Source organism: Streptomyces sp. AgN23 (assembly GCF_001598115.1).
GTDB classification, from domain to species: Bacteria; Actinomycetota; Actinomycetes; order Streptomycetales; family Streptomycetaceae; genus Streptomyces; species Streptomyces antimycoticus.
The window spans coordinates 4,643,505-5,104,877 of record NZ_CP007153.1; the positions used below are offsets into that span (position 1 = coordinate 4,643,505).

Here is a 461,373-nt window from a genome sequence, read left to right on the forward strand (position 1 = left end):
GGACGGCCTGCTGCCCGACCCGTACATCGCGATGGGCCAGACGGCCGAGAACCTGGCCCGGCTCAAGGGCGTCACCCGCGAGGACATGGACGAGTTCGGCGTCCGGTCCCAGAACCTCGCCGAGGAAGCCATTCAGAAGGGCTTCTGGGAGCGTGAGATCACCCCGGTGACCACCCCCGACGGCACGGTCGTCAGCCAGGACGACGGCCCCCGCGCGGGCACCACCCTGGAGGCCGTGCAGGGCCTGAAGCCGGTCTTCCGCCCCGACGGCCGGATCACCGCGGGCAACTGCTGCCCGCTCAACGACGGCGCCGCGGCGCTGGTGATCATGTCCGACACCAAGGCGCGGGAGCTGGGCGTGACCCCGCTGGCCCGGATCGTGTCGACCGGCGTCTCCGGCCTCTCCCCCGAGATCATGGGGTACGGACCGGTCGAGGCGTCCAAGCAGGCGCTGGCTCGCGCCGGGATGTCGATCGGCGACATCGACCTGGTGGAGATCAACGAGGCGTTCGCCGCGCAGGTCATCCCGTCCTACCGCGATCTGGGCATCGACCTGGACCGGCTCAACGTCAACGGCGGCGCCATCGCCGTGGGCCACCCCTTCGGCATGACCGGCGCCCGGATCACCGGCACGCTGATCAATTCGCTGCAGTTCCACGACAAGCAGTTCGGCCTGGAGACCATGTGCGTCGGCGGCGGCCAGGGCATGGCGATGGTCATCGAGCGCCTGAGCTGAGCCGGGCTGAGCCGGGCGACCGAGCCCGGCCGAGCCGCTGGACCGATCCGGACCGGACCGAGGCGCCGAGCCGCCCCGCGCCTGGGACACTGGGTTCGATCGAGCCGTGACCGAATCTCCCCCAGGATGTGACAAAGGTCCTGGGGGAGAGCCGTCTGCCCAGCTCAGCACGGGTGACCAAAGGCCCGTCCGGTACCGAATTCCGTCCATTTGGTGATGGTATGCACTGACGTCGAGAGGCGATAAGCCTCAAGCTGAGGTAGGAATTCGGGGGATCAACAGCCAACCGGGAGTACGTCAGTGAGCCCCACGACTCTTGCCCTCCTCCTGGCCGCGGTGACCGCCACGGCCGTAGGGGCGGCCGCCCTGCACACCGCCCGCGGTATGCGCCGGCAGATCTGTGAGCTGCGCGCCGAGCTCGCGGCCACCGTCGCCGTCGGCGCCCAGGCGGCCAGGGGCGGCGAGGAGAACGGCGCGACGGTGCCCGCCCCCCGCGCCACCCCAGCCGCCGAGATACGCGCGGCCGTCGCCGAGGCGCTCGCCGAGGAGCGGGAGCGCGAGCTGGCCGAGGCGCGGGCCTTCTGGGCCGCCCAGGAGGCCAGGGACTCCGCCGGAACGGCCGACGCCCACTCGCTGCTGGGCGGGCCCGGCGGGTACGGCGAGGACTCCGTCCAGGACGCGCAGCTCTTCGTGCCCCGCCAGGCCGATCTGGCCGGGCTCGAACCGCTGCTCGGCCTGGACGCGCTGGGTCCCGAGGCGCTGGACTCCACCGGGGACCAGGAGCCCGAGGTCGAGGCCGAAGTGGAGCTGGAGCTGGGCGTCGAGCCGGAGCCGGCGGCCGAGCCCCGGGAGTCGGCCGAGCTCGCGGCGGCCCGCCGGCGCCATCCGTCCCACCCCGACTTCTCCCCGTCGTCACCCGTGGCCGACCACGACCGTACGGTGACCCGGATCACCGAGCTGGCCGACGCCCGCACCCCGCTGTCCGATGTGCGCCCCGGGCCCCTCGGCACCCTCGATGTCTATGTCTTCGTCGACGGCACCACGATCTGCATGACCCCTGGGCACCGGGAGACGGCCGAGCGGCTGGCGGACGCGCTGCGCGAGGGCACCACCCCGGTGCTACTCGGCGGCTCGGGCGTCTCCGGTGCGTATGCGCTCACGTTCGGTTGCGGCGAGGACAATGTGTACGTCCTTGCCGACCGCGTCATCGCCTCGCTGTGAGCCCCGGTACGAACCCGCGGTAAGCCCCGGTACGAACCCGCGGTAAGCCTCGGCGACCGGCGCCCTCAGACCCCGCAGCGCCCGGCCGTCTCCACCACGAGCGCCACCGCCTCGGTGACCCCCTGCGCCGCCCGGCCGCCCCCGAAGCCGCCCGGCGCACGCTCCAGCGCATGCACCAAGTCATGTCCGGCCACCGCGACCTGGTCGGCGACCGCGAACAGCCCCGCGTCCGGCATGATCCGCGGCGGGGTTCCCGGCTCCTCCAGACGCTGTGCACGCGCCGACAATTCCCTGGCCAGCGCCAGTCCTTCGGCCGCCGCGCCCGCGCGCAGCCGGGACTGCGGAAGGGCCCGCAGCCGGTCGGCGAGCCGGTCGACGGCGGTCAGGAGGGAGGTCGCATCATCCACGCTCCGAGCGTATGCGCCACTGAGGGACTGTTGCCAACAGGCGAACACTCAGGCACGGTGAGCTGAAGGAAACCCGGGCCATGGACCCGGGGGCCGGCATGGAAGCGTCCGGAGGCGCCGATGTCCCAAATCTTCTCCGACGAGACTCACCGGAACCTACTCTCCCGCATCCCCCAGTGCACGGGCCGTGAAGTTGCCGACTGGCTGCGCACGGTCGACGATGGCCCCGCTTTCTTCCGCTTCGAGGAGAAGGTCAGCTGGTTGCGCGGCGAGCACCAGCTCGCTTACGGCCACGCGAAGGCCATCATCCATGAACACGACTTGAGGCGTGCGGCGCGCAAGCTGCTGTAGCCGCTGCCCGGAGGCAGAAGCGTGTATGACAGACCCACCGAACCGGGCGGCTTAAGCCGCACAGGAAGAAGGGCCCGCGGAGGTCATCGCCTCCGCGGGCCCTTTCAGGTGGTGCGGGTTCGAGCGGGTGGTGCGGACAGGGCCCGCACCACCGGGCGCTAGTCCCTGAAGATCGAGATCAGCCGGAGCAGCTCCAGGTAGATCCACACCAGCGAGAGCGTCAGCCCGAACGCCGCCAGCCAGGACTCCTCGCGCGGAGCGCCGTACCGGACGCCGTCCTCGATCTGCTTGAAGTCCATCGCCAGGAACGCCGCGCCGAGCACGACACCGACGAGGCCGAAGACGATGCCGAGGCCACCGCTGCGGAAGCCGAGGCCGTCCCCACCGCCGAAGGCGGCGAACAGCAGGTTGACCGCCATCAGCAACACGAAGCCGATGGCGGCGGCGAGCACAAAGCGCTGGAATCGCGCGTTCACCCGGATGAGACGGGTCTTGTACGCGACGAGCACACCGACGAACACGGCCATCGTGCCGAGCACGGCCTGCATCGGGATGCCGGACCAGCGCTCGTTGTACACCTGGCTGATGACGCCGAGAAAGAGGCCCTCGAAGAGGGCGTAACCCATGATCAGCGCAGGCGAGGCCGTGCGCTTGAACGACTGGACGAGGCCGAGCACCATCGCCACGAGCGCGGCGCCGAAGCCCACGCCCACCGGAAGCTGCGCGATCCACGCGGCCGCGGCGGCGACGATGACGGTGCCGAGCGTCATACCGGTGCGCATGACGACGTCGTCCATCGTCATCCGGCCGGTCTGCAGCGGGCCCGCCGGCGGCGCGCCGTACAGCTGCTGCAGCTGCTCGGGGGTCAGATTCTGCTGGTCGCCCGCCGCATAGGGGTTCGTGGGCGCCTGTGTCTGCGCGTACGGATTGCCCTGACCGGCGACGGGGCTCCCGGCCTGCGGCGCCGCGCCGAAACCGGCGTAGCCGCCGCTGCGGCTGAACCCCCGTCGCGAGAAGACCGGGTTGCTGCTCCTCATCTCACTCCTCCATGGCCGCCGGGCGCGACCTTGACTTAAGAGTAATAGGTAAGCAAAGAAAGCACCCTAGTGCCCAAGGAGGATCTTTTCACGCAGGGAGAGACCGCGCGAGGCCCCTGCGGGCCCCGCGCACGCACATTGGGCGACCATCCACACACGCTGAGTGCGCCCACCGGATCTGAAGGTGCCCGGAACCGGACTTGAACCGGTACGCCCGCGAGGGGCAGCGAGGTTTAAGCTCGCCGTGTCTGCATTCCACCATCCGGGCGGCGGTTCCCCCTGGGCCGTACGGAGCGCATACGACCCTCCCCTGGAAGAGAGCAGCACGAGCCTATCCGGGGACATGCCCCCGCACAGTGAATCCTCGGACCGAGGTTGTCTTATTTTATTGGCAACTGAGGGTGCATCAGCAGCGGGGCGGGGTACCCGAAGATGCCGACGGCCATTGGACCTGCCGATATGCCCTGAACCGCCATCAACTGGGGATTGACGCAATCTCGACGCCCCGCCCCGGGCGTCTTCTCCTCCTCAAGGAGGACTCCGCCACCACCACCTACATCGCGAGACCCCCCGCAGAACGGGAGCACGGGCTGATCCCGTCCCCCTTCACAACCGGAACCATGGAGTGACGTCCCGCCCACTCCCGTAGAGCACGACAGGAGTCATCCACCGTGACCACCACCCCCTTCGGCGTCGAAACCGCCCACCGCACCTCAGCGGCGGCCGCCCGGGCCACCGATCTCTCCAAGGTCTACGGCGAGGGCGAGACCCAGGTCATCGCCCTGGACTCGGTCTCGGTCGAGTTCCGTCAGGCGGAGTTCACCGCGATCATGGGCCCCTCTGGGTCCGGCAAGTCGACGCTGATGCACTGCATGGCGGGTCTCGACACGATCTCCAGCGGCTCGGCCCGGATCGGCGACGTCGAACTGACCACGCTCAAGGACAAGAAGCTCACCCAGCTGCGCCGCGACAAGATCGGCTTCATCTTCCAGGCGTTCAACCTGCTGCCGACGCTGAACGCGCTGGAGAACATCACCCTCCCGATGGACATCGCCGGTCGCAAGGCCGACTCCGCGTGGCTGGACCGGGTCGTGGCCACGGTCGGCCTGGCCGGCCGGCTCAAGCACCGGCCCAACCAGCTGTCGGGTGGTCAGCAGCAGCGCGTGGCGGTGGCCCGCGCCCTGGCCGGCCAGCCGGAGATCATCTTCGCCGACGAGCCGACCGGAAACCTGGACTCCCGCTCCGGCGCCGAGGTCCTGGGCTTCCTCCGCAACTCGGTGCGGGAGATGGGCCAGACGATCGTGATGGTGACTCACGACCCGGTCGCCGCGTCCTACGCCGACCGCGTCGTCTTCCTCGCCGACGGCCGCATCGTGGACGACCTGCCCAACCCCACCGCCGACTCGGTCCTGGACCGTATGAAGCGGTTCGACGCCAAGGGCCGTACGAGCTGACGCGAGGCGCCCCCACATCCGTACGCCGCCTCGCACTCCCCTCCCCACCCCTCAGGACTGACACTCATGCTCCGTACAGCCCTGCGCAATGTGCTTGCGCACAAGGCCCGGTTGCTGATGACCGTGCTCGCCGTGATGCTCGGCGTGGCCTTCGTCGCCGGCACCCTGGTCTTCACCAACACCATCTCCGACGCCTACCAGAAGAGCTCCCAGAAGGGCTTCCAGGGCGTCGACGTCGCCATCAGCCCGGACAAGAAGGACGACGACTCCGCGAACCCCGGTGAGGCCCCCCGGCTGAGCCAGCAGGTGCTCGACAAGGCGGCCAAGGTGCCCGGCGCCGCCTCCGCCTACGGGGTCGTGAACGGCTACTCCGCCCTCGCCGACAAGAAGGGCGACCTGCTCGGCGGCGGCTTCTCCAACCGCGGTGGCAACTACTACCCGGGGGCCGACGGCAAGGACCCCCGGTACACGATGACCGAGGGCCGCGCCCCCAAGGCCGCGGGTGAGATCGCGCTCGACTCCAAGACCGCCGAGCGCGGCAAGTACAAGGCCGGGGACTCCATCCGGGTCTCCGTCGACGGCCCGGTGCGCACCGAGAAGGTCGTCGGCGTCTTCACCACCGACGACGGCAATGTCGCGGCCGGCGGCACCCTCGCGCTCTACGACACGGTCACCGCCCAGAAGCTGTTCGCCAAGCCCGGGCAGTTCGACGAGATCGACGTGAAGGCCGCCGCGGGCACCTCGCAGGCGACGCTGAAGTCCGCGCTCGACAAGGTCCTGCCCGAGCAGGCCAAGGCCACCACCGGCAAGAAGCTCGCCAAGGACCAGGCCAAGGCGATCGAAGAGGGCATGAGCAGCATGCAGACCGCGATGCTGGTGTTCGCCGGGATCGCGCTCTTCGTCGGCATCTTCATCATCGTCAACACCTTCTCCATGCTGGTCGCCCAGCGCACCAAGGAGCTCGCCCTGATGCGCGCGGTGGGTGCGACCCGCCGTCAGGTGACCCGGTCGGTGCTGATGGAGGCCACCTTCGTGGGCGCCGTCGCGGCCGTGGTGGGCCTCGCGGCCGGTGTCGGCATCGGCGCCCTGCTGCGCTCGGTGCTCAACTCCACCGGGGCCAGCGTCCCGGACGGTCCGCTCATCGTCGCGCCGACCACCGTCTTGGTCTCGGTGCTCGTGGGCGTCGTGGTGACCGTGCTCTCCGCCTGGCTGCCCGGCCGCCGCGCCGCCAAGATCCCGCCGGTCGCCGCGATGAACAGCGTGCACGCCGCGCCGACCACCCGTGGTCTGGTGGTCCGCAACTCCATCGGCTCGATCCTCGCCGCGGCCGGTATCGCCCTGGTGGTGGCCGGTGCGGGCATGGGCGGCAGCGACGGCCAGGGCCCGATGGCATTCGGCGCGGCCGTCCTGGTGATCGGCGTCTTCGTCCTCACCCCGCTGCTGTCCCGGCCGCTGATCGCGGCCGCCTCCCCGGTGCTGCGGATCTTCGGGATGCCCGGCAAGCTGGCCCGGCAGAACGCGGTGCGCAACCCGCGCCGTACCGCCGCCACCGCCTCCGCCCTGATGGTCGGCCTCACTCTGATCACCGGTATGACGGTGATCGCGGGGAGCATGCAGAAGGGCATCAACAACATGGCCGCCGACGGACTGAAGTCCGACTACGTGGTCAGCATGGGCGGGGACGGCTCGCGGCCGCTGTCGCCGGAGGTGGCCAAGACCCTGGCCAAGGTGCCCGAGGTCAGCGCGATCAGCCCGCTGCGCTCCTCCCCGGCCCGGGTCGCCGGTGACACCGACACCCTGATGGGCGTCGACCCCAAGGCCATCAAGGAACTGGTGAACGTGGACTTCACCGAGGGCTCCTTCGGGGCGCTCGGGGGCACCAAGGTCCTCGTCGACGACAAGATCGCCGACAAGAACCACTGGAAGGTCGGCTCCACCATCCCCGTGACCTACGAGGACGGCAGCAACGGCCGGCTGACCGTGGGCGGTGTCTACGAGGGCAACCAGATGGTCCGCGGCGTCATGCTCGACAGCGCCACGGTCACCCCGCATATGACGACCGTCGCCGACTTCCAGGTGATGCTGAAGACCAAGGGCGGCGCCACGCAGGACACCCAGGACCTGCTGAAGAAGACGCTCGGCGACAACCCCGCGATCAAGATCCAGAACAAGCAGGACCTCTCGGACGAGATCGCCAAGGCCTTCACCCTGATGCTGAACATGCTCTACGGGCTGCTCGGCATGGCCGTGATCGTCGCGGTGCTCGGGGTCATCAACACCCTGGCGATGTCGGTCTTCGAGCGGTCCAAGGAGATCGGCATGCTGCGGGCGATCGGCCTGGACCGGCCCGGCATCAAGCGGATGGTGCGGCTGGAGTCCCTGGTCATCTCGCTCTTCGGCGGGGTGCTCGGCATCGGCCTGGGCGTCTTCTTCGGCTGGGCGGCCGGTGAGCTGATCGCGTCCGAGCTGCCGACCTACGAGCTGGTGCTGCCGTGGGCCCGGATGAGTCTGTTCCTGCTGATGGCCGCGCTGGTCGGCGTGATCGCCGCGCTGTGGCCGGCCCGGCGGGCCTCCAAGCTCAACATGCTGATGGCCATCAAGGCCGAATAGCGGCGAGCCGATCGGCCAACCGCTACCGGACGTCCCCGTCCGCCCCCTCCGCGGGGCGGGCGGGGACGTCCGCGTTTCACCCGCGCCAGTCGCGGGCGCGCAACGGCAGCCCCGAGGTCCCGCTCTCGGGGGTGCGGACGGCGAGGATCTGGTTGACCCCGATCTTGTTGCGTTCGAAGGAGAGGGCGGAGGCCGCCATGTAGAGCCGCCAGACCCGGGCCCGGCCCGGGGAGGTCAGCCGCACGGCCTGGCTCCAGGACCGCTCCAGATTGGCGACCCAGCTGCGCAGCGTGAGCGCGTAGTGCTCACGGATGGCCTCCACATCGCGCACCTCGAAGTCCGCCTCCTCCAGCTGGGTGACGGTCCGGCCGACCGGGGCGAGCTCACCGTCGGGGAAGACATACCGGTCGATGAACTCGTCCACGTGGTACGCCTCTTCCTCCGGCTGGGGGCGCCGGGCGATCTGGTGGTTCAGCACCCGCCCGCCGGGCCGCAGCAGCCGGTGCAGGATGGCGGTGTACTCGGCGTAGCGCACGGAGCCCACATGCTCGGCCATGCCGATGGAGGAGATGGCGTCGTAGGGCCCGTCCGCGACCTCGCGGTAGTCCTGGACCCGGATCTCCACCTGGTCGGTGAGCCCGGCGTCCGCGATGCGCTTACGGGCGTACGCCGCCTGCTCCTCGGAGAGCGTGACGCCGACGGCGCGCACCCCGTACTCGCGGGCCGCGTGCAGCACCATCGAGCCCCAGCCGCACCCCACGTCCAGCAGCCGCTGGCCCGGCCGCAGGGCCAGCTTGCGGCAGACGAGGTCCAGCTTGGCGCGCTGGGCGTCCTCGAGCGCCGCATCCGGGCTGTCCCAGTAGGCGCAGGAGTAGACCATCGAGGGGCCGAGCACCAGCTCGTAGAAGTCGTTGCCGACGTCGTAGTGGTGGCTGATGGCCTTCTTGTCGCGGCGCAGGGAGTGCAGCGGGCCGAAGCTGGTCCGCGCCTCCTCGCGGGGCGGGGGCGGCGGCAGCCCGGGCCCGGCGAGCGCGATCAGCTTCCGGGCGGCGGTGCGCAGCGCGGGGTCGCGCAGCGCCTGGATGCCGGTGCTGAGCCGGGACCGCGGCGCGGTGGCGGGGCCGCGCTCCCACAGCAGCCCGGACAGGCGCTCCAGGGCGTCGTACAGATCGCCCTCGACATCCAGGTCTCCGGCGACCCAGGCGCGGGCCAGGCCCAGCTCGCCCGGCCGCCACAGCAGCCGGCGCAGCGCGCGGCGGCGGCGGATGACCAGGGTGGGGGCGCCGGGCGGGCCGGTCTCGCTGTGGTCCCAGGCGCGGACGCGGATCGGGAGCGGCTCTCCCAGCACCTCCGTGGCCAGGGTGGCGATCCGCCCAGCGGCGTCGGACATGTCACACCTCCGTGATGGCGAGTCAAGAAGATTCACTCACCACGTAAACACCATGGAACCCGCCGTTCAGTCCCGCCGACACGTCTGGAATTGGCAAAACAGCTTCAAAAGGCGGGCCGCCGGCGGGCAGACGAAAGGGCGTCCGCCCCACGGATGGCGGACGCCCTCGGCGTCAGATGTGCGGGTCCGGCCCGGAGGTCAGGACGCCTTGGCCTTCTCGGCCGGTGCCGACGGCTTGGCCGCGGCGGCGGCGCTGACCGGGGAGGCGGCCTCGTAGAACTCCTCGCGGGGGTTCTCGATGGCGCCGAGCGAGACGACCTCGCGCTTGAGGAACATCCCCAGCGTCCAGTCGGCGATCACCCGGATCTTGCGGTTGAAGGTCGGCATGGCCATGCCGTGGTAGCCACGGTGCATGTACCAGGCGAGACGACCCTTCAGCTTGATCTTCATCTTGCCGAAGACGATCATCGCGACGCCCTTGTGGAGGCCCAGGCCCGCGACGGCGCCCTTGTTGGCGTGCTTGTAGTCCTGCTGCGGGAAGCCCCGCATACCGGAGATCACGTTGTCACCGAGGACCTTGGCCTGGCGCAGCGCGTGCTGGGCGTTCGGCGGGCACCAGGCGCCCTCGCCGACGGCGAGGTCCGGGACCTGGGCGTTGTCGCCGGCGGCCCAGACGTAGTCGGTGCCCTGGACCTGGAGGGTCGGGGCGGTGTCCACATGGCCGCGCGGGCCGAGCGGGAGGCCGAAGCGGGCCAGCGCCGGGTTGGGCTTGACGCCGGCGGTCCACACGATGGTGTTGGAGTCGACCTCGAGGCCGTTCTTGAGGACGACATGGCCGTCGATGCAGGAGTCCATCGAGGTCTTGAGGTAGACCTCGACACCGCGCTTCTGCAGGTGCTCCAGACCCCACTGGCCGAGCTTCGGGCCGACCTCCGGGAGGATCTTGTCGGCGGCGTCGACGAGGACGAAGCGCATGTCCTCGCGCTTCACGTTCGGGTAGTACTTGGCCGCGTCACGGGCCATGTCCTCGATCTCGCCGATGGTCTCCGCGCCGGCGAAGCCACCGCCGACGAAGACGAAGGTGAGCGCCTTGCGGCGGATCTCCTCGTCCGTGGTGGAGTCGGCCTTGTCGAGCTGCTCGAGGACGTGGTTGCGCAGGCCGATGGCCTCCTCTATGCCCTTCATACCGATGCCGTTCTCCGCGAGACCGGGGATCGGGAAGGTGCGGGAGACCGCGCCGAGGGCGACGACCAGGTAGTCGAAGGGCAGCTCGTACGTCTCGCCGACGAGCGGCTGGATGACGGCGACCTTGCGGTCCTGGTCGATGGTCGACACTCGGCCGGTGAGGACCTCCGCCTTGGGGAGCACGCGCCGCAGCGGAACCACGACGTGGCGCGGGGAGATGCTGCCGGCCGCAGCTTCGGGGAGGAAGGGCTGGTACGTCATGTACGAGCGAGGGTCGACGACCGTGACGGTCGCCTCGCCGTACCGCATCTTCTTGAGGATGCGGCGTGCCGCGTACAGGCCTACGTACCCACCGCCTACAACGAGGATCCTGGGACGCTCCGTGGTGCTCATGTTTCGAGTATCCAGCACCTCCCGAGGGGGACCTCGTGAGCCCCTTCACAAGCATGGTGGCGGTATCTGCTACACTCCGCCGCTCCCGTGACGGATGCCATATCCGCAGGGGGGAACCATGAGGCGGATCGACACGTTCCCTACCCCTCTGAGCAGGGCTTGTGGTTGAACTCGGGAGTAGACCAGACGGTCCGCACCGATGCCCGCGACACCCCTCTGACACCTCACCATCCGGTCAGTGACGGGGCCCGGCCACCGAAACCGCCCCGGAGGGCCGCATCGGTCGGCCACCAGGCGCCTTTTTCATGTGAAGAGTTTCACGAACTTTCTCGGAGGCGGTTCACGGAAGGCCCCCGAAGGGGGTTCCGTGGCCGCTCATACGTTGTTCCGCCCGCTCAGGCGATGCTCCAGGCGATGCCGTCGAGGATGTCATGCTCGCTCACCACGACCTCCTGGGCGCCGGTCCTTTCCATGATCGAAAGCAGGATGACCGCCCCCGCGCCGATCACATCGACCCGCCCCGGATGCATCACCGGAATCTCCGCCCGCTCGGCGTGGGTGGAGCCGAGCAGCTTCGCGGTGATCTCGCGGACCTGGTCGACGGTGATCCGCGAGTGATGGATCGCGGAGGGGTCGTACTCCTCAAGACCCAGCGCGATCCCGGCCACGGTGGTGACCGAACCGGCCAGCCCGACCAGCGCGTGGCCGTCCGCGGGACGGCAGGCGCGGGTGAGCGGCACGGTCGCTTCGGCGAGGTCCAGCGCCGCGTCCACATCGCCCTTCATGGCGGCGAGCTGATCCTCCGTCGGGGGGTCGGTGATCTCACCGTCGACCACCAGATGGCGCTCGGTCAGCCGGACGCAGCCGATGTCCACACTGCGGGCCGCCCGCACCCCCTCGCCGCCCTCGACGAACTCCGTCGAACCGCCGCCGATGTCCACCACCAGATACGGCCCGGCCACATGATCACGGCCCATGAGCTCCTTGGTGGACCCGGTGAAGGAGAACTCCGCCTCCTGGTCCCCGGTGATCACCTCGGGTTCCACGCCCAGGATCTCCACGACCCCGCGCACGAACTCCTCGCGGTTCTCGGCGTCCCGGGAGGCGGAGGTGGCCACGAAGCGGATGCGCTCGGCGCCCAGCTCCCGGATCACCTCCGCGTACTCGCGGCAGGCGGCGAAGGTGCGCTCCAGGGCCTCGGGGGCGAGCCGTCCCGTACGGTCCACGCCCTGGCCCAGCCGGACGATCTTCATCCGGCGGTCCAGCTCGCTCAGCTCCCCGGTGGCCGGATCGGCGTCCGCCACCAGCAGCCGGATCGAATTGGTGCCGCAGTCCACGGCGGCGACGCGGGTCATGCGCTCTCCTCCCGGCCCGTGTCCTCGGCCCCGCAGGGGCTCACACACGGGCCCTTGCGCCACCACTCCGGCAGCATCGCCAGCGCCTCGTCCCCGAGCGGATTGACCCCGGGTCCGGCCGCGAGGGCGTGGGCGACCAGGACGTGCAGGCACTTCACCCGGTCCGGCATCCCGCCCGCGCTGGGGAAGCCCTGGAGCACCTCGATCGCGTCGCGGCGCGCGATGTAGTCCTCGTGGGCGGCGCGGTAGGCGGCGGCGAGCTCGGGGTCGGTGGCCAGCCGGGCCGTCATCTCCTTCATCACGCCCTCGGCCTCCAGCGTGCCGATCGCGGACGCGGCACGCGGACAGGTCAGGTAGTAGAGGGTGGGGAAGGGCGTACCGTCCTCGAGCCGCGGCGCGGTCTCCACGACGTCCGGATTGCCGCAGGGGCAGCGGTGCGCGATCGCACGCAGGCCCCGGGGCACACGGCTCAGCTGCTCCCGTACGGCGTGAATGTCCGCGTCGGTGGGCGCGGTGGGCTCCGTCTGGGGCGGGGGCGTATCCATGAGTGGGAAAGTTCTTCTTCTTCGTTTCGATTCGAACACCGGGTGCGACCGACGGCCGGAGCGCGGCGCCTCAGCGGCGCGCGCTGCCCGCCCCCGCCGCGTCCGCCGTGTCCACGGCGTCCCAGAGGTTGGAGTACCAGGGGCGGCCGGCCGCGCCCTGGTCGGTGGAGCGCTCGCTGGCGCCGCTGCCGTCCACCACGCTGTAGCCGGTCTCCCCCGGCATCAGGAAGTGCAGCCGCTCCCGGGCCTGTTGCTCGGTGTAGGCGGGGTCGCGCAGCCGGGCCTTCCGCTCCCGCAGCTTCTTCACGTCCTCGCGGGCCCGCTGGGCCTCGCTCCGCTGCTCGGCGATGTCGGAGCGCTGGGAGATGTACTGCCGCATCGGGTAGGCGAGCGCCACCACGAGGGAGCAGACGACCAGCGCGAGCAGGGCCGCGCGGCCGGTCAGCCGGCCCCGGCGGCGCTTGGTCCGCACCCGGTAGACCCGGGCGGCGGCATGCTCGCCGAGCGCCTTGAGCCTGGTCGCGGTGGAGAACCGTTCGCGATCCGCCGGCACGTCGCCTCCCCGGAGATGACTTCGCTTGAGTGACGCGTAACGCCGTCCCCGGTCACGGTACGGGACCGCGGCCGGGGACGGGTGTCAGACGTGTCTGCTACGTGGGGACGTACGCAGGTCAGCCCTTGAAGCGCGGGAAGGCCGAGCGGCCCGCGTACACCGCGGCGTCGTCGAGGATCTCCTCGATGCGCAGCAGCTGGTTGTACTTGGCCACCCGCTCGGAGCGGGCCGGGGCGCCGGTCTTGATCTGGCCGCAGTTGGTGGCGACGGCCAGGTCGGCGATGGTGACGTCCTCGGTCTCACCGGAGCGGTGCGACATCATGCACTTGTAGCCGCTGCGCTGGGCCAGCTCGACGGCGTCCAGGGTCTCGGTCAGCGAGCCGATCTGGTTGACCTTGACCAGCAGGGCGTTGGCGGTGTCGCTGTCGATACCGCGGGAGAGCCGCTCGGGGTTGGTGACGAAGAGGTCGTCGCCGACCAGCTGGACCTTGTCGCCGAGCTGCTCGGTGATGGTCTTCCAGCCGTCCCAGTCCTCCTCGTTCAGCGGGTCCTCGATGGAGACCAGCGGGTACGCGTCGACCAGCTCGGCGTAGTACGAGGTCATCTCGGCGGCGGTGCGGGACTTGCCCTCGAACTCGTACGACCCGTCCTTGTAGAACTCGGAGGCGGCGACGTCCAGCGCGAGCGCGATGTCCTGGCCCGGCTGGTAGCCGGCCTTCTTGATCGCCTCGAGGATCAGGTCGAGGGCCTCACGGTTGGAGCCGAGGTTCGGCGCGAAGCCGCCCTCGTCGCCGAGGCCGGTGGACAGGCCGCGCTCCTTCAGCACGGACTTCAGGGTGTGGTAGACCTCGGCGCCCCAGCGCACGGCCTCGGAGAAGGACTCCGCGCCGATCGGCGCGATCATGAACTCCTGGATGTCCACATTGGAGTCGGCGTGCGATCCGCCGTTGAGGATGTTCATCATCGGGACCGGCAGCAGATGCGCGTTCGGCCCGCCGAGGTAACGGAAGAGCGGGAGGTCGGACGCCTCGGAGGCGGCGTGCGCGACCGCGAGGGAGACACCGAGGATGGCGTTGGCGCCGAGCGAGGACTTGTCCGGGGTGGCGTCCAGGTCGAACATCGCCTGGTCGATCAGGCGCTGCTCGGTGGCGTCGTAGCCGACCAGCTCGGGGCCGATCTGCTCGATGACGGCGAGGACGGCCTTCTCCACGCCCTTGCCGTTGTAGCGGTTCTTGTCGCCGTCACGGAGCTCGAGGGCCTCGAAGGCGCCGGTGGAGGCGCCGGACGGAACGGCGGCACGGCCGGTGCTGCCGTCGTCGAGGCCAACCTCGACCTCGACCGTGGGGTTGCCTCGCGAGTCGAGGATCTCGCGAGCTACGACGACGTCGATGGACGGCACGAGGTTCTCCTTCGTATGGGTCTGCGGTAGCAGCACGAGCCTAACGGGCCGGGAGGGCTGCACCCCGCGTTCGCCCGCCCCGCGAGACGGGGGCGTGACATAAAAAGCCATATTCTGCATCACATATCCAGATTTCTGGTCAATCGGGAAATGCGGGAGCCCCGGTGGGGCGCGCCATAGGGGCGGCACGCCCGACCGGGGCTCGACTCTCAGGTGCTCACCGTGGCTCAGCCGAGGTGGAGCTTCTGGCCCGGGTAGATCAGGTCGGCCTTCTCCACGATGTCGTCGTTCAGCTTGAAGAGCTTCTTCCAGCCGCCCTTGACGTGGTGCTCCTTGGCGATCGTGCCGAGGGTGTCGCCGGACTTGACCTTGTACTCGCCGTCACCCTTCTTGATCGGGCCACGGGTCTGCTCACGCGCGGCGCGCTCGGGCGCGGAGTGCGGCTGCGCCTTCGGCTGGGCAGGCTGGGCGGCCGGGGCCGACTTGGTGGAGGCCGACGGCTGGTCCTGCGAACCGGAGGGCGCGGAGGGGGCGGAGGGGGCGGACGGGCTGCCGCCGGAGGTCAGACCCTTGCCGCAGACCGGCCAGGCACCCTTGCCCTGGCTGCCGAGGACCTTCTCGGCTATCTGGATCTGCTGGCTCTTGCTGGCCTTGTCCGCGGTGGGCGCGTAGGCGGTGCCGCCGTACGCGGCCCAGGTGGAGCTCGAGAACTGCAGGCCGCCGTAGTAGCCGTTGCCGGTGTTGATCGACCAGTTGCCACCGGCCTCGCACTGCGCGACCTGGTCCCACTGGGAGCTGGTGGCCGCGGAGGCGGAGGTCGCCCCGATGAGGGGCGCCGCCACGGCGGCACCGGCGAGACCGGTGAGCGCGGCGATACGGGTGGCCTTGGAGGGACGGCGGTGCTTCCCGTTGGACTTCAGCATCGTTGGTTCGTTTCCTCACCGACGCCTACGAGGTGAGCTGTCGGGTTCGGACGTGAGTTGCCCGGCCGGTCGCGATGGTCGCTCCCGGCTTCACCCCTAGCCGACGAGCCCGTGTCCACAGGCCACTCGGCACCTACCTTGGGTCCCCCGCTCCTGCCTTCGGCGCTGACGCGTCGGATTCCCCCCGACCGCCGGCAGGATTCGGCGTGACGATCGACGGTGCTCGCGGTGGCGAGCGGAAAGACGTTAAACACACCTCCCGAGAACGTTCAAACACCCCAATGGCAGCGAATGGGGTTGTAATTGATCTCACCCGGCCCACATCGGCGCAGGTAGGGCCGGGTGAGGAGAGATCGGACAGGAGGTGCGGCCCGGAAATTGTGACGAGATGTATGTCTCATCGGAACCAGATCGGGCAATTCCCCCCGAATCACTGCTCCCTGATGGCGAGGTCAAGTCGCTGACCAGGGATGATCAGGTCGGGGTCGATTCCGATGAGCTCCTCGTTGCTCTCGTAGAGCCCTTCCCAACCTCGGGACACATTCCGGTCCTCGGCAATCCCTGACAGATTGTCACCGGGGCGAACGGTGTAAGCGTCGTCCGTGGGGCTCTGGTCGCGGTCCGCGGCGTCGCGCGAAGCGTGGCGCCCGGAGGGCTGCCCGTCCGCCGCATCGCCGCCCTCGCCCCGCTCCCCGGCGTCCGGGGCGCCGCGGTGGCGGCCGGAGGGCGAGGGGTCGGCGGAGGGATCCGCCGAGGACCCCTTCGAGCCGCCCGATGCCGAGTCGCCCGAGCCGTCCGACGCCGGGTCATCCGAGGCCGAACCGTCCGGCGTCGGGGTGTCCGACGCCGAGCCGTCCAGCCCGTCGGGGGACTTGGAGGTGCGAGGGGCCTCCGGCCCCTCGGTCGATCCGGACGAATCCGGCTTACCGGCCCTGTCGGACGTTCCCGAACGGTCCGCCTCCGGCGAGGAGGAGCCGTCCCGCCCCCGGTCCCCCGCCTCGCCCCGGCCCGTCCCCGCATCCGGGGCGGCCGTGCCGCCGGGGTTCACATCGGGGGCGCCGCCGCCGTCGGTGAGCCCGGCGCCCAGCGCGCAGCTCGGCCAGGCGTCGGGGCCGCGGTCGCCGAGGATCGACTGGGCGACGGATATCTGCTGGGAGCGGCTGGCCAGGTCGGGGCGCGGGGCGTACTCCGTGCCGCCGTAGTCCTTCCACATGTCGAGGGTCAGCTGCAGTCCGCCGTAGAAGCCGTTGCCCTCGTTGGCGCTCCACATGCCACCGCTCTCGCACTCGGCGACCTGATCCCAGGTGGCGGTGTCGGCGGCCTGGGCGCCGGAGGCCCCGAAGAGGGGCAGGGCGATGCTCGCCCCCGTGACCCCCGCCGCGACGATGATGGCCGGAGCCTGACGGGGGCGACGGTGTCGACCATTACCGGAACGCATGCGATTGCCCTCTCTATGGCGAACTCGGTTGCCGGTGAACATAGCGAGGGCACTCGATCATCACAAGCCGATGTATCCCAGGTCACGCCGAGGTCACACGACTGATCATTCGTCACCAATGTCCGTACGTACGGGGCTTGGACGCCTCAGCGGTCCGCGGAATTCCAGGTCACCGGGAGCGTGCGCAGCCCGCGCATGATGAGCCCGCCGCGCCACCGCAGATCCTCCGGATCCGCCGCGAGCCGCAGTCCGGGCAGGCGCCGCAGCAGGGTGGCGATCGCGGTCTGCGCCTCCAGCCGGGCGAGCGGGGCGCCGAGGCAGTAGTGGATGCCGTGGCCGTAGCCGAGGTGCTGGTTGTCGCGGCGGGTGAGGTCGAGGACATCGGGCTCCGCGAACCGTTCGGGGTCCCGGTCGGCCGCGGCGAGCACCACCAGCACCGGCTCCCCTTCGGCGATGCGCTGCCCCGCGAGGGTGAGCGGCTCGATGGCGAACCGCCAGGTGGCGATCTCCACGGGCCCGTCGTAGCGCAGCAGCTCCTCGACCCCGGCGGCCAGCAGCCGCTCGTCCCCGTCTTCCAGGGCCCGCCGCATGACGGTGCGCTGCTCCGGATGGCGCAGGAGTGCGTAGACCCCGTTGCCGATGAGGTTGACGGTGGTCTCGAAGCCGGCGAACAAGAGGATGAAGGCCATGGCCGCGGCCTCGTTCTCGGTGAGGTGCTCACCGTGGTCGCTGGCCCGGATCAGCCCCGAGATCAGATCCTCCCCGTCCTCTTCTTCCCTCCGCTCCCCAAGCTCCAGGCGCTTGCGGTGGATCAGCTCGCCGAGATACGCGCGGATCCTCTTCACGGCGCGGGCCACCCCGCCACGCGGGCCTCCGCCATGCCGGATCATCGCGCCGGCCCAGTCCCGGAAGTCGTCCTGGTCCTCGCGCGGCACCCCGAGCAGATCGCAGATCGCATAGATAGGGAGAGGGAAGGCGAACTCATGGATGAGGTCTGCCTCTCCCCTTTCCTCGAAGGTGTCGATGAGCTGATCGGTGAGGGTCTGCACGCGAGGGGTGAACGCGGCCACCCGGCGCGGGGTGAACGCCTTGGAGACCAGGCGTCGCAGCCGGGTGTGGTCGGGAGGGTCGATGTTGAGCAGATGTGTCATCAGATCTGCACGTTGTTCGCCGGGAATGCCCACCTTGCCCTTTGCGTGGGCCGCCGCGCTGTGCCGCTGGGGGTTCTTGGAGAGCCGGGGATCGGCCAGCGCCTTCCGGGCATCGGCGTAACGGGTCACGAGCCAGGCGTCGACGCCACTGGGCAGCGTGGTCCGGTGCACCGGGGCGTGCTCGCGCAGCCAGGCGTACGCCGGGTAGGGATCGGTGGCGAACTCCCAGGTGAAGAGGGTGGGAGCGGAGCTGTCACGGGGCTGTTCCGACACGCCCCGACGATACCCGCGACCAGTCTCCCCCTCCGGCCTGTCGGAAGTAACGGGCAACAGGAGAAATAAGTGAATAAGCAGAACAAAGAGAATAAGGGAGCAATGACCGGGATGAATGCCTGGCGGAATTCCTCATTCATCTCCACACATCCTTCACCACCCACGCACAGCGCGGGTCGAATGCCCGGATATCTGATGGCTGCGACCGCCGTTCGGCGGTTGCCCGCGCCGCCCCGACGCGAACCCCCGGGACATGCCCTGACGTCGGTCAACGCGGTGAACTGGCGGTGTGTCTGAAACGACGTCAGGTGAACGAATGAGACTGGGGCACATGCGCGGAGCCCAGCGATACCGGTGATACGATCACCGCGCTTGCCAGGCGAGCCAAGGGCGCGTAAGACACACGGCGATCCGGCGCATCAGCCGAGAGGATCCCCACTCTGAGGAGCATTATGCCGCCAGTTGGGCATATGGAGCCGTTCCGGCGCACCGACGCCTGCGCGCTGCCGTCGGCAAGACGAGTGCGATGTCCCCGGAACCCGCGGGCGCCGTACGGGCGCTGACTTACCGCTGCTCAGGAACATTCCAGACGCATAACGCACCACACCTCCCTAAAGTCCCTGGCGGTCTAGTCGTTTAAAGAGAGTCTTAATGACGCAATATCTACAGGATCCAGCGCTCTGGGCCCTGATCGCTGGCACGCCTCTCGCCGCAACCGCCATTGTTCGCGGGCGAAAGGCGCGGGCGAATCTGCGCCAGGAGAAGGCGGAGCTAGCGAAACGCGCGGCCGACCTCGAGAACAATTACGCCGGCGCGGTGCAGGAGGCTCAAAACCGCGCCGAGGAGGCCACCAAGAGCGCGCTGAAGTCCGCTATGCGTACGCTTCAGGGCCTCGCCAACGAGCAGCAGCTGGCCATCTCCAAGACACAGGACAAATACGGCGAGCATCAGCTTCTCCAGGACCTCCTGGAGATCGACCACATGAACTCGCAGTTCGGGCGGCGCGCACAGTCCATCGCGGTGCTGTGTGACGGCTGGCTGGGCCGGCAGCGCGCGGTGGCGTCGGTGTACGACGTGGTCCGCAGCGCCAAGGGCCGCATCCGTCACTACACCCGGGTGGAGATCCGCTCACAGAGCAACTTCGCTCTGGTCAGCCGGGCTGTCGAACCGGTCGCGCTGGCGCTGGCCGAGCTTTTGGACAACGCGACCAGTTACTCCGCGCCCGACTCGCCGATCGACATCACCATCCGCACCGTCCCCAAGGGCGTCTGCGTCATCATCGACGACGCCGGTGTCGGTATGAACGAGGAGGAGAAGAACCGGGCGGACAAGCTGCTCTCGGCCACACACGCCACCGGTGTAACAGGACTCGGCAATCCGCCGCAGTTCGGTTTCGCGGTGATCGGTGTGCTCGCCGCGCGCTATGGCTTCACGGTGTCCGTCGATTCGGCCTCTCCCTACGGTGGTGTACGCGCGGTCGTGCTTCTCCCCGAGGACCTTCTGACCAATATGCCCGAGCCGGAAGAGCAGCCGACGACCCACGTTTCCGCCGCGGCCGAGCAGCCGCAGGCGAGCGGTTCCACCATGACCGGTTCCACCGTCAGCGGTTCGACCGTGAGTGGTGCCACTGCCGGGGGCCTGCCCAAACGTCGCCGTAAGGGGTCGATTTCCATCGTTCCCAGAGCAGACTCGACCAGCGCCCCGGCCCGGACGAGCGAGGAATCCGCATCGATCATGGGCGCGTTCCAGCGCGGCACGCAGTCCGGACGCTCAGCAAACCCGAACAGGGAAGGGCATGATCCTCAGTGAACAACGACCTGTCATGGATGCTTGAGAGCGCCCTGGAAGTACCAGGGGCTCGTCATGCGATCCTGGTTTCCGCCGACGGTCTGCTGATGGCCCGTTCTCAAGAGGTCCAAAAGGACGAGGCCGACACCGTTGCCGCGGCGATGAGCGGCATCCAGTCGCTCAGCCGCACCATGGCCGGCTTCTGCGGTGGCACCCATATGACATGGCGCCAGACCCTGGTCGAGTTCGATGGTGGCTGGGTCTTCCTCATCTCCGCGGGTGAGGGCGCGTACCTGGCGGTCTCCTCCGCCCCGGATGTCGACATGGCCGACATCACCTTCCGGATGCAGCAGCTTGTCGGGCAACTCGGCAAGGCGCTGACCACACCACCTCGCGAAAACAGCGGTATTCAGGCATGACGGCACCAGGCGAGCAGGAGCCCGAGTCCGCTCAATTAGTGCGACCGTATGTCATCACCAACGGTCGCGGGCTTCCGGAGAACGACCAGTTCAACCTGATCACGCTGGTCACCGCCTCCGAACAGAGACCTCCCAGTCAGCTCGACCCGGAGAAGCGCAGTCTCTTGGAGCTGTGCGCGGGTGGCTATCTCTCGGTTGCCGAGATAGCGGGGCATATGGGTCTCCCGATCGGCATCGTGAAGGTTCTGCTGTCCGATCTCTCATCGGACGGATACCTGATCACCCGTGCCCCCGCGCCTCCCGCGCAGCTTGTCGACGTTTCGCTCCTTCAGGAGGTGCTGGATGGGCTCCAGGCCCGTTTCGGATGACGGCGTCTATCTGAACGAAGCGGTGCAGATCGCGGCCAAGATCCTCGTCGTGGGGCATTTCGCGGTCGGAAAGACGACGTTCATCGGCACCATGTCCGAGATTCCTCCGCTGCGCACCGAGGAGCGGATGACTCAGGCCGGAGCCCACGTCGACGACCTGATGGGCACCCGAGGCAAGACCACGACCACCGTGGCCATGGACTTCGGCCGCCTCACGCTCAGCGAGAGGCTTGTCCTGTATCTCTTCGGCACGCCCGGACAGGAGCGCTTCGTCCAGGTGTGGGAGGACATGACCCGAGGCGCTCTCGGGGCACTGATCCTCGTCGATCCCGAACGCATCAAGGAATCCTTCCCGGTGATCGACCTGGTGGAGCACTACGGACTCCCCTATGCGATTTCCGTCAATCACTTCGCCGGCACGCCGGTCCGCCCCGACGAGGAATTGCGCGAGGCGCTCGATCTGCTGCCCGAGACCCCCATCGTCACCTGTGACGCACGTGACGAGAAGTCATCGGCCAATGCCCTGATGGCGCTTGTCCGTTACCTACAGGAACGTACCCGCTAGGAGCACTCGATGAACATGCAATCGGATTTCTCGGCGGTGCCACCACCCGGCTGCCCCGCCCATGGCAGCGGCAAGCGGGTGCCGCTGTACGGGCCGGAGTTCGCCGCCGATCCGGGTGCCTATTACACGTATATGCGCTCGCACGGCCCGGCCGCACCGGTCGAGCTCTCCCCGGGGGTCGAGGCCACACTCATCACGGACTACTCGGCGGCGCTTCAGCTGCTGCAGAACCCCGACACCTTCCGGAAGGACTCGCGCCGCTGGCGCGATTACAACGAGGGCAAGGTCAGCCGGGACAGTCCGGTCGTCCCGTTGCTGGAATACCGGCCGAACTGCATGTTCACCGATGGCGCCGAACATATGCGGCTGCGTCAGGCGGTGACCGACAGCCTGGCCAAGGTGGATACGCATCGCCTGAGCCGCCATGTCGAGCGCGTCGCGGACTATCTGATGGACCAGTTCATCTCCCGCGGCTCGGCCGATCTGCTCAATGACTATGCCAAACTGCTGCCGCTGTTTGTTTTCAATGAGCTCTTCGGATGCCCGGCGGAAATCGGCGACCGGGTCATCTTCGGCATTTCCGGGATTTTCGACGGAATCAATGCGGAGAAAGCGAACGAGGTGCTCGGCCAGAGCGTCAGCGAACTCGTCGCACTGAAGCGCAGGCAGCCCGGGGAAGATGTCACCTCCTGGCTTATGCAGCACCATGCCCAGCTGACCGATGAGGAAATGGTCCACCAGCTGGTACTGCTGCTGGGATCCGGCGCCGAGCCGCAGCGGAACCTCATCGCCAACGCGCTGCTCCTGCTGCTCTCCGACGAGCGGTACGCGGGAGCCGGGCTGCTGGTCGAGGACGCCCTCGACGATGTGCTGTGGAACAGCCCGCCGATGTCCAACTACGCCCCCCACTACCCGGTTTCCGACGTGGATTTCGCCGGAACCCGGCTACGGGCGGGCGATCTGGTGCTGATCTCCATCGCGGCGGCCAACACCGACCCCGCACTGTCGGCCTCCCGGCAGCAGCTCAGCAAGCGGGCACACCTCGCCTGGAGCGCGGGTCCGCACGCCTGCCCGGCCAAGGACACCTCTCAGCTCATCGGTGTGGTGGCCATCGAGAAACTGCTCAATCAGCTGCCCGATATTGAGCTAGCGGTACCCGAGTCGAGCCTGACTTGGCGCCCCGGCCCGTTCAACCGCGGGCTGACCGCACTGCCTGCCCGATTCACTCCGATACGTACGGACAAACAGCCCGTTGCACAGCAACAGATCCCGACGGGCGACCATCGCGGCCACGCCCAGAACAAGCAGGAGAAGGGCGGCTTGTGGAGTTCGTTCCTCTCGTGGTGGAGAGTGTGATCCACACCACATCCGGAACCCATTTCATACCGCATGAATGTTCAACTGAACGGGTAGGCACTATCGCGCAATTTTTGTTGGCCCATTCCTAAGAGGAGCTGTCGTGAGGTCTCCCGCCGCCGACGACACCACTGTCGGTCGACGATCCGCGGTTTCACTCATATCCCGACTGCACCACCCCCGCGGCCAATCGAACGCCTACCCTAATTTCGCGGAAGCACACGCGATGGGAGCCGAGATACCCGCCCCACGGGGCGGGTATCTTCTCGTGGGGCATGACCACCCGATAACCCCGCCACACATACCCAAACAGCCGTTCCTCTCGATTCAGCGGGAGGTTCGGTGAACGGTTTCCGCTCGGATGAGACGCTGCTCGGCGACCTCGCCACGGGCCAGCTGACCCGGCTGTGCCAGGTGGCCGGGCTGAGCGAGGCCGATACGGCCGCCTACACAGGGGTGCTGATCGAGAGTCTGGGCGCCTCGGCCGGACGGCCGTTGGCGCTGCCACCCCCGTCACGGACCTTTCTGTCCGACGACCACAGCCCCGTGGAGTTCTCCCTGGCCTTCCTGCCGGGCCGGGCTCCGGGCCTGCGGGTCCTGGTGGAACCGGGCTGCTCCCGGGGCGATGACCTCGCGGAGAACGGCCGGGCCGGTCTGCAGGCGGTCCATGCCATGGCGGACCGCTGGGGGTTCTCGACCGGCCAGCTCGACGGGCTCGAGGACCTGTTCTTCCCCCACTCCCCCGAGGGCCCGCTGGCCCTGTGGTGCGCCCTGGAGCTCCGCCCCGGCGGCGTCCCCGGGGTCAAGGTCTACCTGAACCCCTCGGCGAACGGCGCCGACCGGGCCGCCGAGACGGTACGCGAGGCGCTGGCCAGGCTCGGCCATCGGCAGGCGTTCGACTCGCTGCCCCGGGCGGACGGCTTCCCGTTCTTCGCCCTGGACCTCGGCGACTGGGACGCCCCGCGGGTGAAGGTCTACCTCAAGCACCCCGGCCTGTCCCCCACCGAGGCGGGCTGCCTCCCCCGGATGTCGCCCGCACCGGGCCGGGAACAGCTGGAGGAGTTCTTCCGCACCACGGGGGACCTCCCCGCCGCCGACGACCTCACCGCCGATGAGGACGCCGACCGGCTCACCGGACGCCCCGCCCTCACCTGCCACTCCTTCACGGAGACGGCGACCGGACTGCCCAGCGGATACACCCTCCACGTGCCGGTCCGCGACTACGTCCGGCACGACGGCGAGGCCCGGGAACGGGCGGTGGCCGTGCTGCGCAGCCATGACATGGACAGTGCCGCGCTCGACCGGGCGCTGGCCGCCGTGAGCCCGCGCCCCCTCGGCGACGGGGTGGGCCTGATCGCCTACCTGGCGCTGGTCCACGAGCGCGGCCGGCCCCCGCGGGTGACCGTCTACGTCTCCTCCGAGGCGTACCGGACACGGCCGCCCCGCGAGACGGTCCCCACCCGCGACCGGGTGCGGGCACGGTTGTGACATCCGCCGAGACACCGAACAACGAGAAGACAGGAGCAGCGGTCAGCGTGGAACCGTACAGGATCAAGGTCGTCGAACCGATCCCCTTCACCACCCGGCAGCAGCGCGAAGAGGCGCTGCGGCGTGTGAACTACAACCTCTTCGATCTGCGCGCCGAAGAGGTGACCATCGACCTGCTCACCGACTCGGGCACCGGAGCGCTCTCCGCCGCCCAGCTCGCCGCGGGGATGGCCGGCGACGAGTCCTACTCGGGCTCCCGCTCGTTCTACCGGTTCCACGAGACGGTCACCGAGCTCACCGGTTACGCGCATATCCTCCCCGCCCACCAGGGGCGCGCCGCCGAGCGGGTGCTGTTCACCACCCTGCTGGAGCGCGGCGACCTCGTGCTGTCGAACACCCACTTCGACACCACCCGGGCCAATGTCGAGCTGAACGAGGCCGAGGCGCGCGATCTGCCGTGTCCCGAGGCCAAGAACCTCGACAGCACCGAGCCGTTCAAGGGCAACATCGACCTGGAGGCGCTCGCCCGGACGCTGTCCGGGCCCGATGGCTCCCGGGTCGCCGTGGTGGTCATGACCATCACCAACAACGGCGGCGGCGGCCAGCCCGTCTCCATGGACAACCTCAAGCGGACGGCGGCCCTGTGCCGTCAGCACGGCGTCCCGCTCTTCCTGGACGCCGCCCGGTTCGCCGAGAACGCCTGGCTGGTCACCCGCCATGAGGAGGGCTACCGCGACCGCACCCCCCGGCAGGTCGCGGAGGAGGCGTTCCGGCTGGCGGACGGCTGCATGATGAGCGCCAAGAAGGACGGCATCGTCCACATCGGCGGCTTCATCGGCACCAACGACCCGCAGCTCGCCCAGAAGTGCGAGCTGCTCCTCATCGCCACCGAGGGGTTCGCGACCTACGGCGGTCTGGCCGGACGCGACCTCGACATGATGGCGCAGGGGCTGACCGAGGTGACCGAGCCGAGCTATCTCGCCGAGCGCGCCGAGATCGCCTCGCACCTCGCCCACCGGGTCCGCGCCGCGGGCGTGGACATCGTCGAGCCGCCGGGCATGCACGCGCTCTACCTCAACGCCGGGCGGTTGCTGCCGCACATCCCGCCGCACCGCTACCCCGGCCACGCCCTGTCCGTCCAGCTCTACCTGGAGGGCGGCATCCGCTCGGCCGAGCTGGGCTCGCTCTACCTCGGTGAGGAGGACGAGCACGGGAACCCGATCAAGAGCGCGCCGTACGAGCTGGTCAGGCTGGCCCTGCCGCGCCGGGTCTACACCCGCAGCCACTACGACCACGTGGGCGAGACGCTCGCGAAGATCGCCAAGAACGCGGACCAGGTGTACGGCTTCCGGATCACCGACCAGTCGCCGATCCTGCGCCACTTCCGCGCCACGCTGGCGCCGGTGCCCATCACGGGCTGACCGCCGCACCATAGGGGACACGGACGAGGGCCCGGCACCGGACACCACCGGTGCCGGGCCCTCGTCACACGCCTGCGCCGCGCGCCCGCGGCACGGTGGGCAGCCCGTACCCCGGCGCCCCCGTACTGGTGCCCCGTGGCCGGGTCCGCGCCTCAGCCGTTGCCGAACGAGCCGCTGCTGCCCTCGGTCCAGGTCGGCCGGCCCTCGGCGCCGCCCTTGCCGGAGTCCCGCGTCCCCGAGCCGCCCAGCTCGGACGGGAACCGGCGGCCGCGGTCCCGGTCCAGCGCGTCGGGCTCGCGGTGCTGGGTGACATAGCCGACGCCGGTGTCGTCGTCCTGATGCCCCGGGCCATGGCCCGCCTCCCGCGCCTCGTGATCGGCCTCCTGGGCCTTCTGCCAGGCGCCGGCGCGGGGCTGCGGATGCTGGGGCGGGGCCGGTTCGCGGGCCCGTAGCCGTATCCCCCACCACACGGCCCCGAAGCACAGGATGACGACCACCAGACCGACGATGAACGGCCCGGTCCCGACCAACAGGCCCCGGGTCACGGCGAGATCCTCGGTGTACGTATCCATGACGGCCGGGTACCCGGACCCGCCCGGATATCACTCCGGCCCCACGGGCGTCACACCCCGCCCGCGTCACCGCCCCGGGGCACCGCGCCCCAGCACCACGTCACAGACCGCGCCGGGTCACCGCCCCGCGGAGCCCTCCGCCGCCCGTATCGCGTCGCGGTAGGCGCGGGCCGCCGCGCGCAGCGCCGCCTCCGGGTCCACACCGTCCGCCTCGGCGCGCACCGCGAGCGCCAGCAGCTCGTAGCCGATGCCCGTCCCGTCCGGCAGGGCCACGTCAAGGGCGGCCGTACGGGCGCGAGAGGCCAGCTTGGCGGTCAGCGCGAGCGCGGGCTGACCGAGTGGCACCCCTTCGGTGACCGAATCGCGTTGTTTCTCGGCCGCCTTGGTCCGCAGCCAGTGCCTCTGGACGTCCTCGGGGGTCTCGGCGGCCTCGTCGCCGAAGACATGCGGATGGCGATGGATCAGCTTGTCCACGATGCCGCCCGCCACATCGTCGATCGAGAACGGGTCCTCGGGGTCGTCCTGGGCGATCCGGGCGTGGAAGACGACCTGCAGCAGCACATCGCCGAGCTCCTCCAGCAGCGCCTCGCGGTCGCCCTCCTCGATGGCCTCGACGAGTTCGTACGCCTCCTCGATGCCGTACTTCACCAGCTCCTCGTTGGTCCGGGTGCCGCTCCACGGGCACTCGGCGCGGATCCGGTCCATGACCTGCACCAGATCGAGCAGCCGTGCGCCCGGCAGATCGTAGGAACCGGGCAGCAGCTCCAGGTCCGGCATCGCCTCACGGCCGGATCCGGCCAGCCGCGCCAGCCCGTCGGTCAGCTCGGACTCGCCTTCGGCCGAGGTGAGCACGACGGCCGTACGGCCGCCCTCCGCCACGCAGTAGTCGACCAGCTCGCGCGCGGCCGGCGAGCCCGGCTCCACCGCGACGCCCGCCTCCCGCAGATACGGCAGCTGCGGATGGTCCGGATCGCCGGAGAGCACCCGGTCCGCGCCGTGCAGCGCCTGCCAGGCGGGCCAGGACAGCAGCCCCGGCGCCACCCGGTGGGTGGTGGTGAGGAGGACGACGCGGCCGGTGGGGGCGGCGTCGGCGGGGACGGGCGAGTCAGCTGCGGTCACCCTTGCAACGTAACTTACGCCTGCTCCGGGGCGCCGCCGGAGGTGCGCAGCCATGCCTCCCTGGCGAGGACGGCGGTGCCCTGGGTGTTGTCCCACTTTCCGTAGCGGGGGTTCACCTTGATGTCGAGCGCCTTGGAGGTCCGGGCGAACACCTCGTTGACCTTGGAGGTGCCCAGCTTGCGCAGCAGGGCGTTGCGCGTGAGGTCCATCCGGACGGCCTCGTCGATCCCGGCGGGCGCGATGCCCTGCTGCAGATACAGGGCGCGCAGGGCGGTGGCCCCGCCGCTCTGCGTCTCGGCCGTGGAGCGGGCCCGCTGGATCTCGCGGCGGGTGAGGCTGATCCCGTTGTCCTTACCGGCCCGCTCGATCACCCGGAACTGGATCATCCGGATCAGCGTGTCCTGGCTCAGCCGGCCGCTGCCCGCGACCATTTGAGTCGCCCTCGGGTCATTGCGCTGCGCCTCCCGGACGGCCTTGACCTGCCCCTGGAGCTCGGACACGGTGATCCGGCCGCCGTCCATGACCGCCGCGGCGCCGGGCCGCGGGGCCTCGCCGCACGCGGTGAGCAGCGGGGCGGAGAGGAGGAGCGCGGACGCGGCAGAGACGGAGAGCGCAGTATGGCGGCGGATCATTGAGCCTCCCGGCAGAGATCGTGCGGCGCGACAAACGATCTGGCGTTGATCGATGGTATGGAGTCGGCGCGGCCTAGGCCACTGCTTGGACAACGATTCACCGCGGTCTTGGTCAGCCTCCGGCCGTCATCGGCCGGAGCGGGCCCAGGCGGTGTCTTGTCGATCAGGCCGGATCAGCGAGCGGCGTCCGGTGCAGGGGGCACCTCCCAGCGGTAGCTGGGGGAGCATCGCACGTCGCGTGGGGAGAGCGCAGCGGCGCCGCGTGCGACGAGCGCGGCGCCGCGAGGTGCCGTGCCGGACGCCGGGACGTGCCGGACGCCGGGACGTGCCGTGCCGGACGCCGGGAGCCCGGCATGGTCGGCGAGACGCCCCCTAGCGGCCGCCGGAGCGCGCGGGCAGCTTCGCCGTCGGGCAGCCGCCCAACACCCGCTTCATCGCACCCTTCTCGGCCTCGGTCACCCACAGCCCGTACGCCTTCTTCACGGCCACCTGATGCGCCACATAGTCGCAGCGGTACGCCTTGTTGGGCGGCAGCCAGGTAGCCGCGTCCCCGTCTCCCTTACGGCGGTTGGCGGACGCGTCCACGGCGATCAGATTGAGCGGATCGTTGGCGAACGCCAGGCGCTTGTCCCGGTCCCACGTCTGGGCGCCCTTCTGCCAGGCGTCCGACAGCGCGACCACATGGTCGATGTCGACCTTGCTGTGGCCCCGGACGAACCGCACATCGCGGCCGGTGTACGGATCGTCGGTGAGCGTGCCCGAGGCGACCAGGCAGTGGCCGTCGCGGAACCTCACGTCCTTCAGGTCCCGCTTGAGGATGTCATCGCGGGTCCCGCAGCCGTTGTCGTCGGTGTCCACCCACGAGCTGCCGAACTCGCTGCGCTCATAACCCGTCTTCGGCGCACGCCCCTTGACTGTGAGCGAGGACACAGCCGTAAGGGCCGGTCCGGACGCCGTGGGCGCGCTCGAAGCGCCCCCGCTCTTGCCGCCACCCTGGTCACCGTCCTGGTCACCGGCCTTGCAGCCGCCGGCCGCCAACAGCGCGACCAGCACCGCCACAGAACTCCGCATCGGTATGCGAAACCGTCCCTGCAACCTTCCCGCCCCCTTCGCGTATCTTTTCGCACAGACCGCCCACACGATAAGGACCCTGGATGGACACGGCCGCAACGGCTCCGCCCGGCACCGGCGCCGAGAGGGCGACCGCCGTCACCGCGGGGCGTACCCGGCTCGTCGCGAGAGCCGGTTTACTGCGGCGTCCGCGGGCCGATCCGTACTGGCTGGCCCTCGCCCTCTTCGCCGCCTTCACGGCGCTGTCGGTCTGCCGCTACCGCCGCATGGCGACCATGTCCTGGGACCTGGGCATCTTCGAGCAGGCGATACGGGCGTACGCCCACTTCCAGGCCCCCATAGCCGATCTCAAGGGCCCCGGCGCCAATATCCTCGGCGACCACTTCAGCCCCATCACGGCGCTGCTCGGCCCCGTCTACCGGCTCTTCCCCGGCCCCGTCACGCTGCTGGTCGCGCAGGCGGCGCTGTTCGCCGTCTCCGCCGTCCCCGTCACCCGTGTCGCCGCCCGGCTGCTGGGGCGCGGCCGGGGGCTCGCGATCGGCATCGCCTACGGGGTCTCCTGGGGCCTCCAGCGCGCCGTGGACTTCGACTTCCACGAGATATGTTTCGCCGTTCCGCTCATCGCCTTCTCCCTGGAGGCGGTGATCCGCAAGCGCTGGTACCCGGCGATGCTGTGGGCCGCCCCGCTGGTCTTCGTCAAGGAGGACATGGGCGCCACCGTGGCCGCGATCGGCGCGGTCGTGTGGATCCGCGCCCGGCGCGACCCTGAGCGCGGCCCCCGCGCCGTACCGCTCGCCGTCGTGCTGATGGGCTTCGGCGTCATCGTCTCGGCGCTCGCGCTCGGCGTCGTCATCCCCGGCTTCAACGGCGGGGGTTCGTACGACTACTGGGACAAGGTCGGCAGCGGCGGTGAGCAGACCGGCACGATCCCCTTCGGTACCGCGCTGCGCACCCTGCTGTGGATCCTGCTGCCGACCACCGGTCTGCTGGCGCTGCGCTCCCCGCTGCTGCTGGCCGCCGTGCCCACCCTCGGCTGGCGCTTCCTCTCCCACGACGACCACTACTGGGGCACCGACTGGCACTACAACGCGGTGCTGATGCCGGTCGTCCTGCTGGCCCTGGTGGACGCCCTGGACCGCACCCGCGCCACCCGGCGGCCCTGGCTCGCCTCGTACGCCCGCCAGCTTCCCGCCGCGGTCTGCGGCGCGGCCCTGGCGCTGTCGTCCTCCATGCCGCTGTACAGCCTCACCCAGGGCGCCACCTACGACAAGCCGCCGCAGGCCGGCGCGGTGGAGCGGCTGCTGGACCGGATCCCGGACGGGGCGACGGTGGAGGCCAACGTCGGGCCGATAAGCCGGCTCACCAGCCGCTGCCGGGTGCTGTGGGTCGGCGCCACCGAGGGCATACAGCCGGACTACATAGCCCTGCAGGAGCCGCCGGAGCGCACCGAGCGGCAGGTGGTCGACTACGCGGGGCAGCTCCACCCGGACACGCGGTACACGCCCGTCGGCTCCACCTCGGGCTACTTCGTCCTCAAGCGGGGCTGAGGTCTCACGCGACGCCGAGGTCTCACGCGACGCCGAGGTCTCACGCGACGCCGAGGTCTCACGCGACGCTGGGCGGGACCGGGCGGTGTCCGCGCTGGTTCGACCCGCGGCTCAGCTCATGGGCTTCGGGGCGATGAGGGCGAACGGCGCCCCCTGCGGGTCCTTCACCAGGGACACCCGGCCCGCGATCATGTCGTACGGCGGGCGGAGGACCGTGCCGCCCTCCGCGGACACCTTGGCCGCGGCACGGTCGGCGTCCTCGACGGCGAAGTAGACCAGCCAGTGCGGGGGCACCTCCGGCGGCATCCCCTCCCGCAGCGGCTGGAGCCCGCCGACCGTACGGCCGTCGACGGAGAGCGCGAAATAGCCCTCGGCGCCCTCCATCGGCGTCGACTCCAGACCCAGCGCCTCCGCGTAGAACGCCGAAGCCGCCTCCCGGTCGGTGGTGTTGAGCTCGTTCCAGATCAGCGTGCCCGGCTCGTTGACGAGACCGGTGCCGGAGAAGCCGAGCGGCTGCCAGACGCCGAAGACGGCCCCCAGCGGGTCGGCTGCCACCAGCATCCGCCCCAGGTCCATCACATCCATGACCGGCAGCAGCACGGTGCCACCGGCCCGGCTGATGGCCTCCGAGGTGGCCTGGGCCTCGGCGGAGCAGAAGTAGGTGGTCCACACGGTCGGCGGCGGGCCTTCCCCGGACATCGACTGCGCCGACATGGCCCCCGCGACGGGCTTGCCCTTCAGGGTGCACATCGCATAGCCCCCGGACTCCGGAGGGCCGACCTCCGCTTCCCAGCCGAACAGCCCGGAGTAGAAGTCCAGGGCGGCCCGTTGGTCGGGGACCATCAGATCGATCCAGCAGGGCGTTCCGGGCTGATAGGACGTGACTTCTGGCATGGGGCCGCCTCCGTATCGCCACCTCCGGCCGGGCGTGGCCGGGTGGGATGGCCCCCTTTCACCCATTCTCCTCCGGCCGGGCAGGCACGCCACTCGACGGGGATCGCTACCGCGCGCACCGGTCCGTGACCGGCCGTGCACACGGCTTCCGGCCGTTCTCGAGTCTGCCGCGAAACCGCCGGGCGGCGGCCGGCCCGAAGGCCGACCGCCGCCCGGCGGTGGTGAGGAGACGGTGTGTCAGGCGCCGCCGATGGCGCTTCCGGACACCCACTGGCTCCAGTCCATGTTCCATCCGTTGAGGCCGTTGTCCGGCTGGATGGTCTTGTCGTTGGAGTTCTTCACGACGACGACGTCGCCGACCTGGGAGTTGTTGTAGAACCAGGCGCCGTCCGTGTTGGCGTCGCCCGCTCCCTTGGTGTCCGACAGGCCGACACAGCCGTGGCTGGTGTTGACGTTGCCGAAGATGGACTTGGCGCCCCAGTAGTTGCCGTGGATGAAGGTGCCCGAGGTGGACAGCCGCATCGCGTGGGGCACGTCCTTGATGTCGTACTCGCCCTTGCCGTCGTCATCCGTGAAGCCGACCGTCGCACCGTTCATCCGGGTCTCCTTGAACTTCTCGGAGATCACCATCTGACCGTTGTAGGTCGTGTTGTCGGGGCTGCCGGCCGAGATCTTGATGGTCTTCAGCAGCTTGCCGTCGCGGACGACCTTCATCTCCTTGGACTCGGCGTCGACCGTCGAGACCTGCGAGTGACCGATCTTGAAGTTGACGGTCTTCTCCTGGACGCCCTTGACACCGGGCGCCCCCTCGACGCCGTCCAGGTCCAGCTTCAGGGAGACGGTCGAGCCCGCCTTCCAGTAGTCCTTCGGGCGCAGGTCCAGCCGGTTCCCGTCGAACCAGTGGCCGACCACCTGCTGGCCGCTGCTGGCGGTGACCTTGATGTGCGACTCGACGTCCTTCTTGTTGGTCACCGCCTTGTCGAACCGGATCGACACCGGCATGCCGACGCCGACCGTGGAGCCGTCCTCGGGCGTGAAGTTGCCGATGAAGCTGTTGGCGGGCGAGACGGTGGTGAAGGACGAGTTCTCGGTCGCCTTACGGCCCTTGGAGTCCTCGGCGGACGCGGAGATCTTGTACTGGGTGGCCCGCTCCAGCTGTCCGCTCGGCTTCCAGGACGTCTTGTCGGGCGATATGGTCCCGGCCACGGTGTTGCCGGTCGCCGCGGACGTCATCGTGACGGAGTTGAGCTTGCCGCCGCTGACCGTGACCTTGGTGTCACTGTTGATGCCCGCGTTCGTCGCACCGGCCTTTGGCGTGATCTTGATGTGGGCGTCCGACGCGTCCTTGGCCGCTGCCTCGTCGACCTGCGACTGCGACTTGTTCCCGTCGTTCTTGGCGTCGTCGTCGCCGCCGCCATCCCCGCCGCATGCGGCGAGAGTGAGTACGCCGCCGAGCACGGCGGCCGCGGCCACCAGCCCCTTACGGCGCTTGCCGTCCGTCATCACACGCTTCTCCATTTGACCTGGATCTTGATCTGGACCCCAGAAACCCCGGACCTGCCTGAAAAGAACGCCTGTACCTTTTGGCCGGTTCCACGCACAGCAAAACTGTGCGCAAGGCCACTGAGCAAAGACACCGGACAAGCCTAAGACCCGTCGGCACCCGGACCCGTACGGCTCAGCCGTCTTCGCCCCGCCTTCGCCGCCCTGAGCCCCCTCGGTGCCGCTCTGAGCCGCCATGTGCGCCGCCCGGGGGCCGCCCGTGAGCGCGCCGCCACCCGGCTCCTCAGCCGTCCTCGTCCAGGTCGGCGAAGGCCCCTGACCACTCGGCGGCGCGAGGATCGTAGTCGATGTGCTCGCTGCTCCAGGACGCCTGGGCCAGTTCGACCCCCGGCACCTCCTCCACCAACTCGAACGGATCGACCAGATACGCCAGCGCCTCGGCCTCGTCCGACTCCACCATGCGGCGCGCGTGTCCTCGCTCCTCCGCGGCCAGGGACTCATCGCCGTCGATCCGCTCGTACGTCGCGCGCCGCAGCCCGTCCGGATCGGCGATCTCCACCACCAGCTCCACGCGAAGCCGGACAAACTGGGATGTCTCGGTACTCGTCATGCGACGGAGGTTAGGGGTCCTACCCGTCTCGCTTCCGCACGACCCGCAGTTGTCACTACGATCGGCGCACGGGGTCAATTTGCCGCAGCCTCAAGGAGGATGCCGTTGTCCGCACGCCGACCGCTGCTGACGGCCGCCGCTGCCGGTTCGCTGCTGTGCGCCCTGTGGTTCGTTCCGTCCGCCAACGCGACGGTGGAGGACCCGGGGTCGTCATCGGCGCCCTCGCAGACCCAGCCCGGATCCGGGCCCAGGACCGAGGCCGTGCCCGACGGGGATCTGGCCGACACCGGCAGCGTGGACGTCACCCCGTATCTCTTCGGCGGCACGGCCTTTCTGGGCCTGGGCGTCGCGATGGTGACGGCCTCCGTGCGGCGGACCCGCCCGGAGGCGTACTGACACCGCCGGCGCGGCGCGCTCGGTCCGGGCGGACCCTGCGGTGCGCTCGGCCCGTTCGCTCCACGCGGATCGTCCCGTCCACGCGGACTGTTCAGTCCAGGCGGACTGTTCAGTCCAGGCGGCCCGTCACCGACTCCACGGCCTCGATCAGCTCTCCGGATCGTACGAACGCGTCCGCCGCCGCCAAGTCGGGCGCCAGATAGCGGTCCCCGCCCGGCCCTTCGACGCCCGCCCGGCGCACCGCCGCCAGCACCGCCCGGCTCGCGGGCGCGGGCTCCAGCCCCTCGCGCAGCTCGACGCCGCGGGTGGCGGCGACCAGCTCGACGGCCAGGACGCGGGCCAGGTTGTCCACCGCCGTACGCAGCTTGCGCGCCGCCGACCAGCCCATCGAGACATGGTCCTCCTGCATCGCGGAGGACGGGATGGAGTCGACCGAGGCGGGCACCGCCAGCCGCTTCATCTCGCTGACCAGCGCCGCCTGGGTGTACTGGGCGATCATCAACCCCGAGTCCACCCCCGGGTCGCCGGCCAGGAAGGGCGGCAGGCCGTGGGAGCGGTTCTTGTCCAGCAGCCGGTCGGTGCGGCGCTCGGCGATCGAGGCGAGGTCGGCCGCCGCGATGGCGAGGAAGTCCAGGACATACGCCACGGGGGCGCCGTGGAAGTTGCCGTTGGACTCCACCCGACCGTCCGGCAGGACGACGGGGTTGTCCACGGCGGAGGCCAGCTCGCGGTCGGCGACCAGCCGGGCGTGCGCGAGGGTGTCCCGGCCCGCACCCGCGACCTGTGGGGCGCAGCGGATCGAGTACGCGTCCTGGACGCGCGGCGCGTCGTCCTGGTGGTGCCCGGTGAGCCCCGAACCCTCCAGCACCCGCAGCATGTTGGCGGCGCTGGCGGCCTGCCCCGGGTGGGGGCGGATGGCGTGGAGCTCGGGCGCGAGGACGCGGTCGGTGCCGAGCAGCGCCTCCAGCGAGAGGGCGGCGGTCACATCGGCGACGGTGAACAGCCGGGCGAGATCGGCACAGGCCATGATCAGCATGCCGAGCATCCCGTCCGTGCCGTTGAGCAGCGCGAGCCCCTCCTTCTCGCGGAGCTCGACCGGCTCGATGCCGTGCTCGGCCAGCAGCTCGCCGGCCGGCCGCACCACCCCGTCCGGGCCCTCGGCCTCGCCCTCACCCATCAGGGTCAGCGCGCAGTGGGACAGCGGCGCGAGGTCCCCGGAGCAGCCCAGCGAGCCGTATTCGTGCACCACGGGGGTGATCCCCGCGTTGAGGAGCGCGGCCATCGTCCCGACCACGACGGGCCGGACCCCGGTACGGCCGGACGCGAGCGTCTTCAGCCGCAGGAACATCAGCGCCCGCACCACCTCGCGCTCGACCCGCGCGCCCATGCCGGCGGCGTGCGAACGGACGATGTTGCGCTGTAGCTGGGCGCGGAGTTCGGGGCTGATATGGCGTACGGCGAGCGCGCCGAAGCCGGTGGAGACGCCGTAGACGGGCTCGGGCTTGGCGGCGAGATCGTCGATCACCTGCCGCGAGGCCGAGACGGCCTCGAGCGCCGCCTCGGAGACCTCGACGCGCGCGGCGCCGCGTGCCACGGCGATGACATCGTCGGCGGTCGTTCCGGACGTCCCCACGACCACAGAGTGCATATCCATATTCAGGCACCCTAGAGAGTGAATCGCCCCCTGTCACCCCGCTGGGCCTTTCCCCCACCCCGCCCCTTCCCGAACCGGGGCCCCGCCCCACACCCCCACCGAGGCTCCGCCCCGGGCCCCGCTCCTCAATCGCCGGAGAGGCTGAGGGCTGGGGCTCGGCCCCGGGTCTCGGGGAGGGGAGGGAGTGTGGGGCGGGAGTCCCGGCCAGGCGTGAGGCAGAAGCCCCGCCAGGGTCTGAGGCAGGAGCCCCGGCAAGGTACGGGGCGCGAGCCCCCGCAAGGTCTGGGGCAGGAGCCCCATCGGGGCCCGGCGCGGGGTGGGGAACGAAACGCGCCTCACCCGTACGCCAAGGTCTGGAGCGCAGCCCCATCGGGGCCCGCGTCGGGTGGGGAACGGAGCGCGCCGTGCGCCCTAGCGGCGGCCCCGGAAGCGGCGACGCTCCGGCGGGTGCGCGGCAGACGTATCGGCCAGCCGAATCACCGAGTCCTCCGTACCCCCATCCCGCCCCGCCACCACCGGCTTGAGCGACCGCGCCGCCTTGGCCCGATACTGCGCCGCGTCCGCCAAGCGGAAGAGGCGGCGAGCCGAGGGCACAGGCCCGATCGGATCGCCCGTGGAGGCGATCCCGCAGGCCACCCCCTCCCCCATCTCCAGCTCGGCGGCCCGACGGCACAGCTCATCCGCCACCCGCACCACCTCGTCCGCTGGAGGCCCGACCCCCAGGAGACAGAACTCATCGCCGCCCAGCCGGGCCACCAGCGCCCCGGGCAGCATCGCGCCGCACAGCGAGAGCAATGAGCCAAACCGTTCCAGCAGGCGATCACCCACCGCATGGCCAAGCGTGTCGTTGACCCGCTTGAGGCCGTTGAGATCGCAGACCACCAGGCTCACCACGGTGCCGTCCGCGTGATACGCCTCCAGCGCCTCGTCCAGCCGTATGTCCACCGCGCGGCGGTTGCCGAGGCCGGTCAGCGGATCGGTGAAGGCGAGGCGGCGGGCCTCCTCCAGGCGTTCGGTCTGGGCCAGCCCGGCGGCGGTCACCGAGGCCAGCACGGTCGCGAAGTCGGCGTCGTCGCGGTCGAAGACGGGACGCCCGGCCGCCCGGGCCACATACAGCTCGCCCCACGCCCGCCCGTGCAGCACGATCGGGGCCACCACACAGCTGCCGCGACCGCGCCGCCGCAGGGCGGCCACCCTCCCCCAGCTACCGCTGGCCGCCGCGCCCTGACGGCCGGGCGGGGCCGCGCCGGGACGTACGCCGTCCGCGGTCTCGACCCAGGCGTGCGGCTCCCCGCCCGCGGCCCAGTGCTCATGCAGGAACTCGGCGATCTCCGGGAAGTCGTGCACCGGATACGACTCGTCCTCCGGCAGCGGCTCCTCCCCCGCCATCAGCTCGCCCACGTTGACCAGCACCCGCAGCCGCCCCCGCGCACGCTCCCACACCGAGATCGCCGCGAAGCCGCCGTCGAGGGCGCGGCGGGCCGCCTCGGCCGCCGCACCCACCGACTCCTGCGGGGTGTGCGCCGCCGCCATCCCCTGGGCGAGCCCCACGACGGCCCGCAATCGTCCATCGACCCCGCCGGGCCGTCCGCCGATCTCCCCGTTGTCCGTCACGACGGCCTCGCATTCCTCACGGCCATGCATCGTTCGCTCTGCTCTCCAGCGTAAGAACGTCGAGAACAATCCGCTGCGGGCCGTTCACCCCGGGTATCCGAGCGAACGGTCACCCCCGGTGACCGCGCGCTCCCCGGGCCGGGGCCACTCCCCGGATCCGGTCAGCTTCCCCGGTCCGGGATCCCTACTCCCCCGGCCCCCTACTCCCCCGCGCCCCGGCCGGTCCGGCGGACGGTGAACGTGCTTCTCACCTCCGGCCAGTCCAGCCAGACCGCCCAGTGCGGCCAGACCGCCCAGTCCGGCCAGACCGCCCAGTCCGGCCGGCCCGCTCCTCACTCCCCCGGCCAGCTCGGCGACCGCTTCTCGTTGAACGCGGCAACGCCCTCCGCCCGGTCGCCGGAGAAGGCCACCGTCCGCCACGCCGCGTCCTCGACCTCCAGACCGGCCCGCAGATCCAGCCCCTGCCCCAGCCGCAGCGCCTTCTTGGCGGCCCGCAGGCCCACCGGGGAGTTGGCGGCGATGCCCCGGGCCAGTTCCAGCGCCTCGGCCCGGTCCTCGCCCTCCGCCGCCAGCCGGTCCACCAGGCCCAGCTCATGGGCCTCCGCGGCGGCCACCCGGCGCGCGGAGAAGATCAGCTCGGCGGCGCGTGCGGCGCCCACCCGGCGCGGCAGCAGCTGGGTGCCGCCGCCGCCCGGGATCACCCCGACCGACACCTCGGGCAGCCCCACTACGGCGGTGGGGTCCGCGACGATCACGTCACAGGACAGGGCCAGCTCGAAGCCGCCGCCCAGCGCGAAGCCGTGCACCGCGGCGATGGCGGGCATCGGCAGCTCCAGCACCCCGGTGTAGGCGGCGCGGGAGACCGGCCGGTGCCGCAGCATCTCGGCGTCGGAGAGCGAGTTGCGCTCCTTGAGGTCCGCGCCCACGCAGAAGGCCCGCTCATGGGTCGAGGTCAGCACGACGGCCCGCACGTCACGGTCCTCGGACAGTGCCGCGCACGCCGCCGCGATGCAGCGCGCCATCTCGGAGGAGACGGCGTTCATGGCCTTGGGCCGGTCCAGCACCAGCTCGGCCACGAAGCCGTCCCTGCGGACCGCGACCCACTCCCCGTACCGCTGCTCACTCATCACGCACTCTCCCGGTTAACGACCGTGAACCCAATGCGGCGATCATTTCAGCTCCCCGGGGTATGCGGAACCTGTGAGCCACCCGGACCGGGCCTAGCGGGTTCGCCGCCACCGGTTCAGGAAGCCCAGCAGGACCGACTGCTTCTGCCCGTCCTCCCCCTGCTCCTCCAAGTCCGTCCCCTCCAGGGGCTCACCTCCGGACACGGACGCCCCCTCGGTGGCGAGCGGCAGCGAGAACGGCGGGATGGACGGCGGCGGGGGCGCCCCCTGCGGCGCCCCCTGCGACAGGATCCCCTGTGACATGCCCTGCGGAATCCCTTGCGGCGCCTCGTGCCGCTGGTCCTGCGGATCCCGCTCGCCCGGGCGGGCGGCGGGCGGGCCAGGGCGCCGGCCCCCCGGCCTGGCGACGGGCGCGAACCGCACCGGCAGGGAGACCACCCCCCGTACGAAGACCCCGGACAGCCACTTCAGCTCCTCGACATCCCCGGCCAGCGTGAGGTCCGGGATCCGGTCCAGCAGCTTCTCCAGCGCGACGGAGGCGATCAGCCGCGCCGAGCTCCGGCCGGGGCAGGCGTGGGGGCCCGCGCCGAACGCCAGATGAGCCCGGTTGCCCTGCTTGTGCGGGGACCTCAGCAGGGCGTCCCGGTTGGTCGCCGCGAAGCTGATCATCACGGCGTCGCCCGCGCGCAGCCGCTTCCCGGCGAGGTTGGTGTCATGCACCGGGAAGTAGAGCCCCATGTTGGCCAGCGGCGGATCGGTCCAGAGCACCTCGTCCAGGGCGTCCTCGACGAGCATGCTGCCGCCCATCAGCTCGCCCGAGAACCGCTCGTCGGTGAGCAGCACCCGCAGCGAGTTGCCGATCAGGCCGGGCACCAGCCCGGTCACCATCCCGATCAGCAGCAGAAGCTGCTCGACCAGCTCCTCGTCGGTCAGCCGCGCCGGATGGGCGATCAGCCAGGACGTGATGTCGGCGCCTGGATCGCGCCGCTTGAGGTCGATCAGCTCGCGCAGCGCCGCGGCCGCGGCCCGGTCCCCGCCCCCGGGATCCGAGCCGTCGATGAACGCCACCACGCCCCGCAGCAACGGGTCCATGGCCTGCTGCTGGAAGCCGAAGAGCTGGCTGGTCACCAGCACCGGGACCAGCGCGCAGTACGTCCCGATCAGCTCGGTCTCGCCCGCCTCGCAGAACTGGTCGATCAGCGAGTCGGCGATGCGCTCGACATAGTTCCGCAGCGCGCCGGAGTCGATCCGGCCGGTGCAGTCCTCGATGGCGCCGCGCAGCCGCCGGTGCTCCTCGCCGTCCACGAAGCCGACCTGCGGCCGGGGCCTGACGACCTGCGGGACATAGCTGGTCCCGGGCAGCACGCCCTCGTTCCTGGCCCGCCAGTGGCGGGGGTCCTTGGAGAAGGTCTCGGGGCGCCGCATGATCTCCAGCGCGGTGTCGTACCCCAGGCACAACATGGCCGGGACGCCTCTGTCCAGTTCCACCGGCGCGAGCTGGCCGTGGGTCTCGCGCAGGCGCCGGTAGACCGCGAAGGGGTCTCTTCCGAACTCGGGCGCGTGGAGCGGCTCGGCACCGGCCCCCTCATGGGCGGGGCAGCCCGGTGGAGGTAAGGCGCCCGGACGCTGAGCACTCGAATCGTAAAGCGGGGTCACACGTGCTCCTGGACACCGCCGGGCCCACCCCGCGGGCGGACGCGCACGGTGCTTCTTCGACGACAGGACCTGGGATCCACCGAGTGGATCTTGCGGACGTAGGCTAGCCCAACAGGCCCGGATCCGCGCCCACTTCAACGATCCGGCCGCGGCCACCGAAGGGATCCGGACGAACGTCGTCCAGCGCGTCCTCCCCGGGGACGCACCCCGGCGTCACCCCCGGCCGCCCCCGGCGTCACATCCGGTCGCCCCCCGGCGTCACCCGGCCGCCCCCTGCGTCATGCCCGGCCGCCGCCCATGGTCATGCCCGGCGTCATGCCCGACGGCTCAGCAGCCACGGCTCCACGACCCCCAGACCACGCACCGGCCGCTGCCACATCGGCTGGAGCGCGAACCGGTACGAGGGGGGCTCCTCACCCTCCTTCTCCGCCGCGGCGGCCGCCTCCGCGACCTCCGCCTCCGACACCGGGGCCTCCCCGGTGCGGCTCAGCTCCTCCGCGAACGCGCCGTCCACCAGGACCGCGTTCTTGGGGGCTATGGACGTCAGCCGGCTCGCCAGGTTCACCGTCGTCCCGAAGACGTCGCCCATCCGGGTCGTGACGGTGCCGAACGCGATCCCGACCCGCAGCTCCGGCATCGTCTCGTCGTGCGTGAGCGTCTCGATCAGGCGCAGCCCGATCTCGGCGGCGATGCCCGCGTCGTCGGCCGCGTAGAGCACCTCGTCGCCCAGCGTCTTGATCAGCCGCCCGCCGTGCGCCGCCACCAGGTCGGCGGCCGTGGTCTCGAACGCCTCGACCAGCTCGCCGAGCTCCTCCTCCTCCAGCCGCCGGGTCAGCCGGGTGAAGCTCACCAGGTCCGCGAAGCCGACCGCCAGCCGCCGGTCCACCATCTCCGCGTCGTCCGCCGCCTGCACCACCCGGCCGGTCGCGGCCGCGAGCTGGCGCCGGTAGACATAGACCAGGAACTCCTCCAGCTCCGGCAGCAACAGCTCGACCAGCGGGTACGCGATCTCGGTCCGGGTCATCCCGGTCTCCTGGGGGTCGGTGAGCCCCTCCAGGAACGAGTCGATCTGCCAGTCGGCGAGCCGGGCGCTGGTCTGGCCGGTGGACCGCGCCACCTGGATGGCCATCGGCTCGCTCAGCAGCCCGGCCTCCACCAGCCCGGACAGCCGGCGCAGCGCCAGCACATCGGCCTCGGTCAGCGCCTTGGCCTGGCCGATGTCGGCGAAGCCCATGGCCCGCCAGAAGCGGGTGGCCAGCTCGACCGAGACGCCCGCGCTGCGGGCGGCCTGGAAGGGGGTGTAGCGCCGCTCGGCACCGAGGATCAGCTGCTCCAGCCGGAGCGCGATGGGATCCGGCTGGTCCTCCTCGTCGACGTCCTCATCGGGGGCCTCCTCGGGAGCCTCCGCGACGGCGCTCTCCCGCGCCCCGGTGTCCCGTACGTCCCCGTCCGGCGCGGCGGCGTCCCACGCCTCGCGCTCCTCGGCCGTGCCGGAACCCGTGTCGTCGGCGGTCACCGCCCGCCCCCTGTCAGATCCCTGCGCACTGCCGTTCCGTTCCCTCTTCCCGGTTGGGGTTCCGAATCGCCCACAGCCGCCCCGAGCTGGACCGACCGCGACCACGATACGTCAGGTGTGCCGTAGCTCACTCTCCACGGCAGGGGTTCATTCCTCCCTCGGTACGGAGCGTAGATGCACGATGTCCCCGGCGGAGACCGGCTCCTGAACCCCGCCCTCGGTGGCCAGAACCAGCCGCCCGTCGCCGTCGATCGCGACCGCCTCGCCGACCCGCTCCCGGCCGCCCGGAAGCTCGGCGCGCACCTGCCGCCCGAGGGTCGCACAGCCCGCCGCGTAGCTCTCCTGGAGGCCGCTGGCCCCGGGGTCGCCCTCGAAGCGGCACCACTCCCCGTACCACTCCGCGATCGAGCGCAGCACGGCCCGCAGCAGCGGATCGCGGTCGGTGGAGATCGCGTCGGCCAGGGCCAGCGACCCGGCGGTGGGCACCGGAAGCTCATCGGCGCGCAGCGAAATGTTCAGCCCCATGCCGATGACCACCGCGTCCCCGGCCCGCTCGGCGAGGATCCCACCGAACTTCCGCTCCTCGCCCGCGACCGTCACCAGCAGGTCGTTCGGCCACTTCAGCGCGGTGTCCACGCCCGCCGTGCGGCTGAGCGCCCCGGCGCTCGCGACCCCGGCCAGCAGCGGCAGCCAGCCCCAGCGCTCCGTGGGCACGCCGGCGTCGGCGGGCCGTAGCAGGATGGAGAAGAAGAGCCCGGACCGGGCCGGGGCCGTCCAGGCGCGGTCGAGCCGGCCGCGCCCCGCGGTCTGCTCCTCGGCGACGAGCACCGCGCCCTCGGGGGCCCCGGCCCGGGCCCGGATGACCAGATCGGTATTGGTCGAGCCGGTCGCCTGCACCACCTCGAACTCGGTCCACAGCCCGCCGGGGCGCACCAGCCCCCGGCGCAGCGCGGTCGCGTTCAAGGGGGGCCGCTCGAGATCGGACCAGCGGCCGGGCCCGTCACCTGGGCTCCCTGAGGTGTCAGAAGGCGTCATGAGGGCCAGCCTAGGGTCAGGAGGTGTGGCCAACGACGCAGTGCCACCAAGCGGTGCCGCCGATACGCTACGTGCCGGTAGCCCAGCCGGCGCAACAGCTGCCGAACGGTCCGTAACCACCGAACGCCCATAGGCCCCACTGATCACGATTCCGACCCCGTACCCCGTTTCCACTGCTTCCTCCGATTCCCCCCGACCCCGAAGAAGTCCGCCGTTAGCCAGAAGTCCGCCGTATCCACCCCCAGGACGAGCAGGAGCCGCATCCCGATGTCCGAGCCGGAGATCGCCCCCGAGATTCCAGACCGTCACACCACCGCGGGGAAGCTCGCGGATCTGCAGCGCCGTATCGAAGAGGCGACCCATGCGGGGTCCGCGCGCGCGGTGGAGAAGCAGCACGCCAAGGGCAAGCTGACCGCGCGCGAGCGCATCGGCCTCCTCCTGGACGAGGGGTCCTTCACCGAGCTCGACGAGTTCGCCCGGCACCGTTCGACCAACTTCGGCATCGAGCGGAACCGCCCCTACGGCGACGGGGTCGTCACCGGCTACGGCACAGTCGACGGCCGCCCGGTGGCCGTCTTCTCCCAGGACTTCACGGTCTTCGGCGGGGCGCTCGGGGAGGTGTTCGGCGAGAAGATCGTCAAGGTCATGGACTTCGCGCTGAAGACCGGCTGCCCGGTCATCGGCATCAACGACTCCGGCGGCGCCCGCATCCAGGAGGGCGTGGTCTCGCTCGGCATGTACGGCGAGATCTTCCGCCGCAACACCCACGCCTCCGGAGTGATCCCGCAGATCAGCCTGGTCGTGGGCCCGTGCGCGGGCGGGGCGGTCTACTCCCCGGCGATCACCGACTTCACGGTGATGGTCGACCAGACCTCGCACATGTTCATCACCGGCCCCGATGTGATCAAGACGGTCACCGGTGAGGACGTCGGCTTCGAGGCGCTGGGCGGCGCCCGGACCCACAACACCACCTCCGGTGTCGCGCACTACATGGCCGGCGACGAGAAGGACGGCATCGAGTACGTCAAGGCCCTGCTGGCCTACCTCCCCTCCAACAACCTCTCCGAGCCCCCGGCCTTCGCCGACGAGGCCGATCTGGAGGTCTCGGACGAGGACCGGGAGATGGACACCCTCATCCCGGACTCGGCCAACCAGCCGTACGACGTGCACAAGGCCATCGAGCACGTCCTGGACGACAACGAGTTCCTGGAGACCCAGGCGCTCTTCGCACCCAACATCATCACCGGCTTCGGCCGGGTCGAGGGCCACCCGGTGGGCATCGTGGCCAACCAGCCGATGCAGCTCGCCGGCTGTCTGGACATCGACGCCTCCGAGAAGGCCGCACGCTTCGTGCGCACCTGCGACGCGTTCAACGTGCCCGTGCTGACCTTCGTGGACGTGCCCGGCTTCCTGCCCGGCACCGACCAGGAGTACAACGGCATCATCCGGCGCGGCGCCAAACTGATCTTCGCCTACGCGGAGGCCACCGTCCCGCTGATCACGGTCATCACCCGCAAGGCGTTCGGCGGCGCGTACGACGTCATGGGCTCCAAGCACCTGGGCGCCGACCTCAACCTGGCCTGGCCCACCGCGCAGATCGCGGTCATGGGCGCCCAGGGCGCGGTCAACATCCTCCACCGGCGCGCCATCGCCGCCTCCGACGACCCGGAGACCACCCGCGCCGAGCTGATCGCGGACTACGAGGACACCCTGCTGAATCCGTATATCGCGGCCGAGCGAGGGTATGTGGATGCTGTGATCATGCCCTCCGAGACCCGCCGCCACATCGTCCGCGGACTGAGGACCCTGCGGAACAAGCGCGAGTCGCTGCCCCCGAAGAAGCACGGCAACATCCCCCTCTAGCCCCCTCGAGCGAAGGGCTAATTCCATGATCCGAATTGTCCGGGGCAACCCGACCCCCGAGGAGTTGGCCGCCGCACTGGCGGTGGTGCAAGCACGCGCGGCGGCCGTCACGGCCGCTGCGCAGAGCGAGGACGATCCGGAGGAGTGGTCCGACCCGGCCCGCACCGTCCCCGGCCACCGGGTGCCGCACCCCGGTCCCAAGGCGTGGCGTACCACCTACTGGCCCGCCTGAGAGCCGCGCGGCAAGGCCGGAATGGCACCTTCGCGGCGGGGCGCCTGAGTACGCGTACTCAGGCGCCCCGCCGTCCGCGGCCTCAGGATCGGTCCCATGCTGTGGTCCGAGCCGCCCGACGAGCCGCCCGAGGAGCTGCGGCGCGCGGAGGCCATGCTCCGCCGCGCCCGCACGGTGCTGACCGTCTCCGTGCTGCTCGCGATGTGTCTCCTCGGCCTGTGGCTGTGAACGCGGCCCTGTTCCGAACCCCGGCTTGATCTGACCTCGTCCGGCCCGGCCTGGGCGAGAGGCCGGTGCCATGGCCCGGCTCCGGCCCCTGGCCGGGCCGTCCCGGGGGCGGCTTACCCTGGTGCGCATGACTGCGCAGCGCACTCTCATCCTCGCGTCCGCCTCGCCCGCCCGGCTCGGACTGCTGCGGCAGGCCGGAATGACGCCGAAGGTGATCGTCAGCGGGGTGGACGAGGACGCCCTGAGCGCCGACACACCCGCCGAGCTGGCCCGGGTACTGGCCGAGGCGAAGGCCACCGCCGTGGCCGGGCTTCCGGAGGCGGCCGACTCCCTCGTCATCGGCTGCGACTCGGTGCTGGAGCTCGACGGTCAGGCGCTCGGCAAACCGGCGGACGCCGAGGAGGCCATCGCCCGCTGGAAGTCGATGCGCGGCCGGGCCGGGGTGCTGCGCACCGGGCACTGCGTGATCGACACGACGAGCGGCCGTCGCACCTCGGCCACCGCGTCCACCACCGTCCGCTTCGGCGAGCCGACGGACGAGGAGATCGCGGCGTACGTCGCCAGCGGCGAACCGCTGCAGGTGGCGGGGGCGTTCACGCTCGACGGCCGTTCGGCGCCGTTCATCGACGGCATCGAGGGCGACGCCGGAACCGTGATCGGGCTGTCCCTGCCGCTGTTCCGCCGACTGCTGGGCGAGTTGGGCGTGCGGATCACGGCCCTCTGGGACTAGCCAGGGGTCTCCCTGGCTCCGGGGCGACTGGCGATTCCCCTGAGTCGGACCGGGCGTGGGCTAGGGATTCCCCCCGAATCAGGCCGGGCCCGGCTAGGGATTTCCCCTGAATCAGGCCGGGTTGGGGGCGTCCTGGGCGCCGGCCGCGGTCTCCGCGGAGGGCTCGGCCGGCGGCTCCGCCTCGTACCCCAGCAGGCTCAGCACGATCAGCCCCAGCACCACCATCAAGAACGCGAACGCCGGCCAGCCCACCAGGCCGACCGCGAACGCGCCCACCAGCCCGTGCACCACCGCACAGGTGACGAGCAGGATGCGTGCGAGGCGGCCGGGGGCGCGGTCGCGCACGGCGGTGCGCAGCAGCACCACTCCGCACACCAGCAGATAGAGGCCGAGGAGGCCGCCCGCGACCCAGGTGCCGATGGACATCGCATCGGTGTCGAGGCCGCCCATGGACATCTGCTGACGGTCCACGACCAGGCCGAGGATCCAGTTCAGCAGCGCTATACCGACCGCTTCGAACATGAGCGTCACAGCCGCTATCGCGGCCACTGGTCTGCGCGCCACCGTGTTCCCCCTCCACTCCGTCAGTGCCGAAGCACGCTACTAACGGGTAAGCGCCGCCACAAGAGGTGCGGACGAGCTGAACGCCATGGCAAAGTTTCCGCCCGGCATTCGTAGGGTTTCCACAAAGGAACGCGAAGCGCCGCAGCACGGCGGGCCAGAGAGCTTGCCCACACCGTGGACGGCGCACCAGCCCCGAAAACCGGGCGTACGGTGGAGCGACGGGGGATCTGGTCGCTCGCCCAATGCGAGGTTCACGCTCCGTGTGGTCAAGCTCACGCCCGAGATCTTCTCGGCGCGAGGTGTCGCCTGTACCTAAAATCGGCTTGTTTCAAGGAGGGAGCCATCGTGCGCAAGGTGCTCATCGCCAACCGTGGCGAGATCGCTGTCCGTGTTGCCCGTGCCTGCCGGGATGCCGGGATCGCGAGCGTAGCCGTCTACGCCGATCCGGACCGGGACGCATGTCATGTGCGCGCGGCCGATGAAGCCTATGCGCTGGGCGGTGACACCCCGGCAGCCAGCTATCTCGACCAGGCCAAGGTCCTGGCCGCGGCCGCCGAATCCGGCGCCGACGCCGTCCACCCCGGCTACGGATTCCTCTCCGAGAACGCCGAATTCGCCCAGGCCGTCCTCGACGCGGGCCTGACCTGGATCGGCCCCCCGCCGCACGCCATCCGCGACCTGGGCGACAAGGTCGCCGCCCGCCACATCGCCCAGCGCGCCGGCGCCCCCCTGGTCGCCGGCACCCCCGACCCGGTCTCCGGCGCGGACGAGGTCGTGGCCTTCGCCGAACAGCACGGCCTGCCCATCGCCATCAAAGCCGCCTTCGGCGGCGGCGGCCGCGGCCTGAAGGTCGCCCGCACCATGGAAGAAGTCCCCGAGCTCTACGACTCCGCCGTCCGCGAGGCCGTGGCGGCGTTCGGCCGCGGAGAGTGCTTCGTCGAGCGCTACCTCGACAAGCCCCGCCATGTGGAGACCCAGTGCCTGGCCGACACCCACGGCAACGTGGTGGTCGTCTCCACCCGTGACTGCTCCCTCCAGCGCCGCCACCAAAAGCTCGTCGAAGAGGCCCCGGCCCCGTTCCTGACCCAGGAGCAGAACGACCAGCTCTACGCCGCCTCCAAGGCCATCCTCAAGGAAGCCGGCTATGTGGGCGCCGGCACCGTCGAGTTCCTCGTCGGCAACGACGGCACCATCTCCTTCCTCGAGGTCAACACCCGTCTCCAGGTGGAACACCCGGTCACCGAAGAGGTCACCGGCATCGACCTGGTCCGGGAGATGTTCCGCATCGCCGACGGCGAAGCCATCGGCTACGACGACCCGCCGATGCGCGGCCACTCCTTCGAGTTCCGCATCAACGGCGAGGACCCGGGCCGCAACTTCCTGCCCGCCCCCGGCACCGTGACCTCCTTCGTCCCGCCCGCCGGGCCCGGTGTGCGGCTGGACGCGGGCGTGGAGTCCGGCAGCGTCATCGGCCCGGCGTGGGACTCGCTGCTGGCCAAGCTGATCGTCACCGGCGCCACCCGCACCCAGGCCCTGCAGCGCGCCGCCCGCGCCCTGGCCGAGTTCCAGGTCGAGGGCATGGCCACCGCGATCCCGTTCCACCAGGCCGTGGTGGTGGACCCGGCGTTCACCAGCGAACCGTTCACGATCCACACCCGCTGGATCGAGACCGAGTTCAACAACACCATCACCCCCTTCACCCCCGTCAGCCCCGACGAGGACGAGGAGCCCACCGCCCGCGAGACCGTCGTGGTCGAGGTCGGCGGCAAGCGGCTGGAGGTCTCGCTGCCCGCCTCCCTGGGCGTGGCCACCGCCCCGGCGGGCGGCTCGAAGAAGCCGAAGCGCAAGGCGGTCAAGAAGTCCGGCTCCGCCGCCTCCGGCGACGCCCTGGCCTCCCCGATGCAGGGCACCATCGTCAAGGTCGCCGTGGGCGAGGGCGACACCGTGGCCGAGGGCGACCTCATCGTCGTCCTGGAGGCCATGAAGATGGAACAGCCCCTCAACGCCCACCGCGCGGGCACCGTCAAGGGCCTGACCGCCGAGGTCGGCGCGTCCGTCACCTCGGGCGCGGTCATCTGCGAGATCAAGGACTGACGCGCAGAACAGGGACTGAGGCGGGAATCAAGGACCGACCCGCCCCTTGGCACATGACGGCGGGCCCCGACCGGAATCCTCCGGCCGGGGCCCGCCGTCGCCGTACCCGGTCCGCTCAGCAGCCGTGCACCACGTCCTGGGGGAAGGTGAGCTGGCCGTTCATCCACCGCAAGGCCGTGGGCAGCTCGCGGCGCCAGGTACGGAAGTTGTGGCTGCCCCGGTCCAGGATGATCGACTGCGCGCTCATCGGCGGCCGGACGGCGGCCAGGAAGTCGCGGGTGGCGGTGTAGTTGGGCTCGCCCCGGCGGCTGGAGGACACCAGCACCGACACCTGCGGCTGGGGCAGCTGGCGCAGCCGCCACAGCAGATCGTGCTCCCGCTTGCCGCGCTCGCCCTCCGGGCCCGGGCCGAACAGGTCCCCGGTGGTGGGGTCGTTGACCACGCGGTAGTCGGGCGACAGGGCCACGGCCGCGCTGTAGACGCGGGGATGACGCAGCGTCAGCTCAAGGGCGCAGGTGCCGCCCGAGGAGTAGCCCAGCACGCCCCAGGCGCTGGGGTCATGGCCGATCCGGTAGTGCCCCCGCAGCGCCTCGGGCAGGTCCTGGGCGAAGTAGGTCTCGGCCTGGGGGCCGCCGGGGACGTCCACGCATTCGGTGTCGCGGGGCGGGGCGATGGTGGGCCGCACCATCACGATGACCGCCGGCTGCATCGCCCCCGTGCGGATCAGCCCGCCCGCGGTCCGGGGCAGCCGCAGATGCTGGGCCAGCAGGAAGGATCCGCCCGGATAGCCGCTGATCGCCACGATCACCGGGAAGCGCTGCCGGGCGTACTGGCGCTGGAAGTACTGCGGCGGCAGATACACATACGCCGGGTTGGCCACCTGGCTGCGGCGGCCCAGGATCCGCACCGACTCGACCTTGCCCGCCTCGTCGGGGGGCCCGCTCGGCAACCCGTGCACCGTGTCCAGCCCCTGCGGCGGGGCGGGCCGCACCAGCCCGCCCGACGCCCCGACCGGCCCCGCGGCGCCGCCCTGGACATGGGACAGGGCCGCCGGAGCGGCTTCGTCCTCGCCCAGCAGTTCGTCCCAGGACCCGTAGAACTGGAAGGTGGTGTTCACCGCGAGGGCCAGCGCGGCCACGATCGCGCACTGGGTCACGGCGAGGGCGGCCAGCCGGCCCAGCCAGGCCCGTACGCCCCGGCCCGCGAAGCGCGGCCACAGCCAGAGCGTCAGCCCCACGCACCCCACGGCGAGGGCGATCATCACATACTCGAGTGAGCGACTGGTCAGTCCCATCGTTCTTCCACTTCGGCGCACCGCAACGCACGATGCCCTCGCCCCGTTTGATGCCGTTCGCGGTGCCCGCGTCGCCCGGCCAGGGCGTGCCTCCGGTCACTGACGGCCGATCTCGCGATCGAGCATGCGGCGCCCCCGGAAGCGCGTTTTCCGGGGGCGCCGCGGCGTTCGGCCGGAAGCGCACCGCAACGCACGATGCCCTCGCCCCGTTTGATGCCGTTCGCGGTGCCCGCGTCGCCCGGCCAGGGCGTGCCTCCGGTCACGAAATGGCATGCTTGACTCACGGGCAGCCACGGCAGGGAGGACCGCGATGGCGATCGAGACAGCCACGGCGCAGATGCCACCGCGCCCCATGCGCGCCGACGCGCGCCGCAACTACGAGCGGCTGCTGGCCGAGGCGCGCACGGCCTTCACCCGGCACGGTACCGATGCCTCGCTGGAGGACATCGCACGCCGCGCGGGCGTCGGCATCGGCACGCTCTACCGCCACTTCCCCAACCGCACCGCGCTGATGGGCGCGGTCTTCCAGGGCGAGATATGCGCCCTGCTGGAGCGGTCGCGGGAGCTGGCCATGGGGCCGCGGCCGTGTCAGGCGCTGATCGACTGGCTGCGCGCCATCGTCGACCACGCCAGCACCTACCGAGGGCTCTCCCGGGCCCTGATGGCGTGCTCGGGAGACGAGACCTCGGCGCTCTCCCGCGGCTGCGGTCTGCCGCTGCGCGAGGCGGGCAGCGAACTGCTCGCCCGCGCGCAGCAGAGCGGTGCCGTACGGTCCGATGTGGTCATCGCCGATCTGATGCAGCTCACCAACGCCATCGCGCTGGCCGTGGAGCAGTCGCCGGACGACCCGGAGTTGGCCGACCGGCTGCTGGCGCTGGCCTTCACCGGTCTCAAGGCCCGCTGACACCGGCCGACACCCCTCGCTAGCGACGGCGTGGCGCCAGATCCGCCACCCGCCCCGGCTGCTCCGCCAGCGGCGCCGTGCTGCGCAGCTGCGCGGAGCCGGGGCCGCCCGGCGAATGCGGGTGGTTACGGCGCGGCCCCGGCAGCGGCAGGCCCTCCTCGCCGCCGCCACGGCCCTGGGACGCGCCCAGCCGCCCCGACTGCCGGCCCGCCGAACCGCCGCCCTCACCGCCCCCGACCGGGCCGGACCCCGCGCCCGGCCCGGCCACGGCGATCTGAACCCCCTGGTCCGCGAGGGCCTGGAGCTCGGTCAGGGCACGGTCGTCATGGGCGGGTGGCTCATCGGTCACCAGCCGCGTGATCACATCGGTGGGGACCGTCTGGAACATGGTGTCGGTGCCCAGCTTCGTATGGTCGGCGAGCACGACCACCTCCGACGCCGCCTGGACCAGCGCCCGGTCGACGCTGGCCGAAAGCATGTTGGAGGTGGACAGGCCGCGCTCGGCGGTCAGCCCGCTGCCGGACAGGAAGGCGCGCGAGACCCGCAGCCCCTGCAGGGACTGCTCGGCGCCGCTGCCGACCAGGGCGTAGTTGGAGCCGCGCAGGGTGCCGCCGGTCATCACGACCTCGACCCGGTTGGCATGCGCCAACGCCTGTGCGACCAGCAGGGAATTGGTGACCACGGTCAGCCCCGGAACCCGCGCGAGCCGGCGGGCCAGCTCCTGCGTGGTGGTTCCGGCGCCGACGACCACGGCCTCGCCCTCGTCGACGAGACCGGCCGCGAGATCGGCGATGGCCGTCTTCTCCGCGGTCGCTAGATGGGATTTCTGCGGGAAGCCGGACTCCCTGGTGAATCCGCCCGGCAGCACCGCACCGCCGTGCCGGCGGTCGAGCAGTCCTTCTGCCTCCAGCGCCCGCACATCACGCCGTACGGTCACTTCGGAGGTCTGGACGACGCGGGCGAGCTCCCGGAGCGACACCGCTCCGTTCGCGCGCACCATTTCAAGGATCAATTGGCGACGTTCTGCAGCGAACACGAAACTGACAGTAACGCCAACGACCGTCTGTTTTCAGCAGCTTGCACCAATTAGCAGAAGTTGGACATCTCTGAAGACGCGAAGTGCTATAAGGACCGGATCTACGACTCTTCCTGAGTCTTCCGGGTATGCAACTGCCGCGCCACCTCGGCGATCGAACCGGACAGCGAGGGGTAGACCGTGAACGCCTTGGCGATCTGCTCCACCGTCAGGTTGTTGTCGACCGCCAGCGAAATCGGGTGGATCAGCTCACTCGCCCGCGGCGCTACCACCACACCGCCGACCACGATGCCGGTGCCCGGACGGCAGAAGATCTTGACGAAGCCGTCCCGGATGCCCTGCATCTTCGCCCGCGGATTGCGCAGCAGCGGCAGCTTCACCACCCGGGCGTCGATCTTCCCGCCGTCCACGTCCGCCTGCGAGTAGCCGACCGTGGCGATCTCGGGATCGGTGAAGACGTTCGCGGAAACCGTCTTCAGGTTCAGCGGCGCCACCGCGTCCCCCAGGAAGTGGTACATCGCGATCCGGCCCTGCATCGCCGCCACCGACGCCAGCGCCAGCACCCCGGTGCAGTCACCGGCCGCGTAGATGCCCGGCGCGCTGGTCCGGGACACCTTGTCGGTCAGGATGTGCCCCGACTCGGCCAGCTTGACCCCGGCCTCCTCCAGACCCATGTCCGCCGTGTTCGGGATCGAGCCGACCGCCATCAGACAGTGAGTGCCGGAGATGACCCGCCCGTCCGAGAGCGTGACCTCCACCCGGTCCCCGACCCGCTTGGCGGCCTGCGCGCGCGAGCGGGACATCACGTTCATCCCCCGGCGCCGGAAGACGTCCTCCAGCACCGCCGCCGCGTCCGGGTCCTCGCCCGGCAGCACCCGGTCCCGGCTGGAGACCAGCGTGACCTTCGACCCCAGCGCCTGATACGCACCCGCGAACTCCGCGCCCGTGACACCGGAGCCGACCACGATCAGCTCCTTGGGGAGCTCGTCCAGGTCGTACACCTGCGTCCAGTTCAGGATCCGCTCGCCATCCGGCTTCGCGTCCGGGATCTCCCTCGGATGGGCACCGGTCGCCACCAGCACCGCGTCCGCCACCAGCGTCTGCTCGGTGCCGTCCACCGCCCGCACGATCACCCGCCGCGAGCCGTCCAGCGACTGCTGCGGCTCCACCCGCCCGTGCCCGCGCATGACCCGGCCGCCGGCCCGCGTGACCGACGCCGTGATGTCGTGCGACTGGGCGAGCGCGAGCCGCTTCACCCGGCGGTTGACCTTGCCGAGATCCACGCCGACCACCCGGGCCGCCTGCTCCATCGGCGGGGTGTCGTCGGCGACGATGATCCCCAGCTCCTCATAGGAGGAATCGAAGGTCGTCATCACCTCGGCAGTGGCGATCAACGTCTTCGACGGCACGCAGTCGGTGAGCACCGACGCGCCGCCCAGACCGTCGCAATCGACGACGGTCACCTCCGAGCCGAGCTGCGCGGCGACCAGCGCCGCCTCATAGCCGCCGGGTCCGCCACCAATGATCACGATCCGAGTCACATGCTCCATTGTCCCGCACCGGTTCGACTGGCTTCAGCCCGGGGTGTTTCGCGGGGGCGACTGACGTACGAACCTCCCACCCCGAAGGGCCGTTCCGCCCCACTCCCGTACCCTCAGACCCATGTCGCTCTACGCCGCGTACGCCGGCAACCTCGACGCGCGGCTGATGTCCCGCCGCGCACCGCACTCCCCGCTGCGCGGAACGGGCTGGCTGAACGGCTGGCGTCTCACCTTCGGCGGAGAGCAGATGGGCTGGGAAGGCGCCCTCGCCACCATCGTGGAGGCCCCGCGCTCCCAGGTCTTCGTCGCCCTCTACGACATCGCGCCCATGGACGAGGACTCCATGGACCGCTGGGAGGGCGTCGGCCTCGACATCTACCGCCGGATGCGGATCCGCGTCCACACCCTGGACGGCGACGAACCCGCCTGGCTCTACGTCCTCAACGGCTACGAGGGCGGCCTGCCCTCCGCCCGCTACCTGGGCGAAATCGCCGACGCGGCGGAATCCGCGGGCGCGCCGCACGACTACGTGATGGAGCTGCGGAAGCGCCCCTGCTGAGTCCGGGGTTTCCGGTGTTTCCGGTGAGTCCGTGTCTCCGGTGTCTCCGGTGTCTCCGGTGTCTCCGGTGAGTCCGTGTCTCCGGGCGAGCCTTGCGCCCGGGCGGCCCGGGGGCCTGGGCGGTCCAGGGGCCTGGAGGTCCGGGCGGTCCAGGGGCCTGGAGGTCCGGGCGGTCCGGGGGCCTGGCGGCCCGGAGGTCCGGGGGCCTTGGGGGCCCGGGGGCCCGGAGGGTCCGGTCGGTCCGGAGGCCCGGTCGGTCCGAGGGCCTGGGGTCCGGGGGCCTGGAAGTCCGGGCGGCCCGGAGGCCCGGTCGGTCCGGGGGCCTGGAAGTCCGGGCGGCCCAGGGGTTTATGCAACGATCCGAATACCTCCACCGACTCCGTCTACGCGCGTAGGCAGTTACCGGCTACCCTCGTGCGCGTGAACGCATCAGTTTCTTGGGACGACATCCAGGGCGACCCCCACGCCGCCGCCGACGACGCCGCCACCCGCCTGCGCGAGCTGACCGGTGCGGAGACCCACGACGTCGCGCTGGTCCTGGGCTCCGGCTGGGTCCCCGCCACCGACGCCCTCGGCGCGCCCGAGCACGAGTTCCCCGTCACCGAGCTGCCCGGCTTCCCGCCGCCCGCCGTCGAGGGCCATGCGGGCCGGATCCGCTCGTACCGGATCAACGACAAGCGGGCGCTGGTCTTCCTCGGCCGTACGCACTACTACGAGGGCCGCGGTGTCGCCGCCGTCGCACACGGCGTACGCACCGCCGTCGCCGCCGGCTGCAAGACCATCATCCTCACCAACGGCTGCGGCGGCCTCCGTGAGGGCATGCGCCCCGGCCAGCCGGTACTGATCAGCGACCACATCAACCTCACGGCCACCTCCCCGATCGTAGGCGCGAACTTCGTCGACCTCACCGACCTCTACTCCCCGCGGCTGCGCGCCCTGTGCCAGCAGGTCGACCCGACCCTGGAGGAGGGCGTCTACGCCCAGTTCCCCGGGCCGCACTACGAGACCCCGGCGGAGATCACCATGGTCCGCACCCTGGGCGCCGACCTGGTGGGCATGTCCACCACCCTGGAGGCCATCGCGGCGCGCGAGGCGGGCGCGGAGGTCCTGGGCATCTCCCTGGTCACCAACCTGGCGGCCGGTATGACCGGCGAACCCCTCAACCACGAGGAGGTCCTCCAGGCCGGCCGCGACTCCGCCTCCCGCATGGGCAGCCTGCTGTCGCAGGTCCTCGACCGCATCTGACCTCGCCGGCCGGACGTCCCCGTTCCCTCGCCGGCAGCGGCGCCGGCGGCGTCACGGCGTGCTGCGCGGGTACTCACCCCTCAGCCAACTGAACAGAGCGTCGCGGCACCCGCTGCCGGGCCGGGGCGCGGTGGGGTGCCGGGGGCGGGGCCTCCGGTGCGGCGCCCCGGACCGCACATTGACGGCGCCGGTGCCCGGGAACGTGAGGCGGGCCGGAGATCGGCGCCGCACATATACGAAAGCGTCCAGGACACCACCCCCGCGACCCCACCCCCTCCCACCCCCTCCCGCCCCGTCGACGGCCACCCGCTGGTGGGCTCCGGCCCTGACCCGGTCCGGGTCGCCTGGTGGCGGGCACTGGGTAGGGGTAGGTACGGCCCCGCCCTCCCGCGTCGCGGTGGCACGGACCCCGGTCCGGGTCCGGACCGCCCGGGGGTTCCGGTGCCAGGTGGAGGTGGGTACGACCCCGCCCGTCCCGTCATCTGAAACCGCGCCCCAGTGGGACAAGCCGCTTGGCCGCCTCCGGACCGCCCAGGAAAGGGGATGGGCCCGCCGTCCCGCCTAGTCGACGTCCCTCCCCCGCCGCAGAGGCTGGAGGGGGCTCACCCGAAGCGGGCCCGTGTAGCTCGGGAGCGGATGCCAACAAGATGCCCTCCCCAAAAGCCGAGAGCACGGTCGCCCACGAGGCCAGAGGAGGCAGGGCAGTATCCACCCTCGCCCAGCCCTTCTGACCACGCGGACACCGACGAGTGGAGAGAGGAGCCGCACCCGGGCGATCCGGAACCGGGCCGGGGCCTGTGCCACCGAGGCACGACGGGTTGCACCTCCGGGCACCCGATCCACCACGGCGCGGACACCGACAAGCGAGCGCGAGACGGGCCGCACCCGACTCCCTGGCGGTCCGGAACCGGGCCAGGACCGGAGGCCACCGGTGGGGAGCCGCCGACGAGACGGGAGGGGCGGGGTCGCAGGGGTGGTGTCCTGGACGCTTACGTGTATGTGTGGCGCCCATCCCCGACCAACTCAACGCCCCCGGCCAACGGCGCCGTAAAGATACGGTCCAGGGCGCCGCCCCGGAGACCCCGCACCCGCCACCCGCCACCCACCACACACCCCGGCGCACCACCCACGCACCCGCACCCGCAAGCCGGACCCGCACCCACCAAGCACCCGAGCACCCGCCACCGCACCCACGCCCACATCCACCAAACGACCATCCCCCAGGAGGCCCCCATGGCCACGGAGCCCGACCTCATCGCACAGGCCCGCGCATGGCTCGCCGAGGATCCCGATCCCGAGACCCGCGACGAGCTCAGCAAGCTGCTCCAGGCCACCACGGACGCCACGGACGCCGCGGACGCCGCGTTCGCCGAGATCGCCGACCGGTTCTCCGGCATGCTGCAGTTCGGTACCGCCGGTCTCAGGGGTGAGCTAGGCGCCGGCCCCATGCGGATGAACCGCGCCGTCGTCATCCGCGCCGCCGCCGGGCTCGCCGCGTATCTGCGCAAGCATCACGATCAGGGGCTCGTCGTCATCGGATACGACGCGCGCTACAAAAGCGCCGACTTCGCCCGGGACACCGCCGCCGTCATGACCGGCGCCGGATTCCGCGCGGCCGTGCTTCCGCGGCCCCTCCCCACGCCCGTCCTCGCCTTCGCCATCCGCCACCTCGGCGCCGTCGCCGGTATCGAGGTCACCGCGAGCCACAACCCGCCCCGCGACAACGGCTACAAGGTCTACCTCGGCGACGGCTCCCAGATCGTGCCGCCCGCGGACGCCGAGATCGCCGCCGAGATCGCCGCCATCCGCAGTCTGAACGACGTGCCCCGCCCCGACAGCGGCTGGGAGACGCTGAACGACGACGTCCTCGACGCGTATCTCGCCCGTACGGACACCGTCCTCACGCCGGGCTCCCCCCGCAACGCCCGCGTCGTCTACACCCCACTGCACGGCGTCGGACGCGAGACGCTCACCGCGGCCTTCGCGCGGGCCGGTTTCCCGGCGCCCGCGGTCGTCCCCGAGCAGGCCGAGCCCGACCCGGCGTTCCCGACCGTCGCGTTCCCGAACCCGGAGGAGCCGGGGGCGATGGACCTCGCCTTCGCGACGGCCCGCAAGGTCGCACCGGACATCATCATCGCCAACGACCCGGACGCCGACCGCTGCGCCGTCGCCGTGCCCACGATCACGAACCCCACGGCCCCCACGGACGCCGCCGACTGGCGGATGCTGCGCGGTGACGAGGTCGGCGCCCTGCTCGCCACCCACCTCGTCCACAAGCGCGCCCGTGGCTCCTTCGCGACCACGATCGTCTCCTCGTCGCTGCTCTCCCGGATCGCGGAGGACGCCGGGCTCCCGTACGCCGAGACGCTGACCGGCTTCAAGTGGCTGGCCCGGGTGGACGGGCTGCGCTACGCGTACGAGGAGGCGCTCGGCTACTGCGTGGACCCGGAGGGCGTACGCGACAAGGACGGCATCACGGCCGCGCTGCTCGTCGCCGAGCTGACGTCCGAGCTGAAGGAGCAGGGCCGCACCGTCACCGACCTGCTGGACGACATCGCGGTCGCCCATGGCCTGCACGCCACCGACCAGCTGTCCGTCCGGGTCACGGACCTCTCCCTGATCGGCACCGCGATGAAGCGGCTGCGCGAACAGCCGCCCACCGAGCTCGCGGGGCTCGCCGTGACCTCGGCGGAGGATCTGTCACGGGGTACGGAGACGCTGCCCCCGACGGACGGGCTCCGCTACCAGCTCGCCGGAAAGGACACCGTCCGGTCGGCCCGGGTGATCGTCCGGCCCAGCGGCACCGAGCCGAAGCTGAAGTGCTACCTGGAGGTGGTCGTCGACGTGCAAGGGGCGGTCGTCCTGGTCCCGGCCCGCGCCACGGCGGACAGCGTGCTGGCCGCGCTCAAGAAGGATCTCTCGGCGGCAGCGGGAATCTGATCGGTGCCGGTGACAGTGACAGTGACAGTGACAGTACCGGTGCCGGTGCCGGTGCCGGTGACACTGACACTGACGGTGCCGGAGCCGCGTCAGATCCGGCTGAGGTAGCGGACCCGGTGTCGGGTCCGACGCAGGACTGGAGGGTGAGGGCGGCGTCCCGGCCGCCGCGGACGACCCGCGCGGACCAGCAGCCGATGCGCAGTGTGGTGGCGCCGCCCGCGCTCCGCACGCGCCCGTCCCGGGACCGCTTCGGCCGCTCCACGGCGGGGGGCCGGGCGGCCGGGCGGTGGCGGACGGGGAGGAGCGCGGGGGCGCCGCAGGCGACCGGGAGCCGACCAGCCGGGGCCCGACCAGCCGGGAACCGACCAGCCTGAGCCCGACCAGCCGGACCCGAAAGCCGCGCCGTCAGGCGCTCAGCCGATGGCCAGCATGATGATCAACAGCACCGCACCCGCCAGCGTCGGCGCGATGACCTCGAAGGCCCACCGGACCTCGGGCGCCCCCTGGGCGCCTTCGCGTTGGGCGTTGAGTTCGGCCATTTCGCGCAGGTCGCCGATGGCCGCGTCGGAAGGGGCCCGCCGGTCCTCCCCGGCCTTGTTCGCCGACACATGGGCCGACGTGCGGCTGAAGGGGTCCTCGGAGGCCGCCCTGGCCTGCTGCCTCGCGGCCCGCTTGCGCTGCCGCAGCGAGACCGGGATCGCCCAGAGCTGGTAGGTCGCCCCGCCCGCCAGCACCTCGCTGGTGTACCCGGCGCGCAGCCCCTCGACCGAGGCCCAGGGCAGCGTGACCGTACGGAAGGGGTTGCGGACGAGCAGCCGGTCCTGCCCCGCGTACACCGCCGGGCGCACCGTGAAGGCGATCACCACCGGCACCGCGAACAGCAGCCCGGCCAGCGCCAGCCACGGTGTCCGTCCCTCGCCCCGGATCATCGCGTCGATGCCCAGCCAGCCGCTGAGCGCGAGCAGCAGCACCCCGCCTCCGATGCCGCTCGGGGAGCGGTAGACCCGGTCCGAGAAGGTCTCGGGCACCGAGGAGGATGCGGCGGGGGCGGAGTCGTCGTCCGGGCTCGTCATGCGCCCGATTGTGCACCACACTCCGGGGGTGGGGGGCGGCCAGGGATCGCTCGCCCCGGCCCGCATGGAATCCGGGGCCGGGGGTGACATCCGACTACGCGCGTAGATATGCTCGTCTGGTGACCATGCCCACCACAGTTCCCGCATACGGCGAAGAGGCCGCGGAGCGACTCGCGTCGATGGCGGACGTGACCGCCGACGACCGCGCCCTGCGCCGCTTCCTGCACGGCCTGCCGGGCGTCGACGCGGTCGGCCTGCAGGCCCGTGCCGCGACCCTCGGCACCCGCTCGATCAAGACCACGGCGAAGGCGTACGCCATCGACCTGGCGATCTCGATGATCGACCTGACGACCCTGGAGGGTGCCGACACCCCGGGCAAGGTCCGGTCCCTGTGCGCCAAGGGGATCAACCCCGATCCCACCGACCGCACCGTCCCCCAGGTCGCGGCCATCTGCGTCTACGGCGACATGGTGGCCACCGCCAAGGAGGCCCTGCAGGGCAGCGGCATTCACGTGGCAGCCGTCGCGACCGCCTTCCCCTCCGGCCGGGCCGCGCTGCCGGTCAAGCTGGCCGACACCCGGGACGCGGTGGCCGCCGGGGCGGACGAGATCGACATGGTGATCGACCGCGGCGCCTTCCTCTCCGGCCGCTACCTCGAGGTCTTCGAGGAGATCCGGCAGGTGAAGGAGGTCTGCGTCCGCGAGGACGGCACCGCCGCCCACCTCAAGGTCATCTTCGAGACCGGTGAGCTGCAGACATACGACAACGTCCGCCGCGCCTCCTGGCTGGCGATGCTCGCCGGCGCGGACTTCATCAAGACCTCCACCGGCAAGGTGGCCGTCAACGCGACCCCGCCCGTCACCCTCGTCCTGCTGGAGGCGGTCCGCGACTTCCGCGCCGCGGTCGGCGTGCAGGTGGGCGTGAAGCCGGCGGGCGGCATCCGCACCTCCAAGGACGCGATCAAGTACCTGGTGATGGTCAACGAGACGCTGGGCGGCGAGTGGCTCTCCCCGGATTGGTTCCGTTTCGGCGCCTCCAGTCTGCTCAACGATCTGCTGATGCAGCGCCAGAAGCTGAGCACCGGCCGGTACTCCGGTCCCGACTACGTGACGGTGGACTGATACGCCATGCCCGTTTTCGAGTACGCACCGGCGCCGGAGTCCCGCGCGGTCGTCGACATCGCCCCGTCCTACGGCCTGTTCATCGACGGGGAGTTCGGCGAGGCGGGCGACGGCAAGGTCTTCAAGACCCTCTCCCCCTCCTCCGAGGAGGTCCTCTCCGAGGTCGCCCAGGCCGGCGCCGAGGACGTGGACCGCGCCGTCAAGGCCGCCCGTAAGGCGTTCACGTCCTGGTCCGCGCTCCCCGGCTCCGAGCGCGCCAAGTACCTCTTCCGCATCGCGCGCATCATCCAGGAGCGCTCCCGCGAACTGGCCGTCCTGGAGTCGCTGGACAACGGCAAGCCGATCCGCGAGTCGCGCGACTCCGATCTGCCCCTGGTCGCGGCCCACTTCTTCTACTACGCGGGCTGGGCCGACAAGCTCGCGTACGCGGGCTACGGCCGGGACCCGAAGCCCCTGGGCGTCGCCGGCCAGATCATCCCCTGGAACTTCCCGCTGCTGATGCTGGCCTGGAAGATCGCCCCGGCGCTCGCCACCGGCAATACGGTCGTCCTCAAGCCCGCCGAGACGACGCCCCTGAGCGCCCTCTTCTTCGCGGACATCTGCCGCCAGGCCGGGCTCCCCAAGGGCGTGGTCAACATCATCACCGGCGACGGCTCGACCGGCGCCGAGCTGGTCGCCCACCCCGGGATCGACAAGGTGGCCTTCACCGGCTCCACCGAGGTCGGCAAGGCCATCGCCCGTACGGTGGCCGGTACGAGGAAGAGGGTCACCCTCGAACTCGGCGGCAAGGCCGCGAACATCGTCTTCGACGACGCCCCCATCGACCAGGCGGTCGAGGGCATCGTCGGCGGCATCTTCTTCAACCAGGGCCATGTCTGCTGCGCGGGCTCCCGCCTCCTGGTCCAGGAGTCCGTCCAGGACGAGCTGCTCGACGCGCTCAAGCACCGGATGGGCACCCTGCGGCTGGGCGATCCGCTGGACAAGAACACCGACATCGGCGCCATCAACTCCGCCGAGCAGCTGGCCCGGATCCGCGCGCTGGCCGACGCGGGCGAGGCCGAGGGCGCCGAGCGTTGGGCCCCGGCGTGCGAACTGCCCAGCTCCGGCTACTGGTTCGCGCCCACCCTCTTCACCGGCGTCACCCAGGCCCACCGGATCGCCCGCGAGGAGATCTTCGGCCCGGTGCTGTCGGTGCTCACCTTCCGCACCCCCGAAGAGGCCGTGGCCAAGGCCAACAACACGCCGTACGGACTGTCGGCGGGCATCTGGACGGAAAAGGGTTCGCGCATCCTGTGGATGGCGAACAAGCTCCGGGCGGGCATCGTGTGGTCCAACACGTTCAACAAGTTCGACCCGGCCTCCCCGTTCGGTGGCTACAAGGAGTCGGGATACGGCCGCGAAGGCGGCCGTCACGGCCTGGAGGCGTATCTCGCCGGAGCAGCCGAACCGACGAGCGAGCGCAGCGAGCGCAGCGAGCGCAGCGAGCGAGAAGGAGAGCGCGACCGATGAAGCAGCCTGACAACCGACTCTCCGTGCTGAAGACCTACAAGCTGTTCGTCGGGGGCAAGTTCCCCCGGTCCGAGAGCGGGCGGGTGTACGAGGTGACCACAGCAAAGGGCCAGTGGCTCGCCAACGCCCCCCTGGCCTCCCGCAAGGACGCCCGGGACGCGGTCGTCGCCGCGCGCAAGGCGTTCGGCGGCTGGTCGGGGGCCACCGCGTACAACCGGGGCCAGATCCTCTACCGCGTCGCCGAGATGCTGGAGGGCCGCCGCGACCAGTTCGTCGCGGAGGTCGCCGAGGGTGAGGGGCTGAGCAAGGCCAAGGCCACCGCCCAGGTCGACGCCGCGATCGACCGCTGGGTCTGGTACGCGGGCTGGTCGGACAAGACGGCCCAGATCGCCGGGTCCGCCAACCCCGTCGCCGGGCCGTACTTCAACCTCTCCTCCCCCGAGCCGACCGGCGTGGTCACGCTCCTCGCGCCCCAGGACTCGTCCTTCCTCGGCCTGGTCTCCGTGATCGCCCCCGCGATCGTCACCGGCAATACGGCCGTGGTGGTGGCGAGCGAGAAGTCCCCGCTGCCCGCCCTCTCCCTGGCCGAGGTGCTGGCCACCTCCGACCTCCCGGGCGGCGTGGTCAACATCCTCTCCGGCCGCACCGCCGAGATCGCCGCCCCACTCGCCGCGCACCAGGACGTCAACGCGATCGACCTCGCCGGCGCGGACCCGGAGCTCGCGGTCGAGCTGGAGAAGGCCAGTGCGGACAACCTCAAGCGGGTCCTTCGTCCACAGCCTGTGGATTGGGCGGCCGACCCCGGCACCGGCCGTCTCCTCGGCTTCCTGGAGACCAAGACCGTCTGGCATCCGATGGGCGCCTGACCCGGCGGCTCCGCGCCTCGGTCACCCCGCCCCCGCGGCGTCCGCATCCCGGACATCGCGGGGGTCTTTTTCGTCGCATATATTGTCAACAATTTCATCGACAGTTAGGTTGCGAGGAACCACACGCCGAGAAGGAACCGCGAATGACCATCGACTGCCATGGCCACTACACCACCGCGCCACCGGCGCTGGAGGCATGGCGCACCCAGCAGATCAGCGGACTCACCGACCCCGCCGGCACCCCCTCCCGCGCCGATCTCCGCGTCAGTGACGACGAGCTGCGCCACAGCATCGAGCCGAACCAGCTCCGGCTGATGGACGAACGCGGCATCGACCTGACGGTCTTCTCGCCCCGGGCGTCCTTCATGGCCCACCACATCGGCGATCTCCACACCTCCGCCGAGTGGGCGGCCCTCTGCGACGAGCTGTGCTTCCCTCGTCTCGCTCAGCGTGTTCCGGGTGCTGACCTCGGCCGGGCTGTCCGCGATGACGGTCGTGGCGGTCATCTACGTCAACGAGACGTCGGACGTTACGTCATCGGTCACGCGGGGGTCACGTGGGCGAAAGGATGCGTCACACTGGTCTTCCGTGACCAGCCAACCGCCTTCCGCCCGTGTCGTCCTGCTCACCGGCCCCTCGGGCTCGGGAAAGTCCTCGCTCGCCGCCCGCACCGGGCTGCCCGTGCTCAACCTCGACGACTTCTACAAGGAGGGCGGCGACCCGACGCTCCCCCAACTCGCCGACGGCGGGGGCGCCGACTGGGACTCGCCACGCTCCTGGGACGCGGACGCGGCGGTCGCGGCGGTCGAGACGCTCTGCCGTACGTCACGGACGACCGTGCCGCTGTACGACATCGCCACCAGCTCCCGCGTCGGCGAGGAGACGCTGGACATCGGGCGGGCGCCGCTGTTCATCGCCGAGGGGATCTTCGCCGCCGACATCATCGGGCGCTGCGCCGATCTCGGGGTGCTCGCGGACGCGCTCTGCCTGCGCGGCCGTCCGTCCACCACCTTCCGGCGCCGGCTGCTGCGCGATCTGCGGGAGGGCCGTAAGCCCCCGCACTATCTGCTGCGGCGCGGCTGGCGGCTGATGCGCGCGGAGCGCGGGATCGTGGCCCGGCAGACGGCGCTGGGCGCGTACGCGTGCGGCAAGGGCACGGCGATGGGCCGGATAGCGGCCGCGACGGCGGGAGGGCGGGTCCCCACCTCCGGCCAGAAGGCGTCCGTATAACGAAAAAGGGCGTGCGAAACAGGCGTGAGGCCGGACAATCCCCCTCGGATGTCCGGCCTCACGCCTGTTTCCCCCGTACTCCCCCGATTTCTTGTTCCCCTCCCGTTTCCCCCGTGTTCCCCCGATTTTCCCAGTTTCCCCCGGTCCCCCCGCCTTCGGTCGTCTCGCCGCCGTCAGGCGACCAGTTCGCCGAAGGACTCCTCCTGGTCACGGCCGAAGCTGAGGGTCTCGTCCTCGCGCAGCCGGCGCAGTGAGCGCCAGATGCTGCTTTTGACCGTTCCGACGCTGATGTTCAGGATGTCCGCGATTTCCGGATCCGTCCGGCCCTCGTAGTAGCGCAGCACCAGCATCGTGCGCTGCAGCTCGGACAGCCGGGCCAGGGCCTGCCACAGTACGGCGCGCAGCTCGGTGCCGCGCATCGCGTCATGGTCGCCCACCGTCTCCGGCAGCTCCTCCGTCGGGTACTCGTTGAGCTTGCGCCGCCGCCAGGCGCTGATGTGCAGATTGGTCATGGTGCGCCGCAGATAGCCGCCGACCGCCGCCTTGTCGCTGATCCGGTCCCAGGCCCGGTAGGTCGAGAACAGCGCGCTCTGCAGCAGGTCCTCGGCCTCGAAGCGGTCACCGGTCAGGTGGTAGGCGGTTGCGTACAGGGAGGCGCGGCGCTCCTGGACATAGGCGGTGAACTCCGCCTCCGACGCGGTGCGCCGCTCCCCCTCTGCCTCCCTGTACGAGCTTCCCCCGTGTCCCCCCGGTCCCCCGTTGTCCCCCCCGAGGCCGTGACCGGCCTCCTTCTCCCCCGTGATCGCGTCAATGGCCACCATGTAAGGAGGCCGCTGACGCCCGGCGCCGCGAGCGCACCCCCGCCCGCTCACGGCACCGGACTTCTCGTTGCCCCGGCCGGTGTCGTGGAGGCGCGTGCGAACTGCGCTGGTGTTCGTGAAGTGCAGTGTGCTCATTTCGCGCCCCCCGTCGGTGGAGCCTGATCGGTCTGCTGGCTGCCCCGGCCGGTGGCGTTCCGCCCGGTGCACAGAAGACTTTGCCGGGTCAGTTTCATGGGGCTGTCTGCCGACTGTCACAGGCTCGTCACAGGCGATCGAGCCGATAAACCCCTGACGGTCGAACTACAGGCCCCTTGTAGGCCAGAATGACCAACGTGCCTTTCCTGTTGCTGATCGAGGACGACGACGCCATCCGCACGGCCCTCGAACTCTCTCTGTCCCGCCAGGGCCACCGTGTGGCGACCGCGGCGACGGGCGAGGACGGCCTGAAACTGCTGCGTGAGCAGCGGCCGGATCTGATCGTGCTCGATGTGATGCTGCCCGGGATCGACGGCTTCGAGGTGTGCCGCCGGATCCGCCGTACCGACCAGTTGCCGATCATCCTGCTGACCGCGCGCAGCGATGACATCGACGTCGTCGTCGGCCTGGAGTCCGGCGCCGACGACTATGTGGTCAAACCCGTCCAGGGCCGGGTGCTGGACGCCCGGATCCGCGCGGTGCTGCGGCGTGGCGAACGGGAGGCCAACGACTCCGCGGCCTTCGGCAGTCTGCTGATCGACCGCGCGGCCATGACGGTCACCAAGAACGGCGAGGATCTGCAGCTCACCCCCACCGAGCTGCGGCTTCTGCTGGAGCTCAGCCGCCGGCCGGGGCAGGCGCTGTCCCGCCAGCAGCTGCTGCGGCTGGTCTGGGAGCACGACTACCTCGGGGACTCGCGGCTGGTCGACGCATGCGTACAGCGCCTGCGCGCGAAGGTGGAGGACGTCCCGTCGTCGCCGACGCTGATCCGTACGGTGCGCGGGGTCGGATACCGACTGGACGCGCCGTAGTGAGCGACGCACGTGCGGCCACCGGCCCGCAGCTGACGACGATGCCCGCACCCTCGCCGCACGAGCGGAGAAGCGAACAAACCAGCACAGCGAGCGACGCACGTGCGGCCACCGGCCCGCAGCTGACGACGATGCCCGCACCCTCGCCGCACGAGCGGAGAAGCGAACAAACCAGCACAGCGAGCGACGCACGTGCGGCCACCGGCCCGCAGCTGACGACGATGCCCGCACCCTCGCCGCACGAGCGGAGAAGCGAACAAACCAGCACAGCGAGCGACGCACGTGCGGCCACCGGCCCGCAGCTGACGACGATGCCCGCACCCTCGCCGCACGAGCGGAGAAGCGAACAAACCAGCACAGCGGGGACGATGCGTGGTGCGCGCGGGGGCGGAGACGTACGGAATTGAGCGCAGTGAGCGATGAGCCCGGTCGGGCCCGGGGCTGGGCCGCGGGGCTCTTGCGGTGGTTCAGCCTCCGGCTGCGCCTGATGCTGGTCTTCGGCCTGGTGGCACTGACCGCCGCCGTGTCCGCGTCGGCCATCGCGTACTGGCTGAACCGTGACGCGGTGCTGACCCGTACCCAGGACGCGGCGCTGGACGAGTTCCGTAAATCGCTGAAGGACGACACCGACCCGCTGCCCTCTGTCCCGACCTGTTCCGAATTGCGGGACGCCGCGGGTCGTATGGCGGACAACACCCAGAAGTACGAGGTGCTGCTGATCACCCGGACCCGGGATGCCGGAAGCTGTCCGGCCGCCTCGGACAAGGGCCTGTTCACCCTCGACGCGGTGCCCGCGTCTCTGCGGCGCGCGGTGGACCAGAAGCGCCCGGTGGGCAAGGGGAACACCTCGCCGTACCACCTCTACTGGCAGCGGATCACGCTGGACGGCACCCCGTATCTGGTCGGCGGGGCGAAGGTGAACGGCGGCGGGCCGACCGGCTACATGCTCAAGTCCCTGGACACCGAGCGCCAGGATCTGAACTCGCTGGCCTGGTCGCTGGGGATCGCCACCGGGCTCGCGCTGATCGGCGCCGCGCTGCTGGCGCAGGCCGCCGCGGCCACGGTGCTGCGGCCGGTGCAGCGGCTCGGGGAGGCGGCGTACCGGCTGGGCGAGGGGCATCTGGACACCCGGCTGCAGGTCTCGGGCTCCGATGAGCTGGCCAATCTCTCCCACACCTTCAACCGGGCCGCGGAGCGGCTGCAGAAGCGGGTGGCGGAGCTGTCCGCGCGGGAGGCGTCCAGCCGGCGCTTCGTCGCGGACATGTCGCATGAGCTGCGGACCCCGCTCACCGCGATCACAGCCGTCTCCGAGGTGCTGGAGGAGGAGGCCGATTCGCTCGACCCGATGATCGCTCCGGCGGTGCAGCTCGTGGTGAGCGAGACCCGGCGGCTGAACGACCTGGTGGAGAACCTGATGGAGGTGACCCGCTTCGACGCGGGCACGGCCCGGCTGGTGCTCGACGATGTCGATGTCGCCGACCAGGTGACGGCGTGCATCGACGCCCGCGCCTGGCTGGACGCGGTGGAGCTGGACGCGGCGCGCGGGATCGTGGCCCGGCTGGATCCCCGGCGACTGGATGTGATCCTGGCGAATCTGATCGGGAACGCGCTCAAGCACGGCGGCTCGCCGGTGCGGGTCTCGGTGCGCACCGACGGCGATGAGCTGCTGATCAAGGTCCGGGACCACGGTCCCGGCATCCCCGAGGATGTGCTGCCGCATGTCTTCGACCGGTTCTACAAGGCGAGCGCGTCCCGCCCGCGCTCGGAGGGCAGCGGGCTCGGGCTGTCGATCGCGATGGAGAACGCCCATATCCACGGCGGCGACATCAGCGCCGCGAACTCCCCGGAGGGCGGGGCCGTCTTCACGCTGCGGCTGCCGATGGACGCCTCCCGGATCGCCTCCGACGAGGCCGAGGACGATCTCGGCGATCTCGGCGATCTCGACCGCGAGGGCGCCGCCGAGGGCGAGCGCGACGACGGCGGCAGGACCTGGGGCAAGGGCAAGGGCAGGATCTGGGGCAAGGGCAGGGCCAGGGGCAAGGGCAAGGGCGGGAATTCGGCCAGGGCCACGGGCCGGAACGAGGAGGGCAGGCCATGAGCGCGCGGTGGAGCCGGTCGGCGGCCGCTCTTCTGCTGGCCGGCGCGGTCGCCCTGTCGGCGGCAGGCTGCGGCATACGCGGCACCTCGGTACCGGTGGACGCCGGGGCCGGGCCCTCGCGGGCGTCCTGCCGGGCGCCCGAGTCGGAGCGGGCCGCCGAGGGGATGAGCCGGGGCTCCGTACGGATCTATCTGCTGTGCTCCTCGCGGGTCCTGTCGGTGAGCCGGACGACCCGGCTGGGCGACGAGAAGACGTCCCCGGAGCCGGTGCGGGTCGCCCAGGCACTGCTGGAGCAGCTTCGGCTGCCGCCGACGGCGGCCGAGGCGGCGGCCGGGTTCTCCACGGCGGTCGAGGACTGGGTGGAGATCTCCGGTCCGGCCAAGGACGATCCGGACAGCGCGCTGCGGCTGAGCCGACCGCCGGAGGAGATCCAGTCCCTGGCGCTCGCGCAGATCGTCTGCACTCTCGCGGACACCACGGTGGCCGGGGATGGCGGCAAGGTGGTGCTCGGCGGCCCGGACAGCCAGCGGGATCCGCTCAAGGCGTACCAGTGCACGGAGGAGATGCGCCGCAACCCCGTGATCGCGGTCAACTCCGGGGTCCTGGTCTCCTGATTCGTTACCTGCCGGTACCGCCTCGTCCCAGGTCGGCGACTTGTCGGTAACAAGGTGCTGACCAGCGGGGTGCGGGCGGAACCACGACCCCCGCGGGCGGCGTCCTGATTTTCGTGCAGGGTCCCTTCGGCCGCAGGGCCGCCTTTCGCTACCGCGTCGCGGGCTTCGTCCTCCTCGTCGCACATCTGGCGTTCGTCTGCTGGCTGACCCTGCGACCGGCCAACGTGCCCTGGGTGTCCGCCGCGACCCTCGAACCGCTGGCCACCATCCGCGCCGATCTGGCGCTCAGCCCCTGGGGGGCCGTCCGTTCCATCGGAGGCGGGCTGCTGCTGCTCGCGCCGCTGGGGGTGCTGCTGCCGCTGGCCGGGGGCCGGGTGGAGGCGTATCCGCTGGCCTCGCTGGCCCGTACGGCCTTCAGCGGGGCGATGGCGGCCCTGGGGGTGGCGCTGCTGCGCAGCGAGATGACCGGGCAGATCATGAACGTGGACTCGGTGCTGCTGAACACCGTCGGGGTCGCCCTCGCGCACGTACTGGTGGTCCCCGCCGTCCGGACGCGGCTCCGCCGCCGGGCTGACCGGGGCCGGGCCGCGCCCCTCCCCCGGGACGACGGCGCCCTGGCCCCGACCCCGACGATTCCCAGGGTCGGGATCGCACCGTGGAGCGACGTCTCCTCCAGCACGCGGACATAGCGTTGAGTCCATCGGGAACTTGGCTCTTCCCGAGCCCACTCGACGAGGAGGAGTCCCCATCATGAGCGCACCGCTGGTCCGCCCCCGCCACGAGAAGAAGATCGCCGGTGTCTGCGCGGGTCTCGCCCGGCGCTTCGGGACCACCCCGACGACGATGCGGGTGCTCTTCGTGGTCTCGTGTCTGCTGCCGGGGCCGCAGTTCCTGCTCTATCTCGCGCTGTGGTTCCTGCTTCCCGCGGAGGACGCCTACCGCGAGGCGTGGTGACCCTGCTCCGCCGGACAGGGCCCAGCGGCGTGACCCCGGCAAGCGGAACGGCCGGGCCGCACACCCCATCGGGATGTGCGGCCCGGCCGTGTGCCCAGGCGGAGATCAGCCCAGCTTGATGAGGTTGCTGGTCGGCAGACCTTGCAGCGGGAGCTGACCCAGCAGGCCCTGGCCGGGCTTGGCCTGGGCGGCGGGCTTTCCGGGCTGGGCGACGGGCTGCCCCGGGGCGGCGACACGGCCCGCGGAGCCGCCCGGGACCGGCGCGCTGGGGGCCGCGGACGCGGCGCTGCCTCCGGTGATGACGGCGACGGCGCCGAGGGCAATGACACCGAGAGTCTTGAGCGTTCCCTGCTTCATCAGAAATCTGTCCTTGAGACGGGGGCTTGACCGATACGGAAACGTAGCCATGGATTTCGGCTGCCCGCAAACGCCGAAAACCGCCCGCGAAACCCCGCCCGGGCCATGGGCCCAGTACGCTCGGTCAGCTTCCCTCGGACACGGAATCCCTGGTCACAGCCGACGCGGAGGCCACATTTCGGAACAGCCATTCGGACTTCAGCTCGGCGTATCCGGGCTTGATCACGTCACTGATCATCGCCAGACGTTCGTCAAAAGGAATGAAGGCCGATTTCATGGCATTGACCGTGAACCATTGCATGTCGTCGAGCGTGTAATGGAACGTTGATACAAGATGCTGGAATTCCGCGCTCATACTCGTCCCGCTCATCAGACGATTATCCGTATTCACGGTGGCACGGAAATGCAGTCGGCGGAGCAGCCCGATGGGGTGCTCGGCGTACGAACTGGCCGCGCCCGTCTGCAGGTTGGAGGTCGGGCACAGCTCCAGCGGGATGCGCTTGTCGCGGACGTACGAGGCGAGGCGGCCGAGGGCGAGGGAGCCGTCGTCCGCGACCTCGATGTCGTCGATGATGCGGACGCCGTGGCCCAGCCGGTCGGCGCCGCACCACTGGAGCGCCTGCCAGATGGACGGCAGTCCGAACGCCTCGCCCGCGTGGATCGTGAAGTGGTTGTTCTCCCGCTTCAGATACTCGAAGGCGTCCAGGTGCCGGGTGGGCGGGAAACCGGCCTCGGCGCCCGCGATGTCGAAGCCGACCACACCCGAGTCGCGGTAGCGGTTGGCGAGTTCGGCGATCTCCAGGGCGCGGGCCGCGTGCCGCATCGCGGTCAGCAGGGCGCCCACCCGGATGCGGTGGCCGTTCTCCCAGGCCCGCCGCTCCCCTTCGCGGAAGCCCTCGTTGACCGCCTCGACGACCTCCTCCAGGGTCAGCCCGCCCTCGAGGTGCTGTTCGGGGGCGTAGCGGATCTCGGCGTAGACGACGCCGTCCTCGGCGAGGTCCTCGGCGCATTCGGCGGCGACCCTGACGAGCGCGTCGCGGGTCTGCATCACGCCGACGGTGTGGGAGAACGTCTCCAGATAGCGCTCCAGCGATCCGGAGTCCGCCGCCTCGCGGAACCAGACGCCCAGCTTGTCGGGCTCGTTCTCCGGCAGCGCCTCGTACCCCGTCTCCCTCGCGAGGTCGACGATCGTACCGGGGCGCAGCCCGCCGTCGAGGTGGTCGTGGAGCAGCACCTTGGGGGCGCGGCGGATCTGTTCGGGGGTGGGCTCGTGGCTGTGCTCGCTCGTCATCTGGGCACCATAGTCCCTACGCGCGTAGAACGTGGGGGATAGATACGGAACAGTGACCCGCACGGGTAGTGGAGTACACCAGTCCTTCTGCGATCGTGTCGCCATGGCTCAGCAAGCGTTGCCCGAGCGGGGCGCACGGCTGGGGCGGCCGATGGGCGCGGCCGCCGCGCAAAGGACCGTACACGGTGTGGTGCTGCTCCTCCCCGAGGGCGAACCCAACGGGACGAGACGCCCCTCCAGACTCACGGCGGCCGCCGCCCTGCCACTGGCCCGGCGGCTGGTCCGGGCGGGCCGGGAGGAGGGGCTGGCCGGGCATGTCGTCCACTACCGGCGCCGGGGCTGGAACGGGGCCGCCGCCGATCCCGCCTCCGATGCCACGTGGGCCGTGGAGGAGGTGGTGCGGCGCTACGGCGATGTGCCGGTCTGTCTCGCGGGCCACGGCATGGGCGGGCGCGCCGCCCTCCGCGCCGCCGGCCACCCGGCCGTCACCTCGGTGGTGGCGCTGGCGCCATGGCTTCCGGCGCCGGACGAGGTGCTCGAACCCGAGCCGGTGAAGCAGTTGGTGGGACGGCAGGTGCTGATCGCTCACGGCACGAACGACGAGCGCTCCGACCCCGAGCTGTCCTACCGGCTGGCGGAGCGGGCGAAGAAGGCCAACCGCGATGTGTGCCGCTTCGAGGTGCACACCGACGGGCACGGGCTGCATCAGCACCGCGCCGAGGTGCAGGCGCTGGCCGTGGACTTCCTCCTCGGCTCCCTCTTTCACTCCGGCTTCTCCCGCCCGGTCGCCGACGCGCTGGCGGCTCCGCCGCCGCTGGGGCTGCGGATGCCGTTGGCGTCGGGGTTCGGGGCGAACCTGCGGCGCTGAGCGCTTGGCCGCGCGGGCGCAGCGCGGGCGCGTAGGGGTTTACGTCGCCGGGTGCGTCGCCGTCTCGCGCCTCATGGGCCTCACGGGCCTCACGGGCGAAGGGGCCGCCCCGCCGGGACAGTGGCGGGGCGGCCCCTTCGGGCTTCAGAGGGGTGCTGGGCAAGCGCCCGGGGCCGGGCTAGGCCGGTGCGCCGACCAGTTCGCGGCGCGCGGCCTCCGCGCGCCGTTCGGCCTGCGCCTTGCGCGTCGCGTACACCGTGATCGCCGCCGCGCCGCCGACCGCCACCAGGCCCATGGCGACCGTGCCGCCCCATCCGGCCGCGTGGAAGGCGAGTGCGCCCAGCGCACCGCCCACGCTGCTGCCGATGTAGTACGACGCCTGGTAGAGCGCCGCGGCCTGGGCGCGCCCGGTCTTGGCCGTACGGCTCACCGCCGAGGACGCCGCCGCGTGGCCCGCGAAGAAGCCCGCGGTGATCAGCACCAGACCGGCCAGCACCGCCGGGATCGAGTTGAGCAGGGACAGCAGCAGTCCGGCCGCCGTCGTGGACACCGCCACGTACAGCGCGCCGCGCCGACCGAGCCGGCCGACCAGCTTGCCGGTCGCCGCCGAGGAGACCGTGCCGACCAGGTAGATCAGGAAGATCGAGCCGATCAGGCTCTGGGAGAGGCCGAAGGGCTCGGCCACCAGGCGGTAGCCGATGACCGTGTAGACCCCGCCGAAGACCGTCATGAACAGCGCGCCGATCGCGTACAGCCGGCACAGCAGCGGATCGGAGAGATGCCCGGCGAGGGTGCGGGCCAGCGCCCGCGGGCTCACCGCGGCCGGGGTGAAGTTCCGGGCCTTGGGGAGCAGCAGCCGGAAGGCCACCGCGCACAGCAGTGCCATCGCGCCGACCGCGGCCAGCGCGACCCGCCAGCCCCAGGCGTCCGCCACCCAGCCGGTGAGGATCCGGCCGCTCATACCGCCGACGCTGTTACCGGCCACGAACAGCCCGATCGCGCCGACCAGCGCCTTCGGGTGAACTTCCTCCGAGAGGTACGCCATCGCGGAGGCCGGGATCCCGGCCAGCGCCACGCCCTGGACCGCGCGCAGTCCGATCAGCCAGCCCAGGTCCGGCGCGAACGGCACCAGCAGGGCGAGGAGGACCGCGACCGTGAGCGAGCCGGTCATCATGGCGCGTCGGCCGAACCGCTCGGACAGCGCGCTCAGCGGCACGACCGCGAGCGCCAGGCCGAAGGTGGCCGCGGAGACGCTCCAGCTGGCCTGGTCCGCCTGGACCCGCAGATCGTCGGAGATCGCGGGGAGCAGCGCCTGGGTGGAGTAGAGCAGGGCGAAGGTGGCGAGTCCGGAGGTGAAGAGGGCGAGCCGCATCCGGACGTAACCGGGGTGGCCCGGGCTCATCTGCTGGGACGCGGGGCTCGCGTTGCTCACGGGGTTCGCGTTGCTCGCGACCTTCGCGTTGCTCGCGGTGGCGGGCTGGGAGGAGTTCGGGTTCGTCGGCATCGAAGCGGAGGCGTCCACACGGTGGGTTCCGGTGGACGCCCCGGTATCAGCGGGAGGCATGCTTCGACCGTACGTAAGCACGGTTGATGCGTCCAATGCACGGAATGGCGATAATCAATCCACCACAGCATGAGTAAAGGTCAGGGTCGTAGGTGTCACGCATCAGTTACGAAAACGACATTCCGGTGACAGCAGATGTCGAGGCGGAGTCCTGGGCCGCCACCCTCACGCCGCGCCTCGCCCAGTTCGCCGCCGTCGCCCGCCATGAGCATGTGACCCGCGCCGCACAGGAGATGGGGGTGCCCCAGTCGACGCTCAGCCGGGCGATGGTCCGGCTGGAGGAGGACCTGGGCGTGGCGCTCTTCGCCCGCCGGGGCCGTACGGTGGCGCTCACCCCGGCGGGACGGACGTTCCTGCGCTCGGTCGAACGGGCCCTCGCCGAGGTCGACCGCGCCGCCGAGTCCGTACGGGCCGACGCGGATCCGGCGGCGGGCCTGGTCTCGTTCGGCTTCCTGCACACGCTGGGGACCGAGACCGTGCCCGGTCTGATCCGGAGCTTTCGGGTGGACCATCCCCGAGTGCGGTTCCAGCTGGTCCAGAACTACGGCGAGGCGATGATCGAGCGGATGCGCGCGGGCGGCCTCGACCTGTGCCTGACCTCCCCGGTGCCGGACGCCCCCGACCTGGTCGCCCGCCGCCTGGACGAACAGCGGCTACGGCTGGTGGTCCCCGACGACCACCGGCTGGCCGGGCGCCGCCGGGTCCGGCTCGCCGAGGCCGCCTCGGAGCTGTTCGTCACCCTGGAGCCGGGCTACGGGCTGCGGCGCATCACCGATGCGCTGTGCGCGGAGGCGGGGTTCACGCCGCGGATCGCCTTCGAGGGCGAGGAGGCGGAGACGCTGCGCGGCCTGGTCGCGGCGGGGCTCGGGGTGGCCCTCCTCCCTCCGCCTGCCGTTCCCCGCCCCGGGGTGGCGGAGCTGACCGTCACCGCGCCGCGTGCCGTCCGCGAGATCGGTCTTGCCTGGCTGGACGGGCACCCGGACACGCCGCCGGTGGCGGCCTTCAAGAAGTTTCTGCTGGGGCGGCGGGGTCAGCTGCTGACGTAGTCCGGGTTGTCTGGTGGCCGGTGCGACCCCGCCCCTCCCGCCTCGTTGAGGGCTGCCCGCCGGTGGCCTCGGGCTCCGGGTCCGGACCGCCCAGGGTCAGCTGAGCGCTTCGACCGCCAGTGCGGTGGCCTTGGCGATCAGGGGGGCGACGGCCTCGGCGTCCTGCCGCTGCCGGGTGGAGAGGACGGCCAGCGCGATCGGCGCCCGGTTCGGGGGCCAGGCGATGCCCACGTCATGCCCGGAAAGGCTGGGCGATGGCATTGGCCTCGTTGGCGTCGGCAAGGGCGACGGCAAGCCAAGATAGATACAGCGCCATTTCGCGCGTGCGCGTGGCGTCGTATTCGCTGAGCACTTCCCGGAGTAACGGAACTGCGCGCAAGGGGCGGTGAAGCTCGGTGTAGACACGTGATTCCATGACACGGAGTTCCCCGGCGTCCACCCAATACAGATAGGCGGGCGACTCGGTGCCGTCGCTGTCTTCGCTGAGCGCCTGCCCGGCTTTGGTGTGCGCCCAGGCCACACGGTCCAAATACAGTGCGCGGGCTTTCGGGGGCGCTTCGGCGCGTGCGTCATTAAACGCCGCCTGAGCGAGCCTGAGCCCTTCGGATTCCCTCCCCGTATTGCTGAACTGGTAGGCCAGCGATCCTGCGACATTCCCGGCAAGGGTGTAATCCTCAGCCTGCCTTGCAGCGCTGATTCCTAGCCTGTAGATGCGCTCTGGTTCTTTATGTTGTCCGGCGTCACTCGCAATCCATCCAGCAATCTGCGGGTGCGCCGCCGTGCCCTGTGGCTGGCCGTTCACGGCATCGATTTCGACCCTCGGCGGATTCGCGGACGGAGGTTTCCGCATGATCGGCCGGCCAACTGACGCATCAACACCACGCACTAGCGGGGATCGCGGTTCGACGTCGCTATGGACATCGCGGGCGTACCCGCGAAGCTGTACCAAGGGGGATCGTGAGGCGAGCGGCAGAACGTTGCGGCCGAATGAGGCCGAAGCGGCTTACCCCTGGGCGATGCGTTCCAGCACGATCGGCGTGGGGATGAAGTCCGCGTTCTGGGGGGCGTAGGTGACCGCGTCCTTCAGTGCCTCCAGGGCGTAGGCGAAGGCCGACGGGGTGTCGGTGTGGAGGGTGAGGAGCGGCTGGCCCGTGGTGACGCGGTCGCCCGGTTTGGCGTGGAGTTCGACGCCCGCGCCCGCCTGGACCGGGTCCTCCTTGCGGGCGCGGCCCGCGCCCAGGCGCCACGCGGCCAGGCCGACCGCGTAGGCGTCGAGGCGGGTGAGGACGCCGTCGGCGGCGGCCGTGACGACGTGGTGTTCGCGAGCGACGGGGAGCGGGGCGTCCGGGTCGCCGCCCTGGGCGGCGATCATGCGGCGCCAGTGGTCCATCGCCGTGCCGTCGGCCAGGGCCTTGGCGGGGTCGGCGTCCGGCAGGCCCGCCGCGTCCAGCATTTCGCGGGCCAGGGCCAGGGTGAGCTCGACGACATCGGCGGGGCCGCCGCCCGCCAGGACCTCCACGGACTCGCGGACCTCGAGGGCGTTGCCCGCGGTGAGGCCGAGCGGGGTGGACATGTCGGTGAGGAGGGCGGTCGTCCGGACGCCGTGGTCCTTGCCGAGGCCGACCATCGTGGTGGCCAGTTCGCGCGCCGAGTCGATGTCCTTCATGAAGGCGCCGGAGCCCACCTTGACGTCCAGGACCAGGGAGCCGGTGCCCTCGGCGATCTTCTTGGACATGATCGAGGAGGCGATGAGCGGGATCGACTCGACCGTCCCGGTGACATCGCGCAGCGCGTACAGCTTCTTGTCGGCCGGGGCCAGGCCCTCGCCCGCTGCGCAGATGACCGGGCCCACGTCGCGGAGGACGGCCAGCATGTCCTCGTTGGAGAGCTGTGCGCGCCAGCCGGGGATGGACTCCAGCTTGTCGAGGGTGCCGCCGGTGTGGCCGAGGCCCCGGCCGGAGAGCTGCGGTACGGCGGCTCCGCAGGCCGCCACGAGGGGGGCGAGCGGCAGCGTGATCTTGTCGCCGACGCCGCCGGTGGAGTGCTTGTCGGCGGTCGGGCGCGGCAGGGAGGAGAAGTCCATCCGCTCACCGGAGGCGATCATCGCGGCGGTCCAGCGGGCGATCTCGGCCCGGTCCATGCCGTTGAGGAAGATCGCCATCGCGAGTGCGGACATCTGCTCGTCCGCCACCTCGCCGCGTGTGTAGGCGTCGATGACCCAGTCGATCTGGGCGTCGGTCAGGCGGGTGCCGTCGCGCTTGGCGCGGATGACGGAGATGGCGTCCATGGGGGCGGTACGGGGCCTTTCGTGTTCGGGAACGTCAGCCGTGGGCGGCGGCGCGGCGCAGATCGTCGGGGCCGAAGGCGTCCGGGAGGAGCTCGGCGAGCGGGCGGATGCCCGTGAGGGTGTCCATCTGGAGTTCGGGGCCGCCGTGCTCCCACAGCAGCTGACGGCAGCGGCCGCAGGGCATCAGCACGGCGCCCTCGCGGTCGCAGCAGGTGAAGGCGGTGAGGCGGCCGCCGCCGGAGGCGACGAGGGAGGAGATCAGACCGCATTCGGCGCACAGCGCGACGCCGTACGCCGCGTTCTCCACATTGCAGCCGCTGACCGTGCGGCCGTCGTCGACGAGCGCGGCGGCGCCCACCGGGAAGTCCGAGTAGGGGGCGTAGGCCCGGGACATGGCGTCCCGGGCCTGTGCGCGCAAACCGTCCCAGTCGGGGGCGGAAGTGCTCATGTGCCCTGTCCCTTTCGATAGGGCCTGTTGTTCGCCTTGGGCATCCGCAGCCGCTGTGAGGCGAGCCCCATGACCAGCAGGGTCACGATGTACGGCGTGGCGCTGACCAGATCGTTCGGGACCGTGTCCGTCAGGGCGTACCACAGCAGCAGCGCGACGGCCGCGGCGCCGGACACCGCGCCCGCGACATAACTCTTGCGGACGATCCGCCAGACCGCCAGCGCGGCGAGGCCGAGTGCGACCAGGAGCAGCAGGGCGTGGACGGTCGCCCCGCCGTTGCGCAGTTGCAGGGCGTCGGAGTAGCCGAAGAGCCCGGCGCCCATCGCGAGCCCGCCCGGCCGCCAGTTGCCGAAGAGCATGGCGGCGAGGCCGATGTAGCCGCGGCCGCCGGTCTGGCCCTCGTTGTAGATGTGCGAGCGGACAAGGGCGAGGAAGACGCCGCCGAGCCCGGCGAGGGCGCCGGAGATCACCACGGCCGCGTACTTGTAGAGGTAGACGTTGACGCCGAGGGACTCGGCCGCCGTCGGGTTCTCCCCGCAGGACCGCAGCCGCAGTCCGAACGAGGTCCGCCACAGGGCGAAGAAACTGCCCACGACCAGGAGGATGGAGACGATGGTCAGCGCGGAGATGTCGGTGACCAGACCGCCGAGGATGCCGGCGACGTCCGAGACCAGGAACCAGTGGTGGTTCTCCAGATCCGCGAGCCAGTCGGACAGTCCGGGGACGGTGAACGACTGGATGGGGTCGACCTGCGGGGAGTTCTTCGGCGAGCCGCCGATGTCGCCCAGCGGCTCGAACCAGCGCTTGGCCAGATAGGTGGTGGCGCCGAGGGCGAGGATGTTCATCGCCACGCCGGAGATGATGTGGTCCACCCCGAAGGTGACGGTGGCCACCGCGTGGACCAGGCCGCCGACCGCGCCGCCGAGGACGCCCGCGAGCACGCCCACCCAGGGGTTGGTCTGATAGCCCGCCCAGGCGCCGAAGAAGGTGCCGAGGATCATCATGCCCTCGAGGCCGATGTTGACCACACCGGCCCGCTCGGACCACAGCCCGCCGAGGCCCGCGAGGCCGATCGGCACGGCCATGGAGAGCGCGGCGGCGATCTGCCCGGAGGAGGTGACGCGGTCGAAGTCCGCCTGCTGGGCGGCGTCGACGAACGCCCGCAGCACCGACAGCGCGACCAGCGCCCCGGCGACGATCAGCAGCACCTTGCCCAGGGACATCCGGGAGGCGGGTCCGTTCCCCTTGCCCGGCGTGCTCGTGCTCTTGGTGGTGGTCACCGTGGCACTCATCGTGTTTCTCCGTTCGCCCCGCCGCGGCAGCGGCCGATGTCACTGTCGCCCACTCGGCACGAAGGCTCGGCCATCGTCGTCATCTGCGGCCCGGAGGCCTCGTGTGCGTCGCTCACGGCACCGGCACCTCCGTCTTGTCGATGTCCTTGTCGGCCCTGGCCTGGGCGGCGAGTTCCGCGCCGACCCTCTGCTGCTGGCGCTTGAGCCCGTAGCGGCGCACCAGTTCGTACGCGATGACGACACACAGGACGATCACGCCCTGCATCACGCCGACGATTTCCTTGTCGTAGCCCTCGAACTCCAGGCGGTTGGCGCCGCGCTCCAGGAAGCCCCACAGCACGGCGGCCAGCGCGATGCCGACCGGGTTGTTGCGGCCGAGCAGCGCGATGGCGATACCGGTGAAGCCGATGCCGGTCGGGAAGTCGGAGGTGAACTGGTGGGTGTCGTTGAGCAGGGTCGGCATGCCGATCAGACCGGCCATCGCGCCCGAGAGCACCATGCTGGTGAGCACCATGCGCTTGACGTTGACGCCGCTGGCCTGGGCGGCGGACTCGGAGCGGCCCACCGCGCGCAGGTCGAAGCCGAACCGGGTGCGCCCGAGCAGGAACCAGAAGCCGACGCCGGCGAGCGCCGCGACGACGATGAAGCCCCAGATGGGGTCGAGGCCGCCGCCCGCCGGGAAGGTGAAGAAGTGGCTGGAGGACGGCAGCGGGTCGGTGGCCACGATGTTGGTCTGCTTGTCGAGGTCGGCCAGCCGCCCGTCCACCAGCAGATAGCTGATGAGGATGCCGGAGAGGGAGTTCAGCATGATGGTGCTGATCACCTCGCTGACGCCCCGGTAGACCTTCAGCAGACCGGCGATGGACGCCCACATGGCGCCGACGAGCATGGCGACCAGGAGGATCAGCGGGATCTGCACCAGCCCCGGCAGCTCCAGCGCCCCGCCGACGACGGCGGCGAAGAAGGCGGCGAGCCGGTACTGGCCGTCGACGCCGATGTTGAAGAGGTTCATCCGGAAGCCGATGGCCACCGCGAGCCCCGCCAGGTAGTACGTCGTCGCCTTGTTGAGGATGTAGACCTGGCTGTCGGCCTTCACCCCGTAGTCGAACATGATGCCGAAGGCGTTGAACGGCTCCTTGCCGGTCGCCAGCAGCACCAGCGCGGTCACCACGAACGCGGCGGCGAGCGCCAGCACCGGGGCGGCGACCGCGAGCAGCACCCGCTCCTTGTCCAGCTTCTTCATCGGGCCTCTCCCCCGGTCGCGGCCTCGGTCTCGTCGGCCGGGTGGTCCAGACGGCCGGAGGCGGCGCCGGTCATGGCCGAGCCCAGCTCCTCCGGGGTGATGGTGGCGGGATCGGCGTCGGCGACCAGCCGGCCGCGGAACATCACCCGCAGGGTGTCGGACAGGCCGATCAGCTCGTCCAGGTCGGCCGAGATCAGCAGCACCGCAAGGCCCTCACGGCGTGCGGTGCGGATCTGGTCCCAGATCTGCGCCTGGGCGCCCACGTCCACCCCCCGGGTGGGGTGCGCGGCGATCAGCAGCTTGGGGTGGTGGCTCATCTCCCGGCCGACGATCAGCTTCTGCTGGTTGCCGCCGGACAGCGAGGCCGCGGTGACCTCGATCCCGGGCGTACGCACGTCGTACTCGGCGACGATCCGCTCGGTGTCCCGCCGGGCGGCGGCCGGATTGAGCAGCCCGCCCTTGCTGTTGGGCACCTCGGTGACATGGCCGAGGATGCGGTTCTCCCACAGCGGCGCCTCCAGCAGCAGTCCGTGCCGGTGGCGGTCCTCGGGGATGTAGCCGATGCCGTCCTCGCGCCGCCTGCGGGTGGGCGCGTGGGAGATGTCGGTGCCGTCCAGGGTGATGGTGCCGGCGTCGGGGTCGCGCATGCCCATGATGGCCTCGACCAGTTCGGCCTGGCCGTTGCCCTCCACACCGGCGATGCCGAGGACTTCGCCCTTACGGATGGTGAAGGCGATGTCGTCGAGCACGGCCCGCTCCACCCCGTCCACATCGGTGGCGGTCAGCCGCAGCGCGTCCACGACGAGCATCTCGGTGTCGGTGACGGTGGATTCGCGGGTCTCCGGCGAGGGCAGCTCGCTGCCGACCATCAGCTCGGCCAGCTGCCGGGGGCTGGTCTCGGACGGTGCGACGGAGGCGACCGTGGTGCCGCGGCGGATGACGGTGATGTCATCGGCCACGGAGAGCACCTCGCCCAGCTTGTGCGAGATGAACAGCACCGTCAGGCCCTCGGACTTGAGCTCGCGGAGGTTGTCGAAGAGCGCGTCGACCTCCTGCGGGACGAGGACGGCGGTCGGCTCGTCGAGGATGAGCGTCCGGGCGCCCCGGTAGAGGACCTTGAGGATCTCCACGCGCTGGCGGTCCGCCACGCCCAGGTCCTCGACGAGGACGTCGGGGCGGACGCCCAGCCCGTAGGCGTCGGATATCTCCTTGATCCGGGCGCGCGCCTTGCCGCTGATGCCGTGCAGCTTCTCCGCGCCGAGGACCACGTTCTCCAGCACGGTGAGGTTGTCGGCGAGCATGAAGTGCTGGTGCACCATGCCCACGCCGCGGGATATCGCGTCCGCCGGGGAGTGCAGTTCCACCGTCTCGCCGTCGATCGCGATGGTGCCCTCGTCCGGGCGCTGCATCCCGTAGAGGATCTTCATCAGGGTCGACTTGCCCGCGCCGTTCTCGCCCACGAGGGCGTGCACGGTGCCGCGGCGCACGGTGATGTCGATGTCGTGGTTGGCGACGACTCCGGGGAACCGCTTGGTGATTCCGTGGAGTTCTACGGCGACGTCGGTGACGGCACCGGCGGGAGCGCCCTTGGGTGGGCTGGCGGCTTCGATGGCGCACTCCTGAGGGGCGACGGAGGTGGGGCGGGCCGGGGGCCGGGCCGGCCGGATGTGCCACGGACCCGGGCGGACGCCCGGGAGGGGGCGCCGTACGGATCCGTGGCCCGAGGGTCAGTCCTTGTAGGTGTCGTTGACCTTGATCTGGCCGTCGACGATCTTCTTCTTGGCCGCCTCGATCTTCGGCTTGATGTCGTTGATGAATCCGCCGGAGTACGAGAGGGAGACGCCGCCTCGCTTGAGGTCGTAGGACTGGACGCCGCTCTCGGGCTTCTTGTCCTTGATGACGCTCTTGATGAAGTCGTAGACCGAGCCGTCCACCGTCTTGACCATGGAGGTCAAGATCGAGTTCTTGTACTGGGCCAGGCCCTTGTCGTAGTACTGGTCGCCGTCGACGCCGATCGACCAGGTGCCCTTCTTCCCGGCGGTCGCCTCGATGGCGCCCGCGCCGGAGCCGCCGGCCGCGGAGAAGATCACGTCGACCTTGTTGGAGAGCATGCCCTCGGCGATGTCCTTGCCGCGGTCCGGCATGCCGAAGCCCTTGGGCGAACCGACCTGCACCCACTGGACGTCCAGGGACGCCTTGGGGTTGGTGTCCTTCAGGCCCTGCTGGAAGCCGCCCGCGAACTTCTTGATCAGCGCGCTGTCGGTGCCGCCGATGAAGCCGACCTTGTTGGACTTGGTCTTCAGGCCCGCGGCCACGCCGGCGAGGTAGGAGCCCTCGTGCTCGGCGGAGACCAGGCTGGCCACGTTCTTGGCCTCGACGACCGAGTCGACGATGGCGAAGTCGGTGTCCTTGTACTTCTTGGCGGCCTTGGTGAGCGAGGGGGTCCACGCGTAGCCGACGCCGACGACGGGGTTGTAGCCCGCCTCGGCGAGGCTCGCCAGCTTGTCGTAGCGGTCGGCGTCGGTGTCGCCGTCCTTCGCCGTCAGCTCCTTGCCCTTGACGTCGAAGTCCTTCAGGGCCTTGTCATAGCCCTTGGCGGCGGAGTCGTTGAAGGAGTGGTCGCCACGGCCGCCGACGTCGTAGGCCAGGCCGATGCCGGCGTCCTTGCTTCCCTCTTCGGAACTGCTGCCACACGCGGTGACGGAGAATGCGAGAGCCGCGGTGGCGATGCCCGCGACAGCTATCGTGGATACCCGGCGCACGAGGGTCCCCTCTGATGTTCTCGAAGCGCCCCTTGCGGCGCTGGTTCCGCCGCATCGTAACGCGCGTAGATGCCAGATAAAGGCCCCCTCGGAAGCCGTTATCGGATCGTCGCGAACCTCTCGTGTCCGCCAGGTCTACGCAACGTTTCGGGCGGGCAAAACGGCTGCGATTGCGCCCGATATGCCCCTGTATGCGACCTGCTGGACGAGGCTTCGGGATCGAGGAGGAGGGCCGGGGCGCCCGGCCCTCCTCTCCCACCATCGGACGTGCTGGCCCCGCCCGGGCACTCGTGGGCTTCGTCCGTCAGCCGAGGACGGCCGTGCCTGGCCGCATCGACCGCAGGGCGCCGGGAGGGTGGGCCGCTGGCGCCGTCGTCCGGTACGGGGGCCCGGAACACCAACGACCCACCCGGTCTATGGGTCCGGGGTGCCCGCGACGCAGAGGTAGACCGCGAGCACCAGGAGCGCGGGGATCGCGATGAGCGGCAGGCTCATCCGGGCGGCGCGGAAGACGGACAACGCTGCCCATTCGGCGGAGGCCTGGAGTCGGTGCCTCATTCGCCCTCCTCACATCGGGCCTGCCGCGCAGCCTCCTCGTAGACGCGGAGCAGCCGCTCCCCGGTCTCACACCCGGCGCCGGGGGTCCGGCAGGCGAGGCAGCCCGCGGCGTGTTCGATGGCGGCGCGCCACGCCTCGTCGGCGAGCGGGTCCTTGGCCCCTTCGGCGGTCCACCCGGCGGCCGTCATCGGGTCCGGCCCCGGTCGAGCGCGCGGCGCCTTGCGGCGGCCTCGGTGACGGCGTCGCGCTGGTAGGTCCGGGTGTGGCGCGGGCAGGCGTAGATAGTGCGACCAGCGCCGCTACCGCCATGCTGGATGTCGACGATGACCGGTTCGTCGGTGGGGAGTTCGCAGTGATAGCAGGTCCGGCGGCCCTGCGGGACCGGGCCCAGCTCGGCCCGGTCGGCCTCGGCCAGCGCTCCGCATAGCTTGAAGGCGTCGGTGAGGTAGTGCTCGGCCGAGAGCGGCACGCGCCAGTGGGTGCCGGGGCCCTCCGTCCTGGAGATGGGCGGCACGCCGAGGTAGGTGCTCTCGTCGGTCAGCTCGGTGAGGATGCGGACCTGCCGCAGGCGCCAGCTCTCAGCGGAACCCACCTCGATGAGCCAGTAGAGGGTGCCGTACTTGTCCTGGATGACGGCGCCGGTGTCGTCACCGAGCAGTTCGAGTGCGCGTTGCCCGACGAGGGGCGCGGCCCGCACGGAGTCCCACCATTTGCCTGCGGGTAACGCCTCGACATCCACGGCGGGTGGTGGCGTCCACGGCAAGCGACAGGCGTCGTTCGACTGCACGATTTCTCCCGGCATCATCGGTGAAGGGTTGGCACACATCGAGATTGGCGCTGTGACAGCGATCACGGGATAACCGGCAGGTGTTACCGAGTCGGTAATACGCTCGTTCTTGGTTCGGTACACAGCATCGGTGCGCTTACGATCAACCGGAGTTGAACCACCCATGGACGCCACCACCCCCGGCCCGCTCACCCCAGACGTCCTCGACAGAGACGACCTGCGCCGAGCCCTGGAAGAGCACGACTTCGCCGCAGCGTTCACACTGATCAAAAAATGGGGCGGACTGTCACAGAACCGAATCGCCGCAGCCTGCCAGCTCACCCCGGGCAAGGTCTCCATGATCATGAACGGATCAAGTCGGGTCACTTCCATAGAGGTCATCCGCCGGATCGCGGACGGGCTACGCATCCCCGGACACCTCGTCGGCCTCGCGCCCCGACCATGGGAAAGCACAGACTCCGCGCCCCAAGAACTACGGACAACCCGCCCCCACCCGGAGCAAGCAGATACCGACGCCGTACCGTGGCGGCCAGACGCCACCGTCGACATGGCCGCCAACCTCACCAGGAGCGACCTGATGGATCGCCGAGCCGTGACGCGCGCCCTCGCGGGCATCGCCACCGGTGCGCCGCTTCTCGACACTCTCGACGGGTGGCGCACACCCGCCGCAGCCGACAACCGACCACGTCGCCCCGGCCGCCTGGGCACTCGCGAAGTGGACGAACTGGAGACCACCGCGCGCGCCTTCCGCCAGTGGGGCCGCGCCGGTGGAAGCGGCCTCTACAGAAAGGCCGTCGTAGGTCAGCTCGCTGAGGTGGCTGCCGCCCTCGACGAGCACCAGGCCCCGGCCATCGAACGACGTCTCTACACCGTCATGGCCGAACTCTCAGGCACGGCGGCTTCCATGTCATGGGACATCGGCCAGCAGCGCCGTGCCCAGGACTACTATCGGCTGGCGCTCCGAGCGGCTCACGCCGGTGGCGACACCCTCTTCGGCGCGAACGTGCTGGCGGGCATTGCCCGGCAGATGCTGTACCAAGACCGGCCACACGACGCTTTGGAACTGGTGCGCCTGGCCCAGGACGGGGTGCGCCGCACCGCTGGTTCCAGGTTGCGGGCGATGCTCCACACCCGCGAGGCGTGGGCACTGGCCAGCATGGATCGCCCGTCAGGTTTCCGGCGCGCAACCGCACAGGCCGCCGACGCACTCAGCTCCATTGACCGGAACGAATCCGAGCCGTACTGGATCGGCTACTTCAACGACGCAGAGCTTGCCGGAGTCACCGGAGGCAGACTCCTGGAGATGGCTCGCTCCCAGCCCCGTGCCTACGCGGACCAGGCCGCCGACCACATCCGTGCCGCCCTGGAACAGCGAGGTCCGGAAGCCGGCCGCAGCTATGCCCTCGACTGGATCGGCCTAGCCGAATGCGCCTTCCTCCTGGGCGACACGCAGAGCGCGGCCGACTACTCGCGACGCGCCGTCGACGCCGCGTCCAGCCTTCGCTCCGGTCGCGTGCGCGTACAGCTGGCACAGCTGTACCCCTACACAGTGGGAGACGGCGCACCCCGGGCCGTGGCTGACGTGCGCGGTAGCATCCGGAGCCTGCTGACCGCATAACGAGGAAGGCATGATGACGACGATCGCTGTGACGGGGCACATGGACATCACCGACGCATCGGCGCCGCTGGTGCGAGGGGAGCTGGACAAGATCCTTGCCGCCTATGAGCCCTCCAGCCTGGTCGGAGTGTCATGCATCGCGAAAGGCAGCGACAGCCTCTTTGCGGATGCGGTCCTGGCCGCAGGCGGGCGCCTGGCCGTGGTGATCCCTTCGGAGGACTATCGGCAGGCGAAGGTGAAGCCAGAGCATGCCGAAACCTTCGACCGGCTGGTGGAGGCAGCGGACGAAGTGCTGGTGATGCCTCATGCCACGGCAAGCCGTCAAGCGTACGAAGCGGCGAACGCCGTGCTGTTGGAGCGTGCCGATCGGCTGGTGGCCGTGTGGAACGGCCAGCCGCCCACGGGCAAGGGCGGCGGGACGGCGGACGTGGTGCACCAGGCGCGCGAGGCAGGGGTCCCTGTAGATGTCGTCTGGCCGGACGGGGCATCCCGCCGGGTATGACGAAAGCCCCCTCGCCTGGCCCGAGGGCCAGATGAGGGGGCGTACTTCAGAGGCACCGGCGGTCCGACGCGGGCGCGCCCGGCGATGCCGACGACGGGGTGGCGCACGCCCCGCCGGGCCTACGCGTTCCGGTCGAGCAGGACCGCGGCCGTGAACAGCTCCACGCCCACCGCGATCGAGCCCTCGTCCACATCGAAGTCGCCCGCGTGCAGGTCACGCCGGGTGGTGTCGCCGACCGTGCGCACGCCGAGGCGGGCCATCGCGCCGGGCACCCGCTCCAGGTACCAGGAGAAGTCCTCGCCGCCCAGGGACTGTTCGGTGTCCTCGACCGCGTGCGCGCCACGGCGGGCGATCATGGCGTCCCGCAGCAGCTCGGCGGAGCTCGCCTCGTTGACCACCGGCGGGACCCCGCGGATGTAGTTGATCTCCGACTTGGCGCGGTGCAGGGTGGCGATCTCGTCCACCGCGGCATGCACCAGGTCCGGGGCCTCCCGCCAGGCGGGCAGGTCCAGGCAGCGGACCGTGGCGGACAGCTCGGCGTGCTGCGGGATCACATTGCAGGCGTGGCCCGACTCCACCCGGCCCCAGGTGACGGCCAGGCCCGAGCGGGCGTCGACCCGGCGGGCCAGCAGCGCGGGCACCTCGGTGATCACCTTGGCGGTGGCGGTCACCAGGTCGGTGGTCAGATGGGGGCGCGCGGTGTGGCCGCCCGGCCCGTCCAGCGAGATCTCCAGCCGGTCGCAGGCCGAGGTGATCGGCCCGACCCGCAGCCCGATCCGGCCGACCTCGACCTTCGGGTCGCAGTGCAGCGCCAGGATCCGGCCCACACCGTCCAGCACGCCCGCCTCGATCGCGTCGGCCGCGCCGCCGGGCAGCACCTCCTCGGCGGGCTGGAACAGCAGCCGCACCGGGCGCGCCAGCCGCCCCTCGCGGGCCAGCTCGGCCAGGACCAGACCGGCGCCGAGCACCACGGTGGTGTGCACATCGTGGCCGCAGGCGTGGGCGCGGTCGGCGATGGTCGAGCGGTAGTCGACCGTCTTGGTGTCGGGGATGGGCAGTCCGTCGATGTCCGCGCGCAGGGCCAGCAGGGGCGCTACGCCATCGCGCGGACCGATGTCACAGATGAGGCCGGTGCCGGACGGCAGCACCCGCGGCTCGAGTCCCGCCTGCTCCAGCCGCGCCTTGATCGCGGCGGTGGTGCGGAACTCGCAGTTGCCGAGTTCGGGGTGCATATGTACATCGCGCCGGAAGGCGATGAGCTCGGCACGCAGCTCGTCGGGGAGCGTGCCGGGCAGGGCCGGCGCTTCGGCGGGTGTGGCATCGGTCGCATCGAGGGACATCAATTGCTTCACCTGAAGAAGCGTAGAACGCCAGGTGGGCCCACCGAATGTCGATCAACAAAAATTCAATCTCTTCGGGTACGCAAAAGTACCCGGCCCGGTGCATGATCCCCCTCGTCAGGGGGTATAACAGCCGATTTCGCGGCTGGTCGCGGGTGAGAAGCGCCACACGGCCGTCCGGGCGATGAGCTCAGGACGCCGCGACCGGTGCCGCGGGCGAACCCGGGCTCCCCGGCGGAGCCGGATCCCTCGGCGGGACCGAACCCTTCGGCGGAGCCGGGTCCGTCGGCGGCCCCGTGTTCAGCCGGCGCACATCGCGGGCCGTCCCGGTGACCCCGGACAGAAAGCCCTGGGCGCGCGGGGAGGCGTTGCTGGTCAGCCAGGCGGGGTCCACATCGCAGACCGCGACCTGCACGCCGGTGCCCACGAGCGCGAGCGGCAGGGTGTGCACCACGGTCGAGGGGAAGCTCACGATCGTGTGGCCGATGGGGCCTCGGCGGGCTATCAGCTCGAGCGGCAGATCGGGCCGTACGATCTCCAGACCCACCTCGGCCGAGACCCGGTGCAGCTTCTCGGCGCTCTCGCGGCGGTGGGCGAAGTAGCGGGTGGCGCCATGGGCGCGGGCCAGCGAGCCGACCGCCTCCAGATAGCGCTCCAGGTCCACCACGCCCGTCTCCACCAGGGAGGTCCCGACCAGGTCGGTGCCTCCGGTGAGCCGGGGCGGGCCGAACCGGGCCCGGGTCCAGGCGAAGTCGTTGGCGGTGATGGTGACCCCGTCGGGCGCCTCCACCGGCATCGAGCTGAAGACCTCGACCCGGCGCTTGGCACCCGGGGTGAGGCGACGGCGCGCGGTGGCGGAGACCGGCGCGAACACCATGTCGCGCGGCCCCCGGTTGCCGCGCCGGTGCCAGCGCACCAGGGGCTCGCCCTTGGCGAGCTGGGAGATGAACTCCATGGTGGCCGTGCCGTCGTCCACCACGACCAAGTCCTTGGCGCGGGTGAGGGTCAGCAGGAGCTGGACATAGCGGGAGAACGGATCGCCTATCACGATCCGCGCGGCCCGGCGCAGCGGTCCGCGCAGCCCGCCGATGGTCTTGACCGGCGCACCGGCCCCGCCCCGCGCGTCCTCCCAGCGCACGGCGAAGCCCTCGTCCCGCGCCAGCTCGGCCATCCGGCGCAGCTGGCCGCGGGTCATCGGGTCGTGCGGGGAGAGCACCACCACGGTGAGGTCCTGGGGGGCCGTGGCCTCCGGACCCTGGGCTCGCTGGACGTCGGCGTACGCCCACTCCAGCACGTTCAGCAGCTGAACCGGGCTCTCGACGAAGGCGAGTGTGGCCGGAGGGGCAAGGGGGGCAGCGGAGACCATCGCACCGTCCAAAGGCAGGGCCCGGAAGCGGCGGGCAGCCCCTGACGCGTCAGAGGTGCCCGCCGCTTCCGGGCGAGGGCCGGGCACACCGGCCGGAGGATTCACGGCAGAGTGCCTCAGACCGCGGCGGGCTCGCGGTCGGCGGAGTCGGACTCGGCGACGACGCCCGCGACACGGCGGAGCTTCTTCATCGGGCCGAGCTCGCTCTCGTAGACCTTCTTGACGCCGTCACCGAGGGACTCCTCGATGGTGCGGATGTCCCGCACCAGCCGCGTCAGGCCCTGCGGCTCGACGGAGGCGGCCTGGTCCGAGCCCCACATGGCGCGGTCGAGGGTGATGTGGCGCTCGACGAACGCGGCACCCAGGGCGACGGCGGCGAGAGTGGTCTGCAGACCGGTCTCGTGGCCGGAGTAGCCGATCGGCACGTTGGGGTACTCGGCCTGCAGCGTGTTGATCACGCGCAGGTTCAGCTCCTCGGCCTTGGCCGGGTACGTGGAGGTGGCGTGGCACAGCAGGATGTTGTCGCTGCCCAGCACCTCCACCGCGTGGCGGATCTGCTTGGGGGTGGACATGCCCGTCGACAGGATGACGGTGCGGCCGGTCGCCCGCAGGGCGCGCAGCAGCTCGTCGTCGGTCAGCGAGGCCGAGGCCACCTTGTGGGCCGGGACGTCGAACTTCTCCAGGAAGGCGACGGCCTCGGTGTCCCACGGGGAGGCGAACCAGTCGATGCCGCGCTTCTTGCAGTGCTCGGAGATGGCGGTGTACTCGTCCTCGCCGAACTCCACGCGGTGGCGGTAGTCGATGTAGGTCATCCGGCCCCAGGGGGTGTCACGCTCGATGTCCCACTGGTCGCGGGGGGTGCAGATCTCCGGGGTTCGCTTCTGGAACTTGACCGCGTCACAGCCGGCCTCGGCGGCGGCGTCGATCAGCCGACACGCGTTCTCCAGGTCGCCGTTGTGGTTGATGCCGATCTCACCGGTGATGTAGACCGGGTGGCCGGGGCCGGCGATCTTGTCACCGAGGGTGCGGAGGCGAGAGTTGGAGCTCACTTAAGACAGTTCCTTTCCGAGAATCCACGAGGCGATCTCGCGGATCGCGCCGTCCCCTCCGGGGGTGGAGGTGACCGCACGTGCGGCGCCGCGCACGACGTCGTGCGCACCTGCGACCGCCACGGGCCAGCCGACGAGGCCGAAGCACGGGAGGTCGTTGACGTCGTTGCCGACGTAGAGCACGCGCTCCGGCGCGATGCCCTGCTCCTCGCACCACTGCTTCAGTGCGAGATCTTTTCGGTCGATGCCGTGGAGCACGGGGACCTGGAGTTTGCGGGCCCGTGCGGCGACGACCGGGTTCTTTTCCGTGGACAGGATCAACAGCGCCAGCTCTGCGCGGCGCAGGGCGGCGATCCCGAGCCCGTCGCCGCGGTGCACGGCCACGAGTTCGCGTCCTTCGGAGTCGACCAGCACCCTGTCGTCGGTCTGAGTGCCGTCGAAGTCGAGTACCACCGCGTCGATGTCGTCACGTGTCGGCAGGTGAGCGCGGGCGCCCGGCCGCTCTGCGTCGAGCAGCGGGGCGAGCGCGCGGGCGCGGGCCAGATCGTGCGGATCGTCGATCTCCAGCACCCGGGCGGGGTCGGTGCGCACCAGGTCGGTGCGGCCGAAGAAGCGGTGCCCGGCCTCGCGGAAGCCGCGGGCGTCCATCGCGTAGGCGGCGCCGGTCTCCAGGAAGTCCTGGGGGCGGTCCTGGCGGCGCGGGCGGTAGGACTTGTCGTGGTTGACGCCGTCGCCGCCCGCCGCGTCTCCTTGGCGGTCTTCCCCCTCGCGCCAGACGAAGCCGTGGAAGGGGGCCACGGTCAGGGCGGTGTCGGCGCCCTTCTCGGCGACCGCCGCGGCCACCCCGTCGATGTCCTCGCGGATGATGAACGGGCTGGTGCACTGCACCAGGAGGACCACGTCCACGATGGTGTCGTACGACGCCTCGTACGCGTCCATGGCGTGGATCACCGCGGCCTCGCTGGTGGCGGTGTCACCGGCGATGTCGGTGGGCCGCTGGATGACCACGGCGCCCGCACCGCGGGCGGCGGCGGCGATCCCGGCGTCGTCGGTGGAGACGACCACGTCGGTCACCAGCCGGCTGGCCCGGCACTCCATGACGGCGCGAACGACCAGCGGCACGCCTCCCACGGCGGCGAGGTTCTTCGCGGGGACGCCCTTCGACCCGCCGCGGGCGGGGATCACGGCGAGCACGCACGGGCTCGGGGCGGTCATGGCGGCTCCTTCAGGGGTTGCAGAGGTGATCGAGGCCGTCCCGGCCTCCTCTTGGTTCGCGTCGCTCACAGCCGTCCCTTTGCTCGCTTCTCCGTCCACGCGGCGCAGAGGCGCGGGCATCGCCGTCGGCTGCGACCCGGCGGCCGCGCGCACTTCCCCAGCTACCGCTGGGCGGTGCCCCCTGCTCACAGCTCCCCCATCCGCCGGATGACCGGGGCCACCCGCTGCACGCCGTGGCGGTAGGCACCGCGGGCCGCTTCGCGCATCGTGTTGCGCACCACCCGCCGCAGCGCCGAAACCTGCGCCTCGTCCTCGGCCGAGGCCCCGGGGCGGGGCGAGCCGTCCGGCTCGAAGCCGTACCGGGCGAGCCGGCCGGGCAGATAACCGGGCGCGGTGGTGGGGGTGTAGAAGGGGGCGAGCGGCGGGAGGGTCGGTGCGGCGGCCAGCCCGGCTACCCGCTCCCGCGCGGCGTCGAACCAGGTCTCGTACGGCCCGTCGGCGGCGACGCCCTGGCGGCCGAGCCACTCGGCGTTCGGCTCCGGCAGGTGCCCGGCGTCGAGCTGGTCCCAGGAGGCGAGACAGCCGGAGCCGAGGAAGTGGTGGTTGCCGAGCGTCTCCCGCACCCCGAGGTCGGTGAGGACGGCGGTCGGTATGGAGCGGTGCAGCGACTCCAGGGCGGCCGTGGAGCTGACCGTGACCAGCAGGTCCGCGGTGTCCAGGACCTCGCCCATGTTCCCGTAGGCGAGCCGGAAGTTGGCGGGCAGATCGTCGCCGAACTTGGCGATCAGCTTCTGGTAGGGAAGCTCTTCGATATGCGTGGTGTGCTCGCCCGGCTTGCTGCGCAGCTTGACCACGACCTCGCGGTCCGGATGGCGGCGCGCGTGCTCCACCGCGCGGCGCAGCAGATAGGTGCGGTCGGCGCGGTTGTCCGGGACGGACGGCTGGACGGCGAAGACGACCGTGCCACCGGGGTACTTCCGCCCCAGCCGCGCCTTCGGGTCGTAGCGGTCGCCGCCGAGGAAGGGCAGCGCGCATTCGACGACGCTGTTCCCGTCGGCGCCGACGCCCGTGTAGACGTCGCGGAAGCGGTCCGCGTCATGGCGGGAGTTGGCCAGCACCACATCGGCGCCGTGGCGCAGCAGCAGACCGTCGGCCAGCTTCTCGTAGACGACACCGACATAGCCGGTGACGACCACGGGGCGGCGCTCGTCGTCCTGCCAGGCGTGGCGCAGTCCGTGCAGCATGGCCTGGACGGCGCCGCCGACGAGGGAGAGCACGATCACGTCATAGCGCTCGCGGTCCACCGCCCGTACGAATTCCACGCCCGTGACCTCGCGCATCGCGTCGGCGCGCACCCCGACCTCGGTGAGCTGCCGGGCGGTCGGCGTGGCGCGGCCGCGCAGCAGGAAGCCGTCGAGGCGACGGCCCGAGGCTGAACCCGACTCGTCCGGTACGAGGCGATGCGCGGTGAGCGCGCCCCATTTCCACCGGGTGTCGGAGTCGGCGAGCACGGCGACTCGCACAGGGGGTTGGGTACGTGAGGACACGTCGCAGACGCTAGGAAGCGTTGTCGATTCACGGCCCAACGCAAGAGCAACAAAGGGTTAACAGAACATCGACGATTGGAGAATCGGCTGGCCGGAGCGGCGGGTTAACCGTTCCGACGTGTTTCGTTCACCTCTACGTACACCCTAGGTCAAGACGAATGCCGAACAGCGACCTAGCGTCACCCGCGTGGTTAAGCTCTCCGTCATCGTGCCGTTCTACAACGTGCAGACCTATGCCCCCGACACGCTCAGAAGTCTGCGCGCGAACGCGCGTGAGGACTTCGAATTCATTCTCGTCGACGACTGTGCCACCGACGGGACGCCGGAGATCCTGGAGCGCGCCGAACGCGACCTTCCGGGGGCCGTCTATGTACGGCATGAGAAGAACGGTGGGCTGGCCACCGCCCGGAACACCGGCCTGGACAAATCCACCGGCGAGTACATCACCTTCCTCGACGGCGACGACTGGCTCGCCCCCGGCTACTACGAGCAAGTGCTCGCGGCGATGGAGGACTTGGGGTGCGACTTCGTCCGCACCGACCATGTCCAGTGCACCGCGCGAGCCCGCTCGATCACCCGGGTGCCGCACGGCCGCCGCGATGTGGTGATGAACCCGCGGGACGCGATCCTCCCGGCCGACCGCTCCACCTCCGTCGACTACCCCTATGCCTGGGCGGGCATGTACCACCGCCGCCTGGCCGACGAGGGGCTGCTGCACTTCACCCACGGGCTGCGCACCGCCGAGGACCGGCCCTGGATCTGGCGGCTGCACCGCGAGGCCCGCAGTTTCGCCGTCCTCGGCGTGCACGGGGTGTTCTACCGGCGCGGCGTCTCCTCCTCGCTCACCCAGATCGGGGATGTGCGCCAACTCGACTTCATTCGCGCATTCGATCAGGTCATCGAGGAAACCGCGCGGGACCGCGACGCCGACGCACTACTGCCGAAGGCCGTCCGCACCTACTGCGCGATCATTTCCCACCACCTGGGCAACATCGAGAGATTCGAACCACAAGTGGCCCGCAAACTCCGATCCATGTCGGCGGCGGCGATGAAACGCATGCCCCAGGACGTATTGAAGGACGCACTGGATTCCATGGACTACGAGCGCGCCGCACGCCTGCGGCGAGTCAAGCGCCGGCCCGCCGGGGCGGAGGTGGCGGCCTGATGTCCGCCTACAAGCCGCTGGCGGAGCGCAAGCGCACCCAGATCTTCCTCGCCTCGACCCTGTACGGGGCGGCGACCCTCGCGGCCGCGATCGACGCGGACAGCGTCGGCCCGGCCGACCGCCGGCTGCTGCTGATCAGCAATAACGCCGCGACGCCGGAGACCACCCCGCCGGTCGACGAGATGCCCGGCTTCGAGCGGCTGCGCGGCCGCTTCGACCGGGTGCTGTCCTGGAACGAGGCGATCTCGCCGTTCCACCCCGGCGGCTGGGCCCCGCGCCTGGACGACGCCCCGCTGTGGGAGCGCCATCTGCGGCTGCTGTGGAACCTGGGCGACGACAGCATCGAGCTGGTCCTGGAGTCCATCCAGGTCAACCCGGCGATGGCGGTCGCCAATGTCTTCCAGGGCGCGCCCATCGACGTCTACGCCGACGGTCTGATGAGCTACGGCCCGACCCGCAACAAGCTGGACCCGCTGATCGGCACCCGCATCCGCCGGCTGCTCCACCTGGACCTGGTGCCCGGGCTGCGGCCGCTGCTGCTGACCGAGTTCGGCGTCGAACCGGAGATCCTGCCGACCGAGGTGTTCACCAAGGTGCTCACCGAGATCGCCGAGGCCGCCCCGCGCGGTGTGGTCTCCGCCAGCGAGCGGATCGCCGTCGGAGGTGGCCCGGCGCTGATGCTCGGGCAGTATCTGTCCGCGCTGGACATCCTCACTCCGCAGGAGGAGGAAGAGCTGCATGTGCGGATGTTGCGCGGCGCCGTGGCGCTGGGCCACCGCAGCGTCGTCTTCAAGCCGCACCCCACCGCCCCGGCCCGCTGGTCTCGGATGCTGGAGAAGAAGGCCGCGGAGCTGGGCGCGGAGCTGACCGTCATGGACACCCCGGTCCTGGCCGAGGTGCTGTACCAGCGGATGAGCCCGGCCCTGGTCATCGGCTGCTTCTCCACCGCGCTGCTCACCGCCGACGTCTTCTACGGGCTGCCGGTGGCCCGGATCGGCACCGATACGCTGCTGGAGCGGCTCACCCCGTACCAGAACAGCAACCGCGTGCCGGTGACGATCGCGGACGCGCTGCTGCCCGACCTCGAGGACCACAAAGCGGTGGCCGCGGCCCAGCCGGTCGACGAGCGGGCGGGCAAGCGGCTGACCGGACTGATCACCGCGGTCGGCTTCTGCATGCAGGCCAAGATCTACCCGGAGCTGCGGCCCGCCGCCGAGCGCTATCTGGCCGCCCACCTGGACAACCAGACCTGGCGCTACTTCAAGAAGCGCCGGCTGACCGCGCTCGCCCTGCCCGGGGCGGTCCCCTCGCAGCTCGCCTTCATCCCGCGCAATGAGACGGTGCGCAAGGTCGCCCGCCGGGCCCGGGCCATCAAGCGGGCCGCCCTCAAGCGGACGGTCACCGGATGAGCGCGCCGCCCGCCCCCGACGCCGGGCCGATATCCCCCGCGGCGGCGACGGCCCCCACGCCGACGCCGCCGCACGCCCCCGATCTCGCTCTGGAGCGATCCGCCGAGCGCACCGCCAAGGCGGCCGCGCGCGGCGGCGGCCATCCGGTGCGGCTGCGCGCGCTGGACGGGCTGCGACTGCTCGCCGCGCTCATGGTGGCCGCGTACCACTACGGCGGCCGCGACGGTGAGATAGCCCAGGCGTGGGGCTCCTCGCCCCGCGCCCAGTTCCCCACCCTGTCCAGCGCCTTCGCCTACGGCTGTCTGGGCGTCCAGATCTTCTTCGTCATCAGCGGCTTCGTCATCTGCATGAGCGGATGGGGACGGCCGCTGCGCTCCTTCTTCGCCTCGCGCGTCTCCCGCCTCTACCCCGCCTACTGGGTCGCGATCATCCTGGTGACCGCCGTCTTCGCGCTCCCCTGGGTCACCTACCAGGCGGTGTCGCCCAGCGACGCGCTGGTCAACCTCACCATGCTGCAGCAGCCGCTCGGGGTGGACCGGGTGCTGGGCGTGTGCTGGACGCTCTGGGCCGAGCTGCGGTTCTACGCCCTCTTCGCGCTGTTCGTGGTGCTGCCGGGCGCGACCCGGCACCGGGTGGTGCTCTTCTGCGCCGTCTGGACGCTGGGCTCGGCGTTCGCCGAGGCGGCGAACCTGCCGCTGCTGGACGTCGTCCTGATGCCGGAGTACTCCTCGTACTTCATCGGCGGCGTGGGCATCTATCTGCTCCACCGCTTCGGCCACGACGCCCTGTCCTGGGGCATCATCGGGATCAGCTTCCTGATCGGCCAGCACTACGCGATCCGCGAGCTGTGGCACCCGGCCAACATCGACGCCTTCTCCTACCGCTCGGCCGTCGGCATCATCGGGGTGGTCGCCTTCGGCTATGTGGCGGTGACGCTGATCGCGCTGAACAAGCTGAACTGGGCGAACTGGCGCTGGCTGACCGTCGCGGGCGCGCTGACCTACCCGTTCTATCTGGTCCATGAGCATCTGGGCTGGGTGGTCGTCTGGGTCCTCCACCAGAAGCTGGGCATCCCGTCCTACGGGACGTTCGCCCTGACCGTGCTGGTGATGCTGGGCCTCGCGTGGCTGCTCTACCGCTTCGTCGAACAGAAGCTCACCCCGGTGATCAAGCGCTCGCTGACCACGGTGCGGCTCTGAAAGAGCGACCCGGGGTCGGTCCCGTGGTCAGAATTCGAGAACGATGCGGCCCCGTGTCCCACCGGCCTCCAGCAGCCGGTGACCGCGCTCACGGCGGCCACCGCATGGGAGCAGGCGCCGGCGGCGCCCGGCTGGGAGGGGCCACCGGTGTGGGTGCACTCCGATCTGATGCCGGGCAACCTGCTGGTCGCGGACGGCCGGCTGGTGGGGCTCCGCCCCAGCCCCCGACGCCCGGGGGCGAAGCCCCCTGGCAACGGGGAGGGTCGGGCGGGGGCGGACTTTTCCCCTCCCCGCCCCTTCCCGAAACCGGGGCTCCGCCCCGGCCCCGCTCCTCAAGCGCCGGAGGGGCTGGATTGCGGGTTCTGCCCTGGGGCCTGGTTCCTTAGGTGCGGGTGGGGCTGGATTGCGGGTTCTGCCCTGGGCCTGGTGCCGGCGCGGCCGACCCCGCCACCGGCCCCGGCGGCTGTTCGCCGACCGCGGCTACGACTACGACAAGTACCGGCGCCTCGTCCGAGCTCGAGGAATCACCCCCAAGATCGCTCGACGCGGCGCCCCGCACGGCTCTGGCCTGGGCAAGACCCGCTGGGCGGTAGGCGGACGTTCGCCTGGCTCCACCAGTTCAAACGACTCCGCATCCGCTGCGAGATACGCGCCGACCTACACCTCGCACTACTCCAACTCGCCTGCAGCATCATCAGCTTGAGACGACTCAGAACCTCATCCTGAAACGATCAGCAAGAGCCGGCGGGCGGGGCAAAGGATTCACACGAGTGGGGTCGTGGCAAGCGGAACCGTGGAACCGTTCGCTCATAGGTCCAGCATGGTCGCAACCAGTTCGCGGCGGCTGCGGACACCGGTCTTCGCGAAGACGCTCTTCAGGTGATCCTGCACGGTGGCTGCGGTGATATGCAGTTCCATGGCGATGGCCCGCGAGGGCAGGCCGGCGACGACCCTCGCCAGGACGTCCCGCTCGCGCGGCGTGAGCCCGTACGCGAGCAGCAGCACCTCGGCCACGTCGGCGGCCGGCGCCGGGTGCATCGTCACGGCGAGGGGCGCCGGGCACTGGCCACCGCTCAGCGGCGAGGCGTGGACCGAGAGCCACCGGCCCGACCGGCCACGGATCCGCCCGTAGGCCGGCAGCGCCGTGCCTCTCCCCCGTGCGGCGACCTCCAGGACCGCGATGGGCAGCTCCGCCCCGGACCAGGCCAGTTCGTCCCGCCAGAGTTTCGCGGCCGGATTCTCCGAGAGCAGCCGCAGGTCCTGATCGAGCAGGAGCACACCCGCCTCGGCCGGGCCGGGAGCGGAGTCGGCGGGCGCCCGGTGGACGGCCCGGCGCAGGGCCGCGGCCACCGGGGCGGACAGCCGCCGCAGAACGTCGACGTCGGCCGGGGTGAAATCGGGGCGCCCGCCGCCGCCGAACAGGGCGATGGCGCCCCAGCACCGGCGGTCCACCACGAAGCTCGCCCGCAGCTCGTGCCGCGCGTCGATCATCGGGAGCACAGCACGGTACCGGTGGCTGGACTCCGGGTCACCGCCGGTGGCCGCACCGAGCGTGCCTGCGGGCACCTCGGAGCGGGCGAGCGCCGCGAACTTCAGTACGTCGTCCACCAGGTACTCGTTGTGCGCGGCGGCTGCGGCCGCGGCCGGTGTGAGCCCGGCACTCACGTCGTCGGTGATCAACAACGTGGTGGGGTCGATCGTGCCGAAACAGTAGGAGTCGGCCGGGACAAGCCGCGTCAGCCGCTCGGCGATCCGGCGTCGCAGCTCCCGGGAGCCGAGGTCGAGACGGCAGATCGCCTCGATATCACGCACGGTCTCGCGCCGGGCCACCAGGGAACTCACCGGCCGAACGGTACCCCAGAAGTGTGGGATGCCCGTATGGCTGCTCCGGTGCCTACCCTCAGTCCGGAAACCGGAAGACAGAGGCACAGGAGGTATCGCGGCATGTCCCCGTCCATGCTCACCGTCGGACTTGATCCCGCGCTGGTGGACGACGCGCCCTCGTCGCGGGCGGCGTTCCCCGAGCTCGACGCCGAAGCGGTCCGGGCGGGCGTGGCCGCCGAGCGGGCCCGGCTCGCGGAACTCGGCATCACAGTCGACGTCTGCCTGCTCGACTACGGCCGCACGGCCGAGGCGGTCTACCGCGCCGCGCTGTCCCGGAAGGACTACGACATCGTGATGATCGGCGCCGGCGTCCGGCTGGACCCGGCGCTGACCCCGCTCTTCGAGGCCCTGGTCGACATCACCCACGAACTGGCACCCGGTGCGAAGCTCTGCTTCAACGTGAGCCCGTCGACAACCGTCGAGGCCGTCCAGCGGTGGTGGCCCGAACGCAAGCCACTCGTCTAGTACTTCATCCGGACTCATCCATCAGTGCTGGTCAACCCCGTGCGCAGGGGACCAGCGGCTGGAGACCCGTCAACTTCCCGCTGTGGCCATGGGTAGCCAGCGCGCTGTTCGTCGGAACGTCCACGGCCAGCAGAGTCCGGTAGCGACGGCAGGTGCGGCGGGCATGACAAGAGAGAGGTGCAAACATGGGTGCCAGTGGCGTCATCGACGAGACCGAGACGGGAGGGGCCGACCCGGCAGAGCCGTCGGTTCCCGCGCCGGACAGGATCGAGGGGGGCGTCTCGGGGGAGCGCCTGGTGCTTTTCACCGACGCGGTGACCGCGATCTCCATCACCCTGCTGATCCTGCCGCTGGTGGACCTCGTCCCAGAAGCCGCGTCCGCCCACGAGCACGCCAGCGAGGTGATCACCGGTCACCTCGACCAGATCTGGAGCTTCCTGCTCAGCTTCGCGGTCATCGCGAACATCTGGCGGGAGCACCACCGGGCCTTCTCATCGGTCACGGAGTTCACCCGCTCCCTGATGGTATGGAACATGGGGTGGCTGCTCTCCGTCGTCGTCCTTCCTCTGCCGACGGAGATGCTCGGCACCTTCGGCCGCGACCGATTCGTGGCGGCGTTCTACTACTCGACCCTCCTGGCCGGCATGGTCTGCCGGTTCGCGATGCTGAGGATCCTGAAAGCCACCCCGGCACTTTTCGAGGAAGACGGCCCGGCGGTCCGCCGGAGGGCCCAGGACTTGTACACCGAGAGCTGGCTCAACGTCCTCGCCCTGGTCCTCGCCTTCGCCATCGCGCTCGCCGTACCCGTCCTGCAGTACTACAGCCTGCTGCTGCTCGCCGTCCTGCCGAGGCTGGCGCATTCCCGACGGCAACGCACCGCCCCCTGACCACGGGAACGGCCGCCGCCCGGATACCCGCCTGAGTCCTGGGGACAGCCGTTCCGCAGCTCGACATGATCGCTGCTATGGCTCAAGACATCCTGACGGCGCCAGGCCGTCGCCCCACTGCGGCCGATTCGTTCCGCGGGAACGTCCCGCCAGCTCACACCCTTGCACAGCACATACACGATGCCCCGCAGAGCGGCACGGTCATCCGCCGGCAGCCGACCGGGATACCGGTGCCGCCGGGGGGACGAACCGGCAACAGCGGGGCACCGCGCCCCCACAGGTCCCCTCCGGCGCTTGAGGAGCGGGGCCGGGGCGGAGCCCCGGTTTCGGGAAGGGGCGGGGAAGGGAAAAGTCCGCCCCTGTCCGGGCTCAGAGCCAGCGCGGGGCGTCGACGCCCAAGCGGCCGGGCGGACGAGCCCAGTCCAGTGGGCCGTCCACGGAGCCGTCCGGGAAAGCGATCGGCGAGCAGGCGTACCGCAGCGTTCCGAGGCCCGACACGGTCTCGGCCAGCCAAGGCGCCGGGTCGTAGGCGGGCCCCCCGCCCCGCGGCACGGGAGCGATACCGCGCAGAAGCCACGACGCCGTGCCCGCCAGCGAAAGCCGCAGATGCCGCCCGCCACCCACCTCCTGCCGCCCCGTCAGCCCCCGCAAGACCCCCGCCGCCAACAGATAGCCGGTGCCGTGGTCAAGCGCCTGGGCGGGCAGCACACCAGGGTGACCGTCCGCGTCCGCGTCGGCTTCGGCCTTCGCCTCGATCGCGGCGATCCCGGTCGCCGCCTGGACCAGACTGTCGAAACCGCGCCGCCCGGCCCAGGGCCCGGACCAGCCCCATGCGCACAGCTGGGCGACGATCAGCCCGGGGTGGCGCTCCAGCAGGGCGTCCGGGGCGAGGCCGAAGCGGTCGAGCGCACCGGGGCGGTAGCCGGTGACCACCACATCGGCGTCGGCGAGCAGCGCCTCCAAGGTCCGGCCGCCCTCCGGCGCGCCGAGGTCGAGCGCGGCGGAGCGCTTGCCGAAGCCGGTGTCGGCGTGTGCGTCCGGGTCCTCGGGCAGCCCCGGGGAGTCGACGCGCAGCACATCGGCGCCCAGCAGCGCCAGGGTGCGGGTGGCCACCGGCCCGGCGATGACCCGGGTCAGATCGAGCACGCGCACCCCGCTCGCGGGCAGGGCCGCCTCCGGAAGCGGACGCGGCGCGCCCTCCCCAATCCACCGGGACTCGACCAACGGCAGCTCGCCAAGCGGGATCTCGCTCTCACCGGGCTCGGCCACGGCCACGGCCAGCCCACCCCCCGCGTACACGGTCTCCTGGATCGCCCGGGCGGGGCGGCCAGCGAGCGCCGCCGCGAGTTCGTCCGGCCCGCTGTCGCCGGACAGGCCGAGCGCGGCGAGCAACCGGGCGCGGTGGTGCGGGTAGTTGGCGTGCGTACGGACCCATCCGTCGGCCGCGCGCCAGAATCCGGACAGCGGGGCGAAGTTGGTGGGCCTCCGGCCGTCGATACGAAGGTGCCGTTCGCTGACGAACGCGGTGGCGACGGCGCCCTCGTCGACCCGTACCTCCGGAACGGCCCCGCCGGAGCGCCGCGCGCCCAGTTCGGCGGCGGCCAGCGAGCACACGCCCACGGTGGCGCGGGCCAGCTCGGCCACGGGCAGCCGGGCGGGCAGTCCCCCGCTCACCGCGCGGTACGCCACGTTCCCCAGCAGCGCCGGATCGCCGCCGAGGGTGGTCCAGGCGTGGGCGGTGGCGGGGTCCGGTGCTGCATCGCTCCTCGTCATGCGCTCATTGTGCGCCGCCGCACCGGACCGCCCAACGGCGAGTGCCCCGCCCCCTCCTCCTGGTCGGGGACGGAGAGGGCGGGCCGTGCACAGTGGGCGGTGGGCCTATGCGGCGCCCGCCCGCCGGTAGAGGTCGAGGGCCTCATTGCCCAGCGTCGGGTGGTATTCGTTCGCACCGGCGCTGACGCTGATGTTGCCGATCAGATAGCCCCCGCCGCCCGAGAAGTCGGCGAGGAAGCCGCCGCCGCTGGACCCTCCGGTCTGGACGCAGTCGATGCCCCACATCGTGGAGCCGGGGCGGCCCGCGTCGGGGAACTCATCGCCCTCGCAGTGGTTCAGCCGCTCGCCGTTGCCCTCGGCGGCCGAGCCTCCGTAGCCGAAGGAGTGGACATGGCGGCCGGTCTGCGAGTTGAAGGCGATGCCCTGCGCGCCCACGGTCTCGGCCAGGGTGCGGCCGTTCAACGTGTTCATGACGGCGAAAGCGTAGTCCCAGTTGGCGTCGCCCCGCGTGGAGACGTACTGGGGCTCCCAGAACAGACTGCGGGCGGAGAAGGTGCCGTAGGGACGGTTGCCGCCTGTGTAGCCCGGGATGAAGACCCAGTTGCGGTAGCCCGTGCCGGTGGCCGCGTCCACGACGCAGTGGCCGGCGGTGAGCACGACGGACCGGTTGTCGCTGTTGGCGACGGTGGCCGAGCAGGCGAAGGTGCCGCCCGAGGCGTTCTGGAAGAAGACCTTGCCCGCCGTGGTGCTGATCAGACCGCCGCCGGTCCAGGCGGTGGGGGAGGTGGCCCGGGTCGAGGGCGCGGAGGTGGCGGCGGCGGGACCCGGGAGCGGGGGCACGCTCACCCGCTCGCCCGTGGTGGGCGGGGCGGTCGCGAGTTTCGCGGTGCGGGCGGCGGGCAGGGCGGTGACGTCCTGGGCGGCGCGCAGCCGGTCCGTCGTCCAGAAGCGGGCGGCGGCGCGCTGCTCCTCGGCGGAGACGGAGGTTCCGGCTCCCTCGGCGGAGGGGGACGGGGCGGGGGCCGCGTGGGCGGTTCCGGCGGTCCAGCCGAGGGTGGCGAGAGTGAGGGCGCTGAATAAGGTGGCGACACGTCTCATGCGGTGAGCTCCACGTCCGTTGGAGGTACCCGAGAGCGTCGGACAACGTTGTCCGACGCTTGGTCGCCGGTAGAGTGCCACGGCTGGTCCAGACCTGCCATGGTGTCGGACGTCACGATTAGGGATCCCCCTAGCCAGGACGGGCCCTCCAACGCCCCCTCACGCGAGGCCGTCGGCGCCAGGGTCGCCTCGATGCCCGCCACGACGGTGCGCGACCCCTCCTCGAAGCGCGCCTCGTAGTCCTGGCACAGGTCCGCGCCCACCTCCGCCGACAGCTCGTAGCCCTCGGCGGCCATGCGCTCCTCGCGCTCGGTGACGCCGCACACAGCGGAACCCGCACCCACCACGAACAGCAGGCGCACCCGCCCCGGCCGAGGGCACGATCAGTTGGCGAAGTCCAGCAGCACCTTGCACGACTGGCTCCGGTCAGCGGCCTGGCCGAACGCCTCCACCGCCTCCCGCGCCGGCCGCACCCCACTGATCAGCGCGTCGAACGACGGCTCGGCCGCCAACAGACGCAACGCATCGTCGAACTCGGTGTGGAAACGGAGCGCGCCCCGCAGTTCGATCTCCCGAGCGACCAAGAGATTCCCGGCGAACGGGCTCTGCCCGGGCGGCAACATGCCCAGCTGCACCACCACACCCCCGCGCCGCACCCGGCGCAGACAGGTGTCGAGCCCAGCCGCAACGCCCGACGCCTCGATCGCGACATCCATCTCGTCCGAGGGCCAGTTCGGGTCGTCCGGATCGTCGGCCCGTACGCAGGCCGTCGCCCCGGCCGCCGCCGCGAACTCCAGGGCGCGGGGCAGCAGATCGGTCGCCGTGATGGTCGCCGCGCCCGCCGCGCGGGCCGCCGCGATGGCCAGACAGCCGATCGGACCGGCGCCCGTGACCAGCACATGGCGGCCCTTCACCGCGCCCGCCCGCCGCACCGCGTGCAGCGCCACGGCCAGCGGTTCGGCGAGCGCGGCCCGGCGCGGCTCCAGCCCCTCGGGGAGGGCCCGGAGCTGCGCCGCCGGGACGACGATGTGGGAGGCGAAGCCGCCCTGGACATGCGGAGTGCGCGCGGCGCTGCCCAGATAGCGGGTGTCGCGGCAGACGTTGGCGCGGCCGTCGGAGCACTCCGGGCACTCCCCGCACGGGGTTGCCGGGTGGACCGCGACCGGGGTGCCGACGGCGGGCCCGGTCGCACCCTCGCCGTACGCCACGACCGTGCCGACGACCTCGTGCCCGAGCACCATCGGCTCCTGGAGCCGGAAGTCGCCCACCCCGCCGTGCCGGTGGTAGTGGAGATCCGATCCGCAGATCCCGCCGTACCGGATCGCCACGAGCGCCTGCCCTGGCGCCGGTTCCGGCTCGGGGAGTTCCTCGATCCGCAGATCACCCTGCCCGTGGATCACACAGCCCAGCACCATCGCCCAGCCTCCTCAAGCTCACGCGGTTTCTCGTGGTTCAGAGCCCGTCAGGGCTCACAGCACGCTCGTCATGCCGCCGTCGACGTACAGGACCTGTCCGCTCACGAAGTCCGCCGCGGGCGAGGCGAGATAGAGCAGCGCGCCGACCAGGTCCTCGGTGCGGCCCCAGCGCCCGGCCGGGGTCCGGCCGCGCACCCAGGAGCTGAACTCCTCGTCCTCGACCAGCGGTCGGGTCAGCTCGGTCTCGATATAGCCGGGTCCGAGCCCGTTGACCTGGATGCCGTACCGGCCCCAGTCCGCGCACATGCCCTTGGTGAGCATCTTCAGCGCGCCCTTGGTCGCCGCGTAGGGGGCGATTCCGGGGCGGACCACTTCGCTCTGCAGGGAGCAGATGTTGACGATCTTGCCGTGGCCGCGTTCGGTCATCCGCCGGGCGGCCTCCCGGCCCACCAGGAAGGCGCTGGTGAGGTTGGTGTCCAGGATCTGCCGCCAGGCGTCGTCGGTGAACTCCAGCAGGGGCGCCCGGTTCTGCATCCCGGCGTTGTTGACCAGAATGTCGAGCGGGCCCACCCGCTCCTCGACATCGGCGATAACGGCCGCCACGGCCGGGCCGTCGGTGACGTCGAACGCGGCGGTGTGCACCCCCGCGTCCGCGCCGCCGAGCTCGGCGGCGGCCTTCTCGAGGGCGTGCGGATCGCGCCCGTTGAGCACCACCGTGCAGCCGGCCTCCACCAGACCGCGCGCGAGGGCGTGGCCGATGCCCCGGCTGGAGCCGGTGACCAGCGCGGTGCGGTCCGCGATGTCGAAGAGCGGATGTGCCGTCATGGCGTACGTACCCCTCCGGTGCTCATGTCACCAGTTCCTAGATCACCAGGGACAGCAGCAGGACGAAGACGAGCCCGACCACGGAGATGATCGACTCCATCACCGACCAGGTCCGCACGGTCTGCCCGACGCTCATCCCGAAGTACTCCTTGACCAGCCAGAATCCCGCGTCGTTGACATGGCTGAAGAAGAGCGACCCGGCGCCGATGGACAGCACGAGCAGCGCCACATGGGTGCTCGACATATCGGCGGCCAGCGGGGTCATCAGCCCGGCGGCCGAGATCGTGGCCACTGTCGCGGAGCCGGTGGCGAGGCGGATGGCGACCGCGATCAGCCAGGCGAGCAGCAGCGCGGAGACGTTCCAGTCCTGCGAGATGTCCATGATCATCTTGCCGACGCCGATGTCGATCAGCGTCTGCTTGAAGCCGCCGCCCGCGGCGACGATCAGCAGCATTCCGGCGATCGGGGCGAGCGAGTGCTCGACGGTGGAGGAGATCCGGTCCTTGGTGAAGCCCGCGGCCCGGCCGAGGGTGAACATGCCCACGATCACCGCCGCCAGCAGCGCGATCAGGGGAGCGCCGATGACGTCGGCGACCCGCTGGACGGTGTTCTCCGGGTCGTCCACCACGATGTCGACCAGCGCCTTGATCAGCATCAGCACGACCGGGAGCAGCACGGTGAGCACGGTGACGCCGAATCCGGGACGCCGCTCCAGCTCCTCCGACGGCCGCGTGGGCATCAGCCGGTCCGGCGGGGTGACATGCACCCAGCGGTCGGCGACGCGCGAGAAGACCGGGCCCGCGATGATGGCGGTGGGCACGGCGATGAGGACGCCGAGCGCCAGGGTGATCCCCAGGTCGGCGTGGACCGCGTCGATCGCGGCGAGCGGGCCGGGGTGCGGCGGCACCAGGCCGTGCATCACGGACAGGCCCGCGAGCGCCGGGATGCCGATGCGCATCAGGGAGAAGTTGCCGCGCTTGGCGACCAGCAGCACCACGGGGATCATCAGCACCATGCCGACCTCGAAGAAGAGCGGCAGCCCGATGATCCCCGCGATCAGCACCATCGCCCAGGGCATCGTCCGGTTGCTCGCCTTGGCGAGGATGGTGTCGACGATCTGGTCGGCGCCCCCGGAGTCGGCGAGCAGCTTGCCGAGGATCGCGCCGAGCGCGATCAGCACGCCGACGCCCGCGACGGTCGACCCGAGGCCGGCCGAGAAGCTGGTGATGACCTTGTCGAGCGGGGCTCCCGCGACGGCGCCGAGCGCCAGTGAGCCGATCGTCAGCGACAGGAACGCGTGCAGCTTGGTCTGGGTGATGAGGAGGACGAGAACGGCTATGCCGACGAGGACGGCTATGCCGAGCTGTGCGTGACTTGCCGACGTGATCGGGTCGACGGTGTCCGCTGCCAGCATCTCGACGCTGAGTCTGGTCACGGGGGTTTCCTAACCTGCGTTACTGGTGTTCGAGCCGCCGCAGTTCGGCGTCGGCCCGCTCGGTGATGAGCTCGGGTTCCGGGCCGACGTCCACGGCGACGCCGTACTCGTCCGGCTGCAGCGGTTCGAGCGTGGCGAGCTGGGAGTCGAGCAGTTCCCCGGAGAAGAAGTGGCCCTTGCGCTCCTTCATCCGCTCGGCGATCAGCTCGCGGTCGCCGGTCAGATGGAGGAAGACGATGCCGGGCGCGGCGGACCGCAGCCGATCGCGGTACTTCCGCTTGAGCGCGGAGCAGCTCACCACGCCCCCGCCCTCGGCGTGGTCGTGGGCCCAGGCACCTATGGCGTCCAGCCAGGGGCGCCGGTCGTCGTCGTCCAGCGGGGTCCCGGCCGACATCTTGGCGATGTTGGCCGGTGGGTGGAAGTCGTCGGCCTCGGCATACGGGACGCCGAGCTGTTCCGCCAGCAGGGGGCCGACCGTGGTCTTGCCCGTTCCGGACACTCCCATGACCACGACAACCTGGGGGGCGTGCATTGTGTGAAACCTCGCTGTCTTCTTCGACCTCGGCGCCGGGGACACTCAACCCCACAGATACGACGTATTCAAGAGTCCGTGACTTAAAAGTCATACTTATTTGAGGGGTGGGCGGCCGCGTAGGCTGAGCGCATGGACGAACAGGGGCCCCAGGGCCGTGGTCAGAGGCCCAGGCCCCAAGGGCTGCACGACCGGCTCCTGGAGTCCCTCGGCCCCGCGATCACCGGGGGCGACTATCCGCCGGGCACCGTCCTGCGCACCGATGAGCTGGAGCGGCGCTACGACGTCTCCCGCACGGTCGTCCGGGAGGCGGTGCGGGTCCTGGAGTCCATGCACCTGGTGGAGTCCCGCCGCCGGGTCGGGGTGACGGTGCGCCCCACCGAGGAGTGGGACGTCTTCGACCCCCAGATCATCCGCTGGCGCCTGGCCGGCCCCGACCGCCCCCGCCAGCTCCGCTCCCTCACCGCCCTCCGCTCGGCCATCGAACCCGCCGCCGCCGCGCTGGCCGCCGAGCACGCCACGCCGGAGCAGTGCGCCGAACTCACCGAGCACGCCCTCAACATGGTCGCCACCTCACGCGGCCAGCAGCTGCCCGCGTACCTGATCCATGACGTCGCCTTCCACCGCGTGGTGCTGCGCGCCTCGGGCAACGAGATGTTCGCCCGCCTGGGCGACGTCGTCGCCGAGGTCCTGACCGGCCGCACCCAGCACCGCGTCATGTTCACCGACCCCGACCCGGAGGCGGTCACCCTCCACGTCCGGGTGGCCGAAGCGGTCCGGGCGGGCGACGCGGAGGCGGCGGAGCGCTATACGCGGGAGATCACGGTGGGGGCCCTGCGGGAGCTGGACATCCTGGCGCCCTGAGGACGCCTGTCCAGCTGCCCAGCTCCGCATCGGCCGCCTGTCGGGTGCGGGTTTCGTTTCGCGCCTTCGGCGCAATTGAGCAGCGGCGGCGGGCAGTGGGGGACGGGGGTGCCCCCACCGCCGGGCCTCCAAGAGATGGGTCTCATACAAGGAGGTCCGATGCCGCATACACACGTGGCCGGGTGCGCCCGGGTCAGATCTGGTTCTCGCCTCCGTCGACGTAGAAGTTGGCGCCGAGGATGAAGCCGCTCTGCTCGGAGGCGAGGAACGCCACGAGCGCGGCGACCTCCTCGGGGCGTCCCATCCGGCCGATCGCGGCGGTCGTGGCGAGGTGCCCCCTGGCGTCGGCCGCGTTCTCCTCGCCGAAGAGGTCCGTGATCCCCGGAGTGTCGATCGGGCCCGGCGAGACCGCGTTGACCCGGACGCCGCGGCACTTGAGTTCGTTGGCCCAGGTCCGCGCGAAGGACCGGATCGCGGCCTTGGACGCCGCGTACGCGCCGAACGCCTCCGTGCCGTTGTCGGCGGCGGTGGAAGCGTTCAGGATCACCGAGGCGCCGTCGTTGAGCAGCGGCAGCGCCTTCTGCACGGTGAACAGCGTGCCCCGCACATTGACGGCGAAGGTCCGGTCGAGGTGCTCCTCGGTGACCTCCTCCAGTGTCGCGAACGCGGCGGTCGCCGCGTTCGCGAAGACCACGTCCAGGCCCCGGCCCCGGGCGCGGACCGCGTCGTAGAGCCGGTCCAGGTCGGCCAGGTTCGTGACGTCACCCGCCACGGCGGTGGCCCCCGCCGGGCCGATGGCCTCGACGACCGCGTCCAGCTCGGCCTTCCGCCGACCGGTGATGAACACGTGCGCGCCCTCGGCCGCCAGCCGTACCGCGGTGGCCCGGCCGATCCCGGTGCCGCCGCCGGTGATGACGGCGGTCTTGCCCTCAAGCTGTCCCATGACAATGACCTCCATAGATTTCGGTACCGCTCGGTACTGAAAGTGAGCGTAGCGCACTTCTGCACCGACCGGTACTGAAGAGGTATGCTCCATGTCATGAACGCGCGGCAGAAGGCACCGATCGGCCGACCGAGGGGCTTCGACGCCGACGAGGCCCTCGAACGCGCCATGCGGGTCTTCTGGGAGCAGGGCTACGAAGGCGCCAGCCTCACCGACCTGACCAGCGCCATGGGCATCACCCGCACCAGCATGTACGCGGCCTTCGGCAACAAGGAGGATCTGTTCCGCAAGGCCCTGGAGCGCTACACCGAGGGCCCCGCCGCGTACGCGGAGCGGGCGATGCGGGAACCGACCGCCCGGCAGGTGGCCACCGCGTTCCTGGGCGGCTCCGTCCGGGCCAACACCCGCCCCGGCTGCCCGGCCGGATGCCTCGGCGTCCAGGGCTCCCTCGCCGCCGGCGACCCCGGACGCAACGCCCGCGACGCCCTCATCGCCTGGCGCAACGAGGGCACGGCCCACCTCCGCGACCGATTCCGGCAGGCCGTCGACGAAGGCGACCTGCCACCCGACACCGATCCCGGAGTGCTCGCCCGCTACCTCATGACCGTGGCGAACGGCATGGCCGTCCAAGCGGCCAGCGGTGCCACGCAGGAGGAGCTGCAGCAGGTGGCCGACATGGCGCTGCGCAACTGGCCGCCCGCCTAGGAGGGGCCGACGGACCGTGACGCCTGCGGCAGGCCGCTCCCGTCCCTGCCGGACACCCCGTGGGTCCCGATCTCAGCGGGGAGTCGCGAAAACGTGCGGGTTTCGTCTCGCGCCTTCGGCGCAATTGAGCAGCGGGCAGGGAGTGGGAGGCGCGGGTTCGCCGCCGGGCGGCGGGGCTGCGGGTGTGGGCGCCGGTGGCGGCTTTCGTGTTCGGGGGCCGGGGTCCCTCCGGACTGCGGGCGGCAAGGGGGGGTTGGGGTACCCCTTCGAAAAATGCTTGATATGGCGCAACTAATACATCAAGCAATTTCGAGAGGGGTACCCCAACCCCCTGCTGTCCGGCGTCCACCTTGGCCCCGGACAACGGGAGCCGCCACCGGCCCTCTGCCCCACCGGCCCGGCGGTCGGCGGCGCGCCCCGCGCCCCCGCTCCCCTGCCCGCTGCTCAATTGCGCCGAAGGCGCGAGACGAAAGCCGCACTCAGCCGAGCCGATCAGGCCCCGCTCAGATCACCGGGACCGATCTCCGCCCACACCGTCTTGCCGATCAACTCGGGCACGACGCCCCACCGGTCGGCCAACTCATCGACCAGCAGCAGCCCGTGCCCGCACTCGCGCGGCGCCTCGGGCTCGGGGGCCGGGCGAACGGTCGGCAGCCGTTCGACCCGGGGGTCCCGCACCTCGATACGGAGGGTGGAGCCGGTGACGGTGAGTGTCAGCCGGAAGTTCCGCCCCGGGACGCGGCCGTGCAGCGCGGCGTTCGCGGCCAGCTCGGCGATGATCAACGCCGCCGTCTCATGCGGCAGGCCCCATGAGCGGATGCGTTCCGTCCCGAGGAGTCGTGCCAGGCGGGCGCCCTTGCGGGTGGCCGAGAGCAGGACGGTGAAGGGCGAAACGGAAGTGTCGGTTCGAGTGATTTGTTGGCTCACGTCACTCAGAGTGGCCGCGTACGAATAGGCTGAAAAGTAGCGACGCCGATACGGGCAGTGACTGTCCGGCCCTGGTCCGGGCCTGTCCGGCGGCGCCGGGTGGGAGGTGGTCCCGTATGGAGGATGAGGAGAGCGGCGCGGTCCTGAGGACGGTCGGCCGTCAGATCAAGTTGTGGCGCGAAGCGGCCGGGCTGAAACAGGCCGAGTTGGGGGCGGCGATCGGTTACGGCGAGGAGCAGGTTTCGGCCGTCGAACGGGCCCGGCGCATCCCCAGCCCGGAGTTCTTGGAGAACGCGGATCGAGTATTGGAGGCGGGCGGCAAGATCGCTGCGCTGAAGAAGGACGTTGTGGAGGCCCGCTACCCGAAGAAGGTTCGGGATCTGGCGAAGTTGGAGGCCGAAGCCGTCGAGTTGGGGGCGTACGGCAACCACAACGTGCACGGGTTACTTCAGACACCCGAGTACGCCCGCGCGTTGTACGACATGCGACGGCCCTCGTACTCGGAGGACGAGGTCGAGCAGCACGTGGCGGCGCGAATGGCCCGGCAGGAGATCTTCGAGCGACGTCCAGCGTCCACGCTGACATTCGTCCAGGAAGAAGTGACGCTGCGGCGCCCACTCGGGGGCAAAATGGTCCTGCGCCGCCAGCTCGAACACCTATTGGAACTAGGTCAGTTGAGGCACGTCGAAATCCAGGTGATGCCGACAAACCGCGAGGACCATGCCGGAATGGGCGGGCAGCTCCAGCTGCTGAAGCTCAACGACGGCACGACGGTAGGTCACTGGGAGGCCCAGTTGTTCAACCGACTGATCTCCGACCCCAAAGAGGTCCAGATCCTTGACATTCGGTATGGGATCATCCGGGCGCAGGCCCTCACACCGCGTGAGTCTCTGGCCTTCATCGAGAAACTGCGGGGAGAGACATGACCCTCAAGTCCAACGAGTGGACCAAGAGCAGCTACAGCAGCAACGACGGCCCTGAGTGCGTTGAGGTGGCATGGACGAAGAGCAGCTACAGCAGCAACGACGGGCCCTCATGCGTAGAGGTGTCGGCCCCTACCCCCTCCACCATCCACATCCGCGATTCCAAGAACCCCAACGGCCCCCAGCTCACCGTCACCCCCACCGCCTGGACCGCGTTCGTCACGTACGCCAGCAACAACTAGATGATCTATTCCAAGGGGTTAGTGATCGTAGGCGGTCAGGGAACGTAGGACGGTGTGTCCGGTGGCGTCGTTGTGCCAGACCGCTGCGGTCAGGGCGAGGATTCGCTGCATGACGCGGGCGACCACGCCGCCGGGTGTGCGGCCCCGGTGCTGTTCGAGGTCAAGCTGTCCCTTGAACGTCTCGTTGATCGACTCGATGACCTGCCGCAAGGGCTTGAACAGATGCGCGCCCGGCCGCTGCCGTTCGCCCTTGCGGGCGGGCCGCAGTAGTTGGATTCCGTGCTCTGCGAGTTCATGTTCGAAGGCGCGACCGTAGTAGTTCTTGTCGCCGATCAGCGTCTGCCCGGTTCGACCTTGGAGAAGGCCGGGTTCGGCGGCGAGGAGGTCGAGGAGGGTCTCGCGCTCGTCGGCTTTTGCTCCGGTAAGGGCGAAGGCGACTGGCAGGCCCTGGAGGGTGCATATCAGGTGCAGGCGCAGGCCCCAGAAGAATCGGCTGTGGCTGGCGCAGTAGCCGTACTGGGCCCATCCGGCCAGGTCCGAGCGTTTGACGGTTTCGCGGGATCGGCCACATTCCACCGGGGTGGAGTCCACGACCCACACGTCGTCGCTCCACACCGAGGATGTGGTGGCCAGGATCCGGGTGACCCGTCGCAGCAGGCCGGCGGCCTTGCGCAGCCGCTTGTTGTAGCCGGGCTGCTGCGGCAGGTACGGGAAGAGGTGCCGCAGATGGGTACGGGCGTGACGGATCCACCTGGCCTCGGAAGTGAAGCCGAGCAGGGCCTGCATCACGGCGAGGGTGACCAGTTCGGCATCACTCAGGCGGGGTGCGATGCCGACCGGCGGGCGCCATGATGCCAGGTCCGGACGCTCCTTCAGCAGGTCGTCGGTGGTCGCGTAAAGTGCGGTCGCGAGGGTGTCCTGGTTGTTCGTCACACAACGATCTTGGACACCCTCGTTCTCATGCCCGCACACACCCCTTGGAATTGATCATCTAGGGGCCCGGCGGGCCTTGACGCCTACGGCGGGCTGAACCCCTCCCCGCCCCTTCTCGCGGTATCGATATGCGGCTCCGCCGCGTGGCAGGGGCTTCGCCCCTGGCCCCCGAGGTCTGAGGCGGAGCCCGGTCCAGGGCCTGGGGCAGAACCCCGTCCGAGGCCCGGGGCAGAACCCCATCCGGGGCCCGGGGCCCGGGGCGGAGCCCCGTTCGGGGTCTGGGGCGGAGCCCCAGTTTCGAGAAGGGGCGGGGAGGGGAAAGACCCCCGCGCCCCCTACCCGCGGCGACCCACCGGCTGATCGTTCCGCAGCCGCTCGAAGAGCCGCTTCGCCCGCCCCTCGTCCCACTTCAGCGCGTCGCCCTTGGACGTCGCGAAACTGCGGTCGGCCACAGGGACGTTCAGCCGGTTGCCGTCGCCGCCCGAGACCCGCTTCATCGCCTGGAACAACGACATCAGCGTCCGTAGATCGGACCCCTTGTCCACGATGAGCGTGTCGAGGCCCGCGCCGACGGTCGGCAGGGACTTCCAGGGAACGAAGACCTGGTCCGGCTGCGCGGCCCGCTTCGCCAGCGCCGCGAGGAACTTCTGCTGGTTCTGGCTGCGGCCGAGGTCACCGTTGGCCTCCTGGTGGCGCTGGCGGACGAAGGCCAGGGCCTGGCGGCCGTCCAGCATCTGACAGCCCGCCTTCAGATCGGCGCCCGACTTCTTGTCCTTGATGGGCTTGTCGAGGCACATCCGGACGCCGCCCACCGAGTTGACCACGTTGACGAAGCCCGCGAAGCCGATCTCCGCGTAGTGGTCGATCCGCAGCCCGGTGTTGTACTCGATGGTGCGCACCAGCAGCTCGGGACCGCCCAGCGAGAACGCGGCGTTGAGCTTGTTCTTCGACGGCCCGGGACGCTTACCGGTCATGGGGTAGGTGAACGGCGGGAGGGTCACCCATGAGTCACGCGGCAGGCTCACCATCGTGGCGCCGTGGGCTCCGGTGTGCAGCACCATCATCGAGTCGGTGCGGCGGCCCTCGGCCGAGCCGGTGTGCAGGTTCTTCTTGTCGTCCTGGGAGAGACCGTCACGGCTGTCGGAGCCCACGATGAGGTAGTTGGTGCCCTTGCCCGGCGCGGGGCGGTGCTCGACCTTGGCCAGGTCGACGTCGTTGTTCAGCTGGGACCAGGCCCAGCCGTACGTGGAGACGGCCCCGACCAGGACTACCGCGAGCAGGACGACCACCGTGCGCCGCAGCCGCCGGGGCCACCGGCGACCGGGGGTGGGTGCCTCGGCGCCGTCTCCCTCGTCACGCTGCCGGTACGGGTCCGGCGGTATCCGGTGGCGCGGCGTCAAAGGCTGGTGGTGCGGCGCCAAAGACTGCGGGTCGCCGCCCGGCCATGGGGCATTGCCCGGCCGTGGGACCTCGCCCGGCCGTGGAGTATTGCCCAGCCATGGGTCCTCGCCCGGCCATGGGGCATGGCCCGGCCATGAGCCCTGGGCGGGCCACGAGCCCTCGCTTGGCCATGAGTTCGACATGCTTCTCCAGCCCCCGCTCACTTGGACAGACTCTGGTGTCCGGCCGGTCCGACGATCCGCTGTTCCCCGGCGGAGCCGGACCGCTGCATGCGGTGCCAGCGCAGCCGGGTGCCGAACAGGGCGCTGACCACGGACTGGATGATCACGAGGTACATCAACTGCCGGTAGACGACGAGTTGGAAGGGCATCGCCCACAGCGCCCGCAGCCGTTCCTTGTCCAGCCGCAGCGCGTATCCGGCGCCCAACAGCTGCACCACGAGGAAGGCGAGCCACACCCCGATCGACTCCACGGGATCGGCGAACACCACGCCGTACAGGGCGAAGACGTCCACGATGGGGGCGAGCAGCGGCAGCACCACCTGGAAGAGGAAGAGGTAGGGCAGTGCTCGGCGGGCGAAGCGTCCGGCCGGGCCGACCTCGCGGAGGGCGCGGCGGTGCTTCCACATGGCCTGAAGCGTGCCGTAGCACCAGCGGTACCGCTGCCGCCACAGCTGGCGCAGCGAGGTGGGCACCTCGGTCCAGGCGACGGCGGACTCCTGGTAGACCACCCGCCAACCGCCCCGCCACAGAGCCATCGTGAGGTCGGTGTCCTCGGCGAGGGTGTCCTCGCTGACGCCGCCGACGCCCATCACCGCGTCCCGCCGGAAGGCCCCGATCGCGCCGGGCACGGTCGGCATGCACTCCAGCATCTCGTACATCCTGCGGTCGAGGTTGAAGCCGAAGACGTACTCCAGATGCTGCCACCGGCCCAGCATCCGACGGCGGTTGCCCACCTTGGTGTTGCCGCTCACCGCGCCGATGGCCGGGTGGGCGAGCGGCTGGATGAGCTGGTGGATGGCGTCCGGTTCGAAGACGGTGTCGGCGTCGACCATCACCACGATGTCGTGGTGGGCGTGGACCAAGCCGGTGTTGAGGGCAGCCGCCTTGCCCGCGTTGGGCTGGCGGATCACCGAGACGCGGGGGTCATCGATCCAGGTGGCGAGGTCCGCGGTCTGGTCGGTCGAGCCGTCGTCGATCACGATGATCTGGAGCTGCGGGTGGGTGGAGGCGAGCAGTGACCGCACGGTGGACTCGATGCCCGCCTCCTCGTTGTAGGCGGGGATGAGCACCGTCACCGGCTCGTTGACCTCGCGCAACCAGGGCGAGCCGGGCCGGAAGCGATGCAGGCGCCGGACATGGGACCGCGCGAAGAAGACGAGCAGCAGCAGCCGCAGCAGGGCCAGCGCGCCCGCGACGCCGAGCACCCAGGTCATGGCCTGGACGAAGGCGTGCCCGATGGACTGGACCTGGAGCAGCGCCTTGCCCTGCACCTGGCCGACGGTGGAGGCGGGGGTGTTGACCGGTGCCTGGCCGAGCCCCTCGGACACCGTCGTGTACTTCTCGATCTTCCGATTCCGGAAGAGCTTCTTGATCTCGCTGTAGGCGCCGTCCGTCTGGCTGTACTGCTGGATGACGCCCCGCTCCGGCTTCCGGTCCGGCCGGTCGGCCGCGACCAGCAGATACCCCTGCTCGGCGGCGCGCCGGGCGGCCGTCCACTCGCCGCCGCACATCGTGTCGGCCTGGGCGGTGAGCGGCAGCCGCAGCAGTTTGGTGGTGGTCCCCGCGCTGCCCGCCAGCGCCGTCTGGGTCAGGGACAGCTCCAGCCGGGTGCGCACGGCGGACGCCGAGCCCAGGTCGGAGCCGGTGTAGGTGAGCGAGCCGATCTCATGGCCCGCGTCGCGGATCCGTCGCACCAGCTCGGGGTGGCGGGCCGCCTCGACGCCGGAGAGGAAGAAGGTGGCGTGCGCGTGGTGCGCGCGCAGCAGGCCCAGCAGGCGTGGGGTCCAGACGGGGTCGGGGCCCCCGTCGAAGGTGAGGGCGACGGTGCGGGCCGGCATCCCGGCCGTCTGCACCCTGCCGCCGGCGATGCGCACCACCGGTTTCCCGGTGTCGGCGGCCTTCGGGATGGGACTCGTACAGGGGCGGCGCGTCGGCTGGGAGGCGGCCTCGTGGGTGGTCCAGCCTTCGAACACCAATGCGGCGGCGACCGCGGAGACGACGACGATCAGCAGCAGCCAGTGGCCGCGCGGCTCGGGGCGGTGTGCGTGCCTGCTCACCAGTGGCCGCCCCCGGACGGTGAGTCGGCGGCAAGGGGGTCGGTCACCGCGGTCCCGTAGGTGTACGAACCGGGCCAGGGCTCCACGGCCGGGGCGCTGCCGGTGGTGGACCGCTCGGCGGTCCTGGGCGGCTCCTGGTCGTCCTGCCACAGCACACCGGACAGGGCCGCCACGAGCAGCAGCAGATAACCGACGCAGGCACAGCCGACAGCCAGCGCCGCGAGCGCCAGAAGCTGCCTCCGACCGCCGGAGGCATTGACGAATATCTGACCCTTCTGTTTTCTTCTCCGACGCTTTTCGGCCACCCTCTTCACCATGTGGCGGAAGTGTAGTGATGCGTTCGCACGCTTATGACCACGCCAGATGGCGCCCTCCTTATTACCGGAGGTAGCCGTGGCCTGGCATTTCTCTCTCAAGCGGGTATGTCTGAAAAGGGTGAGAGAAGGGTCACTGCGGGCCGGGGCGGGACACCTGGGGCCGGTGCTCGTACCACCGCTGGTCGGCCTCCAACTGGGCCGCCAGTGAGATCAGCACGGGCTCACTGTTGGCCGGGCCGAGGAGCTGGGCGCCCAGCGGCAGCGTGCGCTCGGGGTCGGCGAACCCGGCGGGGACGTTCATCGCGGGCCACCCCAGCACATTCCAAGGCCAGGCGTACGGACACGCCGCGATCATGGCCCGATCGGTCTGCCACCCCGACAGCGCGGCCATGGCGCCGATCCGCAGCGGGGGCGTGGCCGTCGTCGGGGAGAGGACGACGTCGAAGCGCTGGAAGATCGCGCCGACCTGGCGCCGCAGCGGCTCCTCGTACGACCGCGCCCACCGCAGCACCGCGCCGCCCAGCAGCCGGCCGTTGCGGGCGGCGTGGCGGGTGCGGATGTCGAGCTGCAGTGGATCGGGGACGCGGCCGGACCATTCGAAGAGCCCGGCCGTGGCGCGCGGCAGAAACGAGAAGCCCACGAGCCCGTAGCGTGGCTCGGCCTCCACGACCTCATGGCCGAGGGCCGCCAGCCGCTCGGCGAGCCGGACGACCGAGGCCCGCACGAGCGGGTCCAGCCGCTTGGGAGTGCCGGTGAAGGCCGTCTTGAAGGAGAGGGCGATCCGCAGCCGCCCCGGGTCGCGGTCCACCGCGGACAGCACATCCACCGGCTCCGGGCAGTGCAGATCCCCCTCGCGGTTGCCGCTGACGGCGTCCAGCAGCAGCGCCGCGTCGGCGACCGTACGCGCGAGCGGGCCGTTGCAGGTGATGCCGTTGAACGACTCGGCGTCCGGCCAGGTGGAGATCCGGCCGCGCTGGGGCTTGATGCCGATCAGGTGCGTCCAGGCGGCGGGGATGCGGACCGAGCCCGCGCCGTCGGAGCCGAGCGCGGCGGGGACCAGACCGGCGGCGACGGCGGCCGCGGCGCCGCCGGACGAGCCGCCGGGGGTGTACTCCGGGTTCCAGGGGTTGCGGGTGTGGCCGAAGGCGGGGCCCTCGGTGAACGGCCACTGGCCCAGCTCGGGGGTGTTGGTCTTGCCGACGATCACGGCCCCGGCCGCCCGCAGCCGCCGCACCGCCTCGCCGTCCTCGACCTTGGCCGGGAAGTCGCCGCAGCAGCCGAAGGCGGTGGGCTCGCCCGCCACATCGGTATCGTCCTTGACCGCGAGCGGCACCCCGAGCAGCGGCAGCCGCTCCCCCGCCGCCAGCCGCCGGTCGGCCTCGGCGGCCTCGCGCAGGGCGGCCTCGGCGCGGATGCGGCGGAAGGCGTTCAGGGTGGGCTGGGTCTCGGCGATGCGCTCGAGCGCCTGCTCGACCAGCGCATGGGAGGTCACCTCGCCTCCGGCCAGGGCACGGAGCTGCTCGCCCAGACCCTTGGGAATGACGCTGGTCACCGTGGTCCTCCTCGGGTGAGTTCGGCCACTTCCCCTTTACCCCTGGCGGCTGCTCCGCGCACCCTGGGCAACGGTGATGACCCGTTTCATCACTTTCATCACGATCATCGCTGAGCACAGAGGACACCCGCATGACCGACATCGCGGCGCGCCGTATCGGCCTCCACTCCCGCACCGGAGGCCCCTCCGACGGCGAGGATCACCTGTTGGAGCATCTGCTCGGCTGGTCGCTCGTCGTCGTCCTCGCCTTGCTCACCACCCAGCTCGGACTGTTTTAGGGGCGCGCGGCCTGCGCCACGACCGGGGGCCTAGTCAGTGGATCGCACCTCGAGGTAGCGGGCCGAGCGCCCGTGCGGGGTGCCCCCGGCGCCCGTACATCACACTGCACCGCACCGTATGTCATAGTGGACCGCATGACGAACGACGCCGCAGGCTGGCTGGACTCCGCCGCCATCGACCCCGCCGTGCACGCCCTGCGCCCCGACTACCGGGCGCTGCTCCTCACCGCCGAGGGGCTGCGTCCCGGGCCGAGCGACGAGCTGAGCGAGCGGCTGCTGGCCGACGCGGAGCAGGCGGCGCGGGAGCGGTTCGGGGACGGGCCGGTGGAGGAGCATCCGCATCTGGCCGCCTGGCGCGAGGCGTTCCGCGCCTTCGGGGCGAAGCCCCAGCGCACCCGGCCCAGCGCGGAGGCCCTGCTGCGGCGCGCGCCCGCCGGGCTGCCCCGGGTGGACCGGCTGACCGACATCTACAACGCGATCTCGGTCGCGCATGTGATCCCCCTCGGCGGCGAGGACCTCGACCACTACGTGGGCGCGGCCCGGCTGGTGCGTGCCGAGGGCGACGAGACCTTCGAGACGACGGCCGGGGGCGAGCCCGTGGTGGAGCACCCGTCGCCCGGCGAGGTGGTCTGGCGCGACGAGGCGGGCGTCACCTGCCGCCGCTGGAACTGGCGCCAGTGCACCCGCACCCGGCTCACCCATGCCACTACCCGGGCGATGTTCGTGCTGGACGCGCTGGGGCCGATGGACGACACGGCGCTGAAGGCAGCCGGCGACCAGCTGATGGAGGCCCTGACGGACGCCAGCCCGGGGGTGACGCTCGCCTCGCGGCTGGTGGGCGCGGCGGCGTAGCGGGGCCACTGGGCGGCGGGTCTTTCCCCTACCCGCCCCTTCCCGAAACCGGGGGCTCCGCCCCCGGACCCCGGGGGCTGGAGCAGAGCCCCCCAACACCCCAGCACGCCGGCACACCACGACGACCGGGCCCGAGCACCGGGCCAGCCTGACCCAGGATCTGGGGCGGAGCCCCACCACGCGGCGGAGCCGCATATCGACGCCGCGGGAAGGGGCGGGGAGGGGAACAGCTCGCCGCAGGCGCCAAGATCCGGACACTTCCAGGCGGCGCCGGAGCGGTGCCCGGCCGGTGAGCCCGTCCTAGAACAGCGACTGCTGCCCCGGCGTCGGCGGCTCGTCCTCCCCGAAGAGCTTCGGCGGAGTGGTCAGCAGCGGCGCGATCCGCCGCGAACCGGGGCAGGAGATCAGCTCAAGGGCGGAGCGCCGCCCCGGCGGGTCATGGCGGGCGAAGCGCCCACCGACGACCGCGATCTCACGGGTGCAGACCGGGCAGGCGCGGCGGGGTGACGACGACATGGCTCCAGTGTCACCCAACCCCCTGACAACGGCCCCGGACCGGCCCCGGACCGGCCAACGGGCCCGCCCCGGACCAGCCCCGGACCGACTCCGGCCTCAGAACGCGTCCACCGGCTTGTACGTCCCCCACACCTCCCGCAACGCATCGCACACCTCACCAAGCGTGGCCCGCGCCGCGAGCGCGTCCTTCATCGGGTACAGCACATTGGCCGTGCCCGGCTCGCTCTCGGCGGCCTTCCGCAGGGAGGAGAGCGCCGCGCCCACCGCCGACCGGTCGCGTTCGGCGCGCAGCCGGGCGAGCCGGTCGCACTGCCGGGCCTCGATCTCCGGGTCCACCCGCAGCGGCTCGTACGGCGCCTCCTCCTCCAGCTGGAAGCGGTTGACGCCGACCACCACCCGTGTCCCCGCCTCCGTCTCCTGGGCGATCCGGTAGGCGCTCCGCTCGATCTCCTCCTTCTGGAAGTTCCGCTCGATGGCGGCCACCGCACCGCCCAGGTCCTCGACCCGCCGCATCAGATCGACGGCCGCCGCCTCGACGGCGTCGGTCAGCGCCTCGACGGCGTAGGAGCCCGCGAAGGGGTCCACGGTCGCCGTCACATCGGTCTCGTACGCCAGCACCTGCTGAGTGCGCAGCGCCAGCCGGGCGGAGGTGCCGGTCGGGAGCGCGAGGGCCTCGTCGAAGGCGTTGGTGTGCAGCGACTGGGTGCCGCCGAGCACGGCGGCCAGGCCCTGGACGGCGACGCGTACGAGGTTCACCTCGGGCTGCTGGGCGGTGAGCTGGACGCCCGCGGTCTGGGTGTGGAAGCGCAGCATCTGGGACTTCGGATCGCGGGCGCCGAACTCCTCCCGCATCACCCGCGCCCAGATCCGGCGCGCGGCGCGGAACTTGGCGACCTCCTCCAGCAGCGTGGTGCGGGAGACGAAGAAGAAGGAGAGCCGGGGTGCGAAGTCGTCGATGTCCATCCCCGCCGCGACGGCCGTACGGACGTACTCGATGCCGTCGGCCAGGGTGAAGGCGATCTCCTGCGCGGGCGAGGCCCCGGCCTCCGCCATGTGGTAACCGGAGATCGAGATGGTGTTCCACTTCGGCAGCTCGGCCTTGCAGTACTTGAAGATGTCCGCGACCAGCCGCAGCGAGGGGCCGGGCGGAAAGATATAGGTGCCGCGGGCGATGTACTCCTTGAGGATGTCGTTCTGGATGGTGCCGGTCAGCCGGCTCCCGGCCACGCCCTGCTCCTCGGCCACGAGTTGGTGGAGGAGCAGCAGCAGGGCCGCGGGCGCGTTGATGGTCATGGAGGTCGAGACCCGGTCCAGCGGAATGCCCCCCATCAGCACCCGCATGTCCTCGATCGAGTCGATGGCCACGCCCACCTTGCCGACCTCGCCGTGTGCGAGGGGCGCGTCGGAGTCGTAGCCCATCTGGGTCGGCAGGTCGAAGGCCACCGACAGTCCGGTGGTGCCGTGCTCGATCAACTGCCGGTAGCGGGCGTTGGACTCGGCGGCGGTGCCGAACCCCGCGTACTGCCGCATCGTCCAGGGGCGGCCGGTGTACATCGTCGGATAGACCCCGCGGGTGAAGGGGTACTCCCCGGGCTCGCCCAGCCGCCCGGCCGGATCCCAGCCGCTGAGCGCGCCGGGCCCGTACACCGGCTCGACGGGGAATCCCGACTCCGACTCGCGCGCCATGGGTCCACGCCTCCTGGTGGCTGATACCGGGCGTTCTCCCGGTACGGGGCCTTGCTCACAGCATGCGTCGATGTTCGCCTCCTGGCAGCTTCGGGAAGCATTCAGAGCAAAAAGATCGGGGAGTGGGGGATTCAGATGCACCGGACAGCGGTGGTCGGCACGGCGCTGGCCACGGCCACGGCGGCGGCACTGGTCGCGGGGTGCCGGGCGGGAGAAGCGACCGTGGACGGCCGGGGGCAGGAGAGACCGCGGGCCAAGGCCAGTACGAGCGCACCCGCGCGGGAGACGCCCCGGCCGCATCGCACGTTCACGCACAAGGCCAAGCCCAAGCCCAAGCGGGTCGTGGCGCCCCCGCCGCGCACCACGAAGCCCGTCACACCGCGGCCCACCGCGCCGAGGGTGGCCCCGCCCGTGATCGCCGTCGGCACCAGCGGGGACCGGGTGCGCGAACTCCAGGCTCGGCTGCGCGCACTCGGCCTCTTCAACCGGAACCCGACGGGCTACTACGGCACGATCACGCAGGCGTCGGTCAGCGCGTACCAGCGGGGCCACGGCCTCTCGGTCACCGGCTCGGTGAGCCGGCGCACCTGGACCTCACTGCGCTCGGCGACCAAGACGCCCACGCACGACCAGCTGTATCCGCCGACCACTCTTCCGCTGGCCAAGCCGGATCCGCGGTGCCTGACCGGCCGGGTGCTGTGCATCAGCAAAAGCAGCCGCACCCTGGCCTGGATGGTGGGCGGGCGGGTGGTGTCGGCGATGGATGTGCGCTTCGGCTCGGAGTACACCCCGACCCGGGAGGGGCTGTTCCAGGTCAACTTCAAGAGCCGGGACCATGTGTCGACGATCTACCACACCCCGATGCCGTACGCGATGTTCTTCAGCGGCGGTCAGGCGGTGCACTATTCGTCGGACTTCGCCGCCCGCGGCTACAGCGGCGCCTCGCACGGCTGTGTGAACGTCCGCGACAAGAAGAAGATCGCTGCGCTCTTCGCCAAGGTCAAGGCGGGCGACAAGGTCGTCGTCTACAAGTAGGGCCGCAACCATCGATTGAGCAACCCCGACGGCGAGGACCCGGTCCGTGCGAGCGGCGCCGGTTGAGAGCGCAAAGGGCGAGCGGCGCGGGCAGAGCCGGGGGAACGTGCTCTGCCCGCGCCGAATGCGCGGAGCCGTCGGTACGGGGGGAACCTCGGCTCCCGCGCGGCCGATGACCAGTCGGCCCATTTCTTTCAGCGTCACCGCTGAAAAAAACGTCACACCTGGGTGCCGGAGTCTCAGTCGGCACTCGTTCCCGTAGCCGTCACCGGGTCCGTCGGCGCCGTGGAGTCACCTTTGGGCGTCGGTGTCGTGGTGTCGCTCGGCGTGCCGGTGTCGCTCGGCGGAGGCGGAGGCGGGGGCTGGGGGACTGTGGTGTCGTCCCCGCCACCTTTTCCCGAATCGCCACCGGAGCCGCCACCGCTGTCCGAACCGCCGCCGTCACCGGAGCCGGAGCCATTGGACCCACCGTTGCCGCCGCCGTTGTCCGAACCGCTGTCGGTGCCGTTGTCGCCGCCACCGTTGTCCGTGCTCTCGCCGCCGTCGTCGCTGCGCGGGGTGTCCGTGCTGTCGTCGGTGAGGATCTGGGTGCAGTAGCCGTGGATGGCGGACTCGCTCCCGGCCGCCTTCGTCAGCTTCTCCAGCGACTTCTTGTCGAGGTCCGCGCCCCCCAACTCGCCGACCAGGTAACGGGGGCAGATACGGAGGGCCCATCCCGGGGTGCCGTGCTTCCCCTTCGAGGAGGCGTCCCCCTCCTTGCCCTTGTCGTCATCCTCCGGATCGGAGGGGACGGTTCCGCCCTGGGCGCCGTTCGACCCCACATCGCTGGCATCGTTGTCGCTCGAACCGCTGGGGCCGGGTGCCGTCGTTCCGCCGTCCTCGGAGATCTCCGGGTGGGCGGATTCCCCGCCGGGTCCGGCGTCCGACATGCTCACCGAGGGGCCCGGAGTGTGGTGGCTCGGCCCGAACGGGGTGGGCAGCACGCCCGCCGCGGCCGCGACCGCGAAACCGCTCAGCGCACAGCCGGCCACCATCGCGATCATGCTCGCCCGCAGGGGGCGGCGCAGCCGCGGCCGTCTCTCTCCGAACTTCCGGATCCGCTGCGACCGCCGGGCCATCCCCGGCTCGGCGACGGCTTCCGCTTCGGCCTCGACGGCGACCCGGGCCGCCCGGAAGGCGGCCATGGCCGCTTCCTCGCCCGGAAGCGCGGACGCGTCGGAGGGGGCCGCCGGGCGGCCCGCTCCGGCGACGGCGCTGAGCACGGCCGCCAACCGCTCCGCTTCGGCATATGACTCGTCGCCCCGGCCGTCGGGGGCACCGGGCTGCCCCTCGACCGGTTCGCCGCGAAGCAACCGCTCCACGGCAGCGTCATCCAGCCAGCTGTAGCGGTGGTCTTCGGCCATCACATGTCCTTCTGCGTTGGCGCGCGTGAATCCGTCACACCAGCAGACTTCGCCACACCCGGGTTGGTTGCTCCGCCGCCGTGTGACTCACGTTGCCCCGGGATTCCCTCGAGCACCGCCGGATCGTCCCCCGCCGCCGGGCCGATCAAATCCGCGAGCCGCCGCAGACCCCGGTGGGCGGCCGTGCGCACCGCCCCCGGCCGCTTGCCCAGCACCGCGGCCGCGCTCTTGGCGTCGAGGCCGAGGACCACCCGGAGCACCACCGCCTCGGCCTGGTCCTGTGGCAACTGGGCGATCAGCCCGAGCGCCCGGCCGGTGCCGAGGGCCTCCATCGCCTCACCGGCGGTGTCCGCGTCGGAGGCGCGGAACTCCAGCTCCGACTCATCGCCGCCGATGGCCGGGCGACGGCCGCGCATCCGTATGTGATCCAGTGCGCGATTGCGGGCTATTCGGGCCGCCCAGCCCCGGAAACGGTCGGCGTCTCCGCTGAAGCGTTGCAGGTCGCGGGCGATCTGCAGCCATGCTTCGGAGGTGATGTCCTCCGCGTCTCCGTCCCCGACCAGCGTGCGCACATAGCCGAGGAGGCGAGGGTGCACGGACCGGTAGACGGTCCGGAAGGCGGTCTCGTCGCCTTCCTGCGCCGCGAGTACCGCGGCGGTCAGTTCCGCGTCGTCCGCCTGCACGCTCTCTTCCTGCCCCACTCGGAGAATCCGTGGTCCAGTCGATTCCGGCGTAGCCGCGGGCTAGCCCTGCCCGTAGGGCGGGTACTGCTGGCCGGGCTGGCCGGGTGGCGGGGTCGGTGGCATCTGGGGGGCACCGTACGAGCCGGGCCCGGGGGCCGGGGTGCCGTAGGGGGCCGGTCCGGGCGCCGGGGCGCCGTACGGGTTCGGCGCCGGCATGCCGTACGGCGCCGGGCCGCCCATCTGCGGGGGCAGCGAGGCGCGCTGCTCCTGCATCGCGGTGATCTGCCGGACCAGCAGCAGCGCGAGGACCGCCGCGGCCATGAAGATCACGATCGCGAACATATCGAAGGCCAGGATGGAGTGCAGGCTCTCGATGTCGCTCTTGGCCTCGGAGGGGGACGGGGCGTAGTCGTCGCCCTCCACCTTGCCCCGCAGCAGGTTGTAGCGGATGCCGCCGATGGCGTTGGTGATCAGCGCGACGATCCAGGTGACCCACCAGCCGTTGAGCAGACCGCGGCTGACCGCGTGCGGCCCCTGCGGGGAGCTGGCGCGCCAGATGTCGTTGGCGATCTGCTTGGGGAACCAGAAATTGACGACGGGGGTGAACCACGAACCGGCCGCCCAGCCGCTGCTGAAGCGGTGCTGGCCGGGCGCGAAGACCTCGGCGTTCAGCCGCAGCCGCCGGAACCAGATCGCCCAGACCACGGCGATCGCGACGGTGAGCAGCGAGTAGCTGACCTGTGCGGTGGTGAACAGGTCATCGGCGTCATTGAGGTCCTGCTCGGTGATGGAGACGGACTTGCCCTCGACCGCGTCCAGCATGTCGCCGATCACGCTGTACTGACCGGAACGCCCCACGAAGAGGAAGATGAGCGCCGGCAGCGCCACGCCGAACAGCGCGACGAGCGTGGTGGAAAGCCCGCGCCGCAGATCGACCCCGCCGGTCGGCATGCCCATGGGCGGGGCAGCCGGGTAGCCGCCGGGTGTCGGCGGCATCTGCGCCATCTGCGGCGGGACGGACGGCTGCTGCGGCGGCGCGGAGGGCTGCTGCAGCTGCTGCTGGTACGTCCCGCATGCGGCACAGCGCCCGTCGGGGCCGACGGCGACAGCGCGGCAGTTCCCACACGGATACATGGTCTTTTGAGTCCCCCTGGGAACGTGACCCGCTGCGGGCCACGCGAGAAAATGAAGCCTCTGACCGCGCCCAGAGCGCGGACCTGCACGTTACGGGCATCCGACCGGTCAAGTCCAGAGCGGAACGGACCCTGGACGCGGGGTGAAGTCCCCGGTTTCGTGCAAGGGGAGGTGTGACGCAATCGAGGCGTGCGACGCTGTAAGGGGTGCGAGCCTTTGACGGCTCTCCCTGATCGACGGTCGGGGCCTCTCCTGTGGGGGGTGGCGGCCCCGACCGTCCTTCTTTTTCTCCCTCTTCTCTGCCGCCCGGCTCTCGCGCTCAGACCCCGAGCCGCTCGGCGAGCCGGGTGAAGTCGGACCAGCTCAGCGGCGGCTTCCCGGGATCCCACACCCGCTGGGCCAGCGCCGCGAGCGGCAGCCGGATGCCCTGGGCCACCTGTGCGGGCGTCTGGGCCTCGGGCCGGTCCCCCCAGACGGCGAAACGGGCGCCGAGGATCCGGTTCGGTCCGGTCAGGGACTTGTCGGCGACGGGCGTGGAGCCGCGCAGGACCGCGGGGGACCAGCTCTCGTAAATACGTTCGCCGGTCGGGTAGGTGAAGCCGCCGGGCTCGCCGAGGACGTAGTAGAGGTACGAGTCGTTGAGGTTGACCACCTTGCGGCCCTCCTTCAGATACTCCAGCGGCTGCCGGGCCGTCTCCTTCAGCCGTCCCGTCCAGTACTCGACCTCGATGTTCTTGTCGGGCTTGACGACGCCGCCGGCGAAGAAGCCGTCGTTCCACGCCTTGGGCTGCTTGCCCAGCTGCCGGGCGAGCCGGGCCCGGTCGTTCAGCCAGCCGGTGACCAGGTCCTGCACCCGGGCGTTGGGGCCGTACTTCGCCTTCGCGGCGGCCACCAGCTTCGGGAACGACGCCTGGGGGTCCTTGACGGTCAGCGCGAGGTACTCATCGGCGCCCAGATGCCACCAGCGGCCGGGGAAGAGCGGGGCGTACTCGCGCATCAGCTGATCGACGATGCGGGCAGCGGCCGGCTGGGAGATGTCCACCGACCCCTGGAACGTGGTGCCGCCCGCGTTGCGGAGCTGGAGCTGCGGATGGGCCCTGATGACGGCGCCGAGATGGCCCGGCGAGTCGATCTCGGGGATGACGGTGATGTGCAGCCGCCGCCCGAGCGCGACGATCTCCCGGACCTGGGCCTTGGTGAGGTGCTGGGCCGAGACGATCTCGGGGTGGCTGGTGCTCTGGATGCGGAATCCCTGGTCGTCCGAGAAGTGCAGGGCCAGCTGGTTGAGCTTGAGGTCGGCCATCTCGCGCATCCGGGCCTCGATCCACCCGGCCGAGAAGAACTTGCGCGCGATGTCCAGGTTGAGGCCGCGCTGGGCGCGGCCGGGCCGGTCGTGGATCACGCCTTCGGGGAGGCGGCCGCCGGAGCGCAGGGCCTGTTTCACGGTGCGGGTGCCGCAGAAGACGCCCGCGTCGGCCGGGCCGGTGATCCGGGCGCGGCCGCCGCCGACCGTCAGCGTGTACGCCTCGCGGCCACCGCTCTGCCCCGGATCGAGGGCGAGGGAGAGATCACCGGTGCGGGGGGTACCGGAGGCGGTGCGCAGCCCCAGCTCCGCGGCGATGGTGCGGGCCTCGTCGGCGAGCGGGCCATCGAGGTCGGCCACCACCCGGCTGCCGCTGCCGGGCCGCCAGCCCGGGCCCGTGGTCGGGGTGAACTCGCGGACGGAGGGGACGGTGCGGGGCGGGGCGGAGGCCGCCGTGCCGTGCGGCGGGGTGGTCGAGGGGGGCCGCGCCGAGGTGGCGGTCGTGGCGTGCGCGGAGTGCGCAGGCGAGGAGCGGGTGCCGGCCTGCCCCTGGCCGCCGTCCGTCTGCTGGCAGCCGAGGGCCGCCAGGACGAGGGTGGCGACGGCACCCGCGACGAGACCGCGGACGCAGGACGCCTTGGTGGCTCTGAGCGGCAATCCCATGGCGGTGTACCTCCTTAGGCCCTCCCCGCTTCGGGCATTCGGCCGCTTTGGGGTCGAAAAACACCCTGCGCCCCGAATGCCGTCCACCGCATGCGGTAAAACCTCCCCGTTCGGGTGATATCGCGTTCCCCCCGGGCCCCCGTCCCCGCCCCTCGTTAACGTGAACTGCTCACGCGCCCAGCCCATGTCTCCCACGCCCGACCCGGGCGTCCGCTGCTCCCGGGCGCGGCGCCCCTTCCCCGCGTGTCTCATGCGTGTCCGAGGAGTCCACGCTGTCCAGGTCCAGGTCCCGCGCCGCCGCCTCCCGCCTCGACCGGCTCAATACCGCCACCGCCGACGCGGCCGAGGCCGCGCTGCTCGCCTGTTGCGGCAGCCGTCGCTGGGCCCGGCTGATCGTCGCCCACCGCCCGTACCCCGATCTGGAGGCGCTGCTGGCCGCCGGGGACGAGGCCAGCTATGACCTCACCCCGGCCGATCTGGACGAGGCGCTCGCGGACGAGTCGGTCGTCGGCCATGAGCTGCCGCCCGCACAGAGCCTGGGGTCACTGGCCGCCCACACCGCGCTCCAGGCCGCCCACGATGCGTACGAGCGTCGGTTCGGTCACGTTTTCGTCATCTGTCTGGACGGCCTGCGGCCCGAGGAGCGGCTCGACCGGCTGCTGACCGGGATCCGGGACCGGCTGGGCAACGAGCGGGAGCGGGAGCGCGACAACACCGCGGAGGAGCTGCGGCGCATCGCCCGCGGCAGGCTCGTCCGGCTGGCCGCGGACACCTCCTGTCTGCCGGATGTATCCGGGTTCCGTATCGCGTGATCGCCCGTTCGTGCTTGATAGATCACACCTGAGCCCCCCGGACGAACCTGCCGACAGCACGTCGGTACGATGTCCAGGGCCGGTGGACCGTACCCGGCCGGGCCCGACCGACCGTGAAGCCGGCAGGCCCCAAATCCGCTTCCGGAGGGTTTTTCCGTGCCGGCTGGAACGCTGTATCGCGGCCGGGAAGGTATGTGGTCCTGGGTGGCTCATCGAGTCACCGGCGTCCTCATCTTCTTCTTCCTGTTCGTACATGTGCTGGACACCTCGCTGGTCCGCGTCTCGCCCGAGGCGTACGACAACGTGGTCGCCACCTACAAGAATCCCGTCGTGAACCTGATGGAGTACGGCCTCGTGGCCGCCATCCTGTTTCACGCCCTCAACGGCCTTCGCGTCATCGCCGTCGACTTCTGGTCCAAGGGAGCGAGGTACCAGCGGCAGATGCTCTGGGGTGTCGTCGGTATCTGGGTCGTGCTGATGGCCGGTGCCTTCTACCCGATCCTCCAGCACACGCTGCGCGAACTGTTCGGGAGCTGACGCACATGTCCGCCGAGACCACCACCCCCGCGAGCGACGCGGTCAGCGCGTACGACGTGGATCATCCGGCCCCGGTCATCGAGCCGCCGCGGGCCCGTACCCGCAAGACGCCCAGGGCGACCCGGACGAACTTCGAGATGTACGGCTGGCTCTTCATGCGCCTGTCCGGCGTCCTGCTGGTCGTCCTGGTCCTGGGCCATCTGCTGATCCAGCTGGTGCTGGACGGCGGTGTCACCAAGATCGGCTTCGCCTTCGTGGCCGGCCGCTGGGCCTCGCCCTTCTGGCAGGCATGGGATCTGATCATGCTCTGGCTCGCCACGCTGCACGGCGCGAACGGCCTGCGCACGATCATCAACGACTACGCGGAGCGGGACAACACCCGCCTGTGGCTGAAGGCGCTGCTCTACACGGCGGCAGGATTCACCATCGTGCTCGGCACTCTGGTGATCTTCACCTTCGACCCGAACATCCGCTAGGCCCCGGGGCTGAGGTATCCACTCATGAAGATCCATAAGTACGACACCGTCATCGTCGGCGCCGGCGGGGCCGGAATGCGCGCGGCCATCGAGTCGACCAAGCGCAGCCGCACCGCGGTGCTCACCAAGCTCTACCCGACCCGCTCCCACACCGGCGCGGCACAGGGCGGCATGGCCGCCGCCCTCGCCAACGTCGAGGAGGACAACTGGGAGTGGCACACCTTCGACACGATCAAGGGCGGCGACTACCTGGTCGACCAGGACGCCGCCGAGATCCTGGCGAAGGAGGCCATCGACTCCGTCCTCGACCTGGAGAAGATGGGCCTGCCGTTCAACCGCACCCCGAACGGCACCATCGACCAGCGCCGCTTCGGCGGCCACAGCCGTAACCACGGCGAGGCCCCGGTCCGCCGGTCCTGCTACGCCTCGGACCGCACCGGCCACATGATCCTCCAGACGCTGTACCAGAACTGCGTCAAGGAGGGCGTGGAGTTCTTCAACGAGTTCTACGTCCTGGACCTCCTGATGACCGAGGTCGACGGGGTCAAGCGCACCGCCGGTGTGGTGGCGTACGAGCTGGCCACCGGTGAGCTGCACGTCTTCCAGGCGAAGGCCGTCGTCTTCGCCTCCGGCGGCTGCGGCAAGTTCTTCAAGGTGACCTCCAACGCGCACACCCTCACCGGTGACGGCCAGGCGGTCGCCTACCGGCGCGGGCTGCCGCTGGAGGACATGGAGTTCTTCCAGTTCCACCCGACCGGCATCTGGCGCATGGGCATCCTGCTGACGGAGGGCGCCCGCGGTGAGGGCGGCATCCTCCGCAACAAGGACGGCGAGCGCTTCATGGAGAAGTACGCGCCGGTCATGAAGGACCTGGCATCGCGAGACGTGGTGTCGAGGTCGATCTACACGGAGATCCGTGAGGGCCGCGGCTGCGGTCCGGAGGGCGACCACGTCTATCTGGACCTGACCCACCTGCCGCCGGAGCAGCTGGACGCCAAGCTGCCCGACATCACCGAGTTCGCGCGGACGTACCTGGGCATCGAGCCGTACACGGACCCGATCCCGATCCAGCCGACCGCGCACTACACGATGGGCGGCATCCCGACCAACGTCCAGGGCGAGGTGCTGGCGGACAACGACACCGTCGTCCCGGGCCTGTACGCGGCCGGCGAGGTCGCCTGCGTCTCGGTGCACGGCGCCAACCGCCTGGGCACCAACTCGCTGCTCGACATCAACGTCTTCGGCCGCCGGGCGGGCATCGCCGCCGCGGAGTACTCCGCCAGGGCCGACTTCGTCGAGCTTCCGGAGGACCCGGCCGGGTTCGTCCAGAGCCAGGTGGAGAACCTGCGGGACGCGACCGGCACCGAGCGGGTCACCGAGGTCCGCAAGGCGCTGCAGGAGACCATGGACAAGAACGTCATGGTCTTCCGCACCGAGCAGACGCTCAAGGAGGCCGTCGAGGAGATCGGCCACCTGCGGGCGCGGTTCAAGAACGTCAGCGTCCAGGACAAGGGCAAGCGGTTCAACACCGATCTGCTGGAGGCCATCGAGCTGGGCAACCTGCTCGACCTGGCCGAGGTCATGGCGATCTCGGCGCTGGCCCGCAAGGAGTCGCGCGGCGGCCACTACCGCGAGGACTACCCGAACCGCGACGACGTCAACTTCATGCGGCACACCATGGCGTACCGAGAGGTGGGCGCGGACGGCTCCGAGTCCATCCGCCTCGACTACAAGCCGGTCGTGCAGACCCGCTACCAGCCGATGGAGCGTAAGTACTGATGAGCACTCCCACCCTCGAGAAGTCCGACCAGGCCCCCGAGGCGGCCGACGCCACCGCCTCGCACCTGATCACCGTGACCTTCCGGATCCGGCGCTTCAACCCGGAGGTCTCGGACCAGCCGGTCTGGGAGGACTTCCAGATCGACCTCGATCCGAAGGAGCGCGTCCTCGACGGCCTCCACAAGATCAAGTGGGAGCTGGACGGCACCCTGACCTTCCGCCGCTCCTGCGCCCACGGCATCTGCGGCTCCGACGCGATGCGGATCAACGGCCGCAACCGGCTGGCCTGCAAGACGCTGATCAAGGACATCAACCCGGAGAAGCCCATCACGGTCGAGCCGATCAAGGGGCTCGCGGTCCTCAAGGACCTGATCGTGGACATGGAGCCGTTCTTCCAGGCGTACCGCGATGTGATGCCCTTCCTGATCACGACGGGCAACGAGCCGACGCGTGAGCGGCTGCAGTCCGCCGAGGACCGCCAGCGGTTCGACGACACCACCAAGTGCATCCTGTGCGCCGCGTGCACCTCCTCGTGCCCGGTGTTCTGGAACGACGGCCAGTACTTCGGCCCGGCGGCGATCGTCAACGCGCACCGCTTCATCTTCGACTCCCGCGACGAGGGCGGTGAGCAGCGGCTGGAGATCCTGAACGACAAGGACGGCGTCTGGCGCTGCCGCACCACCTTCAACTGCACCGAGGCGTGCCCGCGGGGCATCGAGGTCACCAAGGCCATTCAGGAGGTCAAGCGCGCCTTGATCACGCGCCGCTTCTGAGCGCTTCTGAGCGTCCGTTTCTGAGCGCTTCTGAGCGACGGAGCCTTTGGCTCCAAGCCTTTGGGCGAGGGCCCCGCTTCCGGATTCCGGGGGCGGGGCCCTTGTCGTACCGGCGCACGCCGGGGACTGTGCACACGATCTATACATGCAATGTATACACATGGCGTATAGTCCTGCGCATGGCCACCGCCTACCTTCTGCCGATCAAAACGGCCGCAGCCCTCTTCCCGCTCCTGGCACTCGTGTTATTGCTGCCGACGGCCGTCCTCCTCTACCGCCGTCACGGCGTGATGTCCCCGGGGCGGACGCTGTCGCTCTACGGCTTCCTCTACTACCTGCTCACCGCCTACTGCATGACGATCGTGCCGCTGCCGAAGCAGACCGGCGACATGTGCGAGCGGTTCGCACCCGTGGCCCATCCGCAGTGGATGCCCGGGAACACCTTCAGCGACATCTGGAAAGAGGCCCACCACCAGGTCGGGCTCAACGCGCTCGTCCTCCAGAACCCCGCCGTCGCCGGGACCCTCTTCAATCTGCTGCTGCTTGTGCCGCTCGGCGTCTTCCTGCGCTACCACTTCGGGCGCTCGCTGCGCGCCACCGCCGTGATCGGCTTCGTGGTCTCGATGTCCTTCGAGCTGACGCAGTGGACCGGGGTGTGGGGTCTCTACAGCTGCCCGTACCGCCTCTTCGACGTGGACGACCTGATCGTCAACACCTCGGGAGCGGTGGTCGGTTGGCTGCTGGCCGGCCCGGTCGCACGGCTGCTGCCCGCGCTGGAGGCGCTGGACGGGCGGGCGCTGGCGGCACGTCCGGTGCCGTTCGGGCGGCGGCTGACGGCGCTCACCGTCGATCTGGCCGGATGTGTCGTCACATCGGTGTTCGCCACCGTCGTGATGATCGAGCGGCGCGGAACGGCCCCGGCATGGCTGCCCGTCGCGATCTGCGTGGTGTGGTTCGTCCTGCTGCCGCTGGCGACCGGTGCGACGCCCGGAAAGCGGCTGGTGCTGCTGCGGCTGGTGGGGGAGAACGGCGGCCCGCTCGTGCCCTGGCGGCTGATCCTGCGAGCGCTGGTGCTCGCGGCGTCGGTGATGCCGTTCCTGTCGGGATTCTTCCTGGCCACGCTGATCCTGCTGAACGAGCCGTGGCGCTACGACCATCTCACCACCGTCCACGGCTCGGGCGCCCAGAACGCGGAGACGATCCTCTACGCGCTCAGCAGCATCGAACTGCAGGCGGTGCTGGCCGGGCTCGCGCTGACGGCCGCCTGCGCGTGGAGGACCCTGCGCCACCCCCACCGACTCGCCCCGCACGACCGCGTCTCGGGCATCCACAACGCCACGCTGCCGCACAGCCGGGCCGTACGGGCCGGCGCGCAGGCCGCCGACCGGTCGGAGCCGGTCGCGGTGGCGCGGGCGGCCGACGACGGCGCATCGGCGGGGGACCTCGACCGTCCGCTGGTCGGCACGGGTCCTGTGGGTCCCACCGGCTCGGCGAAGGTTGAGCGGTCCGCCGCCGACTCCCGCTGACGCGGGATGGCGCCGGGATGGCGGGCGCTCAGACGCTCAGGTACGGGTCGAGGCAAGCTCCACCACGGTGACGTCCGGCGGCGCCCCGACCCGTACCGGCGGGCCCCAGGCGCCCGCGCCGCGGGTCACATAGAGCTGGGTGTCGCCGTACCGGTCGAGACCGGCGGCGGTCGGGTTGGCGAGCTCGGCCACATAGGTGCCGGGCCACAGCTGACCGCCGTGGGTGTGGCCGGACAGCTGGAGATCGACGCCCGCCTTCACCGCGTCGTGGATCACCACCGGCTGATGGGCGAGCAGCACGGAGGCACGCGAGCGGTCGCGGCCGCCGAGCGCCTTGCCGAAGTCGGGGCCCTGGCCCTCGCTCTCGCCCCCGACGTCGTTCACCCCGGCGAGATCGAAGCCGGGCAGCTCGGTGCGCTCGTTCTCCAGGGGCCGCAGGCCCAGCTCACGCACATGATCCAGCCACGCGTCGGCGCCCGAGTAGTACTCGTGATTGCCGGTGACGAAGTAGCTGCCATGGCGGGCGCGCAGCGCGCGCAGCGGCTCGGCGGCCGGGCCGAGGTCCGCGACACTGCCGTCCACGAGGTCGCCGACGACGGCGATGAGGTCGGGGTTGGTGCGGTTGACCGCCTCGACGACCCGCTGGGTGTGGGCGCGGCCCAGGATCGGCCCGAGGTGGATATCGCTGACGACGGCGATCCGGAAGCCGTGCGCCCGGCGCGGCAGCTTGGCGAGCGGCACGGTGATCCTCTTGACCCGCGGCCCGCGCAGCACGGTGTACGTCCCGTACCCCACCGTTCCGGCAGCCACGGCAGTGGCCCCGACGGCCACGGCCCGCGCGACAAACAGCCGCCGGGGGGCGGCGGGCGCCGGACCGTCCGTGCGCACAGCCACCGGAGCGGGGGCGACGGCGGTCGCCGCCGAACCGGCGTCCGCTGTCCGCCCGGCGGCAGCCTCATCCGCGGCCGCCGCGGGGCTCTCGGTCGACCGCACATCAGCGGGTTCGGCGGGCTTGCGACGGGCAAGCCAAGCGCCCAGCAGAGGCCGTACCGCCTCGCCCACGAGCAGGGCCAGAGTCAGGTACAGGAGCAGGGCGAGCCAGAGGTAGCCCGGCCAGGCCAGGACGCGCTGGAGCGGGAAGGGCGCGCCCGCGCGGCCCGAGATCACCGCGCCGACGCTCATCAGCGGCAGCACGAAGGCGGCCGCCGTGCCCGTACGGCGCGCCCACCCCCCGCGCGCCGTCGTGTCGCCGACCAGCCGCCGCCACACGTACCAGTGGACGCCGGTCAGCACGCCGACGACGGCCAGTGCGATCAGGACGTAGAGCACGACCATCCCAGGTCCCCTCCCCTAGCGACTACCCGACTACCCGACGGCTACCTGGAACGGCTACTCGGAGGCGTCGTTTCGACGCAGAGCGCGCACCCCACGCAACCCGATGACCCCGATCGCCGTCCCCAAGAGAAACGAGGTGATCGCGAGCAGCAGATGCACCCAAAAGTACGTGGTGGGGTCGCCGGAGTCGTCGAAGGCGAGTCCGCTGGCGTCCTTCCACAAATTTTTGACAAAGGTGAACCAGATGACCCAGCTCCAGACCCCGAAGGCGAGCAGGAACCAGGACACGGGGCGGCTGAGCTTCATGGGTTCCAGTATGGGCACGGCCCCGGATACCTCCACGCGGGGGTCTGCCGTCAACACATCAGCGCTGCTGTCGCTCTCCTCAGCGACGCCAGGTACGTTCACCTCCGTGCCCACACCTTCCTTCACCAGCACTCACGTCCGAGACCGCACCCGTAAGAGCACCGGCAAGAGCACCCGCGAGAGCGGTCGCCGTACCCCCGCCCGCCGCGCCGCCGCGCCGCTGGCCGCCACCGCCGCCGCCCTCCTGCTGTGCGGACCGCTCGCCGCCGCCCCGGCTCACGCCGCCGATCAGCCGGGCGGCGCCACCGACGCGGTCAAGCCGCCCGCCCATATGTCCACGGTGGGCGGGAAGCGGCTCGGCCGCCCCGGCACCCAGGTGGACCCCAAGGCGGGCGCGCCCGCGCTGCCCAAGGAGCTCAGCGGAAAGTCCTGGCTGGTGGCCGACGCCGAGTCCGGTGATGTGCTCGCCTCGCACAACGCCCACTGGCGGCTGCCGCCCGCGTCCACGCTGAAGATGCTGTTCGCGGACACGCTGCTGCCGAAGATGCCGAAGACGAAGACCCACAAGGTGCAGCTGTCCGACCTGGAGGGGATGGGTGAGGGCAGCAGCCTGGTCGGGGTCAAGGAGAACTACACCTACTCGGTCCACGACCTGTGGCTCGGCGTCTTCCTGCGCTCGGGCAACGACGCGGTGCATGTGCTGTCGGCCATGAACGGCGGTGTCCCGGCGACCGTAAGGGAGATGCAGGCACACGCGAAGCATCTGAACGCGCGCGACACCCATGTGGTCACACCGGACGGCTACGACGAGGAGGGCCAGGTCAGCAGCGCGTACGACCTGACCCTCTTCGCCCGCTCGGGGCTGCAGAAGGCGGACTTCCGCGAGTACTGCTCGACGGCGACCGCGCAGTTCCCCGGCACGTTCGAAAAGGGCAAGAAGAAGCGCTCCAGCTTCGGCATCCAGAACACCAACCGGCTGCTGACCGGCTTCGGCGTCGAGCCCTACAAGGGCATCGCCGGGGTCAAGAACGGCAACACCACGAACGCGGGCGCCACCTTCACCGGGGTCGCCCAGCGCGGAAACCGGGTGCTGCTGGTCACCGTCATGAATCCGCAGGAGAAGGAGGCGAACGAGGTCTACAAGGAGACCGCGAGGCTCTTCGACTGGGGCTTCAAGGCGGCGGGCTCGGTGAACCCGGTCGGCACCCTCGTCCGCCCGGGCGCGGCGGGCGCGAGCCACCCCTCGGACGGCGGCGAGAACGGCCATAAGCACGCCCAGGCGTCCGTCTCCACGGACGACGGGGGCTCCGGCGGGGCGTGGACCGCGGTGGGCATCGCGGGCGGCTCCCTGGCGCTGCTGGGCGCGGCGGCCTTCGGGGTGCACCGTCGCTGGCCGCTGCCGGAGCTGGCCCGGCGCCGCTCGCGCGACTGAGCGAACCCACTGAGCGAACCCACTGAGCGAACCCACTGAGCGAGCCCTTACGGCCGAGCCGGGCCTCTTACGGTCGCTGTCACGCCGCCGCCTGCGGGCCTCCGGGCCCGCGGGCGCGGTGCTTTCCGACCTCCGGCTCGGACGGCCGGGCGCTGTCCGGCTCGGAAGGGTCGGCCTTGTCCGGCTCGGACGGCTCGGCCTTGTCCGGCCCGGACGGCTCGGCCTTGTCCGGCCCGGACGGCTCGGCCTGGTCCGCCTCGGCCGCCCATTCGGCCTCGTGCTCGGCCCGGGCGGCGGGCGGGGTGGCGGTCCAGGCGGCGCAGTACAGCGTGAGTTTCGCGGTGAAGTTCATCCATAGGAGCAGGGCGATGGGCACCCCGAACGCCCCGTACATGCTCTTGGCCGCCACGTCCTTCAGATAGCTGCTGAGCAGCACCTTGAGCAGTTCGAAGCCGATCGCGCCGATGAGCGCGGCGACCACGACCGTACGGCGGGGCGGCTGCACGCCGGGGAGCCAGGTCAGGACATAGCTCAGCAGCACGAGGTCGGCGCAGACGGCGATGGCGAACGCGGCGATCCGCAGCAGCCAGCCGCCGACCCCGTTCTCGGGGATGCCGATCAGCTGGGCGATCCGGCCCACGGCGGTGGCGGCCAGGGCGGAGACGGCGAACGACACGAGCGCCACACCGCCCAGCCCGATCAGCACGAAGCCGTCCTTGACCTTGCGCACCAGCGGGTTGCCGGGGTCCTCCTCCAGCTCCCATACCGCGCGCAGGCACTCGCGCAGCGAGCCCACCCAGCTGATGCCGGTGAACAGCAGCAGGGCGCCCGCGACGACTCCGATCGTGGCGGCGTTCTGGACGAGTCCGCCCAGGTCGAGCTGGCCGGAGATCCCGGGGATCTGCTGGGCGATCTTCTTCTGCAACTGGGCCATCTGCGATTGGCTGAGCATCGCCGCGCCGACGGCCGCGCCGACGGCGATGAGCGGGAAGAAGGCGATGAAGCTGGCGAAGGTGATCGCGGCGGCGAGCCGGGTCCAGTGGACGCGGTCCAGCCGTTCGTAGGTACGCCAGGCATGGGTGCGCATCAGCCAGGCCATCGCGGGGCCGACGACAGGCAGCCGGGTCAACGATTCCATGATCAGCAAGTACCCTTCTGCGCGGTGTCACTCCTCGGCGCGCCGGTGCGCGATACGGATATCGGGTTCCCCGGACAGCCGCTCCGCTCGTCACTCTTTTCGGTGAGGCCGTGAATACGGCCGCACAATCACTCCATATGCCCCGCATCAGGGGATACGTTCCCCCCATGAAGGACGTGGTCGGTTCCCCGCAGTCGGTGCTCGTCCTGGGCGGCACGTCCGAGATCGCCTGGCGACCGTCCGCCGCCTGATCAGCCGTCGCGCCCGTACGGTCTGGCCGGCCGCCCCTCCCCCGCCCTGGAGTCGGCCGCCCGGCAGCTGCGGGACCTCGGTGCCGACACCCTTACGGTGCCCTTCGACGCGCTGACCCCCGAGGCCCACGAGGTGTCCCTGGGCAAGGTCTTCGCCGAGGGCGACATCGACCTGGTGCTGCTGGCCTTCGGCGTCCTGGGCGTCCAGGCGCGCGACGAGACCGATCCCCCGGCGGCGGTCCGCGTCGCCCGGACCAACTACACCGGCGCCGTCTCCTCGGCCCTGATCTGCGCCAACGCCATGCGCCGCCAGGGCCACGGCTCGCTGGTGGTGCTCTCCTCTGCCGCCGCGCCACGGGTCCGCCGCACCGACTTCATCCACGGCTCCGCCAAGGCCGGGCTCGACGCGTTCGCGCAGGAGCTGGGCGAGGCGCTGCGCGGCACGGGCGTCCATGTGGTGGCCGTCCGCCCCGGCTTCGTCCGTACGAAGCTCACGGCCGGACTGCGCCCCGCACCGCTGGCCACCACGCCCCAGGCGGTCGCCGAGGCCATTGAGGAGGGGCTGCGGCGGCGCACCGGGCTCGTCCGGGCGCCGGTCGCACCGCGGCTGACAATGGCGGCACGCCGCCTGCTGCCCCGGCGGGCCCCGTAAGTGCGCGGGGAACTGCGCGACCAGCCACGACGAACCCGCAGATGGCGCAATGGCGCACCGGAATCCGGGACGGCGCACCCTGAGGCGCCTAGTGGGGCGCCGCCGGACGCGAGAGATCAGCCTGACGAGGCACCACGGGCGAAGCCCCGTCCGGCAGTTCGTCCGACCCGAACGGGTACTCACGGTCCAGCCGCCAGACCCCGTCCTCCCCCTGCTCGTACAGCGCGAAGCCGGTGATCGTCCAGGCGGCCTCGTACTCCTTGAGCTCGACGAACGCCCGGTCCATCGCCTCCTCGTCGATGCCGTGGGCGATCGTGACATGCGGGTGGTACGGGAACTGCAGCTCCCGCGCGCACGGCCCGGACTCCACCCGGATCCGCTCCTGCAGCACCATGCACTCCTCCGCGCCCTCGACGATCCTGACGAAGACGACCGGCGACAGCGGCCGGAAGGTGCCGGTGCCCTCCAGCCGCATCGGGAACGGCCGCCTCTCGGCCGCGACCCGCGCCAGATGGTCCTCCACGGCGGGCAGCGCCGAGGTGTCGACCTCGGTCGGCGGCAGAAGGGTGACGTGAGTGGGGATGCCATGGGCGGCCGGGTCCCCGAAGCCCGCGCGCCGCTCCTGGAGGAAGCTGCCGTACGGCTCCGGGACCGCGATCGAAACGCCGAGCGTTACGGTCCCCACTGCGTTCTCCCTCCTGGCCCTCCCGGGCTGCTGAGTTGTGGCCGCTGCACCCGTGTCAGTGTGGCGGCTGTGCCGCCTTCGCGGCTAGATTCCTCGGTTCTTCCACACACCGATCCACAGGCCCCCTGGTCAGGGGGCCGGACCGGTGTGTTCCGCTGTCCGCGGGGGTCCGTATCCATACGTGCGCGGGGTGCGCCGTGCTCACCGGGTGGTGCGGACGACGCTCGACGTGCCGCTCAGCGCACCGCGGGCAGGAAGCCCACCTTGTCGTAGGCGGCGGCCAGCGTCTCGGCGGCGACGGCTCGGGCCTTCTCGGCGCCCTTGGCCAGGATTCCGTCCAACGTCGCGGGGTCGGCGAGGTATTCCTGGGTCCGCTCGCGGAACGGCGTGACCCACTCGACCAGCACCTCGGAGAGCTCGGTCTTGAGCGCGCCGTAGCCCTTGCCCTCGTAACGGCGCTCCAACTCCGGGATGGCGATGCCGGTCAGGGTGGAGTAGATGGTCAGCAGATTGCTGACGCCCGGCTTCTTCTCCTCGTCGTAGCGGATCTCCGTCTCGAGGTCGGTCACCGCGCTCTTGATCTTCTTCGCGGAGACCTTGGGCTCGTCGAGGAGGCTGACGATGCCCTTCGGCGTGGACGCCGACTTGCTCATCTTGATCGTCGGGTCCTGGAGGTCGTAGATCTTCCCGGTCTCCTTGACGATGTACGCCTCGGGGACGGTGAAGGTCTCGCCGAAGCGGCCGTTGAAGCGGTCGGCCAGATCCCGGGTGAGCTCGATGTGCTGGCGCTGGTCCTCGCCGACCGGGACGTGGTTGGCCTGGTAGAGCAGGATGTCCGCGACCTGCAGGATCGGATAGGTGAAGAGGCCGACGGTGGCCCGGTCGGCGCCGTGCCTGGCCGACTTGTCCTTGAACTGCGTCATCCGGGACGCCTCGCCGAAGCCGGTGAGACAGTTCATCACCCACCCGAGCTGGGCGTGCTCGGGCACATGGCTCTGGATGAAGAGCGTGCAGCGGTCCGGGTCCAGGCCGGAGGCGAGCAGCTGGGCGGCGGCGAGCCGGCTGTTGGCGCGCAGCTCCGCCGGATCCTGCGGCACGGTGATCGCGTGCAGGTCGACCACGGTGTAGAACGCGTCGTGGGTCTCCTGCAGCGCGACGTACTGCCGGATCGCACCGAGGTAGTTGCCGAGGTGGAAGGAACCTGCGGTGGGCTGGATACCGGAGAGCGCACGGGGACGATCGAGGGCCATGGCACCCATTCTCTCAGGTGTGGAACCAGACTCCGTCCGCCGGTGTATGAAAGGTGTGAGGACTCGTGAAGCACAGATCATCGCGCGGGTGCGGGCCGGCGACACCGAGGCATATGCCGAGCTGGTGCGGGCCCATGCGCCGATCGCGCACCGCACCGCCCGGCTGCTCGGGGCGGGCGCGGATGCCGAGGATGTGGTGCAGGACGCCTTTGTGAAGGCGTATCTCGCGCTGGGGCGGTTCGAGAGCGAGGCGGCGTTCCGTCCCTGGCTGCTGCGGATCGTCGCCCATGAGACGAGTAACGCGGTGCGTTCGGCGCGCCGGAGGCGCACGGCGGCGGACCGGGAGGGAGCGCTGCTGTCCGGGGCCGAGCCGGTGATACCGGAGTCCGCCGATCCGGCGGCCGTGGCGCTGGCGGGCGAGCGGCGGGAGCGGCTGCTGACCGCGCTGGAGGAGCTGAGCGAGCCGCAGCGGCGGGTGGTGATCTACCGCTATCTGCTGGATCTGGACGAGGGCGAGACCGCGGAGGCGCTGGGCTGGCCTCGCGGCACGGTGAAATCACGGCTGAGCCGCGCCCTGAGACGGCTGGAGCGGCTGCTGGGGCCGTCGGAGACCGCCGAGGAGACGCGGTGGACGGCTGATGGGACCGAGTGGGGAGGCGAAGGAGATGGCCGAGGAAGGGCTGCCCGGAGAGCTGCGGGCGCTCGGGCGGGCGTTGGAGATACCGCCGTCCGGCGGACCGTCGCGGCACGCCGTGTCGCGCGCGGGCGGGGAGACACTGGTCGAGCGGGTGCTCGCCCGGATCGTGGGCCTGCCGGTGCCGGTGGCCGACGACCGGATCCGGGAGGAGCAGTGGTGGCGGCCGCTGCCCGGCCTGGAGGCCGGGCAGGGGCCCGCGGGCGGCGTCAGCCGGTCGGCAGGCCGGGAGCCGGGTAGGCCGCCATCAGCTCGGACACCTCGGCCCTGATCTTGATGAGGGAGCCCTGGTCACCACTCTTCGCGGCGGTCACCCCGCGGTCGATCCAGTCGGCCACGGCGGGCATGTGCTCGGTGGACAGACCGCGCGAGGTGAGGGAGGGGGTGCCGATCCGGACGCCGGAGGGGTCGAAGGGCTTGCGCGGGTCGTAGGGGACGGTGTTGTAGTTCACCACGATCCCGGCCTGGTCCAGGGCCTTGGCCGCGACCTTGCCCGGCACCTCCTTGGGCGTCAGGTCCATCAGGATCAGATGGTTGTCGGTGCCGCCGGAGACCAGATCGAAGCCGCGGGCGAGCAGTTCCTCGGCGAGCGCCTTGGCGTTGGCGACGACGGCATGGGCGTAGTCACGGAAGGCAGGCTGGGCGGCCTCGTGCAGGGCCACCGCGATGGCGGCGGTGGTCTGGTTGTGCGGACCGCCCTGCAGCCCGGGGAAGACGGCCTTGTCGATGGCCTTGGCATGGGTCTCGCGCGCCATCAGCATGGCGCCGCGCGGGCCTCGGAGCGTCTTATGAGTGGTGGTGGAGATGACATCGGCATACGGAACGGGCGAGGGGTGGGCGCCGCCCGCGATCAGGCCGGCGATATGCGCGATATCGGCGACGAGCACCGCGTCCACCTCGCGGGCGATCTCCGCGAAGGCGGCGAAGTCGATCGTGCGGGGCACCGCCGTGCCACCGCAGAAGATCAGCTTGGGCCGCTCCTCGAGGGCCAGCTCGCGCACCTGGTCGAAGTCGATCGCGCCGGTGTCCTGGCGCACCCCGTACTGGACGCCGCGGAACCAGGTGCCGGTGGCGGAGACACCCCAGCCGTGGGTGAGATGACCGCCCATGGGCAGTGACATGCCCATCACGGTGTCACCGGGCTGGGCGAAGGCCAGATAGACCGCGAGGTTGGCGGGCGAGCCGGAGTAGGGCTGCACATTGGCGTGCTCGGTGCCGAAGACGGCCTTGGCCCGGTTGATCGCCAGGGTCTCCACCTGGTCGATGACCTGCTGGCCCTCGTAGTAGCGGCGGCCGGCGTAGCCCTCGCTGTATTTGTTCTGCAGCACCGTCCCGGAGGCTTCCAGGACGGCGGCGGAGACATAGTTCTCGCTCGGGATCAGGCGCAGGGTCTCGGACTGCAGCAGCTCCTCGGAGCCGACGAGGGAGGCGAGTTCGGGGTCGGCGGCCGACAGGGCGGGATGGGTCAGGGGCAGGCTCATCGAGTCCTCCGGGGCGATCGGTGACGGTCCGGTCGTGTCCCGGGGTGCCCAGGCGGGCGGCACCTCGTGGCGCTAAGGCCGCGCATCGCTTCCTCGTGGTCGGTTCCACGCTCGGCTCGCCAGTCACGGTGCGCACCCCCACTCTAGCTAGTGAGACAAGGAGGACAAGATGGGACCGGGACGCTCCGCGGAGCGGGCCATCGCCGCCGCCGAGGCCCATGGCGCGCACAACTACCATCCGCTGCCGGTCGTCGTCGCGTCCGCCGAAGGCGCCTGGATGACCGATGTCGAGGGCCGTCGGTATCTCGATCTGCTCGCCGGATACTCGGCGCTCAACTTCGGGCATCGCAACCGCCGGCTGATCGAGGCCGCCAAGGCGCAGCTGGACCGGGTCACCCTCACCTCCCGCGCGTTTCACCACGACCGCTTCGGCGCCTTCTGCTCCGAGCTGGCCGAGCTGTGCGGCATGGAGATGGTGCTGCCCATGAACACGGGGGCGGAGGCGATGGAGACGGCCATCAAGACCGCCCGCAAATGGGGCTACCGGATCAAGGGCGTACCGGACGGCCGGGCCAGGATCATCGCCGCCGGGAACAACTTCCACGGCCGGACGATCACCCTCATCAGCTGCGCCACCGATCCGGAGGCCCGTGCCGACCATGGCCCCTTCACCCCCGGGTTCTCGATCGTGCCGTACGGGGAGCTGGCGGCGATGGAGACGGCGCTCGACGCCGCGCCCGAGGAGACGGTCGCCGTGCTGCTGGAGCCGATCCAGGGCGAGGCCGGGGTGGTGGTGCCGCCGCCCGGCTATCTGGCCGGGGTCCGGGAGCTGACCCGGGAGCGGAATGTGCTGTTCATCGCCGATGAGATCCAGTCGGGCCTCGGGCGCACCGGCACCACCTTCGCCTGTGAGCATGAGGGGGTGGTCCCCGATGTCTATGTGCTGGGCAAGGCGCTGGGCGGCGGGGTGGTGCCGGTGTCGGCGGTGGTGTCCTCACGTGAGGTGGTCGGGGTGCACCGCCCCGGGGAGCACGGCTCCACCTTCGGCGGCAGCCCGCTCGCCTGCGCGATCGCGCTGGAGGTCATCGCCATGGTGCGGACCGGGGAGTTCCAGCGGCGCTCGGCCACGCTGGGCGAGCTGCTCCACCGGGAGCTGGGGCTGCTCTTGGGAAGGGGAGTTGAGCAGGTGCGTGGCCGGGGGCTGTGGGCGGGGGTGGACATCCATCCGTCACGGGGCACCGGGCGGCAGATCTCCGAGCGGCTCATGGACCGCAGAGTGCTGGTCAAGGACACCCATGGCGCCACTATCCGGATCGCCCCGCCCCTGGTGATCGGCGAGGAGGATCTGGAGTGGGCGCTGGACCAGCTCAGGGCGGTGCTGGCCGAATGACCCGATACGGCTCCTCGGTGGACCTGCGCTGGTCAGAGGCCCCGTACGGCTCGGAGGCCCCGCGTGGGTCGGAGGCCCCGTGTGGTTCAGAGGATCACGTGGGGGATGAAGCGCGCGTACTCATCCGTCACCAGCCCCGCCGACTCGCGGATGCCGAGTCCCGCCGCCTCGCCCTCGACGACCCAGGTGCCGAGCACCACCCGGTTGCCGTCGAAGTCGGGCAGCGGCGCCAGTTCCTGGTAGCAGCACGGCTCATCGCGCAGGACGGGCTCCTCGCCCGGCGGGTGCACGGTGACCCCGGCCCCCTCACGGCCGAGCAGCGGCTTGGCCACATAGCCGTTGGTGCGGGCCAGTTCCCGGGGGCCGTCGAGGTAGGCGGGCAGCAGATTGGGGTGGTCCGGGAAGATCTCCCACAACACGGCAAGCAGCGCCTTGTTGGACAGCAGCATCTTCCAGGCCGGTTCGATCCACAGCGTGGATCCGGTGCCGCCCCCGTTGTCGAGGGTGTCCAGCACCTGCGGGCCGAACCGGTCGGTGGCCAGCCACTCCCAGGGATAGAGCTTGAAGCAGCTTCGGATGAAGCGGAACCGCTTGTCGACGAAGCGGCCCGACAGCCGTTCCCAGCCGATGTCCTCCATGGAGATCGCCTCGGTGCTCAGCCCGGCCTGGTCGGCCGTCTCACGGAGGTAGGCCACCGTCATGAGGTCCTCGCCCAGCTCGTCCCCGGCCGAATGGGCGAAGTACAGGGGCGTCCCCGGCGGCAGCAGCGCGGCCTGGGTGCGCCAGGCGTCGACCAGCCGTTCATGGAGGGAGTTCCACTGGTCGGCGCCCGGAAAGCGGTCCTCCATCCAGAACCACTGGGCGCTCGCCGCCTCCACCAGCGAGGTGGGCGTATCGGCGTTGTACTCCAGCAGCTTCGCCGGGCCCGAAGCGCCGTCGTAGCGCAGATCGAACCGGCCGTAGACGCTGGGCTGTTCGGCCCGGCGGTGCCAGGACTCGGCGATCAGCCCGGCCAGCCGCGGATCGTCGATGCCGAGGTCGGCGAAGCGGCCGGTCTCGACGATATGGGCGGCCGCGGCCAGCGACATCCGGTGCAGCTCCTCGACGACCTCCTCCAGCGCCTCGACCTCGGGCAGCGAGAAGGCGTAGTAGGCGCTCTCGTCCCAGTAGGGGCGCAGCGAGCCGTCCGGATAGCGGGTCAGCGGATAGATGACCCCCTGCTCCTCCACCGTGGACTGCCAGTCGGGGCGGGGGTCGATGGTGTGGCGCTTCATCGTGGGGCGGCCCGCTCAGCCGCCGCTGGAGCCCGAGCAGCCGAAGCCGCCCCGGTCGGCCGCCTTGCTCTTGTCGAAGGTGCCGTAGTCCGCCCAGCGGCCGCTGACCTCGGAGTCGTAGTACCACTGGCCGTCGGCGCGCTTCGTGTCCCGGTTCTTCTTGCCCTTGCCGCCCGTGGTGGACGAAGAGCCCTTGCAGTCGCTGGAGTCGACGACCCGGTATCCGTTCACCGCGTCATAGCTGTTCCGGTCCACACAGCGCTTGTCCGGTTCCGAACCACAGGAGGTGAGCGCCGCCGCCAGCGCGCCCATACCGCCCAGGATCACCGTGCTCGACCGCAGTCGCCGCGTCTTCCGTTCCATCCCCGTGTCCCCCGTTCCTCTCCCCCGAGGCCGTCGTCCCTCCCGAGGGCGTCGTCTCCCCGGTCTCCCCGAGGCCGCAACCGCCCACCCTAGGGGGAACCACCGCGCATAGGGACGGCGGGGCTCGACCGAAACGTGCGGCCTCACGTGTGCCTTCAGCCCGCCGAAACGCAAGGCTTCAGGGCAGCACCCGGCACAGCGCCTCCAGGGCGCCCGCGAAGGCGTGGTCGGGTGCGGTGCCATAGGCGAACACCAGCGCATCGGGGTGACCGCCCGGCTCCTGTCGCTGCTTCTGCCCCTGTTCGTCGCGGTAGCGGTAACGGGACAGCCCATCCAGCGCCAGGCCCTGCCAGGCCGCGCCCCGCACCACGGACTGCTCGGTGCCCGGCGGCAGTTGGAGCACCGCGTGCAGCCCGGCCGCGATGCCCGTGACCCGCACCCGCGGGGCGCGTTCGGCGAGCGCCGCCACCAACTGGTCTCGGCGGCGCCGGTAGCGCATCCGCATACCGCGCACATGACGGTCGTACGCCCCGGAGTCGATGAACTCCGCGAGCGTCAGCTGGTCCAGCCTGCCCGACTCCCACTCCCCCGTTCTCTTGAGCGCCAGGAGGTCGTCCATCAGATGGTCCGGTACCACCATCCATGCCAGCCGCAGCGCGGGCGCCAGGCTCTTGCTCGCGGTGCCCAGATAGACCACATGCTCGGGGTCGAGCCCCTGCAGTGCCCCGACCGGCTGACGGTCGTAGCGGAACTCCCCGTCGTAGTCGTCCTCCAGCACCAGTCCGCCCACCCGCGAGGCCCAGTCGACCACGGCGGCGCGCCGGTCGGGGTCCAGCGGAACGCCGATGGGGAACTGATGCGCCGGGGTGAGCAGGACGTTCCGCAGCCCGGCCGACCGGTCCAGCTCCGCCGTCCTCGCCCCCTGCGGATCGACCGGCAGCGGTACGGTGCGCAGCCCGGCCCCGCGCATCACGTTCCAGTGGGCGTCGAGCCCGTAGGACTCCACGGCCACCTCACGGTGTCCGGCCTTCTCCCGCACCTTGCTGAGCAGGGCCAGTCCCTGGACGAACCCCGCGCAGACCACGATCCGTTCGGGCGCGGCCCGCACCCCGCGGGCACGCGCCAGATAGTCGGCCAGGACCCGCCGCAGCTCGGGCCGCCCGGCGGGGTGGCCGTAGCCGAAGGCATCGTTCGGCGCGGCGATCAGGGCGCGTCGGGCCGCGGAGAGCCAGGCGGTCCTGGGGAAGGCCGAGACATCGGGTTCGCCGGGCCGCAGATCGTAGGTGGGCCGGGTGGCGGCCGCGGTGGCCGGGAGTGTGCGCGGCGGGGCGGGCTCGGGCGGCACGACGCGCTCGGCGACCCGGGTGCCCGAGCCCTGCCGGGCGGTCAGCCAGCCCTCGGCGACCAGTTCCCCGTAGGCGTCGGCGACGGTGTTCCGGGCGATGCCGAGGTCGGTGGCGAGGGAGCGGGAGGAAGGCAGCCGGGTGCCCGGGGCGAGCCGCCCGCTGCGGACGGCGTCGCGCAGTGCGCGGATGAGCCCGACCCGCACCCCGCTCCCGCCACCCGGCGGCAGATCCAGATGCAGATCCGTGCCCAGCCCGCCGCGACCGTCCGTTCGCTGTCCGGAGCCGTCCGTTCGCTGCCCGGAATCGCCCGCCCGCTGTCCGGGATCGCCCGCCCGCTGTCCGGAATCGCCTCTTCGAGTGGCCCATGAATCTGCCATGTAAATGGACCATACTCCTGGGCCGCCGCGCCTCTAGCGTGGAGGCATGACGACCGGAACTTCTCATGCGCACGGCCCCCGGATGGAGTTCGCCAAGGCGGCCCCCGAGGTCTACAAGGCAATGGTCAGCCTGGACAAGGCCGCCCGGAAGGGCGTGGACCCGGCGCTGGCCGAGCTGGTCAAGACGCGTGCCTCGCAGCTCAACCACTGCGCCTTCTGCATCGACATGCACACCAAGGACGCCCGCGTGGCGGGCGAGTCCGAGGAGCGCCTCTACCTCCTCAACGCCTGGGAGGAGGCCGGCGACCTCTACACCGAGAAGGAGCAGGCCGCCCTCGCCCTGACCGAGGCCGTAACCGTCCTGACCGACGGCTTCGTCCCCGACGAGGTCTACGAGCGCGCCGCCAAGCACTTCGAGGAGCAGGAGCTGGCGCAGGTGATCGCCCTGATCTTCACCATCAACGCCTGGAACCGCATCGGTGTGACCACCCGCATGACCCCCGGCGCCTACAAGCCCGCCGGCCACTGAGGCGGGTCCGCCATGACGGCACCCGCGACCACGGCCGGGGCCCGGACGCTCCGCGCGCTGCACCACGGCCGGGAGCCCGGTGATCCGCTGGTGCTCCCCGGGCCGTGGGACGCCGCCTCGGCCCGGGTCTTCGCCGACGCGGGATTCCCCGCGCTCGCCACGCCGAGCGCGGGGATCGCGGCCTCCCTCGGCCACCGGGACGGCCACACCCCGCCGGAGGAGATGTTCGCCGCGATCACGCGGATCATCCGGGCGGTGGACGTCCCCGTCTCGGCGGACGTCGAAAGCGGCTACGGCCTCGCCCCCAAGGAGCTGGTCGAGCGGCTGCTGGAGACCGGCGCGGTGGGCTGCAACCTGGAGGACTCCGACCACGCGACAGGCGGGCTGATCGAGCCCGCGCGCCAGGCGGACCGGCTGGCGGCGGTGCGGGCCGAGGCGGGCGAGGATCTGGTGATCAACGCCCGTGTCGACACCTTCGTCCGCGGCGGTCCGGACCTCGGCCCCGAGACCGCGGTCGCGGCCGCGATCGAGCGCGGACGGCTCTATGCGGAGGCGGGCGCGGACTGCGTGTACCCGATCTTCGCACCCCCTGAGCTGCTGCCCCGCCTGGCGGCCGCCATCGACGTCCCGCTCAACGCGGCGGCGTTCGACCCGGAGGGCCCGTCCCCGCGTGAGCTGGGCCGGCTGGGCGCCGCCCGGATCACCTTCGGCCCCCGGCTGCTCCGCCAGACCATGGCCGAGGCGGGGAACCTCGTCAAAAGGCTGGACCCCGCTCCGTAAAACGGACCCGTCCCGTAAAACGGCTGGACCCCGCTTCGTCCCGTGCATGCGTGCATGAGGACGAAGCGGGGCCCACCGCGTGTGTCCACGGCTGGAGCGCCGCCCTTACGGCATCCACTTCTTCCAGACGTCCGGATGCGCCTCGACCCACTTCTTCGCGGCGTCCTGGGCCGACATCCCCTTCGAGGCGATCAGCTCGGACACCTCGTTCTGATTCTGCTTGGTCCAGTGGAACTTCTTCAGGAACGCCGACGCCTTCCCGCCCTGCTTCGCGAAGTCCGCGTTGAGGTACTTCTGCAGCGGTGTGGTCGGGTAGGCGCAGTCGACGGACGCGGGGTCCTTGGTGCCCTCGTTCGCGCACTTGTCGGTGTACTTGGGCAGCTCGACCTCGACCATCGGCACCTGGTTGAACAGCCACTGGGGCTCGTACCAGTACGTCAGGAACGGCTTCTTGCCCTTGGCGAACTGCTTGATCTGGGTGATCTGCGCCGCCTCCGAACCCGAGAAGACGATCTGGTAGTTCAGCTTCAGGTTCTTCACTAGCGCCTTGTCATTGGTGACATACGACGGGGAACCGTCCAGCAGCTGGCCCTTGCCACCGCTCTCCGCGGTCTTGAAGGTCTTGGCGTACTTGTTGAGGTTCTTCCAGTTCAGCACGTCCGGATGTTTGTCGGCGAAGTACTTCGGCACCCACCAGCCGATATGGCCGGTGACGCCGAGCCCGCCGCCCGGCACGATCAGCTTCTTGTCCTTGACGTAGCGCTGTTCCTGCTCCGGGTGGCCCCAGTCCTCCAGGATCGCGTCCACCCGGCCCTGGCTGAGCGCGTCCCACGCCGGAATCTCGTCCACCTGGACGGTGTCGACGCGGTAGCCCAGCTCATGCTCCAGCAGATACTGGGCGACCGCGACATTGGACTGGGCGCCGACCCACGACTGGACCGAGAGCGTGACGCTCTTCGCCCCGCCCACATTGGCGTACGGCGAGGACTGCTTGGTCATGTCCGCCGCGCCGCAGCCAGTCGCGGTGAACACGGCGGCGATCCCGGCGGCGGCCGTCAGCAGCTGGATACGGGTGCGAGCCATCTCAAGCCCCCTTCCTGTCGCGGCGCGAGGTCGGCTGGGTGACGCGGTCGAGCATCAGCCCCAGGCAGACGATCGCCGTGCCCGCCACCAGACCGGTCGCCAGATCGCCCTGCGCCAGGCCGAACAGCACGTCGTAGCCGAGCGCGCCCGAGCCGACCAGACCGCCGATGACGACCACGGCCAGCACCAGCACCACGCCCTGGTTGACGGCGAGCAGCAGCGCCGGGCGGGCCAGCGGGAGCTGGACCTGGCGCAACTGCTGTCCCTGGGTGGCGCCGAGCGAACGCGCCGACTCCAGCGCGGCCGGGTCGACGTTCCGGATCCCCTGGGTGGTGATGCGGATGACGGCGGGCAGCGCGTAGACGATGGCCGCGGCCGCCGCGGGGGCGCGGCCGACGCCGAACAGCGCGACCACGGGGATCAGGTACACGAACTGCGGCATGGTCTGGAACATGTCCAGCACCGGTCGCATCATCCGTTCCAGCCGGGTGCTGCGCGCGGCCCAGATGCCGATCGCGAAACCGAGGACCAGCGTGACGAAGACGGCGGCCAGCACCTGGGAGAGGGTGTCCATGGACGGCTCCCACACCCCGAGCACACCGATCGCGGCCATGGCGGCGGTGGCGGTCAGCGCGGTGGCCCAGGTGCCGATCAGCCAGGCCAGGGCCGCGACGATCAGCAGCACCGCGTACCACGGGAGGCCCTGCAGCCCCTCGCGCAGCGGGTCGAGGATCCACTTGACGTAGTTCGCGGCCCAGTCGGCGGTGCCGCCGACGACCGGCACTCCGGTGTAGAGGTGGTCGACCATCCACTCCTTGAACTGGTTGACGGGCTCCTCGATGGCGACGGTCCAGCCGGTGGGCCAGGTCTGGGAGCCGGTCAGCCGTCCGACGACGGTGATGACCGCGGTGACCACCGCGGCCCCCGCCCACGCGGGCCAGCCGCGCAGCAGCCGGTGCCCGCCCTCGGCCGGGGGCGTGCCGAGCCGCTCGCCCGCCGACCCGATGGTGCGGTCCATCACGACGGCGAGGAGCACGATCGGGAGGCCGGCGGCGAGCGCCTTGCCGACGTCGACGCTGGACAGCGCCTGGTAGACGCGGTCACCGAGACCGCCGCCGCCGATCACGGAGGCGATGACGGCCATGGACAGCGCCATCATGATCGTCTGGTTGATGCCCAGCAGCAGCTCCTTGCGGGCCAGCGGCAGCCGGGCGGACAGCAGCCGCTGCCGCCAGGTCGCGCCGAGCGAGGTCACCGCTTCCAGCACCCCGGCGTCCGCGCCGCGCAGGCCGAGGGCGGTGAGCCGGGCCATGGGCGGAGCCGCGTAGATCACGGTGGCCAGTACCGCGCCGGGCACGCCGTTGCCGAAGATCATCACGACGGGGAGCAGATACGCGAACGCGGGCAGCACCTGCATGGTGTCGAGCACCGGCCGGAGCACCCGGAACGCCCATTCCGAGAGGCCGCCGGCCAGGCCCAGCAGTCCGCCGACGACGACGGACGCGGTGACGGCGATGACCATCAGCGCGAGCGTCTGCATCGTCGGCACCCACATGCCCAGCAGTCCGCAGATGGCGAAGGACACCAGGGTCGTGACCGCGATCCGCACCCCGGCGACCCGCCAGGCGATCAGGGTCAGCCCGGCGGTGACACCGGCCCAGCCGAGGGCGAGCAGGGCCACATAGACGGCGCGGACACCAATGATGATGACGTTGCTGACGTGGCCGAAGAAGTAGAGAAAGATCCAGTGACTGTCCCGGTTGTCGAGGATCCAGTCGCTGGCATCGCCGAGCGGCCCGGACACGTCGACGGTCAGCGCATGCGGCCAGCTGCCGCTCGCCCACTTGGCGTGCGCGAGCGGAACGAGCACGGCGGCGATCACCACGAGCGCCGCCAGCTTGCGCGCGGCGGGGCTGCGGACGGCGGAGCTCAGCAGGGACGGGCGCGGTTCGGCCGCCGCCGTCCCGGTGGCGACCGGATCGGTGGCGGGGTCGGCGGAAGGGCGGGTGGCCGTGGCACTCATACGCGCCCCCCGGTGCCGCCCGGCGGAGAGAGGGTCGAGGCGGTGGTCACGCCGCGGCCACCTCCTTGTTGTCCAGGCCCGCGACGACGCTCAGCAGACAGGCGTGGTCGACGACGCCCAGGCAGCGGCCGTCGTCCACGACGCGCGCGGGGCCACCGGTGCGGGCCACGGCCTCGATCGCGTCGGCGACCGTGGTGCCAGGCGCCAGCGCGGGCCCGCCGTCCTGCTCATCCGACGTCGCGGGGCGCATGGCGCGGCGCACGGTCAGCACCTGCTCCCGCGGAACATCGCGGACGAAGTCCCGTACGTAGTCGTCCGCCGGGGAGCCGACGATCTCCTCCGGGGTGCCGAGCTGCACGATCCCGCCGTCGCGCATCAGCATGATGCGGTCGCCGAGCCGCAGCGCCTCGCTGAGGTCGTGGGTGATGAAGACCATCGTCCGGCCCTCGTCATGGTGCAGGCGGATGACCTCCTCCTGCATATCGCGGCGGATCAGCGGGTCGAGCGCGCTGAACGGCTCGTCGAAGAGCAGCACTTCGGGGTCGACGGCGAGCGCCCGGGCCAGGCCCACGCGCTGCTGCTGACCGCCGGAGAGCTGTCCGGGGCGGCGACGCTCAAGGCCGGTGAGACCGACCTTCTCCACCACCTCGGCGGCCTTGGCGCGGCGCTCGGCCTTGCCCATGCCCTGGATCTCCAGGCCGTAGGCGACGTTGTCGATGACGGAGCGGTGCGGCAGCAGTCCGAAGTGCTGGAAGACCATGGCGGCGCGGTGCCGGCGCAGATCGCGCAGCCGGGCCTTGTCCATGGCCAGGACGTCCTCACCGTCGATCTTCAGGGTCCCGGAGGTGGGCTCGATCAGCCGGGTGAGGCAGCGGACGAGGGTGGACTTGCCGGAGCCGGACAGCCCCATGACCACGAAGACTTCACCGGGCTGGACGTCGAAGGAGACCTCGCGGACGGCAGCGGTGCAGCCGGTGCGGGCACGCAGCTCGCCGGCGGGCAGCTCCGCCTCGGCGGAACCGGGGATGCGCTCGGCCTTGGGACCGAAGACCTTCCACAGGTCGCGGACCGAGAACACCGGGGCGCGCTCGCCGCTCTCGGGGATCTTGGGAGTGTCGGGCGTCTCGGGGACCAGGGTCGTGGCCATCACGCCTCACCTCCCGGCGCGAGCGTGGCAGCCCGGTCCTCGGGCCTGTGCCGTTCCCGGTCGCGATCCTCGAACAACAGCTCAGCGCACTTCTCGCCCACCATCAGGACTCCGATCATCGGGTTCACGGCCGGCATCGTCGGGAAGACGGACGCGTCGGCGATACGGACGCCGTTCAGACCCCGGATCCGCAGATCCGGGCCGACCACGGCGAGTTGGTCCGACGGGGCACCCATACGACAGGTGCCCGCCGGGTGGTACACGGTGTGCGCGACCTTGCGGGCGTACTCGCTGATCTCCTCGTCCGAGGTGATCTCCGGGCCCGGGCACACCTCGCGCTTGAGCCAGCTCGCCAGCGGTTCGGTCTTGGCGATCTCACGCGCGACCCGGATGCCGTCGACCAGCGTGCGGCCGTCGTAGTCGTCCTCGTCCGTGAAGTACCGGAAGTCGAGGGCGGGCTTGACGGACGGATCGGCGCTGGTGAGGTAGAGCCGGCCGCGGCTGCGCGGCTTGGGGATGTTGGGGGTCATCGACACGCCGTGCTCGGGCTTTTCGTAGCCCAGCCGCTCCGGATTGTCGGTGAACGGGATCTGGTAGAAGTGGAACATCAGGTCCGGGCCCCGGGATTCGGGGTCCCGCCGGATGAACAGGCCCGCGTCGGAGTCCATCGCGGAGTTGTCCGGGATCGGGCCGTCCGTCTCCCACACGATGACCGACTCGGGGTGGTCGAGCAGATTCTCGCCGACGCCCGGCAGATCGTGCACGACCGGAATGCCCAGCGCCTCCAGATCGGACTTGGGGCCGATACCGGAGTGCAGCAGCAGCCGCGGGGTGTCCACGGCGCCCGCGCAGAGCAGGACCTCGGTCTCGGCCCGGACGACGATCTCCTCACCGTCCTTGGTGCGCACATGCACGCCGGTGATCCGGCCGGTGTCGTCCAGTTCCAGCTTGTACGCCCAGGTCTCCAGCATCAGATGGAGGTTGGGCCGGTCCAGGAACGGGTGCAGATAGGCGACGGACGCCGAGGAGCGCTTGTTGTTCTCCGGGTGGTACGCGAGGTCGAAGAAGCCGACGCCCTCATGGAACGGCTTCTTGTTGAACCCCTCGACCCGCGGCACCCCGGCGGCGGCCTGGGCGGCGTCGACGAAGTCCCGCGCAATCGCGTTCCGGTCCTTCTCGCCCACCGGGACGATGTTGTTGCGCAACCGCTGGAAGTACGGGTCCATGGACTGCGCGTCCCAGCCCTCGGCGCCGGCCTCGGCCCACTCGTCCCAGTCACCCGGCAGCGGCTTGAAGGAGATCAGGGTGTTGTGCGAGGAGCACCCCCCGAGCACTCGCGCCCGGCTGTGCCGGATATGCGAGTTTCCGCGTGGCTGCTCGGTGGTGGGGTAGTCGTAGTCCAAGTCCCCGCCGAGCAGGCCGAGCCAGCGGCGCAGGGTCAGCACATCGGGCCGGTCGACATCGGACGGTCCGCCCTCGATGACGGCGACACGGATGTCCGGGTCCTCGGTGAGCCGGGAAGCGATCACCGATCCTGCGGTGCCGCCGCCGATGACGACATAGTCGTATGCGACAGGTACGGACATGTGGGGTTACTCCTCGCGGTCTTACCCAAACGGCTCGCGCCGGTGCGGGACGGGGACTGCCGCCCCTGGGGGTGGGGGTGTTGCTGGGAGCCTCGGTGGCCACGGGCCGATCCCCGCCGGTCGCCGTGACCGGGTGCGGCCGGGCCCGGGCCCCGGGGGACGAGTCCGGGCCCGGCCGAGCCCCGGGCGGGCCCGGCGGCGGGGCGTCAGCCGGCGAACCAGCGCACCGGGCTCGGTCGCAGGTTCTCGTAGACGTGCTTGGTCTCGCGGTATTCGTCAAGGCCCGCGGGACCGAGCTCGCGCCCGACCCCGGACTTGCCGAAACCGCCCCATTCGGCCTGCGGAAGGTAGGGGTGGTAGTCGTTGATCCACACGGTGCCGTGCCGCAGCCGGGCGGCGACGCGGCGCGCCCGCGCGGTGTCGGCGGACCAGACGGCGCCGGCCAGTCCGTACTCCGTGTCATTGGCGAGTGTGACGGCCTCGTCCTCGGTTTGGAAGGACTCGACCGTCAGAATCGGCCCAAAGGTTTCCTCCCGCACCACCCGCATCTCGCGGTGACACTGGTCGAGCACGGTCGGGAGGTAGAAGTAGCCGGTGGCCGGGCGGACCTCGTTGGGCTCCGGCTGCTTGCCACCGCACCGCAGCAGGGCGCCCTCCTCCAGGGCGGACGCCACATACGCCTCGGTCTTGTCCAGCTGCTGGGCCGAGACCAGCGGACCGCATTCGACACCGTCCTCGGTGCCACGGCCCAGCTTGATCTTCTCCGCGCGGCGGGCCAGCTCGGCCACGAACCGCTCGCGCACCGACTCCTCGATGATCAGCCGGGCACCGGCGGAGCAGACCTGGCCGCTGTGGATGAAGGCGGCGTTCAGGGCCTGGTCGACGGCGGTGTCGAAGCCCTCGGCAGTGGCGCAGGCATCGGCGAAGACCACATTGGGGTTCTTGCCGCCGAGCTCCAGCGCGACCTTCTTGACCGTCGGCGCGGCGGCCTGCGCGACCTTGGTGCCGCTGATCAGCCCGCCGGTGAAGGAGACCAGGTCCACATCGGGGTGCTCGGACAGCCGGGCGCCGACGGGGTCGCCCGTGCCGGTGACCAGGTTGGCCACCCCGGCCGGCAGCCCGGCCTCGGCCAGCAGCCGCACCAGATGGACGGTGGACAGCGGGGTCACCTCGCTGGGCTTGATCACAAAGGTGTTCCCGGCGGCCAGCGCCGGGGCGATCTTCCAGCTCGCCTGGAGCAGCGGATAGTTCCAGGGGGTGATCATCGCGCAGACGCCGACCGGCTCATGGACCACGACGCTGTGCACATCGGGGGTCCCCGCGTCGATGACCCGCCCGGCCGACTCGCCCGCGGCCAGGTCGGCGAAGTAGCGGAAGGCATTGGTCACGTCATCGACGTCGACCCGCCCCTCCTCCAGGGTCTTGCCGGTGTCACGGCTCTCGATGAGCGCGATCGTCTCACGGTCGCGCTGCAGCAGCTCGGCGACGCGGCGCAGCAGCGCCGCCCGCTCGGCCACCGGCGTCCCGGGCCAGGGGCCCTGGTCGAAGGCGCGACGCGCGGCCGCGACCGCCGCGTCGGTGTCCTCGACACCACCCTCCGCGACGACGGCGAGGGTCTTGGCGTCCGCGGGGTCGAGAACCTCCCGCTGCGCCCCGGACGCGGCTGCCTGCCACGTCCCGTCCACATGAATGGTCTCGACTGCCGTCACGTGAATTCTGCCTTCCGGTTCTGCGTGCTTTACCACTGGTCCAAGCCAGCAACATGGACCCCTAACCGGAAGGCGGGAACCTATGCGCGATTCGCAAGAGAAAGTGGGCCGGCTCACGTGATCCGAAGGCGGAGACGGCCTCCCGGGCCATAATCGGCCGATCTGTCAAGAGCTATGCACCTAGTCAATCGGTGTCAGAAAGCGATGCGGTAGGCAGCCCGTGTCAGGAAGCCCGTGTCAGGAAGCCGTGCAGTAGGCGGTCGGGCAGAAGGTGTCCACCGCCGCCTGGTGGACCTCCCGCGCTTCCGCCCGGTCCCCGGAGGGGCTGATCACCAGCACCGCGTACATCGTGCCGTCGGGGGCGGCGAAGCGGCGGTCGAGTATCCGGCGGTGGCCGTCGCTCTTGGACTGGTACGTGTACTCCAGCTGTGCCGGGCCCAGGGCGTCCGAACCCAGCCGGGTGAGGGCGATCTGCTCGTAGTCGCGGTGGGTGGAGGCGATCCGCTCGGCCTCCTGCGCGGACTCGTACGGCGTCGACTCGGGTCCGTGCAGCTCGAAGACCTGGATCACGGTGCTGTCGTCGGGCGAGGTGTAGTAGACGCTGGGGCCCTCGGTCGTCCGCTCCCAGCCGTCCGGGACCGCGAGGTGGTATCCGGCGGGGTCGGCCTGGGTGCTGTAGCCCGCGGGCGGGGCGGCGCCGGTCAGGGAGGGGGAGGACGGGGTGCCGAAGGGCGTCGCGGACGGGGACGCCCCGGTCGGCAGGTCCGTGGGGAGATCGCTCGGGAGAGCGGTGGGCCCACCGGTTTCGGGGCCGGGCGAGGGATAGAGATCGCTCGGCTGGGAGACCTCCGCGCTCGGCGTGGCCGTGGGGCTCTCTTGGTCCCAGGGCAGCGGGCCCGCCTGATGGCGGGAAGTGCCGTCGCCGCCGAAGGCCACCCAGCCCGAAAACGCGATCCCCACGGCCAGGAAGATCGCCACCGCCACCGCCCGCAGTGTCCGCCGGGCGTCCTGCCCAGGCGCTCCCGGCGCTCCCGGCGCTCCCGGCGCTCCGGGCACTCCCCCGTCATGCATGCTCATCTATCCCCCCGATAGTGGAACTCTGCCCCCATAAGCCGACAAGCCGCGCCAGCCGAGATCGGTGTACCCGGTTCGAGGGCCTCCCCACCCTCGGCCACCCCACCGATACGGATATGTCGCCTGAGGTGTGCCGCCCTGTGCCTGGCGCCGGCTACCGCCGATCTGGGCCCGGTGCTGCCTACCGCCGAATGTGCCCGCCCTCGCCTGCCCTCGGTCAGGTGGCCGGGCAGTAGGCGGTGGGGCAGAAGGACGCCAGCACGATGCGCTGCCGCTCCCGCTGCCGCGGCCAGTCGTCGGCCGGGCCGGCGACCAGCACCGCGTACTGCACCTGGTCCGGGCCGGTGAAGGCGCGGTCGAGTATGCGGCGCGGGCCGTACTTGGCGCTGCGGTAGCCGTACTCCAGCTCCGCGTCCGCGTCGTCGCCGGGGCCGAGCCGCTTCAGCTCGTACCGCTGGTAGCCGGCGTTCTTCTTGAGCCCCGCCTCCGCCTGGCGCAGCGCCTCGTACGGGGTGACGCCGGGCTCGGTCAGCGCGAAGACCTGGATCAGACTGCTCGCGTCGGACGACTCGTAGAACACCCCGGTATCGCGCTTGACCCGCTGCCAGCCCCTGGGCACATCCAGCCGGAACCCCTCCGCGTCGGTGGTGCGCACATAGCCCGTCGGCGGCGCCTGTGTGCTGTCCACGGACACCGACGGCGGCGCCGAGGTCGTCTCCGAGAACGGCCCCGACGGCACCGTCGTGGGCTGCTCGGCCGACGGTGACCAGGACGAGGCCGACGGCGAACCGCCGTCCGCCCGGGGCTTGTCGTCCCCGCCGCCCGACACCAACTTCCAGGCGCCCACGCCGATCCCGCCGACCAGGACCACGGCGAGCACCGCCAGCAGCACCGTGCCCAGATGCGGATTGGGTGGACGTCGGCCCGGGGCGGGCGGCTCCGCGCCCTCCCCCACCCAGCACTGGGCCTCCTCGTCCCATCGACGGCCCCCCTCACCGCCCGGTGTGCTCATCTCAGCCGCCCAGGAGCGCGCCGACCGCCTGTCCGACGGCGACGCCGGAGGCGAGCATGCCGACGCCGGCACTCGCGTCCTGCAACATCACCCGGATCCTGGCCAGTCGGCCGGCCCCGGCCCGGCCGGTGCGCTGGATCTCGTCCTGGGTCTGGTCCAGTTCATCGGAGAGCGCGCCGACCTCCGGGCTCGGGACCACCCGCCGCAGATCCTCGGCGAGCTGCCGAACGGCCTCCAGCAGCTCCTGATAGGCGGGATCGCAGGGGACGTCCCCCTGCCGCCCGTTCACCATGTGGTTGTGGTCGCCGATGCCGATGGCACTGCCGCTCACCTTGCCGAACCTGATGTCCCCGAAGGAGCGCCCGCCGCCGCCCGCCGGGCCCGCGCCGCCACCGCTCGCGCCCGCCGTGTGGTCCGCACCGCCGCCGCTCACGCCGCTGCCGTCCTCCGTATCAGCCATCGCCATGCCCGCCTCCCGCTCCATTGGTTCCGGTGGTGTTGCTGATCGTGTTGTGGTCACCGAAGCCGAAGGCGCTGTTCGCCGCGGACTCGATGAAGACCCCGCCGCCGCTCACATTGATGACCTTCTGCTCGAACTCGCCGGTCTCCCAGCCGGCTTCGTCGAGCGCCCTTCGCACGCCATTGGCCACCCGGTCCTCGACGCTCTTCAGATAGCGGCTGACATCCATCTCCTGGAAGAGCGATGCGCCGGCGTCACTGCCCAGCTCCCGCACCGAGATCCAGGGCCCGTCGGGGATGGCCGCCTCATAACCCCCCGCGTACATCCGCCAGACGAAGGCGGCCGAGCGGAAGGCGTGGATGACCGCCCGGCCCGCCGCCGTGGGTGTCCGCCCGAGCGCCCAGACCGCCTTGCCCGGCAGTCCACCGCGGCGATGCGAGTCGGAGAGCCGGTCGACGGCCCGGAAGTCCGGGCGGATCGGGCGCAGCACATGCGGCGCGAACTCCAGCATCAGCATGCCGCCCTGCGTATGCACCCGCACGAAGACGGTGGTGACCACTTCTTCCCGCCATGCGCCGACGCGGATGCGCAGAAAGTGCCGCCGGATCTCTCCGCCCTCCTCGACGGCCTCCGCCCGCTCCCGCGCGAAGTCCGCCTCGCCGTACGGCACGAAGGAGCGGCTCCGCAATCCGGTGACCTTGAGGAAGACGCATTCGTCAAGCTCCAGACCGCGCAACCGGTCGCGGCTCGCGGCGGCGGGCCGGACAGCGCCCTGGACGGGGGCTGTGCCCTGGACGGAGGCGGCGCCCTGGGTCGTTGAGGTGCGCAACTTCTCGACCAGCGGGCGGATTCGCTCCAGGATTACGCGGTTGTCCAGCGGCACCGGATCGCCGCCCTCGCGCGGCCGCAGCTCGACGGCGAGGGTCCAGGTGTCATGGGCGATGCCCGCGCCGAGGAAGGGGTGCCGGTCATGATAGAGGATCACCGGTGAGTGCTGCTCGCGGCGGATCAGGGCCCGCACCCGCTGGAAGCGCCCGCCCTCGAACCGCTCCGCCGGGTCCGCGGCGAGGTCGGCGAAGGTCTCCGGCTCCAGGTCGGTGGCCAGCACCCGGGCCACATGCTCACGGTGCAGGGCGACCGCGGTGGCCATCACGGCCGGGATCACCAGCGCGAACCAGGCGGCGCTGGTGTCCGACCCGGCCGCCAGGGCCGGTGCGAAGTCCTGCAGCCCGCTCGTACCCGGCTCGCCCGTGAACGCCTGGGTCACGGCGGAGACCGCATAGGACAGCAGGATCAGACAGCCGAGCACCCGCAGCACCGCGGCCGCCCGCCGCCGGGTGACGGTGACCCCGTCGGCCCCGGGATAGTCGGCGCGGAAGGGGCCCATGGCGCCGCCCCTGGCCCAGGCCGCCAGCAGAAGCAGCGCGCAGGACAGCAGGAACAGATAGAAGAAGCCCTGCGCCAGCAGAAAGTCCAGCACCCATAAGGACACCAGCAGCGCGGTCCAGCATGCCTCCAGACGACGGGCGCGCAGCGCGTGCGCGAGCACCCGGGCCGCGTCGATGCCCAGCGAGGGTGCCACGGCCCGCTCCTCGTGGACATACAGCTCGTCCAGGACCGCGTCCCGGAAGTCGTCGTCCAGATAGGCGCCCGCGCACAGCAACCGGGTCGCCTCGCTGGTGGCACAGGGGGACGCATCGTCGGCGGCAGGAGGAGGAGAGGGAGGAGGGGAGGGAGGAGAAGGAGGAGAGGGGACGACCGGTGAAGAGTCCGGCCGCGGCCGCGGCAGATGAGCGGAGTGATCGCCCAAAGAATGATCATCGCGCCTGTTGGCCATGTTTCCCCCCGAGGCCGTAGCAACTACCTCCACGCTAGGGGAAGATGGCCCGCAATTACAGTGAATAGCCGAAGGGTCACACTCCGGAGTGAAAACCGGAGTGTGACCCTTCGGAAACGGCCTCGGTGGGCGCGTCAGATCAGGCCGAGACCCCGCACGGCCTCGCGCTCCTCCTCGAGCTCCTTCACCGACGCGTCGATGCGGGTCCGCGAGAACTCGTTGACGTCCAGGCCCTGGACGATCTCGAACTTGCCGTTCGCCGCGGTGACCGGGAACGAGGAGATCAGGCCCTCCGGCACCCCGTACGAGCCGTCGGAGACCACACCGGCGGAGGTCCAGTTGTCGGCGTCGGTGCCGTTGACCCAGGTGTGGACGTGGTCGATGGCGGCGTTGGCGGCGGAGGCGGCCGAGGAGGCGCCGCGCGCCTCGATGATCGCGGCACCGCGCTTGGCGACGGTCGGGATGAAGGTGTCGGCCAGCCACTGCTCGTCGTTGACGACCTCGGCGGCGTTCTTGCCCGCGACCTCGGCGTGGAAGACGTCCGGGTACTGGGTGGCGGAGTGGTTGCCCCAGATCGTCAGCTTCTTGATCTCGCCGACCGGGACGCCGGTCTTCTTCGAGAGCTGCGACAGGGCGCGGTTGTGGTCCAGCCGGGTCATCGCGGTGAAGCGCTCGGCCGGTACGTCCGGCGCGGCGGCCTGCGCGATGAGCGCGTTGGTGTTGGCCGGGTTGCCCACGACCAGGACCTTGATGTCGTCCGCGGCGTGGTCGTTGATGGCCTTGCCCTGCGGCTTGAAGATGCCGCCGTTGGCCTCCAGCAAATCCCCGCGCTCCATGCCCTTGGTGCGCGGGCGGGCGCCGACGAGCAGGGCGACGTTGGCACCGTCGAAGCCCACGTTCGGGTCGTCGGAGATGTCGATGCCCTGGAGGAGCGGGAAGGCGCAGTCGTCGAGCTCCATCGCGGTGCCCTCGGCGGCCTTCAACCCCTGCGGGATCTCCAGGAGACGCAGCTTGACCGGCACGTCCGCGCCGAGGAGCTGACCGGAGGCGATGCGGAAGAGCAGCGCGTAGCCGATCTGGCCGGCCGCGCCGGTGACGGTGACGGTGACGGGAGTGCGGGTCATGGCGGTCTCCTGCGCTGTGTTGTCAGTCCAAGATCTCTTGGTGTCGAGATACCTGCGTCAGGCTATCCGACGGCACCTGGCCCAGGTTCTCTCGGGCCACTGTGTAACCGCTCACCGCGCGTTCAGACCCTCGCGCGCTTTGGCGGCCGCCTGCCAGGAGGGGGAGTGCAGGCGGCCGCCCAGTGCCGCACCCGTGGGGGGCTCGGACACCGCCTGCCCCGATTCCCCCGGCTCATTCCCCCTGTTTCCGAATTCCCCCGGACGGACTTCCCCCGCCCGCGTTCACCCCCTGGGCGCCGGGGGCCGTGCGGCCGCGCGTACCGCCCGCGAGAGTGGCGCACGCGGTGGTCCGTGCGGTGGCGTCCACCGAGATCATCTTGGTGTAGGCGTCGCCGTCGGCACCGGCCCCGCTGTTCTGCGCTCGGGCCGCACCGCCCCTCGCACCCGGCGCCTTGATCTGGAGCACATCGCCCGGGGCCGCCCGGGTGATACGGGCCCAGGCCACCCGGCAGGTCTTGCTGTGGCGGACCTCGACATACCCGGTGCCGACAGTGACGTCCGCGGTGGTCGTCGCGGCGGTGCCGCACCCCATGGCCTGCGGATCCTGACCGGCGCAGTCCTCCCCTGCGCACTTCACGCCCGCCGACAGCTGACGCGCGCTGGTGGCCGGTGCGTGGTCGGCCTCTCCCCGCGCTTCTCGCCGTCGCCGCCCGCATCGATCAGCAGGACGGCGCCGGCGACGAGTAAGAGCGCGCCGACGAGGCCGCCGGCGAACAGCGCGACACGCTTCCGTGCCGTCCCGGAAGGCGAGGGGGACGGCGATGGCGGCGGCGGAGGGGACAGGGCGGGCGCCGGCGTCCTGGAGGAGCCCGGTGCCCGCTCGGCCGACGTCGCGGGAGCCGAGAACACCGGGGCCATCGCGACCAACGGCTGATCCGGTACGGGTAGTTCGACGCTCGGCCGACTCTTCTTCGAGGGACGGCCGTTCTTCCGGGCGCCCATCCCCCGCGCCGCCGGGTCGAACTGCTCGGTGGCGGCCCGCGCCCGCGCGACGCTGATGGCCTCCATCGTGACGTCGTGCCGCATCTCGGAGCGGCTCCAGGCCCGCTCCGCCAACTCCCACAGCGTGCTGAGGCGATGGACATCGGCTCCTCGGGTGGGGGCGCATCGGAGCATTTCGTGCATCGGTGTGTACTCCACCGCGCCCGGCTCGTCGTTGCATGTCCGAGACCTCATGCTGGAACGGTCACTTCCGCGCCACAGGGTCCCGACGTTCCTTGATCCGGCACAGCCCACACACAACCCTGGTTAGCAGGCGGTCCGTCCTTCTTCGGGGGAGAGGGCGGACCGCCGCCGGACCGTTCGGATCCGGCCACAACGACGGCGGCCCGTCCTTCCACGGGGGAGAGGACGGGCCGCCGTTTCACGCCATCGGCTAGCGCACCGTGAAATGCACGACGTCATCCAGGAACGGGATCGACACCCATGGATCCGGCTGGGCCATCAGGGACAGCAGCACGATCGCCGCGCCCAGCAGCCCGTAGGTCAGCATGTCGGTGAAGCGCGACCGCACCGCGAGCATCCCCACCTCGGGCAGCGCCCACCGTATGAAGGCGCCCGCCAGCAGGGACAGCCCGATCACCACCGTGCCGGCCCGGAACGCGTCCAGGGCGACGATCAGCAGCCCCAGGCCCACACCGCCCATCACCGCGAGCAGCGGCCACTGCCGGGCGGGCGCCGGAGCGGCACCGGGCGCGGCCCGGCCGCCGCCCTCCGGACGCGCGGTGTCCCGGGTGATCAGCGGGAAGCGGCGCGACTTACGGATGAGCCGGGCGGGGCCAGAAGGCTGCGCCGGCGGCGTCTGCCGCTGCTCCCCGGCCGCCGGCTCGCTCGCCTCAGCCGTCATGGCCGGCACCGGCGTCCGCCTTCGCGTTCCGCTCCGCGGCCTCCACCACGTTGACCAGCAGCTGGGCGCGGGTCATCGGGCCGACGCCGCCCGGGTTCGGCGAGATCCAGCCCGCGACCTCGGCCACATCGGGGTGCACATCGCCGGCGATCTTGCCGTGCTCGTCCCGGCTGACGCCCACGTCGAGCACCGCGGCGCCCGGCTTCACGTCATCCGGCCCGATCAGATGCCGTACCCCGGCGGCCGCCACGATGATGTCGGCCTGGCGCAGGATCCCGGGCAGGTCGCGGGTGCCGGTGTGGCAGAGGGTGACCGTGGCGTTCTCGGAGCGGCGGGTCAGCAGCAGCCCGATCGACCGGCCGACGGTGATGCCCCGGCCGACGACCACCACATGCGCGCCGTTGATCTCCACACCGTGGTGGCGCAGCAGCTGGATGACGCCCTGGGGCGTGCACGGCAGCGGGCCGCTCTCGCCCAGCACCAGCCGGCCGAGGTTCATCGGGTGCAGTCCGTCGGCGTCCTTGGCCGGGTCGATCAGCTCCAGCACCCGGTTGGTGTCGATGCCCTTGGGAAGCGGCAGCTGAACGATGTAGCCCGTGCAGGCCGGGTCCTCGTTGAGCTCCCGCACCGCCGCCTCGATCTCCTCCTGGGTGGCGGTCTCGGGCAGGTCGCGCCGGAGGGAGTCGACGCCGATCTCGGCGCAGTCGCGGTGCTTGCCCGCGACGTACCACTTGCTGCCGGGGTCCTCGCCCACCAGCACCGTGCCGAGGCCGGGATGGATGCCCTTGGCCTTGAGCGCCTCCACGCGGCTGACGAGATCGGACTTGATCGCGGCTGCGGTTGCCTTGCCATCGAGAATCTGGGCGGTCATGGCTTCATCCTCCCGGATGCGGGGACGTCGGATCCAATCAGGGGCCGGTCGGTGCCGGACCGGCGAAGGCCGCACCCCGTGGTCCGGTCGGGGTGCGGCCTCCTGTGCTCGCTCGGCGGTCACTCAGTGGAAGAAGTGGCGCGTGCCCGTGAAGTACATGGTGACGCCCGCCTTCTGGGCGGCCTCCACCACCTGCTCGTCACGGACCGAGCCGCCCGGCTGCACCACGGCCGTGACGCCCGCCTCGGCCAGCACCTCGAAGCCGTCCGGGAACGGGAAGAAGGCGTCGGAGGCGGCGTACGAACCGGCGGCCCGCTCGGCACCGGCCCGCTCGACGGCCAGCTTCGCCGAGTCCACGCGATTGACCTGGCCCATGCCGACGCCGACCGTGGCGCCGCCCTTGGCGAGCAGGATCGCGTTGGACTTCACCGCGCGGCAGGAGCGCCAGGCGAAGGCCAGCTCGGCGAGGCCGTCGGCGTCCAGCGCCGCGCCGGTGGCGAGGGTCCAGTTGGCCGGGTCGTCGCCCTCGGCCTGGAGGCGGTCCTTGGCCTGCAGCAGCAGGCCGCCCTCGATGGGGCGCTGCTCGGCGAGGTCCGCCGGCGCGTCCGCGCAGCGCAGCACGCGGATGTTCTTCTTACGGGCCAGCACCTCGACCGCGCCGTCCTCGTACCCCGGGGCGACGATCACCTCGGTGAAGATCTCGGCGACCTGCTCGGCCATGGCGACCGACACCGGGCGGTTGACGGCGATCACACCGCCGAAGGCCGACAGCGGGTCGCAGGCGTGCGCCTTACGGTGCGCCTCGGCGACATCCGCCCCGACCGCGATCCCGCACGGGTTGGCGTGCTTGATGATCGCGACACAGGGCTCGGTGTGGTCGTACGCGGCCCGGCGGGCGGCCTCGGTGTCGGTGTAGTTGTTGAACGACATCTCCTTGCCGTGCAGCTGCTCGGCCTCCGCGAGCCCCTTACCGCTGCCGTCGGAGTAGAGCGCGGCCGGCTGGTGCGGGTTCTCGCCGTAGCGCAGCACGTTCTTACGGGTGACGGTGGCGCCCAGGAACTCCGGGAAGGAGGAGTCGTCCGCCACGTAGTCAGCCGCGAACCAGTTGGCCACCGCCACGTCGTAGGCCGCCGTGTGCTGGAACGCCTCGGCCGCCAGCCGCTTGCGCCCCGCCAGGTCGAAACCGCCGTCCGCGGCGGCCTTGAGGACGTCGTCGTACCGCTCGGGGTTGACGACCACGGCCACGGACGGGTGATTCTTGGCGGCGGCCCGGACCATGGAGGGCCCGCCGATGTCGATCTGCTCCACGCACTCGTCCGGCGAGGCGCCCGAGGCGACCGTCTCGCGGAACGGATAGAGGTTGACCACGACCAGCTCGAAGGGCTCCACGCCCAGCTCCTGGAGCTGCGCACGGTGCGAGTCGAGCCGCAGGTCGGCCAGGATGCCCGCGTGGACGCGCGGGTGCAGCGTCTTGACGCGGCCGTCGAGACACTCGGGGAAGCCGGTCAGCTCCTCGACCTTGGTGACCGGGACGCCCGCGGCGGCGATCTTCGCGGCCGTCGAGCCGGTCGAGACGAGCTGGACACCCGCCGCGTGCAGCCCTCGGGCCAGCTCCTCGAGACCCGTCTTGTCGTAGACGCTGACCAGCGCGCGGCGGATGGGCCGCTTGGTACCTTCGGCGGTCACGGGATCCTTACCTTTCGTCCCTCTATGCGGTAGCCGTGACGCGCCAGACGCCCCACGACCTCGACGAGCAGCGAGCGCTCGACTTCCTTGATCCGCCCATGAAGAGCGGACTCGTCGTCCTCGTCCCGGACCTCGACCACGCCCTGGGCGATGATCGGGCCGGTGTCGACCCCGTCGTCGACGAAGTGGACGGTGCATCCGGTCACCTTCACACCGTGCGCGAGCGCGTCGCGTACGCCATGGGCACCGGGAAAGCTCGGGAGCAGCGCGGGGTGGGTGTTGACGCAGCGGCCGCCGAACCGGGCGAGGAATCGCGGCCCCAGGATCTTCATGAACCCGGCCGAGACGACCACGTCCGGCTCATGGGCGGCGGTGGCCTCCGCCAGCGCCGCGTCCCACTCGGCGCGGTCGGCGTGGTCCTTGACCCGGCAGACGAACGTGGGGATCCCGGCGCGCTCGGCGCGCGCCAGGCCCTCGATGCCGTCGCGGTCGGCGCCCACGGCCACCACCTCGGCGCCGTAGCGGGCCACGCCCTCGGCGGCGATGGCGTCGAGCAGCGCCTGCAGATTCGTACCGGAGCCGGAGACGAGTACGACGAGGCGGACCGGGCGCCGGGGGCGGGCAGGGCTGACAGGGGAAGGCGGGGAGGCCACGGCGGGGCTCTTTCTCGCGGGCGGTGCTGCCGTTTGTGTGGTCGTACAAGGTCGCGGACTCATCAATTCCGGGGAACTCTACGAAGCCGCCGACCGTCAGCAACGATACCGGCACACGAAGCGGCCCCCAGGGGACGGGGGCGGGCACGGGAGGTAGCGTCTGGACTGCGCATCCAACTGACGCCGTGGGAAAGACCGCCTCCAGCCGTACACGCCCCCGGCGTGCAGGACGACGACACAAGGGGAAGACACACTCCACATGCCGGACCGACGCCGCCGCGCGGCTCATCACCTCACTCCGCCTCCCGCCACGACCGGGGGGCGGCGATGAGGCGCGCCCGCATGTCGCGTACGACGCCGCTGCTCCGGGAGCAGCAGTCGCCGTCCTCCTCGGCCCCCGGCGGGCAGAACGGGGACCAGCGCGAGGACAATCCGTTCGCCCCGCCGCCCGAGGGCAGGCCCGACCAGCCGTGGCAGCCCCGGCCGGACGACGCCGACGGGCAGAGCGGCGAGGACGGCCAGCGGCCGCAGCAGCCTCCGGCCTGGGGCAGCCAGTGGAGCAGTCGCCAGCCCAGCCGCCAGGGCGGCAGCTTCGGCACCGGCCCCGGCTCCAACCGCCCCACCGGTCCCAGCGGCCCGCGCTGGGACCCCAACGACCCGGCCCAGCGGCGCGCCCGGTACGCGCTGCTCGCGGGCATGTGGGCGTTCTTCTTCGCGCTCTTCAGCCTGCCGCAGATCGCGCTGCTGCTCGGGACGCTGGCCCTGTACTGGGGCATCAGCTCACTACGGGCCAAGGCGCGCCGCACAACACCGCCCCCGACCGCTGCCGCGCCCCTGAACGCCCCGCCCCCGCCCCCGGGCGCCACCCCGGCGCCGCTGCCCGCACCCGGCAACGCGAAACCGCAGGCGACGGCGGCGATCAGCGGCCTGGTGACGGGCGGGCTCGCGCTCGCCATCGTCGCGGCGACGTTCAGCTTCCAGGTCGTCTACAACGACTACTACACGTGCGTGGACGACGCCCTCACCCAAAGCTCCCGCCACGACTGCGAAACCCTGCTCCCCGAGCAGCTCCGCCCCTTGCTGAGCACCCAGGACTGACGGCACCACCCTCGCCGACGAGGCGCCCACCCAACGCCCGGCCCCGGGGCCGAACAGCGAGTGCGGACCGTGGGCGCCTCCGGCGGACAGCCCCACCCCGCCCCTTCCCGAAACGAGGGGCTCCGCCCCTCGCCCCCCGCCGGTGCGCCGCACCGGACCCCGCTCCTCAAACGCCGGAGGGGCCGAATTCAGGCGGCGCCCATCCCCGGCCAACTCGACGCCCCCGGCCAACGGCGCCGTCAATAGACGGTCCAGGGCGCCGCCCCGGACGCCCCGCCTACGCCCCGCGCCCCTGCCCCGCCCGCCTTACGGTTCGCGGCGGGTGTCGTCCGGTGGTGGTGAGAGGTCCGGGGTCGCGGGCTGGGGCTCGGTGGAGGACTGCGGGTGCGGGTGTGGTTCGGGGGTGCGCTTCCGGTTCAGCGTCCGGCGGCGTGGGCGGTCCGCCGTTCCGGCGGCGTTCGGGGTGCCCGCCGGGGTCGCGAGCCCGGCCATCGTGCTGACACCCGTCCCCCGCCCCGTCTCCGCACCGGCGCCGGCTTCCGGCTTCCGGTCCCGGTTCCGTTTGCGGTGGGCGCCCGACGGCCGCAGCCACTGCCACCACGGCTCGGCCATCGCCTCGCGCACCTCGGCGGACTCCATGGGCGAGGCCACCGGGGGCCGCATCGCCGCCCGGACCTCCGCCTCCTCCGTCTTGGCCGCGGCCCGCACCGCACGAGCCTCCGCCTTGGCGGCAGCCCGCACCGCACGGGCCTCCTTCGCCTCCGTACGGGCCTGTGCCCGAGACGCCCGCCGCGCCGCCCGCGTCGCCTTCCACTCCGGCCAGGAGGCCCTCGTAGGAACGCACAACCGGTACCAGCGCAGCACCACCGCACCGGGCACCCCGATCACTCCCGTCCAGGCCAGCGTGATCATGCCCGTACGCCACCAGCTCGGGCCCAGGTCGGCGAGGATGCCGATGCCCAGCGGGCCGCCCGAGACCCCGGCCAGCAACGCCATCGCGGCCGCGCAGCCGCCCGCCGCCAGCCCGGCGAGCACCAGCGTCTCGCCCCAGCCCCACGGCGGCCTGGGCTCGCCCTTGCCGGGGCGCCGCACCGCCGCGACCCCGATGAACCAGGCCACCGACATCCCGGCCGCGATCCCCGTGAGCCAGACCAGCGGCCCGCCGGAACCCTCCGTGGGCAGCGCGGCGACCAGGGGGAAGTGCGGCAGCTGGGGGTAGGAGGTGATGCCCAGCGGCGCGACCACACTGCCGCCGCCGACCGTGAAGCCCGCGCCGACCCCGTACGCGGCGCCCCAGACGATGGCGTTCGGCAGCAGCGCCAGGCTCACCAGCAGCACCGCGAACCGCCCCGACCACACATCGCTGAGGTTGAGGAATGTCACTTGTACGGCGCCCGCGTGGCTCAGCATCGACGTCGCCGTAAGGAGCGCACCGCTGCCGAGCAGAACGGCGAGACCGCTGGTCCCGGCCCGCAGCGCCGCGGTCAGCCGGTGGCGCCGGCACCAGCTGCGCGCGGCCAGGGAGGTGGCCAGGGACGCGGCCGTCCGTACGGTCCAGCCGGTGCCGGGGAGCCGCCGCAGTCCGGCATTCACCCGTCCGGGAAGGCGGAGCGGGTACCGTCCGCTCGCCGTCCACACGCCGACGGCGGCGATGGCCGCCGCGACGACCGGCAGATGCAGCAGCGCGCTGAGCAGGTCGACATGCAGCGGCCCGCCCGAGGCGTACAGCACGGCCGCGGTGCCGACCATCAGATAGCCGCCGGTCACCCAGCCGAAGGCGGTGCGCGGATCGACGACGGACTCCGGATCGACGACGGAGTCCTCGGGCACCCACTGCCCCTCCTGCCCCTCGCTCTCGTCCGGCTCCGCCTGGTAGACGGCGTGCTGGGCGGCCCGGTAGAGCAGCCAGCACGGCACCATGCCGAGCAGCAGCGGGGTCAGCCCGACGGGCGCGGTGTGGCCGGAGAGCGTCTCGGTGCGCACGAGGTCGGCGCCATGGCCGAGCAGCCACAGGCCGGCGGCGACATGCAGGGCCCCGTCGGGGCTGCTGTCGGGGGACGAGGAGGTGATCCACAGCAGCAGTACGACCACGGCGAGCGTGCCGAGGCCGAGCCCCGCGGCGACCACACCGCCGAGGAACGCCTCCCTGATGGCGGAGGAGCGCCGGGGCGCGGAACGGCCACGTGAGGACACCGACGGGCTGCGATCGGTCGTTTGCGTCACATGACCATGCTGCCAATAACAGCCGTTTCATCCTCACATCAAGGGTTTGGTCGCCGTGTCGCGGCTAGTCTGCTTATGCGTCTTTTATGGCGCTGTGAGACGAATGGGTGGCTTGCCGATGTCCGCCGCCCCCGGGTATCCGTCGCCCGGGAACGGCGCGGGCCCGCACCACCCAGGGTGGTGCGGGCCCGTGGCATCGAGCCGTGGCGGCGTCAGCCGGCCAGGGCGGCGCGCGCCAGGCGCGCGGTCTCGGACGGGGTCTTGCCGACCTTCACGCCCGCGGCCTCGAGGGCCTCCTTCTTCGCCTGAGCGGTGCCGGAGGAGCCGGAGACGATGGCACCCGCGTGGCCCATCGTCTTGCCCTCGGGCGCGGTGAAGCCCGCCACATAGCCGACGACCGGCTTGGTGACGTTGGCCTTGATGAAGTCCGCGGCCCGCTCCTCGGCGTCGCCGCCAATCTCGCCGATCATGACGATCAGGTCGGTGTCGGGGTCGGCCTCGAAGGCGGCGAGGGCGTCGATGTGGGTGGTGCCGATGATCGGGTCACCGCCGATGCCCACGCAGGACGAGAAGCCGATGTCCCGCAGCTCGTACATCATCTGGTAGGTCAGGGTGCCGGACTTCGACACCAGACCGATCCGGCCGGGCTTGGTGATGTCGGCCGGGATGATGCCCGCGTTCGACTGACCCGGCGTGATCAGACCCGGGCAGTTCGGGCCGATGATGCGAGTCTTGTTGCCCTTCTTGCCCGCGTAGGCCCAGAAGTTCGCCGAGTCGTGGACGGCGATGCCCTCGGTGATCACGACGGCGAGCGGAATCTCGGCGTCGATCGCCTCGATGACCGCGCTCTTGGTGAACTTCTCCGGGACGAAGATGACCGTGACATCGGCGCCGGTGGCGTCGATGGCCTCCTTGACGGAGCCGAAGACCGGGATCTCGGAGCCGTCGAAGTCCACGGTGGTGCCGGCCTTGCGGGGGTTCACGCCACCAACGATGTTGGTGCCCGAGGCAAGCATCCGACGGGTGTGCTTCTGCCCCTCGGACCCGGTCATCCCCTGGACGATGACCTTGCTTTCCTTGGTGAGGAAGATAGCCATGGTTTCTGGTGACCTCGTCCCTTACTTCGCAGCCAGCTCGGCGGCACGCTCGGCCGCGCCGTCCATGGTGTCCACCTGCTGAACGAGCGGGTGGTTGGCGTCGGTGAGGATCTTGCGACCCAGCTCCGCGTTGTTGCCGTCGAGGCGCACGACCAGCGGCTTGGAGACGTCCTCGCCCTTGGACTTCAGCAGCTCCAGGGCCTGGACGATGCCGTTGGCGACGGCGTCACAGGCGGTGATACCGCCGAAGACGTTGACGAAGACCGACTTGACGTCCGGGTCGCCGAGGATGATCTCGAGACCGTTGGCCATCACCTCGGCAGAGGCGCCACCACCGATATCGAGGAAGTTGGCGGGCTTCACATTGCCGTGGTTCTCACCGGCGTAGGCGACGACGTCGAGGGTCGACATGACCAGACCCGCGCCGTTGCCGATGATGCCGACCTCGCCGTCGAGCTTGACGTAGTTGAGGCCCTTGGCCTTCGCGGCCGCCTCGAGGGGGTTGGCCGCGGCCTTGTCCTCGAGAGCCTCGTGCTCCGGCTGGCGGAAGGCGGCGTTCTCGTCCAGCGAGACCTTGCCGTCCAGCGCGATGATCTTGCCGTCTTCGGTCTTGACCAGCGGGTTGACCTCGACGAGCAGCGCGTCTTCCTGGATGAAGACGACCCACAGCTTCTGCAGGACCTCGACGACCTGGTCCGCGATCTCGGCCGGGAACTTCGCGGCAGCGACGATCTCGGCGGCCTTCTCCCGGGTCACACCCTCGATGGCGTCCACCGGGATCTTGGCGAGCGCCTCGGGGTTCTGCTCCGCGACGACCTCGATCTCCACGCCGCCCTCGACGGAGGCCATGGCGAGGAAAGTGCGGTTGGTGCGGTCCAGCAGGAAGGAGACGTAGTACTCCTCCTTGATGTCCGCGGTCTGGGCCAGCATCACCTTGTGGACCGTGTGGCCCTTGATGTCCATGCCCAGGATCTGGCCGGCCTTCTCCACGGCGTCGGCCGGGTCGGAGGCCAGCTTGACGCCACCGGCCTTGCCGCGGCCGCCGACCTTCACCTGCGCCTTGACGACCGCGCGGCCGCCCAGTCGCTCGGCTACCTCGCGCGCCGCCTCAGGCGTGTCGATGACTTCACCGGCCAGCACCGGTACACCGTGCTTGGCGAAGAGGTCCCTCGCCTGGTATTCGAACAGGTCCACGCGCGTCCGTCCCTTTTCCATGGATATCGCGGTCGTTATCTGCGCGGGCGTGCCGCGGGGGCAGCGTGAGGACGCGATCTATAACGAGGGCGGCACACGTTCGCCGGATACGCGGCATGTCCGTCTCGCAGGTTATCTCCGCAGGACGTGCGGCCCTAAATCGCAGATCACACTGGAGCGGTGATTACGGTCACAGATCGCGACCGTTTCCATCTATCTCTATACGACAACCGGGCAGCCCCCTCCCCAACGAGGGCTGCCCGGTCGATGACGCTCGCCTTACGGTTTTACTGATTTCCGGCCTTCATAGCGTGACCGCCGTACGCCCGCCGGGGCGATCAGACGGTCGGGAGCGTGCCCGGAACGGTCGGCAGCTGGGCCGGGACGGAGGGCAGGTCCACCGGAACCTGCGGGAGGTCGGCCGGAACCTGCGGGAGGTCGGCCGGGACGGTGGGCAGGTCGGCCGGAAGCTGCGGCAGGTCGGCCGGAACGGTGGGCAGCTCCGCCGGAAGCTGCGGCAGGTCAGCCGGGAGCTGCGGGAGCTCGGCCGGGAGCTGCGGCAGGTCGGCCGGAACGGTCGGCAGGTCGGCGGGCAGGACCGGGAGGGCCGGGATGTTGGCGGCGTCGGTCAGGTCGGTGGGCAGCACGGGGAGCAGGCTCAGCGCACCGTCCGTGACGTTCCCCACGGTGGTCTGGGCGTCCGCGACCGTGCCCAGGGCCAGGTCCTGGGCGAACGGCACGGTGGTGCCGGCCAGGTCCTGGGCGAACGGGATGGCGGTGGACGGCACGCTCACCACAACCGGCACCAGGCGGTCGACGGTGTCCTGGGCGGCCGGAACCACGTTGGAGACGGTGCCCAGCGCGAAGCCCTGGGCGCTGCCGGTCACGACGCCGACGTACGGGGTGGTGCGGGCCACGGCGCCGTCGGCCAGCGCGCCGGTGTCACCGACGGTCCGCTGCGCGACCGGGACGACCTTGACCACGATGCGGTGCACGGCGGGCGGCAGCACGTCCGAGGCCACACCGTCGACGACCGGCTTGGTGGTGCCGACGACACCCTGGACCTTGCCGGTCAGCTCCTCCGGGCGGATGCCGGCACCGGAAAGGCAGGCGAGCAGGTCATTGGCCGAACCCGGGGCGGCGGGCAGCTTCGGGGTGGCGGGGAGCTGGACGGGCAGCTTGCCCGTGACGCCCTCGACGTCCGTCAGCGAACCGGTGGGCAGCGTGGAGGTGTCGGGCAGGGTCGGCAGCGAGCCGAGGCCGGGGAGGCTGGGCACCACGCCGGGGACCTCGCCGGTGGGCAGGTCGAGGTCGGTGGTCTTCTTGACGGTCTTCTCGAGGCCCTTGACGGCCTTGTGGGCCTTCTTGACGACCTTGTCCGGCTTGGCGGCGTCGCCCGTAAGGCCGTCGGTGGTGCCCTCGACGGTCTTGGTGACATCCGAGACCCGCGGCAGGTTGGCGGCGCCGGGGACACGGTCCCGCACGGGGGCGGTGACGCCGTCCACGGTGGAGGCGGCGCCGTCCACGGTCTTCTTCGCGGTGTCGGTGACCTTGGAGGTGTCGGCCACACCACCGGTCACGCCGTCGACCGTCTTGGTGAGGCCGTCCACGGTGCTGGTGACACCGTCGGTGGCGGGAGCGGCCGGGTTCTCGGCGGCGTTGGCGGCGGCGGAACCGAGGGCCCAGATACCGGTGGCGGCAGCGGCTACGAGGATGGAGCGGCGAAGGTTGTTGCGCATGGTGGAGGAAGTCCTTCGAAGTCAAGAGGGGTGTCGGACGGGCAGACCTGACCCGCCCCCGCGCGGCAGGTCTCTACAGACGGGGGTGAGGTCTGCCCTAGCCGGGGAATTCGAGGACTTCGTTGAACCGCTCGCGCGTCGGCGCCGAGCTCTCCGCGCGCACCGTGCCGGGCTTCAGCCCGAACGACGCCGCGCCGGACGGCGGGAGAGCGGCCTGGGTGTTCCCACCACGGGAAGCGCCGCTGTCGCCGGTGCACTGGTAGGTGGCCCCGAGCGGGGACCGCGGAAGGGGCAGCGGCGCCGGGGCGCCACCGTCCGGACCGGTGCCGGAGGCTGCCGCCCGGACGACGGGCCCGTGCCCGGCGTGGGAGGCGGCCGCGTCATGGTGCGTGGTGACGGCCGGGGTGTGGGCCACCGGCCCGATCGGCTTCGCGGCGGCGGGCGCCGCCTTGTGCACGGTCACCGGCTCGGCCTTGGCCGCGTGGTGCTCGGCGGCCGGGCCGTCGTCCGCCACAGAGCCGGGGATACCCAGGCCGATGGCGTCACCGAGGCCGACGTCGGGCAGCCGCACCGGCAGCTCGCCGCTCGTGGCGTCGCCGACCAGATCGCCGATCGGCTTGGTGATCTTCTGCGCTTCCCGCTCGACCGGCTCCTGGATGGGCCGCACGGTCTTCCATACGACGTCCTGCGCCGTGTGAGTGGTGCGCCCCACCACGGGCGGTGCGTGCCGCTCCACCTGCTGCCGCGCCCGCTCGACTCCCGAGGGGTCGAGCAGCCCGGAGACGGTGGAACGGTCGGCCGACGTGCCGCTGTCAGCGCCCTGCCCGCTCCGATCGGCGGCGTGAGCGCTGCCGCCGAAGAGGAACGCCAGGGCCAGGAAGCCGCCGAGGAAGAGCGCCGCCAGCAGCGCCCGCCGCGCGGCCACCGTGCGCGGCAGGCGCACGGTGGCAGGCATGGCGGACACGACAGACACGAGCGGGGCCTTCCCTGAGTACGGGGCGTACCTACGAGGCGTACAACGGGTACGTACGCGTGGCGATATGGCTTTGAGGCCGCACTGAGCAGGACGACATCGCCAACCGGATGGCTGGATTCATGTCCTGGGCGACGGGATTGATCCTTGCACGACCCACAGGGGTCGGCGCAAGCCCTGGATCACTGATGGATCATCATGTCCGGTATGGGCAGTTGGCGTCGTTCGATGGCCGCCGCCATCACCTCCGGGAAGAGATCGGGGGTGCAGGCGAAGGCGGGCGCGCCCAGCGCGGCGAGTGCCGCCGCGTGCTCGCGGTCGTAACTCGGCGCCCCCTCGTCGGACAGCGCGAGCAGCGTCACGAACTGCACCCCGGACGCCTTCATCGCGGCGACCCGCCCCAGCATCTCCTCGCGTATACCGCCCTCGTAGAGGTCGCTGATGAGGACGACGACGGTGTCGGCGGGCCTGGTGATCTTCGACTGGCAGTAGGCCAGCGCGCGGTTGATGTCGGTGCCGCCGCCGAGTTGGGTGCCGAAGAGGACGTCCACCGGATCGTCGAGCTCATCGGTCAGATCGACCACGGAGGTGTCGAAGACGACCAGCCGGGTGGCGAGAGAACGCATCGAGGCGAGCACGGCGCCGAAGACCGAGGCGTAGACCACGGACGCGGCCATCGACCCCGATTGGTCGACGCACAGCACCACGTCCTTCTTCACCCCGCGCGCCGCCCGTCCGTATCCGATGAGCCGCTCGGGGACGACCGTACGGTGCTCGGGCAGGTAGTTCTTGAGGTTGGCCCGGATCGTGCGGTCCCAGTCGATGTCCCGGTGGCGCGGGCGGCTGATCCGGGTGGAGCGGTCGAGCGCTCCGGTGAGGGTGGCGCGGGTGCGGGCGGCCAGCCGCTTCTCCAGATCCTCGACGACCTTACGGACGACGGCCCGAGCGGTGTTCTTGGTCGTCTCCGGCATCGCCTTGTTGAGGGACAGCAAGGTGCCCACGAGGTGGACGTCCGCTTCCACGGCCTCCAGCATCTCCGGCTCCAGCAGCAGGGCGGAGAGCCCCAGCCGGTCGATGGCGTCGCGCTGCATGACCTGGACGACGGAGGTGGGGAAGTACGTACGGATGTCGCCGAGCCAGCGGGCCACTTGGGGGGCGGAGCCGCCGAGCCCGCCGGAGCGCGCACCGCTCGCCGTGCCCTGAGGGCCGCCACCGCGCCCGGCGACCGTGCCCCCGCCGCCATGGCCGTCACCGCCTCCGGAGCCGTAGAGGGCCTCGAGGGTGCGGTCCATGGCGGTGTCGGTCCCGTTGAGCGAGCAGCCGGTGCCGTCGGCGCCCTGGCCGCCGAGCACCAGCCGCCAGCGCCGCAGCCGTTCCTGATCGCCTTGGCCGCGACCGGGGTTGTGGTCGTGGCCGTAGTCATGGCCGGCGTCGCCGTGAAGGCCGGGCTCGCCGTGAGGGTTGCCGTCGCCGCGAGGGTCGCCGTGTGTCATCGGGCTGCCTCCATGGGGTCGTAACCGTGCGGGTCCGGGTCGAGACCCAGGAGCAGGCGCACCGTCGGGACGACGGCCGCCGCGCGGTGCGGGTCCAGCCCGGGGCCGAAGCCGGGTGCGGCGGGGGCGCCTTGACCGCCGGAGTGCCCCTCGGCCGCGGGGCCCCGGCGGACCAGCTCGCCCAGGGTGCGGCGCACGCCCGTGTCATACGCGGAGAAGGTGCGCCGCAGCAGGGGCAGGACGTCGGTGAACGCCTCGGCCGGAACGGAGATCAGCCAGCGGTCGACCAGGCCGAGCAGCCGCTCGTCGTGGACGAGCAGCATGCCGCCGCCCGCACCGCCGCCGATGAACCCCTCGATCCAGGAGGCCGCTTCGGGCGGCTCGGTGCCGGGCGAGAGCGCGAGCCCCATCAGCCGGGCCGCCTCGTCCTCGGCGAGCCGGGCGTCGTCCAGCAGCAGCCGCGCGGCGCGGCCCCGGATCAGCCCGGGGGTGGCGGGGGTGCCGTCCCGCCCGGCGAGGGAGCGCAGCATGGCCGCCCAGCGCCCCCGCAGGCCGCCGGCGGCGCCGGATCCGGCCGCGCGCGGCTGCGGCCGCGCCTCTGCCGCTGGCCAGGTCTCCGGTTCTGCCCCGGTCCCTGCCTCTGGCTGTGTCCCGGTCTCCGGCCCCGACTCCGACAGCAGTCCGATCGCCCGGTGCACGGCCTCCATATGGCCGCGCATCTCGGCGGCGCCATCGGCGTCGAGGCCGACGCAGGCGGGCGGCAGCCCGACCAGGATCCGCTCGGCCAGCCCCACCGCGACCTCGCCGAGCGCGGCGGTGTCGGTGCCCCGTACGTCCCCGTAACGCACCGAGCGCACCAAAGCGGGCAGGGCCTGGGCGAGATGGCCGACGTCCGCGTCGAGCGCGGCCCGGTCGGCGAGCGAGCGCATCACGACGGGAAGGGCCCCGGAGAGCGCGCCGAGCAGACAGCGCTCGGCCAGCTCGGTCACCTCGGCGAGCCCCTTGGCACTCCGGGCCTCGGTCTCCGCCTTGGCGGTGGCCGCCGACAGCACCGTGGTGCCCCACACCCCGGCCTCGGCGACCCGCACCGACAGCTCCGGCTCCCACCGCAGCCGCCAGGTCTCCCGGAAGGTGCCGGTGCTGCCGCGGGAGACGGCCGGGCTGCCCCAGTCCACCCCGAGCAGCCGCAGCCGGTGCAGCAGGCGACTGCGCCCGGCGTCGGTCTCCTTGCGCAGGTCCAGCTCCAGTTCGCGCTCCAGCGCCTCGGGCTTGAGCCGCAGCGAGCGCTGGGTGCGCGTCAGGTCGCGCTGGAGCGGCGCCGCCGGAGCCGACTCGGGCACTTCGCCCAGGACATCGCCGACCACCAGCCGGTCCCACACCAGCGCCATCGGCACATCGGAGCCCTCGCACAGCACCGCCCTTACGGCGTCGAGGGTCTCGGCGAGCCCGGCGAGCGGACGTCCGCGCATGGCGGCCAGCGTTTCGGCGAGCCTTACGGCCTCGATGACATGGGCCGAGGACACCGCGAAGTCCTCGGCCCGCAGCAGCCCGGCGACCTTGGTGAGCCAGCGCTCAACGGGCCGGTCCGGGGCGTGGAAGAGATGGTCGTACCAGCCCGGCGAGGTGATGCCCGCCCCGTAGCCGCTGTGCCGGGCCAGCCGCCTGTGCGTCCACGGCACCCAGCTGATCTCGGCCTTGACCTTGGGCAGCCCCTTGAGGAGCTTCCGGTCGGCGGTCGCGGTAGTCCGCTCCCCCAGCGCCGGTACGTGCCAGGCCCCGCAGACGACGGCGACCTCGTCCCCGAACTCCCGCCGCGCCTCGCGCAGCCGCAGCCGCATATGGGCCTCGCGCACCGCGTCGTCCTCGTGTCCGCCGTGACCGTACTCGGCGCGCAGCGCCTCCATGGCCTCCGCCACGGCCGTGAACGCCTCCGCGCCGCCGGTGCCGCGGTGCTCGATGACGTCTTCCCACCAGCGCTCCGGATCGTCGTATCCGGCCGTCCCGGCGAGAACGGACAGCGGATCGACGCGCAGCCGCTCGGCGGAGCCGGCGCCCGGAGCGGCCTGTTCGCCCGGGTCCACCGGTTCGAGCGGGGTGGCCGGGCCGGGCAGAGCGGCCGGGTCGGACGGCCCGGCCGGAGCGGGCGCGGCCGCCGGGGTCTGCTTCGCCGACATGGCCAGCGAGTTGGCCGCCGGGAGGTCGATGAACCGTACGGGGACCTCGTGGGCCAGCGCCCACTGGATGGCCGCCCACTCCGGGGAGAACCCGGCCAGCGGCCAGAATCCGGCGCGCCCCGGGTCGTCCGCGGCATGGGCGAGCAGCGCGACGGGCGGACGCATGTCCTTCTCGGCGGCGAGCCGCACGATCGCGTCCGCCTCCGGAGGCCCCTCGATCAGCACCGCACGCGGTGCGCACGCCGCCAGCGCCGCCCGCACCGCCCGCGCCGACCCGGGCCCGTGATGGCGCACGCCCAGCAGCAGCGGACCGGCGGCCCGCGCCCGCGGGGCGCCCGTCATGCGGTCACCTCTCGGCACGAGCGGTAGAAGTCCTTCCAGCCGTCGCGCTCGCGAACCACCGTCTCCAGGTACTCCTGCCAGATGACGCGGTCGGCCGCCGGGTCGCGGACGACCGCGCCCAGGATGCCCGCGGCCACATCGCCCGCCCTCAGCACACCGTCGCCGAAGTGGGCGGCGAGGGCGAGGCCGCCCGTGACCACGGAGATGGCTTCGGCCGTGGACAGCGTGCCCGAGGGCGACTTGAGCTTCGTACGGCCGTCGCCGGTCACTCCCTCGCGCAGCTCGCGGAAGACCGTGACCACCCGGCGGATCTCCTCGACGCCCTCCGGGAGCTCCGGGAGCTCCAGCGAGCGGCCGATCTGGGCGACGCGGCGGGAGACGATGTCGACCTCGTCCTCCGGGGTCGCGGGCAGCGGGAGCACGACCGTGTTGAAGCGGCGGCGCAGGGCGCTGGAGAGTTCGTTGACCCCGCGGTCGCGGTCGTTGGCGGTCGCGATCAGGTTGAAACCGCGGACCGCCTGGGCCTCTTCCCCCAGCTCCGGGATCGGCAGCGTCTTCTCGGACAGGATGGTGATCAGCGTGTCCTGCACATCGGCCGGGATGCGGGTCAGCTCCTCCACGCGCGCGGTCATGCCCTCCGCCATCGCGCGCATCACCGGGCTCGGCACGAGCGCGTCGCGGCTCGGGCCGTGGGCGAGGAGCTGGGCGTAGTTCCACCCGTACCGGATGGCCTCCTCGGGCGTCCCGGCGGTGCCCTGGACCAGCAGGGTCGAGTCACCGCTGACCGCGGCCGCCAGATGCTCCGAGACCCATGTCTTGGCGGTGCCGGGCACGCCAAGCAACAGCAGGGCGCGGTCGGTCGCGAGGGTGGTGACGGCGACCTCGACGATGCGGCGCGGGCCCACGTACTTGGGTGTGATCACGGTGCCGTCGGGCAGCGTGCCGCCGAGCAGATAGGTGGCGACCGCCCACGGCGACAGCCGCCACCGCGCGGGGCGCGGACGGTCGTCGGCGGCGGCGAGCGCGCTCAGCTCGTCGGCGAAGGCGACCTCCGCGTGTGGACGCAGCGCTTCCGCGGCTCCGGCGGCCTCGGTGGGCCCTGCCGCTGCGCTGCTGTCGGTGGATTCGGTTCCGGGCACAGTGACGGTCACAGCTCCCCCACGACTTGTTTCCTCGTTCCGTTTCCGGACGTGTGAACCACCCTGCACCACCCCACTGACAACTGGGTACCGGTCAACTAACGCCCAGGTCAGGGCGATTGTCAGTGGGTGCCCGTACCGTCGCAGACATGAATCCGCAGGGGGAACGCTGGACGGCGGAACAGGTGCTGGCCCTGGCTCCTGACGCCACGTCACGCACGGCGGGCGGCAGGCTCGCCGCGGCCGGCCAATGGTCGGGCGCGGGCGCGCACGGCCAGGCGGTGTGGGGGCTGTGCTCGGGCAGCGGCAGCAAGCCGTACCAAACGGTCGTCGATCTGAACGGGCCCGGATATCGGTGCAGTTGCCCGAGCCGGAAGTTCCCGTGCAAGCACGCGCTGGGCCTGCTGCTGCTGTGGGCGTCCGGCGAGGGGGGCGTGCCCGGGGGCGGGGCGCCGCCGGAGTGGGCCGAGCAGTGGCTCGGCGACCGGCGGGAGCGGGCCGAGAAGCTCGCCGCCTCGGCCCGGGATGGGGGCCCGGGCCGCGGCGGCGGGACGGGGGACGGCGCGGGGAGAGGGGAGAAAGGGGAGAGCGGAGGCACGGCCGATCCGGAGGCGGCCCGCCGCCGCGCCGAGCGGCGGGCCCAGCGCATCGCCGCGGGCGCCACGGAGTTGGAGCGGCGGCTCGCCGATCTGCTCCGCGACGGTCTGGCCTCCGCCGACCGCGCCGGGTACGGGGCGTGGGACGAGACGGCCGCGCGGATGGTCGACGCCCAGGCTCCGGGGCTCGAGGCGCGAGTGCGGGAGCTGGCCGCGATTCCGTCGTCCGGTCCCGGGTGGCCCGCCCGGCTGCTGGAGGAGTGCGCGCTGGCCCACCTCCTCAACCAGGGCTTCCTCCACCTGGACCGCCTCCCGGAGAAGCTGGCCGCCACGACGCGCACCCGCGTGGGCCTCACGACGCCGGTGTCCGAGCTGCTGGCGACCGGGGAGCCGATCCGGGACCGCTGGCTGGTGCTGGGCCGCCAGGACGGCACGGACGGCAGGCTGACCACCCGCAGGATCTGGCTGCGGGGCGAGCGCACACACCGCATGGCGCTGCTGCTCTCCTTCAGCGCCCCCGGCCAGTCCCCGGAGCTCGCCCTGCCCACCGGCCTGGTCCTCGACGCCGACCTCACGTATTACCCGGCGGCCCGGCCCCTGCGCGCCGCGATCGGCACCCGGCACGAGGAGTTGCCGCACGCCTCGTCTTCCTCGGCGCCTTCGGCCCCCGAGGGGTGCGATGTCGACACCGCGCTCGCGGCCTATGGGGCGGCGCTCGGGGAGGATCCGTGGCTGGACGGCTGGCCGGTCGTGCTCGCCCATGTGGTGCCGGTCCCGGGGGACGGCGGATGGCAGCTGGCGGATGAGCGGAGCGGCTCGGCGCTGCCCGTCGATCCGCGCTGCGCGGGGCGCACCGATCTATGGCAGCTGATGGCCATATCCGGCGGTGGCCCGGTCACCGTCTTCGGCGAGTGCGGCCATCGCGGCTTCTCGCCCCTCACGGCCTGGGACCCGATCCCCGTCTCGCTCCTCGACACGGCAGCGCAGGGAGGCATCCGTTGACCACTACGACCCCCGCCGCGTCCTGGGACGACCTCGTCGCGGCCGCGCTGCTCGGCACCGAGCGGCGCACCTCGCCCGTCGCGCCGCGCCCCGGGCAGGACGTGCCGTCCGCCCTGCTGGACGCCGCCGCGCTCAGCACCGTACGGCGGCGGGCCGGGCTGCGGCCCGCGCCCGCCCGGCCGGGGCCCGGCCGGGCGCCCGAGGATCCGCGTCCGGCGCTGCCCACGGCCGCCCGCAGCAGGCTGGCGATGCTGCTCGCCGACCGCTCGGCGCCGGGGCGCGGCGGACCGCGCTCCGCGCCCGATCTCGCCGAGCTGCTGCCGCAGTGGCTCGCCCTGGCCAATCACCACGGCTATCGCGTGCCCGACGCGCTGCTCCCGGCGCTTCTCGACGCGGCCCGTGCCCGCACCGATCTGCGGCCCGAGGCACTGACGCTCGGCGGACCGCGCGCGCTGTGGCTGGCCCGGCTCAACCCGGACTGGAAGTTCGCGCTGCGGGGCACGGCGGGCCGGGCTCCCACAGCGCTCCCGGAGGTGTCGGGGACGGCCCCCGGCCCGGAGGATGAACAGCGGCTGTGGGAGGAAGGGTTGTTCGCCGAGCGGGTGTCGATGCTGGCGGCGGCGCGCCACCGCGACCCGGCGGCGGGGCTGGCCCTGCTCAGCGGCACCTGGTCGACCGAGCGGGCAGAGGACCGGCTGATGTTCCTGGACTCGCTGCGCGACGACCTCTCGCCGTCCGATGAGCCATTCCTCGAACAGGCGCTGTCCGACCGCAGCCGGAACGTCCGGGCGACCGCCGCCGAGTTGCTCTCCGCGCTCCCCGGCTCCGCGCTCGCCGCGCGCATGGCCGAGCGGTCGCGGGGCTGCGTCTCGCTGACCAGCGACGAGGTGATCGGCGGTGAACTGACCGGCGGTGAGCTGACCGGTGAGCTTGCCACCGGCGAGCCGGCCACCGACAAGGTGACCGCCGCCGAATGGATAACCGTCCGGCCGCCCGACGAGTGCGACAGCGGAATGCAGCGCGACGGCATCGTGCCCAAGCCACCCTCCGGCCGGGGGGAACGGTCGTGGTGGCTGGGCCAGTTGGTGGAGGCGACCCCGCTGGACCGCTGGAGCGCGTGGTTCGGCGGACGCGGTGCCGCCGAGATCGTGGCACTGCCCGTGGCGGACGGCTGGCAGGCGGATCTGCACGCGGCCTGGTGCCGGGCCGCGGTGCGGCAGCGCAGTGCGGAGTGGTCCCGGGCGCTGCTCGGCACCCCGGCGGTGGCGCCGGTCACCGCCGGGGAGGCGGCGCCCGCCGCCTGGCGGGACCCGGCGAAGCTGCTGTCCGCGCTGCCCGCCCAGGAGCGGGCGGAGTGGGTGGCCGAGTTCATCGCGTCCCACGGCCTGTCCGATGCCTTCCGGCTGCTCGGGGTGTGCACGGTGCCCTGGGCCGGGTCGCTGGGCCGGGCCGTCGTCGACGCGCTGGACATCGCACGGGACGCGGGCAGCTACCCGTGGAGCTTCAGCGGGGTCATGGGCCTGGCCGAGCGCTGTCTGGACCCGACGCAGGCGGATCGGCTCGAGGTGCTGACGGCGATACCGGACGAGTCGGAGGGGGCGGCGCCGGGGGCAGGGGGCTATTGGGCGGAGGCGTTCCAGCGGCTGGTGGGCACGCTCCGGCTGAGGGCGGCCATGCAAGCCGAGCTCGAACCGGGGTAACCCGCGAAGCGAGCCCGGGGGCCCGCGGATGCCCTGACCTCCGGTCGTGCGCGGGGCCCTGCCGTGCCCGAGCCGGTAATGCTCCGTGGCCCACGTGCGCGCCATGGCCGAAGGTGCTCCGGGATCCGGCGCCGTCCAGGGATCCAGTCGGGCTCCGGCGCCTCCCATCGGGCTCCGGACCGGTCGTACTGCGACCCCAGCCGGGCCCCGGGACCCGCTCCTGCCTCCGAGGGTGGGGCGGCGCCGGTCGAACTAGGCGGCTACCGGGCGGACGTTCTCGCGTACCCACTCCACGATGGCCGTCGTCGTCGCGCCCGGGGTGAAGATCTCCGCGACGCCCTGCTGCTTGAGCGGGGGAATGTCCGCCTCGGGGATGATCCCGCCGCCGAAGACCTTGATGTCCTCCGCCTCGCGCTCCCGCAGCAGCTCCAGCACCTTGGCGAACAGGGTCATATGGGCACCGGACAGGATGGAGAGCCCGATCGCGTCGGCGTCCTCCTGGATCGCGGTGTCGACGATCTGCTCGGGGGTCTGGTGGAGCCCGGTGTAGATGACCTCCATGCCCGCGTCGCGCAGCGCCCGCGCGATCACCTTCGCCCCGCGGTCATGGCCGTCCAGCCCCGGCTTGGCCACCACCACACGGATCGGACCGGTCACACCCATCGCAGCCTCCAAGCCCTCGAGCCCTTCGAGCCCTCGCCCGCATCGACGTGAACGAACGTTATCTCCAGCATCCCCTACCCGGCAGTTTCGCGGCGCGCCGCGAGGGGGAAATCACACGTGGGACACGTTCACTGAAGGCCGCACCCGTACCCGCATCCGCATCCGCGCAGGCCGTGCATCCACCGCGCGGATGCCGCATACGCTTCGGGCCGGCCACACCAGGGGAGCCGCAGCGGGGACCGTCGCACCGCGCAGCGCCGTCGAGAGCCGCATGGCGCCGCGGTGCGACGGGCGGTCCTGCGTCATGCGGTCACAGCGCCCTTCCCCGTGCGGTGCCGGAGGACATCGGGCCACCGCACGGCCGAAGTCGCCGTGGCTCACGCCCTGACCGACGCCCTGACCAGGACTCAGGACCAGGACTCAGGACCACGGCCGAAGCGACCGGCTGCCCATGAGGGCACACGGGGGGAGCCTCCAGCCGCCTCCTGTGCGCCGCATCGCGGGAGGTCGGCCGCCATGGGCCTCGTACAGATCCGGCAGCTCCGGGCCATCGCCCTCGACCTGGGGCTGCTCGCCGGGCATCTGCTGCTCTACCCGACCGGACTGCGCCAGGAGCGCCCGCCCGCTCCGCCACCATCCGGCGCGGCGGCGCGCCCGCCCACGGACGGCCGGGCCCACCGACCCGTCCTGCTTCTGCACGGCTTCATCGACAACCGGTCCGTCTTCGTACCGCTGCGCCGCTCGCTCGGCCGCCACGGCCGGCCGCACATCGAGGCGCTCAACTACTCGCCGCTCCTGTGCGACCTGCGCACCGCCGCCGCGCTGCTCGGCCGCCATGTCGAGGAGGTCTGCGCGCGCACGGGCCATGGTCAGGTGGACGTCATCGGGCACAGCCTGGGTGGTCTGATCGCCCGTTACTACGTCCAGCGTCTGGGCGGGGATGCCCGCGTCCACACCCTGGTGACGCTCGGCACCCCGCACAGCGGCACCCGTATCGCGCCCTTGTTGTCCGCACATCCACTCGTGCGCCAGATGTGCCCGGACTCCGAGGTGATAACGGAGTTGCGGCAGCCTGCCCCTGATTGCCATACGCGATTCATCGCTTTCTGGAGCGATGTGGATCAGTTGATGATCCCGGCGGAGACGGCCCGGATAGACCATCCGGATGTGATCTCGCAGAACATCCGCGTCAACGGAATCGGACATCTCGCCCTGGCGGTGCATTCCTCAGTAGCCGTACGGATCCGCGAGGCCCTGGACGCTCCCGACGAGGCGCCGGCGGACGCCTCCGGCACGGTCTCGGTGGCGTGAGACGCGGGACCGCCACACGGCGGCACAAAGCCCCTCGCGGTAGTTCAGCGGGCCCGAAATTGCCGAACGCCAATCGAACACCCGGCCAAGGAACTGCGTACAGTCAGCCGAAAGACGGCCAAATGCCCTTTGCCGTGCTGGTCAAAAGTCACGGAAGATTGTCGCTGCCGCGTACCGCCGGGTACAGTCGCCGCTAATTCTCCTGCAGCCGAGGCGAAAGAGAAGTTGGTGGTGAACGACCGTCACCCGTCGGGGGTTCCTCCGACCGTCCCCGCTCCTGACGCCTCGTATCCGTACGACGAGGCCCACGGTCAGCGACAGGACACAGCGCACGGCTACGCCGGGTACGACGGCTATTCCACCGGCAGCTTCGCCCACCTGGCCACGGCCTACGGTGACGGCGACCCGCTCTTCGGCACGCTCCCGGGCGCCTACGACGACGCGCAGGGCGCCCACAGCGGTCAGTACGACGCCTCGCAGTGGGCCGCGGTCGACCAGCAGCAGACCGAGTCGTACGAGACGGGCCACTACAACACGGCCCACTACGACACCACTCAGTACGACTCGGGCTCCTACGACACCACCGCGAGGTGGGCAGCCACCGGCTATCACCTGCCGACCGGTATCCCCGCCCAGCAGGACGCCGAAACCGGCGCCCAGTGGGACATCGGCGCCTGGGACACGGGCGCCACCGGCCACACCGAGATGCCGGGCCAGTGGGACCAGGGCGCGGGGTACGAGGCCGAGGCGTACACCTCGGGCGTGGACACCGGCCAGACCCAATTCTGGGACACCACCGCCTACGGGACCGTGGACGAGGGGCAGCACTACGACCACTCGGGGCTGACCCAGCCGGGGCTCGACCACTCGGGCTTCGACCAGCAGGGGCTGGACCACCACCCCGGGCTCGGCCAGGAAGGGTTCGACCAGCACCAGCCCGAGCACGAGGCGAACAGCTTCGAGCAGACGGCCGTGTTCGAGCCCAACTCCTTCGACCAGACCGGCGCCTTCGAGCAGTCGAACGCCTACGAGGCCAACGCCTTCGAGCAGACCGCCGCGTTCGACGAGACGGCCGTGTTCGAGCAGGCCGCCGTCGCGGAGCAGACTGGCGGATCCGAGCACACCGCCGTCTTCGATCCGATCCACGAGCCCGACCAGTCGGACGCTCCGGCCCCCGAAGCGGAACCTGAACCCGAGGCGGCGGCCGTGCGGGAATCCGCCCCCTCCCCCCGCCGGGAGGCGAGCCGCGGCCGCCGCCGTACCCCCTCGCCCCGTCCCAAGCGCTCCGCGCTCCTTACCGTCGCCGTCCCCTCCGTCTGCGCCCTGGGCGTCACCGCCGTGGCCGCCGCCTCGGTCAGCGGCGTGGGCAGCGACAAGAAGGACGAGTCCACCACTCAGGCCGCCCCCGACACCGCGGCGGCCCCCGTGAAGCCCTCCGTGGCCAACAGCAAGCTGGACTCCCAGCTCGCCGGGGTCCGGGAGGGCGCCGACGACTTCCGCGACCGCGCCAGCCGCACCCAGGAGCGGATCGACCTCCAGGCGCGCCAGGCCGCCGAGAAGAAGCGCAAGGCCGCCGAGGCGGCGCGCAAGGAGGCGCTGCGCCCGAAGTTCGCGCTGCCCGTCGCGCAGCACGGTCTGAGCGCCATGTTCGGCCAGGCCGGTATCAACTGGATGTCCGTGCACACCGGCATCGACTTCCCGGTGAGCTACGGGACGCCCGTGATGGCCGCCACCGACGGCACCGTGACGACGCAGTGGAACGACGCCTACGGCAACATGGTCGTCCTGACCAGCCCGGACGGCACGGAGACCTGGTACTGCCACCTCAGCAGCGCCAAGATCCGCTCCGGCACCGTCAAGGCCGGGGAGACCATCGCGTACTCCGGGAACTCCGGTAACTCCACCGGCCCGCATCTGCACTTCGAGGTCCACCCCGGCGGTGGCTCGGCCATCGACCCGCTGCCCTGGATGCGCGGAAAGGGCCTCGACCCGACCTGACCGGCTCCGGGCCCGGCCCCATCCCCGATCCGGATCCTGACCGCTGTAGCGCGCCACCGGCGCGCTACAGCCTCAGCGCTTCGGCCGGCCGCACGGGCTACAGCTTCTCCACCGGTGCGTACCGCAGCAGCAGCCGCTTCGGCTTCTCCTCGCCGAAGTCGATCGTCGCCTCCGCGTTGTCCCCGCTGCCCTTCACCGCCACCACCGTGCCGAGCCCGAACGAGTCATGGGTGACCCGGTCGCCGATGGCCAGCGCGACCACCGGACGCTCCTTGGCCCGCCGGGTCGCGAACCCGCTGCCCCCGGTGCGCGAACGCGACGACGACAGACCGGACGACAGCCCCGACGGCGGGGTCGAGGCGACGCTGCCCATGGACGCCGAGGGGGTGGCGGGCCCGGTGCGCCGCCACCGCACATACTGGTCCGGGATCTCCTCCAGGAAGCGGGACGGCGGGTTGTACGCGGGCTGGCCCCAGGCGCTGCGCATGGTCGAGCGGGTCAGATAGAGCCGCTCACGGGCCCGGGTGATGCCCACATAGGCCAGCCGCCGCTCCTCCTCCAGCTCCTTGGTCTGGCCGAGCGCCCGCATATGCGGGAAGACGCCGTCCTCCATGCCGCTGAGGAAGACGACCGGGAACTCCAGGCCCTTCGCCGTGTGCAGCGTCATCAGCGTGATCACGCCGGAGCCGTCGGTGTCCTCGTCGGGGATCTGGTCGGAGTCGGCGACGAGCGCGACCTGCTCCAGGAAGTCCGCGAGGGTGCCGGGGTTCTCCTCGCCGCGGTCCTGCTCGAACTCCAGGGCCACGGCCGCGAGCTCCTGCAGGTTCTCGATCCGGGTCTCGTCCTGCGGGTCGGTGGACGCCTGGAGCTCGGCCAGATAGCCGGTGCGCTCCAGCACCGCCTCCAGGACGGTCGCCGGGCCCGCCCCGGACTCCACGATGGTGTGCAGCTCCTCCATGAGCGTGTTGAACCGCTTGACGGCGTTGGCCGAGCGGGCCGCCATGCCGTACGCGTCGTCGACCCGGCGCAGCGCCTGCGGGAAGGTGATCTTCTCGCGCAGCGCCAGCGCGTCGATCATGGCCTCGGCCCGCTCCCCGATGCCGCGCTTGGGCACGTTCAGAATCCGGCGGAGCGGGACGGAGTCCTCGGGATTGGCCAGCACCCGCAGATACGCGAGGACGTCCCGGACCTCCTTGCGCTCGTAGAAGCGCACGCCGCCGACGACCTTGTACGGCAGCCCGACCCGGATGAAGATCTCTTCGAAGACACGGGACTGGGCGTTGGTCCGGTAGAAGACCGCCACGTCACCGGCCTTGGCGTCGCCCGCGTCGGTCAGCCGGTCGATCTCGTCGGCGACGAACTGGGCCTCGTCGTGCTCGGTGTCGGCCACATAGCCGGTGATCTCGGTCCCGGCGCCGGCCTCGGTCCACAGGTTCTTCGGGCGGCGGTTCTCATTGCGCTCGATGACCGCGTTGGCCGCGCTCAGGATGGTCTGGGTGGAGCGGTAGTTCTGCTCGAGGAGGATCGTGCGCGCGGTGGGGTAGTCCTCCTCGAACTGGAGGATGTTGCGGATCGTGGCGCCCCGGAAGGCGTAGATCGACTGGTCGGCGTCGCCCACCACGCACAGCTCGGCGGCCGTGGTCTCCTCGGTGTCCGTGCCCACCAGCTCGCGCACGAGGGTGTACTGCGCGTGGTTGGTGTCCTGGTACTCGTCCACCAGGACGTGCCGGAAGCGACGGCGGTAGTGCTCGGCGACATCCGGGAACGCCTGGAGCAGATTGACCGTGGTCATGATGATGTCGTCGAAGTCCAGTGCGTTGGCCTCGCGCAGCCTCGCCTGGTACATCGCATACGCCTCGGCCAGGGTCTTCTCGAAGCCTCCCCCGGACTCCGTCCGGGAGGTGCCCCCTGTCGCCTGTCCGGCGAAGGTCTCCTCGTCGATCAGCTCGTTCTTCAGGTTGGAGATCTTGGCGCTGAAGGACTTCGGCGGGAACCGCTTGGGGTCGAGATCCAGGTCCCGGCAGACCAGCGACATCAGCCGCTTGGAGTCGGCGGCGTCGTAGATCGAGAACGATGAGGTGAATCCGAGCTTCTTGGACTCGCGGCGCAGGATGCGGACGCAGGCGCTGTGGAAGGTGGAGACCCACATGGCGTTCGCCCGCGGGCCGACCAGCTCCTCCACCCGCTCCTTCATCTCGCCCGCCGCCTTGTTGGTGAAGGTGATGGCGAGGATCTGGCCGGGGTGCGTCCCGCGGGCGCCGAGCAGATAGGCGATGCGGTGGGTGAGCACCCGGGTCTTGCCGGAGCCGGCGCCCGCGACGATCAGCAGCGGCGAGCCGGTGTGCTCCACGGCGGCTCTCTGCTGCTCGTTCAGCCCCTCGAGCAGGGCGGACGGGTCCACGACGGGCCGCGCCGCGCCGTCCCGGTAGTGGGCCTCCCGGGGCACGGGCGCGTCGAAGCCGCCGCTGAAGAGGTGATGCGGCACGTCCTCGGCCCCCTCGGGGCCGGGGTGCGCCGCATCCTCGGGCGGCGGCGGTGGCTCCTCGTTCGAAGGAGGCCCGAGGTCCGCCAGGAAGCTGTCGTCAAAAAGGCTGCTCATCGCTCCCCGAGTCTAGGCCGCCCCACTGACAGCCGATGCCCGAACATCACGAAACGGTTTCGGGCAAAACGGCCACCAGTCTTCACAGGAGCCCCACGTGTTGGCTACCGTCCTGCGTCAGGCGGCCCGGAAGATCCGTCGGCGAACCACGTCGGCACGGGCTGCCTCCGCCGAGTCCGGCACCGCCACAAGGCGCCCGGAGCCGGGGACCCGACAACGCAACACCGGGGTGAATCGGCCCGAACGGCGTGGCACGCAGGTGCCGCCCGGACACGGCCGTAGGGCAACCTTCCGTACCGCCCGAACCCGACAGCTAACCCGGTAGGCGGTCCACGGAAGGAGTCGCCTCCCTTGGCGTCGCACCGCAAGCCGCGGAGCCGGATACCGGCCCCGCTCACCGGTCACGGCCGCCGTACGGCCGTCGGGTTCACCACGGCCGCTCTCGCATCCGTCACCCTCCTCTCCCAGACGGCCAACGCCGCGCCGGGCGACCCCAAGCCGGCCGCCCCGTCGATCGAGAAGGTCAAGGAGAAGGTCGACACCCTCTACCACCAGGCGGAGAGCGCCACCCAGCGCTACAACGCCGCGAAGGAGCGGGCCGATCAGCAGCGGGGCAAGGTCGACAAGCTGCTGGACTCCGTCGCCGAGCGCACCGAGAAGCTCAACGAGGCGCGGCGCACGCTCGGCGCCTACGCCGCCGCCCAGTACCGGGACGGCGGAATGGCCCGCTCCGCCGCGACCCTGCTGTTCTCCAACGATCCGCAGGACGTCTTCGACCAGTCACATCTGATCGACCGGCTGACCGGTCGGCAGAAGCAGGCCGTCGACGACTTCCAGAAGCAGCAGGCGAGCGCCGCCAAGGAGCGCGGTAAGGCCAGCGAGAGCCTCGCCTCGCTGACCGCGTCGCAGAAGCAGCTGAAGACCCAGAAGAAGACCGTCCAGGACAAGCTGACCGAGGCCCGGCGGCTGCTGGCGAATCTGACCGCCGAGGAGAAGGCGCGACTGGCGGCGATCGAGAAGAAGAAGGCGGAAGAGGCCCGCCGCAAGGCGGCCGCGCTCGCCGAGAAGCAGCGCCAGGAGGCCGCGCGCAAGAAGCAGCAGGAGCAGCAGAACGCAGACGGCGACTCCGGTTCGACGACGCCCTCGGCCCCGGCCAACAGCTCCAAGGCGGCCCAGGCCATCGCCTTCGCGAAGTCGCAGCTCGGCAAGCCGTATGTCTGGGGCGCGACCGGCCCCAGCTCCTTCGACTGCTCAGGGCTGACGCAGGCGGCGTGGAAGACGGCCGGGATCTCGCTGCCGCGCACCACCTGGGACCAGGTGAAGGCCGGTACGCGCGTCTCGACGTCCGAACTCCAGCCGGGCGATCTGGTCTTCTTCTACGACGACATCAGCCATGTCGGCCTCTACATCGGCGACGGGATGATGATCCACGCGCCGAAGCCGGGCGATGTGGTGAAGAAGGCGCCGATCACCGAGATGCCGATCTACGGGAGCGTGCGGCCCGCGTAGGGCGCGGGGGGCCCTGCGGGCCCCTGGTATGCCGCTGCCCGGGGCCGGGGCCCCGGGCAGCGGCACCCGTCACCTCATCGGCTCAGGTGCCGGGCTTGCGCCCGTAGACGTACACGTCGTCGCCGTTCTTCAGCAGGCTCCAGTACTTCTTGGCCTCGCCCGTGCGCATATTGACGCAGCCGTGGGAGCCGGGCGGGGACCATACGCTCCCGGCGATCGAGTGGAACGCCTGACCGCCGTCGAAGAACTGGCTGTAGGGCATGGCGACCTTGTAGAGCGTCGACCAGTGGTCGATGTTCCGCCAGTAGATCTTCTTCAGCCCCGTGCGGGTCTCGAAGCCGTTCCGCCCGGACCGCACCGGCACCGGTCCGTAGACCAGACGCGAGCCGTCCTGGATCCAGCTGAGCTGCCGGGTGAGGTCGACGCAGGCGATGCGGCCCTTGTCGGTCGGGCACTTCTTCGCCGCGTTCGGGTTGTGTCCGGCGGCCTTCTGGGTGTTGATCAGGCTCATCACGCCCCAGGTGATCGGGCCCGCGTAGCCGATCGTCGGGCTGATGCCGTGGTTGACCTGGAACTTCTGGATCGCGAGACAGTCCGCCCGCGACTGCCGCCCGTCCACGGGGCGGCCCAGGAACCGCTCGGCCTGCCTCTGGTACGGCCCCACGCTGGTCGTACACGATGACGCGGCCATGGTCGCCGGTGTCACCGATCCGGCCGACCTGCCCAGCGGCCGTGCCTGGGCCTGCGCCGGACCGGCGACGGCGACCGCCAGCGGCACCGTCATCCCTGCCAGCCCCAGCACGAGGCCCGCGCGCCGGCCACGCCCACCGTGCCTGCTTCTGACTGCCCCCACTGCCCCCATGGCCACTCCTCTCGACTGCCTCGCTCTTTATCAAGACAGCTCGCGAGTGCAAACGGTTGCCTCAGGATCGCGTCGAAAAGGTGTCGGAATTGTCTGGCGATCACCTCAGATGATCAGCTCGTCAGGTCCACAGCACGGCGATGAAAATGTTTGCCGTTGTCAAGGCGCCCACCGCGCCGAAGGCGGCAGACTCTACCTTCTCCTCGTCGCGCTTCACGTACACCAGGCCGAGGACCACGATCAGCAGCGCCAGCTTCACACCGATCTTGATGTTGTTGACGCCGTTGTCGTCGGCCTGATTGAGCCCGACCAGCGCCGCGCCGGTCACCAGCATGGTCAGCGCGCCGTGCAGCATCGCCGGGGTCATCCGGGCCATGCCCGCGCCCATCGCCTTGAGCTGTGAGAAGAAGCCGCCGAGCAGCGCGCCGATGCCGACGATATGCAGGCCGACGAACACGTGAATGAGTACGTCCATGACTCCGGAGACTAACCGCGCGCATATCATCACCCGGCACTCGGGTGGGCCCCTATCGACACTTCGGTCACGACCGCCCCACACTCCCGACCACCCCACTCGCCGGGCGATCAGCCGCCGTCACGGGAGCGACGAAATCCGTGCACTCCCGTTCAACCCCCCGCACGACCCCCGGTTTTCGGCCTAACTTCCTCCTCCAGGTGGCAGTTCGCCTCCCGTCAACCGAGGGTCCCCGCCTCACGGCGGACTGCCACCTGTCCGTCCGCTCCCCACGAGGGTCCAGGATCAGCGGAATATCCTGGAATGCCCAAGAAAGACCAGGTGAACCGCCGCAGTGGCGTCGCACAGGAAGCCCAAGCAGCGCTCGCTCACCAGCAGCACCGCCCGCGCGGCCGCGCTCCTCGCCCTCACCGGCGCCGCGTCCGCCACCCTCCTCGACGGCACCGGGGTCGCCGAGAACCGCCTCACCCCCGCGCAGGTGAAGGCGAAGGTCGATGAGTACCAGCGGCAGGCCGAGGAGGCCACCGAGCGGTACAACGGCGCGAAGGACAAGGCCGACCAGGCCCGTGAGGCGCTGGACGCGCTGCGCGACCAGGCCGCCCGCCGCACCACCCGGCTCAACACCGCACGCAACGCCCTCGGCGCCTTCGCCACCGCCCAGTACCGCTCGGGGACGATCGCCCCGGCCCTCCAGCTCGCCCTGTCCTCCTCCCCCGGCCAGTACCTTCAGCGCGCCTCGCTCGCCGAGCGCGCGGGGAGCCGCCAGGCCGCACTGATCGCCTCCGTCGGCCGTCAGGAGCGGAAATTACGCCAGGTCCGCGGCGAGGCGGCCGACCGCCTCGCCGCTCTGCGCGCCTCCCAGACGGCGGCCGCCCACCACAAGCGGACCGTCCAGCAAAGACTCGCCGCCGCCGATCGCCTCCTCGACCGGCTGACCCTCGCGCAGCGGCAGCGCCTGCTGGCGGCGCGGGACGGCGACAAGGCCCATGCCGACGGCACCGGCTCCCCCATCACGGGCCGTGCCGCCCGCGCCGTCTCCTACGCCTACGCGGCCCTCGGCAAGCCGTACGTCTGGGGCGCCACCGGCCCCCACGGCTATGACTGCTCAGGGCTCACACAGGCCGCCTGGCGCGCCGCCGGGGTCGCCCTGCCCCGCACCACCTACACCCAGATCAACGCCGGCCGCCGCGTCACACGCGATCAACTGGCCCCGGGCGACCTGGTCTTCTTCTACTCCGGCGTCAGCCATGTGGGCCTCTACATCGGCGACGGCCGCATCATCCACGCCCCGCGCCCGGGCGCCCCCGTCCGGGTGGCCTCCGTCGCCGACATGCCCTTCGCGGGAGCGGCCCGCCCGGCGTAGCCGTCCCACCGGTGCAGCCGTCCCACCGGTGCAGCCATCCCAGGCCGGACTTGTCGGCGGGAGGGTGGCGGCTGACGGGGGCCTGTCGACGAGTGCCGCCGTTGGACGGCGCTCTGTCGGTGGGGCGTCGGTCGCTGCCGTAAGGCTGGCATGTGGCCGCGACAGCCACATTCGGTCACCGGCCCGCCGCCCCTCACGAACGCCAGGAGCCCCCCGTATGCCTTCCGCCGCCGCCTCCGAAGCCCCGTCCGAAGCCCCGTCCGTGCCATGGGATGTCCATCGGCTGCCGCGTGCCGACGGAAAGACCTTTCTGGTGACCGGCGGCAACGCGGGGATCGGGTACTTCGTCGCCGAACAGCTCGCCAGTACGGGAGCCACCGTCGTCCTGGGCAGTCGGGACGCGGACAAGGCGGACACCGCCGCGACCTCGATCCGCTCCCGGGTCCCCGACGCCCGGGTGCGCCATATCCGGCTGGACCTCGCCGACCTCGCCTCGCTCAAAGCCTCCGCGGAAGCGCTGCGTTCGGACCGTCTGGACGCGGTCGTCCACAACGCCGGGGTGAAGTTCGACCAGCCGGACCGCCGTGAGACCGGGGACGGCCATGAGGCGATGTTCGGGATCAACCACCTCGGGCACTTCGCGCTGACCCACTGGCTGGCACCGCTGCTGGCGGCCGCGTCCGAGTGCCGGGTCGTCACCACGGGCAGCTTCGCGGCCACCTCCGAGCGGCTGGACCTGGACGACCTCTCAAGCACCCGGGACTACCGGCCGGACCGCACCTATGGACGGTCGAAACTGGCCCAGATGCTCTTCGGATTCGAACTCGACCGCCGTCTGAGGACGGCCGGCAGCACAGTGCGGAGCGTGGTCACCCACCCCGGTGGCGCGCTCGACTCCCTCACCCCGCCCCGCCCGCCCCTCCACGCCCCCACGACCGGCGAAAGGCTGCGCGGGCTGCCCGCCGGAATCCTCGTGCAGGGCAAGGAGGCGGCCGCCTGGCCAGCCGTACGGGCGGTCCTCGACCCGTCCGTCACCGGCGGCCAGCTGTGGGCCCCGAGGATCTTCGGCCTCCGCGGCACCCCCCGGCTCCGGCCCGTCCGCGGTCATCTGGCGGATGCGCAGGTCGCGGCCCGCCTGTGGTCGGCGAGCCGCGACCTGACGGGGGTCGAGCCGGAGTTCGGCATCGGATGAGGCCCATCCGGGTGCGGCCCGGGCGGGCTGCCGCACCCGGCCGGGCGGTGCCGGCGGGCTCAGGCCCGGGCACCGCCGTCCACGGGGAGGACCACGCCGGTCACATACGAGGCCCGGTCGCTGAGGAGCCAGGCCGCGGCCTGGGCGATCTCGTCCGGGTCGGCGGCGCGGCGCAGCGGGGCGTGGGTGGTGATCCGCTCGACGACGCCGGGGGATTTGGCCTCCCATTCGCGGATCATCTCGGTGAGCGTGGCCCCGGGCGCGATGGCGTTGACGCGGATGCCCTCCGGGCCGTAGGTGATGGCGGCGGACTCGGTGAGGCTGTTGACGGCGCGCTTCGCGGCACCGTACGCGGGGAGTTCGGGGTTGCCACTGAGGCTGCCGACGCTGGTGTTGTTGACGATGGCGCCCGTTCCGGCGGTGGCGCGGATGGCCGCGATCTCGGCGTTCATGGCCAGCCAGGGGCCCCGGAGGTTGACCGCGTAGACGTGGTCGAAGTCGGCCTCCGGCAACTGGTCCATCGGGCCCGGCTGCTGGCCCGTCGCGCCGTTGTTGAAGGCCACGTCGAGCCGGCCGTACAGCTCCACGGCCCGGTCGACCGCGGCGCGGACGCTCGCCGCGTCGGCCAGGTCGCACACCACGTGGTCCGCGGTGCCACCGGCCGCCCGGACCTCCTCGGTGACGGCTTTCAGCTCTGCCTCCGTACGGGCCGCCAGCAGCACCCGGGCGCCCTCCCGGGCGAAGAGGCGCGCCGCGGCGGCGCCGATGCCGCGCCCGGCGCCGGTGATGAAGGCGACCTTGCCGGCCAGCAGGCCGCCGGCCGCGGCGGGGGTCGAGGGGTCGAGGGTGGTGTTCGGTGTGTTGTCCATGGTGACGAGCCTGCTGCGGGGCGCCGGAGCCCAGCCAGGCACAGGCGGTACCTGGTTGCGCCCACCGCCGCGCCGCACACTGAAGGCGTGGACAGACGAGAACTGGCGGCCTTCCTGCGCAGCCGGCGCGAGCGGATCACCCCCGCCGATGTGGGGCTGCCCGCCGGGACCCGGCGCCGCACCCCGGGGCTGCGGCGCGAGGAGGTGGCGCAGCTGGCGTTCATCTCCACCGAGTACTACACGCGGCTGGAGCAGGCCCGCGCCCCGCGTCCGTCCCGCGAGGTGCTGACCGGGCTGGCCCGGGCCCTGCGCCTGTCGGACGCCGAGCGCACCCATCTCCACCATCTCGCGGGCGCCCCGCCGGGCCCCGCGGCCGGGCCCCCGCGGGAGGTGCGGCAGAGCATCGTGGATCTGCTGCGGCGGTTGCCGAACGCGGCGGCGATCGTGGTCTCCGCGATGTACGAGGTGATCGGGTGGAACGACCTGGCCGCCGCGCTGATGGAGGACTTCTCCGCCCTCTCGCGCCGGGACCGCAACCTGGCCCGCCGCGCGTTCCTCGGCCCGCACCAGGACGAGCGGCGGCTGTACGGGGTGACGGACGCGGGGGAGTTCGCGCGGGCCACGGCCGAGAATCTGCGCGCCGCGACCGCCCGCTACTCCGACGACCCCGAGCTGACCGAGCTGGTGGCGGAGTTGCACGCCGGGAGCGAGGAGTTCGCCCGGCTGTGGGACTCCCATGACGTGTGCGCCCGGCCCACCCTGTGCAAGACGTTCCGCCATCCGCTCGTCGGGCCCGTCTCCGTCAACTGCGATGTGCTGGACATCGCCGACCGGGATCAGCGGGTCGTCATCTACACCGCCGACCCCGGCTCACCGTCCGAGGAGGCCCTGCGGCTGCTGTCGGTGATCGGCACGCAGCGCATGGAGGTGCCGGGCTGAGCGGCCGCCGTCCGCTTCCGTTTCCCGCTCAGACCAGGCGGCGGGCCGTCGCCCAGCGGGTCAGCTCATGGCGGTTGGAGAGCTGGAGCTTGCGCAGCACCGCCGAGACATGGCTCTCGACCGTCTTCACCGAGATGAACAGCTGCTTGGCGATCTCCTTGTAGGCGTAACCGCGCGCGATGAGGCGCAGCACCTCGCGCTCGCGCTGGGTGAGCCGGTCCAGGTCCTCGTCCACGGGCGGGGCGTCGGTGGAGGCGAAGGCGTCGAGGACGAAACCGGCGAGGCGCGGCGAGAAGACCGCGTCGCCCTCGGAGACCCGGAAGATCGCGTCGACGAGGTCCGTGCCGGTGATGGTCTTGGTCACATAGCCGCGGGCGCCGCCGCGGATGACCCCGATGACGTCCTCGGCGGCGTCCGAGACGGAGAGCGCGAGGAAGCGCACCGGGCGCTCCTGGTCGGCCATCAGGGAGGCGCTGCGGCGCAGCACCTCGACGCCGCCCCCGCCGGGGAGGTGGACGTCGAGCAGCACGACCTCGGGGCGGGTCGCGGTGATCACGGTCACGGCCTGGTCGACGTCGGCGGCCTCGCCGACCACCTCGACGCCGGTCCGGGCCGTCTCCCCGATCTCGGCCTGCACCCCGGTACGGAACATCCGGTGGTCGTCGACGAGGACGACGCGCACGCGGCGCGGCACGGCGGCGTCGTCGGCCCCGGCGCCTCCGGCCCCGGCCGGACCGGGCGCGGGAACGGCACCGGGCACGGGAACGGCGCCGGGCACGGGAACGCCACCCGCCGCGAAAGCTCCGCCCCCCGTGGGGACACCGCCCGCCGCGGCGGCGCCACCCGCCATGGACACGCCACCCGAGGCCCCCATGGCACGAGATCCGCCGAAGGCCGAGCTGCCCCCGAAAGCCGGGAGGCCACCTGGCGCGGCAGAGCCCCCCTCGCCGCCTCGGTTACCGGCCGGCAGGCCATTCGCGTCGGTCATGTCGTCGCCGCCCTCTCCATCTCCAGCTCCACTTCCGTGCCCCCGTCCGGCGCTGATCTCAGCCGGGCCGTGCCGCCGTTCCGCTGCATCCGGCCGATGATCGACTCGCGTACGCCCATCCGGTCCTCCGGCACCGCGTCCACGTCGAAGCCGGGGCCGCGGTCGCGCACGGAGATGAACACCGTGGCCCCCTCGACCTCGGCGAAGACCTGGACGGCCCCGCCGTCGCCACCGTACTTGGCCGCGTTGACCATCGCCTCGCGCGCCGCCTGTAGCTGCGCCCCCAGTCTCTCGTCCAGCGGGCAGTCGCCGACCACCACCACCTCGATCGGGACGCCGTGGTGGTCCTCGACCTCCGCCGCCGTCTTCTTCACCGCCTCCGCGAGGGTGTCCGGCTCCTCGGCCTCGTCCTTGCCGGTGCCCTCCGGCCGGTAGAGCCACGCGCGCAGCTCCCGCTCCTGGGCGCGGGCGAGCCGGGCCACCTCGCGGGGCTCCTCCGCGTTCCGCTGGATCAGGGTGAGGGTGTGCAGCACGGAGTCATGGACATGGGCCGCCACCTCGGCCCGCTCCTGCGCGCGGATGCGCATCAGCCGTTCCTCGGAGAGGTCCTGCGTCATCCGCACCACATACGGGCCCACCAGCAGCGCGATGCCGACGAGAACGGCCAGGGCCGCCTGCAGCACGGCCCCCAGATGCTTGGCCGAACCCTGCAGGACGACGATCCCGGACACCCCGGCCGCCACCAGCACGACCCCCGTGGCGCCACGGGCCAGGGGCAGGACCCGCTTGCTGCGGCTGAGCTCGACCCACTGGGCGCGGCGCGCGTTGTCCGCCTGGCGCCAGAAGAGGGCGACGCCCGCGCCGATGAGGAGGAGCGGCCAGATGTAGGTGTTGGCGCGGCCGAGGTGGAAGCCCTGGATGAAGACGCCCATGCCGACGCAGAGGGCGACCAGCGCGATGATCTGGCCCCGCTCCGGCCTGCGGGCCAGGATCCGGCGGCGGCCGTCGGGGCCCACGGTGGTCAGCGGGCGGGTGGTCATCGTCTCCACGCCGCCGACGCCGAGCGGGACGATGAACCAGAAGAGCGCGTAGACGAGCGCGCCGAACCCCTCCGCCATGACCAACGCGACGAAGACGATCCGCACCCACAGGACCGGAAGCCCGAGATGCCCCGCGAGCCCCCGCGCCACACCGCCGAGGAGGCGGCCTTCGGCACTGCGGTAGAGCTTGCGCGGGGGCGGCTCGGGGGTCGTAGGGGGCACGGCGGCGGTCATGGCTCGATCGTCACACGTCCGGCCGACAGTGGGCATCAGGGTCGCCCCTGATCGTTCCCCGACCCGGCGCCCGGGGTCCCTCCCCGGGTCCCCGACCCGGCGCCCGGGGTCCCTCCCCGGGGCCCCGACCCCGGCGCCCGGGGTCCCGCCCCGCGGCCCCCCTCAAGACATCCACATACACCTCATATACCCACACACATCCCCACACGCCCACACACGCGCCCGGCCACCGCCCCCACAGGCGCCTCAGCCCCCGCTCTCGGCTACACCCTCCTCAGGGGTCGCACGCCGCGACCGGCGACGGAGGGCGTAGGTGAGGGCCGAGGTCAGGGCCGCCACGCACAGGCCGCCCAGGAGCGCCGGGAGGACGATCTCCGGGCGGACGTCCCACTCTCCGGCCGCGTCCATCCCGTACGCGGCGGCCACGCCCAGGATCACCAGGCCGGCCACCAGCTTGCCCGGCTCGAACGCATGGCGGGTCCGGTCGGGGGCCGAGTGACCGAGCGAGTGGTCGAACGAACGACCGAATGAATGACCGAATGACTGATGCCTCATGATCGCTTCACCTCCACGGTGCCCAGCCCCAGCTCCAGCTTCAGCAAGACCGTGCCCTCGGCCTTACCGCCGCCCGCCGGGCCCAGGGTGAGCTTCCGCTCCCGGCCCGGCCCGATGTCGACGTTGTTCGTCTTCTCGCCCGGAAGCCAGATGTCGCCGATCCCGACCTCGATGTCCAGCTTCACCCGGGCGTCGCGCGGAACCGTCACGGCCAGCTTGCCCGCGCCCATCTCCACCCCGCTGGAGACGGTGCCGCCCGCCTCCAGGGGCAGGCGGTCCAGCTTCAACTCGGCGACGCCGCCGCCCAGCTCATAGCCGTCGCGCAGGGAGCTGACGGAGGTCGGGGCCCAGGTGCGGCGGGCCCAGTCGGGGGTGACGGAATCGGGGAGGGCCGCCGCGCCCGCCAGCAGCCCGCTCGTAAGGAGCGCGAGGAACACCGTGCCGCCGCCGGCGCGGCCCCAGCGGGAGCTGATGACGAGGGCCAGCCCGAAGACGCCCAGCGCGCAGGCGAACCCGATCTCGAGGCTGGTGCCCAGCGGCTGGGAGGACCACCCCGCCCGCGCCCCCACCACGGCCGCGGCGACCGCCACCAGGAAGGCCCAGCCGCCGATCGACGCCCGGTCCCGCACCCGGCGGGCCCGCTCCGTCTTCGCCTCCGCCTTGTCGTACGGGCCGTCGTCCGGCCCCCACAGATAGCCGGTACGCGATCCGGCACCTGACCCCGCGGCGAAGCCGAGCGGCCCGGTCGTGCCGTCCTTGACGATCGGGTCGCGCCACCAGGACGGGGCGGGGCCGCCGCGCGTGGGCGGGGCCTTGGTCTCGGGCGGCGCGTCGGCGACCGCCTGGGCCGTGGCCGGGTCCACCGCGCCCACGCTCACCGCCTGGCGGCGGTGGTGCGACCAGTAGCCCGCACCGGCCGCCGCGAGGGTGAGCATGAACGAGAAGTACATGACGCCGCCGTTGTTGAGCATCGACAGGAACAGCCCGCAGCCCACCAGCGCCACCAGCACCGCCGTCAGCCCCGGCCCCTCGACCCGCCCCGAGAGCAGCCTGCGCCCCTCGTTCTCGTCCTCGCCGTGGAACGGGATCAGCAGCCAGCAGAAGCCGTACACGATCAGGCCGAGGCCGCCCGCGACGCCCAGCACCGACAGCACCACCCGGAAGATCACCGGGTCCAGATCGCAGTAGCGGCCGAGCCCTCCGCACACCCCCGAGATCACCTTATGGTCACGACTGCGCCGCAGTGGCGTCGGTGACGGGCGGGAACCGGAGGCGGCGTCGGCCTCGTCCGCCACGGTGGGTGCTTCGGTCATGCCTCCATGGTGACAACAGGGCCGTACCCGCGACATCCGGCATGCCCCTAGGTCTTCCCTGAGATCCCCCCAAGGGTCACGGCGGCTATCGTGTCGCATCGAACGTGTGGGAGGGGACAGCGGTGTCGGACGAAGGCCACCTGATAGCCGGACGTTACCGCCTGGTCGAGAAGATCGGCCGGGGCGGCATGGGCACGGTGTGGCGCGCGGAGGATGAACTGCTGGGCCGCCAGGTGGCGGTCAAGCAGCTCTACGTCTCTCCGCACCTCGCCGAGGACGAGCTGACGACGCTGCACGAACGCACCCGTCGCGAGGCGCGCAGCGCGGCCCGCATCACCCACCCCAATGTGGTCGTGGTCCATGACGTGGTGGACCACTACGGACTGCCGTGCATCGTCATGGAGTACGTGCCCTCCACGACCCTCGCCGACCTGCTGAAGAACGGCGGACGGGTCGCCCCCGACGAGGCCGCCCGCATCGGCCGCGGCATGGTCGCCGCCCTGCGCGCCGCGCACGCGGCCGGGGTGCTGCACCGGGACGTCAAGCCCGGCAATGTGCTGCTCGGCCCCGAAGGCCGGGTCGTGCTCACGGACTTCGGCATCGCGATGGCCACCGGCACCTCGACACTGACCAAGACCGGCGAGGTCGTCGGCTCCATCGACTACATCGCGCCCGAGCGGGTCAGGGGCCGCAAGCCCGGCCCCGCGTCGGACCTCTGGGCGCTGGGGGCGACGCTCTACCAGGCGGTCGAGGGGCGGCCGCCGTTCCGCAAGGCCACGGCCATCGAGACGGGTTACGCGATCGCCGTCGATCCGCTGGACCCGCCCAAACAGGCGGGGGCGCTGGGTCCGCTGATCGAGCGCCTGCTGGCGAAGGAGCCGGAGCTGCGGCCCTCGGCGGAGGAGACCGAACAGGCGCTGCGGATGCCGGCGGCGGAGGCGGAGACGACATCGCTCTCGACGCCGCCGATCGACGCGACCATGAATCTGTCGACGCGACGGGAGCCCGGCGCGGCCACGGGCGGGACCACGAGCACCACATCGCCCGCCTCGCCGAACCCGCCCACGACATCGACCCCGTATTCACACACGACCCACACGCCGAGCACGCCGCACACGCCCAGCGCGCCGCACACGCCGAGCACTCCGCACCCCTCGGACCCCCGCCTTCCGCACCACACCCCGCCGGGCACCGGGAACACGCCGGGCCCGCAGCACACCTCGGGCACCGCGAACATCCCCGGCCAGCAGCACACCCCGCCCACGTCCACGCCGTTCACCGCGTCGACGCCGTCCATGACGACCCCGACGCCCATGCCCCCGTCCGCTCCGGCGCGCAACAGCCGTAAGGCGGTACGGACGGCCGTGGCGGCCTCCCTGGCGGTCGTGACCGTGGCGGGCGGCGTCTATCTGTTCGGCTTGGACCACGACAACGGCAAGAAGAACGGCGGAGGTCAGTCCTCCGCCACGGGCACGCCGTCGTCCGCCGCGAACAAGCCGTACACCCCGCCGTCCGGCTACCACATCGTCACCGAGAAGAAGTTCGGCTTCTCGCTGCCCATCCCCGACGGCTGGTCCCGCCAGGAGAAGTCCGACCCCGACGGCAACACGGTCGACCGCACCCAGGAGGTCCGCTACCTCGACCCCAACGGGCTGGTCGGCCTGCGGATCAACGTCCTGGACTTCGCCTCCGGCGACCAGGTCCAGCACTTCGAGGACCTCGAGGTCGGGTTCAAGGACAAGAAGGAGTACCCGATCTACCAGCGGTTGCGGCTGCAGGAGACGAAGTACCAGGGCTTGCCGGCCGCCATCTGGGAGTTCAAATTCCGCGGCGAGGTCCGGATGTACCGCGCGATCGACCTCGGCTTCGGCAAGGAGGGCGAGAAGGAGTACGCGATCTACCTGAGCGGCCCGGACGCGGACTGGGGCACCACTCGGCCGATCTTCGACGAGGTCCGGGACGGCTTCCGCATCCTCGGCTGACGGGCCGGGGCCCGGGGCCCCGGCCACGTCCTGCGTGAAGCGCCATGCCCCACGTGAAGCGCCATGCCCCACGTAAAGCGCCATGCCCCGCATGAAGCGTCACGCCCTACATGAAGAGCTGCGAGCCCTGCCGGCGACGGCGCCTGGAGATGACGACGTCCAGGGAGAGATACGGCGCACCGGCCAGCACCAGCGGCAGCCACGCCATCAGATAGGCCAGGTCGTTGCCGTAGTAGTAGGGATCCGACTGCCAACTGACCGTGAGCCACAGGCTCAGGGAGATCAGCGCGCCACCGAAGGCGGCCAGGCGGGAGAGAAGGCCCACCAGGATGCCGAGGCCGACGGCCAGTTCGCCGTAGGCCATGGCGTAGCCGAAGGCGGTGGGGTCCTTGAGGGCCTGGTCGACCATCCACGGCAGGGCCGAGCTGTCCCGCACCTGACGCATCAGCTCGCCGATCGAGCCGGTGCCCGAGTCGGACAGGAAGGCCGAGTCGGTGAGTTTGTCGATCCCGGCGTAGACGAAGGTGACGCCGAGGAAGATCCGCAGTGGCAGCAGCGCGTAACGGGCGGCCGTGGCCCGAATTCCCACGGGCTGCTGCCCGCCTATGCCGCTCACGCCGCTCACCCCGTGCACGCTGCCGCCGCTGCCCGCCGTGCCCGAACCGGCCATACGATCCGCGTGTCTCATGCCGCCCGCCTCTCCCGTCGCGCCGCTACTTCGTTGCGCGTTCGACAAAACCATACGGAGCGGCAGGCCGGAACGACTCAGTCCATGACATCGATGGGATAGGGGTTGGTCTCCGCGCCCGAGGCCGTCACGACCTGTACATCCACCCGGCCCGGTTCCACGTCCACCGGGACCGGCACCGTGAGGGCGGTGTCGGTCGGGCTGCTGAAGCCGCCGGCGACCGGGACCAGCGGCACATGGACGTGCACCGTGCCGATGCGGACGACCAACTTGGCCAGCAGGTCCGGGCCCTGGGCGCCCGGCGGGACGAAGCCGCTGCCGCGGATCTCGATGTCGTCGCCGGTGCGGATCGGGGCGTCGCGGTCGATGGCGCCCTCCTCCGGGCGGACCCGTACGACGGACAGCACGGTCGGCCGGCCGCCCTCCGCGTACTTCCCGGTCAGGTACATCACCACCGATACGGCCGCCAGCAGCGCCAGGCCCCACGGCACATCGGGCAGCCGCCACGGCTCGCGGCCGAGGCGGACGGCGGTGCAGGCGAGGACCGCGGTGTGGACGACGACGTACTGCACATCGGCGAAGCTGCCGCGGCCCGCGTCGTCGGTCAGCAGATCGGCGGCGCGCGGGCGCACCGCCCGCACCTTCTGCAGCCGCTGCGCCCGCACCCGGGCCGCCACGAAGAGCCGTGCCAACACCGCGGTCACACACGTCAACGCGGCGACCGTAAGGAGCCCGGCGGCACGGTCGAGGGCCAGCCCGTCGGTCAGCCGCTGCCGGTCGCCGGGGGCCACGGCCAGCTCGACGCCGAGCACCAGCACCGCGAAGACCGCGATCAGCAGCCAGGCGGCGGCGACGGCGCGGGAGGTGGAGAGGCGGTTGTCCTCACCGACGAGCGGGGCGAGCGGCCCGCCGTCCGCACGGTGCAGCCGGGCGGTGAGGGTCAGCAGCGCGGCGGTGAGCACGGCGGCGGTGAGCCCGGCCGTCCGCGCGACCGACCAGCCCGCGCCGATCGCCGTGGCCAACTGGCCGATCAGCAGCGCCCCGACCGCGCCCCACACCACGAACACGGTGCGCCGCCAGACCCGGTGCCGCCATGCCGAGGTCTCGGCGCGGCCGCTGTCGGCGACCGAACGGGCCGCCTGGGACAGCTCGTCCGAGACCCACTGCCGGGACGCCCCTGCCGAGTGGACGAGAGCCGCTGGAAGGCCCTCTCCGGCCGCGAAACGCTCCCGCAGGGCCACGAACGCGGCCACGGCCCGTCGATGGCCCTCACGGGCCCCCTGAGAGCATTCACAGCCCGTGTGGCCGTGGGGATGCCCATGGGGGTGCTGTCCTTCTGCCGTCGTGGCGTTCTCCGCCGTCTCCACCGCCACGCGGGTCGCTCCGTCGTTCACTCGTTCCGTACGGGACCGCGGGTTCGCGCGGCACCGCCCAACTGCCAGGTGTTGAGAGGGGATTGTGCCGCACCGCGGAGGGTGTCAGCTCAGCAGGTCCGGCTCATCGCGGGTGATCTGCAGATACAGAGGTTGATAGTTGATCCAGGCCACAAGATCGTTTCCCAGCTGCTCACGGGTCCGCATCGCGTCGCCGTAGTCGATGGGCACCGGCTTGCCCGACGCCTTCGCGGTGAGCTGCACCTGGGCGGCCCGCTCCATCGTGATGAACCACCACGCGGCCGCGTCGACCGAGTCCCCGACCGTCAGCAGACCGCGATTGCGCAGGATGAGGGCCTTGTACCCGCCGAGCGCGGCGGCGATCGCGCGCCCCTCCTCCTCGTCCACGACGACGCCCGTGGTGCCCCCGTAGACCGCGTGGTCGTCGAAGAACGCGCAGACCTCCTGGGTGATCGGCTCCAGCGGCTCGCCGAGCGCGGCCAGCGCGCGGCCGTGCACCGAGCGGCTGTGCGCGACGGCCACGACGTCCGGCCGCGCCTGATGCACGGACGAGTGAACGACGAAGGCCGCCTGGTTGACGTGGGCGCGCCCCTCCACCACCTGGCCCGCCTGATTGACGAGGAGCAGATCGCTCACGGTGATATGGCCGAAGGGCACGCCGAAAGGGTTCACCCAGTAGCAGTCGGTGAATTCCGGGTCCCGCACGGTGATGTGCCCCGCGACCCCCTCTTCGTACCCGAACCGCCCGAACAGGCGCAGCGCCGCCGCCAGCCGCTCCTTGCGATAGCGGCGCTCGTCGTGGGGCGAGGCGTGCTGCGGGGGCATGGTGAACCGCAGCTGGTCGGTCGGTATCGGGGTGGGGGTCTGCGGCTGGTCCGTCATCGGCGGCTCCGCTCCTCGGGGGTGCTGAAGCGGAAGCTACCTCTGGGTATCGCAGGAGGCCAGAGTCAGGGCCTACGGCGATTGATCGCGGTGAGGTCGATCTCGATGGGGAACGGAACAGTCAGGGTGAGCTTGTCGTGGTAGATGCCGGCGGGTTGGTACGCCTTAACAGCGGGATCGAGCTCATAGACGTAGACCACGGGGAGGCCGCAGTCGTCCTCCACCCGCCAGAAATGCGGCACACCCGCACCGGCGTACTTGCGCGGCTTGACCTCACGGTCACGCGCCTTGGAGTCCAGCGAAACCACTTCGATGGCCAGCACAACGTCCTCTGCCCTGTAAAAGGTGTCGCGGGGCCCGGCATCCGCACCGGCCCGAAGGACCAGGACATCGGGTTCCAGGCGGTTGATGTCGTCCAGCTTGACTGTCATCTCCCGCATGACGTCCAACGCATCCGATGCCTGGTCCAGCAGGGCGAACTCGGATAGCCGCATGGCACGTGAGTGGAATGCGGTCTGTGGACTCATGAAGACGAGACTCCCGTCGATCAGCTCCGTGTGCGGAGGAAGATTCGGAAGCCGGTCGAGATCGTCCGCCGTCCAGCCGCCCTGCGGCGGGCGGGGCCACTCGCACTGCCCGTACTGCTCGTCCAGCTCGTACTCGCGTGCGGCGCTCATGATTGCTCCCATGGGACGGAGTCTCGCCTCTGCGGTCAGAGTACCCAGCCCGAACACCGACGCCGCCACTCAAACGAATGAGCGACGGCGTCAGCGTTTGACGATCAGATGACCATCCGACCCGGAGGGAGTGCGGCGATCACTCCCACTCGATGGTGCCGGGCGGCTTGCTGGTGATGTCGAGCACCACCCGGTTGACCTGGTCGACCTCGTTCGTGATGCGGGTCGAGATCCGCGACAGCACGTCGTACGGCAGCCGCGACCAGTCGGCCGTCATCGCGTCCTCCGAGGAGACCGGGCGCAGCACGATCGGGTGGCCGTAGGTGCGGCCGTCGCCCTGGACGCCGACCGAGCGGACGTCGGCGAGCAGGACCACCGGGCACTGCCAGATGTCCCGGTCCAGACCGGCGGCGGTCAGCTCCTCGCGGGCGATGGCGTCGGCCTCGCGCAGCAGGTCCAGGCGCTCCTTGTTGACCTCGCCGACGATGCGGATGCCCAGGCCCGGGCCCGGGAAGGGCTGGCGGTGGACGATCTCGTCCGGGAGGCCGAGCTCCTGGCCGACCATCCGCACCTCGTCCTTGAACAGCCGGCGCAGCGGCTCGACGAGCTGGAACTCGATGTCGTCGGGCAGCCCGCCCACATTGTGGTGGGACTTGATGTTGGCGGTGCCGGTGCCGCCGCCGGACTCCACGACGTCGGGGTAGAGGGTGCCCTGGACCAGGAACTCCACGTCCTCCCCGGCCGCGCCCGCCTCGGCCACGAGCTCGGCCTGGGCCTGCTCGAAGACCCGGATGAACTCCCGGCCGATGATCTTCCGCTTCTCCTCGGGGTCGGACACCCCGGCGAGCGCGGACAGGAACCGCTCCTCGGCCTCGACGACCTTGAGCTGCACCCCGGTGGCCGCCACGAAGTCCTTCTCGACCTGCTCGGACTCGCCCTTGCGCATCAGGCCGTGGTCCACGTACACGCAGGTGAGCTGGTCACCGATGGCCTTCTGGACGAGGGCCGCGGCCACCGCGGAGTCCACTCCGCCGGACAGGCCGCAGATCGCGCGCTTGGTGCCGACCTGCTCCCGGATCGCGGCCACGGACTCCTCGACCACATTGGTGGTGGTCCAGGTGGGCTCCAGGCCGGCGCCCCGGTAGAGGAAGTGCTCCAGCACCTGCTGGCCGTGGGTGGAGTGCATCACCTCGGGGTGGTGCTGTACGCCGTACAGCCTGCGCTCGTCGCATTCGAAGGCCGCGACCGGGACCACTTCGGTGGACGCGGTGACGGTGAAGCCCTCGGGGGCCTCGGAGCAGGCGTCGCCGTGCGACATCCACACCTGCTGCTCCTCGGGGGTGCCCGCGAAGAGCGTCGAGCCCTGCTTGGTGACGGTGAGCGCCGTGCGGCCGTACTCCCGCGCCCCCGTGTTGTCCACGGTGCCGCCGAGCGCCGTGGCCATCAGCTGGAAGCCGTAGCACATGCCGAAGACCGGGACGCCCGCCTCGAAGATCGCGCTGTCGAGCGAGGGCGCGCCCTCGGCGTAGACCGACGAGGGACCGCCGGAGAGGATGATCGCCTTGGGGTTCTTGGCGAGCATCTCGGCCACCGGCATGGTGGACGGAACGATCTCGCTGTAGACCCGGGCCTCACGGACCCTGCGGGCGATGAGCTGGGCATACTGCGCGCCGAAGTCGACGACCAGGACGGTGTCGGGGGCGGCAGCAGGGGACGCTGATGGCACTTCGGCGGCCTTCCGGCGGTGGTGGCGTGCGGTGGAACCGTCTGCGGCGGGACCGCAGGTTTGGACTTTCGATTCTAACGGGCTCATAATCGACGCCATGTCCACGCACATGACCTTCGTCTTTACCTATGGCACCGGCCCGTCCGGCTGCCATGGTCGTGCTGCGTAAACACTGACAGCGACTTCCCAGGCGCCCCGGGCCGGCAAAGGCCCGGGGCGCTCTGTCTTTCCTCCGGGCCGTTGCCGGACTCCAGGGCTCCGCGATCACGGACCAGGAGATACGGACATGAGCAGCAGCAGTACGGCGACGGAGAGCACGGAGACCGCGGCCACGGAGACAACGGGGGCCGCCGATGTGATCGGCACCGCGCGGGAGCGGATCGACGCCCTCGACGGGCAGATCCTCGATCTCGTCCGGGAGCGGATGGCCGTATCGGCCGGCATCCAGGAGGCGCGGATCGCGTCGGGCGGGCGGCGGGTGCAGCTCTCCCGCGAGATGGAGATCCTCGACCGCTACCGGCAGCGGCTGGGCAAGCCCGGTACGACGCTCGCCATGACGCTGCTGGAGCTGTGCCGGGGCCGGGTCTGACACCGCTGCCTCCCGGCCGGGCGGAGAGCCCAGCGGAGGACCTGCCCACCAGGCGACGGGGCCCCTCGGACAAGCGAAGGGCCCCGGGGGCGCCCGAACGGAGCGGGCGCCCCCGGGGCCCTAGGCGGTCAGCACCGGCGTCAGGGCAGCGCCGGTGCTGAGAGGCGGCGCCGGGGGGTTGCGCCGCTGGCTTCTGGGGCCCGTATGTCAGGGGTGTCTGAACGGCGTACGCCCGCGTGGTCGGACCAATGTCGGGGTGTGACCGGGGGCGTTCTCCCTCTCAGCATCGTGGTGGATGCGGAGCGCCGGGCGCAACCGTTTCGACCGGATACGGTCGGCCCCAGGCGTCCCCGGGACCGACCGTCCTTGAGGTGATGACCGGGCTGCTGTCCCCTGCCGACCGGCCACCTCGCCGATGCGAGGTCCCACGACGCGCCGCCTGAATCACCAAGGGGCCGCGTCTCATCGCTTCGGCGGATCTGAGCCACGCGTGGATTTCTCCGGGCCGCTCCTGGCTGGCGCGGCACCGGGCACAACGAGCCCCCGCGCGGGCCGGTCACCCGCCGTACGGGTGATGACGTGCGGGGCCGAACCCCCGTGGCGGATTCTGTGACCATTCTGTGAGCAACTGTGAAGGCAACCTTTCGGCCATTCGCCTGGTCATGTACGTGCAAACGCACGGGCCACACCCGCGCCCCCACCGCGACGGCCTTCCACATGCGTATCGCCCCCCGGGTGATACGTACGGACCCAGAGAGGTCTTCATGAAGCTTCGCCGCGCCCTGGCGGCTGCCGCAGCTACGGCCGCCATAGCACCCGCCGCACTTCTCGCGGCCCCCGCCGCCTTCGCGGAGACGCCGAGCGAGAGCCCGTCGCCGTCCGCCTCCGAAACCGTGACGCAGTCCCCAGAGGACCCGTCCCCGTCGCCGACGGAGACCACTCCGACCGAGGAGCCGACGCCGACCACCCCGGCACCGTCCACGAGCGCCACCGAGGCTCCGACCCCCGGCGGCACTCCCTCGTCCACCCCGACCGAGACCGCCACGCCGACCACCGGGCCGACCGAGGAGCCGGGCGGCGAGTGCGCGGACGACGGGGACTACAACGAGGACCCGGAGCTCAGCACGACCCTGGTCGGCCTGCCGTCGAAGGTCGTGGCGGGCAGCGGCTTCCACGGCTTCACGTTCCAGGTGAAGAACGACTCGGACCGCAGCTACCAGCGGGTCGACTTCGGGCTCTTCGCGGGCACGGTGCACGAGTCCGCCCCCGACGGGACGGGCAAGTACCTGACCCTTCAGTACAAGGACCCCGAGACCGGCGCCTGGAAGGCGATCTCCACCGACGAGAACGACGCGGGCTCCGGCTACATCGGCTACACCGATGTGCGTCCGCACGAGACCCTCAAGGTCGACCTCCGGCTGAGCGTCGCCAAGAGCGCGCCCGAGGGCTTCGGCTACGCCATCAGCGTCGGCGTGTACGCGGACGACGAGGGCAACTGCGTCTACTCGACCGGTGAGTACTACGAGTTCGACGTGCTCAAGGCGGGTTCGGAGCCGGGCAAGGTGCCCCCGGCCGATCCGAAGCCGCAGGGTGGCAAGAAGCCGCTGCCGCACAAGCCGGAAGGCAACACGGAGATCAGCCCGCAGGGCAGCCTGGCCGAAACGGGTTCCTCGTCGGCGCTGCCGATGATCGCCCTGATCGGTGGTGTGGCGATGGCCGCGGGCGGAGGTGCGGTCTTCGTGGTCCGCCGCCGTCGCGCCACCGTCTGACGGTTCTGAGCCCGGCGGTTTTCAGGGGGCGGGCGCGGGCCGGTGGCCGGCCCGCGCCCGCCCCCTCCGCTCAGGCCGAAGGTGCCGCCGGACCCGGCGGGACCTTCGGCACCGGCAGCAGCGGGAGCCTCAGTGCGCCGAAGGCGTCCGCCGGTACGGCGGGGCTGCCCGGCGGGACGGGCTGGAGGCGTTCGTACGGCGCCTCCTGGGCCGGGCGGGGGTCGGCCTCGCCCTTGTTGGGCCACAGGGACATCGCCCGCTCGGCCTGGGCCGTGATGGTCAGGGACGGGTTGACCCCCAGGTTGGCCGAGACGGCGGCGCCGTCGACCACATGGATGCCCGGATGGCCGTAGAGCCGGTGGTACGGGTCGATGACGCCCTCCTTGGGGGACGCCCCGATCGGGCAGCCGCCGAGGAAGTGGGCGGTCAGCGGAGTGCCCATGAGCTCGCCCACGTTGCTGCCCGCGAAGCCGTTGATCGAGTCGGCGATATGGCGGGCGGCCTCGGCGCCTTCGGGGATGTGGTCGGGGTTGGGCTCGCCGTGGCCCTGACGGGCGGTGAGCAGCCCCTTCCCCGGCCCCCTCGGTTTGCGGTAGGTGGTCAGCGAGTTGTCGTGCGTCTGCATGACCAGGCCGATGATGGTCCGCTCGGACCAGCGGCGGTTGGACAGCGAGCGCACGGCCAGGCTGGGATGCCGGAGGTTGGCCCCCAGGAAGCGCAGCCAGCGCGGAAGCCGGCCGCCGTGCGGGATCTGCAGAATGGAGAGCATCCCCATCGCGTTGGATCCCTTGCCGTAACGGACCGGCTCGATATGGGTGTTCTCGTCGGGGTGGATGGACGAGGTGATCGCGACACCCCGGGTGAAGTCCGCCCGCTCCTCCCCGCCCCGGGCCCGGCGGTAGCGGCGGTCGGTGGTCTGCGCGCCCACCAGGGCCTCTGAGTTGGTGCGGGTGAGGATGCCGAGCCGATCCGAGAGGCGCGGCAGCAGCCCCTTGTCCCGCATCGTGTGCAGCAGCGTCTGGGTGCCGTACGTACCGGCGGCGAGGACGACGTACCGGGAGCGCAGCGCCTTCGGCTCGCCCTTACGGCGGTTGTCGGTGGGGACGGTGGTGACCGTATAGCCGCCGTGCGGATCGTCGCGGAGGGCGACGACGGTCGTCATCGGGTGGACGACGGCACCGGCCCGCTCGGCGAGGTGGAGATAGTTCTCGTTGAGGGTGTTCTTGGCGCCGTGGCGGCAGCCGGTCATGCACTCACCGCACTCCGTGCACGCCTTACGGGTGGGACCGGAGCCGCCGAAGTACGGGTCGGGCACGGCCTGTCCCGGCTCGGCCCTCGTGGCGCCGTCGGCGTCGTGGCCGTCCCCGAAGAAGACTCCCACGGGCGCCATGTGGAAGGTGTCCCCCACGCCCATCTTCTCGGCGGCCGCCTTGAGGTGGACATCGGAGGGGGTGAGGGTGTGGTTGAGGCGCGCCCCGAGCATCCGCCGCGCCTGGTCGTAGTAGGGGCGCAGTTCGTCCTGCCAGTCGGTGATGTGCCCCCACTGGCGGTCCCGGAAGAACCGCTCGGGCGGTACGTAGAGCGTGTTGGCGTAGTTGAGCGAGCCGCCCCCGACCCCGGCGCCCGCCAGCACCATGACCTTGCCGAGGACATGGATGCGCTGGATGCCGAAGCAGCCGAGGGCCGGGGCCCAGAGGTAGTTACGGAGGTCCCAGGAGTTCTTGGGCAGGGTTTCGGGGGTGAAGCGGCGGCCCGCTTCGAGGACGCCGACCCGATAGCCCTTCTCGGTCAGGCGCAGGGCCGATACCGACCCGCCGAATCCCGAGCCGATCACGATCACGTCGTAGTCGAACTCACCCTCATCGGGCCCGGTCTCTCGCTCCCGGCTGTGGGCAGACTTCTCCCCTGACACGGGTACCTCCCTTGAACGGTGCTGGTCAGCGCAGGCGCAGTGCCTTGAGCGCGCGCAGGCTGCGGGTCATGAAGTCCGCGTATTTCTCGTCCGTCATCCCGAAGGCCGGACCGAGCGGCATCAACCGCTGCTGGGCGACCGTCTGCGGCTCGGTGAACCGGAGGATGCCCTCTGAGCCGTGGCGGCGGCCGAGCCCGGAATCGCCCATGCCGCCCATGGGGGAGGCGACGCTGCCGAAGGCGGCGGCGTAGCTCTCGTTGAGATTGACCGTGCCCGCGCGCAGCCGGGTGGCGATCGCGCGTCCGCGCCGGGCGTCCTTGGTCCAGACGCTCGCGTTCAGGCCGTAGGACGTGGCGTTGGCGCGCTCGATCGCCTCGCCCTCGTCGCGGAAGCGGTAGACGGAGACGACCGGGCCGAAGGTCTCCTCGGCGCAGACGGCCATCGGGGACTCCACGCCGTCCAGGATCGTCGGCTCGTAGAAGTACGGGCCGATGTCCGGGCGGGCGCGGCCGCCGGCGAGCACCGTGGCGCCCTTGGAGACGGCCTCGTCCACATGGCGGGTGACGGTCTCCAGTTGGCGCTCCGAGACGAGCGAGCCCATCTCCGCCCCGTACGCGAGGGCGGTGCCGAGCCGCATGGCCTTCGTACGGGCCACGAAGCGCTCCAGGAAGGCGTCCGCGATCGACTCGTGGACGTACAGCCGCTCCATGGAGATGCACAGCTGCCCGGCGGAGGCGAAGCTGCCGCGCACCGCGCCGTCGACCGCGCGGGCGAGGTCGGCGTCGCGCAGCACCAGCATGGCGTTCTTACCGCCGAGTTCGAGGGAGCAACCCACCAGGCGGGCGGCGGCGGCCTGGGCCACCTCGCGGCCGGTGCGGGTGGAGCCGGTGAACGCGACGTAGTCGGCGTGCTCGACCACGGCGGGGCCGACCACCGGGCCGTCCCCGATCACGACCTGCCACACTCCGGCCGGCAGTCCGGCCTCCACCATCAGCTCGCGCGCCCACAGGGCGGACAGCGCGGTCTCGGTGTCGGGCTTCATCACCACGGCGTTGCCCGCCACGAAGGCGGGTATCGCATCGCCCACGGAGAGCTGGAGGGGGTAGTTCCAGGGCGCTATGAGGCCGACGACCCCGCGCGGCTGGCGCAGTTCGGTGACCTTGGTGAGGGTGGGCACCGCGCCCAGATGCCCCTTGGGGCGCAGATAGGCGGGCGCCTTACGGCCGTAATGGCGGGCCACGATGGCGACGCCCTGGACCTCCTCCTGGGCGTGCAGCCGGGTCTTGCCGGTCTCCAGCTGGATCAGGTCCAGGATCTCCGGCTGGCGGCGCAGCAGCAGATCGTGGAAGCGGAGGAGGACGGCGGCGCGCCGGCGGACCGGGGTCGCGGCCCAGGCCCGCTGGGCGGCACGGGCGTTCTCATACGCGGTGGCGACGTCCTCGGGGGTGGACTCGGGCAGGGCGGAGGCGAGGACGTCACCCGTGAACGGGGTGTGGCTGACGGTGGTGCCGCTGCCGGCGACGCCCCGGGTGAGCCGGGTGATCAGCTCGGGAGTGACGACGTCGGCGGCGGTGCGGGCGCCTTCGGGGGCCACCGGGTTCCCGGTGCCGCCCTGCGTTATGTGCGAGTCCGTCATGGGGGCGAGAGTAGGCCCGCCCGGCGGCTTTGGGTACCCGGCGGTAACAACTTTCGTCCCGGCGGCCCCCGGCGGACCCGCCCAACTCCCTCAGAGCTTGTCGATCTTCAGATTCCGCACGATCCGCTCGTACAGCTTCACGCCCTCCTCATGGGCGTCGCCGTCGGCGGGTATGGAGACCGTCAGATCCCACGCGACCTTGGCCTTGTTGACGTAGAGGTGATCGCGCTTCTGGTATCGGACGGGGTTCTTGTTGCTGCTGGTGCCGTACGGCAGATACGAGGTGGTGACGTCCCGCGCCTCCTTCCCCTGCTGCTCGGTCCTGGCCGTCTCGCTCGTGGCGTCCTCGACCGTCGACCCGCCGCCGTCCTTGTAGAAGGCGACGATCTGGTCCGCCGCCGCGTCGAGGTGCGCGGGGTCGTCCTCGCCGTCGGGTGTCGACCGCCTCAGGGACACCGTGAAGACACCGCTGGGGTCGTAGTAGGTGACCACCGGGTTGTCCGAATCGCTGTCGTCCTGGACCCGCCGGTACTCACCGGGCACGGCCAGGGACGCGCCCACGACATCGCGCTCCTCCCGGACCGTCCAGCCGGCCGGCAGCCCCTCGCTGGCGAACGGCTTCATGACCACCAGCACCACGGCGGCCGCCACCACCAGCGCCAGACCGCCCAATCCGAGCTGCGCCTTACGGTTCTTGTGCAGGATCGGCGGCACGAAGCGGCTGCCCGCGGACCGCTGCCCGCCGCCCGGTGCGTATCCGGCCGACGCGAGCATGGTGGGCACCGACTGCGGCTCCCGCGCCGCCGCCTCCAGGGCCTGCCGCACCTCGGGTGCCGCCGGGCGCATCGCCGGGTCCTTGCGGAGCAGTTGCATGATCAGCGTGGCGAGCGGCCCGGTGGCCCGCGCGGGGACCTGCGGTTCGGAGCCGAGCACGGCCTGGAGGGTCGCGGGGGCGTGGGAGCGGCGGAACGGGGACATGCCCTCGACCGCCGCGTACAGCACGACGCCGAGCGACCACAGGTCGGACTCCGGCCCCGGCCGCCGGCCCAGCACCCGCTCGGGCGCGATGAACTCGGGCGAGCCGACGAAGCCCCCCGTCTCGGTGAGCCTCTGCTCGCCCTCGATCTGCGCGATGCCGAAGTCGGTGAGCACCACCCGCTCGCTTCGGCCGAGCAGCACGTTGTCCGGCTTCACATCGCGGTGCAGCACGCCCGCCTCATGGGCCGCCGCCAGCGCGCCGAGCACGGCGAGGCCGATCCGGGCCGCCTCGCGCGGATCCAGCGTGCCCTCCATCAGCCGCTCGCCCAGCGACTGGCCGCGCACCAGCTCCATCACGATCCAGGGGCGGCCGTCCTCGACCACCACGTCATGGACGGTGACGACGGAGGGGTGGTCGATCCGGGCCGCGGCACGCGCTTCGCGCTGCATCCGCTGGTAGACGGTCTGCCGCTCACGCTCGGGGAGATCGTCGGGGACGCGCGGCTCCTTGACCGCGACATCGCGGTCCACGATCTGGTCATGGGCCAGCCATACGGTGCCCATACCTCCGTGGCCGAGGCGGGAGACGAGCTGATAGCGGCCGCCGATGAGCCGCCCGCTGTTCGAGTCCTGGGCCCCGGCGGGTTGCTGTGCGGCGTGCGGCTCTCCGGCGGGCGGCTGGGAGCCGCTGCGCGGATCGGCGAACCGCGTCGGCTCGTACCCGCCCCGCGACGGCCCCGCCGCCCCGGCCGACCGGCCCGGCTGCTGGGCCCCCTCGGCCGCCTCCGGTGGCTCGGGCGGCGGCTGGGGCGCCGGCACCGGGGCGGCCGGCACGTGCGGCGGCCGCAGGCTGTAGCTGGTGGGCTCGTTCGCCCGTCCCCCGTCGTTCGTCATGCGCCCATCATTACCCAGGGTGCGGCACCCTCCGCCACCGCTGGGAAGCCGCCGTGGACGCTCGTGACAAAGCCGTTGCGACCCCGTTCAGTTCGCCGCGCCGGGGCGCACGAACGTGGCGGCGGCGGTGTCGAAATGCCGCTTGCCCACGGACTTCTCGCCAACCGGGGCGGACAGCCACAAGTCGTACATTTTCCCGTTCTCGTTCCAGCTCAAGTCGTATGTCTGCCGTGAGCCGCCGTCGTCGGCCGAGCCGTTCCAGATGAAAGCCCACAAGGCGGCGGGGCGACCGTTGTGCTCCGTCTCGATGACCTGGCCGCTGCGGTAACCCGGGTAGTCCTGCGGGCCCTTGGCGTCCGCCGTACGGCTGAGCCCCAGCGGACCCTCGGCGCTCTGCTCCTGGACATGGATCCCGATCCGGAACTCCATACCGGGCGAATTGTAGTAAACCCGGGGCGCCTTGTACTCGCGGGCGAACCCCTCGGGCACGGCGAGCGAGAAGCCGAGCGGGTCCTTGACCAGCTCATAGCCGTCCGGGATCCGGGCCGACGGGTCGGCCGTGGGGTCGGCGTCCTTCACGGGACGCCGCGGCGCCTTCTCAGGGGCGCTCGGGCTCCGCGCACCCCCCTTGTCGGCGCGCTGGCTCGTACCCCCGCCCTTCGCCGTGCCACCGTCACCGCCCGCCTTGTCCAGCAGCGCCACGACGCCCGCGGCCACACCGGCGAGCACGACCACCGCGACGGCCACCGTAAGGACGGCACGACGGCGCCCGCCACGACCTGAACGGGACCGGGCGGCCGGGGCGGCCGCCGGAACGGAGACGGAGGCGGGCGCGGGCGCCGAGGCGGAGGCGGGCGCCGGGGCGGGGGCAGGGACGGGAGCGGGAGCGGGAGCGGGAGCGGGCACGAACGCCGAAGAGCCCCGGCCGCCGGGCCCGATCGGCACACTGGGCTGGGTCGGCGTGTACTCCAGGGGGATTTCCGGGGTGTCGCCCACCTCCTGGGCCATGCGCAGCATCCGCTCGACCTCGTCGCCGCTGAGCCGCTCCTCGGGATCCCGCCGCAACAGCCCCTCGATGACCGGCTTCAGCGGTCCGGCCGCCTCGGGCACGGGGATCTCGTCGAAGACGACGGCGTGCAGCACCGCGGCCAGGGACTCGCGGTGGAACGGGGATTCACCGCGCACCAGCGTGCACAGCAGCACCCCGAGCGACCACAGGTCCGACTCCGGCCCGGTGCGGCGCCCCGACATCCGCTCCGGCGCGGTGTATTCGGGCGAGCCCACGAACGAGCCGGTCTCGGTGATCGTGGTGGACCCGGTGACCTGCGCGATCCCGAAGTCCGTCAGCACGACCCGGCCGGTGCCGGACTCCACCAGCACATTGGCGGGCTTGATGTCCCGGTGCAGCACCCCGCGCGCGTGCGCGGCCCGCAGGGCGTCCAGCAGCGCGGCCGCGATCCGCCCCGCCTCGCGCGCCCCGACGGGGCCGTGCGCGCTCAACCGGTCCGCGAGCGAGAGCCCGTCGACCAACTCCATGACGATCCAGGCGCATTCGTCCTCCTCGATCACATCGTGGAGGACGATCACGTTCGGATGCTTGATCTGTGCGACGGTCCGGGCCTCGCGCAGGGTGCGCTCGCCGCGCAACTGCGAGTCGAAGGCCGTGAGCCCCTCGTCCACATGGAGTTCCTTGACCGCGACATCACGGCCCAGAAGCTCGTCGACGGCCCGCCAGACCGTGCCCATTCCGCCGCGCCCGAGCCGCGTGGCCAGCCGGTAGCGGTTGGCGATCAGACGGCCTTCTCCCCCGGTACCCATGGGCTCATCCTGCCTCACCCCGCCGAAGCCCTCGAACACCGGACCGCCAAGCCGCCCTTACGGGCGATTGAGCATGGGTGCGGCATGCGGGAACGTAGGCCGTGCCGATGTTAAAGGGGCGGACCGCGGCCGCCCCCATCGGGCAACTTCGCCTTCCGGGCACTCGGGTCTTCCGTCCGGGGCACCTCCCTGCGGCAACCGAGCAAGCCGATGGGCGCCGCAGCGCTTCCGGCCCTTGGTCCGACCGGCCGGGGGTACCTCCCTGCGGTAGCTGGGGAGGCTTTTGCGCCGGAGGCGAACCGAGCCCCGAAAAAATGGGGCCGCCCCGCGGCGGGGGTCCACGGGGCGGCCAGTCAGGGGGCGGAAGGGTCAGTTCGTGACCTTCCAGGTGCGGGAGTCCGTCAGCAGCTTGCGCAGTGCCGGGTCCTTCACCGCATTCGTGCCGTCCGTCGCCTTCGCGGTGACGGTGTGGGTCGCCCCGTCGCTCGGGACGCCCAGTGTGGCCGGGGTGACGCTCTTCTTACCGTTCGCGGCGGTGACCTCCGCGCCGTCCACGTACCACTTCAGCGATGCGCTCTTGGGGACGCTCACCTGGATGCCCGCCGACCGCTTGAGGGCCGTGGTGGTGGCAGTACGGCTGCTGAGCACGCTGGCGTGGCGGTTGAAGCCCGCGATCATCGCCTCGCGGCCGGGGAGGCTGAACTCCCGCCCCAGGGTGCGCATGATCGAGTTGTCGGTGGGGCGGTTGATGCCCTTGGGGTAGTAGCGGCCGCCCTCGTAGGCGCCGACGGTGCCGCCGTCGGGCGAGGTCTGGCCGATCCAGCGGTACCACTTCTTCTGCTGGGCGGTCATCTGGCCGGCGGTGAGCTTGGTGGCGTTGCCCTCGTCGGGCTCGGCGCCGGTGTAGGTGCCGTACTCCGGGTAGAAGTACTCGTCGGCCAGCTTGCCGAGCGAGTGGCCGGTCTCATGGACCGCGATCTGGTCGGAGTCGGCGTGGTCGGAGGAGGCGGTGGCGATGCCGTCGTAGCCGACCTGGGAGGTAAGGGTGTAGCCCGCGCCGCCGTACTTGGTGGAGTTGCCCAGGACGACCACGAGATCGGCCTCGGGCGCCTTGGCCGCGTACGACTCGACCTTGGCGGTGTCGACGCACAGCAGCCGCTCGATGTCGTCGCACCAGAAGTACGAGCCGAGGGCGGTGTCCTTGACGACGTCCCTGGACGGGTCGCCGGAGACGCCGGACTGGTTGGAGACGGCGTCCACGGTCCAGACGTTGAAGAGGTCCTTGTACGAGGCGTACGGCTCCACGGCGGACATCTGATCCCACTTGGAGCGCGCGTCGGCCTGGAAGTCCGCCTGCTGGCCCGCGGTGTAGCCGTCGCCGATGAAGACGACGTCCAGCTTGTCGGCCGTGGTGCCGTTGCCGATGAGCGAGGCGACCTCGCCGTCGGCGGCGGTCTCCTTGGCGGACAGCGAGCGGGCGGCGCGGGCCAGGCGCTCGGGGGTGGCCGCCGGGACCTCGGTGTGGCGGGGGTGGGCGCCCGGGCCGGTGAAGTACTCCACGTCCAGGGCGCGCTGCGACGAGGCCGCGTCAGCCGGGCCGGACGAGCCGGCCGCTGCCCGCGGGCCGGCCGCTCCGGGCGAGGCGGTGGCCGGCCCGGTCATGGCTGCGGCCGCCGCCAGGACGATGCCTCCAGCGGCGGCCGCGGTGCGCAGGGAGATGCGGCTGCGTATGCGGCTCCGTATGCGTCTGCGCACGGTGGCTCCCGAAGTCTTCGCGATAAGCGGCCAGTTAAGCAGGATTAATTCGCCGCTCAACCTAAGGGGTCCGGGGGTCGTGGGCAATGGTAATTAGGGAAGTGGCTAGGAAACCGGGCACCGGACAACCATGTGGGGTCGTCACCACTCGTCATCCCCTCTGGTCACGCACCAGCCGCAACAGCCGGTCAAGCACCCGGCGGCCACCGGCCCGGATCCCGTCGTGCTCGAACTCGTCCGTCACCCAGGTGCGCAGGCCCCGGATCGCCCGGGCGGTGGCCAGGGAGTGCGCCGTGTCCACGTACAGGTCGTCGTGGTAGATCACGGCGGCCACCGGCACGGTGTTACGGGCCAGCCGCTCGGTGTCGTACAGCGGGCCCCAGCCGGTGCGCTCGGCGAGCAGCTCGGCGGTGTCGCGCAGCGGACGCAGCGCGGCGTGGGTGTCCAGCATCCAGGGGTGCACCGTCTCGCCCGTAAGGAGCACCGGACGGTCCTCCGCGACCGCCTTACCGGCGTCGAACGCGGGGAATTCGGCGCGGATCCGCTCCGCGGACCAGTTCGTGGCCCGGCCGTCCTGGGCGTAGATGGACTCCAGCAGAAGGCTGAAGAGCGGGGTGGCGGCGCGGGAGAGCACCGCCGCCACCTGCTCGCGGAAGGCGTCGCCCAGCCGTGGCCCGTCGGCGGTGGGGACGAACGCGTCCTCCAGGAGGTAGTGCAGCCGGTGCGCGCCGTCGCCCGTGCCGAGCAGGAAGCCGAGCTGCTGGAGGGCGGGGACGGTGAGCCGGGTCCCGTCCGTCAGGACCTCCTCGTGGTCGGTCAGATGCCGCACGAGGGCACGGACGGTGGCGGCGTCGCCCGGATAGCGGGCGTAGTGGGCGAGGATCTTGCGTTCCATCCGCGGGTAGGCGGCCCGGTAGACGGCGTCCACGTCGGTGTCGGGGTCGATCGCGGGCAGCCCGCCGGCTATCAGGACCGCGTCGAGCCCCTCGGGCGCGTGGGACAGATAGCTCACGGCGCAGAAGCCGCCGAAGCTCTGGCCGAGGACGGTCCACGGGCGGTCCCCGATGAGCCGGCGCCGGATCAGCTCACAGTCGCGGACGATCGCGTCGGCGCGGAAATGGGAGAGATACCCGGCCTGTTCCGCGGGGCCGCCGCGCAGCGGCAGGGTCTGGCGGTTGGCCGGGGTGGAGCGGCCGGTTCCGCGCTGGTCGAGGAGGAGCACGCGGTATTCGTCGAGCGCGCGGTCCAGCCAGCCGTAACGGCCCACCGGACGGTCCGCGCCGCAGCCGGGCCCGCCCTGGAGGTAGACCAGCCAGGGGAGCCGCTCGCGCTCGGCACCAGATTTCTCCGCGGCGACGACCTCTCGTGCGTAAAGCCGGATCAGCTCGCCCTCGGGAGCCTTATGGTCGAGCGGTACGTCGAAGTGATAGTCGGCGAGGAGCAGTTCCGGCTGACGGACGGTCGTCACGGCGCCCGGCCCGGCCGGTACCGCTGTGCTTGCCTGCTGCATCCTTCAATCCTCACGTTAAATGAACTTAGCCCGGCGCTTAAGCTACCGCCGGGGAGAAGAGGGCACGGTGGCCGACAGAAGCGCCGGTGACGGGCGGACGGCGGGAACGGTGACGGGGGCGGCCGCGGGGGCGGAATCGACCACCGAGATAGGGCGCCGGGTTCTCAGACTCCGTACGGAACGCGGCTTCACCCAGCGGCAGCTGGCCGAACCCGCCTACACCGCCGCCTATGTCTCCACCCTCGAGGCCGGGAAGGTGCGCCCCTCCGAGGCCGCGCTGCGCCATCTCGCGGACCGGCTCGGCGTCAGCTACGAGGAGCTGACCACCGGCCGCTCACCCCGTGACGCCACCCGGCTGCGCGCCGCCGTCACCGACGCCCGGCGGGCCCTGGCGACCGGCGCCGCCGAGGACGCGGCCGAGCTCTTCGCGGAGGTGCGCGACGAGGCGGAGCGGCTCGGGTTCGCCGAGGAGCGGGGGGCGGCCCTGCTGGGGCTCGGCGACTGCGCGCTGGAGACCGGTGAACTCACCGTCGCCCGCGACCACTTCGAGGCCGTGGAGCGGCTGCTCGCCGGGGAACCGCTGCCCCGCCGGATCCCGGCGATCCGCGGCCGGGCGGTGGCCCATCTCCTCGCGGGCGAACTGCGCTACTCCTGCTATCTGCTGGAGAGCGCCATCGACGAGCTCAACGCCTCCGGGCTGCACGATCCGTACGCGCTGCTGTTGCTCTATACGGCGGCCATCGCGCCCTATATGGACATGGGGGCGCACGCCCGTGCCGTCCGCGCCGCCGAACTGGCCCTCGCGCTGGCCCCGAGCGTGGACGACCCGGGGCTCATCGCCCGGATGCACCGCGGCGTGGCCCGCACCCTGATCGCCGAGGGGCGCACCGCCGAGGCCGACGCCTCCCTGGCCAAGGCGCAGGAGCTGTACGAGCAGCTGCGCATCCACACCGACCTGGCGCACTGCCACTGGATGCGCGGCTATGTGCACGCCCAGGACGGCAATCTGGAGCGCGCCGAGCGCGAACTGCGCACCGCCCGGGACATGCTGGCCTCCAAGCGGGCCGCCCTGTTCACCGTGCAGGTCGAGGTCGAGCTGGCGGATGTGCTGCGCCGTCGCGGCCGTACGGCCGACGCGGAGGCCCTTTTGCTGCCGCTGCTGGCCCGCACCCCCGCCGAGGGGGCCGCGGACGCCCCCCAAGAGCCGGACGACGCGGCGGACGAGGTCGGGCTGACCGCGGACCGCGGCGCGGTCCACGCGGGCGGCGCCCACCGGCTGCTGGGCCTGATCGCGGACGAACGGGGCGACGCCGAGGCCGCGGAGGAGCACTACTGCGCGGCGCTGTCCCTGCTCGAACGCACCGGCGCGGCCGGTGACCTGGCCGATTTGTGCCGACTGCTGGGCGATCTGCTGCGCCGGGAGGGCCGCCTGGAGGCCGCGATGGACGCCTACCGCACCGGGCTCGGCCACCGCGCCGCGCCCGGCACCACCACCCTGGGCCCGGCCCCCGCCGAGCCCCCCATGTGAGGCGTCCATCGGCCCTCCCCGCCCCCGCCGACCGCCCGCCCGGCCCCTCCCCGTACCTTCTCGGGGCCGGGCGGCGCCTGGGCCACCGGTCGGAGACCGGCGCCCGGGGCGCCGGTGAGGCGCCTGGTCGGGGCGCACCACATGGCGGGCGATCGGAGAAACGAGTCAGGCCGCCGCGTGTGGGGGTCGCGGCGGCCTGACCGCGGCAACACTCCGCCTGCCGTTTCCGCCGACCGCGCATCGGGAGGCACTCCGGCGCGTTCACGGGGCTGGGGTTTCGGGACGACCCCACGGGGTGATGCGGCTTGAGATCCACTCTGCCTGGCCGCGGCCGCCGGGGAAATCCACCCTTGGGCGTCCGTCACCCCCGCCGGTCGGCGGGGGTGTTCCCGCCCACTGACGGAGCCAACCACTCCATATTCGCTCTCCGATGAGGCAGGCTGTCCGGGCAATGGGCATGACAGCTGAGGAGAGGGAGCGGCCGGTGATTCGTGTTGCTGTTGTGGACGACGAAGCGCTCGTACGATCCGGTCTGCGACTGATCCTGGGCACGGCCCCGGACATCGACGTGGTGGCGGAATGCTCCGGAGCCTCCGCGGTGGCCTCGGTGTTGGGCAGCAAGGCCGATGTGGTCCTCCTCGACATCCGGATGCCGGATGCCGACGGCCTCACCGTGCTCAGACAGTTGCGGGCCGCGCCCCGCTCCCCCGCCGTGGCCATGCTGACGACCTTCGACGTCCAGGAGTACCTCGCGGCCGCGCTGCGCGCCGGGGCCGCGGGCTTCCTCCTCAAGGACACCGATCCGGAACAGCTCGTACGGGCCGTACGCACCCTCGCCGAGGGCGGCAGCGTCCTCGACCCGGCCGTCACCCGCGCCGTGATCGGCGGCTATCTCGCCGCCGAGGCGGAGGCCACGGCCGCCGAGGCCGTCGAGGCGCTCACCCCGCGCGAACGCGAGGTGCTGGCACTGCTGGGCGAGGGGCTGGCCAATCCCCAGATCGCCGAGCGGATGGGACTGGCGCCCAGCACCGTCAAGGACCATGTGCGGGCGGTGCTCGGCAAGCTGGGCGGGCTCAACCGCGTCCAGGCCGCGATCGTCGCCGACCGCGCCGGGCTCGTCACGAGCCGACCGCCGATAGGCGGCGCCCGATGACCGTCTCCTCGCTGCCGCCCCGCAGTTCGTCCCCGGGCACGCCGGGCGCGCCCCCGGCGTCGTCCCCCGCACCCGCCTCCTCCGCCTCCTCGCCGTCGCCCGTCTCCGTAGGCCGGTGGCGGCCGCCGCGCCGGGTCATGCGCTGGGGATCGCTGATCGTCCCCGTCCTCCTCGCGGTGGCCGACGCGCTGCTCGTCAACGGCGTGACCTTCGGGCTGGAACTCAACGTCTCGCTGGCCGCGGCCGCCGCGCTGCTGGTGCGCCGGCGGCTGCCCGCGCTGGTCTTCCTGATCACGCTGCCGGGGATCCTCATCGGCTACGTCTGGTTCGCTCCGATGATCGCCCTCTACACGGTGGCCCTGCTCCGCCCCAACCACCGGCTGCTGGGGATCTCCGCGCTGCTGCTGGCCGCCGCGCACTTCATCCCCTGGCCGGTCTCCGACTTCGAGCCGACCGCGTACCGGGAGAACACCCTCACGCTCATCGACGCGTGCGTGACCTCGGTGGGGCCCATCGCGCTGGGCCTCCTGGTGCGTACGCGAGGGGAACTCGCCGCCCGGATCGAGGATCTGACCCGCAGCCGCCGCCACGCGGACGAGCTGATCGCCGAGCAGGTGCTGTCCACCGAACGCGCCCGGCTCGCCCGCGAGATGCACGACGTGGTCGCCCATCAGGTCAGCCTCATCAGCCTGCAGGCCGGGGCGGTGCAGATCAGCGCGGAGGACGCGAAGGCGCGGGAGGGCGCGCGGACGATCCGCGAGCTGTCCGTGCGGACCCTGGACGAACTCCGCCATATGGTCGGCATCCTGCGCGCCGCGGGCGGCGACCACGAAGAGCTGACCCCGCAGCCCCGGCTGGCGGATCTGCCCCGGCTGATCGAACTCAGCGCGCTGAACGTCAGCTTCGAGGCGGACGACGCGACGCGGCGCCCGGGCCATCCGGAGGCCGTGGAACGGGCCGCCTTCCGCATCGTCCAGGAGGCGCTGACCAACGTCCGCAAGCACGCGCCGGGGGCGCGGGTGACGGTACGGGTGAACGACGCGGAGGAGACCGAAGGCGCGGCTCAAACGGCGACTGAAGACGCGGCTCCCTCAGCGGCTCCCTCGGCGGCTCCCTCGGCGGCTCAAGGGACGGCTGAGAAAGCGGAGGAGACACGGGGCCTGCGGGTCGAGGTGCGCAACGGTCCGCCCGACGCCTCCGCCGTGGCCCCGGGGCTGCCGGGCGGCGGTCACGGCCTGGTCGGGCTGCGGGAGCGCGCGCAACTATTGGGCGGCACGCTGGAGGCAGGGCCCACGGAGGAGGGCGGCTTCGTCGTACGGGCCGACTTCCCCAAGACCCCGCGCGTCACGGGAACGGCATGAGCGGGCCACGAGCAGCCCTGGGCGGCGGACGAGCACCCCTGGGCAGGCGAACGCCCCTACGCGGACAGCGGGTCGGCCGCCTCCTCGTCGTCCCCGTCCAGCTCCGTGGCCGCTCCCAGGTCGGGGTAGACGTCGAACAGCCGCCGCACCCCCAGGGCCGCCAGCACCCGGTGCACATGCGACCCGTGCGCGGCGTCCTGCGGCGGCAGGATCAGCCGAAGCCGACCCGAGCACGACCGCATCAGCCGACGCGCCGCGATCAGTACGCCGACCCCGCTGGAGTCGCAGAAGCGAACCTCCGAGAGGTCCAGAACCAGCCAGTGGCGGCCCTCGGCGACCGCGTCGTGGATGTGCTGCCGGACTGCGGGCGAGGTCACCAGGTCCATCTCTCCCGAGACCTGGAGAACGACCCACTCCCCCCGCCGGTCCTCCATCACCTTCAACGTCACGCGCCCGAAGCCCTTCGCTCGCCCCTAACCGGAATTTGCTGTTCACGGGCGGCTGCCCGCCCGTCGGCGCATGAAACTCCCCCAGGCATACGCCTTGAGGGACGACCCTATGCCGCGCCGAAGCGTTTCGTCTCCCCGATGCCGCGCAAAGCGGCCGCGCCAATACCATGCGCGGCCCGTTTCTCGCGCACTTTGCCTGATGGACGCGTGTTGTGTGAGCAACCGGCATTACATTCGATATGAACGTGGGCATAGTGCCTGGAGGGCCGGCCGGACGACTCGGGAATGGGGGCCGCATGGCGAATGACGCACCGCCCCGTTGGGACCGCAGGATGCAACAGCGTCTGGCGCGCGGCGAAGCGGCCGCACTCGCCGAGCTTTATGACCGATTCGCATCACTTGTCCATAATCTGGCGCACCGGGTCCTGGAGGACGAGACCGCCGCCGACCGCGTCACCCGGGAAGTCTTCGGCTACGTCTGGGAGAACCCGGACGCGTACGACCCCCAGCAGGGCTCGCTGCGCGCCTGGATCGCCATGCTCACCCAGCGTCAGGCGGTGCACCGGCTGCGCGAGTCGCAGACCGCCCCGGTCGACGGGGGCACGCTCACGGCCGAGGCCCTGGAGGAGCGGATCCGCGAGGTGTCCGTGGCCGCCCGTGCCGACTACATCGTCACCTCGATGCCCGCCCCACTGCGTGCCGCCCTGGAGCTGGCCTACTTCGACCGCCGCGACTACCGCGAGGCCGCGGCCGCCCTCGGGGTGACCGAGGACGAGGCCAGGCGCCGCCTCCGGCTGGGCCTCCAGCTCCTCTCCACGGCCCATGTCCAGCCGCCCCGCGCGGTCTCGCCTCCCGGCTACGGACGGGCGCTGTGACCGGGCGCGGCGGGCCGGACCCGTACGACGACGCCTACGGCGAGAGCTCCGGCCCCGGGGACGGGGACGGAAGAGACGGGCCCGGACGGGGCAGCGACCCGGGTCTGCCGTCCCACCCCGCCGGGCCACCCCGCATACCGCCGCCGCGGTCGGCCGCCGAGGACAGCGGCCACTGGCCCGGCGCCCTGGACGGCCAAATCCCCGCCCCGCGCCCGCCCACCGCGGACGAGACACCGGCGGGACGGGCACCGGAGTCCGCCCCGAAACCGGCCGCGAACGCCGAACCGGGTGAACCCGCCCCGGGCCCCGACCCGGAACCGGCCCTCGGCCCCGACCCGGAACCGGCCCTGAGTCACGACCCGGAACCGGACTCAGCGCCGGAGCCGCCCGCCTCCGCGCCCCTGCCCGCGCCCGCACCACCGGATGCGCCCCCGGCCGCGCCGCTGGCCGCGCCCACGCCCTCGGCGGCGCATCCGCTCTCGCACGATCTGCTGCGCTCGCTGCTCGGCGCCTGGGCGCTGACCGCGTGCTCGCCGGAGGAGACCGCCGCCGTCGAGGCGCATCTCAACCACTGCCCCTCCTGTGCCGAGGAGGCGCTGCGGCTGCGCGACGCCGTCGGGCTGCTGCACACCGAGCACAGCCTGGACCTCGATCCGATGCTCCGCTCCCGGGTGCTCGCGGGCTGTCTGGGCCGCCGTCCGGCCCGGATACCCATGCCCGGCTGGGCCGGTGCGTACGACGCCGAGGCCGCCCGGCTGGACGCGCTGCTGCGCGACATGGGCGAGGCCGAGTGGCGTGCGCCGGTGCGGCTGAAGTGGTTCGACGGGCGGCGGCTCACCGGCCGGGACACCACCGTCGCCGGGGTGATCGGCCATCTGATGGTCGTGGACGGCATCATCGCCGCCTCCCTCGGCCTCCCCGACCCGCTCGGCGCCGACGCTCCCCGCTCGCCCCAAGTCCGTACGGAGGCGTACTGGCGCCATGAGCCCGGTGCCTCGTACGGGGCCGGTCCGCCCGGGGCGGTACGGGAGTTGTGGCGCGAGCAGGGCCATGCCCTGGTCCGTACGGTGTCCTTCGCCGGGCGCGGGGTCGCGGAGCTCGACGTGCCGTACGGGGACTTCGCGCTGCCGATCCGCGACGCGTTCCTCGACCGTGCCCTCGAATGCTGGGTGCACGCCGGGGACATCGCCGAGGCCATCGACTACCCCTATGAACCGCCGGCCTCCGCCCACCTCAGAGCCATGATCGACCTGTGTGTCCGGCTGCTTCCGGGGACGCTGGCCGAGCGGCGCCGGGCCGGGCTCGCGGCCCCGCCCCGCCGGCTGGTCGAGGCGGGCACCCCGGGCCGTACGCTCCATCTGCAGGTGGAGGGCACAGGCGGCGGCGACTGGTACATCGCGCTGGACTCCCCGGCGGCGGTGGCCGCACCGGAGGAGGCGGTGGCGACGATCGCCCTGGACCAGGAGGCGTTCTACCTGCTGGCGTCCGGGCATGTGCCGCCACAGGAGGCGGCCGCGGGCCTGTCCGGGGACACCGAGGCGATCCGGGACGTCCTCTTCGCCACCGCGTCCCTCTCGCGCCTCTGAGTCGTACTGCCTCCGAGTCGCCCGGCCGCCGCAGAATCGCCCGGCCGCTGAATCAGCCGAAGACGACCGTACGGCGGCCGTTGAGCAGCACCCGGCGCTCGCTGTGCCACTTCACGGCGCGGGCCAGCGCCTGGCACTCCACATCGCGGCCGACCGCCACCAGCTGGTCCGGGGTCAGCTCATGGCCGACGCGCTCGACCTCCTGCTCGATGATCGGGCCCTCGTCCAGATCGGCGGTCACATAGTGGGCCGTCGCCCCGATCAGCTTGACCCCGCGCGCATGCGCCTGGTGGTACGGCTTGGCGCCCTTGAAGCTCGGGAGGAAGCTGTGGTGGATGTTGATGATCCGGCCCGGCAGCTCCTTGCACAGGTCGTCGGAGAGCACCTGCATATAGCGGGCCAGCACCACCAGCTCGACATGCTCCGTGCGCACCAGGTCCAGCAGCCGGGCCTCGGCCTCCTGCTTGGTGTCCTTGGTCACGGGCATGTGGTGGAACGGAATCCCGTAGGAGCCGACCAGTTCCTCGAAGTCCGTGTGGTTGGAGACCACCGCGGCGATCTCGACCGGCAGCGCGCCGATCCGGGACCGGAAGAGAAGATCGTTCAGGCAGTGCCCGAACTTGCTGACCATGAGCAGAATGCGCATCTTGCGATCGGCGCGATGGATCTCCCAGTCCATCTGGAAGGACTCGCCGACCGCCGCGAAGCCGGCCCGCAGATCCTCATCCTTCACCGGTGAGACGGCACGGAAGGCCACCCGCATGAAGAAGAGCCCGGTGTCGCGGTCCCCGAACTGCTGGCTGTCCTCGATATTGCAGCCGGTCATGAACAGATAGCTCGACACGGCGTGCACAATGCCCTGCTTGTCAGGGCATGACAGCGTGAGGATGTACTGGTCGGGGACGGAATGCGGCTCGCTCATGACTCCATAGCGTCCCACACCCGCGACGCCGTTCAGACCGCCTGCGTCATGATCGCCAGTACTTCGAGGGTGCGCGGCGGCACATCCGGGTCCTCGCCGTCGTTGGTGGCCAGCCGCACATGGGCCTCGCGGGCCGCCCGCACGGCCTCCGGCCAGCCATGGTGTTCGAGGTAGGCCGAGACGAGGGCGTCCGCGCCCACCTGGTGCATGATCCTCAGCACCCGCAGCACGGCGACATCGACCAGCGCCGCCTCCTGCGAGTCACGGAAGATCGTGCCGACGTACTTCTCGGCGGACCAGTTGTCCAACCAGGTGTCCTCGACGAGCCGGTAGACGGCGTCCGTCACATCCCCGTACCCGGCCTGGCCGGCCAGCCAGCACTCCTGCTGAAAGACGGGATCCGAGAGCATATGCAGCGCCGAGCGCACGTTGGTGCGCCAGCGCCACCAGGGCATGTCGTTGACAGGCATGCCTCCCATGGTGGTCGAGCGACGGGCGCGACGGGAAGACTTCTCCGAACCTTGCACAATCACCGATCGTACGTTCTTCACACATAGCGACGGATCGGCCCCCGGAGTTCACCTCCATGACACCGTTCCTTGTCTTGTCATAGCCGCGCCGTTCCTCGCGACGGGACAGGCTCGCTTGTCATGACCGGTCGGCGACGCCCTTCCTCCCGCCCCTTCCGAGCCGCCGCCGCGGCACTGTGCACGGCGGTCGGTGCGTCGCTGCTGACCGGCTGCGGCGGGGTGCTGTCGAACAAGAGCGACAGCGACCCCATCACCGTCATGACCTGGGCCCCCGAGGGCACCAAAGCGACCAATATGCCGGGAATGCCCGCAATGGCGAGGGCATTTGCCCGCTGGGTCAACGACTCCGGTGGCATCCACGGCCGCAACCTGCGGGTCGTCACCTGCAACGAGCGCAACGACGCCGTCCAGGCCGCCCGCTGCGCCCAGCAGGCCAAGGACGAGAAGGCCGTCGCGGTCGTCGGCTCGTACAGCCAGTACGGCCGGGCCTTCATCTCGCCGCTGGAGGTCGCCGGCATCCCCTACATAGGCGGCTACGGCGTGACGCAGGAGGAGTTCGACAGCCCGTACTCCTATCCGGTCAACGGCGGCCAGGCCGCCCTGCTGGTGGGCAACGGCCGCCAGCTGGCCTCCCGCTGCGAGCGCACCGCGCTCGTGCGCCCCGACACCATCGCGGGCGACGAGCTCCCCCAGCTCCTCAACACCGGCCTCCGGGCGGACCGGCGCGACGCCGCCCATGACGTCCGCGCCCCCGAGGACGCGGGCGACTACAGCGACCAGGCCGCCACCGCCCTGAAGAGTGTCGGCGCCGACAGCTCCCTCGGCAGCGCCGCCCAGGGCGCGGCCCTGGACAGCTCCTGCGTCACCGCGGCACTCGGCAACCGCACCGGCACCTTCTTCGACTCCTTCCGCCGGGTCCAGGAGAACCATCCGAAGGTGCGGATCGCCTCCATCCTCGGCGGTGTCCGGCAGTCCCTCATCGACTCCACCGGCGGCACCTCCAGCCCCCTGGAGGGCACCTACGCCACCGCCTGGTACCCGGCCGGGGACGATGCGCGCTGGAACCCCATGAAGAAGGTCATCAACAAGTACGCCTTCGACGACAACCGCATCGACCCGGACGACCCCGGCACGCAGACCACCTGGATCGGCTACACGGTGCTGCGCTCGGTCCTGATGTCCCTGCACGCCGACGACATCAGCGCCCGCACCGTGCGCACCGCGCTGGACAACGGCCACGCGGTGAACACCGGCGGGCTGACGCCGACGCTGCGCTGGGGCTACGACGACACGCTGCACGTGCCCAACTACTCGCGGATCGTCAACGCGGACGTCACCTACCAGATGGTGCGCGACGGCCGGCTGGTGGCGGTGCGCAAGGGATTCGTCAACGTGTCCAAGATCCTGGAGCGTTACCACCCGGCGGACTGAGCCGCTCATGCCCGGCGGTCCGGGCCTGGGACGGCGGCGCCGCCCCAGGCCCGGCCGGTCACAGTTCGGTGGCCTGGTGCGCGGTGAGGCCGTACTGGGAGGCGATCGGGTTCCACAGCCCCGAGGCCGTCTTCTTGGCCTGCGTCGCCTCGCCGCTCGCCCGCTCGGCCGCCCCGACCCGGGGCGTACGGCGGGCCTTGCCCTTGGGACAGCCCTTCTTGCCGCCGACCTGATCGGCCCAGGCCGCGTACTCGTTGTCGGCCCTGGCCGAGGACTTCCACGCCTTGGTGAGAGCCGCGGTCAGCCGCGCGTTGTCGGGCAGCTTGTCCACCGACAGCTTGCCCAGCCGGGTCACCAGGCCATTGCGCTGGCCCGCGGCCGTCCGCAGATCCGATGCCGCCGTGGACAGGTCCTTGCAGGACTTGATGTTGTCCACGGCCTTGATCACCGACGCGCGGCTGTTGTTGCTGTCGGCGAGCAGCGCGTCCAGCGCCTTCGCCTGCGGCTCGGCGGGGTCGGCGGATTTGGACGGCTCGTCCTCCCCGGCGCTCGGCGAGGAACTGCTCAGGGTCGAGTTGTCCTTCTTGTCGTCGTCGCCGCCCATGCTGAGCGCGGCTCCGGCGGCGAGCCCGGCGATGCCGCAGCCCGCCACCACGATGCCGATGAGCATGCCCCGCGACATCCGGCGCCGCCCACCACCACCGCCACCACCGGACGGTGTCGACGGCTGCGGCTGCGGAAAGTCCTGGGCGAACTGCGGAAGCTGCTGGGTCTCCTGGGCGCCGCCGTCGTCACGGAAGAGGCCATCGAACTCCGAGGGCGGCGGCCGGTCCCCGGGACGGCCGGGTCGGATCGCGTACGGGGCGCCGCCGGGCCGCTCCGGGACGTTCGCCGCGGACGCGGGCACGGGCGCGTTCGGTGCGGGCGGCGTGGGCGGGAGCACCGCGGTCTCTTCCGCGGCGGCCTGCTGGCGGTGGGCGCCCCGGTGGCCGGGGCGGACGGCGCGCAGCTGGGTGGTGGACTCGGCGGGCGACTCGGGCCGGTTCTCGGGCGGCAGCGGCGCGCTCTTGACCGGGGCGAGCGTGGTGGTGGGGGTGTCCAGAGGCGGCGGGGCCTCATCCGGGACCGGGGGTATGAACTGGGTCGCGTCGGCGTCCCCGGCGGGCTGCGGCGGCAGTACCTGGGTCTCGTCGGCGGCCTGGTACGGCGGCTGGGCCGGTCTCTGGGGAGCCGACCAATTCTGCTGCTGACCGTAAGGCTGTCCCTCGGGCGCCCCGTAAGGCTGCCCTTCAGGTGACCCGTAAGACCCGTCGGGGGCCCCGTAAGACCCGTCGCGGGCCCCGGGGGCCCCGTAAGGCTGCCCCTCGGGCGGCCGTCCGTAAGGCTGTCCCTCGGGCGGCCGTCCGTAAGGCTGTCCCTCGGGCGGCCCGTAAGGCCGCGCCCCGGGCGACCCTCCGTAGGTCTGCCCCTCAGGCGGCCCGTAAGGCTGCCCCTCGGGAGGCGGCGGCGCGCCGAACTCCCCCTGCGGCGGCAGTTCCGGAGCGCTCTGCGGCCCCCAAGGCTGCCCCCATGCCTGTCCTCCGGCCGGGGCCGCCTGGTGGCCGTCCGAGGGCTTGTAGTCCCCCTGGGCAGGCAGCACAACCCCCTCGCGCACAGGCTGCGCGGGCGGGACCGCGGGAAGCCGCGGCTCATTCCCCTGACCGCTCTGTGTCACCGGGACTCCTTGGTTATACGGGACTACGGAATCGTCGGCTCACGCTACCGGTTCCCCAGACGGCGCGATGCCCATGAGCCCCTGGGGACGGCGAGAGACTGGTCACCGCGGCAGGGGCGCACCGCCGCGATCAGGGGCGATATGAACCCCATCCGTACCCCTGGTAATCACAAGGCAACGCGCGCCCCAATACGCACCTCCCACGCACGCGCCTCATCAGGCCCACCAACACCACACGCCCCAGCAGCCACAACGCGACGCACTCCGCGACTCCCGCGCCCGCCGACGCCCCCGCACCCAGCGGAAATCTCAGGCGACCTGCATCTGCAGCCGCGCCCCGAACTCCCGCACCACCGGCTCGTCCCGATACGGCTCCAACCGCTGCTGGAAGTCGTCCAGATACTCCACCCCCCGGTTGGACCGCAACGAGCCCAGCAGATCCACCGCCTGGGTGCCGATATGGCACGCCTGCTCCACATCCCGCTGCTGCACATGCGCGGTGGCCAGCAGCAGCAGCCCGATCGCCCGCCGCCGCACCCGCCCCTCCGGAAACCCCTCCAGGGCCTCCTCAGCGCGCCGCCGGGCCTGTTCGGCCTGGCCCAGGTCGCGGTGGCAGTGGGCCAGCTCATCGGCGAGATAGGCGTGGTCGAAGTGCCGGATCCAGATGGGGTCGTCACCCGTGACGGAGCCCGAACCGCTCCCCACCGCCCGCTCCAACGCGTCCAGCGCGCGCCCGGCCACGGACTGACAGGCCCGCGCGTCCCCCATCAGGGCGTGGCCGCGCGCCTCGGCCGCCAGGAACATCGATTCGGCGCGCGGCGGCACCTGGCCGCGGGCGCCCTCCTGCGCGGCCTTCGCCAACTGGGCGATCTCCCGGGGATTCCCGAGCTGGGCGGCGAGATGGCTCATGCTGGCGGCGAGCACATAGCCGCCGTAACCCCGGTCCCCGGCGGCCTGGGCGAGCCGCAGCGCCTGGATGTAATAGCGCTGGGCGAGACCGGACTGCCCGGTGTCGACCGCCATATAGCCCGCCAGCTCCGTCAACCGCGCGACGGCCGCGAAGAGTTCACGGCCGACCGCCTCGGTGTACGAGCCGGCCAGCAGCCCGGAGACCACGCTGTTCAGATAGTGGACGACGACGGGGCGCACATGGCCGCTGCCGTAGCGGTGGTCCAGCTCGACGAGGGCGTCCGTGGTGGCCCGCACCGCCGCGACGTCCGAACGCCCCACCCGGGCGCCCGCGGTGCGCGCGACCTGGGTGTCCGCACCGGTGATCAGCCAGTCGCGGCTGGGCTCGACCAGCGCGGAGGCGGCGACTGTCGAACCGCTGAGGAAGTCGCGGCGCCCCACATCGCTGCGCCACAGCTCGCAGACCTGCTCTATCGCGCCGAGGACGGTGGGCGAGAACTGCAGACCGACCCCGGAGGCGAGGTTTTTGCCGTTGGCCATGCCGATCTCGTCGATCGTGACCGTACGGCCCAGCTTGCGGCCGAGCGCCTCGGCGATGATGCCCGGCGCCCGGCCCCGGGGCTGCTGGCCACGCAGCCAACGGGCCACCGACGTCTTGTCGTACCGAAGATCGAGACCGTGCTCGGCGCCGCACATATTGACCCTGCGCGCCAACCCGGCGTTGGAGCAGCCGGCTTCCTGGATGAGCGCCTGCAGCCGTTCGTTCGGCTGCCGCGCCACGAGCGGCCTAGCGGCCATGGCGTTACCCCCTGTGACTGCTTGCGTTCTCGGCGTATCCGTCTCTGCTGCTGAGTGATGCCCCGCAGATATCGCAGGTATACGGTGAATGCGGAACTTGCCCGTATTGACCGCATCGACCGCATCGTTCGCGTACGGCGCCGATACGAGTCCGGGACCGCCCTCCCCCGGGCGCCGCGGCACGGCCGCCGGACACTCGCACACCTGTCACGCATGGTGGTTACCCGCTTACAGAGCCGCAACCCCACACGCGCCCCCGACTGTGCACCCATGCGCCCCGCCGTGCCGTCCCCGCGCACCCCGGGCCCCCAGCGGCCCGCCCGTGCGGGGGTCGGGCCGTAACCCCCGTTGACGGCGGAAGTTGTCCTTGCGTGGAAGAGACCATGGACGTGACAGGACCATCGCGGTTCCCCGCGGGAACCTCGCAGATCCCTCAGCAGCGCGGGGAGCGGCTGCGCGACGCGGCGGTGCGATATGCCGAGGAGCGGCATTGGGACGTGCTCTCCGGCGCCTGGCTGGAGACCGTGGACGGAGTGGAGCGCTGCTCCTGCGGAACCGCCGACTGCCCGGCCCCCGGCGCCCATCCGACCGGCCGGGACTGGGTGAACCAGGCCACGGGCAGCGCGGTCGTGGTCCGCCGCCTGTGGGCCAGGACGCCGCGCGCCTCCATCCTGCTGCCCACCGGCCGCACCTTCGACGCACTCGACGTACCGGAGTCGGCGGGCTGTCTGGCCCTCGCGCGCATGGAGCGCCGCCAGGTGGAGCTGGGCCCGGTCACCTGCACCCCCGGGCGCAGAATGCTCTTCTTCGTCCTCCCGGGCGCCGCAGCCAAGATCCCCGACCTGGTGCGCAATCTGGGCTGGCCGCCGAACGCGATCGACCTGACCGCGCGCGGCGAGGGCGACTATGTGGTCGCGCCCCCGACCCGGGTGGGCCTGCGCGGCCCGATCCAGTGGGCCCGGCGGCCCACCGCCGCCAACCGCTGGCTGCCCGACGCCCAGGAACTGGTGAGCGCCCTCGCCTACGCCTGCGGCCGCGAGCACCGCTGACACGCCTGGGCCGCCGACGCACCGCGCCCCTGGCACCCTGCGACCCGCTACGACGCTCCGCACCGCCGACACCCCCGGAGCGCTCCCCAGGTCGGCCCCTATCGTGGAGCGACGGACGGGGGCGTCACGACCGGCCCCCCGAGATTCGTCCCACAGGAAAACGGGGAAGCCGGTGCCTCAGGAGCGAACAGCAGCCAGCACAGAGCCGACCAGGGCCGCCGCCGTGCGGGTGAGCGGCCTGTGGAAGCGCTACGGGGAGCAGATCGCGGTCGCGGGGATCGATCTGGAGCTGCCCGCCGGGCAGTTCATCGGGCTCGTCGGGCCCAATGGCGCCGGTAAGACCACCACGCTTTCGATGATCACCGGCCTGCTGCGCCCCGACTCGGGGACCGTGGAGATCGGCGGGCACGACGTCTGGCGGGACCCGGTCGAGGTCAAGGCGCGGATCGGGGTGCTGCCGGAGGGACTGCGGATGTTCGAGCGGCTCTCCGGCCGGGAGCTGCTCACCTACACCGGGCGGCTGCGCGGGCTGCCCGGTGCGGAGGTCGACAAGCGCGCCACCCAGCTCCTGGACGTCCTGGATCTCGCGGGCTCCCAGAACAAGCTGGTCATCGACTACTCCACCGGGATGCGGAAGAAGATCGGACTGGCCGCCGCACTGCTCCACAACCCGGAAGTCCTCTTCCTCGACGAGCCCTTCGAGGGGGTCGACCCGGTCTCCGCCCAGACCATCCGCGGCGTACTGGAGCGCTACACCCACTCCGGCGCCACCGTCGTCTTCTCCAGCCATGTCATGGAGCTGGTGGAGTCGCTGTGCGACTGGGTCGCGGTGATCGCGAGCGGCCGGATCCGGGCTCATGGCCCGCTGGCCGAGGTGCGGGGCGACGCACCGTCCCTGCAGAACGCCTTCCTGGAGCTGGTCGGTGCCAACCGGCGCGAGGCGGGCCAGAGCCTCGACTGGCTGGGCGGCGGCGCCCGATGACGCTCACCGACCCGCTCGACGCCAAGGGCCCGCTCGGCACCGCCGCGCCCGCGCCGCCCGCCGTTCCCACCGCCTCCCCCACCCCCGTCTTCGTCTCCCTGAAGCTGGCGCTGCTGCGCAACGGGCTGCGCCAGTCCAGCGGTCGGCGGGCCGCGTACATCACCTCGCTGGTGCTGGCGACGCTGTTCGCCGTGTTGCAGCTGCTCGGTCTGGTGCTGCTGCGCGACACGAACCACGTCGACGCGCTGGTCACGCTGCTGACGGCGGTGCTCGCGCTCGGCTGGGCGGTGATGCCGCTGTTCTTCCCCGGCGGCGACGAAACCCTCGACCCGACCCGGCTGGTGATGCTGCCGCTGCGGCCGCGCTCGCTGATCACCACGCTGCTGGTGTCCTCGCTGATCGGCATCGGCCCGCTGTTCACGCTGACCCTGGCCGCCGGTTCGGCCGTCGCCGTCGCGCACGGGGCGGCGGCCGCGGGGGCGGCGGTGGTGGCCGTGGTGCTGACGGTGCTGGTGTGCGTGGCGCTGGCCCGCGCCGTCGCCACGGCCAACACCCGCCTCCTCACCAGCCGTAAGGGCCGCGACCTGGCGGTGCTCAGCGGTCTGTTCGTGGCCATCGGCGCCCAGTTCGTGAACCTCGGGGCCCAGCAGCTCGGCGGCGAGAACGGCCTGGCCGTGCTGGAACCGGCCGCGGCGGTGCTGCGCTGGGTGCCGCCCGCGGCGGCGGTCGACGCCGTCCAGGGCGTCAGTGACGGCGCCTACGGGGTCGCCGCGGCCCAGTTCGCGCTGACCATAGGCGCGCTGGCGGTGCTGCTGTGGTGGTGGAGGGGCACCCTCACCCACCTGATGACCACCCCGGACGCCTCCACGCTCCAGGCGGCGGCACCACGCGAGCGGCGGGGCTCCGGCGCTGCCGACACCCCGGACGCCTCGGGCCCGTTCGCCCGGCTGCTGCCCGCCGGCCGCAGCGGCACGGTGCTGCGGCGGACGCTGCGCTATGCCGTACGGGACCCGAAGACCAAGTCGGCCTGGGTCACCTCCCTGGGCGTCGGCCTCCTGCTGCCGTTCGTCACGGCCGTCCAGGACAACGGCTCGGTCTACTGGTCCTGCTGGGCGTCGGGCATGCTCGGCATGCTGATGTACAACCAGTTCGGCCAGGACTCCTCCGCCTTCTGGATGGTCGCGCAGACGATCTCCTCGCCCCGCGACGCCTATCTGGAGCTGCGCGGCCGCACGCTGGCGCTCCTCCTGGTGGCGGTGCCGTACATGGCGGTGGCGGTGCTCGGCTCCGCCGCCGTCCTGAAGGACTGGTCGGCCGCCCCCGAGGCGCTCGGCATCGCCCTGGCGCTGCTCGGCTCGATGCTGGCGACCGGCGCCATGGCGTCCGCGCTGGCCCCGTACTCGATTCCGCAGGACAGCGGTTACAAGAACGTCGCCCCGGGACAGGCGGGGATCGCCTGGATCAGCCTCCTCGTCGGGATGATCGTGGGCTCCGTGCTGTGCGCGCCGGTGCTGGGCCTGACGATCTGGCTGCATGTCTCCGGGGCGCACGGCTGGTTGTGGGTGGTGTTCCCGCTGGGCGCGGTGTACGGCGCGGCCCTCGCGGAGACCGGACTGCGCCTGGCGGCGCCGCGGGTCGCGGCGCGGCTGCCGGAGATCCTGGCGGCGGTCAGCAAGGGGTGAGCCCCGGGCACGCGGTGCGTCGGCGGGGCCGGGACTCATCCCGGCCCCGCCGACGCGTGGTGGTGTCGCACGAACCGCCCGCAGCTCAACTGCCGGAACGTTCCGGCTAGTCGAGGTACTTGCTGTACACCCAGCCTCTGGTCCCGGGCCGGATTCCGGTCGTCGTCCGCCTCAGGATCTTTCCGTAGGACCAGCTCTTCTCAAAGCCCCGGGTGCGGCAGAAGTACCGGAAGGAATCTCCCCGGTAAAGCGTCCCTATAGCGCGGTGCCGTTTTCCCGGTCCGGTACGGAATCTGGCCCCACTGGTGGAGACCTTGAAATTGACATCCGGGGAATTGAACTGACACGCCGATGGCCCCACCGCCGACGCCGTTGGCGCCAGGGCCACCGACCCGCCCAGCATCAGCGCCGCCGCGAGCACGACCATCGAGGCTTTACGTTGGATCTTCACGCGACCACCCCCCGTGATCGGTAAATTCACTGCATGATCGGTTAATTCACTGCGCACCGATGAGCGTAGCACCCGGCAATCCGGAAGCTCATGACCCGGTAAAGCCCCGACGGTCCCACGGCGAGTCGCCGGTGTACCAGTGCATCTGACAACAAGTTGAAATCCGTAGGGAATTGTCAGCCGAGTGCGTCCGGGGTGAGCCCCGCCGCATCCGTATGGCCCGACAGCGCCATCGTCAGCTCGAACTCGGCCAGCAGGGAGCGGATCACATGCTCCACCCCCGGCTGCCCGTCCAGCCCCAGCCCATACGCGTACGGCCGCCCCAGCAGTACCGCGCGGGCGCCGAGGGCGAGCGCCTTGAACAGATCGTCACCGGTGCGCACCCCGCTGTCGAAGAGCACCGCGAGCCGGTCGCCGACCGCCGCCGCCACCCCCGGCAGCGCGTCGGCCGCCCCGATGGAGCCGCCCACTTGGCGGCCGCCGTGGTTGGACACCACGACGCCGTCCATCCCCGCCGCCTCCGCGCGCCGGGCGTCGTCGGGGTGCAACACCCCCTTGAGCACGATCGGGCCGTCCCAGTGCTCACGCAGAAACGCCAAATCCTCCCAGGTCTTCCCGGGGTCGCCGAACATCCGCACAAAGTGCAGCACCGCGGCGTCCCGGTCCTCGTGCACCGGCTTGGCGAGCCCGGCCTGGAACGCCGGATCGGTGAAGTAGTTGGCGGTTCCCACCCCGTGCAGGAACGGCAGATACGCCTGGTCGAGATCGCGCGGCCGCCAGGCCAGCAGCGGGGTGTCGAGGGTCACCACAAGCGCCGTGAAACCGCACGTCCTCGCCCGGTCCAGAAAGCTCCTGGTGACCTCGCGGTCCTTGCCCCAGTAGAGCTGGAACCACCGCTCGCCGTCCCCCATCGCCTCCGCCACCCGCTCCATCGGCGTACTGGACGCCGAGGACAGGATGAACGGCACACCCTGCGCCGCGGCGGCCCGCGCCGCCGCGCACTCGGCGTCCGGGTGCATGATCGACAACACGCCGATCGGCGCGAGCGCGAGCGGCGCGGGCAGCCGGGTGCCCAGCAGCTCGACCGACAGATTCCGCCGCCGTACGTCACGGAGCATCCGCGGCACGATCCGATGCCGGTCCAGCGCCGCCCGGTTGGCCCGCCCGGTGCTGCCGTTGCCCGCGCTGCCCGCGACATAGCCCACCGGGCCGGGTCCCAGCCGGGCCTCGGCCAGCTCCTCGAGCCGGGTCAGATCGGTGGGCAGCCGGGGAACGGCGCCGGTCATCCCGTTCAGATAGATCTCGTACTGAAATGCCGCCCAGTCCTTGCCGGGCTCCGGATCCGTGATGTCGCCGCCGATCATGTGCTTCCCTTCACTGGTTCATTACTGGTCAATTCGCCACTGCCGCAAAGGAGTAGAGGACTCGTAGGATCAACGAACCGTCGGTCGCGTTCAAGGGATCACACCGGAACGCGACGGAGACAGTTCCCGCATTGGAGTTCCACCGTGCCGCTGACCAAGACAACATGGCCGCGGGTCGGCGCGCCCGTTGCCGTGCTGACTCTCGCCCTGACCGCGTGCGGACCATTCGGGGAAAAGGGCGATACATCCGAGAACGCACGGCATACGTCCCGCTCGGAGGCCGCCGGTGGAGATCGGGGCGGGGCGCAGACGGTGGGGATGCGGTCGGGGGGTGGGACGTTCTGGCCGGGTCAGACCGGTACGCGTGCGTTCAAGGAGGACACCGGGGTCGAGCCCATCTACCGGATCGCGGCGCAGAAGGTCGACATCGGCACAGCGGACGAGACGAAGGCGCTGGTGCCGGACCCGGCGCAGGCCAAGGGCCTGGTGCCCGCGGTCGCCGCTGTGAACTACACCCATCTGCGCGGGGCCACGGTGCGGGAGTATCCGCGGGTCGGGGACTACGCGGAGGTGTACGCGGACGGCCGGCGGGGAGCGAAGGTCGTGGGCGATGCCGGGCAGCCCAAGGGCTGCGCGGACCCGGACGAGATCAAGGACTGGAAGAACGGGCAGAGCTATCTGCTCTGCACCACCTTCCTGATTCCCGCGCGGGCGAGGTCGGTCGAGGTCATGTGGACGGAGATCGGCGGGGAGCCGTTCACCTGGGCGTTCTGAACGGGGGGGCGCGCCGTCGTCAGACGGGGAGGGCCGAGGCCAGGAAGGGCTCCACGGCGCGGCGCCACCCGTCCGGCTGGTCGTAGTGGACCAGATGGCCCGCGTCCACCACCTCCGCATACTGCCCGCGGGGCAGGACGCGGACCATCTCCTGCGCCTCCGCACGGCCCAGCTGGCCGTCCAGCCCGCGGACGACCAGGGTGGGGCACTCGACCAGGGCGAGCTCTTCCCAATGGGCGTCCCGGACCCAGGTCTCACGGGCCTTCAGCATCTGGCGGCAGGAGAAGGCCGGGCGCCAGCCGTCCGAACGCTCGGCCATGACCTCGGCGAAGAAATCGCCCCGGGCCGGATTCGGCCGCTCCAGCATCGGATCGTCCTCGCCGAACCACTTGCGCACATCGGCGAGGGTCGCGAACGGCACCGGCCAGGAGCGAAACCATTCGGCCCACTCGCGCTGCGAGGCGGCGCCGAGGGCCGAGGCGCGCATATCGCAGATGACCAGCGCCCGGACCAGATCGGGGCGGCGGGCCGCGAGCTGCCAGGCGGTGAGGGCGCCCATGGCATGGCCGATCAGGGTCACGGGGGCGAGGCCGAGCTGCTCGACGGCCGCCTCGGCGTCGTCCACATAGGTGGAGCGGTCGAACGGCCCCTCGGCCGGCTTGTCGCTGCGGCCATGGCCACGCTGGTCGAGGGCGACCGCCCGATGGCGGGTGGAGAGCCAGCGGGCCGTCTCCGCCCAGTGGGCCGCCCGGCCCAGCAGCCCATGGAGCAACAGCACTCCGGGGCCCCGCGCTCCCTCGCGGCCGGCGCCTGCCTTGGGCGGGTCGGTGAACTCCCAGGCGGCGAGCCGCACGCCGCCGGCCCCGCTCACCTCGATGCGTCGCACCATGTGGTCTGGCACCTCCAGCCCTCTCTCGAACACCCTCACAGTATCGAACTCGTATTCGAACACGGTGTCGTTACGCCCAACACCCCTCGTTCGAGTGACCACCGTCAGGGATTGATCGTCTGTGCCATGGGGAGACAGCTAGCGGGAGGCGGACTGCTCGGGGAAGGGAGTCCGCGGGGGACGACCCTGAGAGCTCGGGGCTCCGGGTCACCAGGGCTCCGGGTCGCACCGGCCGCGTTCGCGCGGTCCGTGCGGCCCGGGGTCCAGCGGGGGGATATGGGGAAGCGGGGCCCCGGCACCTGACGGCACCGGGGCCCTCGCTGAAGATCTCCCCCTCGGCGGCACAGCCTCTCGGGCCCACCGCGGCCCCCTCCCCTGACGGCCTGAGCGTCAGCGACAGCGTCGCACGCGTCGGCCCCGCCCGCTCGGTTTCTCTCGACTCCGGTTTCGGGAAAATCCGTCGTCGCAGGTCGTGACGGCCGAATCGACTGAACGGGGTGTATCGGTCAGCGTGTCGAAGCGCGTGAGGTTGTGCGGAGGCGTATGCGCGAGGCGTTGGGCCGCCGGGCCCCCGGGGCAGGCGGGGCCCCGGGGGCCCCGGGACCTCTCGGGCCCCCGGGGCCGACGCGGGCTGGGGCGGAACGGACCGGGGCGGGGCGTCCGCGCGCTGACGGTCGGGGCGGTCGCGCGCCGGGGGTCGAGGCGGGAGATCTGTGGGGGTCGGGAATCAGGGTCTGGAACAGGGTGGAGGGCCGGGAATCAGGATGCGAGAAGCTCGCGCCCGGCCGGGATCAGCGCTTGACCACGAAGACCGCAGTCAGCGCTCGGCCACGAAGACCGGGATCAGCGCTTGGCCAAAGGCCCGGGTCAGCGCTTGGCCACGAAGGCCCGGGTCAGCGCTTGGCCACGAAGGCCCGGATCAGCGCTTGGCCACGAAGACATGCGAGGCGATCTCCGCCTCCAGCTCCGCCGCCTCACCGCTGCTGCCGACCAGCACCCCGCCCGGCGACTCCGTGACGCTCACCACGGAGCCCGGCTGCACCCCGGCCCGCCGCAGCGTGTACATCACCTGGGCGTCGGCCTGGATGGGCTCGCCGATGCGGCGCACCACCACCGTCTTGCCCTCCGCGCCGGGCTCCAGCTCACGCAGGCTCACCATGGACTCGTCCAGGAACGGATCGGCCTCGGCCTTCTCGCCCAGCTCCTCCAGGCCCGGAATCGGGTTGCCGTAAGGCGACTCGGTCGGATGGCGGAGCAGCTCCAGCACGCGCCGCTCCACCGCCTCGCTCATCACATGCTCCCAGCGGCACGCCTCGGCGTGGACCTGCTCCCACTCCAGCCCGATCACATCGACGAGCAGGCACTCGGCGAGCCGGTGCTTGCGCATCACCCGCGTGGCCAGCCGGCGGCCCTCCTCGGTCAGCTCCAGATGACGGTCGCCCGCGACCGTGACCAGCCCGTCGCGCTCCATGCGCGCCACCGTCTGGCTGACCGTCGGGCCGCTCTGCTCGAGCCGCTCCGCGATCCGGGCGCGCATGGGGACCACGCCCTCCTCCTCGAGCTCGAGGATGGTGCGGAGATACATCTCCGTGGTGTCGATCAGTCCGGACATGCGTGCCCCTCGAAGTGTCGTGCGGTGGCCCTCAGCCAATTCTGACGCATCCCGCCGACAACGGGGCCGAGACGGCCTCTTCCGCCGCAGGGGACCGGGCTGCTATTGACAGCGTCATGATCGGAAACCCCCACAGGGAAGGCGACGCGTTGATGAACGAGTCCAAACCGGCCGGGCAATTCTTCGACGCGGCCATCGGCCTGCTGCGGCAAGTGCGGGACGAGGAGGGCGAGCATATCGCCGCGGCGGGCACCCTGATCGCCGATACCGTGGCCGCGGGCGGCCGCCTCTTCGCGTTTGGCGCCGGGCACTCCTCCCTGCCCGCGCAGGACGTCGTCTACCGCGCGGGCGGGCTCGCGCTGATGAATCTGCTGGCGGTGCCCGGGGTGGTGGGCGTGGACGTCATCCCCGCCACCCTCGGCAGCGCGCTGGAACGTGTCGACGAGCTCGCCACGACCGTCCTCGACTGCAGCCCGCTCCGGTCCGGGGATCTGCTGATCGTGATCTCGCTGTCCGGGCGCAACGCCCTGCCCGTGGAGATGGCGATGAGCGCGCGGGAGCGCGGGGTCAGGGTGATCGGGGTGACCTCGGTCGGCTACGCGACCGGCACGACCTCGCGCAACTCCTCCGGTGGCTTCCTGAAGGACCACTGCGATCTGGTCATCGACAACAAGATCGCGATCGGCGACGCGGAGCTCACGATGGACGGCGTCGGCGCGCCCTTCGCCCCCGCGTCCACCGTCGTGACGAGCGCGATCATGCAGTCCATGGTGGCGGCCGGGGTCTCGGAACTGGCCGAGCGGGGGATCGAGCCGCCCATGCTGCGGTCGGGGAACGTGGACGGCGGGCATGAGTGGAACCGCAAGGTGATGACCGAATACGGGGACCGGATCTTCTACCGAAGGTAGGACCCTCGCCGGGAGCCTTTACCGGTGGTGGCTCCTAAGGGCTGGTCCCCGCCGGTGAGCGCGCAGCGGGGGAGCTTCCCCCCACCCCGCCCCTTCCGGAATCCCGGGGGCGGAGCCCCGGACCCCGACCGGGGCTCCGCCCCCCCCGCTCCTCAATCGCCGGAGGGGCTGGAGCGAATCCCGGGGCGGCCCCGGAGCCCGGCCGGGGCTCCGCCCGGACCCCGCTCCGCAAAGGCCGGAGGGGCTTGATTGGCCGCGGGCGGCGGGTGCGCGGCGCCTCCCGGCCCGGCGCCTCCCGGCCCGGGGCTTCACGGGCCGGGGCGTCAGCGGCGGCCTACGGCCAGGTCCACCGAGGCCGCGACGCGGGCCGCGACGTCCTCCGCGTACATCGCGTCCGTACGGTCGAAGGCCCGGCGGCTGGAGGTGCGCAGGAAGGTGACCACGCCGAGGGTGCGGCCGCGGCTGCGCAGCACCGCGCACAGGCCGTGCACCGTGTCCTCCGGCCATTTGCGGGCCACCGCCCACTGGGCCGCCGCGGGCTCGTCCGAGCGTCTCGTGCTCGCCCGTACCGAACCGCGGCGGTCGACCGCCTGGAGCGCCGGATGGCCCTCCGGGTAGCCCAGCGGGATGCCCCCGGGGACGACGGGCGGGCAAGGGCCGGGGGCGCCGATGGGGGTGGCCGCCGCCCGGACGAGCCGGACCCGGTCCTCCGGGGCGCCCGGCGGCGGGTCCAGGACCAGATCGATCAGGGCGTGATCGGCGAAGCCCGCCAGCGCGAAGTCCAGATGGACCGAGGCCGCCTCCATCGGGGCCTCGCATTCGGCCGCCGCCCGCGTCGCCCGGTGCAGCTGGTTGCCCCGGAAGCGCATCCGGGCGCTCTCCTGTTCCTGGCCCTTCGCCTCCGTCACGTCCTGGAAGATCCAGGCCACGCCGAGCGGCGTCGGCTCCTCGGTGAGCGGTGAGGCCAGCCGGAGGAAGCCGCTGCGCCAGCAGCGGCGCCGGGCCGCCGCACCGGGCTCGCCGCGGTCGGCGCCCTCACCGCGCACCGCCTCGTCGTCGTCGAGCAGTTCGCAGCGCACGCTGTCCGCGCCCTCGAAGCCGTCCGCCGCGTCGGTGTCCCGCAGCGTCACCCACAGCTCGGTGGGCGCCGGGGGCGCGCCCTCCGCCAGGACGTGCTGCAGCGCGGCCTCCGCCTCCTCGGCGCCCTGGTCCAGGAAGTCGCCCAGCGGCCGGCCGGGCGCGGCCTTACGGGCCGTACGCAGCGCCCCCGCCGCGCTGGCGTTGACCACGGCCACCCGCAGATCCGCGTCGACGAGGACCACGTTCCACGACGCGTCCTCCAGCAGCGCCTCGCTCAGCGCGATCGACCGCTCCAGGTCGACCTGCGCATGCACCTCGCTGAAGGCGCAGTACACCCCGGCCGGGCGGCCGTCCGCGCCCGCCACCGCCGAGGACTGCGTACGGACCAGGACCCGGCCGCCGTCCTTGGTCAGCAGCGCGAACTCGTGCACCCGGCGACCCGTGGTGCCCATGGCCTCCGTAAGGCGCGCGTCGACGTCCCGCGCGTCCCCCGGGCGGGTGGCCCAGCCGCCCAGCCCCTTGCGGCCGACCGCCTCCGCCGCCGTCCAGCCGAGGATGCGCTCGGCCTCGTGGTTCCAGTGGGTCACCGTGCCGTCGGCGTCGAACGCGCACAGGGCGGCGTCCATCCCGTCGAGCAGCGCGGCGAGCAGTTCGGAGTCGGGCCGCTCGGGCCCGTCCGGGCACTCGGGCCGGACGGACGCCGACGCGGCGGCGCCCGCCTGTCCGGGGACCCCCCGCGAGGATCGGGCGGAACGCGCCGGCCCTGCGGGTTCGGAACGTTGTGAAGCGCTCACCTGACACCCCTTGCTCGACGTGGCTGTCCGTGGTGGGGCACGTCGGACATTGAACTCGAACGTGACACGCGCCACACCGCATTCGTCGAAATCGTTGCCACACGGAAATTCGCTTGTGTGTGGCAGGAGGCGGTTCTTAGGCTTGCGGTACACGAGAAGGGAGGTGGTTCGGCAGATGTATGAAATCCGGACGCGTGAGGTGACTGCGGGCTAGCAGTCCGTCGTCGCGCTCTGCGCATCGCCGGACTGGCGCACGAAAGAGGTGCGCAGCCGGCCAATCCCATGCAGTCACCCGACCCGCGGGTCGCCGGTACGTCCGACCGGCCCCCTTCCGCCTCAGGGCGTCAGGGGAAAGACCCGCGGGTTGTCCGCGTTTTCGCGTGTTCGGGGCTCTTCAGGGGTCTGAGGGGCTTCTTCTCAGCAGCTAAGGGCCTGCTCCCGGCGGCCTTACGGTCCGCACCGACCCACCTGAGCACCGACCTCCGCGAGCTGCCGCGCCTTACGGGTACAGCCGCTCCACCCGCCAGCCCTCCTCATCGGGCAGCCGCACATACCGCAGCCGGTCGTGCAGCCGGTTCTCCCGGCCCTGCCAGAACTCCACCGCCTCCGGCACCACCCGGAACCCGCCCCACTCCGGCGGCACCGGCACCTGCTCCCCCGGCGGATAGCGGTCCGCCAGCTCCTCGTACGAGCGGTCCAGCTCCTCCCGCGAGGCCACCACCGAGGACTGCGTGCTCGCCCACGCCCCCAGTTGCGAGCCGTGCGGCCGGGTCCGGAAGTACGCCGCCGTCTCGTCCCGCCCGGTGCGCCGCGCGGTGCCCGTGACGATCACCTGCCGGGCGATGGGATGCCAGGGGAAGAGCAGCCCGACATGCGGGTTCTCGCCCAGCTCACGGCCCTTGCGGGAGCCGTAGTTGGTGTAGAAGACGAAGCCGCGCTCGTCGAAGCTCTTCATCAGGACGGTGCGGGAGCTGGGGCGGCCCGCCGCGTCGGCCGTCGAGACGATCATCGCGTTCGGCTCGAAGAGCCCGCTGCCGACCGCCTCCTCGAACCACCGGGTGAACTGCCGGAACGGATCGCCCGCGAGGTCCGCCTCGTCGAAGCCGGCCGCGCGATAGTGCTCGCGCATGGCGGCCGGGTCGTACGTACGCGCGGAGGAAGCCGAGGGCTCCGAGTCAACGTGAGGCACGGGCATATCTTGCAACATCATCGGTCCTTCGCACGGGCTGCCCCGTAAGAGCGATCTCTTTCCCCCACCCCACCGCCCCGTAACCCTCCCCCCGACGCGCACCGCGTGTGCCGCTTCTCACGCTTCCCCGTGGCGAGCGCACGCACCAGACTGAGGCTGACCATGCGCCTGTCGGCGCATGGCAGGCACCACCCCCCGCGTTCTGGGGGTAACTCCCCGCCGCGGTTGGGTGACCACTACCCGCACGGGGCACATCACCGGAGTGACCGGTACGGACCGCGAGCCGTGTCAGGCGGCCGCGTAACCGTTCCGGCACCGCCGTCGTCCGCAGCATGAGGAGCCGCCTGATGTCCGACTTCGTACCCGGACTCGAAGGAGTCGTCGCGTTCGAGACGGAGATCGCCGAACCCGACAAGGAAGGCGGCGCGCTGCGCTACCGAGGCGTGGACATCGAGGACCTGGTGGGCCATGTCTCCTTCGGGAACGTGTGGGGTCTGCTGGTCGACGGTGCCTTCAACCCGGGGCTGCCGGCCGCCGAGCCGTTCCCCATCCCGGTCCACTCCGGGGACATCCGGGTCGACGTCCAGTCCGCGCTGGCCATGCTCGCGCCCGTCTGGGGCCTCAAACCGCTGCTGGACATCGACGCGGAGCAGGCCCGTGAGGACCTGGCGCGCGCGGCCGTGATGGCCCTGTCCTACGTCGCCCAGTCGGCCCGCGGCCAGGGGAAGCCGATGGTGCCGCAGCGGGAGATCGACAAGGCCGGGACCATCGTGGAGCGCTTCATGCGGCGCTGGCGCGGTGAGCCGGACCCCAAGCATGTCGCCGCCGTCGACGCGTACTGGACCTCGGCCGCCGAGCACGGGATGAACGCGTCCACCTTCACCGCCCGCGTCATCGCCTCCACCGGCGCGGATGTCGCCGCCGCGCTCTCCGGCGCGGTGGGCGCCATGTCGGGGCCGCTGCACGGCGGCGCGCCCTCCCGGGTGCTCGGCATGATCGAGGAGATCGAGCGCACCGGGGACGCCACCGGCTACGTCCGGCAGGCCCTGGACCGGGGCGAGCGGCTGATGGGCTTCGGCCACCGCGTCTACCGCGCCGAGGACCCGCGGGCGCGGGTGCTGCGGCGCACCGCGAAGGAGCTGGGCGCACCCCGCTTCGAGGTCGCCGAGGCGCTGGAGCGGGCCGCCCTGGACGAGCTGCACAACCGGCGGCCGGACCGGGTGCTGGCCACGAATGTGGAGTTCTGGGCGGCCATCGTGCTGGACTTCGCCGAGGTCCCGGCGCCCATGTTCACCTCGATGTTCACCTGCGCCCGCACGGCGGGCTGGAGCGCGCACATCCTGGAGCAGAAGCGGACCGGCCGTCTGGTGCGGCCGTCGGCCCGGTACGTCGGCCCCGGCACGCGCAGCCCGCACGAGATCGACGGGTACGGGGACACGAAGCGGTAGTTCCGGCGGCAAGGGGTGGCCCAGGAGCGCGAGCCGCGGCTCGGGAGCCGAGCCGTAGCCGAGGGCCGAGTCATAGCCCGGGCCCGAGCCGCAGACCGAGTCCTGGCTCAGGACGCGGCCGGGGAAGGGTGGTCGGGGTCCTGCGGGGTCAGGATTGTCTCCAGGACCCTCGACCACTGGGCCACCACCCGCTCCCGGCGGTGGCCGTCGTCCGTCAGGAGGTTGGCCAGGCCCAGGCCGCGTCCCATGTCGAGCAGGCCCTGGACGGCCTCCCGGACGCCCGGCACCGACTCGTCGGCGCCCAGCAGCTCCACGGCCATCCGATGGGTCTCGCGGCCGATCTTCGCCTCCAGGGCGGTCACCCGGGAGCAAAGCTGCTCCTCGTACGAGGCCGCCACCCACAGCTGGAGCGCGGCCCGGAAGAGCGGGCCGGTGTAGAGGGTGACCAGCGCCTCGACCACCGTGTGGACGCGGCCCTCCCCATGCGGGGCGGGGAGGGCGCGCAGCTCGGCCGAGCGCTCCTCGGCGACATGCTCGACAGCGGCCGTGAAGAGGTCCTCACGGGTCGGGAAGTGGTGCTGGGCCGCGCCCCGCGACACCCCGGCCCGCTCGGCGACCACCGCGACCGTGGAGCCTGCCCAGCCGCGCTCGGCGAGGCAGGCCACGGCGGCTTCCAGCAGCCGCCTGCGGGTCGCGCGGCTGCGGTCCTGCTTGGGATCGCGCAGTGCCGTACGGGGGGTCATCGGGACGCCCTCGCGGCCCCGGCGCCCGGCGTGGCCCCGGCGCCCCCGGTCTGAGCGTCCGCCCCCGCGTCGGCCGCCGTCTCCCGCACCCACACCGGCTCGCGCCGCTCCAGGAAGGCCGTCATGCCCTCCCGGGCCTCCTCGGAGGCGAAGAGGCGGGCCGACAGCGCGGCCAGCTGTCCGCCGTCCCGGTCGAAGGCGCGCAGCACATCGGCGGTCACCAGTCGCTTGGACTCGGCGAGGCCCTGCGGGGAGCCCCGGCGCAGCCCGTCGAGGACGGGCGCCAGCGCCTCGTCCGCGTCGCCCTCCGGGTCGGCGATCGTCACCAGACCGATCCGGGCCGCCTCGGCGGCGTCGAACCGCTCCCCCGTGAGGTAGTAGCGGGCCGCCGCGCGGCGGTCCAGCCGGGGCAGCAGCGGCATCGATATGACGGCCGGGGCGAGGCCGAGCCGCGCCTCGGTGAAGGCGAAGCCGGCGCCGCGCCCGGCCGCCGAGATGTCGCAGGCTCCGAGCAGCCCGAGCCCACCGGCCCGCACGTGTCCGGTGACGCGCGCGACGACCGGCTTGGGCAGTTCCACGATCGACCGCAACAGCGCCACCAGTCCGGCCGCACCGGACGCCGAAGGCGGTTCGCTCAGATCCGCGCCCGCGCAGAAGGTGCTGCCGGTGTGGGTGAGCAGCACCGCCCGGACGCGGTCGTCCCGCCCGGCCTCCTCCAGCGCCGCGCGCAACTCGGCGACCAGGCGCGTCGAGAGGGCGTTGCGGTTGTGCGGCGAGTCCAGCGTGAGGGTGGCGATACCGCGCGCGGAAGCGGACCGTACGAGAGGCTTGGGCACCGCGGTGGGGTCTGCGGTCGGCGGGCCATCGGTCGTGGGGCCGTCGGTCATGGGGTGGTCGAGCTCCTTTCCCTGGCGCGCAGTTCACGCCTCAGGATCTTGCCGGTGGCCGAGCGCGGCACGGTGTCCGTGAACTCCACGCGGCGCACCTTCTTGTACGGGGCCACCTGTCCGGCAACGTACGCGATCAGGTCGTCCTCCGAGATCCGGGTCCCGGGCCGGCGCACCACATACGCCTTGGGGATCTCATTGCCCGTCCCGTCCGTCACCCCGATCACGGCGGCGTCGGCGACGGCCTCATGGGCGAGCAGCACGGCCTCCAGGTCGGCCGGTGCGACCTGATAGCCCTTGTACTTGATCAACTCCTTCACTCGGTCCACCACATACAGCCAGCCGTCCGCGTCCACATGCCCGACGTCGCCGGTGTGCAGCCAGCCCTCGGCGTCGATCAGCGCGTCGGTGTCCTCGGGGCGGCCCAGATAGCCCTTCATCACCTGTGGTCCGCGGATGACGATCTCGCCGTCCTCGCCGACGGCCAGGTCCTCGCCGGTGTCCGGGGCCACGATGCGCATCTCGGTGCTCGGAAGCAGCTTTCCGACCGTCCCCGGTGGTGCGTTCTTCGCGTCGCGCGGCACCAGATGGCAGCCCGGCGACAGCTCCGTCATCCCGAACGCCTGCAGCAGCGGCGGTACGCCGAGCCGCCGGGCGCACGCCTCCGCGAGCCGGGCGTCCAGCGGGGCCGCCGCGCTCAGCACGTACCGCACCGACGACAGATCGTGGCCGTCCACCGACGGATGCTTGGCGAGCGCGAGCACGATCGGCGGGGCCACATAGAGCGCCTGGGCACGGTGCTTCTCGATGGCGGCGAGGAAGGTGTCGAGTTCGAAGCGGGGCAGCACGATCACCGTGCCGCCGTTGCGGAGCGGCGCGTTCATGAGCGCCGTAAGGCCGTAGCTGTGGAAGAACGGCAGGACGGCCAGCACCCGCTCCCCCGGCTGGTTGGGGACCAGCGTCTCCACCTGCGCGAGGTTGGTGGAGACGTTGCGGTGGGTGAGCATCACGCCCTTGGGGGTGCCGGTGGTGCCCGAGGAGTACGGCAGCACCGCGATGTCCTCGGCCGGGTCGATGTCCACCACCGGTTCGGGCGCGGTGCTCCTCATCATGGAGCGCAGCGAGCGATGGCCGCTCGCCTCGTCGCAGACGAAGATCTCCCGTACCCCGCCCGCCCGTTCGGCGGCCTGCCGGGCCACGCCCAGCAGGGCCGAGACGGTGATGACCCAGGACGCGGCCGCGTCCCGGAGCTGCTTGGCGAACTCCTCCGGGGTCGCCAGCGGATGCACCGTGGTGACCGCGGCCCCGGTGCGGGTCGCGCCGTAGAAGGCCGGTGGGTACATGATCGAGTTGGGGCTGTGCAGGGCCACCACATCGCCCTTGCGCACCCCCGCCTCGGCCAGCGCGGCCCCGATCCGGCGCGCGGCGCGATCCAGTGCGGCATAGCTCAGGGCCGCCCCGGTCACGCCGTCCACCAGCGCGGTCAGGTCGCCGAACTCCTCGGCCGCGCGGGCCAGTACGGCGTCGTGGATGGGCAGATCGACAGGCGGGACATCGGGATACTCGCTGCGCAGCACCATGGCCGTTCCCCTCAGCTCTGATGGACCTACCTGTCCGTTCTGCCCAACTCGTGAGGCCGGTACGACGCCGTCCGGTACGGCGCCGTGGGTTCGGCTACGGCGCCCGCGGCGGAAGGATCGGCGAGAGGTCAGTACGACTTCGGCAGCCCCAGGGTCTGGTGGGAGACGTAGTTGAGGATCATCTCCCGGCTGACGGGGGCGATCCGGGCCACCCGGGCCGCCGTGATCAGCCGGGCCAGCCCGTACTCGGCGGTCAGGCCGTTGCCGCCGAGGGTGTGCACGGCCTGGTCCACCGCCCGCACCGTGGCCTCCCCTGCCGCGTATTTGGCCATGTTGGCGGCCTCACCCGCGCCCGCGTCATCGCCCGTGTCGTAGAGGTACGCCGCCTTCGCCATCATCAGCCGGGCCAGTTCCAGCTCGATATGGGACTGGGCGAGGGGGTGGGCGATGGCCTGGTGGGCGCCGATGGGCTCCTTCCACACCTGGCGGGTGCGGGCGTAGTCGACGGCCTTGTCGAGCGCGTAGCGGCCCATCCCCAGCGCGAACGCCGCCGTCATGATGCGCTCCGGGTTGAGCCCCGCGAAGAGCTGCAGCAGCCCGGCGTCCTCGTCGCCCACCAGCGCGTCGGCGGGCAGCCGTACGTCGTCCAGCACCACCTCGAACTGCTTCTCCGCGGCGGCCAGTTCCATGGGGATGTGGTGGTAGGAGAAGCCGTGCGCCTGCCGCGGGACGATGAACAGGCAGGGCTTGAGCTTCCCGGTCCGGGCGTCCTCGGTGCGGCCGACGATCAGGGTCGCGTCGGCGATGTCCACGCCCGAGATGAAGACCTTACGGCCGTTGAGTATCCAGCCGCCGTCGTCCCCCCGGCGCGCGGTGGTGGTGATGCGGTGCGAGTTGGATCCGGCGTCGGGCTCGGTGATGCCGAAGGCCATGGTGAGGCTGCCGTCGGCCAGACCGGGCAGCCAGCGCTCCTTCTGCTCGGCGGTGCCGAACCGGGCGATGACGGTGCCGCAGATGGCGGGCGAGACGATCAGCATGAGCAGCGGGCAGCCCGCGGCGCCCAGCTCCTCCAGGACGATGGACAGCTCGCCGATGCCGCCGCCCCCGCCACCGTACTCCTCGGGGAGATTGACGCCGAGATAGCCGAGCTTGCCTGCCTCGGCCCACAGTTGGCGCGCGCTGTCGCGCTCCTGGGGGCCGCCCGGGGCGTGTCCCTTGGCGAACGACGACACCGCCGCGCGGAGCGCCACGCGCTCCGGGGTGTCCACGGGCGTATGCGGGCTGGTCATGGACGGCTCCTCCCACTTGCGATGCGTTGTGCGGGCCGTGCGCTGTCCCGCACGGCCCGGACGGTCTGTCCGGGCCCGGACGTGCCGAGTGGTGCGCGGGGGTTCGTCACTCCCCCGCCGCCACGACGGCGAGCAGGGCTCCGACCTCGACCTGGTGGCCGGCGGTGGCGTGCAGGGCGGTGAGCACCCCGGCGGCGGGCGCCGTGACGCGGTGCTCCATCTTCATGGCCTCCAGCCACAGCAGCGGCTGTCCGGCCTCGACCCGGTCCCCGACCGCCACCTCGGCGACCCGGACCACCGTGCCCGGCATGGGCGCCAGCAGCGAGCCCGGCTCGGCACGGGCGGTGGGGTCGGGGAAGCGGGGCAGCGCGGTGAACACAAAGCCGCCCTGAGGGGTGTCGACATAGCGGCGGTCCCCATGGGCCGTCACCTCGAACGTCCGCCGGACCCCGGCCACATCGAGGACGACCAACTCCGCTGCCGCGCCCAGCACCCGGACGTCGGGCATGTCCGCCGCGTGCGGCCCCTCGCGGGTGAGGCGGTAGCGCACCTCGTGCTCGGTGCCGCCCGGTTCGGCGCGGTAGCTCCTCGACTGCGGCTGGGAGGGCACGTTCCGCCACCCGCCCAACCGCCCGGCCACGGTCGCGGTCCCCGGCCGCCGCGCCGCGTCGGCCAGGGCGGCGGCGAGGGCGGCGAGCGAGGCCGCCTCGTCGTGACCGGAGGCGGCGGCGGTCAGCTCGGCCAGATGGCGTTCGAGGAAGCCGGTGTCCATACGGGCCGCCTCGAACTCCGGATGCCGCAGGGCCCGTACGAGCAGTTCCCGGTTGGTCACCGGGCCGTGGATCCGGGCCCGCTCCAGCCCGTGGGCCAGCCGCCGCACCGCCTCCGCCCTGGTGGGCGCGACGGCGATGACCTTGGCCAGCATCGGGTCGTAGTGGACGCCGATCGCGTCCCCGTCGGCCGGTCCGGAGTCGACCCGCAGCCCGGGGATCTCCAGCCGGTGCATGATCCCCGTCTGCGGCCGCCAGTCGCGCGCCGGGTCCTCGGCGTACAGCCGCGCCTCGACGGCATGCCCCCGGGGCGCCGGCGGCTCGGGGTCGAGGCGCTCCCCCTCCGCGATCCGCAGTTGCAGCGCCACCAGGTCAAGGCCGTAGATCTGCTCGGTGACCGGGTGCTCGACCTGTAGGCGGGTGTTCATCTCCAGGAAGTACGCCCGCCCCGCCGACGAGACCAGGAACTCCACCGTGCCCGCGCCCTCGTAGCCGATGGCGCGCGCCGCGTTCGCCGCCGACTCGGCCAGGGTGCGCCGCAGTTCCTCGTCAAGACCGGGGGCCGGGGCCTCCTCGATGACCTTCTGGTGGCGGCGCTGGAGGGAGCAGTCGCGGGTGCCGAGGGTCCAGACGGTGCCGTGGGTGTCGGCGAACACCTGGACCTCGACATGGCGGGCGCCCTCCATATAGGGCTCCACGAAGATCTCACCGTCGCCGAAGGCGGAGGCCGCCTCGGCGCGGGCGGAGTCGAGTTCGGCGGGGAGCGCGTCCAGTTCGCGGACCACCCGCATGCCCCGGCCACCGCCGCCCGCCGCCGCCTTGACCAGCAGCGGCAGATCATCGGCGGTGGCCTCGGCCGGGTCGATCGCGTCGAGCAGCGGCACGCCCGCCTTGCGCATGATCTCCTTGGCGCGGGTCTTGGAGGCCATCGCCTCCATCGCCTCGGGCGGCGGCCCCACCCACATCAGCCCCGCGTCCCTTACGGCGCGCGCGAAGTCGGCGTGCTCGGAGAGGAAGCCGTAGCCGGGGTGGACGGCGTCGGCCCCGGCGGCCAGAGCGGCCTTCACGAGGAGATCGCCGCGCAGATACGTGTCGGCCGGGGCATCGCCCGGCAGCCGTACGGCGGCGTCGGCCTCGCGTGCGTGGGGCGCGCCGGCGTCCGCGTCGGAGTGGACCGCGACGGTGGCGATGCCGAGGTCACGGCAGGTGCGGACGATACGCCGCGCTATCTCGGCGCGGTTGGCGACCAGGAGGGAACGGATCACGGGTTCCTCACTCACATCCGGAAGACGCCGAAGCGGAACCGCCGCGCACGGCGGACGAGGCGAGCGAACGGGCGGACAAACGGGCACGGCTCACGGGTTCCTCACTCACATCCGGAAGACGCCGAAGCCACCGCGCGCGCCCTCGACCGGCGCGGTGTGCAGGGCGGACAGACACAGGCCGAGTACGGTGCGGGTGTCGCGCGGGTCGATGACGCCGTCGTCGTAGAGCCGCCCGGAGAGGAAGAGCGGCAGCGACTCGGACTCGATCTGCTGCTCCACCATGGCGCGCAGCGCGGCGTCCGCCTCGTCGTCGTACGGCTGCCCCTTGGCGGCGGCGGACTGCCGGGCGACGATCGACATCACCCCCGCGAGCTGCTGCGGGCCCATCACGGCGGACTTGGCGCTGGGCCAGGCGAAGAGGAAGCGGGGGTCGTACGCCCGGCCGCACATCCCGTAGTGACCGGCGCCGTACGAGGCGCCGATGAGCACCGACAGATGCGGGACGCGGGAGTTGGAGACGGCGTTGATCATCATGGCGCCGTGTTTGATGATCCCGCCCTGCTCGTAGTCGCGGCCGACCATATAGCCGGTGGTGTTGTGCAGGAAGAGCAGCGGGATGTCGCGCTGGTTGGCGAGCTGGATGAACTGCGCGGCCTTCTGGGACTCCTCGCTGAACAGCACCCCCTGGGCGTTGGCCAGGATCCCGATCGGGTAGCCGTGCAGCGCGGCCCAGCCGGTGGCCAGGCTGCGCCCGTACAGCGGCTTGAACTCGTCGAAGTCCGAGCCGTCCACGATCCGGGCGATCACCTCGCGCGGATCGAAGGGGACCTTGAGGTCACCGGGGACGATGCCGAGCAGCTCCTCGGCGTCGTACTTCGGCGGTTCGGCGGGCCCGGGGTCGGCGTGCGCCTTGCGCCAGTTGAGGCGGGCGACGACCCGGCGGGCCTGGCGCAGCGCGTCGGGCTCGTCGGTGGCGAAGTAGTCGGCGAGGCCGGAGGTGCGGGCGTGCATCTCGGCGCCGCCCAGCGATTCGTCGTCGCTCTCCTCGCCGGTGGCCATCTTCACCAGCGGCGGGCCGCCCAGGAAGACCTTGGAGCGCTCCTTGACCATGATCACGTGATCGGACATCCCGGGGATGTACGCGCCTCCGGCGGTGGAGTTGCCGAAGACCACGGCGATCGTGGGGATTCCGGCGGCGGACAGCCGGGTGAGATCGCGGAACATCGCCCCGCCCGGGATGAAGATCTCCTTCTGGGACGGGAGATCGGCGCCGCCGGACTCGACGAGGCTGACGAGCGGGAGCCGGTTGGCGCGGGCGATCTCATGGGCGCGCAGCGCCTTCTTGAGCGTCCAGGGGTTGCTGGCCCCGCCGCGTACGGTCGGGTCGTTGGCACTGATCAGGCACTCCACACCGGAGATCACCCCGATGCCGGTGACGAGCGAGGCCCCCACCGGATACTCGCTGCCCCAGCCGGCCAGCGGCGACAGCTCCAGGAACGGGGTGTCGGGGTCGAGCAGCAGCTCGATCCGCTCGCGGACCAGCAGCTTGCCGCGCTTGCGATGGCGCTGGACGTATTTCTCACCGCCCCCGGCGAGCGCCTTGGCGTGCTCACCCTCCAACTCGGCGAGCTTGGCGAGCATCGCCTCCCGATGGGCCGTGTGATCGGCCCCTGCGGGGTCGAGCGCGGACGCGAGCGCGGTCAAAGCAGTACCTCCGGTATGTCCAGATGGCGTGAGCGCAGCCATTCGCCGACGGCCTTGGCCTGGGGATCGAAGCGGGCCTGCGCGGCGACGCCCTCGCCGAGCAGGCCCTCCACGACGAAGTTCAGGGCCCGCAGCCGGGGCAGCGGATGGCGGATGACCTTCAACGGGACCGTCTCCGGGAGCAGTTCGCGCAGCCGGTCGACGGTGAGGGTGTGGGCCAGCCAGCGCCAGGCGTCCTCGCTTCGCGCCCAGACGCCGATGTTGGCGCTGCCGCCCTTGTCGCCGCTGCGGGCCCCGGCGACCGCGCCGAGCGGCGCGCGGCGGGTCGGGCCCGGCGGCAGCGGGGGCGGCAGCGGAGGCTCGTCCGGAAGCTCGTCCGGAGGCTCGTCCACCGGGCCTCCGGCGGCGGGCGTGGTGGGGGCCGGGGGGATGGTCAGCCGGGAGCCGTCCGGCAGTACGGCGGTGTGCGGCACGGTGTCGGCCGGGGTGTCCACGGCCTCGAAGACACCGTAAGGAGAGCCCTTTCCGGGCGGGGCGGTCACATGGAAGCCGGGGTAGCTGGCGAGGGCCAGTTCGACGGCCGCGCCGCTGATCGCCCTGCCCACCGCCGCCGCGTCCCGGTCCCGGACGACCAGCCGCAGCAGGGCGCTCGCCTCCTCCTGCACGGCGGCGTCGGAGTGGTCGGTACGGGAGAGGGTCCAACGGACCTCGGCGGGGCGGCGCTTGCTCATCGCCCCCTCCATCTGGTCCCGTACGAGCGCCGCCTTGGCCTCGATGTCCAGGCCGGTGAGCACGAACACCACCTCGTTGCGGTGGCCGCCGAGCCGGGTCAGCCCCGTCTTGAGCGTGCGCGGCGGCGCCTCGCCGCGTACGCCGTGGACGCGCACCCGGTCCGGGCCGTCCGGGGCGAGCCGCACCGAGTCCAGCCGGGCGGTGACGTCCGGGCCCGGATAGCGGGCGCCCGCCGTCTCGTAGAGGAGCTGGGCGGTGACGGTCCCGACCGTGACGGCGCCGCCGGTGTGCGGATGCTTGGTGATCACGCTGGAGCCGTCGGGGTGGATCTCGGCGAGCGGGAAGCCGGGGCGGCGGAGGTCGTGCTCGGTGAAGAACGCGTAGTTGCCGCCGGTCGCCTGCGTACCGCACTCCAGGATGTGCCCGGCGACCACGGCTCCCGCAAGCGCGTCCCAGTCGTCGGCGGCCCAGCCGAAGTGCGCGGCGGCCGGGCCGGTCACCAGCGCGGCGTCCGTCACCCGCCCGGTGACCACCACGTCCGCGCCACCGCGCAGACAGGCCGTGATACCGGCGCCGCCGAGATAGGCGTTGGCGGCGAACACCCCCGGCCCCCAGTCGCGGACGCCGAGGAGGTCGTCGCCCTCGACATGGGCGACCCGGCAGTCGATGCCGAGCCGCTGGGCGAGCGCGCGGATCGCGTCGGCCAGCCCGGCCGGGTTGAGCCCGCCCGCGTTGGTGACAAGCCGTACGCCGCGCTCCATGGCGAGCCCCAGGGTGTCCTCAAGCTGGCGCAGAAAGGTGGTGGCATAGCCGCGCGCCGGGTCCTTGGCGCGGTCCCGGCCCAGGATGAGCATGGTCAGCTCGGCGAGATAGTCCCCGGTCAGCACGTCCAGGGGGCCACCGGTGAGCATCTCGCGCACCGCGTCGAAGCGGTCGCCGTAGAAGCCGGAGGCGTTGCCGATACGGAGGGGGCGGGGCGGAGGGGTCACGGGGCGCCTCCGGGGCGTTGTCCGGGAACGCCGCGCTGCGGGGCGGGGCGTGTGAAGGCGCCGCTCTGCGGGGTGGGGCTCGCGAGGCCGCCCCCGGCGTCGCCATCCACCAAGTGCTCCGTCCGCTGCCCCGGACCGCGCCCCTTTCCGGGCGGCCCCGCGAACGCCTGGGCGATGTCCAGCCAGCGGTCCGCGTCCGGCCCTTCGGCGCGTACGGCCAGATCGTCGCGGTGGGCCCGCTGGGTCACCAGCAGACAGAAGTCCAGCGCGGGCCCGGTGACCCGCTGAGCGGCGCCCTCCGGCCCGTACGCCCACACCTCACCGTCCGGAGCCGTGAGTTCGACCCGGAACTCCTCGGCCGGCGGCTCCAGCTCCCGCGCCGTGTACGCGTAACCCCGCGCCCGGACCCCGATCCGGGCCACATGGCGCAGCCGGGCGGTGGGGGCCCGGCGCACCCCCAACGCGTCGGCGACGTCCTGGCCGTGCGCCCAGGTCTCCATCAGCCGGGCGGTCGCCATCGACATCACGCTCATCGGCGGCCCGTACCACGGCAGCCGGGCGCGCGGCGGCTGCACGGCCAGCGTCCGGAGCAACCGCTCCCGCCCCTCGCGCCAGTGGCCCAGCAGCACCTCGGGCGGCTCGGCCGCCCCGCGCTCCGCGCCCTCGTCCACGAACGCGTCGGGCGCGGTCCACGCCCGGCGCACCTCGTCGGCGAACCCCTGCGGGTCCTCGGCGGCTTGTACGGCCCGCTCGTCGGTCCACGCGAGATGGGCGATCTGGTGCGCGATGCTCCACCCGGGCGCGGGCGTCGGCGTCCGCCACGCCCCGGCAGGCAGCCCGGCCACCAGACCGTCCACCTCCTCGCCCTCGGCGCGCAGATCGCCGAGCAGAGCTTCCGTATCGGACACGCGGGACTCCCGGTCATGGGGCGGCGGCGGTGCGGAGTGTCGGGAGTGAGCGTGGCAGCGCCGAAGAAAACAATCAAGCGCGCTTGCATGGTTTTTGACACCCCGGCCCCGTCCCGACGGTCGTAACGAGCCGCCCCGCCCCGGCGGCCCCTCTCCGGCTGCGATCGTGACCGGTCGATACTTCGCCGCGTTTGACCAGGGGTACGTGTCACCTTGCCGAGCTTTAAAGGGAGTTGAGCATGCCCGACGACGGTCAGGATCACATCGGCGCACGGTTGCGCGACATCCGGAAGCGTCGAGGGCTGACGCAGCGCGGCTTGTCGGACGCATCAGGTATCTCCATCTCCTGGATCAGGAAGCTGGAGCAGGGCGAGCAGCAGGACACGCGCCTGGAAACAGCCCGGAAGCTCGCCACAGCGCTGGGCGTGTCCACGACGCGGCTCATCGCCGGACACCGCGAGGACGACGCCGACGAAGCCACAAGGGAACGCTGGGAGCCGGTACGCCACGCCCTGACCTCTGCGGCATCCGATCGCCGTACCGACGAGGCGCCCACCGTGGACGGGGTCAGGGCGGCGCTCAGGGCCGCACTACCCCTCTTCTCCGGCGACCGGTTCGCCGAGCTGCTACCCGTCCTTCCCCCGCTCCTGCGGGACGCCCATGCGCTTGCTGGTCTCGACCCACGCGGTCGGCACCTACAGGGACGGTTATTGCAGCTCACCGGGTGGCTCATGGTGCAGACGCGTCAGTTCGATACCGCCGAAACAGCCCTGGCCCGAGCCATGGACGAGGCCGCGGACCGGCTCGACGGCGCCGCCATCGCGAGCACACGCTGCTGGCTGCTGCTGCGACGGGGCCGACTCGCCGAGGCCCGCGCGCTGTCCGTGCGATGGTCGGACGACACGGAGCCCCGCCTGTCTCGTGCCACCCCCGCCGAACTGAGCGCATGGGGTTGGCTGCTCCTGCGCGCGTCGGCCGCCGCGGTGCGAGACAACGAATCCGACGTCGCCAGGGACACTCTGCGGCTCGCCCACGCGGCAGCCGTCGCCATGGGCCGCGAGTTCACCCCCGACGGCGACTTCCTCCGCGCCTTCGGACCCACGACGGTCATCTTCAAGCGCGCGGAAAACGCGATGGTCGAAGAGGAACCGGACCGCGTCCTCAGCCTGTCGACGCACATCCCCACCAGCGGCCACCGGCCGACATCGAACAATCGAAACCGTCACCTTCTGGACGTGGCCAGAGCCCATCTGATGAAGCGTCGGCCCGCAGATGCTTTTGCAGTCCTGCGGGGCGTCTGGTCCGATGCTCCGGAGTGGCTGCCCAACCAGCGCTACGCGCGGGACATCCTGAGCGACATCATCGCCAGGCGGCGGACGATGACGCCGGAGATGCGGGCCATGGCCGACGTGCTCGGCGTGCCGATGTGACGCCGGATGGCAGTTCCATCCGTCGCCGGACGAAAGTGCCATTGATCAACTACCCAGCGTGACCCTAACGTCACGACACGGAAACATCGCCACCGAAGGAGCCGTACCGTGACCGCCACACCACCAGGAAGCCCGAGCAGGGCTGCCTTACGCCTGCTGCCGTGGTCCAGCCCGGACGGCAAGCCCTGCTACCTGGCGCCGGGCGACGGTTACAGCCCTCTGAGCCGGCGAGCGGACGAGCTCGAGGCCCTACATCTGACCATGGGCGCACAACTCCTTGCACATGCCCATGCCTTCCTCGACGGCCGAAAGGTGAGTGCCGAGGAAATCCGCTACCTGGCCAACCGGCTCACCGAGGCGCTGCGCGATGCGCTGCGGGTAGCTGAGAGCCGGGGCGGGCGGCTGCGCGTGTACGAGGAAGACGGTTGCGCTGAACAAGACGACGGCTCGACGCACACGACGTGACATCGGCACCGGGTACGGCGCCTCCGCCGCCATCCGACAGGCCACGAAAGCAGATTCCAACATCGACTTCTACGGCCACTTCTTCTCGATACGGTCCTCGTAGACGGCGTAGATCGCGGGCTCGCCACGTGCCGCGGCACGGTAAATGGCGGCCTGTTGGCTGTGGAACCGCCGCACCTTGTCCACGATCAGCAGATCCTTCTTGCTCAGATAGAACAGAGGCTGGTCCCCGTCGGCGAGAGCCCCACGCTCATGTGCGCGGTACCGGATACGTTCGTCCTGGGTCAGCAGAGCCCACCCCTGGCCCAGTCCATGGGCGATCCACTCCTCATCCGGAACGTGCTGCCCGTCGTCGGCGAATACCTCGCTGAGGTGGCGGACCAGCCACCCCGCTTCCCGTAACAGAGCCACCGTGCGGCGCCCCAGGGAGCGGTCGGCGAGGAACTCAGGCGGCGCGTCGGCGGGCGATCCGGCAGATCGCTTCGACCTGGTCACGCGTCAGCCCGTACTCGTCCGCGACCGCCTCCAACGACTCTCCGGCCTCCCACAGGGAGACAATCGCGTCCACCTGGACCCTGTTCTCCGCGACGACCGGCGCGCCCCAGCCGAAGCGGGGATCGATGATCACAGGGGCGACGTCCGGGTACTGGCGCAGGCGGAGCTGGTAGGGATATTGATCGCCGCTCTCCCAGGCGATGTAGCGCAAGTAGCCGGTGATGACTTCCCTGATGGGGCGCTGACCGTCCCGGGCGCGCGCCAGGTCGCCGTCCGCGTACTCGACGAAGATGTCCACCCCGTCGGTGGCGATCCGCCGGGTGGCCAGCCCGTACTCGTCGCCGAACGCCAGGCGCACCGCTTCGGCCGCCTCCCGGATCTTGGGCATGCTGAGGTAACCGCGCAGCGACCGCAGCACATACGCCTCGACGATCGCTACGAACGGGATCGAAGGCCAGCCGCGCTTCACCGGCTGAACGCCGTGCACGAGCGGGGATCCGGCAGCGCTCTCGTGATGCAGCCAGCGCTGAAGCGTACGGTCGGGAATGTCCAGGTGCCGGGCGGTTTCCTGGACGCTCAGAAGCGCGTCGCTGAAGCGATCCACCATCGCCGGTACCCTCCCGTTGCTGACCGAATCCGAACACAGCGGCTGTTCACCCCCACGGTAGGCCGAGCCTCGGACCCTAGCGAGGGCGAACTCCTGTGGTCCGTACAGTCAGCTCACGGTTCACTCGAACGAGCGTCGGACCTTCCGCGACGGCGCCCCGCCCGGATCGCAGCCGAGAGCCGTCGCGGCGCGCGGTTCACGGGTCAGGGCAGCCGGTCCGCCAGGACCTCCGCCAGGTGGCGGCTCTTGCGGCCGGCCAGTTGGGTCAGTTGGGTGCGGCAGGAGTAGCCGTCCGCCAGGATCTCCGTGCCGGGGTCCGCGGCGCGCACCGATGGCAGTAGTTGCTCCTCGGCGCAGGCCACCGAGACGTCGTAGTGGCCGTCCTCGAAGCCGAAGTTGCCCGCCAGCCCGCAGCAGCCGCCGCTCAACGCGCCCGTAAGGCCCGCGCGTTCACGGAGGCGGCGCTCGGCGGCGTCGCCGAGGACGGCGTGCTGGTGGCAGTGGGTCTGGCCGACCACGGGGCGGTCGACCTTCGGGGGCCGCCAGTCGGGGGCGTACTCCTCCAGGGCCTGGGCGAACGTCGAGACGGACCCGGCGAGGCGCGCGGCACGGGGGTCGGCGCCGAGGAGTTCGGGGAGGTCGGTGCGGAGGGCGGCGGTGCAGCTGGGTTCGAGGCCGACCACCGGAAGCCCTGCGTCCAGGGCCGGAGCCATGACGTCCAGGGTGCGCCGCATGACCGCGCGGGCGCGGTCGAGCTGGCCGGTGGAGACCCAGGTCAGGCCGCAGCACACGGGCCCCGGCGGGACGACCACCCGCAGCCCGGCCGCCTCCAGCACGGCGACCGCCGACCGGCCGACGGACGGGGAGAGGTGATTGGTGAAGGTATCGGGCCACAGCACGACGGTGCGGGCGTCGTTCCCGGCGCGAGGCACCGTGCGGGCATGCTCCCGCCACCACCGCGTGAAGGGCTCCCGGGCCAGCTCCGGGATGTCCCGCTCGGGCGCGATCCCGCCCATCCGCTTGGCCAGGGCCGCGAGCGGAGGCACGCCCGCCAGGGCGTTGGCGGCGGGCGCGGCCCTCAGGAGGGAGGCGGCCCGGAGCCATACCGGCAGCCAGCCCATCGAGTAGTGCGCGGCGGGCCGCACCCGTCCCTCGTAGTGGTGGTGCAGGAACTCCGCCTTGTACGTGGCCATGTCGACCTCGACCGGGCAGTCGCTGCGGCAGCCCTTGCAGGACAGGCACAGGTCGAGCGCGTCCCGGACCTCCTCCGAGCGCCAGCCGTCCTGGACGACCTCGCCCGCGAGCATCTCGTGCAGCAGCCGGGCGCGGCCGCGCGTGGAGTGCTTCTCCTCGCCGGTCACGCGGTACGACGGGCACATCACCCCGGAGCCGGACACCGACTCGTTACGGCACTTGGCGACGCCCACACAACGCCGGACGGCCGCCGAGAAGTCCCCCTTGTCGTGCGGATAGCCGAACTCGACGTCCACCGGGCGCCTCGGCAGGGGATCGAAGCGCAGGTTCTGGTCCAGGCGCTGCGGGCGGGCCAGGACACCGGGGTTGAGGCCGCCTTCCGGGTCCCACAGGTCCTTGAAGCGGGAGAAGAGGCCGACCATCTCGTCCCCGTACACGCGCGGCAGCAGCTCCGCGCGGGCCAGCCCGTCGCCGTGTTCACCGGAGAGCGAGCCGCCGTGGGCGACGACCAGATCGGCGAGGTCGGAGGAGAAGGCGCGGAAGATCCGGATCCCGGGCTCGGTCAGCAGGTCGAAGTCGATGCGGACGTGGATGCAGCCGTCCCCGAAGTGCCCGTACGGCGTGCCGCGCAGCCCGTGCTGGGCCATCAGGGCGCGGAAGTCACGCAGATACGCGCCGAGCCGGGGCGGCGGCACCGCGCAGTCCTCCCAGCCGGGCCATGCCTCGCCGCCGTCCGCCCTACCCGGAATACGCAGTCGGGTGGCGGTCCCGGAGGCGTCCTCGCGCACCCGCCACAGGGCGCGCTGCCCGGCCGGGTCGGCGACGACGGTGTGGCCGGTGGTGGCCTCGGCGGCGGCGCGGGCCACCTCCTGGGCGCGGGAGAGCGCCTCCTCGCGGGTGGCGCCCCCGACCTCCACGAACAGCCAGGCGCCGCCCTTGGGCAGCCCGGAGGCCCCGGCGACCAGATCGGCGGCCATGCCCTCGACGGTCAGCGGACCGTACGGCAGCAGAGTGTGCGCGGCCTCGGCCGCCGCGCTCTCGTCGGGGTAGCCGAGTACGGCCAGGGCGCGGGCGCCGGGCGCCTCCACCAGCCTTACGGTCGCCTCCGTCACCACCCCGAGGGTGCCCTCGCTGCCGGTGAGGGCGCGGGCCAGATCGGCGTTCTTCTCGGGCAGCAGCTCGTCCAGGGCGTAGCCGGAGATCCGGCGGGGCAGCTCGGGGAAGCCGGTGCGCAGCAGGGCCAGGTGGTGGCCGGCCAGGGACCGTATGCCGTCGCGGAGCCGGGCGGGCAGGTCGTGGAGGCCCTGGGCGGCGCGCACCCGCTCTCCGCCGTAGGTGAGGACGTCCAGCTCGTGGACGTTGTCGGCGGTGGTGCCCCAGGCCACCGAGTGGGAGCCGCAGGAGTTGTTGCCGATCATGCCGCCGAGGGTGCAGCGGCTGTGGGTGGACGGGTCGGGGCCGAAGGTCAGCCCATGGGCGCCGGCCGCCGTACGGAGGTCGTCGAGGATCGCGCCGGGCTGGACGACGGCGGTCCGCCGCTCGGGGTCGAGCGAGACGATGCCGCGCATATGGCGGGTGAAGTCGAGGACGACGCCGAGTCCGGTGGCCTGTCCTGCGATCGAGGTCCCGGCGCCGCGCGCGACCACCGGCACCCCGCGCTCCCGGCAGACGGCCAGCACCGCCGCCACATCGTCCGCGTCCCGGGGCGCGACCACTCCGTCCGGCACCCGTCGGTAGTTCGACGCGTCCATGGTCATCAGGGCCCGGCTCGCCGTATCGAAGGAGACGTCCCCGCGGACGGCCCGTCGCAGCGCCTGCTCCAGCTCGTCTGCCTGGTGATCAGCCATGCCTCCATGGTCCACGCCGGGAGGGCCGTTGAGAATGTCCAATTCCGATTCATGGCCGCCGCGTTCCTCGATCGCCCCTACACCGGCCTCACCTCCCGCGTCAACAGGATGTGGACATGCCGTCTCACCCGCTGGACGCACGGTCGGACCGCGGGGGCCGACGGATTAGGCTTCGGTCGTGGCTGACATCCGGATTCCCGATGACATCAAGCCCGCCGACGGACGCTTCGGCTCGGGCCCGTCCAAGGTGCGCACCGAGGCGCTGAGCGCCCTGGCCGCCACCGGAAGCTCCCTGCTCGGCACCTCCCACCGCCAGGCCCCGGTCAAGAACCTGGTCGGCGCGGTGCGCGAAGGGGTGCGCGAGCTCTTCCAACTCCCGGAGGGCTACGAGGTCATCCTGGGCAACGGCGGCTCCACCGCCTTCTGGGACATCGCGACCCACGGGCTGATCGACTCCAAGTCCCAGCATCTGTCCTTCGGCGAGTTCTCCTCGAAGTTCGCCAAGGCGGCGAAGCTGGCGCCGTGGCTCGAGGAGCCCACGGTGATCTCCTCCGACCCCGGCACCCACCCGGAGCCGCGCGCCGAGAGTGGCACGGACGTCTACGCCCTCACCCACAACGAGACCTCCACCGGTGTCGCCATGCCCATCCAGCGGGTGGCCGGCGCCGACGAGGGTGCGCTGGTGCTGGTGGACGCGACCTCCGGGGCGGGCGGCCTGCCGGTCGACATCGCCGAGACGGACGTCTACTACTTCGCGCCGCAGAAGTCCTTCGCGGCCGACGGCGGTCTGTGGATCGGCGTGTTCTCGCCTGCCGCGCTGGAGCGCGCCGCCCGGATCCACGCCTCGGGCCGGCACGTCCCGGAGTTCTTCTCGCTGCCGACCGCGATCGACAACTCGCTGAAGAACCAGACGTACAACACCCCGGCGCTGGCGACGCTCTTCCTGCTCGACGACCAGCTCAAGTGGATCAACGGCCAGGGCGGTCTGGACTGGGCGGTGCGGCGCACCGCGACCTCGTCGCGCACGCTGTACGGCTGGGCCGAGGAGTCCAAGTTCGCCACCCCTTTCGTAGCCGACCCGGCCAAGCGGTCGCAGGTCGTCGGCACGATCGACTTCACCGAGGAGATCGACGCCGCCGCGGTCGCCAAGGCGCTGCGGGCCAACGGCGTCGTGGACACCGAGCCGTACCGCAAGCTGGGCCGCAACCAGCTGCGGGTGGCGATGTTCCCGGCCGTCGACCCGGCGGACGTCCAGGCGCTGACGGCGTGCGTGGACTACGTCATCGAGCACCTCTGACGAGCGCTCTTACGCCCGTACGCAAGGGGCCCGCGGCCGACCACCGCCCCACCGGCCGCGGGCCCCTTCGCATGCGCCCAAGCCCCCGCGCATGCGCTGACGATCTCGCTCGCGCCGATGGTCAGGATCGGCCCCGGCGGAAGAGCCTGCGCAGGCCGAGGAACACGACCAGTGCACCGGCGAAGGTGACCCCGGCCTTGACCAGGTTGCCGTTCTTCTCGTCCTCGGTGAGCTTGCCGTCGACGCGGTCGGAGTACTCCCCGTTCTTCTTCTGCTCCTTCGCGGTGGCGTCCGGCAGCAGCTCCCCGCCGAGGTCCACCGGCGTCACCTTGGAGCCCGCGCCCTCGGTGCCGTACATCAGCGTGCCGCCGTCCGGGGTGAAGGTGACCGACTCGCCCTGCCGCTGCAGCGGCAGCCCCGGCTCCTCCTCGAGCCGTGTCGGCTTTCCGTCCCGCCAGCGGTACTCGGCGGCCGAGAAGTAGCCGCGGAGCACCAGCCGGGTGCCGTCCGGGGCGAACGCCCCGTCCGTGACCTCCATGTCGAGGTCGGAGACCCGCCGGAAGACATTCACCCCCGAGGGGCTGAGCGTGGCCGGTCCGGCGTACAGCCCGGCGTCCTCGTCGCTCTTGCTGGCGATATAGACGCGGCCCGTCTTGGGATGGACCATCATCGCCTCGGCGTTGCGCGGCCCGCCCTGGTACTTGACGGTGAACTGGGTCGCGGTGACGGTGGTGTCCTTGAGCTGCTTCGGCTCGGGGAAGCGGTAGATCCACACATGGGACCACTGACCGCCCAGGTTGTCGCCGATATCGCCGACGTAGACATTGCCGTCCGCCCCTATCGAGATCGCTTCCACATCGCGGGGATCCCCTATGCCCCGCAGGACGACCCGCGCGACCGTCTTCCCGGTCTTGCCGTCGACGGCGTAGACGTACGGCCCGTCCGAGCTGTCGTTGTGCGTCCAGTAGACGCCGGGGTGGAGGCGGCTCGCGGCCAGGCCGCTGGACTCGGTGATCCGTGGATCCTCGATCGTGAAGGGAGACGGCGACGACGAGTCGTCGGCGAAGGCCGGGGCGGCTGCGAACACGGTCAGCAGCGCGGCGGCACCGAGTACGAACGGAAGCGGACGCATGGGCCCAAGAGTGCCATCCCGCCGGGGGCCTCCGGTGCCCGAACCACGCCGGGGGACTCCCTCCGGCCAGGCATGGCGTGACTCCCTCTGGTCACCCATGCCTCCCCCGTGCATGACTTCGGCGATCACGGGCAGATAACGTCTGTCAATTATTTGTGCGGGCGGTCGACCCGAAATAACCCGCAGATTATTTGACCTCATCCGGGGATTATTTCGGCGAGAAATTTATCGGTCATTGGCGGCATAGCGGGCGGCGGCATTGCAATGCAGAAAGGCCCCGCTTACGGTCTGAGCTCATGAGCGAATACAGCCAGTCCTCTTATGCGCAAAGCGCGCCGCCCATGCATTCCGCAGGGGCCCCGAGCGGCGGTGCCGCACATGCGTCACCCGCACCGGCCGCGCCGTCCAAGAAGATCGCGATCTTCGCGATCGTCGGCTCGGTCATCGCGCTGGTCGGCTCCATGGTGAACTGGGTGGTCTCCGACGCCGAGGGCGCCACCGGGGGCATCAAGGGCATCGACGGCGACGGCATCATCACGCTGATCATCGCCCTGGTCGCGGCGATCCTGTTCATCGCCGCCATGGCCACCAAGAAGGCCGCGCTCTACCTGGTCGGCGGGGTTCTGGGGCTGGCCATGGCAATCGTCGCGGCCATCAACATGGCGGACCCCGAGCGGCTGGTCACCCAGAAGCTGAAGGACGACGAGGGAGTGTCGCAGAAGGTCGCGGAAAAGGCGGCGGAGCAGGCCGCGAAGCTGTATGAAATGACCGCTGGACCGGGGCTCTACATGGTCCTGATCGGCGCACTGATGGCCCTGGCCCTCGGCGCTCTCGGCTTTATGAAGGCCCGCGCTGCGCGCTAACCGGAAAAGGTCGGCCTCGAGAAATCCCAGGACGCCCGCTTTTTGACCGCACGGGGGGCCAAAAAGCGGGCCTTCGGGTTTTCCACGGGAATTCAAGGCCGTCGGCAAGTGGCCGGTCACCGATGCCCCGGCCTGTCCCCCTTGATTAGAGCGCACTCCAACGGCTTGGCTGATCCCATGGAGTACACGCAGCTCGGACGCACAGGTCTCAAGGTCAGCCGGATCGTCCTCGGCACCATGAACTTCGGTCCGCAGACGGAAGAAGCCGACAGCCACTCGATCATGGATGCAGCGCTCGACGCGGGCATCAACTTCTTCGACACCGCCAATGTGTACGGCTGGGGCGAGAACAAGGGCCGCACCGAGGAAATCATCGGGAGCTGGTTCGCCAAGGGCGGCGGGCGGCGCGAGAAGACCGTCCTCGCGACCAAGGTGTACGGAAACATGGCCGCCGAGGGCGAGCCGTGGCCCAATACCGACAAGCTCTCGGCCGTCAACATCCGCCGGGCCGTGGACGCCAGCCTCAAGCGGCTCGGCACGGACTACATCGACCTCTACCAGTTCCACCACGTGGACCGCTCCACCCCGTGGGACGAGATCTGGCAGGCGATCGACGTCCTCGTTCAGCAGGGCAAGATCATCTACGCGGGCTCCTCCAACCACGCCGGCTGGCACATCGCCCAGGCCAATGAGACCGCGGCCCGCCGTGGCTCGTTCGGGCTGGTCAGCGAGCAGTGCCTGTACAACCTGGCCGAGCGCCGCGCCGAGATGGAGGTCATCCCGGCCGCGCAGGGCTACGGCGTGGGCATCATCCCGTGGTCGCCGCTGCACGGCGGACTGCTCGGCGGCGCGCTCCGCAAGGAGCGCGAGGGCGGCGGTTCGCGCAGCACGTCCGGGCGCAGCGCCGACGCGCTGAAGGACGCGACGGTGCGCGATCAGATCCAGCGGTACGAGGACCTGCTGGCCGAGCACGGCATCGAACCCGGCGAGGCGGCCCTGGCCTGGCTGCTCACCCGGCCCGGGGTGACCGGCCCGATCGTGGGCCCGCGCACGGCCGAGCAGCTGGCGTCGGCGGTGCGCGCCGCGGAGCTGAAGCTGAGCGAGGAAGTACTGACGGAGCTGGACGAGATCTTCCCGGGTCCGGGGCCGTCGCCGGAGGCGTTCGCCTGGTAGCCGGGCCGCCACTGAGCGGTGAGCGAAGGCGTTGAGGGGCGTGGGCCGTGCGGCCCGCGCCCCCTGCTCTCTGTTCCTCTGTTGGCCTCGGTGGCGGCTTCAGCCGCCCAGCGCGGCCGCAGCGGCGACGACGACGAGAATCAGCACCAGCGCGCCGCTCATGATCATGTTTCTGGTCTTGGGGTCCACAGGCTTGAGATTAGCCGGACCGCTCAGTGCCCCAGCGGCCAGGCCGCCACCACCTCGTAGCGCGGCTGCCGCCCGGGGACGCCCGGGGCCGGTGGATGGCTGCGCACCAGGCAGAGCTCGCCCACGGTCCACTCCCGGCCCGCGAAGTCGGTGAGCCCGTCCACATACGGCACGAGGCTGGTGGCGGAGCGCCGGCGGGAGGACCGGGCGCGGGCGATGGTCAGATGCGGGTGGTACGGACGGTGCCGGTCCATCGGGACCCCGACCCGTCGGCCCCCCGCCTCGGCGGAGTCGGCCAGCCGCCGCAGGGCCTCGCTGTCGCCGTCGACGCCCACCCACACCACCCGGTCGTCGAACCGGCCCCCGCCCGCCAGCCGCAGCTCGTGGGCGCGGTGCCGATGGGCGGCGCGGGCCAGCCGGGTGTGCAGCTCGGGCAGCACCTCCTCGGCCACTTCGCCGTAGAAGGCCAGCGTGAAGTGCCACCCCTCCCGCTCGGTCCAGCGCAGCCCGTCCGCCCCCGGCAGCGTCTGGAGCGCCTTGACCCGCGCGGCCAGCTCGGCGACGACCGCGTCCGGCGGCAAGACGGCGGCGAAGAGTCTCATCCGCCCAGTCTCCCCCACGGGGGGCAGCCGTCGAGTGGCCCCTGTCCCGCGACGGCCGCCGCTCAGGCTGTGACGGCCCCCGTCCCGCGACGGCCGCCGGGCTCAGGCCGTGGCGACCTCCTCCGGTCGCGGCCGCCGGGCTCAGGCCGTGGTCGCGAGTTGCTTGTCCTCCGGTGTGCGGGGGACGAAGACCACACGCGGGTGGCCGCGCCGGAGGTCCAGCTTCACCCGCAGACCGCCGGCCCGGACCAGGAGCAGCCCCACCGTGCCCGCGGCGGCGGCCGAGATCAGACCGCCCGCGGCGAAGCCGATACGCGCGCCGCAGGTGTCGGTCAGCCAGCCCACCAGCGGGCCGCCGATCGGCGTACCGCCCACGAAGACCATCATGAACAGGCTCATCACCCGGCCCCGCATCGCGGGATCGGTCGCGAGCTGGACGCTGGAGTTCGCGGTCACGTTGAACGTCAGGCTGAAGATCCCGATCGGCACCATGAGCGCCGCGAAGAGCCAGAAGTACGGGGTCGCCGCCGCGACCACCTCCAGCACGCCGAACATCAGCGCGGCCCCGACCAGCAGCCGCCGCCGGGCCACCACGCGCCGGGCGGCCAGCAGCGCACCGGCCACCGAGCCGATCGCGATCAACGTGTTGAGCAGGCCGTACGTACCGGGTCCGGCGTGGAAGACATCGTCGGCGAAGGCACTGAGCCAGATCGGGAAGTTGAAGCCGAAGGTGCCGATGAAGCCGACGAGCACGATCGGCCAGATCAGATCGGGGTTCCCGGCGACATAGCGCAGCCCCTCCCGGAGCTGCCCCTTGCCGCGCGGCGTCCGCTCGACCTTGTACAGCTCACTGGTGCGCATCAGCAGCAGCCCGATGATCGGGGCGGCGAAGGAGAGTCCGTTGATCAGGAAGGCCCAGCCGCTGCCCACGGCGGTGATCAGCACACCGGCGACCGCCGGGCCGACCAGCCGGGCGGACTGGAAGTTCGCGGAGTTGAGGCTCACCGCGTTCCGCAGGTCCTTGGGGCCGACCATCTCGTTGACGAAGACCTGGCGGGTCGGGTTGTCGACGACGGTGACCATGCCGAGCAGGAACGCGATCAGATAGACATGCCAGACCTGCACATGGCCGCTGAGGGTGAGGGCGGCGAGGGCGAGCCCGCACAGCCCCAGCGCGGTCTGGGTGAACAGCAGCAGCCGCCGTCTGGGACATCGGTCCGCGATGACCCCGCCGTACAGCCCGAAGAGCAGCATGGGCAGGAACTGCAGCGCGGTGGTGATGCCGACGGCGGTGGAGGAGCCGGTGATGCTGAGGACCAGCCAGTCCTGGGCGATCCGCGACATCCAGGTGCCGGTGTTGGAGATCACGGCACCGGTGGCGAACAGCCGGTAGTTACGGATCTTCAGCGAACGAAAGGTCCCGCCCCGGGCGCGTCCCGTGGTGACGGGGGATACGGGGTCGGGCGCGGGGTGAGTGGGGTGCTTCGGTGCGGGTGCGGAGTCTGCTCCGGGTCCCGTACTCAAGTGTGTTCGCCTCCTGGCTGCTCGGTTGTCCTTACAAATGCGCGAGCTTCTCCAGCACGGGCGCGGCGGCGCGCAGCACGTCCCACTCGTCCTCGGTCAGCTCCCCGACCAGCTCGGCCAGCCAGGCGTTGCGCTTGCGTCGGCTCTCCTCGAGCATGGCCTCGGCCCGCTCGGTCGGCGAGACGACCTTCTGCCGCCGGTCCTCGGGATGCGGCTCGAGCCTGACCAGTCCCTTGGCTTCCAGCAGCGCCACGATGCGGGTCATCGACGGAGGCTGGACGTGTTCCTTGCGGGCCAGCTCACCGGGGGTGGCGGAGCCGCACTGGGCCAACGTGCCCAGGACCGCCATCTCGGTCGGGCTGAGCGACTCGTCCACCCGCTGGTGCTTGAGTCGCCGCGAGAGGCGCATCACTGCCGACCGCAGGGCGCTCACGGCGGCCGCGTCATCGGAGGGCGCCTCCGCGTTGTGCTGGGAGCGGGACAGATCCGGCATGGTCTTTAGCATAACTCATTACCTCGTCTAATAAAACCCTGGTTACTTCCCTACTTCTATTTCACCCGAGCGAGTGAGTTGACTCCGGGTGGTAACGCTCGGCGAAACGCCTGAGCGCCCAGGACACCTCCGGTCCTGGGCGCTCAGGAGGGGACGACGTACAGAACGACGTACATGGGAGCGGGAGACGTACGCCAGGGCAGGACGCTGGCTCGGCTCAGGGGACGCCGGCTCGGCTCGGGGGACGCCGGTCGGCTCAGGAGACGCCGGTCGGCTCAGGAGACGCCGGTCGGCTCAGGAGACGCCGGTCGGCTCAGGAGACGCCGAGTGCCTGCTCGATCGGGTTGAGCAGGAAGTACACCAGGAAGCACAGCCCCACCGCACCCAGCAGCCACGGGATCTCCCGGGTCCGCCGGGTGGCGATGCGCAGCAGCAGGAACGAGAGCACGCCCAGCCCGATCCCGTTGGTGATGCTGTAGGTGAACGGCATCGAGATCATGGTCAGGAAGGCCGGGATCGCGATCGTGAAATCGCTCCAGTCGATCTCCTTGACGTTCGCCGCCATGATCAGGAAGCCGACGACCACCAGCGCGGGGGTCGCGGCCTGCGAGGGCACCACCCTGGCCAGCGGGGTGAAGACCAGCGCGAGCAGGAAGAGACCGCCGGTCACCACGTTCGCGAGGCCGGTGCGCGCCCCTTCCCCGACGCCCGCCGTGGACTCGACGAAGCAGGTGTTGGCCGAGGCCGAGCCCAAGCCGCCGCCCGCGACCGCGACGCCGTCCACCATCAGGATCCGGCCCATGCCCGGCAGCTGCCCGCGCTCATCGGTCAGCCCGGCCTCCTCGCCGACGCCGATGATCGTGCCCATCGCGTCGAAGAAGCCGGAGAGCAGCACGGTGAAGACGAAGAGACAGCCGGTGAGCAGGCCGACCTCATGGAAGCCGCCGAACAGGCTGACATGGCCGACCAGGCCGAAGTCCGGGGTGTCGACCACCTTCTCCGGCACCTTGGGGATGGTCAGCCCCCACTCGGCGTCCGGGATGTGGGCCAGGGAGTTGATCACGATCGCGACCACGGTCATGGTCACGATGCCGATCAGGATCGCGCCGCGCGTCTTGCGGACGATCAGGATGAACGTGAGCGCGAGACCGGCCACGAACACCAGCACCGGCCAGCCCTGCAGCCGCCCGGCCACTCCCAGCCCCAGGGGGACGGTGGTGTGCGCGGAGTCGGGGTTACGGGTGACGAAGCCGGAGTCGACCAGGCCGATCAGGGCGATGAACAGCCCGATGCCGATCGCGATGGCCCGCCGCAGCCCGGCCGGGATCGCGTCCATCACCCGCTGCCGCAGCCCCGAGGCGACGAGGATCATCAGCACCAGACCCGCGAGCACCACCATGCCCATCGCGTCCGGCCAGCTCATCTTGGGTGCGAGCTGCAGCGAGACCACGGCGTTGATGCCCAGGCCCGCGGCGAGCGCGATGGGGACGTTGCCGATGATCCCCATGAGCAGCGTGGTCAGGCCCGCGATCAGGGCGGTGGCGGTGACGAGCTGGCCGTTGTTGAGCTGATGACCGAACTTATCCGTACCGGCCCCGAGGATGATCGGGTTCAGTACGACGATGTAGGCCATCGCAAAGAACGTGGCCAGGCCACCACGGATCTCCCGGGAGACCGAGGAGCCGCGCTCACGGATCTTGAAGAACTTGTCGATGCCGTTCATAGGGGGAATCGGAGCCTGTTCGCTGGCGTCGACCGGCGCGGGGGCCGAGGGGGACATAGATGACCTCAGTCTTGCGTGAACATCAACAGCGGGTCTCTTGGACGATCAAACAAGACATTCCAGCCAGACCCGAAAGCATTCAGTATGAAACTATTAAGGCCCGATCGCCAAACCGGTCCCGATACGGCCCCGACCGGGCCCATGACCGGCCCCCTTAAGCTGTGGCCATGACGAAGTGGACCCCCAAGCACGAGGCGCCGGAGCCGCTCGAGGGCAATGTCGTGGCCACGATCACCGGCGGCACGATCGTGTGGTTCGTCCTCTTCCTCGTCCAGCTGCCCTTCTACCGCTGGTTCGACGAGCACGGACATCTGTGGTGGCTGTGGACCTGCCTGGCCGGCGGCGCCCTCGGATTGCTCGGCGTCTGGTACGTACGGGCCCGGGACGCGGCGATCAACGGCTCACGGAACGGCGACGCGCAGAACGGCTGACAGGCCCACCCCGAGCGCACACACACCGCGCGCCCGCGACACCGCGCACCCGCGATGACGCACGCCCGCGATGGCGCACCCACGACGGCGCGGCGCCGGACCGTCGCCGTTCCCGGCGGCGATCCGGCGCCCTGGCCTGGCGCGCGAGCGCGCTCCCCTCCTCGCGACGCACCCGCTCACCCGTCCGTGGTGCACACAGAAAGATGAGGGCCCCGCCGCGAAGACGCGCGGGCGGAGCCGGATGCGACAACTGTGCGATCTTCACAGGCCGTTCACAATGTTGCGGAAGCCTCGCGGCGCACATTTTGGTTCGGGAACTACCGTCTTGCGGCAGCCAACTCACCAGTAATGTGAGGGATATGACCGGTAACCGCTTTCGTGCCGATGAGATCGACACCAGTAAGCCGCACTCGGCCCGCATGTACGACTACTTCCTGGGCGGTAAGACCCACTACGCGGTCGACACCCACGCCGCCGAACAGGTCGAGGCCGTCTGGCCCGACGTCAAGCCGTGGACCCGTGCCAACCGGTCATTCATGCACCGCGCGACCCGCTGGCTCGCGCGCGAGGCGGGCATCCGGCAGTTCCTGGACATCGGCACCGGCATCCCGACCGAGCCCAACCTCCACCAGGTCGCCCAGGAGATAGCCCCGGACTCCCGGATCGTCTACGCGGACAACGACCCCATCGTGCTGGCCTACGCCCAGGCCCTGTTGCTCTCCACGCCCGAGGGCCGCACCGCCTACATCCACGCGGACGTCACCGAACCGGAGGCCATCCTGGCCGCCGAGGACCTGGCCGAGACCCTCGATCTGTCCCAGCCGATCGCCCTGTCGCTCAACGCGATCATGCACTTCATCGCGGACGAGCAGAAGCCGTACGAGATCGTGCGACAGCTGGTCGAGCCCCTGGCGTCGGGCAGCTACCTCGTGATCTCGCACGGTGGGCTCGACCCCCGCGGCGGGGTCTCGGACGCGGTGACCAACCTCTACCGCAGCAGCGGCATCCATGTGCAGGGCCGCACCCAGGAGGAGGTCCTTGAATTCTTCGACGGGCTGGAACTGGTCGACCCGGGCGTGGTGATGCCCCACCGCTGGAAGCCCGAGAACGAACAGGCCAAGGCGGAGGCGGAGGCCAAGGACCTGTGGATCTACGCGGGCGTGGCGCGCAAGCCCTGACCCGGGCGCGAGACGTGGCCCGGGGCGCGAGCCCGGCCCCCGGCAGGACCTGACCCGGGGCGCAAGCTCCACCCCGGGCAGTCCCAGGCGTCCGTCCGCCGAACAGCCCCCGGGTGTCCGTCAGTCGAACCAGCGGGCCCGCGCCAGCTCCTCCGTACGGGTCAGATCCTCCAGCAGGGCCGCCACCTCGAACCGGCGCGACCAGTGGCCGGCGGCCCAGGCCAGACCGGCCGCGACACCCTCGACCGTCGAGGCGTGCAGGGTGCCGTCCACATACCGCCAGTCCAGCTCGTCCTCGCCCTCGATCAGCAGCTCTTCGTGCTCGACGTACGACAGCGGGGCGCCCGGGAGGAGTTCGCGGACCGCCTCGGGCACCTCGTGCGGATCGCCCTGTGAGGTCACCCGCGCCGGGTACGCCTCGCTCAGCCGCCGCACCTGGAACAGCTCGGCCAGCTCCGCCGCCCGGGTGGGCCGTACGGGCAGCAGCGCCCGGCCGTCCGCCTCGGCCAGCGGCATCAGGTCCGGGGCGTCCGCGACCAGCGCCTCGCCCGCCTCGACCACCGTCGGCTCGCCGTCCACGATGGCGCGTACGTCGTCCGGCAGGGTCACCTGCTCGGGTTCCAGGTCGGCCAACTGCCCGTAGACGGCGTGCAGCTGGGCGGGGGTCACCTCGCGGTCCGGGTCGGCGAGGCGGGCCAGCAGCTCGGCGGCGCCTCCCGGTTCGTCCAGCAGTGCGGCGACGGAGGTCCGTACCCCCAGCGCCCGCAGCACCTGTTCGTCCTCGAACCCGGCCGCGTCCACCGCCTCGTACAGCCCCGCCAGCAGCGGATCGCCCCCGGCCGCGCGCAGCCCGGCGGGGCGGCGGCCGTCCAGCACCGGATGGCCGCGCAGCCACCACGCGGTGTACGAGCGCACGGTCTCCGTCGTGCCGTCCGGCAGCAGCACCCGCACCGGCGCGGTCAGCGCGTCGCGCAGCGGCGGCTGGGCGAGCATGGCGAGCGCCCGTGGCCAGGCGTCGTCGTCGACCAGGTCCAGGTCCCGTACGGCCACGATCTCGGTGGCCACCGGCGGCACCGGCGTCTGCGGCAGCCGGTCCAGCACGTCCTCGCACCACACGTCGACGGCATCCAGCACGCCGACGTCGTCCGGCTCGGTGAAGTCGCCCTCGCGCGGCTCCAGTTCATCCGGGTCCAGCACCACATCGGTGGCCCTGACCAGCGTGAAGCCCGCCAGCACACCGACCGCGGCCAGCGGCTGCTCACCCCAGCGCTCGGCCAGCTCGGCGTCGCACGCGGCCAGTTCGCCCTCCCGCATCACCTGCTCGAAGGCGCTGCCGGGAAGGACCAGTTCACCGGCCGGGGCCAGCTCCCCGTCCTCGTCCGGCAGCGCGAGCGCGGCGAGCCAGGGCTCGTCGCCGGGCGCCAGCCGGGCCTGCTGGACGAGGCCGAGGACGGTGTCGGCCAGCGTGTCGGCGTCCAGCGCCGCGCCCAGGGCCTCGCCCTCCTCCGCGAACGGGTCGTACGCGTCCTCCGCCTCCAGCGAATGCGCGACGGCGGCCCGCACCTGCGGAGTCGTCAGCACGGCGCGGGGGGTGGCGGGGGTCGCGCCGAGCTTCTCCAGGAGTGGATGGGCGGCGTCCGGATGTGCAACTTTCAGGCCGAGGCGGGCGAGGGTGCGATGCGTAGCGCTGACCGCTCCGCCGCGCTCGGGGGCCTCCGCGGTCCCGGCGAGTCCGGCGGACTCGGCGGTTCCGGCCATCCCGGCGGACTCGGCGCCCCAGGCGGCCCCGGCGGACGGCGCGGCCTCGGCGGTTCCGATGCTGTCCAGGTCGCCGTCGGCCTCGCCCGGCAGCGGCAGCAGCACCTGCCGGGGCCCGATCGTCGTCCGGCCGTCCGCCAGCGGCACCGGCAGCCCGCTGAGCCGGTCCGGGTCGATGCCGCCCAGCGAGTCGTACAGCCGCCGCCACCAGGCCGGGGCGCGCTCCACACCCGCGAGCCGGTCGATGAGCTCGCCCAGCGGCACCCGGGCCACGCCCAGCACCCGCAGCTCCGAACGGCGCTCCAGCCCCGCTGGCAGCAGTGTCGGGAACAGCTCGGCCAGCACCTCCACCGTCTCCGCGCCCGCGCCCTCGACGACCTCGGCGTCCCGGGGCCGCAGGGCGTGCGGCTCGCCCTCGAAACCGCCGCGCGCCAGCACGTCGTCGTCCCAGTCGGCCGGGGAGTCGGCCGCGGCGGCCGGCGGGGCGGACAGGGCTGCATCGCCCGCCGCGGGGCCGCTCTGGGCGGCGTCCGGCCCGAGCGCGTCCGGTGACCCGAGCCAGCCCTCCACAGCCTCGGTGCCCGCGCCCACCGCCGGGGCGGCGGCGCTGGGCAGGAACGGCACCCTCGGCAGCCGCTCCAGCACCCTCCGGCGCAGCTCCCCGTCCAGCTCGCCCTTGCCCAGCTGGCCCGGGACCAGGTCGATCGTGCCGACCGAGACCGGATGCCAGTCGCGCAGCAGCGTCGCGTAGGACTCGGCCGCGCGGTCCAGCAGGAAGTCCGTGAGCGGGCCGGGGGCGGTATGGCGGCGGGTGGGCTCCAGCGGGAAGGACGCGATCAGCAGCGCCGGCATGCCCAGCGGCTCATCGGTCGGCGTCGGGGCGTGGACGACCGGGGCGGTCGCGGACCGCACCGGCGCGCCCTCCGCGTCCACCGGCACCGCCCAGGTCACCGACCACACCGGGCGCAGCCGCTCCTCCACCGGACGGTCGGCGAGCAGCTCCGGCTCCAGCCGCCCGCCGGCGCTCTCGGTGCGCCAGCGCGTCGTCCCGCGTGCGCCGCCGGCCTCGCGGCTGCCCTCGCCGCCGCCCTCACGGCTGTCCTCGATGACGGTGTACGGGCCCTCCTGGCGGCGGCGCAGCGTCCGGGTGCCCTCGACGGTCTCGACCACGACCTCGGCCAGACCGGGGAGGGTGAGCAGCAGCGCGTCGTCGATCCCGGCCAGCAGCCGCTCCGCCACGTCCAGGGCGGCGCCGTCGCGCAGCGGCAGCACCACGACGGTGTCGTAGCCCTCCGGGGCGATCCCCTCGGCGGGCAGCGGCAGCCGCAGCAGCGGTACGTGGCCGTCGCGGCGGCGCAGCTCCTCGGCGAGGCCGGGGCTGGTGGCGGTGGCGTGCCGGGTCAGCTCCCGCGCCTCGGCCAGCGACCAGCGCACCCCGCCGGTACGGCCCACGACCGCGGGCTCGTCGCTCACCGCGAGGACCGCCGCGAAGCCGACGCCGAACCGCCCGACCGCGCTCGCCGGCTCGTCCCGTTTGGCCGACGCCCGCAGGGTGGACAGCGACTCGACCCCGACCGCGTCCAGCGGCGCCCCGGTGTTGGCGGCGGCCAGCACGGCGGGCTCGCCGTCGGTGGCCGGCCGCAGGGTCAGCCGGAGCCGTCCGGGCACCCCGGCGCGGGCGGCGGCGTCCGCCGCGTTCTGGGCCATCTCGACGACCAGCCGATCGCGGTGGCCGCCCAGCGCCAGGTCCTCCTCGGCATTGGCGTCCTCCCGGAACCGGGCGGGCGACGCGGCCCAGGCGTCCAGCACGCCGCGCCGCAGCCGCGCGGTCCCGAACGGGTCCGCGTCCTCGGTCGCGCCTCGCACCATCGCCGTGCTGCTCACGTCTCGCCTCCGGAGTTCCTGGTCGGGGTCCGTCCTGCGCCGCGGCTCCACACCGCCGAGTCCCCCGCGGTGCGGCTCGCCCCACCGCGCTCGTCGTTCCCTCGCGTGTCGCCCTTGCTAGCCGCGAACGTACCGCTATCCGCGCCCAAACGACGCCTCGGGCTCCAGACAACCGGATTCCCCACCTCAGCCCCGAGCCCTCCCCCGCCTCAGCGCCAGGTCTTCCCCGCCTCGCCCCGAGCCCATCGGCCCCGGGGCGCCGGCCCCGGCCGCCCAGCCAGCCGCTCAGCCCCTCCGTCCGGCCTCTCCGCCCAACTCGGCCGAGCCTCCCCCGGCAGACCGCCCGGCAGGGGCGGAAACCGGGGCGACCGGGCTCGCCGTTGGACCTGACGACGGGCCTGACGACGGGCGGTCGCGGGCAGATCGGACGCGTGGAGCGGGCCGGGCACAGCCGGGCCGTGTCGCACGGGACCACCCGCAGGGCGCCGTGCGCGCCGCACGGGACCACCCGCAGGGCGCCGTGCGCGCCGCACAGGACCACCCGCCGGGCGCGCGCCGCACAGGGCCACCCGCAGGGCGCCGTGCGCGCCGCCCCAGGCTGCGCGCGGCCGTCTGCGGACGGCAGCCCGGCAGCCGCGCCGGACCGCCGCGGAGCAGACCGCTGGGCGCACCGAAGGCGCCGCGCGCGTCGCACAGGCTTGCCCCCGGCCGCGCGTCGCACAGGCCCGCCTCACACGGGGCCGCGCCTCACAGACCGCCTCAGCTGTGGCCCAGTTCCTCCGGCGGGGTGTCCGCCTCGACGGAGCCGCTCGCGCGGTCCGGGTGGAGGGGGAGCGGTTCGACGACGGTCTCGTCGACCACGGGCGCGGACGGACGCGGGGGCTTGGGCATCACGGCCGCCTCGGAGTGGGCGCCGCAGCCGTAGGAGAGGGAGACGACGCGGCCGTCCGCCGGGCTGAACTCATTCGCGCACACGCCGAACGCCTGTCCCAGCGAGCCGCCGAGGGGCATCAGGAAGCCGCAGGTCGCGCACGTGCCGGGGGCCGCCTGGGCCATGGGGGTCTGGGCGCCGTACGCCTCGTCCCAGCGGTCGGCCGCGACGTGGAGGCCGTAGCGGGACAGCACCCGGGCGCGCCGCATGCCGAGCTCCTCGGCGATGGCCGCGATCGAGCCGGTCTTGGGCGCGGCGGTCTGGGCGCCGGGGGCGCCGGCCGTCACATCGGCCTCCTCCACCGCCGCGAGCTGTTGCATCTCCTCCGAGACCACGGAGTTGGGCGGCGGGACGTCCTCGCCCGTGTAGCCCGGCTCCAGGCGCAGGTCCTCGGCCTCGGTGGGGAGCAGATCGCCCGGGCCCATGTCGCCGGGGCGCAGCCGCTCGCTCCAGGGCACCCACTCCGGCGCGAGCAGCGCGTCGGGGCCGGGGAGCAGTACCGTCTCGTCAAGGGTGACGTTCTTCGCGCGGGAGGCGCGGGTCACGGTGACCGCCCAGCGCCAGCCGCGATAGCCCGGCTCGGGGTTCTCGAAGAGATGCGTGACCACGCGGTCGCCCTCGGCGACAGCGCCCATATACTCGCCGACCTTCCCCGGAAAGGCGGCTTCCATGGCCGCCTCGCGGGCGAGTTCGACCGCCTCGGCGCACAGGCGGTCGGGGGTACGGCTTCGCATCGCACTCACAGGATCGATTCTCTCTTCCACGCCGTCGCAGCCGTCTGACCTGGTGCGCCAGCCGTACGGCCGGAACGCGGGACCGCGGACGGAGCGGACCATGGGGCCGCCTCGACGTCCGCGCCCATCCGGCCTTCGGGCGCACCTTGTACGTCCCATTCTGCGGGATGGCTACTCGGCACACGGCCAGGAACGACCCTCGGTGGCGCGGTTACGCACGCTACCTTGTCCGGCCGCGCAGCCCCTACCCCCGTCCCATGCCCGTCCCCGGCCGCCGCACCGTCCACCCCCTGCCCGCCCGCCCCGGGGGAACCACATTTCCGCTGGACAGCGAGGTGTTGCCGATCCCCGCCGACGGCGCCGCCATCCAGAAAGCCGTCGAAGGTCTGACGCCGGGGCCGCGTTGGCTGCACCATGGTCAGGTGGCAGGCACGCGGTGGTACAGCGGCGGTTCGACCAAGCGGTCGGGCCGCTGGGCCGTTCATGCGCTCCGTCTGCCCTTCGCGCTCCGTCTCCCCTTCACCGCGGCCGGGCGGGGCATCCGCCGGGCCACCCACGCCCATGGGGCCGGGGAGTCGGGACTCGGCAAGCTGATCGAGCTGCACGCGGTGAACTCCGCGGGCGACATGATGATCACCGTCGCGCTCGCCTCCACGATCTTCTTCTCGGTCCCGACCGACGAGGCCCGCGGGCGGGTCGCGCTCTACCTGGTCATCACCATGGCGCCGTTCGCGCTCCTCGCGCCCGTCATCGGCCCGCTCCTGGACCGCCTTCCGCACGGGCGCCGCGCGGCCATGGCGGGCGCGATGCTGACCCGCGCGGTGCTCGCGCTGACCATGGCGGGGGCGGTGGCGGGCGGCGGCCTCGATCTGTATCCGGCGGCGCTGGGCGTGCTGGTGGCGTCCAAGGCGTACGGAGTCGTCCGTTCCGCCGTCGTGCCACGGCTGCTGCCACCCCACTTCTCCCTGGTCAAGGCCAACTCACGGGTCACGCTTGCCGGACTGCTCGCGACCGGCGTGGCGGCCCCGCTGGGGGCCGTGCTGCATCAGATCGGTCCGAGCTGGCCGCTGTACGGGGCGTCCGCGATCTTCCTGCTGGGCGGATTCCTGTCGTTCACCCTTCCGCACAAGGTGGACTCCGCGAAGGGTGAGGCCAGGGCGCAGCTGACCTCGGGACAGCGCCATCTGCATCTGCCGGTGACGGTGACGGTGCGTAAACCCAAGGCCAGAGTCGGCGGGTCCAGGGCAGCCTTCTGGACCCTCTTTTGGAGCTCCATCCGGAGGAGCGGTTCCGGGCGGCTCGGCCTCCGTACGGTCGGCCCCTCCGTACTGCATGCCCTTCAGGCGTGCGCCGCGCTGAAGACCCTGTCCGGGTTTCTCACCCTCTTCCTCGCCTTCCTCCTCCGCGACCAGCCCGTGGGCGGGCTCGGCCCCGAGGTCTCGCTCGGCCTGGCCGCCGTCTGCGCGGGCGGCGGCAACGCGCTGGGCACCGCGATCGGCGCCTGGCTGCGGGAGCGCGGCCCCGAGCGGATCATCGCGGTGGTGCTGAGCTCGGCCCTGGCCGTGATCATCGTGTCGGCGGCCTTCTACGGCGTGGTGACGGTCGCCGCCGTGGCCGCCACCGCCGGAATCTCCCAGGCGCTGGGCAAGCTGTCGCTGGACGCGCTGATCCAGCGCGACGTCCCGGAGGAGGTCCGCACCTCCGCGTTCTCCCGCTCCGAGACGACGCTCCAGATGGCGTGGGTCCTCGGCGGCGCCATCGGCATCGTGCTGCCGCTCCACGGGGTGCTGGGGATGGCGGTCGCGGCGGCGGTGCTCGCGCTGGGCGTGGCGCTGAGCGTCCGTGGGCTGCTGAGCGCCTCCCGGCACGGCGCGCCGTATCCACGGGTGGCTTGAGACACGGGGGCGGGGGCCGGCTTGATTCGCATGCACGGCGGCCGGCCCGACCCGCCTCCGCGGCGCGCGCGGGTCGGGCGACCCGCCTCCGCGGCTCGCCTGACCCGCGCGCGAAGTGATCGGGGCGGCCCGATAGCCTGCCCGCATGACCGCTGCGCTGTTTTCCAGGGGCAAGGGCCGCCGCGCCGCCACCGCCGCCTGTGCTGTGTCCCTCGGGCTCGTCGCCCTCTCCGCATGCGACAAGCCGACCCCGCTGGCAACGGTGACGGTCGGTTCGGAGACCGTGACGGCCGAGGCGAGCGACGGCTGCTACGGCGACGGCAAGGACCTGAGCTCGGCGAAGTTCAAGGCGTGCCTTTCCGCCAAGCCCGACAAGACGATCAAGGTGACCCCCGGGGACAAGGTGCGGATCGGGGTGGACCCCGAGATCGCCAAGTCGAGCTGGGGCCTGATCGCCAACAACCCGGTCATGGCCGAGGCGAGCAAGGAGACGTACCGCAGCTTCGACAGCGACACGCTCTTCGCCCAGCAGAACCCGCAGACGGGCCAGACCACGCTCCAGAAGAAGGTCACGATCACGATCGCCGAGCTCGGCAAGAGCAGCCAGGGCGTCAAGGGCATCTGGCGCTTCACGCTGGAACGGGACTCCTGACAGGATTCCCCAGGTACGGGACTCCGCGGGACGAAGCGCCGCCCTGACGGGGCCTGGCCGCACGGGGAAGACTGGGCACGTCGAGAGAGCCCGACGCACCAGAAGCACCAGCCACGCCGTGACAAGGGGGGACCGTCCATGCGCGTACTGATCGTCACGGCCGTGCCCGCCGAGCGGGACGCCGTGGTGCGGGGCATCGGTGCCACGGCCCCCGAGGTGGCCGAACTCCCCGTCCCCGGCGGGATGATCCACCGGCTGAGCCCGGTGCCGCCCGCCGGGCCGCCGCTCACCGTGGACGTCCTGGCGGCAGGGGTCGGCCCGGCGGCCGCGGCGGCCGGAACCGCCGCCGCCCTGACCGCGGCCGCGGTCGCCCGTACCCCCTACGACCTCGCCGTATCGGCCGGTATCGGCGGCGGCTTCACCACCGCACGCCCCAGCCCGACCGCACGCCCCACCGCCGAGCGGCCTGCCCCCGCGCAGTCTGCCCCCGCGCGCCTCGGCTCCATCGTCGTCGCCGACGCGATCGTCGCCGCCGACCTGGGCGCCGAGACCCCCGACGGCTTCACCGCCGTCACCGACCTGGGCTTCGGAACCGTAGAACACCTCCCGCCCGCCCCGCTCGTCGCCGCCGTCGCCGAGGCGACGGACGCCGTGCGCGGCACCGTGCTCACCGTGTCGACCGTGACCGGGAGCGCCGAACGGGCCGCCGAGCTGCTGCGCCGCCATCCCCGCGCCGCCGCCGAGGCCATGGAGGGCTTCGGCGTGGCGGAGGCCGCCGCGGCCCAGTCCGTACCCGCCCTGGAGGTACGGGCGATCTCCAACGCCGTCGGGCCGCGCGACCGCGCCGCCTGGCGGATCGGGGAGGCACTCGAGGCGCTCACCAGCACCTTCGGAACCATCGCCCCCCTCCTCGGCACCTGGACCTTGGACCCGGAAGGAACCCGGCAGTGACTGAGCCCCTGAAGATCGCCTACTCCCCGTGCCCCAACGACACCTTCGTCTTCCACGCCTGGGCCCACGGCCGCGTCCCCGGCGCGCCCGCGCTCGATGTCACCTTCGCCGACATCGACATCACCAACGGGATGGCGGAGCGCGGTGAGTTCGATGTGCTGAAGGTGTCCTACGCCGTACTGCCGTGGGTGCTGGACGACTACGCGCTGCTGCCCTGCGGCGGCGCGCTCGGGCGCGGCTGCGGTCCGCTGGTGCTCACGCGGCAGCCCGGCGAGGGGCAGCAGTTCACCGGCAAGGACCTGGCCGGGAAGACCGTCGCGGTGCCGAGCGAGCGTTCGACCGCGTATCTGCTCTTCCGGCTGTGGGCCGCCGCCGAGGTGCCGGGCGGGGTCGGCGAGATCAAGGTGCTGCCCTTCCACTCGATCATGCCCGCGGTGCGGGACGGCGAGGTCGATGCCGGGCTCGTCATCCACGAAGCCCGGTTCACCTATCAGAATTACGGGCTGCACTGCCTGGCTGACATGGGCCAGCACTGGGAGCAGACCACCGGCCTGCCGATCCCGCTCGGCGCGATCATCGCCAAGCGCTCACTGGGCGACGAGCGGCTGCGGGAACTCGCCGACGCCGCCCGGACGTCGGTCCGGATGGCCTGGGACGACCCGGAGGCGTCACGGACCTATGTCCTGGAGCACGCCCAGGAGATGGACCCGGCCGTCGCCGACCAACACATCGGGCTGTACGTGAACGAGTTCACCGCCGACCTGGGCGAGAACGGCTACGCCGCGGTGCGCGGGCTGCTGACCCGCGCGGCGGCCGAGGGGCTGGTGCCGCCCCTCGGCCCCGGTGCGCTGGACGCGGTCTGACGTTCCGGCGGATTCCGGCGCTCCCATGGAATTCGGCTGCGGGATACCGGCTGACGGGATGTCGTATGTGCGGGACTGATCAGATCGGCCGATCAGATCGGCGATCAGGTCATACGTCGAGCTGGTCGGCCACCGCTCGCAGCATGCCCGCGATCTTGTGGCCGTGTGCCTTGTCCGGGTAGCGGCCGCGCTCCAGCTGCTGCGTCACGTTTTCCAGCAGGGTGGTCAGATCCTGGACGATCGACGCCAGCTCATCCGGCTTGCGCCGCTGGGCGGCCGCCACGGAAGGGGTGGGGTCGAGAACGGTGACGGACAATGCCTGGTCTCCGCGGTTTCCGGCCACCACGCCGAATTCCACGCGCTGCCCCGGCTTCAGTGCGTCGACGCCTTCCGGAAGCACCGACGAGTGAACGAAGACGTCGCCACCGTCATCGCGGGAGAGAAAGCCAAAGCCCTTCTCACTGTTGAACCACTTGACCTTGCCGGTAGGCACGTCTGTCTCGTCCTCGTCGCTCGTCGGAAAACACGGAAAAACAGCTCTCGATAGCACTACAGCGGGTCGTAAGACCCGCCACCACCAAGGCTAATGGTCCCGAGCCTGGTGACAAGACGTACCCGGGTGGTTCCTATACGCGCTCTGGCACGGATCTACCCTGGTGCGGTGAGTAATGAAACCCCGCACCGTGGTGGCTCCCCCCGCTCCCCCCGGGAAGCACCCCTTCCCGGCGACCGGCTCATCCGGTCCGGCGTCATTGTCTTCGCCATCGGGTCGGTGGCCACGCTCGTCACCGTCGCACCGCTCTTCCTCGGCGCGGATCCACTGCCTTCGGTCGCGTACTTCATGTGCATGCTGATGGGCGTCGGCTTCGCCCTCGCCGGCGCCGGGCTGCTGCGCTCCATCGCGGCACAGCGGCGGCAGGCCGCGGCCACCCAGGCGCCACGGACGGCCGTACCGCCGAACGGGTGAATCAGCCCGGGGTCTGCTTCACCCCGGGATCCGCGTCAGCGAGCCGATCAGCCCGCTGGGTGACCGCCTACCCGCTGGGTGACCGCCTACCTGTTGGGTGACCGCCTACGCGCGACCGCCTACGCGCGACCGCCTACGCCTGAGCGCCTATGTGCCCCGCCAGCCAGGCCGGGAACGCCGTCAGGTCGTCCAGGACGACATCGGCGCCGGCCGCCAGCAGCTCATCCGCTGGGCAGGGCCCGGTGGCGACCGCCACGGACAGCGCGCCGGCCGTACGGGCGCCCCGTACGTCACCCGTGTGGTCCCCCACATACACCGTCGCCCCGTACTCCCGCAGCGCCTCCGCCTTGGCCTCGGCCCACAGCCAGCCGATGACCGCGTCCGCCTCGATGCCCAGGTGGCTCAGGTGCAGCTTGGCGTTGGGCTCGTGCTTCGCGGTGACGACGATGGCCCGGCCCCCCGCCCGCCGCACGGCCTCGATCGCCTCACGGGCCCCGGTCATGGCCGGGGTGGGCCCGATCGCGTACTCCGGGTAGAGCTCGCGGTAGAGCTCGCCCACCTCCTCGACCCACTCGTCGGGGAACCAGTGCACCAGCTCCTGCTCCAGCGGCGGGCCGAGCCGGGTGATGGCGAGGTCGGAGTCGATGTAGGTGCCGGTCCGCGCCGAGAGCGCCTCGTACGCCGCCTTGATGCCCGGCCGGGAGTCGATGAGGGTCATGTCGAGGTCGAAGCCGACGGTCACCGTGTGTGCCCCGGCCTCCGCGGCGAGGCCCGGGTCGGTGGTGGGGACGGGGGACGGAGCGGAGTACGAAGACATGCCCGCCATTGTGCCTCGGCCCACCCCATACACTTAGCCTCGCCTAACTTCGTAGCCGACGAGCGAGAAGAACGAACGGAAGCGATGACCGCCGACCGGACCAGCAGCCGCCCTCCCAGAGCCTCACTGGTCCGCCGCCGCCTCGGCTGGACGGCCACCGCCGTCGTCGCCCTGCTGCTCGCCATCCTGCTGAGCCTCGCCGTGGGCGGCCGCCAGATCGCGCCGAGCGCGGTGCTGGACGCGCTGCTGCACGGCGGTTCGAGCGATGCCGCCGACATCGTGCGGTCCCTGCGGCTGCCGCGCACCGTCATCGGGCTGATGGTCGGCGCGGCGCTCGCCATGGCGGGCACCGTGATGCAGGGCGTCACCCGCAACCCGATCGCCGACCCGGGCATCCTCGGCGTCAGCCAGGGGGCCTCGGTGGGCGTGGTACTCGCGATCGCCTTCGCCGGGGTGCACACCCTGGGCGGCTATGTCTGGTTCGCCTTCGCGGGCGCGGGGCTGGCGTCGGTCGCCGTCTACGCCATCGCCGGCAGCGGGCGGGGCGGCGCGACCCCGGTCAAACTCGCCCTCTCCGGCGCCGCGGTCAACGCACTGCTGGTGTCCGTGACGACGGGGGTACTGACGACGAAGGCGGCGGCTCTGGATGAGTTCCGCTTCTGGCAGATCGGCTCGCTCGCCGGGCGGGACACCGAGATCGTCGGCCAGGTCTGGCCGTTCCTGCTGGTCGGCACCGTGCTGGTGATCGCGGTGGCACGCGGTCTGGACGCGCTGGCGCTCGGCGAGGACGTCGCGAAGGGGCTCGGCCAGAACGTGGCGGTCGTACGGGTCGTCGCGGCCCTCGGCGCCACGATCCTCACCGGGGTCGGCGTCGCCGCCGCGGGGCCGCTCGCCTTCGTCGGCCTCGCGGTCCCCCATATCGCCCGCGCGATCGTCGGCACCGACCACCGCTGGGTCCTTCCGATGGCCGCCCTGATCGGCCCGGTGATGCTGCTGGTCTCGGATGTGGTGGGCCGGATCCTCTTCCCACCGAGCGAGGTCCCGGCGGGCGTGATGACCGCACTGATCGGGGTGCCCTTCCTGGTCACGCTGGTCCGCCGGAAGACGGTGGCCGCATGACCGCCACCGACAGCCGCGCTGACAGCCGCACCGACCCTCCAGGGGCCCGGACGGCGGTCCGCCCCGCCGGGTACGGCCTCATCCGCGTCAAGGGCGGCGGACGAAGCGGCCATGACGTGCGTGATCTCCGTGGCGGATCGTTCCTGCTGCATCGCCGCTCGGCCCTCGTCGCGCTCGGGCTGGCCCTGGCCACCGTCGCCGTCTGTGTGGCGTATCTGTGCGTCGGCGAGAGCTTCGTCGCCCCCGCCGACGCCGTGCAGGCCGTCCTGCACACCCAGTGGGGCCTTGGGCAGGCCACGCCGAACGATCTCGTGGTCGGCACGCTGCGGCTCCCCCGGATGACGCTCGGTCTGATGGTCGGCGCCGCCTTCGGCATCGCGGGCGCGCTGATCCAGACGGTGGCCCGCAACCCCCTCGCGAGCCCGGACATCATCGGTGTCAGCCAGGGCGCGAGCGCGGTGACCGTGGGCGCGATGACCTACGGGGTCACCTCCTTCGCCGTCCTGCCCTATCTCTCCGTCGCGGGCGGTCTCGCCGCCGCCGCGCTGGTGTACGTCTTCGCCTGGCGCGGCGGGCTGCAGGCGACCCGCTTCGTGCTCATCGGCATCGGTTTCGCCGTCGCGCTGCGCTCGATCACCCATCTCTTCCTGACCAAGGGCGACTATCTGGTGGCCCAGCAGGCGAAGGTGTGGATGACCGGTTCGCTGAACGGACGCGGCTGGGACGAGGCCGGTCCGCTCGGCTGGGCGCTGCTGGTGCTGCTGCCCGGTGTGCTGTGGGCGGCGCGGGCGCAGCGCACGGTGTCCCTGGACGACGACACGGCGACCGCGCTGGGCGTACGGCTCGGGCGGGTACGGCTGGGCCTGGTCTCCCTCGGCGTCGTGCTCGCGTCGATGGCGACGGGCGCGGCCGGCCCGGTGGACTTCGTGGCGCTGCTCGCCCCGCAGATCGCCCGCCGGATGACCAGGACCGCCCAGATCCCGCTGCTGTGCTCGGCCCTGGTCGGAGCGTTCATCGTCGTCACCGCCGATCTGCTGGCCCGCAAGCTGTTCGCGCCGACCGAACTGCCGGTGGGCGTGCTGACCGCCGCGGTCGGCGCCCCGTATCTGATCCACCTGCTGCTGTCTTCCGGGGGACGCGGCCGTAAGGGAGGCACCGCCGCATGACCGCTTCGGCGTCCACAACGGGTACGACGGGACCGGATCTGGTGGCACCCACTGCCCCGAACCGGCTCACCGCACGTGAGCTGACCCTCGCCTACGAGGACCGGACCGTCGTGGACGGGCTGGACCTGGCGATACCCGACGGCGAGGTCACGGTCATCGTCGGCCCCAACGCCTGCGGCAAGTCCACCCTGCTGCGCGCCCTGGGACGGCTGCTGCGCCCGCGTGGCGGCGCGGTACTCCTCGACGGCACGGATCTCGCCCGTATCCCCACCAAGAAGATCGCCCGGGCCGTGGGGCTGCTCCCGCAGACCCCGGTCGCCCCCGAGGCGATCACCGTCGCCGATCTCGTCTCCCGCGGCCGCCAACCGCATCAGCACTGGTGGCAGCAGTGGTCGGAGGAGGACGAACGAGCCGTCACGGACGCCATGGAGCGTACGGACGTGACGGCGCTCGCCGACCGCCCGGTGGACGAGCTGTCCGGCGGGCAGCGCCAGCGCGTATGGATCGCGATGGCGCTCGCGCAGGAGACCGATCTGCTGCTGCTGGACGAGCCGACGACGTATCTGGACATCTCCCACCAGGTGGAGGTGCTGGACCTGGTGCGCCGGCTCAACCACGAACGCGGCCGTACGGTCGTCGCCGTCCTGCACGACCTCAACCAGGCCGCTCGCTACGCCGATCAGCTGATCGCGATGAAGGCGGGGCGGATCGTGGCCCGCGGCCGCCCGGGGGACATCGTCACGGCGGACCTGGTGCACGAGGTCTTCGGCCTGGCCTCGGTGGTCGTCCCCGACCCGGTCACCGGCAGCCCCCTCGTCGTCCCGGGCACACCTTGGCAGGCCGAGCAGGACTGAGCGGCGCAGGCCGAGCAGGACTGAGCGGCGCAGGCCGAGCAGGACTGAGCGGCGCAGGCCGAGCAGGACTGAGCGGCGCAGGCCGAGCAGGACTGAGCGGCGCAGGCCGAGCAGGACTGAGCGGAGGGCCGGGTGCCCCGCCCCCGGCCTCAGCCCTTGTCGGCCTCAGCCCTTGTCGGCCTCAGCCCTTGCGCCGCCTCGCGCGCCACAGCAGGAAGAGCACCGAGGCGATGGCCGCGCCCCGGACGACGAACGGCCAGGTGCCGGTGAGCGCGTCCTTCCACCCGTCCTCGGGGATCGGCTGGCCCCATTTGCGGGCGGCCCGGCCCCACAGCCAGACCCCGGCCCCGGCCGCGACCAGACCGGGTATGCCCAGCGAGGCCCACTTCGCCCCGGCCGGGGAGTGGCGGTAGGTGCCGTAATACGCGATCACCCAGCCGAAGGCGATCGGGATGATGTTGCCCATGACGGCACCCGCCACCAGGAGTCCGACCGCCACCAGCAGCACCGGGCCGAGCCCGGCCAGCCATGTGGCGACGCCGCCCCCGCCCCCGCCCGTGGGCTGATCGGCCGCCTTACCGGGCCCGAGGAGCACCCGGCGCAGCGCACCGCGCTGCTTGCCCCCGGCCGCGGCCTTGGCCTCCGCCTCCTCGGCGGCCCGGGCCTCGGCGGCGGCCTCCTCCTCCGCCGCCGCCTTCTCCTCGGCCTCCCGCCGCTCTTGGCGTTCCTGCTCGGCCGTCTTGCCCTTGCCGAGCAGTTCGGGGATCTCGATTCCGCCGGTGAACCCCTCGACCGAGCCGTACTGCGCGTCACGCCGCTCGGACTGGGCGAACGGACCCGCCTCCACATGCCACCAGTCCATGTTGGACTCGCGCGGGCTCAGTTCGTCCTCCCCCGCGAGATGCGGCGGCGAGGCGGCGTTGGACGGGGGTGTGGCGGGGGTGGCGGGCCTCGGCTTGATCAGCGAGGGGGAACCGTCGCCCGGGGCGCCGCCGTTCCAGCCGGCGCCGGGCACCCCCGGGGCGTCCTCCTCGCGCGGGGTGGGAACCTTACCGGTGAGACCGCTGCTCTTGGCGAGCCCGGCCAGCTTGTCGCGGGCCGCCCGCGCCGCCCCGGTGGCTCCCCGCGACGACGCACCGCCGACCGCGCCACTGCCCGCACCGCCGACCGCGCCACCACCCGCCGCGCCCGGCTCAGCGCCCGTTCCCGAGCCCGGGTCGGGGGGCCGGCCGCCCGCAGCGGCCACCACGTCGGCCGGTGAACCCAGCTTGGACAGGATCCGCTTCACCCCGGCCGGGCTGTCCGCCCCTCCGGTGGTCCGGCGATGGTCGATATCGGCACGCAGCCCGGAGACCAGGCGCATGCGTTCACCGGACGACAGACCCTGCTGCTGAGCCAGGTCACCGACCCGGCTCAGATAGTCGTAGACGAGCTTTTCGCTCTCGATCCCCACCAAGACCCCTGAGAATGCGCACGGTCGGCGTATCAGTCGGCTCCGACCGTACCGCGCGGAAGCGGAGTCCCGCCGCACCCCCTGCGTCCCGCACCCCGCGGGTACTGTGGATCGAATGAGCAGTTCATGGAATCGGGAAGGCTGAAATGCCCGAAGAGACCAGCTCGCGCAACCGGGAGGCATGAGTTGCCCGCAGACACCGGCCGTGGGGACACCGGCCACGGGGACGGCGGCCCACGGGACACCGGCCCATGGGACGGCGGCCACGGCAACCGCGGCCGCGCGGTGCCGCGCACACTCGCCGAGGAGCTGCGGACCCGGCCCGACGACGCCCTCGCCGCCCTGCTGCGCGCCCGCCCCGATCTGCTCTCCCCGGTCCCGAACGACCTCACCCAGCTCGCCACCCGGGCCGGCACCCGCGCCTCGGTGGTACGGGCCGTGGAGCGGCTCGACCGGTTCGCGCTGCAGACCGCCGAGGCGCTGGCGGTCGCGCCCGACCCGTGCGCGTACGAAACCCTGCGGGATCTGCTGACGGGCGATGAGGGCGCGCAGCAGGCTGGGGGCGAGGGAGACGCCCGGGATGCGGAGGGAGCCGAAGGTGCTGGGGCTGCTCTTCAGGGCCCCGGGAACGCCTCGCCCGCCTCACCCCTCAGCCCCGCCTCACCCGCCGGCCCCGCCTCACCCGCCGACCCCGCATCCGGCACCGCCGCCCTGGGCGCCAAGGAACGTGCGGCGATCACGGCCGAGCTGCCGCGTGCCGTGGCCGCCCTGCGCGACCAGGCCCTGGTCTGGGGCGGTGACGACCGCCTCCGCCTCGTCCGCACCGCCCGCGAACTGCTCGCGCCCTCCCCCACCTCCCCCTCTCCGACCGGTCTCGGCCCGACCGTCCAGGAGGCCACGTCCGGGATGTCGCCGGGCCGACTGCAGGAGTTGCTGGCGAGCGCCGGGCTGCCGCCCACCCACGACCCGGTCACGGCGGTGGCGGCCCTGGCCGAGCTGTTCCAGGACCGCGCCCGGATGGCGGCGCTGCTGGGCGGGGCGCCGACCGGCGCGGCGGCCGTGCTGGCCAAGCTGACCTGGGGACCTCCGTACGGAGAGGCGTCCGTCGCCTCGCCCACTCCACCCGTCGGCTGGCTGCTGGACCGCGGACTGCTGCTCCCGTCCGGGCCGCGCAACGTCGTGCTGCCCCGCGAGGTCGCCCTGCATCTGCGCCACGGCCGGGCACACCGCGCCCCCGAGCCGCTGGCCCCGCCGCTCTCGCCCACCGCCGAGCACGATCCACAGGCTGTGGATAACACCGCCGCGGGTCAGACCTTCACCGCCCTGGCCACCATTGAGGAGCTGCTGGGGCAGTGGGAGAACGCCGGACCGCCCGTGTTGCGCGCGGGCGGGCTGAGCGTCCGCGACCTCAAGCGGGCCGCCGTGGCACTCGACGTGTCCGAGCCGGTGGCCGCCTTCTGGATCGAGCTGGCCTACGCGGCCGGGCTGGTGGCCTCCGACGGCGAGACCGACGAGCGCTACGCCCCCACCCCCGCCTACGACGACTGGCTGCGGCTGCCCGCCGAGGAGCGCTGGGCGCGGCTCGCCGCCGCCTGGCTGCCCGCGACCCGTACGGCGGGGCTGGTCGGCGGCCGGGACAACCGGGGCCGCACCCTCGCCGCGCTCGGCCCGGACCTGGACCGCTCCCCGGCCCCCGAGGTCCGCCGCCGGGTCCTCGAACTCCTGGCCACCCTCCCGCCCGGTGCCGCGGCCGTCCCCGACGTCCTGCTGAATCGGCTGCGGTGGGAGCGGCCGACCAGCCACCGCGGCGCACCCGCCGCGGCTGCCGCCGGTGCCGCCCCTGGTGCCACCTCGCCCGCCTGGGGCGCCCCCAGCGCCGCCTCCCCCAGCAGGGAGGACCTGCGCTCGCGGCTGGCTCGCTGGGCCGTGACCGAGGCCGAAATTCTCGGGATCACCGGCCGGGGCGCACTCTCCTCCCCCGGCCGCGCCCTGCTGGAACCCCACCCGGACGAGCCGCCGACCGCCAGGATCGACACCGCGTCCGCGCACGCCGCGCGGCTGCTGGCGCCGCTGCTACCCGAACCCCTCGACCACGTCCTGCTCCAAGCCGACCTGACCGCCGTCGCGCCCGGCCCCCTGGAACGGCCGCTCGCCGAGACGCTGGGCATCCTCGCCGACGTCGAGTCCAAGGGCGGCGCGACCGTGTACCGCTTCACGCCCGAGTCGGTACGCCGTGCACTGGACGCCGGGCGGACCGCCGACGATGTGCACACCTTCCTCGCCGCGCACTCCCGCACCCCGGTGCCCCAGCCGCTCACCTACCTCGTCAACGATGTGGCCCGTAAGCACGGTCGGCTGCGCATCGGCGCCGCCTCCGCGTATCTGCGCTGCGACGACGACACGCTGCTCGCCGAGATCCTGGCCGACCGCCGCTCGGCGGGGCTGCGGCTGCGCCGCCTCGCCCCCACCGTCCTGGCCGCCCAGGCACCGCCGGACACGCTGCTGGAGGGGCTACGGGCGATGGGGTACGCCCCGGCTGCCGAGTCCGCCGAGGGCGATGTGCTGGTCAGCCGCCCCGAAGCCCGGCGCACCCCGCCCCGTACGCCGCCCGTCCCGGTCCCGGAGGGCCCGCCGGTGGCCGACGCCACCCTGCTGGGCGCGGCGGTGCGCGCCATCCGCGCCGGGGACCTCGCCGCGACCGCGCCCCACAAACCGGCGGCCGCGGCCGAGGCAAGGCCGGAGGCCGCTTCCGGCTCACGGCCCGGGGCCGGGTTCGGGTCCGGATCCACCGCCACCGGCGACCGGCTGCCCCGCACGACCTCCGCCGACACCCTCGCCACCATGCAGGCCGCGGCCCTGACCGGCTCCAACGTCTGGATCGGCTATGTCAACGCCAACGGCGCGGCCAGCCAGCGCGTGATCGCCCCGGTCCGGGTCGAGGGCGGCTTCGTCACGGCGTACGACCACACGGCGGACGAGGTCCGTACGTACCCCCTGCACCGCATCACGGGCGCCGCCGAACTGGCCGAGGACGCCACGTAGGGCTACGGCTGGTGACCGGGGATCCGCGCCGGACCCCGGTCCTCGAGCGCCGGACGGGCTGATTTCAGCCCGTCCGGCGCTCGAGGACACGCCCGAAGGGCGTCCGGGGTCCAGGGGCGGAGCCCCTGGTGCGGGAAGGGACGGGTGGGGTCACGGCGCGTAGGAACGGCTCACGCCGCGGGCGGTACCTCGGTCCCCCGTCGGGTCCACCGGTGCCACCAGTGGCGGCGCCGGGGATGCAGGGCGTGGCCGAGCCAGCGGCCGACCACGACGTAGCCGAGCAGCGCACCCGTGGTGTTGAGGATGACGTCGTCGATGTCGAAGGCCCGGCCCTCGACGATGAGCCCCTGAACGGTCTCGACGGCCACCATCACCAAGGCCGTCACGACGACCACCCGCACCGCGCCCCGCGCCTTGGGCAGCAGCATCGGCAGCAGCACCCCGAAGGGGGCACCGAGCAGCACGTTGCCGCCGATCTGCTTCACCGTGTCCCGGAAGGCGGGCTGGTCGATGTACGCGCGCAGCGACCGCCCCGGATGCAGATTGGTGTGGACGAGGTCGACGGAGCCGGGCTGGGGCACGAGCGTGGCCTTGGCGAGCGCCGCCGCGAAGCCGACCATGCAGACGAACGCCACGAGGAGCACCAGCAGCCGTGCGGCGCGCGCGCCGAACGACTTGCGCTGCAGCAGCGCCGTCTCCCGCGTGCCCTCGGGCTCCGTGGGCTTGGCGGGCTTCGCGGTCCGGGCCTTCGTCGACGAAGCCTTCGCGGACTCAGCCTTCGCGGACTCCGCCTTCGCGGTCTGCGACTTCGCGGCCTGGGCCTTCGCGGCCTGCGGCTGTGCCGTCCGGGACCCCTTCGTCGGAGCCCCACCCGCCCGCGGCCCCTTCTTCTGGCCGCTCGCCCGCCTCTCGCCGCTCGCCGGCTTCTGGCCGCCCGTCGTCCGGGAGCCCGCCCGCGGCTTCCTCTCCCCCGGCTTCTTCTCCCCCGATCGCTTCTCCCCCGGCTTCCTCTCCCCCGGCTGCTTCTTCTCCCCCGACCGCTTCTCCGCCGTCCGCTTTACCGTCGTCCTCTTGTCCGCCGTCCGCCGGATCTCCCATCCAGCGATGCTGATCACAGGGACTCCCTCCCGCCCATGGCTCTGTTGTCGCGGCGCTGTCGTCGCGGTTCCGTCGGTCCGTATCCGTCTTCGCCGCTTGCCCGTAGCCGTCCGTTGTATCCCTGCGGCTCTCCGCCACGCCTTCTCGATGGGGGACACTGGTTCTTTGGCCGGCAGCACGAAAGGACCCAGGCGCGTGAATGGACCCCTCATCGTCCAAAGCGACAAGACGCTCCTGCTCGAGGTGGACCACGAGCAGGCCGGCGCCTGCCGCCGCGCCATCGCGCCCTTCGCCGAGCTGGAGCGGGCGCCCGAGCACATCCACACCTACCGGGTGACGCCGCTGGGGCTGTGGAACGCCCGCGCCGCCGGGCACGACGCCGAGCAGGTGGTCGACGCCCTCGTCGCGTACTCCCGCTATCCCGTCCCGCACGCCCTCCTCGTCGACGTCGCGGAGACCATGGCCCGCTACGGGCGGCTGCGGCTGCTCAAGCACCCCACCCACGGGCTGGTCCTGGAGACCAGCGACCGCCCGATCCTCGAGGAGATCCTGCGGTCGAAGAAGGTCCAACCGCTGGTCGGCGCCCGGATCGACCCGGAGACCGTCGTCGTCCACCCCTCCGAGCGCGGACAGATCAAGCAGACGCTGCTGAAGCTGGGCTGGCCCGCCGAGGACCTGGCCGGGTATGTGGACGGCGAGGCCCACCCCATCGAGCTGCACGAGGACGGCTGGGCGCTGCGGCCGTATCAGACACAGGCCGTGGAGGGCTTCTGGCACGGCGGCTCCGGTGTCGTCGTGCTGCCCTGTGGCGCCGGAAAGACGCTGGTCGGGGCGGGTGCGATGGCCACCGCCAAGTCGACCACGCTGATCCTGGTCACCAACACCGTCTCCGCCCGGCAGTGGAAGCACGAGCTGGTGCGCCGCACCTCGCTCACCGAGGAGGAGATCGGTGAGTACAGCGGTACGCGGAAGGAGATCCGCCCGATCACCATCGCCACGTACCAGGTGCTCACCACCAAGCGGAAGGGCGTCTACCCGCATCTGGAGCTGTTCGACTCCCGTGACTGGGGGCTGATCGTCTACGACGAGGTGCATCTGCTGCCGGCGCCCGTCTTCAAGTTCACCGCCGATCTGCAGGCCCGGCGGCGGCTCGGGCTCACCGCGACGCTCGTCCGGGAGGACGGCCGGGAGTCCGATGTCTTCTCGCTCATCGGGCCCAAGCGCTTCGACGCGCCCTGGAAGGAGATCGAGGCGCAGGGCTATATCGCGCCCGCCGACTGTGTCGAGGTCCGGGTCAACCTGACCGAGGCCGAGCGGCTGACCTACGCGACCGCCGAGACCGACGAGAAGTACCGCTACTGCGCCACCACCGACTCCAAGCGGAAGGTCACCGAGGCGCTGGTCGCCCGGCACAAGGGGCAGCAGACGCTGGTCATCGGCCAGTACATCGACCAGCTCGACGAGCTGGGCGAGCACCTGGACGCGCCCGTCATCAAGGGCGAGACCACCAACGCCCAGCGGGAGAAGCTCTTCGACGCCTTCCGGGAGGGCGAGCTGTCGGTGCTCGTCGTCTCGAAGGTCGCCAACTTCTCCATCGACCTCCCCGAGGCCACGGTCGCCATCCAGGTCTCCGGCACCTTCGGCTCCCGCCAGGAGGAGGCCCAGCGGCTCGGCCGGGTGCTGCGCCCGAAGGCCGACGGCCACCCGGCGGTCTTCTACTCGGTGGTCGCCCGGGACACGATCGACCAGGACTTCGCGGCGCACCGGCAGCGGTTCCTGGCCGAGCAGGGGTACGCGTACCGGATCGTGGACGCGAGCGAGCTGCTCGCGGACGAGGACGTCTGACGTTCGGCCCGTCACCGTCACCGTCACCCGGTCCCCGGTCCCCGGTCACCCATGGCCGTTGGGCCCGCTCCCATGGCCATGACATGTGTCATGGCCGACCGGTGATCGCCGACTCTGCCCGGGACATTCCCCGCCCGGAAGGATCGTGAGTGTCAGCAGGACACGGCACCACGACGCCGAAGGGGCGGGGACATGGGCATCGGCATCCGCGAACGCAAGACCGCGACCACCGACATCGACCTGAGCGACATCAAGCCGCTGCCACTGTGGTTCTTCGGCTTCGAGGGCGTCATGGCTGCCGCGTACGACCTGACCAAGGCGTGGGACGACGCCTGGATGGTGCTCATCGCGATCACCTTGGTGAACGTCGTCGTCGGGGCGACCGTGCTGCGCCGCCGGGTGAAGCTGATGCGCGCGATGCTCAAGAACGCCCGCACCCGGAAGATCGCCCTCGGGCTGCTCGCGCTCCGCGTCGGCCTCCATCTCGTCCTCGCCGCCCTCGGCGCCCCGGTCACCTCGGTCGCCGGGCATCTGACCGTCGCGGTCCTGATGGGCGCGACGACGGTGACGCTGCTGTGGTTCAACCAGCGCGTGACCTTCCGCGCCCTGCGGCTCGGCTGAGACCGGACGGGCCCACACGGGACCCGCCCGCGAGCCCGCCCGGCCCCCTCTCCCGGGCCCGCCATAATTCATTCGCCTCCCGGACATGCCCTGGCTACAATCGCCGGTCTTGCCGCCTCCCGCGTTCCGAACGGGAGAGCCGCCGTCCGGACGGAAACCGGCCGGCATCTCTGACCGCGCACCCGCTTTGTGTACTCACTCTGTGCACTCGTTGTGTACTCGCTCGCCGGAGGCTACGCCGTGCCCTCGCACGCCCCTGACCACGCAGATCCCCTCTCAGACCCCCACGCAGACCCTCTTCCGGCCCCCCAGGCGGCAGACCCCCTCGCGCGGGAGCGCGCCCATCTGACCGACTCCCGCGCCGCGCTGCGCGCCATGCGCGCCGACGTCGAGGCCCTCGACCTCCGGGACGTCGCCGCGAACTGGGTCAACGCCGCAGCCCTGCACCACCAGGTCAGCGAGCGCATCAAGGCCCTCGCCGACCTCGCCGACACCCCGCTCTTCTTCGGCCGACTCGACTATCTGCACGCACCGGGCGCGGAGGCGGCGGAGGGCGCGGAGGGCGAGCGCTTCTATATCGGCCGCCGCCATGTGCACGACGCGGACGGCGACCCCATGGTCATCGACTGGCGTGCCCCCGTCTCCCAGCCCTTCTACCAGGCGTCCAAGACGGCGCCGATGGACATCGCGCTGCGCCGCCGCTTCGGCTACACGGGCGGCGAGTTGACGGCGTACGAGGACGAACGGCTCTCCGACCCCACCACGGGGACATTTTCCGGCTCCGCCGGGGGCTCGCAGACCAGCAAGCTGCTCCAGTCCGAGATCGAGCGCCCGCGCGTCGGCCCGATGCGGGACATCGTCGCGACGATCCAGCCGGAGCAGGACGAGATCGTCCGCCAGGGGATCGGCGGCACCATCTGCGTCCAGGGGGCGCCGGGCACCGGTAAGACGGCCGTGGGGCTGCACCGGGTGGCGTACCTGCTGTACGCGCACCGCGAGCGGCTGGCCCGCTCCGGCACCCTCGTCATCGGCCCGAACCGCTCCTTCCTCCACTACATCGAGCAGGTCCTGCCCGCCCTCGGCGAGTTGCAGGTGGCCCAGGCGACTGTCGAGGACCTGGTGACCCGCCCGGCCCTGGGCGCGGAGGTGCGGGGCACCGACTCCGCCGACGCGGCGCGCATCAAGGGCGACGCACGGCTGGCCGAGGTACTGCGCCGCGCCCTGCGCTCGTATGTCACCGCCCCCACCGAACCCTGTGTGGTGGTGCGCGGTTCACGCCGCTGGCGGGTGCCCGCGTATGAACTGGAGGAGATGGTCGAGGAGTTGCTCACCCGCGACATCCGCTACGGCGCGGCCCGCGAGGCGCTTCCGCAGCGCATCGCGCACGCCGTGCTGGTCCGGATGGAGCAGGCGGGCGAGGCGCCCGACGACCGGGTCCAGGACACGGTCGCGCGCAACGCGGCCGTCAAGGCGACGGTCAAGGCGGTCTGGCCGCCGGTCGACCCGGCCAAGCTGGTGCTGCGGCTGCTCTCCGACGCCGACTTCCTGGCCGAGCACGCGGAGGGCGTCCTCGACGCCGACGAGCAGAAGACCGTCCTGTGGGCGAAGCCGGGGCGCGGTGTGAAGTCCGCGAAGTGGTCCCCGGCGGACCTGGTGCTGATCGACGAGGCCGCCGATCTCATCGAGCGCACCCCGTCCCTCGGGCATGTGGTCCTCGACGAGGCCCAGGACCTGTCGCCCATGCAGTACCGCGCGGTCGGCCGCCGCTGCAGCACCGGCTCGGCGACCGTGCTCGGCGACATCGCCCAGGGCACCACCCCATGGGCGACGGCCAGTTGGGAGGAGGCCCTGACCCATCTGGGCAAGGACGGGGCGGCGATCGAGGAGCTGACCCAGGGTTTCCGGGTGCCGCGCGAGGTGATCGCGTACGCCTCACGGCTGCTGCCCGCCATCGCCCCCGGCCTGTCGGAGGCCACCTCGATCCGCGAGGCGGCGGGCGACTTCTCCGTCCGGGCCGTGGACCCGGCGGAACTGGACGCGGCCGTGATCGCCGCGTGCCAGGACGCGCTGACCCACGAGGGTTCCGTCGGCCTCATCGCGGCCGACGCCCGCGTCCCGGCCCTGGCCGAGGCCCTCGACGCGGCGGGTCTGACCCACCTCTCCCCCGGCGAGGAGACCAGCGCCGAGGCCCGGCTCACGCTCGTCCCGGCGACCCTGGCCAAGGGTCTGGAGTACGACTACGTGGTGCTGGACGAACCGGCCGCGGTGGTCGACGGCGAGCCGGACGAACGCACCGGGCTGCGCCGCCTGTATGTCTCCCTGACCCGTGCGGTCTCGGGGCTGACGGTGGTCCACGGGGCGGCGCTGCCGGAGCGGCTGAGCTGACCGTTACGCCTCGGCTTCGGCGGCCTGCTGCTCGGATCGCTTGAGGGCGTCCGGAGTCACGGGCGCGAAGAAGTTGACGAGATTGCCGTCGGGGTCCTTGAACAGCAGCGAACGGTTGCCCCAGGGCTGCGTGGTGGGCTCGTTCACGATCTCGACGTCGAACTCCTTGAGCCGTTCGTACTCGCCGTCGACATCGGCGACCCGGAACTCCACGATCACGCTCTGGTTCGCCGCGGGCCGGGGCGCCTGCTCACCGAGCACCCGCACCGTGCGGGTGCTCGCGAGGGCGAGGGTTCCGCTCGCTGTCATGAACTCGGCGAAGTCGTCCGTATACCGCTTCGCCGTCAGGCCCGTGGCCCGCTCGTAGAAGTCGACGATCCGGGCGACGTCCTCGGTGATGATGCGGATCGAGGCGAAGTGCATGGCAAGCTCCTGTGAGGTGTTGTGTGCCGTGCGGATGACCGTACGGTCGATACCGGGCAGAAGCCGCCCGGTATCGCTCACCGGTTTCCGGGCCGGTTTCCGGGCCCGGTACCCAACAGGAGCTTGTCGGCACAGCCGCCGCACAGATCGCCTCAGCGCCGCGCGGCCCGCCCTCAGGCGACCGGAACGGGCGCGTCCAGGGCCGTACGCCACCGGCCGACCGCGGCCGCGTCCACAGGGCCGGCCCATCCCGCCGGACGGGCCGCGCCGCCGATGTGGAAGGCGTCGATCCCGGCGGCGCGCAGGGCGGACAGATGGTCGAGGCGCAGCCCGCCACCGGCCATGATCCGCGGCTCATAGCCCGGTGTACCGGTCCGCGCCGCCTCCTCGGCCAAGGCCGGCAGACCGTCGTCGACGCCTCGCGCGGACCCGGCGGTGAGATACGTATCGAGACCGGGAATGTCGGCGAGCCGCTTGCGCAGCCCGTCACGATCCGCGGCGCGGTCGATGGCCCGGTGGAAGGTCCAGCGGCTCTCGTCCACCCCGCCGCCCGCCCGCACGACCTCGGCCAGCGCGGTCACGGCGGCCAGATCGACCCCGCCGTCATCGGTCAGGAAGCCCAGGACGAACTCGTCCGCGCCCTCCGAGTGCAGCGCGGCAGCGGCCTCGCACAGCGCGTCGAACGCGGCGGGATCCCCGGCACCGAAGCCGTCGGCAGCGCGGAGCATCACCCGCACCGGCAGGTCCACGGCCGAACGGACGGCGGCGAAGGTCTCACGGGAGGGGGTGAGCCCGTCAGCGGCCATCTCGGTGACCAGTTCGAGGCGGTCCGCCCCTCCGGCCTGTGCGGCGATCGCGTCCGCCGGGTCCAGGGCGATCACCTCGAGAATTGGTCTAGACATGCTCCACAGCTTGCCACATCGCGCAAGAGGGCGAACCGCTACCCCACAATTGGCCCATGTCCGCACCCGCGCCCGCCCGCCATCCGGCCCATGACGCCCTGCTCACCCGCTGGACAGACCTCCTCACCAGCGCCCGCGAAGCCACCGCTCCACCTTCCCTCCCCTACGGCGAGGACCTCCTGACCCGCTGGGCCGAACCCCAGCGCCGCTACCACACCACCGATCACCTGCTCGCGGTCCTGGACCGGGTGGACGAGCTGCTCCCCCACGTCCAGGCCCCCGACCCCGCCGCCATCCGGCTCGCCGCCTGGTTCCACGACGCCGTCTACCTCCCCGACCGCTCCACCAACGAGGAACGCAGCGCCCGCCTCGCCGAACGCGCCCTCACCGAGGCGGCCGTCCCGGCACCCCGCACGGCCGAAACCGTCCGCCTCGTCCTCGTCACCCGCGACCACGACCCCGCCGAGGGCGACACCAACGGCGAGGTCCTCTGCGACGCCGACCTCGCCGTACTGGCGGGCTCCCCGGCGGCCTACGGCGCCTACGCGGCGGCGGTCCGCGAGGAGTACGGCTTCGTCCCCGACGACGCCTTCCGCCAGGGCCGCGCGAATGTCCTCCGCCACCTGCTGGGCCTGTCCCGCCTCTTCCGTACGCCGGAGGGGCACGACCGCTGGGAGGAGGCCGCGCGCCGCAACATGGCCACGGAGCTGGAGCTGCTCGGTGCGTAACATGTGCCGTTCGCGGCTCAGAAGTCGACGGCCCGAGCCGCCTGACGCAGCCGCTCACCCCGGCAGCTCCGCATCAGCGCGCCCCTGGGCGCCGCACTGCCCTGTCCGTCGCTCCCCACCACGCGTCGCGTCACGGGGAACGTACACGACGTTCGCCGACCCAAAACGGCTTTCCCAGCATGTCCCGCAGCGCATCCCGCAGCGTCTCGTTGCGCAGGCCACTCGCCGTCAGCAGAAGCTCCATCGGGCGAGCCAACCACGGCTGACAGGCGCGCGCAACGAACCCAGGAATTACCACCGCCGTCAAGACATGGCGTGACATGGCATGGCATGACCACATCAGGAACAGGCAGTGTGTCGATCCGGCCAGCGCGCAATCCGGCACCGGCAGTACCGGGTACGTTCGAAAGTCGAGCACCTCACTGTTCCGCGCAGGAATGCCGAGGTCATGCGATGGCGTTGAGCCTCGCATGCCCTCGTTCTCCCCAGCGGATTCCGCTCGCTCCCGCATGCCCCTGGCGGTCTACGTCCTCGGGCTGTCCGTCTTCGCTCTCGGTACCTCCGAGTTCATGCTGTCCGGGCTGCTGCAACCCGTCGCGCGGGACATGGGCGTGTCCATCCCCACGGCCGGATTGCTGATATCGGCCTTCGCGATCGGGATGGTGGTCGGGGCGCCGGTGCTGGCGGCGGCCACGTTGCGGTTGCCGCGGCGGACGACGCTGATGGCGCTGCTGGCGGTGTTCGGGCTCGGGCAGATCGCGGGGGCGCTGGCGCCGTCGTACGGGGTGCTGTTCGCCTCGCGGGTCGTCAGCGCGCTCGCGTGTGCCGGGTTCTGGGCGGTGGGCGCCGCGGTGGCCGTTTCGCTGGTGCCGGTGAACGCGCGGGCGAAGGCGATGGCGGTGATGGTCGGCGGACTGAGCATCGCGAACATCGCGGGGGTCCCCGCGGGGGCGCTGCTCGGGCAGCACGCGGGGTGGCGCGCCGCCTTCTGGGCGGTGGCGGGGCTGTCGGCGCTCGGGCTGGTCGGGGTCGTCGCGCTCGTACCGCGTACGCAGGTGCCGACCGGGGACGACCGGCCGCGGCTGCGGGCCGAGTTGCGCATCTACCGCGACCGGCAGGTGTGGCTGGCGCTGGCCGCCACCGCGCTGAGCGGTGGCGCGGTCTTCTGCCTGTTCTCCTACCTCGGGCCGCTGCTGACGGATGTGGCGGGGCTGGACGAGAGCTGGGTGCCGACCGTGCTCGCGCTGTTCGGGGTCGGCGCGCTGCTGGGCACGGTGCTCGGCGGGCGGATCGCGGACGCGCATCTGTTCGGCACGATGCTCGGGGGCATCACCGCCTCGACGGTCGTGCTGAGCGCGTTGGCACTGACCGCGCACAGCGCGGTCGCGGCCGTGACCTTGGCGCTGCTGCTCGGCTTCACCGCCTTCTTCACCGCGCCCGCGCTCAACGCCCGGATGTTCAACCTCGCGAACGCCGCGCCCACGCTCGCGGGCGCGACGAACACCTCGGCCTTCAACATCGGCAACACGGTGGGCCCCTGGCTCGGCGGCCTCGTCATCGACCTGGGCTGGGGCTACCCGGCGGTCGCCTGGACGGGCGCGGCGCTCGCCGGTACGGGCGTGGTGACGACGGTCGCCGCGATGCGCCTGCACCGGGCGGCTGGTGGCTCGCGCGTCATCGCCACGTCGGCGGCGTACGACCTGGCGGATGCGGAAGCGGCCCCCGACCCGTCGCGCACAACCCACTGAGCGGCCCCGCCCCGCCCCGCCTCGCGCGCGGGGCGCGGCCATACCGCCCGCACCGGTCAGTCCGCGTTCGCGGCTCGTTTGGGGCGGCGGAGGCCCGCGGCCTTCAGGCGGCGGAGGAGTTCCTTGCTGCCGACCTCCTCCGCGCCCGCCCCCACCGCCGTCGCGTACAGCTCGCTCGGCAGGTCGTAGTGGTCACGGTCGAAGCCTCGGCGCGGGGCACCGATGCGGGCGGCGAAGGCGTGGAGTTCGGCGTAGGAGACATCACTGACCAGGTGGGACCACAGGCGGCCGTGGCCCGGCCACGAGGGCGGGTCGATCAGTACGGCCATCAGAGGGTGGTGCCCAGCGAACCCACGGGCGCCACCGCGACCGCCGTCTTGCCGCAGACCCAGTGCGGGTTGGGGCCCAACTCGGGCTCCACATCGAGGGCGTGGAGGTCGCCGCCCTGAGTGCAGACGGGGCACAGCGGCCATCGGCCGTACCGTTCCAACAGGGCGTCCTGGACGTCCTGGGCGACCAGACCTGCCACGTACGCGATACCTTCCGGCCACTGCTCGACCCACCACCGACGGTGCGCGATCGCGTCTTCGACCAGCGAGACGATATCGGCCCGGGCGACCTCGCCCGCCGCGAGGTCGGCCAGGACGAGGGCGCGGGCCGCGTGCAGTGCGTGTTCGAGCTTCATGGGTCCCATTGTCGCCTTTGCTTCCTCCTGGCGCCTGTTTGCCTCATCCTCGGTCTTCTCGCCCCGCCGCACCGCCGCACCGCCGCACCGCCGCACCGCCGCACCGCCGCACCGCCGCACCGCCGCCCCGCCGCGCGGAGGGTTGACGGGCCCTGTGGCCGGAAATAGTTTTTCGCGGATGAGCACCGACCTGAAGGAAACTTTCATGTCACCTCCGCAATCCGCTCCCACCCCGCCCGCTCCGGCCGCCCTCGCCGCGAAGGTCCGCACGTTAGGACCCTCCATGACCCGCTCCATGCAGCGCGTGGCCGAGGCCGTGGCGGGGGATCCGGCCGGATGCGCGGCGCTCACCGTCACCGGGCTCGCCGAGCGGACCGGCACCAGCGAGGCCACCGTCGTCCGCACCTCCCGACTCCTCGGCTACCCCGGATATCGCGATCTGCGCATCGCGCTCGCCGCGCTCGCCGCACACCAGGCCGCCGGGCGGGCCCCGGCCGTCACCGCGGACATCGCGGTCGACGATCCGATCGCCGATGTGGTCACCAAGCTGGCGCGGGAGGAGCAGCAGTGTCTGGCCGACACCGCCGCCGTCCTGGACACCAGCCAGGTCGAGGCGGCTGTCTCGGCGCTGGCCACGGCGCGCCGGATCGATGTATACGGGGTGGGGGCGTCCAGCCTCGTCGGCCAGGACCTGGTCCAGAAGCTGCTGCGCATCGGGCTGATAGCCCACGCGCACGCCGATCCGCACCTCGCCGTCACCAACGCGGTCCAGCTCCGCTCCGGCGACGTCGCCATCGCGATCACCCACTCCGGGCGTACGACGGACGTCATCGAGCCGCTGCGGGTGGCCTTCGAGCGCGGCGCCACCACCGTCGCGATCACCGGACGGCCGGACGGCGAGGTCGCGCAGTACGCGGACCTGGTGCTCACCACCTCCACCGCGCGGGAGAGCGAGCTGCGCCCGGCGGCCATGTCCAGCCGCACCAGCCAGCTCCTGGTGGTGGACTGCCTGTTCATAGGGGTCGCCCAGCGGACGTACGAATCGGCCGCGCCCGCCCTCTCCGCGTCGTACGAGGCCCTCGCACACCGCCACGACCCGCGCCCCGGGCATCGCTGAGCCGGTCACGGATCAGCGCTTCGCCCGGTGACCGCCACCCGTCACCGTCACCCCCCACCCTGACGTACCGGAAAGAGCCGCTTCACCATGACTTCCGCCGACTTCGCAGCCGACCCCGCCGACTCCGCGGCCGACCAGGGCTCCGCACGGCTCCGCGCCCAGCTCGACACCCTGACCACCGAGGCGTTCCGCCCCGAACTCGCCGAGATCGACCGGCTCGACACCCTCGAGATCGCCCGGATCATGAACGCGGAGGACGCCGGCGTGCCCGCCGCCGTCGCCCTCCAGCTCCCCCGCATCGCCGCCGCCATCGACGCCATCGCCGCGCGGATGTCCCGTGGCGGCCGTCTCCTCTATACGGGCGCGGGCACCGCCGGACGGCTCGGGGTGCTCGACGCGAGCGAGTGCCCACCCACCTTCAACACCCGGCCCGAGCAGGTCGTCGGGGTGATCGCGGGCGGCCCGGACGCCGTGGTGACCTCGATCGAGGGCGCGGAGGACAGCCCGGAGCTGGCCGCCCGGGACCTCGACCTGCTCGGGGTCGGCCCCGACGACACGGTGGTCGGCGTCTCGGCCTCCGGCCGCACCCCGTACGCCGTGGGCGCGGTCGAACACGGCCGACGGCTCGGCGCGCTCACCGTCGGGCTGTCCTGCAACGCCGACTCGGCGCTCGCCGCCGCGGCCGACCACGGCATCGAGATCGTGGTGGGGCCGGAGCTGCTCACCGGCTCGACCCGGCTGAAGGCGGGCACGGCCCAGAAGCTGGTGCTCAACATGATCTCAACCATCACCATGATCCGGCTGGGCAAGACCTTCGGAAATCTGATGGTCGATGTGCGCGCCTCCAACGACAAGCTGCGCGCCCGCTCGCGGAGGATCGTCTTCCTGGCGACCGGCGCCTCCGACCAGCGGATCGAAAGCGCGCTGGCGGCCACGGACGGCGAGGTGAAGAACGCGATCCTCACCATCCTGGGCGAGGTGGACGCCCCGACCGCCGAGAAGCTGCTCGCCGAGGCACACGGCCATCTGCGCGCCGCCCTCGATGCGGCCAAGCGTTGACGTGCTCCCTGGCCTGAAGCCCAGGGATTCCGGCCTGGGTCGGCTGACCCTTCCGGGACTTCCCGCGTAAGCCCCCGGATACGCCGGACCCCAGCCGGCCCCCGGATCCGCCCGGCCCCCAAAACGCCGTCGGGGCGGCACCCCTGGGAAAGGGTGCCGCCCCGACGTCCTGGACGGTACGACCGACCGGCGAACGAACGCGCCGAGTCGATCAGAAGTCCATGTCACCGCCCGGCATGCCGCCCGGAGCGCCCGCCGGGGCGGCCTTCTCCGGCTTGTCGGCGATGACGGCCTCGGTGGTGAGGAACAGCGCGGCGATCGACGCGGCGTTCTGCAGCGCGGAGCGCGTGACCTTGGCCGGGTCGATGATGCCCTCGGCGATCAGGTCGACGTACTCACCGGTCGCGGCGTTGAGGCCGTGGCCCGGGGTCAGGTTGCGCACCTTCTCGACCACGACGCCGCCCTCGAGACCGGCGTTGACCGCGATCTGCTTCAGCGGGGCCTCCAGGGCCAGGCGCACGGCCTGGGCACCGGTGGCCTCGTCGCCCTCGAGCTCCAGCTTCTCGAAGACCGAGACGGTCTGCAGCAGGGCCACGCCACCACCGGCGACGATGCCCTCCTCGACGGCCGCCTTGGCGTTGCGCACCGCGTCCTCGATGCGGTGCTTGCGCTCCTTGAGCTCGACCTCGGTGGCGGCACCGGCCTTGATGACGGCCACGCCGCCGGCCAGCTTCGCCAGGCGCTCCTGCAGCTTCTCGCGGTCGTAGTCCGAGTCCGAGGACTCGATCTCGGCGCGGATCTGGTTGACGCGGCCCTGCACCTGGTCGGTGTCGCCGGCGCCGTCCACGATGGTGGTCTCGTCCTTGGTGACGGTGACCTTGCGGGCGCGGCCGAGCAGGTCGAGACCGGCGTTCTCGAGCTTGAGGCCGACCTCCTCGGAGATGACGGTGCCACCGGTGAGGATGGCGATGTCACCGAGCATGGCCTTACGGCGGTCACCGAAGCCCGGGGCCTTGACGGCCACGGACTTGAAGGTGCCACGGATCTTGTTGACGACCAGGGTGGCCAGGGCCTCGCCCTCGACGTCCTCGGCGATGATCAGCAGCGGCTTGCCCGACTGCATGACCTTCTCGAGCAGCGGGAGGAGGTCCTTCACGCTGCTGATCTTGGAGTTGACGATCAGGATGTACGGGTCGTCGAGCGACGACTCCATACGCTCCATGTCCGTCGCGAAGTACGGGGAGATGTAGCCCTTGTCGAAGCGCATGCCCTCGGTGAGCTCGAGCTCGAGCCCGAAGGTCTGCGACTCCTCGACGGTGATGACACCTTCCTTGCCGACCTTGTCCATCGCCTCGGCGATGAGCTCACCGATCTGGGTGTCGGCGGCGGAGATGGAGGCGGTGGAGGCGATCTGCTCCTTGGTCTCCACGTCCTTGGCCTGCTCGAGGAGCTGGGCGGAGACGGCCTCGACGGCCTTCTCGATACCCCGCTTGAGCGCCATCGGGTTGGCACCGGCGGCGACGTTGCGCAGGCCCTCCTTGACCAGCGCCTGGGCGAGGACGGTCGCGGTCGTCGTGCCGTCACCGGCGACGTCGTCCGTCTTCTTCGCGACCTCCTTGACCAGCTCGGCGCCGATCTTCTCGTACGCGTCCTCGAGCTCGATCTCCTTGGCGATGGAAACACCATCGTTGGTGATCGTGGGGGCGCCCCACTTCTTCTCGAGGACGACGTTGCGGCCCTTGGGGCCGAGGGTGACCTTGACGGCGTCGGCGAGCTGGTTCATCCCGCGCTCGAGGCCGCGCCGCGCCTCCTCGTCGAACGCGATGATCTTGGCCATGTGAAGTGGTCCTCCCAAGACGGGGTGGATTGCTCCGGACCGCGCTGGCGCCCGCGACGGACGGCCTGCCTGCCATACGGTTCCTTGCCCCGCATGGCCTGGCGGGCCTCACCGACCCGGTCCTTCTGTCACTCTCAACGTCAGAGTGCTAACGCCAATGATTAGCACTCGGGCCTAGAGAGTGCAAGCGGCCGAAGGCCATCGCTGGGGGGTGGCGGCCGGGTGACGGGTGGGCGCAAGCGGCCGAAGGCCATCGTTGGGGGGTGGCGGCCGGGCGACGGGTGGGCGCAAGCGGCCGAAGGCCATCGCTGGGGGGTGGCGGCCGGGTGACGGGTGGGCGCAAGCGGCCGAAGGCCATCGCTGGGGGGTGGCGGCCGGGTGACGGGTGGGCGCAAGCGGCCGAAGGCCATCGCTGGGGGGTGGCGGCCGGGTGACGGGTGGGCGCAAGCGGCCGAAGGCCATCGTTGGGGGGTGGCGGCCGGGTGACGGGTGGGCGCAAGTGGCCGAAGGCCATCGCCCCCCCCCCACGCACAAACCCCCGTAACGATCAGCGCGGACACGCCGAAGGGTCCGTACCCTGGCCGGGACACGGACCCTTCGGACTGTACTGTTCAGCTGCGTCGCGTCGGCGCGTCAGCCTACGGCCACGCGGACCATGTCGGCCTGCGGGCCCTTCTGACCCTGCGAGATCTCGAACTCGACCCGCTGGCCTTCCTCGAGGGTGCGGTACCCGTCCATCTGGATCGCGCTGTAGTGGACGAACACGTCCGCACCACCGTCGACCGCGATGAAGCCGTACCCCTTCTCCGCGTTGAACCACTTGACGGTGCCCTGAGCCATTCCTAACTCCCCTATTGCTGGCCCTTGCGCAGGACCGCACTCCGCGGACCCGGGTCAGACCTCACCCCCCGGATGTGGGGGGTGTGCGCCGGAACGCGTCGACCGCCGCTGAATGTATCCGTCCCAACGCCCTCTGCAACAGGTCAATCGGACGAGAATTCTGGGCACGGCCGAACGGTTAAAAGTGAGGATTTATGTGAAGTTCGGGCAAGCCGGGCGGGACATAGGGAACCAACCCGGCAATTCGCGCTCACACTTTACGCACAACTTGACGAGTTCTCATATGTGGTTCCGGCCCGGGGGCCATCGGGGAATCCGGGCAACTGTATCGCGATTCCACACACGGAATCGCCCCGTCCGGTTGTCCCCGGACGGGGCGATGCCAAAGGTGAGGAGGGTGGACGCGGGGTCAGCAGCCGCCCGCGACCGCCGGGATGATCGAGATCCCGGCACCGTCCGGGGTCGCCGTGGCCAGGCCGTCGGCGAAGCGGACGTCGTCGTCGTTGACGTAGACGTTGACGAAGCGGCGGAGCTTGCCGGTGTCGTCCAGGACGCGGGCCGCGATGCCCTGGTGGTTCTTCTCCAGATCCGCCAGGACCTCGGCGAGGGTCGCGCCCTCGGCGGGGACCTCGGCCTGACCGGCGGTGTACGTGCGCAGGATGGTCGGGATTCGGACGTTGACGCTCATGCGAGACCAGCCTCTCGGAACGACTCAAGGGTGGGGCGGATGATGGCGGAGGGACCCGTGGTGGGGGCCACCGCGTCGAGGGTCTTGAGGCCGTCGCCGGTGTTGAGCACGACGGTCGTCAGGGACGGGTCGAGCAGACCGTCCTCGATCAGCTTCTTGGTCACGCCGACGGTCACCCCGCCCGCGGTCTCCGCGAAGATCCCCTCGGTGCGGGCGAGCAGCTTGATCGCGTCGACGATCTGCTCGTCGTTCACGTCCTCCACCGCGCCGCCCGTACGGCGGGCGATGTCGAGGACGTACGGGCCGTCCGCGGGGTTGCCGATGGCCAGCGACTTGGCGATGGTCTGCGGCTTCTGCGGCCGGACGACGTCATGGCCGGCCTTGAAGGCGGCGGAGACCGGGGAGCAGCCCTCGGCCTGGGCGCCGAAGATCTTGTAGGGCTTGTCCTCGACCAGACCGATCGCGATCAGCTCCTTCAGTCCCTTGTCGATCTTGGTGAGCTGGGAGCCGGAGGCGATCGGGATGACGATCTGGTCGGGCAGCCGCCAGCCGAGCTGCTCGCAGATCTCGTACGCCAGGGTCTTGGAGCCCTCGCCGTAGTACGGCCGCAGATTGACGTTGACGAAGCCCCAGCCCTCGCCGACCGGGTCGCCGATCAGCTCGCTGCAGAAGCGGTTGACGTCGTCGTAGGTGCCCTCGATGCCGACCAGCTCACCGCCGTAGACCGCGGCCATGACGACCTTGCCGGCCTCCAGGTCGTGCGGGATGAAGACGCAGGAGCGGAAGCCCGCCCGGGCGGCCGCGGCGCCGACCGCGCCGGCGAGGTTGCCGGTGGAGGAGCAGGAGAGCGTGGTGAAGCCGAAGGTGCGGGCGGCCTGGACGGCGATGGCGACGACCCGGTCCTTGAAGGAGTGGGTGGGGTTGCCGGAGTCGTCCTTGATGTGCAGCTCACCGGTGACGCCCAGCTCACGGGCGAGGTTGTCGGCCTTGACCAGCTGGGTGAAACCCGGGTGCAGGCTGGGCAGGTCCGCCACGTCCGCGGGGACGGGCAGCAGCGGGGCATAGCGCCAGATGCTGTTCGGACCGGCCTCGATCCGCCGGCGCAGCTCCTCCGGGTCGCCGGCCGGCAGCTCGTACGCGACCTCCAGCGGCCCGAAACAGACCTCACACGCGAAGATCGGGCCCAGCTCGAACCGCTCACCGCACTCCCGGCAGGACAATGCGATGGCGGGACCGAAGGCACCGGAGGCGTCGGAGGCGGGGGACGCGGTTGAGCTTTCTACTGACTGCACAGCCATGGATGGCGAGGCCCTTTCTCCTCATCTTCCTCGCGACGCATTTCGTCACGAGACGGAATTGGCACCTTCCCGAGCTGGGAGCCTCGCTGCGGAATGCGAGATCAGCTGGAGGGTTGCCGGGGCTTCAACGGGCCGTTCCCTCTGCCCCTCTGGATGAGCGGTATGGCGCCGGGCGGACCCGGGCGTTTGTCAGCACGGCATCATCACGGGCTTCCTCGGTAAACACCGAGGTCGACCCCGACATACGACGGTCTCGTGCGTTGTTCAAGACTGTAACCGAAGGCCCGGATGGTTGAGCTAGCCGTCCGAAGCGCGAGATGAATCACAGGCGACCACGGCAGGGAGAGACACAGGTGCTGGAAGAGGTGGAGCGCTGGCTGAAGCACCGCTCCTGGTCGGCCGACGACCGGCCGCTGGACCGCCTGCTGGACGCGAAGCGGGCCACGGCGACGACCCTGAGCGTCGTCCTGCCCGCCCTGAACGAGGAGGCCACGGTCGGCGAGATCGCCGCGACGATCCGCCGGGAGCTGATGAGCGAGGCGGCGCCGCTGGTGGACGAGCTGGTGGTGCTGGACTCCGGCTCGACGGACCGCACCGCCGAGGTCGCCGCGGCGGCGGGCGCCACCGTCGTCCCCCGCGACTCGCTGCTGCCCCGGCTGCCCGCGCTGCCGGGCAAGGGCGAGGTGCTGTGGCGGTCCCTGCTGGCCACGCGCGGCGACATCATCTGCTTCGTCGACGCCGACCTGCGGGAATTCGATCCGCGCTTTGTCTCGGGGATCGTCGGTCCGCTGCTGGCCGACCCCGCGCTGCAGCTGGTGAAGGGCATGTACGACCGCCCGCTGGGCGACGTGGCGGGCCAGGGCGGCCGGGTCACCGAGCTGGTCGCCCGCCCGCTGCTGAATCTGCACTGGCCCCAGCTGGCCGGATTCGTCCAGCCGCTGGGCGGTGAGTACGCGGCGCGCCGCACGCTGCTGGAGCGGCTGCCCTTCCCGGTCGGCTACGGGGTCGAGCTGGGGCTGCTGGTCGACGCGCTGCACACGGTGGGTCTCGACGCGCTCGGCCAGGTGGACATCGGGGTGCGCAAACACCGCCACCAGGACGGGCTGGCGCTCGGCCGGATGGCGGCCGCGATCTACCGCACCGCGCAGCTGCGGCTGGCCCGGGGCCATTTGGTGCGGCCGCGGCTGACCCAGTTCGACCGGGGCGAGACCGGCTTCGAGCCGCGCACCACGGACGTGGACACCGAGGAGCGGCCGCCGATGATCGAGATACCGGAGTACGCGGAGCGGCGCGCGGCGTGATCGCCCCCGGGGTATCACGCGACAGCCCCCACGGGCGGGAACAGGCCGCCCCATACCGCCTACGGGGCAAGAAACCGTACGTACGTTTGCGCGGGGTCTCGGCTGGCTAGGCTCGCGACATGGCAGTTCCGCGCACCGCTCCGATCCTGGTCGCGTCCAACCGCGGTCCGGTCTCGTACACCCTGGGCGAGGACGGCTCGCTCACCGCCCGGCGCGGCGGTGGCGGGCTGGTCTCCGGCCTCAGCGCCATCGGCCCCGACGCGAACGCGGTGTGGGTGTGCGCGGCGCTCGGGGAGGGTGACCGCGCGGCGGCCCGGCGCGCCGGGGACAGCCATCTGAACCCCGGTGACACCGGCGGCCAGCAGGTGCGGATGCTCGACATCGCACCGGATGTCTTCGCCGCCGCGTACAACGGCATCGCCAATTCGGTGCTGTGGTTCATCCACCATCTGCTCTACCAGACCCCGGTCGAGCCGGTCTTCGACGCGGAGTTCGCCGACCAGTGGGCGGCCTACGAGGCATATAACGCGGCCTTCGCGGACGCGCTCGCCGAGGAGGCGGTGGACGAGGCCGCCGTCCTGGTGCAGGACTACCACCTGGCGCTGGTGCCCGCGATGCTCCGCGAGCGCCGCCCCGATCTGCGGATCGGTCACTTCTCGCACACCCCCTGGGCCCCGCCGGACTACTACCGGCTGCTGCCGGACGAGGTGGCGGCGGGTGTGCTGCGCGGCATCCTCGGCGGCGACCGCGCCGCGTTCCTCACCGAGCGCTGGGCCGGTGCCTTCGCCGACTGCTGCGCGGCCGTGCTGGGCGCGGAGATCGTCCGGGACGGCGACGGCGACGGCGACGGTAATGGCGACGGCGCGGCGACGGCCGTGCGCTTCGAGGGGCGGGAGACCCGGCTGGGCGTCCACGGCCTCGGTGCGGACGCGGACTTCCTGCGGCAGCGGTCGCGGCAGGCGGATGTGGACGAACGGCTGACCAGTCTGCGGGCGCAGATCGGACCGGGCCGGAAGTCGATCGTCCGGGTGGACCGCACCGAGCTGTCCAAGAACATCGTGCGTGGGCTGCTGGCCTACCGGCGGCTGCTGGAGACCCACCCCGAGTGGCGCGAGCGCGTGGTGCACGTGGCCTTCGCCTACCCCTCCCGCCAGGACCTCGCGGTCTACCGCGACTACACCGAGCGGGTGCGGCGGATCGCGGAGGAGATCAACGCCGAGTACGGCACGGAGGGCTGGACCCCGGTCGCCCTGCATGTGAAGGACGACTTCGCACGGTCGCTCGCGGCCTACCGACTGGCGGACGTGGCGCTGGTCAACCCCATCCGGGACGGGATGAACCTGGTGGCCAAGGAGGTCCCGGTGGTCTCCGAGCGGGGATGCGCGCTGGTGCTGTCGCGGGAGGCGGGCGCATACGCCGAGCTGGGCGACGACGCGCTGGTGGTGAACCCGTACGACGTGGAGGCCACGGCCCGGGCGCTGGACGCGGCGCTGCGCATGAGCGACGGCGAGCGCGCGGACCGTACGAAGCGACTCGCCGCCGCCGCGACCGCGCTGCCGCCCCAGGCGTGGTTCCTGGCGCAACTGCGGGCGCTGTAGGGCTCTACGAGGCGTTGGCGCCGCTGACCGCGTCGGCCAGGGACGACAGCAGCTCCACCACCCCCGCCGGGCCGTCGACCACCAGATCGGCCCGCTGGGCGAGTTCGGTCACCTCCGTACTGCCGCTGCACACCAGCACCCCCGGCACCCCCTCCTCGCGCAGCCGCTCCACCGCCCCGAACGCGGCCAGGTCGCCCAGGTCGTCGCCCGCGTAGAGCACGGCTTCCGCGCCCGTGCGCCGGGCGTACTCCGTGAGCGCGACGCCCTTGTCCATGCCCGGCGGCCGCAGCTCAAGCACCAGCCGGCCGGGCTCGACGATCAGCCCGTGGCGCTCGGCCAGGGCGTGCAGCGGCGCGCGCAGCGCTTCGAACGTGGCCTGCGGGTCCTCGGCACGGCGGGTGTGGACGGCGACGGCGCGGCCCTTGTCCTCGATCCAGGTGCCCTGCGCGGCGCCGTACTCCTCGAGGACGGCGGGGAGTTCGGCCTGGACGGCGGCGACGCCGGGGTGTGGTTCGGGTGCCTGGACGGCGCCGCTCGCCGCGTCCCAGCGCTCGGCGCCGTAGAGACCGAGGACGACGAGCCCGTCCAGCCCCTCGGCCCCGGCGAAGCCGCCGTACCGGACGGCGACCTCGGCCGGACGGCCGGTGATCACCGCGACGGAGCGCAGCCGCGGGGCCAGCCGGGAGAGCGCGGGGACGGCGCCGGGGTGGGCGCGGGCCTGGTCGGGGTCGGGGACGATCTCGGCGAGGGTGCCGTCGAAGTCGAGTCCGACAACGGCACGGCCGGGCCGTTCGAGGAGGGCGGCGAGGCCCTCGCGGCCGGCGGCGGTGGTAGGTACGGGGAGGGGGTGACTGCCCCTAGCGCTGCCCATGGCGGTGACCCTACCGGGCCCGGCGGCACCACGGGCTTCCCCCGGGCGTCCCATCGGTGAACGGCTCGGGCGTCCCACCGGCGAACGGCTCGGGCGTCCCACCCGGTGACCAGCCCCGGCGTCCCATCGGTGAACGGCCCCGTCGTCCCACCCGGTGACCGGCCCCGGCGTCCCACCGGTGACCAGCCCGCGGAGGTCCCTCCTCAGCGCCGTTCGCGGCGCTCGTCCCTGACCCGCCGCAGCCGGTTGACGGTCACCGGGTCGTGCTCCAGGGCCCTGGCGTCGTCCAACAGCGCGTTCAGCAGCTGGTAGTAGCGGGTCGGGGAGATGCCCAGCCGCTCCCGTATCGCCCGCTCCTTGGCGCCCGGGCCCGGCCAGCCGCGGCGCTCCACGGCGAGCACGGCCTGGTCGCGGTCGGACAGCCCAGCCTCCGGGCCCTCATCCCGCTCCTGGTCGGCGGGGTCTTCGGCAGGGCCGGGGCCGGGGCCGGGCGTGTCCACTGTCATGCCCCCGCATTCTCCATGGCGTCTGTCATGCCCCCGCATTCTCCATGGCGTCGGCCTCGCGCTGGATCTGGCCCAGCACGCTCGTCGGGTCGCCGCCCTTGGCCACGGTCGAGCCGATCTTCTGCTTGATCAGCTTGCTGACCTCCGCCCAGGAGGTCTTGTCGGCCGGGTAGAACTCGGCGCTCTCCAGCTCGTCGAGGAACCGCCACAGCGGCTTGTACTCACGGTCGCCGAGCATCGTCTGCTCGACGGCGGTGGTCACCGGCAGCAGGTCGTACTCGGTGACGAAGTCCAGCACGTTCTTCTCGGTGTAGACGAAGTCGAGGAACTTCCCGATCTGCGTGCGGTGGCCGTTCCGCTTGAAGGCCATCAGCCAGTCGGCGACGCCCATCGTCGACGGGGACTTGCCCCTGCGGCCGGGCAGGGGCGCGGTGCCGTAGCTGATGCCGTGGCCGGACGCCTGCTGCATCAGGGTCGGGTGGCCGTTGAGCATGCCGACATCGCCCCGGGTGAAGGCGTCGAAGGCGTCCTGCCGGTTGGTGCGGGCCGGGGAGCCGGGGCCGGTGAGGTCCGCGCCGACCAGTTCGTCCCGCAGCCATTCGAAGGTCTCGATGTTCTGGGCGGAGTCGATGGTGTAGCTGCCGTTGGCGTCGGTGTAGCCGCCACCGCCGCTGAGCATCCACATCATGGTCTCGGCCTGGCACTCCTCGGGGCCGAGCGGCAGCGCGTACGGGATCTTCACCCCACTGGCCTTGAGCCGGGCGGCCGCCTCCTTGAGCTCGTCCCAGCTGGTGGGGGCGGAGGATATACCGGCCTGGTCGAAGAGCTTCTTGTTGTAGAAGAGCAGCCGGGCGCTGGCCACGAACGGCACCCCGTACTGCACCCGCCGCACCTCGCCCGCCTGGGCGATCGAGGTGATGAAACCGGCCTGGGTGGGGATGGCGAGCATCTCGTCGGCGCGGTAGAGCTTGCCCTGCGCGGCATAGTCGGCGTATGCGCCGATCTGCGCGATGTCCGGGGCCTGACCGCTCTTGACCATGTCGGCGACGCGCCGGTCCACTTCGGTCCAGCTGTAGACCTTGACCTCGACCTTGATCCCGCCGTTCTTGGCCTCGAAGGCCCGGGCCAGCTTGTTCCAGTACTTCTGGGAGCTGTTGGCGGTGCTGTCGCCGTAGTCGGCCGCGATCACCTTCAACGTGGTGTCACCGTCCGAGCCGGAGCTGCCGCTGCCACAGGCCGTGAGCCCGGGTGCCGTCGTCACCGCCGCGACGCCCGCCGTTGTCAGACCCAAGAACCGTCGCCGCTGCACCGCTGTTTTCCCACCCTATGGCTTGTCTCATCCTCCAGGGTCCTCCCCCGAGGTCGAGCGAGTCTGCCTTGCAAACCTCCACAAGGTCTACACCATGGGCATATCGCTTCGATATCGGCAGTTCACTTGCCCAGGTGAGGGGGTTGTTACACGCCAAAGTGCGATGTGTCACCCACTCACAAACGGAAGGGCAGGTTCATACCAACTCCCTTACCGGCAACGGCGTGATCTCCTGACGAGAAGCGGCGAGTGGACTAGACCTCTCATGGTGGATCGCGCGAGACTGTTCCATGTGAAACACGTCATCGCCCTGGATGTGGGCGGCACCGGTATGAAGGCCGCCCTGATCGGGGCGGACACCACACTCCTCCACGAGGCCCGGAGGCCCACCGAGCGGGAGCGCGGACCCGAGGCGGTCGTCGCCGCGATCCTCGACTTCGCCGCCGAGCTGCGCGAGATCGGCGAGCGGCGGTTCGGCGGGCCCCCGGTGGCCGCGGGGGTCGGCGTACCCGGGGTCCTGGACGAGGACCGCGGGGTGGCCGTCTTCGCCGCCAACCTCGGCTGGAGCGACGTCCCGCTGCGCGCGCTGCTCACCGAGCGGCTGGGCGGGATCCCGGTCGCGCTCGGGCACGACGTCCGGATGGGCGGGCTGGCCGAGGGGCGGATAGGAGCGGGCGAGGGCGCGCGGCGCTTCCTGTTCGTCTCCGTCGGCACCGGCATCGCGGGCGCCATCGGCATCGACGGGCGGATCGACCCCGGAGCGCACGGTTCCTCCGGCGAGATCGGCCATATCGTCGTCCGGCCGGGCGGCCCCGCCTGCGGCTGCGGCCAGTCCGGCTGCCTGGAGACGCTCGCCTCGGCGGCGGCGGTGGGCCGCGCCTGGGCCGGTGCGAGCGGCGATCCGGCGGCCGACGCCGCCGACTGTGCCAAGGCCGTACGGTCCGGCGATCCGAGGGCCGTGGCCGTGTGGGGGGAGATGGTGAGCGCGCTCGCCGACGGCCTGGTGACCGGCCTCACCCTGCTGGACCCCGGTGTGCTGATCGTCGGCGGTGGGCTGGCCGAGGCGGGGGAGACCCTGTTCGCGCCGCTGCTCACCGCGGTCGAGGAGCGGCTCACCTTCCAGCAGCTTCCCCGTATCGTCCCGGCGGCCCTCGGGGACACCGCCGGCTGCCTGGGCGCGGGTCTGCTCGCCTGGGATCGACTCTCCACGGAGGTAACCGCCTGATGGTCCAGCGAACGGTTCTCACAGGCGCCCGGGTGGTCCTGCCGGGAGGCGTGGTCGACAACGGGCGGGTGACGGTCGAGGGCACGCGCATCACCGCGGCGGGACCGTCGGCCGATCCCGCGTCCGGCCAGGGCGAGGAGGCGGTGGAGGCGCTCGACCTGCCGGGCCGCTGGATCGTCCCCGGCTTCGTGGACCTGCATGTGCACGGCGGCGGCGGTGCCTCGTTCTCGGCGGGCACCCCCGAGGAGTCGCTGACCGCCATCCGTACGCACCGGCTGCACGGCACCACCACGATGCTCGCCTCCACCGTCACCGGCGATCTGGACGACCTCGCCCGGCAGGCCGCCGTCCTCTCGGAGCTGGTGGAGCAGGGCGAGTTGGCGGGCATCCACTTCGAGGGGCCGTTCATCTCCCCCCACCGCTGCGGCGCCCACCAGCCATCGCTGCTGCGCGCGCCCGATCCGGCGGACGTGCGCAAGCTGGTGGACGCGGCGCGCGGCACCGCGCGGATGATGACGCTGGCCCCCGAACTGCCGGGCGGGCTGGAGTCCGTACGGCTGCTGGCCGACAGCGGCGTCCTCGCGGCCGTCGGCCACACCGACTCGACGTACGAGGCGGCGCGGGAGGCCGTCGAGGCGGGCGCGACCGTGGCGACCCACCTGTTCAACGCGATGCCGTCGCTGCTGCACCGCGCGCCCGGCCCGATCGCCGCGCTGCTGGAGGACGAGCGGGTCACCATCGAGCTGATCAACGACGGCACCCATCTGCACCCCGCCATGCTGGAGCTGGCCTTCCACCGGGCGGGCGCGGACCGGGTCGCCTTCATCACCGACGCGATGGGCGCGGCGGGCATGAACGACGGGCGCTATCCGCTCGGCCCCATGGAGGTCGAGGTCAAGGACGGCGTCGCGCGGATCAGCGACGGGCCGACGGCCGGCTCCATCGCGGGCTCCACCCTCACCCTGGACCGGGCCTTCCAGCGGGCCGTCACGATCGACGGGCTCAGCGTGGAGCAGACCGTAAGGGCGCTGTCCGCGACCCCCGCCCGGCTGCTGGGCATCGCCGACCGGGTGGGCTCGCTCGAGGTGGGCAAGGACGCGGATCTCGTCGTGCTCGACGACGACTTCCGGCTGCGGGGTGTGATGCGCCGGGGCGATTGGGTGGTCCATCCCGACCTGGGCTGAAGTGCCCCGATTTCAGGGGGCGATGACGGCGTCCAGAACGGCACGGAGGTCTGGGCCGAAGCCACTCGTTTTGGCATGATCGCTCGGGCACGGGCACGGGCACGGCTCAGGTACGGGCACGGGCACGAGTACGGGCTCAGGTACGGCACACGCTCGGGCATGGGCACGGGCGCGGGCCCGGGCACGGGTATGTACGGCTCGGCACACAGTCGCGTTCAGCACAGGAATCTCCGTCCGGCGGGGGGGACGGGAGAGGGGATGCCAGGGTGATCCTCACGGTCACGCTCAACACCGCCCTCGACATCACCTACCGGGTGCCGGAACTGCGTCCACACGCCACCCACCGCGTCACCGAGGTCACCGAACGGCCCGGCGGCAAGGGCCTCAACGTGGCCCGGGTGCTGGCCGCCCTGGGCCACGACACCGTCGTCACCGGCTTCGTCGGCGGGGTCACCGGCGCGGTGCTGCGGCAACTGCTCGGCGGAATCGCCGTACCCGGCACCGACCCCAGGGCACCGCACGGAACGATCACCGACGCACTGGTCCCGATCGCCGGCACCACCCGGCGCACCATCGGCATCGTGGACGCCACCACGGGCGACACCACCCAGCTCAACGAGCCCGGCCCGATCGTCACCACCCCCGAGTGGTCCACCTTCATGGACGCTTACGGCCGGCTGCTGCGCGAGGCGTCGGCGGTCGCGCTGTGCGGCAGCCTGCCCCCCGGGGTCCCGGTCGGGACGTACGCCCAGCTCATCCGGGAGGCGCATGCGGCGGGCGTGCCCACCCTGCTGGACACCAGCGGCGAACCGCTGCGCCGGGGCATCGCCGCCCGCCCCCATCTCGTCAAGCCCAACATCGATGAGCTCGCCGGGCTCACCGGCTCCACCGACCCGCTGCGCGCCGCGCGCGACGCCCGGCGGCGCGGGGCGCGCGCGGTGGCCGCCTCGCTCGGCCCCCACGGCATGCTCGCGGTCACCGCCCACGGCGCCTGGCGCGCCGCCCCGCCACGCCGGCTGGCGGGCAACCCGACCGGGGCCGGGGACGCGGCGGTCGCGGGGCTGCTGTCCGGGCTGGTCGAGGAGGCGCCGTGGCCGGACCGGCTCGCCCGCGCGGTGGCCCTGTCGGCGGCGGCCGTACGGGCCCCGGTGGCGGGCGAGTTCGACCGGGCGGTCTACGACGAGGTGCTGGCGGGCGTCGAGGTGACGGAGCACCCGGCGGCGGCGTGAGGCCGCCGCGAGCACCGCCGCACGTTCACAAGCCCCGCACCCTCTTGGGCCCCAGCACCTCTCCGGGGCCCCGCCCTTGGCGGTCGCCCCTGCCTAGCCCTTGGCCTTGGCCAGCCGCATCTGATCGATGTTGGCGTTGCACTTGTCGCCGTCCTCGCACGACACGGTGATCGTGTTGGTGCCCTTACTGAGCTGGACGATCGACCAGGTCTCCGTCCAGCCCTTCTCGAAGTCACCCTTCGGCGCGCCCGCGAAGTTCTTCATGTTGAGCGGCCGCGTCTCCTTCTTGCCGTTGATCGTCAGCGACATGCTCTGGTCCTCGCCGGGCACGCCGTACGTGACGTACAGCCGGTACGACTTCGCCTTGGCCACGTCCACGGTCCAGGTCGCGGACGCGCCCGGGGCGTTGACGCCGACGTAGGAGCCGCCGTCGGCCTTGGCGCCCTGGATGTCGCTCGCGGGGGCCGCGCCGCCGGTCAGCCGCATCTTGGCGGCGTCCTCGGTGGGCAGGTTCTCGTCCGGGGCCTTGGAGGGCCCGGAGGACTCGCCGGGCCCGACGCTGGAGCCCGCCGTGGGCTGGTTCGTCGAATCGCCCTGGTCGTCCTTCTTGTCGTCACCGTTGGTGATCATGGCGACGCCGATGCCCACGATGACCACCGCGACCACGGCGATCGCACCGATCAGCAGCCCCCTGTTGTTGGGGCCGCGGCCGCCTCCCCCATGGCCGCCGCGCGGGGCGTCCGCACCGGGCTGGCGGGGTGCCCCGCCGGGCAGGGTCTCGGGGGCGGCGTAGTGGGCGTTCTGCCGACCGTAGCCGCCCTGCTGGCCGTACCCCTGCGGCTGCTGGTTCGGGATCTGCTGGCCGTAGTTGCGCTCGCCCACCGCACGGACCTGGTTGTAGGAGGTGCGGGGGACTCCTGGTTGGGCCGGACCTGGGTAGCCGTAGCCACCGGCGCGGGGGGCGGCACCCGGCTGACCCGACTGACCGCCTTGGTCCCCCTGGTCGCCTTCCGAGCGGTACAGGTAGGCGAACGGGTCGTCGTTCTCCGGTGTGCCCGAGCCGTTGTTGCCGGCCGTCATCCCTCGTCACTCCCCTATGCATATGGCCATCGGCGCAGGATCAGAACGCGCCACGACAGCTCATATCAGGGTCGAGAGGGCCTCAACAGGGCGTGTGCTGTCCGGATGGCCAATATTCACGATCGGTTCACTGTCGGCGGCAGGGCCGCATCGGCGCAGCCTACCGCGACCGACCGCTCCCACACCTCATTCGGCCGGTCGGTGCACCCCTCCTACCCCCCGACATATCTCACAACCATCCACCGGCACGGCTACCCGGCCCGGCGGCGCTCCTTGGAGCGGGACCGCTTCTCGATGTACATCCGCTGGTCAGCGGAGTGCAGCACCTCTTCGGCCGACATTCCGCAGCCCGCCCAGCCGATGCCGAAACTGGCACCGACCCGAACGGCCCGGCCGTCGACCCGGATGGGCGGGGTGATCGCATTGCGCAGCCGCACCCCCAGGTCCTGGGCGTCGGCCCGGCCGAGGCCGTCGGCGAGGACGACGAACTCGTCGCCGCCGAGGCGGGCGACCGTGTCCCCCTCCCGCACACCGTTGGTCAGCCGGCGGGCGACCTCGATCAGCACGGCGTCGCCCGCGTGGTGCCCGAAGCGGTCGTTGATGGACTTGAAGCCGTCGAGGTCGCAGAAGAGCACCGCGAGCCCCTTATGGCCGTCGTCGGCGTTGGAGTCCTCGTTGGGCGGGATGGTGTGCACATGGCCGTCGAACGGGACGCTCTCGGCGGGGGGCGGAGTGCCGAAGCACTCGAAGTCGTCGAAGCCGTGCAGATGCCCCGCCGCGTCGACATAGACCCCGCCGGCGCCCGCGCCGCCGAGCGAGGCGGCCTCCTCGTCGTAGCCCCCGCCCGGCCGGGGCGGGGTGGCGCACAGCCGGGCGGCGAGCCGGGCGCGCAGCTCGGCGCTGTTGGGCAGGCCGGTCAGGGAGTCATGGCTGGCGCGGTGGGCGAGCTGCAGCTCATGGCGCTTGCGCTCCTCGATGTCCTCGACATGGGTGAGCAGGAAGCGCGGGCCGTCGGCGGCGTCGGCCACCACCGAGTTGCGCAGCGAGACCCAGACGTACGAACCGTCGCGGCGGGCCAGGCGCAGCTCGGCGCGGCCGCCCTCGGCGGAGGTGCGCAGCAGGGTGCCGATGTCCTCGGGGTGGACGAGGTCGGAGAAGGAGAAGCGGCGCATCGCGGAGGCGGGGCGGCCCAGCAGCCGGCACAGGGCGTCGTTGGTGCGCAGCAGCCGGCCGTGCTGATCGCCGCCCATCTCGGCGATGGCCATACCGCTGGGCGCGTACTCGAACGCCTGCCGGAAGGACTCCTCGCTGGCGCGCAGTGCCTGCTGCTCGCGCTCCAGGCGCAGCAGAGCGCGCTGCATGTTGCCGCGCAGCCGGGCGTTGCCGATCGCGACGGCTGCGTGGAAGGCGTACACCTGGAGGGCCTCGCGGCCCCAGGCGCCGGGGCGGCGGCCGTTGCGCGGTTTGTCGACGGAGATGACGCCGATGAGCTCGCCGCCGGAGGCGCCCGCCGCGTAGAGCGGGGCGAACAGGCGGTCCATGGGGTGCCATTCGTCGGGAAAGCGGGGCGCGGGGCCGGAGGTGTGCCACTGCGGGACATCGTCGTCGTCGAGGACCCAGCCCTCGCTGTACGGGATGAAGCGCAGATCGCCCCAGCGGTCACCCATGGACAGCCGGCGCTCCCAGGAGCAGCGGGAGCCGACCCGGCCGGCCATCAGCGCCTCGGCCCCGGCGCTGCCGCCGACGGCGGCGACGACGAGGTCTCCGTCGGGGCGGACGAGGTTGACGGCCGACAGATCGAACCCGAGCCCGGCGATGACGCCGTCGGCGACGGCCTGAAGCGTGTCGGCGAGGCTGCGGGCGGTGTTCAGATCGGCGACTACCTGATGCAGCTGCCGCAGTGTCGCAAGGCGGATGTACGGCTCCGACTCGGTCTCCATCGATCGCACTCCCCCGAGACCTCGACAGCAAACTCCTGGCGTCTTGTCGTCCGATTGCCACGGCCACTGAATCACAGCGAGCTGTTCACTCGGTACACAGGGTCAACAATTACTGCCTGCTGTGATTCATGTCACAGAACGTATTCACCTCTTTAACCGAGGGGGTGGGAGCGCTCCTAGTTTTTGTGAACGCAAATTCCGGAACGGAGATACCTGGCCATGCGAGGCGGCCGCCCGATTGACCCGAGCGCCTTCCCGCCGGCGCCCGGCCTACGGCCGATGGCCTAAGCCGTCGTGGTCCCCGGGCCCGATGCGGGGAGGGGGCGGGGGCGGTTAGCGTCGAAGGGTGTTCCCGACGACTCCTTCCAGTCCAGCCGAGCCCGCCGTCCCCCATGCTGGTGGGGTGAGTGAGGACGAGTTCCGTGCCGCGCTGTCACGGCTCACCGCCGGCGTGGTGCTGGTGACCGCACATGATCCGGAGGAGGGGCCGCGCGGCGAGGACGTCGGCATGACGGCCACCGCGTTCATGTCAGTGTCACTTGACCCGCCGCTGGTGATGGTGAGCGTTCGCAACGGTTCGCGGATGGATGAGCTGCTGGAGCGACAGCCGCATTGGGCGGTATCGGTCCTGTCGGAAGGTCAGCGGCACATCGCGGGACGATTCGCCATGAAGGGGCGCATCAGCGACAGGTTGCTGTTCGAGGACATGCCCGTGGTGCGGGGCGAGCACACGGACGCCCCGCTCGCGGTGGGCGCGCTGGCGACGCTGGAGTGCCGCACCGAGCAGCGGGTGACGGCCGGGGACCACACGCTGGTGGTGGCACGGGTGCTGGACGCGGCGACGCCGGCCGCGGAGGGCGGACCGCTGACGTACTTCAGGGGGCGCTACCGGAGGCTGGGGTGAGGGCGGCGGTGCTACGTCCAGCCCCGCCCCGTACGCCCTCGCTTGACGTCACCGCGCTGCTTCTTCTCCCGCAGCCGCCGCTCGTTGAGGCCCCGGGGGATCCGGGTGGGGCGGCGCGGCTTGGGCGGTGGCGCGGTCGCCTCCGCGAGCAGCGATGCGAGCCTTACGGCGGCCGTCTCACGGTTGCGCCACTGCGAACGGTGCTCGGAGGCCCGTACGCTCACCACCCCGTCCACCAGCCGGCCGGCCAGCCGCTCCAGCGCGCGCTCCTTCCATACGGGCGGCAGCGCCTCGGTGCGGGCGAGGTCGAAGCGCAGCTCGACCCGGCTGTCGCTGGTGTTGACATGCTGTCCTCCGGGCCCGGAGGACCGCGAGAAACGCCACACCAGCTCGGCCTCCGGCAAGGAGACGGAACCTCGGATGACATAGGGCGCGGGCATGCGTCCATGGTCGCCTGCCGACCCCGGCGACGTCATCCGGTTATCTCGTCACACCGCCGCATCAGGGTTTGGCAAAGAAAGTAAAGGGAGCTGGAACCTGTCGGGCTGTTCGCGGCGTTGTGGAGGGTGACGACGGCTTCGCCCGTCGCCTCGAATCATCGAGACCACGAAAGGGACTCCCCATGGCTGTAAGCCTGTCCAAGGGCGGCAACGTCTCGCTCACCAAGGAGGCACCGGGCCTGACCGCCGTCACGGTCGGCCTCGGCTGGGACGTCCGCACCACCACGGGCACCGACTTCGACCTCGACGCGAGTGCCATCGCGGTGAACGCGAACGGCAAGGTCTACTCCGACCAGCACTTCGTGTTCTTCAACAACAAGTCCACCCCGGACCAGACCATCGTCCACACCGGTGACAACGTCACCGGCCAGGGCGAGGGCGACGACGAGCAGATCAACGTCAACCTGGCCGGTCTGCCGGCCGACGTGGAGAAGATCGTCTTCCCGGTCTCGATCTACGACGCCGAGTCCCGCAGCCAGAACTTCGGCCAGGTGCGGAACGCGTTCATCCGCATCGTCAACCAGGCCGGCGGCACCGAGATCGCCCGCTACGACCTGAGCGAGGACGCCGCGACCGAGACCGCCATGGTCTTCGGCGAGCTGTACCGCAATGGCGCGGAGTGGAAGTTCCGTGCCGTGGGCCAGGGCTACGCCGCCGGTCTCGTGGGCATCGCCCAGGACTTCGGCGTCAACGTCTGAGGTTTCACCGGCGCGGAAACACTGAGGGCCGCCCCACACCAGGGGCGGCCCTCGCCATAACGACGCCCATAAGGCACTCATAAGGCCCTTATGTGGCCCTTATAAGGGGAACGGGGTCAGAACTCGCTGGTGTCCAGGTCGAACCCGAGCGGTTCGGGCAGCGACAGCGGCTGGGAGATGTCGACCTCGACCTTGCGGGTGTACCTCTTCCCGGCGGGCAGGGAATGCAGCACGGCCTGCTTCCGTTCCCGGTCGATCAGCAGATAGAACGGAATGCCCGCCGCCGCGTAGCCTCGCAGCTTGGGCCCCCGGTCATTGTCGGCGGTCGAATGCGAGGTGACCTCGCCGACGAGCATCACCGCGCCGGGGTCGTGGTACTCCAAGGAATCGCCGAAGCTCCCCTTCGGCGCGATGACGAAATCAGGAACGACCTTGCCGGTTGGTGACGCGTCCGGGACGCGAAGTCCGATGCCGGTGTAGCGCCCCAGGTCTTTCCTGTGGTCGCGTACCTGCCCAGTCACTTCCGACACAATCTCTTCGTGCTCACCGTTAGCGGGAGGCACCACGTGGATTTCTCCTTCGATCAGTTCCACGCGCCATCCCTCGGGGGCTGCCGCGCTCAACGCCACGAAGGCTTCCTCTACCGATGAAGCGGTGCTCTCGCCACTGTCCGCGCGCGCCTCGCGCTCGGGGGCCGTCAGTACCACGGTGGACCTCCTTCGTACGGAGCGATGGTTCCAGCGTAGGCGAGCGGTCCCGGGCGGTCCGGCCCGTAGTCACCCTTTCGGAGGACATCAGCCCCGCGCGCCGAAGGCGCCCGAGACCGCCTGGGAGAGGGCCTGCTTGCGGCGGTCGTGGGCCGCGGGCGGGTCGTCCGGGGCGGCTGTGGCGGAGAGGCCGGCGGCGGACCAGGTCAGAGCCATGGCGAGCAGCAGCGCGAGGACGTCCTGAGGGTCCATCGAGTCGGTGACCCGGCCGTCGCGCTGGGCGTCGGCGATCGCCTGGAGTTTGGTGGCGACGGTGGCCGATGACTCGGTCACCAGGTTGCTGGTGGCCACTCCTTCGAGCCTCGCCCAGGCGGCCAGACGGATCAGCTCCGGCCGTGCCACGGCGGTGTCGTACAGCCGCACGGCGTACTGGGGGAGGTCGTCGGCCGTGAACGGCACGGAGTCGACGACGACATCGGCGTGGAGGCGGAAGACGGCGCCGAAGAGGCCGAGCTTGTCTCCGAAGTAGGCGTACAGCTGCGCCTTGTTGATGCCCGCCGCGGCCGCGATGCGGTCGACCCGGGCACCCGCGATGCCATGGGCGGCGAAGTCGGCGGTGGCCGCGTCGAGCAGGCGGCGGCGGGTGGCATCGCTTTTCCGGGGAGACACGGGGCTCAGGTTACCAACTGGTTAGTTGTCAGCGCGGGCACGGCCGCGTAGCCTACGAAAAACCAACCAACTAGTTAGTTAGAGATGAGGTGGGGCGCATGACCGTGCGCGCCTACGCGGTGGAGCGGGCCGGAGGCCCTGTTCAGCGGCTCGAGTACGAGCCGGAGCCCCTGGGACCCCTGGAGGTCGACGTCGCCGTGACGCACTGCGGCGTCTGCCAGACCGACGTCGGCATGGTCGACGACGCGCACGGCTACTCCCGGTTCCCGCTGGTCGCGGGCCATGAGGCGGTCGGCGTGATCGAGGCCGTGGGCGGCGCCGTCGACGGCGGGCGGCTTGCCGTCGGCCGGCGGGTGGGCGTCGGCGCGGTGGCGGGGGCGTGCTTCGCCTGCGAGTGGTGCCTCAGCGGTCGGCAGTATCTGTGCGCGGACAAGGACGACACGGTGCTGCGCGGCCACCGCGGTGCGTTCGCCACCCGGGTGCGGGCGAGCGACTGGCGGTATGTCCAGCCGATCCCCGACTCCCTCGCCTCCGAGCACGCGGCGCCGCTCCTGTGCGCCGGGATCACCGTGTTCTCGGCGATCACGCGGAACGGGGTCCGGCCCACCGACCGGGTCGCCGTGGTGGGGGTGGGCGGTCTGGGCCACCTCGCGATCCAGTTCCTCGCCACGTGGGGCTGCCACGTGACCGCCATCTCCTCGACGGCGGCGAAGGCGGACGACAGCCGCCGGTTCGGCGCCCATGAGTTCGTCGCCGCGGAGGAGGGGCTCGAGCGGGTCTCGGGCTCGTTCGACTTCATCCTCTCGACCGTCTCGGCCGATCTGCCGTGGGACGCGTATCTCGCGGCGCTGCGCCCGCAGGGGACGCTGTGCGTGGTCGGCCTTCCCCACGGGCCGTTCGGCTTCCACCCGTTGAGCCTTCTGCTGGGCGAGAAGCGGCTGGTCGGCGGCCTCGTGGGGTCACCCGCGGAGACCCGGCAGATGCTGGACTTCGCGGCGCGGCACGGCATCCGCCCGGCCGTCGAGACCTTCCCGGTCGCGCGGATGGACGAGGCGCTCGACCATGTCCGCCGCGGACGCGCGCGCTACCGCGCCGTGTTGGAGTTCTGAGCTTCCCCCCGTCGCTCCGCCCAGCGGCGGGCCGGTGCCGGCGCCCGTGGTGAGGGGCGTAACGCGCCGTTCGGGCACACAGATCGTCTTCTCGTCGCGTACGCAGCAACGCCGCCCTCCGGGGCCGCCGAGCGGCCCGCCGCGCTCGCCACCTGGGCCATTGGCCGGTACCGGCCCCCGGAGCGGCCGGAGGCGCCGATCCAACAGGGGCATGACGTAGCGCCATAAGTCGGCATCAAACAACTGTTATTGCCTCATGCCTCGCTGACCGAATTCGCCCCCACTTGAACAACGCCGAGTCAAATTCTTGTTACGCGCCTACCCGAATCGATCGTTCGATGACAATCTCTGGTCGGCCCGCTGCGCGTCCTCTGACTCCGCAGTAGGGCCCTCTCACACCGCAATGTGCACCACTCGCACCACTCCTGCTCGACCGGACGGCCCACCCATAGCCGTCCGTACCCCCTACACAGGGCCGCGACCCGGCGGCCCCAAGGCAAGGAGACCGAGTGAGACCCATCGCTTCCTCCCCCCGTAAGAAGACCGTCCGCGTGGCGGCGCTCGTCGCCTCCGCCGCCATGGTCGTCATCGGTGTGCAGTCCGGCCAGGCCAGCGCCCAGCCGGAGCGCTCCCGCGAGGCGGGCGCCACGGCGCTTCCGCTGACCGCCCCCGAGCGCGCCACCGCGATCAAGGCGGCCCAGGCCGACGCCTCCGCGCAGGCCGAGTCCCTCGGACTCGGGGCCAAGGAGAAGCTCCTCGTCCGCGACGTCATCAAGGACGCGGACGGAACCGTTCACACCCGCTACGAGCGCACCTACGCGGGGCTGCCGGTCCTCGGTGGCGACCTGGTCGTCCACGAGAAGGCCGGCGGCGCGCGCTCCGTCAACAGGGCCACCGGCGCGCGGATAGCCGTCAAGAGCACCGACGCCGCCGTGACTCCCGGGGCCGCCTCCGGCACCGCCCTGAAGGCCGCGCCGAAGGCGACCACCGGCGAGAAGGCCAAGTCGCCGCGGAAGGTGGTCTGGGCGGCCACCGGCAAGCCCGTCCTGGCCTGGGAGACCGTCGTCACCGGGACGCAGGCCGACGGCACCCCGAGCGAGCTGCACGTCGTCACCGACGCCACCACGGGCGCGAAGCTGTCCCAGTGGGAGGGCGTCGAGACCGGCACCGGCACCAGCAAGTACAGCGGCACGGTGCCCCTGGGCACCACCAAGAGCGGCTCCACCTACAGCCTCACGGACTCCGCCCGAGGCAACCACAAGACCTATGACCTGAACCAGGGCAGCTCGGGAACCGGCACCCTGTTCACTGACGCGGACGACGTATGGGGCGGCGGGCGCCAGACCGCCGGCGTCGACGCGCATTACGGCGCGGCCGAGACCTGGGACTTCTACAAGGAGTTCCTGGGCCGCAACGGCATCAAGAACAACGGCGTGGGCTCGTACTCCCGCGTCCACTACGGCAACAACTACGTGAACGCCTTCTGGCAGGACTCCTGCTTCTGCATGACCTATGGCGACGGCTCGGGCAACGCCAACGCGCTGACCGCGATGGACGTGGCCGGGCACGAGATGAGCCACGGTGTGACCGCGGCCACCGCGAACCTCAACTACAGCGGTGAGCCCGGCGGTCTCAACGAGGCCACCTCCGACATCATGGCCACCGCGGTGGAGTTCTACTCGGGCAACTCCGCGGACGTCGGTGACTACCTCATCGGCGAGAAGATCAACATCAATGGCGACGGCACCCCGCTGCGCTACCAGGACAAGCCCAGCAAGGACGGGGCGTCCAGGGACTACTGGTCCTCGACCCTCGGCAACATCGACGTCCACTACTCCTCCGGTCCCGCCAACCACTTCTTCTACCTGCTGTCCGAGGGCAGCGGCGCGAAGGTCGTCAACGGCGTGAGCTACAACAGCCCGACCTACGACGGCTCGACCGTCACCGGGATCGGCCGGGACAAGGCCATCAAGATCTGGTACCGGGCCCTGACCACGTACTGGACCTCGACGACCAAGTACGCGGGCGCCCGCACCGGCACCCTCAGTGCCGCGTCCGACCTCTACGGCGCCAACTCCACCGAGTACAAGGCGGTCGCCGCCGCCTGGACCGCGATCAACGTGAAGTAAGCGGTCCGCCCAAGCGGTGACGGGCCGCACCGGGGAACACCGGTGCGGCCCGTTCCGGGCGTGCCCCGTCATCCCTGTCGTAGCCGCTGGTCGCCTGTCGTAGCCGGTGATCGCCACTTACGCTGCTGTCATGACTCAACAGGTACGCGGCGTGGTAGCCCCCGGCAAGGGCGAGAAGGTCAGGATCGAGACGATCGTGGTGCCGGACGCCGGCCCCGGCGAAGCGGTGGTGAAGGTCCAGGCGTGCGGCGTCTGCCACACCGATCTGCACTACCGGGAGGGCGGGATCAACGATGAGTTCCCCTTCCTGCTCGGCCATGAGGCGGCGGGCATCGTGGAGTCCGTGGGCGAGGGCGTCACGGAGGTGGCCCCCGGCGACTTCGTGATCCTCAACTGGCGGGCCGTCTGTCACGAGTGCCGGGCCTGCCGCCGCGGCCGCCCCTGGTACTGCTTCAACACCCACAACGCGAAGCAGCCCATGACGCTGACCGACGGCACCGCGCTGACCCCGGCGCTCGGCATCGGCGCCTTCGCCGAGAAGACGCTGGTGGCCGCCGGGCAGTGCACCAAGGTCGACCCCTCGGCCTCGCCCGCCGCCGCCGGGCTGCTCGGCTGCGGCGTGATGGCCGGCATCGGCGCCGCGCTCAACACCGGCAATGTCCAGCGCGGTGACTCGGTCGCCGTGATCGGCTGCGGCGGTGTCGGCGCCGCCTCGGTCGCCGGGGCGCGGCTGGCCGGGGCCGCGAAGATCATCGCGGTGGATCTGGACGAGCGGAAGCTGGAGTGGGCCCGTTCGCTGGGCGCCACCCACACCCTCCACGCGGGCAGTGCCGATGTCGTCGAGGCCATCCGGGAGCTGACCGACGGCAACGGCGCCGACGTCGTCATCGAGGCGGTGGGCCGCCCCGAGACGTACCGGCAGGCGTTCTACGCCCGCGATCTGGCCGGCACGGTCGTCCTGGTCGGCGTCCCCACCCCCGAGATGAAGCTGGAGCTGCCGCTCCTGGACGTCTTCGGGCGCGGCGGGGCGCTCAAGTCCTCCTGGTACGGGGACTGTCTGCCGTCCCGCGACTTCCCCCTGCTGATCGACCTCTACCAGCAGGGCCGCCTCGACCTGGACGCGTTCGTCAGCGAGACGATCGGGCTGGAGGACATCGAGGAGGCGTTCGCCAAGATGCACCGCGGAGAGGTGCTCCGCTCGGTGGTGATGTTCTGATGACCCCTCCGCCCGTACGCGTCGACCACCTCGTCACCTCCGGCACCTTCTCGCTGGACGGCGGCACCTGGGAGGTGGACAACAACGTGTGGCTGATCGGCGACGACCACGAGGTGTACGTGATCGACGCCGCGCATGACGCCGACGCCATCGCGGACGCCATCGGCGACCGCCGGCTGCTCGGCATCATCTGCACCCACGGCCACGACGACCACATCGACGCGGCCCCGGCCCTCGCCGAGCGCACCGGCGCGCCGATCCTGCTGCACCCGGAGGACGAGGTGCTGTGGCGGATGCGCCACCCGGACCGCGCCCCGGACAAGCCGCTGGCCGACGGCGACGTCCTCACCGTCGCGGGGACCGAGCTGCGGGTGCTGCACACCCCCGGCCACTCCCCCGGTGCGGTCTGTCTGCACGCCCCGGCGCTGACCACGGTCTTCTCCGGGGACACCCTCTTCCAGGGCGGCCCCGGCGCGACCGGGCGCTCCTACTCGTCCTTCCCGACGATCGTCGAGTCGATCCGGGAGCGGCTGCTGACGCTGCCCCCGGAGACGCTGGTCCGCACCGGCCACGGCGACTCCACGGCCATCGGGGACGAGGCCCCGCACCTGGACGAGTGGATCGCGCGGGGGCACTGAGCCCCCGCGGCCGGTCCGTCCCCGGCCCCCGGGGCCGCGCTCACCAGACCGCGGCTCCGGGGGCCGTCTCGGCCACCGACACCGGGCGCTGGAAGGACCGGTCGTAGTAGACCAGCGGGGCGTCCTCGCCGACGTGGGCCGCCACGACCCGGCCGATGAGGACGGAGTGGTCGCCGCCGTCCACCACGCGGTGCAGTGCACAGGCGACCCGGGCGACCGCCTCCGGTATGCCCGGCAGCCCCAGCTCCATCGGCAGGGTGTCCCCCGCCGCGAACCGGTCCACACCGGAGGCGGCGAAGCGCCTCGCGATGTCCGCCTGCCCCTCCGCCAGGATGTTGATCATGAAACTTCCGGCGGCGGTGAACGCCTCATGGGTGCTCGCGGACTTGCCCAGGCAGATCAGCACCAGGGGCGGGGCCAGGGACAGCGAGCTGAACGAGCTGCCCGTGAACCCCCATCTGCGCCCGGACGCGTCGACCGTCGTGGCCACCGTCACGGGGGCCGGCACCCGGGCCATGGTCCGGGTGAACTCCTCAGAGGTGATGGTCATCGACGCTTCACCACTCGTCCTCCAGCAACTCGATCTCCTCCTGCTCCAGATTCGACAGGGCGAGGTCCGAGGGGGTGTGACCGCCCGCGCCGGGTCCGGCCGCATGGAGCGCCATCCCCTCCAGGGCGCGCAGCCACGCCTCGCCGACCTCCCGTACCTCCGCCTCGGACAGCACGTCCTGGGCGTAGCTCCACGTCACCATCAGCTCCGGGCCACCGGGGCGGTCGATGGTGACGGCGTTCAGCTCCAGTCCGTACGGGGTGAGCGGACCGTCGGCGCCGAGGTCGAGCCCGAGTGCCTCCGAGGCCGGGCGCCAGTCGCCCCCGGGCCCGTCGTGGAACTCGACCCGGCCCAGATAGTTGAACCCGATCCGCGGCACGGCCGACCCGACCAGCTGTGCGGCCGTCTCCCGGTCCAGATGGCGCAGCAGGCCGTAGCCGATCCCGGTGCCGGGCACCGCGCGCAGCTGTTCCTTGATCCGCTTGACCACCCGCCCGGTGGCCGGGCCGCCCGACCACAGGTCGCCCCACTGCACCTGGCCGGGGTCCAGCCGCACCGGGTGGAGGCTGGTGAACCAGCCCACCGTGCGGGACAGATCCACGCCCCCGACACTCTCGTCCCGGCCGTGCCCCTCCACGGCGACCAGCACCGAGGTGGCCGTCGAGCCCAGCCGGCGGCGCCGGTCGGCGATCGCCAGCGCCAGCGCGCTCAGCAGCACGTCGTCCACACCGCAGTGGAACACCGACGGCACCTGGTCGAGCAGCGGCGCGGTCCGTGCGGCCGGCAGCGTCATGGTGACGCGGGCGACCGGTCCGGCCGGGTCGTGCCCGGGGGCCGAGGTGGCCCCGCCTGACGGGGTGTCCGGGGCGCCGAGCCGGACGTCCGGGACGGACAGGATCTCCGTCCACAGCGGCAGTTCCGCCCGCCGTTCCGGCCTGCGCACCTCGGCCGCCAGCCGTTCGCTCCACCGGCGCACCGAGGTGCCCACCGGGGGGAGCTCGGGCTCCCGTCCGGCGGCGAGGGCCGTCGCGATGTCGGCGAGGTCCCGCAGCAGGATCCGCCAGGACACCCCGTCGACCACCAGGTGGTGGGCGACGAGCAGCAGCCGTCCCGGCTGTCCGGGACCACCGTCGAACCACACCGCGCGCACCATCTCGCCGTCCCGGGGCGCCAGTTCCGCGCTGGCCTCGGTGAGGGCGCGGTCGAGCAGCGGGGCGAGGTCCCCGGCCGCGGCTTCGGCGATGCCGACCCGGCGGACGCGATCCGCGCAGGACACCGCCCCGGCCGGTGGCACGCTCAGCCGCCAGCCCCCCTCGTCGTCCTCGCCCAGCCGGGCGCGCAGCACATCGTGCCGGTCGTGCAGCGCCTGAAGCGCGGTGGTGAGCGTCGGCAGGTCCAGGCCCGCCGGGGTCCGGACGAGCATCGGCTGACCGAAGGAGTCGATCGCACCACCGCGCTCACGCAGCCAGTGCATGATCGGCGTGGGGGCGAACTCGCCGACGGGGTTGTCCGGTTCACGGGAGACCGCGTCGTCGAGCACCTCCGCCACCGCGGCGAGCCCGGCCACCGTCTTGTGCTCGAAGACGTCGTTGACGGCGAGGACCAGACCCGCCGCGCGGGCGCGGGCGATGAGCTGCATCGACACGATGCTGTCGCCGCCCAGTTCGAAGAAGCTGTCGTCGATGCCGACCGAGGACAGCCGGAGCACCTCGGCGAAGACCGCGCACAGCGCCTCCTCGACCGGGTTCCGCGGGGGCCGGGAACCGGCCGCCGCGCCGAAGCTCGGCGCGGGCAGCGCCTTGCGGTCCAGCTTGCCGTTCGGGGTGAGCGGCAGCCGGTCCAGGACCACGAACGCGGACGGGATCATGTACTCCGGCAGCGACTCGCCGAGCTTCGTGCGCAGCAGTCCGGGATCCAGCTCCTCACCGGGGGTCCGCGGCACCACATAGGCGACCAGACGCGCGGCCTCGCCCTGGTCGGCGCGGGCGAGCGCCACGGCCTGGCCGACCGCCTCATGGGCGGTCAGCACCGTCTCGATCTCCCCGAGCTCGATCCGGAAGCCGCGCACCTTCACCTGGTGGTCGGCCCGGCCCGAGAACTCCAGCCGGCCGTCGGCGGTCCGGCGCACGATGTCGCCCGTGCGGTACATGCGCTCGCCGGGGCCGCCGAACGGGCAGGCCACGAACCGCTCCGCGGTCAACGCGGGCCGGTTGTGGTAGCCCCGCACGACGCCCGCGCCGGCGATGTACAGCTCGCCCGGCACCCCGGGGGCGACCGGCCGCAGTCGATCGTCCAGCACATAGACCTGGGTGTTGGCGATCGGAGTGCCGATCGAGGGCACGCCGTGGCCGTCCGTCAGGTCCGCGGCCGTCGACCAGATGGTGGTCTCGGTCGGCCCGTAGAGATTGGTCAGCCCGGCGGCCGACGTACGCAGCCGCGCGGCCAGGGCCTCCGGCAGCGCCTCACCGCCGACCAGCACCCGCAGCCCGCGCAACGCCTCCGGCGACGCGGTGACCATGGCCTGCCACAGCGACGGCGTCGCCTGGACGATGCCCGCCCCGGTGTCCTCGGCCATCCGCAGCAGCGCGGCCGGGTCGCGCACGGTGTCCCGGTCGGCGATCACCACGCCCGCGCCGCACAGCAGCGGCAGATAGAGCTCCAGCGCCGCGATGTCGAACGACACCGTGGTGACCGCGAGCAGCCGGTCGGCGGGGCCGAGGCGGAACCGCTCGGCCATGTCGTCCAGGAAGTTGCTCAGCGCGCCGTGCGGGACGACCACGCCCTTGGGGCGGCCGGTCGAACCGGAGGTGTAGATGACATACGCCGGGTGGTCCGGCGAGCACACCACACCGGGCGCGGCCGTGGGCGCCGCCGCCAGCTCGGCGACGGTGGCCGGGTCGTCCAGCACCAGAGCCGGTACGCCACCGCCCATCGCATCACCGGTGGCAGCCGCCTCCCCATCGCCGTCCCCGCCGCCCGCCGTGAGCAGCGGCGCGGTGCCGGAGGTGACCAGTGCCAGCGCGGGGCGGGCGTCCTGGAGGGTGTAGCCGATCCGGTCCTTCGGGTGGTCCGGGTCCAGCGGCAGATAGGCCGCCCCGGTCTTGAGCACGGCCAGCAGGGCGACGAGCAGGTCCGCGGAGCGCGGCATCGCCACGGCCACCAGGCGCTCGGGGCCCACCCCGCGGGCGGTCAGCAGCGTGGCGAGCCGGTTCGCCCGCTCGTCCAGCTGGGCGTAGGTCAGCTCGACACCGCCGGAGACCACCGCGACGGCCGACGGCGTACGGGCGGCCCGCGCCCCGTACAGCTCATGGACCCGGCGCGCGGGCAGCGGCCGCGCGGTGTCGTTCCACTCCACCAGCACCCGCTCGCGCTCGGCCGCCGACAGCACATCGACCTCGCTGACCCGCAGCCCCGGATCACCGGTGACCGCCTCCAGCACCTGGACCAGCCGCCGGACCAGCGTCTCCACGCTGTCCTCGTCGAACAGCTCGGTGCTGTACTCGCAGACGCCGGACAGCGCGCCCGGCCGCTCCGGCCGTTCACCGAAGGCGAAGCTCAGATCGACCTTGGCGACGCCCAGGTCGACCAGTTCGGGCCGCAGGGCCAGCCCGCCCAGCGCGGTCTCGGCGGCCGGCATGTTCTGGACCATCAGCATGACCTGGAACAGCGGATGCCGGGCCAGCGACCGCTCCGGGTCGACCACCTCCACCAGCCGCTCGAACGGCAGGTCCTGGTGGGCGTAGGCGTCCAGCGCGGTGCGCCGCACCCGGTCCAGCAGCTGGTCGAACGTCGGGTCGCCCGAGGTGTCGGTACGCAGCACCAGCGTGTTCAGGAAGACGCCGATCAGGTCCTCCAGGGCCTGGTCGGAGCGCCCGGCGATGGGGCTGCCGACCGGGATGTCCTCTCCGGCGCCCAGTTTGGTCAGCAGCAGGGCCAGCGCCGACTGCAGCACCATGAAGGTGCTGACCCCGCGGGCCCGGGCCAGCGCGGTGAGCCGGTCGTGCAGCCCGGGTTCGATCGCGAAGTCCAGGGTGCGGCCGCGGTGCCCGGCCACGGCCGGCCGGGGCCGGTCGGTGGGCAGGGTCAGCTCGTCCGGCAGCCCGGCGAGCGCCTGGCGCCAGTACGCCAGCTGACGGGCGGCCAGGCTCCGCGGGTCGTCCTCGTCGCCGAGGTGGTCGCGCTGCCAGAGGGTGTAGTCGGCGTAGCTCAGGGGCAGCGGCGCCCAGGCCGGGGCCCGGCCGTCGCAGCGGGCGGCGTAGGCGGCCGACAGGTCGCGCACCAGCGGCGCCGTGGACCAGCCGTCGGTGGCGATGTGATGGATCACCACGGCCAGGACGTACTCGCTCTCGCCGAGCACGAACAAGGTGGTGCGCACCGGGAGCTGAACGGTCAGGTCGAAACCCCGGGTGACGGTCGCCCGGAGCAGCTCCGGCAGCGCGGCCTCGGCCGTCTCCACCACGGTCAGCGGAACGCGCACCGCGTCCGGGTCCCAGACCTGCTGCCGGGGCGAGCCGTCGGTCTCGGGGAAGACCGTGCGCAGACTCTCGTGCCGGCCGATCAGATCGGACAGCGCCAGCTCCAGCGCCGCCCGGTCCAGCGCCCCGGACAACCGGAGCACCACCGGCACGTTGTAGGTGGCGCTCGGCCCCTCCATCCGGCCCAGGAACCACAGCCTGCGCTGGGCGGACGAGAGCGGGAGCACCTCGGGCCGCTCGCGGGCGGTCAGCGGCAGCCGCGCGGCCGCCTCCCCGTCCAGGGCCCTCGCCAGCGCCGCCACGGTCGGGGCCTCGAAGAGCGTGCGGACCGACAGCTCGACGGCCAGCACCGAACGGATCCGGTTGACGATCCTTGCCGCCAGCAGCGAATGGCCGCCCAGGTCGAAGAAGTTGTCGTCCACGCCGACCGCGGGCACGCCGAGCACATCGGCGAACAGACCGCAGAGGATCTCCTCGCGGGGTGTGCCCGCCGCGCGGCCCGCCGACGCAGGCGCGTACTCCGGGGCGGGCAGCGCCGTGCGGTCGAGCTTGCCGCTGGCGTTCAAGGGCAGTGCCTCCAGCACCACGAACGCGGACGGCAGCATGTAGTCGGGCAGCGACGCGGCGAGCGTGTCGCGCAGCGGGCCCGGTTCCGGTGCCTCATCCGGGTCCTGCGGCACCACATAGGCGACCAGCCGGCGTTCGCCGCTCCGGTCGTCGCGGGCTACCACAGCGCAGTCGGCCACGCCCTGGCAGGCGGAGAGCACGGCGGCGATCTCGCCGGTCTCGATCCGGAAGCCCCGGATCTTCACCTGGTCATCCGCCCGGCCCAGATACTCCAGCAGCCCGTCCGCGGTCCAGCGGGCCAGATCACCGGTCCGGTACATGCGCGCGCCATCACCGGCGAACGGATCGGCCACGAACCGCGACGCGCTCAGCCCCGGCCGCTTCAGATACCCCTGCGCCACGCCGCCACCGGCCACGTACATCTCCCCCGGCACCCCTGGGGGCACCGGGCGCAGCGCACCGTCCAGCACATAGATCCGCAGGTCCGGAAGGCCCCGGCCGATGAGCGAGCCCGCGCCGGAGGCCGCCAGTTCCGCGTTCAGCGGCAGATGGCTGACGTGGACCGTGGTCTCGGTGATGCCGTACATGTTCACCAGCAGCGGGGCGCAGGCGGCGCCCGCACCGTGCCGTTCGTACCAATCCGTCAGCCGCCCCAGATCAAGCGCCTCGCCGCCGAAGACCACATGGCGCAGCGCCAGCCGGTCGCCGGTCGCCGGGTCCTCCCGGTCGGCGTGGACGAGCTGGTAGAAGGCCGATGGCGTCTGGTTGAGGAAGGTCACCCGCTCGTCCGCCAGCAGCCGCAGGAAGCGCTCCGGCGCACGGGACACGTCGAACGGCACCACCACGAGCCGACCGCCGTGCAGCAGCGGCCCCCACAGCTCCCACACCGAGAAGTCGAACGCGTAGGAGTGGAACAGCGTCCACACCTCGTCCGGGCCGAACGCGAACCACTGCCGCGTGTGCTCGAAGAGCCGCACCACATTGCCGTGCGAGACCACCACGCCCTTGGGACGCCCCGTCGAACCCGACGTGTAGATCACGTACGCGGGTGCTCCCGGTACGAGCGGCGCGATCCGCTCGGCGTCCGTCAGGTCCGTGCCCGGCAGCCCGGCGAGCCGGCCCGCGACCGCCTCATCGCCCAGCACCACCCGCGCCACGCCCTCCGGCAGCGGCACCTCGACCCGGGTGTCCGTCACCACGAGCGCCAGGTCCACGTCCGAGACCGTGTAGGCGATACGGTCCGCCGGATAGGAGGGGTCGATCGGCACATACGCGGCACCCGACTTCACCACCGCCAGCAGCGCCACCACCAGATCCACCGACCGCGGCAGCACCAGACCCACGAACCGGCCCGGCCCCGCGCCCTTCTCGACCAGCAACCGCGCCAGCGCGTTGGCCCGCTCGTTCAGCTCCCGGTACGTCAGCCCGTCCCCGCCCAGGGACACCGCCCGCGCACCGGGACACTCCCGCACCCGCGCCTCGAACAGCTCCGGAAGGGTGGCCACGACCTCACCGGCCGCGTCCCCGTTCCACTCCACCAGCACCCGCCGGCGCTCCGCCTCGGAGAGCAGGTCGATCTCCGTGACGCGGACGGCCGGGTTGGCCGCCACCGTCTCCAGGAGGCGTACGAACCGGTCGGCCAGCGTCTGCGCACCGGCCCGGTCATACAGGTCGGTGTTGTAGACCAGCGTGCCGGTCATCCCGGCCGGGGCGCCGCCCGCGTCGAAGGTCTCGCCGATGGCGAAGTCGAGGTCGAACTTGGCCGTGCGGTTGTTGGCGGGGTGCAGCCGGGTGTCCAGACCGGGGAAGCGCAGCTTCAGCTCGGGGATGTTCTCGAAGGTCAGCATGGTCTGGAACAGCGGATGCCGGGAGAGCGACCGGTCCGGGCTCAGGGTCTCCACCAGCAGGTCGAACGGCACCTCCTGGTGGGCGTAGGCGGCCAGGTCCGCTTCCCGGACCCGCTCCACCAGCTGCCGGAAGGTCGGATCGCCCGACACGTCGTTGCGCAGCACCAGCGTGTTGACGAAGAAGCCGATGCCGTCCACCAGGGACTCGTCGTTGCGGCCCGCGATGGCCGTGCCGATCGGGATGTCCTCGCCCGCGCCCAGCCGGGACAGCAGCCCGACCAGGGCCGCCTGCACCACCATGAAGAGGCTGGCGCCGCTGGAGCGGGCGATGTCGGTCAGCGCGGCATGCAGCTCGGGGCTCAGGGACAGCGGCAGCCGGTCGCCGTCGTTGCCCAGCACCGCCGGGCGGGGCCGGTCGGTGGGCAGCTCCAGCTGCTCGGGCAGACCCGCCAGGGTCCGCTTCCAGTAGTCCAGCTGACCGCCGAGCAGGCTGTCCGGGTCGTCCTCGGCGCCCAGCAGCTCGGCCTGCCACAGCGTGTAGTCCGCGTACTGCACCGGCAGCGGCCGCCAGGTGGGGGCGGATCCGGTGCGCCGCGCGGTGTAGGCGGCGACCAGGTCGTCCACCAGCGGGCCGAAGGACCAGCCGTCGGCGACGATGTGGTGCACCACGATCAGGAACACGTGCTCGGTGGGGCTCAGCACCAGCAGGTCCGCGCGGATCGGCAGTTCGGCGCCGAGGTCGAAACCGCGCCGCGCCACCTTCGACAGCGCCTCGTCCAGCCGCTCCTCGGCCACTTCGGAGACCCGGATCTCGGCCTGGGCCTCGTCGGCGTCCAGCACGACCTGGGAGGGCACACCGTCGCGGTCGGGGAAGAGGGTGCGCAGGCTCTCGTGGCGGGCGATGACGTCGTGCAGCGCGGTGTAGAGCGCGCCGCGGTCCAGCCGTCCGGTGAAGCGCAGCGACACACCCAGGTTGTAGGTGCCGTCCGCGTGGTCCAGCTGGTTGATGAACCACAGTCCGCGCTGCGGGTACGCCAGCGGCACCGCCTCGGGGCGCTCCCGGGGCGTCAGCGGGGCGCGCGCCCCGGTGGCCCGGTCGACCAGCCGGGCCATCTCGGCGACGGTCGGCGCGTCGAACAGGTCGCGCACCGCCACATCGACCCCCAGGACGGCCTGGATGCGCAGCACCAGCCGGGTGGCGAGCAGGGAGTGCCCGCCCAGGGAGAAGAAGTTGTCGTCCACCGATACCGAGGCCAGTTCGAGGATCTCGGCGAAGAGTCCGCACAGCACCTGCTCCTGCGGGGTCCGCGGCGGCCTGCCCGCTCCCTCGCCGGTGAGCTCCGGCTCCGGCAGCGCCGTGCGGTCGAGCTTGCCGTTGGGGGTGAGCGGAAGGGTGTCCAGGGCCAGTACGGCGGAGGGCACCAGGTAGTCGGGCAGCTCCTCGGCGAGCTGGTCGCGCAGCGCGGTCGCATCGAGGCGGTGGCCCGGGGCGGGCACCGCGTAGGCGACCAGCCGCTTGTCCCCGGGGCGGTCCTCGCGCACGACCACGGCGGCGGAGGCGACACCGGGCCGGCGGGCGACCGCGGCCTCGACCTCACCGGGTTCGATCCTAAAGCCCCGGATCTTCACCTGGTCGTCGGCGCGGCCGGCGAACTCCAGCACCCCCTGCTCGGTCCAGCGGGCGAGGTCGCCCACCCGGTACATCCGGCTGCCCGCCGGACCGTACGGGTCGGCGACGAACCGCTCCGCGCTGAGCGCGGGCGCCCGCCAGTAGCCGCGCGCCAGCCCCTCGCCGGCGAGGTACAGCTCGCCGACCACGCCCGGCGGCACCCGGCGCAACTGGCCGTCCAGGACCTGGGCCCGGGTGTTGTCCAGCGGGGCACCGATCGGTACCACGTCGGGCACCCGGTCGGCGGAGGTCACCCGGTGGAAGGTGGCGAAGGAGGTGGTCTCGGTCGGGCCGTAGGTGTCCTTGAACACCATGCCGGGGAAGCGCTCGAGCAGGGCACGCACCGCCGTACCGGGCACGATGTCGCCGCCGGCCAGCAGCTCCCGCACACCGGTCAGGCAGTCCAGGTCGTTCTCGGCCACGACGCGGAACAGCCCGGCGGTCAGGTGCAGTCCGGTGATGCCGTGCTCGGCGATCATCCGGCGCAGGGTGCGGACGTCCAGGTCCTGCGGCGGGGCGATGACCACCGTGCCGCCGGTGAGCAGCGGCACCCACAGCTCGTAGTTGGCGGCGTCGAAGGCGTGCGGCGCGTGCAGCAGCACCCGGCGGTGGGCGTCGGCGGCGAAACAGCCGTCCAGGGCGAACGCCAGCAGATCGCGGTGGGTGACCGCGACGCCCTTGGGGCGGCCCGTCGAGCCGGAGGTGAACATCACATACGCGAGCCGCTCGGGCTGGACGGCCACCGCGGGGGGCTGGTCCGGCTGTGCGGCGAGGTCATCGAGGTCGCCGTCCACCGCGACGATGGTGGCCCGGTGGCCGAACTCCAGCTCCGGCTGGGCCCGGTCGACGAGCAGCACCGACGGTTCGGTCCGCTCCATCACCTGCTCCCAGCGGCTCTGCGGGGCGCGCGAGTCCAGCGGCACGTACGCGGCACCGGCCTTGAGCACGGCGAGCAGGGAGACGACGAGCTCCACCGAGCGCTGCTGGAGCACGGCCACCCGCGCCTCCGGGCCGGCGCCCACGGCGAGCAGCCGGTGCGCGAGCCGGTTGGCGCGCGCCTCCAGCTCCCGGTAGCTGATCTCGGTGCCGTCCGCGGCGAGGAGCGCGGTCGCGTCCGGGGCGGCGGCCACCCGCTCGGCGAACCGGGCGGGCACCGAGCCGGTGAGCGCGGGCACCTCGCGGACCGGACCGGCCCACTCCACGGCCAGCCGGCGGGTCTCCTCGGGTGCCAGGACGTCGATCTCGGCGATGCTCGTCCCGGGCCGCGCGACGGCCGACTCCAGCACCTTCAGGAACCGCCGCACCATCCGGCCGACGGTCTCGGCGTCGTACAGATCGGTGGCGTACAACACCTGCCCGCCGATCCCGGCGGGCGCTCCGGCCTCGTCCCGGCGCTCGCTGAAGTCGAATTGCAGGTCGAACTTGGCGATGGTGAGGTCGCCCGGGGCCACCGAGGCGGTCAGACCGGGCAGGTCCAGTGTGCGGTCCGGGTGGTCCTGCATGCTCAGCAGGATCTGGAACAGCGGGTGCCGGGACCGCGAGCGGTCCGGGTTGAGCACCTCGACCAGCCGCTCGAACGGCACGTCCTGATGCGCGTAGGCCGCCAGGTCGGCCCGGCGGACCCGGTCCACGAGGTCGGTGAACGTCGGCCGCCCGGAGGTGTCGGTGCGCAGCACCAGCGTGTTGACGAAGAACCCGACCATGTCGTCCAGGGCCTCGTCGGTCCGCCCGGCGATCGGGCTGCCGACCGGGATGTCGTCGCCCGCGCCGAGCTTGGACAGCAGCACGGCCAGCGCCGCCTGGAGCACCATGAACACGCTGGCGCCGCCGGCGTGGGCGACGGCGAGCAGCTCACGGTGGAGTTCGGGGCCGATCTCGCAGTCCAGTACGGCGCCGCGGTGGCTCGCCACGGCGGGCCGCGGCCGGTCGGTGGGGAGGGCCAGTTCCTCGGGGAGACCGGTCAGCGCGCTCTTCCAGTACGCCAGCTGACGGGCCAGCGGGCTGGTCTCGTCGGAGTCCTCGCCCAGCAGCGACCGCTGCCACAGGGTGTAGTCGGCGTAGGTGACCGGCAGCGGCTCCCAGCCGGGGGCCCGGCCGTCGCAGCGGGCGGTGTAGGCGGCCGACAGATCGCGCACCAGCGGCGCCAGGGACCAGCCGTCCCCGGCGATGTGGTGGACGACGACGGACAGCACATGCTCGCCGCCGCCGAGGTGGAACAGCTCGGCGCGCAGCGGCAGTTCGCCGGCGAGCCGGAAGCTGTGGCTCGCGGCGGCCGCGAGGGCGGCGGGCAGGTCCGCGGCGGTGACCTCGGACGCGTACGGCAGCGGCGGCAGCTCGACGGCGGCCACCAGGTGCTGCCGGGGCTCACCCGCCGTGTCGGGGAAGACGGTGCGCAGGCTCTCGTGCCGCAGCAGCACATCGCGCAGCGCCGCCCGCAGCGCCGCGACGTCCAGCTCGCCGGACATCCGCAGCAGGAAGGGGATGTTGTACGTGGGGTTGGGTCCGTCGAGCCGGTCGAGGAACCACAGCCGGGCCTGGGCGAACGACAGCGGCATCGGGTCGGGCCGGTCCACCGGGACCAGCGCGGTCCGCGCGGCACTCGCGGTGTCCAGCAGTTCGGCGAGCGCGGCTACGGTGGGCCGGTCGAACACCTCGTGCACGGCGAGTTCCACGCCGAGCACGGAGCGGGCCCGGCCGGCGAGCCGGGTGGCGGCCAGCGAATGGCCGCCGAGGGCGAAGAAGTTGTCGTCCACCCCGACCCGGGGCACGCCGAGCACCTCGGCGAACAGCCCGGCGAGCACCTGCTCGCCCGGGGTGCGGGCGTCGCGTCCGGCCGCCCCGCCGGCCACCTCGGGCTCCGGCAGCGCCCGCGCGTCGAGCTTGCCGCTGGGGGTCAGGGGCAGCGCGGGCAGGGTGACGAACGCGGCGGGCAGCATGTAGTCCGGCAGCGACTCGCCGAGCTTCTTGCGCAGCAGCCCGGAATCCAGCGCCTCGCCGGGGGCCCGCGGCACCACATACGCCACCAGCCGCCGCTCACCGCCCCGGTCGTCCCGGGCGACCACGGCGCAGTCGGCGACGCCCTGGCAGGCCGACAGCGCGGCCGCGATCTCGCCGGTCTCGATCCGGAATCCGCGGATCTTCACCTGGTCGTCGGCGCGGCCCAGGTATTCCAGCAGCCCGTCGGCGTTCCAGCGCGCCAGGTCGCCGGTGCGGTACATCCGGCTGCCGTCGCCCGCGAACGGGTCGGCCACGAACCGGCAGGCGCTCAGGCCGGGCCGCTTCAGATAGCCCTGCGCGACACCGGCGCCCGCCACATACATCTCCCCGGCCACGCCCGGGGGCGCCGGGCGCAGCGCGCCGTCCAGCACCCGCACCCGCAGATCGGGGATGCCCCGGCCGATCAGCGAACCGGCGTCCGAGGCGGCGAGTTCGGCGTCCAGGGCGAGATAGCTGACGTGCACCGTGGTCTCGGTGATGCCGTACATGTTGACCAGCAGCGGTGCGCAGGGGGCGCCCGCGCCGTGCCGTTCGTACCAGTCGGCCAGCCGCCCCAGGTCCAGCGCCTCGCCGCCGAAGACCACATGGCGCAGCGCCAGCCGGTCGCCGGTCGCCGGATCCTCCCGGTCGGCGCCCGCGAGCTGGTAGAACGCCGACGGGGTCTGGTTGAGGAAGGTCACCCGCTCGTCCGCCAGCAGCCGCAGGAAGCGCTCCGGCGACCGCGACACCTCGAACGGGACCACCACGAGCCGCCCGCCGTGCAGCAGCGGCCCCCACAGCTCCCACACCGAGAAGTCGAAGGCGTAGGAGTGGAACAGGGTCCACACCTCGTCGGCGCCGAAGGGGAACCACCGGCGGGTAGCGGCGAACAGCCGGACCACGTTCCGGTGGGAGACCACCACGCCCTTGGGGCGCCCGGTGGAACCGGAGGTGTAGATGACGTACGCGGGGGCCACCGGCAGCAGGGGCGAGGGCCGGTCGGCGTCGGTCAGATCGGTGCCGGGCAGGGCGGCGAGCCCGGCCCGCACCTCCTCGTCGCCCAGCACCACCCGCTCCACGCCCTCCGGGAGCGCCACCTCGACCCGGGTGTCCGTGACCAGCAGGGTCAGGTCCACATCGGAGATGGTGTACGCGATGCGGTCCGCCGGATACGCGGGGTCGATGGGCACATAGGCGGCGCCCGACTTCACCACCGCCAGCAGCGCCACCACCAGGTCGATCGAGCGGGGCAGCACCAGGCCCACGAACCGGCCGGGCCCCGCGCCCCGCGCGACCAGCAGCCGGGCCAGCGCGTTCGCCCGCGTGTTCAGCTCGGCGTAGGTCAGCGTGTCCGCGCCCAGGGACACCGCCCCCGCCTCGGGGCACTCCCGCACCCGCGCCTCGAACAGCTCGGCGAGGGTGGCGGTGGCGGTCTGGGCCGCGTCGCCGTCGAAGTCCGCCAGCACCTGCCGGCGCTCGGCCTCGGTGGCGATGTCCAGCGCTCCGAGCGCCCGGTCCGGCGCACCGGCGCCCAGGGCGCGCATCAGTCCGGTCAGCCGCTCGCCGTGGCGCTCCACCTCGGCGGCGGAGTACAGCTCGGGGCTGGCGTTGAGTTCCACCCGCAGCCCGCCGTCACCCGCCCGGTTGTCCACGACGACGGTCAGATCGTCGTCGTGGCCGATGGTCAGGTTGTGCACCACGCCCGGGTGGCCGCCGAAGTCCAGGTCGTAGTCGAACATGATGATGTTGACGCGCGGGCCGACCAGGCGCCTGCCGTCGGCCAGCGCGCCGACGTCGCGGCGCAGCTCCTCGTAGCGGTAGCGCTGGTGGCGCAGGGCGCCGCGCATCCGCCGGGAGACCTGGCCCAGCAGTTCGGCGACGGTGTCCCCGGGCCGTACGGACAGCCGCAGCGGCACGAGGTTGGACACCATGCCGGGCACGTTGGCGGCGTCGCCGCCGGGGCGGGCCGCGACCGGGAGGGCGAGGACGACATCGCTGCGGCCGGTGACCCGGTGCAGATACAGCGCCTGGGCGGCGACGGCCACCGTCGGCCAGGCCGTACCGGCCTCGCGGGCCAGCGACCGGATCGACTCGACGGCGGCGGGCTCCAGCGTGGACACGACCCGCAGCAGCGGGCCGTCCGGATAGCGGGTGGGCTGTGCGGTCAGGCCATGCGCCTCGGGGCGTTCGGCCAACTGCTCGGCCCAGTACCGCCGGTCGCCGGCGATCTCCTCGGACCCGCCGTACGCGGCGTCGGCCTCGATGAGCTCCCGCAGACCGCCGTGGCCGGACTCCGGACACGGCTGCCCCGCCGAGGCGGCCGAGTACACGGCGGCGACCCGACGGGCGACCATGCCCACGCTCAGGCCGTCCAGCGCGATGTGGTGATGGCGCTGGTACCAGACGTACCGGTGCTCGGCGAGCCGGAACAGCGCGAAGGTGAACAGCGGTCCGGCGGAGAGGTCCACCGGACGCCTCTGGTCGGCCGACGTCCAGTCGCGCACGGCGGCTTCCGGATCGTCCTGTCCGGACACGTCCACGAGGTGGAACGGCCAGTCGAGTGCGGGCGCCACCACCTGGTAGGGGCCGTCGGCGTCCTCGCCGAAGGACACCCGCAGGGCCTCGGTCTCGTCCACCACCCGCCGCAGGGCGGCCTCGAACAGCCCGGTGTCGACGGGGCCCTGGATGTCCACCCGCTCCGCCAGGCCGAAGAGCGGATTGGCGGAGTCGCCCTGGACGGCGTACCAGATTCCCCGCTGGCCGTCGGTCAAGCGGAATCGAACACCCTGCGGGAGAGACATGCACTCACTCCACATTCGATGGGAGAAAGGAGACGGTCGGCTGAACAGCCTTCACGCTTCGCAGCCTCTCCGACGCCCGTGAGGTGCGACAACGACAGTGCAAAGAATTGAGTACGCCCCGTGCCGGACCCCGCGCGAGACGGCTCGGGCGCCCCTCCTGCGTGCGGTGCAGACCGCCTCCCCCACACGGCTGAGCCGGGCCCTTCCTGCGGTGGATGTGCGGGGCATCGAACCGCTGCGATCTTTGAAGAGCCACAGGCAGGCACCGCCGGCCGGGTCGGCGGACGCACCCGATCCTCCGCACACCGACCCGGCATCCGGACGAGGAGGATTCGCCCATGACCGCCCGCACCATCCTGACGAAGATGCACGGCCGGGTGGCCGCGGGCGTGCCCCCCTGGGCCGTGCGCACCGCCTACGCCATCACCCTGGTCACGCTGCCGTCCTGCATCTGGCGGATCGCGGGCGTCAACCTGGGTGCGCCGCTGCTGGAGCACAACTCGTCGGCCTCGGGCTCCTCGGACACCCCGGACATGTTCGGCGGCGGCTGGTGGTACGTCATCGGGCTCAGCGTCTTCAGCGAGGCACTGGCGTTCCTCTCCTTCGGGCTGGTCACCCGATGGGGCGAGGTGTGGCCGAACTGGATGCCCGGTCTGCGCGGGCGCCGGGTGCCGACCCTGGCGGCCGTCATCCCGGCCGGCCTCGGTTCGGTGGCGCTGCTGATCTTCCCCTACGCGCTGGTCATGATCGCCCTCGATATGAAGATCGACGGAGAGCCCCTCGGGCTGGCCATCCACGGCTGGCAGTCCGTGGCCTTCTGGATCGCGTACGCGCCGCTGGTCGCCTGGGGACCGCTGCTCGGCGTCCTGACGGTGCACTACTACCGGCGCCGGCGCGCCGCCCGGCCCGCGGCCGTCGAGTCCCAGGAGGCCGGGGCCGCCCTGACGGGCTGACGGCTCACGGGCTGACGGGCTCACGGACGGGCTGACGGGCCCGGCGAGCACAAGACCGCCCGGCGTCCCCTCGCGGGGGCGCCGGGCGGTCGTCTCTCCGGCCTCCGGGACCGGTCAGTCGTCGGCGGTGGCCAGCCCCGCCTCGTCCGGCCGGAACCGGACCGGCAGGGTCGACATCCCGGCCATCAGGTTGGAGTGGATCCGGCGCGGCTCACCGGTGAGCTCGATACCGTCGCTGAAGGTCCGCATCGCGTCCAGCATCTCCTTCACCTCCACCCGCGCCAGATAGGCGCCGAGGCAGAAGTGCGGACCGTAGCCGAAGGTGATGTGCTTGTTCGGCGAACGGCCGAGGTCCAGGACGTACGGGTCGTCGAAGACCGACTCGTCGCGGTTGGCCGAGGTGTTCCACAGCGTCACCACGTCGCCCGCCTTGATGGTCCCCCCGGCCATCTCGATGTCGACCAGCGCGGTACGGCCGAAGTTCATCGCGGGGGTGGCCCAGCGCAGCGCCTCCTCGGTGGCCGACTCCAGCGTCACCGAGCCCTCCTTGAGCCGCTTCCACTGCTCCGGCTCACGGCTGAGGCTGTAGAGGGAGTCGATCATCGTGAGCCGGCTGGTCTCATCGCCGCCCAGGATGAGGCTGTAGCAGTTGAAGACGATGTCCTGATCGGTCAGCGGCACCCCGTCGATCTCACTGGCGGTGAGCGTGCTGATCACGTCGTCCTGCGGATCGGCGCGCCGCTCGGCGACCAGATCGCTGAAGTACAGCAGGATCTCGTTGCGCGCCAGGAACGCCTCCTCCGGGGCCTGGTCCGCCTCGTCCGAGCTGAGCGAGGACTTGGTCAGGCCCAGCAGATACGAGTGGTCCTTCACCGGCACCCCGAGCAGACCGCCCACGGTGGTCAGCGGGATCACCGAGGCCACCTCGGCCGCGAAGTCCCCCTCCCCCCGCCGGACCGCGTCGGCGATCATCCGGCGGGCGTTGACCCGGACCAGCGCCGCGACCTTGGACAGGGCTCGCGGCGAGAACGCCTTGAGCATCACGTTGCGCAGGTCCTTGTGGCGTCGGCCGTCGGTCACCGCCAGCATCTGGCCGGCGGCCGAGTCGCCGCCCGCCAGCAGCGTCACCAGGACGTTGCCCTTCTCCGAGGTGAGCCGCTGGTTGTCCCGGTAGAGCGCCATCACATCGGCGTAGCGGCTGACCACCCAGAAGCCGGGCTTGCCGTCGACCGGCGGATGCCAGTACAGCGGGTGGTCGGCGCGCAGCCGGCGCCAGTACGCGTCCATGTCGTGCTCGAGGTAGGTCCGGGTGTCGACCAGGTTGATGGCCGAGATCTCCTCCGGTATCTCGTCGCGGCTCGTCGCTGTCTGCACGCTCATCTCTCCACCAATCGGGTCACTTGAGTTCCCGGAGCTTCTCGTTGAGTACGCGGCCGATCTCGGCGGCCGGTTCGGGCCGCATCAGGTACGGGTGGGCACAGCCGATCCGCCGGTACTCGATCCGTCCGTCGACATGGGGCCGCCACCGCTCGGCGCGCGCGGCCAGGTCGGCCGCGGGCACCGACGGGTCCTCCTCGGCCACCAGCACCAGCAGGTCGCCCCGGTAGGGGGCCGGTTCATAGGCCATGAACAGCCGGCGGTTGTTGGCGAAGGCACGGGCCAGGGCAGCCACGTTGTCCTCGTCCAGGCTGGCCAGCACGGACTGCCGGTCCCGCAGCATGGTCACCACCTGGCCGTGCGTCAGCCGCACGTCTCCCAGGGCGTCCACGTCGTAGCCCTCGAAGTCCAGCAGCACCCGCAGCGCGTCCTGTTCGTCCGGCAGCCGGTCGGGCAGCGGCTGGGAGCGGTCGAGCGGGAACTCGTCCAGGTTGACCAGCAGCGCCACCTCCTCGCCCTCGGCCTGCAGCAGCGCCGCCATGGCGTGGATGACCGTCCCGCCGAGCGACCAGCCGAGCAGGGCGTACGGTCCGGTGGGCTGGACCCGGCGGATCTGGGCGACATAGTCGGCCGCCATCTCCTCCAGGGTCGCGGGGAGCGCGTCCGCCTCGCCGCCCAGGCCGCGCGACTGCAGCCCGTAGACCGGGTGCTCGGCGTCCACGCTCCGCAGCAGCGCAGAGTAGCTCCAGCTCAGCCCGCCCGCGGGGTGGACACAGAACAGCGGGGTGCGGCTGCCGTGCTCGCGCAGCGGAAGCAGCACATCGAGCGAATCCTGCTCCGCGTCGCCGCCGAGCTTCTGGGCCAGTTCGGCGACGGTGGGCGCGGTCAGCACCGTCCGCATGCCGAGCTTCACGCCGAACGCCGACCGGATCCGGTTGACCAGGCCCATCGACATGATGCTGTCGCCGCCCAGGTCGAAGAAGCTGTCGTGGATGCCCACCACGTCAAGACCCAGCGCCTCCCGGAACAGCCCGCACAGGATCTCCTCCTGCGGGGTGCGCGGGCCGCTCCAGTCACGGAGGTGGTAGTCGGGTGCGGGCAGCGCCTTGCGGTCGACCTTCCCGTTGGCGTTCAGCGGCAGCTCCTCGAGCACCATGAACGCGGCCGGGACCATGTAGTCCGGTACGGCCGCGGCCAGCCGCTCGCGGACCGCCGCGGTGTCCAGTCCGCTGCCCGCCGCCGGCACCAGATAGGCGGCCAGCCGCTTGGCCGCGCCCTCGTCGCCGCGCAGCACGACCGTGGCGCGGCCCACCTCGGGGTCCCGGGCCAGCGCGGCCTCGATCTCGCCGAGTTCCACGCGGTAGCCGCGGACCTTGACCTGCTCGTCCACCCGGCCCAGGTACTCCAGCTGCCCGTCCGCGTTCCAGCGCGCCAGGTCGCCGGTGCGGTACAGCCGGCCGCCCGGCGCGCCGAGGGGATCGGCCACGAACCGGGCCGCCGTCAGAGCGGGCCGATTCAGATAGCCGCGGGCCAGCTGGCCGCCGCCGATGTAGAGCTCGCCGACGGCGCCGCGCGGCGCGGGCCGCAGCCCCGCGTCGAGCACATACAGCCGGGTGTTGGGAGTGGGCCGGCCGATCGGCACCGCGCCGGACGGGGTCTCCTCGCCCGGCTCCAGCCGCAGCACGGCGCAGCCGACGGTGGCCTCGGTGGGCCCGTACTCGTTCACCACGGCCACGTCCGGGTGGGCGGCGCGCCAGGGGGCCAGCGCCTCGCCCAGCAGCTGCTCACCCCCGATCACCAGCTCACGGGCCGGGGAGCACTCCGGGTCCACACCGGCCAGCAGCGGCAGATGGGAGGGGGTGACCTTGCAGAACGCGGGCCGGACCCGCCCTTCCGCGGGCTGCTCCAGCTCCGCCACGTGCACACAGCCGCCGGTCGTCAGCGGGCCGAACAGCGAGGTGACCGCCATGTCGAAGGAGACCGGCGAGTGCAGCAGGGCCCGCTCTCCCAGCGACGGGTACGCCTCGGCGGCGTAGTCGAGGTACTGGGCGAACGAACGGTGCTCCACCACGACGCCCTTGGGCCGCCCGGTGGACCCCGAAGTGTAGATCACATACGCGGGACTCTCCGCATGCCACCGCTGACCTGCGGGGACGGCGGGGGCGGGCTCGTCCGACGGCTGGTCCAGCAGCCGCACCGGCGCCGCCGTCTCCGGCAGGCCGGGCGCGATCTCCGAGCGGGTCAGCACCAGTACCGGAGCCGCGTCGGTGAGGACGTGCGCCAGCCGGTCGGCCGGGTCGCCCGGGTCCACGGGCAGATAGCCGCCGCCCGCCTTGAGCACCGCGAGGGCGGCGATCACCAGGTCCGCCGAGCGCGGCAGGGCCAGCGCCACCAGCCGCTCGGGGCCCACCCCGGCCCCGATCAGCTCGGCGGCCAGCCGGTCGGCGGCCGCGTCGAGCCGCGCGTAGCTGAGCCGGGTGCCGTCCGCGTCCAGCAGCGCCGGGGCGCCCGGGGTGCGGGCGGCCTGGGCTTGGAAGCGCTCGGGCACCAGGGCGCCGGGCGCGGGCCGGGCCGTGGCGGTGAACTCCTCCAGCAGCGTGCGGCGTTCGTCCGTGGTCAGCAGATCGACCCGGTTCACCGGCTGCCCCGGCGCGCCGATCATGGCGTCGAACGCCCGGACCAGCCGGTCGCCGATGGCCTCCACGGCCTCGCGGTCCACGACGTCCGGCCGGTAGCCCAGACGCAGCCGCAGGGCGCGTCCCGGCATCGCCACCAGGCTGATCGGGTAGTGGTTGGCGTCCGAGCCGTAGGTGCCGATGATGCGCAAACCGTCCTCGACGGCCGGCATTCCGTCGCCTTCCAGCGGATAGTTCTCGGTCACCACGATCGTGTCGAACAGCGTGTCCGGCTCGACCAGGCGCAGCACGTCCTGAAGGCCCAGGTAGTGGTGGTCCATCACCGCCGTCTGCTGGCCCCGCAGCCGCTCCAGCAGCGTCGCCCAGGTGTCGGTCGGCTTCAGCTCGGCGCGGACCGGGACGGTGTTGATGAACAGGCCGACCATGGTCTCCACACCCGGGAGGTCGGCCGGGCGGCCGGAGACGATCGCGCCGAACACCACGTCGGTCCGGCCGGTCAGCCCGGACAGCACCACGCTCCAGGCCGCCTGCACGACCGTGTTCAGGGTCACCTCGTGGCGTCGGGCCAGCGCGGTCAGATCCGTGGTGGTGCGTTCGGGGAGTTCCACGAGCAGGTCGCCGGGGACCTCGGCGGTCCGTCCGTCGCTGTCGGGCGCGATGAGCGTCGCACCGTCCACCCCGGAGAGCACCGTGCGCCATGCCTCGCGTGCCGCCTGCTTGTCCTGCCGGCCGAGCCACGCGAGATAGTCACGGTACGGGGTGACGTCCGGCAGCGCCGACTCGTCGCCGTCCGCCTCGTACAGCGCGAACAGCTCACGCATCAGCAGCGGGCCCGACCAGCCGTCGAGCAGCAGATGGTGATTGGTCATCAGGAAGCGGGCCAGCCGGTCGCCCATGTGGATCAGGGTGAAGCGCAGCAGCGGCGGCCGCTCGGGGTCGAACCGGCGCACCCGGTCCTCGTCCATCAGCGCGTCCAGCCGGGCGGCCCGCTCCGCCTCCGGCAGCCGGCCGAAGTCCAGCTCCGTCCAGGGCAGTTCGAGGTCGCCGGCCACCACCTGCACGGGGCGGCTCAGCCCCTGCTGGCGGAAGCCCGCGCGCAGGTTGGCGTGGCGCCGCAGCAGGGTCCGGGCCGCGCCGCGCAGCCTGTCCGCGTCCAGGGGGCCCGCGAGGTCGATGCCGAGCTGGACGGTGTAGAGGTCGGGCTCGTCCTCGTCGAACTGGGCGTGGAAGAGCAGCCCCTCCTGCATCGGCGTGAGCGGCAGGACGTCCTCCAGCCGCTCCGCCCCCGCGGACTCGACCGCCTCGATCTCGTCCTGGGTCAGCGGGACCAGCGTCAGGTCGGAGGGGCTGTAGCCGCCCGCCTGCGGCCCCTCGGCGTGCCTGACCAGGGCGGTGAGCGCGGTCAGCCAGTTCTGGCCCAGCTCGCGGACCTCGTCCTCGCTCAGCAGCTCGCCCGCCCAGGACACATCGGCGACCAGACGAGGGCCGTCCGGCAGGTCCTGGGTCATCGCGGTGATGTCGACGGTGTGCGCGAGCGGGCGCTCGGGGTCGCTGCCGCCGTCGAGGTCGAAGCCGTCCGGGGCCGGCCCCTCGGCCGAGGTGGCCTCCGCCGTCGCCACGGCGGCGGGGAAGCGGCCCAGGTAGTTGAAGCTGATCTGGGGCTCGGGCAGCCGCGACAGCACCGGAGCGGTCTGCGGGTTGAGGTACCGCAGCAGACCGTAACCGATCCCGTTGTCGGGCAGGGCGTGCAGTTGCTCCTTGACCCGCTTGAGCACCCGGCCGGTCGCCGGACCGCCCGCGCGGTACTCGGCCCAGTCGTGCGGGCCGGGGTCGAGCCGTACCGGGAACAGGCTGGTGAACCAGCCGACGGTCCGGGACAGGTCGATGCCCTCGTCGAGCTCCTCACGGCCGTGGCCCTCCAGGTTGACCAGGAGATGGCCGGCCTGGTGGCCCCGCTGTGCGCGCCACTGGGTGACGGCGGCCGCGAACGCGCTCAGCAGGACATCGTTCATCCGGGCGTGGAACGCGGCGGGCACGGTGGTGAGCAGGGCCGAGGTCTGCTCGGTGGGCAGCGTGAGGATCAGCCGCCTGGTCGTCGCCGTGATGTCCCGTGCGGGGTCGAGCGGCCGGTCGGCGAGCGCCGGGTCGGGCTCGGCGAGGGTGTCCAGCCAGAACTGCAGCTCCTCGATCCGCTCCGGCCGCTGGGCGGCGTCGGTGAGCCGCTGCGCCCACTCCCGGAACGAGGTGCCGACGGCGTCGAGCCCGGAGGTGTCGCCGTCCGTCCGCGACCACGCCGTGGTCAGGTCCGGCAGCAGGATGCGCCAGGAGACGCCGTCGACCGCCAGGTGGTGGATGGTGAGCAGCAGCCTGCCGGCGACGTCCGGGCCGGCGTCGAACCAGACGGCCTGGAGCATCAGCCCCGCCTCGGGGTCGAGCCGGTCCCAGGCGCCCTTGGTCTCCTCCGCCATATGGGCCCGGGCCCGCTCCTCGTCAAGACCGGTCAGATCGACCCGGCGCAGGCAGTCCGCCGCCCGGACCGCACCTCGCTCGGGCACCTCCAGGTTCCACACCACGCCACCGGTGCGGCGCAGCCGCATCCGCAGCGCGTCGTGGTGGTCGAGCACCGTCTGCAACCCGGCCCGCAGGCGCTGCTCGCCGAGGTTGGCCGGGACCATGACCATCTGGGTCTGGCTGAACCGGTCCGGGCGGCCGCCCCGCTCGCGCATCCAGTGGATGATCGGCGTCAGCGGTACGTCGCCGATCCCCGCGGAGGCCGCCACGGGCTCGGCCGCGGCCTTTGCGGGAGCGTCCTCGCCGGCCGTGGCCTTGGCGAGGCCGGCCACCGTCTTGTGCTCGAACACATCCCGCGGCGTCAGCTTGACGCCCGCGTCCCGCGCCCGGCGGACCAGCTGGATGGACATGATGCTGTCCCCGCCGGTGTCGAAGAAGCTGTCGTGGATGCCGACCCGGTCCAGCCCGAGGACCTCCGCGAACAACGAGCACAGCAGCTCTTCCCGGGGGGTGCGCGGCCCGTCGGTCGGGGCGGCGGCGCCCACGTACTCCGGCTCGGGCAGCGCCTTGCGGTCGGTCTTGCCGTTGGGGGTCAGCGGCAGTGCGTCGAGCACCACCACCGCGGCGGGCACCATGAAAGCCGGGAGCGCGGTGGCCGCGTGGGCGCGCAGCTCGGCGCCGTCCAGCGGTGCGGCGCCCGTCTCGGGCACCACATAGGCCACCAGCCGCTGGTCCCCCGGGCGGTCCTCACGCACCATCACCTCCGCCTGCGCCACCGAGGGGCGGCTCAGCAGGACGGAGCGGATCTCGCCGGGCTCGATCCGGAAGCCGTGCAGCTTGACCTGCTCATCGGCGCGGCCGAGGAACATCAGCTGCCCGTCGCGGGTCCACTTGGCCAGGTCGCCGGTGCGGTACATCCGGCTGCCGGCCGGGCCGGACGGATCGGCCACGAAGCGCTCGGCGCTGGTGCCGGGGCGGCCGAGGTAGCCGCGGGCGAGCCCGTCGCCCGCGATGTAGAGCTCACCGGCCATACCGGTGGCCACCGGCCGCAGTTCGGCGTCCAGCACATGGACCCGGGTGTTCGGGATCGGCGTGCCGATGGGCGGCTCGGCCACCCCGGACAGCGGTGCGCTGATGGTGGCGCAGACCGTGGTCTCGGTCGGGCCGTAGGCGTTGACCATCCGCCGCCCGGCCGACCAGCGGCCGGCCAGCTCCGGCGGGGTCGCCTCACCGGCGACCAGCAGGGTGGTGCCCGCCGGCACCTCGCCGTCTCCCATCGCCCCGAGCGCGGCGGGCGGAATGGTCGCCTGGGTGACGCGCTGCTCGGCGAGGAGCCCGGCCAGCGGGGCGCCCGGGTCCAGGCGCTCGGGCGGCGCCATCACCAGGGTCGCGCCGACCGGCAGCGACTGGCACAGCTCGGCGAACGCCGCGTCGAAGCTCGGCGAGGCGAACTGCAGCACCCGGCTGCCCGGGCCCAGCCCCAGCGCCTCGGCGTAGCCGGTGGCCAGGGCGGTGACACCGGCGTGCGAGACCACCACGCCCTTGGGCCTGCCGGTGGACCCGGAGGTGTAGATCACATACGCGGGGTGGCGCACCGACACCCACACCTGCGGCGCGGTGTCCGGTGCCCCGGCGACCCGGGCGGCCGTGGCCTCCTCGTCGAGGACCAGCACCGTGGCCGAGCCGGTGGACGGCAGGGTGGCCGCGATGGCCCGGGTGGTGACGACCACACCGGGACGGGCGTCGGAGAGCATGTAGGCCAGGCGCTCGGCGGGATAGGCCGGGTCCAGCGGCAGGTAGGCCGCTCCGGCCTTGTGCACCGCCAGCACCGCGGCCGGCCACTCCTGCGAGCGGGGCAGCGCGAGGGCCACGAACCCCTCGGGTCCGGCGCCTTCGGCGCACAGGACGTGGGCGAGCCGGTTGGCCCGGCGGTCGAGTTCGGCGTAGGACAGCTCGCCGCCCTCGAAGGCCACCGCGGGGGCGTCGGGGTCTTTCGCCACCTGCCGGGCGAACAACTCGGGGAAGGTGGCCCGGCCGAGGCCGGGGCGGCCCGTGTCGTTGACCCGGGAGAGCATCGTCCGCTCGTCCTCGGTCAGCACGGACAGCTCCTGTACGCGCAGCTCGGGGTCGGCGGCCACCCGCTCCAGCAGTCGCTCCAGCCGGCCGAAGAGGTCCACGACGGTCCGGCGGTCGAAGAGGTCCAGCCGGAAGTCGACCAGCGCCTGCATCCCGTTCGGGCCGCCGTCGGCGGTGGTCCGCTCGTTGAAGGTGAACGCGAGGTCGAACTGGGTGGCGTTCACCGGCACCGGATACGCCTCGGCGTCGACCCCGGGCAGACCGACCGGGGCGCTGCCCGCGGCCTCGACGTTCTGCACGTTCAGCCAGATCTGGAACAGCGGGTGCCAGGCCAGCGAGCGCTCCGGGTTGAGGAGCTCGACCAGCCGCTCGAAGGGCACCTCCTGGTTGGCGTACGCGGCGAGGTCGTACTCGCGGACGCGGTCCAGCAGTTCCCGGAAGGTCGGGGCGCCGGAGGTGTCGGTGCGCAGCACCAGCGTGTTGACGAAGAAGCCGACCATCCCCTCGAGCGCCTTGTCGTTGCGCCCGGCGATCGGCGAGCCCATGGGGATGTCGGAGCCCGCGCCGAGCGCCGAGAGCAGCGAGGCCAGACCGGCCTGGAGCACCATGAAGAGGCTGGTCCCGGTCTTCCGCGCGACGACGGTCAGCGCTCGGTGCAGCTCCGGGGAGATGTCCATCTCGACCGTCTCGGCGGTGTAGTCCGCCTCCGGGGGCCTGGGGCGGTCCGTCGGCAGCGCCAGCACATCGGGGATGCCCTCCAGCCGCTTGCGCCAGAAGTCGAGCTGCTGGGCGACCGGGCTCTCCGGATCGTCCTCCTCGCCCAGCACCGCGTAGTTCCACATCGTGTAGTCGGCGTACTGGGCGGGCGGCGGCTCCCAGGCCGGTGCCGCTCCCTGCGCCCTGGCCAGATAGGCGGAGGTGAGATCGCCGGCCAGCGGGCCGACCGACCAGCCGTCGCCCGCGATGTGGTGGAGGAGCAGCAGCAGGACGTGGTCCTCCGGGCCGATCCGGAACAGGGTCACCCGCAGCGGGGTCTCGGTCGCCAGGTCGAAGTCGCGCGCCGCCTGCTCCGCGACCGCCGTGTCCAGGTCCCGCTCGTCCACGGCGGTGACGACCAGGTCGGCCGCCCCCCGCTCCGGGCTCAGGATCAGCTGCCGGGCCGCCCCGTCGGTCTCGGGGAAGATCGTGCGCAGGGTCTCGTGCCGGGCCGTGACGTCGCGGACGGCCGCCCGCAGCGCCTCCTGGTCCAGCCGTCCCCGCAGCCGCAGGCCGATGCTGATGTTGTGGGCCGCGGCGCCGTGCTCGAACCGGTTGAGGAACCACAGCCGGCGCTGTGCGTAGGACAGCGGGATCCGCTCGGGCCGCTCCACCGCGCGCACCGGCGGCCGGGCCGCGTCGGCGCCGCGCAGCCGGGCCGCCAGCCGGGCCACCGTGGGGGCCTCCCACAGGACCCGCAGCGGCAGCTCCACGGCGAACGCCGCCCGGGCCCGGCTGACCAGCCGGGTGGCGTGCAGCGAATGCCCGCCCAGCTCGAAGAAGTCGTCGTGGATGCCGACCGCGTCCAGGTCCAGCGTCTCCATGAACAGCCCGCACAGGATCTCCTCCTGCGGGGTGCGCGGGGCGGCGCCGGTGGACAGCTCGCCGAAGTCGGGCGCGGGCAGCGCCTTGCGGTCGGTCTTGCCGTTGGGGGTCAGCGGCAGCGCGTCCAGCACCATGAACGCCGAGGGCATCATGTACTCCGGCAGCCGCGCGGCGACGGACCGGCGCAGCGCGGGCACCGGCACCGCCGCGCCCGGGGCCGCGACGACGTACGCCACCAGCCGCTGCTCACCCGACCCGGCCTCGCGGGCCACCACCGCCACCTGGGCGACCTCGGGCAGTTCGGCGAGCACGGTCTCGATCTCGCCCAGCTCGATGCGGAAGCCGCGCACCTTGACCTGGTCGTCGGTGCGGCCGGCGAACTCCAGCTCCCCGTCGTCCGTCCACCGGGCCACGTCACCGGTTCGGTACATCCGGGTGCCGGGCGCGCCGAAGGGGCAGGCGACGAACCGCTCCGCGGTCAGGTCCGGACGGCCCGCGTAGCCGCGCGCCACGCCCCGCCCGGCGATGTAGAGGTCGCCGAGGACCCCGGGCGGGGCCGGTGACAGCCCGGCGTCCAGGACGTAGACCTGGGTGCTCGCGATGGGCCTGCCGATGGCCGGGGGGCCGGACACCTCGGCGAGGCGGGCGGCGGTCGACCATACGGTGGTCTCGGTGGGGCCGTACAGGTTCGTCACCTCGGGGGCGAGTTCGCACAGCCGGGAGGCGAGCCCGGCGGGCAGCGCCTCGCCGCCGACCAGCACCCGCAGCCCGGAGAGTGCCTCGGGGTGCTGGGACACCAGCGCCTGCCACAGGGTGGGGGTCGCCTGCATGACCGAGGCGCCGGTGCTCTTCAGCAGCGCGGCCAGCCTGGGGACGTCGATCACCTCGTCCCGGGTGGCCAGGACCACCCCGGCGCCGGAGGCCAGCGGGGTGTACAGCTCCAGGCCCGCGATGTCGAAGGCGATGGTGGTCACGGCGGCCAGCCGGTCCCCGGGCCGCAGGGCGAACCGGTCCCGCATGTCCTGGACGAAGTTGGTGAGGTTGTCCCGGGTGACGACGACGCCCTTGGGCCGGCCGGTGGAACCCGAGGTGTAGATGGTGTACGCGGGGTGGTCCCCCGCCACCGGGGCGAGCCCCGGGGACTCGCCGGACAGGGCGGCCAGCCGGTCGCGGACCGCCGGGTCGTCCAGCAGCACCCGCGCCGCGCCACCGGCCGCGGGCACCGAGGTCACCGAGGAGTCGGTCACCACCACCGCGGGCGCCGCGTCGGTCATGATGTATTCGACCCGCTCGGCCGGATATTCGGGGTCCAGCGGGATGTACGCACCGCCGGTCTTCCCCACCGCGAGCAGCGTGGCCACCAGGTCCGCCCCGCGCGGCAGCGCCACCGCCACCCGCGTCTCGGGGCCGACGCCGAGCCCGGACAGCAGCCGGGCCAGCCGGTTGGCGCGGGCGTCCAGTTCGCCGTAGGACACCTCGGCCCCGTCCGCGACCAGGGCCACCGCCGCCGGGTCGGCGGCCACCGCGGCCTCGAACAGCGCGGGCACCGAGGTGTCCGGGGCCCCGGCATCGGGCTCGTTCCAGCCGTCCAGGACGGTGCGCAGCAGCTCGGGCGCGAGCACTTCGGTGCGGCCCACCGGGAGGGACGGGTCCGCCTCGATCCGCTCCAGCATGCGGCAGAAGCCGTCCAGCAGGGCCCGGGCCCGCTCGGCCGGGTACAGATCGGGCCGGTAGCCCAGGCGCAGCCGCAGGGTGGGGCCGGGGGTCGGGAACAGGGTGAGCGCGTAGTGGGTGGCGTCCTGGCCGGTGATGTCGGTGATCCGCGGCCCGTCGATGGGCTCGGTGATGCCGTCGGAGTCCAGCGGGTAGTTCTCGAAGACGACCAGCGTGTCGAAGAGTTCACCGGTGACCGGTGTGGACTCCTGCACGGCGGACAGCGGCAGGTGGTGGTGGTCCAGCAGCGCGGCCTGCTGTCGCTGGACCGCTGTCAGCAGCTCGGTCCAGGGGGCGCCGTGGTCCACCCGCACCCGGACCGGCAGGGTGTTGATGAACAGCCCCACCATGGACTCCACCCCGGGGATGTCCGCCGGGCGCCCGGACACGGTGGCGCCGAACACCACGTCGCCGCGGCCGGTCAGCCGGCCGATCAGGACGCCCCAGGCGCTCTGCACCAGCGTGTTCAGGGTGACACCGGCGGAGCGGGCGAGTTCACCGAGCCGGGCGGTGAGGTCCGCGGGCACCTCGGCGACCAGGTCCTCGGGCAGCACCTCCGCGCCGGGGCCCGCATCGGGCACCAGGAGCGTGGCCGAGTCCACCCCCGCGAGCGCCTCCTGCCAGGCCCGCTTCGCCGCGGCCTTGTCCTGCCGGGCCAGCCAGGCGAGATAGGTGCGGTAGGGGGTGACCGGCGGCAGGGTGGTGTCCTCGCCGCCCGCGCGGTAGTGCTGGAACAGCTCCCGCATCACCAGCGGGGCGGACCATCCGTCCAGCAGGATGTGGTGGGCGGTGAGGACCAGCCAGAAGGCGTCGGCCGCGACCTTGATCATGGTGACCCGCAGCAGCGGCGGCCGTTCCATGTCGAAGCGCCGCTCGCGGTCCCCGGCGGCGAACTCCCGGACCTTCGCCCGCTGCTCCTCCTCGGAAAGCTCACTGAAGTCCAGCTCGGTGACCGGGAGTTCGAGGTCCCGGAGGATCACCTGCATCGGGTCGCCGGTCGTACGACGCCGGAATCCCGCGCGCAGGCTCGCATGCCGCCGTATCAGGGTGGCCGCCGCGCGGCGCACCGCCGGGGCGTCCACCGGGCCCTGGATCCTCACCGCCAGCTGCACCGTGTAGACGTCGAGCGCGTCCGCGTCCTCGGAGTACTGCGCGTGGAAGAGCAGCCCTTCCTGGAGCGGCGACAAAGGCAGAAGGTCCTCGATACGTGTCTGCTTCACTGCACAGGCTCCCTGGGCGTCTTCGTAATGCGATGTGTGACGAGTGCGCAGGCGGATCGGCGGGGCCCTTCTCGCCCGTCGGCGAGGCCCGCCGATCCGACCGTAATGGCGCTGCGGCCCGGCGAAAGCCGCACATAAACAACTCCGAAGTGGGCTACTGCCAGTTGTCCAGTTCGCTCGCGAGCTGGTCCAACTCGTCCTGGCTGACCTCGATCAGATCCATGTCGGACGGGGTGTGGCGGACGCCCTGCGGGGTGTCGGCATGGCGGGCCAGCGCCTCCAGCGCCCGGATCCACGCCTGTGCGAGGTCCCGCACCACGGTCTCCTCCAGCAGCGCCGAGGGCCACTGCCAGAGCACGGACAGCTCGGGGCCGTCCGGGCGGTCCTGGGTGGACGCGGTGACCTCCAGCGCGTGGGCGACCGGCATGTCCGGATCCTCGCCGCCGACCGCGCCCGCTTCGGGGGCGAGCGCCCAGTCGGCGGCCTCGGGCGTGCCCGAGGAGTTGAACCGCCCCAGGTAGTTGAACCCGATCTGCGGTTCGGCCAGGCCCCGCAGCGAGGGCGCGGTGTCCGGGTTGAGATGGCGCAGCAGGCCGTAGCCGACGCCGTTGTCGGGCACCTGGCGCAGCTGCTCCTTGACCCGGGCGAGGACGTCGCCGACGGTCGCCCCGCCGGTCCACACCTCGCCCCAGTCGATCCGCCCGGGGTCCAGGAACAGCGGGTACACGCTGGTGAACCAGCCGACCGTACGGGACAGTTCGGTGTGCTCGGCGATCTCCTCGCGGCCGTGGCCCTCGAGGGCCACCAGCAGCCCGCCCGTGGCCCCGCCGAAGTGCCGGCGGCGCCAGTCGGCCACCGCCAGGGTCAGCCCGGTGAGCAGCACGTCGTTGACCGACGCGCGGAACATCTCGGGCAGCCGGGTGAGCAGGGTCCGGGTGGTGTCCGCGGACAGCGCCATGGTGATCGCGTGCTGAGTGCGGGTGAGGTCCCGGGACGGGTCGATGGTCAGCTCGGCCAGTGGCTCCGGGGCCTGGGCGAGGCGGCCGCGCCAGACCGGGAGTTCGGCGATCCGCTCCGGCGTCACGGCTTCCTCGGCCAGCGTCCGCGACCAGCGGCGCAAGGAGGTGCCCACCGGGTCGAGTGCCGGGGTGCGCCCGTCCCGTACCGCCTCCCAGGCCCGTGCCAGATCGGGCAGCAGGATCCGCCAGGAGACGCCGTCGACGACGAGGTGGTGCAGCGAGAACCACAGCCTGCCGCGCTCACCGGGCCCGGCGTCGAACCACACGAACTGGGCCATCGTGCCGTCCTCGGGGGCGAGCCGGCCCACCGCCGCGTCGCTGTGCTCGGCGAGGCGGGCGCTGCGCGCCGCGTCGTCCAGGCCGGTGAGGTCGACCCGCCGGATCAGGTCCGCGGCGCGGACCGCGCCGCGGGCCGCCACCTCCAGCGACCAGTCCCCTTCGGTCCGGTTCAGCCGCGCCCGCAGAGCGTCGTGGTGGTCCAGCAGCGTCTGCACGGCGGTGACCAGCCGGTCCAGGTCCAGCTCGGCGGGCGTCTGGAGCAGCATCGACTGGTGGAACCGGTCGATGGGCCCGTTCCGCTCGCTGAGCCAGTGCAGGATCGGAATCGCGGGGATCTCCCCGATACCGGCGTCCGGGTCCTCCGCCTCGGCCTCGGGGACGGTGCCCGCGGCGGCCGCGAGGGCGGCGACCGTCTGGTGGCGGAAGACGTCCTTCGGGGTGAAGACCAGCCCCGCGGCGCGCGCCCTGGCCACCAGCTGGATCGAGACGATGCTGTCGCCGCCGAGGTAGAAGAAGCTGTCGTCGACGCCGACTTCCTCGACCCCGAGCCCCAGCACCTCCGCGACCAGCCGGCGCAGGGTCTCCTCACGGGCGCCGCTCGGCGCACGGGAGGTGCCGCCCTGCTCCGGTGCGGGCAGCGCCTTGCGGTCGATCTTTCCGCTGGTGGTCAGCGGAAGCGTGTCGAGCGTGACGAACGCCGCCGGAACCATGTAGTCGGGCAGCCGTCGCGCCAGCCCGGCCCGCAGTGCGTCGATGTCGAGGTCGGCCGCCCCGGCGGTGGGCACCACATAGGCCGTCAGCAGCCGCACCCCCGGGCGGTCCTCGCGCACGATGGTGGTGGCGCGGTGCACCTCGGGGTGGTCGGAGACGGCCGCGGTGATCTCGCCCAGCTCGATCCGCAGCCCGCGCAGCTTCACCTGGTCGTCGGTGCGCCCGATGAACTCCAGCTCGCCGTCGGCGCGTCGGCGCACCAGGTCGCCGGAGCGGTACATCCGCGATCCGGGCGGCCCGAACGGGTCGGCCACATAGCGCTCGGCGGTCAGCCCGGCGCGGTTGAGGTAGCCGCGGGCCAGCGAGACGCCCGCGATGTGCAACTCGCCCACGCAGCCCAGCGGTACCGGGCGGAGCCGCTCGTCCAGCACATGCAGCCGCGAGTCGGCGACGGGCGCGCCGAGCGCCGGTACGGCGTCGTCGGTCAGCAGCCCGCTCATCGCCGCCACGCAGGTGGTCTCGGTCGGACCGTACACATTGTGCATCCGCACCGTGTCCCGCCACCGGCCGATCAGCTCCGGTCCGAAGGACTCACCGCCGACGACGATCTCCATGCCCGCGGGCAGCCCGCCCTCGGGCAGCGCGGCCAGGGAGGCGGGGGTGATGAAGGCGTGGGTGACGCCGTACTCGGCGCACAGGTCGAGATACGCCTGTCCGGACGTCGGCCGCTCGGCCGGGACGACCACCAGCGCGCCGCCCACCAGCAGGCTCATGGCCAGCTCCAGGAACGCCGCGTCGAAGCTGGCCGAGGCCAGCTGCGGCACCCGGGTGCCCGGCCCGACGCCCGCCCGCTCCACCAGCGTCGCGCACAGGTGCGCCACTCCGGCGTGGGTCACGGTCACACCCTTGGGCCTGCCGGTCGACCCGGAGGTGTAGATGACGTAGGCGGGGTGCTGGGCCGACAAGGTGCCGGGGGGCACGGACACGTCGGCCGCGTCCGCGGCCGCCGCCCCGTCCAGCGTGTCGAACAGCGCCGTGGGCACGGTGGTCCGCGGCAGCCGTCCGGCCACGGAGCCGGAGGTCAGCAGCAGGGCGGGCTCGGCGTCGTCGAGCATGTACCCGATGCGGTCGCTCGGCAGCTCCGGGTTGATCGGCAGGTAGGCCGCCCCCGCCCGCACCACTGCGAGCAGCGAGACGATCAGCTCCGGCGACCGCGGCAGCGCCACCGCCACCAGCTTCTCCGGTCCCGCTCCCCGCGCGGCCAGCGCCCGGGCGATCCGCTCGACCCTCGCGTCGAGTTCGGCGAAGGTCCAGGTCCCTTCCTCGGTCAGCAGGGCCGGTGCGTCCGGGGTGCGGGCGACCCACCCGGCGAACAGCTCCGCCATGGTGGCGGCGGGCACCTCGCGGACCGCGGCGTCGTTCCACTCCTCGACGATCCGGTGGCGCTCCCCGGGCAGCAGCACGTCCAGCCGGTCCACCGGGGCGGACGGATCGGCGACGGCGGCGGCCAGCAGCCGCGCCAGCCGGTCCACCAGCATCCGCACCGTGTCCCGTTCGAACAGGTCGGTGCTGTAGGTCAGCGCCCCCTCGATCCCCGCGGGCGCGCCGTCGTCCCGGTGGGTCTCCGACAGGGTGAAGGACAGGTCGAACTTGGCCACGTCATGGCCGATCGGCTGCGGCGCCGCGACCACCCCGGGCAGGTCGACCCTGCCCTCGGCGGTGTTCTGGAACGCCAGCATCACCTGGAACAGCGGGTGCCGGGACGCCGAGCGCTCGGGGTTGATCAGTTCGACCAGCCGCTCGAACGGCAGGTCCTGGTGGGCGTAGGCGGCCAGGTCCGTCTCCCGCACCCGCTCCAGCAGCTGGGCGAAGGTCGGGTCGCCGGAGACGTCGGTGCGCAGCACCAGCGTGTTGACGAAGAAGCCGACCAGGTCGTCCAGGGCGTCGTCGGTGCGGCCCGCGATAGCCGTGCCGAGCGGGATGTCGGTGCCCGCGCCGAGCCTGCTGAGCAGCGCCGCGAGTCCCGCCTGTACGGCCATGAAGAGGCTGGCCCGGTGCTCCATGGCCAGCTCGCGCAGGCCGCGGTGCACTTCGGCGTCGAAGCGGAAGGTGACCATATCGCCGCGGTAGCTGATGGCGGGCGGACGGCGGTGGTCGGCCGGCAGCGCCAGCTCCTCCGGCGCGCCTTCCAGCGCCGACCGCCAGAACGCGGCCTGCCGGGAGATGGTGCTCTCCGGGTCGTCCTCGCTGCCCAGCACCTCGTGCTGCCAGAGCGTGTAGTCGGCGTACTGCACGGGCAGCGGGGTGAACTCCGGGGCCCGGCCGGCGCTCCGGGCCGCGTAGGCGGCGGACAGATCGCGGCCCAGCGGGGCCATGGACCAGCCGTCGCCCGCGATGTGGTGGACCACCAGCGCCAGTACGTGCTCGGTCCGGCCGAGCGCGAACAGCCGCGCCCGTACCGGGATCTCGGTGGCGATGTCGAACGCGTACCCGGCGGCCTCGGTGAGCGCCGCCTCCAGACCGGCCTCGGTGACCTCGGCCACCGGCAGCTCGGGCACCACGTCCAGCACCACCTGGCGGGGGCGTCCGGCCACCTCGGGGAAGACGGTGCGCAGACTCTCGTGGCGGGCGACCACATCGGCCAGCGCCGCGCGCAGCGCCTCCCGGTCCAGCTCACCCGTCAGCCGCAGGGCCATCGGCAGGTTGTAGGTGGCGCTGGGCCCCTCGAACCGGCCCAGGAACCACAGCCTGCGCTGGGCGAAGGACAGCGGCACCTCCTCGGGCCGCTCCCGCGCGGTCACCGCGCGCCGCGCCCCGCCCGCGTCGCCGATCAGCCCGGCAAGGCCGGCGGGCGTCGGCGACTCGAACAGGTCGCGCACGCTCAGCTCGGCGCCCAGGATCGTACGGATCCGGCTGGTCAGCCGGGTGGCGAGCAGCGAATGGCCGCCGAGGTCGAAGAAGTTGTCGTCCACCCCGGCCTCGGGCACGCCGAGCACCTCGGCGAACAGCCCGCACAGCGCGGCCTCCTGTGGTGTGGCCGGCTCCCGCCGCTCGGCGTCCACCCGTACCGGAGCGGGCAGCGCCCGCCGGTCCAGCTTGCCGTTGGGGGTCAGCGGCAGCGCGTCCAGGGCGACGAACGCGCTGGGCACCATGTACTCGGGCAGGGTGGTGGCCAGGTGCTTGCGCAGTTCGGCCGGGGCCGGGGCGGTCCGGTCGGCCAACGGGACCAGATAGCCGACCAGCTGGGGCGCGCCGGGCCGGTCCTGCCGGGCCAGGACGGCCACCGAGGCGAGGTCGGGATGGGCGGCGAGCGCCGTCTCGATCTCGCCGAGCTCGATCCGGAAGCCGCGCACCTTGACCTGGTGGTCGGCCCGCCCCATGAACTGGAGCTGTCCGTCCTTGCCCCAGCGCACCAGGTCACCGGTGCGGTACAGCCGGGACCCGGCCGGGCCGAAGGGGTCGGCGACGAAGCGCTCCGCGGTGCGGCCCGGCCGCCGCAGATAGCCGCGGGCCAGCCCGGCGCCGGCCAGGTACAGCTCTCCGACGACCCCGGGGGGCACCGGGCCGAGGGCGTCGTCCAGGACGTAGACCCGGTCGTTCCACACCGGGCGCCCGATGGGCGCCGCGGCGGGCCACTCCGCCGGGTCGGCGGGCAGGGTGGTGGCGGTGATCACATGGCTCTCGGTGGGGCCGTAGTGGTTGTGCAGCCGCAGCCACGGGCGTTCGGCGCAGAAGGCGCGCAGCCGCGGGGTGAGCGCCAGCGCCTCGCCCGCCTGGGCGATCACCCGCAGCTCGCCGAGGGCGGCACCGCTCTCGAGGGCGGCCTCCGCGACGGCGTCCACCACCAGGTTGGGGGCGTACAGCTCGTTGATCCGGTGCTCCTCCAGCCACCGGGTGAGGGCGGCGGCGTCGCGGCGCACCGCGTCGTCCGGGACCACCAGCGTCTTGCCGGTGAGCAGGGTGGTCAGGATCTCCTGGGCGGAGACGTCGAAGCTGATCGCGGTGAACTGCGCGACCCGCGTCCCGGCGCCGCCGCCGATCTCACCGTGGTGCCAGGCGACCAGGTTGGCCATGGCACCCGCGGGCATCACGACGCCCTTGGGGCGGCCGGTGGAGCCGGAGGTGTAGATGACGTAGACCGGGGCGGCCGGGTGGAGCGGGCGGGTGCGATCGGCGTCGGTGGGGTCGGTCTCCGCCTGGCCGGCCAGGAGGGCGGCGGCCTGCGGTGTGTCGAGGGCGAGGACCGGGGCCCGGTGGCCGCCCGGCAGCACCCCGTTCCTGGTCAGCACCAGCGAGGGCGCCGCGTCGGCCAGCATGAAGGAGACGCGCTCGGCCGGGTACTCCGGGTCGATGGGCAGATAGGCCGCTCCGGTCTTGAGCACCGCGCACACCGCCACCAGCAGCTCCGCCGAGCGCGGCAGCGCGATGCCGACCGTGTTCTCCGGTCCGATGCCCCGTGAGATGAGCACATGTGCCAGCCGGTTCGCCGCCGCGTTCAGCTCGGCGTACGACATCCGCGTGTCGCCGTGCACCACGGCCGGGGCGTCCGGCAGCGCGTGTGCCTGCCGCTCGAGCAGTTCCGGGAGGAAGGCCCCGTCGAGCTGGTGCCCGGTGTCGTTGTAGGTGGTGAGCTGGCGGTGCCGCTCGATCGGGTCGAGCAGGTCAAGGGCGCCGATCGGCCGCTTCGGGTCCTCGGCCGCCCCGGCCAGCACCCGGATCAGGCGGTCGGCGAGCCGCTGGACCGTCTCCCGGTCGAACAGATCGGTGCTGTACTCGATCCACCCGGCCATACCGTCCGGTGCGCCGTCGGGTGTGCGCCGCTCCATCAGCCCGACGAACAGATCGAACTTGGCCATGTCGCCGAGGTGGTCGTACGGGTCCACCCGCAGGCCCGGCAGCACGAGCTCGGCCGGGCGGTTGTTCTGCACGGTGAACATCACCTGGAACAGCGGGTGGCGCGCCAGGGAGCGCTCGGGATTGAGCTGCTCGACCAGCCGCTCGAACGGCACGTCCTGGTTGGCGTACGCGGCCAGGTCGGTCTCCCGCACCCGCTGGACCAGCTCGCGGAAGGTCGGGTTGCCGGAGGTGTCGGTGCGCAGCACCAGCGTGTTGAGGAAGAATCCGACCAGTCCGTCGAGGACGTCGTCGGTGCGACCGGCGATCGGCGTGCCCACGGGGATGTCGGTGCCCGCGCCGGACCGCGACAACAGCACCGAAAGACCGGCCTGGACCACCATGAACAGGCTGGCCTGGGAGGTGCGGGCGATGGTGAGCAGCCGCTTGTGCAGCTCCTCGGGGAGGTGGAAGGTCACGGTGTCGCCCGCGTAGCTCGCCACCGCGGGGCGCGGCCGGTCCACCGGGAGGTTGAGCTCGTCGGGGATCCCGGCCAGGGCATCCGACCAGTAGGCGAACTGCTTCGCGATCGCGCTGTTCTCGTCCGCCTCCTCACCCAGTACGCGCTGCTGCCACAGCGTGTAGTCCACGTAACTCACGGGCAGCGGCTCCCACGACGGAGCGGCGTCCTTCAGCCTGGCCGCGTAGGCGAGCGAGAGGTCGTGGCCGAAGACGCCCAGCGACCAGCCGTCCCCGACGATGTGGTGCATCACCACGAGCAGGACGTACGTACGGTCGCCGGTGCGGAAGACGCGCACCCGCAGCGGGAGTTCGTCGGCCAGCCGGAACCCGGCGGCCGACTCCTCCTTCAGTGCCTCCTCCAGCCGCTCCGGTGCCGCGCTCAGATCCACCAGGGACAGGTCGAGTTCGGCCGCCGCGGGATCCAGCACCCGCTGGTACGGGTCGCCGTCCACGTCCGGGAAGACCGTCCGCAGGCTCTCGTGCCGGGCCAGGACGTCCCCGAAGGCATGGCGCAGCGCGTCCAGGTCCAGTTCCCCGGTCAGCCGCACGGTGAGCGGGACGTTGTAGATCGGCTTGGCGCCGTCGAACCGGTCCAGGAACCACAGCCGGCGCTGGGCGAAGGACAGCGGTACCCGCTCGGGACGCGGCCCCGCCTCCAGCGCGGGCCGGCCGTCCACGGCCTGGTGCAGCCGACGGGCGATCCCGGCGGGCGTGGCCGTCTCGAACACCGCGCGCAGCGACAGCTCCTCGCCGAAGACCGCGCGGGTCCTGGTGACCAGCCGGGTGGCCAGCAGCGAGTGGCCGCCGAGGTCGAAGAAGTCGTCGTCCACCCCCACCTCGGCCACACCGAGCAGTTCCGCGAACAGCGCGCACAGGATCTCCTCCTGCGGGGTACGCGGACCGCGCCCGGCCGGCCCGGCCGCGCCGGGCTCGGGCAGTGCCTTGCGGTCCAGTTTGCCGTTGGGGGTCAGCGGCAGCGCGTCCAGGGGGACGAACGCGCCGGGCACCATGTACTCGGGCAGCGAGGCGCCCACGTGTTCGCGCAGCACGGTGGGGGCGGGCACCTCTCCGCCGCTCACCGGCACCAGATAGGCGACGAGCCGCTTGTCGCCCGGGGTCGGCTCACGCACCACGACCACCGCACGGTCGATCCGCTCGTGCGCGGCCAGGACCGACTCGATCTCCCCCAGCTCGATCCGGAATCCGCGGATCTTGACCTGGTCGTCGGCCCGGCCGGCGAACTCCAGCACGGGATGGTCGCCCTCGGTGTTCCAGCGCACCAGGTCACCGGTGCGGTACATCCGTGTCCCGCCGCCCGGATACGGATCGGCGACAAAGCGCTCGGCGGTCACGCCGGGCCGGTTCAGATAACCGCGCGCCAGGCAGGGGCCGGAGACGTACAGCTCCCCGGTGACACCCGGCGGCACCGGCCGCAGCGCACCGTCGAGCACCCGCAGCCGCGCGGTGCCGAGGGCGGTGCCCATGGGCGGCGCCACCGCGCCGGAGAGCGGCTCGCTGAGGGTGACGCAGACGGTGCTCTCGGTCGGCCCATAGGCGTTGATCATCGTCCGGTCGCCGGACCACGCCTCGACCAGCTCCGGCGCGGACGCCTCGCCGCCGACCACCAGCAGGCGTATCGACGGCAGATCGCCCTCGGTGAGCACGGCCAGCGCGGCGGGCGGGATGAGCGCGTGCGTCACCTGGTGCTCGGCGACCAGGTCGACCAGCGCCCGGCCGGGCCGCAGCCGTGTCGCGGGGGCGAGCACCAGCGCGGCGCCGGTGAGCAGGGCGGTGTAGGTCTCCCAGACGGCGGCGTCGAAGCTGGGTGAGGAGAACTGCAGCACCCGGCTGCCGGGCCCCACCTCGAACCGCTCGACATGGGTGGCGACCAGACCGGCGAGACCGGAGTGCGTCACCATGACGCCCTTCGGACGGCCGGTGGAACCGGAGGTGTAGATGACGTAGGCGGGGTTGGCGGGCGCCGTCGCCCCCCGCCGCTCGCCCGGCTCGATATCGGTGTCCGGCCTCGCGTCGGTCTCGCGGACGGTGGCCGGGTCGTCCAGCAGCACCCGCGGCGCGGCGCAGCCGTCCGGAATCACCTCTGCCGACGCGGCGGTGGCCAGGACCAGCGCCGGGTCGGAGTCGGTGAGCAGATAGGCGATCCGGTCGGCCGGATAGGAGATGTCCACCGGCAGATAGGCCGCGCCCGCCTTGAGCACCGCCAGCATGGCGACGACCAGCTCGGGAGAGCGCCGCAGGGCGAGCGCGACGACCCGCTCCGGCCCCGCGCCCCGCTCGATCAGGGTGCGGGCCAGGCGGTTGGCGCGGCGGTCCAGTTCGGCGTAGGAGAGGGTGGTGTCCTCGTGGATCAGGGCGACGGCGTCCGGATGAAGCCGTACCTGTTCGGCGAAGAGCGCGGGGATGACGTCACCGCCCGGCAGCGGCTGTGCGGGCATGCCCAGGGCGAGCATGCGCCTCGACTCGGCGTCGCTCAGCAGGGGCAGTCGGCCGATCAGTTGCTCCGGGTCGGCCGCGAAGGCCGCGAAGAGCCGGCGGAAGCGTTCGCCGAGCACCTCGATGTCCTCGCGGGTGAAGAGCTCCTGCCGGTAGCCGAAGTGCAGCCGCAGCCCGTCGCCCGGCAGCGCCGCGATGCTCAGCGGGTAGTGGTTGGCGTCGGTGCCCTTGGCGCCGGTCAGCGTGAGGTCACCGGGCAGCTCGGGCAGGTCGTCCCCGCCCATGGGGTAGTTCTCGGTGACGGTGAGCGTGTCGAACAGGGTGCCGTGCCCGGCGGCCCGCTGGATGTCCGGAAGGCTGAGGTGGTGGTGTTCGACCATTCCGGCCGCCTGCCGCTGCACCCCGGTCAGCAGGGACAGCAGGCTCTCCTGCGGGCGCATCCGCACCCGGACGGGCACCGAGTTGATGAACAGGCCGACCATCTGGTCCGCGCCGGCCAGCTCGGCGGGGCGCACCGATACGGTCGAGCCGAACACCACGTCGTCACGGCCGGTCAACTGCCCCAGCAGCAGCGCCCAGCAGCCCTGGAACACCGCGCTCAGCGTGAGGTCGTTGCGCCGGGCGGTCTCCCGCACCCGGGCGGCCAGTTCATCGGGCATGGTGATCACCTGCTCGGCCGGCGCGATCCGCGCCCCGGTGTCGCCGGGCGCGATCAGCGTGGGCTCCTCCACCTCGGCGAGCACGGTGCGCCAGGCGTTCTCCGCCGCCGCCCGGTCCTGCCGTTCCAGCCAGCTCAAGGCTTCGCGGTACGGCGTCACCGGCGGCAGGCCCGAGCCGTCGCCGCGACGGTGGTAGATCTCGAAGAGCTCGAACATGAGCTGGGCGGTGGACCACCCGTCGAGCAGGATGTGGTGCGAGTTGAACATCAGCCGGCTGGTGCGCGGCCCCAGCTTGATCAACGTGAAGCGCAGCAACGGCCCGGCCCCCAGGTCGAACCGGTGCGCCGCCTCTTCGGCGGCGAGCCGCTCCAGCTCCCGCTCCCGGGCCGGCTCGTCGAGCCCGGTGAGATCGAACTCCCGCCAGGGCACCGGGACTTCCCGCGGAATCACCTGCACCGGCCGGCTCAGCTTCTCGTACCGGAAACTGGCCCGCAGGTGGGGGTGCCGGCGCAGCAAGGCGGCCACCGAGTCGCGCATGGCCCCGGCGTCCAGGGGGCCGTCGAGGTCGATCAGGATCTGGGCGACGTAGACATCGAGTTTCTGCTCCCCGTACAGGGTCTGAAACAGCAGACCTTCCTGCAGTGGCCACAGCGGAAGGACGTCGTCGATGGCTGCTCGCGTCATTATGGAAATCTCCACTCGTCATTCCGGGGTCGCCGACAAGGGCTCGGTCGCCTGCCACCAGCCTGGATTCGCCGAGTTTCATCTCCGGCCGGTCCGCCCGGCAACGGCGCTGCAAAAACTTCGTTTTGCGCGCCGCGTGGCGCTGAAGCAGCCCACTTCGAAGAATTCGCACTGCCGCTGACCGACCCGGTCCGGCCGTGCTGTCATCGGTTCGGCCGCGTGCCGTCAAGCGCCCGCGGGCCCGCCACCCGCACCGCGACTTCAGGGAGTACTGGTGACCAACACCGGCACGCTGTCCCGCTACTGGATGTTCAGCGACGAGTACACACAGGACCCCTATCCCTTCCTCGCCCAGCTGCGCGCGGAACAGCCGGTGTGCCGGGTGGAGACCCCGGACGGGGTACGGGCCTGGGTGGTGAGCCGCTACGACGACGTCCGCGACGCGCTCTCCGACCCCCGGCTCGGCCGGGACATCGGCAAGCTCTACGCCGCGCTGGGCAAGCAGCTCGGCCAGGAGATCAAGCCCGCCGACGAGATCAGCAACCACCTCGCCAACTCCGATCCGCCGCGCCACACCCCGCTGCGCAAGGCGCTCACCTTCGCCTTCACCCCCAAGCGGGTCAGGGGGCTGCGCGACGGCTGGGAGAAGGTGGTCGACGACCTGCTCGACGAGATGGTCCGGACGGGCAACCGGGACCTGGTCTCCGGGCTCAACGAGCCGCTTCCGATCATCACCATCGCGCAGCTCATGGGCGTGCCCGACGCCGACTGGCCGCGGTTCCTGGTGTGGACGAACACCCTGCGCCGGGTGGACGCCAGCGATCCGACGGGCATCATCGCCGAGCACACCCGGCAGTTGTCGGACTACCTCAAGGCGCTGATCGCCACCAAACAGCGGACCCCGCAGGACGATCTGATCTCCGCGCTGGTCCACGCCGACGAGGACAAGCGGCTGACCGCCGCGGAGGCGCTGTCCACCGCGTTCGCCCTGATGACCGGCGGCAACGACACCACGACCAGCCTGCTCAACGGCTCCTTCGCGGCACTGCTCACCCATACCGGCGAGGCCGACAAGATCCGGGCCGACTGGAGTCTGCTGCCCAACGCGGTCGAGGAGCTGCTGCGGTTCACCAACCCGCTGATCAACTCCCTGCAGCGGGTCACGCTGGAGCCGGTCGAACTGTGCGGGGTGAAGATCCCCAAGGACGAGATCATCATCATTTCGCTGGCCGGGGCGAACCACGATCCGCACGCCTTCGCCGACCGTGCCGCGGAGCTGGACATCACCCGCCCCAAGCCCGCGCATGTGAGCTTCGGATATGGAATCCACTACTGCCTGGGCTCCCATATGTCCAAGGCGCTCACCGAGTTGGCGATTCGACGGGTCTATGAACGCTTTCCCGGCATCCGGCTGGCCGTGCACCCCTCGGAGGTGCGTTATCGGCCCGGACTGATGGTCCGCCCGATGATCGACCTGCCGGTGCGTTTCTGAAACGGCGCACAGCAGCGACACCGCCCGGGACCCGCCGTCAGCGCGCCCCGGGCGCTTTTCTTTCGCTTTCCGGAGGACTCATGGATTTCAGCCTGTTCTACTTCGCCAACAACGACACCGAGGAGCGCGACCGCTATCGGCTGCTGCTGGACGGCGCCCGGTTCGCCGATGACAACGGCTTCACCGCGGTGTGGACCCCCGAGCGCCACTTCCATCCGTTCGGCGGGCTCTACCCGAACCCCTCGGTGACCGGCGCCGCGGTGGCGGCGGTCACCAAACGGGTGGCGGTGCGCGCCGGAAGCGTCGTGGCGCCGCTGCACCATCCGATGCGGATCGCCGAGGAGTGGTCGGTCGTCGACAACCTGTCGGGTGGCCGGGCCGGGGTGGCACTCGCCTCGGGCTGGCACGCCGCGGACTTCGCGCTCCGCCCGGAGAACTACGAGACCCGCAAGTCCGGGCTGATGGAGACGGTCGACACCATCCGCCGGCTCTGGAAGCGGGAGAGCGTGTCCCTGACCGACGGGGCGGGCGAGACGGTGGAGCTGACCATGTTCCCGCCGCCCGTCCAGCCCGAACTGCCGATGTGGCTGACCAGCGGTGGCACCCCGGCGACGTTCACCCTGGCCGGTGAGAACGGGATGGGCATGCTGACCCATCTGCTCGGCCAGGAGGTCGACGTCCTCGCGCAGCGCATCGCCGAGTACCGCCGGGCGTACCGGGAGCACCAGGGCGCCTCGGCCGGGCAGGGGCATGTGGCCCTGATGGTGCACACCTTCGTCGGCACCGACCGCGACGCCGTGCGGGAGACCGTGCGCGAGCCGTTCTCCCGCTACCTGGCCAGCTCCTTCGACCTGCTGATCAAGGCGGCCGAGGCGGCGGGCGCCCAGGGCGCGGACATGTCCCGGGAGCTGAAGAGCATGGGCCCGGAGGACCGTCAGTTCCTCGTGGCCCAGGCGTTCGACCGGTACTTCGAGACCAGCGGGATGTTCGGCACCGTCGACGACTGCATGGCGATGCTCAAACAGCTCAAGGACGCGGGGGTGGACGAGGTCGCCTGTCTGGTGGACTTCGGTGTGCCGACCGATGTGGTGGTCGGCGGCTTCGAGCACCTGGCCCGCCTCCATGACACCTGGCGTGCGCGTCTGGGGAGCTGACCCGGCGGCGCTCCCCCGGCGGGGGCAGGCCGAAGCCCGGACGACCGCTCGGTCGTCCGGGCTTCGCTTCTCGGCGTCCCACGGCCGCGGGTCAGCGTGCGGCGGCCCGCTCGTAGGCCCGGTTGGCCAGCGGGACCACGACGGCCAGCAGGACCACCACCATGATCAGCGACGCCGCCACCGGATGCCGCAGCGGGAACGCCGGGTCGGCGCCGTTCCCCGTGGGGTTCCCCCACAGCTCGCGCATCCCGGTGGTCAGGGTGGTCACCGGGTTCCACTCGGCCACCGGACGCACCCAGCCCGGCAGGTTCTGGGCCGGGTAGAAGGTCGCCGACAGGAAGGTGAGCGGCATGGTGATCACCATGGCCACCGAGTTGACCGCCTGGGGATCGCGCAGCAGCAGTCCGATGAGCGAGCCGAGCCACGCCGTGGCGTAGCCGAGCAGCAGCAGAAGACCGAAGCCCGCGAGGGCCTTGAGCGGCCCGCCGTGGATGCGCCAGCCGATGAGCAGGCCGACGGAGAGCATCGCGAGACAGGAGATCGCGTTGAGCACCACATCGGAGAGGGTCCGGCCGAGCAGCACCGAGCCCTTGCCCATGGGCAGCGAACGGAACCGGTCCACCAGGCCGTTGGAGAGGTCCTCGGCCACCCCCACACCGGTGTTGATGACGCCGGCCAGCATCATCTGGGTGAAGATGCCCGCCATGATGTACTCGTGGTAGTCGCCCTCCGGCACGTTCATCGAACTGCCGAAGAGGTAGCCGAAGAGGAACACGAACATGATCGGCATCAGGGTGATGCTGAGGATCCGCTGCGGTGCCCGCTTCAGATGCCGTATGTGGCGGCCCGCCAGGGCGAGCGCGTCGCTCAGGACATAGGTGGTCATCGGCTCGTCGTCTCCAGTTCGGCCTCGGGTCCGGCTCCGGTCAGCTCCAGGAACACGTCGTCCAGCGAGGGGCGCCGAACGAGGAAGTCGACCACCTCCACCGAGGCCCCCTGGAGTTCCGACGCCGCCGCGGAGACACCGGCGATACCGGTCTCCAGCGCGACCGACACCCGCATCCCGCTCTCGTCGACGACCGGCGGGGCGGAGCCCCGTGCGGAGATCCGGGCCAGCGCGGCCCGGGCGGTCTCCACCATCTCGGTGGTCCGTACGGTGATCTCCAGCCGCTCGCCGCCGACCTTCTTCTTCAGCTCGTCGGGCGTGCCCTCCGCCGCCACCAGCCCCTTGTCGATCAGGGCGATGCGATGGGCGAGCTGGTCGGCCTCCTCCAGATACTGGGTGGTCAGCAGCACGGTGACCCCCTCGGCGACCTGTTTGCGCACCATGTCCCACAGCGCGTTCCGGCTGACCGGGTCCAGCCCCGTGGACGGCTCGTCCAGGAAGATCACCGGCGGGCTCCCGATCAGGCTGGCACCCAGGTCCAGCCTGCGGCGCATACCGCCCGAGTAGGTCTTGACGACCCGGTCGGCGGCGCCGGTGAGGTCGAACATCTCCAGCACCTCATCGGCGCGGGACCGGGCCCGCTTGCGGCCCAGGTGCAGCAGCGTGCCCATCAGCACCAGGTTCTCGCGGCCGGTCAACTCGCCGTCCAGCGCCGCGTACTGACCCGTCAGCCCGATGCTGCGGCGCACCTCGTGGGCCTGGCTCAGCACGTCGTGGCCCGCCACGGTCGCGGTGCCCTCATCGGGCTCGATCAGCGTCGACAGTATCCGCACCGTGGTCGTCTTGCCGGCGCCGTTGGGGCCCAGGAGCCCGTACACCGTGCCCGCCTCGACGGACAGGTCGATGCCGCCCAGCACCTCGTTGTCGCCGTAGCGCTTCCGCAGACCAGCCGCGGAGATTGCGATATCCATCAGACTCCTCTTCATCGGCCGGTACGCCGGTCCGGTCCGTCTCGCTCAGCCGAGCCGGACGGGCAGTGACTCCAGCCCCCGGGTCAGGTTCATCTCGCGGCGCAACTCCTTCGGCGCCACGGCCAGTTCGATCCGCGCGAAACGGTCGAGGAGCGCGCCGACGGCGATCTCGGTCTGCAGTCGTGCGAGGGGCGCGCCCATGCAGTGGTGGATGCCGTGGCCGAAGGCCAGCTGGCCGCCTGCCTCCCGGCGGATGTCGAACCGCTCGGGGTCCTCGAAGCGTTCGGGGTCGTGGTTGGCCGAGCCGAGCGAGACGATGACGAACTCGTCGGCCGGGACGCGGACACCGGCGATCTCCGCCGGTTCCGTGGTCACCGAGAGCGTGTTCAGGTGCAGCGAATTGTCGTAGCGGCAGAACTCCTCGACCGCGCCCCGCAGCAGCGACCGGTCCGCGCGCAGGGCGGCGAGCTGGTCGGGGTGGCGCAGCAGGGCGAGTATCCCGTTGCCGATCAGATGCGCGGTCGTCTCGTATCCGGCCACCAGGAGCTGGAAGACCATCGACACCAGCTCGTTCTCGCTGAGCCGGTCCTCGTCGTCCCGCGCCTGGATCAGCCCGCTGATCAGGTCGTCGGCCGGGGCGGCCCGCTTGGCGGCGATCAGCCCGGTGAGGTACTCCGCCATCTCGTCGGCGATGCGGTGCATCTCCTGCGGCTGGACGGCCACGGTCAGCGCGTTGGACCAGGCTCCGAAGGCGGCCTGGTCGGCCTCGGGCACGCCGATCATCTCGGAGATCACGGTGAGCGGCAGCGGGAAGGCGAACACCTTCAGCAGATCCACCTCGCCCTGCCCGGCGACGTCGTCGAGCAGAGCGCCGACCGTGTGCTCGATCCGCGGCCGGAGCGCCTGGATCTGCCGTGCGGTGAACGCCTTGGCCACCAGCTTGCGCAGCCGGGTGTGGTGGGGCGGGTCCATGCCCAGCATGTGCTCCACCAGCATCCGCTGTCCGGGCGACTTCGCGGCGGGCTGCTCGACGGGGTCGACGCCCGCGTGCTTGGCGGCCAGCCGGGCACAGCGCTCGGGGTCCTTGTGCAGGTTCGGATCGGTCAGCGCGGCGCGCGCCGCCTCATGGCGGAGCACCAGCCACATCGGTGCCCCGCCGAGCACCACCCGCGCCACCGGGGCCTGCTCGCGGAGCCGGGCGTACACCGGGTACGGGTCGCGGATGAAGTCCTCACCCAGCAGCTCCGGTGTCCGGCTGGTCTCCTCGGCCATGTGTCGGGTCCTCTCAATCGGCCCGGGACGCATGTCGCGGACGCGGTGGGTGAACGACGTCTCCGACCCGTTGATAGCAGTGTTTTCCGCGCTTCCCCGGCGCACTTCAAGGATTTCTATCGAGTTCCCGCGGAGGGTTTCCCGGTGGTCATCCGGACGGAGGAGAGAGCGAAGGGGGGCTCCACCCGACGGCCTGTTGGATTGCCTCCGCGGGAGGAGCCGGGCGCGGGGAGCCCCATGCCATGATCCTGTCAGTCCCCCGCATCCGCGGTGCGCCGCAAAGCGTTCAAATGAAGAGAATCGAATAAGCCGTTGCCAGGGTCCGCCGACCGTCTTCGCGATCATCGTCGACCGTCCGAAAAGAGGCGATTGACGCGGTCGGCGGGCCTTCTTGGCGGTCCGCTCTCCGCCGCCTTCCGCAAAAATGCCGCACCCGCGTCTTTCCGGCTATAGAAGAATTCTTGGCGGCCCATGGCGACGCTCCCCCGGGCCGGTAGCGTGCGATTCCACGAGTTGCACACACACGTGTGGCGAGGCAATCGTCGGATGGGGAGCATCGTGACCGCGTATGACGTCGAGTACATCGAGATCTACACCAGCGATCAGCGGAAAACCACGGACTATTTCGTGTCCAGCATGGGTTTCCAGGAAAAGGCCCGGTGCCGGACCGGAGCGCTGGATTCGATACTCCTCCGCCAGCAGGACATCCAGCTCGTCATCACCTCGGGAGCGGGCACGGCCGACTTCCTGGCGGCGCACGGTGACGGCATCGCCGACATCGCCTTCGCCTGCGAGGACCCCCTCGCGGCCCGGGAGGGCGCCCTGGCCGCCGGGGCCCGCGATCTGACCTCCGGCAACCCGGCCGGTCCCGCCGTCTCCGGCTTCGGCGCCGTCCGCCACACCCTCCTCAAGCGCTCCGCGGGCCGCCCGCACGCGCTGCCCCCGGGCCGGGACTGGATCGCCTCGCCCGAGCGCGCCGCCCAGGACGGCACCACGACCGAACTGCGGCTGCTCGACCACATCGCGGTCTGCCTGGAGGGCGGCACCCTGCACGACACGGTCCGCTACTACATCGACGGATTCGGCTTCGAGGAGTACTCCAGCGAATACGTCGCCGTCGGCGAACAGGCCATGGACTCCATCGTGGTGCGCAGCCCCTCGGCCGGGATCACCTTCACCATCATCGAGCCCGACAGCACCAAGAAGCCGGGCCAGATCGACGAATTCCTGGAGCGCAACGGCGGCCCGGGGGTGCAGCACCTGGCGTTCCTCGTGGACGAGATCATCCCGGCCGTTCTGGAATTCGAGAGCCGGGGCGTCGAGTTCCTGCAGACGCCCGGCACCTACTACGACGCCCTCGCCGAGCGGATCGACAACCTCGACGAGGCGATCGCCGATCTGCGCAAGACCAATGTGCTCGCCGACCGCGACGAGTGGGGCTACCTGCTGCAGCTCTTCACCCGCTCGCCCTACGAGCGGCGCACCCTGTTCTTCGAACTCATCCAGCGCCACGGGGCCCAGGGCTTCGGAAGCTCCAACATCCGCGCGCTGTACGAGGCCGTCGAGCGCGCCCGGGCGGCCACCTCGTGACCGGCCGCACGGCCCCCTCCGGCGGCTCCCGGCCGCCGCTGTCCCTCGAGGAGTACGCCGAGCGGGCGCGCACCCGACTGGACCCGGCGGTCTGGGACTTCATCGAGGGCGGGGCCGGGGAGGAACGGACGCTCGCCGCCAACCTGGCGGCGTTCGACCGCATCCGGCTGAGCCCCCGGGTCCTGACCGGGACGGGTGAGTGCGACCCGTCCACCACGATCCTGGGACGCCGGTGGGGGGCGCCGGTGGCCGTGGCGCCCATGGCCTACCACACGCTGATGCACCCCGAGGGCGAGACGGCCACCGCGCGGGCCGCGGGCGCGGCCGGCCTCCCGCTCGTGGTGAGCACCTTCGCCGGGCGGACCTATCGGGAGATCGCCGCGGCCGCCGCCTCGCCCCTGTGGCTCCAGGTCTACTGCTTCCGCGACCGCGACACGACCCGTCGGCTCATCGAGCACGCGGCGGCCGCGGGCTTCGAGGCCCTGGTCCTGACCGTCGACACACCGCGGCTCGGCCGCCGGCTGCGCGACCTGCGCAACGACTTCCGGCTGCCTCCGCATATCGTGCCCGCCAACCTGCCCGCGGACCAGGCCGATTACTCGTCCCCGTCCGAGCACGGCCGCACCGGCCTCGACCCCTCGCTCGACTGGTCGGTCATCGCCTGGCTGCGCTCGGTCAGCCAACTGCCCGTACTGGTCAAGGGCGTCATGACCGCCGAGGACGCCCGGCGCGCGATCGACGCCGGTGTGGACGGCATCGTGGTCTCCAACCACGGCGGACGGCAGCTGGACGGGGCACCGGCCACCCTGGACGTGCTCGCCCCGGTCGCCGCCGCCGTGGACGGCCGCTGCCCCCTGCTCCTGGACGGCGGCGTCCGCCGCGGCCGGGACGTCCTCGGCGCTCTCGCCCTGGGGGCGGACGCCGTGCTGCTGGGCCGCCCGGTGCTGCACGGGCTGGCCGTGGCGGGCGGCGACGGCGCGGCGGGCGTCCTGGACCTGGTCCTCGAGGAGCTGTCGGAGGCCATGACGCTGACCGGCACCGCCACCGTCGCCGACGCGGACGCCTCGCTGCTGACCGGGGAGGCTCCGCACCGCGGCGTGACGGACGCGGCGCTGCCGGCCGTGCCCGGGAACACCGCCGCGACCGGGCTGCGCAAGCAGGACCTGCACCGCAGCGTGTCCGACCCGGTGCTGGACACCATGAACTTCCTGAACGAGATCACCGGCCGCTTCCCGGACGTGGTCTCCTTCGCCCCCGGAAGGCCGTACGAGGAGTTCTTCGACAAGGACGAGATCCTCGATCACATCCGCCGCTACCTCGACCACCTGGCCGCGGACGGCGCCTCGGATCACGCCATCCGCACCGCGCTGTACCAGTACGGCCCGACCGCGGGCCAGATCCGCGGACTGATCCGCGACTCGCTCCGCGCCGACGAGGGCATCGACACCGCGCCGGAGGCGATCGTGGTGACGGTGGGCGCCCAGGAGGGGATGCTGCTGACCCTGCGCGCGCTCTTCGCGGACCCCGCGGACGTCCTGCTGGTCGCCAGCCCCTGCTACGTGGGCATCACCGGAGCCGCCAGTCTGCTGCAGGTGCCCGTGCACCCCGTCGAGGAGCGGGCCGACGGTCTGGACGTGGCCGATGTGGAGGCCGCCGTCCTCGCCGAGCGAGCCCGGGGCCGCCGCCCACGCGCCTTCTACGTGGTGCCGGACCATTCGAACCCGTCGGGCAACACCATGTCCCGGCGCGCCCGCGAGGAGTTGCTGGAGCTGGCCGCCCGGCACGATCTGCTCATCCTCGAGGACAGCCCGTACCGGCTGGTCAGCCCCGGCGTCCAGTTGCCCACCCTGAAGTCGATGGACCCTGCGCGACGGGTGATCCACCTCGGGTCGTACGCGAAGTCGGTCTTCCCCAGCGCCCGCGTCGGATTCGTCGTGGCGGACCAGCCCGTGCGGGATCCGTCGGGGGCCGAGACACTGCTCGCCGACGAACTCGCCAAGATCAAGAGCATGGTGACGGTGAACACCCCGGCGCTGAGCCAGGCGGCCGTCGCCGGTGCCCTGCTGGCCTGCGGCGGCCGGCTCACCGAACGCAACGCGGTGCCCGCCAAGCACTACGGCGAGGCGCTCCGCGTCACCCTGGAGCAACTGGACCGCCACTTCCCCGAAGACGTCCGCGACCGGCTCGGCATCGGCTGGAACCGGCCCAGCGGCGGCTTCTTCCTCACCGTCCGGGTGCCGTTCCCCGCCGACAACGCCGCGCTGCTGCGCTCGGCCGAGGACCACGGCGTCATCTGGACCCCGATGGCCTACTTCTACCCGGGCCCCGGCGGCGAGCGGTCGATCCGGCTCTCCTTCAGCTATCTGAGCCCCGCGGAGATCGAGGAGGGCATCGGGCGGTTCGCCGCCTTCCTCCGGGCGGAGATCGAGCGCTCCGGCGCCACCGGACCCACACCGGGACGTGACACATGAGAACCGCCGTCGTCGTCGGAACCGGGCTGATCGGCACGTCCATCGCCCTCGCCCTGAGCCGCCGGGGCGTCCTGGTGTACCTGGACGACGCCGACACCACGGCCGCCAGGACCGCCGAGGCCCTGGGGGCCGGTTCGCTGGAGATGCCCGCCGGGCAGGTGGACCTCGCCGTCCTGGCGGTGCCGCCCGCGAGCATCGGCACCGTGCTGGCCCGCTGTCAGCGGGACGGGCTGGCACACACCTACACCGATGTGGCCAGCGTCAAGGTGCGGCCGCACGAGGAGGTCCGCGCGGCCGGCGGCGATCCGTCCCGCTACATCGGCGGACATCCGCTGGCCGGCGCCGAGCGCTCCGGGCCGCTGGCGGCCCGCGCCGACCTCTTCGAGGGCCGCCCCTGGGTGCTGACCCCCTCGCCCCTCACCGACCGCTCGGCCCTCAACCGGGGGCTGGAGCTGGTCTCGCTGTGCGGTGGCGTCCCCGTCCTGATGGACACCGACGCCCACGACCGCGCCGTCGCCCTGACCTCGCATGCCCCGCATCTGGTCGCCTCGATGATGGCGGCCCGGCTGGAGCACGCCGAGGCCGAGCACATCCGGGTGTCGGGACAGGGACTACGGGACGTCACCCGCATCGCGGCGGGCGAACCCGCCCTGTGGAGCGACATCCTGACCGCGAACGCCGACGCGGTGGCCGACGTCCTCGACGGCTTCGCCAAGGACCTGGAGCGGCTGATCGCCGTCCTGCGGGCGCTGCCCGGCGCGGAGTCCGAGGCGCGCCGGGCGGCCGCCGCCGATCTCCAGGAGCTGCTGCGGCGCGGCAATCGGGGCCACGCCCGCGTACCGCACAAACAGCGTTCGCAGCCCGCCGAGTACGTGGCGATCCCGGTGGCCGTCCCGGACCAGCCAGGAGCGCTGGCCCGGCTGTTCTCCACCGTCGGGGAAGCCGGGGTCAACATCGAGGACGTGCGCATCGAGCACTCCCTCGACCAGCCGAGCGGCCTGGTCGAACTCCTCGTGGAATCGACCTCCGTCGCGGGCGTACGGCGGGTGCTGGACGCCAACGGCTGGACCATGCGGGAAAAGCCCCTGCTGGTCGGCGAGGGCTGAGGAATCCGGACCGGCTCCGCCCAGGAGCCGGTCCACGGATGTGCCCGCCGGGTGTCACGTACCGCCTCGGCCGGGGTTCGCCCCGGCCCCGGACGCGCCCCGGATGCTAGAACGTGTCGTGGGTGCCGGGCCGGCGTATCGCCGTGTAGAGGGCGCGCAGCATGAGGATCGCGCTGACCGCGAGCACCTGATAGCCGAGCAGCGGGAACAGCTCCACCTCCGCGGTGACCTGGGGCCCGCGCCCGGTGCCGAACACCACCAGGACCACCCCCATCAGCCCCGTGCAGGCCGCCAGCAGCGTGACCGTCAACTGGTGGATCAGCCCGGAGACAAAGCGCCGCTCCCGCTCGTCGGCGAGCACCCGCACCCGGACTGTGAACCGCCCCTCCTCCAGCGACGCGCTGATCCGCTCCGCCCTCCGGGGCAGCCGCCGCAGCATCGGCAACGCGGACAGGAACTCATGGGCCGCGCCCCGCGCCAGGGACGAGAACCCGGACGCCATCCCCGCGCCCTCCTCTTCGCTCCCCGTGCCCGTGGCACGGAAACGCAGCCGGTCGGTGAGGAGGTCCACGGCAATCGCCCGGGCCTCGTCGATCATGTTGAAGTCGGGGCTGACCCGGCCCAGGGTGCCCTCGATGGTCGCCAGGGCCCGGAAGACGGCGGCCACCTCCGGCGGCACGGCCAGTCCGAACCGGGCGAGCAGCTGGAACAGCGCGGTGAACATCTCGGTGTCCGGCCGCGCCCCCGCCCCCAGGTGCTGGGCCATGAACTGCCCCAGCTCACGCTCCAGCAGCAGCGAGTTGAGCATGAGGTCCTCGCTCCTGGTGGCCCTCGTGCCGAGCAGGGCCATCAGCGCGTCGTGCAGCCCGGCCCGGTCGCCGCGGTCCACGGCCACCAGCATCTCCTGCAGGGCATGGCGCACGGACGGGTCGATACGGCCCACCGAGCCGAAGTCGAGCAGGCCGATCCGCCCGTCGTCGAGCAGCAGCACATTGCCCGGATGCGGATCGGCGTGGAAGACCCCGGCCCGCAGAATCTGGTGAAGCATGGAGGCGAAGGCGGTCCGGGCGATCTGGCGGCGGTCCAGCCCCTTGCGGTCCGCGACGGCCGCGGCGCGGTCGAAGGTGACCCCCTCCAGCCACTCCTGGACCAGCACCCTGGCCGTGGTGAACTCCTCGTACACCCGGGGCACGCGCACCAGGGCGTCCGCCTCGTACCCGTCGCAGGACTCCGCCACCACCGCGGCGTTGTTGGCCTCGATCCGGAAGTCCAGCTCCTCCCGCACCGACGTGGCGAAGCCGTCGCCCAGATCCCGCAGCCCCATGGCGTGGGAGGACCGGGACCGCTGCTGGAGGCTGCGGGTGATCGCGACGACGATGTCCAGGTCGCGCTCGACCCGCTCGCGGATCCCCGGGCGCTGGACCTTGACCACGACCACCGGGCCCCCGGTCAGCTTGGCGCGGTGGACCTGGGCGATGGAGGCGGCGGCGAGCGGGATCTGCTCGATCCACTCGAAGGCGTCGTCCACCGGCCTGCCCAGCTCCTCACGCAGCAGCGCCGCCACGTCCCCCCACGGCGCGGGCGGCACATCGCTCTGCAGACGGCTGAGCTCGTCGATGAAGTGCGGGGGCAGCAGATCGCGCCGGGTGGACAGCAGCTGGCCAAGTTTGATGAAGGCCCCGCCGCACTCCTCCAGCGCCAGCCGCAGCCCCCTGGCCATCCGCTCGCCGAACTCGCCGGGCCGCAGGGCCCTCTCCAGACTGTGCCGACTGCGCAGCGGACGGCTCAGGCCGTGGCGCATGAAGATCCGGCTGATCTGCGAATAGCGGCGGGTGCGCCGCAGCCGGCTGCGCATCGCGCGCCACAGCCGCATGGGTATGGCCCAGCTGCCGCGCGGCAGAAAGACCTCGGCCAGCACCAGGGCGGCCATCGCGGCGAGGACGGACACCCCGACCTGGACCCCGTACAGCACGCCCATGCTCTGCTGGTCGTGCATGGTCGGCTTGAAGGCGAGCATCGCGCCCAGCCCGACCAGACCGGCGCCGAGGGCGCGCAGCGGGCCCACCCGGATGCCGAGCAGCCGGCCGGAGATCGCCGAGACGCCGAAGACGAAGACGCCCAGCGACGACACCGCGATCAGCACGATCAGCAGCCCGAAGGACAGGTCGTCGATGCTGGTGGTAGCCAGCCAGGTCATGGCACGTTCCCCCGTGTGCGATGAAGAGGGTGTCAACACTAGTCCGGATCGTCCTTCTCGGACCGCGGCTGCCCGGATGTCACGCGGCAACCCGCCGGACACACACCACGGGGCCCGACGTCAGGATGTCGGGCCCCGTGGCACGGGAGGACGTGGCGTGCGTCAGCCCATCGCCTCGATCAGGCTCTTGGGCCGCATGTCGGTCCAGTTCTCGTTGATGTAGTCCAGGCACGCCTGGCGGTTGTCCTGGCCGTGGACGACGGTCCAGCCCGCGGGTACCTCCGCGAAGGCCGGCCACAGCGAGTGCTGCTGCTCGTCGTTGACCAGCACGTAGTAGCTGCCGTTCTCGTCCTCGAAGGGGTTGCTCATGGCGTGATCGCCTTTCTGACAGGTCTATCGGGTCGACGATGGTCTATGAGGGTCGTTCTGCGTACGTCCGGTCAGCCGCAGCCACCGGCGTGCCCGGCGTCACCGGCCGGGACGAGCAGGGCGGGCTCGATCCCGCGGTCGTTCTCCCGCCGTTCGACAACGGCGGTCCGGGTCTTGGCACGGACGCTCGCGACGAATCCCGAGAGCCGGTCCAGCCCCCAGAACTTGTCGTGCCGGTGGATGAAGAACGGCACTCCGAACACTCCGTCGCGGTCCACCGCCCGCAGCGCCTCGATGCCCCGCCGGCGGATCTCCGGATCGTCGGCCGCACCGGACAACGCATCGGGGTCCAGGTCCAGTTCATGGCCGATCGCGGCCATGGTGGCGCGTTCGGAGATGTCGATACCGTTCTCCCAGCGGGCCCGGTACACGGCGTCGATGAAGTCCCGCCCGCGGCCGGCGTCCTCGGCGACCAGATAGGCGAGATGGGAGACGTCCCAGTTGGGAGCGGTGTCGATCGGCCAGACCATCCGCAGGCCGCGCTCGACGGCCGCCCGCTTGACGTCCTGCAGGATGTAGAAGTGCTTCTCCTTCGACATCGCGACATAGGGAAGGTGGATCCCGGCGTCGGCCAGCATGCCCTCGCTCACCTCGTCCGGCTCCCAGTACGGGCGCCATTCGATCGCGTCCGCCACATCGGGGGCGTTCTCGGTGAGTTCACGGTAGGCGAGCCAGGAATAGGGGCTGCGGAGTGAGAAATACCAGCGCGGTGGCTTGACGGCCAACGGAACCTCCTGGGTTCGGGGCGAAGCTAGATGGTGATGCCGCCGTCGATCTGGACGACGGAGCCCGTGACATAGGCCGCACGGTCCGAGACGAGGTACGACACGAGGTCGGCGACCTCATCGGCCCGCCCCAGCCGCCCGAGCGGCACCGACTCCAGTGCCTTGTCCTTCACCTGGCCGGTGAGCACGGACGTCATATCGGTGTCGATGAACCCCGGGGCGACGACATTGGCGCGGATTCCGTACCGTCCGACCTCCTTGGCCAGGGCCCGGGAGAAGCCGATGATCCCGGCCTTGGAGGCCGAGTAGTTGGACTGGGTGGCGTTGCCGTGCACACCGGCGACCGAGGAGATGTTGACGATCACCCCGCTCTTCCGCTTCATCATGCCGAACACCACGGAGCGGCAGACGTGGTAGACCCCGTCGAGGTTGACGTCCAGCACGTCATGCCATTCGTCGTCCTTCATCAGCAGCAGGGGATTGTCACGGGTGATCCCGGCGGCGGTCACGGCCGCGTCGATCGGGCCGAGGGTCTGCTCGGTCTCGGCGACCAGCGCACGCACCGCCTCGGCGTCACGGACGTCGAGCTTGCGGCTGAGCACCCGGGCCCCGGTCTCCGTGACCTCCTTCTCCAGTTCCAGGGCGGCCGCCTCGTTCGACTGGTAGCAGAAGGCGACATCGAAGCCGTCCCGTGCCAGACGCACCACCGTGGCCCGGCCGATTCCCCGTGAACCGCCGGTGATCAGCGCCACCCGGGATGCGTTCTCTGCCATTGGTTCTCCAAAGCGATTCGGCCGGCCGCATGGGGCCGGAGGTCTGTTGCCAGGGGTCAGGCGAGGGCGGGGGCCGGGTCGCCGGGCCGCAGCTCCGCCGCCGGGCGGAAGGCCAGCACCGCGAGACCGACGGTCAGAGCGGGCTCACCGGCCACCGTGGAACCGCCCTCGATGAGCACGGTGTCGTCCACCACCCGGGTGATGGACGCCCGGTGTTCCAGTACGTCCCCCGGCAGCACCGGCCGGTGGTACTCGACGCCGGACACGCTGCCGAAGAGCATGACCTGGCCCTCGAGCACATCGGGATCCGGTGACTCCCAGGTGGCCAGCAGCCCGGCCGACTGGCACCAGGACTCCAGCAGCAGCACCCGCGGATAGGCGTAGGCCGCCGCCGGCGCGTCCGGTCCGAGCCCCTGGTACCAGGGCTCATTGCAGGTCACGGCCTTCACGGCGGTCACCCGCTCCCCCGGGACCACGTCGGTCACCCGGTCCAGCAGCAGCATCGGGAACCGGTGCGGCAGCACCTTTCTGATCTCCAACTGGCCGATCATCACGCCTCCTCGGCCGTGAACCGCAGTCTGACCTGCGCGGCGGGCCCGCGCTCGGTGGCCACCTTGGCGGCGCACTTCCACGCCCCGGACCCGCCGGTCCACACCAGGTCCACCGCCAGCCGGTCGCCCGGGAAGACCGGGCTGAGGAACCGCGTGCTCTCCACGGCCACCAGCTCCAGACCGGCCGAGCCCGGCGGCGGGGTGCGCAGACCGCTGAGGTGCACGCACTCGATCACGCAGACCCCGGGGAAGATGGGGAAGCCCGGGTAGTGCCCGGGGAAGACCGCCTCGTCCTCGCCCACCGTGACGGCCGTCGCCGCACGCACCTTGCCCCGGTCGTCGGCGGCGGCCGGACGGACGACCTCCACCCGCGCGGCGACCGGACTGCTCGGCCGGGTGTCCGGCGTTCCGGTGGTCCCGATGATCCCGGCGGCCCCGGTCATCGCGGCCCGGCCAGACGCAACAGGGCGCAGCCGACCGCGCCGTCACGGTCGACGGAGGTCACCAGCGCCACCCGGCCGGCGGCCTCGGGGGTGGTCTCGGCGTGCACCAGCACTCCGGCGATCTGGAACGCCGCCGCCGCGGCGCCGGTGTCCCCGATGAGCGCGGCCTGGGTGAGGTGGACCAGGTCCGCCCCCTCGGCGGCCTCCGCCACGGCGGCCCGCTCCTGCTCCCCGGACGGGCCGGGCGCCTCGCTGGTGGAGACCGCCCAGATCTCCTCCGGGCGCACCTCCGCACGGTCCAGGGCCCGGCGCAGACAGGCCGCCAGCGCGGGGCGGACCCCGCCGTCCAGGGCGATGCCCATCTCCACCGCGAGGATCTCCGCCAGCACCGGCTGCTCGGCGTCGCCCCGCGCGTCGGGGCCGCGCTGCTCCACCAGCAGCAGTCCGCAGCCCTCACCGGGCAGTTGCGCGGGCCCCTCGGTGCCCGGCTGGTGGGCGTGGCGCTCCAGCCAGGAGCGGGCGTGCGAGAACTCCTCGACCGCGCCGCACAGTACGGTCCTGGCCCGGCCGAAGGTGAGCAGCCGGCGCGCGTAGTTGAGGGCGTACAGCCCCGCCGCGTGGCCACCGGCGATCGTGGTGTTCGGCCCCTTGAGCTGGTGCCAGATCGCGCTCTGCCCCGCGGCGCAGTTCATCACGGCGTTGGGAAAGCGCGCCGGGTCCACCAGATACGGCTTCTCCCCGGTGAGCGAGTCCCGGGTGAAGTCCATCTGGCTCTGCACACTGCCGGTGGTGGTGCCCAGGACGAGGGCGGCGTCCTCGCCGGTGGCCACCCACCGGTTGCGCGGCGCGTCGTCGAGCAGCCGGGCGACGGTGGTGACCGCGAGGCCGGTCACCCGGTCCATCGAGCGGACCCCCTTCTTCCCGAGCACCGTGCGCAGGTCGAAGTCGGGCACCAGACAGGCGCGGTCCCCGGCCGCCTGCCACCGCTCGTCATCGAGCGGGGCCGCCGCGGGCCGGCGCTCCCTGATCCCCTCGGTGAAGGCCGCGCGGCCGATCCCGAAGGGCGATACCGCCGACCAGGCCGTGATGACCGGTCGATTCACAAGAGCTGTGCCGCCACTCATGTCTGCTCCGTCGCTCGTCGCCGTCGTCGGTCAGGACTCGCCGCGCAGCGCCTTGGAGACGCGCTCGTCGAAGGTGATCAGGTTCCAGTCCCGCCGGTTCTCGATCAGGGCGTAGCCATGGGTGACCTTGCCGGTCGCGGTCGGCACCAGCCGGCCGTCGCGCACCACATAGCAGTCCATGCGGGAGGTGTAGGTGAAGTCCTTGAAGACGTTCTCGACGGTGTAGACCGTGTAGAGGTCCTCCTCCATCAGCGCCTCGTCCAGGATCTGGATCCGGGAGTGCGGGCAGGCGGGGATCCACCGGCGCTCGTCCAGCAGGGTCTTCACCGAGATGCCCCGGTCGGCGAGGAAGAGGTCCACGACCTCCTCCATCTGCCGCAGATAGCTCGACATCTGGAGCCGCTCCGAGAAGTGGCAGTACGGGTAGGGGATCCGCCACTTCCAGCCGAACGCGTTCTTCCCCGCGGTCAGCAGGTCGAGCACCGGGTCGGGGCCGGAGGTGCCGCGGCCGGCCGACAGCGAGGTGGTGACGGCCGTGAGGTCGGCACCGGTCAGCTCCGGCGGCTCGGGGGCGACGGCGCCGGGGGTGCTCAGCCGGCCGGTGACGAACCGGGCGAGCTCGGCGGGCGGTTCACCGGCCGCCTCGACATAGCTGTCCGAGCGCAGCACCACCTTGGCGTTGGCGGCCACCACCTTGGTGTCCTCACCGTCCCGGTCGGCGTGCAGGGCCACCGTGAAGGAGATGAAGGAGTCGTCGTCCCCGGCCGTCGGCACCACCCGCGCCTGGACCGTCTCGTCCATGTAGAGGGCGTGCAGGATCCGGGTGTCGAGGTCGACGATGTCCACCCCGAGGCCGTGTTCGGCGTACAGCGCCCGCGCCGGGAGGTCCGCGTCGGCGAAGTGGCAGAGGATGGCCTCCTCGACCAGGTAGTTGATGTGCTTGAACCCGATCCAGGTGCAGATGTTGGAGCCCTCGTACCGGGTGCGCAGCGACGCGGTCGTCTCGCTGGTGAGCAGCCTCTTGACGGCGCCTTCGGCCACTGTGGTCATCGATCGTGCTCCCATGGGAATCCGAGGCCGGGACCGCCATGCGGACGGACGGCCGAACAGGTGCTGACGAAACGATCGAGCAGGGCGGCGAACTGCCGCGCCCGCTCGATCATCAGGAAGTGCCCGCAGTCGGGCAGCAGGCGGAACTCGGCGTCGGGAAGGCCGTCCGCGAGCGCGCGGCCCTCGGCCGGCGGCGCGGCGAAGTCGTCCGCGCCGGCGAGCACGAGGCACGGCACGGTGAACCGTCCCAGGCGCAGGGCGGGGGTGCGCAGATAGATCTCGAAGAACCGCATCCAGCCATAGGGGCCGACCCAGTCGCGGATGCGCTCGGCCAGGTGCCGGCGGGTGGCCCCGGAGACCCGGTCCCCGGCGTGCACCCGGATGCCCTCGGCGATCAGCGGGGCCATGTTGTCCACGGAGTACGCCAGGCTCGCCCAGTCGAACTCCTCGGCCGCGCGCCGGTAGAACGGGGCCACCAGCACCATGCCGTGGACGCCGAACTCGGTGAACGGGTCCAGGCCCTCCTCGATCCGGCGGGCCAGGAACTCCATCAGGACGTTCGCGCCCATCGAGTGGGCGACCACCACACCGGCGCCGCCCGGCACCGCGCGCAGGGCGTCGCCCATATACGGCACGAGATCGCCCCGGGCGCTCCACCCGGCGACGCTCCGGCCCCGCCAGGGCAGGTCGGCGGCCCACAGCTCGGGGCCGTCGGTCCGGCGGCCCTGTTCGACGCAGGCGTCCCATACCGAGCTGCTGTTGGACAGCCCGTGCAGGAAGAGCACCCGGCCCCGCCCGGGGTCGCCCGCGGCGCGCCGGGTCACGACCACGGGGTTGTCCTTGTCACCCCGCGCGGACTCCACAACGGGCCCGACGTCCTCCCGGGCGCGTCCCCGCACGAGGCGGTCACCGGTCGACATCAGGCCGCTGCCCGCCCGTGCAGCGCGAGGCCCGCGCTGGCGTCGTCGGCGTCGGTGCCCGCGGTGGCGTACACCGGACCGGCGCCGCCCTGGGCGAACCAGCCGACGGCCGCGGCGCACTGGAGCACTCCCAGCGCACCCGAGCCGAGGCCGAAGACCTCGGCCAGATCGTGCCGGTCCACGCCCTCCAGCAGGGTGTCCGGCACGGCGGCGGCCCGCTGTTCGGGCAGGTGCCACAGGGCCGGCCGGTCGCCGGCCGTCCTGGCCAGCCGTTCCAGAGTGCGGCCCAGTCCGGCGCCCCGGACGTAATCGCCGAGCACGGCCGGCGCGCTCGCTCCCCGTTCGGCGGCCGATTCCTCGCTCTCCACCACCAGCGCCGCCGCTCCGTCGATGGTCCGCGCCCCGCCGGTGAAGGCGCGCACGGACTCGTTGTCGGGTTCGACGCCGAGGACCAGCGCCCGGGAGGCCCGGCCGCCGCGGATCAGGGTGGCCGCCCAGTGGACGGCGTCCAGCCCGGAGGTGGCGCCGTTGCACAGCATCAGGTTGGGGCCGCGCAGCCCGAAGCGGATGGCGACGGAGGAGGCGATGACATTGCTCGAGGCGTTCGGCAGATCCATGGCGCTGCCCGCCGCGGCCGTCTGCTCGGCGATGGTGTCGATCGCCCGGCAGATGGTGTCGAGATTGCCGTAGTTGGAGCTCGCGACCACCGCGACGCTTCCGCCGGGGACCCGCAGGCCCCCGTCGTCCAGCAGACCGGCGTGGCGCAGGGCCGCGTCGGCCGCGCAGTAGGCGAGCTGAGTGGCCCGGTCCTTGTAGCGCAGGCCCTTCCGGCCGACCAGGTCCTTCGGCTCGACCGGCGGGGCCTCGGCCACCGGTGCCATCAGCTCCGGTGCCGACCTCGCGCGGGGCAGCACCACGCCGACCCCGCTCACCACCACGGTCATCGAGCCGCCTCCAGGATCGCGACGGCGTTGATCCCGCCGAAGCCGAATGCGTTCAACTGCGCCACGGTCAGCGGCCGGTGGGCCGCCTCGCCGGTGACGAACCGGAAGCCCTCCGCCTCGTCCACCGGGTCGTCCAGCCCCACGGTCGGCGGCACCCGCCCCTCGGCGAGGCAGCGCAGGGTGACCACCAGGTTGAGCAGCCCGGAGGCGCCGGAGGTGTGCCCGGTCATCGACTTGGTGGCGGTCACCAGGGGCTTGCCCCGGTCCGGGCCGAAGACGTCCGCGAGCGCGGTCGCCTCCGCCTCGTCGTTGAGCAGCGTCCCGGTGCCGTGCACCATCAACAGGTCGATGTCGGCGGGCTTCACCCCGCCCCGGGAGTGCGCCTCCCTGATCGCCTCGGCGATACCGGCCGGGTCCGGCGCCGTCACATGGAAGGCGTCGCAGTTGACCGCGACATCCCGGACCAGGCCGTGCACCGGACGGCCGCCGGGGACCCGGCTGAGCACGACCGCCGCCGCGCCCTCGCCCATCAGGACGCCGTCCCGGTCGCGGTCGAAGGGCCGCACCCGGGTCGGGGGCACCGGCTGCACCCGCTCCAGCAGGCCGTACATGGTCTCGGTGAGCACATCGACCCCGGCCACGACCACCGTGTCCGCCCCCTGCGCCAGCAGGTCCACGCCCAGCGCCAGGGCGTACAGCCCGGCCGAGCACGCGTTGGACAGGGTGTGGGTGTCATCGGCCTGGAACGCCTCGCGCAGCGCGGTGCCGAAGTGCAGCTCCGCGGCGGGGAATTCGGCGCCCTGAGTGCGCCACAGCTCCACCGAGCGCAGTTCGCGCAGTCCGGTGCCGACCAGGACCGGCACCCCGCTCAGATCGCTCTCGTCCAGGCCCGCGTCGCGGACCGCCTGGCCGACCGCGTCCAGCAGCAGCCCGGTCGCCCGCCGGGTGACGTCCACCCCGGGGGCGGGGCGGTTGTCCACCTCGTACGCGTGGTGGGCCGTGTGCCGGGCGTGGTCGAAGCCGCGCAGCTCGGCGACTCCGGAGCGGCCCGCGCACAGGTTGTGGAAGAGCTCGTCGACATCGCCGCCCACTCCGGCCACGGCCCCCATGCCGGTCACCGCCCAGCTCATGCCGGCACCCCGTCGTACCGGCCGAGCAGCACCACCGCGTTGTTGCCGCCGAAGGCCAGGCCGTTGTTCTGCACGACCTTCAGCTCCGCCTCGATGGCCACATTGGGCACGCAGTCCACATCGCACTCGGGATCGGTGGTCGTGTGGTTGATGGTCGGCGGAATGAACTTCTCGGTGATCGCCAGGGCGCAGCCGATGGCCGACAGCGCGCTGGCGGCGCCCATGGTGTGACCGATCATCGATTTCATCGAGATGGTCCTGGGCGGACGGCTGCCGAAGACCTCGCGGATGGCGCGGGCCTCGGTGACGTCGTTGGCCTTGGTGCCGGTGCCGTGGGCGGAGATGAGGTCCACCTGGTCGGCCTTGACCCCGGCGTTCTCCAGGGCGAGTTGCATGCACCGGCCGACGCTGTCCTGGTTCGGCGCCACCTGGTGGTAGGCGTCGCAGTTCAGGCCGTACCCGAGCACCTCGGCGTAGATCCGGGCGCCACGGGCCAGCGCGGACTCCAGGCTCTCCAGGACCAGCACCCCGGCGCCCTCACCGGTGAGGATGCCCTTGCGGTCGACGTCGAACGGCCGGCACCGGTCCGGCGCGATGGTGCCCAGCCGGTAGAAACCGGAGAACGTCTTGCGGCACATCGCGTCGGCGCCGCCGCACAGCGCGTACTCCGCGTCCCCGGAGCGGACGGCGTCATAGCCGTAGCCCAGGGCGTAGTTGCCGGCCGCGCAGGCGGTCGGAATCGTCACCGCCTCCACATCGGAGAGCTGCAGCTCCTGCGCGATGGCCGCCGACAGACGGCCGGCCGGAACGCGGCGGGCGAGTTCGGGCGGCATGTGCTCGGAACCGTGGGTGATCTCGGCCTCGACCAGGTGGTCCAGGTCCCTCGATTCACCGTCGGTGGTCCCGATGGAGATCAGACCCGGCAGCGACCGCCAGTCCGCGATGGAGACCCTCGCGTCCTCGATCGCCATCCGGGCCGCGGCGACCGAGTACTGCGTCGCCCGGCCGAGCTGCTCGACCGCGAGGTGGCGTATCCACCGCTCGGGGTCGAAGTCCTCCACCTCACAGCCGTTCGCGTGGTCGAACCCCTCGACGTCGAACACCGTGATCGGCTTGGCCCCGCTGCTTCCGGCGCGCAGTCCCCGCCGGAACTCATCGACGCCCATACCGATACTGGAGACCACACCGAGACCGGTGATCACCACTCTTCGCGGGCTCGCATGCCCCGACTCCGCCATCCCGTCCCCCTCGTCCGCTGTTCCGGCCGTGTCCGCGATTACGAAAACGCCGCTTTACCAGCCGGCGGACTCGGCGACTACCTCGTAGACGCCCTTGAGGTGCACCATCCGGGGAAGTTCCGACTGGTCGATGGTGACGTGGAATTCCTTCTCGAGATTCGCGAGAATTTCGATGGAACGCAGCGAGTCAGCCGAGTGGTCCTCCTTGAAGAGGCTGGTCTCCGTGACCTCGTCCTCTTCGATCTCCAGAACGTCGCAGACGATCTCCTTGATCTTCTGCACCCGCTCCTCGTGCACCGAACTCATGGTGGATCCCCCACTTTCGAACAAGGCCGACCCGCAGGCCGTTTCCATTTCGGACTCGGATCTTTCTATGGCACCCCGCCATACCGCGCAATGCCCACTGCATAAAGCTGCCACAACCCGGTCGGCAGACCTGCCCGCTACCCGGATTCCCGCTCGACGGCGGTTATTTATCGGCGCTTCCTCCAGAACTATCCGCGCGGCCGGAACCGCGCAACAGCCGGTACAGGAAGCTGCCAGCGAAACGTTCCCGTCCGCCGCCATCCCCTGATCAGGGGCTCGGTTCCGTGGTCGGTTCGCACGGTGCGTCCGGGCCCCTGATCTCCTCCCTGGACATGCCGCCACGGGTGCGCGGAGCACCGCGGGCGCGCCGAAGGGAGACACCGGCGGTCGTTCGGGGGATGACCACCGCCGGAGTCGGATCTCCCGCCGTCCACGTGCTGGACACGGGGTGTTCCGCCAACTGACTGGATTTTTATCCGAGTCCGCTGATCTTGCACAATGGCGCTAACAGGAAGGTGCCAGTACAACGCCCGCCCCCGCCGCGGGCCGGCGGAACACCATGACACCATCGGTCGGTGATCGAGCTCGGCTACTCCCTCTCCCACCGCTTCCCGGACCCGCCGCAGACGGACTACCGGAGCGCACCGGTCCAGGCCCTGCGCCACGACCTGTTCTGCGGCGATGTCCACCTGGCGGACACCGCGACCGGCCGTGAACTGTCCACCGCCTGGGGGTGGTTGCCGGTGCTGGACTTCGCCTGGGCGCTGTGCGACATCGTCGAACTGCTCGACCGGGATCCGCGCGGCAGCCGCTCGGCCACCCCCGTCCACGCGGAACTCGACTTCACCGAATCCACCGACCGGCTGCGCTTCGAACGGCGCTTCGGATGGGTGGACATCACCGCCGACTGGACACCGGCCACCGAACCACCGCTGAATTTCTCCCATACCGCGCTGCGCCGCGAGGCCCGGGACTTCCTGCACGATCTGATCGCGGATCTGGTCGATCTGCACGACGGACTCGCGGACAACCCCGCCATCTGGAATCTGCAGGCCCGTTTTCCGCGCGTATAGCCGGACGCCGTACGGCCCACCGAACCGTCTATCACCGGCCTATAGCCACCGGCCTCCGCAGGAATAGGTCGGCCATAGGAGGGCATTCCATGCTGGTCCCGCGGACATGGATACCGGTCCGCACGAACCAGGGAGGTGCAGTGGAAAACGTATCGACCACTGAGATTCCGGCCGGAGTGGAACTCGATTTCACGGCCTGGCTGCGGCACCTGGAACGCCGGGACCTCAGCGATCCGGCAGAGTTCGCCGCGGTCGTCAGGGAGCTGGCGCTCGACCCGCACCGCACGGAGTACGCCGAGTACATCGGGTCCCGGCAGTCGCTGATGAGCGACGCCGGCGCCCGCTGGGCCAGCCTGGTGGCCATGCTCATCAACGCCGTTCACAGCACCATGGCGGACACGCCCTGAGGCGTCCGCGCCGGATCGGCCGCGCGCATCGGACGGGGCCCGGCGACCACCAGGACCGCCGGGGGCCCGGCCCGAGGAAGCCCCGTAGGCCCGGCCGGATCAGCCCGTAACGTGCACCGGTGGCTGCGGCCCCGGGCCCCGGCCCCGCTGCTCACGGGCGAACAGCCGCACCAACGGGCGGTATCGGTACCGCAGTTGATCCCCGTCGGCGACGATGTCCAGCAGGCGGACCTCCGAGATCGACTCCAGCACGTCCTCGGTACGCCCCTCCGGCCACCGCAGCTCCACGGCCGCCTGACGCGACGTGAACGCGGAGCCCTCCTCCCGATGCGCCAGCGCCCGGAACGCGTACCGGGCCGTCGGCGCCAGCCGGGCGTGACAGCGGCCCAGGGTCGCCCGCACATCGAGGCTGCCCAGGGACAGCTCGCCCAGCCGCCGGTCCGCGGGCGCCAGCCGGTCCGCCAGATGCGCCAGCCGCCACTGCGGATACGCCGCCAGCCGCGCCGCGCAGATCCGCAGCGCCAGCGGAAGCCCGTCGCACCGCGCCACGATCCGATCGGCCGCCTCCGGCTCCGCCGCCACCCTCCCCGGCCCCGCGAGCGCCGCCAGCAGCAGCCGCCCCTCCGCGGGGTCCAGCGGGTCCAGCCGCACCAGGCGCACCCCCTCCACCGAGGTGAGCGAGGAGTGGCCGGTGATCAGGGTGCGGCAGCCGTCGCCGTTCACCAGCAGCGGGCGCACCTGCCGGTCCTCGACCGCGTTGTCCAGCACCACCAGCGCCCGGCGGCCGTCCAGCCGGCTGCGGTACAGCTGCGCCCGCTCGTCCAGGGCCGCGGGCAGATCGTGATGGCCGGCGCCGAGCGCCCGCAGGAACCAGCCCAGCACATCCAGCGGATCCTTCGGCCCGCCGTCCTCCTCCCGCAGATCGGCGTAGAGCTGCCCGTGCGGGAAGTCCTCACGGCACCGGTGCGCGGCGTGCACCGCCAGCGCCGAGGTGCCCGTGCCCGGAGCGCCGGTCAGCACCGTCGCCCCGCCGCGCCCGGGGGCCCGCAGCCCGTCCACGACGACCGCGAGCTGCTCGGCGCGCCCGCTCAGATCGCCGATGTCGGTCGGCAGCATGGCGGGCACCAGACCGGCCCAGATGTCCCCGGACATCGACTCGGGTCCGGGGACGCCAGCCCGCCCCGCCTTGTGCAGCCGCACCCGGACCGGCTCCGGGGCGGCGGGGCCGGGCAGATCGCCGCGCAGCACGCCGTGGTGGACATGGCGCAGTCCCGCGCCGGGGTCCATCCCGAGCTCGTCGCGCAGCACCCGCCGTCCGCGCTCGTAGACCGCCAGCGCGTCCGCCCGCCGGTCACACCGGTACAGGGCGGTCATCAACTGGCCGCGCAGCGCCTCCCGGAGCGGATGCTCGGCCACCAGCCGGGTCAGTTCGGGTACGGACCGGGCGTGCCGGCCCAGCGCCAGCTCCGCCTCGATACGGTGCTCCACCGCGCTGATCCGGGCCTCCTCCAGACGCGGCAGCTCCGTCTCCTCCAGGAAGCCGGTCACATCCGCCAGGGCGGGCCCACGCCACAGCGCCAGGGCGGACTGCAACCGCTCGGCGGCGTCCGCGTACCGGCCGTCGGCGAGCTCCCCGCGCCCCTGCTCGGCCAGGCGCTGGAAATCCTCCCAGTCGAACCGGGCCCCACTGTGGTCCATGGTGTATCCCGGGCCCCGGCGGGCCAAGTGGAGCCAGGGGGCGCAGCGTTTGCGCAGCCGCGAGATATGGGTGTAGAGCTGCGCGGTCATCGTGACCGGCGGATTGCGCCCCCACAGCAGCTCGCTGAGCCGGTCGTCCGAGACCACCCGGCCGCCGGAGAGCAGCAGGGCGGCCAGCACGGTCCGCTGTTTGGCACCGTCGACGGGCAGCAGCCGCCCGTCCACGCGCACCTCCACCGGTCCGAGGATTCCGAACTCCACCTGCCGCACAGCTGCCTCCCCACGGCCTCGGTGTCGTTCGGCCCGACCACCCCCGCCCTCGTCCCACCCAGCCCCGCCGTCCGCGAGGCGTCAGCAACCTGACAACTCGGCGATCCGCACCGCCGCGTCGATCGCCTCACAGCCGAACTGATGCCCCGGATTGCGGCCCACCCGGCTGATCGGCCCGGAGAGCGACAGCGCCGCGATCACCCGCCCGTCCGGGGAACGCACCGGCGCCGAGACGGTCGCCGTGTCCGGCTCCCAGCCCCCGACGCTCTGCGCCCAGCCCCGCCGCCGTACGCCGGAGAGCATGGCCGCGGTGAACCGGGCCCCCCGCAGCGCCTCGTACAGCGCCTCGGGCTCCTCCCACGCGAGCAGCGCCTGGGCCACCGCCCCGGACTTCATCGGAAACGCGGTGCCCACCGGCATCGGCTCACCGCCCAGCACCTCGGAGGAGGCCACACAGATCCGCATCCGGCCGCGGCGCCGGTGGAGCCGGGCGCTCGTCCCGGTCCGGGCGCTCACCTGCGCCAGCACCGGGCCGGCCTGGGCCTTCAGCCGGTCCTGGCGGGCCTCGACGACCATGTCGCCCAGCCGGGGGCCGAGGGCGAAGTGCCCGTGCCCGTCGCGGGCGACCAGTCCCAGCCGCTCCAGGGCCAGCACCAGCCGGTGCGCGGTGGGCCGTTTCAGACCGGTGTCGGAGACCAGCCGGGCCAGCGTGGCCGGGCCGCCTTCCAACACGCCCAGCAGCAGCGACGCCTTGTCGAGCACGCCCACTCCGCTCATCAGCGGCGGTGAGGTCATCGTCGAGTGGGCCATGAGTTCAGCCCAGATGCTCGGCAAGCGCGCGGACGACGGCGTCGCGCTGCTCCACCAGGTAGAAGTGGTGCCCCGGCAGCACCCGCAGTTCGAAGCCGGCCGGTGCCACCTCGCCCCAGGCGGCCATGTCCTCCGCGCTGATGTGCGGGTCGCCGTCCCCGACATGGGCCACCACCGGGCAGCCGACCGGCGCCGCGGTACGGGGACCGTACGTCCCGACCGCCTTGAAGTCCGCCCGGAGCGCGGGCAGCACCACCTCGCGCAGATCCGGGTCGTCCAGCAGCGCGCCGTCGGTGCCGCCGAGCCCCCGCACCTCCTCCAGCAGCGCCTCGTCGCCGTCCAGGTAGGTGGTCTGGGGCGTCAGCTTGTGCGGCGCCTTCCGGCTGGAGACGAAGAGCGCCTGGAGGCGGATGCCGTACCGGCTCTCCAGCCGCAGCGCGACCTCGTACCCCACGGACGCGCCCATGCTGTGGCCGAAGAGGGTCAACGGCACGTCCGCGAAGGGCAGCAGGGCCGCGGTGACCTCGTCCGCCAAGTCCTCGATGCGGTCGATGCCCGGCTCGACGAGCCGTTCCTGCCGGCCCGGATAGCGCGTGGCGAGCACTTCCACGCCGTAGTCGAAGGCGGTCCCCCAGCCATGGAAGAACCCGGCGGATCCCCCCGCGTGCGGCAGGCAGACCAGCCGCCTGCGCGGCGCCGCCTCGGTCCCGTATCTGCGGAACCACTTGCTGTCGATGCCGACGGCCATCTTCTCCACGCACCTCCTCGTCATCGTCGGCCGATCCCCCGTCGCCCTGGTGACCCGCCCCGCATTCCTTGCGGCCAGTTCTAGCCGCGCCCCGACGCACCGGGCAACGGCCCGTCATGAAGCTGCCGTGGGCTTCTGAAAAAAATGCGATGGCGTGTCACCGTCGCTCACCGGGGGATTGCGAAATGAGCAGACCGAGTTCCGCGGCGCGTACTCCGGCCTGAAATCGTGAATTCGCCCCGAGTAACGCCATGATCTCCGCGACATACCTTCGGTAGGTGCGTACGGACATGGCGAGTTCCCGGGCCGCGACCTCGTCGGTCACCCCGGCCCGCAGCCGCTCGAGTATCTGCTGTGCGATATCCGCCCGTGTCTTGTCGCCGAATTCGATGCGGTCGGAGACCTCGACCGCGTTGCGCCACACCCCGTCGAAGAGCGCGACCAGCGGCTGGATGACACCGGGAGCGCGGACCACCGAGGCCCGGCGGCCGGCCACCGATGCGGCGCACACCAGCGCGTGTTCGTTGTCGGCGATCACGGCGACCAGCGCGGGGATCCGGGCCACCCGGGTCCGTACCCGCGGTTCGGCGGCATGCGCCGAGACGAACCGCCAGTCGAGCGTCGAGGGCGTGCACAGCAGCCGCACCCGGGAGGTCGTGCGCGCCGCCCCGGACAGCAGCGCGGTCAGGGCGTCGTGGACCGCCTCGGAGTACGCGGGCTCCGCGGCGAGCACCACATCGACGCGCGTAGTGGCATGGGTGACCAGCCGCGCCGCCGTCTCGACGGCGTCCTCATGGGCGTCGATGACGTCCACCAGGGAGTCGCGGTGCAGCTGGTTGCGGCGTCTGTCCACCGTGGACGCCAGGAGCGCGCTGACTTCCAGCAGCTCCCGCTCGAATTCATCGGCGGCCTCGACCGGCACGAGGTCGACCTCTCGACGGCTGCTGCCCGAAGCGCTCTCGGGCATCCCGGATGGCACACCACTCACCCCCCGTGTGAGTTCTTCATCGCGAATCAACCGCGGAACACCCACTCGTGTCCGCCCATCGGCGCGGCCCGGCCCCGCACCGCGCCGCTCCACGGGTCAGCAGTCGGCCGTCGACAGCAGACCCAGCTCGACCGCCCGCACCCCCGCCTGGAAGCGGGAGTTGGCCCCTAACGCCCGCATGATCTCCGCGACATGGCGCCGGTAGGTGCGCAACGAGACCTCGACCTCACGGGCCGCGACATCGTCGGTGTAGCCCTTGCAGAGCCGCTCCAGGATGCGCCGGGCGGACTCGGTACGCAGCCGCTCGCTGATCCAGCGGTGCTCCGCGGGGCGCACCGCGCCCGACCACGCACCGGCGAACAGCAGATCCAGGGCCCGGACGGACGCCGTGTCCTCGATGACCGACACCACATCCCCTCCCCCGCGCTCCGCGGAGGACCGCACCATGGCCACGCCGCCGTCCACGATCAGCATCTCCATGACCGCGTCGACGACCTTGACCTGCGTGTTCACATCGCTTTCCATGGCGGCCCGGATCGCTGGGTCGGTGAGCGAACCGGGCGTGCACAGCAGCCGCACCGGAATGCGCTCATGGTCCGGCCCGTTCAGCCGGCGCAGCGCCGAGACCATGACCTCGGCCCGGTCACCGCCGGCGGGGAGCGCGATGCTGATGCCGTGCCGGGCCCGGTCGACGAGCGCCTCCACGGCATTCGCAACGGCCGCGTCATTCCCCTTCACCGTCACCACGGCGTGCCGGGCCACGGTGCGACGGTGCAGATTCACCGTCGATTCGATCAATTTACGGGCCTGGAGCAGAGCCTGCACCACGCCGTCACGCCCCGGTTCAGGGCCGCCGGCTCCCGAAGCCGCGCTTATCGCCGCCTGTTCTCCCGCTCTCGCGGAAACAGGCGCCATCGCCAAACCTGTCACGCTTATTACCCCCGTTATGACACAACGATCACCAGCGAACCTCGGACCGGTGGGCCCGGGATGCGGCTGGGAGGTTGAAGTGGTTGACCATCCCCCTGAATGGCCAGGTATGTCCCGTCGATAAAGGTTGAAAGGCGGAACACTTCAATCATCGATGCGCGGCCGACAGTAGTTCCCACTCCTACGCCAGTCAATGCATCCGAGTTGGCCCAGAAAGAGCAGGTGGGCCGCCCCGTAACACCCCCCCTTGGCCCCGCCGCACGAACCCCCGAAGTTGTCAGCTAGCTGTAGCGCAACCCCCGGGCTCCCCGCCCCCGCCGTCGCGATCATCACTGTACGTATCGATGAGGAGGCTTTCAGCGAGCATCCCGGACTGTTGCTGTCCTGTTACTGCCAGCCAACACCGGGAATCGAGAATGACTCCGACAAGCCGCGAACCAGCGGGTCATATCACTCCAAACCCATGCGGTGATCATCCACATGAGGAGTTCCCCATTCCTGGGTGACGGCCGCCACAATCCGGACCGAAGGCGATTGCGGCACGCGTCAGGCCGCGGCGCAGACGCCCTTCATGCTGTCGATCAGCGCGAGCACCGCACGTGCGGACGGAAGAATCATGCGACCTTCTCTGGTGAGCTGTGCACCGGTGGAGTCGCGAGTGAAAAGCTTGGTGCCCAGCATCTGCTCCAGGCACTTGATTTGGTAGCTGATGGCCGGTTGTGAATAGCCGAGCGCCTTGGCCGCTTGATCCATACGCCCTATCTCGGCGATGGATACGAAAGCGCGGAACTCCCGCTCATGCATTTTGCCCCCTGTCCGGCGACCACCAACTGGTGGCCGTCGAGAACCCGTCGCCAAGAACGCACGGGTTATCCGATCCGTCGAGACCATATCAACGTACTCAATCTCGGAAGGCAACATCCGGTGCAGGAAGCTGCAATGCGACGGGCCGCGAAGACTTCACCAGAGCGGAACATGCTGCAACACCGGAGGTGAAGAACCCGGTCCCGAGGAAAGTTCACCCCGCGTTCACCGCACACAGCGCGAGTTGCCCGAACGCCCAAACGGAACCCTCCGGGACATGCCGCCGCCCGCCCGGTCACGCTCTCCACCGGACGGACCCCATCGCCCGGGCTCCACCGACCTGCCCCATGAGCCGCCCGAGTCGCCGACCGACACGCTTCACCGTCACGAAAGCCCGCCATCGACGATGGCGGGCTTTGGTGATTCAGCCGTGGATGCCAAGCGCCCCGGAGGACAGGCCATCCGGGGCTTCTTCCCTGCTCGGGCTCAGAGCCGACTGTCGGGTTCGAACCGACGACCTTCGCTTTACAAGAGCGGTGCTCTACCAGCTGAGCTAAGTCGGCATCCCCAGCAGTGTACCCGCCCCCGGGGCGTGATCCGTTCGAAAATTCTCGGGGCCCACCTAGAGACAGAGCCGCCCTGTCCGGTATAGCGTCACGCCAATCCACCTCCGGTGGACTAGACCCCTCCTTTACTCGGATCGTCCGGCACGTTCCTGCCGGTGAAGGGACAGATCACCATGGCCACGGTCACGTACGACAAGGCAACCCGGGTGTACCCGGGCACTGAGAAGCCCGCTGTCGATCAGCTCGACATCGCCATCGAGGACGGCGAGTTCCTCGTCCTCGTCGGCCCCTCCGGTTGCGGAAAGTCCACCTCCCTGCGCATGCTCGCGGGGCTGGAGGACGTCAACGGCGGGTCCATCCGGATCGGTGACCGGGACGTCACCCACCTGCCGCCGAAGGACCGGGACATCGCCATGGTGTTCCAGAACTACGCGCTGTACCCGCACATGTCCGTCGCCCAGAACATGGGCTTCGCGCTCAAGATCGCCGGCGTCAACAAGACCGAGATCCGGCAGAAGGTCGAGGACGCGGCGAAGATCCTCGACCTCACCGAGTACCTGGAGCGCAAGCCGAAGGCGCTGTCCGGTGGTCAGCGGCAGCGTGTGGCGATGGGCCGGGCGATCGTCCGGGAGCCGCAGGTGTTCCTCATGGACGAGCCGCTGTCCAACCTGGACGCCAAGCTCCGTGTGCAGACCCGTACGCAGATCGCCAGCCTGCAGCGGCGGCTCGGGATCACCACGGTGTACGTCACCCACGACCAGGTCGAGGCCATGACCATGGGCGACCGGGTGGCGGTGCTGAAGGACGGCCTGCTGCAGCAGGTCGACTCGCCCCGCAACATGTACGACCGCCCCGCCAACCTCTTCGTCGCGGGCTTCATCGGCTCGCCGGCGATGAACCTCGTCGAGGTGCCGATCACCGACGGCGGTGTGAAGTTCGGCAACAGCGTCGTCCCGGTCTCGCGTGAGGCGCTGAGCGCCGCGGCGGACAAGGGTGACCGCACGGTCACCGTGGGCGTCCGGCCCGAGCACTTCGACGTGGTCGAGCAGAACGGCGGCGCCGCCAAGGCCCTCACCAAGGCGTCCGACGACGCCCCGGCCGGTCTCGCCGTCACCGTCAACGTCGTCGAGGAGCTGGGCGCCGACGGCTATGTCTACGGCGCCGCCGAGGTCGGCGGCGAGGACAAGGACCTGGTCGTCCGCGTGAACGGGCGCCAGGTGCCGGAGAAGGGCGCGCAGTTGCACGTCGTGCCGCGGCCGGGCGAGATGCACGTCTTCTCGAGCTCCACCGGGGAGCGGCTCAGCGACTGAGCCCACTGGCCTGTCAGTCGTTCCGACGGCGCCGTTCGTCCGCTCCCCGCGGACGGGCGGCGCCGTCGCGTTGCGCGGAGACGGTTGCCGCGTTGCGCGAGGTCGGTTGCTGCCGCGTGCGGGGGCGGTTGCCGCGTTGCGCGGGGGCGGTTGCCGCGTTGTTGCGTTGTCGATAAATTCCCCGACATTTCGACCATTTCGACCCCGAGCGTCAACCTCCCGATCGCCAAGGGTGGTTTTCCATCACCCAGCCTGGTGACGGAATGTCGCCAAATCGTCGCTCCTCGCTACGATCACCGCGTACCGCAGTCCCGTACCACCCACCCGCGAGGAACTACCCCGTGAACACCGCAGCCCGCCGCATCGGCAGAACGCTCGCTCTCGTCCTCCCCGTCGTGCTCGTCCTCTCCGGCACCCTCGCGGTCACCCGCGTCCCCTGGGCCTCGCCGAGCTCCGAGTCGCAGATCCTCACCGCCTCCTCCGACCGGGCGTCCACCCACGCCACCCACCGGGCGCCGCATGAGCTGCTGCGCGACCGGCTGCTGGCCGAGCTCCAGGAGAAGAACCCCTCCGTGGCGCTCACCCACCTTCAGACCGCGACCGCCGAACGGCCCTCGCTCGCCCAGCACTGCGCCTCCATCGCCCGTGCGCTGGGCCGCGCCGCGGTCGCCAAGTACGGCGGTGTGAGCCGCGCCCAGGCGTACGCCCGGCCCGTCTGCGACACCTCGTTCGCCTCCGGTACCACCCAGGCGTACCGCTGACCGCGTCACCCGTCCCGCCGAGGCCGCGCGGCTCCCGCCGCGGCCCGTACCGCCCGTGCTCTTCCCGCTCTTGCCGCCGTTCCCGCTCCGGCTCCGCCTGCGGCGGTCCTCCCACCGCATATGGTGCGGTTCATGAGCGATGACGACGAGCGCAGACCCGGGCCTCCCCACCAGAGCGCGCGCCCCACACAAGCCGTCGTCCTGGCCGGAGGCCAGGGCTCACGGCTGCGTCCGTACACCGACGACCGCCCCAAGCCGATGGTCGAGATCCCGGGCACCGGGACCCCGATCATCGGCCATCAGCTGGCCTGGCTGGCCGCCGAGGGCGTCACCGACGCCGTGGTCTCCTGCGGCCACCTCGCCGCCGTCCTCCAGGACTGGCTCGAGACCGCGGACCTGCCACTGCGGGTGCGCACCGTCGTCGAGAAGGAGCCGCTGGGGCGCGGCGGCGGCCTGAAGTTCGCCGCCGCCAGGCTCCCGGAGCCCGACCAGCCCTGGTACGCCACCAACGGCGACATCTGGACCCGCTTCTCGCTCCGCGACATGGCGGACTTCCACGACGAGCGCGGCGCCACCGCCACGCTCGCCCTCGCCCGGCCGCGCATTCCTTGGGGGGCGGTGGAGACCAATGAGTTCGGCCACGTCCTGGACTTCATCGAGTCGCCGCCCTCGCCGTATCTCATCAACGCGGGCGTCTACGTCTTCTCCGCCGCCTTCACCGCGCTGCTGCCCGACCGGGGTGACCATGAGCGCACCACGTTCCCGCGCCTGGCGCGGGAACGGCGGCTGGCGGGCTTCCCGCTGCCCCAGGGCGCGTACTGGCGGGCCATCGACACCGCCAAGGACCTGACCGAGGCCGCGAAGGAACTCGCCTCGGGCCCAGCACCACAAGGCCACGGCTCCTTCGACACAGCACCGGTGCCACACGGCTGAGCGGCTGCGCGCGGGCGGCTCTGCGTGGGTCCGCCTCGTCCGCCTCGGACTCCTCGTACGCCCGGCGCGGTGCCCCGCTGGCCCCGGCTCAGCCGAGGAGGCCGCCCAAGGGGGCCTCGTCGGCGGCCGGGTCGCTGTAGGTCGACGTGTCGTCCTCCGGCAGGCCGCCCTCCGAGCCGCCCGCGGACATCCCTCCTCCGGCGCCGCCCAGCGCCGACGGACCCGCCGTCGGGGCCAGGGGGTGGCGCGGAGAGCGGGGGGTGGTGCCCAGGCCCGGGCGCGACCGAGATCCGTTGCTGGGGCGGTCGGACGTACCGGACGCGGACCCCGTCACACTCGGCACCCCGGAGGAGGACGTCGACGCCGAGGCGGACGGCTTGGGGCGGTGCGGCAGCCGCTCGCGCGGCGACGGCGCACCGGCCGAGCCGCCGCCCGTGCCCATCGGCCCGCGCTGCCCGCCGCGCGGGCTCTCCACGGACTTGCTGGGCAGCGGCGAGCCGGGCAGGTTGTTCGTCGGCATATCGCTCGGCTCCGGCGCCTTCACGACCTCCGAGGACCGTACGGCGGTGCCCAGCATCGAGCCCATCAGCAGCGTCAGCCCGGCGACCACCATCGCCATCACACCGCCGCGGCGCAGCACCCGGCGCCGCAGCTCCCACAGCTCGGCCCGGGGGCCGAGCCGCCGCCATGCCTCGCCGGCGAGCCGGGCGTCCGCCGAGTAGACCGGCGCGCCCGCGATGACCAGCGGGCTCCAGGCGGCGAGGTAGATGATGTCGGGCGCGTCGTAGACCGGCACCGTACGCCAGCTCACGGTGAGGATCAGCGCGGCGGACAGCAGCGCGCCGAACGAGGCGGCCAGCCGCTGCCACAGCCCGAGCACGGTGAGCACCCCGACCACGATCTGCAGGAACGCCACGGTCAGCCCGGCGCCCACCGGATGCTCCAGCGCCAGGTCGCGCAGCGGCTCCGCGATCGGCCAGGGGTGCAGCGTGCGCAGCCAGGTGACCATCGAACCGCGCTCGCCGCCGTCGAAGTAGACGGGGTCGGAGAGCTTGCCCATCCCCGCGTAGACGGAGATGAAGCCGAGGAAGATGCGCAGCGGGAGCAGGACGACGCCGAGGTTCATCCGGCGCCCGGGGTAGTAGGCGTGGCGCACGGACTCGGAGTGGCGGCGCGGCCGCGGCACCGTGGCGCTCCGCGGCTCGGGCCCGTCGCCGTCGATGGCGCCCGGTCGTCCGGAGGGTGCGCCGCGCCGCTCCGCCCCGGCCGCCCGGGCCGCCGCGCTCGCACCGCTCGCCTCGGCCGGGCCGTCCGCGCCCGGACGGCTCCGCCCGCCGGACGACCGGGGCGCGTTCTCCGTACGGGAGCTGCGCGGTCCGATGACCGTGGGGGTGTCGTCGTCGAAGGCGATCCGCGGCAGCACCTGCGTGGCGCCCACGTCCTCGGCGCCCTCCCCGGACCGGGAACGGCCCAGGCCATCGGACAGGCCATCGGACAGGCCATCGGACAGACGGTCCGAGAGGCCGTCGGACAGACTGTCGGACAGACTGTCGGTCAACCCCTCGGCGGAGTACCGCACGGCCTGCAGCAGCCGGGTCGCCGCGGCGTCCCCGCCGGGGCGGGTGCGGCCGCTCCACACCACGGGCGGCCGACGCCGGCCCGGGGCCGGGACGCGGGTGAGCCGGGCCGTGTTCGTCAGCGCGCTGCTGACGACCGGGGCGCTGAGCTGCACCCGGAAGCTCGGGGCGTTGACGGCGACCTGCGCGGGATCGCATGGCACCTTGGCCATGGTCAGCTGTGGCTCGTCGTCGAATCCCCGCGCGCTTCCCGCCAGGGGCGAAGGCATGCGGGCTTTTCTGGTCTCCACGCCCAACTAACCGAGTGACGGACGGGAAAGACACTGCCGGGGACGTCCCGATCTGTCCGAGGCCCGTCAAGATCATCGGCTGCGGGACCCGCCCGGGCCAGGGCACCCACGCCCCGGCCCACGGCCGAACCGTGCGCGCCTTACGGCCGCATCGGGCCCGCATCACGACCGCACCGAGCCCACCTCGGCCAGGCCCCACTCACACCACAACCACACCGACCTGCTTCGCCGAACCGGGCCCGCGCCCGGGCCCGCTCGGTCGCGGAGCGCCTGGCAGACCCGGTGGAGTCGGCCCTGGGCCGGCGGACAGCCGACAGCGGCTCGGCCCGGAGGCCGCCGTCACGCGGGCGCTGAGGTCGGCCGCCGTCGGCCAACTCAGCCCCTCCGCCGGTTGAGGGGCAACCCCAGCCCCTCCGGCGATTGAGGAGCCCCCTCCGGCGCTTGAGGAGCGGGGTCTGGGGCGGAGCCCCAGCCGGGGGCCCGGGCGACCGCACCGAGCCTGCTCCACGGCTGGAGCGAGCCGACGGCACCCCTGCCAAGGGCCCGCCGGATCAAGCAGACCGCACCCCTTGCCGGTGGCCCGCCCCAAGGGCCAAGGCACCAAGGCCCCCGCGCCAAAGGCCCGCGCCTACGCCCGGCGCCGAGCCGCCTCGTACAGGACGACGCCCGCCGCCACGCCCGCGTTGAGCGACTCCGCGCCGCCCGGCATCGGGATCCGCACCCGCAGATCGCAGGTCTCGCCCACCAGCCGCGAGAGCCCCTTCCCCTCGCTGCCGACGACGATCACGAGCGGGCCGTCCAGCGCCTCGACGTCCTGGAGTTCGACCTCGCCGTCCGCGGCCAGCCCGACCACCGTCAGGCCCGCCTTCTGGTAAGCCTCCAGCGTCCGGGTGAGGTTGGTCGCGCGGGCGACCGGGGTGCGGGCGGCGGTGCCCGCGGAGGTCTTCCAGGCGCCCGCGGTCATCCCGGCCGCGCGCCGCTCGGGTACGACCACGCCATGGCCGCCGAAGGCGGACACCGAGCGGACCACGGCGCCCAGGTTGCGCGGGTCGGTGACGCCGTCGAGGGCGACGATCAGCGGGTCCTCGCCGTCGTCGAAGGCGGCCGCGCTCAGGTCCTCGGGGTGGGCGTACTCGTACGGCGGGACCTGGAGCACCACACCCTGGTGATTCAGGCCGTTCGTCATCCGGTCGAGCTCGGGCTTGGGCGCCTCCATGAGGTGGATGCCGCCGCGGTCGGCGGCCAGCTTCAGCGCCTCGCGCACCCGGTCGTCGCTGTCGATGAACTGCTGCACATACAGGGTGTTCGCCGGAACGCCCTCGCGCAGCGCCTCGACCACCGGGTTACGGCCCACCACCAGCTCGCTCGAACCCTTGCCGCCGCGGCGCGCGACGGGGCGCTTGGCCGCCTGGCGGGTCCGCGCGTTGGCGATCCGCTGCTTGGCATGTCCCTTACGCATCTCGGCGGGCGGGGTCGGTCCCTTGCCCTCGAGGGAGCGGCGCCGCTTACCTCCGCTGCCGACCGTCGCACCCTTCTTGTTGCTGGTACGGCGGTTCCTGCGCTGGCTGTTGCCGGCCATGAATGGTCACCTGTCTCTTCACTGCTCAGCGCTGCTCAGCAAGCGGCTCGGACGCCGAACGTCACCCGTCTGTGAGGTCAAAGGCGTCTGTGCGGTCATTTGTACGGTCACAAGTGTGCCGCCCGGGGCGCCGGGCGGCACAACACAGGAGGTCAGGGCCTCACGGGAGGTCAGGGCTCAACGCTGGCCCAGCTCCCAGCGCGGTCCGGACGGGGTGTCCTCGATCACCAGACCCGACTGCTGGAGCTGATCGCGGATCGCGTCCGCCGTCGCGTAGTCCTTACGGGTCCGCGCGGCCTGCCGCTGCTCCAGGACCAGCCGGACGAGCGAGTCGACCACGCCGTGCAGATCCTCACCGCGGTCCGAACCGCCCGCCCAGTGCTCATCGAGCGGATCGAGGCCCAGCACGCCCAGCATGGCCCGCACCTCGGCCAGCCGCGCGACCGCCGCCTCCTTGTCGTCGGCGGTGAGCGCGGAGTTGCCCTGGCGGACGGTGGTGTGGACGACCGCGAGCGCCTGCGGCACCCCGAGGTCGTCGTCCATCGCCTCCGCGAAGGCGGGCGGCACCTCGGCCGCGGGCTCGACGGTCCCTGCCTTCTCCACCACGCGCTGGACGAAGCCCTCGATCCGCGCGAACGCCGACTCCGCCTCGCGCAGGGCCTCCTCGCTGTACTCGATCATCGACCGGTAGTGCGGGGTGCCCAGGTAGTAGCGGAGCACGATCGGACGCCAGCGCTTGACCATCTCGGAGACCAGCACCGAGTTCCCGAGCGACTTGCTCATCTTCTCGCCGCTCATGGTCACCCAGGCGTTGTGCGCCCAGTAGGCGGCGAAGTCGTCGCCGAACGCCTTGGCCTGCGCGATCTCGTTCTCGTGGTGCGGGAAGATCAGGTCGACGCCGCCGCCGTGGATGTCGAAAGCGCGCCCGAGGTACTTGTGCGCCATCGCCGAGCACTCCAGGTGCCAGCCGGGACGGCCGCGCCCCCACGGGGTCTCCCAGCTCGGCTCCCCCGGCTTGGCCGCCTTCCACATGGCGAAATCGCGCCGGTCGCGCTTGCCGATCTCGCCCTCGCCGGAGGGCTGGCGCAGTCCGTCCAGATCCTGGTTGGAGAGCTTCAGATACTCGGGGAACGAGCGCACATCGAAGTAGACATTGCCCTCGGCGGCATAGGCATGACCACGGTCGATCAGCTCCCGCATCATCTCGATCATCTCGGGGACATGACCGGTCGCCCGCGGCTCATAGGTCACCGGGAGGCAGCCGAGGATGTCGTACGCCTGGTTGAAGGCGCGCTCGTTCTCGTAGCCGATCGCCCACCATGGCCGCTTCTGCTCCGCCGACTTCGCGATGATCTTGTCGTCGATGTCGGTGACATTGCGGATGAACGTCACGTCATAGCCGCGGTGGGCGAACCAGCGGCGCATGATGTCGAAGTTCAACCCCGACCTGATGTGCCCGATGTGCGGGGCCGCCTGCACGGTCGCGCCGCACAGGTAGATCGAGACACAGCCCGGCCTGAGCGGGGTGAAGTCACGGATCTGCCGGGCGCTGGTGTCGTACAGGCGAATGGTCACGCATCAAGGGTAGTGGGAAGTGAACGGTGCCCTGTGCGCCTTCCCCGGCGGGGACACAGAAGCGTGACACTCGGGACGAAACCGGGGCGTGGGACGCGCGGACGGCAGCCGACGACGCCCCTGCCCCCTTTGCCCCCCGTTACCGCCGGACCACCAGCGCCGTGGCGATCGCGGCCAGGCCCTCGGCGCGGCCGGTCAGGCCCAGGCCGTCCGTGGTCGTACCGGACACCGAGACGGGGGCGCCCACCGCCGCCGTCAGCGCCTTCATCGCCTCTTCGCGCCGTTTGCCGATCTTGGGGCGCACGCCGATCACCTGGATCGCCACATTGCCGATCTCGAAGCCCGCGTCCCGCACGATCCGGGCCGCCTCGGCGAGCAGCGTGGTGCCCGCGGCGCCGGACCACTCGGGGCGGTCGGTGCCGAAGTGGGCACCGAGATCACCGAGCCCGGCGGCGGAGAACAGCGCGTCACAGGCGGCGTGCGCGGCCACATCGCCGTCGGAGTGGCCGGCCAGTCCGTACTCCCCGTACTCCTCGCCGCCCCACAGCAGACCCGCGCACCACAGCTCACGGCCCTTCTCGAAGGCGTGCACATCCGTGCCGATGCCCACCAGGGGGAGCGCCACCGCGTCAGAAGCCATCGTTCGCCCTCCTGCGGGCCAGAACCGCCTCGGCCAGCACCAGATCCAGCGGCCGGGTCACCTTGAACGCCTCCTCATGGCCGGGGACGACCACGACCTCGACGCCGAGCCGCTCCACCATGCCCGCGTCGTCCGTCGCGCCCTCGCCCTCCAGGGCGATCTTCTCGTGGGCGGCCACGAGCGTGGCGCGGTCGAAGCCCTGCGGGGTCTGGACGGCGCGCAGCAGGGCGCGCTCGGGGGTGCCGACGACCGGCTCGGGCTCACCGGCCCGCTCCCCGGTGCGCGGCTCGACCTGCTTGACGGTGTCGGCCAGCGGCAGCGCCGGGACGACGGCGGGCGACCCGTCCCGTACGGCGGCGGCGACCGCGTCCACCGTGTCCACGGGCACCAGCGGCCGCGCCGCGTCGTGCACCAGCACGGTGGTGACGGTCTCGGGGACGGCGGCCAGCCCCTTGCGCACCGACTCCTGGCGGGTCTCGCCGCCGGGCACGACCACCACCTCGGTGGTGTCGGTGAGACTGCCGCTCAGCGGATACGCGTCCAGCAGCCGCCGCACCTCGTCGGCGCCGTCCGGCGGGGCGACCACGACGACGAGGGAGACGGAGCGTGATCCGGCCATCGCCCGTACCGCGTGGACGAGCATGGGCGTGCCGCTCAGCGGGCGCAGCGCCTTGGGGGCGCCCGGACCCAGCCGCACACCGCGGCCCGCGGCGGGGATCACGGCGGCGGTGCGGGCGGGTCGGCCGGACGCGCCGGAGCCGCCGTGATCCGGGGTCGCGGACATTGAGTTGGCGTTCAGGTTTGCTTCCTCAGCCGAGATGGGTATGGCCACAGCGTGCCGGGCGCGATGGCCCGATCGGCCCCTTCCGTGACGACCGGTCGAGTCAGCTGCCCGGGCCCGGCACACCTTGTACCGCGCACCGTGGCGTGGCTGAGGGCACCGGCACACAGAGTGCGACGACCGGGGCTCGCAAGAGATCACCACGTGGAGATCCAAGAGATCACCGCATGGGGATCACAGCGTCCGGTGCGTACGCATGCCGCAGCGCCCGGCGACAGACGACTTAGCGGGAATAAGATGTCTGAGTCACTCGGGCACCACGGCATTGATATTCAGGACGCGAGAACCTCGTCAAGCAGAGCCTCGGCCTTGTCCTCATTGGTGCTCTCGGCGAGAGCAAGCTCACTCACCAGGATCTGACGGGCCTTGGCGAGCATGCGCTTCTCACCGGCGGAGAGTCCGCGCTCACGCTCTCGGCGCCACAGATCACGCACGACCTCGGCCACCTTGATCACATCGCCGGAGGCGAGCTTCTCGAGATTTGCCTTGTAACGACGGGACCAGTTCGTCGGTTCTTCCGCATACGGTGCACGCAGCACCTCGAAGACCCGATCCAGCCCGTCCTGGCCGACCACATCACGCACACCGACGAACTCCGCATTGTCCGCCGGCACACGAACCGTCAGGTCACCCTGAGCGACCTTCAGCACCAAGTAGGTCTTGTCCACGCCTTTGATCTGGCGAGTTTCGATGGCCTCGATCAGCGCGGCCCCGTGATGGGGATAGACCACGGTGTCGCCAACCTTGAACGTCATGTGACAGGTACCCCTTCCGTGGCTATCCAGGGTAACACGGGAACGCCTTCTTCTGAATGGCGTTTTCGCAGGTCAGGGCATATCTCGGGGCTTGACAAGTGCGGCCGGAACGTGCTGCACGAGGCGTGCGGAACCGGGTATTCGCAGGTGGGAGCGGCTGTCCGGGCACACGGAAACCCGCCCGTTACGCACCCGAAGAAGCCCGGACGAGTGGGTGTACGTCCCGTTTTGCCGGAGTCCGGTCGATGGACTTCCGCTACTCCGTTCGGATCAGGAGCGAGCGATCCGGCCCCGATTCGCGAATTGATCACCGACCTGATCACACAGAGCGCATCAAGTGTGTGATCAATTCTCGGACGCGCATGGATTCCTTACCGATAATCTCCCGCGGGAACGGCCGAGCCGATATTCGGGACTTCAGGACGGCGCCGTACGGACCTCGTAACGCACCCCGCAACCAGGCGCGCACGGGTGCGCCGCCCGGGGCCGAGCGCCTTGGGGCGGGTCGGGTGCGGGCCGAAGCAGGCGGATCGGTAATCTAAGCGCGCTGATCCAGTCTTTACCTCGTCTACCTCGTCCTAGGAGATGCCGCCGCCGTGAGCAGCAGCCTTCGACGCGGCGCCCTCGCCGCAGCCGCCATCGTGGTCTCGGTCGCCCCGCTCTCCGCCTGCGGAGCCGGGAACGACGCACAGACGCTGAAGGTCAAGCCCGACAACGCCGCGACCGCTGTCGGCGATATCAAGATCCAGAACGCCACGTTGGTGACCCAGCCGGACCGCGACGCGAAGGGCCCGGCCGTCGTCACCGGCCGGCTCTTCAACAACGGCAAGGGGGACCAGACCGTCAAGGCCATCACCCTCCCCGGCAGCAACGCGCGGGTGAAGCTCAGCCCGGCCAAGGGCAAGAGCGGCCCGGTCGTCGTCCCGGCCGGCGGCTCGGTGGCCTTCGGCGGCGAGGGCAATGCCTCCGCCGTCATCAGCGACGGGCGCGAGGCCGCCCAGGACGGCAACGCGGAGCGGGTCGTCTTCGACCTCAGCTCGACCGGCAATATCCCGGTCACCGCGTTCGTGGTCCCGGCGACGAGCTACTTCAAGGGCTGGGGCCCGTCCGAGCTGCCGACGGCCAAGCCGACGGGCTCGGCGACGCCCGGTGGCAAGCCGAGCGATACGCCCAGTGGCAAGCCCAGCGGCACCCCGTCCGGCTCGGCGACCAACAAGCCGGGCGACACGGCGAGCGGCCAGCCGGGCTCCGAGCGGAGCAGCGGCGCCCCGAACGGCATCGCGACGGGCGAGCCGAACCCGAACGGCGACGATCACTGAGACCGTCACCGAGGCCGGCCCCTGAGACCGGCCCCGGACATGCGTGAGGGCGGCCCTGGAGCTTTCCAGGGCCGCCCTCACGCGTGGGTCCGGCTGTACGGCTTACGGCTCACGGCTTACGGCTCACGGCTCACGGCTCGAACCTCTAGCTCAGGCCCCGCACCGTCACCGCATACCGAGGCGCCCAGGGGTCCGGCTCAAACCCCCTCCCACATGCACCCCCTCGCACCGCTCGGCCCTGGCGGGCCTCACGGGCTTCGGGACGCTGTGCCGGACTCCGTCCGGCGGCTCCGGTGCTCCGGGGGCTCGGGTCCGGTTTACGGCTCGAACTTGTAGCCCAGGCCCCGCACCGTCACCAAATACCGAGGCGCGCCCGGATCGGGCTCAATCTTGGCCCGGAGTCGCTTGACGTGGACGTCGAGCGTCTTGGTGTCGCCCACATAGTCCGCGCCCCAGACGCGGTCGATCAGCTGCATCCGGGTCAGCACCCGGCCCGCGTTCCGCAGCAACATCTCCAGCAGGTCGAACTCCTTCAGCGGGAGGTCCACCTTGCCGCCGCCGACCGTGACCACATGCCGGTCCACGTCCATCCGGACCGGCCCGGCCTCCAGGGCGGCGGGGGTGATCTCCTCCGGCTCACCGCGGCGGCGCAGTACGGCTCTGATCCGGGCGACCAGCTCACGTGAGGAGAAGGGCTTGGTCACATAGTCGTCGGCGCCTATCTCCAGCCCGACCACCTTGTCGATCTCGCTGTCCTTGGCGGTCACCATGATCACCGGGACATTGGACCGGCCGCGCAGCTGACGGCAGACCTCCGTACCGGGCAGACCCGGCAGCATCAGGTCGAGCAGCACCAGGTCGGCGCCGTTGCGCTCGAACTCGTCGAGGCCCTCGGGCCCCGTCGTCGCGATCGCGACCTCGAATCCCTCCTTGCGAAGCATGTACGACAGCGCGTCGCTGAACGATTCCTCGTCCTCGACGACCAGAACTCGGGTCACGGAAGGACCTCCGGGGCAGAGAGTGGTTCATTGGTGAAGGTCTCGTACGGCCGGCCGTGGTCCTCGCCATCGAGGTCTGCTCCGGTGTCGTACGACTCGCTCGACTCGCTCGGCTGGCTCCTCGAGCGGTCCCGGTCCCGTGCCGCACCGGCTTCCGGGAGTCTCAGGGTGAAGGTGGAGCCCTGTCCTTCGGCGCTCCACACGGTGACCTCCCCGCCGTGCGAGGCGGCCACATGCTTGACGATGGCGAGACCGAGCCCGGTCCCGCCGGTCTGCCGCGAGCGGGCCGGGTCGACCCTGTAGAAGCGCTCGAAGATCCGCTCGCGGTCCTTCTCGGAGATGCCTATGCCCTGGTCGGTCACGGCGACCTCGATCAGGTCCCCGCCGGTGGCGGGGATGCGGCGGGCGGCGATGCCGACGCGGGTACGCGCCGGGCTGTAGTTGACCGCGTTCTCGACGAGATTGCCGAGCGCGGCGGCCAGCTGGCCGCGGTTGCCCCAGACGTGCAGGTCGGCGGTGCCGCCCGTGGCCATCGTGATCTGCTTGGTGCCCGCCTGGTGGCGGCACCGGTCGATGGCCTCGGCGACGAGCTCGTCCACCCGGACCGGCTCGGCGTCCTCCAGCGGGTCGTCGTTCTGCACCCGGGAGAGGTCGATGAGCTCCTGGACGAGGCTGGTCAGCCGGGTCGCCTCGACCTGCATCCGGCCGGCGAAGCGGTTGACCGCCTCCGGGTCGTCGGACGCGTCCATCACGGCCTCGGACAGCAGGGACAGCGCACCGACCGGGGTCTTGAGCTCATGGCTGACGTTGGCGACGAAGTCTCGTCGCACGGCCTCGATCCGGCGGGCCTCGGTGAGGTCCTCCACCAGCAGCAGGACCAGCCGGGAGCCCAGCGGGGCCACTCTGGCGGACACCGCGAGCGCGTCCCCGCCCCGGCCGGTGCCGCGGCGCGGAAGATCCAGCTCGATCTGGCGGATCTCGCCGTCCCGCCGGGTGTCGCGGGCCATGGCCAGCATCGGCTCCACGGCCAGCTTGCCGCCGCGCACCAGGCCCAGCGCGTACGCGGCCGAGCTCGCCTTGACGACGGCGTCCGCTTCGTCGAGGACGACGGCCGAGGAGCGCAGCACCGACAGGACGGTGTCGACGCCGGGCGGCAGCACGGCGTCGGTATGCAGTGAGGAGCGCGTAGGCTTCGCCTGTTCACGCTCGCTCCAGCGGAACGCCAGCATGGCGATGACGCCGGTGCACAACCCGGCGAGCGCCGCCACTGCGGCGATCGCCGCGTTCACGTTCATGCGTCCAGGTTATGCGGGTGGCGAGACCACTCCACAGCCCCGTGACGATCCCCTTGGTCATACGTTGCCGAGAGTTCACCGCGGCGTCGGTATCGGTTCACTCCGGACGTTTCGCCGGGCAGGTGCCACACGGAGCGGCCGGGGCCACGTTGCCGAGAGTTCACCTGGGAGTTAGGTGTGATTAACGCCCGATGCCGGAAGCGGACGCGTTCCGGCCGGAGCGTGGAAGTGTGGGGCCCTCGAGGGCAAAAACCACGGAGATCTGCCAGAAACCTGTCAGAGATCATCACCGAGAGTCAGTGAAAGAGGTCAGTGATGCGGGACGCGTACCACGAGGAGCTTGATTCGATCGGGGACGGCCTGGTCGACATGGCCCGGCTCGTCGGCTCGGCCATCGGCCGTGCCACCACTGCCATTCTCGACGCGGACCTCAAGCTCGCCGAGAGCGTCATCGCCGCCGACGAGAAGGTCGATGATCTGCAGCGGGATCTGGAGGGACGGGCGATAGCCCTGCTGGCCCGGCAGCAGCCGGTCGCCACGGATCTGCGGATCGTGGTGACCAGCCTGCGGATGAGCGCCGATCTGGAGCGCTCCGGCGACCTCGCGCAGCATGTCGCCAAGCTGGCCCGGCTCCGTTTCCCGGGCTCGGCCGTGCCGCACGATCTGCACGCCACGATCCTGGAGATGGGCCAGCTCGCGCAGCGGCTGATGGCGAAGGCCGCCGAGGTCATCATCACCAAGGACGTCGACCTCGCGCTCCAGCTGGAGCAGGACGACGACGCGATGGACCTGCTGCACCGCGCCCTCTTCCAGCACCTGATGGACGACCGCTGGAAGCACGGCATAGAGACCGCCGTGGACGTCACGCTGCTGGGCCGTTACTACGAGCGGTTCGCCGACCACGCGGTCTCCGTCGCCAAGCGCGTGGTCTACCTGGTCACCGGTGAGCACGCCGACGAGATGTCCCCGCAGGGAGACGTCGAAGGGGCGTGAGCGTCCGCGACGGCGTGCATCGAAGCGCCGTCGACGCGCCCCTGCGCGCGGCCGCCGGGTCGTCGGCACCATGAAGAGCAGGTGACGTGACCCCTCCCGAGGAGGCGACGCATGGCGGACCTCTCCAAGCCCGAAACCCCTCCGACCCACCCCGTCGGCAACCCTGTCGGAGCATGCGGCTGCGGATCGGGCTGCGGCTGCGGCTGCCAGTCCGGCGGTCCGTGCCAGTGCGGCGGCTGCTGCGGCTGACGGGCCCGACCGTACGACGTACGACCGGCAGGATCGGCGCGACCGCGCGACCGCATGACCGGCATGACCGGCATGACGGAGGGCCTGGGACCGGATGACCGGTCCCAGGCCCTCTGCCGTCGGCCTCGTGGGCCAGGCCCGCTGCCGTTCGGCCTCGTCGGCACGTCCCGCCCGAGGTGCGGTTGGCGCCGGATGCGGCGAGCCTGGTGCTATGGAGGACAAGACCCCGGCCCCGGCCCGCGTGGTGGTGGACGAACCGCTGGACGGCCGCCGTCGTGTGCTGATCGACGGACAGGACGTCGGCGTGGTGGTGAGCGCGGACGAGCTCCGGCGGCTGCTGCAGCGCGCGGGTGTGCTCGAAGAGAACGCGACCCTCGACAACCCCGAGCTGATCGAATGGAACGGCGGCGGCCCCGGCGACTGGCCCGCCGCGCCCCGATGACCTGACCCGCTCCCAGGTTCGGCGCCGGTCCCTCCCCTCGTGGGGACCGGTGCCGAACCATGGGGCGGCGGCGATCCGCGCCGTGCCGGCGCGGATCAGGTGCGGAGGCCGGATCCGTGGTCGATGCGACAGCCGTCCGGACGGGACCGGCTCCACGGATCTCCCGAACTCACACGACGAGCCCGCGACCGCCGTCTCGTGGCTCCGGCGCGACGTGTGACGTCGACGAAAGCTGACCGAGAACTTGCGGTGTCATGGGTTGTCTCTCCGTGCGCTGAGCTGATGGCCTTGCTGAGCGGCTCGTGGTGGGGTGCGCTACTGCGCCATGATCCTGCCAGTTGTGCCTCTCACCGAGGAGGTTCCGGTATCGCATTACCGACTTCACCGCTGGTCAGCCGTATAAAGTGAGTTTTCCGGTCCGGATGTTCAGAGCGCGGGGGAAGTAAGGAGTGGAGACCTTGAGTTCCGACTCGGGGGCACGCACAGCCTTCGCGGAACGCCTCGCGCTGCTGTACCGGGAGGCCGGCAACCCTCCCCTCAAGAGCGTGTCCGAGGCGGTCGTCCGACTCCAGCGGACCGACGAGCGAGGGCGTCCCGTACGGGTCTCCGCCCAGCGGATCAGCGACTGGCGGCGGGCCAAGAACGTACCCGCCCAGTTCATCGCCCTCGCGGCCGTCCTGCTCGTCCTGATACCCGACGCCCGCCGCGCGCGGCCCGTGCCGGTGTCCAAGGGCCTGTACGACATGGCCCACTGGCAGCGGCTGTGGGAACGCGCGGTGGCCGACCCGGTCGGCGAACGCCCCGACCCGTCCGCGGAAGAAGAGGAACGGCCCCCGGCCGAAACCCCGGCCGTCTCCGGTGGCGTATGCCCGTATCGTGGGCTGGCCTCGTACCGTCAGCAGGACGCCCGGTGGTTTTTCGGCCGCGAGCGGAGCACGGACGCCCTCGTCACGCAGCTGTGCGCGGCGGAGGAGACGGGCGGCCTGGTCGTACTCGTGGGCGCCTCCGGGGCGGGGAAGTCCTCCCTGCTGAACGCCGGCCTGGTGCCCGCGTTGCGCGAGAGGCGGGTGCTGCAGCTCGTGCCGGGCGCCGACCCGCTCGCCGAGCTGGCCCGCCGGATCCCCGAACTCGCGGACGTCGTCCCCACGTCGGCCGAACCGGAGGCGCGGGAGCCCGGCACCGAGGCACGGGAGCCCGGCACTCCCGGGTTCGCGCGGGCGATGCGCGAGGCCGTCACGGCGTGGGCGGACCGCGAGACGTCCGCCGCCGCCCGTCCGGTGGTGATCGTGGATCAGTTCGAGGAGACGTTCACCCTCGGCTCGGACGAGACGGACCGGCGCGCGTTCATCCAGCTCCTCCACGCCGTCTGCACACCCGACGGCCCCGGCGAGCCGCCCCCCGTGCTCGTCGTCCTCGGCATCCGCGCCGACTTCTACGAGCTGTGCCTGGCCTATCCCGAACTGGCCGACGCGCTCCAGCACCGGCATATGGTGCTCGGGCCGCTGACCACCGCGGAGTTGCGCGAAGCGGTGACCGGCCCGGCCAAGGCCGTGGGGCTGGAGCTCGAACCGGGACTGGCCGAGCTGATCGTCCGTGAAGTGAGCGCCGACAGCCCTCGGGGCACGCATGACGCGGGCGTGCTGCCGCTCCTCTCCCACGCCCTGCTCGCCACCTGGCAGCGGCGCAAGGCGGGACGGCTGACGCTGGCCGGCTACCGCGCGGCGGGCGGCATCCAGGGCGCGGTGGCGGCCACCGCCGAACGCGCCTGGTCCGACCTCGACGCCGAGGCGCGCACGGCCGCGCGACTGCTTCTGCTGCGGCTGGTCCGGCTGGGCGAGGACACCCAGGCCACCCGCAGGCGGGGGACGCGGCACCAGCTGGCGAGGGAGTCGACGGATCCGGGCAAGACGGAGGAATCGCTCGAAGCGCTGGTCCGCGCCCGCCTGGTGACGCTCGACGCGGAGACCGTGGAGATCACCCATGAGGCGCTGCTCCACGCCTGGCCACGGCTGCGCGACTGGATCGACGAGGACCGGAACGACCATCTGGTGCGCCAGCGGCTGGAGGAGGACGGCCGGGCCTGGGAGGGCTCGAACCGCGACGCGTCGCTGCTCTACCGGGGCTCCCGCCTGGAGCAGGCCCACACCTGGGCGAAGACCGCCGGCGGCACCTATCTGACCCGCAGCGCGGTGGAGTTCCTGGCCGCGTCCGTCCGGCTGCGCAGGCGCACGGTGTGGCTCAGCCGCGGTGCGGTGTCGGCTCTGGTCGTCCTGGCGGTCCTGGCCGCCGGTACGGCGGTGGTCGCCTGGCAGCAGCGGGACGACGCGGTGTTCGAGCAGGTGGTGACCGAATCCGATCGCTTCCAGTACACGGATCCGTCGCTCTCCGCCCAACTCGCCCTGGTGGCACACCGGTTGCGGCCGGACGACGAGGCCACGAAGAACCGGTTGCTCTCGGTGGTGAACGCGCCGCTGGCCACCCCGCTCCACGGCCACACCGGCGCCGTCTACCTCACCACGTTCAGCCCGAACGGGCGGCTGCTGGCCACCGCCAGCTACGACCGGACCGTACGGCTGTGGGACGTGAGCGACCGGACCCGCCCCAAACCGCTCGGTGAACCCCTCACCGGCCATACGAGCTGGGTGAGCAGCGCGGTCTTCAGCCCGGACGGCCACACCCTGGCCAGCGCCGGCGACGACGGCACGGTCCGGCTGTGGGACGTGCGGAACCCCCGCCACCCGCGTCCGCTCGGCGCGCCCCTGTCCCGCCACGACGGCACGATCTATCTGCTCGCCTTCAGCCCGGACGGACGCACGCTGGCCACGGCCACGGAAGATCGCGTCGTTCGTCTCTGGGACATGAGCCGCCCGGGCCGGCCGAAGCCGCTCGGCGCCCTGACCGGCCACACCGCCGCCGTACGCTCCGTGGCGTTCAGCCCCGACGGCCGCACCCTGGCGGCCGGTGGCGACAACGGCACGATCAGACTGTGGAACATGGCCGATCCACGCCGTCCGAAGCGGATCGAGACGGTGCTGACCGGCCATAAGGACCTGGTGCACTCGGTGGCCTTCAGCCCGGACGGCCGGACGCTGGCCAGCGGCAGCGCGGACAACACCGTCCGGCTGTGGAACGTCGGCGATCCGCGTCGCGCGGAGCCACTGGGCTCGCCGCTCACCGGCCACACCGGCCCCATCTGGTCGGTGTCCTTCAGCCCGGACGGATCCATGCTCGCCGCCGCCAGCCAGGACAGCACGGCGAGCCTGTGGAACGTCAGCGATCCGGAGTACCCGTCGCAGGTCGGCGAGCCGCTCGCGGGCAGCAGCGGCGAGATGTACGCCCTGGGCTTCAGCCCCGACGGCCGCACCCTCGCCACCGGGTCCGGCGACAACACGGTCCGCCTGTGGTCGCTGCCGACGTCGGACATGGTCGGCCGCAGCGGAGCGTTCCGCCCGGACGGACAGGTGCTCGCCACGGCCGGGCGGGACGAGAAGGTCCGGCTGTGGAACGTGGAGAAGCCCACCCGGCCGGTGCCACTGGGCAAGCCGTTCAGCCCCGGCCAGGGCTCGATCCGTGAACTGACGTTCTCCCCCGACGGCCACACCCTCGCGATGATGACCGGCGACCGCGAGGTGCGGCTGTGGAACGTCACCGACCCGGCCCACCCCGTCGCCTACAAGCCGCCCGTCCCCCTGCGGACCCGGTTCGCCGGCGCGCTGGCCTTCAGCCCGGACGGGCGCGTCATGGCGACCGCGTACAACGACGACACCATCCAGTTGTGGAACGTCGGCGACCTGTCCCGGGTCCGCCGGCTCGGCGCGCCGCTCACCGGCCACAAGGGCTATGTCAACTCCCTCGTCTTCAGCCCGGACAGCCGGACGCTGGCCAGCGGCAGCGCGGACAACACCATCCGGCTGTGGAACGTGACCGACCCGCGTCACGCGGTCCGACGAGGCCCGCGCGTCACGGGACACCTCGGCCCCGTCAACGCGCTCGCCTACAGCCCGGACGGCCGCACACTGGCCAGCGGCAGCGACGACAACACCGTCCGGCTCTGGAACGTCACCGACCCCGGCAGGGCGACCCGGCTGCGCTCCCCTCTCACCGGCCACACCGACGCGATCGTGTCGCTGTCGTTCAGCCGGGACGGCAGCACCCTGGCGAGCGGCGGCAACGACAACACGGCCCGCCTGTGGGACGTCACCGTCCCGTCCAAGGCCACGTCCATCGGACAGTCGCTGAGCCCCAACGCCAAGACCGGCAATTTCCTGTCGTTCAGCCGCGGGAACCGGATGCTCGGGGTGTCCAGCGGCGCCGACACGGTCCGGCTGTGGAGCCTGGACGTGGACGAGGCGGATCGTCGTATCTGCTCGATGTCCCGGGGCGTGCTGACACCGGAGAAATGGGACGAGTATCTGCCGCGGCTGTCGTACGAGCCTCCCTGCGGTCGGTGACGACGTTGCGAGAACGTTGCGTGATCGCGGTCACAACTCCTTATCGGAGGGAGGAGTCGGCTCCCACACGCGAGGAGCCGCGTTAGTCTTGGGTACAGCCCGACCGCTGGTGCATCCCCCGTCGCCAGCGGTCGGGCGCTTCCATGTCAGGGGGAAGCACGTCAGGGGGAGACTCAACGCTGCCGGCGCAACGGTGCCGGGGCAATGGACGAGAACGACCCTTCACCCCCTGGAGGCCCCGTGAGCCGCAGGCTCGACCAGGCCGCTCTGGACCTCGGCCGCGAGTACGTCCGCCATGCGCCCTGGAGCGCCGGAAAGCGGGCCCTGGTCGAGAACCACCTCAACGCCGCACTGCGGGACCGCCCCCTGCACCGCCTGGCCCGTACGCGCTTCGGCGCCACCTTCGCCGTCGACACACAGGACCTCATCCAGCGCTACCTGTACCTCTTCGGCGTCTGGGAACCGCATATGACGCGGTGGCTGCAGCGGCGCCTGAAGCCCGGGGACGTCTTCGTGGACGTCGGGGCCAACATCGGCTACTACAGCATCCTGGCCTCCCGCCTCGTCGGGGCACGCGGCAAGGTGGTGGCGATCGAAGCCTCGCCGGCCTTCCACCGCATCCTCCTGCGGCACGCACGGCGCAACGCATGCGCCAACATCCGCGCGATCAACGCGGCCGTCTCCGACCGCGACGAGCTGCTGACGTTCATCCTCGCCAGCTCCCACAACATGGGCGCGAACAGCGTCGTCCCCTATGACGGCCCGGCCGAGTCCACCTTCGAGATCGCGGCCCAGCCCCTGCCCCGCCTCCTCACCGAAGAGGAGATCGCCCGGGCCAGGGTGATCAAGATCGACGTGGAGGGCGCGGAAGGCGGCGTCGTCCGCGGCCTCCTCCCCCTGCTGGACAAACTGCGCCCCGACGCCGAACTGACCGTCGAGGTCACCCCCCAGCGCATGGCCGACCTGGGCGACTCCGTCGACGAGCTGCTGACGGCCCTGAAGGGCCACGGCTTCCACGTCTACCGCCTGACCAACGACTACGCGGCGGGCACCTACCCGGACGCGCTCCGGCGCCCGTCCGAGGTGCCGATGCGCTGGCGGGGCCCGGTCGCCGAGGAAAGCGACCTGGCCTTCTCCCGGGTGGACGCGGAGACCTTGCCCTGACACCAGGTCGACGGTGCTACTGGTCGTCGCTGGGCAGGTGGGCCTTGGCGTCGTCGTAGGTCGCCTCGCCCGTCGGCTCGGCCGGCGCGTAGACCAGGTGCAGCACACCGGTGCGGAAGGTCGCGGAGGAGAGCAGCCTCAGCGGCATCGTGGTGTCGGCCTCGTCGAACAGCCGCATGCCCTTGCGGACGGCGATCGGGTGGACCAGCAGGTGCAACTCGTCCAGCAGGCCGTGCGCCAGGAGTTGCCGGACGACGGAGACCGAGCCGCTCAGGACGATGTCCCCGCCCGGTTCGCGCTTCAGCGCGGTGACGGCGTCGGCCAGCTCTCCCTTGAGCAGTTCGGAGTTCCGCCAGGTGAACGTGAGGTCCTGGCGGGATGCGACGATCTTGCGGGCGTCGCCGAGCTTCTTGGCGAAACCGGCGTCCTCGCCGCCCTCCGCCTCACGGTCCGGCCACGCTCCGGCGAAGATGTCGTAGGTCTTGCGGCCCAGGAGGAGGGTGTCGGCGGTGGCGAAGGACGCGTCGACGGCGGCGCCCATCTCGTCGTTGAAATAGGGGAAGTGCCACTGATCGGGCGCTTCCACGACTCCGTCGAGCGAGATGAACAGGCTGGCGGTGATCTTCCTCATGATGCTCCTCCGTGGGAAGCGGTCGGCGAGCTCTTCCTGAGTCGGTGAGCTCTTCCACCTCTCAGACCGGGGGCGCCGCACAAACTCATCGGTGCCGCCGCCCGGCATGCCTAGCGCGCCGCGTAGCGCCAGCCGTCCATGGCGGCCAGGACCCGGGCCCGCGCCTCGACCACCGCGAAGCGGGCCGCGCGCTCGGCCTCGTCGGTGTGGGCGGACTGGCTGGTGACCTGGCCGGGCCACTTGCGGTAGAGCAGGCCGGTCTCGGCCGTGAACCAGCCGCGGCTGACCGCGTTGAGGGCCATGAGGAGGCCGGTGTCCTCGGATGCGGGGAGGGCCATCCAGCCGCCGAGGGCGAGGAGCAGGTCCCTGCGGACGAAGAGGGTGACGGGGTGGACCTGGGCGCGGTAGCCGTTCGCCCGCCAGAATTCGAGGAGGGCGCCGCGCGCGATGGGTCCCTGTGGCGGATCGCCCTCGAAGCCGACGGTGGAACCGTCGGGCAGCAGGTCCAGGGCGCGGCAGGTGGCCCAGCCGAGATCGGGGTGGTCGGTGAGCGCGCGGAGGTCGCGGGCGAGGGCGCCGGGGGTGAGCATGTCGTCGGCGTCCAGCACCTTGACGTACTCGCCCTCGGCGCGGGAGAGCCCCATCGTGCGGGCCATCGCGGCCCGGCCGGCCCGGCCCTGGCCGAAGCTGACGCGGGCGTCGTCGGGGACGTAGGGGCGTACGGCGTCGGTCTCGCCGTCTTCCTGGATGACCCACTGCCAGTCCCAGCCGTCCGGCAGCTCCTGCTCGCGCAACGACTTGTAGGCGTCCGGCAGATGCTCGGCGCCCGGGGCGTGGACCGCGGTGATGACGGTGATGGTGTTCATATGGTCCTCATGGTCTTCGGCATGGTCACCACCTCTTCAGGGGCGTGGTGAAGACGAGTTCCGTACGGTCTCCGCACAGCGTCACGTCGGAGACCTCCACGACCCGGTCGCGGATATCCGTACAGATCTTGCGCAGGACGATCACCGACACGCCCTTCTTCAGCCCGAGCGCCTCGGCCTCTTCCACCGTCGGCGGCCGGGCCGTGATCCGTTCCTCTATGCGGTCCAGCTCGATGCCGATCGTGTAGAGCTGATGCTGGGTGCCGCCTGGCCAGGGCTCATGGGCGGCGTCGAGCAGGTCGGGGTTGGCGGCCACGACGTCGTGGACCAGGTAGGAGTGCACGAGCGCGAACGGGGCGTCCTCCTCGCGGCAGTTGGTGCGGTAGATCCGCTCCAGCAGCCGCGTGCCCATGGGGACCCCGAAGACCGAGGCCAGGTCCTCGTCGGCCCTCGCGTCGCGGTACTCGGCGTGAAAGGCGAGGTCGCCGACCTCCAGCCCGGTGTCGTGCTCGGTCGACCCGGTCCGCAGCCGCTCCGCCGTGGACCGGCGCACCCGGTCCTTCTCCCACTGGTGCCGCTCACTGCTCCGCTCGACCCGCCGGCGCGGGGCCCGTACGAACGTCCCCACTCCGTGCCGCCTGTCGATCAGCCCCTCGGCCACCAGCTCCGACAGCGCCCGCTGCAGCGTCGGCACGCTCGTCCGATACCGCGCCGCGAGCTTGTCCTTGGCCGGAAGCCGCTCCCCGGGGCCTAGCCGACCTGCGCGGATGCTCTGCCGTAGGGCATCGGCGACCTGCTCGTACTTGGCCATGCGCAGCTCACCGTCCCGTCCCGGTTGTGCGGCCGCCGCGGACGATGTCAGCGTATCGTCTGGCCGCCTTGCCGCCGCCGGCCACGCTGTGGGCGTACGCCACGAAGCCCGCGGCCGTCAGGTCAGTTCCAGACCTCCGTCGATGGTGAGGATCCGCCCGGTGAGCCAGGTGGTGGCTGGATCGGCCAGGCGCAGGATCCAGGCGGCGACCTCGGCCAGCGGGGACCGCGGCGCGCGCCGCCCGACATCCCACTCCGGACGAGATCACCCTCATCGACGTGATGGGGGCGTTCAACGACCCCATCCGGGTCGGCCTGATACGTGTGCTCGCCGACGACCACGAACACGGATGGGGCGAACCGCGTGCGCCCGTGGCCAACCCTCAGCCATCACCTGCGCGTGCTCCGGGACGCGGGCGTCACCCGCACCCGGCAGGAAGGCACCCGCTGCTTCGTCACCCTGCGCAGCGACGACCTCAACGCCCGCTTCTCCGGGCTGCTGAACGCCGTTCTCGACGCCGCCCACCGCGACGGCGTCGGCTCCCACGTCGGCCTCGCCGGCGACCCGCCGACCGCCTGATGCCTCACGATCCCTGACGCCGAGGACCCACAGTGGGCCCAGGTCGTGAACGGCCCCCTGATCCGCGCCATAAGCGGAGGTCGAGATCCTGATCACCACGCTGAACGGCGGAAACCGCCGACGTGGTCGGGCCCTTCTCCCGGGCGGGAGAGCCGGCCGCGTGGCGGTGAGCCGCCAGTTCCTTCTCCGGCCGCCGGATGGGGTAGCGCGGAACCCGCGCCGTGCGCTGCAGGGCCATCGCCGCGGTGAGGGTGGTGGGCCTCGAAGCCGTGCTCGACGCAGCCGACAGAAGCTTTGCCGCCATGCCTCGGTCGTTCCGCAGGGAAGAATCCCCCGCGCCGGCTCGGGAGTCATGTTCCGACATGCTGGCGCGCTCGACCGCAGCGCCCGCCTGAGGATGCTCCGACGGTAGGCCGCCTCGGTGTTTTCGCTGGTGAGGGTCCTGAAGTGGGCCCAGGGGCAGCGAAAAGCCCCCTACTCGCGGCCCGGGGCCGCAGGTAGGGGGCTCGATCGCGTCGCGCTACTTCTTCTTGCCCTGGTTCTTGACTGCCTCGATGGCGGCCTTCGCGGCGTCCGGGTCGAGGTAGGTGCCGCCCGGGGTGACCGGCTTGAAGTCGGTGTCGAGTTCGTAGGAGAGCGGGATGCCCGTCGGGATGTTCAGGCCCGCGATGTCGGCGTCGGAGATGCCGTCCAGGTGCTTGACCAGGGCACGGAGGGAGTTGCCGTGGGCCGCGACCAGGACGGTCTTGCCCGTGAGCAGGTCCGGGACGATGCCGTCGAACCAGTACGGGAGCATGCGGACCACGACGTCCTTGAGGCACTCCGTCTGCGGGCGCAGCTCCGGCGGGAGGGTCGCGTAGCGCGGGTCCGCGAACTGGGAGTACTCGGCGTCGCGGTCCAGCGGGGGCGGCGGGGTGTCATACGAGCGGCGCCACAGCATGAACTGCTCCTCGCCGAACTCGGCGAGGGTCTGCGCCTTGTCCTTGCCCTGTAGGGCGCCGTAGTGGCGCTCGTTCAGGCGCCACGAGCGGTGGACGGGGATCCAGTGGCGGTCGGCGGACTCCAGCGCCAGCTGGGCAGTGCGGATCGCGCGCTTCTGGAGCGAGGTGTGGACCACGTCGGGGAGCAGGCCGGCGTCCTTCAGCAGCTCACCGCCGCGGACGGCCTCCTTCTCGCCCTTCTCGTTCAGGTTGACGTCCACCCAGCCGGTGAACAGGTTCTTCGCGTTCCACTCGCTCTCGCCGTGGCGGAGGAGGATCAGCTTGTACGGTGCGTCGGCCATGTCGTCGAGCCTACTGGACCGGTCTGAGGGGGCCGGTTGACGGACCCCGTCAATTGACTGGCGGGGCGGGGGCGGCGTCGGTAAGTTGCGGATCCTGGTGGCGCCACTTACAGGCTGTGGCATGTACAGGGGGGATTCGTCCGGTGTCCGTCGCTCGACTGAAACAGGCCGCGAAGGAGAGCGTCTCGGGGTTGCCCCGGGAGTTCTGGTGGCTGTGGACCTCCACGCTGGTCAATCGGCTGGGCGGGTTCGTGGCCACGTTCCTTGCCATGTACCTGACCGTGGACCGAGGCTATTCGGCGATGTTCGCCGGGCTGGTCGGGGCGCTGCACGGGCTGGGCGGGGCGGTGTCGGCGGTGGTCGCCGGGGTGCTGACCGACCGGCTGGGGCGGCGGCCCACGCTACTGGTCTCGCAGGTGTCGACGGCGGTCACGGTCGCCGTGCTGGGCTTCGTCCAGGACCCGGTCGCCATCGCCGTCGTGACCTGTCTGGTGGGGATGACCAGCAACGCGTCACGGCCCGCGGTGCAGGCGATGATCGCCGACATTGTCCGCCCCGAGGACCGGGTGCGGGCCTTCGCGCTCAACTACTGGGCCATCAACCTCGGCTTCGCCGTCTCCGCGGCGGCGGCCGGGCTGATCGCGAGCCACGGCTATCTCACGCTCTTCCTGGGCGACGCCGGGATGACGCTGCTGTGCGCGGTCATCGTCTTCGCCAAGGTGCCGGAGTCCCGTCCGGAGCGGGGTGGCGCCGCCGCCGGAGGTGGGGGTGGGGATGGGGATGGGGATGGGGCAATGGACGCGCTGGAGCCGGAGGTCGGGCTGGGCTCGGTGCTGCGGGACCGGCGGTTCATGGCCGTGGTCGGGCTGTCGTATCTGGTCGCGACCCTCATCCAGCAGGCGTTCGTGGCACTGCCCGTGGCGATGGGGGCGCAGGGGCTGTCCAGCACCGACTACGGCATCGCGATCGCGACCAACGGCGCGCTGATCGTGGCCGTACAGATCCCGGTGACGCGGTTCCTCGAACATCGCGATCCGGCGCCACTGCTGATGGCCTCCGCACTGCTGACCGGAGGGGGCTTCGGGCTGACCGCCTTCGCCGGGTCGGTCGGGATGTACACGGTGGCCGTGACCGTCTGGACGCTCGGCGAGATCATCAACTCCCCCACGCAGATGGGGCTCGTGGCCCGGCTCTCCCCGACCCATGCGCGCGGCCGCTACCAGGGGATGTACAGCCTGTCGTGGTCCCTCGCCTCGCTCACCGCACCGCTGGTGGGTGGCGCGGTCATGGACCGCTTCGGGGCGGACGCCCTGTGGGCGAGCAGCGCCGTGGTGGGGGTCGTGGCGGCCGGGGGGTACGCGGCGCTGGGGCGTGCGATGCGGAGCCGGCCCGAGGCCGGCGGATCTGGGGGCGAGGGTTCTGGGAGCGTGGTGGATACCGGTGCGGGCGCTGAGCTGGGCGCCGAGGTGGGCGCGGCCGCTGAGGGTGAGGTCAGTGCCGGAGGCGGGGCGGGTGCGGTCGGTGTGGCTGCCGGCAGCGGGGCGGCCGGGGCTTCCGATGGCGGGGCGGCCGGGGCCTCCGGTGGCGGGGCGCGCGCCGTCGGCGCGGGGCCGGTGGCGGGATAGGGACTGCCTGACGTGCCGGGGCACGCGGTCGGTGCGGGGGCTGCCACCGGTGGCTGCGCGGGCGGTCGGGCGGGGGCGGGCGAGGGCGGCGGCTAGGGACGCGGTGGCTAGGCGCGGCCCGGTGCGCTTACGGCGCGGACCTGGGGATGACGGGCTCGATGTGGATGGGCGGGGGCAGTGGGGGCTGGTAGGTCGGGATCGTCTGCCGGTCCGGGAAAGTGGGCCGCTGGTAGGTCGGGTACGGAGCGGGGCCCGTACCGGGGCCGCCGCCCGGCTGGTAGCGGTCGTTCCACCGGATCACCGGGATCCGGGGGTAGCTCGGCTCGTCCCTGTGCGCCCACAGCGCGAACATCACCCCGGTCATCCCCACCAGCACGGTGAGCGCCAGCGCCCCTACGGCCATGATGCGCCGCCGCGCGGGCCCGGTGACCTCCGGCGCGATGCTGATCCGCCGCGCCTTCTCCCCTGGCATCGGCCCGCCCGCCGTACCACTGGCCGGGCAGGGCAAGGGTGCGCGTTCGTCCACGCCCAGGGCGGCCAGGTGCAGCCCGAGCCGCTGGGTCTGGCCGGGCAGCCGCACGGCGGTGTCGGCCCAGGTGCGGATGGTTTCGGGGGCGATGCCGTCGGGCGGTACGAGAATGCTGGGGCCGGTCCAGTTCATGGCCCAGTACGCGGTCCCCCGCGCGACCAGGTGCGCTCCGATCAGCACGGACAAGGCGTCGGCCAGGCAGCTGAGCGGATCGTCGCGTTCGGTCTGCTCGGGGTGGGGCGTCCGCTCACCGTGCGGCAGACGGGAGTTGAGGGCGCGGGCGAGGGGCATACGGTGACCGCCGTCCAGCAGCCGCAGCACCCGTTGGATCGTGAGCGCGTCCGGCTGGGCGGCTGGTCCCGCTTCCGGCTCCGGGAACCGCTCTGCTTCCGGCTCCCCGATCGGCACCGCTTCCGGCCCCGCCTTCTGGCGTCCCGCCCCCTCCGCCTCCTCGACGCCGCGCACCGCCTCGGCCAACGGGGTGAGGATGCGCGTCGCGCGGTACTCGGCCAGTTCGGTGAGCCAGTCCCGCCACGGCACCCGCTTCCCCGCGTCCGGGCCGGACAGCATGACGCGGCCCAGCGCGACCGCGTACCGCGGCTGTAGAGAGAGGGGGCCCGGGGCGAGGGGATCCGGGGACAGCGCGTCCGGAAAAAGGGGCTCGGCGCCGGGCTCCGGGGCGGGCAGGCGCGCCAGCCGTTCCAAGCGGGTGGCCAGCGCCGGATGCGCGTCGTCGGGGTCGGCGGGCCGCTCGACGGCGCGGGCACGTAACGCGGCCAGCGGCTCCCGCACTTCGGGGGCCTCGACCATATGGGCGAAGGCGCGGAACGGATCGTCGGGGATCCGGCCCGTCGCCCGGCGCATCGGGGCGAGGAAGTCCGCGAGGAACTCCTGCCACGCCGCCTCCAGCGCCGCCGTGGAGCGCAGCGCGTCGGCCATGGCGCCCGGACCGGCCACCCGGGCGGCCTCGCGGTCGGCCTCCAGCTCCTGCCGCCGCCGGACCGGGCGGGTGAGCCAGCGGAAGACGCGGGTGTAGAGGCCGAGCAGCAGCAGGGGCCAGCCCGCGTAAAGCCGCACCAGGTGGTTGGCGGCCGACGCTTCCTGGATCGCCTGCCGGGCGGCGTCCAGCCCTGCCGCGCCCCGGTGGGCGACCGCGCCGAAGCGGCTGTGGCGGCGGGAGAAATGGCCCAGCTCATGGGCGAGGACGGCACGCAATTCGGCGGGCGGCAGACAGGCCGGCAGGGGCATTCCGAGGTAGAGGACGCGTCGGCCGGGGGCGAGCCCGAGGAGTGGTGCGTCCTCGGTGACGGAGGCGTTGACCTCGGCGGTCAGCCGGATACGGGCGGGCGGGCGGGTGCCGACGGCGAGGGCCAGCTCCTCGACCGTGCGCCATAGCTCCGGTGCCCCGCGGCGGGTCACCGTCACCGCGTCCTCGCGCGATACGGCGGGGCGGGCGGTGCGGATCACCGCCCACACCATGCCGAAGACGATCGGGGCGAACGCCGCGCAGGCGGTGACGACACTCATGGGCGGCGTCTGGACCCCCGGCTCCGCCGCGGTCCATAAGGCCGCCGCGAGGAAGGCGCCCCAGAGCAGCACCATGGCCGCGACCAGCGCGTAGAAGACGGCGAGCAGGGCGAGGGCGAGGAGAGCGCGAGCGGCGGCGATCATCGGCGCTCCCGCATGCCGTCGGGACCGCCGTCACGGGCGGCGTCGGACCGGAAACCGTCACGGGCGGCGTCGGACCGCAAACCGTTCCGGGCGGCGTCGGACCGGAAACCGTTCCGGGCGGCGTCGGACCGGAAACCGTTCCGTGCGTCGCCCCGGAAACCGTCCGACAGCCACTCCGCGGCCCCGTACAGCGCCGCCGTCAGCGGGTCCTCCGGCGTGCGGGTCAGCAGGCGCTCGGTCGGGCGGCCGAGCTCCGGGGAGACGTCCAGCATCAGGCTCAGCCGGGCGCGGGCCTTGTTGAGGTTGCTGCCGACGCTGCCGACCGAGATCCCCAGCTCCGCGGAGATCGCCCGATAGCTCATGCCCTCGAGCGAATGCATGACGACCACCTGACGCTGGCGCGGCGGCAGCGTGCCGAGGGCGCGCAGCGCGGCCAGTGCCTCGGCGGTCTCCTCCACGGTGGCGGTCGGGGCGGCCGGGACGGTCGTCTCGGCCATCTCGACCGGCTTCCAGCGGAACCACCAGCGCTGCCCGTCCTTCGACAGTTTGCGCCGCATGGTGGTGGTCACCCATGCCTCGGGCGAGGCGCACGCCCTGACCTCGGGCCAGCGGCGCATCGCCTCGATGTACGCCTCCTGCACGGCGTCCTCGGCGTTCTGCCGATTGCCGCTGAGCATCACCGCGCGGGCGGCCAGCCAGGGGTAGGTGCGGGCGTAGAAGGCGTCGAACTCCTCCTCGAACTCGCCGCCGCACGCGGTCTCCTCGACGGTGTCACTCACCCCGATCGCCCCCGTCCCGCTCCTCCACCCGCCGCCTTATGGTCAGCGCCGCGCCGTCGGGGCGGTGGTCTGTGAGCACCGTGCCCGGTGCCGTTCTGCTCACCAACTCGGCCAGCGTGCGCGCCCGGAGCCGTTCGCCCGAGCGCGCCGCCAGCCAGCGGATGACGTCCCCCATCAGCCGTAGCACCCCCACCGTCACGACCGTTGCCACCGTGAGCCACGGATTGTCCATGAGCACCGTTGTGTCTCCTCTTCATGGTTCCCGGCCGCCGGAGCCGGTTCACCATGTAGAGGCGTCATGGACCGTATTTCTTCACCGCGTTTCGCACCGTGTTTTCGGGGAGATGTCAGCCGATCGCGCGCTGCGCCTCATACAGATTGCGGGGGTGGACGGCCTCAGGGTGGCCATAGGACTCGATACGGGAGTGCAGCGGACCGGTGAAGTCCGGGACGTCGATCTGGCCGAACTGCCGGACCTCGCCGATCCCGACCGTCGCGCTGTACGGCGCGATGTCGTCGATCTTGACGCAGCCGGCCCGCTGAGTGCCGACCGTGACGTTCCAGTGGGTGAACCGCGCACCGTAGAGCGGGCCCGCGCTCGCGTCGCCGCCGTGCGCCCCCCCGTGTTGTCCACGGTGATCTCCTCACAGCCCCGCCTCCATGGATGTGAACGCAGTTCAGGTGAGAGACGGCGTGAGAATGCCATGGGGCAGGGGTGCGCGGAAGGGGCCGCGTCAGGATGGACGCACCTCAGGCATGGCAAGGAGGCGCGTCAGGGCCATACATCAAGCGCGCGCGGAACGCGCCTCGCCGACGTTTACTTCGCCGCGTCCCGGGTCAGATTGCTGAACGCCTCAAGGTTGCGCGTCGATTCGCCGCGCGCCGTGCGCCAGGCGTACTCCTTGCGGATGGCGGTCGCGAACCCCATCTCCAGCAGGGTGTTGAAGCTGCCGTCCGCGTTCTCCAGCACCGTGCCGAGCAGCCGGTCCACTTCCTCCGGGATGACCGCGGCGAGCGGCAGCTTGCCCACCAGATAGATGTCGCCGAGCTGGTCGATCGCGTAACTCACCCCGTAGAGCCGGGTGTTGCGTTCCAGCAGCCAGCGGTGGACGGCCTCGTGGTTCTCGTCGGGATGGCGGACGACGAAGGCGTTGACCGAGAGGGAGTGCCGGCCGACCCGCAGCGAGCAGGTGGTCGACAGCTTGCGGGTGCCCGGGAGCGTGACGACGTACGTGCCGTCCTCCGGGCTCTCCCACTCCAGTTCGGCGTCGTTCAGCGTCCGCTCGATGACGGCCCGGGGGTCGGTCTTGGGCGCGATGTCAGCCTTGGGGTCAGCCATGGCCCGATCGTAGGCGACGCCGCTCACGCATCGCCTCCGCGTAGACGTCCGCCGTCGCCGCGGCGGCCGTGTCCCACCCGAAGGACTCCGCGTGCCGGGCCGCCGCCGCGCCCATCCGTTCCACCCTCCCCGGGTCGCTCGCGAAGGGGCGCAGGGCGCGGGCGTAGTCGGCGGGGTCGTGGCCCTGGATCAGCGTGCCGCTGACCCCGTCCCGTACGGCCACCGGCAGACCGCCCACCGAGGCCGCCACGACCGGGGTGCCGCATGCCTGGGCCTCGATGGCCACCAGCCCGAAGGATTCGCTGTACGACGGCATGACCAGCACGGACGCCGCCCGGTACCAGTCCGCGAGCTCGTCCTGCGCACAGGGCGGCCGGAACCGGACCACATCGCAGATCCCCAGCCGCGCCGCCAGCTTGTGCAGCCCCTCGGGCTTGGCCAGGCCGCTGCCGCTGGGGCCGCCCACCACGGGCACGACCATGCGCTCGCGCAGCGAGGGGTCCTCCTCCAGGAGGTGGGCGACCGCGTGCAGCAGGATGTCGGGGGCCTTGAGCGGCTGTATGCGCCCGGCGAAGAGGGGTATGAGCGCGTCGGCCGGGAGGCCCAGCCGGGCCCGGGCGGCGGCCCGGCCGTCGGCGGGGCGGAAGCGGTCGAGGTTCACCCCGGGGTGGACGACCGCGACCAGCTCGCGCGCCGCCTCGTAGTGGTGCACCAGCTCGTCGGCCTCCCCGCCGGTGTTGGCGATCAGCCGGTCGGCGGCGCGGACGATCTGCTGCTCGCCGATCACGCGGGCCGCCGGCTCGGGGGTGTCGCCCGCCGCCAGTGCGGCGTTCTTGACCTTGGCCATGGTGTGCATGGCGTGCACCAGCGGCACTCCCCAGCGCTCGGCGGCCAGCCAGCCGACATGGCCGGAGAGCCAGTAGTGGGAGTGGACGAGATCATAATGGCCCGGCCGGTGCCCGGCCCACGCCCGCATGACCCCGTGGGTGAACGCGCACAGCTGCGCCGGCAGCTCCTCCTTGGCCAGCCCCTCGTAGGGCCCCGCGTCCACATGCCGGACGAGCACACCGGGGGCGAGCTCGACGGATGGGGGCAGCGCGGCGGTGGTGGCCCGGGTGAAGATCTCCACCTCGATGTCGATCGCGGCCAGCCGCTTGGCCAGCTCGACGATGTAGACGTTCATCCCCCCGGCGTCGCCGGTGCCGGGCTGATGCAGCGGCGAGGTGTGCACACTGAGCATCGCGATTCGCCGCGGCCGCCGTGGAATGCGGCGAAGCCGCTGGTGGGGCGGTGCGCCGAACGGTATATGGGACCGGCCTCGCGGACCGCCGAGCCGGGACGCGTGCTGGCTCACCGAGCGTTACCTCCTTGACGGGGCGGGCTCCCTCCTGGGTCGTCAACACCGGAACTGATGGTTCCCATTTCCGCTTTGCCAAAGCGTGACGTTCCGATACCCGTCGGCCACGCCCCGTCCGCCCCCGCATAGGCTCTGCGCCATGCCCGCCCGCGTTCCCCCGCCGTCCCGTCCGATCGGTTCGGCGACCCGCGGGACGACCAATCCCAATCGGCTGCGCCGGATGGACCGGTGGATCGCGGCGGCCCACGGGGCCGCGCTGCGGCGGGCCGGGGAGGCGCCGGTGGCGGTGGATCTGGGGTACGGGGCGGCCCCGTGGACCGCCGTCGAGCTGCTGGACCGGCTACGGACCGTACGGGCCGGGGCCCGCGTCGTGGGGGTCGAGATCGACCCCGGGCGGGTGGCCGCCGCGCGGCCGTACGAGCGCGAGGGGCTCACCTTCGCCCACGGCGGCTTCGAGGTGCCGCTGCCCGGCGGGGCCCGTCCGGCGCTCATCCGGGCGGCCAATGTGCTGCGGCAGTACGAGGAGGGCGAGGTCGCCGCCGTATGGCGGCGGCTGTGCGCCCGGCTGGCGCCCGGCGGGCTGCTGGTGGAGGGCACCTGCGACGAGATCGGGCGGCGGCATGTGTGGGTCGCGCTCGACGCGGCGGGCCCGCGCACCGTGACCTTCGCGGCCCGCCTCGGCTCCCTGGAACGCCCCTCCGACCTGGCCGAACGGCTCCCCAAGGCGCTGATCCACCGCAATGTGCCGGGCGAGGCGGTGCACACCTTCCTGCGCGACTTCGACCGCGCCTGGGCGGCCGCCGCCCCGTACGCGCCGCTCAGCGCGCGTCAGCGCTGGATACGCAGCGCCCAGACGCTGCGCGCACAGGGCTGGCCGCTCGCCGACGGCCCACGGCGCTGGCGCCAGGGCGAGGTCACGGTGCGGTGGGAGGCACTGGCGCCCCGGGGCTGACGGCTCCGGTCGGGGCTGTGCCGGTGCGGCCCTAGGCGTCCGCCGTACCACCCTGGGCCTTCGCCACGCCCGGGGTGCCCGGGGTGCCCGGGGTGCCCCCTTCCGCGTCGGGGTCGGCGCCCGCCGCGTACTCCTCGCTGATCTCCTTCGGCCCGAACGGCCACACCTTCTCCACTCGCGCCCACAGCACGAACGCCACACATCCCGCCGCGACCCAGGCCAGCGACCATTCGATGGGGTGCCGTCCGGGGGAGTTCCTGTCCGCGTAGCCGTAGATCACCACCCAGCCCACCAGTGCCACCACGCTCGGCAGCGGATAGAGCCACATCCGGTACGGCCGCCGCAGCCCCGGCTGGCGGCGGCGCAGCACCGTGACGGCGACGATCTGCGCCAGGGCCTGCACGATCACCATGACCGTGGTCAGCAGCTGGATCAGCGTGGCCAGATCGGTGTGGCGGCCGATCAGGAAGCCGATCGCGGTGACGGCACCCATCGTGGCCAGGCCCAGCATGGGGAAGCGATGGCGCGGATGGAGCGTGCCGTACGGACGGAAGAAGACCCGTTCGCGGGCGGCGTCGTACGGCACCCGGGAGCCGCCCAGCAGCCCGGCGAAGACGGACGCGAAGGCCGTGATGAGGATGAGCACGGTGACGACGTCGGCCGCGCCCTTCCCCCAGGTCTCCTCCAGCACCGCCGAGGCGACGGACTGGGAGGCCACCGAGCCGGGCTCGGTCATCTCATGCCAGTCGACGACGCCGAGGGTGCCGATCTGCAGCAGCAGATAGATCCCCATGATCCCGGCGATCGAGGTGACGATCGCCCGCGGCAGGGTGCGGCCGGGGTCCTTGATCTCGGCGCCCATGTACGCGGCGGTGTTGTAGCCGAGGTAGTCGTAGATCCCGATGGTCAGGCCCGCGGCGAACCCGGTCCAGAAATGACCGCTGCTCAGTTCGAAGGCATGGTCCGGATAGGTGAACGCCTGCCCCGCGTCGAAGTGGCTGAAGGCGGCGACGATGACCAGGACCACGGAGGCGATCATCACGCACCACATGACGGCCGTGATCCGGGCGATGTGCTCGACCCCCCGCCACAGCAGCCCGATGACCAGGACGATGACGCCGAGTCCGACCAGATCGCCCTGGGTCCGCGTCATATCGGGCCACAGATAGCCCAGATACTGCACCAGACCGACCACACCCGTGGACATGATCAGCGGGATGAACAGCATCGCCGTCCAGACGAACAGGAACGGCATCAGCTTGCCGCTGCGGTACTGGAACGCCTGGCGCAGATACACATAGCTGCCCCCGGCCCCCGGCAGCGAGGCCCCCAACTCGGCCCAGATCAGCCCGTCGGCGAGCGCGAGCACCGCGCCCGCGGCAAAGCCGATGACGGCCTGCGGTCCGCCGAAGGCGGCGACCATGAGGGGGATGGTGACGAACGGGCCGATGCCGCACATCTGGCTCATGTTGATGGCTGTCGCCTGGAACAGGCCGATACGGCGGACGAATCCGCCCTCGGTGCCGGACATCCGGACCTCCATTGCCCTAGCGCGCCACCGTGAGAGGAGTTGAAAGTAAGGAGACTTACCAGTCGCGTCAAGGAGGTCGGACGAAACAGGGCCGGGGCGCAGCGCGGGGCGCCGGGCGGCGGCTCGGGCCGTCAGGCCACCGCCGCCGCGCCCGCCAGCACCTTCAGCGCCTCCGCCGTCGCCGACCCCTCGTCGGCCGTGTACGTGCACAGCATCTGCCCCGGGTCGGCGGGCAGGACGAACGCCTCGAACCGCAGCACCAGCTCCCCCATCTCCGGATGGCGGAACCGCTTGACACCCCGCGTCCGCTCCTGCACCTCCTGTGCCTCCCACCGCCGCCGGAACTCCTCGCTCCGCTCCAGCAGCTCATGGGTCACCCGGCACACCCGTGAGTTGCCGGGGTGGCGCCCGACCTCCGCGCGCAGCCCGGCCACCGTGTCGTCGGCGACCTCGGCCCAGTTCGGATGGATCTCCTTGAGCCGGGGATCGAGGAAGACCAGCAGCGGGCCATTGCGCCGCTCCTCGGGGATCGCGGGGTAGTCGATGCAGAGCCGGGTGCCGAGCCGGTTCCAGGCCAGGATGTCCATCGCCGGACCGTAGACATAGGCCGGGACATTGCCGTCCATCGCGTTCAGCAGCTGCTGGATCTCCGGCCGTACGCGCGGCCGCGGGTCGGGGCCGGCCGCTCCACCGCGCTGCCGCGGCAGGGTGATGTTGCGCAGATACGTGTGCTCGGACGGGGTCAGCCGCAGCGCCCGGGCCAGTCCGTCGACCACCGAGTCCGAGATGGCCGGGGCCCGGCCCTGCTCGATACGGGTGTAGTAGTCGACGCTGATCCCGGCAAGCTGGGCGACCTCCTCACGGCGCAGCCCCCGCACCCGGCGCCGCACGACCCCCTCCGGCAGCCCGAGCTCGGCCGGGTCGAGCGCGGCGCGGCGCGCCTTGAGAAACGACTTGATCTCCGGTTCGCCATGGCCCATCCGTCCATTATCCGCGCCGCCCGCTTCTGGGCCGGACAGGTGGTTCTGGCAGACCCAGGTTGAGCCGGGCCTGGTGAGGTGTCCGCCCGGACCCGAGGCTGAAGGCGCACAGGGCCATGGACAGCAGACGCCATGGACAGCAGAGGCCGGCCATGGACAGCAGACGCCATGGAAATCAGCGGAAGGCACCAGCCATGAAGCGCAGGATCCTCGGTGGGACGGGCATCTCGGTGAGCGAGTACGCCCTGGGCGCGATGATGTTCGGCGCCATCGGCAACCCCGACCACGACGACTCGGCACGGATCATCCACCGCGCCCTCGACGCGGGCATCAACTTCGTCGACACCGCCGACGTCTACTCCGAGGGCGAGTCCGAGGAGATCGTCGGCAAGGCCCTCAAGGGCCGCCGCGAGGACATCGTCCTGGCCACCAAGGCCCATTTCCCGATGGGTGAGGACCCCAATGAGGGCGGCAACTCACGGCGCTGGATCACCCAGGAGATCGAGTACAGCCTGCGCCGCCTGGGCACGGACTACATCGACCTCTACCAGATCCACCGGCCGGACCCCACGACGGACATCGACGAGACGCTGTCGGTCCTGTCCGACCTGGTCCGGGCGGGCAAGGTGCGCGCCGTCGGGTCCTCCACCTTCCCGGCCGAGCAGATCGTGGAGGCCCAGTGGGTCTCCGACCGGCGCGGGCATGTGCGGTTCCGCAGCGAACAGCCGCCGTACTCGATCCTGGCGCGGGGCGTGGAGGCGGCGGTGCTGCCGACCGCGCAGAAGTACGGGATGGGCGTGCTGAGCTGGGGCCCGCTCTCCGCGGGCTGGCTCACGGGCCGCTACACCAAGGCGTCCGACGTCGATCTGTCGGGCGGCCGGGCGGCCGTGGAGAAGCACAAGTTCGACCCCTCGCTGCCCGGCAACGCGCGCAAGCTGGAGGCGGTCGGCGCGCTGTCCGAGCTGGCCTCCGACGCCGGGCTCGCACTGCCGCATCTGGCCATCGCCTTCGTACGGGCCCATCCGGCCATCACCTCGGTGATCATCGGCCCGCGCACCATGGAGCAGCTGGAGGATCTGCTCGCCGGGTCCGAGGTGGAGCTGAGCCAGGACGTCCTGGACCGGATCGACGAGATCGTCCCGCCGGGCACCGACCTCAACCGGGGCGACAGCTACTACCTGCCGCCGGCGCTCGCGGACAAGAGCCTGCGCCGCCGCTGACCCGGTCCCGAGGGCGGTTCAGGACGGCCGCAGGGCGTGCGGCAGCGCGTCGATGAGCGTGCGGTCGTGGTCGTAGGAGAGGCGGAGGCGGGCCGCGTCCGGGGGCAGCCAGAGCAGGCGGTCGACCTCGCGGTTGGGTACGAAGGTCTCGTCGTCGACGGCCTCCGCCGCCCAGTAGCGGACCTCCTTGGGCCGGCCCTTGGCCATGTAGTGGAGGGTGGGCAGCGCCGCCCCCGGGGCACAGCCCATACCGGTCTCCTCGACGACCTCGCGCACCGCGCCGTGCAGCGCGTCCTCGCCGGGCTTCAGCTTGCCCTTGGGGTGGGACCAGTCGTCGTAGCGGGGGCGGTGGACGAGGGCGATCTCCAGCCCGCCGCCGTGCGGGGACTGTCGCCACAGCACACAGCCCGCCGCCAGGATCGTCCCGGTGTCCGCTCCCGTGTCACCACGGGAATCTGACCAGCTCATCCGCCGTCTCCCTCCCCGGTCTCCGCCGTATTCTCCGTGCGTTGCGTCGTCTCTTGTCGCCGCTCGCCCCGGGCGTCCGCCGTCAGGAGGCTCTGGTGGCCACGCGCCGCCAGACCCGGCCGAACGCGAAGCGGGCCGCCTCGACCTCATGCCGCTGATCGGCGTGGAGCACGCCCAGCGCGTACGCCGTCGCCGGGGCGATCCGGGGCGTACGGGCGGCTGCCGCCGCGGCGGCGGCCGCCTCGGCCGCGTCGCGGTGGCGCTCCAGCGCCTGCCCGGCGGCCAGCAGCCGTACGGACAGCGGCGGCTCGGCGTCCGCGGGGCCGGACCCACCTGGCCCGGACCCACCTGGCCCGGACCCACCTGGCCCGGACCCACCTGGCCCGCCTGCCCCGTCCGGCTGCTGCCACACCTGGTCGAGCACCTCCAGGGCGTACCGCCGCAGCCGCAGCAGATGGCGCACCTGGTGCCAGGGGGCGTCCTGGCGCTCGCTGGCGGGCGGGGCGTCCGCCGCCGAGGTCGCCGCCAAGCCGTGGACCAGCGCCTCCGCGTTGTACGGATGTCCGGCGCGGATCAGCGGCAGCGCCTCCACCGCCTCGGCCAGCCGCCGGTTCGCCAGTTCGGCGAGCGGCGGCAGCACCTGCCCGGCGGGGCGGGCGGCGTTGGCCTCGTCGAGCGGGGCGTCGGAGGCGAGCAGGGCGACGGTGTCGGCGACCGCGTGGAAACGGGAGGAGCCGAGCGCCTCCAGGGCCGCGGTGTGGGCCCGGGTCCGGGCCAGCGTGAGCTGGCGCTCCAGCAGCGCTCCGGCGCGGGCCGCGCCCACGGTCAGCGCCCCGCCGCGGGCCTCGTCCTCGGCACCGGCCCGCTGGTGGGCCGCGCCGGGCCGGCCGGGCCGGTCGGTCTTCTCGCCCTTGGCGGTCCGGCCGCTCTTGTCACCGCGCTCACCGCGCTCACCACGCCGCCGTCCGGCCGCCCGGGCCTCGTCCCTGGACGTTCCGGCCGCGCCCTCGGCGCCGCCGCCCGGATCGGCCGGACCGGGCCGCGCACCCTGCCCCCCGACAGGGTCCGCGGCTCCGCTTCCCGGCGCACCGGCGGCCAGCGAGACGCTGCGGCGCGCGGCACGGGTGGAACGGGGCGGGACGGCGGCGGCAGTACCTGCAGCGCCCGCAGTACCTCCGGCGCCCGCGGTGCCGGAGGGGCCGCCCGCGCCGTCGGCCGCGACCGTGACCCCGCCGCGCGCGGTGCGCGCCGCGCTCCTGGCATGCGCGCCGTTCGTGGCGCCCTCGGCGGGCCACTCACCGGAGCTAGCGAACTCGGCGGCCGTCCCCTCGCCCTGCGAGGACCGGTCCGAGGGCCCGCCCGCGCCCGAGAGCCGGTGCAGGGCGCCGCGCAGCCGGTCCAGCCGCTCCGCGTAGGCGTGCTCCCGCGCCAGCGTGCCCGACAGCCAGGCCAGCTCGGTCCGCAGCTCATCGGACCAGGCCGTATCGGTGAGCGGGCGGTAGACGTAGAGTGCGCCGCTGATCCGCCGTGCGGCGCGGCGCAGCAGCCGGGCGGCCTCGGCCGCCTCCCGCACATCGGAGCCGCTCTCGCGGTGCAGCCGCAGGCTGCGGAGGAAGTCCCCGGCCTGGGCGTGCAGATACGCCGACAGCACCTCACCGGCCGTCGCCGACTCCCACGAAGGTGCCGCCGCGGCCTCCGCCGCCCGCTCCGCCGTCCCCCGGTCCGTCGTCACACCCCGGTCCGTCGTCACACCCCGGTCCGTCGTCACACCGCGCTCCGGCACACCCCGGTCCGTCATGCCGTCCGCCCCTGGGCAGGGCGGGGCGGCGGCCGGATCCGCGGCGCCCGTCATCCCGGCCGGTGACAGGTCATGTCGTTGAACCACGCCGTCGCCTCCGGGCGTCGATGAGCATCTCCTGAACGTTCCGCAGCGGCTGGCCTTCCGCGTCCGTCGCATGCCGTGTCCACTCGCCGTCCGGGCCCAGATGCCAGGAGGAGGTGGAGTCGGACATCCCGGTCTCCAGCAGGCGGTTGAGGGCGGCGCGGTGGCCGGGGTCGGTGACCCGCACCAGCGCCTCGATCCGGCGGTCGAGGTTGCGGTGCATCATGTCGGCGCTGCCGATCCACACCTCCGGCTCGCCGCCGTTGCCGAACGCGAATACGCGCGAATGCTCCAGAAAGCGTCCGAGGACCGAGCGGACCCGGATGTTCTCCGAGAGCCCGGGGACGCCCGGCCGCAGCGCGCAGATGCCGCGCACCCACACATCGACCGGCACTCCGGCCTGGGAGGCCCGGTAGAGGGCGTCGACGACGGCCTCGTCGACCATCGAATTGACCTTGATCTTGACGTAGGACGGGCGCCCCGCCCGGTGGTGGGTGATCTCCTTGTTGATCCGGGTGATCAGCCCGTCGCGCAGCGACTTGGGGGCGACCAGCAGCCGCCGGTAGTTCTCCCGCCGGGAGTAGCCGCTCAGCCGGTTGAAGAGGTCGGAGAGGTCCGCGCCGACCTGGGAGTTCGCCGTCAGCAGCCCCAGGTCCTCATACAGCCGGGCGGTCTTGGGGTGGTAGTTGCCGGTGCCCACATGCGAGTAGCGGGTCAGGGTGTCGCCCTCCTGGCGGACCACCAGCGACAGCTTGCAGTGGGTCTTCAGGCCGAGGAGGCCGTAGACGACATGGCAGCCGGCCTCTTCCAGCTTCCGCGCCCACTTGATGTTGGCGTGCTCGTCGAACCGCGCCTTGATCTCCACGAGCACCAGCACCTGCTTGCCCGACTCGGCGGCGTCTATCAGCGCGTCGACGATCGGCGACTTGCCGGAGGTGCGATAGAGCGTCTGCTTGATCGCGAGCACGTCCGGATCGGCGGCCGCCTGCTCCAGGAACGCCTGCACGGAGGTGGAGAACGAGTCGTACGGGTGGTGGAGGAGGACGTCCCGCTCGCGCAGCGCCGCGAAGATGTCGGGCGGGGACGCGGACTCCACCTCGGCGAGATCCCGGTGGGTGCCCGCCACGAACTTGGGGTACTTCAGCTCCGGCCGGTCCAGCGCGGCTATCCCGAACAGCCCGGTGAGGTCGAGCGGCCCCGGCAGCGGATAGACCTCGGCGTCCGAGATCTTCAGCTCGCGCACCAGCAGGTCCAGCACATACGGGTCGATGGACTCCTCGACCTCCAGCCGCACCGGGGGCCCGAAGCGGCGGCGCAGCAGTTCCTTCTCCAGGGCCTGCAGGAGGTTCTCGGCGTCGTCCTCCTCGACCTCCAGGTCCTCGTTGCGGGTCACCCGGAACATGTGGTGCGCGAGCACCTCCATCCCCGGGAAGAGCGCCTCCAGATGCGCCGCGATCACGTCCTCCAGCGGTACGTACCGCTGCGGCGACGCCTCCAGGAACCGGGAGAGCGACGGCGGGACCTTCACACGTGCGAAGTGATCATGCCCGCTCACGGGGTTGCGCACCACGACCGCGAGATTGAGCGAAAGCCCCGAAATATAGGGGAAGGGGTGCACCGGGTCCACCGCGAGCGGGGTCAGCACGGGGAAGATCTGCTGCCGGAAAAGGGTGAAGAGGCGGGACTGCTCCTTCTCGGTCAGATCCGGCCAGCGGACCAGCTGGGTGCCCTCCTCCGCGAGCGCCGGGGCGACGTCCTGCTGATAGCAGGCGGCGTGCCGGGCCATGAGCTCACGGGACCGGTTCCAGATCAGATCCAGCACCTCGCGCGGCTGCAGCCCGGAGGCCGAGCGGGTGGCGACCCCGGTCGCGATGCGCCGCTTGAGGCCGGCGACCCGCACCATGAAGAACTCGTCCAGATTGCTGGCGAAGATCGCCAGGAATTTGGCCCGCTCCAGCAGCGGGGTGGAGGGGTCCTCGGCCAGCTCCAGCACCCGCTCGTTGAACGCCAGCCAGCTGCGCTCCCGGTCCAGGAACCGCCCCTGCGGCAGCTCCCCGCCCACCAGGTCGGGCCCGGCCCCCTCCTCGTACGAGTCCAGGTCGGCGTCGAGGTCGGGGTCGAGCGAGCGCACCGGTGGAGCGGCCACAGCACGCGGCCGATGGGCCGCGATGGACCCGACCGAGGGCTGGCGCTGGGGCTGGGGCTGGGGGGAAACCGATGCCTGACCGCTGCTGTCGCTCATGAATTCATTGTTCCGCGCCGGAGGCGAAGACGGCGTGGCGGAAGCGGGTGCGGAAACGGCACAGAGCCTCCGGTTCGACGGATTCGGCACAGCGGGCTGCATTCAGTGATGCTCGCAACCAAGGTTGAATCGCCGGTAACGGACACATGGCGCGTAGGAAATCGGGACCCATCCCCCAGGGGTCCGACCCCCTGGGGTTCCGCCCTCTTGAGCCCCCCGGGCCGGGGGCTCGCTCAGGTCTCGGTCCGGTACATCAGGTCCGTCTCATGGGTGACGAAGCCGAGCCGTTCGTAGACCGCGACCGCGGAGAAGTTGTCGGCGTCCACATAGAGCATCGCGGTCGGCAGCCCCTGCGCGGCAAGGTGCCGCAGCCCGACCGACGTGAGCGCCTTACCGAGCCCGCCACCCTGCGCGTCCGGCCGCACGCCCACGACGTACACCTCGCCCAGCCGCTCCTCGGCATGCACCTTGGTCCAGTGGAAGCCCACGATCTCCCCCTCGCGCTCGGCCAGGAAGAACCCCGCCGGATCGAACCAGGGCTCACCCTTGCGGTCGTCGAGGTCACGCTGGGTGAGCGAGCCCTGCTCGGGGTGGTGGGCGAAGGCCGCCGCGTTCGCCGCCAGCCAGGCGGCGTCGTCCTCACCGGGCCGGAAGGTCCGTACGGTCACGCCCTTGGGCCATGCGGGCTCCGCGAGGCCCAGCTCCGCGAGCGACCCCAGGGGCCGGCGCATCTGGCGCAGCTCCCGGAACAGCGTCAACCCCAGCACCTGCGCCAGATGGCGCGCCGAGGCATGCCCCCCGTGCGCCCACACCCGCAGCCGCTTCCCCGATTCCCTCAGCAGGGTCACTCCCAGCGCCCGGCCATGCCCCTGCCCGCGGTGCGCGGGGTGCACGACCAGCTCGGCCGCCGGGGCCTCCACCGGGTCGGTGTCCTCAAGCTGCGCGTATCCCACCAGCTCCCCGCTCGGCTCGCGCAGCACCAGATGCCGCACCCCCTCCCGCCGCCCCCGAAGCTGCAGCCGCCCCTGCTCGGACACGGCCTGCTGACCATCGGCGTGCGCGGAGTCCGCGATCAGCCGCAGCACATCCTGCGCCGCGGTGGGCGCCAGCTCCTCCAGCACATCGAGCCGCCGGGCACCGGATGTCTCGTTCACCACGTCATTCATGGGGCCGAGCCTACGGCGGCCCAATTGTGCAGCAAGCTGCTGCACAATTTATTACCGGCGAGTCACCCGGCTGCCCCACCCCCCTCCCCATCGCCGTCGAGGATGTCGTCGGCGATGCGGGACAGATCCTCGGCGCTGGGCATCAGCTCCCGCACATGGGGCGGCAGCGCGGCATAGGTGCTCACGGCGAGCGGTGCGTTGTTGCTCCGCAGGGCGTACTCGATCGTCCCCTTGTCGCGGCTCTTGGCGATGAGGATCCCGAGGGTCGGATCGTCGCGCTCCTCGTCCCGGACCAGGTCGTCGACGACGGTGACGTAGAAGCCGAGCTGGCCCAGGTGCGCTGGGCGGGCCTTGTCGGTCTTCAGCTCGATGACGACGAAACGGTGCAGCTTGTAGTGGTAGAAGAGCAGGTCGATCCGGAACTCCTCGTCACCGACCTTGATGGGGTACTGCCGCCCGACGAAGGCGAAGCCGACCCCGAGTTCGGTCAGGAACCGGACGAGTTGCTGCACCAGCGCGTCCTCGAGGTCGCGCTCCGCCACCTTGCCGGACAGCCGAGTGAAGTCGACTCGGTAAGGATCCTTGACGACCTCGTTGACGGCATCGGAGTCCTCCGGGACCGTGGCATCGAAGTTGTTGAGCGCGGCGCCCTGAGTGAGGTGCAACTGGGCGTCGATCCAGTGGTCCAGCATGACGCGGGACCAGCCTTGCCGCACGGCCTGCTGGGCGTAGAAGTCCAGCTCGGGGCGGGCCTTGCAGCGGCCCATCAGCAGGGTGATGTGCCCCCAGGGCAATTGGGCAACAGCTTGTTGCCCAATTTGTTCGGGCCATGTTCGAGCCATCTGCTGCATGTACTTGAGATTCCGCGCACCGAAACTCCGCTGATTCGGGAAGGCCGTACGCAGCTCCGTCGCCACCCGCTCCAGGACCTTTGATCCCCACTTCTCGCGTTCCGTCCGGTCGAGGATCGTCCGGCCGATCTCCCAGTACATCTTGATCATCTCGGTGTTGACCTTGAGCTGAGCACGCACGCTCGCCTGCGTGACGATCGCCTTGAGGTCATCGACCAGTTCGAAGAAGCCCGGCGGGAGCTCGGACCCCTGTGCGGGGATGGGCGTCTGCTTCGCGAGTTCGTTCTGCATGATCCGCACGCCCACATAACGAACCGCCACCCAAACCGCTCATCAGGACTTTTCCGCCGAACGGGCGAAGTCGTCCCACGTCGTTGACCATCGGCCATCAGCTCTTAACCTCCCACCCCTGCCCCGCTACGCGCGTTGACCGTAAGCTGCGCTCCACATCCATCACGGACACACAAGGGCACACAAGGGGAACGACATGCCAGCGAGACCTCAACGGCGCGGGGCGGCACGCCGGTTGGCCACGGGAGTCGCGGTGCTGGCCGCCGCGGCCGGGGTGCTGACCGCCGCGGGCCCGGCGGGCGCGGACACCGCCGCCGCCTCGGACAAGCACCGGCCCGGGCGCACCGTCGACGTACAGCTGCTGTCCTTCAACGACCTGCACGGAAACCTGGAGCCCCCGCAGGGCTCCTCCGGCACCGTCACCGAGACCCAGCCGGACGGCACCACCAAGACCATCCCGGCGGGTGGCGCCGAATACCTGGCCGCCTCCCTCCGTAACGCCCGTAAGGGCCACGACTACTCCGTCACCGCCGCCGGCGGCGACATGATCGGCGCCAGCCCGCTGCTGTCCGGTCTCTTCCACGACGAGCCGACCATCGAGGCGCTCAACAAGCTGGACCTCGACGTCACCGCGGTCGGCAACCATGAATTCGACGAGGGCCGCGCCGAGCTGAGCCGGATGCAGAACGGCGGGTGCCACCCCAAGGAGGGCTGCTACGAGAAGGGCAAGACCTTCCCGGGCGCCGACTTCCCCTACCTCGCCGCGAACGTCACCGACGAGAAGACCGGCAAGCCCATCCTCAAGCCCTACACCGTGTGGAAGCACAAGGGCGTGAAGATCGGCTTCATCGGGGTCACCCTCGAGGGCACCCCGGACATCGTCACCGCCGAGGGCGTCAAGGGCCTGAAGTTCCACGACGAGGTCGAGACGGTCAACAAGTACGCCAAGGAGCTGCAGCGCAAGGGCGTGAAGTCGATCGTCGCGCTCATCCACGAGGGCGGGCTGCCCGCCTCCGCCTCGTACAACGACGACTGCGACAACGGCGGTGCGGGCAAGGGCATCTCCGGCCCCATCGTCGACATCGCCAAGAACATCTCGCCCACGGTCGACGCCCTGGTCACCGGCCACACCCACCAGGCGTACACCTGCACCGTCCCGGACCCGTCCGGCACCCCGCGCACGGTGACCTCCGCGGCCTCCTTCGGCCGTCTCTACACGGACACCACGCTCACCTACGACCGCCGCACCGGCGACATCGTGCGGACGAACGTGAAGGGCGCCGACGCGGCGAACCACGTCGTCGACCGCGACCAGCCCAAGGCCCCCGACATGACCTCGCTCATCGGGCGCTGGAACAAGCTGGCCGCCCCGATCGCCAACAAGCCGGTCGGCTACGTCTCCGCCGACATCAACGGCCGCGGCTCCACCGCGTACGAGACTCCCCTGGGCGACGTCATCGCCGACGGCCAGCTCGAAGCGCTCTCCCCGGCCGACAAGGGCGGCGCCCAACTCGCCTTCATGAACCCCGGCGGCATCCGCTCCGACCTCGCCCACAAGGCGTCGGGCAGTGAGGGCGACGGGGTGGTGACCTACGGCGAGGCGTTCACCGTCCAGCCGTTCACCAACATGATGAACGTGATCGACCTGACCGGCTCCCAGCTGATCACCGCGCTCCAGCAGCAGGTCAGCGGCTCCAACGAGGCGTCCCCCAAGATCCTCCAGGTCTCCAAGAGCCTCACCTACACCCTGGATCTGACCAAGTCCGGCAAGGACCGGATCGTCACGGACACGGTGAAGCTGAACGGTGAGCCGATCGACCCCGCCAAGACCTACCGGGTCGCGATGAACGAGTTCCTCGCGGGCGGCGGCGACGGCTTCCCCGCCTTCAAGGACGGCAAGAACAAGCTCGTCGGCGCCTCCGACCTGGACGCGTTCACGGCCTACCTGGGCGCGCACTCCTCGCAGTCCTCGCCGCTGGACCCGCCGAAGGCGGACCGCATCACGATCGTGAAGTAACCGCCCGACGCCCAACGATGGCCCGGCCGCTTGTGGCGGCCGGGCCATCGTCGTGTCACCGCAGCGCGTCCTCGATCAGATCGGCGGCCCGCCCGGTGCCGCCCTCGGCCCGCACCTCGGCCCGCAGCCGCGCCGAGGTGCGCGTGACCTCCGGATCCGAGGTGAGGTCGAGCAGCGCGGCGCGCAGGGCCCCGGCGGTGGCGTCCGCCGTGTCCAGGCGGTGGGCCACGCCCAGTTCGACGAGCCGGTCGGCGTTCATCGGCTGCTCGGCGCCCTGCGGTACGGCGATCATCGGCACCCCGCAGTACAGCCCCTCAGCGCTGCTGCCCATCCCGGCATGGGTGACGAAGGCGTCGGCCCGCTCCAGGATCGCCGGCTGCGGCACCCAGCGGTGCACCTCGATGTTGCCCGGGATCTCCCCCAGCTCGGCCAGTTCGACGTACTTGCCGACCTGCAGCACCACATGCCACCCGGGCAGATCCCCGAAGGCCGCGACGCACTCGCGGTAGAAGGCGGCCTGCCGGGTGTACGCCGAGCCCAGCGAGACCAGCAGCACCTTCTCCGCCCCGGCGGGCCGCTCCCACCCGCCCTGGCCGGCACGGTCGCCGAGGCAGGGACCGACGAACGTCACCACCTCGGTGTTCACCCGGTCGGCGTTCGGCTGCATGGCCCGGGGGATCACCGCGACGGCCCGCTCGGGCCGTCCGCTGAAGAGGTCGGGGTCGAGCGTGGTCGCCCCGCAACCGGCCAGCCACGACGCGAACTTCTCCTGATACGCGTCGGCCCCCGGCAACGCCTTGAGCGCCGCCCCGACCTCCTCCGCGTAGCCCTCCCAGGCCACGAAGGTCGGCGAGAGCTGTAGCGTCGGCCGCCCCTGCGCCTCGGCCAGGGCACGCCCGGCGTAGCCGCCGATGTCGTAGAGGTAGAGGTCGGCCGGGTCCTCGTCATACACGGCGCGCAACTGCGGCAGCGCCTGGATCGCGTCGTCCAGGAAGACGGTGCCGGCGGCGATGGGGTCATCGGGCCAGTCGTTGTCGGCGACGGGCAGCGTGGACCGATACGGCACCAACGCGGCACCGGTGGGCTCGATGACGTGCGCGACGAAGGGATCGTTGGCGTAGGTCACCCGGTGACCGCGCGCCACGAGTTCGCGGATGACCTCGAGGCTGGGCAGCACATGGCTGATGGCGGGAATGCCGACCATCGCGATATGGGCACGGCGACGGGACGGACGTGACATGAGAGATCACTCGTTTCAGGTCTACGGTGAGATGGACACGACGGCCTGGCGCAGCGGCGATGTCGCCGGTGCGCTGGGCGAGACGGCGTGTCAGCCGTAGATCTGAAGGAACGAGTCCATGCCGGGGACGTTACCCCGGTCGGCGACCGGTCCGCCTCCCATTTTTCCCGGCCGGCCTCAGCAAGCGGTAAGTGCCCGCTCAGCGCCGGGCCCTAGGGTCACGAACGCGACGGGCCGTCTGTTCTCCCTCCCTCTCCCGACGGGCCGTCGCGCCTTAGAAGTCATCTCATGCGGCTGAGTGCGCTGTTGGCCGGCCGGCTCGATGGATGCGGCAAGCCGCGGCTACGAGTTCGTTCTGAACCCTGGAGGCGGGAAGTCATCGCTCCTTCTCGCGCTGTTCGCAATGGACTGATCAACGCAGGTCGAGTACAGCCTTCCCGATGATGCCGTTCTCGACGGCCTCGTGTGCGGCCGCGACGTCGTCGAGGCTGAAGGAGTGCACTGGCAGTGGCGTGAGGGCGCCCTCGCGCAGGGCCGCGGTGATCTCGGCGGCGGCACGCAGCAGCGCGTCCCGCGGTTCGGTGAGGAACAGCGCGAACCGCAGCACCAGGTTGGACCACATGAGCCGGAAGACCGGCAGGGTCGGGTCGTCGGGCTGTGCCGCGTAGGTCACGATAGTCGCTCCTGGGCCGGTGACGGCCAGGTCCAGTTCGAGGTTGTCGGTCAGCGAGACCTCGATGATCCGGTCGACGGGCCCGACTCCGTCGAGGATCTGCTGGGCGGCGTCGGCGTCGCGGTAGTTCACGACGAGGTCCGCACCCGCGGCCTTGGCCAACGCGGCCTTTTCCGGCCCGCTGACCGTCGTCACGACCCGTGCGCCCGCGATCCGACCGAGTTCGATCGCGTAGTGCCCGACGGCGCCCGCACCGGCCGCGACGAGTACGGTGCGGTCGCGGGGCGAGCCATCGGCGTGCAGGCACCAGTGCGCGGTCATCGCCGGGATGCCGAGGCAGGCGCCGAGCTCGTCGGAGATCCCGTCCGGCAGCGCAACGGCCTGCTCGGACGGCACTACGGTCCACTCCGCCGCGGTCCCCCACGGATGGCCCGCACCGGCCATCCAAATCCACACGCGTTCGCCGACCCGGCTCGGGTCGACGCCTCCGCCGACCGCGTCGATCGTGCCTGTGCCGTCCTGGTGCGGGATGCGGCCGGTGTGCTCGCCGACCCGCTGGAAGTCCTGCGGGGTGGAGTTCAGCCGCATGAACATGTCGCCCGGGTTGATCGCAGAGAGTGCGACGCGGACGCGGACCTGGCCGGGGCCGGGTTCGGGTTGCTCGACGTCGAGCACCCGCAGCACGCTCTTCGCGGGACCGGGCGTGTCGTAGAAGGCTGCCCTCATTGCTTCGTCTCTCCTCTTGGTTGTGGCGCGGTCCACGGCACTGGTCGGGGACCGCGCACGTCACCGCGGCGGGGGCCGGCACCGCGTCGTGGTCTGATGTCCTCGGCCGCGGGATCGCCGCCTCGCGAACGGTCGGCTGAGACGGATCGAACGTGCCGCGGACCATCGGCAGGTCCGATCGCGTTCTTGCCACGTTGTGGCCGATGGCTGGGTCTTTTGGCCGTTTGTACGTCGGCGAGTTTGTCCGCCGAGGCGTGGGTCAGATAGCCGGCCGCGGGCTCGCTGGGACGCGAGGGGGCGGCACCGGTCGATCCAGCAGGCCGTGACTCTCGCCCTACAGGCCGGCAGCGACGCTTCGCATGACCGACTCCAGATCGCGCTCGCCCGCCGGAGTCTGCGCACCTCGCTCCAGTGCCCCCGTCATGAGTCGGGCCGGCAGATCCCCGCTCACCAGATCGGCCCATGCGTCGTTTTCCGCTCGCAGGCCGTCGGTCAGGTCCGCCGGAGGCACCAACCGCTTGGCGGCGGCGATGAGCTCCGGGGAGAGCGCGGCGATCTTCTCCGCCACCCCGTCGACGAACGCGTCCAGCTCGGCCGCGGGTACCGCACGGTTGATCCACCCGTAGGCGGCCGCGGTGTCCGCATCCACCAGGTCACCGGTGAGCAGCAGTTCCAGCGCCCGGTTGCGCCCGACCCGCTCGCGCAGGTACTGCGTGCCTCCGCCACCCGGCACGATGCCCATCAACACCTCGCTCTGGCCGATGCCCGCGGTTTCCCGCGCGGCGAAGGTCATGTCGGCCGCCGCGATGAACTCGGCGCCGCCGGCGCGCGCCTTGCCCGCCAGTTTGACGATCGTCACCTGCGGCTGGTGACGCAGCAGCTCGCCGACCCCCTGGAAGAGGTTGGCGTTCGGGTTGCGGTCCGCGATCTCCTGCAGCTCGTCCATCTCGTCGAGGATGTGGATGTCGACGTGTGCGATGAAGAACTCGGGGTTGGCGCTGGAGAACACGACGACGCGGACCGAACGGTCGTCCCGCAGTTTCGCGAGGACGTCGTGCAGTTCGCGGATCAGAGTTCCGCTGAGCACGTTGACAGGGGGATTGTCCAGGGTGATCCGCGCGACTCCGCCATCGATGGCCATGCGGAGTGTCGTGTACTGATCAAGACTCATGAGTGTTCCAAGGTTTGCGGTGAGCTAGTAGGTTTGCAACGCATACCAACCCTGGTCTCTGCGCCATGAACGGTCAATAACGCACTTTTCGACAACCAAGGATCTTGATGGATACCAGCCCCGCGCCCCCGCCGCCCCACGTCACTCCGCGATTCAGTGCCGAGTGCCCGAGCCGACCCATCCTCGATCAGATCTCCGACAAGTGGTCGATGATGGTCATGGCGGTCCTGGAGCAACCGACACGGTTCAACGAGATCAAGCGACAGCTGGAGGGCGTCACACAGCGGGTACTGACCCAGACACTGCGGAGACTCGAACGCAACGGCATGATCCGGCGCCGGGTGCTCGAAACCTCCCCGCTCGGCGTGGAGTACTCCCTCACACCACTCGGCGAGTCGTTCCGCGGCCCTTTCACATGCCTGCACAATTGGACGATCGAGCACAGCGACGAGGTCCTGTCGGCGCAGCACGACTACGACGCGCGATCATCGGGGCGGTAGCCGCCCTGCCCACCCCTCGACGTCTCGGGGACCAAGCGGGCATGGACAGCCACATGAGGTCGAATGGCATGGGTGATCGAGCGGACCATGGCCTGGCCCGCCGGATGTCGCCGCCTACATCACCGCTATGACTTCTTACGCTCCGCCTTCCTGGATGCGGTCGAACGCGCCAATCTTGGCCCCACATATGAAGGCACGCAGGGCGGCGGGTGTGGTGGTCAGGACGATGCCGGGCTCGTCGCTCTCCCTGAGCAGCATGGCGCGGTCGCTCGCGGCGACATCCACGCAGTTGCCCGCGTCCCCGCTATAGGAAGACTTCCGCCACGCGATGGCGACGTTGACGCAGTTGGACGAGTTAGCACTGTAAGACGACTTCCGCCACTGGTACGTGGACACGCTTCTCCCCTTCACATGGTGCGCAAGATGCCGTAGATGAAGTCCCGCGACTCTCGCGGCTTGAGGGCGGTCATCTCCATCCGTTCCAGAACAGCCCGATACTTGGCCAACTCGGCCTCCGCGTCCATGAACTGGGTCCCTTGGGCAGAGTCGAGCTGCACCGTGTCGAGTTGCTGTACAGGCCCCACGACATAGTCGAACGATTGCCCGGTCCCAGGGGAGGTCCCGCCGCCGAACGGAATCACCCGGACGGTGACGTTGTCCATCTCGCTCATGGCGAGGAGGTGTTCAAGCTGCGTGACCGCTTCACCGCCCTCACCGAGGCCGCCGCCAACCTGGACGCGACCTCCCGGCCGGGGCCTGCTCATCGTCCGGTTGTGCGCCGACAACTGGGGCGGCTACCCCCTCGCCGACGACCTCTTCGGCATCAGCGGCAAACTCCTCTGGTTCGAGCTCACCCCGCAGCAGAACGCCTACGAGATCGCGGCCTGACCGGCTTCCCCCAATCGGGTGATCACCGGTCACTTGCCCCGTGCACATGCTCCGATGACCCTACGTTCACAAACATGGTCAGTTCGCGGCACGAGGCCGCACATCGCATCTTTCAAGAACGACCGGAGTTACTCGCTCCGGTGTTCCGCATCCTGGATCTGTCGCCGCCCGAGAAAGCGGCGGTTGAAGTGCTCACCCCGGACGCCACCGAGATACGGCCGCTGGAACGTCGCGTGGACAGCGTGCTGCGCGTCAAGCCGTTCGACGGCGACGACTTCCTCCTGGCGATCGAGGCCCAAGGGCGCTGCGACCCCGACAAGGCAGTCAACTGGGCGTACTACGTGTCGTATCTGGCTGCGAAATACAAGCAACAGGCCCTGCTGCTCGTAGTCTGCCAGGACAAGGCAACCGCCGAGTGGGCGACTGGCCCCTTCCAGGTTGGCGTGGACGACTGGACGGCGCTGTCCGTACATCCGCTGGTCCTGGGCCCCGGAAACGTCCCGATGATCCTCGACCCCGACGAGGCCGCCCAGGACCTGACCCTGGCGACCTTCTCGGCCTTGACACATGGCAGCCACCAGGATGCCCCGGCCATACTGAAGGCCCTGGCTCGCGCCATGGGAACGGGCGACCCGGACTCTGTCCGCTACTACACGGAATTGCTGGACATCGGCTTGGGGGGCACCCCAGCGCAAAGCATCTGGAGGAACGAGATGAGTGTGGGCACCTACTTCCCCGGCCGTGGCACCCTGATCGAGGAGACCTACCTGAAGGGGAAGGCAGAGGGGAAGGCAGAGGGCAAGGCGGAGGGCAAGGCGGAGGGTGCAGCAGAGGGCGAAGCCCGGGGACGAGCTCAGGGGGTATTGGGCGTCCTGGAGAAGCGAGGAATCCCCACCCTGGCCGCAACGCGCGACCGCATCACCCACTGCACCGACCTCAGCACCCTGGACCGCTGGTTCGACCACGCCTTCACCGTCTCCACCGCCGACGAGCTCTTCACCGAGGACGGCTGACGACACCATGGCCGTAGTCGGCAGCTACTTCCCCGGCCGGGGAACCCTCATCGAGCAGACCTTCCTCAAGGGCCAGGCCCACGGGGAGGCGGCAGGGCTTGCCGAGGGGGTCCTGCGCATCCTCGAACACCGGGGGATCACCGTCCGGTCCGAGACACGCCGCCGCATCAGCGAATGCACCTACCGCGACACCCTGCGGCACTGGCTCGACCGCGCGTTCACCGTCTCCCCGGCAGACGAGCTGTTGGACGAGCTCTTCGCGGTGGAGGAGTCGGACCGGTAGTCACCGGGCGGACCCGGGGCCACCCCGGAAGCCGTGCCACCGGCGGGGAGTCGCCGACGCGGCGGGAGGGGGCGGGGTCGGAGGGGTGGTGTCCTGGACGCTCGGGGTCCCCCATGCCGAAGGCCAGGGGCGTATTTGTGGCGCCAATCTCCGGCCCACGCAAGTCCCCGGCCAATGGCGCCGTAAATATACGGTCCAGGGCGCCGCCCCGGAGGCCCCGCCCCCGGCACCCACCACGAAGCGCAGGCGCACCACAGCAACCACCCACGCACCGCACCGCACCGCACCGCGCATCCAACAGCACCCCCGCGCCCGGCAACGCACCGCAACCCCCGCCCGGCGCCCCCGCCCAGCGCCCCCGCCCCGTGCCACCGGCCGCCCCCGGAACCCACGCCGAACCCCCACCCATCCGGCACCGACCGTGCCTACCCTGGTGGCTTCTGAACGGCGAACAACAGTCACCGGGGGGACGGGGCCTCATGGATCCCGCAGACGCAGCCACAGCCACGGCCACAGCCACACTGGTCCAGGAACTCTTCGTGGCCGACGGGCCGGTGGACCGGCCCGTCCGTATCGCCTCCCTCGTCGCCTTCCAGGGCGACCACCGCACGCTCACCGAACGCGACCTGCCCCGGATCGCCTCCGCGCTCATCGAAGACGTCGCGAAAGAGATCGCTGAAGAGATCGACGAAGAGATCGACGATCACGCGCGGCCCCAGCTCACCGACGCCCTCGCCCGCACCCTCCACGCCCTCGGCACGGTCGACCTGGACGACCTACGAGCCGTCCGCCTCGGCCCCGAGGACTTCGCCCGCCACCTCGCCATCGCCGCCCCCGACGCCGACGAGGAACTGGGCCCGGCGGACGCCCGTACGCACGCCTCCCTCCGGGAGGCCGTCTGCGCGCACATCCTGCGCTTCCTCACCATCCGCTCCCCCTTCGTCACGGCCGCCGAGGACGCCGCGTTCGAGGAGCGCTACGCCCAGGACATCGTGGCCGCCCACGACCATCTGACGATCTACGGCATCGACCTGGCCCACTCCCCCGACAGCTGGCCGCTGGACGCCGCCTATCTCAGCCTGGAGACCGAGACCGATGGGAGCGGCCCCAGCGCCCCCGCCGAGCAGGCCCTCGCCGGACGCACCCGGGTGCTGCTGTGGGGCGTGGCGGGGTCGGGCAAGACCACGCTGGTGCAGCGGCTCGCGGTATCCGTGGCGCGCGGCGACCTCCCGGCCCCGCTGGAGGGGCTGCGCGGGCGGGTGCCGTTCGTGCTCCCCGTGCGCCGGTTCCGCCGCGACGGCTTCCCGGAGCCGGACGCCTTCCTCTCCGCCGTCCGCTATCCGCACGCCGCCGCACAGCCGCCGGGCTGGGCCGAGCGGGTGCTGTCGCGCGGACGCGGGCTGCTGCTCGTGGACGGCGTGGACGAGGCGCCGGAGGAGGAGCGGGAGCGACTGCGGGAGGCGCTGCGCGAGCTTCCCGCGCGCTATCCGGGAAATGTCTGGCTGGTCACCTCGCGCCCCTCGGCCGTACGGGAGAACTGGCTCGCCGCCGAGCGCTTCACCGAGCTGAAACTCTCCCCGCTCAGCCGCGAGGGCGTCACCGCGTTCATCCGCCGCTGGCATGCGGCGGCCCGCCAGGACATCACCGACCAGATCGATCTGGACCGGCTCAGCGGTTACGAGGAAACGCTGCTGGACGCCGTAAGGATTACCCGGGACCTAGGGCGGCTGGCCACCAATCCACTGATGTGCGGTCTGCTGTGCGCACTGCACCGCGACCGCCGCGGCTATCTGCCGCGCGGCCGGAAAGCCCTCTATGACGCGGCCCTTTCCATGCTGCTGGAACGGCGCGACCGCGAGCGCGCCATGCTGCCGCCGGAGGGAATCGACCTCCCCCAGGAACCGAAGATCCAGCTGCTGCAGAAGCTGGCGCACTGGATGCTCGTCAACGGCCGGTCCGAAATGGACCGGACCACCGCCGTCGAGACACTCGGCCGGCACCTCCCGGCCATTCCGCACGCGGCGCGGCAGGGCGGGCCGGAGGAGATCTACCGACATCTACTCAATCGGACCGGTCTATTGCGCGAGCCCACACCCGGTTCGGTCGATTTCGTGCACCGAACGTTCCAGGACTATCTCAGCGCGAGAGCGGTCGTCGAACGACACGATTTCGACTTCCTGATCGACCACGCACACCTGGACGACTGGGAAGAAGTGATCAGAATGTCGGTCGCTCTCGCCCGCCCCGACGAATGCGGCTACCTCCTGGAGGGGCTGCTGGCAGCCCGTAAAGACGCCCGGCCGGTCCATGCCCGCCATCGCAAACTCCTGGCGGCCGCATGTCTGGAACACGCCACTGAGCTGGACCCCGAGGTGCGTTCCCGGGTGCATCGCTATACCCGCGATCTGGTACGCCCGACCTCGCTGGAAGCGGCCCGCGCGCTGGGCTGGATCGGGCCTATCGTGCTGGAAATGCTGCCCGATCCCAGCGGCGTATCCGATGAGGAAGCCCACCGGCTGGCCGTCACCGCCACCTCGATAGCCGACGACCGCGCCATCGACTATCTGGTCCGGCTGCGGGACCGCGCCTCCTGGGCGGTACGGGCGCAGCTCGCGGGCGCCTGGCGGCGATATGACACCGATCGTTACGCCGAGGAAATCATCGGCCATCTCGATGAGCGGGAACTCGACTTTCCGGTGTCGGACCTGGAGGAGCTGCGGGCCCTGCGCCGGCTCGGCGGCCGCCCCTGCGTCCAGATAGCCGGTGCGCTCACCCCGGGCCAGCTGGCCGAGGGCCTGGTGGCGGAGCGGCTGACCGAGCTGTGGCTCGCCTACGACCTGGGCGCGGACCTGGACCTGAGCTGGCTGGCCGTCTTCCCGCGACTGGAGATCCTGCGGCTGAGCCACCGCAACGCGGAGGTGACCGGGGTCCCGGAGGGCGTCCAGGTCATCGTGGCGGGCGCGTAAGGGCAGCGGCCCGGAGGTGCGGCCCCCTGGGGTTGCTCCGGCGGCCAGGCGCCTGAGCGGCCCTAGGCCCCTGAGCGGCCCCTGCCTCCCGTTCGCTCCCGCGCCGGGCCATAAGTCCGGGGAAACCCCCAGGGCCCGCAGAGCCCCGCCAGGGCCCCTCAGGGACGTGCCTACGGACAGGGCCGCTGCTCCGCCCGCACAAATCCGCCCGCACAAAAGGGGCCGCCCCGGACCGGGATGGTCCGGGGCGGCCCCAGGCGTGGGCGCGGCGTCGCCGCGTCACGCCTCCTTGCTGAGGTTCGGGCCCGCGCCACCGGCGGCGGACTCGATCGGCGGAGTGTCGGGCAGCGCCGACTTCTCCTCGCCGCGGAAGGTGAACTTCTTCTCCTCACCCTCGCCCTCGGTGTCCACGACCACGATGTGGCCCGGACGCAGCTCGCCGAAGAGGATCTTCTCCGAGAGCACGTCCTCGATCTCGCGCTGGATCGTCCGGCGCAGCGGCCGGGCGCCCAGCACGGGGTCGTAGCCCCGCTTGGCGAGCAGCTTCTTGGCATCGCCGTTGAGCTCGATGCCCATGTCGCGGTCCTTGAGCCGCTCGTCCACCTTGGTGATCATGAGGTCGACGATCTGGATGATGTCTTCCTCGGTGAGCTGGTGGAAGACCACGGTGTCATCGACACGGTTCAGGAACTCGGGGCGGAAGTGCTGCTTCAGCTCCTCGTTGACCTTGGCCTTCATCCGCTCGTAGCCGGTCTTCACATCGCCCTGGGCGGCGAAGCCCAGGTTGAAGCCCTTGGAGATGTCCCGGGTGCCGAGGTTGGTGGTCATGATGATCACCGTGTTCTTGAAGTCCACGACCCGGCCC

Annotated in this window: 371 protein-coding genes, 2 tRNA genes, 8 pseudogenes and 4 riboswitches (2 of these 385 running past the window's edge); of the genes and pseudogenes, 148 read left to right on the top strand and 233 right to left on the bottom strand. The window is 71.7% G+C overall.

The features are described from left to right. Both AS97_RS19895 and AS97_RS19900 read left to right on the top strand, forming a co-directional pair. Positions 1-736 carry the 3' portion of an acetyl-CoA C-acetyltransferase gene (locus tag AS97_RS19895; protein ID WP_210565386.1) on the top strand. It extends 485 nt beyond the left edge of the window, so only the last 736 of its 1,221 coding nucleotides appear in the window; the start codon falls outside the window, past its left edge; its stop codon occupies positions 734-736. Positions 737-1,036: 300 nt separating this feature from the next. Beyond that, positions 1,037-1,957 carry a hypothetical protein gene (locus tag AS97_RS19900; RefSeq protein ID WP_079059461.1) on the top strand — a complete coding sequence of 307 codons (921 nt, stop codon included), beginning with the start codon at positions 1,037-1,039 and terminating at the stop codon, positions 1,955-1,957. 65 nt (positions 1,958-2,022) lie between these two features. On the opposite strand, the gene AS97_RS19905 is transcribed toward AS97_RS19900, so the two are convergent. After that, positions 2,023-2,364 (bottom strand): hypothetical protein, encoded by a 342-nt coding sequence (locus AS97_RS19905; protein ID WP_086710659.1) that lies wholly within the window; start codon positions 2,362-2,364, stop codon positions 2,023-2,025. 120 nt (positions 2,365-2,484) lie between these two features. On the opposite strand from AS97_RS19905, the gene AS97_RS19910 reads away from it, so the two are divergent. After that, positions 2,485-2,715 (top strand): DUF4287 domain-containing protein, encoded by a 231-nt coding sequence (locus AS97_RS19910; protein WP_014061257.1) that lies wholly within the window; start codon positions 2,485-2,487, stop codon positions 2,713-2,715. A 158-nt stretch (positions 2,716-2,873) separates the two neighbouring features. Here AS97_RS19910 and AS97_RS19915 read toward each other — a convergent pair whose 3' ends face one another. Continuing rightward, on the bottom strand, positions 2,874-3,752 hold the full coding sequence (locus AS97_RS19915; RefSeq protein ID WP_059145163.1) for a Bax inhibitor-1/YccA family protein: 879 nt from the start codon (positions 3,750-3,752) through the stop codon (positions 2,874-2,876). 185 nt (positions 3,753-3,937) lie between these two features. Continuing rightward, a tRNA-Leu gene (locus AS97_RS19920) sits at positions 3,938-4,020 on the bottom strand. Between the two features lie 403 nt (positions 4,021-4,423). Between AS97_RS19920 and AS97_RS19925 the strand changes: the two genes are divergently transcribed. Continuing rightward, positions 4,424-5,206, top strand: coding sequence for an ABC transporter ATP-binding protein (locus AS97_RS19925; RefSeq protein WP_059145164.1), 783 nt, complete (start codon positions 4,424-4,426; stop codon positions 5,204-5,206). 66 nt (positions 5,207-5,272) lie between these two features. Further along, the gene (locus tag AS97_RS19930; protein ID WP_059145165.1) at positions 5,273-7,816 is read left to right on the top strand and encodes an ABC transporter permease; all 2,544 of its coding nucleotides are present in this window, start codon (positions 5,273-5,275) and stop codon (positions 7,814-7,816) included. 76 nt (positions 7,817-7,892) lie between these two features. Here the strand turns inward: AS97_RS19930 and AS97_RS19935 are convergent, their stop codons facing one another. The 9 genes from AS97_RS19935 to AS97_RS19975 all read right to left on the bottom strand — a co-directional run bounded on the left by AS97_RS19935 (position 7,893) and on the right by AS97_RS19975 (position 18,421). After that, positions 7,893-9,206 (bottom strand): cyclopropane-fatty-acyl-phospholipid synthase family protein, encoded by a 1,314-nt coding sequence (locus AS97_RS19935; RefSeq protein WP_125760050.1) that lies wholly within the window; start codon positions 9,204-9,206, stop codon positions 7,893-7,895. Positions 9,207-9,404: 198 nt separating this feature from the next. After that, complete coding sequence (locus AS97_RS19940; protein ID WP_059145167.1) at positions 9,405-10,784, bottom strand: NAD(P)/FAD-dependent oxidoreductase; 1,380 nt, start codon at positions 10,782-10,784, stop codon at positions 9,405-9,407. A 395-nt stretch (positions 10,785-11,179) separates the two neighbouring features. Then, the gene (locus AS97_RS19945) at positions 11,180-12,139 is read right to left on the bottom strand and encodes a Ppx/GppA phosphatase family protein (protein ID WP_210565387.1); all 960 of its coding nucleotides are present in this window, start codon (positions 12,137-12,139) and stop codon (positions 11,180-11,182) included. Next, positions 12,136-12,684, bottom strand: a complete 549-nt coding sequence (locus AS97_RS19950; RefSeq protein WP_059145169.1) for a DUF501 domain-containing protein — start codon at positions 12,682-12,684, stop codon at positions 12,136-12,138. The genes AS97_RS19945 and AS97_RS19950 overlap by 4 nt, the downstream gene beginning before the upstream one ends. Positions 12,685-12,754: 70 nt before the next feature. Next, positions 12,755-13,237 (bottom strand): septum formation initiator family protein, encoded by a 483-nt coding sequence (locus tag AS97_RS19955; RefSeq protein ID WP_059145170.1) that lies wholly within the window; start codon positions 13,235-13,237, stop codon positions 12,755-12,757. Between the two features lie 118 nt (positions 13,238-13,355). After that, a complete protein-coding gene (eno, locus tag AS97_RS19960) occupies positions 13,356-14,636 on the bottom strand; it encodes a phosphopyruvate hydratase (RefSeq protein WP_059145171.1) in 1,281 nt (426 codons plus the stop codon). 227 nt (positions 14,637-14,863) lie between these two features. Then, entirely contained in the window at positions 14,864-15,559 is a 696-nt protein-coding gene (locus tag AS97_RS19965) for a transglycosylase family protein (protein ID WP_059145172.1), read from the bottom strand. Between the two features lie 7 nt (positions 15,560-15,566). Beyond that, positions 15,567-15,734: riboswitch (cyclic di-AMP (ydaO/yuaA leader) on the bottom strand. 255 nt (positions 15,735-15,989) lie between these two features. Then, complete coding sequence (locus tag AS97_RS19970; RefSeq protein WP_125759429.1) at positions 15,990-16,997, bottom strand: transglycosylase family protein; 1,008 nt, start codon at positions 16,995-16,997, stop codon at positions 15,990-15,992. A 146-nt stretch (positions 16,998-17,143) separates the two neighbouring features. Beyond that, the gene (locus AS97_RS19975) at positions 17,144-18,421 is read right to left on the bottom strand and encodes a cytochrome P450 (protein ID WP_059145174.1); all 1,278 of its coding nucleotides are present in this window, start codon (positions 18,419-18,421) and stop codon (positions 17,144-17,146) included. Between the two features lie 651 nt (positions 18,422-19,072). On the opposite strand from AS97_RS19975, the gene AS97_RS19980 reads away from it, so the two are divergent. The 7 genes from AS97_RS19980 (at position 19,073) to AS97_RS20010 (ending at position 25,826) form a co-directional block, all read left to right on the top strand. Then, the gene (locus AS97_RS19980) at positions 19,073-20,230 is read left to right on the top strand and encodes an ATP-binding protein (RefSeq protein ID WP_059145175.1); all 1,158 of its coding nucleotides are present in this window, start codon (positions 19,073-19,075) and stop codon (positions 20,228-20,230) included. After that, the gene (locus AS97_RS19985; RefSeq protein ID WP_059145176.1) at positions 20,227-20,628 is read left to right on the top strand and encodes a roadblock/LC7 domain-containing protein; all 402 of its coding nucleotides are present in this window, start codon (positions 20,227-20,229) and stop codon (positions 20,626-20,628) included. The genes AS97_RS19980 and AS97_RS19985 overlap by 4 nt, the downstream gene beginning before the upstream one ends. Then, positions 20,625-20,996 (top strand): DUF742 domain-containing protein, encoded by a 372-nt coding sequence (locus AS97_RS19990; protein WP_059145177.1) that lies wholly within the window; start codon positions 20,625-20,627, stop codon positions 20,994-20,996. Before AS97_RS19985 ends, AS97_RS19990 begins: the two co-directional genes overlap by 4 nt. Next, positions 20,971-21,561 (top strand): ATP/GTP-binding protein, encoded by a 591-nt coding sequence (locus tag AS97_RS19995; RefSeq protein WP_059145178.1) that lies wholly within the window; start codon positions 20,971-20,973, stop codon positions 21,559-21,561. The genes AS97_RS19990 and AS97_RS19995 overlap by 26 nt, the downstream gene beginning before the upstream one ends. Positions 21,562-21,570: 9 nt before the next feature. Next, on the top strand, positions 21,571-22,917 hold the full coding sequence (locus tag AS97_RS20000) for a cytochrome P450 (RefSeq protein WP_059145179.1): 1,347 nt from the start codon (positions 21,571-21,573) through the stop codon (positions 22,915-22,917). A 342-nt stretch (positions 22,918-23,259) separates the two neighbouring features. Next, positions 23,260-24,405 (top strand): tryptophan dimethylallyltransferase family protein, encoded by a 1,146-nt coding sequence (locus AS97_RS20005; RefSeq protein ID WP_210565388.1) that lies wholly within the window; start codon positions 23,260-23,262, stop codon positions 24,403-24,405. A 47-nt stretch (positions 24,406-24,452) separates the two neighbouring features. Next, entirely contained in the window at positions 24,453-25,826 is a 1,374-nt protein-coding gene (locus AS97_RS20010) for a tryptophanase (RefSeq protein WP_059145181.1), read from the top strand. A gap of 152 nt (positions 25,827-25,978) precedes the next feature. Here AS97_RS20010 and AS97_RS20015 read toward each other — a convergent pair whose 3' ends face one another. From AS97_RS20015 to AS97_RS20030, 4 genes are all read right to left on the bottom strand, one after another. After that, a complete protein-coding gene (locus AS97_RS20015) occupies positions 25,979-26,398 on the bottom strand; it encodes a DUF6479 family protein (RefSeq protein ID WP_210565389.1) in 420 nt (139 codons plus the stop codon). Between the two features lie 117 nt (positions 26,399-26,515). Continuing rightward, complete coding sequence (locus AS97_RS20020; protein ID WP_236670078.1) at positions 26,516-27,571, bottom strand: nucleoside triphosphate pyrophosphohydrolase; 1,056 nt, start codon at positions 27,569-27,571, stop codon at positions 26,516-26,518. Beyond that, positions 27,532-28,149, bottom strand: coding sequence for a SurA N-terminal domain-containing protein (locus tag AS97_RS20025; protein ID WP_210565390.1), 618 nt, complete (start codon positions 28,147-28,149; stop codon positions 27,532-27,534). The genes AS97_RS20020 and AS97_RS20025 overlap by 40 nt, the downstream gene beginning before the upstream one ends. Before the next feature lie 372 nt (positions 28,150-28,521). Next, positions 28,522-29,220 carry an HNH endonuclease family protein gene (locus AS97_RS20030; RefSeq protein ID WP_210565391.1) on the bottom strand — a complete coding sequence of 233 codons (699 nt, stop codon included), beginning with the start codon at positions 29,218-29,220 and terminating at the stop codon, positions 28,522-28,524. Positions 29,221-29,303: 83 nt separating this feature from the next. On the opposite strand from AS97_RS20030, the gene AS97_RS20035 reads away from it, so the two are divergent. Continuing rightward, positions 29,304-30,767, top strand: coding sequence for a DUF2079 domain-containing protein (locus AS97_RS20035; protein WP_086709957.1), 1,464 nt, complete (start codon positions 29,304-29,306; stop codon positions 30,765-30,767). A gap of 111 nt (positions 30,768-30,878) precedes the next feature. Here AS97_RS20035 and AS97_RS20040 read toward each other — a convergent pair whose 3' ends face one another. The 3 genes from AS97_RS20040 to AS97_RS20050 all read right to left on the bottom strand — a co-directional run bounded on the left by AS97_RS20040 (position 30,879) and on the right by AS97_RS20050 (position 33,774). After that, positions 30,879-31,661, bottom strand: coding sequence for a VOC family protein (locus AS97_RS20040; RefSeq protein ID WP_125759421.1), 783 nt, complete (start codon positions 31,659-31,661; stop codon positions 30,879-30,881). A gap of 237 nt (positions 31,662-31,898) precedes the next feature. Further along, positions 31,899-33,164: an Ig-like domain-containing protein gene (locus AS97_RS20045; RefSeq protein WP_059145188.1), complete on the bottom strand. Its 1,266-nt coding sequence runs from the start codon at positions 33,162-33,164 to the stop codon at positions 31,899-31,901. Positions 33,165-33,447: 283 nt separating this feature from the next. Then, positions 33,448-33,774 (bottom strand): hypothetical protein, encoded by a 327-nt coding sequence (locus AS97_RS20050; RefSeq protein ID WP_059145189.1) that lies wholly within the window; start codon positions 33,772-33,774, stop codon positions 33,448-33,450. 99 nt (positions 33,775-33,873) lie between these two features. On the opposite strand from AS97_RS20050, the gene AS97_RS20055 reads away from it, so the two are divergent. Further along, the gene (locus tag AS97_RS20055; protein WP_059145190.1) at positions 33,874-34,170 is read left to right on the top strand and encodes a hypothetical protein; all 297 of its coding nucleotides are present in this window, start codon (positions 33,874-33,876) and stop codon (positions 34,168-34,170) included. Positions 34,171-34,279: 109 nt separating this feature from the next. On the opposite strand, the gene hutH is transcribed toward AS97_RS20055, so the two are convergent. From hutH to AS97_RS20085, 6 genes are all read right to left on the bottom strand, one after another. After that, entirely contained in the window at positions 34,280-35,824 is a 1,545-nt protein-coding gene (gene hutH / locus AS97_RS20060) for a histidine ammonia-lyase (protein WP_059145191.1), read from the bottom strand. Between the two features lie 411 nt (positions 35,825-36,235). Next, positions 36,236-37,357, bottom strand: a complete 1,122-nt coding sequence (locus AS97_RS20065) for a sensor domain-containing diguanylate cyclase (protein WP_059145200.1) — start codon at positions 37,355-37,357, stop codon at positions 36,236-36,238. Between the two features lie 413 nt (positions 37,358-37,770). Continuing rightward, complete coding sequence (locus AS97_RS20070; protein ID WP_086711283.1) at positions 37,771-38,565, bottom strand: enoyl-CoA hydratase-related protein; 795 nt, start codon at positions 38,563-38,565, stop codon at positions 37,771-37,773. A gap of 93 nt (positions 38,566-38,658) precedes the next feature. Further along, positions 38,659-40,221, bottom strand: a complete 1,563-nt coding sequence (locus tag AS97_RS20075; protein WP_059145193.1) for a cytochrome P450 — start codon at positions 40,219-40,221, stop codon at positions 38,659-38,661. 313 nt (positions 40,222-40,534) lie between these two features. Then, a complete protein-coding gene (locus AS97_RS20080) occupies positions 40,535-41,737 on the bottom strand; it encodes an adenylate/guanylate cyclase domain-containing protein (protein WP_210565392.1) in 1,203 nt (400 codons plus the stop codon). 147 nt (positions 41,738-41,884) lie between these two features. Continuing rightward, positions 41,885-42,772 carry a biotin--[acetyl-CoA-carboxylase] ligase gene (locus AS97_RS20085; protein ID WP_210565393.1) on the bottom strand — a complete coding sequence of 296 codons (888 nt, stop codon included), beginning with the start codon at positions 42,770-42,772 and terminating at the stop codon, positions 41,885-41,887. A gap of 267 nt (positions 42,773-43,039) precedes the next feature. On the opposite strand from AS97_RS20085, the gene AS97_RS20090 reads away from it, so the two are divergent. The 4 genes from AS97_RS20090 (at position 43,040) to AS97_RS20100 (ending at position 45,825) form a co-directional block, all read left to right on the top strand. Beyond that, a complete protein-coding gene (locus tag AS97_RS20090) occupies positions 43,040-44,635 on the top strand; it encodes an acyl-CoA carboxylase subunit beta (protein WP_210565394.1) in 1,596 nt (531 codons plus the stop codon). A 25-nt stretch (positions 44,636-44,660) separates the two neighbouring features. Then, positions 44,661-44,867, top strand: a complete 207-nt coding sequence (locus tag AS97_RS20095) for an acyl-CoA carboxylase subunit epsilon (protein WP_059144442.1) — start codon at positions 44,661-44,663, stop codon at positions 44,865-44,867. 96 nt (positions 44,868-44,963) lie between these two features. Further along, positions 44,964-45,095 carry a hypothetical protein gene (locus tag AS97_RS48605; protein WP_260613761.1) on the top strand — a complete coding sequence of 44 codons (132 nt, stop codon included), beginning with the start codon at positions 44,964-44,966 and terminating at the stop codon, positions 45,093-45,095. 127 nt (positions 45,096-45,222) lie between these two features. Further along, a complete protein-coding gene (locus AS97_RS20100) occupies positions 45,223-45,825 on the top strand; it encodes a Maf family protein (protein WP_059143248.1) in 603 nt (200 codons plus the stop codon). Between the two features lie 111 nt (positions 45,826-45,936). Here AS97_RS20100 and AS97_RS20105 read toward each other — a convergent pair whose 3' ends face one another. After that, positions 45,937-46,389 (bottom strand): hypothetical protein, encoded by a 453-nt coding sequence (locus AS97_RS20105; RefSeq protein ID WP_059143247.1) that lies wholly within the window; start codon positions 46,387-46,389, stop codon positions 45,937-45,939. Between the two features lie 345 nt (positions 46,390-46,734). Here AS97_RS20105 and AS97_RS20110 point away from each other — a divergent pair, with 345 nt between their 5' ends. Next, positions 46,735-48,483, top strand: coding sequence for a biotin carboxylase N-terminal domain-containing protein (locus AS97_RS20110; RefSeq protein ID WP_210565395.1), 1,749 nt, complete (start codon positions 46,735-46,737; stop codon positions 48,481-48,483). Positions 48,484-48,598: 115 nt separating this feature from the next. Here the strand turns inward: AS97_RS20110 and AS97_RS20115 are convergent, their stop codons facing one another. Beyond that, positions 48,599-49,777, bottom strand: coding sequence for an alpha/beta hydrolase-fold protein (locus tag AS97_RS20115; RefSeq protein WP_210565396.1), 1,179 nt, complete (start codon positions 49,775-49,777; stop codon positions 48,599-48,601). 310 nt (positions 49,778-50,087) lie between these two features. On the opposite strand from AS97_RS20115, the gene AS97_RS20120 reads away from it, so the two are divergent. Further along, a complete protein-coding gene (locus AS97_RS20120; protein ID WP_059143494.1) occupies positions 50,088-50,681 on the top strand; it encodes a TetR/AcrR family transcriptional regulator in 594 nt (197 codons plus the stop codon). A gap of 19 nt (positions 50,682-50,700) precedes the next feature. On the opposite strand, the gene AS97_RS20125 is transcribed toward AS97_RS20120, so the two are convergent. Continuing rightward, the gene (locus AS97_RS20125) at positions 50,701-51,693 is read right to left on the bottom strand and encodes a DeoR/GlpR family DNA-binding transcription regulator (RefSeq protein ID WP_260613706.1); all 993 of its coding nucleotides are present in this window, start codon (positions 51,691-51,693) and stop codon (positions 50,701-50,703) included. Positions 51,694-51,818: 125 nt separating this feature from the next. Continuing rightward, positions 51,819-53,267: an NAD(P)H-quinone dehydrogenase gene (locus AS97_RS20130; protein ID WP_059143496.1), complete on the bottom strand. Its 1,449-nt coding sequence runs from the start codon at positions 53,265-53,267 to the stop codon at positions 51,819-51,821. Positions 53,268-53,379: 112 nt separating this feature from the next. Between AS97_RS20130 and AS97_RS20135 the strand changes: the two genes are divergently transcribed. The 3 genes from AS97_RS20135 to AS97_RS20145 all read left to right on the top strand — a co-directional run bounded on the left by AS97_RS20135 (position 53,380) and on the right by AS97_RS20145 (position 58,002). Then, on the top strand, positions 53,380-53,817 hold the full coding sequence (locus tag AS97_RS20135; RefSeq protein ID WP_014061302.1) for a gamma-glutamylcyclotransferase: 438 nt from the start codon (positions 53,380-53,382) through the stop codon (positions 53,815-53,817). A 420-nt stretch (positions 53,818-54,237) separates the two neighbouring features. Next, complete coding sequence (locus AS97_RS20140) at positions 54,238-55,062, top strand: purine-nucleoside phosphorylase (protein ID WP_043237321.1); 825 nt, start codon at positions 54,238-54,240, stop codon at positions 55,060-55,062. 1,233 nt (positions 55,063-56,295) lie between these two features. Then, positions 56,296-58,002 carry a phospho-sugar mutase gene (locus AS97_RS20145; protein WP_210565397.1) on the top strand — a complete coding sequence of 569 codons (1,707 nt, stop codon included), beginning with the start codon at positions 56,296-56,298 and terminating at the stop codon, positions 58,000-58,002. Positions 58,003-58,415: 413 nt separating this feature from the next. Here the strand turns inward: AS97_RS20145 and AS97_RS20150 are convergent, their stop codons facing one another. Next, complete coding sequence (locus AS97_RS20150; protein WP_059143498.1) at positions 58,416-59,075, bottom strand: PH domain-containing protein; 660 nt, start codon at positions 59,073-59,075, stop codon at positions 58,416-58,418. 125 nt (positions 59,076-59,200) lie between these two features. On the opposite strand from AS97_RS20150, the gene deoC reads away from it, so the two are divergent. The 5 genes and pseudogenes from deoC (at position 59,201) to AS97_RS20175 (ending at position 63,801) form a co-directional block, all read left to right on the top strand. After that, positions 59,201-60,196, top strand: coding sequence for a deoxyribose-phosphate aldolase (gene deoC / locus AS97_RS20155; protein WP_185930292.1), 996 nt, complete (start codon positions 59,201-59,203; stop codon positions 60,194-60,196). 6 nt (positions 60,197-60,202) lie between these two features. Then, on the top strand, positions 60,203-61,705 hold the full coding sequence (locus tag AS97_RS20160; protein WP_247204433.1) for an aldehyde dehydrogenase family protein: 1,503 nt from the start codon (positions 60,203-60,205) through the stop codon (positions 61,703-61,705). After that, on the top strand, positions 61,702-62,571 hold the full coding sequence (locus AS97_RS20165) for an aldehyde dehydrogenase family protein (protein ID WP_059143500.1): 870 nt from the start codon (positions 61,702-61,704) through the stop codon (positions 62,569-62,571). The genes AS97_RS20160 and AS97_RS20165 overlap by 4 nt, the downstream gene beginning before the upstream one ends. 143 nt (positions 62,572-62,714) lie before the next feature. Continuing rightward, positions 62,715-63,002 (top strand): annotated as a pseudogene (locus AS97_RS47470) (amidohydrolase family protein); the annotation flags it as partial. 157 nt (positions 63,003-63,159) lie between these two features. Then, positions 63,160-63,801 (top strand): ATP-binding protein, encoded by a 642-nt coding sequence (locus AS97_RS20175; protein WP_086711281.1) that lies wholly within the window; start codon positions 63,160-63,162, stop codon positions 63,799-63,801. A gap of 173 nt (positions 63,802-63,974) precedes the next feature. Here the strand turns inward: AS97_RS20175 and AS97_RS20180 are convergent, their stop codons facing one another. Then, positions 63,975-64,757: a SigE family RNA polymerase sigma factor gene (locus tag AS97_RS20180; RefSeq protein ID WP_059143503.1), complete on the bottom strand. Its 783-nt coding sequence runs from the start codon at positions 64,755-64,757 to the stop codon at positions 63,975-63,977. A 197-nt stretch (positions 64,758-64,954) separates the two neighbouring features. Here AS97_RS20180 and afsQ1 point away from each other — a divergent pair, with 197 nt between their 5' ends. From afsQ1 to AS97_RS20205, 5 genes are all read left to right on the top strand, one after another. Beyond that, a complete protein-coding gene (gene afsQ1 / locus AS97_RS20185; protein WP_174887374.1) occupies positions 64,955-65,629 on the top strand; it encodes a two-component system response regulator AfsQ1 in 675 nt (224 codons plus the stop codon). Between the two features lie 487 nt (positions 65,630-66,116). Continuing rightward, complete coding sequence (locus AS97_RS20190) at positions 66,117-67,727, top strand: HAMP domain-containing sensor histidine kinase (protein WP_247204819.1); 1,611 nt, start codon at positions 66,117-66,119, stop codon at positions 67,725-67,727. After that, positions 67,724-68,341, top strand: a complete 618-nt coding sequence (locus tag AS97_RS20195) for a hypothetical protein (RefSeq protein WP_059143504.1) — start codon at positions 67,724-67,726, stop codon at positions 68,339-68,341. Before AS97_RS20190 ends, AS97_RS20195 begins: the two co-directional genes overlap by 4 nt. 113 nt (positions 68,342-68,454) lie before the next feature. After that, a complete protein-coding gene (locus AS97_RS20200) occupies positions 68,455-69,030 on the top strand; it encodes a VanZ family protein (RefSeq protein ID WP_086711024.1) in 576 nt (191 codons plus the stop codon). Positions 69,031-69,091: 61 nt separating this feature from the next. Then, on the top strand, positions 69,092-69,295 hold the full coding sequence (locus AS97_RS20205) for a PspC domain-containing protein (RefSeq protein ID WP_014061318.1): 204 nt from the start codon (positions 69,092-69,094) through the stop codon (positions 69,293-69,295). A gap of 105 nt (positions 69,296-69,400) precedes the next feature. Here the strand turns inward: AS97_RS20205 and AS97_RS20210 are convergent, their stop codons facing one another. Both AS97_RS20210 and AS97_RS20215 read right to left on the bottom strand, forming a co-directional pair. Then, positions 69,401-69,652 (bottom strand): ATP-binding protein, encoded by a 252-nt coding sequence (locus AS97_RS20210; protein WP_210565398.1) that lies wholly within the window; start codon positions 69,650-69,652, stop codon positions 69,401-69,403. A 124-nt stretch (positions 69,653-69,776) separates the two neighbouring features. Then, on the bottom strand, positions 69,777-70,943 hold the full coding sequence (locus tag AS97_RS20215) for an adenosine deaminase (RefSeq protein WP_059143507.1): 1,167 nt from the start codon (positions 70,941-70,943) through the stop codon (positions 69,777-69,779). A gap of 103 nt (positions 70,944-71,046) precedes the next feature. Between AS97_RS20215 and AS97_RS20220 the strand changes: the two genes are divergently transcribed. Next, entirely contained in the window at positions 71,047-71,811 is a 765-nt protein-coding gene (locus AS97_RS20220) for a dienelactone hydrolase (protein ID WP_063804856.1), read from the top strand. Positions 71,812-71,989: 178 nt separating this feature from the next. Here AS97_RS20220 and AS97_RS20225 read toward each other — a convergent pair whose 3' ends face one another. Then, positions 71,990-73,375, bottom strand: a complete 1,386-nt coding sequence (locus AS97_RS20225; protein ID WP_059143509.1) for an MFS transporter — start codon at positions 73,373-73,375, stop codon at positions 71,990-71,992. Between the two features lie 119 nt (positions 73,376-73,494). Between AS97_RS20225 and AS97_RS20230 the strand changes: the two genes are divergently transcribed. Further along, positions 73,495-74,421 (top strand): LysR family transcriptional regulator, encoded by a 927-nt coding sequence (locus tag AS97_RS20230; protein ID WP_197049059.1) that lies wholly within the window; start codon positions 73,495-73,497, stop codon positions 74,419-74,421. 96 nt (positions 74,422-74,517) lie between these two features. Here AS97_RS20230 and AS97_RS20235 read toward each other — a convergent pair whose 3' ends face one another. The 11 genes from AS97_RS20235 to AS97_RS20285 form a co-directional block, all read right to left on the bottom strand. Next, positions 74,518-74,682, bottom strand: a complete 165-nt coding sequence (locus tag AS97_RS20235) for a hypothetical protein (RefSeq protein WP_210567463.1) — start codon at positions 74,680-74,682, stop codon at positions 74,518-74,520. Next, positions 74,654-75,223 (bottom strand): hypothetical protein, encoded by a 570-nt coding sequence (locus AS97_RS20240; RefSeq protein WP_247204434.1) that lies wholly within the window; start codon positions 75,221-75,223, stop codon positions 74,654-74,656. Before AS97_RS20240 ends, AS97_RS20235 begins: the two co-directional genes overlap by 29 nt. 201 nt (positions 75,224-75,424) lie before the next feature. Further along, on the bottom strand, positions 75,425-76,708 hold the full coding sequence (locus AS97_RS20245; RefSeq protein ID WP_210565399.1) for a thymidine phosphorylase: 1,284 nt from the start codon (positions 76,706-76,708) through the stop codon (positions 75,425-75,427). Between the two features lie 34 nt (positions 76,709-76,742). Further along, entirely contained in the window at positions 76,743-77,156 is a 414-nt protein-coding gene (locus tag AS97_RS20250) for a cytidine deaminase (protein ID WP_059143512.1), read from the bottom strand. Further along, complete coding sequence (locus AS97_RS20255) at positions 77,153-78,448, bottom strand: ABC transporter permease (protein ID WP_086711029.1); 1,296 nt, start codon at positions 78,446-78,448, stop codon at positions 77,153-77,155. The genes AS97_RS20250 and AS97_RS20255 overlap by 4 nt, the downstream gene beginning before the upstream one ends. A 112-nt stretch (positions 78,449-78,560) precedes the next feature. After that, entirely contained in the window at positions 78,561-79,691 is a 1,131-nt protein-coding gene (locus AS97_RS20260) for an ABC transporter permease (protein ID WP_059143514.1), read from the bottom strand. Further along, entirely contained in the window at positions 79,688-81,301 is a 1,614-nt protein-coding gene (locus AS97_RS20265; RefSeq protein WP_210567246.1) for an ABC transporter ATP-binding protein, read from the bottom strand. The genes AS97_RS20260 and AS97_RS20265 overlap by 4 nt, the downstream gene beginning before the upstream one ends. A gap of 117 nt (positions 81,302-81,418) precedes the next feature. Further along, positions 81,419-82,453, bottom strand: coding sequence for a BMP family ABC transporter substrate-binding protein (locus AS97_RS20270; protein WP_059143516.1), 1,035 nt, complete (start codon positions 82,451-82,453; stop codon positions 81,419-81,421). A 414-nt stretch (positions 82,454-82,867) separates the two neighbouring features. Then, the gene (locus AS97_RS20275) at positions 82,868-83,011 is read right to left on the bottom strand and encodes a hypothetical protein (protein WP_185930418.1); all 144 of its coding nucleotides are present in this window, start codon (positions 83,009-83,011) and stop codon (positions 82,868-82,870) included. Beyond that, positions 83,008-83,199 (bottom strand): hypothetical protein, encoded by a 192-nt coding sequence (locus AS97_RS20280; RefSeq protein ID WP_059143517.1) that lies wholly within the window; start codon positions 83,197-83,199, stop codon positions 83,008-83,010. Before AS97_RS20280 ends, AS97_RS20275 begins: the two co-directional genes overlap by 4 nt. Beyond that, positions 83,196-83,816 carry a hypothetical protein gene (locus tag AS97_RS20285; protein WP_247204435.1) on the bottom strand — a complete coding sequence of 207 codons (621 nt, stop codon included), beginning with the start codon at positions 83,814-83,816 and terminating at the stop codon, positions 83,196-83,198. Before AS97_RS20285 ends, AS97_RS20280 begins: the two co-directional genes overlap by 4 nt. Positions 83,817-83,961: 145 nt before the next feature. On the opposite strand from AS97_RS20285, the gene AS97_RS20290 reads away from it, so the two are divergent. Further along, positions 83,962-85,416, top strand: coding sequence for a helix-turn-helix domain-containing protein (locus AS97_RS20290; RefSeq protein ID WP_125759942.1), 1,455 nt, complete (start codon positions 83,962-83,964; stop codon positions 85,414-85,416). Between the two features lie 13 nt (positions 85,417-85,429). Further along, complete coding sequence (locus AS97_RS20295) at positions 85,430-85,918, top strand: hypothetical protein (RefSeq protein ID WP_086709530.1); 489 nt, start codon at positions 85,430-85,432, stop codon at positions 85,916-85,918. Between the two features lie 119 nt (positions 85,919-86,037). On the opposite strand, the gene AS97_RS20300 is transcribed toward AS97_RS20295, so the two are convergent. The 5 genes from AS97_RS20300 to AS97_RS20320 form a co-directional block, all read right to left on the bottom strand. Further along, positions 86,038-87,258, bottom strand: coding sequence for an amidohydrolase (locus AS97_RS20300; RefSeq protein ID WP_059143520.1), 1,221 nt, complete (start codon positions 87,256-87,258; stop codon positions 86,038-86,040). A gap of 190 nt (positions 87,259-87,448) precedes the next feature. After that, positions 87,449-88,624 (bottom strand): hypothetical protein, encoded by a 1,176-nt coding sequence (locus AS97_RS20305; RefSeq protein ID WP_086709529.1) that lies wholly within the window; start codon positions 88,622-88,624, stop codon positions 87,449-87,451. Between the two features lie 116 nt (positions 88,625-88,740). After that, on the bottom strand, positions 88,741-89,673 hold the full coding sequence (locus tag AS97_RS20310; protein WP_125759936.1) for an N-acetylneuraminate synthase family protein: 933 nt from the start codon (positions 89,671-89,673) through the stop codon (positions 88,741-88,743). Continuing rightward, positions 89,674-90,888 (bottom strand): acylneuraminate cytidylyltransferase, encoded by a 1,215-nt coding sequence (locus AS97_RS20315; protein ID WP_210565400.1) that lies wholly within the window; start codon positions 90,886-90,888, stop codon positions 89,674-89,676. 185 nt (positions 90,889-91,073) lie between these two features. Continuing rightward, a complete protein-coding gene (locus AS97_RS20320) occupies positions 91,074-92,399 on the bottom strand; it encodes a DUF6716 putative glycosyltransferase (RefSeq protein ID WP_197049060.1) in 1,326 nt (441 codons plus the stop codon). A 223-nt stretch (positions 92,400-92,622) separates the two neighbouring features. Between AS97_RS20320 and AS97_RS20325 the strand changes: the two genes are divergently transcribed. The 5 genes and pseudogenes from AS97_RS20325 to AS97_RS20345 form a co-directional block, all read left to right on the top strand. Continuing rightward, on the top strand, positions 92,623-93,600 hold the full coding sequence (locus AS97_RS20325) for a glycosyltransferase family 2 protein (RefSeq protein WP_137966152.1): 978 nt from the start codon (positions 92,623-92,625) through the stop codon (positions 93,598-93,600). Continuing rightward, positions 93,600-95,009, top strand: a complete 1,410-nt coding sequence (locus AS97_RS20330; protein ID WP_059143526.1) for a polysialyltransferase family glycosyltransferase — start codon at positions 93,600-93,602, stop codon at positions 95,007-95,009. Before AS97_RS20325 ends, AS97_RS20330 begins: the two co-directional genes overlap by 1 nt. After that, entirely contained in the window at positions 95,006-96,208 is a 1,203-nt protein-coding gene (locus tag AS97_RS20335) for an acyltransferase (protein WP_210565401.1), read from the top strand. The genes AS97_RS20330 and AS97_RS20335 overlap by 4 nt, the downstream gene beginning before the upstream one ends. A 93-nt stretch (positions 96,209-96,301) precedes the next feature. Then, positions 96,302-96,412, top strand: a pseudogene (locus AS97_RS20340) (phosphotransferase); the annotation flags it as partial. 226 nt (positions 96,413-96,638) lie between these two features. Continuing rightward, a pseudogene (locus AS97_RS20345) lies at positions 96,639-96,934 on the top strand (transposase); the annotation flags it as partial. 81 nt (positions 96,935-97,015) lie between these two features. Here AS97_RS20345 and AS97_RS20350 read toward each other — a convergent pair. Beyond that, positions 97,016-98,050 carry a helix-turn-helix transcriptional regulator gene (locus AS97_RS20350; RefSeq protein WP_125761702.1) on the bottom strand — a complete coding sequence of 345 codons (1,035 nt, stop codon included), beginning with the start codon at positions 98,048-98,050 and terminating at the stop codon, positions 97,016-97,018. A gap of 102 nt (positions 98,051-98,152) precedes the next feature. Between AS97_RS20350 and AS97_RS20355 the strand changes: the two genes are divergently transcribed. Beyond that, positions 98,153-98,557 (top strand): hypothetical protein, encoded by a 405-nt coding sequence (locus AS97_RS20355; RefSeq protein WP_086710661.1) that lies wholly within the window; start codon positions 98,153-98,155, stop codon positions 98,555-98,557. 185 nt (positions 98,558-98,742) lie between these two features. Next, positions 98,743-99,444: a TMEM175 family protein gene (locus AS97_RS20360; protein ID WP_125761700.1), complete on the top strand. Its 702-nt coding sequence runs from the start codon at positions 98,743-98,745 to the stop codon at positions 99,442-99,444. Positions 99,445-99,539: 95 nt separating this feature from the next. Here the strand turns inward: AS97_RS20360 and AS97_RS47475 are convergent. The 8 genes and pseudogenes from AS97_RS47475 to AS97_RS20400 form a co-directional block, all read right to left on the bottom strand. Then, positions 99,540-99,727, bottom strand: a pseudogene (locus AS97_RS47475) (transposase); the annotation flags it as partial. 86 nt (positions 99,728-99,813) lie between these two features. Then, entirely contained in the window at positions 99,814-101,217 is a 1,404-nt protein-coding gene (locus AS97_RS20370; protein WP_125761696.1) for a CoA transferase, read from the bottom strand. Positions 101,218-101,322: 105 nt separating this feature from the next. Next, a complete protein-coding gene (locus AS97_RS20375; RefSeq protein ID WP_210565402.1) occupies positions 101,323-102,315 on the bottom strand; it encodes a hypothetical protein in 993 nt (330 codons plus the stop codon). Further along, positions 102,312-102,677, bottom strand: a complete 366-nt coding sequence (locus AS97_RS20380; RefSeq protein WP_185930125.1) for a hypothetical protein — start codon at positions 102,675-102,677, stop codon at positions 102,312-102,314. Before AS97_RS20380 ends, AS97_RS20375 begins: the two co-directional genes overlap by 4 nt. Positions 102,678-102,698: 21 nt before the next feature. After that, entirely contained in the window at positions 102,699-103,730 is a 1,032-nt protein-coding gene (locus tag AS97_RS20385; protein ID WP_125760374.1) for an L-idonate 5-dehydrogenase, read from the bottom strand. 54 nt (positions 103,731-103,784) lie between these two features. Continuing rightward, positions 103,785-104,555: a glucose 1-dehydrogenase gene (locus tag AS97_RS20390; protein ID WP_125760375.1), complete on the bottom strand. Its 771-nt coding sequence runs from the start codon at positions 104,553-104,555 to the stop codon at positions 103,785-103,787. A gap of 37 nt (positions 104,556-104,592) precedes the next feature. Then, positions 104,593-105,990: a gluconate:H+ symporter gene (locus tag AS97_RS20395; RefSeq protein WP_059143534.1), complete on the bottom strand. Its 1,398-nt coding sequence runs from the start codon at positions 105,988-105,990 to the stop codon at positions 104,593-104,595. Positions 105,991-106,009: 19 nt separating this feature from the next. Further along, a complete protein-coding gene (locus tag AS97_RS20400; RefSeq protein WP_059143535.1) occupies positions 106,010-106,522 on the bottom strand; it encodes a gluconokinase in 513 nt (170 codons plus the stop codon). A gap of 132 nt (positions 106,523-106,654) precedes the next feature. Between AS97_RS20400 and AS97_RS20405 the strand changes: the two genes are divergently transcribed. Further along, complete coding sequence (locus AS97_RS20405; protein ID WP_059143536.1) at positions 106,655-107,386, top strand: FCD domain-containing protein; 732 nt, start codon at positions 106,655-106,657, stop codon at positions 107,384-107,386. Between the two features lie 193 nt (positions 107,387-107,579). Here AS97_RS20405 and AS97_RS20410 read toward each other — a convergent pair whose 3' ends face one another. After that, on the bottom strand, positions 107,580-108,329 hold the full coding sequence (locus tag AS97_RS20410) for an SDR family oxidoreductase (RefSeq protein ID WP_210565403.1): 750 nt from the start codon (positions 108,327-108,329) through the stop codon (positions 107,580-107,582). A gap of 96 nt (positions 108,330-108,425) precedes the next feature. Here AS97_RS20410 and AS97_RS20415 point away from each other — a divergent pair, with 96 nt between their 5' ends. Further along, entirely contained in the window at positions 108,426-109,034 is a 609-nt protein-coding gene (locus AS97_RS20415) for a TetR/AcrR family transcriptional regulator (RefSeq protein ID WP_078647468.1), read from the top strand. Between the two features lie 492 nt (positions 109,035-109,526). On the opposite strand, the gene AS97_RS20420 is transcribed toward AS97_RS20415, so the two are convergent. Then, complete coding sequence (locus AS97_RS20420; protein WP_119989341.1) at positions 109,527-109,961, bottom strand: ATP-binding protein; 435 nt, start codon at positions 109,959-109,961, stop codon at positions 109,527-109,529. Between the two features lie 116 nt (positions 109,962-110,077). On the opposite strand from AS97_RS20420, the gene AS97_RS20425 reads away from it, so the two are divergent. Together AS97_RS20425 and AS97_RS20430 are read left to right on the top strand one after the other, a co-directional pair. Next, entirely contained in the window at positions 110,078-110,887 is an 810-nt protein-coding gene (locus AS97_RS20425) for a helix-turn-helix transcriptional regulator (RefSeq protein ID WP_210565404.1), read from the top strand. Further along, a complete protein-coding gene (locus AS97_RS20430) occupies positions 110,884-111,126 on the top strand; it encodes a DUF397 domain-containing protein (RefSeq protein ID WP_210565405.1) in 243 nt (80 codons plus the stop codon). The genes AS97_RS20425 and AS97_RS20430 overlap by 4 nt, the downstream gene beginning before the upstream one ends. Before the next feature lie 18 nt (positions 111,127-111,144). Here the strand turns inward: AS97_RS20430 and AS97_RS20435 are convergent, their stop codons facing one another. The 5 genes from AS97_RS20435 to AS97_RS20455 all read right to left on the bottom strand — a co-directional run bounded on the left by AS97_RS20435 (position 111,145) and on the right by AS97_RS20455 (position 117,607). After that, the gene (locus tag AS97_RS20435; protein ID WP_210564085.1) at positions 111,145-112,059 is read right to left on the bottom strand and encodes an IS982 family transposase; all 915 of its coding nucleotides are present in this window, start codon (positions 112,057-112,059) and stop codon (positions 111,145-111,147) included. A gap of 335 nt (positions 112,060-112,394) precedes the next feature. Beyond that, positions 112,395-113,459, bottom strand: a complete 1,065-nt coding sequence (locus AS97_RS20440; RefSeq protein ID WP_349017596.1) for an LCP family protein — start codon at positions 113,457-113,459, stop codon at positions 112,395-112,397. Positions 113,460-113,659: 200 nt separating this feature from the next. Continuing rightward, positions 113,660-115,741, bottom strand: a complete 2,082-nt coding sequence (locus tag AS97_RS20445) for a bifunctional polysaccharide deacetylase/glycosyltransferase family 2 protein (protein WP_125760376.1) — start codon at positions 115,739-115,741, stop codon at positions 113,660-113,662. After that, positions 115,735-116,055, bottom strand: coding sequence for a hypothetical protein (locus AS97_RS20450; RefSeq protein ID WP_161500511.1), 321 nt, complete (start codon positions 116,053-116,055; stop codon positions 115,735-115,737). Before AS97_RS20450 ends, AS97_RS20445 begins: the two co-directional genes overlap by 7 nt. A gap of 130 nt (positions 116,056-116,185) precedes the next feature. Further along, positions 116,186-117,607, bottom strand: coding sequence for an amidase (locus AS97_RS20455; RefSeq protein WP_210565406.1), 1,422 nt, complete (start codon positions 117,605-117,607; stop codon positions 116,186-116,188). Positions 117,608-117,738: 131 nt separating this feature from the next. On the opposite strand from AS97_RS20455, the gene AS97_RS20460 reads away from it, so the two are divergent. Together AS97_RS20460 and AS97_RS20465 are read left to right on the top strand one after the other, a co-directional pair. Next, on the top strand, positions 117,739-117,885 hold the full coding sequence (locus tag AS97_RS20460; protein WP_107119206.1) for an SCO1431 family membrane protein: 147 nt from the start codon (positions 117,739-117,741) through the stop codon (positions 117,883-117,885). Between the two features lie 135 nt (positions 117,886-118,020). Further along, positions 118,021-118,737: a phenylalanine--tRNA ligase beta subunit-related protein gene (locus tag AS97_RS20465; protein ID WP_086710392.1), complete on the top strand. Its 717-nt coding sequence runs from the start codon at positions 118,021-118,023 to the stop codon at positions 118,735-118,737. A 300-nt stretch (positions 118,738-119,037) separates the two neighbouring features. Here the strand turns inward: AS97_RS20465 and AS97_RS20470 are convergent, their stop codons facing one another. Next, on the bottom strand, positions 119,038-119,253 hold the full coding sequence (locus AS97_RS20470; protein WP_043237345.1) for a hypothetical protein: 216 nt from the start codon (positions 119,251-119,253) through the stop codon (positions 119,038-119,040). Positions 119,254-119,349: 96 nt separating this feature from the next. Next, on the bottom strand, positions 119,350-120,939 hold the full coding sequence (locus AS97_RS20475; RefSeq protein ID WP_059143539.1) for a methylmalonyl-CoA mutase family protein: 1,590 nt from the start codon (positions 120,937-120,939) through the stop codon (positions 119,350-119,352). A 135-nt stretch (positions 120,940-121,074) separates the two neighbouring features. On the opposite strand from AS97_RS20475, the gene AS97_RS20480 reads away from it, so the two are divergent. Beyond that, positions 121,075-121,974 carry a L,D-transpeptidase family protein gene (locus AS97_RS20480; protein ID WP_086710393.1) on the top strand — a complete coding sequence of 300 codons (900 nt, stop codon included), beginning with the start codon at positions 121,075-121,077 and terminating at the stop codon, positions 121,972-121,974. A gap of 239 nt (positions 121,975-122,213) precedes the next feature. Here AS97_RS20480 and AS97_RS20485 read toward each other — a convergent pair whose 3' ends face one another. The 4 genes from AS97_RS20485 to AS97_RS20500 all read right to left on the bottom strand — a co-directional run bounded on the left by AS97_RS20485 (position 122,214) and on the right by AS97_RS20500 (position 127,160). Then, positions 122,214-123,377, bottom strand: a complete 1,164-nt coding sequence (locus tag AS97_RS20485; protein WP_210565407.1) for a hypothetical protein — start codon at positions 123,375-123,377, stop codon at positions 122,214-122,216. Beyond that, entirely contained in the window at positions 123,377-124,060 is a 684-nt protein-coding gene (locus AS97_RS20490; RefSeq protein WP_059143542.1) for an RNA polymerase sigma factor, read from the bottom strand. Before AS97_RS20490 ends, AS97_RS20485 begins: the two co-directional genes overlap by 1 nt. 60 nt (positions 124,061-124,120) lie before the next feature. After that, positions 124,121-125,194, bottom strand: coding sequence for a DUF4328 domain-containing protein (locus AS97_RS48610; protein ID WP_059143543.1), 1,074 nt, complete (start codon positions 125,192-125,194; stop codon positions 124,121-124,123). 319 nt (positions 125,195-125,513) lie between these two features. Next, entirely contained in the window at positions 125,514-127,160 is a 1,647-nt protein-coding gene (locus tag AS97_RS20500) for a glycoside hydrolase family 20 protein (RefSeq protein WP_210565408.1), read from the bottom strand. Between the two features lie 254 nt (positions 127,161-127,414). On the opposite strand from AS97_RS20500, the gene AS97_RS20505 reads away from it, so the two are divergent. The 6 genes from AS97_RS20505 (at position 127,415) to AS97_RS20530 (ending at position 133,063) form a co-directional block, all read left to right on the top strand. Then, complete coding sequence (locus tag AS97_RS20505) at positions 127,415-127,972, top strand: 2-oxo-4-hydroxy-4-carboxy-5-ureidoimidazoline decarboxylase (RefSeq protein WP_210565409.1); 558 nt, start codon at positions 127,415-127,417, stop codon at positions 127,970-127,972. A gap of 156 nt (positions 127,973-128,128) precedes the next feature. Next, positions 128,129-128,509 carry a succinate dehydrogenase, cytochrome b556 subunit gene (sdhC, locus tag AS97_RS20510; protein WP_014061379.1) on the top strand — a complete coding sequence of 127 codons (381 nt, stop codon included), beginning with the start codon at positions 128,129-128,131 and terminating at the stop codon, positions 128,507-128,509. 5 nt (positions 128,510-128,514) lie between these two features. Next, complete coding sequence (locus AS97_RS20515) at positions 128,515-128,985, top strand: succinate dehydrogenase hydrophobic membrane anchor subunit (protein ID WP_037953443.1); 471 nt, start codon at positions 128,515-128,517, stop codon at positions 128,983-128,985. Between the two features lie 24 nt (positions 128,986-129,009). Continuing rightward, positions 129,010-130,764: a succinate dehydrogenase flavoprotein subunit gene (gene sdhA, locus AS97_RS20520; RefSeq protein WP_059143546.1), complete on the top strand. Its 1,755-nt coding sequence runs from the start codon at positions 129,010-129,012 to the stop codon at positions 130,762-130,764. Further along, on the top strand, positions 130,764-131,537 hold the full coding sequence (locus AS97_RS20525) for a succinate dehydrogenase iron-sulfur subunit (protein ID WP_059143547.1): 774 nt from the start codon (positions 130,764-130,766) through the stop codon (positions 131,535-131,537). The genes sdhA and AS97_RS20525 overlap by 1 nt, the downstream gene beginning before the upstream one ends. Positions 131,538-131,716: 179 nt before the next feature. Next, on the top strand, positions 131,717-133,063 hold the full coding sequence (locus AS97_RS20530; protein WP_210565410.1) for a VanZ family protein: 1,347 nt from the start codon (positions 131,717-131,719) through the stop codon (positions 133,061-133,063). A gap of 36 nt (positions 133,064-133,099) precedes the next feature. On the opposite strand, the gene AS97_RS20535 is transcribed toward AS97_RS20530, so the two are convergent. Both AS97_RS20535 and AS97_RS47485 read right to left on the bottom strand, forming a co-directional pair. Continuing rightward, entirely contained in the window at positions 133,100-134,398 is a 1,299-nt protein-coding gene (locus AS97_RS20535) for a metallophosphoesterase (RefSeq protein ID WP_210565411.1), read from the bottom strand. Between the two features lie 54 nt (positions 134,399-134,452). Further along, complete coding sequence (locus AS97_RS47485; protein ID WP_043241427.1) at positions 134,453-134,704, bottom strand: hypothetical protein; 252 nt, start codon at positions 134,702-134,704, stop codon at positions 134,453-134,455. A gap of 10 nt (positions 134,705-134,714) precedes the next feature. Between AS97_RS47485 and AS97_RS20540 the strand changes: the two genes are divergently transcribed. Beyond that, on the top strand, positions 134,715-136,136 hold the full coding sequence (locus AS97_RS20540; RefSeq protein WP_349017641.1) for a D-alanyl-D-alanine carboxypeptidase: 1,422 nt from the start codon (positions 134,715-134,717) through the stop codon (positions 136,134-136,136). A gap of 79 nt (positions 136,137-136,215) precedes the next feature. Here the strand turns inward: AS97_RS20540 and AS97_RS20545 are convergent, their stop codons facing one another. Beyond that, positions 136,216-137,274, bottom strand: a complete 1,059-nt coding sequence (locus AS97_RS20545; protein WP_247204438.1) for a YihY/virulence factor BrkB family protein — start codon at positions 137,272-137,274, stop codon at positions 136,216-136,218. Between the two features lie 167 nt (positions 137,275-137,441). Here AS97_RS20545 and AS97_RS20550 point away from each other — a divergent pair. Further along, positions 137,442-138,177: pseudogene (locus AS97_RS20550) on the top strand (SDR family NAD(P)-dependent oxidoreductase). Positions 138,178-138,265: 88 nt separating this feature from the next. Here AS97_RS20550 and AS97_RS20555 read toward each other — a convergent pair. Both AS97_RS20555 and trpS read right to left on the bottom strand, forming a co-directional pair. After that, the gene (locus AS97_RS20555; RefSeq protein ID WP_059143551.1) at positions 138,266-138,862 is read right to left on the bottom strand and encodes a 2'-5' RNA ligase family protein; all 597 of its coding nucleotides are present in this window, start codon (positions 138,860-138,862) and stop codon (positions 138,266-138,268) included. Positions 138,863-139,098: 236 nt separating this feature from the next. Continuing rightward, entirely contained in the window at positions 139,099-140,112 is a 1,014-nt protein-coding gene (gene trpS, locus AS97_RS20560; RefSeq protein WP_086711192.1) for a tryptophan--tRNA ligase, read from the bottom strand. A 76-nt stretch (positions 140,113-140,188) separates the two neighbouring features. Between trpS and AS97_RS20565 the strand changes: the two are divergent. Further along, a pseudogene (locus AS97_RS20565) lies at positions 140,189-140,710 on the top strand (RNA polymerase sigma factor); the annotation flags it as partial. A 305-nt stretch (positions 140,711-141,015) separates the two neighbouring features. Here AS97_RS20565 and glyA read toward each other — a convergent pair. Beyond that, positions 141,016-142,287: a serine hydroxymethyltransferase gene (gene glyA / locus AS97_RS20570; RefSeq protein ID WP_059143643.1), complete on the bottom strand. Its 1,272-nt coding sequence runs from the start codon at positions 142,285-142,287 to the stop codon at positions 141,016-141,018. Positions 142,288-142,326: 39 nt separating this feature from the next. Further along, a riboswitch (ZMP/ZTP riboswitch) is annotated at positions 142,327-142,424 on the bottom strand. Positions 142,425-142,456: 32 nt separating this feature from the next. Here glyA and rocD point away from each other — a divergent pair. Further along, on the top strand, positions 142,457-143,677 hold the full coding sequence (gene rocD, locus AS97_RS20575) for an ornithine--oxo-acid transaminase (RefSeq protein ID WP_210565414.1): 1,221 nt from the start codon (positions 142,457-142,459) through the stop codon (positions 143,675-143,677). A gap of 86 nt (positions 143,678-143,763) precedes the next feature. Here the strand turns inward: rocD and AS97_RS20580 are convergent, their stop codons facing one another. The 3 genes from AS97_RS20580 to AS97_RS20590 form a co-directional block, all read right to left on the bottom strand. Beyond that, positions 143,764-144,951, bottom strand: coding sequence for a glutathionylspermidine synthase family protein (locus tag AS97_RS20580; protein ID WP_059143553.1), 1,188 nt, complete (start codon positions 144,949-144,951; stop codon positions 143,764-143,766). A gap of 15 nt (positions 144,952-144,966) precedes the next feature. Next, positions 144,967-145,314 (bottom strand): hypothetical protein, encoded by a 348-nt coding sequence (locus AS97_RS20585; RefSeq protein ID WP_210565415.1) that lies wholly within the window; start codon positions 145,312-145,314, stop codon positions 144,967-144,969. A gap of 178 nt (positions 145,315-145,492) precedes the next feature. Then, positions 145,493-147,037: a PLP-dependent aminotransferase family protein gene (locus tag AS97_RS20590; RefSeq protein WP_210565416.1), complete on the bottom strand. Its 1,545-nt coding sequence runs from the start codon at positions 147,035-147,037 to the stop codon at positions 145,493-145,495. 46 nt (positions 147,038-147,083) lie between these two features. On the opposite strand from AS97_RS20590, the gene AS97_RS20595 reads away from it, so the two are divergent. Both AS97_RS20595 and AS97_RS20600 read left to right on the top strand, forming a co-directional pair. After that, entirely contained in the window at positions 147,084-147,566 is a 483-nt protein-coding gene (locus tag AS97_RS20595) for a carboxymuconolactone decarboxylase family protein (RefSeq protein WP_059143555.1), read from the top strand. A gap of 12 nt (positions 147,567-147,578) precedes the next feature. Continuing rightward, on the top strand, positions 147,579-148,346 hold the full coding sequence (locus AS97_RS20600) for an isocitrate lyase/phosphoenolpyruvate mutase family protein (RefSeq protein ID WP_210565417.1): 768 nt from the start codon (positions 147,579-147,581) through the stop codon (positions 148,344-148,346). Positions 148,347-148,451: 105 nt separating this feature from the next. On the opposite strand, the gene AS97_RS20605 is transcribed toward AS97_RS20600, so the two are convergent. The 16 genes from AS97_RS20605 to purN all read right to left on the bottom strand — a co-directional run bounded on the left by AS97_RS20605 (position 148,452) and on the right by purN (position 166,517). Then, on the bottom strand, positions 148,452-149,429 hold the full coding sequence (locus tag AS97_RS20605) for an ABC transporter substrate-binding protein (RefSeq protein ID WP_059143557.1): 978 nt from the start codon (positions 149,427-149,429) through the stop codon (positions 148,452-148,454). Between the two features lies 1 nt (position 149,430). After that, complete coding sequence (locus AS97_RS20610) at positions 149,431-151,452, bottom strand: ABC transporter permease subunit (protein WP_197049057.1); 2,022 nt, start codon at positions 151,450-151,452, stop codon at positions 149,431-149,433. Between the two features lie 46 nt (positions 151,453-151,498). Then, positions 151,499-152,599, bottom strand: a complete 1,101-nt coding sequence (locus AS97_RS20615; protein WP_059143558.1) for a glycine betaine/L-proline ABC transporter ATP-binding protein — start codon at positions 152,597-152,599, stop codon at positions 151,499-151,501. Further along, positions 152,599-154,185 carry a GMC oxidoreductase gene (locus AS97_RS20620; protein ID WP_210565418.1) on the bottom strand — a complete coding sequence of 529 codons (1,587 nt, stop codon included), beginning with the start codon at positions 154,183-154,185 and terminating at the stop codon, positions 152,599-152,601. Before AS97_RS20620 ends, AS97_RS20615 begins: the two co-directional genes overlap by 1 nt. A gap of 206 nt (positions 154,186-154,391) precedes the next feature. Beyond that, entirely contained in the window at positions 154,392-155,894 is a 1,503-nt protein-coding gene (locus tag AS97_RS20625; RefSeq protein ID WP_059143560.1) for an aldehyde dehydrogenase family protein, read from the bottom strand. Between the two features lie 237 nt (positions 155,895-156,131). Further along, complete coding sequence (locus AS97_RS20630; RefSeq protein WP_247204439.1) at positions 156,132-156,971, bottom strand: serine/arginine repetitive matrix protein 2; 840 nt, start codon at positions 156,969-156,971, stop codon at positions 156,132-156,134. Between the two features lie 214 nt (positions 156,972-157,185). After that, the gene (locus AS97_RS20635; RefSeq protein ID WP_247204440.1) at positions 157,186-157,980 is read right to left on the bottom strand and encodes a hypothetical protein; all 795 of its coding nucleotides are present in this window, start codon (positions 157,978-157,980) and stop codon (positions 157,186-157,188) included. 1 nt (position 157,981) lies between these two features. Further along, a complete protein-coding gene (locus tag AS97_RS20640) occupies positions 157,982-158,446 on the bottom strand; it encodes a hypothetical protein (protein WP_210565419.1) in 465 nt (154 codons plus the stop codon). Continuing rightward, entirely contained in the window at positions 158,433-160,103 is a 1,671-nt protein-coding gene (locus tag AS97_RS20645) for a hypothetical protein (protein WP_247204441.1), read from the bottom strand. The genes AS97_RS20640 and AS97_RS20645 overlap by 14 nt, the downstream gene beginning before the upstream one ends. Positions 160,104-160,411: 308 nt before the next feature. After that, positions 160,412-161,401 carry a malate dehydrogenase gene (locus AS97_RS20650; RefSeq protein ID WP_059143564.1) on the bottom strand — a complete coding sequence of 330 codons (990 nt, stop codon included), beginning with the start codon at positions 161,399-161,401 and terminating at the stop codon, positions 160,412-160,414. A gap of 232 nt (positions 161,402-161,633) precedes the next feature. After that, positions 161,634-161,993, bottom strand: a complete 360-nt coding sequence (locus AS97_RS47490; protein ID WP_247204442.1) for a DUF2690 domain-containing protein — start codon at positions 161,991-161,993, stop codon at positions 161,634-161,636. 41 nt (positions 161,994-162,034) lie between these two features. Then, positions 162,035-162,637: a hypothetical protein gene (locus tag AS97_RS47495; protein WP_247204443.1), complete on the bottom strand. Its 603-nt coding sequence runs from the start codon at positions 162,635-162,637 to the stop codon at positions 162,035-162,037. A gap of 199 nt (positions 162,638-162,836) precedes the next feature. Next, positions 162,837-163,307 (bottom strand): DUF3017 domain-containing protein, encoded by a 471-nt coding sequence (locus tag AS97_RS20660; protein ID WP_079059310.1) that lies wholly within the window; start codon positions 163,305-163,307, stop codon positions 162,837-162,839. Then, positions 163,297-164,178 (bottom strand): bifunctional methylenetetrahydrofolate dehydrogenase/methenyltetrahydrofolate cyclohydrolase, encoded by an 882-nt coding sequence (locus AS97_RS20665; RefSeq protein WP_059143567.1) that lies wholly within the window; start codon positions 164,176-164,178, stop codon positions 163,297-163,299. The genes AS97_RS20660 and AS97_RS20665 overlap by 11 nt, the downstream gene beginning before the upstream one ends. Before the next feature lie 123 nt (positions 164,179-164,301). Further along, positions 164,302-165,864 carry a bifunctional phosphoribosylaminoimidazolecarboxamide formyltransferase/IMP cyclohydrolase gene (purH, locus tag AS97_RS20670; protein WP_125760774.1) on the bottom strand — a complete coding sequence of 521 codons (1,563 nt, stop codon included), beginning with the start codon at positions 165,862-165,864 and terminating at the stop codon, positions 164,302-164,304. Then, positions 165,861-166,517, bottom strand: a complete 657-nt coding sequence (gene purN, locus AS97_RS20675; RefSeq protein ID WP_059143569.1) for a phosphoribosylglycinamide formyltransferase — start codon at positions 166,515-166,517, stop codon at positions 165,861-165,863. The genes purH and purN overlap by 4 nt, the downstream gene beginning before the upstream one ends. Positions 166,518-166,859: 342 nt before the next feature. Between purN and AS97_RS20680 the strand changes: the two genes are divergently transcribed. Continuing rightward, positions 166,860-167,615 (top strand): hypothetical protein, encoded by a 756-nt coding sequence (locus tag AS97_RS20680; protein WP_210565421.1) that lies wholly within the window; start codon positions 166,860-166,862, stop codon positions 167,613-167,615. A gap of 306 nt (positions 167,616-167,921) precedes the next feature. Here AS97_RS20680 and AS97_RS48615 read toward each other — a convergent pair whose 3' ends face one another. The 8 genes from AS97_RS48615 to AS97_RS20720 all read right to left on the bottom strand — a co-directional run bounded on the left by AS97_RS48615 (position 167,922) and on the right by AS97_RS20720 (position 179,989). Continuing rightward, complete coding sequence (locus AS97_RS48615; protein WP_210565422.1) at positions 167,922-169,838, bottom strand: DUF6350 family protein; 1,917 nt, start codon at positions 169,836-169,838, stop codon at positions 167,922-167,924. Between the two features lie 212 nt (positions 169,839-170,050). Then, the gene (gene sucD / locus AS97_RS20690) at positions 170,051-170,935 is read right to left on the bottom strand and encodes a succinate--CoA ligase subunit alpha (protein WP_059143572.1); all 885 of its coding nucleotides are present in this window, start codon (positions 170,933-170,935) and stop codon (positions 170,051-170,053) included. Positions 170,936-170,956: 21 nt separating this feature from the next. Next, positions 170,957-172,129 carry an ADP-forming succinate--CoA ligase subunit beta gene (gene sucC, locus AS97_RS20695; RefSeq protein WP_059143573.1) on the bottom strand — a complete coding sequence of 391 codons (1,173 nt, stop codon included), beginning with the start codon at positions 172,127-172,129 and terminating at the stop codon, positions 170,957-170,959. 338 nt (positions 172,130-172,467) lie between these two features. Then, entirely contained in the window at positions 172,468-173,868 is a 1,401-nt protein-coding gene (locus AS97_RS20700; protein WP_210565423.1) for a hypothetical protein, read from the bottom strand. Between the two features lie 97 nt (positions 173,869-173,965). Continuing rightward, a complete protein-coding gene (locus tag AS97_RS20705; RefSeq protein ID WP_086710437.1) occupies positions 173,966-174,823 on the bottom strand; it encodes a hypothetical protein in 858 nt (285 codons plus the stop codon). A 200-nt stretch (positions 174,824-175,023) separates the two neighbouring features. Continuing rightward, positions 175,024-176,334, bottom strand: coding sequence for a VWA domain-containing protein (locus tag AS97_RS20710; RefSeq protein WP_247204444.1), 1,311 nt, complete (start codon positions 176,332-176,334; stop codon positions 175,024-175,026). Further along, positions 176,331-178,850: a DUF5682 family protein gene (locus tag AS97_RS20715; RefSeq protein WP_210565424.1), complete on the bottom strand. Its 2,520-nt coding sequence runs from the start codon at positions 178,848-178,850 to the stop codon at positions 176,331-176,333. The genes AS97_RS20710 and AS97_RS20715 overlap by 4 nt, the downstream gene beginning before the upstream one ends. Beyond that, entirely contained in the window at positions 178,847-179,989 is a 1,143-nt protein-coding gene (locus tag AS97_RS20720) for an AAA family ATPase (RefSeq protein WP_086710440.1), read from the bottom strand. Before AS97_RS20720 ends, AS97_RS20715 begins: the two co-directional genes overlap by 4 nt. A gap of 149 nt (positions 179,990-180,138) precedes the next feature. Between AS97_RS20720 and AS97_RS20725 the strand changes: the two genes are divergently transcribed. Together AS97_RS20725 and AS97_RS20730 are read left to right on the top strand one after the other, a co-directional pair. Further along, positions 180,139-181,587 (top strand): SWIM zinc finger family protein, encoded by a 1,449-nt coding sequence (locus tag AS97_RS20725; protein ID WP_210565425.1) that lies wholly within the window; start codon positions 180,139-180,141, stop codon positions 181,585-181,587. Next, a complete protein-coding gene (locus AS97_RS20730) occupies positions 181,584-183,287 on the top strand; it encodes a DUF5691 domain-containing protein (RefSeq protein ID WP_210565426.1) in 1,704 nt (567 codons plus the stop codon). Before AS97_RS20725 ends, AS97_RS20730 begins: the two co-directional genes overlap by 4 nt. A gap of 252 nt (positions 183,288-183,539) precedes the next feature. On the opposite strand, the gene AS97_RS20735 is transcribed toward AS97_RS20730, so the two are convergent. Beyond that, positions 183,540-183,950, bottom strand: a complete 411-nt coding sequence (locus AS97_RS20735; RefSeq protein ID WP_093462587.1) for a cobalamin B12-binding domain-containing protein — start codon at positions 183,948-183,950, stop codon at positions 183,540-183,542. 516 nt (positions 183,951-184,466) lie between these two features. Between AS97_RS20735 and AS97_RS20740 the strand changes: the two genes are divergently transcribed. Together AS97_RS20740 and AS97_RS20745 are read left to right on the top strand one after the other, a co-directional pair. After that, the gene (locus AS97_RS20740) at positions 184,467-185,261 is read left to right on the top strand and encodes an alpha/beta fold hydrolase (RefSeq protein ID WP_210565427.1); all 795 of its coding nucleotides are present in this window, start codon (positions 184,467-184,469) and stop codon (positions 185,259-185,261) included. Positions 185,262-185,492: 231 nt separating this feature from the next. Next, positions 185,493-187,259, top strand: coding sequence for a M23 family metallopeptidase (locus tag AS97_RS20745; protein ID WP_210565428.1), 1,767 nt, complete (start codon positions 185,493-185,495; stop codon positions 187,257-187,259). Between the two features lie 97 nt (positions 187,260-187,356). Here the strand turns inward: AS97_RS20745 and pcrA are convergent, their stop codons facing one another. Beyond that, positions 187,357-189,858: a DNA helicase PcrA gene (gene pcrA / locus AS97_RS20750; RefSeq protein ID WP_059143583.1), complete on the bottom strand. Its 2,502-nt coding sequence runs from the start codon at positions 189,856-189,858 to the stop codon at positions 187,357-187,359. Between the two features lie 158 nt (positions 189,859-190,016). After that, a riboswitch (cyclic di-AMP (ydaO/yuaA leader) is annotated at positions 190,017-190,202 on the top strand. A gap of 7 nt (positions 190,203-190,209) precedes the next feature. On the opposite strand from pcrA, the gene AS97_RS20755 reads away from it, so the two are divergent. Further along, the gene (locus AS97_RS20755) at positions 190,210-191,367 is read left to right on the top strand and encodes a C40 family peptidase (RefSeq protein ID WP_125761201.1); all 1,158 of its coding nucleotides are present in this window, start codon (positions 190,210-190,212) and stop codon (positions 191,365-191,367) included. An 82-nt stretch (positions 191,368-191,449) separates the two neighbouring features. Here the strand turns inward: AS97_RS20755 and AS97_RS20760 are convergent, their stop codons facing one another. Continuing rightward, positions 191,450-192,151, bottom strand: a complete 702-nt coding sequence (locus AS97_RS20760) for a L,D-transpeptidase (protein WP_236669922.1) — start codon at positions 192,149-192,151, stop codon at positions 191,450-191,452. A gap of 199 nt (positions 192,152-192,350) precedes the next feature. Next, positions 192,351-192,704 (bottom strand): hypothetical protein, encoded by a 354-nt coding sequence (locus AS97_RS20765; RefSeq protein WP_059143586.1) that lies wholly within the window; start codon positions 192,702-192,704, stop codon positions 192,351-192,353. Positions 192,705-193,038: 334 nt separating this feature from the next. Here AS97_RS20765 and AS97_RS20770 point away from each other — a divergent pair, with 334 nt between their 5' ends. Both AS97_RS20770 and AS97_RS20775 read left to right on the top strand, forming a co-directional pair. Then, complete coding sequence (locus tag AS97_RS20770; protein WP_210565429.1) at positions 193,039-194,067, top strand: C40 family peptidase; 1,029 nt, start codon at positions 193,039-193,041, stop codon at positions 194,065-194,067. A 217-nt stretch (positions 194,068-194,284) separates the two neighbouring features. After that, a complete protein-coding gene (locus AS97_RS20775; protein ID WP_210565430.1) occupies positions 194,285-195,259 on the top strand; it encodes an SDR family NAD(P)-dependent oxidoreductase in 975 nt (324 codons plus the stop codon). A gap of 59 nt (positions 195,260-195,318) precedes the next feature. Here the strand turns inward: AS97_RS20775 and AS97_RS20780 are convergent, their stop codons facing one another. Further along, positions 195,319-196,128 carry a glucose 1-dehydrogenase gene (locus tag AS97_RS20780; RefSeq protein WP_125761892.1) on the bottom strand — a complete coding sequence of 270 codons (810 nt, stop codon included), beginning with the start codon at positions 196,126-196,128 and terminating at the stop codon, positions 195,319-195,321. Positions 196,129-196,215: 87 nt separating this feature from the next. On the opposite strand from AS97_RS20780, the gene AS97_RS20785 reads away from it, so the two are divergent. After that, on the top strand, positions 196,216-197,067 hold the full coding sequence (locus AS97_RS20785; RefSeq protein WP_059143590.1) for a helix-turn-helix transcriptional regulator: 852 nt from the start codon (positions 196,216-196,218) through the stop codon (positions 197,065-197,067). A 28-nt stretch (positions 197,068-197,095) separates the two neighbouring features. Here the strand turns inward: AS97_RS20785 and AS97_RS20790 are convergent, their stop codons facing one another. The 4 genes from AS97_RS20790 to AS97_RS20805 all read right to left on the bottom strand — a co-directional run bounded on the left by AS97_RS20790 (position 197,096) and on the right by AS97_RS20805 (position 201,197). After that, a complete protein-coding gene (locus AS97_RS20790; protein ID WP_210565431.1) occupies positions 197,096-197,941 on the bottom strand; it encodes a response regulator transcription factor in 846 nt (281 codons plus the stop codon). Between the two features lie 110 nt (positions 197,942-198,051). Then, positions 198,052-199,329 (bottom strand): ATP-binding protein, encoded by a 1,278-nt coding sequence (locus AS97_RS20795; protein WP_059143592.1) that lies wholly within the window; start codon positions 199,327-199,329, stop codon positions 198,052-198,054. A gap of 246 nt (positions 199,330-199,575) precedes the next feature. Next, the gene (locus AS97_RS20800) at positions 199,576-199,884 is read right to left on the bottom strand and encodes a hypothetical protein (RefSeq protein WP_236670504.1); all 309 of its coding nucleotides are present in this window, start codon (positions 199,882-199,884) and stop codon (positions 199,576-199,578) included. Then, complete coding sequence (locus AS97_RS20805; protein ID WP_247204445.1) at positions 199,881-201,197, bottom strand: PspC domain-containing protein; 1,317 nt, start codon at positions 201,195-201,197, stop codon at positions 199,881-199,883. The genes AS97_RS20800 and AS97_RS20805 overlap by 4 nt, the downstream gene beginning before the upstream one ends. A gap of 122 nt (positions 201,198-201,319) precedes the next feature. Between AS97_RS20805 and AS97_RS20810 the strand changes: the two genes are divergently transcribed. After that, a complete protein-coding gene (locus tag AS97_RS20810; protein ID WP_086710383.1) occupies positions 201,320-203,179 on the top strand; it encodes a serine/threonine-protein kinase in 1,860 nt (619 codons plus the stop codon). A gap of 106 nt (positions 203,180-203,285) precedes the next feature. On the opposite strand, the gene AS97_RS20815 is transcribed toward AS97_RS20810, so the two are convergent. From AS97_RS20815 to guaA, 5 genes are all read right to left on the bottom strand, one after another. Next, positions 203,286-203,867 carry a DoxX family protein gene (locus AS97_RS20815; protein WP_236670151.1) on the bottom strand — a complete coding sequence of 194 codons (582 nt, stop codon included), beginning with the start codon at positions 203,865-203,867 and terminating at the stop codon, positions 203,286-203,288. Positions 203,868-203,944: 77 nt separating this feature from the next. After that, complete coding sequence (locus AS97_RS20820) at positions 203,945-205,240, bottom strand: hypothetical protein (protein WP_107119210.1); 1,296 nt, start codon at positions 205,238-205,240, stop codon at positions 203,945-203,947. 105 nt (positions 205,241-205,345) lie between these two features. Next, entirely contained in the window at positions 205,346-206,143 is a 798-nt protein-coding gene (locus tag AS97_RS20825) for a class II aldolase/adducin family protein (protein WP_125759977.1), read from the bottom strand. Positions 206,144-206,208: 65 nt separating this feature from the next. Beyond that, the gene (locus tag AS97_RS20830) at positions 206,209-206,820 is read right to left on the bottom strand and encodes a Uma2 family endonuclease (RefSeq protein WP_086710385.1); all 612 of its coding nucleotides are present in this window, start codon (positions 206,818-206,820) and stop codon (positions 206,209-206,211) included. A 139-nt stretch (positions 206,821-206,959) separates the two neighbouring features. Beyond that, the gene (guaA, locus tag AS97_RS20835) at positions 206,960-208,546 is read right to left on the bottom strand and encodes a glutamine-hydrolyzing GMP synthase (RefSeq protein WP_125759978.1); all 1,587 of its coding nucleotides are present in this window, start codon (positions 208,544-208,546) and stop codon (positions 206,960-206,962) included. Positions 208,547-208,832: 286 nt separating this feature from the next. On the opposite strand from guaA, the gene AS97_RS20840 reads away from it, so the two are divergent. Together AS97_RS20840 and AS97_RS20845 are read left to right on the top strand one after the other, a co-directional pair. After that, positions 208,833-209,135, top strand: coding sequence for a chorismate mutase (locus tag AS97_RS20840; RefSeq protein ID WP_059143599.1), 303 nt, complete (start codon positions 208,833-208,835; stop codon positions 209,133-209,135). A 764-nt stretch (positions 209,136-209,899) separates the two neighbouring features. Continuing rightward, a complete protein-coding gene (locus tag AS97_RS20845) occupies positions 209,900-210,904 on the top strand; it encodes an LAETG motif-containing sortase-dependent surface protein (RefSeq protein WP_107119208.1) in 1,005 nt (334 codons plus the stop codon). A 70-nt stretch (positions 210,905-210,974) separates the two neighbouring features. On the opposite strand, the gene AS97_RS20850 is transcribed toward AS97_RS20845, so the two are convergent. The 6 genes from AS97_RS20850 to AS97_RS20875 form a co-directional block, all read right to left on the bottom strand. Further along, a complete protein-coding gene (locus AS97_RS20850) occupies positions 210,975-212,816 on the bottom strand; it encodes a GMC family oxidoreductase (RefSeq protein WP_125759979.1) in 1,842 nt (613 codons plus the stop codon). A gap of 25 nt (positions 212,817-212,841) precedes the next feature. Continuing rightward, positions 212,842-214,452, bottom strand: coding sequence for a succinic semialdehyde dehydrogenase (locus tag AS97_RS20855; protein ID WP_086710387.1), 1,611 nt, complete (start codon positions 214,450-214,452; stop codon positions 212,842-212,844). Positions 214,453-214,542: 90 nt separating this feature from the next. Next, on the bottom strand, positions 214,543-216,324 hold the full coding sequence (locus AS97_RS20860) for a serine/threonine-protein kinase (RefSeq protein WP_210565433.1): 1,782 nt from the start codon (positions 216,322-216,324) through the stop codon (positions 214,543-214,545). Between the two features lie 87 nt (positions 216,325-216,411). Continuing rightward, positions 216,412-218,142: a serine/threonine-protein kinase gene (locus AS97_RS20865; protein ID WP_210565434.1), complete on the bottom strand. Its 1,731-nt coding sequence runs from the start codon at positions 218,140-218,142 to the stop codon at positions 216,412-216,414. A gap of 369 nt (positions 218,143-218,511) precedes the next feature. Further along, positions 218,512-219,897: a M64 family metallopeptidase gene (locus AS97_RS20870; RefSeq protein WP_125761621.1), complete on the bottom strand. Its 1,386-nt coding sequence runs from the start codon at positions 219,895-219,897 to the stop codon at positions 218,512-218,514. 151 nt (positions 219,898-220,048) lie between these two features. Next, positions 220,049-221,407, bottom strand: coding sequence for an alpha/beta fold hydrolase (locus AS97_RS20875; protein WP_210565435.1), 1,359 nt, complete (start codon positions 221,405-221,407; stop codon positions 220,049-220,051). A gap of 67 nt (positions 221,408-221,474) precedes the next feature. Here AS97_RS20875 and AS97_RS20880 point away from each other — a divergent pair, with 67 nt between their 5' ends. The 3 genes from AS97_RS20880 to AS97_RS20890 all read left to right on the top strand — a co-directional run bounded on the left by AS97_RS20880 (position 221,475) and on the right by AS97_RS20890 (position 225,449). Then, positions 221,475-222,935 (top strand): helix-turn-helix domain-containing protein, encoded by a 1,461-nt coding sequence (locus AS97_RS20880; protein WP_247204446.1) that lies wholly within the window; start codon positions 221,475-221,477, stop codon positions 222,933-222,935. A gap of 484 nt (positions 222,936-223,419) precedes the next feature. Beyond that, a complete protein-coding gene (locus tag AS97_RS20885) occupies positions 223,420-224,088 on the top strand; it encodes a response regulator transcription factor (RefSeq protein ID WP_059143606.1) in 669 nt (222 codons plus the stop codon). Next, positions 224,085-225,449, top strand: coding sequence for a histidine kinase (locus AS97_RS20890; RefSeq protein WP_125761921.1), 1,365 nt, complete (start codon positions 224,085-224,087; stop codon positions 225,447-225,449). Before AS97_RS20885 ends, AS97_RS20890 begins: the two co-directional genes overlap by 4 nt. 56 nt (positions 225,450-225,505) lie before the next feature. On the opposite strand, the gene AS97_RS20895 is transcribed toward AS97_RS20890, so the two are convergent. Beyond that, entirely contained in the window at positions 225,506-225,898 is a 393-nt protein-coding gene (locus AS97_RS20895; protein WP_228053068.1) for an STAS domain-containing protein, read from the bottom strand. A gap of 296 nt (positions 225,899-226,194) precedes the next feature. Between AS97_RS20895 and AS97_RS20900 the strand changes: the two genes are divergently transcribed. Beyond that, on the top strand, positions 226,195-226,773 hold the full coding sequence (locus AS97_RS20900) for a sigma-70 family RNA polymerase sigma factor (RefSeq protein ID WP_059143609.1): 579 nt from the start codon (positions 226,195-226,197) through the stop codon (positions 226,771-226,773). Beyond that, positions 226,770-228,359 carry a zf-HC2 domain-containing protein gene (locus tag AS97_RS20905; protein ID WP_210565436.1) on the top strand — a complete coding sequence of 530 codons (1,590 nt, stop codon included), beginning with the start codon at positions 226,770-226,772 and terminating at the stop codon, positions 228,357-228,359. Before AS97_RS20900 ends, AS97_RS20905 begins: the two co-directional genes overlap by 4 nt. Before the next feature lie 52 nt (positions 228,360-228,411). On the opposite strand, the gene purU is transcribed toward AS97_RS20905, so the two are convergent. Further along, positions 228,412-229,281, bottom strand: a complete 870-nt coding sequence (purU, locus tag AS97_RS20910) for a formyltetrahydrofolate deformylase (RefSeq protein WP_210565437.1) — start codon at positions 229,279-229,281, stop codon at positions 228,412-228,414. Between the two features lie 32 nt (positions 229,282-229,313). Continuing rightward, a complete protein-coding gene (locus AS97_RS20915) occupies positions 229,314-229,760 on the bottom strand; it encodes a hypothetical protein (RefSeq protein WP_059143611.1) in 447 nt (148 codons plus the stop codon). Between the two features lie 171 nt (positions 229,761-229,931). Here AS97_RS20915 and AS97_RS20920 point away from each other — a divergent pair, with 171 nt between their 5' ends. Then, positions 229,932-231,242 (top strand): ABC transporter substrate-binding protein, encoded by a 1,311-nt coding sequence (locus AS97_RS20920; protein ID WP_210565438.1) that lies wholly within the window; start codon positions 229,932-229,934, stop codon positions 231,240-231,242. Positions 231,243-231,300: 58 nt separating this feature from the next. Here AS97_RS20920 and AS97_RS20925 read toward each other — a convergent pair whose 3' ends face one another. Further along, positions 231,301-232,956, bottom strand: a complete 1,656-nt coding sequence (locus AS97_RS20925; RefSeq protein ID WP_210565439.1) for a hypothetical protein — start codon at positions 232,954-232,956, stop codon at positions 231,301-231,303. A gap of 309 nt (positions 232,957-233,265) precedes the next feature. Further along, entirely contained in the window at positions 233,266-234,663 is a 1,398-nt protein-coding gene (locus AS97_RS20930) for a transcriptional regulator (protein WP_125761299.1), read from the bottom strand. 383 nt (positions 234,664-235,046) lie between these two features. On the opposite strand from AS97_RS20930, the gene AS97_RS20935 reads away from it, so the two are divergent. The 3 genes from AS97_RS20935 to AS97_RS20945 all read left to right on the top strand — a co-directional run bounded on the left by AS97_RS20935 (position 235,047) and on the right by AS97_RS20945 (position 238,376). Further along, on the top strand, positions 235,047-235,712 hold the full coding sequence (locus AS97_RS20935; RefSeq protein WP_086709986.1) for a bifunctional DNA primase/polymerase: 666 nt from the start codon (positions 235,047-235,049) through the stop codon (positions 235,710-235,712). A gap of 172 nt (positions 235,713-235,884) precedes the next feature. Continuing rightward, positions 235,885-236,694, top strand: a complete 810-nt coding sequence (locus AS97_RS20940; protein ID WP_059143616.1) for an ABC transporter ATP-binding protein — start codon at positions 235,885-235,887, stop codon at positions 236,692-236,694. Continuing rightward, positions 236,691-238,376: a transporter gene (locus tag AS97_RS20945; protein WP_210565440.1), complete on the top strand. Its 1,686-nt coding sequence runs from the start codon at positions 236,691-236,693 to the stop codon at positions 238,374-238,376. Before AS97_RS20940 ends, AS97_RS20945 begins: the two co-directional genes overlap by 4 nt. Positions 238,377-239,003: 627 nt before the next feature. Here AS97_RS20945 and AS97_RS20955 read toward each other — a convergent pair. Beyond that, positions 239,004-240,191 carry a lactate 2-monooxygenase gene (locus AS97_RS20955; protein WP_210565441.1) on the bottom strand — a complete coding sequence of 396 codons (1,188 nt, stop codon included), beginning with the start codon at positions 240,189-240,191 and terminating at the stop codon, positions 239,004-239,006. Positions 240,192-240,509: 318 nt separating this feature from the next. Between AS97_RS20955 and AS97_RS20960 the strand changes: the two genes are divergently transcribed. Then, positions 240,510-240,965 carry a hypothetical protein gene (locus tag AS97_RS20960; RefSeq protein WP_247204447.1) on the top strand — a complete coding sequence of 152 codons (456 nt, stop codon included), beginning with the start codon at positions 240,510-240,512 and terminating at the stop codon, positions 240,963-240,965. Between the two features lie 19 nt (positions 240,966-240,984). On the opposite strand, the gene AS97_RS20965 is transcribed toward AS97_RS20960, so the two are convergent. Continuing rightward, complete coding sequence (locus tag AS97_RS20965; protein ID WP_086709171.1) at positions 240,985-241,854, bottom strand: alpha/beta hydrolase; 870 nt, start codon at positions 241,852-241,854, stop codon at positions 240,985-240,987. 919 nt (positions 241,855-242,773) lie between these two features. Then, positions 242,774-243,466: a metal-dependent transcriptional regulator gene (locus AS97_RS20970; protein ID WP_059143620.1), complete on the bottom strand. Its 693-nt coding sequence runs from the start codon at positions 243,464-243,466 to the stop codon at positions 242,774-242,776. Positions 243,467-243,618: 152 nt separating this feature from the next. Between AS97_RS20970 and AS97_RS20975 the strand changes: the two genes are divergently transcribed. Next, a complete protein-coding gene (locus AS97_RS20975) occupies positions 243,619-244,374 on the top strand; it encodes an SIS domain-containing protein (RefSeq protein WP_059143621.1) in 756 nt (251 codons plus the stop codon). A gap of 323 nt (positions 244,375-244,697) precedes the next feature. Here the strand turns inward: AS97_RS20975 and AS97_RS20980 are convergent, their stop codons facing one another. Both AS97_RS20980 and pdxH read right to left on the bottom strand, forming a co-directional pair. Further along, positions 244,698-246,248, bottom strand: a complete 1,551-nt coding sequence (locus AS97_RS20980) for a PAS domain-containing protein (RefSeq protein WP_210565443.1) — start codon at positions 246,246-246,248, stop codon at positions 244,698-244,700. A 499-nt stretch (positions 246,249-246,747) separates the two neighbouring features. Beyond that, the gene (pdxH, locus tag AS97_RS20985) at positions 246,748-247,443 is read right to left on the bottom strand and encodes a pyridoxamine 5'-phosphate oxidase (RefSeq protein WP_059143623.1); all 696 of its coding nucleotides are present in this window, start codon (positions 247,441-247,443) and stop codon (positions 246,748-246,750) included. A 341-nt stretch (positions 247,444-247,784) separates the two neighbouring features. On the opposite strand from pdxH, the gene AS97_RS20990 reads away from it, so the two are divergent. After that, a complete protein-coding gene (locus tag AS97_RS20990) occupies positions 247,785-248,885 on the top strand; it encodes a citrate synthase 2 (RefSeq protein ID WP_059143624.1) in 1,101 nt (366 codons plus the stop codon). Positions 248,886-248,992: 107 nt separating this feature from the next. Here the strand turns inward: AS97_RS20990 and AS97_RS20995 are convergent, their stop codons facing one another. From AS97_RS20995 to AS97_RS21030, 8 genes are all read right to left on the bottom strand, one after another. Further along, positions 248,993-249,628: a TetR/AcrR family transcriptional regulator gene (locus tag AS97_RS20995; RefSeq protein ID WP_059143625.1), complete on the bottom strand. Its 636-nt coding sequence runs from the start codon at positions 249,626-249,628 to the stop codon at positions 248,993-248,995. After that, positions 249,625-250,515 (bottom strand): enoyl-CoA hydratase family protein, encoded by an 891-nt coding sequence (locus tag AS97_RS21000; protein WP_059143626.1) that lies wholly within the window; start codon positions 250,513-250,515, stop codon positions 249,625-249,627. The genes AS97_RS20995 and AS97_RS21000 overlap by 4 nt, the downstream gene beginning before the upstream one ends. Next, on the bottom strand, positions 250,512-252,095 hold the full coding sequence (locus AS97_RS21005; RefSeq protein ID WP_059143627.1) for a 4-coumarate--CoA ligase family protein: 1,584 nt from the start codon (positions 252,093-252,095) through the stop codon (positions 250,512-250,514). Before AS97_RS21005 ends, AS97_RS21000 begins: the two co-directional genes overlap by 4 nt. 128 nt (positions 252,096-252,223) lie before the next feature. Further along, entirely contained in the window at positions 252,224-253,384 is a 1,161-nt protein-coding gene (locus tag AS97_RS21010) for an acyl-CoA dehydrogenase family protein (RefSeq protein WP_210565444.1), read from the bottom strand. 106 nt (positions 253,385-253,490) lie between these two features. Beyond that, the gene (locus AS97_RS21015; protein WP_210565445.1) at positions 253,491-255,419 is read right to left on the bottom strand and encodes a biotin carboxylase N-terminal domain-containing protein; all 1,929 of its coding nucleotides are present in this window, start codon (positions 255,417-255,419) and stop codon (positions 253,491-253,493) included. A gap of 105 nt (positions 255,420-255,524) precedes the next feature. Further along, positions 255,525-257,123, bottom strand: a complete 1,599-nt coding sequence (locus tag AS97_RS21020) for a carboxyl transferase domain-containing protein (protein ID WP_210565446.1) — start codon at positions 257,121-257,123, stop codon at positions 255,525-255,527. Then, positions 257,120-258,844 (bottom strand): acyclic terpene utilization AtuA family protein, encoded by a 1,725-nt coding sequence (locus AS97_RS21025; RefSeq protein WP_210565447.1) that lies wholly within the window; start codon positions 258,842-258,844, stop codon positions 257,120-257,122. Before AS97_RS21025 ends, AS97_RS21020 begins: the two co-directional genes overlap by 4 nt. Next, the gene (locus tag AS97_RS21030) at positions 258,841-259,752 is read right to left on the bottom strand and encodes a TIGR03084 family metal-binding protein (RefSeq protein WP_210565448.1); all 912 of its coding nucleotides are present in this window, start codon (positions 259,750-259,752) and stop codon (positions 258,841-258,843) included. Before AS97_RS21030 ends, AS97_RS21025 begins: the two co-directional genes overlap by 4 nt. A gap of 239 nt (positions 259,753-259,991) precedes the next feature. Between AS97_RS21030 and AS97_RS21035 the strand changes: the two genes are divergently transcribed. Further along, positions 259,992-261,182 (top strand): helix-turn-helix transcriptional regulator, encoded by a 1,191-nt coding sequence (locus AS97_RS21035; RefSeq protein WP_210565449.1) that lies wholly within the window; start codon positions 259,992-259,994, stop codon positions 261,180-261,182. 108 nt (positions 261,183-261,290) lie between these two features. Beyond that, the gene (locus AS97_RS21040) at positions 261,291-261,647 is read left to right on the top strand and encodes a hypothetical protein (RefSeq protein ID WP_247204448.1); all 357 of its coding nucleotides are present in this window, start codon (positions 261,291-261,293) and stop codon (positions 261,645-261,647) included. A gap of 69 nt (positions 261,648-261,716) precedes the next feature. On the opposite strand, the gene AS97_RS21045 is transcribed toward AS97_RS21040, so the two are convergent. From AS97_RS21045 to AS97_RS21055, 3 genes are all read right to left on the bottom strand, one after another. Further along, positions 261,717-262,142, bottom strand: coding sequence for a toxin-antitoxin system, toxin component, PIN family protein (locus AS97_RS21045; protein ID WP_247204449.1), 426 nt, complete (start codon positions 262,140-262,142; stop codon positions 261,717-261,719). Continuing rightward, a complete protein-coding gene (locus AS97_RS21050; protein WP_125760456.1) occupies positions 262,093-262,749 on the bottom strand; it encodes a DUF433 domain-containing protein in 657 nt (218 codons plus the stop codon). Before AS97_RS21050 ends, AS97_RS21045 begins: the two co-directional genes overlap by 50 nt. 203 nt (positions 262,750-262,952) lie before the next feature. Beyond that, the gene (locus AS97_RS21055) at positions 262,953-265,790 is read right to left on the bottom strand and encodes an FAD-binding and (Fe-S)-binding domain-containing protein (protein WP_210565450.1); all 2,838 of its coding nucleotides are present in this window, start codon (positions 265,788-265,790) and stop codon (positions 262,953-262,955) included. Positions 265,791-265,968: 178 nt separating this feature from the next. Between AS97_RS21055 and serC the strand changes: the two genes are divergently transcribed. Further along, the gene (gene serC / locus AS97_RS21060) at positions 265,969-267,087 is read left to right on the top strand and encodes a phosphoserine transaminase (RefSeq protein WP_125760452.1); all 1,119 of its coding nucleotides are present in this window, start codon (positions 265,969-265,971) and stop codon (positions 267,085-267,087) included. Positions 267,088-267,208: 121 nt separating this feature from the next. Here the strand turns inward: serC and AS97_RS21065 are convergent, their stop codons facing one another. Then, entirely contained in the window at positions 267,209-268,219 is a 1,011-nt protein-coding gene (locus AS97_RS21065) for a hypothetical protein (RefSeq protein ID WP_059142693.1), read from the bottom strand. A 296-nt stretch (positions 268,220-268,515) separates the two neighbouring features. Here AS97_RS21065 and AS97_RS21070 point away from each other — a divergent pair, with 296 nt between their 5' ends. Both AS97_RS21070 and AS97_RS21075 read left to right on the top strand, forming a co-directional pair. Continuing rightward, positions 268,516-269,082, top strand: a complete 567-nt coding sequence (locus AS97_RS21070) for a hypothetical protein (protein ID WP_236670057.1) — start codon at positions 268,516-268,518, stop codon at positions 269,080-269,082. Between the two features lie 177 nt (positions 269,083-269,259). Then, positions 269,260-270,255: an aldo/keto reductase gene (locus tag AS97_RS21075; protein ID WP_059142695.1), complete on the top strand. Its 996-nt coding sequence runs from the start codon at positions 269,260-269,262 to the stop codon at positions 270,253-270,255. 212 nt (positions 270,256-270,467) lie between these two features. Here the strand turns inward: AS97_RS21075 and thpR are convergent, their stop codons facing one another. The 4 genes from thpR to AS97_RS21095 form a co-directional block, all read right to left on the bottom strand. Then, positions 270,468-271,046: an RNA 2',3'-cyclic phosphodiesterase gene (thpR, locus tag AS97_RS21080; RefSeq protein WP_059142696.1), complete on the bottom strand. Its 579-nt coding sequence runs from the start codon at positions 271,044-271,046 to the stop codon at positions 270,468-270,470. A gap of 141 nt (positions 271,047-271,187) precedes the next feature. Beyond that, entirely contained in the window at positions 271,188-272,570 is a 1,383-nt protein-coding gene (locus tag AS97_RS21085; RefSeq protein ID WP_210565451.1) for an MFS transporter, read from the bottom strand. A 31-nt stretch (positions 272,571-272,601) separates the two neighbouring features. Then, on the bottom strand, positions 272,602-273,063 hold the full coding sequence (locus AS97_RS21090; RefSeq protein ID WP_059142698.1) for a MarR family transcriptional regulator: 462 nt from the start codon (positions 273,061-273,063) through the stop codon (positions 272,602-272,604). A 313-nt stretch (positions 273,064-273,376) separates the two neighbouring features. Continuing rightward, positions 273,377-274,843 (bottom strand): NCS2 family permease, encoded by a 1,467-nt coding sequence (locus AS97_RS21095; protein ID WP_210565452.1) that lies wholly within the window; start codon positions 274,841-274,843, stop codon positions 273,377-273,379. Positions 274,844-275,013: 170 nt separating this feature from the next. Here AS97_RS21095 and AS97_RS21100 point away from each other — a divergent pair, with 170 nt between their 5' ends. Beyond that, positions 275,014-275,277, top strand: coding sequence for a DUF2530 domain-containing protein (locus tag AS97_RS21100; RefSeq protein WP_059142700.1), 264 nt, complete (start codon positions 275,014-275,016; stop codon positions 275,275-275,277). Positions 275,278-275,636: 359 nt separating this feature from the next. Then, a complete protein-coding gene (locus AS97_RS21105; RefSeq protein WP_059142701.1) occupies positions 275,637-276,455 on the top strand; it encodes an SAM-dependent methyltransferase in 819 nt (272 codons plus the stop codon). 120 nt (positions 276,456-276,575) lie between these two features. Here the strand turns inward: AS97_RS21105 and AS97_RS21110 are convergent, their stop codons facing one another. Together AS97_RS21110 and AS97_RS21115 are read right to left on the bottom strand one after the other, a co-directional pair. Beyond that, positions 276,576-280,082, bottom strand: a complete 3,507-nt coding sequence (locus AS97_RS21110; protein ID WP_086709855.1) for a molecular chaperone Hsp90 — start codon at positions 280,080-280,082, stop codon at positions 276,576-276,578. Between the two features lie 774 nt (positions 280,083-280,856). After that, entirely contained in the window at positions 280,857-281,762 is a 906-nt protein-coding gene (locus tag AS97_RS21115) for a DUF3027 domain-containing protein (protein WP_059142703.1), read from the bottom strand. Between the two features lie 167 nt (positions 281,763-281,929). Between AS97_RS21115 and AS97_RS21120 the strand changes: the two genes are divergently transcribed. The 4 genes from AS97_RS21120 (at position 281,930) to AS97_RS21135 (ending at position 286,123) form a co-directional block, all read left to right on the top strand. After that, positions 281,930-283,657 carry an MFS transporter gene (locus AS97_RS21120; protein WP_210565453.1) on the top strand — a complete coding sequence of 576 codons (1,728 nt, stop codon included), beginning with the start codon at positions 281,930-281,932 and terminating at the stop codon, positions 283,655-283,657. Between the two features lie 145 nt (positions 283,658-283,802). Further along, positions 283,803-284,309, top strand: coding sequence for a hypothetical protein (locus AS97_RS21125; protein WP_059142704.1), 507 nt, complete (start codon positions 283,803-283,805; stop codon positions 284,307-284,309). Between the two features lie 138 nt (positions 284,310-284,447). Beyond that, positions 284,448-285,260 carry a futalosine hydrolase gene (gene mqnB / locus AS97_RS21130; RefSeq protein ID WP_210565454.1) on the top strand — a complete coding sequence of 271 codons (813 nt, stop codon included), beginning with the start codon at positions 284,448-284,450 and terminating at the stop codon, positions 285,258-285,260. Continuing rightward, positions 285,257-286,123: a 1,4-dihydroxy-6-naphthoate synthase gene (locus AS97_RS21135; protein WP_059142706.1), complete on the top strand. Its 867-nt coding sequence runs from the start codon at positions 285,257-285,259 to the stop codon at positions 286,121-286,123. Before mqnB ends, AS97_RS21135 begins: the two co-directional genes overlap by 4 nt. 109 nt (positions 286,124-286,232) lie before the next feature. Here the strand turns inward: AS97_RS21135 and AS97_RS48620 are convergent, their stop codons facing one another. Continuing rightward, positions 286,233-286,616, bottom strand: coding sequence for a cold-shock protein (locus tag AS97_RS48620; RefSeq protein WP_014061494.1), 384 nt, complete (start codon positions 286,614-286,616; stop codon positions 286,233-286,235). A gap of 168 nt (positions 286,617-286,784) precedes the next feature. Here AS97_RS48620 and AS97_RS21145 point away from each other — a divergent pair, with 168 nt between their 5' ends. Then, positions 286,785-287,090 carry a hypothetical protein gene (locus tag AS97_RS21145; RefSeq protein WP_059142707.1) on the top strand — a complete coding sequence of 102 codons (306 nt, stop codon included), beginning with the start codon at positions 286,785-286,787 and terminating at the stop codon, positions 287,088-287,090. Between the two features lie 133 nt (positions 287,091-287,223). On the opposite strand, the gene AS97_RS21150 is transcribed toward AS97_RS21145, so the two are convergent. Continuing rightward, positions 287,224-287,916, bottom strand: a complete 693-nt coding sequence (locus AS97_RS21150) for an HAD family hydrolase (RefSeq protein ID WP_210565455.1) — start codon at positions 287,914-287,916, stop codon at positions 287,224-287,226. Between the two features lie 75 nt (positions 287,917-287,991). Between AS97_RS21150 and AS97_RS21155 the strand changes: the two genes are divergently transcribed. Genes AS97_RS21155 through AS97_RS21165 form a run of 3 tightly spaced genes read left to right on the top strand, consistent with a single transcriptional unit; the run spans position 287,992 to position 291,046 of the window. Then, positions 287,992-289,026 carry an iron ABC transporter permease gene (locus AS97_RS21155; RefSeq protein WP_210565456.1) on the top strand — a complete coding sequence of 345 codons (1,035 nt, stop codon included), beginning with the start codon at positions 287,992-287,994 and terminating at the stop codon, positions 289,024-289,026. Beyond that, complete coding sequence (locus AS97_RS21160; RefSeq protein WP_125760968.1) at positions 289,023-290,192, top strand: iron ABC transporter permease; 1,170 nt, start codon at positions 289,023-289,025, stop codon at positions 290,190-290,192. Before AS97_RS21155 ends, AS97_RS21160 begins: the two co-directional genes overlap by 4 nt. Beyond that, positions 290,189-291,046 carry an ABC transporter ATP-binding protein gene (locus tag AS97_RS21165; protein WP_247204450.1) on the top strand — a complete coding sequence of 286 codons (858 nt, stop codon included), beginning with the start codon at positions 290,189-290,191 and terminating at the stop codon, positions 291,044-291,046. The genes AS97_RS21160 and AS97_RS21165 overlap by 4 nt, the downstream gene beginning before the upstream one ends. A gap of 181 nt (positions 291,047-291,227) precedes the next feature. On the opposite strand, the gene AS97_RS21170 is transcribed toward AS97_RS21165, so the two are convergent. After that, positions 291,228-292,499, bottom strand: coding sequence for a hypothetical protein (locus AS97_RS21170; RefSeq protein WP_210565457.1), 1,272 nt, complete (start codon positions 292,497-292,499; stop codon positions 291,228-291,230). 186 nt (positions 292,500-292,685) lie between these two features. Here AS97_RS21170 and AS97_RS21175 point away from each other — a divergent pair, with 186 nt between their 5' ends. Continuing rightward, positions 292,686-295,541 carry a helicase C-terminal domain-containing protein gene (locus AS97_RS21175; RefSeq protein WP_210565458.1) on the top strand — a complete coding sequence of 952 codons (2,856 nt, stop codon included), beginning with the start codon at positions 292,686-292,688 and terminating at the stop codon, positions 295,539-295,541. A gap of 170 nt (positions 295,542-295,711) precedes the next feature. Here AS97_RS21175 and AS97_RS47510 read toward each other — a convergent pair whose 3' ends face one another. Beyond that, positions 295,712-296,656 carry a VanZ family protein gene (locus AS97_RS47510; protein WP_247204451.1) on the bottom strand — a complete coding sequence of 315 codons (945 nt, stop codon included), beginning with the start codon at positions 296,654-296,656 and terminating at the stop codon, positions 295,712-295,714. A gap of 178 nt (positions 296,657-296,834) precedes the next feature. Here AS97_RS47510 and AS97_RS21185 point away from each other — a divergent pair, with 178 nt between their 5' ends. The 3 genes from AS97_RS21185 to AS97_RS21195 all read left to right on the top strand — a co-directional run bounded on the left by AS97_RS21185 (position 296,835) and on the right by AS97_RS21195 (position 301,490). Beyond that, positions 296,835-298,484: a DNA repair helicase XPB gene (locus tag AS97_RS21185; protein ID WP_059142712.1), complete on the top strand. Its 1,650-nt coding sequence runs from the start codon at positions 296,835-296,837 to the stop codon at positions 298,482-298,484. Between the two features lie 192 nt (positions 298,485-298,676). Beyond that, positions 298,677-299,105 (top strand): hypothetical protein, encoded by a 429-nt coding sequence (locus AS97_RS21190; protein ID WP_210565459.1) that lies wholly within the window; start codon positions 298,677-298,679, stop codon positions 299,103-299,105. Between the two features lie 375 nt (positions 299,106-299,480). Next, a complete protein-coding gene (locus AS97_RS21195; RefSeq protein WP_236670341.1) occupies positions 299,481-301,490 on the top strand; it encodes an AAA family ATPase in 2,010 nt (669 codons plus the stop codon). 3 nt (positions 301,491-301,493) lie between these two features. Here the strand turns inward: AS97_RS21195 and AS97_RS21200 are convergent, their stop codons facing one another. Together AS97_RS21200 and AS97_RS21205 are read right to left on the bottom strand one after the other, a co-directional pair. Further along, the gene (locus AS97_RS21200; RefSeq protein ID WP_059142790.1) at positions 301,494-301,913 is read right to left on the bottom strand and encodes a VOC family protein; all 420 of its coding nucleotides are present in this window, start codon (positions 301,911-301,913) and stop codon (positions 301,494-301,496) included. Between the two features lie 173 nt (positions 301,914-302,086). Continuing rightward, positions 302,087-302,815 (bottom strand): copper homeostasis protein CutC, encoded by a 729-nt coding sequence (locus tag AS97_RS21205; RefSeq protein ID WP_086711157.1) that lies wholly within the window; start codon positions 302,813-302,815, stop codon positions 302,087-302,089. A gap of 56 nt (positions 302,816-302,871) precedes the next feature. Here AS97_RS21205 and AS97_RS21210 point away from each other — a divergent pair, with 56 nt between their 5' ends. Beyond that, positions 302,872-303,543, top strand: coding sequence for a hypothetical protein (locus AS97_RS21210; protein WP_210565460.1), 672 nt, complete (start codon positions 302,872-302,874; stop codon positions 303,541-303,543). A gap of 135 nt (positions 303,544-303,678) precedes the next feature. Here the strand turns inward: AS97_RS21210 and AS97_RS21215 are convergent. Beyond that, positions 303,679-303,787, bottom strand: a pseudogene (locus AS97_RS21215) (peptidase E); the annotation flags it as partial. Between the two features lie 265 nt (positions 303,788-304,052). Here AS97_RS21215 and AS97_RS21220 point away from each other — a divergent pair. Next, the gene (locus tag AS97_RS21220) at positions 304,053-305,291 is read left to right on the top strand and encodes a Cmx/CmrA family chloramphenicol efflux MFS transporter (RefSeq protein ID WP_086711158.1); all 1,239 of its coding nucleotides are present in this window, start codon (positions 304,053-304,055) and stop codon (positions 305,289-305,291) included. 56 nt (positions 305,292-305,347) lie between these two features. On the opposite strand, the gene AS97_RS21225 is transcribed toward AS97_RS21220, so the two are convergent. Continuing rightward, positions 305,348-305,620 (bottom strand): DUF4031 domain-containing protein, encoded by a 273-nt coding sequence (locus tag AS97_RS21225; RefSeq protein ID WP_137966277.1) that lies wholly within the window; start codon positions 305,618-305,620, stop codon positions 305,348-305,350. Continuing rightward, positions 305,620-305,976, bottom strand: coding sequence for a hypothetical protein (locus AS97_RS21230; protein WP_086711159.1), 357 nt, complete (start codon positions 305,974-305,976; stop codon positions 305,620-305,622). Before AS97_RS21230 ends, AS97_RS21225 begins: the two co-directional genes overlap by 1 nt. Before the next feature lie 178 nt (positions 305,977-306,154). On the opposite strand from AS97_RS21230, the gene AS97_RS21235 reads away from it, so the two are divergent. Together AS97_RS21235 and murQ are read left to right on the top strand one after the other, a co-directional pair. Next, positions 306,155-307,093 carry a MurR/RpiR family transcriptional regulator gene (locus AS97_RS21235; protein ID WP_086709991.1) on the top strand — a complete coding sequence of 313 codons (939 nt, stop codon included), beginning with the start codon at positions 306,155-306,157 and terminating at the stop codon, positions 307,091-307,093. 87 nt (positions 307,094-307,180) lie between these two features. Next, on the top strand, positions 307,181-308,152 hold the full coding sequence (murQ, locus tag AS97_RS21240; RefSeq protein ID WP_210565461.1) for an N-acetylmuramic acid 6-phosphate etherase: 972 nt from the start codon (positions 307,181-307,183) through the stop codon (positions 308,150-308,152). A gap of 211 nt (positions 308,153-308,363) precedes the next feature. Here the strand turns inward: murQ and groL are convergent, their stop codons facing one another. The 4 genes from groL to thrC form a co-directional block, all read right to left on the bottom strand. Then, entirely contained in the window at positions 308,364-309,989 is a 1,626-nt protein-coding gene (groL, locus tag AS97_RS21245; protein ID WP_059142721.1) for a chaperonin GroEL, read from the bottom strand. A gap of 633 nt (positions 309,990-310,622) precedes the next feature. Further along, positions 310,623-310,829, bottom strand: a complete 207-nt coding sequence (locus AS97_RS21250) for a cold-shock protein (RefSeq protein ID WP_009716982.1) — start codon at positions 310,827-310,829, stop codon at positions 310,623-310,625. A 409-nt stretch (positions 310,830-311,238) separates the two neighbouring features. Then, entirely contained in the window at positions 311,239-311,517 is a 279-nt protein-coding gene (locus AS97_RS21255) for a MoaD/ThiS family protein (RefSeq protein ID WP_059142722.1), read from the bottom strand. Next, on the bottom strand, positions 311,514-312,815 hold the full coding sequence (gene thrC / locus AS97_RS21260; RefSeq protein WP_059142723.1) for a threonine synthase: 1,302 nt from the start codon (positions 312,813-312,815) through the stop codon (positions 311,514-311,516). The genes AS97_RS21255 and thrC overlap by 4 nt, the downstream gene beginning before the upstream one ends. 18 nt (positions 312,816-312,833) lie before the next feature. Next, positions 312,834-312,975, bottom strand: a riboswitch (SAM riboswitch). Between the two features lie 193 nt (positions 312,976-313,168). On the opposite strand from thrC, the gene AS97_RS21265 reads away from it, so the two are divergent. Both AS97_RS21265 and AS97_RS21270 read left to right on the top strand, forming a co-directional pair. Next, complete coding sequence (locus AS97_RS21265; protein ID WP_059142724.1) at positions 313,169-314,116, top strand: glucosyl-3-phosphoglycerate synthase; 948 nt, start codon at positions 313,169-313,171, stop codon at positions 314,114-314,116. 119 nt (positions 314,117-314,235) lie between these two features. Then, positions 314,236-315,714, top strand: a complete 1,479-nt coding sequence (locus AS97_RS21270) for a trehalose-6-phosphate synthase (RefSeq protein ID WP_210565462.1) — start codon at positions 314,236-314,238, stop codon at positions 315,712-315,714. 4 nt (positions 315,715-315,718) lie between these two features. Here AS97_RS21270 and otsB read toward each other — a convergent pair whose 3' ends face one another. The 3 genes from otsB to AS97_RS21285 all read right to left on the bottom strand — a co-directional run bounded on the left by otsB (position 315,719) and on the right by AS97_RS21285 (position 318,400). Then, on the bottom strand, positions 315,719-316,585 hold the full coding sequence (otsB, locus tag AS97_RS21275; RefSeq protein ID WP_210565463.1) for a trehalose-phosphatase: 867 nt from the start codon (positions 316,583-316,585) through the stop codon (positions 315,719-315,721). A gap of 203 nt (positions 316,586-316,788) precedes the next feature. Further along, positions 316,789-317,091, bottom strand: coding sequence for a DUF3263 domain-containing protein (locus tag AS97_RS21280; protein ID WP_236669589.1), 303 nt, complete (start codon positions 317,089-317,091; stop codon positions 316,789-316,791). 25 nt (positions 317,092-317,116) lie between these two features. Next, positions 317,117-318,400 carry an extracellular solute-binding protein gene (locus AS97_RS21285; protein WP_210565464.1) on the bottom strand — a complete coding sequence of 428 codons (1,284 nt, stop codon included), beginning with the start codon at positions 318,398-318,400 and terminating at the stop codon, positions 317,117-317,119. Positions 318,401-318,692: 292 nt separating this feature from the next. Between AS97_RS21285 and AS97_RS21290 the strand changes: the two genes are divergently transcribed. The 3 genes from AS97_RS21290 (at position 318,693) to AS97_RS21300 (ending at position 322,038) form a co-directional block, all read left to right on the top strand. Further along, entirely contained in the window at positions 318,693-319,625 is a 933-nt protein-coding gene (locus AS97_RS21290; protein WP_210565465.1) for an ROK family protein, read from the top strand. Further along, entirely contained in the window at positions 319,625-320,809 is a 1,185-nt protein-coding gene (gene nagA, locus AS97_RS21295) for an N-acetylglucosamine-6-phosphate deacetylase (protein WP_059142728.1), read from the top strand. Before AS97_RS21290 ends, nagA begins: the two co-directional genes overlap by 1 nt. A gap of 266 nt (positions 320,810-321,075) precedes the next feature. Then, positions 321,076-322,038: a 1-phosphofructokinase family hexose kinase gene (locus AS97_RS21300; protein ID WP_210565466.1), complete on the top strand. Its 963-nt coding sequence runs from the start codon at positions 321,076-321,078 to the stop codon at positions 322,036-322,038. A 93-nt stretch (positions 322,039-322,131) separates the two neighbouring features. On the opposite strand, the gene AS97_RS21305 is transcribed toward AS97_RS21300, so the two are convergent. Next, positions 322,132-323,118: a carbohydrate-binding protein gene (locus AS97_RS21305; RefSeq protein ID WP_059142730.1), complete on the bottom strand. Its 987-nt coding sequence runs from the start codon at positions 323,116-323,118 to the stop codon at positions 322,132-322,134. Positions 323,119-323,369: 251 nt separating this feature from the next. After that, complete coding sequence (gene cdgB, locus AS97_RS21310) at positions 323,370-325,058, bottom strand: diguanylate cyclase CdgB (protein ID WP_210565467.1); 1,689 nt, start codon at positions 325,056-325,058, stop codon at positions 323,370-323,372. A gap of 346 nt (positions 325,059-325,404) precedes the next feature. On the opposite strand from cdgB, the gene AS97_RS21315 reads away from it, so the two are divergent. Beyond that, positions 325,405-325,962 (top strand): flavin reductase family protein, encoded by a 558-nt coding sequence (locus tag AS97_RS21315; RefSeq protein WP_079059208.1) that lies wholly within the window; start codon positions 325,405-325,407, stop codon positions 325,960-325,962. An 11-nt stretch (positions 325,963-325,973) separates the two neighbouring features. Here the strand turns inward: AS97_RS21315 and arfB are convergent, their stop codons facing one another. After that, a complete protein-coding gene (gene arfB, locus AS97_RS21320; protein ID WP_059142733.1) occupies positions 325,974-326,402 on the bottom strand; it encodes an alternative ribosome rescue aminoacyl-tRNA hydrolase ArfB in 429 nt (142 codons plus the stop codon). A gap of 182 nt (positions 326,403-326,584) precedes the next feature. On the opposite strand from arfB, the gene AS97_RS21325 reads away from it, so the two are divergent. After that, positions 326,585-327,160 (top strand): TerD family protein, encoded by a 576-nt coding sequence (locus tag AS97_RS21325; protein ID WP_059142734.1) that lies wholly within the window; start codon positions 326,585-326,587, stop codon positions 327,158-327,160. Between the two features lie 116 nt (positions 327,161-327,276). On the opposite strand, the gene AS97_RS21330 is transcribed toward AS97_RS21325, so the two are convergent. Both AS97_RS21330 and AS97_RS21335 read right to left on the bottom strand, forming a co-directional pair. Further along, complete coding sequence (locus AS97_RS21330; RefSeq protein WP_185929641.1) at positions 327,277-327,867, bottom strand: Uma2 family endonuclease; 591 nt, start codon at positions 327,865-327,867, stop codon at positions 327,277-327,279. A gap of 87 nt (positions 327,868-327,954) precedes the next feature. After that, positions 327,955-328,536: a TetR family transcriptional regulator gene (locus AS97_RS21335; RefSeq protein WP_125755242.1), complete on the bottom strand. Its 582-nt coding sequence runs from the start codon at positions 328,534-328,536 to the stop codon at positions 327,955-327,957. A 98-nt stretch (positions 328,537-328,634) separates the two neighbouring features. Here AS97_RS21335 and AS97_RS21340 point away from each other — a divergent pair, with 98 nt between their 5' ends. From AS97_RS21340 to AS97_RS21355, 4 genes are all read left to right on the top strand, one after another. Then, a complete protein-coding gene (locus AS97_RS21340; RefSeq protein ID WP_210565468.1) occupies positions 328,635-329,645 on the top strand; it encodes an NAD(P)-dependent alcohol dehydrogenase in 1,011 nt (336 codons plus the stop codon). A gap of 509 nt (positions 329,646-330,154) precedes the next feature. Then, the gene (locus AS97_RS21345) at positions 330,155-331,774 is read left to right on the top strand and encodes a M4 family metallopeptidase (protein ID WP_210565469.1); all 1,620 of its coding nucleotides are present in this window, start codon (positions 330,155-330,157) and stop codon (positions 331,772-331,774) included. Between the two features lie 130 nt (positions 331,775-331,904). Continuing rightward, positions 331,905-332,990 (top strand): S-(hydroxymethyl)mycothiol dehydrogenase, encoded by a 1,086-nt coding sequence (locus tag AS97_RS21350; RefSeq protein WP_086706491.1) that lies wholly within the window; start codon positions 331,905-331,907, stop codon positions 332,988-332,990. Then, complete coding sequence (locus AS97_RS21355; protein WP_086706490.1) at positions 332,990-333,628, top strand: MBL fold metallo-hydrolase; 639 nt, start codon at positions 332,990-332,992, stop codon at positions 333,626-333,628. Before AS97_RS21350 ends, AS97_RS21355 begins: the two co-directional genes overlap by 1 nt. A gap of 40 nt (positions 333,629-333,668) precedes the next feature. Here AS97_RS21355 and AS97_RS21360 read toward each other — a convergent pair whose 3' ends face one another. Both AS97_RS21360 and AS97_RS21365 read right to left on the bottom strand, forming a co-directional pair. Further along, positions 333,669-334,178, bottom strand: coding sequence for a flavin reductase family protein (locus AS97_RS21360; protein WP_059142741.1), 510 nt, complete (start codon positions 334,176-334,178; stop codon positions 333,669-333,671). Between the two features lie 7 nt (positions 334,179-334,185). Beyond that, on the bottom strand, positions 334,186-348,483 hold the full coding sequence (locus tag AS97_RS21365) for a non-ribosomal peptide synthetase (RefSeq protein WP_210565470.1): 14,298 nt from the start codon (positions 348,481-348,483) through the stop codon (positions 334,186-334,188). A 368-nt stretch (positions 348,484-348,851) separates the two neighbouring features. Here AS97_RS21365 and AS97_RS21370 point away from each other — a divergent pair, with 368 nt between their 5' ends. Beyond that, positions 348,852-349,466 (top strand): hypothetical protein, encoded by a 615-nt coding sequence (locus AS97_RS21370; protein ID WP_086710114.1) that lies wholly within the window; start codon positions 348,852-348,854, stop codon positions 349,464-349,466. A 114-nt stretch (positions 349,467-349,580) separates the two neighbouring features. Here AS97_RS21370 and AS97_RS21375 read toward each other — a convergent pair whose 3' ends face one another. The 3 genes from AS97_RS21375 to AS97_RS21385 all read right to left on the bottom strand — a co-directional run bounded on the left by AS97_RS21375 (position 349,581) and on the right by AS97_RS21385 (position 373,741). Continuing rightward, positions 349,581-350,846 (bottom strand): cytochrome P450, encoded by a 1,266-nt coding sequence (locus tag AS97_RS21375; RefSeq protein WP_059142744.1) that lies wholly within the window; start codon positions 350,844-350,846, stop codon positions 349,581-349,583. Positions 350,847-350,862: 16 nt separating this feature from the next. Further along, complete coding sequence (locus AS97_RS21380) at positions 350,863-362,580, bottom strand: non-ribosomal peptide synthetase (RefSeq protein ID WP_210565471.1); 11,718 nt, start codon at positions 362,578-362,580, stop codon at positions 350,863-350,865. 154 nt (positions 362,581-362,734) lie between these two features. After that, the gene (locus tag AS97_RS21385; protein ID WP_210565472.1) at positions 362,735-373,741 is read right to left on the bottom strand and encodes a non-ribosomal peptide synthetase; all 11,007 of its coding nucleotides are present in this window, start codon (positions 373,739-373,741) and stop codon (positions 362,735-362,737) included. Between AS97_RS21385 and AS97_RS21390 the strand changes: the two genes are divergently transcribed. The 3 genes from AS97_RS21390 (at position 373,725) to AS97_RS21400 (ending at position 376,387) form a co-directional block, all read left to right on the top strand. Beyond that, positions 373,725-373,922: a hypothetical protein gene (locus AS97_RS21390; RefSeq protein ID WP_125755232.1), complete on the top strand. Its 198-nt coding sequence runs from the start codon at positions 373,725-373,727 to the stop codon at positions 373,920-373,922. The two genes, AS97_RS21385 and AS97_RS21390, sit on opposite strands and share 17 nt — an antisense overlap. A 93-nt stretch (positions 373,923-374,015) precedes the next feature. Then, positions 374,016-375,233 carry a cytochrome P450 gene (locus tag AS97_RS21395; protein ID WP_059142747.1) on the top strand — a complete coding sequence of 406 codons (1,218 nt, stop codon included), beginning with the start codon at positions 374,016-374,018 and terminating at the stop codon, positions 375,231-375,233. 80 nt (positions 375,234-375,313) lie between these two features. Beyond that, positions 375,314-376,387 (top strand): LLM class flavin-dependent oxidoreductase, encoded by a 1,074-nt coding sequence (locus AS97_RS21400; RefSeq protein ID WP_059142748.1) that lies wholly within the window; start codon positions 375,314-375,316, stop codon positions 376,385-376,387. Positions 376,388-376,478: 91 nt separating this feature from the next. Here AS97_RS21400 and AS97_RS21405 read toward each other — a convergent pair whose 3' ends face one another. From AS97_RS21405 to AS97_RS21415, 3 genes are read right to left on the bottom strand one after another with little or no spacing between them, the layout of a single operon-like run. After that, complete coding sequence (locus AS97_RS21405) at positions 376,479-377,273, bottom strand: ABC transporter permease (protein WP_059142749.1); 795 nt, start codon at positions 377,271-377,273, stop codon at positions 376,479-376,481. After that, the gene (locus tag AS97_RS21410; protein WP_079059209.1) at positions 377,270-378,244 is read right to left on the bottom strand and encodes an ATP-binding cassette domain-containing protein; all 975 of its coding nucleotides are present in this window, start codon (positions 378,242-378,244) and stop codon (positions 377,270-377,272) included. Before AS97_RS21410 ends, AS97_RS21405 begins: the two co-directional genes overlap by 4 nt. Before the next feature lie 45 nt (positions 378,245-378,289). Further along, positions 378,290-379,516, bottom strand: coding sequence for a cytochrome P450 (locus tag AS97_RS21415; protein ID WP_210565473.1), 1,227 nt, complete (start codon positions 379,514-379,516; stop codon positions 378,290-378,292). A 558-nt stretch (positions 379,517-380,074) separates the two neighbouring features. Between AS97_RS21415 and hppD the strand changes: the two genes are divergently transcribed. Genes hppD through AS97_RS21430 form a run of 3 tightly spaced genes read left to right on the top strand, consistent with a single transcriptional unit; the run spans position 380,075 to position 384,683 of the window. After that, complete coding sequence (gene hppD, locus AS97_RS21420; protein WP_236670106.1) at positions 380,075-381,106, top strand: 4-hydroxyphenylpyruvate dioxygenase; 1,032 nt, start codon at positions 380,075-380,077, stop codon at positions 381,104-381,106. Continuing rightward, positions 381,103-383,577, top strand: coding sequence for an aminotransferase class I/II-fold pyridoxal phosphate-dependent enzyme (locus AS97_RS21425; protein WP_086710109.1), 2,475 nt, complete (start codon positions 381,103-381,105; stop codon positions 383,575-383,577). Before hppD ends, AS97_RS21425 begins: the two co-directional genes overlap by 4 nt. Beyond that, entirely contained in the window at positions 383,574-384,683 is a 1,110-nt protein-coding gene (locus AS97_RS21430; protein ID WP_059142753.1) for a prephenate dehydrogenase, read from the top strand. The genes AS97_RS21425 and AS97_RS21430 overlap by 4 nt, the downstream gene beginning before the upstream one ends. 106 nt (positions 384,684-384,789) lie before the next feature. Here the strand turns inward: AS97_RS21430 and AS97_RS21435 are convergent, their stop codons facing one another. The 13 genes from AS97_RS21435 to AS97_RS21495 form a co-directional block, all read right to left on the bottom strand. Then, the gene (locus AS97_RS21435; protein WP_059142754.1) at positions 384,790-386,880 is read right to left on the bottom strand and encodes an AarF/UbiB family protein; all 2,091 of its coding nucleotides are present in this window, start codon (positions 386,878-386,880) and stop codon (positions 384,790-384,792) included. 162 nt (positions 386,881-387,042) lie between these two features. Continuing rightward, positions 387,043-387,249: an MbtH family protein gene (locus tag AS97_RS21440; protein WP_044573519.1), complete on the bottom strand. Its 207-nt coding sequence runs from the start codon at positions 387,247-387,249 to the stop codon at positions 387,043-387,045. 71 nt (positions 387,250-387,320) lie between these two features. After that, the gene (locus tag AS97_RS21445; protein ID WP_210565474.1) at positions 387,321-388,034 is read right to left on the bottom strand and encodes a DsbA family protein; all 714 of its coding nucleotides are present in this window, start codon (positions 388,032-388,034) and stop codon (positions 387,321-387,323) included. 26 nt (positions 388,035-388,060) lie between these two features. After that, entirely contained in the window at positions 388,061-388,807 is a 747-nt protein-coding gene (gene fabG / locus AS97_RS21450) for a 3-oxoacyl-[acyl-carrier-protein] reductase (protein WP_086710106.1), read from the bottom strand. Positions 388,808-388,863: 56 nt separating this feature from the next. Continuing rightward, complete coding sequence (locus AS97_RS21455; protein WP_059142757.1) at positions 388,864-389,358, bottom strand: beta-hydroxyacyl-ACP dehydratase; 495 nt, start codon at positions 389,356-389,358, stop codon at positions 388,864-388,866. Continuing rightward, positions 389,358-389,801 carry a hypothetical protein gene (locus AS97_RS21460; RefSeq protein ID WP_063804836.1) on the bottom strand — a complete coding sequence of 148 codons (444 nt, stop codon included), beginning with the start codon at positions 389,799-389,801 and terminating at the stop codon, positions 389,358-389,360. The genes AS97_RS21455 and AS97_RS21460 overlap by 1 nt, the downstream gene beginning before the upstream one ends. Further along, positions 389,798-390,925: a beta-ketoacyl synthase N-terminal-like domain-containing protein gene (locus tag AS97_RS21465; protein WP_059142759.1), complete on the bottom strand. Its 1,128-nt coding sequence runs from the start codon at positions 390,923-390,925 to the stop codon at positions 389,798-389,800. The genes AS97_RS21460 and AS97_RS21465 overlap by 4 nt, the downstream gene beginning before the upstream one ends. Before the next feature lie 30 nt (positions 390,926-390,955). Beyond that, positions 390,956-391,975 carry a hypothetical protein gene (locus AS97_RS21470; protein WP_125755222.1) on the bottom strand — a complete coding sequence of 340 codons (1,020 nt, stop codon included), beginning with the start codon at positions 391,973-391,975 and terminating at the stop codon, positions 390,956-390,958. Next, complete coding sequence (locus AS97_RS21475) at positions 391,972-392,895, bottom strand: alpha/beta hydrolase (protein ID WP_210565475.1); 924 nt, start codon at positions 392,893-392,895, stop codon at positions 391,972-391,974. Before AS97_RS21475 ends, AS97_RS21470 begins: the two co-directional genes overlap by 4 nt. After that, positions 392,895-393,839 carry a beta-ketoacyl synthase N-terminal-like domain-containing protein gene (locus AS97_RS21480; protein ID WP_059142762.1) on the bottom strand — a complete coding sequence of 315 codons (945 nt, stop codon included), beginning with the start codon at positions 393,837-393,839 and terminating at the stop codon, positions 392,895-392,897. Before AS97_RS21480 ends, AS97_RS21475 begins: the two co-directional genes overlap by 1 nt. Then, complete coding sequence (locus AS97_RS21485) at positions 393,836-394,969, bottom strand: beta-ketoacyl synthase N-terminal-like domain-containing protein (protein ID WP_210565476.1); 1,134 nt, start codon at positions 394,967-394,969, stop codon at positions 393,836-393,838. The genes AS97_RS21480 and AS97_RS21485 overlap by 4 nt, the downstream gene beginning before the upstream one ends. Then, positions 394,966-396,207, bottom strand: a complete 1,242-nt coding sequence (locus AS97_RS21490; RefSeq protein ID WP_059142764.1) for a beta-ketoacyl-[acyl-carrier-protein] synthase family protein — start codon at positions 396,205-396,207, stop codon at positions 394,966-394,968. Before AS97_RS21490 ends, AS97_RS21485 begins: the two co-directional genes overlap by 4 nt. A 54-nt stretch (positions 396,208-396,261) precedes the next feature. Beyond that, the gene (locus AS97_RS21495; RefSeq protein WP_014061562.1) at positions 396,262-396,513 is read right to left on the bottom strand and encodes an acyl carrier protein; all 252 of its coding nucleotides are present in this window, start codon (positions 396,511-396,513) and stop codon (positions 396,262-396,264) included. 575 nt (positions 396,514-397,088) lie between these two features. On the opposite strand from AS97_RS21495, the gene AS97_RS21500 reads away from it, so the two are divergent. Further along, a complete protein-coding gene (locus tag AS97_RS21500) occupies positions 397,089-397,586 on the top strand; it encodes a hypothetical protein (protein ID WP_059142765.1) in 498 nt (165 codons plus the stop codon). A gap of 140 nt (positions 397,587-397,726) precedes the next feature. Continuing rightward, a complete protein-coding gene (locus tag AS97_RS21505; RefSeq protein WP_086710104.1) occupies positions 397,727-397,993 on the top strand; it encodes a hypothetical protein in 267 nt (88 codons plus the stop codon). Between the two features lie 99 nt (positions 397,994-398,092). Here the strand turns inward: AS97_RS21505 and AS97_RS21510 are convergent, their stop codons facing one another. The 7 genes from AS97_RS21510 to AS97_RS21540 form a co-directional block, all read right to left on the bottom strand. Next, a complete protein-coding gene (locus AS97_RS21510; RefSeq protein ID WP_247204452.1) occupies positions 398,093-399,961 on the bottom strand; it encodes an AfsR/SARP family transcriptional regulator in 1,869 nt (622 codons plus the stop codon). Between the two features lie 81 nt (positions 399,962-400,042). After that, positions 400,043-400,771, bottom strand: coding sequence for an IclR family transcriptional regulator C-terminal domain-containing protein (locus AS97_RS21515; protein ID WP_107119180.1), 729 nt, complete (start codon positions 400,769-400,771; stop codon positions 400,043-400,045). A 4-nt stretch (positions 400,772-400,775) separates the two neighbouring features. After that, positions 400,776-401,519: an alpha/beta fold hydrolase gene (locus tag AS97_RS21520; protein WP_059142797.1), complete on the bottom strand. Its 744-nt coding sequence runs from the start codon at positions 401,517-401,519 to the stop codon at positions 400,776-400,778. Positions 401,520-401,676: 157 nt separating this feature from the next. Beyond that, positions 401,677-402,486 (bottom strand): LuxR family transcriptional regulator, encoded by an 810-nt coding sequence (locus AS97_RS21525; protein ID WP_086711257.1) that lies wholly within the window; start codon positions 402,484-402,486, stop codon positions 401,677-401,679. A 117-nt stretch (positions 402,487-402,603) separates the two neighbouring features. Beyond that, positions 402,604-403,335 (bottom strand): response regulator transcription factor, encoded by a 732-nt coding sequence (locus AS97_RS21530; protein WP_059142768.1) that lies wholly within the window; start codon positions 403,333-403,335, stop codon positions 402,604-402,606. A 648-nt stretch (positions 403,336-403,983) separates the two neighbouring features. After that, complete coding sequence (locus AS97_RS21535) at positions 403,984-404,241, bottom strand: LysR family transcriptional regulator (RefSeq protein WP_014061570.1); 258 nt, start codon at positions 404,239-404,241, stop codon at positions 403,984-403,986. 490 nt (positions 404,242-404,731) lie between these two features. Then, positions 404,732-404,804, bottom strand: a tRNA-Thr gene (locus tag AS97_RS21540). A 176-nt stretch (positions 404,805-404,980) separates the two neighbouring features. Between AS97_RS21540 and ugpC the strand changes: the two genes are divergently transcribed. The 3 genes from ugpC (at position 404,981) to AS97_RS21555 (ending at position 407,811) form a co-directional block, all read left to right on the top strand. Continuing rightward, a complete protein-coding gene (ugpC, locus tag AS97_RS21545; RefSeq protein ID WP_059142798.1) occupies positions 404,981-406,117 on the top strand; it encodes a sn-glycerol-3-phosphate ABC transporter ATP-binding protein UgpC in 1,137 nt (378 codons plus the stop codon). 341 nt (positions 406,118-406,458) lie between these two features. Then, positions 406,459-406,878: a hypothetical protein gene (locus AS97_RS21550; RefSeq protein WP_059142769.1), complete on the top strand. Its 420-nt coding sequence runs from the start codon at positions 406,459-406,461 to the stop codon at positions 406,876-406,878. 132 nt (positions 406,879-407,010) lie between these two features. Then, entirely contained in the window at positions 407,011-407,811 is an 801-nt protein-coding gene (locus AS97_RS21555) for a nucleotidyltransferase family protein (protein WP_059142799.1), read from the top strand. A gap of 88 nt (positions 407,812-407,899) precedes the next feature. Here AS97_RS21555 and AS97_RS21560 read toward each other — a convergent pair whose 3' ends face one another. The 6 genes from AS97_RS21560 to AS97_RS21585 form a co-directional block, all read right to left on the bottom strand. Next, complete coding sequence (locus AS97_RS21560; RefSeq protein ID WP_210565477.1) at positions 407,900-409,657, bottom strand: DoxX family protein; 1,758 nt, start codon at positions 409,655-409,657, stop codon at positions 407,900-407,902. Positions 409,658-410,306: 649 nt separating this feature from the next. Beyond that, on the bottom strand, positions 410,307-411,257 hold the full coding sequence (gene rlmB / locus AS97_RS21565; protein ID WP_059142771.1) for a 23S rRNA (guanosine(2251)-2'-O)-methyltransferase RlmB: 951 nt from the start codon (positions 411,255-411,257) through the stop codon (positions 410,307-410,309). 177 nt (positions 411,258-411,434) lie between these two features. Then, a complete protein-coding gene (gene cysS / locus AS97_RS21570; RefSeq protein WP_086708661.1) occupies positions 411,435-412,832 on the bottom strand; it encodes a cysteine--tRNA ligase in 1,398 nt (465 codons plus the stop codon). 139 nt (positions 412,833-412,971) lie between these two features. Further along, a complete protein-coding gene (ispF, locus tag AS97_RS21575) occupies positions 412,972-413,472 on the bottom strand; it encodes a 2-C-methyl-D-erythritol 2,4-cyclodiphosphate synthase (RefSeq protein WP_059142773.1) in 501 nt (166 codons plus the stop codon). Beyond that, positions 413,462-414,256: a 2-C-methyl-D-erythritol 4-phosphate cytidylyltransferase gene (gene ispD, locus AS97_RS21580; protein WP_059142774.1), complete on the bottom strand. Its 795-nt coding sequence runs from the start codon at positions 414,254-414,256 to the stop codon at positions 413,462-413,464. Before ispD ends, ispF begins: the two co-directional genes overlap by 11 nt. A 329-nt stretch (positions 414,257-414,585) precedes the next feature. Then, a complete protein-coding gene (locus AS97_RS21585; protein WP_009716930.1) occupies positions 414,586-415,068 on the bottom strand; it encodes a CarD family transcriptional regulator in 483 nt (160 codons plus the stop codon). A 596-nt stretch (positions 415,069-415,664) separates the two neighbouring features. On the opposite strand from AS97_RS21585, the gene AS97_RS21590 reads away from it, so the two are divergent. Beyond that, positions 415,665-416,387, top strand: a complete 723-nt coding sequence (locus AS97_RS21590) for a DUF461 domain-containing protein (protein WP_086708662.1) — start codon at positions 415,665-415,667, stop codon at positions 416,385-416,387. 317 nt (positions 416,388-416,704) lie between these two features. Here the strand turns inward: AS97_RS21590 and AS97_RS21595 are convergent, their stop codons facing one another. Both AS97_RS21595 and AS97_RS21600 read right to left on the bottom strand, forming a co-directional pair. After that, entirely contained in the window at positions 416,705-417,385 is a 681-nt protein-coding gene (locus AS97_RS21595; protein ID WP_014061580.1) for a response regulator transcription factor, read from the bottom strand. Then, the gene (locus AS97_RS21600; protein WP_086708663.1) at positions 417,382-418,680 is read right to left on the bottom strand and encodes an ATP-binding protein; all 1,299 of its coding nucleotides are present in this window, start codon (positions 418,678-418,680) and stop codon (positions 417,382-417,384) included. Before AS97_RS21600 ends, AS97_RS21595 begins: the two co-directional genes overlap by 4 nt. A 315-nt stretch (positions 418,681-418,995) precedes the next feature. On the opposite strand from AS97_RS21600, the gene phoU reads away from it, so the two are divergent. From phoU to AS97_RS21620, 4 genes are all read left to right on the top strand, one after another. Then, on the top strand, positions 418,996-419,673 hold the full coding sequence (gene phoU, locus AS97_RS21605) for a phosphate signaling complex protein PhoU (RefSeq protein ID WP_059142777.1): 678 nt from the start codon (positions 418,996-418,998) through the stop codon (positions 419,671-419,673). Between the two features lie 460 nt (positions 419,674-420,133). Then, positions 420,134-420,364, top strand: coding sequence for a hypothetical protein (locus tag AS97_RS21610; RefSeq protein ID WP_014061583.1), 231 nt, complete (start codon positions 420,134-420,136; stop codon positions 420,362-420,364). 449 nt (positions 420,365-420,813) lie between these two features. Further along, complete coding sequence (locus tag AS97_RS21615; protein ID WP_210565478.1) at positions 420,814-424,815, top strand: AAA family ATPase; 4,002 nt, start codon at positions 420,814-420,816, stop codon at positions 424,813-424,815. A 240-nt stretch (positions 424,816-425,055) separates the two neighbouring features. Then, positions 425,056-425,979: an FkbM family methyltransferase gene (locus AS97_RS21620; protein ID WP_210565479.1), complete on the top strand. Its 924-nt coding sequence runs from the start codon at positions 425,056-425,058 to the stop codon at positions 425,977-425,979. 16 nt (positions 425,980-425,995) lie between these two features. On the opposite strand, the gene AS97_RS21625 is transcribed toward AS97_RS21620, so the two are convergent. The 3 genes from AS97_RS21625 to AS97_RS21635 all read right to left on the bottom strand — a co-directional run bounded on the left by AS97_RS21625 (position 425,996) and on the right by AS97_RS21635 (position 428,287). Next, a complete protein-coding gene (locus AS97_RS21625; RefSeq protein ID WP_059142779.1) occupies positions 425,996-426,610 on the bottom strand; it encodes a dihydrofolate reductase family protein in 615 nt (204 codons plus the stop codon). 110 nt (positions 426,611-426,720) lie between these two features. Then, positions 426,721-427,476 (bottom strand): glycosyltransferase, encoded by a 756-nt coding sequence (locus AS97_RS21630; RefSeq protein ID WP_059142780.1) that lies wholly within the window; start codon positions 427,474-427,476, stop codon positions 426,721-426,723. A 25-nt stretch (positions 427,477-427,501) separates the two neighbouring features. Continuing rightward, the gene (locus AS97_RS21635; RefSeq protein WP_210565480.1) at positions 427,502-428,287 is read right to left on the bottom strand and encodes a GntR family transcriptional regulator; all 786 of its coding nucleotides are present in this window, start codon (positions 428,285-428,287) and stop codon (positions 427,502-427,504) included. 363 nt (positions 428,288-428,650) lie between these two features. Here AS97_RS21635 and AS97_RS21640 point away from each other — a divergent pair, with 363 nt between their 5' ends. Then, entirely contained in the window at positions 428,651-428,866 is a 216-nt protein-coding gene (locus AS97_RS21640) for a helix-turn-helix domain-containing protein (RefSeq protein ID WP_247204453.1), read from the top strand. 520 nt (positions 428,867-429,386) lie between these two features. On the opposite strand, the gene AS97_RS21645 is transcribed toward AS97_RS21640, so the two are convergent. Beyond that, positions 429,387-430,148, bottom strand: coding sequence for a phosphoglyceromutase (locus AS97_RS21645; protein WP_059142784.1), 762 nt, complete (start codon positions 430,146-430,148; stop codon positions 429,387-429,389). 143 nt (positions 430,149-430,291) lie between these two features. Here AS97_RS21645 and AS97_RS21650 point away from each other — a divergent pair, with 143 nt between their 5' ends. Then, positions 430,292-431,773, top strand: a complete 1,482-nt coding sequence (locus AS97_RS21650) for an MFS transporter (protein ID WP_247204454.1) — start codon at positions 430,292-430,294, stop codon at positions 431,771-431,773. Positions 431,774-431,900: 127 nt separating this feature from the next. Here the strand turns inward: AS97_RS21650 and AS97_RS48625 are convergent, their stop codons facing one another. From AS97_RS48625 to mshA, 6 genes and pseudogenes are all read right to left on the bottom strand, one after another. Next, complete coding sequence (locus AS97_RS48625; protein WP_210565481.1) at positions 431,901-433,973, bottom strand: M48 family metalloprotease; 2,073 nt, start codon at positions 433,971-433,973, stop codon at positions 431,901-431,903. After that, positions 433,970-434,752, bottom strand: a complete 783-nt coding sequence (locus tag AS97_RS21660) for a sigma-70 family RNA polymerase sigma factor (RefSeq protein ID WP_247204455.1) — start codon at positions 434,750-434,752, stop codon at positions 433,970-433,972. Before AS97_RS21660 ends, AS97_RS48625 begins: the two co-directional genes overlap by 4 nt. Beyond that, on the bottom strand, positions 434,745-434,984 hold the full coding sequence (locus AS97_RS21665) for a hypothetical protein (protein ID WP_125760254.1): 240 nt from the start codon (positions 434,982-434,984) through the stop codon (positions 434,745-434,747). Before AS97_RS21665 ends, AS97_RS21660 begins: the two co-directional genes overlap by 8 nt. A gap of 115 nt (positions 434,985-435,099) precedes the next feature. Further along, positions 435,100-435,378 (bottom strand): annotated as a pseudogene (locus AS97_RS47525) (hypothetical protein); the annotation flags it as partial. 191 nt (positions 435,379-435,569) lie between these two features. Continuing rightward, on the bottom strand, positions 435,570-436,091 hold the full coding sequence (locus tag AS97_RS21670; protein ID WP_043241547.1) for a YbjN domain-containing protein: 522 nt from the start codon (positions 436,089-436,091) through the stop codon (positions 435,570-435,572). Further along, complete coding sequence (mshA, locus tag AS97_RS21675) at positions 436,084-437,445, bottom strand: D-inositol-3-phosphate glycosyltransferase (RefSeq protein ID WP_107119167.1); 1,362 nt, start codon at positions 437,443-437,445, stop codon at positions 436,084-436,086. Before mshA ends, AS97_RS21670 begins: the two co-directional genes overlap by 8 nt. 142 nt (positions 437,446-437,587) lie before the next feature. Between mshA and AS97_RS21680 the strand changes: the two genes are divergently transcribed. Further along, positions 437,588-438,400, top strand: coding sequence for a class I SAM-dependent methyltransferase (locus AS97_RS21680; RefSeq protein ID WP_137966342.1), 813 nt, complete (start codon positions 437,588-437,590; stop codon positions 438,398-438,400). 31 nt (positions 438,401-438,431) lie between these two features. Here the strand turns inward: AS97_RS21680 and AS97_RS21685 are convergent, their stop codons facing one another. Both AS97_RS21685 and AS97_RS21690 read right to left on the bottom strand, forming a co-directional pair. After that, positions 438,432-439,931, bottom strand: a complete 1,500-nt coding sequence (locus AS97_RS21685) for an APC family permease (protein ID WP_210565482.1) — start codon at positions 439,929-439,931, stop codon at positions 438,432-438,434. 131 nt (positions 439,932-440,062) lie between these two features. Next, positions 440,063-440,911 (bottom strand): helix-turn-helix transcriptional regulator, encoded by an 849-nt coding sequence (locus AS97_RS21690; RefSeq protein ID WP_059142496.1) that lies wholly within the window; start codon positions 440,909-440,911, stop codon positions 440,063-440,065. A 194-nt stretch (positions 440,912-441,105) separates the two neighbouring features. Here AS97_RS21690 and AS97_RS21695 point away from each other — a divergent pair, with 194 nt between their 5' ends. Continuing rightward, positions 441,106-442,131 (top strand): aldo/keto reductase, encoded by a 1,026-nt coding sequence (locus AS97_RS21695; protein ID WP_125760252.1) that lies wholly within the window; start codon positions 441,106-441,108, stop codon positions 442,129-442,131. Between the two features lie 18 nt (positions 442,132-442,149). Here AS97_RS21695 and AS97_RS21700 read toward each other — a convergent pair whose 3' ends face one another. The 5 genes from AS97_RS21700 to AS97_RS21720 all read right to left on the bottom strand — a co-directional run bounded on the left by AS97_RS21700 (position 442,150) and on the right by AS97_RS21720 (position 449,061). Next, the gene (locus AS97_RS21700) at positions 442,150-442,599 is read right to left on the bottom strand and encodes an NUDIX hydrolase (RefSeq protein WP_210565483.1); all 450 of its coding nucleotides are present in this window, start codon (positions 442,597-442,599) and stop codon (positions 442,150-442,152) included. A gap of 82 nt (positions 442,600-442,681) precedes the next feature. After that, on the bottom strand, positions 442,682-444,556 hold the full coding sequence (locus tag AS97_RS21705; protein ID WP_349017597.1) for a CHAD domain-containing protein: 1,875 nt from the start codon (positions 444,554-444,556) through the stop codon (positions 442,682-442,684). Beyond that, positions 444,468-446,723 carry an RNA degradosome polyphosphate kinase gene (locus AS97_RS21710; protein WP_059142493.1) on the bottom strand — a complete coding sequence of 752 codons (2,256 nt, stop codon included), beginning with the start codon at positions 446,721-446,723 and terminating at the stop codon, positions 444,468-444,470. Before AS97_RS21710 ends, AS97_RS21705 begins: the two co-directional genes overlap by 89 nt. Before the next feature lie 233 nt (positions 446,724-446,956). Then, positions 446,957-447,889 (bottom strand): mycothiol synthase, encoded by a 933-nt coding sequence (gene mshD / locus AS97_RS21715; RefSeq protein ID WP_107420718.1) that lies wholly within the window; start codon positions 447,887-447,889, stop codon positions 446,957-446,959. A 62-nt stretch (positions 447,890-447,951) separates the two neighbouring features. Then, positions 447,952-449,061 (bottom strand): PDDEXK nuclease domain-containing protein, encoded by a 1,110-nt coding sequence (locus tag AS97_RS21720; RefSeq protein WP_247204456.1) that lies wholly within the window; start codon positions 449,059-449,061, stop codon positions 447,952-447,954. Positions 449,062-449,227: 166 nt separating this feature from the next. Here AS97_RS21720 and AS97_RS21725 point away from each other — a divergent pair, with 166 nt between their 5' ends. After that, a complete protein-coding gene (locus AS97_RS21725; RefSeq protein WP_086709626.1) occupies positions 449,228-451,048 on the top strand; it encodes a bifunctional metallophosphatase/5'-nucleotidase in 1,821 nt (606 codons plus the stop codon). A gap of 55 nt (positions 451,049-451,103) precedes the next feature. Here AS97_RS21725 and AS97_RS21730 read toward each other — a convergent pair whose 3' ends face one another. The 3 genes from AS97_RS21730 to AS97_RS21740 all read right to left on the bottom strand — a co-directional run bounded on the left by AS97_RS21730 (position 451,104) and on the right by AS97_RS21740 (position 454,858). Then, entirely contained in the window at positions 451,104-452,288 is a 1,185-nt protein-coding gene (locus tag AS97_RS21730; RefSeq protein WP_247204457.1) for a macrolide family glycosyltransferase, read from the bottom strand. 412 nt (positions 452,289-452,700) lie between these two features. Continuing rightward, the gene (locus tag AS97_RS21735) at positions 452,701-453,687 is read right to left on the bottom strand and encodes an NADPH:quinone reductase (protein ID WP_210565484.1); all 987 of its coding nucleotides are present in this window, start codon (positions 453,685-453,687) and stop codon (positions 452,701-452,703) included. Between the two features lie 334 nt (positions 453,688-454,021). Then, positions 454,022-454,858, bottom strand: coding sequence for an enoyl-CoA hydratase/isomerase family protein (locus AS97_RS21740; protein ID WP_185930222.1), 837 nt, complete (start codon positions 454,856-454,858; stop codon positions 454,022-454,024). 107 nt (positions 454,859-454,965) lie between these two features. Between AS97_RS21740 and AS97_RS21745 the strand changes: the two genes are divergently transcribed. Next, the gene (locus tag AS97_RS21745; RefSeq protein WP_210565485.1) at positions 454,966-455,358 is read left to right on the top strand and encodes a helix-turn-helix domain-containing protein; all 393 of its coding nucleotides are present in this window, start codon (positions 454,966-454,968) and stop codon (positions 455,356-455,358) included. A 135-nt stretch (positions 455,359-455,493) separates the two neighbouring features. Here the strand turns inward: AS97_RS21745 and AS97_RS21750 are convergent, their stop codons facing one another. Together AS97_RS21750 and AS97_RS21755 are read right to left on the bottom strand one after the other, a co-directional pair. Next, positions 455,494-455,754 carry a DUF397 domain-containing protein gene (locus AS97_RS21750; RefSeq protein WP_210565486.1) on the bottom strand — a complete coding sequence of 87 codons (261 nt, stop codon included), beginning with the start codon at positions 455,752-455,754 and terminating at the stop codon, positions 455,494-455,496. Between the two features lie 11 nt (positions 455,755-455,765). Further along, a complete protein-coding gene (locus AS97_RS21755; protein ID WP_247204458.1) occupies positions 455,766-456,029 on the bottom strand; it encodes a Scr1 family TA system antitoxin-like transcriptional regulator in 264 nt (87 codons plus the stop codon). Between the two features lie 22 nt (positions 456,030-456,051). On the opposite strand from AS97_RS21755, the gene AS97_RS21760 reads away from it, so the two are divergent. From AS97_RS21760 to AS97_RS21775, 4 genes are all read left to right on the top strand, one after another. Beyond that, positions 456,052-456,246, top strand: a complete 195-nt coding sequence (locus AS97_RS21760) for a hypothetical protein (protein WP_221890368.1) — start codon at positions 456,052-456,054, stop codon at positions 456,244-456,246. 74 nt (positions 456,247-456,320) lie between these two features. Next, entirely contained in the window at positions 456,321-457,259 is a 939-nt protein-coding gene (locus AS97_RS21765; protein WP_210565487.1) for a hypothetical protein, read from the top strand. Between the two features lie 7 nt (positions 457,260-457,266). Next, on the top strand, positions 457,267-457,542 hold the full coding sequence (locus AS97_RS21770; RefSeq protein ID WP_210565488.1) for a hypothetical protein: 276 nt from the start codon (positions 457,267-457,269) through the stop codon (positions 457,540-457,542). A 479-nt stretch (positions 457,543-458,021) separates the two neighbouring features. Continuing rightward, the gene (locus AS97_RS21775) at positions 458,022-460,508 is read left to right on the top strand and encodes an NACHT domain-containing protein (protein ID WP_210565489.1); all 2,487 of its coding nucleotides are present in this window, start codon (positions 458,022-458,024) and stop codon (positions 460,506-460,508) included. 279 nt (positions 460,509-460,787) lie between these two features. Here the strand turns inward: AS97_RS21775 and AS97_RS21780 are convergent, their stop codons facing one another. Beyond that, positions 460,788-461,373 carry the final stretch of an ATP-dependent Clp protease ATP-binding subunit gene (locus AS97_RS21780; protein ID WP_059142484.1) on the bottom strand. Its footprint extends 1,940 nt past the window's final position, so only the last 586 of its 2,526 coding nucleotides appear in the window; its start codon lies off the right edge, out of view; the stop codon is at positions 460,788-460,790.

Bases quoted from the DNA above. Each gene is read 5' to 3' on its own strand.
- AS97_RS20865 (WP_210565434.1), bottom strand. From the start codon at position 218,142: ATGGGTACCGGGGGAGAAGGCCGTCTGATCGCCAACCGCTACCGGCTG.
- AS97_RS19950 (WP_059145169.1), bottom strand. From the start codon at position 12,684: ATGGATACGCCCCCGCCCCAGACGGAGCCCACCGCGCCCACCGACGCG.
- AS97_RS20085 (WP_210565393.1), bottom strand. From the start codon at position 42,772: ATGACGCCTTCTGACACCTCAGGGAGCCCAGGTGACGGGCCCGGCCGC.
- AS97_RS20430 (WP_210565405.1), top strand. From the start codon at position 110,884: ATGACCCTCAAGTCCAACGAGTGGACCAAGAGCAGCTACAGCAGCAAC.
- AS97_RS20315 (WP_210565400.1), bottom strand. From the start codon at position 90,888: ATGACCGCCCCGAGCCCGTGCGTGCTCGCCGTGATCCCCGCCCGCGGC.
- pdxH (WP_059143623.1), bottom strand. From the start codon at position 247,443: ATGCCCGTGCCTCACGTTGACTCGGAGCCCTCGGCTTCCTCCGCGCGT.
- fabG (WP_086710106.1), bottom strand. From the start codon at position 388,807: ATGGCAGAGAACGCATCCCGGGTGGCGCTGATCACCGGCGGTTCACGG.
- AS97_RS21105 (WP_059142701.1), top strand. From the start codon at position 275,637: ATGACCGGTAACCGCTTTCGTGCCGATGAGATCGACACCAGTAAGCCG.
- AS97_RS20610 (WP_197049057.1), bottom strand. From the start codon at position 151,452: ATGAGTGCCACGGCCACCCGCCCTTCCGCCGACCCCGCCACCGATCCG.
- AS97_RS20535 (WP_210565411.1), bottom strand. From the start codon at position 134,398: ATGGTCGTGCTCTACGTCCTGATCGCACTGGCCGTCGTCGGCGTGCTG.
- AS97_RS20130 (WP_059143496.1), bottom strand. From the start codon at position 53,267: ATGGAGCATGTGACTCGGATCGTGATCATTGGTGGCGGACCCGGCGGC.
- AS97_RS21495 (WP_014061562.1), bottom strand. From the start codon at position 396,513: ATGAGTTCGGTGCACGAGGAGCGGGTGCAGAAGATCAAGGAGATCGTC.
- AS97_RS21645 (WP_059142784.1), bottom strand. From the start codon at position 430,148: ATGGCCGACGCACCGTACAAGCTGATCCTCCTCCGCCACGGCGAGAGC.
- groL (WP_059142721.1), bottom strand. From the start codon at position 309,989: ATGGCCAAGATCATCGCGTTCGACGAGGAGGCGCGGCGCGGCCTCGAG.
- AS97_RS20875 (WP_210565435.1), bottom strand. From the start codon at position 221,407: ATGCAGCAGGCAAGCACAGCGGTACCGGCCGGGCCGGGCGCCGTGACG.
- AS97_RS21385 (WP_210565472.1), bottom strand. From the start codon at position 373,741: ATGACGCGAGCAGCCATCGACGACGTCCTTCCGCTGTGGCCACTGCAG.
- AS97_RS20335 (WP_210565401.1), top strand. From the start codon at position 95,006: ATGAGCGCGCCGCCCGCCCCCGACGCCGGGCCGATATCCCCCGCGGCG.
- mshD (WP_107420718.1), bottom strand. From the start codon at position 447,889: ATGAATGACGTGGTGAACGAGACATCCGGTGCCCGGCGGCTCGATGTG.
- AS97_RS48605 (WP_260613761.1), top strand. From the start codon at position 44,964: ATGCTGTGGTCCGAGCCGCCCGACGAGCCGCCCGAGGAGCTGCGGCGC.
- AS97_RS19940 (WP_059145167.1), bottom strand. From the start codon at position 10,784: ATGAGCACCACGGAGCGTCCCAGGATCCTCGTTGTAGGCGGTGGGTAC.
- AS97_RS20765 (WP_059143586.1), bottom strand. From the start codon at position 192,704: ATGGACGTACTCATTCACGTGTTCGTCGGCCTGCATATCGTCGGCATC.
- AS97_RS21375 (WP_059142744.1), bottom strand. From the start codon at position 350,846: ATGAGCGTGCAGACAGCGACGAGCCGCGACGAGATACCGGAGGAGATC.
- AS97_RS19965 (WP_059145172.1), bottom strand. From the start codon at position 15,559: ATGCTGAAGTCCAACGGGAAGCACCGCCGTCCCTCCAAGGCCACCCGT.
- AS97_RS20410 (WP_210565403.1), bottom strand. From the start codon at position 108,329: ATGGGACAGCTTGAGGGCAAGACCGCCGTCATCACCGGCGGCGGCACC.
- AS97_RS21005 (WP_059143627.1), bottom strand. From the start codon at position 252,095: ATGGTGCTGCGCAGCGAGTATCCCGATGTCCCGCCTGTCGATCTGCCC.
- AS97_RS21430 (WP_059142753.1), top strand. From the start codon at position 383,574: ATGAGAACCGCCGTCGTCGTCGGAACCGGGCTGATCGGCACGTCCATC.
- AS97_RS20960 (WP_247204447.1), top strand. From the start codon at position 240,510: ATGCGGTCGGGGGGTGGGACGTTCTGGCCGGGTCAGACCGGTACGCGT.
- AS97_RS20860 (WP_210565433.1), bottom strand. From the start codon at position 216,324: ATGACGAACGACGGGGGACGGGCGAACGAGCCCACCAGCTACAGCCTG.
- AS97_RS20595 (WP_059143555.1), top strand. From the start codon at position 147,084: ATGACGACCGGAACTTCTCATGCGCACGGCCCCCGGATGGAGTTCGCC.
- AS97_RS20780 (WP_125761892.1), bottom strand. From the start codon at position 196,128: ATGGACAACACACCGAACACCACCCTCGACCCCTCGACCCCCGCCGCG.
- AS97_RS21745 (WP_210565485.1), top strand. From the start codon at position 454,966: ATGGATACCAGCCCCGCGCCCCCGCCGCCCCACGTCACTCCGCGATTC.
- AS97_RS20920 (WP_210565438.1), top strand. From the start codon at position 229,932: ATGACCGGTCGGCGACGCCCTTCCTCCCGCCCCTTCCGAGCCGCCGCC.
- AS97_RS20150 (WP_059143498.1), bottom strand. From the start codon at position 59,075: ATGACGAGCCCGGACGACGACTCCGCCCCCGCCGCATCCTCCTCGGTG.
- AS97_RS20540 (WP_349017641.1), top strand. From the start codon at position 134,715: ATGGGCACGGCCCCGGATACCTCCACGCGGGGGTCTGCCGTCAACACA.
- AS97_RS21355 (WP_086706490.1), top strand. From the start codon at position 332,990: ATGACCCCTCCGCCCGTACGCGTCGACCACCTCGTCACCTCCGGCACC.
- AS97_RS20775 (WP_210565430.1), top strand. From the start codon at position 194,285: ATGCCTTCCGCCGCCGCCTCCGAAGCCCCGTCCGAAGCCCCGTCCGTG.
- AS97_RS20660 (WP_079059310.1), bottom strand. From the start codon at position 163,307: ATGACGGCTGAGGCGAGCGAGCCGGCGGCCGGGGAGCAGCGGCAGACG.
- AS97_RS20740 (WP_210565427.1), top strand. From the start codon at position 184,467: ATGGGCCTCGTACAGATCCGGCAGCTCCGGGCCATCGCCCTCGACCTG.
- AS97_RS21520 (WP_059142797.1), bottom strand. From the start codon at position 401,519: ATGGCCGTCGGCATCGACAGCAAGTGGTTCCGCAGATACGGGACCGAG.
- AS97_RS21695 (WP_125760252.1), top strand. From the start codon at position 441,106: ATGAAGCGCAGGATCCTCGGTGGGACGGGCATCTCGGTGAGCGAGTAC.
- AS97_RS20990 (WP_059143624.1), top strand. From the start codon at position 247,785: ATGTCCGACTTCGTACCCGGACTCGAAGGAGTCGTCGCGTTCGAGACG.
- phoU (WP_059142777.1), top strand. From the start codon at position 418,996: ATGCGGGACGCGTACCACGAGGAGCTTGATTCGATCGGGGACGGCCTG.
- AS97_RS21370 (WP_086710114.1), top strand. From the start codon at position 348,852: ATGACCGCCCGCACCATCCTGACGAAGATGCACGGCCGGGTGGCCGCG.
- mqnB (WP_210565454.1), top strand. From the start codon at position 284,448: ATGCGCGTACTGATCGTCACGGCCGTGCCCGCCGAGCGGGACGCCGTG.
- AS97_RS20050 (WP_059145189.1), bottom strand. From the start codon at position 33,774: ATGACGAGTACCGAGACATCCCAGTTTGTCCGGCTTCGCGTGGAGCTG.
- AS97_RS20890 (WP_125761921.1), top strand. From the start codon at position 224,085: ATGACCGTCTCCTCGCTGCCGCCCCGCAGTTCGTCCCCGGGCACGCCG.
- AS97_RS19935 (WP_125760050.1), bottom strand. From the start codon at position 9,206: ATGTCCGACGCCGCTGGGCGGATCGCCACCCTGGCCACGGAGGTGCTG.
- AS97_RS20790 (WP_210565431.1), bottom strand. From the start codon at position 197,941: ATGGGGGCCTCGGGTGGCGTGTCCATGGCGGGTGGCGCCGCCGCGGCG.
- AS97_RS20825 (WP_125759977.1), bottom strand. From the start codon at position 206,143: ATGACGGACCAGCCGCAGACCCCCACCCCGATACCGACCGACCAGCTG.
- AS97_RS21670 (WP_043241547.1), bottom strand. From the start codon at position 436,091: ATGGCTGACCCCAAGGCTGACATCGCGCCCAAGACCGACCCCCGGGCC.
- AS97_RS20360 (WP_125761700.1), top strand. From the start codon at position 98,743: ATGGGTGCCAGTGGCGTCATCGACGAGACCGAGACGGGAGGGGCCGAC.
- AS97_RS21515 (WP_107119180.1), bottom strand. From the start codon at position 400,771: ATGGCCCACTCGACGATGACCTCACCGCCGCTGATGAGCGGAGTGGGC.
- rlmB (WP_059142771.1), bottom strand. From the start codon at position 411,257: ATGGCCGGCAACAGCCAGCGCAGGAACCGCCGTACCAGCAACAAGAAG.
- AS97_RS20215 (WP_059143507.1), bottom strand. From the start codon at position 70,943: ATGACGAGCGAGCACAGCCACGAGCCCACCCCCGAACAGATCCGCCGC.
- AS97_RS21390 (WP_125755232.1), top strand. From the start codon at position 373,725: ATGGCTGCTCGCGTCATTATGGAAATCTCCACTCGTCATTCCGGGGTC.
- AS97_RS20650 (WP_059143564.1), bottom strand. From the start codon at position 161,401: ATGACCCGCACTCCCGTCACCGTCACCGTCACCGGCGCGGCCGGCCAG.
- AS97_RS20040 (WP_125759421.1), bottom strand. From the start codon at position 31,661: ATGCCAGAAGTCACGTCCTATCAGCCCGGAACGCCCTGCTGGATCGAT.
- AS97_RS21115 (WP_059142703.1), bottom strand. From the start codon at position 281,762: ATGCGAAGCCGTACCCCCGACCGCCTGTGCGCCGAGGCGGTCGAACTC.
- AS97_RS21465 (WP_059142759.1), bottom strand. From the start codon at position 390,925: ATGAGTGGCGGCACAGCTCTTGTGAATCGACCGGTCATCACGGCCTGG.
- AS97_RS20735 (WP_093462587.1), bottom strand. From the start codon at position 183,950: ATGGGTGTGACCGGTCCGATCCGTGTGGTGGTGGCCAAGCCGGGGCTG.
- AS97_RS20710 (WP_247204444.1), bottom strand. From the start codon at position 176,334: ATGACACACGGCGACCCTCGCGGCGACGGCAACCCTCACGGCGAGCCC.
- AS97_RS20935 (WP_086709986.1), top strand. From the start codon at position 235,047: ATGGACGTGACAGGACCATCGCGGTTCCCCGCGGGAACCTCGCAGATC.
- AS97_RS21410 (WP_079059209.1), bottom strand. From the start codon at position 378,244: ATGGATATCGCAATCTCCGCGGCTGGTCTGCGGAAGCGCTACGGCGAC.
- AS97_RS20220 (WP_063804856.1), top strand. From the start codon at position 71,047: ATGGCTCAGCAAGCGTTGCCCGAGCGGGGCGCACGGCTGGGGCGGCCG.
- AS97_RS21600 (WP_086708663.1), bottom strand. From the start codon at position 418,680: ATGAACGTGAACGCGGCGATCGCCGCAGTGGCGGCGCTCGCCGGGTTG.
- cdgB (WP_210565467.1), bottom strand. From the start codon at position 325,058: ATGGAGACCGAGTCGGAGCCGTACATCCGCCTTGCGACACTGCGGCAG.
- AS97_RS21665 (WP_125760254.1), bottom strand. From the start codon at position 434,984: ATGGACAATCCGTGGCTCACGGTGGCAACGGTCGTGACGGTGGGGGTG.
- AS97_RS20235 (WP_210567463.1), bottom strand. From the start codon at position 74,682: ATGCCATCGCCCAGCCTTTCCGGGCATGACGTGGGCATCGCCTGGCCC.
- AS97_RS21350 (WP_086706491.1), top strand. From the start codon at position 331,905: ATGACTCAACAGGTACGCGGCGTGGTAGCCCCCGGCAAGGGCGAGAAG.
- deoC (WP_185930292.1), top strand. From the start codon at position 59,201: ATGCCCACCACAGTTCCCGCATACGGCGAAGAGGCCGCGGAGCGACTC.
- AS97_RS20045 (WP_059145188.1), bottom strand. From the start codon at position 33,164: ATGACGGACGGCAAGCGCCGTAAGGGGCTGGTGGCCGCGGCCGCCGTG.
- ispD (WP_059142774.1), bottom strand. From the start codon at position 414,256: ATGTCCGCGACCCCGGATCACGGCGGCTCCGGCGCGTCCGGCCGACCC.
- AS97_RS20205 (WP_014061318.1), top strand. From the start codon at position 69,092: ATGAGCGCACCGCTGGTCCGCCCCCGCCACGAGAAGAAGATCGCCGGT.
- AS97_RS21405 (WP_059142749.1), bottom strand. From the start codon at position 377,273: ATGACCACCTATGTCCTGAGCGACGCGCTCGCCCTGGCGGGCCGCCAC.
- otsB (WP_210565463.1), bottom strand. From the start codon at position 316,585: ATGGGCAGCGCTAGGGGCAGTCACCCCCTCCCCGTACCTACCACCGCC.
- AS97_RS20065 (WP_059145200.1), bottom strand. From the start codon at position 37,357: ATGGCGGCGGCGCACACCCCGCAGGAGTCGGTGGGTGCGGCGGCCGAG.
- AS97_RS19990 (WP_059145177.1), top strand. From the start codon at position 20,625: ATGACGGCACCAGGCGAGCAGGAGCCCGAGTCCGCTCAATTAGTGCGA.
- AS97_RS20195 (WP_059143504.1), top strand. From the start codon at position 67,724: ATGAGCGCGCGGTGGAGCCGGTCGGCGGCCGCTCTTCTGCTGGCCGGC.
- AS97_RS20525 (WP_059143547.1), top strand. From the start codon at position 130,764: ATGAGCACTCCCACCCTCGAGAAGTCCGACCAGGCCCCCGAGGCGGCC.
- AS97_RS20815 (WP_236670151.1), bottom strand. From the start codon at position 203,867: ATGAGACACGCGGATCGTATGGCCGGTTCGGGCACGGCGGGCAGCGGC.
- AS97_RS20070 (WP_086711283.1), bottom strand. From the start codon at position 38,565: ATGAGTGAGCAGCGGTACGGGGAGTGGGTCGCGGTCCGCAGGGACGGC.
- murQ (WP_210565461.1), top strand. From the start codon at position 307,181: ATGACTTCCGCCGACTTCGCAGCCGACCCCGCCGACTCCGCGGCCGAC.
- AS97_RS20640 (WP_210565419.1), bottom strand. From the start codon at position 158,446: ATGGCGATGGCTGATACGGAGGACGGCAGCGGCGTGAGCGGCGGCGGT.
- AS97_RS20970 (WP_059143620.1), bottom strand. From the start codon at position 243,466: ATGTCCGGACTGATCGACACCACGGAGATGTATCTCCGCACCATCCTC.
- AS97_RS21195 (WP_236670341.1), top strand. From the start codon at position 299,481: ATGCGCGCCGACGTCGAGGCCCTCGACCTCCGGGACGTCGCCGCGAAC.
- AS97_RS21065 (WP_059142693.1), bottom strand. From the start codon at position 268,219: ATGCGTCCGCTTCCGTTCGTACTCGGTGCCGCCGCGCTGCTGACCGTG.
- AS97_RS20250 (WP_059143512.1), bottom strand. From the start codon at position 77,156: ATGAGCACTTCCGCCCCCGACTGGGACGGTTTGCGCGCACAGGCCCGG.
- AS97_RS21360 (WP_059142741.1), bottom strand. From the start codon at position 334,178: ATGACCATCACCTCTGAGGAGTTCACCCGGACCATGGCCCGGGTGCCG.
- AS97_RS21415 (WP_210565473.1), bottom strand. From the start codon at position 379,516: ATGGCCGAGGAGACCAGCCGGACACCGGAGCTGCTGGGTGAGGACTTC.
- AS97_RS19915 (WP_059145163.1), bottom strand. From the start codon at position 3,752: ATGAGGAGCAGCAACCCGGTCTTCTCGCGACGGGGGTTCAGCCGCAGC.
- AS97_RS20425 (WP_210565404.1), top strand. From the start codon at position 110,078: ATGGAGGATGAGGAGAGCGGCGCGGTCCTGAGGACGGTCGGCCGTCAG.
- AS97_RS21190 (WP_210565459.1), top strand. From the start codon at position 298,677: ATGGGCATCGGCATCCGCGAACGCAAGACCGCGACCACCGACATCGAC.
- AS97_RS21685 (WP_210565482.1), bottom strand. From the start codon at position 439,931: ATGTCCGGCACCGAGGGCGGATTCGTCCGCCGTATCGGCCTGTTCCAG.
- AS97_RS21095 (WP_210565452.1), bottom strand. From the start codon at position 274,843: ATGTCCCCCTCGGCCCCCGCGCCGGTCGACGCCAGCGAACAGGCTCCG.
- AS97_RS21765 (WP_210565487.1), top strand. From the start codon at position 456,321: ATGGTCAGTTCGCGGCACGAGGCCGCACATCGCATCTTTCAAGAACGA.
- AS97_RS20795 (WP_059143592.1), bottom strand. From the start codon at position 199,329: ATGACCGCCGCCGTGCCCCCTACGACCCCCGAGCCGCCCCCGCGCAAG.
- AS97_RS20225 (WP_059143509.1), bottom strand. From the start codon at position 73,375: ATGCCTCCCGCTGATACCGGGGCGTCCACCGGAACCCACCGTGTGGAC.
- AS97_RS21250 (WP_009716982.1), bottom strand. From the start codon at position 310,829: ATGGCTCAGGGCACCGTCAAGTGGTTCAACGCGGAGAAGGGGTACGGC.
- AS97_RS20120 (WP_059143494.1), top strand. From the start codon at position 50,088: ATGGCGATCGAGACAGCCACGGCGCAGATGCCACCGCGCCCCATGCGC.
- AS97_RS20405 (WP_059143536.1), top strand. From the start codon at position 106,655: ATGGACGAACAGGGGCCCCAGGGCCGTGGTCAGAGGCCCAGGCCCCAA.
- AS97_RS20095 (WP_059144442.1), top strand. From the start codon at position 44,661: ATGATCCGAATTGTCCGGGGCAACCCGACCCCCGAGGAGTTGGCCGCC.
- AS97_RS21035 (WP_210565449.1), top strand. From the start codon at position 259,992: ATGCCCGACGACGGTCAGGATCACATCGGCGCACGGTTGCGCGACATC.
- AS97_RS21225 (WP_137966277.1), bottom strand. From the start codon at position 305,620: ATGGCCGTACTGATCGACCCGCCCTCGTGGCCGGGCCACGGCCGCCTG.
- AS97_RS21555 (WP_059142799.1), top strand. From the start codon at position 407,011: ATGAGCGATGACGACGAGCGCAGACCCGGGCCTCCCCACCAGAGCGCG.
- AS97_RS20700 (WP_210565423.1), bottom strand. From the start codon at position 173,868: ATGCGCAACAACCTTCGCCGCTCCATCCTCGTAGCCGCTGCCGCCACC.
- AS97_RS21680 (WP_137966342.1), top strand. From the start codon at position 437,588: ATGCCCGCCCGCGTTCCCCCGCCGTCCCGTCCGATCGGTTCGGCGACC.
- AS97_RS20385 (WP_125760374.1), bottom strand. From the start codon at position 103,730: ATGGTGCTGGGCTGTGTGATCCACGGGCAGGGTGATCTGCGGATCGAG.
- AS97_RS21155 (WP_210565456.1), top strand. From the start codon at position 287,992: ATGACCGCCGACCGGACCAGCAGCCGCCCTCCCAGAGCCTCACTGGTC.
- AS97_RS48610 (WP_059143543.1), bottom strand. From the start codon at position 125,194: ATGTATCCGTGTGGGAACTGCCGCGCTGTCGCCGTCGGCCCCGACGGG.
- AS97_RS21230 (WP_086711159.1), bottom strand. From the start codon at position 305,976: ATGAAGCTCGAACACGCACTGCACGCGGCCCGCGCCCTCGTCCTGGCC.
- AS97_RS21010 (WP_210565444.1), bottom strand. From the start codon at position 253,384: ATGACCAGCCCGCATACGCCCGTGGACACCCCGGAGCGCGTGGCGCTC.
- AS97_RS21455 (WP_059142757.1), bottom strand. From the start codon at position 389,358: ATGATCGGCCAGTTGGAGATCAGAAAGGTGCTGCCGCACCGGTTCCCG.
- AS97_RS20680 (WP_210565421.1), top strand. From the start codon at position 166,860: ATGTCGCGTACGACGCCGCTGCTCCGGGAGCAGCAGTCGCCGTCCTCC.
- AS97_RS20255 (WP_086711029.1), bottom strand. From the start codon at position 78,448: ATGAGTGCCACGGTGACCACCACCAAGAGCACGAGCACGCCGGGCAAG.
- AS97_RS20930 (WP_125761299.1), bottom strand. From the start codon at position 234,663: ATGGCCGCTAGGCCGCTCGTGGCGCGGCAGCCGAACGAACGGCTGCAG.
- AS97_RS20665 (WP_059143567.1), bottom strand. From the start codon at position 164,178: ATGACCGCCCAGATTCTCGATGGCAAGGCAACCGCAGCCGCGATCAAG.
- AS97_RS20245 (WP_210565399.1), bottom strand. From the start codon at position 76,708: ATGGACGCCATCTCCGTCATCCGCGCCAAGCGCGACGGCACCCGCCTG.
- AS97_RS21075 (WP_059142695.1), top strand. From the start codon at position 269,260: ATGGAGTACACGCAGCTCGGACGCACAGGTCTCAAGGTCAGCCGGATC.
- trpS (WP_086711192.1), bottom strand. From the start codon at position 140,112: ATGGCCCTCGATCGTCCCCGTGCGCTCTCCGGTATCCAGCCCACCGCA.
- AS97_RS20415 (WP_078647468.1), top strand. From the start codon at position 108,426: ATGAACGCGCGGCAGAAGGCACCGATCGGCCGACCGAGGGGCTTCGAC.
- pcrA (WP_059143583.1), bottom strand. From the start codon at position 189,858: ATGAGCAGCCTTTTTGACGACAGCTTCCTGGCGGACCTCGGGCCTCCT.
- AS97_RS21735 (WP_210565484.1), bottom strand. From the start codon at position 453,687: ATGAGGGCAGCCTTCTACGACACGCCCGGTCCCGCGAAGAGCGTGCTG.
- AS97_RS21475 (WP_210565475.1), bottom strand. From the start codon at position 392,895: ATGTCGACCGGTGACCGCCTCGTGCGGGGACGCGCCCGGGAGGACGTC.
- AS97_RS21710 (WP_059142493.1), bottom strand. From the start codon at position 446,723: ATGAGCGACAGCAGCGGTCAGGCATCGGTTTCCCCCCAGCCCCAGCCC.
- AS97_RS20545 (WP_247204438.1), bottom strand. From the start codon at position 137,274: ATGGAATCGTTGACCCGGCTGCCTGTCGTCGGCCCCGCGATGGCCTGG.
- AS97_RS21730 (WP_247204457.1), bottom strand. From the start codon at position 452,288: ATGTCACGTCCGTCCCGTCGCCGTGCCCATATCGCGATGGTCGGCATT.
- AS97_RS21200 (WP_059142790.1), bottom strand. From the start codon at position 301,913: ATGCACTTCGCCTCGATCCGCATCATCACCGAGGACGTCGCCCGGATC.
- AS97_RS21120 (WP_210565453.1), top strand. From the start codon at position 281,930: ATGGCTACTCGGCACACGGCCAGGAACGACCCTCGGTGGCGCGGTTAC.
- AS97_RS19910 (WP_014061257.1), top strand. From the start codon at position 2,485: ATGTCCCAAATCTTCTCCGACGAGACTCACCGGAACCTACTCTCCCGC.
- AS97_RS20180 (WP_059143503.1), bottom strand. From the start codon at position 64,757: ATGAGCACACTGCACTTCACGAACACCAGCGCAGTTCGCACGCGCCTC.
- AS97_RS20965 (WP_086709171.1), bottom strand. From the start codon at position 241,854: ATGGTGCGACGCATCGAGGTGAGCGGGGCCGGCGGCGTGCGGCTCGCC.
- AS97_RS21585 (WP_009716930.1), bottom strand. From the start codon at position 415,068: ATGACGTTCAAGGTTGGCGACACCGTGGTCTATCCCCATCACGGGGCC.
- AS97_RS21280 (WP_236669589.1), bottom strand. From the start codon at position 317,091: ATGACAGTGGACACGCCCGGCCCCGGCCCCGGCCCTGCCGAAGACCCC.
- AS97_RS21525 (WP_086711257.1), bottom strand. From the start codon at position 402,486: ATGCCCGAGAGCGCTTCGGGCAGCAGCCGTCGAGAGGTCGACCTCGTG.
- AS97_RS21150 (WP_210565455.1), bottom strand. From the start codon at position 287,916: ATGGCGGGCATGTCTTCGTACTCCGCTCCGTCCCCCGTCCCCACCACC.
- AS97_RS21480 (WP_059142762.1), bottom strand. From the start codon at position 393,839: ATGACCGTGGTGGTGAGCGGGGTCGGCGTGGTGCTGCCCCGCGCGAGG.
- AS97_RS21560 (WP_210565477.1), bottom strand. From the start codon at position 409,657: ATGCCTTCGCCCCTGGCGGGAAGCGCGCGGGGATTCGACGACGAGCCA.
- AS97_RS20600 (WP_210565417.1), top strand. From the start codon at position 147,579: ATGACGGCACCCGCGACCACGGCCGGGGCCCGGACGCTCCGCGCGCTG.
- hutH (WP_059145191.1), bottom strand. From the start codon at position 35,824: ATGGATATGCACTCTGTGGTCGTGGGGACGTCCGGAACGACCGCCGAC.
- AS97_RS20330 (WP_059143526.1), top strand. From the start codon at position 93,600: ATGTCCGCCTACAAGCCGCTGGCGGAGCGCAAGCGCACCCAGATCTTC.
- AS97_RS19970 (WP_125759429.1), bottom strand. From the start codon at position 16,997: ATGCGTTCCGGTAATGGTCGACACCGTCGCCCCCGTCAGGCTCCGGCC.
- AS97_RS21535 (WP_014061570.1), bottom strand. From the start codon at position 404,241: ATGCATGAGCGGGAGTTCCGCGCTTTCGTATCCATCGCCGAGATAGGG.
- AS97_RS21610 (WP_014061583.1), top strand. From the start codon at position 420,134: ATGGAGGACAAGACCCCGGCCCCGGCCCGCGTGGTGGTGGACGAACCG.
- AS97_RS20090 (WP_210565394.1), top strand. From the start codon at position 43,040: ATGTCCGAGCCGGAGATCGCCCCCGAGATTCCAGACCGTCACACCACC.
- AS97_RS21055 (WP_210565450.1), bottom strand. From the start codon at position 265,790: ATGGCTGATCACCAGGCAGACGAGCTGGAGCAGGCGCTGCGACGGGCC.
- ispF (WP_059142773.1), bottom strand. From the start codon at position 413,472: ATGGCTTCTGACGCGGTGGCGCTCCCCCTGGTGGGCATCGGCACGGAT.
- AS97_RS20470 (WP_043237345.1), bottom strand. From the start codon at position 119,253: ATGTCGTCGTCACCCCGCCGCGCCTGCCCGGTCTGCACCCGTGAGATC.
- AS97_RS20485 (WP_210565407.1), bottom strand. From the start codon at position 123,377: ATGGCCGAAGACCACCGCTACAGCTGGCTGGATGACGCTGCCGTGGAG.
- AS97_RS20290 (WP_125759942.1), top strand. From the start codon at position 83,962: ATGGACGCCACCACCCCCGGCCCGCTCACCCCAGACGTCCTCGACAGA.
- AS97_RS20160 (WP_247204433.1), top strand. From the start codon at position 60,203: ATGCCCGTTTTCGAGTACGCACCGGCGCCGGAGTCCCGCGCGGTCGTC.
- AS97_RS21255 (WP_059142722.1), bottom strand. From the start codon at position 311,517: ATGAGCGTCAACGTCCGAATCCCGACCATCCTGCGCACGTACACCGCC.
- AS97_RS21125 (WP_059142704.1), top strand. From the start codon at position 283,803: ATGACCGCTGCGCTGTTTTCCAGGGGCAAGGGCCGCCGCGCCGCCACC.
- AS97_RS21325 (WP_059142734.1), top strand. From the start codon at position 326,585: ATGGCTGTAAGCCTGTCCAAGGGCGGCAACGTCTCGCTCACCAAGGAG.
- AS97_RS21690 (WP_059142496.1), bottom strand. From the start codon at position 440,911: ATGGGCCATGGCGAACCGGAGATCAAGTCGTTTCTCAAGGCGCGCCGC.
- nagA (WP_059142728.1), top strand. From the start codon at position 319,625: ATGGTCCAGCGAACGGTTCTCACAGGCGCCCGGGTGGTCCTGCCGGGA.
- AS97_RS21340 (WP_210565468.1), top strand. From the start codon at position 328,635: ATGACCGTGCGCGCCTACGCGGTGGAGCGGGCCGGAGGCCCTGTTCAG.
- AS97_RS21470 (WP_125755222.1), bottom strand. From the start codon at position 391,975: ATGACCACAGTGGCCGAAGGCGCCGTCAAGAGGCTGCTCACCAGCGAG.
- AS97_RS21235 (WP_086709991.1), top strand. From the start codon at position 306,155: ATGAGCACCGACCTGAAGGAAACTTTCATGTCACCTCCGCAATCCGCT.
- AS97_RS20190 (WP_247204819.1), top strand. From the start codon at position 66,117: ATGCTGGTCTTCGGCCTGGTGGCACTGACCGCCGCCGTGTCCGCGTCG.
- AS97_RS20515 (WP_037953443.1), top strand. From the start codon at position 128,515: ATGTCCGCCGAGACCACCACCCCCGCGAGCGACGCGGTCAGCGCGTAC.
- AS97_RS19980 (WP_059145175.1), top strand. From the start codon at position 19,073: ATGACGCAATATCTACAGGATCCAGCGCTCTGGGCCCTGATCGCTGGC.
- AS97_RS21630 (WP_059142780.1), bottom strand. From the start codon at position 427,476: ATGAACACCATCACCGTCATCACCGCGGTCCACGCCCCGGGCGCCGAG.
- AS97_RS21635 (WP_210565480.1), bottom strand. From the start codon at position 428,287: ATGGCCAAGTACGAGCAGGTCGCCGATGCCCTACGGCAGAGCATCCGC.
- AS97_RS20585 (WP_210565415.1), bottom strand. From the start codon at position 145,314: ATGGAACGGAAGACGCGGCGACTGCGGTCGAGCACGGTGATCCTGGGC.
- AS97_RS21100 (WP_059142700.1), top strand. From the start codon at position 275,014: ATGACGAAGTGGACCCCCAAGCACGAGGCGCCGGAGCCGCTCGAGGGC.
- AS97_RS19930 (WP_059145165.1), top strand. From the start codon at position 5,273: ATGCTCCGTACAGCCCTGCGCAATGTGCTTGCGCACAAGGCCCGGTTG.
- rocD (WP_210565414.1), top strand. From the start codon at position 142,457: ATGGGACCGGGACGCTCCGCGGAGCGGGCCATCGCCGCCGCCGAGGCC.
- AS97_RS20620 (WP_210565418.1), bottom strand. From the start codon at position 154,185: ATGTCCGTACCTGTCGCATACGACTATGTCGTCATCGGCGGCGGCACC.
- AS97_RS21755 (WP_247204458.1), bottom strand. From the start codon at position 456,029: ATGAGCGAGATGGACAACGTCACCGTCCGGGTGATTCCGTTCGGCGGC.
- glyA (WP_059143643.1), bottom strand. From the start codon at position 142,287: ATGAGCCTGCCCCTGACCCATCCCGCCCTGTCGGCCGCCGACCCCGAA.
- AS97_RS21305 (WP_059142730.1), bottom strand. From the start codon at position 323,118: ATGACGGCCGGCAACAACGGCTCGGGCACACCGGAGAACGACGACCCG.
- AS97_RS20000 (WP_059145179.1), top strand. From the start codon at position 21,571: ATGAACATGCAATCGGATTTCTCGGCGGTGCCACCACCCGGCTGCCCC.
- AS97_RS20995 (WP_059143625.1), bottom strand. From the start codon at position 249,628: ATGACCCCCCGTACGGCACTGCGCGATCCCAAGCAGGACCGCAGCCGC.
- AS97_RS21700 (WP_210565483.1), bottom strand. From the start codon at position 442,599: ATGAGCTGGTCAGATTCCCGTGGTGACACGGGAGCGGACACCGGGACG.
- AS97_RS20845 (WP_107119208.1), top strand. From the start codon at position 209,900: ATGAAGCTTCGCCGCGCCCTGGCGGCTGCCGCAGCTACGGCCGCCATA.
- AS97_RS47490 (WP_247204442.1), bottom strand. From the start codon at position 161,993: ATGGGGTGCGGCACCGCCGCGACGACCACCGCGGACGTCACTGTCGGC.
- AS97_RS20635 (WP_247204440.1), bottom strand. From the start codon at position 157,980: ATGAGCACACCGGGCGGTGAGGGGGGCCGTCGATGGGACGAGGAGGCC.
- AS97_RS47485 (WP_043241427.1), bottom strand. From the start codon at position 134,704: ATGAAGCTCAGCCGCCCCGTGTCCTGGTTCCTGCTCGCCTTCGGGGTC.
- AS97_RS47495 (WP_247204443.1), bottom strand. From the start codon at position 162,637: ATGAGGTCTCGGACATGCAACGACGAGCCGGGCGCGGTGGAGTACACA.
- AS97_RS20145 (WP_210565397.1), top strand. From the start codon at position 56,296: ATGGCCACGGAGCCCGACCTCATCGCACAGGCCCGCGCATGGCTCGCC.
- AS97_RS20165 (WP_059143500.1), top strand. From the start codon at position 61,702: ATGAAGCAGCCTGACAACCGACTCTCCGTGCTGAAGACCTACAAGCTG.
- AS97_RS20035 (WP_086709957.1), top strand. From the start codon at position 29,304: ATGGACACGGCCGCAACGGCTCCGCCCGGCACCGGCGCCGAGAGGGCG.
- AS97_RS20285 (WP_247204435.1), bottom strand. From the start codon at position 83,816: ATGATGCCGGGAGAAATCGTGCAGTCGAACGACGCCTGTCGCTTGCCG.
- AS97_RS20025 (WP_210565390.1), bottom strand. From the start codon at position 28,149: ATGATCCGCCGCCATACTGCGCTCTCCGTCTCTGCCGCGTCCGCGCTC.
- AS97_RS20355 (WP_086710661.1), top strand. From the start codon at position 98,153: ATGTCCCCGTCCATGCTCACCGTCGGACTTGATCCCGCGCTGGTGGAC.
- AS97_RS20605 (WP_059143557.1), bottom strand. From the start codon at position 149,429: ATGGCTCGCACCCGTATCCAGCTGCTGACGGCCGCCGCCGGGATCGCC.
- AS97_RS21160 (WP_125760968.1), top strand. From the start codon at position 289,023: ATGACCGCCACCGACAGCCGCGCTGACAGCCGCACCGACCCTCCAGGG.
- AS97_RS20475 (WP_059143539.1), bottom strand. From the start codon at position 120,939: ATGGCGCGCGAGTCGGAGTCGGGATTCCCCGTCGAGCCGGTGTACGGG.
- AS97_RS20530 (WP_210565410.1), top strand. From the start codon at position 131,717: ATGGCCACCGCCTACCTTCTGCCGATCAAAACGGCCGCAGCCCTCTTC.
- AS97_RS21740 (WP_185930222.1), bottom strand. From the start codon at position 454,858: ATGAGTCTTGATCAGTACACGACACTCCGCATGGCCATCGATGGCGGA.
- AS97_RS20135 (WP_014061302.1), top strand. From the start codon at position 53,380: ATGTCGCTCTACGCCGCGTACGCCGGCAACCTCGACGCGCGGCTGATG.
- AS97_RS20210 (WP_210565398.1), bottom strand. From the start codon at position 69,652: ATGAAGCAGGGAACGCTCAAGACTCTCGGTGTCATTGCCCTCGGCGCC.
- AS97_RS20400 (WP_059143535.1), bottom strand. From the start codon at position 106,522: ATGCACGCCCCCCAGGTTGTCGTGGTCATGGGAGTGTCCGGAACGGGC.
- AS97_RS21000 (WP_059143626.1), bottom strand. From the start codon at position 250,515: ATGACCGACGGCCCCACGACCGATGGCCCGCCGACCGCAGACCCCACC.
- AS97_RS21210 (WP_210565460.1), top strand. From the start codon at position 302,872: ATGTCCGCACCCGCGCCCGCCCGCCATCCGGCCCATGACGCCCTGCTC.
- AS97_RS21165 (WP_247204450.1), top strand. From the start codon at position 290,189: ATGACCGCTTCGGCGTCCACAACGGGTACGACGGGACCGGATCTGGTG.
- AS97_RS21705 (WP_349017597.1), bottom strand. From the start codon at position 444,556: ATGCGACGGACGCGGAAGGCCAGCCGCTGCGGAACGTTCAGGAGATGC.
- AS97_RS21050 (WP_125760456.1), bottom strand. From the start codon at position 262,749: ATGGTGGATCGCTTCAGCGACGCGCTTCTGAGCGTCCAGGAAACCGCC.
- sdhA (WP_059143546.1), top strand. From the start codon at position 129,010: ATGAAGATCCATAAGTACGACACCGTCATCGTCGGCGCCGGCGGGGCC.
- AS97_RS20900 (WP_059143609.1), top strand. From the start codon at position 226,195: ATGGCGAATGACGCACCGCCCCGTTGGGACCGCAGGATGCAACAGCGT.
- thpR (WP_059142696.1), bottom strand. From the start codon at position 271,046: ATGAGACTCTTCGCCGCCGTCTTGCCGCCGGACGCGGTCGTCGCCGAG.
- AS97_RS21725 (WP_086709626.1), top strand. From the start codon at position 449,228: ATGCCAGCGAGACCTCAACGGCGCGGGGCGGCACGCCGGTTGGCCACG.
- AS97_RS20590 (WP_210565416.1), bottom strand. From the start codon at position 147,037: ATGGCAGATTCATGGGCCACTCGAAGAGGCGATTCCGGACAGCGGGCG.
- AS97_RS21775 (WP_210565489.1), top strand. From the start codon at position 458,022: ATGGATCCCGCAGACGCAGCCACAGCCACGGCCACAGCCACACTGGTC.
- AS97_RS19945 (WP_210565387.1), bottom strand. From the start codon at position 12,139: ATGACCCGCGTCGCCGCCGTGGACTGCGGCACCAATTCGATCCGGCTG.
- AS97_RS20805 (WP_247204445.1), bottom strand. From the start codon at position 201,197: ATGACCGAAGCACCCACCGTGGCGGACGAGGCCGACGCCGCCTCCGGT.
- purU (WP_210565437.1), bottom strand. From the start codon at position 229,281: ATGAGCGAGCCGCATTCCGTCCCCGACCAGTACATCCTCACGCTGTCA.
- AS97_RS20580 (WP_059143553.1), bottom strand. From the start codon at position 144,951: ATGAAGCGCCACACCATCGACCCCCGCCCCGACTGGCAGTCCACGGTG.
- arfB (WP_059142733.1), bottom strand. From the start codon at position 326,402: ATGCCCGCGCCCTATGTCATCCGAGGTTCCGTCTCCTTGCCGGAGGCC.
- thrC (WP_059142723.1), bottom strand. From the start codon at position 312,815: ATGGCTGTGCAGTCAGTAGAAAGCTCAACCGCGTCCCCCGCCTCCGAC.
- AS97_RS20030 (WP_210565391.1), bottom strand. From the start codon at position 29,220: ATGCGGAGTTCTGTGGCGGTGCTGGTCGCGCTGTTGGCGGCCGGCGGC.
- AS97_RS20630 (WP_247204439.1), bottom strand. From the start codon at position 156,971: ATGAGCATGCATGACGGGGGAGTGCCCGGAGCGCCGGGAGCGCCGGGA.
- AS97_RS20460 (WP_107119206.1), top strand. From the start codon at position 117,739: ATGACCGACATCGCGGCGCGCCGTATCGGCCTCCACTCCCGCACCGGA.
- AS97_RS21205 (WP_086711157.1), bottom strand. From the start codon at position 302,815: ATGTCTAGACCAATTCTCGAGGTGATCGCCCTGGACCCGGCGGACGCG.
- AS97_RS21435 (WP_059142754.1), bottom strand. From the start codon at position 386,880: ATGACCTGGCTGGCTACCACCAGCATCGACGACCTGTCCTTCGGGCTG.
- AS97_RS20115 (WP_210565396.1), bottom strand. From the start codon at position 49,777: ATGGGACTGACCAGTCGCTCACTCGAGTATGTGATGATCGCCCTCGCC.
- AS97_RS20275 (WP_185930418.1), bottom strand. From the start codon at position 83,011: ATGAGGCACCGACTCCAGGCCTCCGCCGAATGGGCAGCGTTGTCCGTC.
- AS97_RS20260 (WP_059143514.1), bottom strand. From the start codon at position 79,691: ATGAAGAAGCTGGACAAGGAGCGGGTGCTGCTCGCGGTCGCCGCCCCG.
- sucD (WP_059143572.1), bottom strand. From the start codon at position 170,935: ATGGCTATCTTCCTCACCAAGGAAAGCAAGGTCATCGTCCAGGGGATG.
- AS97_RS48625 (WP_210565481.1), bottom strand. From the start codon at position 433,973: ATGATCGCCGCCGCTCGCGCTCTCCTCGCCCTCGCCCTGCTCGCCGTC.
- AS97_RS20945 (WP_210565440.1), top strand. From the start codon at position 236,691: ATGACGCTCACCGACCCGCTCGACGCCAAGGGCCCGCTCGGCACCGCC.
- AS97_RS21485 (WP_210565476.1), bottom strand. From the start codon at position 394,969: ATGAGCTGGGCGGTGACCGGCATGGGGGCCGTGGCCGGAGTGGGCGGC.
- AS97_RS20020 (WP_236670078.1), bottom strand. From the start codon at position 27,571: ATGGCTGCGCACCTCCGGCGGCGCCCCGGAGCAGGCGTAAGTTACGTT.
- AS97_RS20370 (WP_125761696.1), bottom strand. From the start codon at position 101,217: ATGACGAGGAGCGATGCAGCACCGGACCCCGCCACCGCCCACGCCTGG.
- AS97_RS20055 (WP_059145190.1), top strand. From the start codon at position 33,874: ATGCCGTTGTCCGCACGCCGACCGCTGCTGACGGCCGCCGCTGCCGGT.
- AS97_RS20830 (WP_086710385.1), bottom strand. From the start codon at position 206,820: ATGAGCGCCGCACGCGAGTACGAGCTGGACGAGCAGTACGGGCAGTGC.
- AS97_RS20100 (WP_059143248.1), top strand. From the start codon at position 45,223: ATGACTGCGCAGCGCACTCTCATCCTCGCGTCCGCCTCGCCCGCCCGG.
- AS97_RS20465 (WP_086710392.1), top strand. From the start codon at position 118,021: ATGACGAACGACGCCGCAGGCTGGCTGGACTCCGCCGCCATCGACCCC.
- AS97_RS21770 (WP_210565488.1), top strand. From the start codon at position 457,267: ATGGCCGTAGTCGGCAGCTACTTCCCCGGCCGGGGAACCCTCATCGAG.
- AS97_RS20975 (WP_059143621.1), top strand. From the start codon at position 243,619: ATGAACGAGTCCAAACCGGCCGGGCAATTCTTCGACGCGGCCATCGGC.
- AS97_RS20615 (WP_059143558.1), bottom strand. From the start codon at position 152,599: ATGGCCACGACCCTGGTCCCCGAGACGCCCGACACTCCCAAGATCCCC.
- AS97_RS21270 (WP_210565462.1), top strand. From the start codon at position 314,236: ATGGCAGTTCCGCGCACCGCTCCGATCCTGGTCGCGTCCAACCGCGGT.
- AS97_RS21070 (WP_236670057.1), top strand. From the start codon at position 268,516: ATGAGCGAATACAGCCAGTCCTCTTATGCGCAAAGCGCGCCGCCCATG.
- AS97_RS20855 (WP_086710387.1), bottom strand. From the start codon at position 214,452: ATGACGGACTCGCACATAACGCAGGGCGGCACCGGGAACCCGGTGGCC.
- AS97_RS21490 (WP_059142764.1), bottom strand. From the start codon at position 396,207: ATGGCGGAGTCGGGGCATGCGAGCCCGCGAAGAGTGGTGATCACCGGT.
- AS97_RS20015 (WP_210565389.1), bottom strand. From the start codon at position 26,398: ATGGATACGTACACCGAGGATCTCGCCGTGACCCGGGGCCTGTTGGTC.
- AS97_RS21090 (WP_059142698.1), bottom strand. From the start codon at position 273,063: ATGCCGGATCTGTCCCGCTCCCAGCACAACGCGGAGGCGCCCTCCGAT.
- AS97_RS20915 (WP_059143611.1), bottom strand. From the start codon at position 229,760: ATGGGAGGCATGCCTGTCAACGACATGCCCTGGTGGCGCTGGCGCACC.
- AS97_RS21110 (WP_086709855.1), bottom strand. From the start codon at position 280,082: ATGGTGCGAGGCGCGACCGAGGACGCGGACCCGTTCGGGACCGCGCGG.
- AS97_RS20305 (WP_086709529.1), bottom strand. From the start codon at position 88,624: ATGGTCTCCGCTGCCCCCCTTGCCCCTCCGGCCACACTCGCCTTCGTC.
- AS97_RS20300 (WP_059143520.1), bottom strand. From the start codon at position 87,258: ATGTCCCTCGATGCGACCGATGCCACACCCGCCGAAGCGCCGGCCCTG.
- AS97_RS21625 (WP_059142779.1), bottom strand. From the start codon at position 426,610: ATGAGGAAGATCACCGCCAGCCTGTTCATCTCGCTCGACGGAGTCGTG.
- AS97_RS20390 (WP_125760375.1), bottom strand. From the start codon at position 104,555: ATGACGGCACATCCGCTCTTCGACATCGCGGACCGCACCGCGCTGGTC.
- AS97_RS19995 (WP_059145178.1), top strand. From the start codon at position 20,971: ATGGGCTCCAGGCCCGTTTCGGATGACGGCGTCTATCTGAACGAAGCG.
- ugpC (WP_059142798.1), top strand. From the start codon at position 404,981: ATGGCCACGGTCACGTACGACAAGGCAACCCGGGTGTACCCGGGCACT.
- AS97_RS20375 (WP_210565402.1), bottom strand. From the start codon at position 102,315: ATGAGACGTGTCGCCACCTTATTCAGCGCCCTCACTCTCGCCACCCTC.
- AS97_RS20760 (WP_236669922.1), bottom strand. From the start codon at position 192,151: ATGACGGTGCCGCTGGCGGTCGCCGTCGCCGGTCCGGCGCAGGCCCAG.
- AS97_RS20725 (WP_210565425.1), top strand. From the start codon at position 180,139: ATGAATCCGCAGGGGGAACGCTGGACGGCGGAACAGGTGCTGGCCCTG.
- AS97_RS20800 (WP_236670504.1), bottom strand. From the start codon at position 199,884: ATGAGGCATCAGTCATTCGGTCATTCATTCGGTCGTTCGTTCGACCAC.
- AS97_RS20500 (WP_210565408.1), bottom strand. From the start codon at position 127,160: ATGGGATTGCCGCTCAGAGCCACCAAGGCGTCCTGCGTCCGCGGTCTC.
- AS97_RS20480 (WP_086710393.1), top strand. From the start codon at position 121,075: ATGCACCGGACAGCGGTGGTCGGCACGGCGCTGGCCACGGCCACGGCG.
- AS97_RS20450 (WP_161500511.1), bottom strand. From the start codon at position 116,055: ATGGTGAAGAGGGTGGCCGAAAAGCGTCGGAGAAGAAAACAGAAGGGT.
- AS97_RS20955 (WP_210565441.1), bottom strand. From the start codon at position 240,191: ATGATCGGCGGCGACATCACGGATCCGGAGCCCGGCAAGGACTGGGCG.
- AS97_RS20715 (WP_210565424.1), bottom strand. From the start codon at position 178,850: ATGACGGGCGCCCCGCGGGCGCGGGCCGCCGGTCCGCTGCTGCTGGGC.
- AS97_RS20705 (WP_086710437.1), bottom strand. From the start codon at position 174,823: ATGCCTGCCACCGTGCGCCTGCCGCGCACGGTGGCCGCGCGGCGGGCG.
- AS97_RS20840 (WP_059143599.1), top strand. From the start codon at position 208,833: ATGAGCAGCAGCAGTACGGCGACGGAGAGCACGGAGACCGCGGCCACG.
- AS97_RS21440 (WP_044573519.1), bottom strand. From the start codon at position 387,249: ATGAGCAACCCCTTCGAGGACGAGAACGGCAGCTACTACGTGCTGGTC.
- AS97_RS21400 (WP_059142748.1), top strand. From the start codon at position 375,314: ATGGATTTCAGCCTGTTCTACTTCGCCAACAACGACACCGAGGAGCGC.
- AS97_RS20280 (WP_059143517.1), bottom strand. From the start codon at position 83,199: ATGACGGCCGCCGGGTGGACCGCCGAAGGGGCCAAGGACCCGCTCGCC.
- AS97_RS20295 (WP_086709530.1), top strand. From the start codon at position 85,430: ATGACGACGATCGCTGTGACGGGGCACATGGACATCACCGACGCATCG.
- AS97_RS21220 (WP_086711158.1), top strand. From the start codon at position 304,053: ATGCCCCTGGCGGTCTACGTCCTCGGGCTGTCCGTCTTCGCTCTCGGT.
- AS97_RS21460 (WP_063804836.1), bottom strand. From the start codon at position 389,801: ATGACCGGGGCCGCCGGGATCATCGGGACCACCGGAACGCCGGACACC.